Origin of the sequence: Stenotrophomonas sp. CFBP8994 (assembly GCF_034044835.1) — a bacterium.
Classification (GTDB): Bacteria; Pseudomonadota; Gammaproteobacteria; order Xanthomonadales; family Xanthomonadaceae; genus Stenotrophomonas; species Stenotrophomonas rhizophila_A.
This window is the reverse complement of the sequence record NZ_JAXCWT010000001.1, coordinates 509436-969312: the sequence shown is the minus strand read 5'-3', so window position 1 is coordinate 969312 and position 459877 is coordinate 509436. Positions and strand designations below refer to the sequence as shown.

Here is a 459877-nt window from a genome sequence, read left to right as displayed (position 1 = left end):
CGCGTCCTGAAGAATATTCTCTTGCTGCTAGTGCTTTCGCTGCTTCCAGTCGTTGCATCTGCAGCGCAACAGCCACTGGCCGAAACAAAGTTCTGCTTCGAGGGCAAGTGTTTCCCAACGCTCAGCCAAGCCGAAGCCGAGCTTCGTTCCAAGGCGGGTACATATGGCCCCCTCTGGACCAAGGCCCGCGTATCTCGTTACATGGACTCGGTGCTGATGCACCAGTATGTGGTGAAGGATCAAGAGGCGGAAACCATGTACAAGCCCGGGTACCGGGCGAGTGGAAATGGCGTTAGAGAAGTCAACTGCGCGGCACAGATGGATCCATATGATGGTGCGGGAACGGAAATTCTCTAGTCTGTTGGGCGGTGCCACCACGCTTGATTGGAACATAAGCGCAAGGTGCGTCTGCGATGGCGCAAGCTTCAGCCTTGACGAGTTTCAGGTCGATTTGACCCCGGTTGTCTATCTTCGAAGGCCGGATCAGTACAGCTCACCGGGCCATGCGATGGAGGTGAGGCTCAAAGAGCTGGATCATGTGGGTGACATCAACGCCTGGAGTGCTGGTGAGAAAGCTAGCGCAGAGTCCTATGAGCGATTTTTGAGGCTTCAGGCGTATCAGAGCCAAGCCGAGTGCGAATCGAACAATAGAGACGCTATGGAGTCTTTTGTGCGTACCGGCTTTTATCCAGCGATGATGGGTTCAATTTACCGGTGGGATTTAAGTCGAAAGCATGACGTGACGGAATGGTGACTTACTTCTCACTTTTTGCGCGGGCTGAGGCGATGGGTGTTGATTGAACTGGAGAGATCTTTGATGATCCGATACCTGCTGGTGATCTGTGTGTCCCTCGTTTGTGCATTCTCGATTCCGATTGGGAGGGTGGGCGCTTCTCCGTCTTGCCAATGCCCGCCGATGGAGCTCGAATTTAAGCATTCGGAAGGCTCGCCCGAGCTGCGTACAAGCGTTTTAACACTTCGGAACCTCGGCGATGTGACTGTGTACTTCCCGCTATGGGAGCCGAATTCCGCCTCTCGCGTGCCCCTCCTGCATTGGGGCGCGTACCAAATCTACACCCGCAACTCGAACTACACCCGCGAATTAAATATGCGGGGATGGGTGCCTATCCTTGAAGCGGGCTCGTTACCTCCATGGGGAGGGGCTCTGGTCGTCAATCCAGGTGGGACCGTCGACTTGCATATTGGAATCGAGCGCGTCCTTCAGGAGAATGACATTCCGGAAGCCATGGTCATGGTGGAGCTGATTTCGATTGCCACAATGTGCCAGGTGAGGTCGACTGCGATAAGCGTGCAGGATCTCGCGAAGCTACTTCCACCTAGTCAATAGGCCAGCGTCTATGAAGTGACTACATACCGTCCATGCAAGCGTCCGACGTCGGGAGCTTCTTCCAAAGGGCGCGCGGCAGCGCTTGAGCAGGAGTTGAAGGGAGTGGTGTACTCCACTGAAAGGGAGTGCTCAGACGCAAATAGAGGCAGGCTTCAGTCAATAGTGGAAGCCGGAGCGTACGACGCTTTTTCTGCGTCTAAGCGCAGGTGGGATGACAGTGGTCGACATTCGAGGGGTGTGCCATGAGGCTGAGCGGGAGTGTCCTGCTGTTGGCTGTGCTGTTAGTCCAAGGTTGTGCCGCTGAACTTCGTCGTAACGCAGCGTGCCCTTTGCTGGACATCGACTTCGTCGGCGTCAAGGATCGGGGCTCGTTGCAGGCTCGAGGAGAGTTCACGATACGTAGCTCAGGTGCGCGTTCCAGCGATATCCCTCTTGGAGACCCTGGCCGCTCCTTGGTTGATGATTACTACGTACGTGTGCTTCGACGAGATTCGGCGACCTCGGAATGGCGGGAGGATGATCCCGATCTCGGGCATTCGAGGGCGCCAGCGGGTGCGCTGGAGCTTGAGCCCGCAGGCTCTACGACGCTCTATGTGAAGAAATGGTTGTTTTCAGATCAACCTTCACTGCCGGAGGGTGAGTTCGCAATTCTGTTCTATAACGAGGACTTCACTTGCCGCTCAATCTCGGCCCCCTTTACGATTCATTGATGTGGCGGAGGTGGTCGTAGGGTGGCGACCTACGGGGGCGCTTCCTGGCAAGTCACGAGGATACTAAACTGCTCCAGATCTCTGATGAAACAGATGACGTCATCTTCCTGCTCTCAACCGACTGGTTCTCAACCTGGATGTTCTCCTTGGGTCAATGGAGGGGCGGGCAGGCTTCATTAGCGCTGACGAAGGACGTCGCCAGACGTGCTGCCTCGGACATTCTTTCGGGATCCACTGATTACTACTTGGTGGATCTGTCGCCCACCAGAAAGGCGGCGACCTTTGATCAGTTCATGAAGGAGCTGAAGGCGTGCTTGGATGAAAAGGCATCGCGGGATCTCCGTAGGCTGGTGGATTCAATCACCGGTCATTCGCTGCTATCTCGTGACCAGAGATGGGCGCTCAAGGCAGCTTTGATTCGTGCGATGGCCCTCGGTCTCGGGGCTGACGCCCGCGCTGCGCTGGGCGAGGGAGTGGTGGCCGTGGTGATCAACATGTTGGAACTGCTCGGTGCCGGCGAGATTCCATTCCAGCCTGAAAGCAGATGGGACGTGGAGCTCGACAGCAAATTTGGTGGTCTTCCTGGAAGGCTCGAAGACCTCGCAAGCGCTGCCTACGCCCCCAGCGTGCTCTTGCAGGAAGTGGCAGTTGCCACTCGTCGTCTGCATTACGGCCAGCCTGACGTGGCGCGGCTGGCTGACTGGTGGGCAGGTGCTGCCCAGCATCTCTGCATGTATGTCGAGCCGCGCTCCCTTGCCATCCATCTGGACGAGCTTGGTGGCTTGGCTGGAGAATCGTAGACCACTCGCCTCCGGTCGGTGCCTTCGGATGTGGCGTGTAGTATCTGGATTGCTCATATAGGGATTTCAGGTTTGTTATTGCGGGAGGCTGGCGTGAGTGAAGTGACGTGTCAGGAGATGTTTGATGATGTCGAGTTCCATGATGGCGTCATCAATTCAGTCTCCCTATCAATCGTTGAGCGAACATGCGAGATCGATTTATGCCTTGGTGACTACAAGGTGGGTAGGGCGAGGTCAGCGTGCTTGCTCGCCTGTACGGGCACAGAGGACTTCTTCGGGCGATTTGGTTTTGAGGAGTTGGCTGACAACGCCTCTTCCGGGAACATCCAGGATGGCCGCGTTGACACCTCACGCGGAAGTCTTCGGCTCTACCTAGCAGGAGGACTCGTCGAGGCGGCTGGTTGTGATGTGCGGTTGGCTGCAATGTCTCGGCCAATGGATGCAGCAGGAACGCCGTGCGGCCGGACTGGCCGCGGCGGGTTCAAGAAGATCGAGGACGTAGAGTTCGATTTCTCACATCTGAAATCGATTCATTTCTCGCCTGCCGTCGGTACTTGCTCCATGAATATGCTCATGCGCAAGGGAGGCATGACCTCAGACCCCCAGCCCGTGACGATCGCATTCAGTGGTGTGACGTCTTGCCTGGCCAAGCTGGATGTCGCCTCGCTGGCGGGCGACCACCGGTTTGGCAATGTTCGAAGCTGCATAGTACACCGCAAGCAGAACATGATCAGGATGTACGTCAGCGATGGTTTCATTGAAGTAGTAGCGACGCGCGTCTCGATTGTTCAGTGATGACAGCCCGGGAAGTCTTGCCGTGATGCTGTTGTTTGGTACGCCCATGGTCGTAGTTTGTTGTTCGTCGCTAAATGAATCAAAGGCTTCCTGTCGTCTGTGGCACGGCCCTTCCTCGCGCTCGAAGGAATCACCATGACCAACGCGTTGTGATGGATAGCAGTAGTACCCGCCGCCCTTGTCAGTTTCGTGGCTTTATTCATGTTGCTGGCGTCGCTGCGCGGACTGTTGCTGCGCTTCTGTCCGGACGGTGATCTGGGAACGGAGTGGACCTCGGATACGAACTTCATCCCGGAAAGACGTCATGGGCGGGGCACCAGCAACAGTTCCGATCTTGGCAGGTGAATCTTCGCGGCAACCTTGAGGTGGCAGACGCGATGAACTGCAAAGGTTATCCTTCCGACGCTTGGGAGTGGGCAACGAAGCCAGTCCCGACTCAGCCTGCACCGAGGTAGTGTTGATGGAATTTTTGGACCGCCATGCTTTGGCAAGTGCTTGGGTTGCCTTGCAGAGCGCCACCGATGGCTCCGCTCTACAAAGCGATTCCCAATGGTCTGCCATTCAGCTCAATATGATGTGTATTGAGGATCCAGAACAGGCATGGGGATCGGTTGTCGAGATATTTGAATTGAGCTCCGATCCGTGGGTGCTGGAAAATCTGGGGGCTGGTCCCGTGGAAACGCTGTTGGGCTTGCATGGCCAATTTGCATTGAACGCTATTGAGTCGTACATGTCCGAGAAGAAGGCCTTTTTGGTTGTCTTGACCCATGTGTGGCGCGATGCACTGTCGCCGGAAGTCGCACAAGGGCTGACGTCTCTAACCAAGAGACGGTGAGCGCGCGAATTCAGTTCTGTTGAACTTGCGATGGAAAAGGTTGTGCGTTGAGCAAAGGTCAGCGACATTCAGCGGCAATGCGCTTCCGCGGGCAACGTGGAGGTGTAGTGTTTGGCTTGGTGCATCGCGTTGGTGTGGAAACTGCTTGGTGCTGCAGAGGTAGTCTTGCCCTCTCCGGATTTGCCTCGAATCGCGCACGATTCATCGTCTCAATCCCACAGGGTTTGGGTCTACAGTAGGAATGCGATCAGAGTGTTGGGCGATGCTTTTGCTGCGCTTCTGTCCGGACGGTGATTTAGGAACGGAGTGGACCTCGGATCTATCGCTACCCAGCCCAGTAGGGAGCATGCCAACTTGTTATGCGGCATGGTTTCCTGATGTCGAGATGGCACTGTTGGTGTTCGCGTTCACGGTTGCGGTGGGCGCGGCCGGATGCGCAGCGGCATGGGGGGCGCCTCCCAGGAAATTGGCATGTGGATTGTCTGCCGCCGGCCTGGCCATCCTGAACATGTATCTGCTTTTCCGCTTCTCGTGACAACGTTCCGTGTCCATGCTCAGGAATAGAGGGTGATTGGTACAGTGAAGATGTTCTCAGACGATTGGTTCAAGGCGGAATGGAGGAAGCTTGGATACCACTACGAGCGGGATGATGAGGCGAAGCAATGGAACATCGTTGGATCCAAAGCTGGACTTCGCTCGCTCGTCACTGAGATGCGTGACTACGCCTCTGATCAAGAGAATGACTGGGTTTCCTGCCACCGCAATCTTGGGCCGTACGACTACCTGGAGATTGGTACATGGAGCTCCGCCGTAATCGATGATCATTGGATCGCAGGCGCTTTGAGCGACCTGCTTGGTCTGGCCGCCCACATTGGGGATTGGGTTGACGCCTCGCGGGTTGAGGCGAGTCTATCTGTAAGGCCATTTTTCAGCCCGGGCTCTCCTTATGACCTTTGCCTGAGGATCGAGGCAGATGACTTTGATCCTTCATCGCTGGATATGGCTTTGTAGGGGCCGGCTGGGGCGGGGTCAGCGCATTGAGCGGTGCTTGAGTTGCAGGTCAAGCAACAATCCTTGCGAGGTTCGGCAGAACGGCCCTGGACGCTGTGCCAGATCAATATCCAGATCCACGTCCTGGTCGCCAGCGAGGAAACATTCGGTGAAGTCCTGAAATACACCGATGGCGTGAGCTGAGATCTGGCGCGGACAAGGTCACAGGCTGGAAGGTGGTAACAAGGTTGTTGGATATCGAGCTCCAGATATCATCGCGTATCTGCTTACTTCGGCACTAACCAGCATTTCCAGATGTCGATCAGGCAACGAATGCCTTCATGGTTGATCGTGCTTTCTATTTCAGCTGGCGTGCTCGTAGTTGGCTGCTCGAGGCCTGAGGTCGCGTGCGGAACAGTTGTCAAGCCGAAGAATGCAACGGATTTCGAGCTGCAGCTTATAGCTATTGCGCGGGCTGAGTCCGAAAAAGTCTGCACCCAAGTGGAGGGTGCGAGGTGCGATTTCTCGGTCTATAGGACGAAATCTGGCTGGACTGTTCAAGCGTCCCCGAGCTTCCCTTATGAAGGTAGATGCATCACCCGCATTGGCGGTGAGAGATACTATGCCTTTGATGAGGTTGGGAAGCTGGTCGATGTCATCAACGGTCTTTAGCCGCGTCCGGTCTTTGGCGCGGTCGGTAATGGGGCATGAGATCCTTGGGGCAGATGATGAAATTCAGATTTGATTTTTCCCTGTTCTACTCTCCCACTCAACCGTATGGCTGCGTTACTGGGTATCTTGAAATGCCATCCGCCCCCGCGTTGGGGGAGCTGGTCCAGATGTTTGGAGAGGGAGAGGATGGGGTTCAATTGGCGCTGAGAGTGGACGCGGTACTGGAGGCTGATCCAGATCAGCCCAGAACTTTGATGTTGGAGGACCATGTCGCCGACGGATTCGCCGAAGCCGAGTTGCTTGCACGCTGTTTGGAACAAGTACACAAGTTCTTTGTCGACGTCTACTAGGTTGCGGACGCGCGGACAACAGGGTGAGATGCTGCATGACCGCAGCTTGTGTGATCATCCCTTTTCCAAAGGTAATCATGGTATTACGGGAAGAATCACCACTTGGCTGGGTCACGCTGCTGACCTCAAAGGGCTGCTCGCTAGTATTGCTGACATGATTGTGCTTGGAGAGATGGCGGGTTGCGACATGAGCCTTGAAGAAGGAATGGCGATTGGTCTGATTGTTCCGGATCCTTGGGGGCGTTTATGAGATTCCATGTCGATATGTCGCTGTACTCCTCACCGACGGAGCCATACGGAAACGTGACGGGGTTTGTTGAGCTTGATTCGCGTCCGTCTGTCGGGCAGATGTTTCAGCTCATCGGGAGTAGTGAGACCGGCTCGGCGCTGTCTCTTCGCATTGAAGCTGTGAGGGCTGCTGGTGAAGAAGAGGCTTCTGGTTCTATAGCCCTGGAGGACTACGTCGTTGAAGGGCCTGAGCTGGCGGAGCGTCTGGGTGAAAGGTTGGATAAGGAGACTAGGTTCCACGTTTACGTGTATTAAAGGGGGAGCACAAGCACGTATGGTCGTCGACTGAAAAGGGGAAATGAACGGACCCGGGCGCTGGGCCAGATCCAGATCCACATCGTGGTCACAGGCCAGGAAGCATTCGGGCAGTGGAGTGGCGCAGCCGCGCTCCTTCGGGAAACTCCACCCGCGTGATGACCAGCTAGCCGACAGTCGCCTCGCACCTACGCTTACGCCGATCTTGAAGCCTGCGCTTTCCAGCCAGTGGCCGTGTATCGTTAAGCTGGATGCGGTGCCGCCGCCGAAAGTGTCCATCCACGCATAGGTGTGGGCGCGAACGGTGTAGTGGTGTGGCCGTTCTGCCGTGCTCTGGAAGTCGTATGCTTCCCTCGGGCGTGGGTGCCAGTTCGAAGTCTGGGACACGCGGGAATTGGTAGATGGGCTTCTGAAGGGATGCGGGGATGAAAGACATAACGGGTCATATGCAGAGATTCAAGGAGGCAAGCCGGCATATCTGGAATTCCTACCTGATGCCTGGCGAAGGTGTTCTGGACATGGCGGTGGAGGATTCTTTCCTCCAGATCGAGCGAGAGCTGCTGCGCAGCATGGTCCTCGAGGGGAGTACCGTTGCAGATTAATACGGGCACTCCGCCATTGGTGGCCTCATCGTGAAGCCAAAATCAGTGTACCGGGAAGTGCCTGTCCGGTTTGCCAGCGCGGGGTCCGATGGAAAAAATTACTGGAGCGAGGACGAGCGGGTTGCAGTGGCAGATATTCCCAAGCTTGATTTCGTGGACTTCTTCGACTGGACGCACTACGGGTATATTGACTACGCCATTGTTCGCGCAGCCGAGTCTGGCTCTGGGCGGCGGGTGCTGATCCATGCCTTGTACTGTGATTTCTGGTGGGACGGGATAGACGGCGGGTCTCAACCTTGAGAGGTTCGAGCGCGGTCTTGGATGGGAAATGAGAACGCGACCTGCCGGTTGCAGGCCAATGGAAGCTTTGTCTGAAAATGAGTAGTATTGCAACGCGCTGCGAGGTTGATTCCGAATCGGTGCGCATAGGCGACCTGGCCGGTTGGATTGGTGGCGATGATCATGGATAAGTTCGTTTTTTATCTCTTCTACATCGCCGTGGCCATCGTCATCAGTCGAACGTGCGCGGTGATTCTTGCGCGTCGAGTTGCGGAGAAGACCGCGGGCGAGGAAGTTCTCGCCAAGCTGCCCCTATTGGCGTCCAGAGACATCGGCGATATGCGCGACACCTTCTACGGGTGCGTGCTGGCGATCAAGACTGGTTCCTTGCACAGGCCGGCGACAATCGCTGCGCTTGTGCAAATGTGCCTGTGGGGCGTAGTCGTTGCCCTGCTGTTGATGATGGCCGTCTTGGGTATTATTGAAATTGTGCAACACGGACAGGGGAAGTGATCGTGTATCCGGATACGGAAAAATCAAGCCCCGGGAATGACTGGAAGGAACTGATCGCGTTCTTGCGGGCGCTGTGTTCAGTCTATGAGCGCGGGAAAGTTCAGGCTCCACACGTGCACGTCAAGTATGCCCAAGACGAGCAGATATACGTCAACTGGACCCCGGGACGTCAGTCGGACATCGAAGTGAACGGGCTTCGTGATCCCGGGTTTGGCCCTGGACCGGTGTACTACGCTGACCTGGATTTGGTCGAGGTCAGGCTGAGTGATTGGGTAGCGCAGAAGGGAGAGGCCGGACGGGCAGACTTTGCGTATCTTTTAGAGACGCTGGCCGGTAGCCCCGACCTTGAGCTCGGCCACGACACCGTTCTCTGGAAGAAGCGTTGACCTTGCCTTCCAACGTGAGGGGGCGTGATCACCAAGCTCCCGAGGAGTAGCAGTGAAGTACGAAGACGGAACTGAGGTGCTGCTCCATGATCGGGTGGATCTGGGCGGGGGGATGACCGGATGGGTTGTCGCGGTGTTTGATAACGGGAGATACACCCCTGATTACCCAAAGGAGCATTGGGGTCACCTTGTGCAAGGTGCCCTGGTGAAATCATCGGAGATGGGCTTGGTGCATTTTCCGGTTCCCAGTGTTGATTTCTCGCTAATTCGGCGTGGTTGAGGCGCCTTGCGGTCTGGACGGGAAGAGGCCTCATGGGGAGCAATGATGCAGCGGTTCGTGCGTGAGTCCGGTACGGTGCTGGGGCTCCTGTGGAGCGCGTACGGTGCCGCTGTGGTGACTGGAATGGCTGTTTGGCCGGTCGTCTGTCGCACCGAGTGTCAGTTTAGTGGATATTCCGACGTGTCGGGGAGTAGCAAGGGCGCGGGGACCATCGGCGGGGATGCGTTGCTACGCACAAGCAGCCGAAAGATACGCGACCTGCCTCTCTGGCCGACCAATTTCACCGCTTGACACCTGGGATAATTAATGTCGGAAGAATGGATTATTCAAATTCAAGGGTACATCAGGCGTGGCGATGCTCGAATAGCAGCGGAAGTATGTGTATCGACGCCCGAATCCGTTGCTGGTGAAACGGAGTATCGATGCAGAGTTCGGTTATCGCCATTTTGGGGAAGGGAAGTTGAAATTGCTGGCATGGATTCACAGCAAGCCGAGAAGCTGGCCACTGACTTCGCCAAGTCGATCATAGGAGACGAGCTGCTGGAAGACGAAGCCGGTCAGCGGATTCAATGGTAGGTGCTCGTCGCTGGGCTGGTGGCGAAGATGCCGCTTGCTGCACTTCCTTCATGCACGCCTTCCTGATCTGTTCGGGATGCCTGAACTGAATCCCAGGCGTGTAGAGACTTGTCGTGTCTTCGGCAGTCCTTCACCGTATTGATCGGTGCTTTAGCTGAAGCTCAAGCCACAAGCCTTGGGAAGTTTTGCAGCACGGCCCAAGGCGCTATGCTAGATCCAGATCCACGTCCTGGTCGCCTGCGAGGAAGCATTCGGCGAAGTCCTGTGATACGACGATGGCGTGGGCGAAGTCCAGGGTGGAAGCGCCCATCGGGGCGAGGATGAGTTCGCGCAACAGCCAGACGGGGTTCTCGATGATAATTCGGCTGTCCGGGGTGGTGCGGCCCTGCTTGGCGACGTCTTTCTGGAAGGCCGTGGAGGTGCTTCGGCGCGCTTCTTCGGGGTACTCAATCAGGGTCACGATCAGCTTGCTCTGGGTTGCTTCGACGCTTACGCTTGCGCCGACTTTGAAGTCGGCGCTTTCAAGCCAACGGCCGTGTATCGACAGGCAGGGGACTGTGCCGCCGTCGAAGGTGTTGCGGGTGCGTGCTGGCGATCAGAACTGGTTCCTTGCGCAGGCCGGCGACAATCGCTGCGCTTGTGCAAATGTGCCTGTGGGGCGTACTCGTTGCCCTGCTGTTGATGGTGGCCGTCTTGGGTATTATTGAGATTGTGCAACACGGACAGGGGCAGTGATCGTGTATCCGGATATGGAAAAATCAAGTCCCGGGAATGGATGGAAGGGACTGATCGCGTTCTTGCGGGCGTTGTGCTCAATCTATGAGCGCGGGAAAGTTCAGGCTCCACACGTGCACGTCAAGTATGCCCAGGACGAGCAGATATACGTCAACTGGTCCCCGCGACGTCAGTCGGACATCGAAGCGAGCGGGCTTCGTGATCCCGGTTTTGGCCCTGGACCGGTGTACTACGCTGATCTGGATTTGGTCGAGGTCAGGCTGAGTGATTGGGTAGCGCACAAGGGAGAGGCCGGACGGGCAGACTTTGCGTATCTTTTAGAGACGCTGGCCGGTAGCCCCGACCTTGATCTCGGCGACGAGACCGTTCTCTGGAAGAAGCGGTGATCTTGCCTTCAGCGTGAGAGGGCGTGATCATCAGGCTCCCGAGGAGTAGCGCGGTGCCGTACGAAGACGGAACTGAGGTGCTGATCCAAGATCGGGTGGATCTGGGCGGGGGGATGACCGGATCGGTTTTCACGGTGATTGATAACTGGAGACCCTGATTACCTAAGGGAGCATTGTGGTCACCTTGCACAAGGCGCCTTGGTGAAGTCGTCGGAGATGGGCTTGGTGCATTAATGGGTGTCGAAGCCGGAAGGGTTAAGTCCAGATTGAGTGTCTATTGAGCCGTTTGCTAATTGACCTTGGAGTGGCTTTATGAGGTACGTCAACGAAGCGAGGAGCATTCGGGCTGGAGACTCCGTACTTGTTGAGGGCGGTGTAAAAGGCGTTGTGGTTTGCGATTTCGACCGCGGAAACTGTTTGAGTGGTTATGAAAGCTGGCTAAGCAAAGTTGAAGTGGTCGGCGGTACATCCTTGTCGAGCGGGGTTCTAGTCGAAACCTCCGAGATCGGAATGGTCCATTACGCCGAACCAGATGATGAAATAGTGTTTCTTGCCAGCATTGACGCTGACCACCACCCGCGTTGAAGTGATGGAACCTATGGAACGGAGTAAGTGTTGGTGTTTGATGTTTGGCGCGTGTATCGCGATGGCCAGCGCTGCCTGTTCAAAGCCCCAAATAGACTGTGGAGGCGGGGTGTACCCAAAGGCGGCAACCGATTCCGAATTGCACCTTGTGAGCATTGCAAAGGTTGAAGCAGCGGAATTTTGTAGCCAGGCCGACTCTGGCTGTGACTTTTCCGTCTACAAGACGAGGGCGGGCGCCACGGTCAAGGCTAGGCGGATGGTTGCTCACGATGGGCGGTGCGTGAACTTCATCGGAGATGAAAGGTTTTACAGTTTCGATAAATCAGGGAGGCTTGAGGGTTTAATTAAAGGGCTCTAGCGGAATCTTCCAGGTCGCAGCTCCGTAGTCGCCGAGCGGTAGGGCGCGGTCATGTAGTGAGCGTTGACAGTCCTTGCCAATGATGTCGGTCAAAGCAATTGATTATCGGAAAGTGCGACGCTGGCTTGAGATGGCAATGGTGGAAGCGCCCGATTACCATCCTGCTGGCTGAGCTTATTAAGCAAGCTGGAGAATCCTTCACGCCCGTCTCGGCCTTGATGATGCGTAAGCCGAGAGGTCTGGAAATGCTTGCTCGGTCCACTCCGAGTGAGAACAGGAGAATGACGATGGAAGGTGTATCTGAGGAGGATCTTGAGGATTCAATGAAGAGTTGCCTCTTCTACTTCGCAGACTCGGCCAGAATCGCTGCGGCTGGCCCCCACCTAGCGTTGCAGCAGTCCAATGGTCATTTCGCTGCCGCGTGGGAGCTCAGGCAGGAGCTTTTGGTTGGAGAGTCACTGCTGCACTGGAGTGGATTGTCGGAGACGCTGAAACAGAGAATTGCATGTCTGGTGGAGGCTTCGGTTGCATACCGGAAGCCGCGTTTGCAGGGAATGAAGCGAGTGAGCTCTTTCACCCGTCTTGGGAGCAGGTAAGGGACGCCGCGACCCGATTTCTCGTCGCCAGAGAGATCGAGCAGGCTGGATGAAGAGGGTGCTGCGATGGTTGGGGCTCATGCCCGGGTTCCCGAGTGCCGAAATGGCCTTGCTACTATTCGTGTTTGCAGAGGGGAGCTGCAGCCGGAGATCCAGCCGAAGCGGATGGTAGATGAGTACTCAAAGCAGAAGCTCGGCGCGAGTTCAACCTGTCACATCCTATGTCGCTGCAGGTTCCCAAGGAGTGATGAGATAATCCCGCATGGCTAATCTTCCAACTGCAGTAACGACCGAGTACGACCGCCTTGTCAGCGCGGATGACTGGGATGGCGTGAGGGTCCTGCTCGCGCCTCTTGTGGAGTCAGGTCTTGCTGAGGCGCTTTACCTATCGGCCATGTCGAGTCAGCCGGGCGAGGGTGAAGAGGAATTCCACGCACGTCATGTCGATTCTGTAAGAGTGGCGGCGGAATCGGGATACGCGCCTGCACTATTCATGCAAGGCATGTATCACTTGTTTGGTGACATGGCGCCATTGGACAAGGAGTCGGCTGCAGAGAATTTTGCGGCCGCAGCTCGTCAAGGCTACCCACCCGCTCAGTATGAGTACGGACTCTCGTTGGTACATGGGGTCGGCGTTCCCGCCGATATCTTGAAAGGGATGAGCCTGGTTCACGCTGCCGCTGCTGCTGGGAATGAGGCTGCCCAGGAGTTTGTTCGAGCCGAGGGCGGAAGTGCCAGGTTATAGATAGGGGCCCGGGTGGGAGCGGCAGTGCGAAGGCGGTGCGGTTTTGTTGGGGTGTTGGCGACAGGGGGGGGGCTGGCGTCACGTGGACACGCATGGCGTATCGCTACGCGGGTTTTCGCCTGTTGCGACACGCCAATTATGTCCATCGCGATGCCAGGCGCAGGCGAAGCGTCGCGATACTTGAGGCGTTCCCAACGGCAGGCCGTGCGGCCGTCCAGCGGAGGAGGACGGCATGCCTTCGGTCCCGCAGTGACTCGCCCCACGCCCACACCGCGGCCCGATCGGCTTCCTCGCTCTGGAAGTCGTATGCTTCCCTCGGGTGTGGGTGCCAATTCGAAGTCTGGGATACGCGGGAATGGGCAGATTGGCTTCTGAAGGGATGCGGAGATGAAAGATGTAACGGGTCAGATGCAGAGATTCAAGGAAGCAAGCCGGCATATCTGGAATTCCTACCTAATGCCTGGCGAAGGTGTCCTGGACATGGCGGTGGAGGATTCTTTCCTCCAGATCGAGCGAGAGCTGCTGCGCAGCATCGTGCTCGAGGGGAGTGCCGCTGCAGATCAATACGGGCACTCCGCCATTGGTGGCCTTATCGTGAAGCCAAAGCCCCTGCTCCGGGAAGTGCCTGTCCAGTTTGCCCGTGCTGGGTCAGATGGAAATAGCTACTGGAGCGAGGACGAGCGGATTGCAGCTGCCGATATTCCCAAGCTTGAGTTCGTGGACTTCTTCGACTGGACTCACTACGGGTATATTGACTACGCCATTGTTCGCGCAGTCGAGTCTGGCTCTGGGCGGCGGGTGCTGATCCAAGCCTTGTACTGTGATTTCTGGTGGGACGGGATGGACGGCGGGTCTCAAACTTGAGAGGTTCGAGCGCGGTCTTGGATGGGAAATGAGAACGCGACCTGCCGGTTGCAGGCGAATGGAAGATTTAAGGGGTCAGCCGGCCATGCACAGATTCTTCGTCGCATTCAGGTCAATCGGACCTAAGTGCCGAGCGCGACGCTCGGAGTACGGAGGCATGACTCCAGCTTCTGAGTTGGGGATTGAGGTGAAAGGCGGAATTCAACTGCAGGGTGGCTTTGGTGTGGAGATGACCAAGTACTTCAATAGCAAGGAATGCACTTGCGGGGAGATCAATTGAGCTGCTGCAAACGGGTTGGTGTCTATGCAAATGCCCTATACCTTCTTGCTAGCGCCATTGCAGGTCCGATTCTTGCGGCCAGAATGCCGTGGCCGAATGAAGTACATCTTCTGCAGAAGGCTTTGGTGCTAGCGCTTGTTTCTGCTGCAGCCACAATGACGGTGGGCGGAATTCTGTATGCAGTTGGTGGTCGAAGTGTGTCCTGGATAAAACCTTCAATCAAACGGCCATTCTATGTTCCCGGGGGGCCGCTACAGGTCGCCTATATCGGAGCCCTAGGGTTCCTTTCCATGGCGGTAGGTTGCATCATCAGCTTGCTATGGGGCGGAGAGGAAATGGCTTGGCTCTTCTTCTTGAGTCTTGGCGCGGGGTTCTTCACTGGTCAGCGTTTTTTGGGGCTTGCTTTTGTGGATCGCCGGACCGGTCCCTGAGGGTTAGAGGTGTACGGAATGCGAGCGTTTCCTGGCCACACATCGCGCGCGACACCACTTTGGCCTTTGTTGACGGCATGAGAATGGGAGATCAGGCTTACTGCGTCTCAGCCCCGCAAGGCGTGGCTCTACGGTCGGTGTGGATGGTCAGCGTATTGATCGGTGCTTGTGCTGCAGGTCAAGCCATAGGCCCTGTGAGGTGCGGCAGAAGGGGCCGAGACGTTGGGCTAGATCGATGTCCACGTCTTGGTCGCCAGCGAGGAAGCATTCGGCGAAGTCCTGCGATACGCCGATGGCGTGGGCGAAGTCCAGGGTGGAGGCGCCCATCGGGGCGAGGATGAGTTCGCGCACCAGCCAGCCGGGGTGCTCGACGATGATTCGGCTGTCCGGGGTGGTGCGACCCAGCTTGGCGACGTGTTTCTCGAAGGCGGTGGAGATGCTTCGCCGCGCTTCTTCGGGGTACTCGATCAGGCTCACGATCAGTTGGCCTTGGGTTGCTTCGATGCTCACGCTTGCGCCGACTTTAAAGCCGGCGCTCTCAAGCCAACGGCCGTGTATCGATAGGCATGGGACTGTGCCGCCGTTGAAGGTGTCCATCCAGGCGTAGGTGTGTGCGCGCACGGTGTAGTGGCGCGGTCGGTCGGCCGTGGGCAGCAGCAGTTCTGGGAAGAGGGGGGTATTGCGTGGCGAGCGCATGGGGAGCCTCCAAGGGGAAAACCTCCCTTGCCGGTAGGGCAAGGGAGCCGGGAGGTTCAAATCCGCGTAAGTGCGAGCGGCGTGGAGTATTTCCCCGGATGAGGGGTCTTGTATTAGCCACCCTCCCGACATGGGATGTCCATAATTTTGCACTTACGTGGAGATTTGAAGCTCCAACGCCACCATGCGCCGTGGTGGGGGCGGTAGCCAATCGATTGTGTCTGTTGGTTTTGCCGGGTTTGATAGGTGATGCCAACAGGTTGTCGCTAGCGGCCCGGGTGGGGGCGGTATTGCGACGGCGGTGCGGTTTTGTTGGGGTGTTGGCGACAGGGACTCCAGCGTTACGTGGGACACGCATGGCGTGTCTCTACGCGGGTTCGTGCCTGTAGCGACACGCCGTGCGTGTCCAGCGCGGTGTGGGACGCAGGCAAGATGTGTAGCGACACGCCGTGCGTGTCCAGCGCGGCGTGGGGCGCAGGCAGGATGTGTAGCGACACGCCATGCGTGTCCAGCGGGATGTCTGGTGGAGCGGTCCCGTGAGCGGTTGGGTTGGTCGGCGCGTCTCAGCCACGCAGGGCGTGGCTCTACGGGTTCAATCCATTCCCAGCTTTTTCAGCTTGTACCGCAACGCGCGGAACGTGATCCCCAACTGCGCGGCTGTGCGCGTCTTGTTCCAGCGGTTCTCTTCCAGCGCCTTCTGGATCGCGGTGCGTTCCATCTGCTCGATATAAGAAGGCAGCGCGCCGCTCCCCGCCGGCAGATCCACCACCGCTTCTTCATGCGCCGCCACGGGAGCCCCACCATGCCGAGGCACACCCTGCTGCGGCAACCGAAGGTCGCTTGCCCCGATGGTGTCACCCTCGGCCAGCGCCAACGCACGCTCCAGGATGTTCTCCAGCTCGCGCACGTTGCCCGGGAAGTGATACGTGCCCATCGCTTCCAGCGCCGACGGCGCCAGCAGCGGAGTGGGCCGCCCATGCGTACGGGCCAACCGGGCCAGGATCGAAGCTGCCAACTGCGGCAGATCACTACGGCGCTCGCGTAGCGGCGGCACACGCAGTTCAATCACGTTGATACGGTAATACAGATCGTGGCGGAACCGCCCATCTTCCACCAGGTCGCCCAGATCCTTGTGGGTGGCAGAAAGAATGCGCACATCCACCGGCACTTCGGTGGCCGCGCCCACCGGGCGGATCGACTTTTCCTGGATCGCACGCAGCAGCTTCACCTGCATCTGCAGCGGCAGTTCGGCCACTTCATCCAGGAACAGAGTGCCGCCATGGGCGGCCTGGAACAGGCCCGGCTTGTCGGCATGGGCGCCGCTGAAGCTGCCCTTCTTGTGCCCGAAGAATTCGCTTTCCATCAGTTCCGATGGAATGGCGCCGCAGTTCACCGGTACGAACGGGCCGGCCGCACGTGCGCTCTGGCCGTGGATGGTGCGGGCCACCAGTTCCTTGCCCACGCCCGATTCGCCCAGGATGTACACCGGCGCCTGGCTGCGGGCGACCTTGGTGATGGTGGCGCGCAGGCCATCCATCGCCGCCGATTCGCCCAGCAGCCGCGCGGTGGTGTCGCTGGTCAGCGGCGGCGGGGCAGGGCGTTCGGTGTTGTTGAGTTCCAGCGCATGCTTGACCAGCCCGCGCAGCACCGAGATGTCCACCGGCTTGCTGACGAAATCAAACGCGCCGGCCTTCAACGCTTCCACCGCCAGGTCCATGCTGCCGAACGCGGTGATCATCGCCACCGGGGTGCGCGGGTAGTGCTGGGCGATTTCAGTGACCAGCTCGATGCCGTTGCCGTCGGGCAGCCGCATGTCGGTGATGCACAGGTCGTAGGGGTTGCTGGCCAGCAGCTCGCGCGCTTCGGCGAGGTTGGCCGCGGTGCTGATGCGCAGGCCCATGCGGCCCAGGGTCAGTACCAGCAGTTCGCGGATGTCGCGTTCGTCGTCGACGACGAGGGCGCTGCGGTTTTCGTTCATATGGGGGAAAGATAGCCGAGTGCGGTTGAAAACGACAAACTATTGACGCCTGCAGGGTAGCGCGTCATTGCGGCCGCATGGTGTGCGGCCCGGGCAGTACCAACCGGAAGCAGGCACCGCCGGCGGGCACCGAGACGTACTCCAGGCTTGCCTGGTTGCCCTTGCACAGCTCACGGGCGATATACAGGCCCAGCCCGGTGCCGTGTTCGGAGGTGGTGTAGAACGGGCGGAACAGCTGGCTGGCCACCGATTCGGGAATGCCCGGGCCGCGGTCCATGACGTCGATCACCGCATTGCGGTCCTGGCGGGCCACACGCAGGCGTACGCGGGCCGGGTCCTGGCCGGTGCGGCCGTACTTCAAGGCGTTGTGCACCAGCACGGTGAGGATCTGGTGCAGGTGGCGCGGGTCCACCAGCCCGTGTACGGAAGACTCGCTGATGATCGGCTCGATGCTGTCGGTTTCCAGCGTGAGGCTCTGCTTGTACTCCAGCACGAAGCGGCGCACGAAGGCGGCCAGGTCCAGGTTTTCCGGGTTGGCCCGCTCGCGCCGGGCCAGGCCCAGCACGCTTTCCACGATGCCGTTGGTGCGCTGGCACTGCTGGTGGATGATCTGCAGCAGGCGGCGGTCGGTATCGCCAATGGCGGTGGATTCCTCCAGCAGCTGGGCGGCGTAGTTGATGGCTGCCAGCGGGTTGCGGATCTCATGGGCCAGGCTGGCAGAAAACCGGCCCATGGCCGAGAGGGTGAGCGATTCGGCGCGGCGCGAGACCACGGTGGAATCGTCCAGGAACACCAGGGTGAGGTCGCTGCCGGCCAGCAGGCGGGCAAAGCGCGGCTGCACTTCAGGCTGGTCGGGCGACAGCTGCAGTGGGGTCTCTTCGTTGGTCCAGCCATTTCGCCAGCGCTGCAGGCGGCGGCTCAGGTCGGGCGCGGCGCTGCCCAGTTCCAGCAGGCCGCTGCCGCTGTTGCCGTCGTTGTCGCCGATAAGGGTGGCGGCGGCCTCATTGGCCAGGGTGATGCGGTTGGCACCATCGACCACCAGCACGCCGGTGCGCATGCGGCGGATGATCAGTTCGTTGATCTCGAACAGGTTGGCGACTTCAGCGCCGCGCTGGTTGGCCAACTGCTGGTTGCGGCGGGCGCGGTTGCCCACCTGGTAGCTGACGAAGGCCAGGGCCAGGAAGCTGGTGATGAACATGGCCAGTTCGGCCAGGGTGCGGTTGGGCTCGCCGTTCTCGAGCAGGTTCCAGACGTATTCGCCGGCGGTGGCGGCGCTGGCGGTGAGGGCCAGGCTCAGGCCCAGCGACAGCGGCAGCAGGGTGGCCGCAGCGGCGATGTTGAACAGCAGGGCCATGGAAAGGCCGGCGCTGGCACCGGGCAGCGCGTGGGCCAGCAGCACGGTGGCGACGATGTCGATGAGCACGCTGCCCACCACGATCGGGCGCAGCCAGCGGTCGTTGCGGCCGGCCACCAGGATCAGCAGCGACAGCGCCAGGTAGCTGCCGCTGACCACGGCGGCCAGCTGCGGGTGGGTGGATTCGCCCACCATCGCGCTCAATGGGCTGAACAGCAGGGCGGCGATGACCGCTGCGATCAGGACCCGGTAGAGGGCGAAAAAGTACAGCTCCCGCTTCGGCATGGACTCGATGCGGTCGATCAATGAAGCACTGGGTGACACGCCGGAACTCCCCTTCTGGCTGGGCCCAGTATAGGCATAGGTTTGGGCCCCGAGCCGCGCATTTTGACCATTCCCGACCCACCCCCGGGGGGGCGGCCCGGGCGCAACTGCCTGAATGAAGGTGGAAATCTCCCCCTCTTCACGCCCGGGGCCCGGTTTCTTTGCGCCGCGCCGCCGGGTCGTCCACAATAGTGGGCCCGCCGCGGTCCGTGCGTGCGGTCGTTCCTATTCCCACGGTGACGCATGAATTTCCACGAATACCAGTCAAAACAGCTGCTTGCCGAGTACGGCATTCCCGTCCCGGCCGGCAAGGTCGCGGCAACCCCCGATGAAGCCGTCGCAGCTGCCAACTCCCTGGGCCAGGGCCCCTGGATGGTGAAGGCGCAGATCCATGCGGGCGGTCGCGGCAAGGCTGGCGGCGTCAAGTTCTGCAAGACCACCGATGACGTCAAGGCCGCTGCGGCCAAGATGCTCGGCACCAAGATGGCCACCTACCAGACCGCAGGCGTTGAACTGCCGGTCAACCTGGTGCTGGTCACCACCGCCGGTGAGATCGTCAAGGAGCTGTACCTGTCGGTGCTGGTTGACCGTGGCACCAAGACCATCACCTACATCGCTTCTTCGGAAGGCGGCGTGGAGATCGAGCAGGTCGCTGCTGAAACCCCGGAGCTGATCCACTCGCTCAACGTTGATTTCGTTGAAGGCGTGCAGGGTTACCACGGCCGCGATTTCGGCTTCAAGCTCGGCCTGACCGCCAAGCAGGCCGGCCAGTTCGCCAGCATCATGGTGAACCTGTACAAGCTGTTCAACGAAAAGGACCTGGCACTGGTTGAAATCAACCCGCTGGCCATCCTGGACGACGGCAACCTGTACGCGCTGGACGGCAAGTTCGACAGCGACGACAACGCCGCGTTCCGTCAGAAGGCCCTGGTCGCCATGCGCGACAAGACCCAGGAAGACGAAACCGAAGTGACCGCTTCGGAGCTGGACATCAACTACGTCACCATGGACGGCAACATCGGCTGCATGGTCAACGGCGCCGGCCTGGCCATGGCCACCATGGACGTCATCAAGCTCAACGGCGGCGAGCCGGCGAACTTCCTGGACGTGGGCGGCGGTGCGAACAAGCAGCGCGTCATTGAAGCGTTCAAGCTGATCCTGTCTTCGGACAAGGTCGAAGGCATCTTCGTCAACATCTTCGGCGGCATCGTCCGCTGCGACATGATTGCCGAAGGCATCATCGCCGCTGTGAAGGAAGTGGGCGTCAAGGTTCCGGTCGTGGTGCGCCTGGAAGGCACCAACGTGGAAGAAGGCAAGCAGCTGCTGCGCGACAGCGGCATGGCCATCATCCCGGCCGACAACATCAACGACGGTGCCAAGAAGGTCGTTGAAGCTGTCAAGAACGCCGCCTGATCCGACACCGAAGGAATAACAATGTCTGTTTTGATCAATAAGAACACCAAGGTGATCGTGCAGGGCTTCACCGGCCAGCAGGGTACCTTCCACGCCACTCAGATGATCGAGTACGGCACCCAGGTTGTTGGCGGCGTGACCCCGGGCAAGGGCGGCACCACCCACATCGACCTGCCGGTCTTCAACACCGTTGCCGACGCCGTGCAGGCCACTGGCGCCAACGCGTCGGTGATCTACGTGCCGCCGCCGTACGCGGCTGATGCGATCCTGGAAGCTGCGGCTGCCGGCATCAAGGTCATCGTGTGCATCACCGAAGGCATTCCGGTGCTGGACATGCTGCGCGTGAAGAACGTGCTGACCCGTTCGCATCCGGACACCGTGCTGATCGGGCCGAACTGCCCCGGCGTGATCACCCCGGGCGAGTGCAAGATCGGCATCATGCCGGGCCACATCCACAAGCCGGGCAAGATCGGCATCGTGTCGCGTTCGGGCACCCTGACCTATGAAGCGGTCAAGCAGACCACCGAAGTGGGCCTGGGCCAATCGACCTGCATCGGTATCGGTGGCGACCCGATCAACGGCCTGAACTTCGTTGACTGCCTCAAGCTGTTCAACGAAGACCCGCAGACCGAAGGCATCATCATGGTCGGCGAAATCGGCGGCGACGCCGAGGAAGCCGGTGCGGAGTACATCAAGAACCACGTGAAGAAGCCGGTCGTCGGCTTCATCGCGGGCGCTTCGGCTCCGGCCGGCAAGCGCATGGGCCACGCCGGTGCGATCGCATCGGGCGGCAAGGGCACCGCTGAAGGCAAGTTCGCCGCCATGGAAGCTGCCGGTGTGGTCACCGTCCGCTCGCCGGGCGACCTGGGCGCTGCCATCGCCAAGCTGGTGAAATAAGCGCGCCGGCCAACCCTGCGTAGTGCCGACTGTTAGTCGGCAAAGGAAAAGCCGCCCCAAAGGGCGGCTTTTCTGCTTTTGCAGTCCGCCGAACCACCAGCGCTACAATGGGCCATCGCAACCACAGGCTTCACCCCATGACGTCGATCCGCATCGCGATGGCCCAGTTCGATTTTCCGGTGGGCGCGGTCGCGCAGAACACCGACAACATCATCGCGATGATCGCCGAGGCGCGCGATGAGTTCGGCGCCGAGCTGGTGGTGTTCCCCGAGCTGGCCATCAGCGGCTACCCGCCCGAAGACCTGCTGCTGCGCCCGCGCTTCCTGTACGACTGCCAGGTGGCAATGGGCCGGATCGCCGAATCCACCCACGGCATCACCGCGGTGGTTGGCTGGCCCGAGGCCACCGGGGCAGTGGTCTACAACGCGGCCAGCGTGCTGCGCGACGGCGAGGTGCTGCACACCTACCGCAAGCGCGAACTGCCCAACTATGCGGTGTTCGATGAGCGCCGCTACTTCGATGTGGACCCGGACGGCGGCAGCTGCGTGTTCGAGCTGAAGGGCGTACCGGTGGGCGTGCTGGTCTGCGAGGACCTGTGGTTCCCCGAACCGCTGGCCGACACCGTGCGCAGCGGCGCCGAACTGGTGGTGATTCCCAACGCTTCACCCTACGAACGCGGCAAGCATGCCCAGCGCGACGCGCTGCTGGCCGAGCGCACCCGCGAAACCGGCGCGGCGCTGCTGTACGTCAACATGGTGGGCGGGCAGGACGCGCTCACCTTCGATGGCGCCTCGGTCGTGGCCGATGGCGATGGCACCGTGCACCCGGCTGCAGCGGCCTTCACCGACCAGTGGCTGGTGGTGGACTACGACGCCGAAAGCCGCCGCTTCCTGCCGCGCGAGTGGATGGACGACGGCGACGAGAGCATGGATGCACTGGCCTGGCGCGCGGTGACCCGCGGCATCCGCGACTACTGCGGCAAGAACGGCTTCAAGAAGGTGTGGCTGGGTCTTTCCGGCGGCATCGATTCGGCGCTGGTGCTGGCGATGGCGGTGGACGCGCTGGGCGCGGACAATGTCACTGCGGTACGGCTGCCCTCGCGCTATACCGCCGACATGTCCAACGACCTGGCCGCCGAGCAGTGCCGCGCGCTGGGCGTGAAGCTGGAAGCAGTATCGATCGAGCCGGTGTTCGAAGGCCTGATGACCGCGCTCGGCCCGATGTTCGAGGGCCAGCCGGCGGATGTGACCGAGGAGAACCTGCAGTCGCGCGCGCGCGGGGTGATCCTGATGGCGCTGTCCAACAAATTCGGCGGCCTGCTGCTCACCACCGGCAACAAGAGCGAGTACGCGGTCGGCTACGCCACCATCTACGGCGACATGTGCGGTGGCTACGCGCCGCTGAAGGACCTGTACAAGACCGAGGTATTCGGCCTGTCCAAGTGGCGCAACACCGTGGGCGGCGCGCCGGTGATCCCGCCGGCGGTGATCGCGCGGCCGCCGTCGGCCGAGCTGCGCGCCAACCAGACCGATCAGGATTCGCTGCCGGCTTACGACGTGCTGGACGGCATTCTGTACCGCTACGTGGACCAGGAGCAGTCGCGCGAGGAGATCGTCGCCGCCGGCTACGCCGCCGAGGTGGTCGACCGCGTGCTGCGGCTGGTACGCACCAGCGAGTGGAAGCGCCACCAGGCCGCACCCGGCCCGAAGGTGTCGCGCCGCGCATTCGGCCGCGAACGCCGCTACCCGATCAGCAACGGCTACAAGGGCTGAGCGAAACCCGGAAGCGCGGGCAGGGCGGGCGGGTGATGCTGGGCGATTCCCCCAGGAGCTGCCCCATGATCTGTTTACCCCCCTGCACGCGTCCGGCCGATGTCCCACGTAACGTGGTGACGACGGCATTCGCCGCACGGCCGGAGCCGTGCCAAGTCCGTAACCATCCGCCGCTGCAGGCACCGGCCGTCGTGCGGCCCGTGGACGACGACATGGGTGCCTGCCTCAGGCAGGCACCGGCCGCCACTACGCACATCACCTCGCTCTTCAACCGGCGCCAGGAAAGCCTGCCCGTTGAACAGCGCGGGCGATTCCAGGTGATGCCCACGCAGCTTCCTTCGCTGCAGGCGGGCCCGCGTTCGATCCTGAAGCCCTCGCTCCCTGCGCGCGACTATCACGGCGCATCCTCCGCGCCGTCGATACCCCGGGTGACGCTCAGTGCCTGGTCCACGGAGAAGGATTGCCATGGCCGGATAACCCCGGTGCCGACCCGCGGCGTAGCTGGGCTCTAACCGCCCAACCCCGAAAACAAAAAAGGGTCCCGCAAGGGACCCTTTTTCTGTTTCAGCACCGCGCTGGTATCAGCGGCGATTCATCGTGGCGTTGCGCTGGCCGGTGCTGGCGGACTTCTCGCCGGCGAACGGGTTCAGCTTGCGGATCATCCACGGATACTTCGGCCAGTTGCCCTGCAGCCACGGGTGCTCGGGCTGGTTCAGCTCCAGCACGCGGCGGGCGTCGTCGGCCAGGGTCTTGTTGCCCAGGTGGGTGTAGGCCTCGCCCAGGGCGGCCACGGCGTCGTACTGGAACGCGCTCTGCGGGTAGGTATCCAGCAGGTAGTTGGCGCGGCCGGCGGCGGAGACGTAGGCCTCGCGGCGCAGGTAGTACAGCGCGTTGTCCAGCTCATGCTGGGCGAACACGTCGCGCAGCTCCAGCATGCGGCTGCGTGCATCGGCAGCGTAGCGGCTGTTGGGGTAACGCTCGACCACGATGTTGAAGTCGGCGTAGGCCTGGCGCGGGGTGGACAGGTCGCGGCGGCTCGGGTCCAGCGACCACACGCGGCGCAGGAACACCGTGTTGCGGTTGCTGTTGGCCAGGCCACGCAGGTAGTACATGTAGGCGATGTTGCGGTGGGTCGGGTAGGTGCGGATGAAGCGGTCGATGCTCGACACCGCGTCATCATGCTTGCCGGCCTTGTACTGGGCGTAGGCGGTTTCGATCATCGCCTGCTCGGTGTACGGGCCGTACGGGTACTGGGCGATCAGGCGGCGGAAGGTGGCTTCGGCGCCACTCCAGTTGCCCTTCTGCATCAGGCCGTGGCTCTTGTCGTAGATCGTTTCGACAGGCTGGCCTTCTTCCGGGTTGTCACCCTTGGCGCCACGGTGGCAGCCGGTGGAAACGAGGGCCAGGACCAGCATCAGGGCCGCGGTGCGGACGGGCGCGGACAGCAGGGAAGAGCGTCGGATCATGGGGTCAGGGCGGGACGCGGCTGGAATACGAAGGGTCGATGATAGCCTAGTGGCCTGTCCTGCGACTGAAACTGGTCGCCGGGACCCCCAATTTGTCTTCCTGCGGTGTGCTCCCCATGTCCGATAACGCTTCTGAAACCGAATCCACCCGTCAGGCCGTCGTGCCTGATACCGCCGCCGGGCGGCGCTTTGACGCCGTGCTGGCCGACCTGTTCCCCGAATTCTCCCGCTCCAAGCTGAGCGAGTGGATCAAGTCCGGGGACGTGCTGCTGGACGGCGAACCCGTGCGCGGGCGCGACCCGGTCCGCGGCGGAGAGGTGGCCAGCCTGCATGTCGTGCTCGACACCCAGACCCACGCCGAGCCCGAGGACATCCCGCTGGACATCCTGTACGAGGATGAACACGTTTATGTGATCAACAAGCCGGTCGGCCTGGTGGTCCACCCCGGTGCGGGCAACCCCACCGGCACCCTGGTCAACGCGCTGCTGTTCCGCGACCCGGGCCTGTCGGTGCTGCCGCGCGCGGGCATCGTGCACCGCCTGGACAAGGACACCAGCGGCGTGATGGTGGTGGCCCGCACCATCCAGGCGCAGACCGCGCTGGTGGAGCAGCTGGCCGCGCGCAACGTGCACCGCCAGTACCTGGCGGTGGTGGTGGGCGCGCTGGTCTCTGGCGGTACCGCCGATGCGCCGATCGACCGCCACCCGCGCGACCGCATCCGCATGGCGGTGCGCGAGGACGGCAAGGACGCGGTGACCCATTACCGCCTTCGCGAACGCTTCCGCGCCCACACCGCGCTGGAGTGCCGCCTGGAAACCGGGCGTACCCACCAGATCCGCGTGCACATGGCGCACCTCAAGCACGCCATCGTGGGCGATTCGCTGTACGGCGGCGCGCTGAAGCTGCCCAAGGGCGCCACCGACGCGCTGGTCGCGCAGCTGCGCAGCTTCAAGCGCCAGGCGCTGCATGCTGAAACGCTGGAGTTCGCCCACCCGATCACCGGCGAGCCGATCCGCAACAGCGCGCCGCTGCCGGCCGACATGGTGGCGCTGCTGGACGCGCTGCGTGAAGACACCAAGCGGTTCACCGAGCTGGAACGCGGTCGCCGCTGATGGCTGCGCCCTTGGCCCCTGATTCGCCGCACGCCGCGCTGCTGCCGGTGCTGGCCGCCGACTGGGCGGCCGCGCCCGGGGTGCATGCGCTGACCACCCTGCGCCACGGCGCAGGCGGCTCGAAGGCGCCATTCGACCAGTTCAACATGGGCAATCGCACCGCCGCCGACGGCGACGACCCGGACCAGGTGGCGCGCAACCGCGCGCTGCTGCAGGCCGGGCTGGGCCTGCCCTCGGCACCCCACTGGCTGCGCCAGGTGCATGGCACGGGGGTGCTGCGGTTTGATGCGCCGCCGGTGGAGAGCGGCATTGACGCCGAACCCACCGCCGATGCGGCGGTGACCTCGGTGCCCGGGGTGGTGCTGGCGATCCTGACCGCCGACTGCCTGCCGGTGGTGCTGGCCGCGCGCGATGGCCGCGAGATCGGGGCCGCCCATGCCGGTTGGCGTGGCTTGGCCGACGGCATGCTGGAAGCCACGGTGGCGGCGATGCATACGCCGCCGGGCGGGTTGCAGGCGTGGCTGGGGCCGGCGGCCGGGCCGGCCGAGTACGAGATCGGGGCGGACGTCTTCGCGGCGTTCGTGGACCTGGATGCGGGGGCGGCGGAGGCCTTCGTGGCCACCCGCCCTGGGCATTGGAAGGTGGATCTGTACGCGCTGGCGCGGCGGCGGCTGGTGGCGGCCGGGGTGGACCCGGGCGAAATCAGTGGTGGGCAGCTGAGCACGATTGCCGAGCCGGGGCGGTTCTATTCGCATCGCCGGGATCGACGGACGGGGCGGATGGCGACGTTGGCGTGGATGGCGCCGTGAGCCCCGATTCCGGGGCGGTGATCGTGTTTGATGGCGTTTGCGCGCTTTGCAGCCGCTGGGTGCGGTTCCTGCTGCGGTTTGATCAGCGGGGGCGCTACCGTTTCGCGGCGATGCAGGGGGCGCATGGACGCGCGTTGTTGCAGCAGCACGGGCTGGATCCGGATGATCCGTTGTCGTTCCTGCTGGTGGAGCACGGGCGCGCGTGGAGCGATACCGATGCCATCGTGCGGGTGCTGGCCGGGTTGGGCGGGGCGTGGAAGGCCGCGCACGTGCTGAGGATGGTGCCGCGCGGTTGGCGCGATCGTGCATATCGCGCGCTGGCGCGTAACCGGTACCGGTGGTTTGGCCGGCATGAGCAGTGTTTCCTGCCCACACCGGCGCAGGCGGCGCGCTTTCTCGATTGAAGGCGCGCGGACGCGCGTGTCACTGAAGAACGCTGTATTCAATCCGCCGATTACGATCCCGCCCACTTTCCAACCGGTTGTCGGCCACCGGATGTTCTTCGCCATAACCACGCGGCTCCAGCGCGCTTGCCGGCACCCCCAACGCCTGCAGTTCCGCCACCACCACATCCGCGCGTTGCTGGCTCAGCTGCAGGTTGGTTTCGGCAGCCCCCAGGCTGTCGGTATGCCCGCCCACTTCGAGGCGCACACCGGGCCCGGCGGCCAGGATCGCCTGCGCACTGGCCCGCAGCATGTCGCGCCCGTCGGCCCGCAGCACCGGCGACTTGTGCTCGAACCCGACCTTGCCCTGGTTCAATGCCGCCACCAGCGCGTGCGGTTCGGGCTGGGCCGGCAGCTGCGCCAGCGCGATCCGGCCCGCGTCCCACAGCCCGCTCACCTGCAGGTGGCCAAACGCGCGGCGCAGGGTATTGGACACCGCGATCCGGTCCCCTTCCGGCAGCCGGGTCATGTCCACGTGCAGCGCGTCGCCGGTAAATGACAGCGAAAGCCCGGGATGGCGAAGCACCGGGGCCAATGTCACCAGCCGGTCCAGCCAGCGCGGGGCCTGTGCCTGTGGGTCACGCAGGATGTCACCGGTGACCCCGCCCTGGCCGTACTGGGCCACCAGTGCGCTCCATACCCGGCGGCGGTCGGCCTCGCCTGGCAGGCGGCCGCGTACGTCGATCACGCCGCCGCTGTTCACCAGCGACAACCGGGGCGGGTGCTGCTGGTCGGCATAGGTCGGCGCGGCACCGGTACTCACCCGCGTCTTCTGGTGGATCCAGCCGGTCAGGCACAGCAGCACGCCGGCTACCATCACCCACAGCAGCCCGCGCGCGGCGGTGCCCCGTACCAGGCGCAGGGCGGGGCTGCGCGGCGCCGCCTGTTTCACGGGATGGGGCGCCTGCGCGCTGCGGGCTTCCTGCTCCAGGACATCCAGCAGGCCTGGCAGCAGGTCGGAGGCCACCACCGCGAACATGCCGGTGGGGAAGGCGGCCCGCCGCGCCAGCACGGCCAGCTCTTCGCGGCCGATCACGCACTCCAGCTGGCTGGCCAACAGCCGCGAAGGCCGTTCATCACCGGGAAAACGGCTGCCCAGGCCCACGGCATCGAAACGACGGCGCAGGCCATGGATGCCGCCCGGCAGGCCGCGGATGTAATCGACCAGCACGTCCACCAGGTTGCGCGCGCGGTGACCAAGGCCCATGTGCAGGGCGGTGTCTTCGATGAAGCGATCCAGCAGTGACATCAATCCGATTCCCGGTTCCAGCCCCTGCGGCATGCACGGGCGTTGCGGGAGTCAATGTCGGAACGGCCTGTCAATGAAAAATGAAAGTTGCGCGGGTTCCAGGTTGCGAATCGGTCGTAGTTTCCGACGATTTAGGAGGCCTATCGAAATGGCACGCTGCGGCTATCGGGATTGCCACGGCGGGGAGTGCAGAAAGCGACACACTCCTAAAACGAGCGCATCACAGCGGATGATGCGCATGGCGGGGGCGAGTTCAGGCCAGAAGCGACAGCTTTCTGGCCCGACAACATGTCGTAATCAGCCGTTTTCCAGTGCCTCCAGATAGCTCTGGCGCCAGTGGTTGATGTCATGGGTGCGCAGGTGATCCATCATCGCCTGCCAGCGCTCCATGCGTTTGCGCAGCGGCATGGTGGCGGCGGTGGCGATGGCATCGGCCACGCCATCCAGGTCGTGCGGATTCACCAGCAACGCCTGCTTCATTTCGTCGGCCGCGCCGGCCAGCAGCGACAGCACCAGCACACCGGGGTTTTCCGGGTCCTGCGAGGCCACGTATTCCTTGGCCACCAGGTTCATTCCATCGCGCAGCGGAGTGACCAGGCCGACGGCAGCGGCGCGGTAGAAGCCGGTGAGCGTGGCATGCGCGAAATTCTGGTTCACGTAGCGCAGCGGGGTCCAGTCCGGTTCGGCAAAGCCGCCGTTGATGTGGCCGGCGATCTGTTCCAGCTGGCTGCGCAGCTGCCGGTACTCGGTGACATCGCCGCGCGATACCGGGGCGATCTGCAGGTAGGTGAGGCTGCCACGCTGGTCGGGGTGGCGCTGCAGGTAGCGCTCGAAACCCTGGAAGCGTTCGGGCAGGCCCTTGGAGTAGTCCAGCCGGTCCACGCCGATCGCCAGCTGGCGGTCGCGCAGGCTGTTGCGCAGGTCGCGCACGGCCGGCTTGTTGGCACCGGCCTTGGCCTGGCGTTCGATGTGCGCGGTATCGATGCCGATCGGGAACGCGGCGGCGCGGAAACGGCGCCCGCCGGGGGCTTCCAGCATGCCATCGGGCAGCACCTTGCCGCCGGCGAACAGGCGCACGTAGGACTGGAAGCGGTCGGCGTCGCGCTGGGTCTGGAAGCCGACCAGGTCGTACGCGTACAGGCTGGAGAACAGCCGCAGGTGGTCGGGCATGGCCTGCAGCAGGTCGGCCGAGGGCATCGGCACGTGCAGGAAGAAGCCGATGCGGCAGCCGATGCCACGTTCGCGCAGCAGCGAGGCCAGCGGGATCAGGTGGTAATCGTGGATCCACACGATGTCGTCTTCGCGCAGCAGCGGCGCCAGCTTTTCGGCGAACAGCGCGTTGACCCGGCGGTAGGTTTCGCGGGTGGCGCGGTCATAGTCCACCAGGTCCAGCCGGAAGTGCAGCAGCGGCCACAGGGTGCGGTTGGCGAAGCCGTTGTAGTAGCCGTCGACGTCGCGCTTGTTCAGGTCCATGGTGACGTAGCGGATGTCACCCTCGGTCTGCTCGTGCAGCTCGCCGCTGTCATCGCGCACGGATTTGCCGCTCCAGCCGAACCACAGCCCACCGCGTTCCTTCAACGCGGCCAGCAGTCCCACCGCAAGCCCACCCGGGGCGGCCACGCCGGGCGCGGCCACGCGGTTGGAGACCACGACAAGGCGGCTCATGAGGCCTCCTGCCAGCTGCGCGAGAGTCGCATGGCGGCGGTGACCAGGCCCACGTGCGAATAGGTCTGCGGGAAGTTGCCCCAGGCCTCGCCATTGTCGAAGGCCAGGTCTTCGGAGAGCAGGCCCAGGTGGTTGCGGCGCTCGAGCAGCATTTCAAACATCTCGCGCGCTTCGTCGAGGCGGCCGATGGCGGCCAATGCGTCGATGTACCAGAACGTGCAGATGGTGAAGCTGGTTTCCGGCTCGCCGAAATCATCCGGCGCCACGTAGCGGTACAGCGCGTTGCCGTGCTTGAGGTCACGGCCGATGGCCTCGACGGTGGCGACGAAACGCGCATCGTCGGCGGCGATGAAGCCGATGTCGGCCAGCAGCAGCAGCGAGGCATCCAGGCGGTGGCCGCCGTAGGTGTCGGTGAAGTGGCCCAGCTCGTCACTCCAGGACTCGCGCAGGATGCGCGCGTGGATGGTGTTGGCGCGGTCGCGCCAGTACTCGGCGCGGTGGTCCAGCTTCAGGCGCACGGCGATCTTGCACAGGCGGTCGCAGGCGGCCCAGCACATCGCGCTGGTGTAGGTATGCACTTCGGTGCGGCCGCGGAACTCCCACAGGCCGGCGTCGGGCACGTCGTGCAGGGCGAAGGCCTGTTCGCCCAGCGGTTCCAGCCGCGCGAAGGTGTGGGCGTCGCCGGGGTCCTGCAGGCGGCGGTCGAAGAACAGCTGGGTGGAGGCCAGTACCACGCTGCCATACACATCGTGCTGGCGCTGCACCCAGGCCAGGTTGCCGCGCCGCACCGGCCCCATGCCACGGTAGCCATCGAGGGAGGCCACTTCGCTTTCTTCCAGCTTGGCCTCGAAGCCGATGCCGTACAGCGGCTGCAGGCTGCCATCGCCGGTGGCGAGATTGAAGATGTAGCCCAGGAACTGTTCCATCGTGCGGGTAGCACCGAGGCGGTTGAGCGCGCGCACCACGAAGGCGGCATCGCGCAGCCAGCAGTAGCGGTAATCCCAGTTGCGGATGCTGCCCGGCGCCTCGGGAATGGAGGTGGTCATGGCGGCGATGATGGCGCCACTGTCTTCGTACTGGCACAGCTTCAGGGTGATCGCACTGCGGATCACCGCGTCCTGCCATTCGAGCGGAATGGACAGGTAGCGCACCCATTCGCGCCAGTAATCGCGCGTGCGCTGGAAGGATTCCTGCACATAGCCGCTGAGCGAGCGGTTCAGCGATTCGTCCACGCCCAGCACCAGGTGCACGGGGTGGCTGAGTACGAACGGCAGCTCATCGCGCACGAAGCGCAGCGGCACGTCGGTGGTCAGGCGCAGGACGTGGTCGGGCAGCACCCAGCGGATGTGGTTGCTGCCCCAGGTGGCCTCGGGCACGCGCGCGCCCCAGTCCGCCAGCGGGCGGGCGCGCACGATGATGCGTGGGTTGCCGCCCAGCGGGCGCACCTGGCGGATCAGGCTGACCGGCCGGTAGAAACGGTCGTTCTGGCGCCAGCGCGGGGCGAAATCGATGATTTCCAGCGAGCCGCCGTGCTTGTCGTGCAGTACGGTGCGCAGGATGGCGGTGTTGGTCAGGTAGCTCTGTTCGCTGCTGACCATGTCTTCCAGTTCGATGGCGAAATCGCCACCGACCTGCTGGTTGGGCTGCAGCAGTGCGCAGAAGGTGGGGTCGCCGTCGAAGGTGGGCAGGCAGCTCCACACGACGCGGGCGTGGCGGTCGATCAACGCGCCGAAGCTGCCGTTGCCGACCACGCCAAGGTCCAGGTTGGAATCAGTCATGGGTGGGGGTCTCTGGGTACATCAGTCAGCGTTTTCCTGCAGCCAGCGGTGTACGTCGCGCACACGGGGCAGGGCGAAGACCGCGGCACTGGGCTCGCGTTCGCCCACCAGCACGCTCCAGCCATGCAGGGTGTTGGCGGCATCGAAGCCGTACTCGTCGGTCAGGTCGTCGCCCAGGAACACGGGAATGCGGCCGCGGAAAGGCAGTTGCTGCATGAGCTGGCGGATCGCGCGGCCCTTGTCGCTGCCTTCGGGAATGAATTCCACCACGTGGTCGCCGGGCTGCAGCCGGTACCCGGTGTTGCCGCCGATGTGGCGTTCGGCGAACGCACGCACTTCGTTGGCGGCATGCGGCGCGCCACGCCAATGCAGGGCCAGGCTGCGGCCCTTGTCTTCGACCAGCACGCCGGGATGGCCATGCGCGAATCGCATGGCCTGCTGGTGCACGGCGTGCAGCCATTCGCTGGTGTCGCTGTCAGTGGCGCTGCCGGTGCGACCGTCAACGGCGTGGGTGGCACCGCCGAGGCCACGCACCTGGTGGCCGTGCAGGCCAGCGGCGGGCAGGTGCAGCGGCGCGAACAGGCGGTCCAGCTGGGCCAGCGGTCGCCCGCTGATCAGGGCAACCGCACCGTCGAGCCGGTCGCTGATGCGGCCGATGGCCTCGCGCACCTCGGGCAGCAGGGTGACGGCCTCGGGGTCGTCGGCAAATTCAATGAGGGTGCCATCCACGTCCAGGAACAGCGCGCACGCATTGTCCAGCAGTGGTGGCGGCGGACGGAGGGGGTAGTCGTTGGCCATGTTGCCAACATGCCACCGGAAGCGTGATCGTCCAGTAGACGATCACGCTTCCATTCAAACGCGCCCGGCAGCGCCAGGCCCTGCCTGGCGGTAGCAATGATCAGAACGTGTAACGAACGCGCCCGTAATAATAGGCACCATTGCTGCCAATCGGCGACAGCACGTCATACGGCAGGTTGCCGAAGTAATAGATGTCCTCGTTGGACAGATCCGAATAATTGTCGGTCAGGTTCTGCCCACCCAGCGCCACGCTCCACTGCGGCGTGATCCGGTACTCCACCTCGGCATCCAGTTGCCACTCGGCGCCATAGGTCTGCCGCGGCACATACCCATCGCCGAAGTTGAACACCCGGGTCACGCTGCCGTAACGACTCAGGCGGCTGCTCAACGTCCAGCGGTCATTGGCCCAGGTCGCCGCCAGCTGCGCCCGCGTGCGCGGCGTGGCATCGGTCAGGGTGTTGGTCTCTTCCAGGCCGAACAGCACGTAGTCCGGGTCCAGCGCCAACAGGCTCGCCGGCGTGGCCAGCACGTTCTTCAACGTGGTCTTGTTGTAGGCGTAGGTGCCGGTCAGCACCAGTTCCCCATCGCCCAGCCCTTGCCGCCAGTTGGTCACCAGCTCGGCGCCGCGCGTGCGGGTATCGGCGGCGTTGACGAAGAAGTTGGCGCTCTGCAGCCCGGCCACGCCGAACTGCTGCTGCACGTAATCGGTGAGCGCATCGCCGGTGATGCTCTCCGACAGCGCGATGCGGTCATCGATATCGATCTGGTAGAAGTCCAGCGACAGGTCGAAGTGATCGCCGATGCGGCTGGTGAAGCCCAGGCTGGTGTTGACCGACTTTTCCGGCTTCAGGTCGGTAGCGCCCAGACCGCGCGCGATCGGGTTGTTCACCGACAGCGTGCGGCCCTGCACGAGCTGGCCGGCGGCGTTGTAACCGGTGGAGGTGGATTCATAGCCGATCTGCGCCAGCGACGGCGCGCGGAAGTTGTTGGAGATCGCGCCACGCAGTGCGAACGCCGGGGTGAACTCATAGCGCAGCCCCAGCTTGCCGGTGAGCTCGCCGCCGTAATCGTCGCTGTGCTCGTAGCGTGCGGCCAGGTCGCTGGAGAAGTGTTCGCCGAATTGGCTGGACAGGCTGGCATACGCACTGGTCACGTCGCGGCTGAGCGAGGTGGCGTCCTGCGGGGTCAGCCCACCACCGGCCTGCGAGCCGGTCGGGCGGTCGGTGTAGGGGCCGGCGGCGTAGCTGGCGGGGTCACCGGGGCGGGTCTGGAAGTGGTCGCGGCGCGCTTCCAGCCCCAGGCCGAGGCTGTGGGTGTTGTCGCCCTGGGTGAACACCCGGCCGAGGTCGAAGTTGCCCACGGTCAGTTCATTGCGGTAATCGCCGGTCTTGAACCGGGTCGGGCTGTCCGGGCCCAGCGAGGCGTTGAGCGAGTTGCGCAGGCGGTAAGTGAAGTCATTGAAGCCGTAATCCAGGCTGGCGTCGTAGTTCCACTCGCCCCACTGGCCCTTGGCCCCGGCCACGGCCTGCACGTCGCGGTTCTCGCCTTCGGAAATTGGGCGGTAGCCGTTGGGGTACAGCTCGGTCCAGTTGGCGTCGCTGTCGGGGTAACGGAAGTAGTTGGCGCCTTCGCTTTCGCGCTGGTTGAAGGTGCTGAAGAAATAGAACTTCGAGGTTTCACCGAACGGCAGTTCGGTGTTGATCCAGGCGTTGAGGTCCTTGGTCTTGCCATCACCGAGCACGTAGTTGCGCTGGCCCTGCAGGGCCAGGTTCGTATCGGTCTGGTCCCACGGCGGAATCTGGTCGAAGCCGGCGCGGTTGGTGCCTTCGCGGTTCTTCAGCTCCAGGCCCACGCGCAGGAAGCCGCCGTCTTCGCCCAGCGCGGTGCCGACCTTGGCGCTGGCGAAGCTGGTCTGGCCATCGGTGAGCGTGCGGTCGATCGGCTTGAGGTTGGTGTGGTTGGCACCGAAGCTGGCTTCGATGGCGCCGCCTTCCGGGGCGTCATCCAGGATCACGTTGATCACGCCGGCCACCGCATCCGAGCCGTAGAGCGCACCGGCGCCGTCGCGCAGGACTTCGATGCGCTTGATGGCGCTGACCGGGATGGAGTTGAAGTCCACCGGGGTGGTGCCCTTGCCGATCTTGCTGTCGGTGTTCACCAGCGCGCTCGTGTGGCGGCGCTTGCCGTTCACCAGCACCAGCACCTGATCGGGCGACAGCCCGCGCAGCTGGGCGGCGCGCACGTGGTCGGCACCGCCGGAGTTGGACTGGCGCGGGAAGTTGAACGAGGGCAGCAGCGCCTGCAGCGCGCTGCCCAGCTCCCCATTGACCACGCCGGCGCGGCGGATGTCCTCGGCGGTGAGCACATCCACCGGCGAGGTCGATTCGAGCACGGTGCGGTCGATGGCGCGGGTGCCGGTGACGATCACCGTGTCCAGCGTGGTGGCGGAGGCGGGCGCATCCTGCGCATGGAGGTCCTGGGCCAGCAGGGGAGAGGACAGGACCAGGGCAATGGCGAGGCCAAGGCGCGACGCGGACGGACGGGACATGCGGGCTCCAGCAGCAAAACGGGGGAGGGTGGTGCCGGGCGCTGCCCGGCTGGTCCCAGATGAAACTATTGTTCCATCCGGATGAAGCGATATATTATCTTGGCGTGAACCCCACCTGTGATGCAAGTCCCAGTACGGACGGCTATCAGCAGATAACCGGACGTGATCAGCATCGATCCCGGACTATGTCCATCACGTAGCGACACGCCATGCGTGTCCCACGGAACCCTCGCAACACCCGGAGCCCCCGCACCATGAAGCTTTCCCCCCTCCTGCTGGCCGCCTTCCTCGCCCTCGGCGGCTGCGCCACCGCTACCCCGACCCCGCGCACCCCCGAATCGGCCACCGCCACCCTCCAGGGCGACGCCGCCCGCCCGGATGCGGCGACCAACTGGGTGCGCAGCGAGCTGTACTTCGGCGTGGGCGAGGAGAGCGGTGCCTCCGACCGCAAGCAGACCGATGCGATCAGCGAGGCGCAGTGGCGCGACTTCCTGGACAAGCAGGTCACCCCGCGCTTCCCGGATGGCCTGACCGTGTTCGATGCCTACGGCCAGTGGCTGTTCCGCGGCGCCAAGGAGCCCAACCGCCTGCGTACCAAGGTGCTGGTGGTGCTGCACGAAAATACTCCGCAGCGCCGTGCGGACATCGAAGCGATCCGCCTGGCATGGAAGCAGGCGACGAAGCACCAGTCGGTGCTGTGGTCGCAGCAGGCGGTGGAAGTGTCGTTCTGACCGCGTACCGACCAACGGTCGGTACCTACCTTGGTATGAATCGGCGTGCATTCGCACGCTGATGTCACCTGCGCGGGTCTAGGCTGGCACTTCCCCCAGAGCGTGGAAGTGCCGCCATGAGCAAGCGCGTTGCCGAAATCGTCGTCGATACCCTGCAGGCCGCCGGTGTGCGGCACTGTTACGGGATCGTCGGCGACACCCTCAACCATGTCACCGATGCGATCCATCGTAGCGACATCGATTGGGTGCACGTGCGCCATGAAGAGACCGCGGCGTTCGCGGCCGGTGCCGACTCGCTGATCAGTGGCCAGCTCACCGCCTGCGCCGGCTCCTGCGGCCCGGGCGGGCTGCATTTCATCAATGGCATCTTCGAGGCCAACCGCAACCGCGCCCCGCTGGTGCTGATCGCCAGCCAGGTGGTTACCACCGAGCTGGGTATGGAGTTCCCGCAGGAAGTGGACTTCAAGGCGGTGTATGCCAGCTGCAGCGTGTTCTGCGAGCAGATCTACAACCCGCAGCAGGCGCGCCGGGTGGTGGCGCTGGCCTGCCAGGCGGCGATCAGCCGGCGCGGGGTGGCGGTGGTGATCTTGCCGGCCGATATCGCCGAAGCCGAGGTGAAGGACGACGTGCCGTTCTCGGTGCACCATGCCCAGCCGGTGCTGCGCCCCAGCGACGACGAACTGCAGCGCATTGCGGCGCTGATCGGCGAGGGCAAGCGCGTGGGCATCTACGCCGGCGCCGGCTGCGAACACGCCCATGACGCACTGGTGGCGCTGGGCGCGCGGCTGAAGGCGCCGATCGCGCACACCTCGCGCGCCAAGGATTTCGTGGAGTACGACAATCCGTACAGCATGGGGATGACCGGCATCTTCGGGATCGAGTCGGGCTATCACACGCTGATGGCATGCGACACGCTGCTGCTGCTCGGTGCGGACTTCGCCTGGGGCCAGTTCTACCCGGACAAGGCCACCCTGATCCAGGTGGACCGCGACGGCAGCCATCTCGGTCGGCGCCACCCGGTGCAGCTGGGCGTGGTGGGGGACATCGGACCGACCCTGGAAGCGCTGCTGCCGCTGCTGTCCGAGCGTGAGGACCGCAGTTTCCTGGACGAATGCATCGAGCACCGCGAGAAAGCGCTGGCGACCCGGGCGAAGGAGGAGCATCCAGGCGAGGGCAGCCTGATCCACCCGCAGCACCTCACCGCGCTGGTCGACCGGCATGCCAGCGAGGATGCGCTGTTCACCGCCGACTGCGGCTCGCCGATGGTGTGGGTGCTGCGCCACACGCGCGCCAACGGACGCCGGCGCACCCTGACCAGCCTGCTGCACGGCACGATGGCCAATGCCATGCCGCAGGCGCTTGGCCTGCAGAAGGCGTTCCCGGGACGGCAGGTGATCTCGCTGTCCGGCGACGGCGGCCTGGCCATGCTGCTGGGCGACCTGCTGACCGCGGTGCAGGAGAACCTGCCGATCAAGGTGGTGGTGTACAACAACAGCTCGTTGAACTTCGTCGAGCTTGAGCAGAAGGTGCAGGGCCTGCTGGACAACTACACCGATCTGAAAAACCCCGACTTCGGCCGCCTGGCCGAGGTGATCGGCTTCTACGGTCGCACCGTGACCCGCAGCGAAGACCTGGAGCAGGCGGTGCAGGACGTGCTGGCCCACCCCGGCCCGGCGCTGCTGGACGTACATACCAGCCCCACCGAGCTGGTGATGCCGGCGCAGGCGGAGGTCAAGCAGGTGGCCGGCACCGCGTTGTACGCGGCCAAGGCGCTGCTGCACGGGCGGGTAGGGGACGTGCGCGACCTGCTGGCCAACAATTTCCTCAACAAGCCGTAAGGGTGTCTGACGAACGTCACGACCAACGGTCGTGACCTACCGGCCAACGGCGGTCGCCCCGCCGGTAGGTACCGACCGTTGGTCGGTACGGGCACATGGCGGTCGCCCCGCCGGTAGGTACCGACCGTTGGTCGGTACGGGGCGTGCCCCGGTGTTCCACGCATGCGTCTGTCCCCGGGCGCAATGAACGCCTACCATCGGGTACCCCCCACCCCGTGCCCGCTCGCATGCCTGCATCCGCTCCTGTCTCCGGACGCCCCCGCTGGTTCGTCGCCGGCGATCTCAATGGCTTCTTCGGCCTGGTGGTCGACAACCTGTCGATCCTGGGCTTCATCGCGATGGCGCTGGTCGGCATCTTCCAGTTCCCTGCCGACGTGGTGTTCGGGCGCATGTTCCCCGGCACCGCCTTCGGCGTGTTGGTCGGCAACGTGCTCTACACCTGGATGGCGCGGCGGCTGGCCGCGCGCACCGGCCGCGATGACGTCACCGCGATGCCGCTCGGCCTGGATGCGCCGACCAGCATCGGCATGGCGCTGCTCGTGCTGGGCCCGGCGTTCCTGGCCTTCAAGGCGCAGGGGCTGGCTCCGCACGATGCGGCCATTGCCACCTGGCAGCTGGGCATGGCCTCACTGGTGATCATGGGCGTGCTCAAGACCGTGCTGTCCTTCTTCGGCGAGGCGGTAACCCGCGCGCTGCCACGCGCTTCGCTGCTGGGCTCCATCGCCGGCATCGCGATCGTGCTGATGGGTTTCCTGCCGCTGCTGGAAACGCTGCGCTCGCCGGTGGTCGGCTTCGTCACGCTGGGCCTGCTGCTGTACGTGCTGGTGGCCAAGCGCAAGCTGCCGATCCGCGCGCCGGGCGTGCTGGTGGCGTTCGTGTTCGGCACGGTGCTGTATTACGGGCTCGGCCTGGCCGGGCTGGGTGCACCGGGCTTCAAGGTGCCCGAGTGGACCCCGCTGCAGATGGTGCTGCCGTGGCCGACGCTGGGCTTCATCGATGGCCTGCCCACGGCGATCACTTACCTGCCGCTGCTGCTGCCGTTCGGCCTGCTGATGGTGGTGGGCGGCATCAACGTCTCCGAAAGCGCACGTGCGGCCGGCGATGACTACCGCACCCGCGACATCCTTCTGGTGGAGGCGGTGGCCACGCTGGTGGCCGGCCTGTGCGGTGGCGTGGCGCAGACCACGCCGTACATCGGCCAGCCGGCGTACAAGCACATGGGCGCGCGCAGCGGCTACACGCTGCTGACCGGCCTGTTCGTGGGCATCGGCGGCATGCTGGGGGTGATTTCCGGGTTGGTGCAGTGGCTGCCGCTGGCGGTGCTGGCGCCGATCATCGTGTACGTGGCCATCGACATCACCACCCAGGCGTTCCAGGCCACCCCGCGCGAGCATGCCGGTGCGATGGTGCTGGGGTTCCTGCCGTCGGTGGCCTACCTGCTGGCGATCAAGGCGCCGGGCTGGATCCCGCCGGAGCAGCTGGTGGCGATGACCACCACGCTCGACGGGCATGGGCTGCCGGAGCTGGCGGTGATCTTCACCCTGGGCAATGGCTTCATCATCACCTCGATGCTGTGGATTGCCGCGGTGGTGGCGATGATCGACGGCAGGCTGCTGCGCTCTTCCGGGATCCTGCTGGTGGCCGCAGCGTTGACCCTGTTCGGGCTGATCCACTCGGTCGATCCGCGCGGTGGGATCTACCTGCCGTGGACGCTGGAAGGCTTGCCGGAACAGATCATGTGGCAGTTCGCGGGCGCGTATGTGGCGCTGGCGGCGCTGCTGGGCCTGTTGTCGCTGCAGAAAGGCAATCACGACCAACGGTCGTGATCTACCGGTGGGTCACCACCCGTCGAGCCCCGGTAGGTCACGACCGTTGGTCGTGACCGGACCTCAATCCTCGCCATCCAACTCCGGGTAATGCCGGAAAATGCCGTTGGTGTTGAACGCCAACCGGCGTTCCGAGGCCAGGTATGCGGCGATGTTCGGTCGCCGTTCCACCCGGTCCTTCAGTGCATGCAACAGCGGCAGCGACGGCCGCAGTGCCTGCATGCGGCGCGGGAACATGTAGTCCAGCCCGCTCAGCAGCTGGAACAGCGACAGGTCCACGTACGAGTGCTCGCGCAGCGGGTGCAGGCCGCCATTGGCCTCCAGCACGCTTTCGAACCAGCCGAGGAACTTCGGCAGCCGCTCTCCCCGCATCGACGCCGCGCGGGCCTTCGCTTCCTTTTTCTGATCCTCGTAATACTGCGAGGCCGCAATCGGGTGGTGGGTGTCGTGGATCTCCGCGACCAGGTCGGCGATGGTCAGCTGCAGCTGCAACGCCTGCACCCGGCGTGAGGCGGCTTCGGGTACCAGCCCCAGCTCCGGCCCCAGATGATCGAGGATCGTGCCCACCTGCGCGATCACCTGCCGCCCACTGACCAGGAACGGCGGCGCGAACGGGCGCAACCCCTCGGCCTTGCCGTCCAGGAACGGCTGCATCACCTCGTCGCCGTGCACCCGCGCCATGTCCGTATAGGAGGCGCCAGCATCTTCCAGCGCCAGCCGGATGAACTCACCCCGGCCCTGGATGCCGGTCCAGTAGTACAGCTCGTAATGCATGCGCACGCTCCGCGACAGGAGCGCCCAGCCTCCCGCCCGCGCCGCCAAGCACGCGTGATGGGGATGTCGCTGCCACGTCGTCCGGGGCCTGAATGCGTTCTCATCCCCCCTTGAAACACGCCTGCATAACCGCATCTGTCAGATAGTGCTGGCTCGGCCAGCGGCAACATATCGAGGACACCCCCATGCGGATGGACAAGCTCACCTCGCGTTTCCAGCAGGCGCTGGCGGACGCACAGTCGCTGGCCGTGGGCCGCGACCACAACATCATCGAACCGGTGCACGTGCTCACTGCGCTGCTCGACCAGCAGGGCGGCAGCACGCGCCCGCTGCTGGCCCAGGCGGGGGTCAATGTGCCGGTGCTGCGCGAGCGGTTGACCGAGGCGCTGGACGCCCTGCCGAAGGTCTCCGGGCAGGAAGGCAACCTGTCGATCGGCAACGACCTGAACCGGCTGCTCAACAAGACCGACAAACTGGCCCAGGAGCATGGCGATGCGTTCATCGCCAGCGAGTGGTTCGTGCTGGCCGCGCTCGACGATGGCGGCACGCTGGGCATGGCGCTGCGCGCTGCCGGTGCCGACAAAAACAAGATCGACGCGGCCATCGACAAGATTCGTGGCGGCGAAAGCGTGCAGTCGGAAAATGCCGAAGAACAGCGCCAGGCGTTGGAGAAGTACACCATCGACCTGACCGCGCGTGCCGAGAGCGGCAAGCTGGACCCGGTGATCGGGCGCGACGAGGAAATCCGCCGCACCATCCAGGTCCTGCAGCGCCGCACCAAGAACAACCCGGTGCTGATCGGCGAACCGGGCGTGGGCAAGACCGCCATCGTGGAAGGGCTGGCCCAGCGCATCATCAACGACGAAGTGCCCGAGGGCCTGCGCGGCAAGCGCGTGCTGTCGCTGGACATGGGCGCGCTGATCGCCGGTGCCAAGTTCCGCGGTGAGTTCGAAGAGCGCCTGAAGGGCGTGCTGAATGACCTGGCCAAGAGCGAAGGCCAGATCATCCTGTTCATCGACGAACTGCACACCATGGTCGGCGCGGGCAAGGCCGATGGCGCGATGGACGCGGGCAACATGCTCAAGCCGGCGCTGGCGCGTGGCGAGCTGCACTGCGTGGGTGCCACCACCCTGGACGAGTACCGCAAGTACATCGAGAAGGATGCCGCACTGGAGCGCCGCTTCCAGAAGGTGTTCGTGGGCGAGCCCAGCGTGGAAGACACCATCGCGATCCTGCGCGGGCTGAAGGAAAAGTATGCTGTGCACCACGGCGTGGAGATCACCGACCCGGCGATCGTGGCTGCGGCCACGCTGTCGCACCGTTATATCGCCGACCGCCAGCTGCCGGACAAGGCCATCGACCTGATGGACGAGGCGGCCTCGCGCATCCGCATGGAGATCGACTCCAAGCCGGAAGAACTGGATCGCCTGGAACGGCGCCTGATCCAGCTGAAAATCCAGCGCGAGATGCTGAAGAAGGAAAAGGACGACGCCTCGCGCCAGCGCCTGGCCGACCTGGAAACCGAGATCGATGCGCTGGAGCGCGAGTTCTCCGACCTGGACGAGATCTGGAAGTCGGAGAAGGCGGCGCTGCAGGGCACCACCAAGATCAAGGAGCAGATCGAACAGGTGAAGCTGGAACTGGAAGCGGCGCAGCGGCGCCAGGATTTCGGTCGCATGAGCGAACTGCAGTACGGCCAGCTGCCGCAGCTGGAAAAGCAGCTGCACGCGGCGCAGGAAGCGGAAAACACCGAGTTCAAGCTGGTCCAGGACCGGGTCACCGCCGAAGAAATCGCCGAAGTCGTGTCGCGTTGGACCGGGATTCCGGTCAACCGCATGCTGGAAGGCGAGCGCGACAAGCTGCTGCGCATGGAGGACGTGCTGCATGAGCGGGTGGTGGGTCAGGAAGAGGCGATCAAGGTCGTCTCCGATGCGGTGCGCCGTTCGCGTGCCGGCCTGTCCGACCCGAACCGGCCGAGCGGCTCGTTCCTGTTCCTGGGCCCGACCGGCGTGGGCAAGACCGAGCTGTGCAAGTCGCTGGCCGAGTTCCTGTTCGACAGCAGCGACGCCATGATCCGCATCGACATGAGCGAGTTCATGGAAAAGCACAGCGTGGCGCGCCTGATCGGTGCGCCCCCGGGTTACGTGGGCTACGAAGAGGGCGGTTACCTCACCGAGGCCGTGCGTCGCCGCCCGTACTCGCTGATCCTGCTCGACGAAGTGGAAAAGGCGCACACCGATGTGTTCAACATCCTGCTGCAGGTGCTGGACGATGGCCGCCTCACCGATGGCCAGGGCCGCACCGTGGACTTCCGCAACACCGTCATCGTGATGACCTCCAATCTGGGCTCGCACCAGATCCAGGACATGTCCAGCGATGACAGCCCGGAGGCCTACACGCAGATGAAGGCGGCGGTGATGGGCGTGGTGCAGGCGCACTTCCGCCCGGAGTTCATCAACCGGCTGGACGACATCGTGGTGTTCCACCCGCTGGACAAGGTGCAGATCAAGCAGATCGCCCGCATCCAGATGCAGGGCCTGGAAAAGCGGCTGGCCGAACGCGGCCTGCGCATCGAGGTCAGCGATGCGGCGTTCGAGCTGCTGGGCAACGTCGGCTTCGATCCGATCTACGGTGCCCGTCCGCTCAAGCGCGCGATCCAGGCGCAGCTGGAAAACCCGCTGGCGCAGAAGATCCTGTCCGGCGACTTCGTCGGCGGCGATGTGATCCAGGTGGATGCGGCCGAAGGCCGGCTGGCATTCGCCAAGGGTTGAGTGGCGATGTGATCCAAACAGAAGGCCCCGGTTTCCCGGGGCCTTTTTTTCGTTACTTGGCGACGAACTTCAGCGGCCCCTTGTAATCGGGCCACGAGATGGAGCGCTCGTCGCGCACGTTGAGCGCCACCGGCTCGGCGGGCGCTGCCGTGGTGTCGGCGCTGCCTTCCACCGCCACGGTGGTGAACAGCGTAGGAGTGAAGAAGGTGGCGAACAGCGTGCGCTCTTCGTCGACGATCAGCGGCTCCATGGTCATCGTGGTGGTCTTGCCGGCCTCCACCGTGAATGACAGGACGTCCGGGTTCACGTAAGCACCCTTGGCCAGCACTTTCTCCACGCTGAAACCGGTGTGCGGTTCGAACCCGACCGTGGTCAGGCGGTAGGTGCCGGCGGGCAGCTGCAGCGTCTGGGTGCTGCCGTAACGGGTCATGTAGTTCACATCGAAATCGACGAAGCGCTTGTTGAGCAGGGTGACCACCATCTGCCCATCACGCAGCCCCCACTCGATGCCGCCGGTCTTGAGCTGCGATTCGATCTTGGGCTTGAGCGCCACTTCGGAACGGAACGGCTTGAGATCCAGTACCAGCGTACCGGTACCGGTTTCGGATTCGGCCGAGCTGGTGAAGCTGCCCAGCAGCAGCACCGAAGCCAATGCAAAACGGATGGCAAAACGCATATGTCGTCCTTGGTCAGCGTGGAATGAACTTGATGGGGCCGCGGTAATCCGGCCAGGCGGTGGAACTGTTGTCGCGCAGGGTGACTGCTTTACGCCGGGGCGCTGCGCCGCCCGGTGCGCCGCCGTCCGCGCTGGACACGCTGGCGAACAGGGTGGGGATGAATACCGCCGGGTTGAGGGCGTCCTCATCCATGATCACGGGCCCCACCCGCACGGTGACGGTCTTGCCGGCTTCGATCGTGAAAGACGCCACGTTGCGGTTTACGAAGGTCGCCCGGTCCAGCAGCCGCTGTTCGCTGTAGCTGCGGCGGGGTTCCCGGCTCACGGCGGTGATCCGGTAGGTGCCCACCGGCAGCTGCAACGCGTGGCGGTACCCATAGCGGGTGGTGAAGCCGTAGTCGAAGTCGAGGTACCGGGTATCGACGACGGTGAGCACCAGTTCGTTGCCCTTGATGCCCCAGTCCACGCCGCCGGTGCGGATCAGTTCCTGCAGTTCCTTGCTGAGCGGTACTTCCGATTGCAGCTTGTCCACTTCCATGACCAGCGTGCCGGTGGCCGTCTGGGCCAGGCAGGCGAAGCTGCCCGACAGCAGCGCAGCCGCCAGCAGTGTGCGTAAGGCAAAGCGCATGTTCCGTCCCTTGGTGACAATCGCAGGGACCCCGCCCCTGCTGCGACGTCGCCGGAAGCTTCCCGGGCGACCGTCGCGGAGTATGCACGTTCAGCTGGCAGTTTGAAATGTGACTAGGCGTTAGAGGTAAACGACCCGCTCCGAGGCGTTGCGGGTCATGGGGGCTCCGGGCGGGCACTGGAACGCGTGTGCGTAGGCGGGCATGTTGGCCGGGCCGACGTCCGCGCGTGGGGGGCCGAAGGCGTGCACGTCCGTTTCCACGTCCCTCTGCAGGCGTTCGCGGGTCCGTATCTCCCGGTACAGCATGCCCCAGCTGAGGAAGAAGCGCTGTTCGCGGCTGAGCCCGTCGATCATGGGATCTGTCTCGTTGCGGTGGGCGAATTCCAGTGCGTCCAAGGCGATCGCCAAGCCGCTCAGGTCGGCCAGGTTCTCATTGGCGGTCAGCCGCCCATTGAGCGGCAGCCCGTCCACCTGCTGCTGGTCGAACTGCGCAGCAAGCTGCGCGGAGATCGCGGCAGCGCGCTGCCGGTCGGCATCGCTCCACCAACCGTGCAGGCTGCCGTCCAGCCCGAACTGGCTGGATTCGGCGGAGAACGCGTGTGAAATCTCATGCCCGATGACCGCGCCGATCGCGCCGTAGTTGAGCGCGTCGTCTGCTTCCACGTCGAAATAGGGCGGCTGCAGCAGCGCCGCCGAGAAGGCGATGTCGTTGTTCATCACGTCGTGGTACGCGTCCACGGTCTGCGCGGTCATCCGCCAGCGCGCGCTGTCCACTGGGGCGCCCAGGCGGGCCAGTTCGTTGCGCTGTGCGAACGCGGTGGCCGCGCGCAGGTTGCGCAGGTAGCCGCAGGACTCGGTGTGCAGCCCGGACCAGTCCGGCCAGCGTTCGGGGTGGCCGATGCGCGGCCGGAACGTATCGGCCTTGAGCAGCGCGGTGGCGCGTGTTTCGGGGTCCATCCACGGCACCACCGCCAGCCGTCGCTTCAGCGCAGCCATGATCTGCTCGATCAGGGCGATCGCCCGTGCCCGGGTTTCCGCCGGCAGCGCGACCGGAACGTACAGCTCGCTCAGCGCTTCACCGGCCACGCGTTCGATGGCGGCCAGGACCTGCTTCCAGCGTGGCGGCATCGCATCCTGGCCCTGCAGGGTCCTGGCGTGGAAGGCATGGTGGGCGCGGACGAAGTCGTCGCCCAGGAACGGGCTGGCCGAATCGAGGGTATGGAAGCGCAGGTAGGCGCGCCATGTGGCCGGTTCTTCGTTGGTCAACGCGCGCCCCACCGCCTGGTGGAAGGCGGGCGTGGCCAGCGAAAGGCGGTCCGGCGGGGCCACCCCCAATGCCTGGAACAACGCACTCCAGCGGAACCCGGGGGTGAGCGCATCCGCCTCCGGCACCGTCAGCGGATGATAGAAGTTGGTGACGTTCTCGTTGAGCTCGTCCCACGGCGCTGATGCGTTGGCAAGGCGTCGTTCCAGCGAGAGAACCGCATCGGCCTGGCGCTCGGCCTCGGCCGGCGCATCACCGGCCAGCCGCAGCACGTGCGCGACATGCGAGCGATAGGCGAGAGCGGCCTGCGCGTGTTCGGCGTCCAGATAGTAGTTGCGGTCCGGCAGCCCAAGGCCGCCCTGGAAGGCGTAGGGGATCTGGCTGTCGCGCGCGTCCATGTCCAGGTCGACGCCGAACCCGAACACGGGGTTGAGACCGACCGCGGTGAGCGCGTGCAGATGCGCCTCGATGGCCTCAGGCGTCTGCAGTGCGTCGATTGCCGCAAGCTCGGCCCGCAACGGTGCGATGCCGTCGGCATTGATCTGGCGCTGGTTCATGCCGGTGCGCCAGAGATCGGCCACGATCTTCTCCACGTGGGTTGGCGTGTCCAGGTTGGCGGCCTGTTCCACCACCCGCCGCTGCAACGCCAGCGAACGTTCCTGCAACATCGTCGGCATGTTCCACAGCGACTGGTCGGGTGGCCGCTGCTCCGTCGCATGCCAGCGGGAATTGATGTGTGCGTACAGCGACTGGCAGGGCGGGTGGTCCGGGTCGATGTCAGCCGGGTTGAAGCGCAGCGGCGCGGGCAGGCCATCGGCGGTCTCCGGCGTCTGGACCTGCGAGTCGGCGGCAGGGAGACCCGCGAAGCGGGTAGTGCACTCGTCCCGGGCTGCGCGGTGGCCAGCCTGGTAGCCCAACCACCCGCCGACGAGCGCACCGCCCAGCGCGGTGACGGCGGCACCGGCGAGGAGTTGCGGACACTGGCGGGGTCGCGACAGGCAGCCTGCAGCGGTCGCTGAAGCAATTCCGTTCAATGGATCCTGCGCCGGCACGGCCAGGTACGCCTCGCCCCGCGACGCGCCCGCACCAGGCAGCAGCGCCGGCCGTACCGGCGGCGTCGAATCCGCGCGCGCCGCGGCCGACGCTGACGCCGGTACGATCAGGCTGGAGAGCGCGGCGAGGGTGAGCACGCCCGCGTTGCCCACGCGCAGCAGCGGTGGATGGGCGCTACCGAACCGCTGGTGCCGGGCGTGATCCTGCGCGGGCTGTTGGCCGCGCAGCGACCGATCGAATTCGCCCACGCTGCGGCGGTGTTGTTGTACGGCATCGGCACGCATGGCGTGACCTCCACTATCAGTCGTGCGGGAGCCTGCCGTCGCAGGCGGAGCGCGATCATGACCAAGGGCGCGCAGAACGCACATAGGAGTGGTACGAAACGCACCCTGCACATCACCACAGGGACGGTGCTTATGAGCAACCGGCATGACAGGGCGCGGTGGGGCTCGGCTATGGTGCGTTTTCGCACGCACCGTGCGCGGAGACCTCACGATGTCGGAACCGGACACCTCGCTGCCGCCGTGGAAAGCGGAAACCATCGCCGTGCATGGCGGGTATCGCCCGGACCCGACCACGCGCGCGGTGGCGGTGCCGATCTACCAGACCGTGGCCTACGCATTCGACGATACCCAGCACGCGGCGGACCTGTTCGACCTCAAGGTGCCAGGCAACATCTACACGCGCATCATGAACCCGACCACCGACGTGCTGGAGCAGCGCCTGGCGGCGCTGGAAGGCGGCATCGGCGCATTGGCGCTGGCGTCGGGGCAGGCGGCCATCACCTACGCGATCCAGACCATCGCCGAGGCGGGGGACAACATCGTGGCGTCCAGCGCGTTGTATGGCGGCACCTACAACCTGTTCGCGCACACCCTGCCGCAGTTCGGCATCCAGACCCGGTTCGCCGATTACCGCGATCCGGATGCGTTCGCGGGTCTCATCGATGACCGCACCAAGGCGGTGTTCGTCGAATCCATCGGCAACCCACGCGGCAACATCACCGACATCCAGGCGGTGGCCGACATCGCGCATGCGCACGGAGTGCCGCTGATCGTCGACAACACGGTGGCCACCCCGTACCTGCAGCGCTCGTTCGACTTCGGCGCGGACATCGTGGTGCACTCGCTGACCAAATACCTGGGCGGGCACGGCACCAGCGTCGGCGGGGCGATCGTGGATTCGGGCCGGTTCCCGTGGGCCGAACACAAGCAGCGCTTCCGCCGCCTCAACGAGCCGGATGTGAGCTACCACGGCGTGGTCTATACCGAGGCGCTGGGTCCTGCAGCCTACATCGGGCGTGCCCGGGTGGTGCCGCTGCGCAATACCGGCGCGGCACTGTCGCCGTTCAATGCCTTCCTGATCCTGCAGGGCATCGAAACGCTGGCGCTGCGGCTGGACCGGATCAATGCCAACGCGCTGGCCATTGCCGGTTTCCTGCGCGACCACGCCAAGGTGGCGTGGGTGAACTACGCAGCGCTGCCCGACCACCCCGAACATGCGCTGGTGCAGCGCTACCTGCGCGGGCATGGCTCGGGCGTGCTGACCTTCGGCCTGCCGGGCGGCCGCGCGGCGGGTGCGCGCTTCCTGGATGCCCTGCAGCTGTTTACCCGGTTGGTGAACCTGGGCGATGCCAAGTCGCTGGCCACCCATCCGGCATCGACCACGCACCGCCAGCTGGATGCGGCGGAACTGGAACGCGCCGGGGTGAGCGAAGACACCGTGCGGCTGTCGATCGGCATCGAACACGTGGACGACCTGCTGGCCGATCTGGAGCAGGCGCTGGCCAAGGCGTGAGGCGGGACCACCCCGGCCGGTGCGGGCCGGCCGGGGTGGGTTTTCATCAGGGCGCCGGCGCGTGCAGCCACGCGTCAAGGGCGTTCTCGATCACGGCGAGCGCGGCCATGGCGCGACGCGGGTCGACCTGGTCGAGCTGGTCATGGCGGTTGTGGATGTTGGCCATTGCACGTGACAGCGGCAATGCCCTATAGCTGTGCATGGCGTGTTCCATGGCGTCCATCCGCGTTTCCATCGCCTGCGTCTCATCCGGTCCCAGGGTGCCATTGAGGTAGTGCTCGAACCGGCTCCAGTCCACGTCCGCATTGGCCAGCCACAACCGTGTACGCGCCTGCTGCATGTCGCGTTCAAGGGTGATGTCGGCCGCATCGGCCAGGTTCATTCCCAGCGCCGGCACGCCGTCGCGCTGGAAGGGAATATGGTCGGACTGCATTACCCAGCCCGTGCTGTCATGCACGGTCAGCCCGACCTCGCCGGCAGCCGCTTCGAGCAGCCCACGCAGCTGCGCTTCGGCGGCGGTGACCGGAGCCGGCGGTGGCTGCAGCGCACGCGAATCGCCGTCCATGTAGAAGTGGTGGCGGTCCGAGCCGGACAAGGTCATGCCGTCGCCGCGCCCGGTCATGTCCAGATTGAGCGCCACATCGGGGCAGCTGGCCTGCGCCAGGCAGTGTTCGACGAAGGCTTTGGCGCCGAGCATGCCGTGCTCCTCCAGATCGGACACCAGCAGCTGGACGCGAACGCCGTCGGGCAGCGTTGCCGCGCCCAGTTTCCGCGCCAGCGCCAGCAGTGTGGCCAGCCCGGTGCCGTTGTCGCTGGCACCGCTGGAGCCTTCGCGCGCGCCGGTCATGTCGCCATGGGCGAGCACCATCATCGTGCGTCGGGGGGGGCCGGCGCCGGCAAACTCCAACATCAGATTGCAGCCGTTATAGGTCCGGTCGAAGCCGAAGGAGTCGCGGGTGGTGCCGGAGAACGGCAGCTGCTGCAGCGTGTGCCCGTCGCGCCGGAACAGCGCACGAAGCGTGTCGAAACGCGCGATGTTGGCGGCCACCTCGCGCTGTGCACCGGTCATGCCCGGCTGTTGTGCCTCCAGTGTGGCCTGTGCGATCTGCTCCAGATCCAGCTGGAAGCACGCCTGAGCGGGGCTCACCACGCTGCCCAGCAGATCCGCTGCCCAATCCACCCACGACAGCATGGGGGCCAGTGCGGCCGCGTCGGCACCGGCGGGCCAGCCGCCGTGCGTGTGCGTTTCAGCATGGCGGGCCACGCCCAGCGTCACCATGATCTGCCGACGGGTGGCTTCAGGGAGTTCCTGCAGCAGCGACCGGATCGCCGGGGCGGTGCAGGCCGCCGCATCGGTGCCGCAGTCGCGGACGATCTGCAGCAGCTGCATGCGCTGCTCGTCCGGCAGCAGCGCATACAGCGACTGCGGCAGGGATGGGGATGACTCGCGAGACGCTTCGGTGCCGGCTGCGGGCGCAGTGGAACGCCCCAGTGCGTAGCCCAACACACCGCTTCCTATCGTGCTGGCCGTCAGCGCGCCGTAGGCCAGCAGGCTGGCGGCCAGCGTCTGCGGACAGTGCCGGGGGGACGCGATGCAGCCGAGCGTGGCGCCATTGGCGATATGTTCGAGTGCGACCACGGGCGCCGTTGGCGCATCGCCGAGCATCGGCACGGCCTGGTGGTCGATGCCGCCCTGCGCCCTGGCGCCCGGCAACGGCGTCGGGTCTCCCACCGGCGCCCTCACGCCGCGCGGCGGCATGCGACCGATGGCCATCGCCGAGGATAGGGCCAGTGCGGCAACCAGCCATTGCTGGCCGTTTCGTACCGTCAACGGGCCCGTCCGGCCTGGCAGCGCCTGCACGCCGCGCGGCTGCGCGATCCTGTTGTTGAACTCGCCCTGGGCGCGGCGGACCAACGAAATATCGAGTGGCATAACAACCTCCTCGTTGAGGGAGCGCCGTGGCCGCTGCGGTGCAGGTGGCGGGGCGCCGGTGCGATGCACAGTGCACGCGCGTGCCGAAGTTGCCCATGGGAGTAGTTGCGTTTGCCAGACCCGGGCCCGCTTCCGCAACGCGGTGCTCATTACGGACCGGATCGCCATCACACCGGAGGACGCCGAAGCGCTACGATCCGCCCTCAGGTGCGCAAGATCCGACACGCGCTGCGGATCTGGACGACCCTGAGGACGTCCCCGAGGCGATCCTGCGCGCCGATATCTGCGTGCCGCTGGCGGCCCGTTAGACCACCGGAATGGTGTGCTTGCCGATGTTGCGGTAGGGCGGGGTGGCCATGACCATTTCGGCCAGCGAGTACGCCAGTTCGCGCTCGGCCATCACCGTGCCGTCGGCGCCGTGTTCGAGCAGGTGCTTGACCTCGGTGTCGCTGTGCGCGCGCGCCAGCAGGGTCAGGCCCGGGTTGAGCGCGCGCAGCTTGGCCAGGGTTTCGCCCGCTTCCAGCGGCTGCGGAATGGCCAGCACCGCGATCTTGGCGCGTTCGGGATGGGCTTCGGCCAGCACGCGGTCGGAGGCGGCACTGCCACGGATCGCCGGCAGGCCGGCGGCGTGTGCTTCGGCGACATGCTCCTTGTTGTCATCTATCACCAGCACCGGCACGCCGCGGTCACGCAGCACCTGCGCCAGCGCGCTGCCGACCCGGCCGTAGCCGATCACGATGGCGTGGTCGTGCAGGTCCAGCGAGGGGCCGGGCGGCAATTCGGTTTCCACGGCGGCGGCGGGGGTCTCCTGGTGCTTCACCAGCCAGCGGTCGAGCAGGCCGAACACCAGCGGGTTGAGCATGATCGAGATCAGCGCGCCGGCCAGCACCAGTGCCTGGCCGGTGGGCGGCAGGATCTTCAGGCTCACGCCCAGGCCGGCGATGATGAAGGCGAACTCGCCGATCTGCGCCAGGCTGGCCGAAATGGTCAGCGCGGTGCCGTTGGGGTGGCCGAACGCACGCACGATGAAAAACGCGGCAGCGGACTTGCCGAACATGATGATGGCGGCGGTGGCCAGCACCTGCCACGGGTGTTCGACCAGGATGGCCGGGTTGAACAGCATGCCCACCGAGACGAAGAACAGAACCGCGAAGGCATCGCGCAGCGGCAGCGAATCGTTGGCGGCCTTGTGGCTGAGCTCGGATTCGTTGAGCAGCATGCCGGCGAAGAACGCGCCCAATGCGAAGGACACGCCGAATAGCATGGCCGAGCCGAACGCCACGCCCAGTGCGATGGCCAGCACCGCCAGGGTGAACAGTTCGCGCGAGCCGGTACCGGCGATGCGCTCCAGGATCCACGGAATGACCCGCCGGCCGACCACCAGCATCACCGCCACGAACAGGCCCAGCTGCACGAAGGTCCAGCCGATGCTGGCCAGCACGCTGCCGACGGTGTGGGTTTCATTGGCGGCATCCGGGCCGAACACGCCGGCCAGCACCGGCATCATCACCAGGGCCAGCACGCAGGCCAGGTCTTCGACGATCAGCCAGCCGACCGCGATCTTGCCGCGCTGGGTTTCCAGCAGGCGGCGTTCTTCCATTGCGCGCAGCAGCACCACGGTACTGGCGGTGGCCAACGCGAAGCCGAACACCACGCCGTGGATCACCGGCCAGCCCATCAGCCAAGCAAGGCCCCAGCCCAGCAGGGTGGCGACCAGGATCTGGCCCACCGCGCCGGGAATGGCGATCGCCTTGACCGCCATCAGGTCTTTCAATGAGAAGTGCAGGCCGACACCGAACATCAGCAGCATCACGCCGATTTCGGCCAGCTGGTTGGCCAGTGCCTGGTCGGCGACGAAGCCGGGAGTGAACGGTCCTACGCAGATGCCCGCAACCAGGTAACCGACCAGCGGAGACAAACGCAGCTTGTTGGCCAGCGCACCCAGGATGAAGGCGAGCCCAAGGCCAACGGCGACGATGTTGATCAGGTCGGTGTCATGGTGCATCGGGGCTCGCAACTTGGGGGATGCCCCGATTTTCACCGATGCGGCCCGATCCGGCAAACCGCGCTGCGGCCTGCCGGATCCGGTGTCAGCCGATCATCACCACTTGTAGGTCACGCGACCGTAAACGTAAGCGCCGTTGAAGCCGTACGGCGAGTAGTTGCTGTACGGGAGCATGCCCCAGGTGGAGTTCTGCAGGTCCACGGTGCGGTCGGGGTACTCGTCCAGCAGGTTGTCCGCACCCAGGGTCAGGGTCCAGTTCTCGCTGGGCTTGTAGGCCACCGAGGCATCGAGCACCCACGAGGCATCGTAGGTCTGGTCGCGGGTCGGGGTGGCTGAATTGCGCACCGTGAATGAGCCGTAGCGCGTGGCGGCCAGGTTCAGGTCCCAGTGGTCCGAACGCCAGGTGCCGCTCAGGATGGTCTTGTCACGCGGGTAGCTGTCTTCGATGCGGCCCACCTCATCGCGGCCGATCAGCGACTGGGTCAGGCCCAGCGAGCCGAACACGGCCGGGGAGGCGATGAACTTCTTCACCTCGGTGTCGTTGTAGCTGTAGGCCGCGGTCAGTTCCAGCGAGCTGGCACTGAACGGGATGGTGTAGCTGGACACCGCGTCCACGCCGCGGGTGCGGGTATCCACGCCGTTGGTGAAGTAGGAGAACGCGGTGACCTGCGGCAGGCCCAGGTCGGCCAGCAGCGCATTGGTGGCAGCGTTGGTGGTGATGTTGGTGGACAGGATGATGCGGTCGTCGATGTCGATCTGGTACGCATCCACGGTCAGGTAGAGGCGGTCGATCGGCTGCAGCACCAGGCCCACGCTGTAGGAGGTGGAGCTTTCGGCCTTCAGCGGGCTGGCACCCAGCGCCTGCGCGGCGGTGCTGGTGGTGGGGAAGGTGCCGCGTTCGACGAACACGCCGTTGACGATGGTGCTGGTCACCGCCTGGTAGCTCTGCTGGGCCAGCGACGGGGCGCGGAAGCCGGACGAGGCGGTGGCACGCAGCGCGACCTTGTCGGTGAAGGCGTAGCGGGCCGACAGCTTGCCGGAGAACTTGTCGCCGAAGTCCGAGTAATCCTCATAGCGACCGGTGACGCCGGCCGAGAACTTATCGGTCAGGTCCGCTTCCAGGCCGGCGTAGACGGCGTAGTTGTCGCGGTCGGCATCGACGGCATTGAGCGGGGTGAAGCCGCCGAAGCCCTGCGCACCGGTGCCGAAGTAGGAATTGGGCTCGCCCGCGCTCTGTTCCCACTTCTCGCGGCGGTACTCACCGCCGAAGGACAGCGTGACCGGGTAGGCCAGGCCCCAGTCCAGCTGCTTGGTGATGTCCACGTTGCCGATGTCCTGGGTGTATTCCAGCGCGCCGGCGTAGAACGAACGCGGGCTGTCCACGCCCAACGCGTAGTTGATGCTGTTGCGGGTGTGGAAGTCGATCTTGTTGGTGCCGTGGTTGTAGCTCACGTCCCAGGTCCAGCCGCTTTCGGTGTCGCCCTTCACGCCGGCCACCAGCGAGCGGTCCTTGGAGTACTGGTTGATTTCCGGCACGAAGCCGTCCGGGTAGGTCTGCGCCAGCAGCGCGCCCTGGCCGCTGTTGGTGCGCGACCGGTAGAACGCGAACGAGGTGATGTCGCGGTTGCTGGCCAGCGCGGTGGCGTAGGCCGAGACGTGGTCGCTGAACTGGAAGCTGGCATTGGCCGAGGCGGCGGTGGCATCCACCTGCGGGTCGCCGACCACGAAGGTGGTCTGGCCCACGCTGGGGAAGTTGCCGGTGTTCGGCGTAGTGCCCTGGTAGGGCCCGGCGCGGTTGCTTTCGTCCTGCTGGGTGATCTGGCCGGCTACGTGCACGCTGCCGCGGCCGTCGGCGAAGCCGATGCCGGTATCGCCGGAGAGCTGGTACTTGTTGCCGTCGCCGGCCGAGTACTGGCCGGCATCCAGGGCCAGGCTGCCGCCCGCGCTGGAGCCCTTGAGCACGATGTTGATCACACCGGCGATGGCGTCCGAGCCGTACTGCGCCGAGGCGCCGTCGCGCAGCACTTCGACGCGCTCGATGGAGGCGATCGGAATGGCGTTGATGTCCACCGCCGACGAGCCGCGGCCAATGCTGCCATTGACGTTGATCTGGGCCGAGGTGTGGCGGCGCTTGCCGTTGACCAGCACCAGTACCTGGTCCGGGGACAGGCCGCGCAGCTGCGCCGGGCGGATGCCACTGGTGCCATCGGTCAGCGCCGGGCGCGGGAAGTTCAGCGAGGGCAGGGCACGCGCCAGCGCGGTGGCCAGTTCGGTGGTGCCGGTGGACTGCAGCGCCTCGGGGGTGATGATGTCGATCGGCGACTGCGACTCGGCCACGGTACGGTCGGCCACACGGGTGCCGGTCACGATGACCGTGTCCAGGGTGTTGGCGGTGGCGCGGGCAGGGGCGTCCTGGGCGGCGACACTGAAGGCGGAGGCCCCGAGGGCGACGGCGACGGCGGCGGCAAGCGTACGGGTCTTGCGGTTCATCAGGATGTGGCTCCGGTTGGGACGAGGCGGCACCGGGCGACATCACGACTGCGGGAAAGCGGGTCAGCGAGGACGGGTGTTGCGGTGCGCAATTAACGGATTAACGGTATTTTTATTGGCTGTCAAATTGAAAAAACGTTGCAAAAGCAACGGTTTAGCAAGATTCGGTCAATCAGGCGGGAAAGGGTCCCGGGGAAAGCGCAGGCAGGTTCGTGGGAGAGAGACGAGGCCTGCCGCGCATCCCGGGGCGCGTCAAGTATTCGTTAACGCTAGAATTGCGTCGCAGGAAAGGTGCTCACCAGCACATTCCATTCCGTTATATGGACCCCCCAGATGATTTCCCTTCGTAACTTCGCCTTGCGCCGCGGCGAGCGGCTGCTGTTGTCCAATGTCGACCTGACCCTGCATGCGGGCTACCGCGTGGGCGTGGTCGGCCGCAACGGGGCCGGCAAGTCCAGCCTGTTCGCGGCCGTGCAGGGCGAGCTGGAGGCCGACAAGGGCGATGTGGACCTGCCCGGCAAGATCCGCATCGCCAGCGTGGCCCAGGAAACCCCGGCGCTGCAGGACCCGGCGCTGCAGTTCGTGCTGGAAGGCGACACCGAAGTGGCGGCCGTGCTGCGCGAGGAAGCCGAGGCGACCGCGCGCGAGGACTGGGAAGCGGTGGCCAATGCGCACCAGAAGATGGCCGAGATCGGTGCGTACGATGCCGAATCCCGTGCGGGCAAGCTGCTGCATGGTCTGGGCTTCCCGTCCGACACCCATTCACGGCCGGTGGCGACGTTCTCCGGTGGCTGGCGCGCGCGACTGAACCTGGCGCGCGCGCTGATGATGCCCAGCGACCTGCTGCTGCTCGACGAACCGACCAACCACCTCGACCTGGACGCGGTGTTCTGGCTGGAACAGTGGCTGCTCAAGTACCCGGGCACGCTGCTGCTGATCTCGCATGACCGCGAGTTCCTCGACAACGTGGCCACCCACACCCTGCACCTGCATGGTGGCGGCGCCAAGCTGTACCCGGGCGGCTACACCGACTTCGAGCGCCAGCGCGCCGAACAGCTGCGCCAGCAGCAGATCGCGCACGAAAAGGAACAGGCCGAGCGTGCCCACCTGCAGAGCTTCATCGACCGGTTCAAGGCGCTGGCCAGCAAGGCAACGCAGGCACAGAGCCGCATGAAGCGCCTGGCCAAACTGACCGGCACCGAAGCGGTGCGTGCCGAGCGCGAGTTCCGCATCGAGTTCGCGCCGCCGGCCAAGCTGCCGTTCTCGCTGATCCGCCTCAACGATGTGGAGGCCGGTTACAGCCCGGACGCGGTGATCCTGCACAACGTGGGCTTCGGCCTGGAGGCGGGGCAGCGCATCGGCCTGCTGGGTCCCAACGGCGCGGGCAAGACCACGCTGGTGCGGACTCTGGTCGGTGAGCTGGACCCGGTGGCCGGCGATCGCTCGGCGCACCCGGACCTGCGCATCGGCTACTTCGCCCAGCACACGGTGGAGTCGCTGCATGAAGGCCAGTCGCCGATGGACCACTTCCGGGACATCTCCCCGGATGGCAGCAACCAGTCCTTCCGCGATTTCCTCGGCAAGTGGAACTTCGCCGGCGACCGTGCCTTCGAGCCGGTGGATGGTTTCTCCGGTGGCGAGCGCGCGCGCCTGGCGCTGGCGATGATCGCCTGGCAGCAGCCCAACGTGCTGCTGCTCGACGAACCGACCAACCACCTTGACCTGGAAATGCGCGAAGCGCTGGCCGAAGCGCTGGCGACCTTCGAAGGGGCGATCGTGATGGTCTCGCACGACCGCCACCTGATCGGCCTGGTCTGCGACACCTTCTGGCGCGTGGCCGACGGAGTGGTGGAGCCGTTCGACGGCGACCTGGACGAGTATGCAGCGTGGCTGCGTTCGCGCCCGGCCGCGCAGGGCACCAAGCAAAAGATGGCGGCTGCCGCGCCGGAGCCGGTGCCGCCGACCCCGCCGCTGCCGCCGAAGAAGACCGTCAACCCGGTCAAGCTGGCCAGCGCCGAAGCCAAGGTCAACGAGCTGGAAGCCCGCTTGGCCGAGCTGGATCGCCAGCTGGCCGACCCGGTCAACTACGCCGACGCCACCCGCATGGCGGTGCTCGGCCGCGACCGCGAAACCACCGCGCAGCAGCTGGAAAAAGCCGAAGCCGCGTGGATGGAATTGATGGCCTGAAGGCCCGTGCCGACCATTGGTCGGCACAAACATGCCCGCGTAGCGACACGCCATGCGTGTCCACGGAATGCCCGAACGAAATCCGGACACGCATGGCGTGTCCTACGCCTGCGCTTCCAACCAGGTCCTGAAACGCTTCCCCGCCTCGCTTTCCGCCCGCGAGCGCAACCGCGTCAGCCAATAACTCCCCAGCTCCAGCGTCTGTGCGAACGGCTGCACCAGCCGCCCCTGCGCCAGGTCCTGTTCGAACATTCGCAATGGCAGCAACGCCACGCCGGCACCGGCGGCGGCCGCGCTGGCCAGCGTCAACGACGAATCAAACACCGGCCCGCGCGCCTCCAGCTCGCCCACGCCAGCGGCCTGCAGCCACTGCGGCCATTCATCGCTGCGGTAGGAACGCAGCAGTGCCACGCTGGCCAGGTCGCGCGGTTGCCGCAGCGTCCGCGCCAGTGCCGGCGCGCACACCGGTGCAAAGGGCGCCGCCAGCACCGGGGTGCACACCTGGCCCTGCCAATCGCCATCGCCGAAGCGGATCGCCAGGTCCAACCCTTCGCCGGCCAGGTCGATGCGGTTGTTGTGGGTCTGCAGGCGCAGCTCGATATCCGGGTGCCGCGTGTTGAAATCGGCCAGCCGCGGCAGCAGCCAACCGGTGGCGAACGTGCCCACTACGCCGACCCCGAGCACTTCGCGGAAATGCCCGCCGACGAACCGGTCCAGGCTCACCGCGATACGGTCGAAGGCCTCGTTGAGCACCGGGTAGAGGCGCGCCCCCTCATCGGTCAGGGCCACTCCACGCGGCAGGCGATGGAACAACACCGCCCCCAGTCGCTCCTCCAACCCCCGGATCTGATGGCTCAAGGCAGCCTGGCTGACGCACAGCTCCAGCGCGGCGCGGGTGAAATTCTGATGGCGCGCGGCGGCCTCGAAGGCACGCAACGCGTTGAGCGGGAGCTGGGGACGAAGCATGGGCGAGTCGTGAGGAATCTTGATGGGTAATGGTAACGCCGGCAGGGCCAGCGGTCGGCGCCACCAACGGTGGCCGCCGTGCGAGGGTAGCGTCGACCGTTGGTCGACCCAGGCGGTGCTGGATGCATCTCGGGCCGTGACCCTCCGTGGTCGATGCAGCACTCCTTGGGCCGACCAACGGTCGGCGCTACCACGCGCGGACGCCATGCGAGGTAACCCTGCCCTTACCACCACGCCATCAATCCTGCTCATGTCTCCTGCTGAGAATACTCGCTGGTGGCATGTGGCCCGAAATGCTTCCATGGCCACTTCCCAGCCCCGGAGATGCCCAATGCTCGCCCGCCGCCAGTTCCTCCAGATGACCGGTGCCGCCGCAGCTTCCGCCTTGGCCGCCACCGTGTTGGCCAAGACCCCGCCGACTGCGCTGGTGGGTGGCAAGCCGCAGGCAGCCGATTTCGCCGCCCTGGAAAAAGCCAGTGGCGGGCGTCTGGGCGTGACCCTGCTCGACACGGCCAGCGGCCGCCGCATCGGCCATCGCCAGGACGAGCGCTTCCCGATGTGCAGCACCTTCAAGTTCGCGCTCTCGGCGGCGGTGCTGCATCTGGCCGACCAGGGCACGCTGTCGCTGGACCGGCGGCTGCCGGTGCGCCAGCAGGACATGCTCTCCCACGCACCGGTGACCAAACGTCACGTGGGCAAGGACCTGACCGTGCGCGACCTGTGCCGCGCGACCATGGTCACCAGCGACAACCCGGCGGCGAACCTGCTGTTGGGGGTGGTCGGCGGGCCGGCCAGGGTGACTGCGTTCCTGCGCGCCAATGGCGATGCGGTGACCCGCAACGATCGCCTGGAGCCGGACATGAACCGGTTCGCGCCCGACGATCCGCGCGATACCACCAGCCCCGCCGCGATGGCCGCCAGCCTGCAGCGGTTCGTGCTGGGGGAGGTGCTCACGCCAGCGTCGCGACTGCAGCTGGCCGACTGGCTGATCGACAACGAAACCGGTGATTCGCGGCTGCGTGCCGGACTGTCGCCGGCGTGGCGGGTGGGCGACAAGACCGGCAGCAATGGCGAGGACACCACCAACGACATCGCCATCCTGTGGCCGCTGGCCGGTGGGGCGCCCTGGGTGCTGACCAGCTACCTGCAGGGTGCCACGGTGGATGATGCCGGGCGCAACGACACGCTGCGCCAGGTGGCGGTTATCGCCGAGAAAATGATCAGCGCGCACGCGCGCTGATCACTGTGGCGTCAGGCGTTGCCGGTTTCCTTGACCGCATCAAGGAACTCGCGCCCCCAGCGATCCACATCGTGGTACTCCACGGTGCCGAACAGCTGGCGCATGCGGCCGTTGGCTTCTTCGTCGGGCATTGACAGCGCCTGCAACAGGCCGGCGCTGAGATCGGCCGGATCATGCGGGTTGGTCAGCACCGCGCCCTTCAACTCGGCCGCCGCGCCAGCGAATTCACTCAACACCAGCACGCCATTGCTGCCTTCGATGCCATGGGTGGCCACGAACTCCTTGGCCACCAGGTTCAGACCATCGCGCAGTGGGGTGATCCACATCACCTGCGCGGCCGCGTAATGCGCCACCACCTCTTCGAACGGCAATGCCTGTGCGAAGAAGCGCACGGGGGTCCAGTCCAGCCGCGAGAAGCGCCCGTTGATACGGCCCACCGCTTGTTCGATCTGGTTCTGCAGCGTGCGGTACACGGTCATCTCGCGCGCGGCCGGCACGCACACCATCAGCAGGGTGACCTTGCCCTGGCGGTCCGGATGCTGCTCCAGCAAGCGCTCGAACGCTTCCAGCTTGGCCAGCGTACCCTTGGTGTAATCCAGCCGCTCCACCGACAGCACCAGCTTGCGCGCACCAATCTCACGGCGCAGCTTGAAGATGTCGTTGCGCACGCTGGGCCGGGCCAGCACATCGTGGATGCGGCGCAGGTCCGTGCCGACCGGGTGCGCACCCAGTGCCACCTCACGGTCACCGACCCGGATGCGCGTGGTCATGGTATCCAGCCCGACCGCGCAGCCATAGGTCAGGAAGCGTGGCGCGCAGCTTTCCCAGGACAACCGCTCCGCCGGCATCGCACCGCGCACCACATCCACGAAGTTCTCCACCTGGCGCGGGATGTGGAAGCCGATGTAATCGCAGCAGAGCAGGCTGCCGATGATCTCGCGGCGCCACGGCACCACGTTGAACACATCAGCCGATGGGAAGTAGGTGTGGTGGAAGAAGGCGATCTTCAGGTCCGGGCGCAGCTCGCGCAGGGTGGCCGGCACCATCCACAGGTTGTAGTCGTGGATCCACACGGTGGCGCCATGTGCGGCTTCGGCGGCGGTGGCTTCGGCGAAGCGCCGGTTGACCTTCAGGAACACCTGCCAGTCATCCTCGCGGAAGCGTGCGCGTTCCCAGAACACATGCAGCATCGGCCAGAACGCTTCCTTGGAGAAGCGCTTGTAGAAGATGTCCACTTCCTGCCGGGTCAGTGGCACGCGCGCGGCCGTCAGCGTGGGGTAGCGCTCGGCGTCCACCGCCATATGGGTCTGGAACGGGCCGCGCTTGGGGTCGTCGATGCCCCAGGCCACCCACGAACCGGTCTGGCCGCCCTGGAAGAAGCTCAGCAGCGAGGGAATGATGCCGTTGGGTGAGCGCGGTGGGCGCTGCACCAGCACGCCGTCTTCCATCACTTCGTCGAAGGGCATGCGGTGGTAAAGCATCACCAGGTCGGCGCCTTCGGCGCGCTTGGCCGCTGGCGGCTTCAGCCACGCATCATCGGCCGGCAGCAGGGCGAAGTGCTCGATCGCCTCAAGGATGCCGCCGCAGCCCGGTGCCTGCGCATGGTAGGTGTGCGCCAGCCCGGTGGTGGCGGCGGTGAGCGCCGGTTCTGAATCGCCCACGCATACGCCGCGGAAGCCGGCGGTGTACATCGACAGGTCGTTGAGCGTATCGCCGGCCACCAGGATGCGGTCACGCGGCAGGTCCAGCAGGCGCGCCAGCGCAGCCAGGGTGCGGCCCTTGTCGGTGTCCGGCGGCAGGATGTCCAGGTAGCGGTCGGCTGAATACAGCACATCGCAGCCCAGCGCCTGCGCGGCTGCTTGGATCTGCGCGCGCAGCGGCGCCAGCGTGGCCGGGTCGCAGAAGTAGGAGCATCGCCGCTCCTGCGGCACGTCCTGGCGCTGCAGCGCGGTGAACGGCCGCATCGCGGCGGCCACCACCTGTTCGCCGGGCCAGTGCGCGTCGATCATCGATTGCAGGGGCTGCAGCGGCTGCAGGGTGTGGCCATCGACCACGGTTGCGCCGACATCGCAGACAACGTAATCGGGGCGCGGAATGGCGGGATCGGAGAGCAGCGGCATCACCGCTTCCAGGCCGCGGCCGGTGATGAAGATCAGGCGGATACCGGGGTGCTGGTCGACCAGCCGGTACAGACGGTGGCGCGCGGCGGCATCGCCGGCGAGAAAGGTGCCATCCAGGTCGGTGGCGAGAATCAGTTGCTGGGCCGGGGGAGCCGCCGGCGTGCGGGATGAGGTGGACGGGGTGGGTGTCAAAACAGTCAATGCACTTCCTTATCGGTGTCGTTGGGTGAGGGAGAAGGGGTGTCCGGCGGCGGAGCGACGTCCGTTTCCGGCATCAATTCCAATGCCGCCGGCGTGGTGCGCAGCATCAGCCGGAACACCACCGGGTGCGTGCGCAGCCGGTCGAAACTGAGCAGGCGCGCGGTGGTGAACAGGGCCAGCACGCCGAGCACCGCGGCGAAATACAGGGGCAGGGCGGCCGGGCCGAACTGCTGCATGGCCGCACCGGCCAGCGCCGGGCCGAACGCCGCGCCCACGCCGTGCACCAGCAGCAGGCTGGAGCAGCCCGACAGCAGGTCCTGGCGCGGCAGGTAATCGAGCATGTGCGCCACCGCGAAGGGATACAGCGCGAACGCCAGGCCGCCATAGAAGAAGAACAGCCCGAACAACAGCCAAGTCTGCTGTTGGATCATCGGCATCGCGGCCACCAGCGCGATGCCGGCGGCGGCCAGGCACAGCGCCACCAGCCCGACGCGCCGGTCATGGCCGTCGCTGATATGCCCCAGCGGCCACTGCAGCAGCGCGCCGCCGGCAATGGCGGTGAGCATGAAGCGGGCCACGCCGTCATTGTCGAGGCCCACCTCGCCGGCATACACCGGGAGCAGGCCCCAGAACGCGCCCATGGCCAGGCCCGACAGCCCGGCGGCGACCGTGGCCACCGGCGCCATGGCGTACAGGCGCGACAGCGTCAGGCGCGGCACCGACGGCACCTCCGGTGGGGTGAGCCGGGTGGCGGTGATCGGCAGCACTGCGGCGCAGACCAGCATGGCGATCAGCATGAACATCGACATGGCCGGCGCATTGCTGACCATCAGCAGGATCTGGCCCAGCGCCAGCGCGGAAAGATTGACCACCATGTACAGCGAGAACGCACGGCTGCGCTGGCGCGGGTCGGGTTCGGCGTTGAGCCAGCTTTCGATCACCGTGTACAGGCCCACCAGCGCGATGCCGGTGATGATGCGCAGCAGCCCCCACAGCCAGGCGTTGAGCCACAGCGGATGCAGCAGCACCGCGATGGCGGCGAGGGCGGCAAAGAAGGCGAACGCACGGATATGCCCGATACGGCCGATCAGCGACGGGGCGAAGAAGGTGCCCATGAAGAAGCCGGCAAAATAACCGGACATCACCAGGCCCAACGTACCGGCACCGAAGCCGGCTTCACCGCCGCTCACCGCCAGCAAGGTGCCCAGAAGCCCGCTGCCGGTCAACAGCAGCGCTACTCCCGTCAGCAGGGCGGTCAGCCGCAACACGCGTGCGACCTTCGTGGGGAAGGCGAACCGGTCACGACAACGACCCTAACACAGACATGATTAATCCCTTGTCGCGGATGGCGCGGATTTGCGCATTGCGCCCACGCGGGCTACGGTGTCCGCATGACTGTGTACAAGTTCCTGCCGCTCGCGGCTGCGTCGTTGCTCGCCGCGTGTGGTGGCCAGCGTGACAGCGTGGCCCACGATGTTGCGATGGCCCCGGCCGACGCGTTTCTCGCTGCTGTTGCCGCGCATTGCGGCAAGGCGTTTGAAGGCCATATCGCCGTCAACGAGCCAAAGGGCACCGGGCCTGACCCGTTCGACGGCAAGCGCCTGGTGATGCATGTGCGCGGCTGCGATGACGCCTCGCATACGCTGCGCATTCCCTTCCATGTGGGTGACGATCATTCGCGCACCTGGGTGCTGAGCCGTACCGATACCGGCCTGCGCCTCAAGCACGATCACCGCCATGCAGATGGCAGTCCGGACGCGGTCACGATGTACGGTGGCGACAGTGCACCGCCCGGCACCGCGCAGCGCCAGTCGTTCCCGGTGGATGCCGATTCGGTGGCGATGTTCCGCAAGGCCGGCATGGAGGCGTCGGTGACCAATACGTGGGCGATGGAAATCGAGCCGGACAAGACGTTCGTGTACGAGCTCACCCGCCCGGGTGGACGCCGGTTCCAGGTGGTGTTCGACCTCGCCCACCCGGTGGCGTTGCCGCCCGCGCCCTGGGGCGCGGACACCGAGCCGACCAACAAATAGCCGCGCCGGTAGGGCCCGACCGTTGGTCGGGCCGCGTTCCCGTCAACGCGCGCCGAACCTCGCCCGGCACCCGTTGCTGACCCACACCATGCTCGGCCGATAGCCCCAGCTGCGGTTCTCTACGCAACTGCTGCCCGACAGCTGCTCCAGCAGCACTGGCCTGCCTTGGCGTGAATCCCACGCGCAGGTCTGCTGGCGGTTGCCGTTGCTGCTGCAGGTCACGCTGTAGTTGCTGCCGCCTCCGCCGCCGCCCCAGTTGCCGCGCGATTCGGCGAATTCGCCGCGGCAGCCGCGGGTGACCCAGATGGCGTTGCCGCGCATGCCCCAGGTCTGGTTCTGCACGCAGGCCGAGCCGGAGATCTGCCGGACCAGTGCGGCATTGCGCCACGGGGTAGGGCAGCTGCGCTCGCGGTTGTCGTTGCTTTCGCAGCGGATGGTGGTGCCGGGGCCGCCGGTACCCGGCCCCCAGCCGCCCCCACGGCCTTCGACGAATTCGGCCCGGCAGCCGCCGCTGACCCAGACCTGGCCATTGCGGGAGCCCCAGTTGTTGCCTTCCACGCAGCGGGTGCCGGAGATCTGCCGGGACAGGCGCGCGCTGCGCCAGCCGGTGGTGCAGACCCGCTGGCGGTTGTCGTTGCTTTCGCAGCGGACCACCCCATTGTTGCCGCCGCCGCCGGGGTTCCATCCGCCGCCGGAGCCGCCCAGCGAGGTGGCGATGTCCTGCTTGATCCGGGAAAAGCCCCAGGACGAGCGGTTCACCTGGTCCAGGTAGAAGCGCATCTGGTCGTCGGGGATGCGCCGCCCCCCGGACTGTTCGGCGTATTCCTGGGCAATGACCCGCTGCTGGTCCTGGACCGACAGGGTGCGGAGGTTCTCCGGGGCGTAGGCCCGGGCATTGACCTGGGCCTGGGCCTGCAGCGACGGGGCGCCGCAGGCCAGCAGGGCGGTGAAACAAGCGACAGCGAGGCGGTTCATGGCAAATCCCCTTGCGCATGGTGGTGCGCGGACTATAGGTACGGGTCGTATTAAGCCCGTGTGACCGTCCGGATTTGCCCGATCGGGTCGCCGGCCGCAGAATAACGGGCTGACCGGTGCCGCCTGGCGCCGGCAATCTCCTGCGGAGCTTTACCCCCATGCGTACCCACTTCTGTGGCCTGGTCGACGAGACCCTGATTGGCCAGACTGTCACCCTCGCCGGCTGGACCGACGTTGCCCGCAACCTGGGCGGCGTGTGCTTCATCGATCTTCGCGATCATGAGGGCATCGTGCAGGTGACGGTGGAGCCTGAGAACGCGGACGTGTTCAAGGTCGCCGCCAGCCTCGGCTACGAGGACGTGCTGCAGGTGGAAGGCGTGGTGCGCAGGCGCCATGCGGTGAACGACAAGATCCGTACCGGCCAGGTCGAGATCGTCGCCACCCGCATCACCGTGCTCAACAAGGCCGAACCGCTGCCGTTCCACGCCCACGAGAACCCGGGCGAAGAAACCCGCCTGAAGTACCGTTACCTGGACCTGCGCCGCCCGGAAATGCAGCGCATGCAGCGCACCCGCATCAAGCTGGTGCAGGCGCTGCGCCGCCACCTCGATGGCGACGGCTTCCAGGACATCGAAACCCCGATCCTGACCAAGGCCACCCCGGAAGGCGCACGCGACTTCCTGGTGCCGGCGCGCATGCACCCGGGCGAGTTCTACGCCCTGCCGCAGTCGCCGCAGCTGTTCAAGCAGATCCTGATGGTGGCTGGCTTCGACCGCTACTACCAGATTGCGCGCTGCTTCCGCGACGAAGCGCTGCGCGCCGACCGCCAGCTGGAATTCACCCAGCTGGACATGGAATTCGCCTTCGTGCGCGAGCGCGACGTGCAGGACTACGTGGAAGGCATGATCCGCGCGATCTTCAAGGAAGTGGTCGACGTGGAGCTGGCTGCCAGCTTCCCGCGCATGACCTGGGCCGAGGCGATGCGTCGCTATGGCTCGGACAAGCCGGACCTGCGCATCGCGCTGGAGCTGGTGGACGTGGCCGAGCTGGTCAAGGCCAGCGAATTCCCGGTGTTCACCGCCGCCGCCAATGATGCCGATGGCCGCGTCGCCGCGCTGCGCATCCCGGGCGGTGCCAGCCTGTCGCGCAAGCAGATCGATGAGTACGCCGCGCACGCCGCCAAGTACGGCGCCAAGGGCCTGGCCTACATCAAGATCGCCGAGAACGGCGAAGTCAGCTCGCCCATCGCCAAGTTCTTCAGCGAAGAGGCCTTCGCCGCGCTGGTCGCCCACGTCGGCGCCGGTAACGGCGACATCGTCTTCTTCGGCGCCGGCGGCTACAACAAGGTGTCCGACTTCATGGGCGCGCTGCGCCTGAAGGCCGGCAAGGACTTCAACCTGGTCGCCGACGGCTGGGCGCCGCTGTGGGTTACCGACTTCCCGATGTTCGAGTACGACGACGAAGCCCAGCGCTACGTCGCCCTGCATCACCCCTTCACCGCTCCGGCGGTGGATGACATCGCCGACCTGCGCGCCAATGCGAAGACGGCCGTGTCGCGCGGCTACGACATGGTGCTCAACGGCAACGAGATCGGTGGCGGTTCGATCCGTATCCACCGCTCGGACATGCAGAGCACGGTGTTCGAGCTGCTGGGCATCGGCGCCGAAGAGGCCGAGGCCAAGTTCGGCTTCCTGCTTGATGCGCTGCGTTTCGGCGCGCCGCCGCACGGTGGCATCGCCTTCGGCATCGACCGCATTGCGGCGCTGATGGCCGGCACCGAATCGATCCGCGACGTGATCCCGTTCCCGAAGACCACCGGCGCGCAGTGCCTGATGACCGGCGCCCCGTCGCCGATCCCGGACGAGCAGCTGGCCGAAGTGCACATCCAGGTCCGCCCGCGGAAAAACTGATTCCGCGATCGTCCGATCGCACCCCTCCCGGTAGCGCCGGCCGTTGGCCGGCCCCCCTCACCGTCACATCGCTCAGGAGATCCAGGTAATGACCGAGTTCGCGTTCGTATTGGAATGGGAAAAGCTGGGCAATGAAGGCGCCGATGCCAACCTGGTGACCGAACGCGCCCGCGTGTTCGGTGGCTGGCTGGTGCGCGTGGGGACCAACCCGGCCGCGATGGCGCTGACCTTCGTCGCCGATGGCGAAGGCCGCTGGGACGGTGAGGACTTCGGCGTCGAGGATTACGAGGACGACGAAGAGGAAGAAGACGAAGAGTACGAAGAGGGCGAGGAAGAGGACGAGGAGGACGAGGAAGACGAGGAGGAGTACGAGGAAGAGGACGAAGAAGACGGCGAAGAGGAAGACGCCGCCAAGGGGACGCAGGCCTGAGGCCTGCCCCGTACCCGTCCATGTACACCATCCGCCGCGCCGGCCCCGATGACGCACCGACCCTGTCGGTGCTGGCTACCCGTACCTTCGTGGAAACCTTCGGCCACCTGTACCAGGCCCAGGACCTGCAGGACTTCCTGGACGAGGCCTACGCGGAAGACCGCCAGCGCGTGATCCTGTCCCACCCCGATTACGCCGTGTGGCTGCTCGAGCTGGATGGCGTGGCGGTCGGCCACGCCGCCGCCGGCCCCTGTGGCCTGCCGCACCCGGACGTGAAACCGGGTGACGGCGAGCTCAAGCGGCTGTACCTGATCAAGGAACAGCAGAGCTGCGGTTGGGGCAGCCGCCTGCTGGAAACCGCGCTGACCTGGCTGGAGCGCAACGGCCCGCGCACCCTTTGGCTGGGGGTGTGGTCGGAGAACTTCGGCGCCCAGCGTTTCTACGCCCGCTATGGGTTCAGCAAGGTGGGTACCTACGAATTCCCGGTCGGCCAGGTGCGCGACCTTGAGTTCATCCTGCGCCGCCCGCCGCAGGCGACCTGAACGGCGGCGGGTTTCACCCGCCGTTCCTTCGTCCATTTGTCTAATGGCACCGTTGGCTACCTCTGGAACGGTTTCGCACCGGCTACGCTGAGCACATGACTCCCCCCGTTTTACTGCTGCACGGCATCTGGAATGCCCGCGCCTGGGTTGGCCCGTTGGCCTGGCGCCTGCGCGCGCGCGGCTTCAGCGTGGATACCTTCGGCTACGCCAGCGTGTTCGGCGGCCCCGACGTGGCCGTGCCGCAGCTGTTGAAGCGGCTGCAGGACAGCGGCCCGGTAGCGCTGGTCGGGCACAGCCTGGGTGGTCTGGTGGCGCTGGAGGCCCTGCGCCGCCAGCCGGACCTGCCGGTGTCGCGGGTGGTCTGCCTGGGCTCGCCGCTGCGCGGCAGCGGCACCGCCCGTTCGCTGGCCGAGCATGGCTGGTCGCTGGCACTGGGCCGCAGCAGCGAACTGCTGCTCGATGGCCTGCCGGCCTGGGAGGGCAGGGCGCAGGTCGGGCTGATCGCCGGTTCCGTGCCGCATGGGCTGGGCAGCCTGCTGGGTGCCTGTGGCGACGCCTCCGACGGCACCGTGGCGCTGGATGAGACCCGCCTGCCGGGCCTGGCCGACCACTGCGTGGTGGCCGCCAGCCACAGCGGGCTGGTGTTTTCCCCGGACGCCGCCCGCCAGACCGCCGCGTTCCTGCGCGATGGCTGCTTCCGCCCGGACCCGGCCGCGCACGCCGCCTGAGTCCCGGCTAACACGGTGAGGGCGGCCGATCAGGTAGAATCCGCGCCCTGTTCCTGACGCAAGCACGGAAACACCCATGGGTAGAGGCCCTTCCATCGAAAACCGCAAAAACGCGTCTGACGCGAAGCGCGGCAAGATTTTCACCAAGATCATCCGTGAGATCGGCGTAGCCGCGCGCGGCGGTGGAGGCGACCCCAACAACAACCCGCGCCTGCGGGTGGCCATGGACAAGGGCCTGGCCTCGAACATGTCCAAGGACGTGATCGAACGGGCCATCAAGAAGGCCACCGGCGAGCTGGAAGGCGTTGAATACGAAGAGATCCGCTACGAGGGCTATGCCCCCGGTGGCGTGGCCGTGATCGTGGACTGCCTGACCGACAACCGCGTGCGCACCGTGGCCGATGTCCGCCACGCGTTCAGCAAGTGCGGCGGCAACATGGGCACCGAAGGCTCGGTGTCCTTCATGTTCAAGCGCATGGGCGTGCTGCACTTCGCCGGCGGCGCCAACGAGGACGCGGTGACCGAGGCGGCCATCGAGGCCGGCGCCGATGACATCGTGGTGTACCCGGAAGACGGCGCCATCGACGTGCTGACCGCGGCGGACATGTACCACGCGGTCAAGGATGCGCTGGAGGCCGGTGGGCTGAAGCCGGACCACGCCGAGCTGACCTTCCGCGCCGACAACGACATCAAGGTCGAGGGCGACACCGCCCTGCAGGTCAAGAAGCTGCTGGACATGCTGGAAGACCTGGACGATGTGCAGGACGTGTTCTCCAACGCCGACCTCGGCGCGGACGCCTACGCCTGACGTCCATGCCCCCGTCTCGCCAAGTGCGACGTCGGGGGCGGACAATGCGGACCATGATGACTCCCGACGTTCCACGCATGATCCGCATCCTCGGCATCGACCCCGGTTCGCAACGCACCGGGGTGGGCATCATTGATGTGGACCCCACCGGCAGAGTGCTGCACGTGCACCACCTGCCGCTGGTGCTGCTGGGCGCCGACGACTTCCCCAACCGCATGAAGCTGCTGGTGCTGGGGCTCAACGCGCTGGTGGAGGAATACCGCCCGCACGAAGTGGCCATCGAGAAGGTGTTCATGGCGCGCAACCCGGATTCGGCCCTGAAGCTGGGCCAGGCCCGCGGCGCGGCGATCTCGGCGGTGGTCATGCGCGACCTGCCGGTGCACGAATACGCGGCCAGCGAGATCAAGCTGGCGGTGGTGGGCCGGGGCGGGGCGGAGAAGCAACAGGTCCAACACATGGTCGGGCTTATGCTCAACCTGAAAACCAGGCTGCAGGCCGACGCCGCCGACGCGTTGGCCGTGGCGATCACCCACGCCCACGTAAGGGCAACGGCGCAGCGCCTGGGCGTCAATGCCCGCCAGGCCTGGAGCCGGAAATGAGGACATCTGCATGATTGGTCGTCTGCGTGGGATCGTGGCGTACAAGGCGCCGCCGTGGCTGCTGATCGACGTCAACGGCGTCGGCTACGAACTGGAGGCGCCGATGAGCACCTTCTACGACCTGCCCGAACTGGGCCGCGAGGTCACCCTGTTCACCCACTACGCGCAGAAGGAAGACAGCGTGTCGCTGTATGGCTTCCTGCGCGAGGGCGAGCGCCGGTTGTTCCGCGACGTGCAGAAGGTCAGCGGCATCGGCGCCAAGATCGCGCTGGCGGTGCTGTCCGGGGTGAGCGTGGATGAGTTCGCGAAGATGGTGCAGGCCGGTGACATCACCGCGCTGACCCGCATTCCGGGCATCGGCAAGAAGACCGCCGAGCGCATGGTGCTGGAACTGCGCGACCGCGCGGCCAATTTTGGCGGCGGCGGCGCGCCCATTGCCGGCGCAGCGCCGGCCACCGACCCGGTCTCCGAAGCCACCGTGGCCCTGCAGCAGCTGGGTTACAAGCCGACCGAGGCCGCGCGCATGGCGCGCGATGCCAACGCCGAGGGCGATGATGTCGCCACCGTGATCCGCAAGGCCCTGCAGGCCGCGCTGCGCTGAGCGCGCCGGCCTTTTTCCCTACCGACCGACGCCCTCCCGGAGTCCCATGTCCACCTCTTCCACCCAGCACGACAGCGGCCAGCACGGGCACGGCCATGCGCCGGCCGCCAGCGGCCTGGCCCTGATCGTCGGCGCCATCGGCGTGGTGTTCGGCGACATCGGTACCAGCCCGCTGTATACCCTGAAGGAAGCGTTCTCGCCGCATTACGGCCTCAACAGCGACCACGACACCGTGCTGGGCGTGCTCTCGCTCGCGTTCTGGGCGCTGAACATCGTGGTGACGCTGAAGTACGTCACCATCATCATGCGCGCCGACAACGACGGCGAGGGCGGCATCATGGCGTTGATGGCGCTGACCCAGCGCACCCTCCGCCACGGGTCGCGCTCGGCCTACGTGGTGGGCATCCTGGGCATCTTCGGCGCCTCGCTGTTCTTCGGCGACGGCGTGATCACCCCCGCCATTTCCGTACTGGGCGCGGTGGAGGGCCTGGAAGTCGCCGCACCGGGCCTGCATGCCTTCATCGTACCGATCACCGTGGTGGTGCTGTTGGCGGTGTTCGCCGTGCAGCGCTTCGGCACCGAGAAGATCGGCAAGCTGTTCGGGCCGATCACCTCGATCTGGTTCATTTCGCTGGCCGCGATCGGCATCTGGAACATCGTGGATTCGCCCGAAGTGCTCAAGGCCTTCAACCCGATGTGGGCGCTGCGCTTCTTCATGGAGCATGGCTGGCACGGCATCTTCATCCTCGGTGCGGTGGTGCTGGCGGTGACCGGTGGCGAGGCGCTGTATGCGGACATGGGCCACTTCGGGGCCAAGCCGATCCGCCACGCCTGGTATTTCTTCGTGCTGCCGTGCCTGGTGCTGAACTATCTGGGGCAGGGCGCGCTGGTGCTCAACAATCCCGAAGCGGTGAAGAACCCGTTCTTCGAGGCGGTGCCGGAGTGGGCGCTGTACCCGATGATCATCCTGGCCACCATGGCCGCGGTGATCGCCTCGCAGTCGGTCATCACCGGCGCGTTCTCGGTCTCGCGCCAGGCCATGCAGCTGGGCTACATCCCGCGCATGCGCATCACCCATACCTCGCACGACACCATCGGCCAGATCTACATCCCGGGCATCAACTGGGGTATCGCGGTGATGGTGATCGGGCTGGTGCTGGCCTTCCGCAGCTCCTCCAACCTGGCGGTGGCCTACGGCATCTCGGTGTCGGCCACGATGCTCATCGATACCCTGCTGCTGGCACTGGTGGCCCGCGCGCTGTGGCCGACCTCGCGTTACTGGATCATCCCGCTGTGCGTGGTGTTCTTCATCATCGACCTGGGCTTTGTGATCGCCAACGGCGCCAAGCTGCTGCAGGGCGCGTGGTTCCCAGTGGTGCTGGGCATCGTGCTGTTCACCATGATGCGCACCTGGCGGCGTGGCCGCGAGCTGCTGCGCGATGAGATCCGCAAGGACGGCATCCGGCTGGATACCTTCCTGCCCGGGCTGATGCTGGCCCCGCCGGTACGGGTGCCGGGCACGGCGGTGTTCCTCACCGCCGACCCCTCGGTGGCCCCGCACGCGCTGATGCACAACCTCAAGCACAACAAGGTGCTGCACGAGCGCAACGTGTTCCTGCACGTGGAAACCCTGCCCATTCCGTATGCGATGGAAGGCAAGCGCCTGAAGATCGAATCGGTGGGCGATGAGTTCTACCGCGTGTTCGTGCGCTTCGGGTTCATGGAAACCCCGGACGTGCCGCTGGCGCTGATGCGCTCGTGCGACCACGGCGGGATCTACTTCGACCCGATGGACACCACCTTCTTCGCCAGCCGCGAGACCATCGTGGCCACCGCCAACCGCGGCATGCCGATCTGGCGCGACAAGCTGTTCGCGCTGATGCACCGGAACGCGGCGCCGGCGACCGGGTTCTTCCGGATCCCAGGAAATCGCCTCGTAGAGCTGGGCGCGCAGGTCGAGATCTGACTGCGTCAGACCTCGACCTGCGGCCCAAGGTTTGCTTTGCAAACCTCGGGTCCCGGGGCATTCCGCCTTATCCCCGCGCCGTTGGCGCGCCCCCTTCAACAACAAGTGGGCTCTCCCCCAGACACGTCGTCGGTAGCGCCGGCCGTTGGCCGGCCCGCAGGAAGCCCCGAAACATGCGTCATTGCTTCATAATCGGGCAATGACCGACGACCGCATCATCGGCGCCGGTGCCACCCGCGAGGATGACACCACCGACGCCAGCATCCGCCCCAAGCGCATGGCCGATTACCTTGGCCAGGCGCCCGTGCGCGAGCAGCTGTCGATCTACATCGAAGCGGCCAAGGCCCGTGGCGATGCGCTGGACCATGTGCTGATCTTCGGGCCGCCGGGCCTGGGCAAGACCACCCTGAGCCACGTCATCGCCAACGAGCTGGGCGTGGCGCTGCGGGTGACCTCCGGGCCGGTGATCGAAAAGGCCGGCGACCTGGCCGCGCTGCTCACCAACCTGCAGCCGCACGACGTGCTGTTCATCGATGAAATCCACCGCCTGTCGCCGGTGGTGGAAGAAGTGCTGTACCCGGCGATGGAAGATTTCCAGATCGACATCATGATCGGCGAGGGGCCTGCGGCCCGCTCGATCAAAATCGACCTGCCGCCGTTCACCCTGATCGGCGCCACCACCCGGGCCGGCCTGCTGACCGCGCCGCTGCGCGACCGCTTCGGCATCGTGCACCGGCTGGAGTTCTACACCCCCGAAGAGCTGACCAGGATCGTCCGGCGTTCGGCAGCCATCCTCGGCATCGACTGCACCGCCGATGGCGCGGCGGAAATCGCGCGGCGTTCGCGCGGCACCCCGCGCATCGCCAACCGGCTGCTGCGCCGGGTGCGCGACTACGCCCAGGTCAAGGCCGCCGGCCATATCGACCAGGACGTGGCGCAGGCCGCCATGCAGATGCTGAAAGTGGACCCGGAAGGCTTCGACGACCTCGACCGGCGCATGCTGCGCACGCTGATCGATTACTTCGACGGCGGCCCGGTAGGCGTGGAATCGATGGCCGCGGCGCTGTCCGAAGAGCGCGGCACCCTGGAAGATGTGGTCGAACCCTACCTGATCCAGCAGGGCTTCCTGGTGCGCACCGCGCGCGGCCGCATGGCTACCCAGAAGGCCTACCGCCACCTGGGGCTGAAGCCGAAGAATCCCCCGGCCGACCTGTTCGCGGAGGTGCCGGATGTCGGTTGACCTGCGGTTCAGTTGGCCGACACGCATATATTGGGAAGATACCGACGCTGGCGGGGTGGTCTACCACGCCCGCTACGTGGCCTTCATGGAGCGGGCGCGCACCGAATGGATGCGGGCCCTGGGCTACGGCCAGGAACGCACCCGCACCGAGCATGGCCTGGTGTTCGCGGTCCGGTCGATGACCATGGAGTTCCTCAAGCCGGCGCGGCTGGACGACGCGCTGGCGGTGACCGCCACGCTGGTGCAGTGCAAGCGCGCCAGCATGGTGTTCGACCAGGCGGTGTGTCGCGGCGATGAAACGCTGCTGACCGCGCAGGTGAAAATCGCGGCACTGGACGCTGCCACATTCAAGCCGCGCGGCATGGACGATGCTCTCCACGCCGCGCTGAAACCCCACGTAATTCAAATAGCCGCATATTGAGGAACAACGGATGATCGGAATGCTCCTGGCCCTGCAGGCCACGGTGGTCGAAGCGCTGCCGCAGGAAGTCACCAGCGCCGCGTCGCAGACCGTCGCCCAAGCCGCGCACGGCGGTGGCATCAATTACCTGGACCTGATGATCAAGGCCAGCCTGCCGGTGAAGATCATCGTGCTGCTGCTGCTGGCCGGCTCGTTCATCAGCTGGGTGATCATCTTCCGCAAGGCGCGCGTGTTCAACGCCGCCAACCGCGAAGCCGATGAGTTCGAAAGCCGCTTCTGGTCCGGTGCCGACCTGGGCAAGCTGTACAGCGCTGCCACCGACCGCAATCGCAAGGTGGGCGGCCTGGAGGCAATCTTCGAGGCCGGTTTCCGCGAATTCACCCGCCTGCGCGACAAGCGCCGGCTGGATGGCCGCGCCCAGCTCGAAGGCGCCCAGCGCGCCATGCGCACCACCTTCACCCGTGAAGTGGACCAGATGGAACGCAGCCTGGAGCTGCTGGCCAACATCGGTTCCACCGCCCCCTACGTGGGCCTGGTGGGCACCGTGTTCGGCATCATGGTGACCATGCACGACATGATCAACAGCGGTGAGCAGGCCGGTATCGCCTCGGTTGCACCGGGTATTTCCGAAGCCCTGTTCGCCACCGCCATCGGCCTGTTCGTGGCCATCCCGGCGGTGTGGGCCTACAACCGCTTCACCACCCGCGTCGAGCGCCTGTCGGTCCGCTTCGAGACCTTCGCCGAAGAGTTCAGCTCGATCCTGCAGCGCCAGTCCGCGGGCGACGAGTAAGCGCCCAGCACAAGGATCACGCCATGACCGCTGCCATCGGCCGCCGCAAGCGCCGCAAGCTCAAATCCGAAATCAACGTCGTGCCGTACATCGACGTCATGCTGGTGTTGTTGATCATCTTCATGGTCACCGCGCCGCTGCTCACCCTGAGCTTTGAAGTGGACCTGCCCAGTTCGCAGGCCAAGGCGCTGGAGAGCAAGCAGGACCCGGTGATCGTCTCGGTGCGCCTGGACGGCCAGCTCAGCCTGAAGCTGCCGGAAGCCAAGGAGCCGGCGCCGATGGACGCCGGCCAGCTGCAGGCCCAGCTCGGCGCGCTCGCCGCACAGGACAAGAACCTGCGCGTGATCGTGGCCGCCGACAAGGCCGTGGCCTATGAAAAGGTGGTCGCGGCGATGGACGTGATCAAGCGCGCCAACGTGGAAAAGGTGGGCCTGGCGACCGATGCACGCTGAAGCCCTGCCACCGCAGCGCCAGCCGGAAGGCGAGTGGGGCCTGCCGATCGCCCTGGCGATCCTGGTCCACGTGCTGCTTGCGCTGGTGTTCATCGCCGCCTGGCTGTGGTCACCCCAGCGCAGCACCGAAGCGGCCGCCGGCGATCCGGCCATTGAAGCCAGCCTGCAGCTGTCGGCCTCGGAAGCCGCTGCGGCACGCCAGGCGCTGCGCGCCTCGGAAAAACTGCCTGACCTGCCCGAGCCGGTGGCCGAGCCGATCCCGGTGGAAGAAGACACCGTGCCGCCGCCGCAGCCGCTGCCCGAGCCGCGCCCGCAGGACGCGCCCACTCCGCAGCAGCAAAACGCCCAGGAACGCATCGCCCAGCCCGACACCGTCGACCAGGCCGCGGTCAACGCGATGTCGATCTCGGCCGAGAAGGCCAAGCAGGAGCAGGAAGCCAAGCGGCGCCAGGAGCAGATCGACCTGACCGAGCGCAAGCGCGTGGAAGAGGCCGAGCAGAAACTGCGTCTGGCCAAGCAGCAGGAAGAGGCCGCGCAGAAGAAGAAGCTGGCCGAGCAGGAGCAGAAGGCCAACGACGTCAAGGCAGAAGCCGAGCGCCAGAAGAAGATCGCCGAGATCCGCAGCCGCCGCGAGGCCGCCGAGAAGGAAGCGAAGCTCGCCGAGCAGAAGCTGCGCCAGCTGGCTGCCGCGCGTGCCGCCGCAGGGCAGTCCACCGCCGGTTCCAGCGGCGCCGCCCAGCCGGCCGCAGGCGGCGGCGGTACCAGCGACGACCTGCGGGCCAAGTACGCGGCAGCGATCCAGCAGAAGGTGCTGGCGGCGTGGACCCGCCCGGACAACGTGCCGTTCGGCCAGCGCTGCAAGATCGTGATCGTGCAGCTGCCCGGTGGCAACGTGAATTCGGCCAAGGTCAGCCCGGATTGCCCGTTCGACGAGGCCGGCCGCCGTTCGATCGAAGCGGCCGTGCTCAACGCCCAGCCGCTGCCGTACCGCGGCTTCGAAGAGGTGTTCTCGCGCCAGCTCAACTTCACCTTTACCGCCCAGGACAACTGATCCCGGGCGGGCAGGCCGTGCCCGGTTTCGTTAATGACACGTGATTTTTCGTCGCATGACCACTCGGATTTCACACCCGGTTGGTTCATGATTGCGAAACCGTTCACTGCACTGCTGTTATCCCTCGTTCTGGTTTTCCCCCTATAGAGCGCCCATGAAGAAGATGCCTCGCTGGTTTGCCGTGTTCGCGGCTTTGTTGTTCCTGCCACTTGCCGCCGCTGCGCAGCAGAGGGGCCTGGACATCGACATCATCGGCGGCAACGCCTCCGCGCTGCCCATCACCGTGGTGCCCATGCCCTACCAGGGCTCGGCCGCCGCCCCGCAGACCGACGTGGCGCAGGTGGTTCGCGCTGACCTGGAGCGTTCCGGCCAGTTCCGCACCCTGCCCGAAGCGCAGATCGTCGAAAAGCCCACCCGTGGCGGCGAGATCCAGTTCGCCACCTGGCGCGCGCTGAAGCAGAACTACATCGTGGTCGGCCGGGTCATGGACGCCGGTGCCGGCGCCTACCGCGTCGAATACGAGCTGTATGACGTGCCCAAGGGCGAGCGCCTGCTGGGCCTGGCGATGACCGCCCGTGGCAATGCCATGCGCGACGTCGCCCACCAGATGGCCGACGCCATCTACGAAAAGATCACTGGTGTGCGCGGCGCCTTCTGGACCCGCATTGCCTATGTCACCGCCAGCGGCAAGGGCGATGCCATGCGCTACGCGCTGATGGTGGCCGATTCGGACGGCTTCAACCCGCAGACCATCGTGCGTTCGGCCGAACCGCTGCTGTCGCCCTCGTGGAGCCCGGATGGCAACCGCCTGGCCTACGTCAGCTTCGAGCGTGGCAATTCGGCGATCTACATCCAGAACATCGCCACCGGCGCCCGTGAGCTGGTCACCAGCTTCCGCGGCATCAACAGCGCCCCGTCGTTCTCCCCGGACGGCCGCCGCCTGGCCCTGTCGCTGTCGCGCAGCGGCAACCCGGAAATCTACGTGATGGACCTGGGCAGCAAGCAGCTCACCCAGCTCACCAACCACTTCGCCATCGACACCGAGCCGACCTGGAGCGCAGACGGTTCCAGCGTCTACTTCACCTCCGACCGTGGCGGCCGCCCGCAGATCTACCAGGTCTCCTCCAGTGGTGGCAGCGCCTCGCGCGTGACCTTCCAGGGCAACTACAACGCCACCCCGAGCATGTCCTACGACGGCAAGAAGCTGGTCGTGGCGCAGGGCAGCGGCAATACCTACAAGATCGCGATGATGGACAGCAGCCTGGGCTCGCCGCGCTGGAGCACGCTGTCGCCGGGTTCGCTTGACGAGTCCCCCACGTTTGCGCCCAACGCAAGCATGGTGCTGTATGCCGCCCGCGAGGGTGGTCGTGGAGTGTTGTATGCCGTGTCGGCTGATGCGCGCGTGCGCCAGCGGCTGGTACTGGCCGACGGTGATGTCCGCGAACCTTCTTGGTCGCCATACCGTACAAAGCGCTAACAGAGTGTTAAGATCCGCACGTATTCATCCCTACATCCGGCTTTAGGAGCCTCAAAGGTAACTACATGAACAAGACCACCCGCGTTTTGCTTGTCTCCCTGCTGTCCGTGGCCGCTCTGGCCGGTTGCTCCAAGAAGGTCAAGGAACAGCCTGCTGCTCCGGTCGACACCGGCAGCACCTCGCAGCCGACCGGCCCGTCGACCTCCGGCCTGTACGGCCCGGGCGACCTGGACACCGACGCCTGCCTGCGCCAGCGCGTTGTGTTCTTCGACCTGGACCAGGATGCAATCAAGCCGGAATTCCAGGCTCAGATGGCCTGCCACGCCAAGTACCTGCGTGACCGTCCGTCGTCCCGCATGACCCTGCAGGGTCACACCGACGAGCGCGGTTCGCGCGCCTACAACCAGGCCCTGGGTGAGCGTCGTGCCAACGCCGTGTCCTCGGCGCTGCAGGCCAACGGTGGTTCGGCCAGCCAGATCACCGTCGTGTCCTACGGTGAAGAGCGTCCGACCTGCACCGAGTCGAACGAAGGTTGCTGGTCGCAGAACCGTCGCGTCGAAATCGTCTACACCGCGCAGTAATCCATGCGCATCGGCATCAAATCCCTGATGCTGGTCGTTGCGGCAGCCCTCGTGGCTGCCGCACCGGCGCAGGCCCAGCGGCAGAGCCTGGCCGACCGCGTTGGCGCGCTCGAGCAGCAGGCCTACAACAACAGCTCCAACCAGGACCTGTTGAACCAGGTCAACCAGCTTCGGCAGCAGATCCAGCAGCTGCAGAGCACGGTTGAGCAGCTCCAGAACGAAAACGCCCAGCTCAAGCAGACCTCGCAGGACCAGTACCTGGACCTGGACGGGCGTCTGAACCGTATTGAAGGTGGCTCGGCCCCGATCCTTCCGGCCGCTCCGGCCGCGAATGCACCGGCCGTTGCCCCCAAGCCCGCCGCACCGGCAGTGGCCGCCACCGAGCGGCCGCCCTCCGTGCACGGCGACCCGGGCAGCCTTGCCGCCAGTGGCGATGAGCGCACCGCGTACAACGTGGCCTTTGATTCGCTCAAGGCCGGCAAGTACGACGACTCGGCCCAGCTGTTCCTGAGCTTCCTCGAGCTCTATCCCAATGGCGTCTACACCCCCAACGCGCTGTACTGGCTGGGTGAAAGCTACTACGCCACCCGCAATTTCCCGCTCGCCGAGGCGCAGTTCCGCGACCTCATCGCGCGTTACCCGACCCACGACAAGGCCTCTGGTGGCCTGTTGAAGATCGGCCTTTCCCAGTACGGCGAAGGCAGGATCGATGAAGCCCAGGCCACCCTGGAGCAGGTCGTCAACACCTATCCCGGCTCCGACGCCGCGCGCACCGCGCAGGACCGTCTGCAGGCCATCCGCCTCGGCCAGCAGATCCGCTGAGGCCCCGACCGGCCAAGGCCGGTATAATCAAAGGTTGGCCCGACTGTTTCGGGCACCGTAGAGCCAGGCCCTGCCTGGCTGCTCTCGTTTCCGTAACCGCACACCAGACGCCCACGATGACCACCCCCCTGTCCGCCGCCGCCGCGCTCCCCAGCGAGATCGTGCAGTCGCCCCTGCCACGGCTGAAGATCACCGAGATCTTCACCTCCCTGCAGGGCGAAGCTGATACCGCCGGCTGGCCGACCGTGTTCGTGCGCCTGACCGGCTGCCCGCTGCGCTGCACCTACTGCGATACCGCCTACGCCTTCCACGGCGGCACCTGGTGGGATATCGACGAGATCGTGCGCGAAGTGCTGGCCCAGGGCGTCCACCACGTGTGCGTGACCGGTGGCGAGCCGCTGGCGCAGAAGCGCTGCCTGGTGCTGCTGGAAAAGCTCTGCGAGGCCGGCCTGGACGTCTCGCTGGAAACCTCCGGCGCGCTGGATGTGAGCGGCGTGGACCCGCGGGTGTCGCGCGTGGTCGACCTCAAGACCCCCGGTTCGGGCGAAATGGCACGCAACCGCCTGGAAAACCTGCCGCTGCTGACCCGCCGCGACCAGATCAAGTTCGTGCTGTGCAGCCGCGAGGACTACGACTGGGCGCGGGGCATGGTCCGCGAGCACCGCTTGAACGAGCGCTCGATGGTGCTGTTCTCGCCCAGCAAGGGCCAGGTCAGCCCGCGCGAGCTGGCCGACTGGATCGTGGAAGATCGCCTGCCAGTTCGCTTCCAGATGCAGCTGCACAAGATTCTGTGGGACGACGAACCGGGCCGCTGAGCCCGTTCGTTGCCCCTTGATGTACCGGCGCGGGACAGCGTGCTGGCTTTCCCGCAACCCACCGGAAACACCCTCATGAAGAACGCAGTTGTCCTCCTGTCCGGCGGCATGGATTCCGCCGCCGTCGTCGCCATGGCCCGCGAGCAGGGCTTTGCCGTGCATGCGCTGAGCGTGCGCTACGGCCAGCGCCACACCTCCGAACTGGACGCCGCCGCAGCCGTGGCCAAGGCGCTGGGCGTGGTCGCGCACAAGACCGTCAACGTGGACCTGCGCAGCATCGGCGGCTCGGCGCTGACCGACGACATCGACGTGCCCGAAGCGGGCGGCGAGGGCATTCCGGTCACCTACGTGCCGGCACGCAACACCATCATGCTCTCGGTCGCGCTGGGCTGGGCCGAAGTGCTGGGCGCCAACGACATCTTCTGCGGCGTCAACGCCGTGGATTACTCCGGCTACCCGGACTGCCGCCCTGAGTTCATCAGCGCCTTCCAGACTTTGGCCAACCTGGCCACCAAGGCCGGCGTGGAAGGGGCGGGCATCCGGGTACACGCGCCCCTGCAGTTCCTGAGCAAGGCAGACATCGTGCGTGAAGGCGTGCGCCTGGGCGTTGACTTCGGCCTGACCGTGTCCTGCTACAACGCCGACGACAGCGGCGCCGCCTGCGGCCACTGCGACGCCTGCCGCCTGCGCGCGCAGGGCTTCGCCGACGCCGGCGTGGCCGACCCGACCCGCTACGCCTGATCGCCGGGCTACGCCTGCGGCGCAAGATGGGTTAGAATGCGCACCCCCGGCGCGAAGTCGGGGCATGCAATGGGCCGTTAGCTCAGTCGGTAGAGCAGAAGACTTTTAATCTTTTGGTCGATGGTTCGAATCCATCACGGCCCACCAATTGCATCAACGACTTAGGCGCCCGAGGGGCGCCTTTTTTTGTGGTCGTGGAAAAATTGGCGGAAATATTGGGGTGTTTCACGCCTTCAACCTGCCGTCTGGCTCAGCGCCTGAAGCGCACGAAAGCGCGCTTGGCCAGGTACAGCAGGTTGCCCCCCAAACCGGCGTCCTGGGCCTTCCGCAGCGATGTGTTCTCGGCGTAGAGCGACATGATGTGCGCATCTCGTTGCCAGATCAGATCGCGAATCTCGGCCACGTCCGCGCCGGCAAGCGTGTGCCCTTCGACGATCCGTTCGGGCAGCTGGCGCTTCACGTACAGGGTCGTGTGGCGGTCGACGATCTCGGCCTGCGGCCTCTCCTTGGTGTAGAAGTAGAGCGCAATGGAGCGGCGCGTCTTGCCTACATGTTCAGTGGGCAGCTGGATGGCGTTGAAGCCATGCCAGGAGCGCTCGGAGGTCTCAAAGAGGACGCCACGATTGAACGTGGGCGCGATGGACAGGTCCGGGCGTGCGGAGGCATGGGGATCCCGGAACAGTTCAAAGCACCCGCCCCAGTGCGGTTCCCATGTGGGATTGAGGTAGATGAGCAGGTTAAGACGCCGATGCCAGCGCTCGCTGGGGTGGTAGTTGAAATCCACATGCGGGTCCAGGCTCATCCCGCCGTGGTTCTCGTGGGTGCCGCCGCCCAGATACCACGGGTCGTACAGAAGGCCTTCGATGCCGGTGATGCGCGATAGCAGCTTGAGGAACTGCGGGGTCTGGATCGCCGCATCCAGTGCGCGGAACGCCGGGCCCAAGCCGCGGATCTTTTCCATGGTGGATTTGCCACCAAGCTGGCCGTTGTCGCCCATCCGGTTCCCTTGTTCGAAGGAGGGGAACTCGACGTACAACCGATTCACGAAGTCGCGTTGAAAGAAGTCGTCGATCACCAGGTTTGGAAACGGCGGCGCGGATCTGAAGCGCGCGGCGATGCGACTTGCATCGGCAAGGATCTTTGGATTCAGGATGGAACCAAGGTCATGACTATCCATACTTCACGGGTGCGGTGTTGCGCACCAGCCTCCACGAGTTGCGTTGGCCGTAATGGTACGGAGCGTTACTGTGTTGGTCCCCCGAAGGGATTTTATCGCGCCCAACTTTCATCAACAGGCAGCGAAAAGAATGGCAGCGGCATGCTTCATGTTCCTATGTGCTAACTGCGCGGACCGGATTAGTGTGTCGTGCCTGGCCGCCCATGCATCGAGACCAGCTACGGGCCAGACTTTGAAAAGATTCTGCTGAGAACGTCAGCTACCAGCTGACACAGGATGCACAGTGCCCATACGATCCCTAAGAAGATCGGGGTGAGCACCAGCAGTGACACAAAGATGAGGACAAGAATGCCCATCAGGTGGCTACCTCTACTGTTCTAAGGATCTAGATCTGCACCGGACGGTGGGTACGCCATGATTCTGATGGCGAGTTGCCAGGCCCACGTTCCCGGCGGGGTGATGTCGGCGACGACCACGTGCGCGGACTTGCTGATGCTCCTGCGGGTCTAGTGCCCGCGCTAGCGAGAGAATCGGCGGCGCATTCTGACCACCTCATCCGCAAGGATGTTCAGCACCATGAAGAGAAAGCCGGTGCGCCACATCACCACGAGCAGGAAAGCAAGGACGACATACAGAGCCAGCATGCCAAGCAGTAGGGCGGAAAAGTTGTTCATGCGAAGAACTTACCACCCCTATGCGATGCAACATTTTGCACGTGCACGATCGCGCCACTTACTCGGTTCAACAAGGGACACTTGCGACAGTTAGATATGAGCGAGTAGGTGGGCCGACGTACCTTCGCTCGTGATTGGTCAGTGCGGATGGCGGCGTAAGTCCGCCAATTTGGCGTCGCCGCTTCCGAATGCATCGCTGTGCGCCGTGAAGAATCGAACTTCCCAATCCGATTTTTAAAAATGAGGTGTCGATCACTTCGAGGATTGTCGTGACCGGCTGGTCTGATGCGCTGATCTCAGTGCTTTGCTCTGGCGAGAATCGGTGAACTCCAGTCCCACACCCGATTGCCAAAGGACGTCATGGGACGCTCCACGTAACGGTGAACTACGAGGGCTGTCACACAGCAGGTTGCCATTGTGCTGAAGACGAATGCAGCGTTCGCGAAGCTGGTTCCTGTTGCATCTAGTGATCCCCAGGCGCGGCCTGACAGCGAAAGTACGAACGCGTGGGTCAGATGGAGCGAATAGGACGCATCCCCGAGCCGAATCGCAATGCGCGGCGGCTTTATTCGCCCCTCGGCTTCCAGTCGAACAAGGCCAGCGACGACGAGGGCGGAGGGGAGCCCGAACGCAACTACGCGAAATCCGTCAGTCTGTCCGTGGAATGGGTGGTCGGCCAGCCACATGCAGGTACCTGCCATCCAGATCAGTCCTGTGGTCAGTGCGCCCCATGCATGGCGAGCGGATAGTGCTCTCCAATGGAGACCAGCAACCGCGCCTGCCATGAACTCCAGTGCCGACGGACTGATAAGCAGTTTCGGCCATGGCGTATGTGTGGGGAGGAGCTGAAGTATGAGAAGTACGATTGCCCACATGGCGATCAAACGAGAAATTCGCGACCGCGAGCATACGACCATGGTGATCGCTGTCTTGGTGTAGACGAACAGCTCGTAGGTCAGCGTCTACCCGACGACAAGCATCGGCCCGCCTTCCTGGGGCAAAAGCAGTAGGGAATGAAGGATGCTCTTTTCGGCGATGCTGGCGTCAAGCGAATCAGGACGCACGATCAGCGCCAGCACGATGGCTGCAGAGCACAGCCAATAGAGCGGGAAGATGCGCAGCGCCCGGCGTCCAAGAAAGTCCAAAGCACCGGTGGTACTGCCCAATCGCCCGGCGGTGATTGTGGCGATGATGAAGCCGGATATGACGAAGAACACGTCCACCCCAGCGAACCCAAAGTGGGCGGGACCGCCAAAAAATGTTGCGCCGCCTCCATAGACGCTTTCTGCATGGACCAGGTGGTAGATCACGACCAATGCCGCCGCTATCGCGCGTAGCGCTTGAATCGATTGAAGGTGGCCCCCGCCCAATGGCGGACCGTGGGGCTTCGTCGCTGGGTGAGACATGTTTCGGGATGCTATGCGTACTGCGAGGGCGGCATCCTCTGGGGTCGGGGAGGGCAATGAAAGGCGAGATGCGACAGGGCGCGTTCTCGTTCCTGGGGTGCCTGGGTCGGTTGACCGGTGTCATCAGGTGTGGGGCTGGTTGCGGCACGAAGCCAGCCACGCAGGGCGTGGCTCTACTACACTTGTTGCATCCCGGTAGCTCCCGGGCGCTGACATGTGCTCTCCAGTGAAGATTCTCCTGACAGGAAGTTCAGGCCGGGTAGGTCGCGCCATCTTTGGCGCCCTGGCGGCCCGCCACGAGGTGGTGGGCATTGATCGCAGTCCCTTCGCGACCACGCGTCACGTGGCCGATTTCACCGATACCCGGATGCTGGCCAAGGTGCTGCAGGGCGTGGATGCGGTCATCCATGCCGCTGCGCTGCACGCGCCGCATGTGCGCCTTTTCAGCGACAGCGAATTCCAGCGCATCAACGTGGAAGGCACCCGCACGCTGGCGATGCTGGCGCGCGAGGCGGGCGTGCGGCGGCTGGTGTTCACCAGCACCACCGCGCTGTACGGGCACGCCATCGTGCCGGGGCGCTGCACCTGGGTGGATGAGCAGACCACGCCCCAGCCGCGCACCGTTTACCACCGCTCCAAGCTGGCCGCCGAACAGTGGCTGGAAGAGGCCGCTGGCCCCGACCTGGATGTGCGCGTGATCCGGATGTCGCGCTGCTTCCCGGAGCCGCCGGAACGCATGATGCTGTACCGGTTGCATCGCGGCATCGATGTGCGAGACGTGGCGGACGCCCATGTGGCTGCGCTGACCAATGACGGCCCGGCGTTCCAGCGTTACCTGGTCAGTGGCTGGACGCCGTTCCAGTGGGAGGATTGCGAGGCGCTGGTGACGCACCCGCGTGACGTTCTGGCCCAGCGGTGCCCGCAATGGTTGGCCGAGTACGACCGTCGCGGATGGTCACTGCCGATGGTGGATCGCATCCACGACGCGCGCGCCGCCAGTGTCGGCCTGCAATGGCGCAGCTGGCGCGGGCCGGAAACGATCCTGGAGCAGCTGGCGGTGGGCAGTATCGAAGTCCTGCCCGATACCGCCCGCGTCGATGACTGCACCATTGAATAGCGCACTTACACGCCGCCTGAGCGCGGCATGGCGCAGACTAGGTAGATTGAGTAGCGGGCGCTGTGGAGGTGCCATGAACCGTTTTGTCCTCATTGGCCTGGGCGCACTGGCGCTGGCGGCCTGCAAACCCACGCCGACCGATACGACGGCTGCACCCACCGCGCCCGCCACGAGCGAGGCCGCGTCCGAATCGCCGAAGCCGGCAGCCGCGCCAGCCGCGCTGCCGGCGGCAGGTTCCGAGGGCCCGTCGTTCGATTGCGCCAAGGCCGGCTCGGATGCGGAGAAGACCGTATGCGGTGACGCACGGTTGTCCGCATTGGATCGGGAGCTGGCCGGGCTGTACAAGGCGGCGCAGGCCGGTCCGGGCGAGCTTGACGTGGCCGCTGAACAGCGCGGCTGGATCAAGGGCCGCGATGCCTGCTGGCAGGCGGTGGACGCCAACCGCTGCCTGCTCGAGTCGTACCAGACCCGCATCGTCGAGCTCCGCCTGGCCGCGGCCACTGGGCCGGGACCGGCCGCGACGCAGTATCAATGCGATGACGCCAGCAAGCCGCTCTCGGTGGTGTTCTACAACGAGCTTGACCCGCAGGTTGCGGTCATTCGGTTGGGCCGTGACCAGGCCATCGCGTTTGCCGCACCGTCAGCCAGTGGCAGCCGCTACACCCGCGAGGGCGTGGAGTTCTGGGAGCACCAGGGTGAGGCCACACTGGAGTTCTACGGCACGCGCCTGAGTTGCAAGGTGGCGGGCAGGTAAAGTGAAGTGGGTGCCGGCACAGGCCGGCACCGACTCACCTCAGCGTACGCGGCGGTAGCGCACTTCGTTCTGACGATCGCCCACTTCGGTGGTGACAAAGCCATCGCGGCTCTGGTTGATGTCGAACACGCTGCTGCCCACGTTGAGCTGGCCGCCATTGACCCAGCCCGACAGGTTCTGTCCGCTGGCCTGTGCCGACATCCGGCCATCGGCTTCGATGCGCATGCGGATGTCGGTGTTGTACATCGGGTTGTAGCCCTCGAACTCGCCCACCATCCACTGCGGCACGTACGAGGTATGACGCGCGCCCTGGTAGTTGCCATCGTCGTAGCGCTCGTCCTGCTTGTTGGCGTTATGCACCAGCGCGCCCAGGATTGCCGCACCGACCAGCACGCCGGCCGCCACCTTCGCATCATGGTTGTCGTCGTCGCGGCCATGGTGGCGATCATCGCCGCGCACCCGGAACGAGGCGCGGCAGCCGTCGTCGACCCACACATTGCGGCGGTCATAATCCCAGCTGCGCCCTTGGCGGCAGTCGGCACCGGACAGCTTGCGGTCCAGCGTGACATAGCCGGCGTAGGGCAATGCACAGGACTGGTAGCGGTTGTCGCGGCTTTCGCAGGTGACAAAGTCATCCGCGCGCACGTCGGTCAGCGTGGCCAGGAGTAGCAGGGGCGTGCCAAGCAGCAATCGGGTCTGCATGATCAGGATTCCGGCAAGGGAGGTTCACTTGCCGAACGATGCGCAGGGCTTGATGAAATCCTGATGAAAGCAGGGCGCGGCCAGCGCGCCCTGTCGGCTTCCGGGCTCAGGCCGCCCGATCCACATCCTGGTCGCCGAAGCAGGCGCGGATCGCATCCAGCAGCTCGCTCATCGAATAAGGCTTGGGCAGGAAATGAATGCCCGGCGCCAGCTGCGGGGTGACCCGGTCCGGCTGCAGGCCGGAGGTGACCAGTACCGGCAGGCTGGGCTGGTGCTGGCGGATGCGGTGGGCAGCTTCAATGCCGCTCAGCCCGCCGAGGCAGACGTCGGTGAATACGAGATCGAAGCGCTCGCCGGCCTGCAGCAGGCCCAAGGCGGCTTCGGCCGAGCTGACGGCGGCCACGTCGCAGGCCTGGCTTTCCAGCGCCATGCGGCTCAGTTCACGGGTGTCTTCGGTGTCTTCGATCAACAGCACGCGCGGTGCAACATGGCGCTTGGACAACAGCATGACGCGGGTTCCCCTGCAGGGTTTGGGTGGAAAGGCGCGGCAGTATGGGCAGCAGAAGGTGAGGGGATCGTGCAAAAACCGCCAGCCGAACGTTGTTCTGTTGTGCGCGGGTCAGGTAGGCCACGGTACAGTCGGGATCTGACCCCGAATGGAGCCAAATCGATGCAATGCCCCGTATGTCCGACCCAAGCGCTGGTGATGTCCGAGCGCCAGGGCATCGAAATCGATTATTGCCCGCAATGCCGGGGCGTGTGGCTGGACCGTGGTGAGCTGGACAAGATCATCGAGCGCTCGGCCGGTGCCGCTGCGCCCGCTCCGGTACGTGCCGCCGCGCCGCCTCCGCCGCCGCAGCAGGTCCACCCGCAGGTGCAGCACCGCGACACGCGCCACCTTGGCCAGCAGCACTATGGCGATGGCCAGGGCTACCGCAAGAAGAAGAAAGAAAGCTTCCTGTCCGACCTGTTCGATTTCTGATCGCCCACGCGGTCCGCGCGCCGGTCCTGCTCAGGGCCGGCGCAGGATGAATTCCAGGTCGCGGCTGTCGCCTACCGGGAATTCATAGCTGCCAACCTGCACACAGCCGTAGCGCGCGTAGAAGCGCTGCGCGCCGAAGTTCTCCGACCACACGCCCACCCACAGCGTGCGGCGCCGGGGCTGGTCCAGCCAGTCCAGCAACGCGTCCATCAGCCGTGCGCCGTGGCCGCCGCCTTGGTGGCTGGCGTGCACGTACAGCCGCTTCAGTTCGATATCGCCTTCCGTCGCCAAGGCATGGGCCAGGCTGTTCGGCCCGGCCGCGAGGTAGCCGATGGCCTGCTCGCCATCGAACAGCAGCCATGCGGCGCTGAGCGGGTCTTCCAGCTCACGACGCTGGGGTGCGGGTGAGTAGTGCGCGTCGAGGAAGTCGCGCAGGTCCTGCGGCGGATACGAGTCGCCGAAGGTCTCTGTGTAGGTGGCCATGGCCAATGCAGAGAGCAGCTCTGCATCGGCAGGCGTTGCACGGCGGATCTGCAGTGCCATCAGAACCAGACCCGCACGCCGGCCACCCAGCGGGTGTCACGGGTGTGCTCGCCCGCTGCCTGGTGGTAATCGGCCGTGTCACCGAACAGGCGCTCGTGGCTGACACCGATGTACGGGGCGAAGCGGCGGCTGAACTCGTAGCGCAGGCGCAACCCGGCCTCGACCTTGTTCAGGCCCGCACCCATTCCGTGCTCGGGTTCGTCCCTGGCGGCGAGCGTGGCCTCCACCAGTGGCTGCAGGATCAGGCGGTTGGTGAGCAGCAGCTCGTACTCGACCTCCACCGTGGCAGCCAGTTGTCCGCCTTCGCCGACGTACGCCGTCGCCGAGGTTTCGAACTTGTACGGGGCCAGGCCCTGGATGCCGAACGCGGCCCAGGTGCGCGAGTCCGCCGGGCGGAAGTCCTGCTTCACGCCCATCAGCACGTCCCACCACGGTGACACGCTGCGCCCGTACAGCACTTCGAGATCGGAAGACTCGGTGCGACCGCCATTGCGTTCGCCTTCGCTGCGCAGCCACAGGCGGTTGATGTTGCCGCCGACCCAGCCGCTGGCTTCCCAGGCCTGGCCGGTACCGTGCTGGCCATCCCAGTGTTCCAGCCGGTTGATCAGCAGCAGGCTGTGCACATTCGGTGCGTGCTCCATCGCATCATGGTTGATGGGTGGGAAGGCGGCCGCTCGGTCGGCGTCGGTGACTTCGGGAATGGGTTCGCGCGGAGCAACCGGCGTGGTGCCATGGCCCATGGCGGCGTGATCCATCGTCGAGTGATCCATCTGCGCGTGGTCAACGCCGCCGTGATCCATGGTCGAATGGTCCATCGTTGAATGATCCATATTCGAGTGGTCCATCTTCGAGTGGTCCATCTTCGAATGGTCGACCGCGGCCTGTGCAGCCGCGGGTGCTGTATCGGTGTGTGCGTGCGCATGCGACTGCGCCCACGCCGGCCCGGCGATGGCGCTTAGAAGGGCAACGGTGAGCATCTTCATTCTTCGATCCTCACTTCGCGCATCATCCCAGCTTCCATGTGGTACAGCAGGTGGCAGTGGTAGGCCCAGCGGCCCAGCGCATCGGCGCGCACGCGGTAGCTGCGGCGGGTGCCGGGCGGCATGTCGATGGTGTGCTTGCGCACCTGGAATTCGCCGTCGGCGTTTTCCAGGTCGCTCCACACCCCGTGCAGGTGGATGGGGTGCTGCATCATGGTGTCGTTGACCAGCACGATGCGCATGCGCTCGCCGTAGTTCAGGCGCAGCGGTTCGGCGCTGGCAAACGGAATGCCATCGAACGACCAGCTGAATTTTTCCATGTGGCCGGTGAGGTGAAGTTCGACCTCGCGCGACGGCTCGCGCCCATCGGGATCCTCGAACAGACTACGCATCGCGCCATAGGTGAGCACCTGGCGGCCGTTGTCGCGCAGGCCGATGCCCGGGTCGTCGAGCTTGGGCCCGGTGGCCGCGCTCTGCATGTCGACCAGCGGGTTGCCGTTCTCGCTCGGCGCGTGGCGCGGTGCCTTGCCGGCGCTGCCATGGCCGGCGTGGCCCATATTGGCGCCGCAGCCGCCTTCCATGCCTTTCATGTCGTGGCCCATGCCACCCATGTCATGCCCCATGTCGCTCATGGTCAGCAGCGGGCGTGGGTCGCGCGCGGGGATCGGTGCCTGCAGCCCGTGGCGCACGGCCAGGGTGCCGGCGGCGTAGCCGGTACGGCCCATGTCCTGGCAGAAGATGGTGAACGCATCCTGCCCAGTGGGCTCGACGATCACATCGAAGGTTTCCGCCGGTGCGATGCGGAATTCATCGATGCTCACCGGGTGGATGTACTGCCCGTCGGCGGCGACCACGGTCATCTTCAGGCCGGGAATGCGCACGTCGAAGTAGGTCATCGAACCGCCGTTGATGAAGCGCAGCAGCACCTTTTCGCCGCTGCGGAACAGCCCGGTCCAGTTGCCGGCCGGGGCGGTGCCGTTGAGCAGGTAGGTGTAGGTGTGGGCATTGATGTCGGAGATGTCGGTGGGGGTCATCCGCATCCTTCCCCACATGCCGCGGTCGGCCGTGGCCGCGCTCCAGCCATCGCGGCGCACGTCGCGCAGGAAATCGGGCAGCGTGCGCTTGTAGTAGTTGTCGTGCTCGGCGAGCTTCTTCATGCGCCGGAACAGCGCGCCGGGGTCCAGGTCGGTCCAGTCCGACAGCAGGATCACGTGCTCGCGGTCGAACCGGTAAGGGGCCGGCTGCAGCGGGTCGATGATCAGCGCGCCGTACAGGCCGGCCTGTTCCTGGAACATGGAATGGCTGTGGTACCAGTAGGTGCCGGACTGCTTGAGGGTGAACCGGTACTGGTAGGCCTCGCCCGGGGCGATGCCGTTGAAGCTCAGGCCGGGCACGCCGTCCATGTTGGCCGGCAGCAGGATGCCGTGCCAGTGGATCGACGTGGGGTGGCCCGGCAGGGCGTTGGCCACGCGCACGTTGACGGTGTCGCCTTCGCGCCAGCGCAGGATCGGCGCGGGCAGGCTGCCGTTGACGGTGATCGCCGGGCGGGTGCGGCCGGTGAAGTTGGCCAGTGATTCCCCGATGCTCAGCTGGAACTGCTGGCCGCTGAGCACCTGCGGGGCGGTGGCCACGCGGGGGGCGGCGTTGGCCAGGGCGCGCCCAGGCACGGCGCCTGCCAGGCCGGCAACCACGCCGCCGGCGGCCAGGCCCTGCACGAACAGGCGTCGCGACGGTACGGGCGGGGCGCCCGCGCCGGGGGAAGAGGGGTATGACATTGCAACTCCGAATCGGATCCGAGGGGCACGCGCAGGTGCCGGCAGGACGCGCGTGCGTCAGCACGGCATCGCGTTACGCAGGCGTTCGTGGCGAACGCGCGCTCAGGCGATGGGAGGGCGGGTGATGCGGTCCAGCGGCGGGCTGGGCAGGGACGGGGGGGCAACCTGCAGCAGCACCGGCGACAGCGGTGGCGGTACCGGGATCCAGGCGATCTGCACGGTCAGGCTGGGCTGCTGGGCGCAGTTGCGCAGGCAGTCCTTGATCCTGCAGTGCTCGCTGTCGTCCGGTGCCTGGGCCGGCGGTTCGGCCGGGGCACCGTGCAGGGCGGCATGCTCCTGGCCATGGCAGGGCGGCGCGGGTGCGTCTTCGGCAGCGGCGGGCGACGCCATCGCCAGCATCATGGGGCCGGCCATGGCCGCGTTCAGCCCGTTGAGCAACAGGCTGAGCATCAATACCACTCGCAGGAGCAGGCCACCGGCGGACATGGGCGCCACCTTAGCGCCAAAGCGCGCACCACGCACCCGTGCCTGAACGGCAGGTTCAACGTTGGACGTGGGTCTGGCTGGGCGCGCGCGCATCAGCCTTCTTCGCGGACGATCTCGACCAGCCGCTCGCCGTAGCGGGACAGCTTGGTGCCACCGATGCCGCCCACGCGGCCCAGCGCGTCGATGCTGGTGGGGCGCTGTTCGGCGATGTTGCGCAGGGTGCTGTCGTGGAAGATCACGAAGGCCGGCACGTTCTGCTCGCGTGCCAGCTCGGCACGCAGGCCGCGCAGGGCGTTGAACAGGGCAAGGTCCTGCGGCAGCACCGACAGGCCGGTGCGCTGGCCGCCGCGCTCGCGTTCGCGGGTTTTGGGGCTTTCGCGGCGCATCATCACCTTGCGCTCGCCCTTGAGCACCTGGCGGCTGCCGTCGGTCAGGCGCAGGCCGCCGTAGGCGTCGCTGTCCACTTCCAGCAGGCCGGCGGCCACCAGCTGGCGGAACACGCTGCGCCAGGTGCGGGCATCAAGATCCTTGCCGATGCCGTAGGTGCTCAGTTCGGTATGGCCAAACTGGCGGATCTTGTCGTTCTCGCCGCCGCGCAGGATGTCGATCAGGTGGCCCACGCCGAACCGCTGGCCACTGCGGTACACGCAGCTCAGCGCCTTCTGCGCGGCCACGCTGGCATCCCAGGCATCGGGTGGCTGCAGGCAGTTGTCGCAGTTGCCGCACGGCTGCGGATAGGTTTCGCCGAACCCGGCCAGCAGCACCTGGCGGCGGCACTGCATGGATTCGCAGTAGCCCAGCAGGTGGTCGAGCTTGGAGCGTTCCAGCGCCTTGCGCTCTTCGCCCGCCTCGGACTGCTCGATCATCTGCTTGAGCAGTACCACGTCGCCCAGGCCATAGCAGAGCCAGGCTTCGGCCGGTTCGCCATCGCGGCCGGCGCGGCCGGTTTCCTGGTAGTAGCCTTCCATCGACTTGGGCAGGTCGGTATGCGCCACGAAGCGCACGTCGGGCTTGTCGATGCCCATGCCGAAGGCGATGGTGGCGCACATCACGATGCCGTCTTCGCGCAGGAAGCGGCGCTGGTTGGCCGCGCGCACCTCGGCCGGCAGGCCGGCGTGGTAGGGCAGGGCGTTCATGCCCTCCTTGCACAGGAACTCGGCGGTTTCCTCGACCTTGCGCCGCGACATGCAGTAGACGATGCCCGCTTCATCGCGGTGGCCGCGCAGGAAATCCAGCAGCTGGCGCCTGGCGTTGTCCTTCTGCACCACGGTGTAGCGGATGTTGGGGCGGTCGAAGGAGCTGACGAAGTGCTGGGCATTGGTCAGGTCCAGCCGCTCGGCGATCTCGCGCTGGGTCGGCGGGTCGGCGGTGGCAGTCAGCGCGATGCGCGGCACGTCCGGCCAGCGCTCGTGCAGAACGGTGAGCTGGCGGTACTCAGGCCGGAAATCGTGGCCCCACTGCGAGACGCAATGGGCTTCGTCGATGGCGAACAGCGCAATGCGGCTGCGCGCCAGCAGGGACAGGAAACGGCCGGTGAGCAGCCGCTCGGGCGCGACGTACAGCAGTTCCAGCTCGCCGGCGGCCAGTTCGCGCTCGACCCGGGCCGCGGTTTCGCCATCCAGGGTCGAATTCAGGTATTCGGCGCGCACGCCCAGCTGGCGCAGGGCTTCCACCTGGTCCTGCATCAGCGCGATCAGAGGTGAGATGACGATGCCGGTGCCCTCGCGCAGCAGGGAAGGCACCTGGTAGCACAGCGACTTGCCGCCGCCGGTGGGCATCAGCACAAGCGCGTCATTACCGGCCGCGACATGCTCGACGATCGCCTGCTGCGGACCGCGGAAATCGTCGTAACCAAAGATGCGGTGCAGCAGTTCGTGCGCGGGGCGGGAAGACATCGCCGTAGTTTACAGGGCTGAGCGACCCAAGGCGGGTCATCCAATTCCGGATCTGAACGTAGGCGAGAGACCATCCGGCCAAGGAGCCCCCCTTGAGTCAAGGGGGGCGCGCCGACAGGCGCGGGGGCTGTGGCCGGCGACTTGTGCAGGGTCCAAGGTTTCGCGAAGCGGAACCTTGGAAATCCCGCAGGGGCAAAGCCCCAGAGGGATTACTGCAGGAGCGAGCGGAGCATCCAGGCGTACTTCTCGTGGGTCTGCAGGCGCTGGGTCATCAGGTCTTCGGTCGGGGCGTCGTCGGCGTCGTCGGCCACGTCCAGCACCTTGCGGGCGGTCCGGCACACGGCCTCGTTGGCGGCGACCAACTGGCGTACCATTTCACGCCAGTCCGCGCTGTCGGTCAGGCCCGGTTCCTCGGCGATCGAGGTCAGGGCGGCGAATTCGCGGTAGGAGCCCGGCGCGTTGAAGCCCAGGGCGCGGATGCGTTCAGCCACGTCGTCCAGGGCCGCCCACTGTTCGGTGTACTGGGTTTCGAACATCAGGTGCAGCGAGTTGAACATCGAGCCCGTCACGTTCCAATGGAAGTTGTGGGTCTTCAGGTAGAGCGTGAACGCGTCTGCCTGGAAGGCCGACAGGCCCTCGGCAATCTTCTTGCGATCCGCTTCCTTGATCCCGATATCAATGTTCGGGGCCGAGGGCGCCGCTGCTGACAGCTTCAGTTTGGCGCCCTGGGGCTTGGTGGCCTTGGGTTTGGCCGGGGTCTTGGTCTTCGCCATGGGGGAAATCCTCGTGTTGGATGGGATGGCCTTCACAATAAGTCAGACTAACCTTCAGTTGTACTCATAAGTTCTAAACGATCCGATTGATGACCGCTATCAAACAACCCGATGCTTCGTCCCTGGCTTCGCAGCAGGCCGCCATTGACGGGGCCATGAGCCGTGATCGCGGTCGTCTGCTCGGCATGCTCTCGCGCTGGCGGGCCAAACCGGCCGATGCCGGCGCGGCGGCGGCATTCCAGCAGGCCCTGCACGCGTCGGTGCAGCGGCGCCAGGCGCGGGCGCTCAACCAGCCGTCGATCAGTCTGGACGACAGCCTGCCGATCGCGCGTGAAGCCGAGCGCATCACCGCGCTGATCCGCGAACACCAGGTCGTGGTCATCGCGGGTGAAACCGGCTCGGGCAAGACCACCCAGCTGCCCAAGCTGTGCCTGGCCGCCGGCCGCGGCCAGGCCGGGATGATCGGCTGCACCCAGCCGCGACGGATTGCCGCACGTGCGGTGGCCACCCGCGTGGCGCAGGAGCTGCACTCCGAGCTGGGCACTACGGTCGGCTACCAGGTGCGCTTCACCGACCGGGTCGGCGACGATACCCGCATCAAGTTCATGACCGATGGCATCCTGCTGGCTGAAATCAGCAGCGACCGCTGGCTGTCGCAGTACGACACGATCATCGTCGACGAAGCGCACGAACGCAGCCTCAACATCGATTTCCTGCTCGGCTACCTCAAGCAGCTGCTGCGCAAGCGCCCGGACCTCAAGCTGATCGTCACCTCGGCGACGATCGATACCTCGCGCTTCGCCCAGCACTTCGACGATGCGCCGGTGATCAGCGTGGAAGGCCGCACGTTCCCGGTGGAAGTACGCTACCGCCCGCTGGAAGGCGAGGGCGGTGGCGATGAGGACGGCGGCCGCGATGGCGAGCGCACCGTCAACGATGCGGTGGTGGCGGCGGTGGATGAGATCACCCGGCTCGACCCGCGCGGTGACATCCTGCTGTTCTTCCCCGGTGAACGCGAAATCCGCGACGCGCACCAGGCGCTGGAACGGCGTAAATACCGCGAAACCGAAGTGCTGCCGCTGTACGCGCGGCTGTCGGTGAAGGACCAGGACGCGGTGTTCAACCCGGGCAGCAAACGCCGCATCGTGCTGGCCACCAACGTGGCCGAAACCTCGCTCACGGTGCCGCGCATCCGCTACGTGATCGATCCGGGCCTGGCCCGGGTCAAGCGCTACAGCCCGCGCCAGAAGCTGGACCGGCTGCATATCGAGGCAGTTTCGCAGGCCAGCGCCAACCAGCGCAAAGGCCGTTGCGGTCGCGTCTCGGCAGGCATCTGCTACCGGCTGTACTCGGAAGCGGATTTCCAGTCGCGCGCCGAGTTCACCGATCCGGAAATCCGCCGCTCCAGCCTGTCCGGGGTGATCCTGCGCATGCTGCAGCTGGGCCTGGGCCGGATCGAGGACTTCCCGTTCCTGGAAGCCCCCGACGAGCGCGCCATTGCCGATGGCTGGCAGCAGCTCGGCGAGTTGGGCGCGATCGACAACGACCGCCGGCTCACCCCGATCGGCCGCCAGATGGCGCGCCTGCCGGTGGATGTGAAGCTGGCCCGCATGCTGGTCGCCGCGCAGGCGCAGGGCTGCCTGCGCCCGATGCTGGTCATTGCCTCGTTCCTGGGCATCCAGGATCCGCGCGAACGCCCACCCGAAGCGCGTGCCGCGGCTGACAACGCACACGCGCTGTTTGCCGATGGGCGCTCTGAATTCGTCGGCGTGCTGCGCCTGTGGGAAGGCTATCGCCAGGCCCACGAAGACCTGACCCAATCCAAGCTGCGCGGCTGGTGCGATCGCCATTTCCTCGGCTTCCTGCGCATGCGCGAATGGCGCGAGCTGCACCGCCAGCTGCGGGTGCTGTGCGAAGAGCTGGGCTGGAGCGAAGAGCCGGTGGACAGTGCGATGGCGCCGTTGCTGGCCGGTTCGTCGGCCCCTGCGCCCGTGCGCGATGATGCCGAGAGGGCCAAGGCCACCCGTGGCCAGCAGCATCGTGCCGCCCGCCTGGCCCGCGAGGGCAAGACCGAACCGCCGGCTGCCACGGTTGTGCCCGCCCCCGCAGCGGCCGTAGAGGCCCGCAATGCCTTCAGCGAGCGTGTGCGTGCCGCGGCCTACCAGACCCTGCACCGTGCACTGATCGCCGGCCTGCCGACCCAGATCGGCCACCGCAGCGACAAGGGTGATTTCCTGGCCCCGCGCCAGCGCCGCTTCCTGCCATTCCCCGGCTCGGTGATGGCCAAGCGGCCGCCGCCGTGGCTGCTGGCCGCCACCCTGCTGGATACGCAGAAGGTATGGGGCCTGACCAATGCCGCGATCGAACCGGACTGGGTGATCGCCGAACTGCCGCATCTGCTGCTGCGCAAGCACTTCGATCCGCACTGGTCGCGTGCGCAGGGCCAAGTGCTGGCCTCGGAGCAGATCAGCCTGTTCGGGCTGGTGCTGGCCCCGAAGAAGCCGGTGCACTTCGGCCGCATCGCCCCGGGCGAGGCGCACGACATTTTCGTGCGCCAGGCGCTGGTCACGGGCGAGATCAACACCCGCGCCAGTGTCATCGCCGACAACCTCAAGGTGCTGGAGCAGGCGCGCGAAGAAGAAGCCAAGCTGCGCCGCGCCGGCATCGTGGCCGATGAAGGCTGGCAGGCGCGCTGGTACCTGGACCGGATTCCGGCCGAGATCCACTCGGCCACCGGGCTGGATACCTGGTGGAAGGCGCTGGCCCCGGAGAAGAAGCGCGCGCTGGCGTGGACGTTGGCCGACCTGCTGCCGGGCGAGGGCAGCGATGCCGAGCGCTACCCGACGTACCTGCCGCTGGGCGATGCGCGGCTGGCGCTGCACTACCGCTTCGAACCCGGAAGCGACGAGGACGGCGTCAGCCTGGATGTGCCGTTGCACCTGCTCAACGCGTTGGACCCGGCACGTCTGTCGTGGCTGGCGCCGGGCTTCGTGGCCGACAAGGCTTCCGCGCTCATCCGCAGCCTGCCCAAGGCCATGCGCCGCAACTACGTGCCGGCGCCGGACTTCGGGCGTGCCTTCGCCGAGGCGTTCCCCGCGCCCAGCGCCGACGACCTGCGTGGCGAACTGGCCCGGTTCCTGTCGCGCGCGACGGGGGCGCAGGTGGCGGCCATCGATTTCGATGAAAGCGCGCTCGATCCGCATCTGCGCATGAACCTGCGCCTGCACGATGCGCAGGGCAGGTTGCTGGCCGCCTCGCGCGACCTGGAGGCGCTGCGCGCCCGCTTCGGCGCGCAGGCTGGCGATGCATTCGCCGCACGCGCTGGCCGTGCGTTGGCAGCCGAAGGACTGCGTGATTTCCCGGCGGCGCCGATTCCGCTGCAGGTACCCGGTGAAGCCGGCGTGCCGGCGTATCCGGCGCTGGTCGATGCCGGTGAATCCGCCTCACTGCGCATTTTCGCCGACCGCAACGAAGCGTTGGAGCAGCATCCGCGTGGCGTACGCCGGCTGATGGATATCGCGTTGGCTGACAAGGCCAAGCAGGCGCGCAAGCAGCTGCCGGTGCCGCCCAAGACCGGCCTGTTGTATGCCTCGATCGAATCGCAGGAACGCCTGCGCGGTGACCTGGTGGATGCGGCGATGAATGCCGTGCTGGCCGACGGCCTGGGCGAGATCCGCGACCCGGCGGCCTTTGCCAAGCGGCGCGATGCCGCCGGCCGCGACCTGTTCGGCGAGGCGATGGCGCGGCTGAAGCTGGCCGAGAACATCCTGGCGCACGTGGCCGAGCTCAAGCCGCTGCTGGAAGCACCGCTGATGGGCTGGGCGCGCGGCAACCTGGATGACCTGGAACAGCAGCTGGCGGCGCTGGTCCATCCCGGGTTCCTGCGTGAGACGCCTGCTGAAGCACTGGCGCAGTATCCGCGCTACCTGCGCGCGATGATCCTGCGCAGCGAACGGGCCAAGCGCGATCCGCCGCGTGACCAGGCGCGGATGCTGGAACTGCGTCCGTTCCTGGATGCCTTGGAAGAGGCGCAGGCGCGCGGCCTGCGCGACCGCACGCAGTGGCAGGCGCTGCGCTGGGACCTGGAAGAGCTGCGGGTATCGCTGTTCGCGCAGGAACTGGGGGCCAGGACCGGCATTTCGGCCAAGAAACTGGCCCAGCGGGTGGCCGCCCTGCGCCAGGCATGAGCCTGCAACGCCCCGCGCGGCAACCGCGCGGGGCGTGCCCCATCACTTGACCCGGCGGACCTTCGCGCGGGTGTTCACGCCCTTGATCTGCAGGTACCACGCGCCGATCATGCCCGGCGCGATGGACACTTCCGGATCGGTGCGGCGCACGCCGGCCAGCGTGGTCTCGTCGGTCTGTTCCCATTCCTGCTTGTTGGCGAGCACGTAACGGCGGCCCTTGCCGAAGCCGCGGAATTCGCCCTGCAGCGTGCTCACGATCGGCTCGTTGCTGCCGAAGTCGAAGAAGCCGCGGTTCTTCACGATCACTTCCTGGCGGCCTTCCTCGCGTGCTTCTTCGCGCACCTGTTCGCGCACCTGCTCACGCACGTCAGCGCTGACTTCGGCCACCTTGCCCTGCAGCCAGCCGTTGAGGGCGGCCAGTTCGGCGGGGCTCAACTTGTCCAGGCCCGCTGCCTTGAATTCGGCCGGGGACATCTGCTGCTGCAGGTCGCCTTCGACCACGCGCTGGGCGAGGGCGGGCCCGGCCATGGCCAGCAGGACGGCCGCAGCGGCCAACACTCTAAGACGGGAAAAACGCATGGCAGCTCTCCAGGAATGCACGATGGAACCGGTTCTGATTGTCCGGCAACGATACCAGCGCTAGTGTAGGGCTCTCTATCTTGTCTGCATGATGCTGTGAACCGCGCTTCTGTCCCCGGCCTGGATGGCTTGTTGAACCGACCCTCGGCGGCCTCGCTGTCCCCCGCAGTGCGCGAGGCGCTGCTGCAGCGCTGGCAGGCCAACGATGCCGACCACGCCCAGTCCGCCCCCTGGCCGGTGCTGGCCGATACCCTGGATGCGCTGGCCCTGCTGTCGGCCGACGACAGCGCCCTGCTGGCGGCCCTGTTGTTCGACCTGCCCTGGCTGCGTGCCGGGCTGGACGCACTTCCGCTGGGCAGCCACAAAACGGCCGTGGTCGGCCTGCTCGAGGGCTTGGACGCGGCCGACCAGGTCTGGGCGCTGCACGCCGGGCGCGATGCCGGGCGCAACAGCGAAGGCCTGCGCCGCCTGCTGCTGTCGATCATCCAGGACCTGCGGGTGGTACCGATCCTGCTGGCCCGGCAGCTGGCGCGGATGCGCGCGGCCGACCGCCTGCCCGAGGAAGAGCGCCGGGCGCTGGCCCAGCTGACCCGCGATATCCATGCGCCCCTGGCCAACCGGCTCGGCATCTGGCAGCTGAAGTGGGAGCTGGAAGATCTGGCGTTCCGGCACCTGGAGCCGGAGACCTACCGCCGCATTGCACGTGAAGTGGACGAAACACGGCTGGCGCGCGAACGCTATGTCGAGTCGGTCAAGAAGGTGCTGTCGCGCGAGCTGCTGGCGCAGGGCATCGAGGCCGAGGTCAGCGGGCGCCCGAAGCACATCTACAGCATCTGGCGGAAGATGCAGAAGAAGCGGCTCGCCTACGAGCAGCTCTACGACATCCGTGCGGTGCGGGTGATGGTCAAGGACGTGGCGGCCTGCTACGCCGCGCTGGGCGTGGTGCACTCGCTGTGGGCGCCGGTGCCGAGCGAGTTCGATGACTACATCGCCCGGCCCAAGGCCAATGACTACCGCTCCCTGCACACTGCCGTGGTGGGGCCGGAAGGGCGGACCATCGAAGTGCAGATCCGCAGCCACGACATGCACGCCCAGGCTGAGCTCGGCGTGGCCGCACACTGGCGCTACAAGGAAGGCAGCAAGGGCGCGGAAAAGGCGTTCGACCGCAAGATCACCTGGATGCGCCAGCTGCTGGAGCACTCGCAGGAAGGTCACGGCGGGGAGCTGGCAGGTGCGCTGGACGCCGAGCTGACCGAGGACCGGGTCTATGCGCTGAGTCCGAAGGACGAGGTGATGGACCTGCCGCAGGGCGCTACGCCGCTGGATTTTGCGTACCACGTGCACACGATGGTCGGCCACCGCTGCCGCGGTGCGAAGGTCAATGGGCGCATCGTGCCGCTCACCTACCGCCTGCGCAGTGGAGACCGGGTCGAGATCCTCACCGGCAAGGAAGCCGACCCGCGCCGGGACTGGCTGCTGGCCTCCAATGGTTATCTCGCAAGCAACCGCTCGCGCGAGAAGGTGCGCGGCTGGTTCCACAAGCTGGACCGGGCGCGCAACGTGCAGGCCGGGCGCGACCTGCTCGACCGCGAACTGAAGCGGCTCGGGCTGGCGCAGGCGGACCTGGCCGTGGCGGCGAAGAAATTCCATGCCGACAGCGTCGATGACCTTTACATCCAGGTGGCGCTGGGCGACACCGGCCCGCACCAGGTCAGCCGGGCATTGCTCGAAGCCGAACGTGCCGCCACGCAGCCGGCGGTGCCCGCGTTGCCACGGCCCACCGCGCGCCGCGACAGCCTGGGCAAGTCCAAGTTCACCGTACAGGGCGTGGGCAATCTCCTGGTGCAGCTGGCGCGCTGCTGCCAGCCGGTGGCCGGCGAGCCGATAGTCGGTTACCTGACCCGTACCCGCGGGGTCACCGTGCACCGCACCGACTGCGCCGCATTGGCGCGGCTGTCCGCTGCGAGCCCGCAGCGCATCCTGCCGGTCGAATGGGGCCAGGCAGGCGGAGGCTACGAGGTGGACGTGGTGGTCGACGCGGTGGATCGCCGCTGGCTGCTCAAGGACATCACCAACCTGATCGCGCAGGAGGACGCGTACGTGCTGGACATCCACAGCGACAACGTCCGCAACAGCGGCCGTGCGCACCTGCGCCTGCGCCTGAAAGTGAGCGACTACGGCCAGCTTTCGGCGCTGTTGGGGAAACTGGATGCCTTGCCCGGCGTCAGCGACGCGCGGCGTCTGGGCTGACCTCACGTGACCCACGCTACGCTCACGGAATGAGCCGCCATCCCGACCATGAGGACGCCGCGCATGCCGCCCTGCGCCGCGTGCGCCGCGCAGGCCGGTGGTGGTGGGTGCAGGCCTGGCAGTCGCGGCGCATCTGGCGCTGGGCGCTGCTGGTGGCGGTGGTGGTGTTCGTACTGCTGGTCGCGTTCGGGCGCCCCTTGGCCAACTGGTTCTGGAATGAGCCGCAGGTGGAGCAGCTGCTGGACAGGGGCGACCGCGCGCTGGCCGCGGGCCGCCTGAGCGCAGCCGATGGCAGCGGCGCGCGCGAGTGGTACCAGGCGGCGCTGGCGCTGGACAGCGATCGTCCGCAGGCCCGCGCCGGCCTGGCGCGCACCGCGCGCGCGGCGCTGCGGCAGGCAGGTGCTGCGCTGGATGCCGGTGACCTGGCGACCGCACAACGGGCGCTGGCCCTGGCCCGCGAACTGCAGGTGCCGCAGCGCGACTACGATGCGGTGGCGCGTCGCCTGCGCGAGCACCAGCAGGACGGCGCCGGGATCGGTGCGTTGCTGGGCCGTGCCGAATCCGCGCTGCAGGCGCAGCGCCTGGATGGCAGCGATGACAGTGCGTTGCCCTTGTTCCAGCAGGTGCTGGTGCGCGCGCCCAACCACCTGCGCGCGCTGGAAGGGCGCGAGGATGCGCTTTCAGACCTGCTGCAGCAGGCGCGCGACGCGGCGGCGCAGGGTGATGTGGCGGGGGCAGCCTCGCGCGTGCAGCGTGCGCGCGCCTTCGATGCCGGACATGTCGATCTCCCGGCCAGCGAGGCCGCGTTGAACGCCGCGCTGGAGGCACGCGTACGTGACGGCCAGCAGCTGCTGCGGCGGCAGCGCTGGCAGGCCGCAGGTGACGCGTTCCAGTCGGTGCTCGCGGTGCGTCCGGACGATGCGGCCGCGCAGCAGGGGCGACAGCAGGTGGTCGAGGCGCTGCTGGCATCGGCAGCACGGCAGGCCGCTGATTTCCGCTTCGACCTTGCCGGGCAGGCGCTGGATGCCGCGCAGGGGTTCGGTGCGTCCGAACGCCAGTTGGCCGCGTCACGCCAGGGGGTGGCGCAGGCCCGCCAGGCCGAGCGCGCGCTGACCGCGCCAGCCACGCCGCATCGACGCCGCGAACAGGCACTGCGCGACCTGTTGGCGCGTTTCGAGGACGCGCAGGCGCGTGGCGACATGCTTTCACCACCCGGAAGCAGCGCTTACGACGCACTGCGCGAAGCGCAGGCGTTGGCGCCGCAGGATGCGCGCGTGCGTGCGGCCGCGCAGCGGATGCTGCCCGCCACGCAGCAGTGTGTCGACGATCGCCTGCGTGAGAACCGGGTGCAGGCGGCGGGCGCCTGCCTGGAGGCATGGCAGGCATTGTCGCGCAGCGGCAGCCAGGCCGACGCCGGCCTGCGCCTGGGACAGCGCTGGTTGGCGATCGGCAGCGAGCGCCTGGGCCGCGGCGACGTCGCATTCGCACGCGAGGCCCTGCGCCAGGCCGCGCGCTGGGGTGTCCCGCCCACGGCGGCCGAATACCAGACGCTGCAACAGCGCCTGGGCGACGTCGAACCGGTGCGCTGACCGTGTCGGGTATAGTGCGCGCACGTTTTGACGTGGATGGACGATGACGGTTCTTGTTTCCGGCGGCACCAGCCAGATCGGCCGGTTCCTGCTGCCGCGGCTGGTTGCCGCCCAGCTCCCCGTGGTGGCGCTGAGCCGCCATGCGCAGGCCCCGCAGCGCGGCGTGGACTGGCAGGTGGGAGACATGCGCGCCCTGCCGTTCCCGCAGGAACCGTTGCAGGCGATCGTCAGTTTCGCGCCGCTGGATGCGTGGGGCGACTGGTTGGCCCGCCAGCACACCGCGCCGGCAGCGAAGATCATCGTCACCAGTTCGATGAGCGTGCTCACCAAGCAGGGATCGGCGCAAGCGGACGAACAGGCGCTGGTGGCGCTGCTGCAGCGGGGCGAACACAACCTGGCCATGCAGGCCGAGCGCCTGGGCATGCAGTGGACCGTGTTGCGCCCGACCCTGGTCTACGGTGCCGGCGTCGACCGCAGCCTGACCCCGATCGTTGCACGCGCACGTCGCACCCGGTTGTTCCCCATCCCGATGGCGCACGGGCTGCGCCAGCCGGTACACGCCGACGACATCGCCCAGGCGGTGATGGCCGCACTACGCAGCGATGCCGCTGCGGGCCAGACGCTGCAGATCGGGGGCGGCGAGCGCTTGGACTACCAGCAGATGTTCCAGCGCGTGCGGGCCAGCATGGGCATGTTCACGCTGCCGGTGTACCTGCCGGGGGCGGCGTTGCGGCTGCTTGCGGCGACGGTGCCGCGTGCGCGTGGCCCGGTGTCGCGGTTGGGGCACGACCTGGTGGCCGACAACAGCGCATTGACCCGAAGCCTGGGCGTGACGCCGCGCGCGTTCCAGCCCACGCCCGCCACCTGGCGGGAAGCAGGCCGGTAAACTGCGGCGTCAGCCGACGAATACCCGCCGCACCGTGTCGCGTGCGGCGTCCAGTGAGAAGTGGTCGGCCACGTTGTGCAGGCCCGCAGCGGACAACCGCTGCCACAGCGCCTCGTCGCGATACAGCCGCACCACGGCGGCAGCGAAGGCCTCGGCATCATCGGCCACCAGCACATCCTCGCCATCGCGCAGGTGCATGCCTTCCACGCCGACGGTGGTGGCCACCACCGGTTGCCCGTGCGCCATGCTCAGGTTGACCTTGCCTTTCACCCCGGCGCCGAAGCGCAGCGGCGCCACCGCGATGCGCACCTTCTCCATGTAGGGCGTCACCACCGGCACGAAGCCATGGATTTCCACCCCGGGCTGGCTGGCAGCCAGGGCCTGCAGCGACGGCGGAACGTCGGCGCCGATGCAATGGAAGCGCACCTGCGGCAGCTGCGCGCGGATGCGGGCGAACACCTCACCGATGAACCAGTGCATCGCATCTACGTTCGGCGGATGGCGGAACCCGCCGACAAACACCAGGTCGCGCCGTTCCGCCCAGCTGGCGCCACCTCCAGCCACTTCATGCAGGTTGGAAATCAGCTCTACGTGAACCGCCGGGGCGTCGGCCTGGAGCTGCACGCGCTCGGCCTCGCTGACCAGCACGGTCACGTCGCTGGCGGCCATCACCGCCAGTTCGCGCGTGCGCGTGCGTTCGGCATTGCGCAGCAGCCCGGCATCGCCAGCCAGTTCGGCGCCGCGGCGCTCGCGCAGGTAATGCAGGTCCACGGTATCGAACACCCGCCGCGCATCCGGTGCGTAGCGCTTCAGCAGCGGCAGGCATTCGCTGGCCACGTGGTGGCGCACCATCATCACCACCGCAAAGCGCGATCCGTGCTCGCGCAGCCACGCGCCGACGCCCTCCAGGAACGGCGCGTACCAGACTTCCACGCCCAGCGCCTGCAGTGCTTCGGTGGGCGCGCCGGCATGTTCGCGCAGTGTTGGCACGAACACCACGTGCAGGCCTTCGGCCAGCAGCATGCGGATCAGGTTGTACTGGCGCAGCGAACCGGAATCGCGATCCGGTTGCGGTACGCGTTCGTCCAGGATCAGCACCTGGCGTTGGTGGCGGTGCAGCAACGCCGGCGACGGCACGCTGCCGGGGGCCGGATGCCGGGCCAGCACCTGCGCCCACCGGGCCGCGAACACGCCCTGGTTGCGGACCTGGTAGGCCTTGATCCCGCTGCCGGTGTCGGTGCCATTGCTGGTGCCTTCGTCATGCACCACCCGGCTGGCAGGTTGCACCAGCACCCGGTGGCCGGCGGCGCGCACGGCAAAGGCCAGATCGGTGTCTTCGTAATAGGCCGGGCGGTAGCGCGTATCCAGCCCGCCCAGCTGGTCCCACAGCGCACGCGGCAGCATCAACGCGGCGCCGGAACAGTAGTCCGCATCGCGCAGCGCGCGGTAGCGCGGGTCGTCAGGCGATTCGAAGCGGCCGTAGCTCCATGCACTGCCGTCGTTGAACACCACGCCGCCGGCCTCCTGCAGGCGGCCGTCGGGATACAGCAGCTGTGAGCCGACCAAACCGGCCTGCGGCACCTTGTCGAGCGTCTCCAGCAGCGCATCCAGCCAGCCGGGCTGCGGCACGGTGTCGTTGTTGAGCAGCACCACGAAGGCGCCGCGCGACCGCGCCACGCCGTCGTTGCAGGCCTCGATGAAGCCGCCGTTGGCCGCCCGGACTTCGTAGCGCAGCCCCTGCACCTGCGGCATCCACTGCAGGGTCTCGTCGCTGCTGCCGTCGTCGATGATCAGGATCTCGCAGGCCACGTGCGGCGGGTGGGCCGCCAGAGCGCGCAGGCAGGCCAGGGTGTGGGCGGCATGGTTGTACACCGGGATCACAATGCTGACCCGTGGCTCAACGCTGTACGGCACCGCGAACGGCGCGAACGGGACGGCCGCCGGCAGGTACAACGGGGCGCGCTGCAGCTCGGGCAGGGGCTGCGCATGGACCCGGATACGCTGCCAGGTGGCCCGCCAGCCCCGGGTGCGCAGGCTGGCCACGCTGCGCCGGAACAGGCCGATCATGCGGTTCAGGAAGTAGCGTGCATCGGCCAAGGATGTCGACATCCCGTTACAACTCCAGCTAAGCGGGGAAAACCGGGGGACACGCGCGCTACCGTGGCTGCGCTAGACTCGCCGGACTTTTACATTCTTGCATGCCCGTGCCCCCACGCTACGATTCCGACGACAACGACGCGTTCGAGGACGACACCGACAGCCGCTGGCCGCTGTGGCGCCGTCGCCTGATCACCTGGGGCATGGCCGCCGTGGCGCTGGCGCTGGGTTTCCTCATTCCCTATACGGTGTACCTGAACACCCAGGTCACCCAGCGCTTCGGCGAACTGCGCTGGCAGATCCCCACCCGTGTCTACGCACGGCCGCTGGCGCTGGCGCCGGGCGTGGCCATGGATACCCAGACGCTGAAGACCGAACTGGCGGCATCGGCCTACCGCGATGACGGCACCGGCAAGGCGCCGGCCACCTTCAGCCAGGACGGCGGCCGCTTCGTCGTGTCCAGCCGCGGCTACAACGACGTCGACGGCAAGGTCGCGCCGCGCCGGATCGAGCTGAGTCTGTCCGGTGGCCAGATCGCCTCGCTGCGCGACGCAGACAGCCGCAAGGCGCTCAAGGCCGCGCGGCTGGACCCGGCGCGTATCGCCACCCTGTACGGCCAGAAGCAGGAAGAGCGCCGCCTGGTCCGGCTCGAAGACACCCCCGAGCTGCTGGTCACCGGCCTGCAGGCGGTGGAGGACAAGGATTTCAACCGGCACCATGGCATCGACCTGAGCGGCATCGCGCGCGCGGTCTGGGTGACCGTGCGCTCCGGCGGCCAGAGCCGCCAGGGCGCCTCCACGCTGACCCAGCAGCTGGCCCGCAGCGGCCTGCTCGGGATCGGCAAGGAACAGACCGTCACCCGCAAGTTCAACGAGGTGCTGTACGCGCTGATCATGGAGGCGCGCTACGACAAGCGCACCATCCTGGAGGCCTACCTCAACCAGGTGTACCTGGGCCAGCGCGGCAGCCAGGCGATCCACGGCATGTCCTCCGGCGCCGAATTCTGGTTCGGTCGTGACCTGTCCTCGCTCAACACCGAACACATCGCGCTGCTGATCGGGCTGGTCAAGGGGCCGTCCTACTACGACCCGCGCCGCAACCCCGAGCGCGCGCTGGACCGGCGCAACTTCGTGCTCGGCAAGCTGCACGAAAACGGCCTGATCGACGACACCGAGCTGCAGCGTGCGCTGAAGGCGCCGCTGGGCGTGCCGAAGAACCCCGGCCTGATCGCCGCCAACCGGTTCCCGGCCTATGTCGACCTGGTGCGCCGCCAGCTGGGCCATGACTACCCCGAAGCCGTGCTGCAGGGCGCTGGCCTGAGCGTGATGACCGGCATGGCGCCCTCGGCCCAGGCCTATGCCGAAGGTGCGGTGACCAAAACGCTGAAGTCGCTGGAAAACAAGCGCCGCCCCGAACTGCAGGCCGGCCTGGTGCTCACCGACGTGCACAATGGCGACGTGCTGGCCGTGGTCGGCAGCCGCGATGTGTCGGAGCCGGGCTTCAACCGCGCCATCGAAGCGCAGCGGCAGGTCGGCTCACTGCTCAAGCCGTTCGTGTACCTGCTGGCGCTGGCCCAGCCGGACAAGTATTCGCTGGCCACCTTCGTCGATGATTCGCCGGTGACCGTGCAGCTCAGCCGCGGCAAGCGCTGGACCCCGGGCAATGCGGACAACCGCAGCCACGGCACCGTGCGCCTGGTCGATGCGCTGGCCAATTCCTACAACCAGGCCACCGTGCGGGTGGGCATGCAGGTGGGGCCGGAGCGGGTCACCCAGCTGATCCACGTGCTGGCCGGGTTGAAGGCCGAGAGCAATCCGTCGGTGATCCTGGGCGCGACCGACCAGAGCCCCTATGCGATGGCGCAGCTGTACCAGTTCCTGGCGTCCGGTGGCGAGATCCAGCCGCTGCACGCCGTGCGCGGCGTGCTCGATCCGCAGGGCAAGCTGCTCAAGCGCTATGACAAGACCCCGGCGCCGGCCCAGGAAGGCGACTCCATCGCCGCCAACCTGATCAGCATCGGCCTGCAGCAGGTGGTGTCCAGCGGCACCGCCGCGCGCCTCAACGCCGATGGCCTGTCGCGCCTGCAGGCGGCCGGCAAGACCGGTACCTCCAACGATGGTCGTGACAGCTGGTATGCCGGCTATACCGGCGACCACCTGGCGGTGGTCTGGATGGGCAACGACCAGAACGAGCAGACCGGCCTGTTCGGCGCCACCGGCGCCATGCGGGTCTGGTCGGGCATCTTCAGCCGCCTGCCGAGCGCGCCGTTGAAGGTCAGCAACAAGGGCCTGGACTGGCAGCCGGTGGAAGCCGGCGGCACCGCCGCCACCGACGAGTCCTGCCCGGGCGCGCGCCGCTTCCCGTTCGTGGTCGGCTACGCGCCGGCCTACACTGCCTGCGTGGCCCCCACCGCATTGCCGGAAGGCGAAGGCGGCGAGGGTGGCGAAGGCGGTGGCTGGCGCAGCTGGTTCGGCCTGGACAAGAAGCCCGAACCGGCCGCCGAGCCGGCGCAGGCCGCCCCCGCGGCCACTCCCCCCGCTCGATGAAGCGCAACGCAAGGCAGCTCCGCATGACGACTTCCCGCACCGTGATCCGTACCGCTTCCGTGCTCGCGCTCGGCCTGGCGTTGGCCGCCTGCGTGTCCACCGCGCCGCCGGTGAAGCCGCCGGTCGACACCACCACGCCGGCCCAGCGCATGGCGGCCGTGGATGCCAGCGCCGGCAAGGACGACAAGGAGCTGGATGTGCAGCCGCTGCGCGATGCCGGCATCGAGGACCTGCGCGTGGTGGCCAAGGCCAAGCGCCAGGCCAACGACCTGGCCGGTGCGGCCGAAGCGCTGGACCAGGCGCTGCTGATCAACGAAGGTGATCCGTCGATCGTGCAGGAACGCGCGGAGATCGCGCTGCTGCAGGGCGACTGGGCCCGCGCCGAAACGCTGGCCCGCAAGGCGGTGGAGCTGGGCTCGAAGACCGGCCCGTTGTGCCGCCGCCACTGGGCGACCATCGAACAGGCGCGCCTGGCGCGCGGCGAGAAGGAAAACGCGGCATCGGCGCACGCCCAGCTGGAAGGCTGCACGGTGCCGGGCATCAAGCGCTATTGAAACGGTGCCGGCCAGCGGCCGGCACTACAATGGCAGCATGTCCCGCCTTGCCCACGCCAGCAGTGAAGCCCTCAGTGAGGGCGGCACGCTCGCCAGCCAACTTGATGCCTTCGTCGCCCGTCCGGCGCAGCTGCGCCTGACCACGGCCATCGCCGAAGCCTTCGACCAGCGCGAGGTGCTGCTGGCCGAGGCCGGCACCGGCACCGGCAAGACCTTTGCCTACCTGGTGCCGGCGCTGCTGTCGGGCCTGAAGACCATCATTTCCACCGGTACCCGCGCGCTGCAGGACCAGCTGTACCACCGCGACCTGCCGCGCGTGCGTGCCGCGCTCGGGGTGGGGCACAGCAGCGCGCTGCTCAAAGGGCGGTCCAATTACCTGTGCCGGTACCGGCTGCAGCAGGCGCGCGGCGAGCCGCGCTTCACTTCGCCGCAGGAAGTGGCGCAGTTCCAGCGCATCCTGGCCTGGTCGGGGCGTACGAAATTCGGCGATATGGCCGAACTGGAAGCGCTGCCCGATGATTCGCCGCTGTACCCGATGGTCACCTCGACGGTGGACAACTGCCTGGGTACGGAGTGCCCGTTCTGGGATGACTGCTTCGTAGTACAGGCGCGCCAGCGTGCACAGGCGGCCGACGTGGTGGTGGTCAACCACCACCTGCTGCTGGCCGACCTGGCGCTCAAACAGGAGGGCTTCGGCGAAATCCTGCCGGGCGCGCAGGCGTTCGTGATCGACGAAGCGCATCAGTTGCCGGAGCTGGCCGCCAATTTCTTCGGCGAAGGATTCGGCATGCGGCCGTGGCAGGAGCTGGCGCGCGACTGCCTGGCCGAGAGCCGCAGCGTGGCCGGCGCGCAGGCCGCGCTGCACGCGCATGCCGGCGCGCTGGAGCAGACCCTGCGCGAGCTGCGCACGGCGATGGACGGCCTGCCCGCGCGCGGTACCCAGTGGCGCGCCCTGGCGGTGCCGCAGGTGCGCGATGGCTTCGATGCCGCGATGAGTGCGCTGGTGGCGCTGCGCGACGTACTGGATGGCGTGCGCGCGGCTTCCCCCGGCCTGGATGCCTGCCACGCGCGGGCGATGGAGGCGGTGTCGCGGTTGTCGCGCTGGTTGGGCGATGATGCGCCGCTGCTGGACTTCGATACCGACCCGGAGCAGGTTCCAGCACCGGCCGAGGTGCTCTGGTATGAGCTCACCCCGCGTGGCTTCCGCTGCCAGCGCACGCCGATGGATGTGTCCGGACCGCTGCGCGAGCACCGCCAGCGTTCGATGGCGGCGTGGATATTCACCTCGGCCACGCTGACGGTGGACGGCAGGTTCGAGCACATCGCCCAGCGGCTGGGCCTGGACGACCCGATCACGTTGCTGCAGCCCAGCCCGTTCGACTGGGCCCGGCAGGCGCTGTGCTATCTGCCGACCGACCTGCCGGATCCGGCCGCGCGCGGCTTTGGTACCGCGCTGATCCGCGCGCTGACCCCGGTGCTGGAAGCATCGGGCGGGCGCGCATTCCTGTTGTTCGCCTCGCATCGCGCATTGCGCGAAGCCGCCGAAGCGCTGCGCGACGCGCCGTGGCCGTTGTTCGTGCAGGGTGAGGCGCCGCGCGCCACGCTGCTGCAGCGCTTCCGCGAATCGGGCAACGGCGTGCTGCTGGGCTCGGCCAGCTTCCGCGAGGGCGTGGACGTGGTGGGCGATGCGTTGAGCGTGGTGGTGATCGACAAGCTGCCGTTCGCCGCGCCCGATGACCCGGTGTTCGAGGCACGGCTGGATGCCATTCGCCGCGATGGCGGCAACCCGTTCCGCGACGAGCAGCTGCCGCAGGCGGTTATCGCGCTCAAGCAGGGCGTGGGGCGGCTGATCCGCAGCGAGACCGACCGGGGCGTGCTGGTGCTGTGCGACCCGCGCCTGGTCAGCCGCAGCTACGGCCGCACCTTCCTGGATTCGCTGCCGCCGTTCCGGCGCACGCGCTCGCTGGGCGATGTGCAGACCTTCTTTGCGCCACAATGGCCTGCCACTGCTGCCGACACCGGGACTACCAGTCCCGCCCCGGTTGCCGATGCCTTTCCTACTTCCCTGTTCTGATCCCCATGAAACTGCTCGCCTTTGAAACCGCCACCGAAGCCTGCTCCGTTGCCCTGTACGTGGATGGGCAGGTGCGTGAGCGCTTCGAAATCGCCCCGCGCCGCCATGCCGAACTGAGCCTGCCCTGGGCCGAGGAACTGCTGGCCGAGGCCGGGCTGGCGCGCTCGCAGCTGGATGCGATTGCTTTGGGGCGGGGGCCGGGCGCGTTCACCGGCGTGCGGCTGGCGATTGCCATCGCACAAGGCATCGCGCTGGCGCTGGATCGCCCGTTGATCCCGGTCTCCACCCTGCAGGTGCTGGCGCTGCGCGCGCCGGCTGAAGCCACCCACGTGCTGAGCAGCATCGATGCGCGCATGGGCGAGGTCTATGCGGCGCGCCACGTGCGCGTGGACGGCCAGTGGCAGCTGCAGGGCGAGGAAGTGGTGTGCGCGCCGGAAGCCGTGGAACTGCCCGATGGCAGCCGCTGGTTCGGTGTCGGTACGGGCTTCGGTGCGGCCGAGGGCGTGCTGGCCACGCGGCTTGCCGATCAGCTGGACGGTGTTGACGCGCAGGCATTGCCGCGTGCCTCCGACCTGCTGGCGCTGGCGGTGCCGATGTTCGAGCGCGGCGAGGCGATGGCCCCGGAGCTGGTTGAACCGGCCTACCTGCGCAACAACGTCGCCCTGACCCTGGTCGAACAGCGGGCTGCGCGGGCGGCAAAGCAGCGCTGATCAATCAGAGCGCCCGGAGCCGAGCCGGCCTTACCGGTCGTCGCGCAACTCGCCGCCGGGCAGGAACACCCAGGTCCGGGTGACCTGCAGGATATCCACGCCGTCATCGGTCTTGGGCAGCGGCGGGAACGGCTGGGCCAGGCGGATCACCCGCAGCGCGGTTTCATCCAGCAGCGGCGTGCCGCTGCTGCGCAGGATCCGGCTGCTTTCCACGCTGCCATCGCGGCGCACGCCCACGGTGATCACCACCTGGCCGCCCAGCCGGCGCTGGCGCGCCTCATCGGGGTAGTTGAGGTTGCCCACGCGTTCGGCGCGGTCCACCCACGCGCGCAGGTAATTGGCGTAGGCGTATTCGCGGGTGCTGGCCGACACGAACTTGCGGTTCGGGCGCTTGGCGTACTGCGCCGAACGCAGGTGCACCTCGGCGGCCAGCCGGGCCATTTCGGCATCGCGCTGTTCGCGCGCGGTCATCGCCGCGTCCGGCTGCGGATGCTCCGGCAGTGGCTGTGGCTGCGCTTCGGCGATCGGGTCGGGGCTGTTGCGGCTGGCCACCACCCGCGCCTGCGGCGGTGGCGGGCGCGCGGCATCCTGGCGCTGCTGCGGCACCGGCGACAGCCCGGCCTGGGGCTGCGGCACGATCCCGGTCTGGTTGTCACGCGGGCGCTGCGCCTTGTCGTGGTCGCCGCCGCCCTGCTGGTTGGCCTGGGCCAGGAAGTCGGCCTGCCTGGGGGTCAGCGGGGTCTGGGTCTGGCTGAAGATCACGTCCAGGGTCGGCACCAGCGCGGCATTGTCGCTGACCGCGAAGCCCACCCCCAGGATCAGCAGCGCATGCACCAGCGCCGACAGCGCCAGGGTCGCGCCCAGGCGCTGCGATTCGCGGGCCTGCAGGGGCACCATCGGAGCGACCGCCGTACTCATTGCGCCAAGCTGGCCTCGATCGCGTCGAACAGGGTGCCGGCGATGTTCAGCCCGAACTGCGCATCCAGTTCGCGCACGCAGGTGGGGCTGGTGACGTTGACCTCGGTGAGGTAATCACCGATCACGTCCAACCCCACGAAGCGCATGCCACGGCGCTTCATCTCCGGCCCGACCTGGGCGGCGATCCAGCGGTCGCGCTCGCTCAGCGGGCGGCCTTCGCCGCGACCACCGGCGGCCAGGTTGCCGCGGAACTCGTCGCCCTGCGGAATCCGCGCCAGGCAGTAGTCCACCGGCTCGCCGTCGACCAGGAGGATGCGCTTGTCGCCGGCGGTGATGTCGGGGATGAATTTCTGCGCCAGGGTCAGCCTGCGCTCGCCATCGGTCAGCGTTTCCAGGATCACGTTGAGGTTGGGATCACCGGTGCCGCTGCGGAAGATCGAGCGCCCGCCCATGCCGTCCAGCGGCTTGAGCACGGCCTGGCCATGTTCCAGCACGAACGCCTTCAGGTCGGCGTGGCGGCGGCTGACCAGGGTCGGCGGGCAGCACTGCGGGAAGAGCAGGGCGGCCAGCTTCTCGTTGTAGTCGCGCAGGCCCTGCGGGTCGTTCACCACCAGCGCCCCCGCCTGCTGGGCCACGCCCAGTACCTGGGTGTCGTAGATGAATTCGGCATCCACCGGCGGATCCTTGCGCATCAGCACCACCTGGCCGGGGCCGAAGGTGGTCTGGCCGAATTCGCCCAGCGTGAACCAGTCATGCTTGTCGTCGCGCACCTGCAGCGGGGCGGTACGGGCCACCGCCACCCCGTCGCGCAGCGCCAGCCCGCCGGGGCTGACGTAGTGCAGGGCATGGCCACGGCGCTGGGCTTCCAGCAGCATGGCGAAGGTGGTGTCCTTGGCGATCTTGATATGGGCGATGGCATCCATCACCACGATGACGTTCAACGGCATGGTCGCAACCTGGCGGGCAGGCGCTGATGGTAGCGGCAATGCGCCCGTATTGCCTGCCCGGAGCGGCGGAACGCAGCGTCCGGCGGTCTTCACGCTTTGCGCAGTTCCGGGCCGGGCCGGTTCGCGGGGGGCGCTCCCGGCTTGGCTTGGGAAGCACACCCTTGATGACGGCCGCGTGGTGGGATATAGATACGCTTTCGCAGCGGCGCCGGACCAAAGCAGAAGCGTCGCGCGCTCGGGGAAAGGTAATGACTGAAAACATGGCTGCGGGTGGGGAACTCGCAGGGCTCAGGGTGATGGTCATCGATGATTCGAAGACCATCCGCAGAACGGCCGAAACGCTGCTCAAGCGTGAAGGCTGCGAAGTAGTGACCGCGACCGATGGTTTCGAGGCGTTGGCGAAGATCGCCGACACACAGCCGCAGATCATCTTCGTGGACATCATGATGCCCCGTCTCGACGGGTATCAGACCTGCGCGCTGATCAAGAACAACCAGCTGTTCAAGGCCACGCCAGTGATCATGCTGTCGTCCAAGGACGGCCTGTTCGACAAGGCGCGCGGTCGCATCGTGGGCTCGGAGCAGTACCTGACCAAGCCTTTCACGCGTGAAGAACTGCTGGGTGCCATCCGCACATACGTAAACGCCTGACCAGGGGGGAAAGGCACAATGGCTCGAATCGTTCTGATCGAGGACTCACCGACCGACCGGGCGGTGTTCATCCAATGGTTGACCAAGGCCGGGCACGAAGTGCTCGAGGCCGGCAACGCCGAGGACGGGATCAAGCTCGTCCAGGAACACCAGCCGCAGCTCGTGCTGATGGACGTGGTGCTGCCGGGCATGAGCGGCTTCCAGGCGACCCGCGCGCTGAACCGCGATGAGAAGACCAAGGCCATCCCGGTGATCATCGTGAGTACCAAGGCGATGGAAACCGACAAGGCCTGGGGGCTGCGCCAGGGCGCGGCCGCCTATGTGGTCAAGCCACCGCGCGAAGAAGACCTGATCGCGCAGATCAATGAACTGCTGGTGTCCTGATGCGTTCTCCCTTCGACATCCTTGAAGCCTACGAACGGCGCAGCCTGGCCCATGCGGTGCAGCTGCCCGAGCGGCAGTTCGCCCAGGACCTGTGGCGCGGCGTCGGCTACCGGGTCGGCAAGCGCCACCTGGTCTCGGACTTCCGCGAGGTGGTCGAAATCGTGCCGATGCCGCCGATCACCCCGGTGCCTGGCGCGCAGCCGTGGCTGCTGGGCGTGGGCAACCTGCGCGGCAACCTGTTCCCGGTGGTCGACCTGAAGTACTTCATGGAAGGCGAGCGCACCGTGCAGCAGGAAGGCCAGCGGGTGCTGATCATGCGCCAGGCCGGCGGCGACGTTGCCCTGACCATCGATGAACTGTTCGGCCAGCGCAGCTTCCAGCTGGACCAGGACGTCGAGAGCGGCGACCTGGCCAGCGGCCGTTACGCCCATTTCATCGACCGCGCGTTCCATGGCGACGGCCACGACTGGGGCGTGTTCTCGCTCTCGCTGTTGTCCCGTACCCCCGAATTCAGGCAGGCCGCGGCGTGAACGCTGCAGCCTGCCTCACTGCATTGAAGATCGAGGTTGAACGATGAGTACTTCTTCGGAAACCGCCAAGGCCGGCAAGCTGGGCACGGTAGGAACCAATTTCTGGCTGGGTCTGCTGGCCCTGTCGATGATCGTGTTCGGCGTCAACACCGGTGTGGCCACCTGGCAGGGCAGCCGCCTGGCCGGTGCCAGTACCGGCGCGGCCGATCTCCAGGTGCTGTCCCAGCAGTTGGCCAACCAGGGCCGTGAAGCGGTCTCGGGCAACGCCCAGGCCTTCACCGCTTTCAAGGACACCAAGGCGCGCATCGAAAGCACGGTGAGCAGCCTGCAGGGCCGCTACGGCAGCGAAGCCAACGTGTCCGGTCCGCTCAACCAGCTGACCCAGACCTGGGAGCCGCTCGGCAAGAGCGCGGCGCAGCTGGTGGCGAGTGAACCGGCGGTGCTGGCCCTGGCCGGCAACGCCAACAACTTCGTCAACGGCGTGCCTGCCCTGCAGGCCCAGCTCAACGAAGTTGTGCGTGCCATGTCGGCCAGCGGCGCCCCGGCCTCGCAGGTCTACAACGCCCTGCAGCAGGTCGTGGTGGTGGGCTCGATGGCCCGCCGGGTGACCGAAATGCGCGCCGGTGGCGGCAACGCGGCCGCCGCAGGCGACGCGTTGGCCCGCGACTCGGTGGTGTTCACCCAGGTGCTGGATGCGCTGCGCAACGGCAATGACGAACTGGGCATCGCCCCGGTCCGCAACGCCGCCGCGCTGGGCGCGCTGGAGCAGTCGCAGAAGCAGTGGGACACGATGAAGCAGGACGCCGATGCGATCCTGGCCAGCTCGCGCCAGCTGTTCTCGGCGCAGTCCTCGGCCGCTGCGCTGACCGCCGGCTCCAACAAGATGCTGGATGACAGCAAGAAGCTGTTCGAGGCGTTCTCCTCGTTCGGCTCGGTGCGCGACACGCGCTTGTTCCCGAACTTCTGGCTGGGCGTGATCTCCGGTGCACTGTCGCTGATCGCCATCATCGGCTTCGTCAGCAGCACCGTGCGCAGCCGTTCGCGCGAGCAGGAACTGCGTTACCAGACCCAGGTGGAATTCAACAGCCGCAACCAGCAGGCGATCATGCGGCTGCTGGACGAAATCAGCTCGCTGGGTGAAGGCGACCTCACCGTAAAGGCCTCGGTGACCGAGGACATGACCGGCGCCATTGCCGACGCAATCAACTACGCCGTGGACGAACTGCGCCACCTGGTGACCACCATCAACGACACCTCGGCCAAGGTCGCCGTGTCCACCCAGGAAACCCAGGCCACGGCCATGCAGCTGGCCGAAGCGGCGGGCCACCAGGCCAACCAGATCACCTCGGCATCGGACCGCATTGGCGAAATCGCGTCGAGTATTGAACAGGTGTCGCGCAACTCCGCCGAGTCGGCCGACGTGGCACAGCGCTCGGTGGTCATCGCCGCCGAAGGTGCCGGCGTGGTGCGTGAAACGATCCAGGGCATGGACCAGATCCGCGACCAGATCCAGGAAACCTCCAAGCGCATCAAGCGCCTGGGCGAGTCCTCGCAGGAAATCGGTTCGATCGTGGAACTGATCAACGACATTTCCGAGCAGACCAACATCCTGGCGTTGAACGCCGCGGTGCAGGCGGCCTCGGCCGGTGAAGCCGGCCGTGGTTTCGCGGTCGTGGCCGACGAAGTGCAGCGCCTGGCAGAGCGCACCTCCGGTGCGACCCGCCGAATCGAGAACCTGGTCCAGGCCATTCAGGCCGATACCAACGAAGCGGTCAGCTCGATGGAGCAGACCACCGCCGAAGTGGTGTCCGGTGCACGCCTGGCCGAGGATGCCGGCACGGCGCTGACCGAAATCGAACGCGTGTCCAACGCGCTCAACAACCTCATCAAGAACATCTCGATCGCCGCCCAGCAGCAGTCGTCGGCCGCGTCGGACATCACCCGCACCATGGGCGTGATCCGTCAGATTACCGGCCAGACCTCGCAGGGCGCGGGACAGACCGCCGAGTCGATCGGTCATTTGGCACAGCTGGCGGCCGACCTGCGCCGCTCGGTTGCCGACTTCAAGCTGCCGGCGTGAGCCGCGGGCAGGGCGGAGAGGGAAGGAATCAGCAGATGATGCATCGCGATAAAGCACAGCACGACATGCGCGCCCACCTGCCGGGAGACCTGGCATGAGCACGCTGCGCGATGCCATGAGCCACGCCGCCCTGGGCTGGGTGAAGCCGGAGCTGGACGAGACCCTGCGCCAGGTGCGCAACGAGCTCGAGTACTACGCCGAAGACCCTGCCGATGGCAGCCGCATGCGCTTCTGCGCCGGCTACCTGCACCAGGTGCAGGGCACCCTGCGCATGGTCGAGCTGTATGCCCCGGCGATGGTGGCCGAGGAGATGGAACAGCTGGCCAATGCCATCGGCGCCGGGGAAGTCCCCGACCGCGACGAAGCCTGCGCCACCCTGATGCGCGGCAGCGTGCTGCTGCCCGATTACCTGGAGCGCCTGCAGAACGGTCACCGCGACATCCCGATCGTGCTGCTGCCGCTGCTGAATGACATCCGCCTGGCGCGCGCCGCGCCGGTGATCAATGAAAGCGTGCTGTTCGCGTTCGCGCCGGACAGTGCCAGCGCCACCGAGGCCGAACTGGACCACGCACGTGGCAGCCTGAGCGGACGCAACCGCGAGCTGCTCGACACCGTGGGCAATGCGGTCAAGGAAGAGCTGCTGCGCATCAAGGACGCACTGGACCTGCACCTGCGTACCGGCGGCGAGCCGGCCCAGCTGCAGACCCAGGTCAACGAACTGGGCGCGGTCGCCGACACCCTGGGCATGATGGGCCTGGGCGTGGCCCGCGGCGTGGTCGTGCAGCAGCGCGATGCGCTGCGGGGCGTGGTCGACGGCCAGCAGCAGATCGATGAAACCCTGCTGCTGGATATCGCCGGTGCGCTGCTGTACGTGGATGCCTCGCTGGACGACCAGGTCGCCCACCTCGGCGCCGGCGGCAGTGGCGAAGACGATCCGAGTGCGGCCGAAGGCCGGCGTACCGTTGAAGTGCTTGCCCACGAGGCGATCGCCAACTTCTCGGCCGCGCGCGAGCATTTCGTCGCGTTCATCGAAACCAACTGGAACCACGAGCAGCTGCACGAAGTGCCACGCCTGCTGGGCGAGGTCGCCGGCGCGCTGCGCATGCTCGACCTGTCCACGCCGGCCGATTACCTGCAGGGCGTGCGCCAGTACATCGCGGTCGAGCTGATCGGCCGCCAGCGCGTACCCAGCGGCCGCCAGCTGGACACCCTGGCCGACGCCATGGCCAGCCTGGAGTATTACCTCGAAGCCCTGCGCGAACGCCGCCAGGGTCGCGACGACATTCTCGACATCACCCGCACCAGCCTGGAAACGCTGCGCTACTGGCCGCTGCCGGACGAAAATGCCGCCCCGGTCGATGCCAGCGCCGAGGCGCTGCCGGTTGCCCCGGAACACGTGGAGCTGACCGGATGGGATGCCCCCGTGGTGGCCCCGGTGGAAACGGCGGTCACGCCGGCCGCCCCGGCACCGGGCGACGTGCCTTCACCGCCGCTGCCGGACTTCACCTTCGAGCCGCTGCCTGAGGTCGCTGCCGCCGCGCCCGTCGCGCCCGTCGCGCCGGCCAGCAAGCCCGCGCCGACGCTGGTGTTCGAAGCGTCGACCGCCCCGGTCGCTGCGGACGCGCCGCAGTGGACGCTGCACAGCGAACCGGCGCGTACCGATGACGCTCCCACCTTCGCCCACTTCGATCCGGTGCTGGCGGAAGATGCCAGTGTCGGCACGTCGTGGCAGGCCGCACCGGCAACCGACATCGCACCGATCGCCCTCGATGGCCTGGACGCAACACCGTCCGACACCGGAGCACCGATCGCCACCGGGTTCGACCCGGTCGCCGCCGAACACGATGCACTGGAACTGAGCGACGAGCCGATCGAATTCACCTTCGACGAGCCGCTGCACAATGCGGGCGACGTGCTCTCGCTGCAGATCGACGACGCGCCGGCCGCCGACAGCAGCGAGCTGGATGTGCAGGCACTGCCGGCGTTCCTGCAGGAGCAGGCCGAGCCGGTTGAAGACGAACCGGTTGAAGCGGTCGCCGTACCGGCCGACGACCTGATCGAGGCCCGCCAGGACGAGGCTCGCGAAGACGAAGCTGCCATCGAAGCAACGGGCGTGGGCTCCGTCGCTGGCGTGCAGGAAGCCGTGATCAGCAAGATCGAGCTGGACGACGAATCCGCGCGCTTCCTTGCCGAGCTGGATGCCGCCGCCGCGCAGTTCTCCACCGCGCCGGCTGTCGAGGCGCCTGCCGTGGTCGACGCGCCGGTTGCCGCTGACGAGCCGGGCACCATCGACGCCGGCTTCGAGGACGATGGCGAGAACATCGACCAGGACATCCGCGACGTCTTCATCGAAGAGTTCGACGAGGAACTGGTCAACCTGGGCAACCTGCTGCCGGTGTGGCGCATGGCCCCGGACAACATGGACCGCCTGCGTCCGATCCGCCGCGTGTTCCACACCCTGAAGGGCAGTGGCCGCCTGGTTGGCGCGCGCACCCTGGGCGAGTTCAGCTGGAAGATCGAAGGCATGCTCAACCGCGTGCTGGACGGCAGCCGCCCGGCATCGCCGGCGGTGGTGGCAATGGTCACCCAGGCCTATGAAGTACTGCCGCAGCTCAACGCTGCGCTGCGCGATGGCAGCCGCGTGAGCGCGGACCTGCAGGCCATGCAGGGCATCGCCGACCGCGTTGCCGCGGGCGAGGAAACCTTCCATGTGCCGCTGCAGCGGCCGACTCCGGCCGCCGCGCCGGTGGAGCCGACCGACGTGGCCGTGGCCGGCGTCGCGCAGGAAGCCGCCGACGTCGAGGCCGTCGAGGCGGTCGAGGAAACCGGCGGAACCCCGGCCAACATCGACGAGGTGCTGCGCGAAATCCTGGAGGCCGAAGTCGAGGCCCACCACGCCACGCTGCAGGCCTGGCTCGAAGAAGCACAGGCGGCGCCGCAACCGGTCACCGATACCCTGCTGCGCGCGGTGCACACCATGAATGGTGCGTTCGCGATGACCGACGTGCCGGAAATCACCGCAGTCACCGGTAACGCCGAGAGCTTCATCAAGCGCTCGCTGGCGGCCGATGCGGTGCCGGGCAACGAAGGCGTCGAGGCACTGGCCGCTGCCGCCGTTGCGATCCGTACCACGATGGTGGCGCTGCAGGCCGACGCCCCGCGCATTCCGTCGCAGGCTGCGCTGGCCGAACGCCTGCAGGCGCTGGCCGAAACGCTGCCCGAAGCACGTTGGCCGGCACTGGTTGCCGACGATGGCATGGACCTGGACGGTGATGACGCCGACGAACGGGATGCCGTTGCCGATGCCGACAACGACGCGGAGGCCGATGCATCCCAGGCCGCGCACGATGTCACCGCGCATGAGCTGGCCGCGTTCTCCGCACAGTTCGATGAGCGCAATGGCTACGCCGTTGCCGACGACAGCACCGACACCGGGCTGCAGCAGGCCATCGTCGAGGCCGACGCGCTGTCGCTGGTCGACGCCGGCGAAACGGCCGACGATGCCCTGGTGGTCGATGAGCTGACGGGCAGCGACGATCTTTCGGCCTACTTCAACGCCGAGCTGGTGACCCCGTTCGATGCGCCGTCCAGCGCGCCGGTCGATACCACGCCGGAAACCGTGGACGCCCCCATCGTCGAGCACGGCCTGGAAACCGTGGAGCTGACGGGTGCGGACGATCTGTCGCGCTTCTACGAGCACACCCTGCCGGACACGGTGGAGGTTGCGGACGCAGCTGCCGCGGAACCGTCGCAGCCGCTCGACATCGTCGCCGAAGAGATCGTGGCCGAAGAGATCCAGCCCGAAGAGATCCAGACGGAAGAGATCCAGGCCATCGAACTGGAGGCCGTGGAAGTCGAGGCGCTGCACGACGCGATCGAATTGGAGACCGACGCACCGGTCACCGCTGATGACAGCGCCGGGTACAGCCTGGATGCCATCGAAGAAAACGAAGACGCTGCGGTGCTGGAAGACGTCATCCCGTCGACCCCCGCGTTCGGCGAATCGGTTGAGCTGCAGCAGGCGCTGGACGATGGCCTGACCATCGTCGACGGTCCCGATGCGGAGGCAACTGCCGACGACGCTCCGGTGCTGGGCCTGGATGCACGCCACGAAGCTCTGGACGAGCGCGATGCATTCGCCGAGGCCGAAGCAGGCCTGTCCGATGCCGAAGCATCGTCGCCGTCGGCACCCCTGTTCGAACTGGAAGACGCCCCGCTGTCCGCCGCCATTGCGGCGGACGAAGCGGCCGCCGAAGAAGAGGAAATCGACGACGCCGGTTCGCTGGACTTCAGCGTGCTGGACCGCGAGCTGGTCGACATCTTCGTCGAGGAAGGCAAGGACCTGCTCGACCATTGCGATGGCCTGATCAGCGAACTGCGCGCCGCGCCCCAGGATCGCGAAGCGATCGCCGGGCTGCAGCGTGATCTGCACACCCTCAAGGGTGGCGCACGCATGGCCGGCATCAACGCCATCGGCGACCTGGGCCACGGCATCGAATCGCTGCTGGAGGCGGTCGCCGCCAACCGTACCGATATCGACCGCAGCGACGTCCACCTGCTGGAACGCGGCTTCGACCGCCTGCACCAGATGCTGACCCGCACCGGTCGCCACCGCGACGTGGCCATGCCGGACGACCTGATCGCCGCGTTCGAGGCGCGCACGCTCGGCCGCGTCGAGGCAGAAGACGCGCCCGCCGCGCCTGCTGCTGCGGTCGAGGTCCCGGCGGTGGTCGATACGGCGGTTGCGTCGGCACCGTTGTCCGCACCGGTGCCGCTGGAAGCGTCCACTGACGAAGACACCCTGGCGCGTCCGCAGCAGGAGCAGGTGCGCGTGCGCGCCGACCTGCTGGACCGCCTGGTCAACCACGCCGGTGAAGTGGCGATCTACCGGTCGCGCCTGGAACAGCAGCTGGGTGCCTTCCGCGGTGCCATGGGCGAACTGGACCGCACCAATGCGCGCCTGCGCGACCAGCTGCGTCGCCTGGACCTGGAAACCGAAGCCCAGATCGTGGCCCGTTACCAGCGCGAGCAGGAACAGGTCGACCACAAGTTCGACCCGCTGGAACTGGACCGCTTCTCCACGCTGCAGCAGCTCAGCCGTGCGCTGAACGAATCCGCAGCCGACCTTGGCGGCCTTCAGGGCGTGCTGGACGATCTGTCGCGCCAGTACGACGTCCTGCTGCAGCAGCAGTCGCGGGTCAGCTCGGAACTGCAGGATGGCCTGATGCGCGCGCGCATGGTGCCGTTCGACGGCCTGGTGCCGCGACTGCGCCGCGTGGTCCGCCAGGCCGGCCAGGACACCGGCAAGCAGGTCCACGTCACCCTGGACGGTACCCACGGCGAACTGGACCGCAACGTGCTCGACCGCATGGTCGCGCCGCTGGAACACATGCTGCGCAACTCCGTGGCCCATGGCCTGGAGATCCCGGAGCAGCGTCGTGCCGCCGGCAAGCCGGAGGAAGGCGAGATCGCCATCCGCCTGCGCCGCGAAGGCTCGGAAATCGTGCTGGAAGTAGCCGATGACGGCGCTGGGCTGAACCGCGAGGCGATCCGTCGCCGCGCCGAACAGCGCGGCCTGGTCGAGGCCGACGCCGTGCTCAGCGATGCCGAACTGGACGCGATGATCTTCTCGCCCGGGTTCAGCACCGCCGACCAGGTCAGCCAGCTGGCAGGCCGAGGCGTGGGCATGGACGTGGTGCACAACGAAGTGCGCCAGCTGGGCGGCTCGGTGGACATCCACTCGGTGCCGGGCAAGGGCGTCACCTTCACCCTGCGCCTGCCGCAGACCCTGGCGGTCACCCAGGCGGTGTTCGTGCAGATCGGCGAGACCACCTTCGCGGTGCCGGTCGCCTCGGTCAGCGGTATCGGCCGGATCTCGCGCGAGCGCTTCGAATCGGCGAACGGCGGTTACCACTACGGCGGCGAAGAATTCGCGCTGCACGACCTGGGTACGCTGGTCGGCCAGGGCCAGGCCCGTGCCGAAGGGCAGGACCAGGTGCCGCTGCTGCTGGTGCGCGCCGGTGAACTGCGTGCGGCCGTGGCGATCGACCAGGTGCTGGGCAACCGCGAAATCGTGGTCAAGCCGGTCGGCCTGCAGATCGCCTCGGTACCGGGCATCTACGGTGCCACCATCACCGGCGATGGCCGCGTGGTGGTGATCCTGGACGTCGCCCCGCTGGTGCGCCGTTACCAGGCCAACCCGCTCAAGCCGATCGCACCGGCCGCGCAGGCAACCGACCGCCAGGCCCCGTTGGTGATGGTGGTCGACGACTCGCTGACCATGCGCAAGGTCACCGGCCGCATCCTGGAACGCCACAACTTCGAAGTGGCCGTCGCCCGCGACGGTATCGAAGCGTTGGAGCGCCTGGAAGAGCGGGTACCCGACCTGATGCTGCTGGACATTGAAATGCCGCGCATGGATGGCTATGAACTGGCCACCGCCATGCGCGCCGATCCACGCTACAAGGGCGTGCCGATCGTGATGATCACCTCGCGCAGCGGCGACAAGCACCGTCAACGCGCCTTTGAAATCGGTGTCCAGCGTTACCTGGGCAAGCCGTACCAGGAGCTGGACCTGATGCGAAACGTGTATGACCTGCTGGGGATCGCCCGTGCCCGTGAATGACCTGAACCCGCTGCCGTCGGTGGCATTGCTGGCACGGGTCGGCCCGGCGCGTGAGCGCCTGCGCGAAGCGCTGGCCCAGGCCGGTGCGACCGTGGTGCTGGAAGAGGATCCCAACAGCGTGGATCTGGAAACCCTGGGCGGCGCGGACGCCGGCGCGGTGCTGATCGCGCTGGAACCGGCCATCGAGGATGCGCTTGAACGCCTCGACCCGGTGCTGGCCTCGCCGTCGCTGACGGTCATCTTCGACGAAGCCGAACTGGCTGCGCGCCGCGAAGGCTGGGAAGCCCAGCGCTGGGCGCGCCACCTGGTGGCCAAGCTTCACGGCCATCAGGACGTGCTGCCGCCGGGCGCCGAGCAGGAAGGCCTGCTGCAGCCCGAGCCCGGCCTGCCGCAGACACCTGCCGAACTGCATGCCGACGCGCCGCTGGAATTCCATGTGCGCGAAGCCTTCGACGCCGCCGGCGACGTGCCGCCTGACGGCCTGTACCAGGCGCCGGAAGGCTACAGCGAGCCGATCTCGCTGGAGGAAGCACTGGCCGCCATGCAGGCGCCGGTCGCCGCACCGTCGGCCAGCGTGCCGCCGCCGGTCCCGGCCTCGGCCCCGCCTGTCCCGCGCGCGCCGCTGGGCGACCACAGCAGCTGGTCGCTGGTGGATGAAGACAGCGCGGTACCGGTTGCCGCGCCGGCTGCGCCGGCCAGCGCGCCAATCGAACCCAATGCGTTCGACATCGAGCGCCTGTCGCTGGTCGAGCTGGAAGCTGACGCCGACCCCAGCGGCGCCGCACCCGGCGCCGTGCTGGTGCTGGCCGGCATCGGTGGCCCCGACGCGCTGCGCCGGCTGCTGGCCGCGCTGCCGGCCGGGCTGGCGGTGCCGATCCTGGTCTACATGCGCCTGGACGGGGGCCGTTACGGCAACCTGGTCAAGCAGATGGCCCGTGTGTCGGCGTTGCCGGTGGTGCTGGCCGAATCCGACCAGCCGGTGCTGGCCGGCAATGCCTACATCCTGCCCGATGACGTGGGCGTGGCCGTGCACAACCGCGGCCTGCATTTCACCGCGGATGCCAAGGGCATCCAGGTGGCCGCGTTGCCGCCGGCGCACAGCGCCGTGGTGATGCTCAGCGGCAGTGACGTGGCGTTGCTGGACGACGTGCTGTCGCTGGCCGTGGCCGGCGGCTGGGTCGCGGGCCAGACCGGTGAAGGCTGTTACGACCCGATCGCCGCCAACGCGGTGGTTGCCGCCGGCATGGCCGCCGGTGATCCGCCGCAGCTGGCCGCCGCCATCGCCGAACGCTGGGGCGTGAGCGAGTAATCGCCACGCCGTATCACTTTCAGGAAGCAGACGCATGAGCTACGCCAGCAACGACGAAATCCGTGGGGTACTGATCCAGGCCGGGAGCGAGCGCGTGCTGCTGCCCAATGCGACGGTGGCCGAAATGATGTCCAAGGTGCCGGTCACCCCGGTGGACAACGCGCCCGCGTGGCTGATCGGCGAAATCCGCTGGCAGGGCTGGGACGTGCCGCTGATGTCGTTCGCGCGCCTGTCCGGCCAGGGCGAGGACGCGGTGGTGAGCAACAACAAGGTAGTGGTGCTCAAAGCGCTGGGTGGCAACCCCAATCGCCCGTACCTTGCGCTGCTGACCCATACCTTCCCGCAGCTGATCGCGGTGCCGCGCGACGGCCTGCTGGCAGACGCCTCCGAAGAAACCCTGCCGCAGGGCGTGCACATGCGCGTGCTGCTGGGCGAACAGAGCGCGTTGCTGCCCGATCTTGACGCCCTGGAAGCGGCTCTGGATGAGGCGCTTCCGGTGCATTGACCGGGGATTCGACACCCCGGAAATGCGGTAGCTCACGACCGTTGGTCGTGACGACGCGTCAGCCCAGATCCCCCAACCGCGCCTGCAGGGCCGCGATCGCGGCCAGCCCGGCGGTTTCGGTGCGCAGGATCCGCGGCCCCAGCTGCAATCCCTGGAACCCGGCTGCCGCCAGCGCCTGCCGATCGCGCGGCGACCAGCCGCCCTCCGGCCCGATCGCAATCACCACCCCACCGGGCGCGGCCTCCAGCGTCGACAAGCGGTGCTCGCCCAGCGGGTCCAGCGTCAGCTTGAGCGCTTCGGCAGGCATTCCCTTGGCCGCCTCCTGCACGCCCAGCGGCGCGGCTACCTCCGGCACCCGGGCGCGCCCGGACTGCCCACAGGCCGACACCACCACGCTGCGCCAGTGCGCCAGGCGCTTTTCCGCCCGCGCTGCGTCCAGCTTGACTTCGGTGCGCTCGGCATTGACCGGCACGATCGCCTGCACCCCCAGTTCGGTGGCCTTCTGCAGGATCAGGTCCATCTTCTCGCCGCGCGCGATGCCCTGCAGCAGGGTGATCGAGAGCGGGGATTCGTTGTCCAGCGCCTGCGCGGCCTCGATCCGCACGCGGGCGTCGCGCTTGCCCGATTCCACCAGCGTGGCGCTGTAGTCGTGGCCATCGCCATTGAACAGCACGCAGCCTTCGCCCTCGCGCAGACGCATCACGCGGACAAGATGATTGGCCACCTCTTCGGGCAGCGACAGGGTCTGGCCCACGGCCAGCGGAGCATCCACATAAGAACGGGTCACACGCATGCAACAGCTTCCTCGATCGCGGCCAGGGTGGTCTGGGCCAGCAGGTCCAGGTGTTCGTCCTCCACGCAGTAGGGAGGCATCCAGTACAGCACGTTGCCCAGCGGGCGCAGCACCACGCCGCGTCGCAACGCGGCGTTGTAGGCATGCAGCCCCACCCGCGCCCCAGCGGGGAAGGGGGTGCGCTTGTCGCCGTTGCGGGTCAGCTCGAACGCGACCACCATGCCGGCCTGGCGCACATCGGCCACATGGGCGTGGTCGGTGAAGGGCGCGGCCAGGGTGCGCATGACCTCGGCGGTGCTGCGGTTGCGCGCGATCACATCCTCGCTGGCGAAGATGCCCAGCGTGGCCAGCGCGGCCGCGCAGGCCAGCGGGTTGCCCGTGTAGCTGTGCGAATGCAGGAAGGCACGCTCGCGGCTGTCGTCCAGGAACGCGTCGTACAGTGCCTGCGTTGCCAGCACCGCCGCCAGCGGCAGGAAGCCGCCGGTCAGGCCCTTGGACAGGCACAGCAGGTCGGGCATCACCCCGGCCTGTTCGCAGGCGAACAGGGTACCGGTACGGCCAAAGCCGGTGGCGATCTCATCGGCGATCAGGAACGCGCCATTGGCATCGCACAGTTCGCGCGCCCGCTTCAGATAGACCGGGTCGTGCATGCGCATGCCGCCAGCACACTGCAGGCGCGGCTCCAGGATCACCGCGCAGATCTCGCCCGGTTGCTGGTCGAACAGGTCGGCGAGGCGATCAGCCGCCTCATGGGCGCGCTCAGCGGCGCTCTGTCCGGGTTCGGCCAGGTAGGCGTCCGGCGAGGGCGCGAACAGTGCCTCGGTCAGCAGCGGCGCGTACACGCGGCGGTACAACGGAATATCCCCGACCGACAGCGCGCCCAGGGTTTCACCGTGGTAGCCGTTCTCCAGCGCCACGAAGCGGGTGCGGTGCTCCTCGCCGCGGTTGCGGAAGTAATGGAACGCCATCTTCAATGCGACCTCGACCCCGGCCGAGCCGTTGTCGGCGTAGAACACCTTGGACAACGGCGCGCGCCCGGCCTGGCGCGGTGCGATCGCCAGCAACCGTTCGGCCAGTTCCACCGCCGGTTCGTGGCTGAAGCCGGCCAGCATCACCTGTTCCAGCTGGGTGGCCTGGCGGGCGATGGCCGCGCCGATGCGCGGCTCGGCATGGCCGAACAGGTTGGTCCACCAGCTGCTCACCGCATCCAGGTAGCGGTGGCCGTCGTGATCGACCAGCCACGGGCCTTCACCGCGCGCAATCGGCACCAGCGGCAAGGTGTCCGGGTGCTCACGCATCTGCGTGCACGGGTGCCACAGCACGGCCAGGTCGCGTTGCCGCCACCGGTCGGCCAACGTAAGGGGGGCTGGGTCTGCTAGCATTTCGAGCTCATGGCCACGTTTTCACCTGCCTGCATTCTATCGATCTCAAAGAGCCAGTTCGCATGACCCGTCCGCTGCCCACCATCCACCAGATCACGGACGAGGAAAGCGGCCCGTTCCAGCGGCAGCACCTGGACCTGGAGTTCTCCAACGGCGAACGCCGCCGCTTCGAGCGCTTGGTCAGCCGTGGCCACGGTGCGGTGGTGGTGGTGCCGATGCTGGATGACCAGACCGTGCTGCTGGTGCGTGAATACGCGGCCGGCGTGCACCGCTACGAACTGGGGCTGGTGAAAGGCCGCATCGATGCCGGCGAAACCCCCGAACAGGCCGCCGACCGCGAGCTGAAGGAAGAAGCCGGTTACGGCGCGCGCCGCCTGGACGTGCTGCGCGCCATGACCCTGGCCCCGACCTACATGAGCCACCTGTCGCACCTGGTGGTGGCCCGTGACCTCTACCCCGAACGGCTGGTTGGCGATGAGCCCGAAGAGCTGGAAGTGGTGCCGTGGAAAATCGCCGAGCTCGACCGGCTGATGCTGCGCGAGGACTTTTCAGAAGGGCGTTCGCTGGCGGCGTTGTTCATTGCCCGCCAGTGGCTGGAACGCGGGGAATGATCAAACTCACCACCGATCTGCGCGAAACGGTCATTGCCATTGCCCAGGACGCCGCCGCCGCCATCATGGCGGTGTATGCCACGCCGTTCGACGTGGAGATCAAGTCCGACCACAGCCCGGTCACCGCCGCCGACCTGGCCGCCAACCAGGTGATCCTGCGCGGGCTGGGCCAGCTGACCCCGGACCTGCCGATCCTGTCCGAGGAATCGGCGCAGGTGCCGTGGGAGGTGCGCCGGCACTGGGGCGCTTACTGGCTGGTGGACCCGCTCGATGGCACCCGTGAGTTCGTCAAGCGCAACGACGAATTCAGCGTCAACATCGCCCTGATCTACCAGGGCGCGCCGGCGTTCGGCGTGGTGCTGGCGCCGGTCAGCGGGGTGGCCTGGCACGCCATGCGCGGCGAGCTCGCCTATCGCCGTGACGGCATGCATGACTCGGTGCTGCGCACCCGCACCCCGGCGGCGCCGCCGCTGCAGGTGGCCGCCAGTCGCTCGCACCGCAGCCCGGAAACCCAGGCACTGCTGGATCGCATGGGCGAGATCGAGGTCGTCGCGCAGGGCTCGTCGCTCAAATTCTGCCGTCTGGCCGAAGGCACACTGGACGTGTACCCGCGGCTGGGGCCAACCGCCGAATGGGATACCGCCGCCGGCCAGTGCGTGCTGCACGCCGCAGGCGGTGCGGTGCTGTCGGCCGCTACCGGCAAGCCGTTCCGCTATAACCGCCGCGAAACCCTGTTGAACGGCGATTTCATCGCGCTGGGCGACACCCGCCTGCCGTGGCGTACCTGGATTCCCGCCTGACCGGAGCACCGATGTCCGCACCCGCCGAACTGGACCGCCTGCTGGGCATCATGGCGCGCCTGCGCGATCCGCTGCAGGGTTGCCCGTGGGACCTGCAGCAGGATTTCGCCAGCATTGCCCCGTACACCATCGAAGAAGCCTACGAGGTCGCCGACGCGATCGACCGTGGCGACCTGGACGACCTCTGCGACGAACTGGGCGACCTGCTGCTGCAGGTGGTGTTCCATGCGCAGATGGCCAGCGAGCAGGGCGCGTTCGGCTTTGCCGATGTCGCCCGCGCGATCAGCGACAAGATGCAGCGCCGCCACCCGCACGTGTTCGCGCAGGTGCAGGTCGATGGGGCTGAAGACGTCAACAGCAACTGGGAAGCGATCAAGCGCGCCGAGCGCGCCGCCAAGGGCGACGCCGACACGTCCGCGTTGGCCGGTATTTCGCGCGGGCTGCCCGAATGGCAGCGGGCGGTGAAGCTGCAGGCGCGCGCGGCCCGCGTGGGCTTCGACTGGCCCGGCCCGGCGCCGGTGCTGGACAAGGTGCGTGAGGAACTGGACGAGGTAGCGGCGGAATTCGCGCGCGGTCCGGTACAGGACAACCAGGCGCGGCTGGAGGAGGAGCTGGGCGACCTGCTGTTCGTCTGCGCCAACCTGGCGCGGCACGCCAAGGTCGACGTCGGTGCCGCGCTGCGCCACGCCAACCACAAGTTCGAACGGCGCTTCCGCGCCATGGAAGCGCAGGCGGCGGCCGCGGGCGCATCGATGGCCGGGTTGGACCTGGAGGCGCAGGAGCGCCTGTGGGAACAGGCCAAGGTCGCCGAAGCCAAGCCGTGAAAACGTTGCTGCTGTTCGTGCTGACCGCCGTTGCCGAGATTGTCGGCTGCTACCTGCCGTGGTTGTGGCTGCGCCGCGATGGCGCCGCCTGGCTGCTGTTGCCGGCCGCCGCCAGCCTGGCCTTGTTCGCGTGGCTGCTGACCCTGCACCCGGCTGCCAGCGGGCGTGTCTACGCTGCGTACGGCGGGGTATACATCGGCACCGCGCTGGCGTGGCTGTGGGTGGTGGATGGCATCCGCCCCGGACGCTGGGACCTGCTGGGCGTGGCCCTGTGCCTGGCCGGCATGGCGGTGATCATGTTCGCACCGCGCGCGGGCTAGGCGGGGCCGACCGTGGCGCACCGCCGCAGGCGTTGACGGAGCGGTTCTGGGATAATGACGATCTGCATTTTCATCCCCCGGATTGTGGTCATGACCCAGAAGACGCTACTCAACGATACCCACCGCGCGCTCGGCGCCAAGATGGTCGATTTCGGCGGTTGGGACATGCCCATCCACTATGGTTCGCAGCTGGACGAGCACCACCTGGTCCGCGCCGATGCGGGCATGTTCGATGTGAGCCACATGACCGTGGTCGACCTGCGCGGCGCGCAGGTGCGCCCGTTCCTGCGCCGCCTGCTGGCCAACTCGGTGGACAAGCTGAAGGTGCCGGGCAAGGCGCTGTACTCGTGCATGCTCAATGCGCAGGGCGGGGTGATCGACGACCTGATCGTCTATTACCTGGCCGACGACTTCTTCCGCATGGTGGTCAACGCCTCCACCCGTGAGAAGGACCTGGCCTGGATCCGCGAGCAGGCCGCCGCCTTCGATGTGCAGGTGACCGAGCGCGAAGACCTGGCGATCATCGCCGTGCAGGGTCCGACCGCACGCGAGCGCGTCACCGGCCTGGTGGCCGAGGCCGACCGCGCCGCGCTGCAGAAGCTGGGTCGCTTCGCCGCCGTGGACGTCACCGCTGCCAGCGGCGCACCGCTGTTCGTTGCCCGCACCGGTTACACCGGTGAGGATGGCTTCGAAATCCTGGTGGCCCAGGACCAGGTCATCGCCTTCTGGAATGCACTGGCGGCCGCCGGCGTGCGCCCGGCCGGCCTCGGCGCGCGTGACACGCTGCGCCTGGAAGCGGGCATGAACCTGTACGGCCAGGACATGGACGAAGCGATCAGCCCGCTGGAAGCGGCGCTGGCCTGGACGGTGGCGCTGGACGAAGGCCGCGACTTCATCGGCCGCGACGTGCTGGAGGCGCAGAAGGCTGCCGGCGACGCGCGCCAGATGATCGGCCTGGTGATGGACGAGAAGGGCGTGCTGCGCCATGGCCAGGCGGTGACCACCGCCGGCGGCACCGGCGAGATCCTGTCGGGCACGTTCTCGCCGACGCTGGGCAAGGGCATCGCCTTCGCCCGCGTGCCGGGTGGCGAGCTCGGCCAGGTGCACGTGGACATCCGCGGCCGGCAGGTGCCGGTGCGCGTGGTGAAGTTCCCGTTCGTGCGCGAAGGCCAGGCGCAGCCCGGCGTGCTGGGCGAAAGCTGAGCACCGGTTGTTTTACACTACCCCCGTTTTTTGACCCCCCTGAAATTCTTCGGAGCAGTCCCATGAGCGAGATCCCCGGCGACCTCAAATTCCTCAAGTCCCACGAATGGGCGCGCGTTGAAGGCAACGGCCGCGTCACCATCGGCATTTCCGACCACGCCCAAGGCCTGCTTGGCGACCTGGTCTACGTCGAGCTGCCCGAAGTTGGCGCCGAAGCAAAATCGGGCGAGGCGATCGCGGTGGTCGAGTCGGTCAAGGCGGCTTCCGACGTGTACAGCCCGGTCTCCGGCACGGTGGTCGAGGTCAATTCGGCGCTGGCCGACAAGCCGGAAACCATCAACGAAGACGCCTACGGCGACGGCTGGCTCTGCGTGATCGAGCTGTCCAACAAGGAGGAGGTCAACGACCTGCTGGACCCGGACGACTACGCCGAACTGCTCGAGGAAGAGGACAACTGATCCTCGCCTGCCTGGAAAGACGGCCGCCCTGTGCGGCCGTTTTTTTTTGCCTGCGCGCGGCATCGTCCGGTTGCCGACGTCCAACGCGTTATCCGTGCGTGATGGATGGCGACGCCGTCGATGGTCGCATCGACGTGCATCGACCCCCATCGCGCGGGTCATGGATGCACGCAACCGGCACGAACCTGGCGTCCACCACCGCCCAAAAGTTTGCGCAGTTCTGCAAATCCGGACGCAAAAAGCGTTCGCGGATGTGAAAAGTTTTTGCCCCTGTTTTGTTCCCGTGCGGGAAGCCGTTGCGATGCCGTCAGCGCAATCGCCGGTTGCGGGCTGCAGCGCGGGTGCATCTGCAGTGCAGTTTGCGAAAGTGCTTCTTTTAAGTGTTTTTCTTTCTACGCATCGCCGTTCGGATGGATGCGTGCACGCAAACAACGACCGTCGAAGGGGTGTCGCCGAGCGCTTGCGGAGGGTCCAGGCGAGGTGCGCCGGAGGGCATCCATGTGAAATTTTTTCGCGGGGGTTGTTGACAGTGAAAAAAAGCGTGATTAGGTTTCGCCCAGCAGACCTTGCCTGCCAAACGAGTGAGCCGAATCGACATCCAGTCGCGAAGCACAACCAGAACATCCGCCGCGCGTCCCAAGACGGTGGAGTCGGCTTCGCTACCTCCGGTGAAATGCAAGGGCACCCCGCATTCGATACCTGCCTGGCATCCTGTGGCAGGTATCTCCGTATCCGTCACGACGCGCTGGACGCGACGGCGGTCCCCGCACGGCAGTAACGGCGGGTTTGCTTTACCTGGGCGTTTCAACTCCATAGATCACTGACGAGGAGCCAATCCCATGGCAACCAAGAAAGCTGCGAAGAAAAAGCCGGCCGCCAAGAAGGCCGTGAAGAAGGTCGCCAAGAAGGCGGCTGCCAAGAAGGCCGTGAAGAAGGTAGCCAAGAAGGCGGCTGCCAAGAAGACGGTAAAGAAGGCAGCCAAGAAGGCGACTGCCCGCAAGGCAGTGAAGAAGACGGCAAAGAAGGCGGTCCGCAAGGTCGCCAAGAAGGCCGCCGCCAAGAAGACCGCAAAGAAGGCAGTGAAGAAGACTGCCAAGAAGGCCGTCCGCAAGGTAGCCAAGAAAGCGGCCGCCAAGAAGACCGCCAAGAAGGCCGTCCGCAAGGTAGCCAAGAAGGCGGCTGCCAAGAAGACTGCCAAGAAGGCCGTCCGCAAGGTCGCCAAGAAGGCCACCGCCAAGAAGGCCACCGCGCGCAAGCCGGCCGCCAAGAAGGCATCGGCCAAGAAGGCAGTGAAGAAGGTCGCCAAGCGCAAGCCGGCGGTCCGCAAGAAGAAGGCTGCACCGGTCGCCCTGCCGGCAACCCCGGCACCGCTGATCTGATCCATTCCCGATAGCCGTACCTGAAACCCCTTCCCGGCGCCCAGCGGGAGGGGGTTTTTTTTGCTGCGCAAAAAAAATCCCCCTCCCGCGAGGGATCAACGAACGTTGATCCCGACGGTAGCGCCGACTGTCAGTCGGCCCAGGCGGTATCGGGAGCCGGCCAGCGGCCGGCACTACAAAAAAGGGCGACCCGTAGGCCGCCCTGCACCGGATGCGATACAGCTCGCTGACGCTTACTGCGGCGACGCCACCGCACGATCCGACGACACGCCCTTGCGCTTGGCCGGCGTGCTGTCTTCGGTCATCAGGTTGTCGCTGCCGAAGTCGGTGTCCACGTCCAGCCAGCGTTGCGCGGGCAGGCCCATGGCCGCGTCGAGCACGGTCGGCAGCAGGCCGCTGGGCAGGCTGCTTTCGCCGTTCCACATGATGGCGATGCCCAGGTCGCGTTCGGGTACCAGCGCCACCAGGCCGCGATACCCCTGCACGGCACCGGCATGGAAGATCACTTCATGCCCGGCGTAATCGAAGTTGCGCCAGCCCAGCGCGTAGCCGGCCGAGTGCAGGCGCTCGCGACGCCAGCCCGAGCGCATCTCGCCCGGGGTGTTGATCAGGGTCGAGTGCAGCGTGGCCAGCAGCGGCGCCGGCAGCACGTCGGGGCGGTGCCCCGTGTGGGCCAGCAGCCACTGCGCCATGTCGCTGGCACTGGCGTTGACGCCTGCAGCGGGAGCGAGGCGGTAGTAGGTCGGCTTCGGGCTCAGCGACACCCAGCCGTTGCGGCTGCGCACGTGCGGGCGCGCCCAGCGCGAACTGGCCTGGATGCCGGCCAGGCCCAGGCTGGCATCGTCCATGCCCAGCGGCTTGAACAGGCGGCGTTCCACCGATTGCTCGTAGAAGCTGCCCGAGGCGGCGTACACCACGTCGCCGATCAGGCTGAAGGCCACGTTCTGGTACGCGTAGCAGTCGCCCGGCTGGCACTTGAGCGAGGTCGAGGCCAGCTTGTGGGTGAGCGTGTAGTACTCGGCGTTGGCTTCCACGTCGCGGTCGTAGGCGTTGTACGGCAGGCCGACACGGTGGCTGAGCAGATCGGCCACGGTCAGGCGCTCGGTCGCCTCGGGCGTGCTGAGCTGGAAGCCGGGCACGTAGTCGGTGACCTTGCTGTCCCAGCGCAGCGTGCCGTCGTTGACCAGCAGGCCGGCCATGGTGCCGGCGAACGCCTTGGACAGCGATGCAAGCCGGAACACGGTGTGCGCATCGACCATCTGCGGGTTGTTGACGTCGGTGACGCCATAGCCGCGCGCGCTGAGCACGCGGCCGCCCTGCACGATGGCCACGGCCATGCCCGGTACGCGCTCGCCATAGGTGAGCTGCTGGGCCATCGATTCAATGTTGGCCACGTTGAACCCGGCGGCCGGCGGCAGCACCTTCGGATTGGTCGTGGTGGCCCGATACGCCGCAGGCTGGGTGTGCGGAATGGCGGAGGCGGCGCTGTTCTCGATGTTGACGGGGAACGCGGCCGGTGTCGCACTGGGTGTCTGTGCGGTGGACGACATGGCGATGGGCATGAGCATGCCCAGCAACCCGGTTGCCGCCGAACGGATCGGTCGGCGCCTGCTGTTCTCTTTCATCGTTTGGGGCCCGTGCGCAACTGCTGGCACCGATTCTAGCGCTGCTTTTCGTGATTGCACAAACGAAGCGAAGATGAATGCGTATCGCATTGAAAAGGCCCGGTTTTTGCATCGAATGGGAGGGTCGTCGTCGACGCCCTGTTCAGGTGGCCGGGACCGGGGCCCCCAGCCAGCGCGCGGCGCGTTCGGCGATCATCATCGTGGGGGCGTTGGTGTTGCCGCTGACCAGACTGGGCATGACCGAGGCATCCACCACGCGCAGGCCCTGCACGCCCCGCACGCGCAGCTGCGGGTCGACCACGGCGTCGGCATGCTGGCCCATCGCGCAGGTACCCACCGGGTGATAGATGGTCTCGGCCTTGGCGCGGATGAAGGCGTCCAGGGCGGCATCGTCCAGGTCGTCGCGGGCCGGGAAGATCGGCGCACCGCGCCAGCGGTCAAACGCCGGCTGGGCCAGGATCTGCTGCGACATGCGCACGCAGGCCTTCATCATGGCCAGGTCGTGCCCCTCCGGATCGCCCAGGTAGTTGGCCTCGATCCGCGGCGCGGAGGCGGGGTCGGCATCGCGCAGCAGGATCCGCCCCCGGCTGCGCGGGTGCAGCGCGCAGGCATGCAGGGTGTAACCGTCGCCCGGCAGGCGGTGGCGCCCATGGTCGTCCAGCATGGCCGGCACGAAGTGGAACTGCACGTCCGCACCGTCGCCCTGCGCCAGCGGCGAGCGGGCGAAGCCGCCGGCCTCGGCGATGTTGCTGGTGCCGGCGCCACGGCGTCCGCGCAGGAAGTAGTCGAAGGCGATGCGCGCCTGGTTGCTGCGGTCGTAGCTGACGCCTGGGTGGGTGTGCACCAGCGTGCAGATATCCAGGTGGCCCTGCAGGTTGCCGCCCACCCCGGGCAGGTCGACCCGGGTACTGATGCCGTGCGCGCGCAGCTGCCGGTGCGGGCCGATGCCGGAGAGCATCAGCAGGTGCGGGGAGTGGATCGCGCCGGCGCTGAGGATCACCTCGGCGGCCGCATGCGCATGACGGTGCGCCCCCTGGTGGCGGAAGTACACGCCGTTGGCGGTGTCGCCCTGGAAGCTCAGGGCGCGGGCACGGGCACCGGTGAGCACGGTGAGGTTGCGGCGGCCACGCGCGGGGCGCAGGTAGGCCGTGGCGCTGGAGCAGCGCACGCCGTCGTGCTGGGTAACCTGGTACAGGCCCACGCCGAGCTGGTGCGCGCCGTTGAAGTCGTCGTTGCGTGCGTGCCCGGCCTGCACGGCGGCGTCCAGGAAGGCATCGGAGAGCGGGTTGTGGTGGCGCAGGTCGGACACCGACAGCAGCCCGGCATCGCCGTGCCAGGGCCCGGCGCCGCGGCTGTTGGCCTCGCCGTGCAGGAACCAGGGCAGCACGTGCGACCAGTCCCAACCGGTGGCGCCGGCGGCGGCCCAGCCGTCGTAGTCGGCCGCCACGCCACGCACGTAGCACATGGCGTTGATGGCGCTGGAGCCACCCAGCACCTTGCCGCGCGGCCACCACAGCCGCCGGCCATCAAGTGCCGGCTCCGGTTCGGTGTAGAGGTTCCAGTTGATGCGGCGGTTGTTGACCAGCCGCGCCAATCCGGCGGGCATGTGGATGAACGGGTTGCGGTCGCGCGGCCCGGCTTCGAGCAGCAGCACGCGGCAGTGCGGGTCGGCGCTGAGCCGGTTGGCCAGCACGCAACCGGCCGAGCCGGCGCCGACGATGATGTAGTCGTACATGTCCGTTCCCCAACGGTGATGGCACGAGCATAAGCCAGTCGCCCCCTAGCGATGTTGCGGTGCATCGTTTACCGTGCGCGCTTTGCTGCCCGGAATCGCCACGATGCTGCCGCTGCCACGCCGCCTGTGCGGGACCTGCGCGCCATGAATGCCCCGGACCCGAGCGCGCCCGCGCAGCCCGGCCTGCGCGCAGCGCTGCGCCAGTCGCCCCCGCTGTTCTGGGCCTGCGTGTATTTCTTTTGCCTGCTCAGCGGGTATTACGTGCTGCGCCCGGTGCGCGAGGCGATGGCGGCATCGGCCGACCTGCAGACGGTGTTCCCGCCGGCGCTGATCGCGTGGTTCGACGGCCATGGCATCGCGCTGCAGGACTTCGTGCTGCAGGTACTGTTCACCTGCGTGTTCGTGATCATGGTGGTGCTGCAGCCGCTGTACGGGGCGCTGGTGAGCCGCTACCCGCGCCGGGTGTTCCTGCCGGCGGTGTACGGCTTCTTCATCGTGACGCTGCTGGGCTTCTACCTGCTGTTCGACAGCGGGGTGCCGGGGCGGGGCATGTTGTTCTTCTTCTGGACGACGGTGTTCAACCTGTTCGCGGTGGCGGTGTTCTGGAGCTTCATGGCCGATGTGTTCTCGAACGTGCAGGCGCGGGCGTTCTACGGCTACATCGGGGCGGCCGGCACGATCGGCGCGTTCCTGGGCCCGACGCTGACCTCGACGCTGGTGCAGCGGGTGGGCATCGCGAACCTGATGCTGGTCTCGGCCGGCTTCCTCAGCGTGTGCCTGTTCTGCATCTGGCGGCTGCGGTTGTGGGCGGTGGCACGCGAGCAGGAGCTGCAGCTGGCCTCGGGCGAGGCGCCGATGGGCGGCGGGGTGCTGGACGGCTTGAAACTGATCGCGCGCGAGCCGCTGCTGCGCTGGCTGGCAGTGATGGTGGTCTTCGGGGTGGGCATCGGCACGCTGCTGTACAACGAGCAGGCCTCGATCGTGCGCCGGCTGTACACGGACCCGGCGGCGAGCACGGCGTTCTATTCGCGGGTGGACCTGGCGATCAACGCGCTGACGCTGATCCTGCAGCTGGGGCTGACGCGCTGGCTGCTGTCGCGCTTCGGCATCGCGCCGGCGCTGCTGATCCCAGGGTTTGCGATCATCATCGGCTTCTCGGTTCTGGCCGCCTCGCCGCTGCCGATGCTGGTGGCGGTGGTGCAGGTGATGACGCGGGCCAGCGAGTTCTCGCTGGCCAAGCCGGCCCGCGAGACGATCTTCACCCGGGTGGACCGGCAGTGGCGCTACAAGGCGGGCGCGGCCATCGACACGGTGGTGTACCGCGGTGGCGACCTGACCTTCGCATGGGTGCACAAGGGGCTGTCGCTGTTCGGCTCGCATGCGGTGTTCGCCGGCGGGCTGCTGGTGGCGGGCATCATGACGGCGGCGGCGTTCGGGCTGCTGCGCGAAGAAAAGAAGCTGCCGGTCGAGCGGCCGGAGTAAGCTTCCTCCATCTTGTTTGAGGGTTGCCCATGTACTGGACCGCACTGATCCTGACCTTGGTGGTCGCGCTGCTGCACGTGTACTTCCTGGTCCTGGAAATGTTCCTGTGGACGCGCCCGCTGGGCCTGAAGACGTTCCGCAACACGCCGGAGAAGGCGGAGCTCACCCGCGTCTTGGCGGCCAACCAGGGCCTCTACAACGGCTTCCTGGCCGCAGGCCTGTTCTGGGGCCTGTTCGACCACCTGCCGATGCTGGTGAACTTCATGCTGGGCTGCGTGATCGTGGCGGGCGTGTACGGCGCCTACAGCGTCAACAAGCGCATCTTCGTCATCCAGGCCCTCCCGGCCATCCTCGCGGTCATCGCCTGGCAGTTCGTGCCGGCCTGACTCGCCCTGCGGTAGGTACTGACCGTTGGTCGGTGCGATGTTCGCGGAGAGCCAACAGCCGAGGCCTGCGAACGTGCTCGCGCTGGGCCGGCGGGTGTGGGTTTGCGGGACACGCCGCAAGTACGTCCATGTAGGCTCGTTCGCGCCATCCATGGCGCTCTACGGTCCCGCAAACCCACCCCCGCCGACCCTGGACAGTGTGTTGGTGGCCAAGGAATATCAACGGCAACGGCGTTCTCCGCTCATTTTTCATGCGTTACCGGGGGGGCATCGTGGGCGGTCGTTTGGGAACCGACCTGCGCAGGAGGGCACCGCCTCGTAGGGACACGCCGTGCGTGTCTGGTTTTTCCATCCGCACACGACCAACCATCGGGGGCGGCCGGCGGGTTGCCCCCGGAGGGACGCTAGAAAACATGGATGTTTTCCAGCAGCCTACAAGGACGTACTTGCGGCGTGTCCCGGAGCGGGGCTGCCCGACGGCCGCCCCTGCTCGTAAGAACTGAAACGCTGCTCTTCGCGAGATTCAGAATCAACCGCGCTTGACCGGCGACACCCACATATCGATCCGCGCTTCGAACACCACCGTTCCGGCGGTATCACGCACCTGCACCTTCACCGGCAGCGCATAGCCCGCTTCGGCACTGACAATCGCCTGCGCAGGCGTGGCGACTGCATGCTGCGTACCGGTCGCCTTGGCCAGGTACTTCACCTCCATGCCCTTGGGGATCCAGCGCATGCCCTTGGGCAGCGAGGCATCCACCATCAGCCCGGCGGTGAGCTCGGCCAGATTACACAGCGCGATGGCGTGGACGGTGCCGATGTGGTTGGTCACCCGGCGCCGGTGCGCGATGCGGCCTTCGCAGCGGCCCGGTTCGAGCATGGTGATGCGCGGGGCGATGCTGGCGAAGTAGGGGGCCTTGAAGCAGACCGCGCGCGAGAACAGCCATTGGCCGGCGGGCCAGCGCTGCATGCGGCGGTAGAGGGTCAAGAGGGGGGCGGACATCAGCAGGTCTCCCGGAAAGCGGCTGCGAGGAAGGCAATGAAAAACGGCGGACCGAAGTCCGCCGTTCTGGGGTGTATCGAGGCTGGCGTTATGCCGCTTCCTGCGACTGCGCGTCCTTGCGTTCGCGGTCGTAGTAGCTGGCCGAACGCAGTTCGTGCGGCTCGAAGTCGTCCACCGTGATGGTGTCCATGGTCAGCGTGCGCAGCTCTTCCAGCAGCGTGCGCTCGTCCTGGGTGATCACCCCTTCGGACACCGCTTCGTCGAGCTGTGCGTTGAAGTCCAGTGCTTCGATGCCCTTGGTCTTGAGCGCCTTGATGAACTTGCGCTCCACCGGCTCGGCCATGATCGCCTTGGACAGGTAGCTGTTGATGCGGCCACCCGGGTTGTTCTCGCACGGGGTCAGGAACACGCCACTGGCCAAGCGGTCGCGGGCTTCGTTGGGCGCCATCAGCAGCGCGGCCACGCGGTGGCCCAGGCGGTCGCCCGGGGCTTCGGCACGGCGGCCGAACGGGAAGATCAGCAGCCACATCAGCCAGCCGATCGGACGGATCGGGAAGTTGCGCAGCGCCGCCGAGAGCGATTCCTCGATCTTGTGCACGCTGTCATGGAACGCCCAGGCCAGCAGCGGCTGGTCAGCCACGGGCGCGCCTTCGTCCTGGTAACGCTTGAGCATGGCGCTGGTCATGTACACGTGGCTCAGCACGTCGCCCAGGCGGCCCGACAGCGATTCCTTGAACTTCAGCTTGCCGCCGAGGGTCATCATCGAGATGTCGGCCATCAGCGCCAGGTTGGCCGAATAGCGGTCCAGCTTGCGGAAGTAGCGGCGGGTGTAGGCATCGCCCGGGGCGGCGCCGAAACGCGCGCCGGTCAGGCCCAGCCAGAACGAACGCACCGCGTTGGAAATGCCGAAGCGGATATGACCGAACAGGCTGCGGTCGAAGGACTGCAGGCCGGCCTTGGTGTCCGGATCCTGCGCCGCCTTCATTTCCTGCAGTACCCACGGGTGGCAGAGGATCGCACCCTGGCCGAAGATCAGCAGGCTGCGGGTCATGATGTTGGCGCCTTCCACCGTGATCGCGATCGGCGCGGCCTGCCAGCTGCGGCCGGCGAAGTTGCGCGGCCCCAGGATGATGCCCTTGCCGCCGATCACGTCCATCACGTCGGAGATCACTTCCCGGCTCATGGTGGTGCAGTGGTACTTGGCAATGGCCGACGGCACCGACGGCACGTCGCCGCGGTCCACCGCAGCCGCAGTGGCCTGGCACAGCGCGCTGATCGCATAGGCCTTGCCGCCGATGCGGGCCAGCGCCTCTTCCACGCCTTCGAAGCGGCCGACCGACAGGCCGAACTGCTTGCGGATGCGCGCATAGGCACCGGTGACCACCGCACCGGCCTTGGCACCGCCACTGGCGGTGGAGGGCAGGGTGATCGAGCGGCCCACGGCCAGGCACTCGTTGAGCATGTTCCAGCCCTTGCCGGCTTTCTCGGCACCGCCGATCAGCTGGGTGAGCGGAATGAAGACATCCTTGCCGCGGATCGGACCGTTCTGGAAGGTCGAGTTCAACGGGAAGTGGCGACGGCCGATCTCGACGCCGGCGGTGTCGCGCGGCAGCAGGCCCAGGGTAATGCCGATGTCACGGGTCGGGCCGATCAGGCCGTCCGGGTCGTACATGCGGAATGCCATGCCGATCAGCGTCGCGACCGGGGCCAGGGTGATGTAGCGCTTGTCGAAGGTGAGCTTGACGCCGAGCACCTGCTCGCCGTTCCACTCGCCCTTGCAGACGATGCCGTAATCGGGAATCGAGGTCGCGTCCGAACCGGCGAACGGACCGGTCAGGCCGAAGCACGGCACTTCACGGCCGTCGGCCAGGCGCGGCAGGTACTGGTCCTTCTGTTCCTGGGTGCCGTAATGCACGAGCAGTTCGCCCGGGCCCAGCGAGTTGGGCACGCCGACGGTGGAGCTGACCACGCTCGACACCGACGCCAGCTTCTGGATCACCTTGTGGTGGGCCAGCGCGCTGAAGCCCAGGCCGCCGTATTCCTTCGGGATGATCATGCCGAAGAACTTGTTCTTCTTGATGAAAGCCCACAGCTCCGGCGGCAGGTCGGCGTAGACGTGGGTGATTTCCCAGTCGTTGACCATCGCGCACAGTTCTTCCACCGGGCCGTCCAGGAAGGCCTGTTCTTCAGCGGTGAGCTGTGGCTTGGGATAGTTGAGCAGCTTGTTCCAGTCCGGGTCGCCGGTGAACAGCTCACCTTCGAAACCGACCGAACCGGTTTCCAGCGCGATGCGCTCGGTCTGCGACAGCGGCGGCAGCACCTTGCGGAACACCTTCATCATCGGGGCGGTCAGCAGCGGCTTGCGGATGAACGGCAGCAGCAGCGGCACGGCAATGACGGCGACGATCGCCGCAGCCACGATGGTGGCGGTCTGGTTGACATAGGGGACGAACCAGCAGGCCGCCAGCAGCACCAGGCTGACGAGCGTCCAAGTGATCAGCCGCATCCGGTGGTAGGCGACGATGGCGCCTGCCAGCAGGATGGCGAGGAAGGGAACGACAATGCTCATGAGCGTGCTCCGGTGACGTGCTCGGTTGTGGCGGACTGTGCCACGGCGGAGGCCGAGGGCAACACGTCCAGATAGTCCAACACAGTAGCGGTAAAGGCGTTGTTGTCGTCGCCGGCGACCATATGCGTGGCCTCCGGCAGCTGCACGTGGCGCGCGTGTGGCACCAACGCCAGGAATTCGGCCACCGTTTGCGGGGTGACCAACGTGCTGCGCCCGCCGCTGACCAGCAGCACCGGGCATTTCACCTGGCGCGCTGCGTCTGCAAGCGCGTCCTGGTGCTGTTCGCTGTCGCGCGCCAGTTCGGCGACCAGCCGCGGGTCCCAATGCCAGCGCCAGCGCCCGTGGCCATCCTCGCGCAGCAGGGCGCGCAGCGACTCCTCCGACTTGCGCGGGCGGTGCGGCAGATAGGCCGAGATCACATCGGCCGCCTGTTCCAGTGAAGCGAATCCTTCCGGATGCGCGGTCATGAACATCAGGATCTTTTCGACCCCGGCGGTGTCCCAGCGCGGGGTGATGTCCACCAGCACCATCGCCGAGAACAGGCCCGGCCAGCGCGCTTCGGCGAGCAGGCCGAACAGGCCGCCCATCGAGGCGGCCACCAGGATCGGCGGCTGCGGCTGTTCGCCGGCCAGCACGATCAGGTCATCGGCAAACTGTTCGCCGTGATAGGCGAGGGTGGCCGGGTTCCAGTCCGAGTCGCCATGGCCGCGTGCATCGTAGGCGAGCGTCTGGTAGCCGGCGGCGGCCAGCGACTGCGCGGTGGCAGTCCAGGCGTGCCGGGTCTGGCCGAAACCATGGGCGAACAGCACGGTGCCCCGGCGCCCTGGGGCCGAGCGGGTTGCCGCCAGCACGGCGTCGTGTGCGGCGGTGAGGCGCTCGTCGGTGGGGACGGATGGGCGGGAGGCGGGAGTTACCATACTTGCTAGTATGGACCTGGCGCTGGGCATGTCAATACTCTCTAGTATGGTTGGCCTCCGGAGGCAGCCACGCAGGGCGTAGCTCTACCGGTGCGGCCCGGCAGCGCAGGGTTTTCCGGCCGCGGTTTCGGCCAATTCCACACAAACCGACCCCGGCGTATGGTTAAATCAGCGCATGAATGAACCTGAAGCTTCCGCCGGCGAGCCCCGAGCCGGCCGCAACAGCCGCCTGAGCGCGGAAGACTGGGCGCAGGCCGCCTTGGATCTCATCGCTGAACAGGGTGTCGGCGCGGTCGCGGTGGAGCCGCTGGCCAGGCGCCTGGGAGTGACCAAGGGCAGCTTCTACTGGCATTTCCCTTCGCGCGATGCGCTGCTGCAGGCCGCCTTGGAGCGCTGGGAGCTGTTCGAACAGGAGCAGGTGTTCGGCAGCCTGGAAGACGTGCCGGATCCGCGTGCGCGCCTGCGCCAGCTGTTCCAGGTGGTGGCGCACGAAGTGCAGCCGCACATCATCTACAGCGAACTGCTCAAGGCACTGGACCATCCGATGGTGCGGCCGGTGATCGACCGCGTGTCGCACCGTCGCCTGGAGTATCTGGTGGCTTCGTTCCGCCAGGCCGGATTGAGCCGTACCGATGCGCAGCATCGTGCGCGTCTGGCGTACGCGGCGTACGTGGGCTTCCTGCAGTTGTCGCTGCAGCTGCAGCAGCCCAAGCCCGCGCGCGAGGATTTCGAAGCGTATGTGGAGCATGTGATCGAGACGCTGATCCCGATCGGTTGAGCGCACTGCGCAGGTAAGGAAAAGGCCGCGGTATGCGGCCTTTTTCATGCCTGGAAAATGACGCCGGAGGCAACGCCGGCACAAAAAACAACGGCCCCTTTCGGGGCCGTTGCTGCATCAGGTACCGATCAGTGGATCGATCAGAACTTCTGCTTGTACTGCATGTAGTAGTAGCGGCCCGGCAGGTCGTACTGCGGGTCGAACATGTTGTACGACACCGAGTAGGACACCGGCGGCTGCTTGTCCCACACGTTGTTCAGACCCAGCATGACGGTGCCGTTCCACGGGGTGTTGTAGCGGAACTGGACGTCGTGGTAGGTGGTCGCACCGATGTGGTTCTTCTGGCCGTCCGGATCCGAGCAGTAACCGCGGGTAGCGGCGCCCAGCAGGCAGTCTTCGGTCATGCCGGACTTGTAGCGCAGGCCGTAGTTGACGCCGAAGTCGCTGAAGGACCAGTCGACGTACAGGTTGGAACGGATGCGCCAGTACGGATCCTGGTTCAGGTAGTCACCCTGGCGGCCGTCGACTGCGGAGTCGGCGGTGGCCTTGGTTTCCCACTTGCTCAGGTAGGTGCTGTCCCAGCTGACCGTGAACTGGCCGAACGAGGTTTCCGGCAGACGGTACGCCACGCCCAGGTCCCAGCCTTCCACGTTGTACGAGGACAGGTTGAGCAGCGGCATGTCGACGTTGACGATCGCGTAGTTCTCGTCGGCTGCGCCGTAGTTCGGGTCACGCGTGATCAGCGGGCAGTACTGGGCCTGCTCCTGCGGCGTACCGCCGTAGCAGCGGCTCATGATGTCGTCGATCGACGGACGGGTGATCGAGTCTTCGATTTCGATCTGCCACCAGTCCAGCGTGACGTTCAGGCCGGTCACGAAGCTCGGGCTCCACACCAGGCCCAGCGTCTTGCTGGTCGAGGTTTCCGGCTTCAGGTTCGGGTTGGACTGCCAGGTGAACGGTTCGACAGTCTGCAGCGGACCCGGCTCGCCGTCGGTGTTCGGCTGGACCAGGCCAGCCGGCACGCCCTGGGCCTGGCACTGGGCCAGCACGCCACCGGTCGGGTTGTTGGCCGCGGCGCAGGGATCAGCGTAGGTTTCGAACGAATCGGTGTCGCCGCGGTACAGATCGTTGATGCTCGGCGCGCGGAAGCCTTCCGAGTAGTTACCGCGGATCATCAGGTCGTCGATCGGCTTCCAGCGGAACCCGAACTTGTTGTTGGTGGTGTTGCCGAAGTTGCTGTACTTCGAGTAGCGGGTCGCCACGCTGAAGTCGAGCAGCTGGGCACCCGGCAGGTCAGCCAGCACCGGGATCGACAGTTCGAGGTAGAACTCGTCCAGGTCGTAGCCACCCTTGGTCGGGCTGGCGCCGTTACCGGTGCTCAGGCCGGCCGCAATGAAGGCATCCGGATCGAACTGGCCGGTTTCCTTGCGGTACTCGTAACCGGCTGCGAAGGCCAGGTCACCGGCCGGCAGCGGAACGATCGTGCCGGAGATGTTGGCGTAGTAGCCCTTGGAAACCTGCGACGCCGAGTCATGCGCGGTGAACGAGGTGTAGTCCAGCGCAGCCTGCGAGATCGAGCCTTCCGGACCCAGCGGGTTGATCGGCGAGCAGCCCGGGATGATCGCGCCACCAGCGCCGAAGCAGACGGCCTGGCCGGTCACCGGGTCGATACCCGACGGGCCGTAGGCCGCGTCCAGGTTCTGCACGTTGAACAGGCCGTAGGTCAGGTCGTTCTGGTCGGTCTTGTCGTAACGGTAGCCGACATCCCAGTCGAAGGTGCGGTCAGCCACTTCGAAGAAGCCTTCGAAGCCACCGTAGAAGTGCCAGTTCTTGACGTTCTGGTTGAACGAACGGCCGCCGGTTTCATTGAAACGACGGTTCACGCCGGTCAGGTCAACGCCGTACGGGTTGTACATGCTGGCGGCGTCGAGGGTCAGGCCAGTCACCGGCATTGCGGCCAGCAGCTGCTCGGACTTACGCTCGTTGTACATCGCTTCCGTACGGAAGGTGACGTTGTCGGTGACGTTGTACGAGCCCGAGGCGAACAGCGAGGTGCGCTCGTTCGGGGTCAGCAGGTAGTTGTCCGGGGCGGTGTTGTAGCCGTGCACGTTGGACACGAACGGGGTCTGCACGCCGTTGATGTCGACGTAGCGACGGCCGTTGAACAGGTACGAACCCGGGATGCCGGTGCCGCTCTGGCCGCTGAAGAACGGGGGGCCACCGGCGGAGATCTTGCGATCACCGGCCATGACTTCGCGTTCGTTGACGTAGGCGGCGCCGATCATCACCGACGCGCGGTCGGTGGTGGTGCCCAGCACGAAGTCGGCGGCTTCACGCTCGCCGTCGCCCGCGCTGTACTGGCCCTTGTAGAAGTTCGCTTCTGCGCCGTCGAAGTCCTTCTTGGTGACGATGTTCACCACGCCGGCGATGGCGTCGGAACCGTAGATCGTTGAGGCGCCGTCCTTCAGCACGTCGATGCGCTCGACCATGGCCACCGGAATGGTGTTCAGGTCGACGCTGCCGTCCAGGCCGGTGGTCCAGCGGCGGCCGTTGACCAGCACCAGGGTACGCTGGCTGCCCAGGTTGCGCAGGCTGATGCCCGACGAACCATCGCCACCGTTGTTGAAGGTGCGGTTCAGTGCGGCGCCGTTGGCGGCGACGCGCTGCAGGATGTCGGCGACCGAGGTCACGCCCTGCTTGTCGATGTCCGCGCGGGTCAGGCTCAGCACCGGCTGCGAGGTCTCGATGTCGGTGCTCTTGATGCGCGAACCGGTGACCGAGATGCGGTCCAGGTTGGTCGTATTGGCAGCTTCCTGCGCCTGCGCGGTGGCGGTGCCGGCCGCGACGACCAGTGCAACGACCACTGCATCACGCAGCTTGTTGGACTTAAAGTTCATTGCTCTCTCTCTCCAAGGGAATCTTGGGTATTCACTGGGGTGTTTGCCTCAGGCGGTGCCAATAGAGAGCACCAAAGACCACAAGGCTGACTCGATAGTAACTGCCGCTTCGAAAGAATTAAAGTAGCGTTAATGAAGTCTGTGATCTGTGTGAAATTCGGCAAAGTCCTTGTGGATCAAGGCCCTTGAGAGGGTTGTAAGCGTCAAATGACTCATTTGTTAACAAATTGTTAGCAAAATAGTTGCAGTTGTTTTGTCACGCTCTGTATCAGGTTGGCGTGTTCAGTGACCTCAACCGGGGCGCTGGAACGACAAAGGCGCGCCAATGGCGCGCCTTTTCTGGTCTTCCCGGGTCATCGAAACCTGGACTCAGAGGTCCTGCTCGTACCGCACGTAGGGCACGGTGCCCTCATCGGTGCTCTCGTTGCGCGGGGCGAACGGGTTCTTGCCGCGGGTGATCACGTTTTCGGCACCCACGGTGAGCTGGCCGCTCCACGGGGTACGCCAGGTCAGGCCCACGCCCAGGCCTTCCCACTTGCCGGGCTGGCCGGGCACGTCGACCACGCGGCCGATGATGTTGCCGCTGAAGTTGCCGTAGCCGGCACCCAGGGTAAGGCTCTTGCTGTCCCAGCGGTCCACCAAAGCCGGGGACACGTCGGACAACGGCACCAGGCGTGCCTTGGCGTAGGTGCCGCCAATGGAGACGAAGCCTTCGCGGCCGATGTTCTTCTGGCCGAACACGGTCAGGTCGTTCTGCTCGGCGCGCAGCGCCGGCGATTTGTTCGGGCCGGCCAGCCAGGCGGGCAGGGTGTCCTTGCCAGTGCCGGCGGTGATGCCGACGCGACCGCCCGGGCGGTTGAACGCGGCGGTGCCGGTGACGCGGCGGCTCAGCGCGTTGTCGTCCTCGTCACCCAGGCTGGCCAGCATGCAGTGGCTGGCCAGCCCGCTGATGCTGGTGCCGCGGCTGCTGTTGCAGAGCAGGCCAAGCGAATCGCCCGAGGACAGCCCGAAAGCGGCATCCAGCGAACTGCGCCCGAAGTGCCAGCGGGCGCCGGCAGCCTGTTCCCCGGTGGGTTCCAGGTAAAGCAGGGCTTCGACCTTGCCGCTGCCCTTGTTCCAGACCGGAATCACCGTGCTGTCCTGGCGGGCCTTGGACTGCGCATAGGCGCCCGGGATCGCGGCGAGGGCGATCATCAGGGCCAGCGGTAGACGCAGAAGGGCGCGCATGGGAATTCTCAGACAGCGGTGATGAGCACAAGTTCCCGCCGAAGCGGGACACTGATCCTAGGGCGTTTATGAATTCTTAACAAGTCTTGGTTCTCCCCAGAACAAAACTCGCGCGGCGATTACTGAAGCCGTTCAGGTGCCGGTGAGGAAACAACGGCGTCGCGGAACAGTATGTCGAATTCCGTCAACGGAAAGTGATACTCCCGTCCGCAGAATTCGCAACGGATGTCCACGGACCCCGTGGGCTCGGCGGCCGCCCGGGCTTCCACTTCGCCCAGCGACTGCAGCATGCCCTCCACCCGTTCGCGCGAGCAGGAGCAGGCAAAGCGGAGCGGGCGCTCGCCCAGCAGCTCGGGGGCCTGTTCATGGAACAACCGGTGCAGCAGCTCATTGCCGGCCACGTCCAGCAGTTCCTGCTTGCCCAACGTCTCGAACAGCGCACTGGCCCGGGACCAGCCATCGGTATCGCCCTCGTCGCCGGGCAGCTTCTGCAGCAGCAGGCCGGCGGCCCGGTCGCCATCGGCGGCCAGCAGCAGGCGCGTGGGAAGCTGTTCGGACTGGCGGAAGTAGTCTTCGAAGGCCTCGTCCAGTCCGGATGCGCCCAGGCCGACCAGGCTCTGGTAGCGCTGTGGCTCGCGCGGGTCCAGCCCAGGGTTTTCAATGGTGATGGCCAGCAGCGCGTCCTCGCCCAGTGCGGTCAGGTCGCGCGGGGCATCGCCTTCGCCGGACAGTTGGACGATGCCGCGCAGGGTGCCGGCGGCGGTGCATTCGGCAAACAGCGTGCGCATGGCGGTGTTGCTGCGCAGCTGGATCGACAGCCGGCCGTCCACCTTGGTGTGGCCGGTGAACAGCGCCGAGGCCACGGTGGCTTCACCCAGCAGCTCGGCCGCGGCCGGCGGGTAGGTGCCGTGGGAGAGGATCTGCTGCCAGCTGGCGTCAAGGTGCACGTGCACGCCGCGCACGCCGGCATCGGGAAGCAGGAAACGGATGAGGGAATCGGTCTGGGCGGTCATCGGGTCGGTGGCTGCGCTTAAGTAATGAGGGCGTGTTGCCGGATAATGCGCCGACAACCGTGCAAGCAGAGGATGCACCACTAATGGGGGCAGAGCGCAGCAACCACAAGGCCGAACCGGGCCTGGAACCGACCCGCCGGCGCCGCTGGCGCTGGAAACACCTGCTGTGGCTTCCGGTGCTGTTCGTGGCCGGCAGCGTGCTGCAGGTGGCCGTGCTGCGCTTCATCGACCCGCCGCTGTCGACGGTGATGCTGTGGCGCTATGGCGAGGCGCTGGGCCAGGGCGACTGGAGCTACCGGCTGCATTACCAGTGGCGCGACCTCGACCAGATGGCCCCGAGCCTGCCCATCTCGCTGGTCGCGGCCGAAGACCAGCGCTTTCCCGAACACAATGGCTTCGACCTGCAGGCCATTGAAAAGGCGCGCGACCACAATGCCCGCGGCGGGCGCCTGCGCGGCGCCAGCACCATCAGCCAGCAGGTCGCCAAGAACCTGTTCCTGTGGCAGGGCCGCAGCTGGATCCGCAAGGGGCTGGAGGCCTGGTACACGCTGCTGATCGAAACGCTGTGGCCGAAGTCGCGGATCCTGGAGATGTACGCCAACATCGCCGAGTTCGGTGATGGCATCTACGGTGCGCAGGCGGCATCCAGGCAGTTCTGGAACAAGGATGCGGCGCGGCTGTCGCCGGCCGAAAGCGCAAAACTGGCGGCCGTGTTGCCGGCTCCGCGCCGGTACAATGCCGCACGCCCCGGCCCCTATGTGCAGCGACGCGCCGCCTGGATCCAGCGACAGGCGCGGCAGCTCGGCGGCGGCGCCTACCTGAAAGATGAGTGAGCCATGACAATTGAACGCCTCACCCTGGTCATCGCGGCCCACAACGAAGCGCTGGCGCTGCCCCTGCTGCAGCCGCGCCTGCGCGCGGTCCTGGATGGACTGGAGGGCGTCGAGGGGCGGATCGTGTACGTCGACGATGGCAGCACCGATGCCACCTGGCAGGTGATGCAGGAACTGGCGTCAGCCGACAGCTGCGTGGGCGTGCTGCGCCTGTCGCGCAACTTCGGCAAGGAGGCGGCATTGACGGCCGGACTGGACTTCGTGGACGGCGGCGCGGTGATGATCCTCGATGCCGATGGCCAGGACCCGCCCGAGCTCATTCCGGAATTCGTGGCGCTGTGGCGGCAGGGCTATGACAACGTGTACGGCACCCGCCAGGCGCGCGACGGCGAAAGCTGGCTCAAGCGCAGTACGGCGGCGGCGTTCTACCGGGTGATCGGGCGGCTGTCGAGGATCCCGATTCCAGCCGATACCGGCGATTTCCGCCTGCTGTCACCGCGCGCGCTGCAGGCGCTGGGTCAGCTGCGTGAACGCCACCGGTTCATGAAAGGGTTGTTCGGCTGGGTCGGCTTCCGCCGCGTTGCGTTGCCGTATCACCGGCATGCGCGGATGGTGGGCGACAGCAAGTTCGGGTTGTGGAAGCTGTGGAACTTCGCACTGGAAGGCATCACCAGCTTTTCCACGGTGCCGCTGCGGGCGGCCACCTACCTGGGAATGGCCACGGCAGGCGTGGCATTCCTGTTTGGCGGGTGGGTGGTGCTGAAGGCGGCGTTTTACGGCGACCGGGTAGCCGGCTACCCCACGATGATGGCGGTGATCCTGTTCCTGGGCGGGGTGCAGCTGATCGCGCTGGGCCTGATCGGGGAGTACCTGGGCCGGCTGTACGAGGAATCCAAGCAGCGGCCGTTGTACGTGGTTGACACCTGGCATGCGCCGTTCGTGGCAGACTCGGGCGTGCATCCCATCGGTGGAGAGCAGCGAGATGACCACGGTACGACAGCTGTTGGAAGGCAAGTCCCCTGAGGTGTTCGCGGTAGGCCCGGAATCGGCGGTGATCGACGCGATCCGGTTGATGGCCGACAAGGGCATCGGCGCGGTTTTGGTGATGGACGGCCGCAGCCTGGTCGGCATCCTGTCCGAACGCGATTACGCGCGCAAGATCGTGCTGCATGACCGCTCGTCGAGGTCGACGAAGGTCAGCGACATCATGACCGCCAAGGTAGTAACGGTGGCGCCATCCGAGCAGGTTGAACACTGCCTGCAACTGGTCACCGACTACCGCATCCGCCACTTGCCGGTGGTGGACAGCGGCGGCGTGATCGGCGTGATCTCCATCGGTGACCTGGTGAAATCGGTGATCGACGAACAGGCCCAGAAGCTGGACCAGCTGCAGCAGTACATCGTCGCGGGCTGACCTGGCTGCGGGTATTTTCAATCGAAGAGCAGCGCTTTTATTTTCCCGGGCAGGGCGGCCGACGGGCAGCCCTCTACGGGACACGCCGTGAACCCCTCCATGGGGGCTTGGCAAAAACATCCATGTTTTTGACAGTCCCTACGAGGGCTGCCCGCCGGCCGCCCCCGATGGTTGGTCGTGCGCGGAAACGAGGAGCAGCCACGCAGGGCGTGGCTCGTTACTTCGCATACCGGCCGCCGCAATTCGAATCCTCACCTGGCCCGGTTTCAATCGTGGCCAGCAGCGCGGCAGGCGGGGCAATGCTGCCCAGCGTGAGGGCGATGGCACCACGCAGACCCAGCGCCTTGAAGTCCGGCCGGAACGACGGATCCTTGAACGTGCCGCCGATGCGCAGCGGCGAACGCAGTGCCAGGATGCTGATGTCCTTCGGACGCGGGCGCAGCAGCAGGTCGAGCTTTTCCTGCTTCAGGTCTACCGTACCTTCTCCAAGGATCAGCGTATCGGTGGTATCAAACGCCAGCTGCTGCGAGGTCATCAGGCCCTGCTTAACGCCGAAATCGCCCCACGCGCAGCGCAGCGGAATCTGCTTGTCGCCGGTGAACAGGAACTTCAGCGATTCGGCCACGTCCAGGCCGGCCAGTTCCATGATCAGGTTGCCGACATGGCCGCGACCGATGCCCACCGCAACAGCGCCATCGGAGCTTCCCAGCATGGATGCGATCGAGTTGCCGTTGCCGCTGAGGTTGATCTCACCACTGATGCCACCGGAGGCCTGCTCGGCCAGTTTCGCGTCGGGGAACAGCCCGCCCAGCTGCACCTTGCGGATGCTGGCCTTGAGCTGGGTGGCAATGGTCGGCTTGCGTGCATCCATGCGGATGGTGCTGCGGATGTCGCCGCCGGCGACGCCGAAGTTGAGCGGCTCCAGTCGCAGCAGGCCGTCGTCCAGCTTCAGGTGCGCATCCATGTCGTCCAGCGGCAGCGCGGGGGAGTTGATGCGCTGCGCCTTCCAGTGCACATCGGCATCCATCGCGCGGAGCTTGCTGAGGTCGTAGGGCGTATCCGGAAGCACGCGTGCCTTCACTGCGAGTGCGGCGGCCTTGGCCTTCTGTTCGGCATTGGCCGATTCGCCGGCGCCGGTCTTGGGCGGGGCGCCGACGAAGCCGGCAAGGTCATCGAAGTCCAGGCGCTTGGAAACAAGCTCGGCTTTGAGGAAGGGGCGGTCGCCACTGACGTCGATCTGCGCGCTACCGCCCAGGTCGCTGTCGCCGGCGACACCGGTGAAGTTCTCGTACCGCCAGACATCGTTGTTGCGCTTGAGGCGGCCTTTCAGGCGATACGGCGGGGTGGAGGGGATGGCCAGGCCAATCAGTGGATACAGGTCTTCCATGTCCTGGCCGCTGAGCGCGAAATCAAGATCGAAGGTGCGCAGGGCGAACGGGTTGGTCAGGGTGCCGCTGGCAATGGCGTGGGTACTGCCGGCACGCCCATCCAGATGGATGCGGAACGGATGCTCGCTGTTGGTCAGTTCCAACGGCGATTCGGTGTTGCCTGCCAGGGTGAACGGATTGCCCTGCCAGCGGCCTTTGCCGCTGACCAGCAGCGGCGGTGCGCTGTCGGCATTGCGTGGTTTGCCGCTGGAGATGGCGACCAGGATGTCCGTTTTACCGGCGGCATCGAGGAATTTCAGGCGCCCATCGTCAACCAGCAGTCGCTGCAGCACCGGCGGTTCGCCATCGCTGGGGCCAAGAAAATCCCAGTTGCCGGGCTGGTCCTTGCCGGGCGCGGTTTCCAGCAGCAGGTCGGGGCGGGTGAGGCGGATTTCCGGAATGCGGATATCGCCACGCAGCAGGGGCCAGGCGCGCAGGTCGATCTCGGCGCGGTCGGCGCTGGCCATCCGTGGGGTCTTGGACCATTCGGCATTGGCGAAGGTCAGACCATCGGCGCGCACGGTAAGGGTGCGCCCGAGATCGACATCCAGATTGCCGCCAATATGGAATTCGCGGCCGGTCTTGGCCTGCACGGCGCGCTCGACGGGGCCTTTGAACCAGTTCCAGTCCCACAGCGCGATCACCAGCAGGATCAGCGCGAAAAGGAAAACCAGCACCGCCAGCCAGCGCTGCCCGCGCTTGCCCGGTCGGCGAAAACGCCAGCGTGAGCGGGAGGAGGCCGCAACGGGCGTAGGAGCGGGAACAGTATTCACCCGCCCATCCTTGCCCGTTCATCGTGCAGGCAACGCGAAGCATTGGTAAGGATCGCGTCAGTGTGGCGCCAAAGCCGAAGCCAAGGCTGGAGCGCTTGCTATTCATTGATACGTGCTGGGCGGGCGGGGGTAGCCCATGCCGGGACACGCCGTAAACCCATCCATGGGGGCTCGTTCGCGCCATCCATGGCGCTCTACGGTCCCGGCATGGGCTACCCCCGCCCGCCCCCAAGCAGTTTCTCAGCGGTGGGAAGAGCAAGGGCCTGTTCTTGATCTCCGTTGCCTGCCGACCAGATGTCGAAGGGGCGGTGTGGGTGGGTTGACGGGACCGTAGAGCGCCATGGATGGCGCGAACGAGCCTACAAGGACGTACTTGCGGCGTGTCCCGGCGGCCCACCCACACCGCCCCTAAACAGTAAGCAAACGGCAACCTGCTGTTGCTGTTGCTGTTGCTGTTGCGGTTGCGGTTGCGGTTGCGGTTGCGGTTGCTTCAAAGAATCTGCGCAGTAACCGCAACGAAGTGACAGACACTTCCGCCGATCACGAACAGGTGCCAGATCGCGTGGGAGTAGGGGATGGATTCGCGGTGGTAGAAGTAGGTGCCCAGCGTGTAGGACAGGCCACCGGCAAACAGCCAGCCCAGGGTCCAGCCATCGATGTGGGACCACATCGGCTTGATCGCCACCAGCACCATCCAGCCCATCGCGATGTAGATGATCGTGGAGAGCAGCTTGAAGCGGCCGGTGAAGAACAGCTTGAAGATCACGCCGGCGAGCGCCAGTGCCCAGATGGCCGTGAACATGCCCCAGCCCCAGGGACCGCGAAGGCCGATCAGGGTGAATGGGGTATAGGTGCCGGCGATCAGCAGGTAGATCGCGCAGTGGTCGAATACTTTCAGCCGGCCCTTGGCGATCGGGTGCTGGATGGCGTGGTAGAGCGTGGAGGCTGTGTAGAGCAGCAGCAGTGCCACGCCGAACACGATGGCACTGGCCAGCTGCCAGGCGTCGCCGTAGATCGCGGCCAGGGTGATCAAAACCGCGCTGCCGGCAAGCGCGGCGACCGCGCCCAGCCCGTGGGTCAGGGCGCTGGCGATTTCTTCACGTACGGAAGCAACAGAGGTCATGGCGATGATCGTCGCGCGGGGAGGGGGAGCCCGCTCCCCCCTATCATCGCCGGTTTCGCCAGGTCAGGCGACCGACATGCTGTGCGCCGCTTCGCGGGTTGCCGCGAAGCGCACGTCCGGCGCGCGTTCCTGCGCCAGCTGCAGGTTGACCCGGGTCGGCGCCAGGTAGACCAGCTGGCCCGCCGCGTCGATGCTGAGGTTGCCCGCATTCTTCTCGCGGAACTCTTCCAGCTTCTTCGCATCGTTGCAGGTCACCCAGCGCGCCGTGGTCACGCTCACCGGCTCGAAGGTCGCTTCCACGCCGTACTCGTCCTTCAGCCGGTAGGCGGCCACGTCGAACTGCAGCACGCCCACCGCGCCCAGGATCAGGTCGTTGCTCATCAGCGGGCGGAAGAACTGGGTGGCGCCTTCTTCGGACAGCTGCGCAAGGCCCTTCTGCAGCTGCTTGAGCTTGAGCGGATCGCGCAGGCGCGCGCGACGGAACAGTTCCGGCGCGAAGTTCGGGATGCCGGTGAAGCTCACCGCTTCGCCTTCGGTGAACGTGTCGCCGATGGAGATGGTGCCGTGGTTGTGGATGCCGATGACATCGCCCGGCCACGCTTCAGCGGCGATTTCGCGGTCGCTGGCCATGAAGGTCAGTGCGTTGGCCAGCTTCATTTCCTTGCCGGTGCGCACGTGGAAGGTCTTCATTCCCGCTACGAAGCGCCCCGAACAGACCCGCATGAACGCCACGCGGTCACGGTGCTGCGGGTCCATGTTGGCCTGGATCTTGAACACGAAGCCGGTCAGCTTGTTTTCCTGTGGGGCGATCACCCGACCAGTGGTGGCGCGTGCCTGGGGCGACGGCGCGTGCTCGACAAAGAAGTCCAGCAGGGGCTGCACGCCGAAGTTGTTCACGCCCGAACCGAAGAACACCGGCGTCTGCCTGCCGGCCAGGTAGGCATCAAGATCGAACGCGTGGCTGGCGCCCTGCACCAGTTCCAGCTCGTCGCGCAGCTCGGCCAGCATGCCCGCGCCGATCTTTTCGGCCAGGCCCGGTGAATCGATCGACGGGAAAATGGTCGAATCCTGCCGGGTGAAGTTGCGGCCCTGTTCGTACAGGTGCACTTCGCCGCTGATCAGGTGGACCACGCCCTTCAGGCGCTGGCCCATGCCGATCGGCCAGGTCACCGGCGCGCACTGGATGCCCAGCACGCTTTCCACCTCGTCCAGCAGGTCGATCGGCTCCTTGCCCTCGCGGTCGAGCTTGTTGATGAAGGTCATGATCGGGGTGTCGCGCAGGCGGCACACCTCCATCAGCTTGATCGTGCGCTCTTCCACGCCCTTGGCCACGTCGATCACCATCAGCGCCGAGTCCACCGCGGTAAGCACGCGATAGGTATCCTCGCCGAAGTCGGCGTGGCCCGGGGTGTCGAGCAGGTTGACGATCTTGCCTTCGTACGGGAACTGCATCACCGATGAGGTGACCGAGATGCCGCGCTCCTTCTCCAGCGCCATCCAGTCCGAGGTGGCATGGCGCGCGGCCTTGCGGCCCTTGACCGAGCCGGCCATCTGGATCGCACCACCGAACAGCAGCAGCTTCTCGGTCAGCGTGGTCTTGCCGGCGTCAGGGTGGGAAATGATGGCGAAGGTGCGGCGGCGCGCAGCTTCGGTAGCGACTTCGGACATGGCGTGACGCGCCCGCCCGGGGCGCTTCTCATGGAGATAAGCCCGCCAGTATACCGGGCCGCCCCGCCCGGCGGGTCAGTGGCTGGCCGCGTCGCCGCCGTCGGCCTCTTCACGCGCGAAATGCAGCTCGCCCTGGGGGGCCACGATGCGTACCGGAATCGAGCGCAGCTGCATGCCGGCATTGGCCTGGACCACGAAATGCAGGTGTGGGGCGGTGCTGTAGCCGGTGTTGCCGGAAACACCGATGCGCTGGCCGGCCTCGACACGCTGGCCGCTGCGCACCAGTACCCCGTTTTCGCGCAGGTGGGCGTACACGGCCATGCTGCCGTCTTCATGCAGGACCCGGATGAAGTTGGCGCGGTCGCGGTCGCGCGCGGGATCCTGCCCGTTGCCGCTGAAGTTGCCCTGCACCTGCATCACCTTGCCCGCACGGGCAGCAAGCACCGGGGTGCCTTCGGGCAGCGCGAAGTCCACCGCGTCGCGGTTTTCAGCATCGTTGTGGCTGAAACGCCCCTGCGGCGCCTGGCTGACCTGGAACCGGCGCGCATCAAAGGGCAGCTGGTAGGCCACGTCCTGCGGCCGCGCCGCCGGGTCGCCGGGAACCGCGTCCAGCAGCAGGTTCAGGCGTTCGGTATCCGGTGGCAGCTGCAGCCGCGCTACCACCACGCTCGCCGAGCCGGGCAGCACGGTTTGCAGGGGCAGCCCGGGCAGCAGCGCGGCACCCGCGTCCTGACGCAGGGCGATCTGCACCGGACCGGTGAGGTGGTTGTCGACCCGCGCCTGCCAGTACGCGGCGCCCCCTTCGAGCTTCACCGAGGCCAGCGTGCCGCTCCGCGCCCCCTGCGGCGCCTGGTCGGCCGGGCGCACCAATCCCCAGCCGCCGCGCCAGTCCGCTCCACCGTTGGATTCAGCGGCCGGTGCCATCAACGGGCACGCCAGCAGGGTGAGCAGCAGGATCCGGCGCATCAGCGAACTTCGAGTAAGGGTGCGCGGACTCTACGCAACCGCGTTCGTTCAGGAAAGAGGGGCGGCTGCGGGCTGATGAGAAAAAAATATATCGCTTCATCCAGATGGAAGGATTGACATGCCCGGAATGTGCTGGCATCGTGGCTCCACCATCGAGACCGGCAGAGGGACAGGCCCTTTGAAGCCGGGGCAGCCCGCAGGCGCGAAAGCCACCTGCGTAGGTGCCAAATCCTGCGGGGACCGTGGTGTCTTCCGAAAGATGGTTCGAACCGTGCACCGTACGTGCGCTTCGAACGCGAGCTCCGCGAAAGCTCGATGGCCGTTTTCCTCTTCGGGATATCGCCATGAGTTTCGCCACCGCCGCCATTGCTTCGGACTCCTTCGCCCCCTTGAGCGTTCCGGTTGATGCCGGGCGCAGCGCCGTTCGCGGCGAGATCGCCGCGATCCTGTCGATGCGCCACGGGGGAGCACGCCCGGTGCGGCTGCGCTACGAACTGGTGGGCCGTGAACAGGCGCCCGTGGTGGTGCTGGCCGGTGGCATTTCCGCACACCGGCATGTGGCCGCCAATGCCGAGTTCCCCGAGAAGGGCTGGGCAGAGGGCCTGGTGGCACCCGGTCGCGCGCTGGATCCGGCCTCGCGCCGCATCCTGGCCTTCGATTTCATCGGTGCCGACGGCGCACTGGACCTGCCGATCGACACCGCCGACCAGGCCGATGCGCTCGCCCTGCTGCTCGATCACCTCGGCATTACCCAGCTGCAGTGCTTCGTGGGCTACTCCTACGGTGCGCTGGTGGGCCAGCAGTTCGCAGTGCGCCACCCGCAGCGGTTGGCCAAGCTGGTCGCGGTCAGCGGCGCGCATCGCCCGCATCCCTACGCCGCCGCCTGGCGCGCGCTGCAGCGCCGCGCGGTTGCGCTGGGCCAGCTGCAGTGCGGCGAAAGCCACGGCCTGGCGCTGGCCCGGCAGTTCGCCATGCTCAGCTACCGCACCCCGGAAGAATTCGGCGAGCGCTTCGATGCCCCGCCGGAAGTGGTCAACGGGCGTGTCCGCGTGGCGGCCGAAGATTACCTGGATGCCGCCGGCGCGCAGTACGTCGCGCGCACCCCGGTGGAGGCGTACCTGCGCCTGTCCGAATCGATCGACCTGCACCGCATCGATCCCGCCGCGATCAGCGTACCCACCGTCGTGGTGGCCGTAGAAGGCGACCGCCTGGTGCCGCTGGCCGACCTGGTCGGCCTGGTTGAAGGGCTGGGCCCGCGCGGCAGCCTGCGCGTGCTGCGCTCGCCCTATGGCCATGACGCCTTCCTCAAAGAAACCGATCGCATCGACGCGATCCTCGCCACCGCATTCCGTACCCCGGGAGAAAACGCATGAGCCAGTCCGCCGGTTCCGAGCCGACCTGTAGCCGTGTCACCGCCGCCGTGCGCGCCGGAATCGATCGCGATACCGCGCACGGGGCGGTGACCCCACCGATCGTGCTGTCGTCGAACTTCAGCTTCGATGGGTTCGGCAACAAGCGCCAGTACGACTACACCCGCAGCGGCAACCCCACCCGTGACCTGCTCGGTGAGGCGCTGGCCGAACTCGAAGGCGGTGCTGGCGGGGTGATCACTTCCACCGGCATGGGCGCGATCAACCTGGTGCTCAATGCGCTGCTGGAACCGGGCGATACCCTGGTGGTGCCGCACGACGCCTACGGTGGCAGCTGGCGGCTGTTCAACGCGCTGGCGAAAAAGGGTCACTTCCAGCTGGTCACCGCCGACCTGACCGACCCGCGTTCGCTGGCCGACGCGCTGGCGCAATCGCCCACGCTGGTGTTGATCGAGACCCCGTCCAACCCGCTGCTGCGCATCACCGACCTGCGCTTCGTCATCGATGCCGCGCACCGCGCCGGTGCGAAGGTGGTGGTCGACAACACCTTCCTGTCGCCGGCGCTGCAGCGGCCGATCGCCTTCGGTGCCGATGTGGTGCTGCATTCGACCACCAAGTACATCAACGGCCACAGCGATGTGGTCGGTGGCGCCGTGGTCGCGCGCGATCCGGCGCTGCACGAGCAGCTGGTGTGGTGGGCCAACGCACTCGGCCTGACGGGTTCCCCGTTCGATGCCTTCCTGACCCTGCGCGGCCTGCGGACGCTCGGCGCGCGGCTGCGCGTGCACCAGGAAAACACCGCCGAGATCGTGCAGCTGCTGGCCACCAGCGACGCGGTGGCCAACGTCTACTACCCCGGCCTGGAATCGCACCCGGGCCATGCCATCGCCGCCCGCCAGCAGAGTGGCTTCGGCGCGATGCTGTCGTTTGAGCTGGCCTCGTGCCCCGGGGATGACCCGCACGCGGCGGTGCGTGCGTTCGTGGATGGCCTGCGCTGCTTCACCCTGGCCGAATCGCTGGGTGGGGTGGAGAGCCTGGTCGCGCACCCGGCCACCATGACCCACGCGGCGATGACCGCCGAGGCCCGCGCCCATGCGGGCATCAGTGAGGGCCTGCTGCGCCTGTCGGTGGGTATCGAAGCGGCTGAAGACCTGGTCGCGGACCTGCAGACCGGCCTGGAGCGGGCCCAGGCGGTGATCGACCGCCAGGCGCAGCTGGCCCAGCGCAGGCTGGTGGACGCATGAGCGCGGTACTGCCTTTCGCGCGACCGGCGCCACGTCGCTTGGCGTTGCTGGGTACGGGCACCGTTGGAACCGCGTTCGTGCAGCGCTACCAGGCGCTCGAGGCACGAGGCGTCGAGTTGCCCCAGTTCTCGTGGCTGGCCAACTCGCGCACGGCACGCGCCTGCGAACAGCAGCCGGCGCAGGCCTTGGAGCGCGCCAACGATGCCGCGCGCACGGCGCCCGCGCTGCAACCCTGGGCCGAAGCCGAAGGCCTGCAACGCGGCGACGTGGTGGTGGACGCCACCGCCAGCGACGATGTGGCCAACTGGCACGAGCAGTGGCTGGCGCGCGGCGTGCACGTGGTGACGGCCAACAAGCTGGGGCAGGGCGCGCAGCTGGCGCGTGCACAGGCCATCGCGGGCAGCGGACTGGACGGCGGCGCACGCTACGGCGACAGCGCCACGGTTGGCGCAGGGCTGCCGCTGTTGAGCAGCCTGCGCGGGCTGGTGGCCGGCGGCGATCGCATCCACCGGGTGGAAGGCGTGCTGTCGGGGTCGTTGGCGTGGCTGTTCCATCACTACGACGGTCAGCGCCCCTTCTCGGCGTGGGTGCGCGAGGCGGCCGGCGCGGGGTACACCGAGCCGGACCCGCGCGTGGACCTGTCCGGTGAGGACGTGCGCCGCAAACTCCTGATCCTTGCCCGCGCCAGCGGCATCGCGCTGCGCGCCGAGCAGGTGGCCGTGAACTCGCTGGTGCCCGATGCACTGGCGGCGCTGCCGACCACCGCGGCGATCGAACAGCTGGCCCTGCTGGACGCGCCGCTGCAGCGGCACTGGGAGCAGGCACGCGCGCAGGGCGGCTGCCTGCGCTTCATCGGCGGCTTCGACCACGACGGCGCCTCGGTCGGGCTGCGGATCGTGCCGCTGGACCATCCGCTGGCCGGCGGTGCGCAGACCGACAACCGCGTGGCGATCCACAGCGACCGCTACAACGTGCAGCCGTTGTTGATCCAGGGGCCGGGTGCGGGGGCCGGGGTCACCGCTGCCGCCTTGTTGGACGACGTGTTGTCGATCACTCGCCCTTCAACGCCTTCAACGCCTTCAACAACGCCGCGTTGAACCGCGACGGGTCCTGCACCTGCGGCGAATGCCCCAGGTCGTCGAAGCTCACCAGCATCGCGCCGGGGATCGCGGCGGCGGCAGCCTTGCCCAGGGCAGGGTAGTCGCCCAGCGCAGCTTTCAATGCCGGCGGGGCCAGGTCACGCCCGATCGCGGTGCGGTCCTTCTGGCCGATGAACAGCGTGGTCGGCACGCGGATGTTGGCCAGCTCATGCACGACCGGCTGGTTGAACACCATGTCCGAGGTCAGCGCCTGGCTCCAGGCCACGGCCTGCTTGCCGGGGCCGGCATACATCCCGGCCTGCATGCGTGCCCAGTGTTCGAACTCCGGCGTCCACTGGCCGCTGTAGTAGACCTCAAGCTGGTACTTCTTGATGCTGTCGAAACTGGTGTTCAGTTCGTTGGCATACCACGCATCCACGCTGCGCCAGGGCACGCCCTTGGCCTTCCAGTCTTCCAGCCCGATTGGATTGACCAGCGCCAGCTGGCGCAGCTGCTGCGGATACATCAGCGCGAACCGCGCGGCCAGCATGCCGCCCATCGAATGGCCGACCAGGTCGACTTTGGTGGTGTCCAGTTTCAGATGCGCCAACAGCGCCTGCGTGTTGGCGGCCAGCTGGCCGAAGGAATACTGGTAGCGCAGTGGCTTGCTCGATTTGCAGAAGCCGATCTGGTCCGGCGCAATCACCCGGTAGCCGGCGCTGCTCAACGCGGTGATGGCATCACGCCAGGTGCCCGCGCAGAAATTCTTGCCGTGCAACAGCACCACCGTGCCGACCTGGCGGCCGGCAGGCGCCACGTCCAGGTAGGCCATTTCCAGCGGCTGGCGCTGCGAATCGAAGCTGAAGGTCTTGACCGGCCAACCGTAGTCGAAGGCCTGCAGGCGCGCGTCGTAGGTGTCGGCGGCGAACGAGGTCAGGGGCAGGCAGGCAAGCAGGGCGGCGGCCAGGATGCGCATGGCGGTCTCCAGTGGGGGAACCCCGAGGATAACCGCCCGCGCGTCTCCGATCAGCACTCGATGACGTTGACCGCGAGCCCGCCGCGGCTGGTTTCCTTGTATTTGTCCTGCATGTCGCGGCCGGTATCGCGCATGGTCTTGATCACCTTGTCCAGCGACACCTTGTGCTTGCCGTCGCCGCGCATGGCCATGCGCGAGGCGTTGATCGCCTTCACCGCGCCCATCGCATTGCGCTCGATGCAGGGAATCTGCACCAGCCCGCCGATCGGGTCGCAGGTCAGGCCCAGGTTGTGCTCCATGCCGATTTCGGCGGCGTTCTCGATCTGGCTGGGATTGCCGCCCAGCGCGGCGACCAGGCCGCCGGCGGCCATCGAGCAGGCCACGCCGACTTCGCCCTGGCAGCCGACTTCGGCGCCGGAAATCGAGGCATTTTCCTTGTACAGGATGCCGATCGCGGCCGAGGTGAGCAGGAAATCGAACACGCGCTGTTCATTGGCGCCGGGGCAGAAGCGGTCGAAATAATGCAGCACCGCCGGCAGCACGCCGGCCGCACCATTGGTCGGCGCGGTGACAACGCGGCCACCTGCTGCGTTCTCTTCGTTGACCGCCAGCGCGTACAGGTTGACCCAGTCCAGCGTGGTGAGCGGGTCGCGCATGGCCGCTTCCGGCTTGGATGAAAGCTCGCGGTACAGCGCCGGGGCGCGGCGCGACACATGCAGGCCTCCGGGCAGGGTGCCTTCCTGGCGGATGCCCCGGGCGCAGCATTGCTGCATCGCGTCCCAGATCTCGCGCAGCTGGTCGCGGATTTCGTCTTCGCTGCGCCAGCACTTCTCGTTCTCGAACATCAGCTGGGCAATGCTCAGCCCACTACGTGCGGTCTGCGCCAGCAGCTCGTCGCCGCTCTTGAACGGGTAGGGCAGCGGGGTTTCATCGGGCACGATGCGGTCATCGGCCGCGTCGTCCTGGTTGACCACGAAGCCACCGCCCACCGAGTAGTAGTCGCGCGTGGCGATCACCTGGTCCTGCGCGTCGTACGCGGTGAAGCGCATGCCATTGGTGTGGTAGGGCAGCTTCTGGCGCTTGTTCAGACCCAGGTCGCGCTTCTCGTCGAAGGCGATCTCATGGGTGCCCATCAACCGGATGCGCTTGCTGCTGCGGATCCGCTCGAGCGTGCCGGGAATGATGTCCGGATCGATCAGGTTCGGTCGCTGGCCTTCCAGGCCCAGCAGCACGGCCTTGTCAGTGCCATGGCCGCGGCCGGTCAACGCCAGCGAGCCATACACGTCGGCGCGGATGCGCACCACGTCCTGCAGGCAGCCCGGGTCCAGCAGCCAGCGGTGCACGAAGCGTTCGGCGGCCTTCATCGGTCCTACGGTGTGCGAGGAGCTCGGGCCAATGCCGATCTTGAAAACGTCGAACGTGCTGACAGCCATGATTGCCAAACTGCGGGTATCGGATGGAGCACTATTCTATGCTGTCCGCGCCCGCCACCCTGGCTGCAACGCAACATATCGACCTTATGTTCATCCTGTACCAGCGCGACGACTGCCACCTCTGCGACCTGGCCCTTGCGGTCCTGGCCCAGGCCCGGGTCCCCGGGCTCGACAGTGTGTTCATCGATGATGACGCGGCCCTGGAGGCCCGCTATGGCAGCCGCGTGCCGGTGCTGCGCGATGGGCAGGGGCGTGAGCTGGACTGGCCCTTCGATGCGTCCACCCTGTCGGCGTGGATGAGCGGGCACCGGTAGCGCCGGCCGTTGGCCGGCGCCACGGGAGGGGTTACTTCGCCTGCAGCTTGACGACGGTGCTGATCGCGGTGTCGTCCGGGATGTTCCTGGTGTCTTTCCAGTCGTCACCGCCGCCCACGCCGAAGTCCAGGCGCTTGACCGTGGCCTTGCCGGTCAGCACCGGGTTGGGACCGGGCTTCCATTCGAAAGTGAAGGTAACCGGCTTGCTCACCCCGCGCAGTTCCAGCGTGCCATTGGCCACGTACTTGTCACCGCTCCTGGTGAAGCCTTTGGCGGTGTATCGGGCTGTGGCGAACTTGGCCACATTGAAGAATTCCGCACCCTGCAGCGTCGAATCGCGGTCGCTGTTGCCCGACGTTGCGCCGGCCAGTGGAATGGTCACGTCCAGCGTGCCGGCGGCGGGGTCGACCGGATCGAAGCTGACCTTGGTCGAGAAGCCGGGGAAGCTTCCAGTGAACACTTCACCGTCATATTTGGTGGCAAAAACCAACGTGGAGCCGTTGTTGGCGGCCTGCACGTAGTCGGCGGCCAGCACCGGGGCGGTGGCCATCAGGCCAGCCAGCGCGGCAGCCACGGCGGCGGGGGAGGTGAGCTTGATGTTCATCGTCAGTCCTTCTGGGGGGAGGCGAGCCAGCCCTGCGGCAGCATGCGCGCAAGCGTGGCATCGCGTTGGAAAAGGTGGTGGTACAAGGCAGCGCCGGCATGGGCGACCACCACGGCGATCAGCACCCAGAAGCCCCACTCATGGATGGCATGGAAAATATCGCGCGCGCCCGGGTTGGGCGCGACCAGCTTGGGCACGTCGACCAGCCCGAACCAGCGGAACGGCCGCAGGCCACTGGCCGAATCGTAGACCCAGCCCGACAACGGCAGCGCGAACATCAGCACGTACAGCAACCAGTGGGTGGCCGAGGCGATGCGTTCCTGCCAGGTCGGGGTGCCGGGTACCGGTTCGGGCGCGCCGGCATACAGGCGCCAGCCCAGGCGCAGCGCCACCAGGGCCAGCACGGTGATGCCCAGCGATTTGTGCGCGGTGTAGACCCAGAAATACTTCGGGGTGCGTGGCAGTTCGCCCATGGTCAGGCCGACGATGCCGAGCAGGAGGATGAGCAGGGCGATCAGCCAGTGCAGTCCCTGGCTGACACTGCCCCAGCGGTCACGGGTGTTTCGGGTCGTCATGGCGAGCGCTTCCGGGCTGGCGAAGTAGAGGGAGTGTCGGAGTCGTCGATCGGTTCCGGAGTTCCCGGCGGGTCGACGGACGGTGTGTCCTGCGGATCGGTGGCACTGCGGTCGCGAAGGGCTTCGGCTTCGATGCGCAGCTGGACCTGGTCGCCGATCATCGACGGCCACGCATCCACCCCGAACGCGCTTCGGCTCAGGGTGGCGGTGGCTGAGAACCCGGCAGTACGGCGGAATGGCGGCATCGGGTGGCGCTTGACCGCGTTGAGCGTGACATCAAGCGCGACCTCGTGGCTGACCCCGCGCAGGGTCAGCTCACCGATCACCCGCGCATGGGTGGCATCGACCGGTTCGATGCGGGTGGATACGAACCGGGCCTCGGGATGGCGCTCGGCATCGAGCAGGCTGCGCGCCAGCGCGGCCTTGTTCCATTTGTCATCGCCAAGATCCAGGCGTTGCAGCGGCACGCTGACCGTGAGCGTGGCGCTGCTCCAGTCGTCGGGATCGAAGGCAAGCACGCCTTCGCTGCCCGAGACGGTGCCCAGTGCCTGCGAGAAACCGGCGTGCTCCACCGCGAACAGCACCCGTGTATGCACCGGGTCGAGGCGGTAGGTATCGGGCGCGGCGCTCGCCGCCCAGGGGGCGGTACACAACAGCAGGGCAAGGGTCAGGCGCTTGGTCACGGCCGGCTCCGTTCAGGGCTGGGCCGATCATACGCGCTGCTCCGTGATGCCTGGCAGCACCATGGCTGCAACAGATCGTGGTGTGCCCCGCAGCGCGCGACCGGGGCGTTGTGCAGCGCACTGTGTGACAATCCCGGGCAACAGGGAGAACTCGATGGCGTTGAGCGCGCGCGGTTGGCGGGCAGGCATCGTGCTGCTGGCACTGGCGTTGTATGCGGTGCCGTCGGCGTTGTGGGCCGCAGGGACATCGGCAGAGACACCGCGCATGCGCCGCCTCGGCGCCGCCGAAGGCATGCCCTCGCGCATGGTGCTTGCCCTGGCGCAGGACCGTCAGGGCTACATCTGGGCCGCCACCGATGATGGCCTGGCCCGCATCGACGGCGTTGGCCTGCGGGTCTGGCGCAATGAACCCGACGATCCCGGCTCGCTGCCGGGCAACGAGATCGAGACGCTGCTGGTCGACCCGCTGGATCGGGTCTGGGTGGGCAGCAACGGCGTTGGCCTGAGCATGCTCGGGCCTGGCCGCGAACGCTTCGAGCGGTTCCCAGACCTCGACCAGCATTGCGAGGGGCAGTTCTGGTCGCTGGCGTATGCGGGCAAGGCCTTGTGGATCGGCACCAACCGCCATGGCATCTGCCGGCGGGAAGAGGACGGGACGCTGGTCCGCTACCAGGCCAACGCGGCCGATCCGGCAGCGCTTCCCGACGACACCATCTACAGCCTGCTGTCCGATCCTGCAGGCCATGTCTGGGTGGGTACCGGCAGCGGCGTGGCGCGCTGGGACGGCCGCGGCTTCACCCGGATCGCCCCGGCGGTGCTGGGCGGCAAAAGCGTGTTCCGGTTGACCCGCGACCCCGATGGCACGGTGTGGGCCGGTACCGAGGGAGGGCTGTTCCGGATCAGTCCCGACGGCGACGCGCGCCCGGCACCGTGGAAGGTGGGCGCCGATGTGCGTGCCGCCTCGGTGCTGCATGATCGCAATGGCGGCTACTGGCTGGGCACGGCCGACGGCCTGTATCGCGGCGATGACGCGCAGCTGCGCCTGCTGGCCGGCGATGGCGGCAGCGGATTCCTCACCGAACGCAGCGGCGTGCTGGACCTGCTGCAGGACCACGAGGGGGGACTGTGGGTGGCCATGCTGACCCAGGGCCTGGCCTACCTCCCTCCGGACTGGAAGCGTTTCTCCACCTGGTACCAGCTCGATGGAAAACCCCTGGACAGTGCGTACCTGCTCGGGGCAGCTGCGGCAGGCAACGACTATTACGTCGCCGGGGCGCATGGGGTGTACCGGTTGGATGCGGGCGGAAGCCTGCACCAGATAGCCACCGAGAAGCAGATCGGCGTGGGAGCGGTCAGGTCGGTGTTGCCGCGCGCCGATGGTGCGCTCTGGCTCGGTCGGGCCGGAAGGCTGGGGCTGTTCCAGCCAAAGACCGGACAGCTGCGCGAGTGGAAGATCGGAGGCGGCGCGGATGTGCGCCAACGCATTGAGCTGATCCGCGAAGCGCCCAACGGTGATCTGTGGATGTCGATCACGAACTACGGCGTGCAGCGCCGCGACGCGCAGGGCAAGCTGCTCGACGACATCCGCATCGGTGACGGCCGCGGCCTGGTCGATGTGCCGGTGGAGCAGATGCTGTTCGATCCGCGCGGCGGGCTGTGGATCATGGGCGACATGGGCGAAACGGGCGAGATGGGGCTGCTGCGGTGGCAGAAGGACCGCTTTGAACGCGTGCCCGGCATTGCGCCTGGCAACCTCTTCGACATGGCCTGGGTCAGTGCCGATGAGGTCTGGATGGCGCGCAGTGGCGCACTGGAGCGCTACCGGTGGGACGGGCTCAGCATGACGCTGCGGGAACGGGTCGGGGCCGCGCAGGGAATGCCGCCGGTGTCGATGGGGGGTATCGCGCTTGGCCGTAACGGGCAGGTGTGGGCCACCACCACGCGTGGGCTGGTGTGCTGGCATTCCCGCGAACGTCGGCTGCGGCTGTACGGCGAGAAGGACGGGCTGCCGGATCGGGAATTCAGCGGACGCCCACCCGTGGCCGGTGCCGACGGCCGGGTGCTGGCCGTCACCGCGACCGGGTTGGTGGGTTTCGACCCGGATGCAGCAGACACGCCGCTGCCGCCTTCGCAACTGGTCATCGACAACATCCAGGTACGCCGCGACGATGCCGAAGGCCAGCAGTCGCTGCCGGTCAACGCGCCGCTGGTGCTGGGCCCGGGCGATCGCGATCTGATCATCTCGGCGCGCCTGCTGTCCTATGCCAGCCCGATGGGCAACCGCTACCGCTACCGAGTGTCCGGCTATGACCAGAACTGGGTGATGCAGAACGCAGATGGCGAACGCCTGCTGTCGCGGTTGCCGCCAGGCCAGTACGCCATCGACGTGCAGGCCGCTCCCCCGCATGGGGAATGGACCCCGTCACGCACGATCACCGTGCAGGTACAGCCACCGTGGTGGCGCAGCAGCTGGGCCGTGCTGGGCTACGTGGTGCTGTGGCTGCTGCTGGTGGCCGCCGTGGCGGCGTTTGCCCGCGCCCGTCTGCGCCGCCGCCAGCAATGGCATCTGACCGTGCACAAGCAGCAGATCGCCGAACAGGCGTCGCAGGCCAAGAGCCGGTTCCTTGCCACGCTCGGCCATGAGGTGCGTACCCCCATGACCGGTGTGCTGGGCATGAGCGAACTGCTGCTGGCCACGCCACTGGACGAGCTGCAGCGCGGCTACGCCGCGTCCATCCAGCACGCCGGTACCCATCTGCTGCGGCTGGTCAATGACGCGCTGGATCTGGCCCGGATCGAAGCGGGGCGGCTGGAATTGGACATCCGGCCGTTTGACCTGATGTCGATGCTGGCCCAGGTCGAAACGCTCATGGAACCGATGGCACATCATCGCGGGCTGGCCTTCGAGCGCAGCTTCAACCTGCCCGGCCCGGTGCAGGTCAGTGGCGACGAGATGCGCGTGCGCCAGATCCTGATGAACCTGCTGGGCAATGCGATCAAGTTCACCGAACACGGCCATGTCGGTCTGGGCATCGAGCTGGTGCCGGGCGGGAGCGGTATCGAGCTGGAGGTCACCGACACCGGGCCAGGCATCAACCAGGACCAGCAGCAGCGCCTGTTCCACCGTTTCGAACAGGCGGACGGCCCGCGGACGGCGTCCCGCTATGGCGGCAGTGGCCTGGGCCTGGCGATCTGCCAGGAACTGGCCGTGGCGATGGGCGGACGCATCGCCATCGACTCCGCGCCCGGACAGGGGGCCCGCTTCACCGTGCACCTGCCGTTGCCGTGGACCGTGCGCCAGCGGCCCGCTGCGGATGCGCCGCTGCATGGCGCGCCGATTGCCCTGCCACCGTTGCGGATCCTGCTGGTGGAAGACGATGCCACCGTAGCCGACGTCATTGCCGGGCTGCTGCAGGCCCGCGGACACACGGTGGTGCATGCCCTGCACGGGTTGGCGGCGTTGTCGGAAGTGGCTGCCGGACGTTTCGACATCGGCCTGCTTGACCTGGACCTGCCCGCGCTGGATGGCATCGCCATCGCCGGGCAGCTGCGCGCCATGGGCTACGCGCTGCCGCTGATCGCGGTGACGGCGCGCTCGGATGCCTATGCCGAACAGCAGGTCCTCGCGGCCGGGTTCGATGGCTTCCTGCGCAAGCCGGTGACCGGCGACCTGCTGGTGGCCGCGATCGCGCAGGCGTGTGCCACCCGCCGCAGCCCGCCCGGGATGGTGGCCTCTCCATAGGCTGCGTATCAGAAATCGGCAAATTCAATTCAAAAATTGATTCACTGCTTTGTGACGTTTTTACGGGAACGCGGGTGCGCGCTGGCCGCGATCGCCCTACCGTGGCCGCAATGAGAACGATGATGGTGCGGTAGACGGTGACGCCTCCGCGAGAGGCCCTGCGCGGGCAGCCCGTAGCCTTGCTCCTGGCCCTGCTGCTGATGTGGCCGGCAGCAGGCCATGCGGGTGTCGTACATGTGCCATCGCCGCGCCTGCTCGGCATGGCCGAAGGCCTGCACGACCCCAACGTTCGCGAAATCGCTGAAGACGCTTCCGGCTACCTGTGGCTGGCGGGCAGCGACGGCCTGATGCGCTTCGACGGCCAGCGGTACCGGCTGTGGCGCCTCGAGGATGGTTTGCCGGATGTCGACCTGCGCACGCTTCACGTGGATGCCCTCGACCGGCTCTGGGTGGGAACGGCCAGTGCGGGGCTGGTCATGATGGGCGCTGATCGTGGTGGGTTCCAGCGGCTGCCCGCATCTGCCCCGTCAGCGCTGCGCCAGGGGCTGCTGCGCCAGGTGCACAGCAGCGGCGACGGCCGGATCTGGGCCATTGGAAGCGACCATCGGCTCTATCGGCGGGCACCACGCGACCCGCAGTGGGCGTTGCAGCCGCTGCCACAGGAGGGTGGCCCGGTCATGGCACTCGCGCGCGACAGCGCAGGTGCGTTGTGGGTGGCCCAGGCCGCATCGCTTTGGCGATGGGATGGCACACGGCTGGCCCGGATGGCGTTGCCGGCCGGATCCGCAGCGCCGATCCGTTCGCTCTGGGCCGATCCACGCGGGGGAATTGAAGTCACCTCGGCGCATGGCACCTGGGCAACGAGTAGCGCAGCAGGTGCCTACATTCGGCCGCTCCGCGCACGCAGCGTGCTGCGCAGTGCGGACGGCGTGCTCTGGCAGCAACAGGGCGCGGCGCTGCTGCGGCAGGAAGCCGGCGCCAGCCTGCCGTGGACGCTGCAACCCGCGCCAGGCACTGCGCCGGGGCCGGTGGTGATCCGCCAGGCGCTGGAAGACCGCAACGGTGACCTGTGGTGGGTAAGTGAGCAGCACGGCGTATGGTGGTTGTCGGCCCGCTGGCGGCAGTTCACGGCCTTGCCCGCCACCGCCGACAGCGGGTCGGGAAACGGCAGTCACTACGCACTGGGCCTGGCCGCATCGGGAACGCACCACGCGTGGGTTGCGGGCAGTCGCGGGCACCTGCAGCGCCTTGACCTGCGTACCGGACGCGGCCGTGACGTGCTCCGGTTCCCACATGCCGGCGTCAGCGCGCTCCCGGTGGGTGTGGCCGAAGATGCCCAGGGACGGGTCTGGGTCGCCAGTGCCGACCGGTTGCTGCGCCATGACCCGCAGCGGCGCAGCCAACGCGACTGGGGGCTCGGATTGGGCACGGACCAAGGGCCCATCCACCTGCAGATATGCGCGAACGGCGATGTCTGGCTCGCGCACCCTGGAGCGATCCAACGGTGGTCGACGGACGGCAAGCGGCTGCACAGTGCGGCACCGCAGCAGGTGGGGCTTAGGCAGGACGTTCTGCTACGGCAGCTGTTGTGCACGCATGATGGCGAGGTATGGGCCACCGATCCGCAAGGCGTGATGCGCTGGTCTGTTGCACGCGAGCGCTTCGAGCCGGTCCCGGGCGATGGCGACGGGACCGTGTCGGCCATCGCCGAAGCCGACGATGGCACGCTGTGGGTCAGCCGCCTGGGCTCCCTGGAGCAGTACCGTCTGGCGCAGGGACGGTTGCATCGAGTACGCCGCATTGGCGCCGCCGAAGGCTACCCGCAAGTGCGTGCCAACGCACTGGTGGTGGGCGCCGATGGCGTGGCATGGGCGGGGGCCGCGCGCGGCGTGCTGCGGGTGGATCCGCACGCGGGTGAGGTGGGGGTGCTGGACACCGCACAGGGCCTGCCCGTGCAGGAGGTGCTTCCCCAGCGGCTGCTTCGGTTGGGCTCGGGCGCGTTGGTGGCAGGCGTGCGCGAAGGCGGACTGCTGGCGTTCGACCCGCGCGCGCTTCGCGCCCCGGCAACGGTGCCGGTTCTGGTGCTCGATGCAATGAGCCGTCGTCGGCATGGACGGGTGATCCAGGTGCCGATCGCCGCACCGCCGGTGATCCTGGGCACCGGGGACCGCCATGTGCGGGTCGCGGTGAACCTGCTCGGTCGTGGCGATCCTGATCGCATCCAGTACCACTTCCGCCTGCTGGGACACGACCCGGCATGGGTCGACACCGGCCCCGTGGCGCAGCGCCTTTTCACCCGCCTGCCGGCCGGTGAGCACTCCCTGCTGGTGAAGGCGCGGCACGCCGGGGGGCCGTGGTCGGCGGTGCGTCAGCTGCCGTTGCGCGTGGTGCCCCGGTGGTGGGAAACAACAACCGGTCGTGTCGCCTTGGCTGCCGCGATCTGCGCAGCGCTGATGGGGGGAGCGCGGCTGCACTACCGCCGGCAGCGGCGACGCGCGCAGCGGCGCCAGGCGCGTGCGCACCGCCTGCGGGCGGAGCAGGATTCGATGCAGCGCACCCGCTTCCTGGCCGAACTGGGCCGCCGGGTGCGTGCGCCGTTGACGCCGGTACTCGGCTGGAGCGAGCTGCTGCTGCAGTCGCCGTTGTCGGGCGTGCAGCGCGAGCAGGTCGGCAGCCTGCAGCAGGCGGGGCACCACCTCCTGCAGTTGATGGACGATGCGCTGGACCTGGCCGGTATCGAATCAGGCCGCCTGCGGCTGCACCCAGCGCCCTTCGTGCTGGTGGACGTCATGCGTGAGCTGCATGCGCTGCTGCTGCCGGTGGCGCGGCGCAAGGCATTGCTGCTGCATTGGACCAGCACGTTGCCAGCGGGCGCCTGCTTCCACGGCGACGTGCAGCGCCTGCGCCAGATTCTGCTGAACCTGCTGGGCAACGCCCTCAAGTTCACCGCGCATGGGCAGGTGAACTTGAGCGCACGCACCGGGCCGGAGGATCGCGGGCTGGTGCTGTGTGTGTCCGACACCGGCCCGGGGATGAGCCCGGCGCAGGTGCGGCGGCTGTTCCAGCGCTTCAGCCAGGTCGAAACGGCAGACACCGCCGCCCACCCTGGCGGCAGCGGGCTGGGACTGGCCATCAGCCGGGACCTGGCACATGCCATGGGCGGACGCCTGGACGTCGACAGCCAGCGCGGGCGTGGCACCCAGTTCGAGTTGACACTGCCGTGGCCGGCGCTTGCACCCGCCGCGGCGCCCGCCGCGCCGCGCCGCACCGCGTGCGCTGCCGTGCCATCGCGCGCCTTGCGTGTGATGGTGCTGCTGCCGGCGACCGAACCGGACGCTGTCGAGGTGGTGTGTGCGCTGCTGCGTTCCCAGGGCCACCGGGTGGTGGCGGTCGAGAATGCAGACGCGTGGGTACGCGACGTCGATCCGGGGCCCTGGGATCTCATCGCGGCTGATCCGGACATGGTGGTGGCGGGCGGGCGGCTGAGTGCACGCCTGCCCTGGTTGTGGCCGGGGGTGCGGCGCGTGGCGCTTACGCCACGCGCCGATGCCTGCGCCGAGCGCGATGCACGCGCGGGCGGGTTCGATGGTTTCCTGCGCCTGCCGGTGACCGGGGCGCGGTTGGCTGCCGCGGTGACGGGCGCATGATCGGCCCCCTGCAGGGCCTGCTGCTGGCGCTGCTGCTGCTTGCGTCATCGGTACGCGCGGCGCCCCCCATGGCGCTGCGCTTCACCACCGCCGACGGGTTGCCGTCCAACGCGGTGCACCAGATGGTGGAAGACCGCGACGGCTACCTGTGGTTCGCCACCGATGATGGCCTGGCCCGCTTCGATGGCCAGCGCTTCCGGATCTGGCGGATGGAGCAGGGGTTGGCCGACAACCAGTTGCTGTCGATGGCGGCGGATGCGCAGGACCGGTTGTGGATCGGGACGGGGCAGGGCCACCTCATGCGCCTGTCGGCCGACCGCAGCCACATCGAGCGCTTCGACAGCGCGCGTTTTCCGGCCCTGGCGGGCGTGGCGATCGGTGTCGTGCTGCCAACGCCGGAGGGCGTGGTGTGGTTCGGTACGCGCGACGCGGGTCTGTTCCGGCTGGAGCCGGGCCACCGGCTGCGTCAATACCTGCCCACCGTGAACGCGGACGGCCTGCCGGACCGTCGCGTCGACCACCTGGCGTTGGCGGCCGACGGCACGCTCTGGGTGGGAACGCCGCGCGGCCTGGCCCGCTGGAGGAACGGTCGCTTCCTGCCGCCGCCCACGATGCTGGCCACTGCGCCGGTCAGCGCGCTGCTGGTGGATGCCGGGCAGCGGCTGTGGGTAGCCGGCGCGGCAGGCCCGTGGCGCGCCTCGGACGAGGGGCGGCTGGAACCGGTGGATGCACCGGCGGGAACGCGCGCGCTGGGCGCGTCGCGCAGCGGCGGACCGTGGCTGGGCGAGGACGCCCGGGTGTGGAAGAGCGGAGGCGGTCAGCTGCCCGGGGTGGGCATCGCACCGTTGGGCAGCGCCGATGTGCCCCGGTTCCGCACGGCCCTGGAAGATCGCCACGGCAGCCTCTGGTTGCTGGGGCGGCATATGGGGGTGTGGCGGCTGCCCCCGCACTGGCAGCACTTCATGTCGCTTGATGCGGCGCCGCAGGAAATGCCGGCGATCAGCGGGTTGCATCTGGCTCCTGACGCGCCGCCGCTGGCGCTCGCCTGCGCCGATGGCAGCCGCTGGCGTCTGGATGGCACGGGGATCGAGCGGCAGCTGCCTGGCGGCACCGGCGCCCGACAGTGGCGCTGGGGTGCGGCCGACCAGGCGCCGCCGCCCGGTCCGTTGGCCCTGCATTGCGATACAGGCAACGGCATCTGGTGGGGAGGTCGTCATGGCCTGACGCGGTGGGCGGACGGCCGCTTCCATCCCGTTGTCGGTGTCGACGGCGAGGTCAGCGCGCTGCACCTGGCAGAGGACGGCGCCTTGTGGGTGGCCAGTGCGGGTACGGTGCGGCGCTATCTCATCCAGGACGGCGTGGCCCGGCCCGGCGTGCAGATTGATGCACGCCAGGGACTGCCGTCGCTGCGGTTGGCGTCGCTGGCCAGCGACGCACAGGGCGCGTTGTGGGCCAGCAGCGCGCGTGGCCTGCTGCGTCTTCGCCCCCGCGAGGGCCAGGTGCGGCTGTACACGCGAAGCGAAGGGGTACCCGATGCCGTGTTCAATGCACAGCTGCAGGCCGATGGATCGACCATGCTGGCCGTGGATGCACACGGCCGCAGGGTGCGGTTCGACCCGGTGGGCCTGGCCGCGTGCAGGGGGGAGCCGGCGCTGGTGGTGGAGCGTGTGCAACTGCATCGTGGCGGACTGCTGCAGGTACTGCCTTCCAAGGCGGTGCTCCACCTGCAGCCGGACGATCGGGATATCCAGGTCAGCGTCCGCTTGCTCGGCGCTGGGATGCACGCGCGCCAGCAGTACCGGTTCCGGCTGTGCGGCCTGGACCGGGAATGGATCCGGGTGGGCCGCAGCGGGACCCGCGGTTTCCCGCGACTGCCACCCGGCGAGCACCGCCTGGAGTTCCAGGCACGATTGCCCGACGGCAGCTGGTCATCAACCCGGTCATTGCTGCTGCAGGTGGAGCGCAGCGGCTGGCACCACCCGGCGCTGGTGGGCGCCCGGATATCGGCGGGCGCGCTGCTGCTCGGCGGCGGGGCATGGGCGGCGGTACGCCGTGTCGCGCGCGGGCGGCGGGCGCAGGTCTCCGCACAGGGCCTGTCGCTGGCGCTGCGCTCGGCGCAGGCCAAATCGCACTACCTGGCCAACCTCGGACATGAGGTGCGCACACCGCTCACGGGGATCCTGGGCATGGCCGAACTGCTGCTGTCATCGCCCCTGCATGCGGCCCAGCGGCAGCCGTTGGAACGGATCCTGCGGAGCGGACACGCGCTGCTGGAGCGGGTCAACCACGCATTGGACGAGGCTCGCCTGGAGGCCGGAAGTACCCCCCTGCAGGCGGCCGACTTCGAGGTGGGCGCCGTCCACCGGCAGTGGTTGGCGCGCCAGCTGCTGCCATCCTGCCGGCGTGGCACCGCGCTGGCCTTGTGCCTGCAGGTGGCGGGCGACGCACGCGCGCACGGCGATGCGCTGCGACTGGGGCAACTGCTCGATGCGGTCACGCGCGTGCTGGGGCGGCACACCGGCGCGGGGCACGTGGTGCTGGAGGTCGCCTGGCGACCCGGGCGCGAGGGGCTGCTGTGGCGGTTCACCGCCGCCGGGCGCGCTGCGTACCCGCCGGGCCGCGGCGCCGGGAGCGCCGCGCCGACGCCGTCGCTGGCGTCCCTGCGCCTGGCGTTGGCTACTGCCGAACGCCTGGCCGGCGCTCTCGGCGGCACCCTGCGCGTGCATGCGACGGCGGGGAGGCAGTGGCACGTCCAAGTGGGGATAGCCATGCCGGCGGTGGCGCCGCTGCACCGTGGCCGGGTGCTGCTGGTGGACGAGGACGACCACGCCGCCCTTGCAGTCAGTGCACTGCTGACCGCGCAGGGCTGGGAGCCGGTGCATGCGGCGCACGCGCTGGCAGGGTTGACCGAACTGGCGGCGGGCCGGTTCGACCTGGTGCTGGTGGACCTGGACCTGTCCGGCATCGATGGGTTGACCCTGATCGGCCTGCTGCCCGGGCGGAACGTGTCCGCTCCGGTGCTGGCGATGAGCCGGCAACCCTCCGCCGGCCTGACCGGGCGGGTGGGGGCTGCCGGTGGCGCGGGGCTCCTGCCCAAGCCGGTCACGGCCGCGTCGCTGCGCCGGGCACTGCAGCAGGCGGGCGTGCCCTGATGGTTCGTTCCCATCCGGCGAACCGTTTACCATCCACCCCGTGACTTGGGCTTTCTGCGACAAGTCCGGCCCCATCTGCACGTCATCGGTTGACCCCGACCCGCTCCAGGAGATTGCTTGGTGTTGCCTACGCGTTGGCTGCTCCTGTTCGGGATGCTGTGCATGTGGCCGTGGCTGGTGGCAGCGCAGCCGGTTCCGCCAACGCCGCGCCAGCTGACCGTGTTCGATGGTCTGCCGTCCAATACCGTCAACCGCATGGCCGAAGACGGGTACGGCTACCTGTGGTTGGCCACCAACGATGGCCTGGCCCGGTTCGACGGCCGCAATTACCGGGTCTGGCGCGCCGAAGATGGTCTTCGCGACAACATGGTGTGGAGCGTGCACGTGGATGCGCGCAACCAGTTGTGGATCGGTACCGAGAATGCCGGGCTGGCGATGATGTCGGCCGACCGCCGCGAACTTCGCTTCTTCGACCGTGCCAGCAACCCGGTGATCGGCAGCAATACGATCTGGAGCCTGGCCTCCACCGGTGACGGGGCGCTGTGGTTCGGCACCTACGAGGGCGGCCTGCACCGGCTCGACCGCAATGGCGTGATCACCCGCTTCATGCCGGAGCCAGGCAACCGGCGCAGCCTGCCGGCCGCGTCGGTCACGCATATGGCCACCACCCGTGACGGCAGCCTGTGGGTCGGTACCAAGGCGGGGCTGGCGCGTTGGACCGGGCGCGACTTCGAGCGGGTGCCCGCGTCGAAGCTGCCCACGCCCCTGGTCAACGGGCTGACCGCCGAGCTGGATGGCAGCCTGTGGATCAGCACCAATGCCGGTACGGTGGTTCGCCGGGCAGACGGCAGCTTCGCCCCGGCGCCCTGGAAGGTGGATGCCGGCGACCAGGTACTGGGCATGATGCTGCGCGACGAGCAGGGCGGCTATTGGCTCGACACCCGGTCGGGTCTCGGGCGTGCCTACCAGGGCCGCTTCCAGCAGGTGCCCTTGTACAGCGCGGTGGCCCGTGGCCAGGTGCGGCCCAACTGGACCGGCGCGTACGAAGACCGCGAAGGCGGAATCTGGCTGGCCAGCACCAACAGTGGCCTGTGGCATCTGCTGCCGCGCTGGTGGCAGTTCTCGGTGCTGTCGCGGCTGGAGGATGACCCGGCCTCGCTTCGCAACGGCTACGTGCTGGGCATGGCCGCATCGGCCAATGGCGGTGTGTGGGCCGTGGGCACCCATGGCGCACTGGACCGCTTCGATCCCGTCACTGGCAAGGTTGACCAGCACCGGACGTGGGTGGATGGTCCCCAGTGGCTGTTGTCGGTGCTGGAAGACCCGCGTGGCCATGTCTGGATCGGATCGCACGAAGCGCTCCTGCGCTACGACCCGGGTACCGGCTCCCTGCAACGGTGGGGCAGCGATGCCGGTGCCGATGCCGCCATGGAAGGCGACGTGGACGCGCTGGCGCTCTGCGACGGTGGCGGGGTCTGGAGCGCTGCGTCCGGCGGGCTGCAGCAGCGCGGCCTGGACGGCGGCGTGCGGCAGCGGATCGCGGCCGGCACGGGCGGGTTTGCGCCCGGACAGCTGGTCCTGGATCTCATGTGCGGTCCGCAGGACCATCTCTGGGTGGCCACCAACCAAGGCTTGCTGCAGTGGGTGCCGGCGCGTGCGCGGTTCGAGGCGGTGCCCGGCGCGGCAGCTGTCGCCAGTCATGCCCTGGCGTCGGCCGACGACGGCTCCATGTGGGTATCGGAAGAAGGCCGCCTGATCCGCTACCGCTGGAACGGGAAGCGCCTCGAGCGCGAGGCCCAGGTCGGGCCGGAAGAAGGCTTCCCGCAGCTGTCGGCGACGGGATTGGTGGTGGACGCCCAGGACATCGTGTGGGCCGCCAGCTCGCGTGGCCTGATCCGCGTCGATCCCAACCAGGGCAGCGTGCGCCAGTACGGCGTGCGCGATGGGCTGCCCAGCCAGGAGTTCCGCCGCGGCACGCTGGTGCGCACGGCCAGCAACCACATCGTCGGCGGCACGCCGGCCGGGGTGGTGCTGTTCGATCCGGACCAGGTGCGCCCGGCGACCCGGCGCGCACCGCTGGTGATTGAACGTGTCGAGGTGCGCCGTGGCGAGCGGGTACTGGACCTGACCCACCTGGCGCCGCTGGAAATCGCCGACGCCGACCGCGACCTTCGCATCGTGGCGCGGCTGTTGTCCTTCGCCGACTCATCGTCCAACAGCTATCGCTATCGCCTGGCCGGCTACGATCCGGATTGGGTGGAAGTGGGGCCGGGCGGCGAACGTGTGTTCTCGCGACTGCCGCCCGGGCGCTATCGACTGGAGGTGCAGGCGCGCTCGGCCGACCTGGTCTGGTCGCGGGTGCAGGTACTGGAGTTCCGCGTGATGCCGCCTTGGTGGCGCAGCGTATCGGGGCTGCTGGTGATGGCCTCGATCGCCTTGCTGCTCATGAGCCTGTTCGCCTGGTTGTACCGGCGCCGCGTGCAACGCCGCCACGCTTACCAGCTGGCCCTGCACAAGCAGGAACTGGCCGAACAGGCATCGGCCGCCAAGACGCGCTTCCTGGCCAACCTGGGACATGAAGTGCGCACGCCGATGACCGGTGTGCTGGGCATGAGCGAGCTGCTGCTGGGCTCGCCGTTGAACCCGCAGCAGCGCAGCTACACCGAATCGATCCGACATGCCGGCGAGCACCTGCTGCACCTGGTGAACGACGCGCTGGACCTGGCGCGGATCGAATCGGGGCGGCTGCAGTTGCAGGCGCAGCCGTTCGCGCTGCAGGGTGTCATTGATGATGCATGCACCCTGATGGCCGCGCTGGCCGAGCAGAAGGGGCTGCGCTTCGTGGTGGACAACGAACTGGCCACTGGCCTGTGCAGCGTGGGTGATGCGGTGCGCGTCCGGCAGATCCTGCTCAACCTGCTGGGCAACGCGGTGAAGTTCACCAGCAACGGCGAAGTGCGGTTGAAGGTGCGCGCGCTGGCGCCGTCGCGCGGGCTTTACTTCGAAGTCTCCGACACCGGACCCGGCATCAGCAGCGACCAGCAGCAGCGTCTGTTCCGGCGCTTCGAGCAGGCCGACGGTGCGCGCACCGCTGCGCAGTACGGTGGCAGCGGCCTGGGCCTGGCGATCTGCCGCGAGCTGGCGCTGGCCATGCAGGGCCAGATCGGGGTGGAAAGCCAGCTGGGCGTGGGCACGCGCTTCAGCGTGACCCTGCCGCTGCCGCTGCAGATGGCCGACGCCACGGTCGGGAGTGCCGGCGTTGCCGAGGGGCACCCCCTGCCGCCACTGCGCCTGCTGCTGGTCGAGGACGACGACACCGTGGCCAGCGTGATCATCGGCCTGCTGGGCGCGCGCGGGCACGAGGTGGTGCACGCCGCGCACGCGTTGGCAGCGCTGCGCGAAGTGAGCGACGCGTCCTTCGACGTGGTGCTGCTGGATCTTGACCTGCCCGGCCTGGGCGGCATGGAACTGGCCGGGCACCTGCGCAACCAGGGTTATGCGATGCCGTTGCTGGCGGTGACGGCGCGGACCGACCCGGGCATCGAACAGCGGGTGCGCGAGGCGGGCTTCCAGGGCTTCCTGCGCAAGCCGGTGACCGGTGATCTGCTGGAGCAGGCGATCGCGCGGGTGGTGGTGGAGGGGCGTGGGTAACAGCAATGGCCGGTGTTGCCGGCCACAAAATGTCATCGGACCAACGGTCCGATGCTACCGGGGTCGCCTATTCGGCGACCTCTTCCACATCCCGGGGAGAGGGGCGGGCGTCGGGCAGCTGCCAGAAGATGACGGTGGAGGTGAGCGTGATCGCGCCCACGCACACGAACGTGGCGTGCAGTGCAGCGGTGGCGCCGTGCAGGGTGTCCAGGTGCTCGAACGCGGCCAGCAGGCTGCCCGCGGCCGCAGCGCCGAAGCCGGTGGCCAGCATCATCACCATCGACAGCAGGCTGTTGCCCGAGCTGGCGAAATCACGGTCCAGGTCACGCAGGGTCACGGTGTTCATCACGGTGAACTGCAACGAATTGACCGCGCCGAACACCGCCAGCTGCACCACGCGCAGCCACATCGGCTGGCCGGGCACCATGAAGATGAAACTGGCCATGGCCAACCCGACCAGCACGGTGTTGACCATCAACACCCGGCGATAGCCGAAACGTTCCACCAGTTTGACCGCGTAGCGCTTGGACAACATGCCGGCGGCCGCTACGGGAATCATCAACAGCCCGGCGTTCATCGGGCTCATGCCCATGCCCACCTGCAGCAGCAGGGGGATAAGCAACGGCATGGCGCTGCTGCCGATCCGCGAGAACAGGTTGCCGAGGATGCCGATGCGGTAGCTGGGCACGTGGAACAGCGCCAGCGAAAACAACGGCGCGGTGGAGTTGGCCGCGTGCAGCCAGTAGCCGACCAGCGCAGCCAGCCCGGCCACGGTCATCAACATCACCAGCGCGTGCGGGGTGGCCATGCCGGAGATCCCATCCAGCGCCAGCGACAGCACCACCATGCCGAACGCCAGCATCAGGTAGCCGGCGATGTCGAAGCGGGTGCGGTGTTCGGCGTAGTGGTCGGGCATGATCTTCAGCGCGGCCACGTAGCCAATCACGCCGATGGGCAGGTTGATCAGGAACACCCAGTGCCAGGACGCCACTTCCACCAGCCAGCCGCCCAGGGTGGGGCCGATCAGGGGGCCCACCAGCGCAGGGATGGCGATGAAACTCATGGCGCGCAGGAACTGTTCGCGGGATACCGAGCGCATCACCGCCAGGCGCCCGACCGGCAGCAGCATCGCGCCGCCCACGCCCTGCAGCACGCGGGCGGCAACCAGCTGGTGCAGGGTCTGTGCCAGCGCGCAGGCGAGCGAACCGAGGGTGAACAGGATGATCGCCGCCAGGAACGTGCGGCGGGTACCGAAGCGGTCGGCGATCCAGCCGGAGGCGGGAATGAAGGTCGCCACCGCCAGCGCGTAACTGAACACCACCGACTGCATCTGCAGCGGGCTTTCACCCAGGCTGCGGGCCATGGCAGGCAGGGCGGTGTTGACGATGGTCGAATCCAGCATCTGCATGAAGATCGCCAGCGACACCAGCCACAACAGGGGCCGGAACGAGGCGTAGCTGGGGGTCGTCATCGTGTGCACCTTCATCAACGAGGTGCACATGATCGCAGATGCGGAGCAATGCCCGGTGACGGGCACCGCGCCGACACGCATGGCTCGGGTACGTGCGCAGGATCATGGCTTTGACACGCATGGCGTGTCACTACGATCCTTGGTCACCTGATCTCGGGGGGCGTGCGGTCTTACATCAACGGCGGCTGATGGAATGTACGGCTTCTACCAGTACCTGCACGTGTTCGGGATTCATGTCCGGCGACATGCCGTGGCCGAGGTTGAACACGTGGCCCTCGCGGGAACCGCCATTGCCGCGCGCGTAGCTGTCCAGCACCTGCCCGGCGGCACGTTCGATCGCCTCCGGGTTGCCGTACAACGTGGCCGGATCCAGATTGCCCTGCAGCGCCACGCGGCCGCCGGTGCGCGCTGCCGCGTCGGCCAGGTCCAGGGTCCAGTCCACGCCCAGCGCATCGGCGCCGGTGTCGGCCAGGTCGGCCAGGTGCAGGCCTGTACCCTTGCCGAACAGGATCAGCGGGGTGCGCTGGTCACCGTCGCCGCGCTCCAGTTCACGCGCGATGCGGGTCAGGTAGCGCAGCGAGAACTCGCGGTACATGGACGGGCTGAGCACGCCGCCCCAGGTATCGAACACCTGCAGCACCTGCGCGCCGGCCGCGCGCTGGGCAGCCAGGTACGCAACCACCGCATCGGTCACCACCGACAGCAGCTGGTGCAGTGCGGCCGGCTCGTTCAGGGCCATGGCCTTGATGCGTGCGAAATCCTTGCTGCCGCCGCCTTCGACCATGTAGCAGGCCAGCGTCCACGGGCTGCCGGAGAAACCGATCAGCGGCACGCGGCCGTCCAGCTCACGGCGGATCACGCGCACCGCATCCATCACGTAGCGCAGCTCGGTTTCCATGTCCGGCACCGCCAGCCTGGCGATGGCGGCAGTATCGCGGACCGGATGGCGGAACTTCGGGCCCTCGCCTTCGACGAAGTACAGCTCCAGGCCCATCGCATCGGGAATGGTCAGGATGTCCGAGAACAGGATCGCCGCGTCCAGGTCGAACCGGCGCAGCGGCTGCAGGGTGACTTCGCACGCGATTTCCGGGTTCTTGGCCATGGCCAGGAAGCTGCCGGCCTTGGCGCGGGTGGCGCGGTATTCGGGCAGGTAGCGGCCAGCCTGGCGCATCAGCCAGACGGGGGTGCAGTCCACCGGTTCGCGGCGCAGGGCGCGCAGCAGGCGATCGTGGCGGGAGGGGCTGGTCACGGGTTGCTTCCTTGGAATCGGGTGGCGCAGGGCCAGGGGGAGGCGGGCCGCTCAGCGCGGCGGCACACCGCTGGTATAGGTGATCTGGTAACCGCGCTTGAGCTCGGTGTCGCGCGCCTTTTCAAACGCGGCTTCTGCCTGGGCCTGTTCCGCGAAGAACTGGCGGTGCAGCTTGGCGTGCCTGCCGACCTGGCCCGACTCGCGCAGCAGCTCCCAGCCGCCGAACAGGTCCGGTTGCAGGGTGAGCTGGAGGTAGCCGGTCGGATCGGTGCCGTTGACAGGTTGCTGCAGGAAGATGCGCATGGCCGCGATTGTAGCCGCGAACCGGCAACACGGCCGTCACCGGCCCGCGGGGCGGGCGCGACAGACGGTCGCGGCTCAGCCGGTGGCCAGCACGCGCAGCACGTCGGCCTCGTCCACGTCGGCCACTACCTCCGCGCGGCCGATGCCCCGCCACAGCACCAGGCGCAGGCGCCCGGCCACGTTCTTCTTGTCCAGCCGCATGCGCGCCAGCAGTGCCTCGGGCGCCAGGCCGGCCGGAATGGCAACCGGCAGCTCGTAGCGCAGCAGCAGCTCGCGCAGGTGGGTGGTGTCGTCGTCGTGGCTCATTCCCAGCTGGGCCGACAGCCGCGCAGCCAGCACCATGCCCACCGCCACCGCTTCGCCATGGTTGAGGTTGTCGTTGCCTGGCGCGCCGTAGCCCTGTTCGGTCTCGATCGCATGGCCAAAGGTGTGGCCCAGGTTCAGCAGCGCGCGCTCGCCGCGCTCGAGCGGATCGCGCGCGACGATCTCTGCCTTGTGTTCGCAGCTGCGCGCGATGGCCTGGGCCAGCGCCGCATCGTCGCCGGCCAGCAGCGCGGCGTGTTCGGCCTGCAGCCACTGGAAGAACAGCGGGTCGCGGATCGCGCCGTACTTGATCACTTCGGCCAGGCCGGCGCGTAGTTCACGCGACGGCAGGGTACGCAGCGCGGCGGTATCAGCGATCACCGCGCGCGGCGGGTGGAAGGCGCCCACCAGGTTCTTGCCTTCGGGAATGTCCACCGCGGTCTTGCCGCCGACCGACGAGTCGACCATCGCCAGCAGCGAGGTCGGCAGCTGCACGCAGTCCACCCCGCGCATCCAGCAGGCTGCGGCAAACCCGGCCAGGTCGCCGGCCACGCCGCCGCCCAGGGCCATCACGCACGCATCGCGGGTGGCGCCCAGCGATGCCAGCGCGGTGATCGCCGCGCCGAAGTTGGCCAGCGTCTTGGAGGCTTCGCCAGCCGGCAGCACCAGTTCGCCGATCAGCAGTCCGGGGCGTGCATCCAGCAGCGCCTGCTTGACCCCGGCCAGATACAGCGGGGCGACGGACGAATCGCTGAGCAGCAGCACGTGGCGGCCGCGCACGTGGTGCGCCAGCAGCTCGCCCTGGCCAAGCAGGCCCGGGCCGATATGGATGGTGTAGGGGGTGTCGCCGCCAACGGCGACGGTGCGGGGGGACGCGGTCATGCGGAAGGTTCCAGTCGCTGCCATTGCGAGGCCAGGCGCAGCACCAGCTGCGCGGTTGCCTCGCTGGGCGTGTACAGATCGGTATCGAGGGTAAGGTCGGCCAGGCCCTGGTACAGCGGATCGCGCAGGCTCGCCATCTCGTGCAGCACCTGCTCGCGGTCGGGCCGCTGCAGCAGGGGCCGGGCGCGGTCGCGCGCCAGCCGCTCCAGCTGCGCCGGCACGCTCACCCGCAGGTAGACCACGAAGCCACGCCGTGCGATCGCCTCGCGGTTGCCGGCATCGAGCACGGCGCCACCGCCGGTGGAGATCAGCTGCCCCTTCCCGGCCAGCAGCTGCTGCAGCACCTGGCGTTCGTGCTGGCGGAAGCCGGCCTCGCCCGAGTGCTCGAAGATGGTCGGAATACTGGCCCCGGCCGCGTCGACGATGGCCTGGTCGGCATCGATGAAGTCCAGCGTGAAGCGCTCGGCCAAGCGGCGGCCGATGCAGGTCTTGCCGGCGCCCATCGGGCCAATCAGGATCAGGTTCGGAGCGGGATTCATTACCCGGAATGCTAACACCTCCGTGTCGCCGCCTTTACGTCCGGGACCCCATGGTGGGCGGTGCGGAATGTCCCGCGCGCAGCCGGAGTACGCCCATGTCAGTGGCCAAAATCATCGAGATCAATGCCTCCTCGCCCACCAGCGTCGAAGACGCGGTCCGCAGCGGCCTGAAGAAGGTGTCCGAAACGGTCAAGGGCATCCAGGGGGCGTGGATCAACGAGACCAAGGTGGTCACCGACGGCCAGGGCAACATCACCGAGTGGCGGGTCAACCTGCGCGTGACCTTCCTGGTCAGCTGACGATCCGGCGCTGGTCATCCAGCACCACCACGCGGTCGGCCAGCGCCGGCAGCGTGCGCAGTGCCTGCCGGCTGACCCGCTCGTAGTACTGCACGAACCGTTCCAGCTGGGCGCGGCTCATGCTGCTGCGCTCGGGCTGGGCGGCCTGCAGGTTCTGCTCCTGCTGCCAGCGCCAGCGCGGCACCACCGCGAAATCCGGCGGCTGCAGGAACCACAGCCGGTCACAGCGCTGCCACAGCGCCGGATACTGTCCGGCAAGGGCCTGGTTGCACCAGCGGCGCCAGCGGCCATCGGCGTCGGCCTCACGTTCGAGCGCATTGAGCGGGGTGTCCAGTTCGCTGTCGGCCTGCGCCGGCGTGCCCAGGAACCAGCCTTCGAACACCAGCAGGTCCAGTGGTTCGTGACACTGCGCCCATTGCGCTTCCGGCACGCGTTCGTCGGCAAGCTTGTCAAAGCGCGGCAGCGCCACCGGCTGTCGCGCGGTGATCGCCTGCAGCGTGGCATGGGCAAGCGGCAGGTCATGCGTGCCGGGCGGCCCACGGGTCAGCAGCAGCGGGTGCACCTGCCGCGCCAGGCGTTGGCGTTGGGCACGGGTGAGGTAGAAGTCATCGATGGACACTGCCGCCGCGCGCAGCCCGCGTTCCTGGGCCAGGCCCACCACCTGGGCGGCCAGCGTCGATTTGCCGCTGCCCTGCAGGCCGCTGATCGCCAATACTGGCACCGTGGCCGTCACGGCCAACGCATCATCCAGCGCCTGCGCGACCAGTGCATCGGGGAAACCCTTGTTCCGGGGAATGTACGCAGCAACGGACATGCGGTGACAATAAACCCAAACCGAGCCGCAAAGAAGCCGACCATGACCGATCTCTACGCTGAAGCCCTGTCCACCTTCGCCGCGTTGTACGACGAAGCCAAAGGCAGCGCTGAAATCGAACCCAACGCAATGACCGTGGCCACCGCTACCGCCACGGGCGTCCCCTCGGCGCGAACGGTACTGCTGAAAGCCTTCGATGACCGCGGTTTCGTGTTCTACACGCATCTGGACAGCCACAAGGGCCGCGAGCTGCAGGCCAACCCGCACGCCGCGCTGCTGTTCCTGTGGCGCAGCCTGCGCGAGGCCGGCATCCAGGTGCGCATCGAAGGCACCGTGGAACAGGTCAGCAACGAAGAAGCCGACGCGTACTTTGCCTCGCGTCCGCGCCTGAGCCAGATCGGCGCGTGGGCGTCGCTGCAGTCACGCACGCTGGCCTCGCGCGAGGAATTCGATACGCGCGTGGCCACTGCCGAAGCCAGCTTCGCCGGCCGCGATGTTCCGCGGCCGGACGGCTGGAGCGGGCTGCGGGTGGTGCCGCGCCGGATCGAGTTCTGGTACGGCGCGCAGTTCCGCCTGCATGAGCGCTGGTGCTACGAGATCGATGCCGACGGGCAATGGTCCAAGCGCCTGCTGTACCCGTAAGCGTCGCTCAACCGACCACCGGCAGGGTCAATGCGCCGATCAGCGACGACATCGCCTTCTGCCGGGTGGTGATGGCCCCGACCGCTTCGAACAGCGCATACAGCTGGGCGCGCCGGGTTTCGGCATCGGCTGCCTGCGTGAACGCGTCCAGCGTGCTGGTATCGGGATTTTCGCGGCGTGTGGTGGCACCACCGATAGTGGTGGTGGGCTCGCGCTGCAGCCAGTAGCGCGCTTCCAGGGAAGGTACGGAACCGGGGTCGGTGAGCGCTTCGGCCAGCCGGTCCAGGTCGGCACCATGCGAATCCAGCAGCGCGGCCCACGTCTCAGCACGGGGCTGCGTGGCCGAACACAGGGACAGGTAGCGCATCAGCGGGCTGGTCAGCGTGCCTTCGCCCAGCCGGTCGTACCGGGTGAATTGGGTTGCGCGGTTGTGCTCCACACGAATCGTCGGTGCCAGCCCCGGCAGCACCGGCACGGGTACCGTCACGCCCAGCGACTGTGCGGTGCCGGTGGCCAGACGCACCGCATGCAGGTGGTTGCCACGCGCGGACGGGGGGAAGTCTGGATCGGTCTGGAAGGAAGGGCGGAAGAAGCGCACCAACAGCTGGCTGGTGCCGCTGAACCCAAGGTCGGCCGACAGCGGGGCGACCAATGCTTCGGCTTCGTGCAGGGGCAGCGCCCCCCACTCCGGCAACTGCCGCTCCACCTCGGACAGGATGGTGCCCAACGCGGGCGCGAGATGGGCAGCAACGGTCAGCTCCAGATAGTCGCCATTGCGCAGCGGATCCGGATCCTGGCGCACATGGCGTGCCACGCCGATCTCTCCGGTAGCGGTCAGCAACGGCAGCGATGCAGAGAGCGACAGGCTGCCGCGGGTGGTGGCGATGCGCTGGATCTGCTCGCGGAACGCATGCGTCGCCCGGTACACCCACGCGCGGTCGTGCGGCAGCGTGGTGTCATGGATGCGCCGCGCTTCGGACTGCACGCTGCGCTGCAGGCGGGCCCAACCTGCATGTTCTGCCGCTGCGCGGGTGTCCGGTGCCGGCACTGCCTGCAGCCAGGCGAGCGTGTCGAGCAGGGCGATCATCACCGGTTCGAGCGCTGCGGTGCTGCTGCCCCAGTCGCGTGCCAGCGAGGCCAGCGGCGCGCGGGCCTGGGCCGGCGCACGCAACGACAGGTCGGTCAGCGCCTTCAGGTGATCGAACGCGGCGCCGACATGTGCCACGGCCTTCTGTCGTTTCTCAATGGTGTCCGGGTCCCGCGGCGACGCCATGACCTGCTGGACGATCTGGAGCGCGTGCGAACGGGGCTGGTTGCCCACCAGATGCGCCACGCGCGCTTCCAGAACGGAGCGGATGCCGGGATCTTTGCTGGCAGGCAGGCCGTCTTCGCCGAGCTCGGTGAGCCGGGTCGGCAGCGCCGCCCGCAGTACCGTGCGGTTGGCCGCAGCGGTGGCGCCGAGCTGGCCCAGCCCATAGCCGGCACTGGCGGCCAGCGCGCCGCCATGGGTGGTCATGCCGGCGGTGATCAACAGGCCGCGCTTGCCGAATGCCAGAGGCTGCGCCACGGCCTGTTTGCCGAGCAGGACCGGCAGCGTCGACTGCAAGGCCATCGCGCGGCTGGTGCGCTCGTCGTAGCGGTCGCGACGTGGCTCGGTCACGCGCTTGAACGCGCGCTGCAGGACGTTGCCGCCCAACCGGCGGGCGACCGATGCATGCGCCAGGCGCAGCACGCGGGTGCGCATCGACATGGAGATGTCCGCATCGCCTTCGGTCGAGTAGCCGCTCAGTCTGCCTTCCACGCCTACCCCGGGACCGACGGTGGCCTGGACACTGGCTTCAGCACTTACCGTCGCGCTGCGGATGGTGGCGACCGTCAGGTCGTCGAAGGTGGCCACGCTGGATTCCTGGCGTGCACCGGCCGCCGCGCCGGCATGCACGCCGCTGGGCAACCCGAAGCGCACGCCCAGCATGCCGCCGGTGCCGGCGCTGCGCTGCGAACCCGGCAGCGCGTTGATGCGTTCTCGCTCGGTGTGGCGTGCGATCTGCTCGTGCAGCATCGCCTCGGCGCGTGCTGCGCGGGTCAGGTCGTACAGCGCCGCCCGCAGTGCCTTCTGCCGTTCGGGGACATGGCGGCCGTTGGGCAGGCGCTTGATCGCACGCAGCAGCGCGCTGCTCTGCTTGCGGGCCAACGGCTCGCGTGGGTCCAGGTCCAGCGCGTCCAGTGCGTTGGCAACATCCGCAGGCGCTTCGGCGCGGCACTGCGCCAGCAGGGCATGGATCTGGCCGCTGAGCACCACCAGTGCATCCTCGGTGGGGCCGGGGGCGCTGGGTGCATCGTCCCGCTCGGGGTCGGTGTTGGACGCTGACGCGGGCATCCGCGATACGCGGGCGGGTGCGGGCTGCGGCCGGTTCGCGTGGTTGCTGATACCGGTCAGCGGGATGGCCCGGGTCGGGCCCGCCGCGGCATCGCGCGGCCTGCGCAGGGCCAGCGCGGTGGTGCGGGCGACGAGGCTGGAAAGGGGCCTGGCGTGAGTGGCTGGGAACATGCAGTGTCCTCGGTGGTGGGCGGATCCTCGCTCTGGAACCTAGCCGTGCGGCGGGCCGTTGGACATTGCCGTGTTCGCAGACAGTTCACCCGGGGTTTCCGTTGATGAACCTCCTGTGCGGGCCATCGAAACGTTCTTCCTCTTGACCTCATCGATGGCGTGTATCGGTCCTCGTGCATCGGAATCGGGCGGCAAGGCCTGGTATGGCGGGAAATCCGGGCATCAAACCGCCCGATGCGACCGGCGCGCTGATGTCGCGGCAGGACGCATGCGATCCACCGCCATGTCCCGCGCTGTCAGTTCCTGCCCATGCAGCAGACGAAATGATGAACATGTCGCACAACCGGATATCCGCATTTGGCTTTAGGAGTTTCCCTAATGCGTTGTCGGTTGAAGCCTGCTCTGCGTATCAGGGATGTCGTTGCAGGCGCGGGATGCGCGAAACGCGGTCAGCGGCGTTGGTCAAACGGGGTGCCGCAGCCAACGCCACAGCGTCGTGCGCGATACGCCCAGCTGTGCGGCCAGCTGCTCCCGGTTGCCCTGATGTTCGATCAGCCACTGGTGCAGGGTTGCCGGCGAGGGGCGTGCGGGCGCAGGCCCGGCATGCAACGTGGCGCTGTCGGCCATGACAGCGCCGCCCGTGGCCGGCAGCAGTTCGGGCAGCCATGAGTGCAGCTGTGCCAGGCCCAATGCCCCCTGGTCGATCCGCCAGTGGATGCGCAGGCGGTCAACCAGGTTGCGAAGTTCGCGCACGTTGCCCGGCCAGGCATACCCGCACAGGCGCTCGGTGGCGGCCGCATCCAGCGGCGAAGGGCGCTGGCCCAACTGCTGGAAGAAGTGCTCCAGCAGCATCGGCACGTCCTGCGGGCGCTCGCGCAGGGTAGGGAGTGCGATCCGCAGTGCGGCGAGGCGGTAATAGAGGTCGCGCCGGAAGCGCTGCGCCTCCACCAGCGATTCCAGCGTCTGCAGGGTGGCCGCCACCACGCGCACATCCACCGGGGTAGGTTCGGTCGCACCCACCCGTAGCACTTCGCGCTCTTCCAGGACCCGCAACAGACGCGTCTGCAGCGGCAACGGCAGCTCGCCGATTTCGTCCAGGAACAACGTGCCGCCATCGGCAGCTTCAACCAGGCCGACCCGCCCACCACGCCGTGCGCCGGTGAAGGCGCCCTCGGTGTAGCCGAACAGTTCCGCTTCCAGCAGCGATTCACTGATTGCCCCGCAGTTGAGCGCCACGAAGCGGCCGCCGCGGCCACTGGCGGCGTGCAGCTGCCGGGCGACCAGCTCCTTGCCGGTGCCGGTGGCGCCGGTGACCAGCACGGTGCTGTCGTGCGGGGCATACAAGGCAATGCGCTCGCGCACCTGCTGCATCGAAGGGCTTTCGCCGAGCAGGCGGTGCTCGGTGGGGCGCGAGCGGGCAGGGGCACGCCGGCGCGGTGCGGCCACGCCGGAGCGGGCCAGGGTCTGGGTCAGTTCCAGTGCGTGTTCGAAGGCCTGGCGCACCGAATCGGCCGAGTACAGCAGCACGCCGGGCAGGCCGACGCGTTCGGCGTGGTCGATGGCCATGCCGGTGCCGACGATCACCTCGATGCCGTTGGCACGCATGTCGGCGATGCAGTCGCGCGCATCTTCGCGGGTGACGAAGCGGCGGTGTTCGATATCCAGCCCGAAGCTGTGCTGGAAGCTGCCGAAACTCGGCACATCGGTGGCGTGGGTGACCAGCCCGATCCTGGATGCGATCCGCCGCGCCCGGGCCAGTGCTTCCATCAGGTCGAAGCCGTTGGCCTGGATCGGTACCAGTGGTACCTCCAGGCGGCTGCGCAGGTAGGCGGCGTTGGAGCCGCCCGCAATGACCACATCGCAATGCTCGCGACGCAGGCGCTGGCCGATCACGTCCACCGCCTCTTCAAAACCGAGGTTGATGGGGACGATGCGCGCGCGGCGGTCGAACTCCGGGATGACGTCGCCGAGCAGGCCGGTCAGGCGCGACACGCTCACCGTCCAGATCACCGGCAGGGCGCCGGGATCCAGGTCGGGCAGGCGAGGGCGGGGCAGGCGGATGGACATCGTCGGGTACCGTGTTTCAGTTCCATCCATGTTACATCCGTTTCAATGTTTCAAAGTGAAACAAGTCGTTACAGCAGCCAAGCCTGTGGAATCAATCACTTGCGAGTTGGCACGCGCCTTGCGCCTGTTACCCGACAACCACGATGGAATGTTGCCCATGAACACCCCTGTTTCCTCCGCCGGCGCCCGTTTCCGCGCCGCGCTGGCCGCCGAATCGCCCCTGCAGGTGATCGGGGCGATCAACGCCAACCACGCCCTGCTGGCGCAGCGCGCCGGCTACCGTGCCATCTACCTGTCCGGCGGCGGCGTCGCGGCCGGCTCGCTGGGCCTGCCCGACCTGGGCATCAACACCCTGGAAGATGTGCTGATCGACGTGCGCCGCATCACCGATGTGTGCGACCTGCCGCTGATGGTCGACATCGACACCGGCTTTGGCCCCAGCGCGTTCAACATCGCGCGCACGGTCAAATCGCTGATCAAGGCCGGCGCAGCCGCCTGCCATATCGAGGACCAGGTCGGCGCCAAGCGCTGCGGGCATCGGCCGGGCAAGGAAATCGTCACTCAGGGCGAGATGGTGGACCGGGTCAAGGCTGCGGCCGATGCGAAGACCGATCCGGATTTCTTCCTGATCGCGCGCACCGACGCCATTCAGGTGGACGGCGTGGATGCGGCAATCGAGCGCGCCATCGCCTGCGTGGAGGCCGGTGCCGACGGCATCTTCGCCGAGGCCGCCTACGACCTGGCCACCTACCGCCGCTTCGTGGACGCAGTGAAGGTGCCGGTACTGGCCAACATCACCGAATTCGGCAAGACCCCGCTGTTCAGCCGCGATGAACTGGCCTCGGCCGGCGTGGCCATCCAGCTGTTCCCGCTGTCGGCGTTCCGTGCGGCCAACAAGGCTGCCGAGAACGTGTATGAGACCATTCGCCGCGACGGCCACCAGAAGAACGTGGTGGACAGCATGCAGACGCGCGAGGAACTGTACGACCGTATCGGCTACCACGCCTTCGAGCAGCAGCTCGATGCGCTGTTCGCCGCCAAGAAGTAACGTCGCACCATTGTTTTCTGGAGGGATCATGAGCGAAGCAACCACCGCCCCCGGCTTCAAGCCGAAGAAGTCCGTCGCCCTGTCGGGCACCGCCGCCGGCAACACCGCCCTGTGCACCGTCGGCCGCAGCGGCAACGACCTGCATTACCGCGGCTATGACATCCTGGACCTGGCCAACACCAGCGAGTTCGAGGAAATCGCCCACCTGCTGGTGCACGGCAAGCTGCCCACCCGCGCCGAGCTGGTCGCCTACAAGGCCAAGTTGAAGTCGCTGCGCGGCATCCCGGCCGCGGTCAAGGCCGCGCTGGAAGAACTGCCGCCGTCGGCGCACCCGATGGATGTGATGCGCACCGGCGTTTCCGTGCTGGGCTGCGTGTCGCCGGAAAAAGACGACCACAACCACCCCGGTGCCCGCGACATCGCCGACAAGCTGATGGCCTGCCTGGGCTCGATGCTGCTGTACTGGTACCACTGGAGCCACAACGGCCGCGCGATCGACGTGGAGACCGACGACGATTCCATCGGTGGCCACTTCCTGCACCTGCTGCACGGCGAGAAGCCGCAGGATTCGTGGGTGAAGGCGATGCACACGTCGCTGATCCTGTACGCCGAGCACGAGTTCAACGCCTCGACCTTCACCTGCCGCGTCATCGCCGGCACCGGCAGTGACATGTACAGCTGCATCACCGGCGGCATCGGCGCGCTGCGCGGGCCGAAGCACGGCGGCGCCAATGAAGTGGCGTTCGAAGTGCAGAAGCGCTACGACTCCCCGGACGAAGCCGAGGCCGACATCAAGGCCCGCGTCGAGCGCAAGGAAGTGGTGATCGGCTTCGGCCATCCGGTCTACACCGTCAGTGATCCGCGCAACAACGTGATCAAGGACGTGGCCCGCGAGCTGTCCAGCGAGCAGCAGAACCTGAAGATGTACGACATCGCCGAGCGCCTGGAATCGGTGATGTGGGACATCAAGAAGATGTTCCCGAACCTGGACTGGTTCAGCGCCGTCAGCTATCACATGATGGGCGTGCCGACCGCGATGTTCACCCCGTTGTTCGTGATCGCCCGCACCTCGGGCTGGAGCGCACACGTGATCGAGCAGCGCATCGACGGCAAGATCATCCGCCCCAGCGCCAACTACACCGGCCCGGAAGACCAGGCCTTCGTGCCGATCGACCAGCGCCGCTGAACGAAGGGCCGGCCCACGGGCCGGCCTTTCCGCATTTCCCGCACGGCCCGCCAAACAGAAGCAGCTACCGCCAGCCATGAACACTGATTACCGCAAGACCCTGCCCGGCACCGCGCTGGACTATTTCGATACCCGCGCCGCAGTCGATGCGATTGCCCCGGGTGCCTATGCCACGCTGCCGTACACCTCGCGCGTGCTGGCCGAAAACCTGGTGCGTCGCTGTGACCCGACCACCCTGGAGGCCTCGCTGCGGCAGCTGATCGAGCGCCGCCAGGACCTGGATTTCCCGTGGTACCCGGCCCGCGTGGTGTGCCACGACATCCTTGGCCAGACCGCGCTGGTCGACCTGGCCGGCCTGCGCGACGCCATTGCCGATGCCGGTGGCGACCCGGCCCAGATCAACCCGGTGGTACCCACCCAGCTGATCGTGGATCACTCGCTGGCGGTGGAATACCCGGGCTTCGACAGGGCCGCGTTCGAGAAGAACCGCGCCGTCGAGGACCGCCGCAACGAAGACCGCTTCCACTTCATCAACTGGACCAAGAAGGCGTTCAAGAACGTAGATGTGATTCCGCCAGGCAACGGGATCATGCACCAGATCAACCTGGAGAAGATGTCGCCGGTGATCCAGGTGCGCGATGGCGTGGCCTTCCCCGATACCTGCGTGGGTACCGACAGCCACACCCCGCACGTGGACGCGCTGGGCGTGATCGCCATCGGCGTCGGCGGCCTGGAAGCGGAGAACGTCATGCTCGGCCGCGCCTCGTGGATGCGCCTGCCGGACATCATTGGTGTCGAGCTGACCGGTCGCCCGCAGCCGGGCATCACCTGTACCGACCTGGTGCTGGCGCTCACCGAGTTCCTGCGCAGGGAGCGCGTGGTGGGGGCGTGGATCGAGTTCTACGGTGAAGGCGCCACCGCGCTGACCATCGGCGACCGCGCCACCATCTCCAACATGACCCCGGAGTTCGGCGCCACGGCGGCGATGTTCTCCATCGACCAGCAGACCCTGGACTACCTGCGCCTGACCGGCCGCGAAGAGGCCCAGGTGCAGCTGGTGGAAACCTACGCCAAGGTGACCGGCCTGTGGTCGGACGACCTGGGCCAGGTGCGCTACGAGCGCGTGCTGCAGTTCGACCTGTCCAGCGTGGTGCGCAACATGGCCGGCCCATCCAACCCGCACAAGCGCGTGGCCACCAGCGAACTGGCCGCGCGCGGCATTGCCGACGAAGCCAAGCTGGCCTCCGGCAAGCTCGAGCAGGAGCAGGGGCTGATGCCTGACGGCGCGGTGATCATCGCGGCCATTACCAGCTGCACCAACACCAGCAACCCGCGCAACGTGATTGCGGCGGCGTTGCTGGCGCGCAACGCCAACCGTGCCGGGCTGAGCCGCAAGCCGTGGGTGAAGAGCTCGCTGGCGCCCGGTTCCAAGGCCGTCCAGTTGTACCTGGAAGAGGCCGGCCTGATCGGCGACCTCGAACAGATGGGCTTCGGCATCGTCGGCTTTGCCTGCACCACCTGCAACGGCATGAGCGGTGCGCTGGATCCGAAGATCCAGCAGGAGGTGATCGACCGCGACCTGTACGCCACCGCCGTGCTGTCGGGCAACCGCAACTTCGACGGACGCATCCATCCGTATGCCAAGCAGGCGTTCCTGGCCTCGCCGCCGCTGGTGGTGGCCTACGCCATTGCCGGCACGGTGCGCTTCGATATCGAAAAGGATGCGCTGGGCTTCCGCGACGACGGCAGCGCGATCACCCTGAAGGACCTGTGGCCGAGCGATGCCGAGATCGACGCGGTGGTGGCTGCCAGCGTCAAGCCGGAACAGTTCCGCCAGGTCTATGAGCCGATGTTCACCTTCAAGGTCGAACACGGCGCGCCGATCAGCCCGCTGTACGACTGGCGCCCGCAGAGCACCTACATCCGCCGCCCGCCGTACTGGGAGGGCGCGTTGGCCGGCGAGCGCGGGCTGACCGGGATGCGTGCACTGGCGGTGCTGGGCGACAACATCACCACCGACCACCTGTCGCCGTCCAACGCGATCCTGGCCAGCAGCGCCGCCGGTGAGTACCTGGCGAAGATGGGCCTGCCCGAGGAGGACTTCAATTCCTACGCGACCCATCGCGGCGACCACCTCACCGCGCAGCGTGCCACCTTCGCCAACCCCAAGCTGATCAATGAAATGGCCGTGGTCGATGGCCAGGTCAAGCAGGGTTCGCTGGCGCGCATCGAACCGGAAGGCAAGGTCACCCGCATGTGGGAGGCGATCGAAACCTACATGGAGCGAAAGCAGCCGCTGATCATCATCGCCGGCGCCGATTACGGCCAGGGCAGCTCGCGCGACTGGGCGGCCAAGGGCGTGCGCCTGGCCGGCGTGGAAGCCATCGCCGCCGAGGGCTTCGAACGCATCCACCGCACCAACCTGATCGGCATGGGCGTACTCCCGCTGGAGTTCAAGCCGGGCGTGAACCGGCTGTCGCTGGGCATCGACGGTACCGAAACCTTCGACGTGGTCGGTGAGCGCGTGCCGCGCGCCGAGCTGACCCTGGTGATCAACCGCCGCGACGGCGAACAGCTGCGGGTGCCGGTCACCTGCCGCCTGGACACCGCAGAAGAAGTCTCGATCTACGAAGCGGGCGGGGTATTGCAGCGTTTTGCGCAGGACTTCCTGGAATCCTCGCAGGTGGCGTGAAATCCTGTCGGTCCGACCGAAGCTGAAGGATGAATGGGGGTGCGCTTGCAGCCGTGTGGCTGTAGGCGCACCATCCATGGCAAGAATTGCCATAGGAGGCCCCCATGGCCACGATGAACATCTCGCTCAGTGACCCGCTCAAGCAGTTTGTCGACGAAGAAGTCAGCGAAGGCGGCTACTCCAGTACCTCCGACTACGTGCGTGACCTGATCCGCCAGCGTCAGCGGAGCAAATCGGAAGACCTGCTCCGCAAGTTGGTTGCAGAGGGCCTTGCCTCAGGAACCGCAGAGCTGCTGGAAGCCGATCATTTCAATCGCATGCGAGAGCGGGCCAAGGAGCGCAGCGGGAAATGAAGCCCTCCCGTTGGTATCCACGCGCGCTCCAGGACGCCGACGAGGCGGCCCAGTGGTTCGCCGGCGCAGGCGGAACGGCGCTGGAACTGGCTTTCATCGATGCACTTCAGGCAGCCGTTGAACTGTTGGAGCGGCACCCGGAAGCAGGCTCGACCCGACACGATGGTGTCCTGGATCTTCCTGAAGGATCGCTACGCTTCCTTCCCATTCGTCGTTTTGATGACTACCTCATCTACTACATAGCATTGGCCGACCACATCCGTGTCGTCAGGATCTGGAATGCACGTCGCGGCCTTGATGCCTTATTGGATACGCAATGACCTATCTTCCCCAACTCCGCATTCCCGCCACCTACATGCGCGGTGGCACCAGCAAGGGTGTGTTCTTCCGCCAGCAGGACCTGCCTTTTGCCGCGCAGGTCCCAGGTCCGGCGCGTGATGCGCTGCTGATGCGCGTGATCGGTTCGCCCGATCCCTATGGCAAGCACACCGACGGCATGGGCGGGGCGACGTCCAGCACCAGCAAATGCGTGATCATTTCGGCGCCATCGGTGCCCGACCATGATGTGGATTACCTCTACGGGCAGGTCTCCATCGACACCGCGTTCGTGGATTGGAGCGGCAACTGCGGCAACCTCAGCACCGCCGTAGGCCCCTTCGCGATCAGCAACGGTTTCATCGATCCGACCCGCGTTCCACGCAATGGCATCTGCACGGTGCGGATCTGGCAGGCCAACATCGGCAAGACCATCCTCGCCCACGTGCCGGTGGTGGACGGGCAGGTGCAGGAAATCGGCGACTTCGAACTGGACGGGGTGACCTTCCCGGCCGCTGAGATCGCGCTGGAGTTCCTCGATCCGTCCGACGACGAAGGCGAGGGCGGTTCGATGTTTCCCACCGGCAACCTGGTCGACACGCTGGACGTGCCCGGCGTGGGCAGCTTCCAGGTGACGATGATCACCGCTGGCATTCCCACCATCTTCCTCAACGCGGCGGACCTGGGCTACACCGGTACCGAGCTGCAGCCGGCGATCAACGAGGACAAGGCCGCGCTGGCCCGGTTCGAGGCGATCCGCGCACACGGCGCGGTGCGCATGGGCCTGATCGACAGCATCGACCGGGCTGCCACCCGCCAGCACACGCCCAAAGTTGCGTTCGTCGCCCCGGCGCAGGACTACGTGTCCTCCAGTGGCAGGCAGATCGCGGCGGGCGACATCGACCTGCATGCCCGCGCGCTGTCGATGGGCAAGCTGCACCACGCCATGATGGGTACCGCGGCGGTGGCCATCGGCACGGCTGCCGCCATTCCGGGCACGCTGGTGAACCTGGCGGCTGGCGGGGGCGAGCGCGGCGCGGTGACGTTCGGGCATCCATCGGGAACCCTGCGTGTGGGCGCGGAGGCGGCGCAGGTCGATGGCCAGTGGATCGTGACCAAGGCGATCATGAGTCGCAGCGCACGGGTGCTGATGGAAGGCGCGGTAAGGGTCCCGGCCGGGACCGTCTGACCGCCCGGTACGCGCCACCTGGGACACGCATGGCGTGTCGCTACGCCGATTCGCGCACTGCGTGCATGCCCTGGGTCGCGTAGGGACACGCCATGCGTGTCCAGGCAGCCCGTAACGCCCGGGTGCATAATGAAGCCCTTGTTCAAGGAGCGACATATGGCAACGGTCGGGCGGTGGGGCTGGAAAGGAATCCTGGGGATGGCGCTGGTCGCCGGCCTGGCACTGGGGATCGGCGGCTGCAAGCGCAACGACAGCGGCCAGCTGCCGACGCCGTCGGGCGCGCCGATTGCCGCCAAGGCCGAAGCCGTCAGCGAGTTCACCCTGGTACGCGCCTTCCCCGACCAGAAGAGTGATGGTCTGTCGCTGGCCCTCGAGTTCTCGCGGCCGCTGGTCGGCACCCAGGACTTCGACAAACTGGTCCGCTTCGGCGAAAAGGTCGGCACCGAGGACAGCAGCTGGACCCTGTCCGACGACGGCAAGACCCTGCGCTACCCGTTCGTCGAGGCGGCCAAGGAGTACACCCTGATCGTCTCGCCGGACCTGCTGGCCGCCGACGGCAGCCGCATCGGCAAGGAGCTGCGCCAGAAGGTCTTCAGCGGTGAGCTCAAGCCGGTGGCTGGCTTCGCCTCGCAGGGCAGCGTGCTGCCGGCACGCGAAAGCCGCGGCCTGCCGGTGGTGTCGGTCAACGTGAAGGAAGTGGACGTGGAGTTCCTGCGCGTGCGCGGCAAGGAACTGTCCAGCTTCTTCAGCCAGTACCAGCGCGGCGGCCGCCGTGGCAGCTGGGAGCTGGACAGCGAATACGGCGACAAGACCCCGATGTCGCAGCTGGCCGAGCCGGTCTACGTCAACCGCTTCGTGCTGGGCGGCAAGCAGAACGAGCGCGTGCTGACCTACCTCCCCACCCAGGACATCAAGGAACTGCAGGAGCCGGGCCTGTACTTCGCGGTGATGAAGCGCAGCGGCTCGTTCGACAGTGAGTTCGACACCGCCTTCTTCACCGTCAGCGACATCGGCCTGCACACCCGCGCCTACAAGGACACCCTGTTCGTGCACACCGCCTCGCTGCAGAGCGGCGCGGCGCTGAAGAAGATCGACCTGCGCATCATCGACGCCAAGGGCGAGGTGGTGCTCAAGGGCAGCACCGACGGCAACGGCAACGCGCTGCTCAACTACACCCTGGATGCGGGCCATGTGCTGATTGCCAGCAGTGGTGCGGATACCTCGATGCTGCCGTTCAACCAGCCGGCGCTGGACCTGAGCGAGTTTGCCGTGTCCGGCCGGGACAACGCGTGGTTCGACGTGTTCGCCTGGTCCGGCCGCGATTTGTACCGCCCCGGCGAAACCGTGCGCATTTCCGCACTGCTGCGCGACAACGACGGTAAGCCGGTCAGCGGCCCTGGCAAGGGCGGGCAGCCGGTGTTCCTGCGCCTGAAGCAGCCTGACGGCAAGACCTTCCGCGAAACCCGCCTGCAACCGGGCGAGCAGGGCTACCTGAGCTTCGAACAGACCATCCCGGTGGAAGCGCCGACCGGGCGCTGGCAGGTGGAGTTCCGCACCAACCCGGCCAGCAAGGAGGCGATCCAGGGCATGACCCTGCGGATCGAGGAGTTCCTGCCCGAGCGCATGAAGCTGGACCTGGACAGCCCGCAGAAGACCCTCAAGCCGGGCGAGCCGCTCAAGCTGCAGGCCGATGCGGCCTACCTGTACGGTGCGCCGGCCGATGGCAACCGCTTCACCGCGCGACTGGCGGTGGCGGCCGAGCAGTCGCCGGTGGAATCGCTGCCGGGCTACTTCTTCGGCGACCCGACCCTGGAACTGCCGCGCGAAGCGCGCGATGTGATCGATACCGAGTTCCCCGCCGACGGCACGCTGCGCCAGGACGTGGAGCTGCCGGCCGAGGTCAAGGCCAGCGCGCCGGTGGCGGTGGTGCTGTCGGGCAGCGTGTATGAAACCGGCGGCCGCACGGTCAGTCGCACCCTGAAGCGGGTGCTGTGGCCGGCCCCGGTGCTGGTCGGCGTGCGCCCGCTGTTCAACCCCGAAGACGGCGCCGATGCGAACAGCAACGCGCGCTTTGAAGTCCTGCGCGTGGATGCGGCCGGCAAGCCGCAGCCCGGCAAGGGCCTGAAGGTCACCCTGGTGCGCGAGCTGCGTGACTACCACTGGACCTTCAACGACAACCGTTGGGATTACGACTTCAGCCGCCGCTTCGAGAACAAGGAAAGCCGCACCCTGGACGCCGGCAGCGCGGCGGTGGGCGTGGACTTCCCGGTGGAATGGGGCGAGTACCGCCTGGATGTGTTCGACCCGGCCACCGGGCTGACCAGCCGTTACCCGTTCCACGCCGGCTGGAGCTGGAACGACGAAAACCGCGGCCTGGATGCACGCCCGGACAAAATCAAGCTGGGCCTGGACAAGACCGGCTACAAGGCCGGCGACAAGGTCCGCGTCACCGTCACCCCGCCACACGCCGGCAAGGGCGTGCTGATGGTTGAAAGCGACAAGATGCTGTACGTGCAGGAGATCGACGCCAAGCCGGGCAGCACCTTCGACATTCCGGTCACCGCCGAGTGGGAGCGCCACGATGTCTACATCACCGCGCTGGTGTTCCGCGGTGGCAGTGCGCCGAGCAAGATCACCCCGGCCCGCGCGGTCGGCGTGGTGCACGTGCCGATGGACCGCAAGGCGCGCCAGATCGCGGTCGGCCTTTCCGCCCCCAAGCAGATGCGGCCGGAGCAGACCCTGCCGGTGACGGTGAGCGCGCCGCAGCTGGCGGGCAAGCTGGCGCATGTCACGGTGTCGGCGGTGGACGTGGGCATCCTCAACATCACCCGCTTCCCGGTGCCCGATGCGGCCGGCCACTTCTTCGCCCAGCGTCGCCTTGGCGTGGATGCCTACGACATCTACAGCCGGGTGATCGAAAGCTTCGATGGCAGCAGCGGCAAACTGAAGTTCGGTGGTGACATGGCCCTGGCCGCGTTGCCGCAGGCCAAGCGCCCCACCGCGCGGGTGCAGACCGTGGACCTGTTCTCGGGCCCGGTGAAACTGGATGCCAAGGGCATTGCCCGGATCGCGTTGAAGGTGCCGGATTTCAACGGCACCCTGCGCGTGTCCGCACTCGTCTACGGCGATGACCAGTACGGCAAGCGCGACGTGGAAACCGTGGTGCGTGCACCGATCCTGGCCGAAGCCAGCATGCCGCGCGTGCTGGCCCCGGGCGACCGCAGCACGGTCACCCTGGACGTGCAGAACTTCACCGGCAAACCGGGCGAGTTCAACGTGCAGGTCGATGGGATCGGCCCGCTGACCCTCGGCGAGCCCAGCCGGGCGCTCAAGCTCAACGCCGATGCCAAGAGCACGCTCAGCTTCCCGCTGGTGGCGCGCGAAGGCTACACGGTGGCCAAGGTGCGGGTGCGGGTGGAAGGCAACGGCTTCAAGGTCGACCGCCGCTATGACCTGCCGGTACGCGCGGCGTGGCCGCAGGTGCTGCGCGCGCAGACCCGTACGCTGGACCCGCTGGCCGACGTGGAGCTGGGCGCCGGCCTGGCCGATGGCCTGATGAGCGATTCGGTCACCGCGCGCATGCTGGTCAGCGCGCTGCCGCCGATTCCCTTCGCCAGTGCGCTCGACGGTGCGCTGAAGTATCCGTATGGCTGCGCCGAGCAGACCACCAGCAAGGGCTACGCCGCACTGATGCTGGACGAAGCCACCTCGGCCATGCTCGGTGCCGATGGGCTGGATGCCAGGACCCGCCGCGAACGCATGGAAGGCGCGTTCGGTCGCCTGGCCTCGATGCAGGTGGCCAACGGCAACTTCTCGATGTGGGGCGACGACGGCTACGTCAACCCGTGGCTGACCCCCTACATCGCCGAGTTCCTGCTCGATGCCAAGGACGCCGGCTTCGCCGTGCCCCACGGCGTGCTGCAGAAGGCGCTCAACCGGCTCAGCGAGGACCTGCTGTCCGGCGGCAACCAGTTCTACGGCGAGGACCGCCGCGAGAACCTGAAGTTCGCCAACCAGGCGTATTCGGGCTACGTGCTGGCGCGGGTCAACCGGGCTCCGCTGGGTACCCTGCGCGCGCTGTACGACAACGAACGCAGCAAGTCGCTCACCGGCCTGTCGCTGGTGCACCTGGGTATCGCGCTGTCGCTGCAGGGTGACCACAAGCGGGGCGATGCGGCCATTGCGGCCGGTTTCGCCAAGCCCAGCAGCGAGCGCCCGCAGTACTTCGGCGATTACGGCAGCGCGGTGCGCGATGATGCGTTGATGATCGCGCTGCTGCACGAGCGCAAGCTGTCCAAGCCCGCCTACGACGCACGCGCGGTGGAACTGGGCCGCGCGCTGGATGCCCGCCGCAACAACGGCTGGATGTGGCTGAGTACGCAGGAACAGGTGGCCATCGCCCGCCTGGGCAAGGCGCTGGCGGCCAACCAGGCCAGGCGGGTATCCGGCGAGCTGGCCGTCGGGGGCGAAGTGGAAGCGATTGCCGCGCGCCGCATGTTCGGCCGCAGTTTCGACTACGCCGCACTGGCCAAGGGCGTGCGGTTCAGCCCCAAGGGCGAGCCGCCGATGTTCGCCAGCCTGGAAGTGGCGGGCATTCCGCGCACCGCGCCGGAACCGGACAGCCGCACCCTCGGCGTGGAACGCAGCTGGTTCACCACCGACGGCAAGCCGTGGACCCCGCGTGCGCTGAAGGAAGGCGAAGCACTGATCGTGCGGGTCAGCGTGACCCCGAACGTGGACATGCCCGACGCGCTGCTGACCGACCTGCTGCCGGCCGGGCTGGAGATCGAGAACTTCAACCTGGGCGATGCCAAGCAGTGGGCCGACGTGGTGGTCGATGGACTGCGCGTGGAAGACCGTGGCGAGGCGGCCACGCTGCGCCATGAGGAGTTCCGCGACGACCGCTACGTGGCCGCGCTCAAGCTCTCGCGTGGCAGCACCGCCAAGGTGTTCTACCTGGTGCGTGCGGTCACCCCCGGCACCTACACGGTGCCCCCGCCGCTGGTCGAGGACATGTACCGGCCCGACCTGCGCGGGGTGGGGCGCAGCAACCCGACCACGCTGACGGTGGTCCAGCCGTGACCCAGGGCGGGCCCCGGCCGACGCCGGGGCCCGCGATGCCGGCCGTACTGCAATGACGACCCTTCGCTCCCGACTGCACTGGAACCGCTGGCGTCCCTGGCTGTGGCCGGTGCTGCGCTGGGGCACGGCCGCGCTGCTGGCTCTGCTGCTGGTGCTGGACCTGGCGTTCCCGCCGCCGTTGCCCCGGCAGCGCGATACCAGCACGCTGGTGGTAGCCGGCGACGGCACGCCGTTGCGTGCATTTGCCGACGCCGATGGCGTATGGCGTTACCCGGCGTCGGCCAGCAGCGTGTCGCCGCTGTACCTGCAGGCCCTGCTGAACTACGAAGACCGCTGGTTCTGGCGGCACCCCGGGGTCAACCCGTGGGCGTTGCTGCGGGCCGGCAAGCAGTGGCTGCTGGAACGACGGATCGTGTCCGGTGGCTCCACCCTCACCATGCAGGTGGCCCGCATCCTCGACCCGCACACGCGCACCCCGTGGGGCAAGGCCAAGCAGCTGCTGCGCGCGGTGCAGCTGGAACTGCACCTGGACAAGGCGCAGATCCTGGCGCTGTACCTGGAGCGCGCACCCTACGGCGGCACCATCGAAGGCGTGGAAGCGGCCAGCTGGGCGTACCTGGGCAAGCCGGCAGCGCAGCTGTCGCATGCCGAGGCCGCGCTGCTGGCGGTGTTGCCGCAGTCACCCAGCCGGCTGCGCCCGGACCGCCACCCGGAGGCGGCACAGGTTGCGCGCGACAAGGTGCTTGAGCGCATGGTGGCGCTCGGGGTATGGACACGCGAGGAAGTGGACGACGCCCGTATCGAAGCGGTGGTGACCCGCGCGCTGCAGCCGCCGCTGCATGCGGCGCTGCTGGCGCAGCGCCTGCATGCCGCGCAGCCGCGCGCCGCGCGCATCCAGAGCACGCTGGACAGCGGGCTGCAGCGCACCCTGGAAGAGCGCGTGGCGTCGTATTTCTCGCAGCTGCCCGAACGCACCTCGGCGGCCCTGCTGGTGGTGGACAACCGCACGCTGGAGGCGCGTGCCTACGTCGGGTCGGTGGCGTTCGGTGACAAGCAGCGGCTGGGTCACGTGGACATGGTCCAGGCCTGGCGTTCGCCGGGCTCCACGCTCAAGCCGTTCCTGTATGGCATGGCGATCGACGACGGCCTGATCCATTCCGAAAGCCTGATGGTGGATGCGCCGCAGAGTTTTGCCGGGTATCGCCCCGGCAACTTCGATGCAGCGTTCAATGGCCCGGTGAGCGCCGCTACCGCGTTGCGGTTGTCGCTCAACGTACCGGCGGTGGACCTGCTGGACCGGGTCGGCTCGGCACGTTTCGCCGCACGCCTGTCGCATGCCGGCATCACCCTGCGCTTCCCGCACGGCAGCGCGCCGAACCTGTCGCTGATCCTGGGCGGCACCGGTGCGCGGCTGGAGGATCTGGTTGGCACGTTCGCCGCGTTCAACCGCAACGGCATCGCCGGCCGCGTGCGCTACACGCCCGATGATGCTGTGATCGAACGGCGGCTGATGTCACCGGGCGCCGCATGGATCACCCGCGAAGTACTTGAATCCAACCCGCGCCCGGGCTATGGCGCCGGTACGTTCGACGTGACCGGGCGCCCGCGCGTTGCCTGGAAAACCGGCACCAGCTACGGCTATCGCGATGCCTGGGCGATCGGCACGACCCGCCACTACACCGTGGGCGTGTGGGTGGGGCGACCGGACGGCACGCCGTTGCCGGGCCAGTACGGCGCGGTGACCGCATTGCCGCTGATGTTCGAAGTGGTGGACAGCCTGCCGCGCCAGCGTGGCGATGCGGCGGCGGCACCGCTGCCGGCCAACGTCACCCAGGCCGAGGTGTGCTGGCCGACCGGCGAACGCGCCGAGGCCACGCCGCCGGCACTGTGTCAGCGACGCCTGCAGGCGTATGTGCTCGATGATGTGGTACCGCCCACGTTCGCCGAACGCGACGCGCGGCTGTGGCAGGCGGGGCGGCAGGCCTTCGACGTGGACGCACGCACCGGCCTGCGGCTGTCACCGGAATGCAGCGAACCGCACGAGGCCCAGCGCCGTGAAATAGCGCGGTGGCCGGCGCTGGTGTCGCCGTGGCTGCCACTGGCCCAGCGCCAGGCCGCGCAGCTGCCGGCGCTGTCGCCGGATTGCCGCGATGATGGCCGCAGCAGTGCGGGCAGCCTGCATATCGAGGGCCTCAACGACCGCGCAACGCTCGCACGCGCGCCCAATGCCGAACACGGCGTGCGCCTGCAGCTGCGTGCGCTGGGCAGTGAGCACGCGGTGGACTGGTTGCTGGATGACCGCTGGATCGCGCGCAGCGAAGGCGCGCGCAGCTTCCAGCGGGATTTCGACGAAGCGGGCGAGCACACCCTCACCGCGCTCGCCGCCGATGGTGCCTGGACCCAGGTGCGGTTCCGGATCCTCCGGTAACCGTCATTCCCGGGGGTAGACGGCCAATACCGAACAGCCGGGGCGGGCGAAGCGTGGGGTGTGGGCGCGTTGATCGCCGCCCTCGCCGTCGTTGACCAGGCCATTGTCGGCCATGACGATGCGGTCGCCCGGGTTGCCGCAGATCAACCCGTTCTGGAAACCGGACTGGAAGTCCACGGCGGTGGCGCCCTCCAGGATGCTGCAGCTGCTGCCCAGCTCCAGGTGGTAGTAGCGATGACCGCCGTTCTTGTTCGGATTGGTTTCCACCACCACGCCCTTGGGATCTTCGCTCCAGCCGCGCACGTTGCGGGTGGCGAAGCAGAACTCGGGCGAGCCTTGGAAGGCCTGGGCCCGGTTGCTGCGCGCTGATCTGGCCGTCACATTGACTGTCGGCAGGGTCGCCGCGTACTGGCGGCTGCTCTCGCGGGCGGCTTCGGCGAAGCTGCGGTTGTCCATCAGCCCGACCGCCGCCACCGCGCAGGTGCGGCCGTCGACCACCAGTCGCTCACCGGGGCTGCCACAGGCCCAGCCATCGGGTGCGTCCAGCCGGACCTGTTCGGCCTCGTTGACACCGGGGCAGGCATCGGTGAACTCCAGCCGGTACGCCTGGCCATTGGCGCCCAGCACGGCGATGGCGGCAGGGCTGGCCTGCTCGACCTGGCGTACGCCACGTGCATCCAGGCAGTGCGGCGAAGGCGGCGAGCGCTCGCCCGCCGCTGGGGCGGGCTGAGCGAAGGCCCCGGCAGAGGCCAGCAGGGCAAGCACAAGCGGGGCAGAACGGCGGGCAATGGTCACGATGCATTCCTTGCAAGGAGGACGTCGCCGACCTTACCACCGTGCCATGGCCGACGCATTGCCGATTCATTGCACGGTACCGACCAACGGTCGGCACCTACCGATCATGCATGCGCATCTGGTAGGTACCGACCGTTGGTCGGTACGGCGATCATTCGCCGATCCAACCCTCGAGCAGGTCCGCGAATTCATCGGCGTGTTCTTCTTCCTGCGCCAAGATTTCCTCGAGGATCCGCTTGGTGGTGGTGTCCTTGTCGCCCACGAAGTTGATCATCTCCCGATAGCTGTCGATGGCGATGCGTTCGGCGATCAGGTTCTCGCGGACCATGTCGCGAAGGTCCTTGCCTTCCTTGTACTCGGCATGGGAGCGTCGGGTCAGCGTGTCGGGGTTGAGATCGGGTTCACCGCCCAGCTGCACGATGCGTTCGGCCAGCTTGCCGGCATGCGCCTGTTCCTGCTGCGCGTGCTCGAGGAACTCGCCCTTGACCGCGTCGGCCAGCATGCCCTTGGCCATGAAGTAATGGCGGTAGTAGCGCAGCACGCACACGTATTCGGTGGCCAGCGCATCGTTGAGCAGCTTGATCACCGCTTCGCGGTCGGCGGTGTAGCTGTCGGTGATGGCGCCATCTTCGATGTCCTTGCGGGCCTTGGCGCGCAGGGTTGCGGTGTCGCTGATGCCCGGCGGACGGCTGGCGGGCTGGGGCGTGCTTTCATTGGAGGAGGGGTTGGGGTGCTGCTTGGCTGGCTTTGACATGGCTGGCCGGGTTCCTTTGTTGCGGGAGGGGGATCAGCTGGGCAGGTGCTCCAGCACGTACTGCGCCGAAGAGACCTCGAACTTGCCGGGCTCTTCGATGAAGGTGTTGCGGACCACACCGTCTTCCACGTACAGCGCGAAGCGGCGCGAGCGCATGCCCATGCCGGAACTGCTGGCGTCCAGTTCCAGGCCGAGCGCGCGGGTCAAGTCGCCGTTGCCATCGGACAGCAGCTGCAGTCCGTCGGGGACCTGCTGGCTTTCGCCCCAGGCCTTCATCACGAACGGGTCGTTGACCGCCATGCAGAACACGTCGATGCCGCGGTGGCGGAAATCGGCGAAATGCTCGACATAGCCGGGCAGGTGGCGGGCCGAGCAGGTCGGGGTAAACGCGCCAGGCACCGCGAACAGCACCGCCTTGCGGCCATCGAACAGGGCATGGGTGTCCAGCGTCTCCATGCCCTCGCGGATGCGCTTGAGGGTGACTTCGGGAATGCGGTCGCCAACGTGGATGGTCATGGAAAGCTCCTGGGTCAAGGGCAGGGTAGTGAGGGGCGTGGGAGCGCGGCGTCAAAACGTTGAAACAAGCCTGTTCATTCCCATATCGACCGTATCCGACGCCCGTGGCGACTGCATTGCGCAGGATCATTCGTTCGATCACGGCAGCGGGGCGGCCAGCCGCTAGAATTGCCGGCATGGCCCCCGCCGGCGCGGGCGGCCGAACTTATTCGAGGTGTATGGATGGAATTCAAGGATTACTACGCCACCCTGGGCGTGGAACCCAGCGCGGGCGATGCCGAAATCAAGACCGCCTACCGCCGGCTGGCGCGCAAGTACCACCCGGACGTGAGCAAGGAAACCGGCGCGGAAGAGAAGTTCAAGGCGGTCAACGAGGCCTATGAAGCGCTGCGCGACCCGCAGAAGCGCGCGGCCTACGACCAGCTCAAGGCCCAGGGCTACCGCCCGGGCGAAGAGTTCCATGCACCGCCGAACTATGGCGGCGCGCAGGGCTTTGATTTCGAGGAAGTGTTCGGCGGCGGCGCGGGTGGCGGTGGCTTCAGCGACTTCTTCGAAAGCCTGTTCGCCCGCCAGCGCGGCGGCGGGGCTGGCCGCGCCAGTGGCTTTGGCGGCGCCGGCGCGGGCCCGCAGCCGGTCCGCGACACCCGCGCCAAGCTGTCGGTACCGCTGGAAGCGGCCTACGGCGGTGACAGTCTGCGCATTACCGTCAACGGCAAGCAGCTGGACGTGCGCGTGCCCAAGGGCATCCGTCCGGGCCAGGTGATCCGGCTGACCGGGCAGGGCACCAACGGCGGCAACCTGCTACTGGAAGTGGAATACGCCGCGCATCCCCAGTTCGAGGTCGACGGCCGCAACATCCTCTACACGCTGGATGTCACCCCGTGGCAGGCGGCATTGGGGACCTCGATCAGCGTCCCCACCCTGGGCGGTGCGGTCGAGCTCAAGGTGCCGGCCGGCTCGGACGCCGGGCGCAAGCTGCGCCTGCGTGGCCGCGGCCTGCCGGGCAACCCGGACGGCGACCAGATCGTGGAAATCGAGATCATCGCCCCGGTGCCGACCGATGAGGCGCAGAAGAAGGCCTACAAGGCGCTGGCCAAGGCGTTCGGCGAAAAGATCTAGCCGGCATACCGACCAGCGGTCGGTATCCACAACGGGTAGGTACCGACCGTTGGTCGGTACGCACTCACATCACGCCGAAGGCGGCTGCTGCCCGCTGAAGACCCGTTCCAGCACTTCGGACAGCTCGTCTTCGGAGAACGGCTTGGTGATGTAGGCCTTGGCACCCTGGCGCATGCCCCACATGCGGTCGGTGTCCTGGTCCTTGGTGGTCACCAGGATCACGGGGATGTGCTTGGTGGTGGCATCGCGCGCAAGGGTGCGGGTGGCCTGGAACCCGTTGAGGTTGGGCATCACCACATCCATCAGGACCAGGTCGGGCAGCTCGGCCTTGGCCACTTCCACCCCGTCGGCGCCATCCACGGCGGTCAATGTCTCGTGACCCAGCTTCTCGACGATGCGTTTGATTGCGACCTGCTGCAACTGTGAATCGTCGACGATCAGAATGCGTGCCATGTTGTTCCCCAAGTGATGCCCGCAGTGTAGGGCCGCGCCCGTGTCAGAGAGAAGCGTCCGCCGCGCCGTCCGTCGCCCAGCTGCAACGCTCAGTCGATCCGCACCACGGTGCGGCCCAGCGCGCCGCCGGCCAGCATCCGCTCGAACGCGGCCGGCAATGCGTCCAAGGCGATCTCGCCAGTGCAGATCGCGTCCAGGTGGCGCGGCTTCCAGTCGCCGCCCAGTCGCTCCCAGACCTGCTCGCGCAGCGCACGCGGGGCCGAAGACGACGACACGCCCAGCAGCGACACGCCCCGGATGATGAAGGGCATCACCGTCATGTCCAGCGCCGGACTGGCGGCCAGGCCCGCGCTGACCACGCTGCCGTAGGGCACGGTCTGGGCCAGCAGGCCGGCCAGCATCGGCCCGCCAGCATTGTCCAGGCCACCCCCGAAGCGGGCGGACGCCATCGGCTTGTCCGTGGCCAGGCTGTCGCGCGGCAGCACCTCGCGCGCGCCCAGCCCCCGCAGGTAATCGGCCTGCTCCGCCTTGCCGCTGATCGCGTGCACCTCGAACCCGGCCCGGCTGAAGATATCCACCGCCAGCGAACCGACCCCGCCGGTCGCACCGGTCACCGCCAGCGGGCCGTGGGCCGGGGTGAGCCGGTTGTCGAGCATCCGCAGCAGGGCCAGCGCCGCGGTGAACCCGGCGGTGCCGATCACCATTGCTTCGCGCGCGCCCAGGCCGGCGGGGCGTGCGATGACCGCGCTGGACGCCAGCCGGACATACTGGCTGTAACCGCCATCGCGGGTCTCGCTGAGCCCGCAGCCGGTGGCCAGCACCGCATCGCCCTCGCGCCAGGCCGGGTCGGTCGAGGCCACCACCGTGCCGGCCACGTCGATCCCGCCCACCAGCGGGAAGCGGCGCAGGATGCGCCCCTTGCCGGTGCCGGCCAGGGCATCCTTGTAGTTCACCGACGACCATTCGGCGCGCACCACCACCTCGCCCGGGTTGAGCTGGGCCAGGCCGATCGGCTCCAGGCCACTGTGGTGGCCCTGCTCGTCCTGGTGGATGCGGAAGGCGGTGAACCGCTCGGGGATCGCCATGGGGGTGGCCCTGCAGAATGGGGGGCTCCACCTTACCGTGATGAATCGCGACCTGCGCCGGGTTGCCCCTTCCAATCCTGTCGGTCAGCCCCATCTAGTAGAATCGGACAGGATTGAACGGTTGACGGTGCGGGACTGGCCCGCAGGCAACCTTTACTGATGGAGCGTGCATGGCCTGGAATACACCCGGCGGCAACAAGGGCGGACAGGGTTCCGACGAGAATCGACGAGGGCCGTTCGGCCCGCGCGGTGGCGGCGGTGGTGGTGGTTGGGGCGGGTTGCCCGGACCGCTCAAGGACCTGTTCGATGGCGGCATCCTGCGTTGGGTGGCGGTGGCGGTGGTCCTGCTGCTGTTGTTCTCCAGCTTCCAGCTGATCGGCGAACAGCAACGCGGCGTGGTGCTGCGCTTCGGCCAGTTCTCGCGGATCCTGCAGCCCGGCCCGAACTTCAAGCTGCCCTGGCCGATCGAGTCGGTGACCAAGGTCAACGCGACCCAGATCAAAACCTTCAGCAGCGAAGTGCCGGTGCTGACCCGCGACGAGAACATCGTGCGCGTGTCGCTCAACGTGCAGTACCGCATCGACGATCCGCGCCTGTACCTGTTCGGCTCGGTGTCGGCCGACCAGGTGCTGGAGCAGTCGGCGCAGAGCGCGGTGCGCGAGCAGGTCGGCCGTGCCGACCTCAACGCCGTCCTCAACAACCGTGGCCCGCTGGCCGTGGTCGCGCAGGAACGCCTGCAGGCCGCGCTCAAGGCCTACCGCACCGGCCTGGTCGTGACCGGCCTGACCCTGCCCGATGCCCGTCCGCCAGAAGAGGTCAAGCCGGCCTTCGACGAGGTCAACGGTGCCCAGCAGGTCAAGGAACGCCTGATCAACGAAGCCCAGGCCTACGCGGCCAAGGTCGTGCCCGAAGCCCGTGGCCAGGCCTCGCGCGCCCGCACCACCGCCGAAGGCTTCAAGCAGGCCGTGGTGGCCCGCGCGCAGGGTGACGCCGAGCGCTTCAGCCTGCTGCAGGCCCAGTACAAGGACGCCCCGGAAGTCACCCGCAAGCGCCTGTGGCTGGAAACCGTGGAGAAGGTGTTGGCCGAGAACCGCAAGGTCATCGGCGGCGATGGCCGCCAGCTGATCTACGTGCCCATGCCCGACAACCGTGCCGGCGCTGCCGCCGGCACCAGTGGCACCCCGCTGGTGACCCCGGAAGTGATGATGCCGTCGCTGCCGGCCAGCACTCCGGTTGACGGCGTGCGCAACGCCGAGCGCCCGACCACGCGCCCGACCACCCGACCGACCGGTAGCGAAGGAGCCATCCGATGAAGAGTCCGCTTTGGATTGGCCTGGCCGTTGCTGTCCTGCTGGGCCTGCTGGGTTCGGTGTTCGTGGTCCGTGAGGACCAGACCGCCATGGTGCTGAACCTGGGCAAGGTGGTCCGTGCCGACATCAAGCCGGGCCTGCACTTCAAGCTGCCGCTGGTGGAAACGGTGCGTGTGTTCGACCGCCGCTTCCAGGTGCTGGCCACCGCCCCGGCGCGTTACTTCACCGCCGAGCAGAAGGACGTCAGCGTCGACTTCTTCGCCATTGGCTACATCTCCGACGTGCGCGCCTACTACCGCGCCACCGGCGGCGATGCCAGCGTGGCCGATGCCCGGCTGGCGCCGATCATCACCGACTCGCTGCGCAACCAGATCAACTCGCGTTCGTTGCAGCAGCTGGTCTCCGGCGATCGCAGCGAACTGATTGCCGGCCAGCTGACCGGCATCAACGAGGCGGTCAAGGGCCTGGGCATGCAGATCATCGACCTGCGCATCAAGCAGATCGACCTGCCGACCGACAGCCAGGTGATCAACGACGTGTACGAGCGCATGCGCGCCCAGCGCAAGCAGGAAGCGGCCAAGCTGCGGGCAGAGGGTGAAGAGCAGTCGCTCACCATCCGTGCCCAGGCCGACCGCGAAAGCACCGTGATCGTGGCCGAAGCCGAGCGCGACGCCCAGCGCCTGCGCGGTGCCGGTGACGCCGAAGCGGCCCGGATCTACGGCCAGGCCGGCTCGGCAGATCCGTCGTTCTTCTCGTTCTACCGCAGCCTGGAGGCCTACCGGAACTCCATGACCGACGGCAACGGGGTGATCGTGCTGGACAAGAACGACCCGTTCCTGCAGTACATGAAGAACGACCGCTGACCGTCGGTTGAATCCGCCCCCCTTCGGGGTGGCGGTCGACCCCGGAAACCCGGATAATGCACAAAAGCCGGACGGGCCTCCCCGTTCGGCTTTTTCCGTGTCTGGGCCTGCCTTCGCCGACCGCTCCCCGATTGGAGCCGTCACTTCCGCGCCGGCCGGCCCTGCTACGGTTTACCCGTCCGCGGCCCCGATGGCCGCAACAATTCGAGGAGCCCGTCATGGGTCAGTCTGTCGTAGTGCTTGGTGCCCAGTGGGGCGATGAAGGCAAGGGCAAGATCGTCGATCTGCTCACCGAGGAAATCGGTGCCGTAGTGCGTTTCCAGGGCGGCCACAATGCCGGCCACACCCTTGTCATCAATGGCAAGAAGACCGTGCTGCACCTGATCCCGTCGGGCATCCTGCGTGAAGACGCGCTGTGCCTGATCGGCAACGGCGTGGTGATCTCGCCGGCTGCGCTGCAGAAGGAAATCGCCGAGCTGGAGACCTCCGGCGTGGAAGTGCGTTCGCGCCTGAAGATCTCCCCGGCCGCGCCGCTGATCATGCCGTACCACATCGCCCTGGACCAGGCGCGCGAACGCGCCGCCGGCGGCAAGGCGATCGGCACCACCGGCCGTGGCATCGGCCCGGCCTATGAAGACAAGGTGGCGCGTCGCGGCATCCGCATCGCCGACCTGCATTACCCGGCCCAGCTCGAAGAGCTCCTGCGCACCGCGCTGGATTACCACAACTTCGTGCTGACCAATTACCTCAAGACCGACGCGGTCGACTTCCAGAAGACCTACGACGAAGCACTGGCCTTCGGCGAGTACGTCCAGCCGATGAAGTCCGACGTGGCCGGCATCCTGCACGACCTGCGCAAGCAGGGTAAGCGCGTGCTGTTCGAAGGTGCGCAGGGCGCGCTGCTGGACATCGACCACGGCACCTACCCGTACGTCACCAGCTCCAACACCACCGTGGGCGGTGCGCTGGCCGGTGCCGGCGTCGGCGCCGATGCGATCGACTACGTGCTGGGCATCGCCAAGGCGTATGCCACCCGCGTCGGCGGCGGCCCGTTCCCGACCGAGCTGGACGACGAGATCGGCCAGGGCATCCGCGACCGCGGTGCCGAATACGGCGCCTCCACCGGCCGTCCGCGTCGTTGCGGCTGGATGGACATCGTCGCGCTCAAGCGCGCCGTGGCCATCAACGGCATCAGCGGCCTGTGCATCACCAAGCTGGACGTGCTGGACGGCATGGAAAAGCTGAGGGTCTGCATTGCCTACGAATACCGTGGCAAGCGCACCGAATACGCGCCGCTGGACGCGCAGGGCTGGGAAGAGTGCACCCCGGTGTACCTGGAGTTCCCGGGCTGGAACGAGAACACCCACGGCATCACCGAGTGGGACAAGCTGCCGGCGGCCGCGCGTGCCTACCTGCGTGCCCTGGAAGAGCTGGCCGGCTGCCCGATCAGCATCGTCTCCACCGGCCCGGACCGCGACCACACCATGGTCCTGCAGGACCCGTTCGCCTGATCCAGGCGCCCGGCCACGCCAGACATCATCCGGCGTAGTGCCAGGCCCTGCCTGGCAACCAGAAGCCCCGCGAAAGCGGGGCTTCTGCGTTTTACTTGGCGCACTTGAACATACCCATATTGGGCATTAATATGCCCAATATGGGTAACAAGGCCACCTCCGTCACAGCTCCACCGCCACGCTCCGGCTTGGCCGATGCCCTTTTCACCCAAACCCAGCAACGAATCCTGGGCTTGATTTTCGGTCAACCCAATCGGGACTTTGCCGTCTCGGAACTGATTACAGCTACCGGAGGTGGCTCCGGCGCCGTCCAGCGTGAACTCGCAAAGCTCACCGCTGCAGGTCTGCTGACCGTCCGTCGCTCGGGAAATCAGAAGCGCTATCAGGCCAACCCTGACGCGCCCATCTACCACGAGCTCGTCTCGATGATCCGCAAGACCGTCGGATTGGCTGGTCCACTTATAGACGCGTTGCTTCCCATCGCAGACGACATCCTCGTTGCTTTCGTATACGGTTCCGTCGCCAAGCAGAGCGACACTGCACGAAGCGATATCGATCTGATGATCGTTTCCGACACAGTGGGCTACGCGGATGTCATGCAGCACTTGGAGACACCGCAGCAAGCGCTCGGGCGCCCGATCAATCCGACCATCTATTCACGCCATGAATGGAATGCACGCATTCACGAAGAAAATTCGTTCTTGATGCGCGTGCTGGCGCAGCCGAAAATCTGGGTGATTGGAGGCGAGCATGAACTCAGCGCTGCACAACCTGGCGGGGCCAGGTAAATCACTCAGCATCGAACCGCCAGACACGCGCGAAATTGACGGACTGCTGCGGTCTGGCAAAGCGCGTCTTCTGGATGCGCGCCGCACGGAACTCTCCTTGGAGAGTCGTTTCGATCTAGCCTACAACGCAGCGCACGCGCTATGCCTGGCAGCGTTGCGTCGGCAAGGTTTTCGCCCGGCACACCGTTATCTCGTGTTCCAGCTCCTTCCGCACACGCTTGGAATGGGAGCCGGGGTCTGGCGCGTTCTCGACAAATGCCACCAGCAGCGGAACATTGCAGAGTACGAGGGTCACCTCGATGTGACCGAACGGTTGGTACTCGACTTGATCGAGGCATGTGACGCGGTGCGATCCGCTTTGGAATGAAGAAGGGGCCGGTGCAAACGCGACCCAATTCCAAGCGCGCCCACCGATGCGGTCAGCGCATCTCGAACGAAGACTGCAGCGGAATAGTTACGTTGCGCAGCGTGTCGCGCACGTTGATCGCCACTGTCCAAGTCCCTTTGGGGTCGCCCGCTTCAGCAGTGAACTTCATTCCTACCGAAGACAGATAGACACTGTTGGGATCGGTATCGAGCTGGGTGACGAAGCAGGGCAAGTCGTGCTCGTCGCCGCTCAGGCTGCCGTCGGGACGGGTGATGCGCAGGTCGCAGCGCACCTGCGCCATGCCGGCGGCGTCCAGCTTCGGGTTGGTCAGGAAGGACAGGATGTAGAGCGAGCCGCCTTCCTTGACCTCGGTGGCCAGCTCGAAGCGCGGCACCCCGTTAACCGGGTTTTCCCACTTCTGCTGCCATTCCGGGTCTGCGGTGACCACCATCGACGCGGAGAAGCCTTCGCTGGATTTCGCCGACGACGTGTCGGGCAGCGCGTTGCCCTGGCCATCGTGCAGGGCCGTCTGCGCCAGTGCGGACAACGGCATCAGCAGGGCCAACAAGGCCAGCGTGCGTGCAGTTTTCATGTAAGTGGTTCCCCTGTTCGCATCCTGCGGTGATGCGCGAGTATCGCCCATCCACCGCGCAGTCCGTCAAGGCGGTGCCGGGCCAAACCCTGCATCGGGTCAGGGGGCCGCTTAGCCAGGCGCGGTGGTGGTGCGCTGGCGTACGCGTTGGTGATGCGGAAACCTGTTTCATTTTCAGGTCCATGCGTCAATGTGCGTGGCACCTGTACTGGCGGTTGTTTGGGAACCAACCCTACCGGGATGCCTTGGAGGCCTTCTTCGCCGGCCGTTTCTTGCCGCCGCCATCCTGCTTGTTCACAGTCGCCCAGGCGATGCGTTCGGCGGCTTCGTCGCTGCGACCCTCGGCTTTTTCGCTTTCCTCGATGTGCTCGGCCTGGCGCTTCTGCTTGTCGGTGTAACTGGATTTGTCTCCGCGCGGCATGGGAATCGTCCTCTCTTCAGGGAGCAGCGGACCAAAGGTCCGCTCTACACGTTGCCCGGCAGGAGCGGATCCACTGTCCGCTCCTGCCGGGACGGGTCAGGCGAGGGTGCGGACCTTGGGTTCGCGCGCCCACTGGCGGGTGGCGGCGGCGGCGATGAAGCCCTTGGCGTCTTCGGCTTCCACCACCCCATTGTCTTTGCCAACGCGCGCCGTCTTGAGCAGCTGCTGGGCGCCGTCATCGGCGGCAATGGCCTTCAGGTGCGCCCAGGCGTCCGCGGCGAAATCGATCGCGGCCGATTCCTTGCTCAGGCGCTTGGCGGCGTCGGTGCTCAGTACGATCGCCACTGCGTCGAACACCACCGAGGGCGTGCCGGCCAGCTGGCCATCCGCAGGCTGCAGTCTGCCGTCGCTCAGCTTGCCGCCGCCGACCTTGGGCGCGACCAGCTTCACCTTCGCGCCGGCTTTCTCGGCTGCCTTGCGCAGGTTTGCGATCAACCCCGCGTCGGAGCCTTCGTCGAACAGGATGCCGATGCAGCGGCCCTTGAGCAGGTCCTTGGTGCGGCCGATGATGCGCACTTCCGGCGCCTTGGGCAGGTCCTGGGCCGGAGTGGCAGTAGCGGCCGGGGCGGGCAGGGCGGGCATCGCCAGGCCGTCGGCAACGCGTTTGGCCAACGACTCGTCGATGTTGCGCAGGTGGCTCACCGTGCGCTCGCGCACGGGTACCGTTTCCACCTTGGACAATTCAAACACCAGCGCAGAGGCCAGGTGCGCCTGCTCCGGCGCCTCCAGGCTGCGGAAGAACATGCGCGCCTGGCTGTAGTGGTCGGCGAAGCTGGCAGCACGAACGCGCCCCTTGCGACCATCATCGGCCGGCGTGGCATGGCTGGGGAAGCCATCAGCGGTCTCGCGCGGGCTGTCGCCCTGCAGCGAGCTGGGGTCATATGCTACCCGGCCCTTGGGGATGTTCATCTGCATATGGCCGTCGCGTTGATGGTTGGCGAACGGGCACTTGGGTGCGTTGACTGGAATCTGGTGGAAGTTCGGCCCACCCAGGCGGCTGAGCTGGGTGTCCAGGTACGAGAACAGCCGTCCCTGAAGCAGCGGGTCGTTGCTGAAATCGATGCCGGGCGGCACGTTGGCCGGGCAATAGGCGACCTGCTCGGTTTCCGCGAAGAAGTTGTCCGGCCAGCGGTCCAGCACCATCCGGCCGACAACGGTCAGCGGCACCAGCGATTCGGGAATGATCTTGGTCGAATCCAGGTGGTCGAACGGGAACGCCTCGGCTTCTTCTTCGGTGAACAGCTGCACCGCCAGCTCCCATTCGGGGAAGTCACCGGCAGTGATCGCCTCGAACAGGTCGCGGCGGTGGAAATCGTTGTCCGCCCCCTGCAGCTTCACCGCCTCGTCCCACACGGTGGACTGCACCCCAAGCTTGGGCCGCCAGTGGAACTTCACGAAGGTGGATTCGCCGGCATCGTTCAACAGCCGGAAGCTGTGGATGCCGAAGCCTTCGATGGTGCGAAGCGAACGCGGAATGGTGCGGTCGCTCATCGCCCACATGATCATGTGCATCGATTCGGGCATCAGCGAAACGAAATCCCAGAACGTGTCATGGGCGCTGGCGGCCTGCGGGAATGCACGGTCCGGTTCCATCTTGACCGCGTGGATAAGGTCGGGGAACTTGATCGCGTCCTGGATGAAGAACACCGGGATGTTGTTACCCACCAGGTCCCAGTTACCCTCGGGCGTATAGAACTTCACCGCGAAGCCGCGCACATCGCGCGGGGTGTCCACGGAACCGGCACCACCGGCGACGGTGGAGAAACGGGTGAACACGGGCGTGCGGACGCCTACTTCGGTCAGCACACGCGCACGGGTGAATTCCTCCAGCGAACGGGTAAGTTCGAAATAGCCGTGCGCAGCGCTGCCGCGCGCGTGCACGATGCGCTCCGGAATGCGCTCATGGTCGAAGTGGGTGATCTTCTCGCGCAGGATGAAGTCTTCCAGCAACGTCGGTCCGCGCGGGGTGTCGCGCAGCGAGTTCTGGTTGTCCGCCACCGGGATGCCCTGGTTGGTGGTCAGTGCCGGATGGCCACCGCCGGCCTGCTGGTGAAGTTCGTCGCCTTCGCCACGGCGATCGGCGGGAGGGGCGGATTTGGTGCGGGGCTTGCTGGTGGCCATCAGGCGACTCCGGGCTGGCAGGGGGATGCAACGCCTCACAGTGGCGGGCGGGGCGTTAATCGCCGGTCGGAGAACCCGGTCGCGCATGCACCTGCGCTTCACGCCGGCAACCAGGCAGGTATCCTTGGTGGTGTGTCCATCCTCCTGCCGCCCCCGCATGCGCGTTGAACCTGCCGACATCGAAGCCCTGTTCGATGCGATTCCCGATGTGCTGTTCTTCATGAAGGACCGCGACGGGCGCTACACGCACATCAACCAGACCATGCTGCGCCGGCTGGGGCTGAAGTCGCGCAAGGAAGTGATCGGGCGCACCGCTGCCGAGATCTACCCCACGGGGCTGGGCGCGGACTACGCCACCCAGGATGCGCAGGTGCTGGCCGGCAAAGTGATCGAGAACCTGATGGAGCTGCACCTGTTCGCCAACCGCGAGCCGGGCTGGTGCCTGACCTGCAAGCGGCCGCTGCTGGTGGACGGACAGATCCGCGGGCTGATCGGGATCTCGCGCGACCTGGGGCAGAAAGACAGCCTGGGCACCCAATACGAACAGCTGCGGCTGGCGCTGGCCCACCTGAACGCGCATTACGCCGAGAACGTGCGCATGCAGACCCTGCTGGATATCACCGGGTTTTCGCTGTCCAAGCTGGAGCGCACCTTCCGCAGGGTGTTCCAGATGACCCCGCAGCAGGTACTGACCCGGCTGCGCATCCAGATGGCGGTGCATCTGCTGCATGGCAGCGACACCATCGCCAGCATCGGCCAGGCCTGCGGGTTTACCGACCAGAGCGCGTTCACCCGCAAGTTCAAGGCCGAGGTCGGGGTGTCGCCGCGGGCCTATCGCGCCCAGATCGCAGAGCGCGCAGAGCCCTGACTACAGGGGCAGGGGCGCTGCCCCTATCCCGTCCGCCGGCCGGACAAGGTATGGTGTCGCACCTGTTGCCCGCCAATCGATTCCGATGCCCGCATCCCAGACTCCGGCCTCCGCCGCCGCACCCGCCGACACCCGCCTCGGCAGCTCGCTCAAACCCCGCCAGCTGATCATGATGGGCCTGGGCAGCGCCATCGGCGCCGGCCTGTTCCTGGGCTCCGGGGTGGGCGTACAGGCGGCCGGGCCGGCCGTGCTGCTGTCCTACCTGGTGGCCGGTGCGCTGGTGATCATCGTGATGAACGCGCTGGGCGAGATGGCTGCGGCCAAGCCGACCAGTGGCGCGTTCTCGGTGTACGCCGCCGACGCCATGGGCGCCACCGCCGGTGCCACGGTGGGGTGGCTGTGGTGGGTGCAGCTGGTGATCGTGATCGCTGCCGAAGCGGTCGGTGCGGCGGGCCTGCTGGCCACGGTGTGGCCGGTGATCCCGGTACCGATGGCGGCGCTGGCATTCATGCTGTTCTTCACCGCGATCAACCTGCTGGGGGTGAAGAACTTCGGCGAATTCGAGTTCTGGTTCGCGATCCTCAAGGTGGCCGCCATCATCGCGTTCATCCTGATTGGCGTGGCGCTGCTGATGGGCTGGCTGCCGGACGTGGCGTCGCCGGGCCTGAGCAACTTCACCCAACACGGCGGTTTCGCCCCCAACGGGCTGGCCGGGATCGGTGCCGCGCTGCTGGTGGTGGTGTTCGCCTTCGGCGGCACCGAAATCGTGGCGGTGGCCGCGGCCGAAACCGAAGACCCCGAGCGCAGCATTGCCCGTGCCATCCGCACCGTGGCCTGGCGCATCCTGGTGTTCTACATCGGCTCGCTGAGCGTGATCATCGCCGTGGTGCCGTGGACCAGCGAAGCGCTGAAGTCGCCGTTCGCCGCGGTGCTGCAGGTGGCCAACATTCCGGGGGCGGCCACGGCCATCACCTTGATCGCGGTGATCGCACTGTTGTCGGCGCTCAACGCCAACCTGTATGGCGCCTCGCGCATGATGTATTCGCTGGCGCGCCGCCGCGAAGCCCCGGCGGTGCTGGGATGGACCGACCCGCGCCACGTGCCGATCATCGCGGTGCTGGCCAGCGTGCTGTTCGGCTTCGCTGCCACGGTGATGGAGCTGGTGTTCCCGGACAAGGTGCTGCCGGTGCTGCTGAACATCGTGGGCTCCACCTGCCTGCTGGTGTGGACGATCTCGCTGCTGTCGCAACTGATCCTGCGCCACCGCGCCAACCGCGACGGCACCCGCCTGCCGTTCCGCATGGCCGGCTACCCGTACCTGACCGTGCTCGGCCTGTGCGTGCTGGCACTGATCTTCGGCCTGCTGCTCTCCGAAGCGCACACCCGCGTGCAGTTCCTGTCGATGGCCGCGCTCACCGCGGTGATCGCCATCACCAGCGAAATTTCCCGCCGCGCGCGCCGCAACCGCCAGGTCGATTGATCCCGGATGGGTGTTGCGTGAAATGAATACGGCCCGCTTTCGCGGGCCGTATTCATTTCAGCCAAGCGGGAGGATCAGACCTCAACGCCCTCGTCTTCCTTGTAGCAGCGGGTCGAGTGAATGGACCTGCGCACGGAGCGACGGCCAAGCTACCCCTCCCAACCTTGCTGCGTACGGGTGATGCTAGTCATACCATTCCATTGCGGTCTTCTCCATGATCTTCAGGGTGTAACTCCGAAACGCGTTGCTGACGTACCCCTCGATCCCAGAGGCCGTATCCGCCGTGTTCGAGATACCCGCAGTCATGAGGGTTCGAATCTGCTCGGCCACCGATGGTGATGTTTCGTCCATCCACTCGCTGATGTTGTCGGCGACGCGCTCGCGGGAGGCGCTCATCAGGTCGTCATGGTCCAGATCGTTGTCGTACCCTGCTCTGCCAATATCCTCGCAGGTGTAGTAGGCATCGCTGCTTTCATAAATGTACCCTGCGTTCTCGTATACATCGTTGCAGAACAGCCTGGCCAGTTCATCAACATGATCCAGCCCGGCCGGTACCGTTACCACCATGCGGAACAGTTCTGCGATGGGTACGTTGACGTCCAGGGTGCCATCGGGGGTCAGCCAGGGCGTGCTGGTTTCATCGGGCGACGTGCGCGGGCACATGATGTCGGCCAGCGCACTCCACTGGCTTCCCCTTGCGATTTCCAGCGGTGAGGTCTTGTTGCCCGGGATGTCTGCGAGCGCCTCGGCAGCCGCTACGGATCGGTTTGTCTTGTTGATCAGAATGGAGGCATTGGGGTCAGCGCCGTTTCCGATCAGCCAGGTGACGGCTTCCAGGCTGGACTGCGGATTCTCGCCGTAGGCCTTGACCGCATAACTCAGCGGCGTGCTCATTCCGGACCGCGTGGTCGGGTCCACCGCTGCGCCTGCGTCGAACAGCAGCTGCATCGTGGCGGCAGGGTGGGGCGACGTGGCGGCCAGGTGCATCGGGGTGCGTGCGGCACCGTTGGTGCTGTTTACGAAGCTCTTGAGCGATGCAGGATCATCCGCATGCATGCGACGATACTTGTCAAGCAACGCTTTCACCGCAGCGACATCACCAAGGGTGGCGGCATGGTGCAATGGCGAAGAGCCAGCCTTGTCGCGGGTGTGGACCCGGATGTGCTCCGCACCAAGCAGGGCGTTCAGAATCGGGGTATCGCCCATGTGGATGGCATGATGCAGCAGCGACCACTTCTCCATGCCGGTGCCCTTGCGTAGATCCTGGGCATTGATGTTGTCGATGCCGTTGGTGATGGCCAGGAGCAACATCTTGCTCTTTTCCTCGCGGCTGCGGGTTGGCTCGGACAGCTGATCGAACAGATGGACGGCCTTTTCGCGGAGCTGGGGGGATGCGGTCGAGGGCGCGGCCGCTGGCGTCGCAATGTCTCCAGCCGCTGTATATGCGTCAGTTGATGCCGCTTTCGGCGTCTGCAAGTCGCTCAGCGCATTCTGCAACATGGTCAACGTCATCGCGCCACCCTCTCCAGGGGCATGTGGGCGCGATGGACCCGGCGGCGTCGAGGTAAGGGCCATGAGCCCTGGCGGGAGCAGATCTTTGGGAATCATGCGGGACGTTCCAGAGGAGTGACCGGCAACCGTAACGGCATGTGCGCCAGGGGACTTCCCGATATTTGTCATCCTGTACTGCATGCGGATTCCCGATGCAGCCGTTGTCCACGAGTGCCAGCGGCGGCCGCTATATTTGCTGCAGTCAGACGCCTCTGATGAGGCTTCTTTGGAAGCGTCCGCGGTAGAGGCGAGGGAGAGTGTGCGCCCCACCTTCAGCGTTCCGCCCAGCACGGGCCGGCGCGGACAGTACACACGGAACCGTTTTGATATGCCAATGCAAGCTACGGGCGGCGTAGCCCCCGCTACCACCATCGCTGGAACCCAGTCCCTTGCGCCTGAGCAGGGGCAGCAGATTCAGCTGTCCACGCTGAAGAGTCTCGCAAACGCTCCCTCTCCGCTCCAGCCTATCGGCACGGGCGCGGATCACGTAGGCCAGACCAATCCGCAGGGGGCCTTCGTGTGGCTGCCCCCCGAGATGCGAGAGCAGAAATGGGGTCGGCTCGATGCCGCTGGACTCGACGCGATGGCGGGTACGTCGCGGGCCCTGCGGCAGGAGGTGGTCGATATGCTTGAGCGGATGGACGGCACAGCTCGGACCGCGCTTTGGTTCAAGGCCGCGAACGATGACCTTCCCAGGGTGATTGACGCATTGCTGGAGACGGGATTCGACGCTTCGGCGATTGATGGTGAGGAGAATACGGCGCTGCTTGTCGCCGCCACCCGCGGCAGCGTGGAGGTCGCAAAAATCCTTGTTGGCCGCCACGGTGAATGTTCCGGCGATGGGCCGTCGCCGGCCGCATTGCTCCGTTGGTTCGCTGCGCGTGGCAACGCGCGTGCCGTTGAGACGCTGGTAAACGCTGGCGCCGATGTGAACGCTGTCGCAAGCGGGCGCTCGACGCTGGCATCGGCCATTGAGAGCAATAACCTGCCGACCCTCAAGGCGGTGCTTGCTGGCGGCGCGGACGTCAATCTGGCCAGTCCTTTCGACGGAACCACGCCGCTGCTCCTCGCAGTGAAGCTGCGCTTGAATCACATTGTCCAGATCCTTCTGGAGCAACCGGGAATCAAGCCCGACCTTCCGGACAAGCGTGGGATAGCTGCACGGGAATACGCGAGGGATAATTATATGTACGACACAAGTAGGCCCTCGATGGTGTCGTTGTTTGAGGCGTATGACGAGGCACGCTCGCACCCGGATTCAAAACCGTGGAGCCGCGCCGCCATAGCGGGAGATCTGGGCAAGCTTGACGAGCTTTACAAATTGCACGGTAAGGCAATCGTTGACAGTGTGTGGCGCGGCGGGACCAGTGCGCTGACATATGCGGCTTTGCACGGGCGTACCGAGGTGGCGGAAGCACTGATCTCGTGGGGCGCCGATCCCAGCCTGCACAGCGGCGATGGCGATTCGGCACTCCATGCTGCGGCGTATCACAACCACCTAGGCGTTGCTGCGTGCCTGGTCAGGCATGGCGCCGAACTCGATGTGCTGGATTCAGGAGGAAGAACCGTGCTTGCCAACGCCGTGTACCGTGACCTGGTCGATATGGCGCGCTTGCTTCTGCAGGCCGGAGCCAATCCGAACATAGGGTCGCGGGGTGAAATGGAAACGCCGCTACGTTGGGCTGCGTGGCACGGGAAAACGGAAATGTGCGAACTTCTGCTTGAATGGGGGGCAGACCCGCTTGCGCGCGACCGTTTTGGTAACACGCCGCACAAGAGGGCCGGTGATTCTGGATCACCGGAGACCTTGGCGGTCTTTGAAAAGTACATGGTGAAGTAGTTCACGCTGGATCAGGGCGCAGGAGTGCATGCACCCGCCAACAAAAACGGCCCGCTCTCGCGGGCCGTTTTCGTTTCAACCAGGCAGGAGGATCAGACCTCCACGCCCTCGTCTTCCTTGTACGCGTCGACCGGGATGCAGGCGCACATCACGTTCTTGTCGCCGTAGACGTTGTCCACGCGTGCCACCGGCGGCCAGTACTTCTGCTGGCGCAGGCTGGCCAGCGGGAAGGCGGCCAGTTCACGCGGGTAGGCGTGCGACCACTCGCTGGCCGACACCGCGGTCGCAGTGTGCGGTGCATGCTTGAGCGGGTTGTCCTCGCGGTCCAGGCGGCCGTCTTCGATCGCGGCGATTTCCTCGCGGATCTGGATCATCGCGTTGATGAAGCGGTCCAGTTCGTGCAGCGATTCGCTTTCGGTCGGCTCCACCATCAGCGTGCCGGCCACCGGGAAGCTCAGGGTCGGGGCGTGGAAGCCGAAGTCGATCAGGCGCTTGGCCACGTCTTCAGCCCCCACGCCGGAGGTCTTCTCCAGCGGCCGCACGTCCAGGATGCACTCGTGCGCCACCAGCCCGTTGCGGCCGGTGTACAGCGTCTTGAAGTGCGGGGCCAGGCGCTTGGCGATGTAGTTGGCGTTGAGCAGCGCCACCTGGGTGGCCTTGCGCAGGCCTTCGGTACCCATCAGCGTGATGTACATCCAGCTGATCGGCAGGATCGAGGCGCTGCCGAAGCTGGCCGCGCTGACCATGCCCACCGGGCCGTTGTCGCCGAGCTTGCCCGGCAGGAACGGGGCAAGGTGGGACTTGACCGCGCACGGGCCCACGCCCGGGCCGCCGCCGCCGTGCGGAATGCAGAAGGTCTTGTGCAGGTTCAGGTGCGACACGTCCGAGCCCCACTTGCCGGGCTTGGCCACGCCGACCAGGGCGTTCATGTTGGCGCCGTCGGTGTACACCTGGCCGCCATGCTTGTGGATGATCTCGCAGATCTCGACCACTTCTTCCTCGAACACGCCGTGCGTGGAGGGGTAGGTCATCATGATCGCGGCCAGGCGGTCGCTGTACTTCTCGGCGTTGATGCGGATGTCTTCCACATCCACGTTGCCATTGCCGTCGGTCTTGGTCACCACTACCTTCATGCCGCACATCTGCGCGGAGGCCGGGTTGGTGCCGTGCGCCGAATCGGGAATCAGGCAGACGTCGCGATGGCCTTCGCCACGCGAGCGGTGGTAGGCGCGGATCGCCAGCAGGCCGGCGTACTCGCCCTGCGCGCCGGAGTTCGGCTGCAGGCTCACCGCGTCATAGCCGGTGCACTCGACCAGCATCGCTTCCAGCCCGTCGATCAGTTCCTTGTAGCCAAGGGCCTGGTCGGCCGGGGCCAGCGGGTGGATGTTGGCGAACTCCGGCCAGGTCACCGGGATCATCTCGGCGGTGGCATTGAGCTTCATGGTGCAGCTGCCCAGCGGGATCATGGTGCGATCCATCGCCAGGTCCTTGTCGGCCAGCGAGCGCAGGTAGCGCAGCAGCTCGTGTTCGCTGTGGTGGGTGTTGAACACCGGGTGGGTCAGGAACGCGCTGGTGCGCACCAGGCCGGCCGGCAGGGCATCGGCGGTGGCCGCGTCCAGTGCTTCCACATCCACGCTGGCACCGAACAGCTGGCCCAGCGCGACGATGTCGGCGCGGGTGGTGGTTTCGTCCAGGCTGATGCCGACCGCTTCGCTGTCGATCGCGCGCAGGTTGATGCGGGCGGCGGCGGCCTTGGCATGGATCGCGGTCGCGTCGATGTCCTTGACGTGCAGGGTGTCGAAGAACTGCTCGCCGACGTTGATGCCGGCCGTGCGCAGCGCGGCAGCCAGGATCGCGGCCAGGCGGTGGGTGCGGCGGGCGATGCGGGTCAGGCCCTCCGGGCCGTGGTACACCGCATACATCGAGGCCATCACCGCCAGCAGCACCTGCGCGGTGCAGATGTTGGAAGTCGCCTTCTCGCGGCGGATGTGCTGTTCGCGGGTCTGCAGGGTGAGGCGGTAGGCCGCATTGCCCTGCGCATCGACCGACACGCCGATCAGGCGGCCGGGCATCGAACGCTTGTAGGCATCACGGCAGGCCATGAAGGCCGCGTGCGGGCCGCCGAAGCCGAACGGCACGCCGAAGCGCTGCGAATTGCCCACCACGATGTCCGCGCCCCATTCGCCGGGGGCGGCGATCAGGGTCAGCGCCAGCAGGTCGGTGGCCACGGCCACCAGGCCACCACGGGCGTGCACGGCATCGGCCAGCGCCTTGTAGTCGCCGATGTGGCCGAAGGTATCCGGGTACTGCAGCAGCACGCCGTAGGCTTCGGCTTCCATGGCTTCGGCCGGGGTGCCCACGCGCAGCACGATGCCCATCGGCTCGGCGCGGGTGCGCAGCAGTTCCAGCGTCTGCGGGTGCACGGCGTCGTGCACGAAGAAGGTGTCGGACTTGGACTTGGCCGAACGCTTGGCCAGGGTCATCGCTTCGGCCGCGGCGGTGGCTTCATCCAGCAGCGAGGCGTTGGCGATCTCCATGCCGGTCAGGTCGGCGCACAGGGTCTGGAAGTTGATCAGCGCTTCCATGCGGCCCTGCGAGATCTCGGCCTGGTACGGGGTGTAGGCGGTGTACCACGCCGGGTTTTCCAGCACGTTGCGCAGGATGACGTTCGGGGTGAGGGTGCCGTAGTACCCCTGGCCGATGAAGGTGCGGAACACCTGGTTCCTGTCGGCGATGGTGCGGATCTTGGCCAGCGCTTCCACTTCGGTCAGCGAGCTGGGCAGCGCCAGCGCGGCCGGCGACTTGATGCCCGACGGCACGATGGCGTCGGTCAGTGCGTCCAGCGAGGCGTGGCCGACCACGTCGAGCATCTGCGCGATTTCGGCGTCGTTGGGGCCGATGTGGCGTTCAACGAACGCGTGGTGGTGTTCAAGCTCGCGCAGGGTAGGGGTGTTCTGGGACATGGCTGGCATCCAAAAGAGTGGGCACGCACGTTCGGAAGCGCGGACGGGGCGTGTCATGGGCGACAACGATCCACCGGACCCTGCGGTCTTCCTGGGTGCCCCTCTGTCCTTTTGCCTGAGAGTTTAAAAGCGCGCGGCTGCGTGCTTCGTGCCCCTTCGGCGCCGGCACTGGCCGGTCTCTCCAGAGTTTTGGTGCGGGTGGTATCGGGCCTGAGCGATTACGGGCGTTGCGCCTTCGGCAGCGGGTGCTTCAACACAAAGCGCCGCTTCTCCCACCATGTAGCCCGGCGATTATAGCCCAGCGGCCCGGCCGGCAACGCCCGTCCGGCACATGAACAGGGGGCGCCGACCGCGCCATAACCGGGCGCCGGGCATGGTGCCAGGCAGGCGGACGGCCTATCATGGCTGCATCCTCGTATTCATCAGGCGCCACCGCAGGCTGCGGCCGGCGCCTTCCGTGCGTTCGCACGGCCGCTGACGGAAGACCCGATGACACCCGCTCCGCCCTCCAACCGCCGCCTGGCCCTGCTGCTTGCCGGGCTGGCCATGTTCGGCCCGTTCTCGATCGACACCATTTTCCCGGCGTTCCTGCTGCTGGGCGAACGCATGCAGGTCGACCAGGTGGCGGTGCAGCAGACCGTGAGCGTGTACCTGCTGTTCTACGGCCTGATGAGCCTGGCGCACGGCCCGCTGTCGGACGCGTTCGGCCGCCGCCGCGTGATCCTGGGCGGGCTGGTGCTGTTCATCGCCGCCTCGATCGGCTGCGCGCTGTCGCGCGACCTGACCACGCTGCTGGTGTTCCGCGCGCTGCAGGGCGTCACCGCCGGCGTAGGCGTGATCGTCGGCCGGGCGGTGATCCGCGACCTCTACCATGGCGCCGACGCGCAGCGGCTGATGAGCCAGGTCTCGATGATCTTCGGCATCGCCCCGGCGATCGCGCCGATCATCGGCGGCTGGATCCTGCTCGGCGGCGGCGACTGGCCGCTGATTTTCTGGTTCCTGGTGGTGTTCGCGCTGGTCTTGCTCGCCGCCACCGGCAAGTGGCTGCCGGAGACCCACCCGGTGGAAGCCCGCACCCCGCTGTCCACCCGCGCGCTGCTGCGCAGCTACCTGCAGATGGGCACCAACCCGCGCCTGCTGCGCCTGGCGGCAGCAGGCGCGTTCAATTTCTCCGGTATTTTCCTGTACATCGCCTCGGCACCGGTGTTCGTGATGCAGCACCTGCAGTTGGGCGAGGGCGGTTTTGCCTGGCTGTTCATTCCCACCATCGGCGGCATGACCACGGGCTCGTTCCTCTCCGGGCGCATGGCCGGGCGGATGACCGCCGCCCGCCAGGTTGGGATCGGCTTCAGCCTGTGCGCGGTATCGGCGCTGGCCAACCTGGCCTATGTGCTGGCGGTGGACCAGATCGCCCTGCCCTGGGCGGTGCTGCCGATCTTCGTCGGTGGCGTGGGCATGGCGCTGATCTTCCCGATCCTGGCGCTTGCGGTGCTGGATATGTACCCGCACCAGCGCGGTCTTGCCTCGTCGATGCAGATGTTCCTGCAGCTGATGATCAACACCGTGGTGGCCGGGGTGGTGTCGCCGATGCTCAGCCACACTCCGCTGCACCTGGCGCTGGGCTATGCCGGCTTCTTCGCCATCGGCGCCAGCTTCTGGTTCTGGGAGCGTCGCTGCGAACGCCGCCGCGAGGCCCTGGCCGGCCTGGCCTGAGCCGGTGCGTTATCCTTTCCCCATCTGTTGAAGTCCGGAAGTCCCGCTGATGTCGACCACCTCCAAGCTGCGCCGTGACCTGCGCAAGCGCCGCGAAACCGAAGCGGCCAACCGTGAAAAGGCCAATGCGTCGCCGGTGGAGCCACATGCCGAACTGCGCGACCAGCAACGCACGCTGCTGGCCGGCGTGGTGCGCCGCGATGGCGAATGGGTGCTGGGCATGGACGGCCGCATTGCCGGGCAGACCCCCAGTGCCGCCCGCGTGCTGGCGCTGATCATGCAGGCCGCCGAACTGCACGAGCGCCAGGGAACGCCGGTGCGCCTGGTGTATTCGGATGCATTGAAAGACGCCGCGCACGCCGAAGCCAAGGCCGACGGCAAGGATTTCGAGCAGTTCAAGACCGAGTTGGCCGCGTCGCTGAAACCCAAATCCTGACAACCGACCGCGCAGAAAAAAACCGGCCATTGGCCGGTTTTTTTCGTTTACGGGGCCTTCGGCGCTGCCGCCGCGCCAGGCGGCTGCCAGCCACACATCTGGCCCTGGTTCTGCTGCTTGAGCCACTCGTTGACCGGGGTGAAATACTCGATCATCGGGCCGGCATCGAGCTTGTCGCCGCCGGTGATTTCCTTCAGCGTGGCCTGCCACGGCTGGCTGGCACCCTTGCTCAGCATCGCCCAGAACTTCTGGCCGGCTTCCTTGTTGCCGTAGAAGCTGCACTGGTGCAGCGGGCCCTTGTAGCCGGCCGCGTCGCACAGGCCCTTGTAGAACTGGAACTGCAGGATGCGCGCCAGGAAGTAGCGGGTGTACGGGGTATTGCCCGGCACGTGGTACTTGGCGCCCGGATCGAAGAACTCCTCGCCGCGCGCCGAGGCCGGGGCCACGCCCTGGTACTTGGCCTTCAGGTCCCACCACGCCTTGTTGTACTGGTCCGGGGTGATCGAGCCATCGAACACGCCCCAGCGCCAGCGGTCGATCATCAGGCCGAACGGCAGGAACGACACGCCGCTCAGGGCCATGCGCATCTGCGCGTTGATGGTGGCCTCGCGGCTTTCCTGCGGCTTGTCGACCAGCCCGATCGAGTTGAGGTACTGCGGGGTCATCGCCAGCACGATGGTGTCGCCGATCGCTTCGTGGAAGCCATCGTTGGCACCGCCCTGGAACAGCGGCGGCAGCGGGTTGTAGGCCAGGTCGTAATAGATGTGGCCCAGCTCGTGGTAGATCGTGGTGAAGTTTTCCTCGGTCGGCTTGATGCACATCTTGGTGCGCACGTCGCCTTCCATGTTCATGTCCCACGCACTGGCGTGGCAGACCACGTCGCGGTCCAGCGGCTTGATGAACTGGGTCTTGTCCCAGTACGACTTCGGCAGCGCCGGCATGCCCAGCGACACGTAGAAGTCCTGCGCGCGTTCGGTCATCTGCTTGGCAGTACGCAGTTCGGCCTCACGCTGCGCCTTGTACAGCGCTTCCACGTTCGCGTTGCTGCCGCCGGCCTTGGCCAGTGCACCGCTCAGGTTGGCCTGGTACTGCTTTTCCAGCGCAGCGGTGATGTCCAGGCTGCCTGCGCCCGGGTACGGCTCAAGCTGGTCCCACAGGTTGGACCAGTCCTGCTGCCACATGTTGCCCAGCAGGTGCGCGGCGATCAGGCCGCCTTCGGTTTCGGCCTTGTCCTTGCCGTAGGTGCCGTCCAGCTTGGTGCGGGCGTAGCAGTGCAGCTGCTCGTACATCGGCTTGACCTGTTCCCACAGGCGGTCGGTTTCCGGGCCGATCTGCTCGGGCGGCATGTCGTAGCCGCTGCGCCACATCTGCCCGGCATCGGCGAAGCCCATTTCCTTGGCGCCTTCGTTGACCAGGCCGACGAAGCGCTGGTAGTCGGCGCGCATCGGCTTGGTGGTGGCGTGCCAACCCTGCCAGGCGTCCAGCTGCTTGTCGTAGTCGCGGCTGCTGGCCAGCACTTCTTCCAGGTCGCCCAGCTGGCGGCAGGTGGCCGGGTTGGCCTCGTCGGTGCAGTACTTGCCCGAGCCGTACGCGCCTTCCATGCGGCTGGCGATGCGGGTCAGCTCGCCCAGCTTGGCCGGGTCGCGCGGGGCCGGCATGGCGGTCATCAGCTTGAGCAGGTGGATCTGGCGCTTGGTGTCCTCGCTCATCGGCTGGCCGTCGTACTTGCCGGCCTGGGCGATCCAGCCGTTGAGGATGGTCAGCCAGCGTTCGTTGGCCTTGGCCGCCACGCGCTCGGAATCGTCATTGATGTAGGTCGAGGACAGCCACTGGGCCGAGGTCATTTCCGGGTACAGGGCCTTGTACTCGGCGTTGACGCGGGCGATGAACTGGTCCGCGGTCTCGGTCGGCGCGGTGGTGCCTGCGGCCGGTGCGGTGGTGGGGGACGATTCCTTCTGGCAGGCCGCCAGCGTCAGTGCGGCAGCACCGACAGCCAGGGCCAGCAGGAGCGGGCGGTGGTTCACGGGGACATCCTTGGGTGGTGACAGACCGGCGAAGGCTAGTGGGGCTGCCGCCGCACCGCAAGGGCCACAGGTCCCGTCAGCGCCCGCAGCCGGCGAACAGGTCGCGGTCGCGCTCGTACAGCGCGGTCTTCACCTGCATCAGGCCCAGTACCGACGGGAACACGTTGTCATGGTCCGTGTACTGGCTGGCGCGCCGCCGCACGCAGGCCAGGTCCAGCCCGCGGCTGGCGGCGAAGCCGGGCGAGAACCACATCGTCATCGGCACCCGGGTCTGTTCCTGCGGGGCGATCGCGTACGGCACCCCGTGCAGGTACAGGCCCTTCTCGCCGAGCGATTCGCCATGGTCGGACAGATAGATCATCGCCGTGTCGTAATCCTGCATGCCCTGCAGCGTGCCGATGGTGTGGGCCAGCAGCTGGTCGGTGTACAGCAGCGCGTTGTCGTAGCTGTTGGTGATTTCCTCGCGGCTGCACTTGCCCAGGTCCGGGGTGTCGCAGGTCGGGGTGAAGTGGCGGAAGCGGGTGGGGTAGCGCTCGAAGTAGCTCGGGCCGTGGTTGCCCAGCTGGTGCAGCACCACCACCCGGTCGCCCGGCGTTGCACGGACCTGTTCGGCGAGGTTGTCGATCAGGATCTCGTCCATGCAACGCCCGTTGGCGCACAGGGTGGGATGCGTTGCATCGTCCAGTGCCTGCATCGGCAGCCCTTCGCACACGCCCTTGCAGCCGGACTGGTTGTCGCGCCACAGCGTGCCGATGCCGGCGTGGTCGAGCACGTGCAGCAGCGACTGGTGCGCGCGGATCTTCTTCTCATCGTAATCGTGGCGGCCATAGGGCGAGAACAGGCAGGGCAGCGACACTTCCGTGCTGGTACCGCACGAATGCATGTCCGGGAAGTTGATCGCACTGGTCTGCGCCAGCTGCGGCGTGGTCTGCCGGGCGTAGCCGTTCAAGCCCCAGTTCTGCGCACGCGCGGTTTCGCCCATCACGATCACCAGCAGCCGCGGCTTGCTGTCGGCAGCGCGCGGGGTGGCCTTGGCATCCAGCCCGATCGGCAGCTTCGGTGCGCGCTGGATCGGGTTGTCGCCGCGCAGCGCCTTGGGCAGGCCCAGCAGGTAATTGCCCGGCGTGGCCAGGTAGCGCACCTCGCGCTGGTTGCGCATCAGCGCCGACATTTCCTGGAACGACAGCAGCGAACCGCCCAGTGCGGTGGCGGCCGACAGCAGCAGGAAGCCGCCACGCCACAGCAGTGCCTTGCCCCAGCTGCGGCGCAGCAGCTGCACGCGCCACAGTACGACCATCGGCAGCGCCGCGAGCAGCACCAGCGGGGCGATCAGGCTGGGAGTGATCAGTTCGCGGCTTTCCTTGTGGTCAGTCGCCAGCACGTTGCGCAGCATGTCCGCATCCAGGTAGATGTGGTAACTGCCCATGTAATGGGCGGCCATCGCCGTGCCCAGCAGCAGCACGCCGATCATCACCTTTGCGTTCCAGCGCCACACCAGCAGGCCCATCAGCAGGCTGTGCGCGCCGACCAGCAGCAACAGCAGCGAAAGGCCGAAGCGCAGGCTGCCCGGATGGGTGGCCATCGCGCTGTGCCAGAACAGGCCGTTGCAGGCCAGCGCGAAGAACATGCTGGTGAGCGCGATGAGGGTTTCGGTGGACCAGGTCGGGCGCCAGTGGCGCAGGGCTGACAGCGAGGCAAGGCGCGGCATGTGCGATGCGAGGGTGTTCATGCGCGGACTCCGCGGGCGGTGATGCGGCGTACCAGCAGGAACAACAGCAGCGACACCGTCCAGCAGGTCGCCAGCGTCCACAGGTCATGCGACAGGAAATGCGCGCCGCGCAGCTGCTGCGCGGCGCCGAACACGCCGCCGGCGACCAGCCCCACGGCAAGGCCGCGCCATCGCCATGCCGGGCGCACCAGCAGCGCGAAGAAGTACAGGCTCACCCAGGCAAACCCGGCGCTGGAATGCCCCGCCGGGAAGCACACCCCGCGCGGCATGCCGTGCGGGCGGGTGGCGAACAGGCCTACGTACTCGCGCAGGCCGCCGTAGCGCGCCAGGTCCCACGGGCAATCCATGTTGGTGAGCGACTTCAGCAGCGACACCACGCCGGTGCCCAGCGCGACGGCCATTACCAGGTATAGCAGCGGCCAGCGCCATGCGGCCGTGCGTTCGTGGCGCCAGGCGTGGAAGCACAGCACGATGGCCAGCAGCGTTGCCGCTGCGCTCAGCCACTTGCCACCCTTGTGGATCAGCTGGCTGGTGGCCCATGCGTTCTGCAGGAGCCAGTGATGGCCTTCCATGCGGAACAGCTGGTCCGCAAGCCACTGGTCGCCCCCGCCCACCATCAGCACGGCACTGGTGGCCAGCACGGCCAGCAGCGGCCAAGCGAGATGGCGGCGCAGGAAACCGGACACCTGCGCGGGCGCATCGGAAGCAAGCGGGACAAGGGCAGGGGAGGCAGGAAGCATCAGGCAGGGCCGGCGGGGAAACCGGCGCCATGGTCGTCAGCGGCGTGTCGGAGACCGGTCGGAGCGATGTTCCCCGCGCGTTAATCGGCCGCGCTGTGCATCCGCGATTCAGTCACCATCGTCCACGCCGGCGGCTGCATCCTTGGACAGTTCCGCGTGGCAGGCTGCATTCCATGCCGTGCCGGGTACCAGCCACCAGCGGTTGCGGTTGGCACTGCCGATCATCACTGCCTGCGCGCGATCCACGCACGGACTGATCGCCTGTTCCAGCACCAGCAGCCAGCGGTTGTGCGGCGCCTGCGCCAGCCACGGGCCAGCGTCATGCCACTGTTCGTCCCAGGGGCGCTTGAACCCGAAGTCGGTCACCGGCCGGTCGGCCTGCAGCAGGTTCTGCTCGCGCCAGGCCAGCGCGCCCAGCTCGGCCGACGGGCCGATCCGCTCGCCGACCTGCTGCATCAATGCCGATGAAGAACTGTACGGACCCAATGCAGGCATCAGGCCCCAGCCGTGCAGGTTCCACAGCAACACGGCAGTCAGCACCGCGAGCGTGCCGGCGCGCCGCTGGCGCAGCCAGGCGGCCAACAGCAGCACCACAATGCCGAATCCGAGCAGCCACGCCCCGAGTACCGGCAGCAGGGTTTCCGGCATGCCGCGCTTGGCCAGCTGCGCATGCGCCCAGGCACCGTCGCCCAGCAACTGCGCGCCGATCCCCAGCGCCGCCGCGCCCAGCACCAGCACGTAGGCCAGCAGCAGCCAGCGCGGACCGGGCCGGCGCAGCAGTCCCGGCAGCAGCGGGGCGGCGGCCACGCACAGCGCCGGCAGCATCGGGAAGATGTAGACCTCGCGCTTGCCGGGGCTGGCACTGAAGAACAGCAGCACCAGCAGCGCCCAGCCCAGCAGCAGCCAGTAGCGCCCATCCAGGCGCTTGAGGCGCCTCCACCACGCCGGAACCAGCGCGGGCAGCAGCAGGCTGCCGGGCAGCCACAGCGTGGCGATCACCTGCAGGTAGTACCAGGCCGGCTGCACGTGGTGCCAGGCATTGGCATAGCGGGTGCCGGTCTGCTTGAACAGCAGTTCGCGCGCATAGCCCTGCAGCTCCGGCGAGGGGTCATTGAGCAGCGCGATCCCAAGTGGGCCCAGCCACACGGCGGTGCCGAGCAGGAATGCCGGTATCAGCCACAGCAGTGAACGCGCTCGGGGCAGGGCAGCGCCAGGCCGCGGCTGGCCTTTCCAGCGCCACAGCGCCCACGGCAGCAGCACCAGCAGCGGCAGGAAGCCCACGCCCTTGGTGACCGTGCCGAGACCCGCGGCGAACCCGGCCACCCACAGCATCAGCGTGTTCGGCCGTTCCAGCAGGTGGCGCAGCAGCGCCCACAACGACAGGGTGGTAAGCGCGACCAGCACCATGTCGATCTGCGCACGCTTGGCCATCAGCCCGAACTGCAGGCAGCTGGCCAGCGCCAGCAGCGCCCACCAGGCGATTCGCCGGTTCCACAGGCGCCGCGCCAGATCCCAGCTCAGCCACAACGTGGCCAGCGCGGCCAGCAGCGAGGGCAGCAGGAAGGCCAGGTTCCAGTTCCCGATGACCTGGTAGGTCGCCGCCTGGATCCACATGAACACCGGCGGCTTTTCGGCGTACAGTTCGCTGCCCCGGTGGGGCAGCAGCCACTGGCCGGTCTCGACCATGGCCCGGGCGGCCAGCACGAAACGGGGCTCATCCGGCGGGGTAGGGGCGCGCAGTCCGATCCCTGCGGCAAGGGCCAACAGCAGGGCGAGGCAGGTCAGCAGTCGCCACCGATGGCGGGTCAGGATCGTCTGCAAGGGCAAGGGATCGGTTGGAAAGCCCGCACTGTCGCCCAGCCGATGTAAGAAAGGCGTCGAACCGGGGCGATTGCGACCGGATTCCGACATTCCACGGGCTACCATGGCGGTATCACTCCCGAGTTCCCGACGCATGCGGCTCCTGGTCATTGAAGACAACCGCCAACTGGTCGCCAACCTGTTCGAGTATTTCGAAGCGCGTGGCCATGTCCTCGACGTCGCCCCCGATGGCGTCACCGGCCTGCACCTGGCCGCCACCCAGAGCTACGACGCGCTGATCCTGGACTGGATGCTGCCGCGCATGGAAGGCCCCGACGTGCTGCGCCGCCTGCGAATCGAGCACGGTTCGGAAGTGCCGGTGATCATGCTCACCGCGCGCGACGAACTGCCCGACAAGATCGCCGGCTTCCGCGCCGGCGCCGACGACTACCTGACCAAGCCGTTCGCCCTGCCGGAACTGGAAGTCCGGCTGGAAGCGCTGCGCGTGCGCGCGCAGGGGCGCAACCCGCGCAAGGTGCTGGAAGTAGCCGATCTCACCCTGGACCTGGCCACGCTGGAAGCGCAGCGCGACGGCCAGGCCCTGCACCTGTACCCGGCCTGCCGCAAGCTGCTGGAAGTGCTGATGCGCGCCAGCCCGGCGGCGGTCACCCGCCAGCAGCTGGAGTTCGCGCTGTGGGGCGATGAGCTGCCCGACGGCGACCTGCTGCGTTCCCACATCTACGAACTGCGCCGCAGCGTGGACGGTCCGTTCCAGCACAAGCTCATCCATACCCTGCCGCGCGTGGGGTATCGCCTGGGTGCGCCGGCCACCGAAGGCCACGATGAAACTGCGTAAGCCCGCGCCGCTGCACCGGCGGCTGGTCTGGTGGCTGCTGGGCTACCTGGCGTTGATCTCGCTGGCGGTGTTCAGCGTGGGCAACTACGTGCACGAGCATGCCGAGCATTCGGCGTGGCGCGCACTGTTGAACTCCGAACTGGACAGCATCGTCAGCCACATCGAACACGAACCGCACTACCGCTGGCAGGACTCGGACACGTTGCGCCTGTTCACCGTCGATGGCAGTCCCGGTGTTCCGCCGATCCTGCGCACCCTGCATCCGGGCCTGCACGACGGCGTGGAAATCGCCGGCCGCGCCAGCGCGGTGATGGTGCGCGACACCGCCGGGCAGGGCCGGCTTGCACTGGTGCTGGACATCAACGACTTCCACGACCTGGAAGAATTCGCCACCCGCTGGGTGATGCTGGCCAGCGTGGTGATGATCGTAGTGACGGTAGTGATGGCCTCGTTCGGCGTCAGCCGCCTGGTCAGCCCGCTGCGGTCTCTGGCCCGGCATATCGACGGCCTCAAGCCCGGCGTGGTTGGCCAGCGCGTCGAAGTCGACCCGCGCGGCAGTTCCGAGCTGTACGTCATCGCCGCCGCACTCAACGACTACCTGGCCCGCAACGAACAGTTCGTGGAACGCGAACGGGTGTTCATCAGCACCGCCAGCCACGAACTGCGCACCCCCATCGCGGTGATCACCGGCGCCGCCGAACTGGCGCTGGAGCAGCCCGCGCTGCCCGACCGTGCGCGCCAGCAGATGCAGCGCGTGCACCGCACCGCCCAGGGCGTGGAGCAGCTTATCCAGCTGCTGCTGGTACTCGCGCGCGAACCGGCGCGCCTGGCCGCGTTGAAGGAACGCATCCCGCTGGACCAGCTGGTGCCGGACATCATCGAAGACCATCGCCACCTGATGGGCGACAAGGACCTGCAGATCGCCGTGCAGGGCCTGGCCAACGTGGACATCATCGCGCCGCTCGGCGTTGTCCAGGCCGCGATCGGCAACCTGCTGCGCAACGCCATCGAAAACAGTGGCCGCGGCACCATCACCATCAACGTATCCGACCGTGCCGTGGTCACCCTGCAGGATCCCGGCGAAGGCATGAGCCCTGAAGAAATTGCCGCGGTCTACGCGCGCATGGCCCGCGGTGATCGCAACGGACAGAGCGGCATCGGCCTCGAACTGATCGCCCGCCTGTGCGAACACCTCGGCTGGGCACTCACCATCGAACAGAGCGAACCGCGCGGTACCCGCGTCATCCTCGACCTGAGCGCATCGCTGCCAGGGTAGCCGAGGCAGTGCGCGGCAGCGCAACGTGGCATGTGGTGAAGACAGTGTTAAGCTCAAAAAGGCGTCGCATCATGCGGCGCTTTTTTTTGCCCTTTCGATCGACAGAGGATCGCATGCCGACCGAACCCAGTACTGCCCTCATCACCAGCGACATCGTTGGCCTTGGCCTGATCGCCGCCACCCTGGCCCTGATTTTCTGGGCCGCCAGCGGCCCGACCCCCCTGCTGAAGAAAATCTTCGCCTGGGTGCCCGCCCTGCTGCTGTGCTACTTCATCCCGGCCATCTACAACACCGCTGGCCTTATCGACGGCCACGACACCGCCCTCTACAACCCCATCGCCCGCGACGTGCTGCTGCCCGCCGCCCTGGTGCTGCTCACCCTTTCCATCGACCTCGAGGGCATCCTCAAGCTCGGCCCCAAGCTGCTCATCGTGTTCTGCGCCGGCACCTTCGGCATCATGCTAGGCGCCGTGGTGTCGTTCCAGCTGATGTCCTGGATCCACCCGGAAACCGTCGCCGGCGACACCTGGGCCGGCATGGCCGCACTGGCCGGCAGCTGGATCGGTGGCGGCGCCAACATGGTCGCCATGCGCGAAGTATTCGGCACCGACGCCACCACCTTCGGCCAGTTCGCCGTCGTCGACGTCGCCTGCGCGAGCCTGTGGATGGCCGTCCTGCTGTTCCTGGCCAACCGCGCCACCCAGATCGACACCCGCAACGGCGCCGACACCCGCGCCATCGACGAAATGAAAGCGCGCATCAGTGCCTATGAGGCCCAGAATGCCCGCATTCCCAGCCTCACCGACCTCATGCTGATCGTCGGCGTCGCCCTCGGCGGCGTCGGCCTGGCCCACGCCATCGCCGCCCCCCTGAGCGCCTGGTTCAAAGCCCACATCAGCTGGGCCAGCCAGTTCAGCCTCGACAGCGCCTTCGTCTGGGTGGTCCTGCTCTCCACGTTGCTCGGCCTCGGCCTGAGCTTCACCCGCGCACGCAGGCTCGAATCGGCAGGCGCATCCCGCCTGGGCACCGTGTTTCTGTACTTCCTGATTGCCTGCATCGGCATGCAGATGAACCTGCTGTCCCTGCTGGACCGCCCGTGGCTGTTCCTGCTCGGCGTGATCTGGATGCTCACCCACATCCTCGTCCTGTGGACTGTCGCCAAGCTGGTCAAAGCGCCGTTGTTCTTCTTCGGCATCGGCTCGATGGGCAACATCGGCGCAGCGGCATCGGCACCCGTGGTGGCAGCGGCGTTCCATCCCAGCCTGGCGCCGGTGGGGGTGCTCCTCGGAACAGTCGGATACGCCACGGGAACCGGTCTGGCATACGTAACCGGCTTGATCCTTAAATGGATGGCCGGAGCATAACGACACCATCAGTATCGGGAAGGCCGGCCAACGGCCGGCGCTACCTGCTCTCGGTTCCGTCATCAGCCATCTGTGGATGGCGGGGCGGCGGTGGGGGTGCGGGACTGTAGAAAACATGGATGTTTTCTACAAGCCCCCAGGGATGGGTTCACGGCGTGTCCCGCACCCCCACCGGCGCCCCGCCATAGCCATTGGAAATGCAGAGCCAAAAAGAAAAGGCGGCGCAGATGCGCCGCCTTTTCGCTTCTAGAAGCCGTCTCGACCAACGGTCGAGACCTACCGTTCAACAGCGCGATAGCGCCAATGTCAGCAGCAGCGACCCCCATTGCGGCCGCCGTAACGCGCTTCCTGACGCTCGCGGAAGAACGTCTTGTAGTCCATCGGCGTGCGGTCCGGATGCTTTTCCAGCACGTGCCGCACGTAGTTGTCGTAATCGGGAATCCCGCAGCACAGACGTGCCGTCTGCACCAGGCGCCGCCAGATGCGTCGGTGCGCCTGGTACTGCCCGACCGGAACCAGACCCGTGCTCATCACAGGTCCGCCATCTGGTGCGGCTGCAGCGCCACGTATTCCGTCTCACGGTCCGTGCGCTGCGGCGTACGGCGTGCCACCACGATCGTCTTGATCGCATAGGCCAGGATCGCGAACACCACGAACAGGAACAGCACCGTCAGCCCCGTGTTGACGTACGCGTTCACCACGATCTGCTGCATCTGCCCCACCGTCTTGGCCGGTGCCGTGATCGTCCCGCTCGCAATCGCATCCTGGAACTTGTGCGCCTGCGCCAGGAAGCCCTGCGCCGGATTGCTGTCGAAGATCTTGATCAGCCCCGCATACGTCGTGCAGATCAGCAGCCATACCGCCGGCACCGCCGTCACCCACGCATAGCGGTCACGCTTCATCTTGAACAGCACCACCGTACCCAGCATCAGCGCGATACCCGCCAGCATCTGGTTCGAGATGCCGAACAGCGGCCACAACGTCTGGATGCCACCGAACGGATCCACCACGCCCGTGTACAGCAGATAGCCCCACAGCGCCACGCAGCCCGCCGTCGCGATGATGTTCGCCGTCCACGACTCGGTCTTCTTCAGCGCCGGGATGAAGTTGCCCAACAGGTCCTGCAGCATGAAGCGGCCCGCACGCGTACCCGCATCCACCGCCGTCAGGATGAACAGTGCCTCGAACAGGATCGCGAAGTGGTACCAGAACGCCATCATCGCGTTGCTGCCACTTGGGATCGCCTGGTGCAGGATCTGCGCGATACCCACCGCCAGCGTCGGCGCGCCACCCGCACGGTGCAGGATCGTCGGCTCGCCAATCGCCGCCGCCGTCGCCTCCAGCTGCTCCGGCGTGATCGTGAAGCCCCACGTCGTGGTGATGTAGTGTGCCGCCGAGACCGCATCGGCACCGATCACCGCCGCCGGGCTGTTCATCGCAAAGTAGATGCCCGGATCGATGATCGAAGCGGCCACCAGCGCCATCACCGCCACGAACGATTCCATCAGCATGCCGCCGTAACCGATGTAGCGCATGTGGCGCTCATTGGCCAGCAGCTTCGGCGTCGTACCCGACGCGATCAGCGCATGGAAGCCCGACACCGCACCGCACGCAATGGTGATGAACAGGAACGGGAACATGCCGCCCTTCCACACCGGACCATCGCCGCTTGCCGCGAACTGCGTCAGCGCCGGCATCTTCAGCTCCGGCATCACGATCAGGATGCCGATGGCCAGCGCCACGATCGTGCCGATCTTCAGGAACGTCGACAGGTAATCGCGCGGGGCCAGCAGCAGCCACACCGGCAGCACCGAGGCCACGAAGCCGTAACCGATCAGCATCCAGGTGATCTGGATCCCGGTGAAGGTGAAGGCCGGGCCCCAGACCGGGTCCGCCGCCACCTTGCCGCCGTACCAGATCGCCAGCAGCAGCAGGATCAACCCCACCACCGAAATTTCGCCGATCTTGCCCGGGCGGATGTAGCGCATGTAGATGCCCATCAGGATCGCGATGGGCATCGTCGCAATCACCGTGAACATGCCCCACGGGCTTTCCGCCAGTGCCTTCACCACCACCATCGCCAGCACCGCCAGGATGATGATCATGATCAGGAATGCGCCGAACAACGCGATGGTGCCAGGCACCTGGCCCATTTCCTCGCGCACCAGGTCACCCAGTGAACGCCCGTTGCGGCGGCTGGAAATGAACAGGATCATGAAGTCCTGCACCGCGCCGGCCAGGACCACGCCCACCACCAGCCACAGCAGGCCGGGCAGGTAGCCCATCTGCGCTGCCAGCACCGGGCCCACCAGCGGCCCCGCACCGGCGATGGCCGCGAAGTGGTGGCCGAACAGCACGTGCTTGTTGGTCGGCACGTAATCCAGGCCATCGTTGTTGATCACCGCGGGCGTGGCCCGGGTGGGATCCAGCTGCATCACCTTGTCGGCGATGAACAGGCTGTAGAAGCGATAGGCAATGAGATAGATGGAGACTGCGGCGACCACGATCCACAGCGCGTTGATGTGTTCGCCCCGCCGCAATGCGACGGTGCCAAGACAGAATGCGCCGAGCAGCGCGAGCGCCGCCCAACCCAGCTTGGAAAAACCTTTCATGAGATTGCGTCTCCCTGAAGAACTCCGTAAGGGTCCGCCCTGGCAGTGACCGGGTCAATGCGCCTGCGGAGGCTTGCCGCTAGTACTTTGGTCGTACACGGGTACAGAACACCACGCTTGGAACAATCGGTTGCGGGCATGACGGTTGGCGCCTCCGGGGGCTGCGCCCATCTTGTATCCATCTTCCTTTCGCCGGAGTCAACATGAGCAGCCCAACCCCGGTGCGCGTGCAGCGCACCATCCGTGGCATGGCCACCTCCGACGGGGCCGGCGTGCGCCTGACCCGGGTCATCGGTGGTCCCTCGCTGCCGGACCTTGACCCGTTCCTGCTGCTGGATGAATTCGGCACCGATCGCGCCGAGGACTACATCGCAGGCTTCCCCAGCCACCCGCATCGCGGCTTCGAAACCGTGACCTACATGCTCGACGGGCGCATGCGGCACAAGGACAACCACGGCAACGAGGGCCTGCTCACCCCGGGCAGCGTGCAGTGGATGACCGCCGGCCGCGGCCTGGTGCATTCGGAAATGCCCGAGCAGGAATCGGGGCAGATGCGCGGCTTCCAGTTGTGGGTGAACCTGCCGGCGCGCGACAAGATGACCGATCCCAAGTACCAGGAGTTCGCGCCGGACCGCATCCCGCTGGCGCAGCCGGCGCCGGGCGTGCAGGTCAAGGTGATCGCCGGGCAGGTGGGCGACACGGTCGGCCCGATCGTGCAGCCGGCCACCGATCCGTTGTACCTGGATGTGCAGCTGGATGCAGGCACGGCCTGGGATTACGTGCTGCCGGAAGGGCATAACGCGTTCGCCTATGTGTTCGAAGGCGGGCTGACGATTGGCGACGGCGATGACGCGCGTCCGGTCGACCGGCAGGAAATGGCGGTGCTCGGTGGCGGCGAACTGCTGCAGCTGCGCGCGGGCGCCGGTGGAGCGCGATTGATCCTGGTCGCCGGGCGGCCGTTGCGGGAGCCGGTGATGCGCCATGGCCCGTTCGTGATGAACACCCGGCAGGAACTGATGCAGGCCTTCGTGGATTTCCAGGAAGGCCGCTTCTGAAACAAGCCAGCGCCGGCCATTGGCCGGCCCAGGCGATCCGGGTGCCGGCCAACGGCCGGCGCTACCGGGTGTCACCGCTCCGCGGCGACCGCCGACGGATTGAGGTTCATGCCCTGCGACAACGTCTGCAGCGCGCGCAGCTCGCTGGCGTCGCTGGGATACAGCGAAATCTGCGCGTAGCGGTTCTTGTCGAACTTGACCACGGTCATGCGGCGGGTGGCATACCCCGGCGGCTGCTGTCCGCCCAGGTCAGGCTGGTACCAGTACAGCGACTCACCGGCAAAGTTGCCCTTTTCCTGGCGCAGCGGGCGAGGCAGCGGAATATCCGGGTCGCGCCCGGTGAGCATCATGGTCATGACTTCGCGCCCGTCTGCCGCAGTGGCCTTGCAGAGCACGTAGGTGGCCGCAGACTGTTCCTGCCATTGCAGGCCGCTGGATTCGGGCAGTGCCGGGCATTTGGCGGCCGATTGCGCCGTGGCGATGCCGGCCGTCAGTGAAAGGCCAAGGAATATCAAGGCGTGCAGGATCTTCATGCGTTCCCCCAAGTGTGCAAGTAGCCGTGCCGTCCCCTGCGGGCGCTTCCGGTGGCCAAGCGTTCCCTGGCCGATGTGCTGCGCATGCCCCATGCGCGTACCGGAAGGACCCGTCAGGTGACGGTCTGGTGATTTCGACCTTAACGGAATGTGACCGGTTCTTCAAATAACCGTTTCAAATGATTCTGAACCCGGTTAGCGGGGTGGGCCATCGGCACCGATCCATTTGTAGGCGATGCCGCCGATCAGGCCGCCCAGCAGCGGGGCCAGCCAGAACAGCCACAGCTGGCCAAGCGCGCCGCTGCCGGCGAACACCGCCACGGCGGTGGAGCGGGCCGGGTTCACGGAGGTGTTGGTGACCGGGATGCTGATCAGGTGGATCAGGGTCAGGGCCAGGCCGATGGCGATCGGGGCGAAGCCCGCCGGGGCACGGCCGTGGGTGGCACCCATGATGACCACCAGGAACAGGGCGGTGAGCACCACTTCGCACAGGAAGGCGGCGGCGACGCTGTAGCCACCGGGCGAGAGTGCGCCGTAACCGTTGCTGGCGAAGGCACCGGCCTGGCTGCTGTCGATCTGGAAGCCGGGTGCGCCGGAGGCAATCTGCAGCAGGATGAAGCCGGCCAGCAGGCCGCCCAGCACCTGGGCGACGATGTAGGGCAGCAGGTCGCGTGCCGGGAAGCGCCCGCCGACCCACAGGCCGACGCTGACAGCGGGGTTGAAGTGGGCGCCGGAGATGTGGCCGAACGCGTAGGCGCCGGTCAGTACGGTGAGGCCGAAAGCCAGTGCGACGCCGAGGAAGCCGATGCCCAGCGGGTTGCCGTCACCGCCGAATTTCGCTGCGAGGACGGCGCTGCCACAGCCGCCGAGAACCAGCCAGAAGGTGCCGAGGAATTCGGCGGCCAGACGCTTGCCCATGCTCATTGAAGATCTCCACGGATGCCCAGGGGGAATCACGTCGGAAATCGGATGATGCAACGGGCGCGCATCACGCCGGCAGTGGAATGAATTCCTTGTCGTCGCCGGGAATGTTGCCGAAAGCACCCGATTCCCAATCGTGCTTGGCCTGCTCGATGCGTTCCTTGGAACTGGACACGAAGTTCCACCAGAGGTGGCGCGGTCCGTCCAGCGGTTCACCACCGAGCAGCATGGCCTTCAACGGCGTCTTGGCACGCAACCGGCCACGGGCGCCGGCTTCGGGAATGATGAGATGCTGGGCGGGCAGATCGACGCCGTCGAGCTGGGCCTCGCCTTCCAGGATGTAGAGCGCGCGTTCGACGTGGCCGGTATCAAGGTCGAGTTCGGCACCGGGGTCCAGGTCGATGGCGACGTTGAGGGTGTCGGCAAAGACTTTAACGGGGGATTCTTCGCCGTAGGCGCGACCGGCGATGACGCGCAGCCACGCGCCATTGCGGCGCTGCTCGGGCAGGGTGGCGGCGGCGTGGTGGTAGAAGGCGGGCGCGGTTTCTTCATACGCCTTCGGCAGTGCGACCCAGGTCTGCATGCCGTGGATGGGGTGGTCGTGTTCGCGTTCGACCGGCGGGGTGCGTTCGGAGTGGGCGATGCCGCGGCCGGCGGTCATCCAGTTGACGTCGCCGGGGCGGATCACCTGGTCGGAGCCGAGGGTGTCGCGGTGGCCGATGGCGCCAGACCAGAGGAAGGTGACGGTGGCCAGGCCGATGTGCGGGTGCGGGCGGACGTCGATGCCAGCACCGGCGCCCATCACGGCGGGGCCCATCTGGTCGACGAACACGAACGGGCCGACGCTGCGCGCCTGGATGCTGGGCACGGCGCGGCGGACTTCGAGGCCGCCGATGTCATGGACGCGCGGGGCGATGATGGTCGTCATGCGGGCTTTCTCGCTGGCGGGGGACAGGTTGGAAGCATTGCACGGTGTTTCATCTGCTGCATGGCCCGTTCGGGTAACAGGTTGTTTCGTTTATCAGCCCCCGATGCAAAACAAAAACGCCACCTTTCGGTGGCGTTTCTGCTTCGATCAATCGATTCTTTAAATCACCGGTTCGCGCAGCACTGCCGCATCCCAACCCGGTCGCGGGGCAAAACGGTCGCCGTGGCGCTGCTGCAGTACCTTCAGGCGCTCCACCAGCGCATCGGCGCCGGTGGCGCGGATGTACTGGATCGGGCCGCCGCGGAACGGGGCGAAGCCGGTGCCGAAGATGACGCCGGCGTCGAGCAGGTCGGCGTCAGCCACCACGCCGTCGTGCAGGCAGGCGACCGCTTCGTTGAGCAGCGGCAGGATCAGGCGGTCCTCCAGGTCCTCCGGCGCCTGGTAATTGGCCGGTACGTCCGGCTTCTGGGCGCGGCCGTTGTCCCACTTGTAGATACCCTGGCCATCCTTCTTGCCGCGCTTGCCCGGTTCGACGGTCTGCAGGGCAGCGGGGATCTGCAGGCCCAGGAACGGGGCCAGTTCCTTGCCGACGCCGGCGGCGACGTCCAGACCGACGGTGTCGAGCAGTTCGATCGGTCCCATGGGCATGCCGAACTTGACGGCGGCCTTGTCGATGACCGGGCCGGGCACGCCTTCGGCATAAGCGGTGGCCGCTTCGAGCATGTAGGGGAACAGGACGCGGTTGACCAGGAAGCCGGGGGTGCCGGCGACGGGCACGGGGAACTTGCCGAGGGCCTTGCAGAACGAGGCCAGGCGGCGTTCGGTTTCCGCGGCCATGCCGTCGTGGTGGATGATTTCCACCAGCGGCATCTGGGCGACGGGATTGAAGTAGTGCAGGCCGGCGAACTGGGCCGGGCGCTGGATGTGGTCGCGCAGTTCCACCAGCGGGATGGAGGAGGTGTTGGTGGTCAGCAGGGCGTCGGCCTTCATCTTCGGCTCGAGCGTCTGGTACAGGCCACGCTTGGCTTCGGCATCTTCGATGATGGCTTCGATCACCAGGTCGGCCACGGCAACGCCGTCGCCGGCGAGGTCGGCCTTGAGGCGGGCGGCGACGGCGGGGCGCTTGCTCTCGTCACGCACTTTCTTGGCGAACAGGGCCTGGGCGCGTTCGATGGCCGGGTCGATGAAGCGCTGTTCGCGGTCCTGCAGGGTGACCTCGAAGCCCTTGTACGCAGACCACGCGGCGATGTCGCCGCCCATCACGCCGGCGCCGACCACGTGCACGTGGCGGATGCCGTGGTCCTTTCCGCCCAGTGCCTTGAGGCGCTCGGTCAGGAAGAAGATGCGGATCAGGTTGCGCGCGGTCGGGGTGCCGGCCAGCTTGACCACGGCGCGGCGTTCGGCGTCCAAGCGGGCCTGGATGCCGCTGCCGCCGGTGCGTGCCCAGGTGTTGATCAGGGCATACGGGGCGGGGTAGTGGTCTCTCCTGGCCTTGCGCGCGACCTGCTTGGCCATCTGCGGGGCGAGCAGCCTGCGCGCCAGCCAGGTGTTGGTGGCCCAGGCGGTCAGGCGTTGTTTGAACGGGCGGGTGGTGCCGGACAGGCCCAGTGCGACGGCGGTGTCGAGCAGCACCGCCGGGGCGACGACCTTGTCGACCAGGCCGATGTTGCGGGCGGCCGATGCCGACAGGTTGCGGCCGGTCAGCATCATGTCCATGGCGGCGGGGGCGCCGACCAGCTGCGGCAGCCGCGCGCTGCCACCCCAACCCGGGAAGATGCCGAGCTGGGTTTCGGGCAGGCCGATCCGGGTGGAGGGATCGTTGGAGGCCACGCGGTAGCGGCAGGCCAGCGCCAGCTCGGTGCCGCCGCCCAGGCAGTGGCCATGGATGGCGGCCACGGTCGGGCAGGGCAGCTCGGACAGCTTCTGGTAGGTGGTCTGGCCACGGCGGATGGCGTCGTTGACGGTGCCGCGGCGATCGAACTCCTGGAATTCCTTCAGGTCCGCACCGGCGATGAAGCCGGCCGGCTTGATCGACTGCACCACCACTGCCTTGGGCGGGTCCAGCGCCAGGCGTTCGACCAGGTCGCCCAGTTCCAGCAACACGTCCTGCGACATCGCATTGACGCTGCTGTCGTGGCGGTCGAGGCTGAGCACCACGACACCATCGTCACGGATCTCGGGGTGCCAATGTGAGAAGCGGAGCCCATCGAAGCCTGAGAGCATGGAGGCGTTCCATCCGGTTGTGTATGGAGAAGGGGGCTATGATCCAGAGGTTGTTTCCTCCCCGTCAAATCCCTATAGCTGGGGGGGGGGAGGAGCACCCGGTTCATGGCGGTGATCTGGAACCTTAACGGAACGGTGGTTAAAAGCTGGTACGGCGCGCGGTGATCGGCGCTGAACTTTTCCCGGGATTGGCAGTCTCATTGCCCGACGTCGGTTGGGCTGACAGGAGTGCGGCCCCCCATGGCCGAGGTTGAAACACCACAGGAGCTGGACCTGGAGCTGGTCCGGCGCGTGCAGCGCGGCGAAAGCGCGGCGTTCGATGTGCTGGTGCGCAAGTACCAGCATCGGATCGTCGCCTTGATCGGGCGCTACATCGCCGACTGGAGTGAATGTCAGGACGTTGCCCAGGATACGTTCGTCCGCGCTTACCGCGCGATCGGCAGTTTCCGCGGCGATGCCCAGTTCTATACCTGGTTGCACCGGATCGCCGTGAATACTGCCAAAAACCATCTAGCCGCCCACAACCGCCGCCCGCCCACCGATGACATCGAAATCGGGGACGCCGAACAGTTCGACAGCGGCACCCGCCTGCGCGATACCGACACGCCCGAACGCGAGTTGATGCGCCAGGAGCTGGAGCAGACGGTGATGAAGGCGGTGTCGGCGTTGCCGGAAGAGTTGAGATCGGCCATCACCCTGCGCGAGGTTGAGGGCCTGAGTTACGAAGAAATCGCGCAGAAGATGGGGTGCCCGATCGGCACCGTGCGGTCGCGGATTTTCCGTGCCCGCGAGGCGATCGACACTGAACTTCGGCCGCTGCTGGATGTCGGCAGCGCCACCCGCGAGAAGAGCCGCGTATGAGCCACCAGATGCCTGACAAATTCGATGCCCACCACCGCCAGCAGCTTTCTGCACTGGTCGATGGAGAGCTGCCGCTGGAAGAGGCGCGGTTCCTGCTGCGCCGCCTGGAACACGATGAAGACCTGTCGCGCTGCCAGGAACGCTGGCAGCTGCTGGGCGATGTGCTGCGCGGGCAGGCCTGTGCGCCGGCGCCGCAGGGCTTTGCCGACCGGATCCAGGCCGCTGTCGCGGCCGAGCCGGTCACGGTGGTCGCCGCAACGCCGGCCCCGCGCCAGCGCCGCGGCGGTCTGCTGCGCTGGGGTGGCGGTGCCGCGCTGGCCGCCTCGGTGGCCGCCATCGCGCTGTTCATGAGCCGCGAGCAGTTGCCCGGGCAGGCGCCGCTGGAGCAACCGACCACGATCATCGCCAGCCAGGCGCAGCTGCCGCCGGCACCGCCGCGCGCGCCGCTGGATGCCGCCGTGGTGGCCGATGCCGCCCTGGCCGTGGCCGCCGTGCCGGCCGCAGCCGTCACTGCCCGCCGTAGCAGTGCCACCCGCACCCAGCAGGCTGCCGCGCGCAGCGTGGCCGGCCGCAGCGCCGAACCGGTGCGTGCGGTGGCCAGCCAGCCGGCGCCGGCCCCGTCGGTGCCAGCCACCGATGCCCGGACCCTGCCGTTCGGTGAAGTCGGCAACCTGCAGGCCCGGCCGTGGCCGCGCTCGACGGTGGGCAGCAGCGGGGCGCTCAATGCCAGCTTCTCCACGCAGGAGCCCCAGGCGGCGTTCTATCCGTTCGAGCCGCGCCTGCAGGATGACGCGTCCGGCGCGCCGCCGGTGCGTCGCCAGCGCGACTGACCTTTGCCTCCATTCCCGACATCCAGGCGCTGCACGCGACGTGCAGCGCCACCCCTTCCCCTGAACATCCCTGACCCGGAGGCTCGAGTCTGATGACCGCCCGTATCCGCACGCACGCCATGGCCTTGCTGGCCATCACCCTTCCGCTGGTGGCCTGTGCCCAGTCGCCCAGCCCGACCGCGCCTGCAGCGCAGGTGGCCGCCGCCCCGCGTGCGCCGGCCGCGCCGCTGGTCAGTGGCCTGCCGGACTTCACCAACCTGGTGGAGCAGGTCGGTCCGGGCGTGGTCAACATTGAAACCACCATCGTGCGCAGCAACCGCCAGGCGCGCGGCGCCGGCCCCGGTCCGGGCGATGACGAGATGCCGGAGTTCTTCCGCCGCTTCTTCGGCCCGGACTTCCAGATGCCGGGCCAGCCCGGTGGCGGTGATGAAGGTCCCAGCATCCGCGGCCGCGGCATGGGCTCGGGCTTCATCATCTCGCCCGACGGCTACGTGCTGACCAACCACCATGTGGTGGCCGACGCCGGCGAAGTGAAGGTCAAGCTGGGCGACCGCCGCGAGTTCACCGCCAAGGTGATCGGCAGCGACCAGCAGTACGACGTGGCCCTGCTCAAGATCGATGCGAAGAACCTGCCGACCGTGCGCGTGGGCGATTCCAACACGCTCAAGCCCGGCCAGTGGGTGGTCGCGATCGGCTCGCCGTTCGGCCTGGACCACTCGGTCACCGCCGGCGTGGTCAGTGCGGTCGGGCGCAGCACCGGCGGCCAGGACCAGCGCTACGTGCCGTTCATCCAGACCGACGTGGCGATCAACCAGGGCAACTCGGGCGGCCCGCTGCTCAATACCCGCGGTGAAGTGGTCGGCATCAACTCGCAGATCTTCTCCGCTTCGGGCGGCTACATGGGCATCAGCTTCGCGATCCCGATCGACCTGGCCATGGGTGCGGTCGAGCAGATCAAGAAGAACGGGCGCGTGAGCCGTGGCCAGCTGGGCGCGATCGTGGGCGCCATCACCGGCGACGTGGCGCAGGGCTTCAACCTGCCCGACAGCCGTGGCGCGCTGGTCAACGAACTGGTACCGGGCAGTGCCGCGGCCAGGTCCGGGCTGGAAGTCGGCGATGTGATCCGCTCGGTCAACGGCACCCCGATCAACACCTTCAGCGATCTGCCGCCGCTGATCGGCGCCCAGGCGCCGGGCAGCAAGGTCCGCCTGGGCGTGCTGCGCGAAGGGAAGGAGCGTGAGATCACCGCGACCCTGACCGAGCTGGCCGAGGATGCCGCCCGCGGCACCGCCGGTCCGGCTGCCGCCGACGCGTCGCCGCAGGTGGGTGCCAACGCCCTGCTGGGCCTGGACGTGGCCGACCTGACCGCCCCGCAGCGCCAGCAGCTGGGGCTGGACGCGGGCGAAGGCGTGCGCATCACCAACGTCAAGGGCCAGGCTGCCCGCGATGCCCGGTTGTCGCCGGGCATGGTGATCCTGCAGGTCGGGCGCACCCCGGTCGGCAGCGTGGCGGCGCTGAACAAGGCGCTGGGCGGCTACAAGAAGGGCGACGTGGTGATGCTGCTGGTGCGCGCGGGCAGCAACAGCGCCTTCGTGGCGGTCAAAACCGGGCAGTAAACCCCGTCCCTGCTGCGTTTCCGGGCCCGCTTCGGCGGGCCCGGTCGTATTTGGCGCCCCGGCACGCGGGGAGGGGTCGGCCATGCGATAATGTGCCGTTATCCTGACGACGCGCCGCGCCGCCGCCACCTATGTCCTCTGATTCGATGCGGAACATCCGCAACTTCTCCATCATCGCCCACGTCGACCACGGCAAGTCCACGCTGGCCGACCGCATCATCCAGCTTTGCGGCGGCCTCCAGGCCCGCGAGATGGAGGCGCAGGTGCTCGACTCCAATCCGATCGAGCGCGAGCGTGGCATCACCATCAAGGCCCAGTCGGTGTCGCTGCCGTACGTGGCCAAAGATGGCCAGACCTACCACCTGAATTTCATCGACACCCCCGGGCACGTCGACTTCTCCTATGAAGTCAGCCGCTCGCTGGCCGCCTGCGAAGGCGCGCTGCTGGTGGTGGATGCGGCCCAGGGCGTGGAAGCGCAGTCGGTCGCCAACTGCTACACCGCCGTGGAGCAGGGCCTGGAAGTGGTGCCGGTGATCAACAAGATCGACCTGCCCACCGCCGACATCGAGCGCGCCAAGGCCGAAATCGAAGCCGTGATCGGCATCGATGCCAGCGACGCGGTGCCGGTGAGTGCCAAGACCGGCCTGAACGTGGTGGACGTGCTCGAAGCCATCGTGCATCGCATCCCGGCCCCGCAGCCGCGCGATACCGACAAGCTGCAGGCGCTGATCATCGATTCCTGGTTCGACAACTACCTGGGCGTGGTCTCGCTGGTGCGCGTGATGCAGGGCCAGATCAAGGCCGGTGACAAGCTGCAGGTGATGTCCACCGGCCGCAACCACCAGGTCGACAACGTCGGCGTGTTCACCCCCAAGCGCAAGGTGCTGCCGGCCCTGCGCGCGGGCGAGGTGGGCTGGGTCACGGCCAGCATCAAGGACGTGCATGGTGCCCCGGTGGGCGACACCCTGACCCTGGCCGCCGACCCGGCGCCGTCGGCATTGCCCGGCTTCCAGGAAATGCAGCCGCGCGTGTTCGCCGGCCTGTTCCCGGTCGATGCCGAAGACTACCCGGACCTGCGCGAAGCGCTGGACAAGCTGCGCCTGAACGATGCGGCGCTGCGCTTCGAGCCGGAAAGCTCCGAAGCGATGGGCTTCGGCTTCCGCTGCGGCTTCCTGGGCATGCTGCACATGGAAATCGTGCAGGAGCGGCTGGAGCGCGAGTACAACCTCGACCTGATCAGCACCGCGCCGACCGTCATCTATGAAGTCCTGAAGACCGACGGCACGATCATCAACATGGACAACCCGGCCAAGCTGCCGCCGGTGAACATGGTGAGCGAGATCCGCGAGCCGATCATCCGTGCCAACGTGCTTACCCCCGAGGAGTACATCGGCAACATCATCAAGCTGTGCGAGGAAAAGCGCGGCAGCCAGATCGGCATCAACTACCTGGGCAGCCAGGTGCAGATCAGCTACGAGCTGCCGATGGCCGAGGTGGTGCTGGACTTCTTCGACAAGCTCAAGTCGGTCAGCCGCGGCTACGCCTCGCTGGATTACCAGTTCGTGCGGTTCGACGCCGGTCCGTTCGTCCGCGTGGACGTGCTGATCAACGGCGACAAGGTCGATGCGCTGTCGCTGATCGTGCACCGCAGCCATGCCGACCGGCGCGGCCGCGAGCTGTGCGAGAAGATGAAGGAGCTGATCCCGCGGCAGATGTTCGACGTGGCGATCCAGGCCGCCGTCGGCTCGCAGATCATCTCCCGCACCACGGTCAAGGCCATGCGCAAGAACGTGCTGGCCAAGTGCTATGGTGGCGACGTTTCGCGCAAGAAGAAGCTGCTGGAGAAGCAGAAGGAAGGCAAGAAGCGCATGAAGCAGGTCGGCCGCGTGGAGATTCCGCAGGAAGCCTTCCTCGCCGTGCTGCAGATGGACAAGTAAGGCTCCCGTTCCCAAGGACACTGCATGAAACTGTTTGAAATCCTGCTGGTCGTACTGACGCTGGCCTCGGGCCTGATCCTGCTGGCCGACAAGCTGTACTTCGCCAAGCGCCGCGCGGCGCGGGCCGGTCTGCTGGACAGCGAGCCGGTACTGGTGGATTACTCCCGGGCGTTCTTCCCGGTGCTGGCCATCGTGCTGGTGGTGCGCAGCTTCATTGCAGAGCCTTACAAAATCCCGTCCAGTTCAATGATGCCGAACCTGCTGATCGGCGATTTCATCCTGGTCAACAAGTTCGCCTATGGCCTGCGCCTGCCGCTGAACAACGCCAAGGTCGTCCCGATCGGCGAGCCGGCGCGCGGTGACGTGGTGGTGTTCCACTTCCCGGGCCATTCGGACAACGACCCGAACAAGGGCGAGAACTTCATCAAGCGCGTGATCGGCGTCCCGGGCGACGAAATCGCCTTCCAGGGCGATGGGGTCATCCTCAACGGCACCCCGCTCAAGTACGACAGCAAGGGGTTGTATGCTGGGCACCGTGGCCAGGGGGAGGGCGCCTCGTTGCTGGTGGAGCACCTGCCGGGCCGCACCCATACCGTGCTGGAGACCGATTATCCGCGTGGCGAAGGCCAGTGGACCGTGCCGCCGGGCAAGTACCTGGTCATGGGCGACAACCGCGACAACAGCGATGACGGCCGTTTCTGGGGCCTGCTGCCGGAAGAGAACCTCCGCGGCAAGGCGTTCCTGATCTGGCTGAACTGCTCGGGCTGGTTCTGCAAGGATGGTTTTGAACCGTCCCGCATCGGCACCGGCATCAACTGATTCCAACCGCGTATCTGGGGAGAACGCAATGAAGACGATGAAGACGCAGCGTGGCATGACCCTGACCTCGTTCCTGGTCGTGCTGTGCATCGTGGGGTTCGGCCTGTACATCGGCATGAAGCTGTTCCCGATGTACTCCGAGTTCTACGCAGTGAAGACCGCGCTCAAGGGCGTGGCCAAGGAACCGGGCGTGGCCAACATGGAACCGGGCAAGGTGCAGGAAATGTTCTTCCGCCGGCTGGACATCAGCTATTCGGAGAGCGTCAAGCCGGCCAACGTCAAGTTCGAACGCGTCAGTGGCGGTTGGAACATGAAGGTCAACTACGAAGTGCGTCGCCCGCTGGTGGGCAACCTCGACGTGGTTGGAAAATTTGATGCACACCAGGAATTGACCCTCAGCGGTGCCGACTAAAACCTATCAACGTGGTGACCAGATCGGTCACGCCTTCCAGGATCCGGGCCTGCTCCAGCAGGCCCTGACGCATCGCAGTGCCGGCACGCCGAACAACGAGCGGCTGGAATTCCTCGGCGACAGCATCGTCAACATGATGGTGGCCCAGGCGCTCTACCAGCGCTGGCCGAAGGCCGACGAGGGCGCCTTGACCCGGGCGCGGGCCGAGCTGGTGCGCGAAGGCGCGCTGGCGGTCATTGCCCGCACCCTGCATCTGGGCGAGCGGCTCACGCTCGGGCCGGGCGAGATGAAATCCGGTGGCCACCGGCGGGACTCGATCCTGGCCGACGCGCTGGAGGCCGTGGTGGCCGCCATCTACCTGGACGCCGGCTTCGCCGCGTGCCAGGCAGTGGTCCTGCCCTGGTTTGGCCCCTCCATGGAGGCGCTGCCGGCTACCGGCAAGCCTGAAAAAGACCCCAAGACCCGGCTCCAGGAATGGCTGCAGGGCCGACAGAAGGCATTGCCGCTGTACGAATTGGTGTCAGAATCAGGCGACGATCACGCCAAGACCTTCCGGGTACGCTGCGGCGTAGCCGATCCTGCTGTCAGCACCGAAGGCGAAGGTGCCTCGCGACGGCTGGCCGAACAACAGGCGGCAGCTGCCGCCCTCGAGCAACTGGATTCCAAGTGAGCGAAGCAACTCCCCATCATTGCGGCAGCGTGGCCGTCATCGGCCGCCCCAACGTCGGCAAGTCGACCCTGACCAACGCCCTGGTGGGCGCCAAGGTCAGCATCGTCTCCAACCGGCCGCAAACCACCCGCCACCGGCTGCTGGGCATTGCCAGCTATCCGGAAGGCCAGCTGGTCCTGGTCGACACCCCCGGCCTGCACCGCGTGCAGAAGCGGGCCATGAACCGGGTGATGAACCGCGCCGCGCGCGGCTCGCTCGAGGGCGTGGATGCCGGCATGCTGGTGATCGAGGCTGGCCGCTGGGACGAAGAAGACACCCTGGCGTTCAACGTGCTCAGCGACGCCGGCATTCCGGTGGTGCTGGTGGTGAACAAGGTCGATCGACTGAAGGACAAGGCGGCCCTGCTGCCGTTCCTGCAGCAGGTCACCGAAGGCCGTACGTTCGCGTCCGTGCACCCCATCTCCGCGCAGAAGCGCAACGGCCTGGAAGCGCTGGTGCGCGACCTCCTGAAGCTGCTGCCTGAAGCCCCGCCGATGTTCGGCGAAGATGAAATCACCGACCGCAGCCAGCGCTTCCTTGCGGGCGAACTGGTTCGTGAGCAGCTGATGCGCCAGCTCGGTGAAGAGCTGCCGTACGCCACCACGGTGGAAATCGAGCGCTTCGTCGAAGATGGCAACCTGCTGCGTATCGGAGCGGTGATCTGGGTCGAACGCGAAGGCCAGAAGGCCATCGTGATCGGCAAGGGTGGCAGCCGCGTGAAGGACATCGGCGCGAAGTCGCGCATGCAGATGGAGCGCCTGTTCGACGCCAAGGTCTTCCTGGAAACCTGGGTGCGCGTGCGCGAAGGCTGGTCGGACGACGAAGCTGCACTGAAGGCCTTCGGCTACGAGTAAACCCGGCAGGGTTGCCGCTCACCGCCCCCGGCCATGCGCATCGACGACGAACCGGCCTTCGTGCTGCATGCCCGCCCTTGGCGGGAGACCAGCCTGCTGGTCGAGGTCCTGACCGAGCAGCATGGCCGGATCGGACTGCTGGCGCGCGGCGTGAGCAGCCCGCGCAGCCAGGCGCTGCGCGCCGCCCTCCAGCCCCTGCAATGGATCCGCCTGGCCGCCGTGCAGCGCGGCGAGCTGGCCCAGTTGCGTGGGGCCGATGCCCTGGACGCCGCGCCGCGGCTGAGCGGCGATGCCATGCTGGCCGGCTTCTATGTCAATGAACTGGTGATGCGGCTGGCGCCCCGCCAGGACCCGCTGCCCGAGCTCTACGACCACTACGGGCAGGTGCGCCAGCGGCTGGCAGCCGCCGAGCCGTTGGCCTGGACGCTGCGGCGGTTCGAGCGCGACCTGCTGGAGGCACTGGGGTTTGGCTTCGACCTGACCCATGGCAGCGATGGCGAGCCGGTCGACCCGGCCGCGCGTTATGAGCTGGACCCGCTGGAAGGGCCGCGACGGTTGCTCAGCGAGCGCGGGGTGGATCCGCGGCGGGGGACGGCGACCGGGAGTGCGTTGCTGGCGTTGGCTGGCGACGTCCTGCCCGGCGCGGAGGATCTGGCCAGCCTGCGGCGAGGCATGCGTGCGGTGCTGCTGCACCACCTGGGTGGGCGCGGGCTGAAATCGTGGGAAATGCTGGAGGATCTGGCGCGCAGGCGGTGAGGTGCGTGCTCGGGGGAGGCTTGGCTGGTGCGGAGGGCGGTTTACGTGCGCAGGGGCATGGCTTTGACACGCATGGCGGTTTACGTGCGCAGGGGCATGGCTTTGACACGCATGGCGGTTTACGTGCGCAGGGGCATGGCTTTGACACGCATGGCGTGTCACTACGACCCTTGGTCGCTTGGGTTTGGGGTCGAACGTTGGGGGCATCCGTAGGGACACGCCATGCGTGTCTGCGGGGTGCCTAATGCAACAGGGACTCTACGGCCGCCTTGAACTGGGTGTGGGCGCCGTTGGATTCCGGGGCCTGGTGCAGCTGGCGTACCGCGCGCGCGAGGCGCGCGGCGCCGACGAAGCCGCAGCTGGCCTGCAGCCGGTGCAGCTGGCCCTTCAAGGTGCCTACATCGTGTTGCTGTACCGCCTGGGCCACCGCGTCGCGGACCCCGGGCAGCTCGGCCAGGAACAGTTCGCGCAGGGCGATCAGGTGATGGCGCTGCCCATTCAGGGCCGCCAGCGCGGTGATTTCGTCCCAGTCCTCGCGTTCGACCTCGCTGCCGCCAGCGGCGACGGCCCGGGCGGCGCTGCCGGGGCTGTTGACCAGCGCACGGCGCACGGCCTGCAGCAGCTGCTCACGGCTCAACGGTTTGACCAGGGTTTCGCTGAATCCGTCATCCCGCAGACGGGCATGGATGCTGGTGTCGCCATCGGCCGTGTGGGCCAGGGCGGGCGTGTCCGGACGCGTCAGCCGCAAGGCGCTCAGCAGCTGGCTGCCATTGCCATCGGGCAGGTTCACATCGATCAGCCACAGATCGTGCTCGCTGTTGCGGCCCCGTTCCAGGGCAGTGACCAGCGAATCGGCGGTTTCCACCTGCGCGGGCAGGGTTTCCAGCGCGGCCCGGAAAAAGCCGCGACTGATGGTGTCGTCCTCGACGAGCAGGAGTCGGGGCATGGGAGCCCTCGGGGTCATCTGCATTGGGGCTGCCTCCATGTCAGCTATGCCCATATTAAACACGATATGGCGTCCTGCAAGCCTCCCGATGGGGTCACCCGGCAGCTCGCGGTGCGTATCTGCGACAATACGCACCCTTTTTGCCCGCAGCCTGTTGCCACGTGGCCCGATCCCGTTCCCGCCTCGACAAGACGCCGTTCCAGACCGACATCCTCGACCTCAGCCATGATGGCCGGGGCGTCGCCCGCCGTGACGGCGAGGGCGGCAAGGTCACCTTCATCTCCGGCGCCCTGCCGGGCGAAGTGGTGCGCGCCGAGCCCACCGCCCGCAACCGCCATTTCGACGAGGCGCGGACCGTGGAGGTCCTGCAGCCCTCGCCGCAGCGGGTCACCCCGCGCTGCCCGCACTTCGGCGTCTGTGCCGGCTGCGTGCTGCAGCACCTGGAAGAAGGTCAGCAGATCGTGGCCAAGCAGCGCGTGCTGCTCGACAACCTGACCCGGATCGGCCATGTCAGCCCGGGCACCGTGCTGCCGCCGCTGGTCGGCGAAAGCTGGGGCTACCGCCGCAAGGGGCGCTTCTCCGTGCGCCGGGTGGAAAAGAAGGACAAGACCCTGGTCGGCTTCCGTGAACTGGACCCGCGCTTCGTGGCGGACCTGAGCCAGTGCCTGACCGTGATCCCGGAAATCGGCCTGAAGGTGGCGGCACTGTCGGCGTTCATCGAATCCCTGGATGGAAAGCGCGACATCCCCCAGGTGGAGTTCATTGCCGGCGACGATGCGATCGTGCTGACCATCCGCCACATGCTGCCGCTCAGCGATGCGGACAAGGCGGCCTGGGCCGCGTTCGGGGCTGAGCACGGGTTTGCGATCTTCCTGCAGCCCGGCGGTGTTGAATCCGTGCACCCGCTGCTGCCTGGCGAGGTGCCGCTGTCGTTCCGGCTGGCGCCGTGGAACGTGGAGCTGGCGTTCCGCCCGCTGGATTTCATCCAGGTCAACGCCAAGCTCAATGAAAAGATGATCGCGCTGGCGCTCGAGCTGCTCGACGCCGGCCCGGACGAGCGCGTGCTCGATCTGTTCTGTGGCCTGGGCAACTTCACCCTGCCGCTGGCGCGCACCGTGCGCGAAGTGGTGGGCGTGGAAGGCGAAGCCGGGCTGGTGGCGCGGGCCAGGGAAAACGCCGCGCGCAACGGCCTCGACAACGCGCAGTTCTTTGCCGCCGACCTGACCCAGGACCAGCGCCAGACCCCGTGGATGCGCCAGGGATTCGACAAGCTGCTGCTGGACCCGCCACGCTCGGGCGCGATCGAAGTCCTGCAGCAGTTGCCGCTCAAGCAGTTCAAGCGCATCGTCTACGTCAGCTGCCACCCCGGCTCGCTGGCGCGCGACGCCGGCTACCTGGTCAACGAGCAGGGCTTCACCCTGGTGTCGGCCGGTGCGATGGACATGTTCCCGCACACCGCGCACGTGGAAAGCATCGCCGTCTTCGAGAAGCGTTGAGATGGGCATCGAGATCGAGCGCAAGTTCCTGGTCACCGGCGATGACTGGCGCGCCGCCGCGCACGCGGTCATTCCGATGGCACAGGGCTACCTCAACGACACCGCCTCGATCGACAGCGGCGCCCAGAAGGCCTCGGTGCGGGTGCGCATCCAGGGCGATGAGGCATTTCTCAACATGAAGTCGCGCGAGATCGGGCACACCCGCCAGGAATTCGATTACCCGATCCCGGTGGAGGACGCCCGCGCGCTGCTGGCGCTGTGCGTGGGCGGCCTGATCGACAGGCGCCGGCACCTGGTCCACCACGGCGGGCTGCTGTGGGAAGTGGACGAGTTCCTGGGCGACAACGCCGGGCTGGTGGTGGCCGAGGTCGAACTGGAGCAGGCCGACCAGGCCATCGACCTGCCGTCCTGGGTCGGGGAGGAAGTGACCGACCAGGTCCGGTATTACAACCTCGCCCTGGCCTCGAACCCTTACAGCCGCTGGCCCTGAATACGCCCGCCGCGCCCGTGGCCTCGGGGACACGCCTTCTGCGACAATGCGGCAGTGCGCCATCATGGCGCCCCGCTTTGGAGATCGACCCATGCTCGTGATCGGCGTTGCCGGGACCGAACTTACCGCCCAGGAACGCGATTGGCTGCAGCACGACGCCGTGTCCGGCGTCATCCTGTTCAAGCGCAATTTCGCCTCGCGCCAGCAGATCGCCGAGCTGTCGGCCGCGATCCGCGCCGCCGCGCCGCGGCCGCTGCTGATCTGCGTGGACCAGGAAGGCGGCCGTGTGCAGCGCTTCCGCGAAGGGTTCAGCGCGCTGCCGCCGCTGCAGGGCTTCGACTCGCTGTACGCACAGGATCCCGAGGCAGCCCTGGCCCTTGCCGAACAGCACGCCTGGCTGATGGCCAGCGAAGTGCGCGCCAGCGGCGTGGACCTCAGCTTCGCCCCCGTGGTCGACCTGGGCCGCGGCAACCGCGCCATCGGCGACCGTGCCTTCAGTGCCGACCCGGAGGTCGTTGCCGCCTTCACCCGCGCCTACGTGCGCGGCATGCACAGCGTCGGCATGGCCGCCACCCTCAAGCATTTCCCCGGCCACGGCAGCGTGCTGGAAGACACCCACGTGGCGGCCGCCAGCGATCCGCGTGATCTCGACGCGCTGCGGGCGCTGGACCTGGTGCCGTTCGTCGCCGGCATCGATGCCGGTGCCGACGCGGTGATGATGGCCCACGTGGTCTACCCGCAGGTCGCACCGGAACCGGCCGGTTATTCGTCGCGCTGGATCCAGCAGATCCTGCGCGGGGAAATGGGCTTCCGTGGCGTGGTGTTCTCCGACGACATCGGCATGGCTGCCTCGTTCTCCGCCGGGGGCGTGCAGGCGCGCGTGCATGCGCACCTGGATGCCGGCTGCGACGTGGTGCTGGTCTGCCACCCGGAACTGGTCGACGAGGCGCTGCGTGCGGTCGACGGCCGCCCCCTCAATACTGCTGCGCTGCTCGGCCTGATCGGCCGGGGCGCGCTTGGCTGGGACGGCCTGCTGGCCGATGCCCGCCATGGCACCTCCCAATCCCGTTTGCTCGACACCCTTGGAAGAATCGTCTGATGCCCAACCTCACCATTTCCCAGGCCCTGGCCCAGGCCGACCTGCTGGTCGACCGCCCCACCATCGATGCGGCCATCGCGGCCATCGCCGATGCCATCGCGGCGGATTACAAGGGCGAGGTCCCGCTGTTCCTGTCGATCATGCACGGCGCGCTGCCGTTCGCCGGCCAGCTGGCGCTGGAGCTGGGCGCGCGCGGCCAGGACCTGCAGTTCGATTACCTGCACGCCACCCGCTACCGCGGTGAAACCACCGGCGGCGAGCTGGTCTGGAAGCACAAGCCGGCCACCTCGCTGTTCGGCCGCCGCGTGCTGCTGGTTGACGATATCCTGGACGAAGGCTTCACCCTGCAGGGCGTGCGCACCTGGTGCCTGGAGCAGGGCGCCACCGATGTGCGCATCGCCGCGATGACGGTGAAGAAGCACGACCGCGCGCTGCCCGACGTCAAGGCGGACTACGCCGGTGTCGAACTGCCGGACCGTTACGTGTTCGGCTTCGGCATGGACGTAAACGAAGCGCTGCGCGGCGTGCCGGCCATCTACGCGATGAAGGAATAATCAGCGCCCATGGACCCTATTGCCCTGGCCGTCATCGGCGGCACCGGTGTGTACAAGCTGGCCCAGCTCGATGACGTGAACAGCCACGTGGTCGAAACCCGTTACGGCACGCCGTCCGGCCCGATCCGGGTCGGCACGCTGCTCGGCCAGCGCGTGGCGTTCCTGGCCCGGCATGGCGAAGGCCATTCACTGCCGCCGCACAAGATCAATTACCGCGCAAATCTTGCTGCATTGCAGCAGATCGGTGCCACCCGCGTGCTCGCGCTGAACACCGTCGGCGGCATCACCGAGCAGTTCGGTCCGCGCGTGCTGGCCTGTCCGGACCAGCTGATCGATTACACCTGGGGTCGCATCTCCACGCTCAGCGAAGAGCCGGGCACCGAGGTGCTGCATGTGGACTTTGGCCACCCGTACACGCCGATGCTGCGCAGCAAGGTGCTGGCGGCGGCCAAGGTCACCGGGGTGCGCCTGCAGGACGGCGGCTGCTATGGCGCCACGCAGGGGCCGCGGCTGGAGACCAATGCGGAAATCGCGCGCATGCGCCGTGATGGCTGCGACCTGGTCGGCATGACCGGCATGCCCGAAGCCGGCCTCGCCCGCGAGCTGTGCCTGGACTACGCCTGCCTGGCGATCGTGGCCAACTGGGCGGCCGGCTGTGGCGATGGCGACGAGATCACGATGGCCGAAGTACTGGCCAATGTTGACGCGGCTTCGGCCGGATTGCCGGAACTGATTGGCGAATTGGCACGCGGATGATTGTCATTGCATGACAAGCTTTGCATACTCCGCCAGTGCGCTGGTTGAGCGTACACCACCCATTCATTGAAGAAGGTCTCGCATTACCATGCCGAACGGTACCGTCAAGTGGTTCAACGACGCCAAGGGATTTGGCTTTATCTCGCCGGATGACGGCAGCGCTGATGTCTTCGCGCACTTCTCCGCGATCAACTCCAAGGGCTTCCGCAGCCTGCAGGAAGGCCAGAAGGTCACTTATGAAGTGAGCCAGGGTCCGAAGGGCGCCCAGGCTTCGAACATCGCGCCGGCGGAGTAACTCCACCGCAGCGCAAGGAAAACCCCGCTTCGGCGGGGTTTTTTTTGATGCCGGACAGGACGTCAGATGAAAAAACGTACGATTGCCATCGTTGGCTACGGAACGGCGGGCCAGGCGCTCTCGATTCTTCTTTCACGCGACCATCACGATGTGCACGTGTTCGAGCGCGCGCCCAAGCCCGGTCCGGTAGGCGCGGGGTTCCTGCTGCAGCCGAGCGGTCTGGACGTGCTGTGGCAGATGGACCTGCTGCCAGAGGTGCTGCGGCACGGCGCGCCGGTGCGCCGGCTGTACGGTGAAACGCCGTGCGGGCGCGCGGTGATGGACATGCGCTATGCGGCGCTGCATGCGCACCTGCACGGCATCGGCATGCAGCGCGGCGCGCTGTTCTCGCTGCTGGCCCAGGCCTGGGAGCACCCGGGCAACCTGCAGGCCGACACCGCCATCGTCGATGTGGATACCGAAAATGGCCGCGTGCGCGACGCGCGCGGGCACTGGCACGGCCCGTATGACCTGGTGATCGCCGCCGATGGGTCGGCCTCGTCGCTGCGCACGCTGGTGCAGGGCACGCGGCTGGACCGCGAATACCCGTGGGGTGCGCTGTGGTGCCTGTTGCCGCGCGGCGACTGGCCGCACCATGACGAGCTGCGGCAGCGCTACGTGGCGGCGCGCAAGATGATCGGGCTGTTGCCGGTCGGCACCCGCCCCGATGATGCGCAGCCGCGCCTGAGCTTCTTCTGGAGCCTGCCGCGCGCGCAGTTCGAGCAGTGGGAACGGGATGGCATGCAGCGCTGGCTGGAGGAGATCGCCGCGCTGTGGCCGCAGGCCCACCTGCGGCTGCAGGACGTGCGTGACGGCGTGCAGCTGGCGCGTGCCGGCTACCGCGATGCCGTCATGACGCGCTGGCACCGCGGCCGGCTGGTGCTGGCCGGGGATTCGGCGCATGCCATGAGCCCGCAGCTGGGGCAGGGCGTGAACATGGCGCTGATGGACGCGCTGGCGCTGCGCGATGCGCTGCGCGCGCACGACGCTGCCGATGCCGCGCTGCAGGCCTACCAGGCACAGCGCAGTGCACACGTGGGCATCTACCAGTTCTGGAGCCGGTGGCTGACCCCGGTGTTCCAGTCCGAGCGCGACCTGCTCGCGCACGCACGCGATGTGCTGTTCCAGCCGATGGGTCGGCTGCCGGGTGGTCGCGGCCACATGCTGCGCGTGCTCAGCGGCACCCAGCGCGGCTGGTGGGGCACGCTGGGATTGTCGCCGGGTTTCGTCGAGGCGATGAGCACATGAATGGCAGCCGTTGACGGCAGGGTCACTTGCCTTGTGGCACAAGAACAATGCTGTGTTGTTGCCCCCAAGGAGAAAGACATGCTGTTTCCGGCCGACGTTCTCGATTCTGAAATCCGCAAACTGCGCGGGTTGCTGCAGATGCTCCACGAGGATCAGCCGGATGTGATGGAAGATGTGTTCGACTTCCATGTCACCAGTCTGATCACCCATGCCGCCCCCGAACACCACGCCCGCATCCGCGCCGCAGCGCGTTCCATGCTGGTCGAGGTGCAGCGCTGTCCCGTGCGGCGCAACCCCGATGCCCCGCAGATCCTGTTGATGGAAGCGCTGCCTTCGGCAGCGTAGGCCGCTGTACCCGCGCGTGCCGGCATCAACGTGCCGGCAGCGCGATCGCGTCGTCGTCGACGCACGCGACCAGCCGCTCGCCGGCGCCGACGACCGGTGCGATGCCGGCGGTGAAGCGCGAGTAAGCCGGCAGCACGGTCAAGCGTTCGCGCAGCCAGAAGGCCGGCCAGCGTCGTTGCATGCCCGGCAGGCGGGCCAGCGGATGCAGGTGGCCACACATTACATGCAGGCTGGGATGCGGTTGTGGATCATGGCGCAGCAGGAACGGCCCCTCCTGGACGCGTTCGCCGAGCAGGGTGATGCCCAGGTCGGCCTTGGGCAGCACGCGGTCATGGTTGCCGGCCACTGCGCCGATCTCCAGTCGCGGATGCTGCTCCCGCCATGCCTGCCATTGCCGATACCACGCCGCCCGATGCGCGGGGCCATGCAGCACGTCGCCCAGGATCCATACCGTGCGGACGGGGTGGTCGGCCACCAGTGCCGACAGCCGCGCCAGATCGTCACCGGTGCCGCCGCTGGGCAACCCGATGCCCGCGCGCCGGAACAGATCGGCCTTGCCAAGGTGGAGGTCGGCAATCAGCAGCGCTTCGCGCGCCGGCCAGTACAGCGCGCGCGCGCCAAGCAGGCGGACCTGCTCGCCCGCGATCTCGGTCACGACGTCAGTCGGCATGGCGTTTCTCCAGTTGGCCCACGGCGCGCAGCACACGCGTCTTCCAGTCTTCATTGCTGAGCTGCCCGCGCAGGCGCTCGGCCCACAGCGGGAAAGACAAGGGCCCCAGCGTTGCCGGGTGCTGCACGCACAACGTGCGGCCCTGGCAGCGGCGCAGCGTTTCGGCCAGGCAGGTCAGGTCGAGCTGCTCATGCAGTACCTCACGTTCGGCCAGGCCGAGCAGGATGTGCCCGGGATCATGCTGGCGCAGCACGTCATACAGCAGTCCGGCCGACGCCTGCAGCTGGCGCAGGCTGCGTGGCGTGCGGCCCGGCAATGCGGGAATCAACAGCCCGGACACGCGCGCGATATCGCGGAACTGGCGGCGTGCCAGCTCGCCCAGGTTGAGGCTGTCGCGCAGGTCCTCGAACAGACCGTCCGGCTGCAGCAATGCCGACACCTGCGCCGCATCCACCTCCACCGCGCGCGCCGGTGCCAGCACGAAGCCGTAATCGTTGGCGGCGTAGCCGAAGGTATTGGCCTGCAGGCGCGTCCAGCGCATCGCCATCAGCGCCGCCAGCCCCTCGTTGACCTGGCGCCCGGCGAACGGATACACGAACACGAACTGTCCTTCGCGGCGGCGCACGCTTTCCACCAGCAGCAGTGACGGGCCGGGCAGCGCGGATACGCGTGCCTGCAGGCGCAGCAGCGGTGCAAGCCAGTGCATTTCAGGGCTGTCCGGCGCGGACGCGAGCACGCTTTCCATTTCGTGGCCCAGCGCCTCGGACAGCGGCAGGCGGCCCCCCTGCCAGCGCGGCACCACGCCATCGCCGCCACGCGCCATCTTGACGTAAGCAGTGAGGTTCTCCAGCCGTACCAGCTCCAGCAGCCGGCCGGCGAACTGGAAGCGGTCGCCGGGGCGCAGGCGACCGACGAACTGTTCTTCCACGCTGCCGAGCCGGCCGCCGCGCAGGAACTGCACCATGACGCTGCCATCGCTGGTGATGGTGCCGATCGACAGCCGGTGGCGCAGTGCCACGCGGCGGTCGGTCACGCGGTAGATGCCGTCGTCGTCGCGCACCACCTTGTGGAAGTCCGGGTACTGCGCAAGCGCCTGGCCGCCCTGCACGATGAAGTCCAGGACGCCCTGCCACTGCGCCAGCTCCAGCGATGCGAAGGCGTGCGTGCGCCGGACCTGGGCCAGCAGCTCGTCGGCGCGGAAGCCGCCGCCCAGCGCGCAGCTCACGCAGTGCTGGGCCAGCACATCCAGCGACAACCGCAGCGGGCGTCGCGCTTCGATCACGCCAGCGGCCAGTGCACGCCGCGCGGCGGCGTATTCCACCAGCTCCAGCGCGTGCGACGGCACGCAGACGATGTGGCCCGATTCCCCCGGGCGATGCCGCGCGCGCCCGGCGCGCTGCACCAGCCGCGCGATGCCTTTCGGGCTGCCGATCTGCAGGACCTGGTCGACGGCCGGGAAATCCACCCCCAGGTCGAGGCTGGAGGTGGCCACCACGCAGCGCAGTGCCCCGTCGCGCAGGCCCTGCTCGACGATGCGGCGCTGCACCGGGTCCAGCGAGCCGTGGTGCAGGCCCAGCGTGGCCGGGTCTTCGGGCCACACCGCCGACAGCGCCTGGTGCCACAGTTCGGCCTGCGCGCGGGTATTGGTGAACAGCAGGCTGGTGCCGACCGCGAACAGCTTCTGCTGCACCCGCTGCAGCTGCGACAGGCCGAGGTGGCCCGCCCATGGAAAGCGCTCGCCGTGCGCGGGCAACAGCGTTTCCACCTTTACCGGGCGTGGCCGCGCCCCCGACACCAGCGGCGCGTCGGGAACATCCGGCAGCAACACCTCGCGCGCTTCGTCCAGGTTGCCGAGCGTGGCCGACAGGCCCCACACCTGCAGCGCCGGCAGCGCATCGCGCAGGCGGCGCAGATTCAACTGCAGCAGCACGCCGCGCTTGTTACCCAGCAGCTCATGCCACTCATCCACCACCACGCAGCGCAGCCGGCGCATGCGCTCCAGCGTATCGGGGTAGCTCAGCAGCAGCGCCAGCGATTCGGGCGTGGTCACCAGTACATCCACCCGGCCTTCGCGGGCCAGGCGTTTGTCGCGCGCGCTGGCATCGCCGGTGCGCAGCCCCACCTGCCAGTCAAGCCCAAGCGCCGCCAGCGGTTCACGCAGTGCGCGTGCGGTATCGCTGGCCAGCGCGCGCAACGGGGTGATCCACAGCACCTGCAGCGCCGGCACGGTCTTGCCGGCGCGCACACCGGGTGCGCGCGGAAGCGGATCGACCAGCGCCTGCAGCAGCGGCCCGCCGAACATCGCCAGCGTCTTGCCGCTGCCGGTAGGGGTGTGCAGCAGCCCGGATTCGCCGGCCAGGTAGTGCCGCCACATCGTCTTCTGGAACGCCAGCGGCGACCAGCCACGGCTGGCGAACCACGCGGCCAGCCGCGCCATCGCGTCGCGTCGGGTCACCGCGCCAGCGCCTGCAGCTGGGCCAGCGTGTCGGCTTCGCCGGCCGGCTTGTCATGGCGCCAGCGCAGGATGCGCGGGAAGCGCACTGCGATGCCCGACTTGTGCCGGCTGCTGCGGTTGACCGCTTCAAAACCGAGTTCGAACACCTGCTCGCCGCGGACGCTGCGCACCGGCCCGAAGCGTTCGATCGTGTTGGCCCGGATCCAGCGGTCCAGGGCCAGGATTTCCTTGTCGTCCAGCCCCGAATACGCCTTGGCCACCGGCACCAGCCGCTCGCCGTCCCACACCCCGAAGGTGTAGTCGGTGTACAGCGTGCTGCGCCGGCCATGCCCGGCCTGCGCGTAGATCATCACCGCATCGATGGTCAGCGGTTCTATCTTCCACTTCCACCAGTCGCCACGGCGGCGCCCGCCCTGGTAGACCGACGTGCTGCGCTTGAGCATCAGCCCTTCCACGCCGCGTTCGCGCGCCAATGCCCGCTGAGCGGCGGCGTCCTGCCAGTCCGTGGCATCGAGCGTCGGCGACAGCACCATGCGCGCATCGCCGAGCGTGGCAAGCAATCCGGCGAGCAGGGTGCGCCGTTCGCCCAGCGGCTGCTGGCGCAGATCGTTACCGTCCAGTTCTAGCAGGTCGTAGGCAAGCACGCGCACCGGCGTATCGCGCAATGTCTTCGGGCCGGGTCTGCGCCGTTGGATCCGGGTCTGCAGTGCGGTGAAAGGCAGCGGCTGTGCCTCGTCATCGCGCCAGGCGAGAAGCTCGCCATCGATCACGGTGCCATCCGGCAACGCCATCGCGGCTGCTTCGATTTCCGGAAAGCGCCCATCCAGCCGCTCTTCGCCGCGCGACCACAGGGCGACTTCGCCTTTGCGACGCAGCACCTGCAGGCGGATGCCATCCCACTTCCATTCCAGCGTCCACTCGTCGATCGGGCCCAGGCTGTCGGCCTCGGCTTCCAATGGCGAGGCCAGGAAGAACGGATACGGCTGCTGGCGGTCTTCAGGCCGTTCTTCGGCGCTGAGCAGGTTGGCGAGCAGCCCCGGCGAGGGCACCCACTCGCCCAGCATGCGCTGCGCGATGCGGGCGATGTCGATCCCCGACAGTTCCGCCAGCGCCTGCTGGACCAGCCGCTGGGAGACGCCTACGCGCAACGCCCCGGTCAGCAGCTTGTTGAATACCAGCCGTTCGGCGGCAGGCAGCTGCCTCCAGCCTGCCTCCACCGCAGCACGACGTACCGGTTCCGGCTGGTTCGCCACGGCCAGCAGGTGGCCTTCGATCCAGTCGGCAAGGGGGCGGTCCTGCGCGCCTTCCGCAGGATCATCCAACAGCAGGGTCAGGGTTTCGGCCAGGTCGCCGACCTGGTCGTAGCTGTCGGCCACCAGCCACGCGGGCAGGCCCGATGCCTCGGCGATCCACGCGCGCAGCTCGCCGCTGGCCGCGATCTTGCGGCGTGCGCCGCCGACCTTGCCGCCGCTGAGCAGGTACAGCGCCCACGCTGCGTCATGCGGGCGCGCGTCGCGGAAGTACGCCACCAGCGCGGCGCGTTTGTCCAACGTGGCGGTGCTGCGGTCCAGGCGCTGGTACAGCGCGGCAAACGCCCTCATTCCTCGCTCCCGAAATCGGTGCGGAAGGCTTCGGCGGCAACACCACGTTCGCGCAGGAACGGAATCAGCGCATCGGTATTGCCGTGGGTGGCGATCACCCGGCGCGCGCCGGTCTGTTCAATGGTCTGCAGCAACGCCGGCCAATCGGCATGGTCGGACACCACGAAGCCACGGTCGTAATTGCGTCGGCGCCGGTTGCCACGCAGCCGCATCCAACCGGAGGCGAAGCCCAGTTGGTGCTTGCCGAAGCGGCGCAGCCATGTAGTGCCCGCGGCAGAAGGCGGCGCCAGGATCAACTTGCCGGCCGCGTCGGGTTCGCGGCCCTGTTCGGCCACCGTGTGGGTTTCCAACATGGCGATGCCGGCCTCGCGATACACCGCCACCCCATTGGCGATGGCGCCGTGCAGCCAGGCCGGTTGATCATCCAGCGGCAGCAGTTCGGCCAGCACCCGCTGCGCCTTGCCCAGCGCGTAACACAGCAGGATCGCCGCTTCGCCGCGCTGTTCGCACTCGCGCCGCCAGGCCACGATCTCGGCGGCGACCTCGCGCGTGTCCTGCCAGCGGTAGATCGGCAATGCGAACGTCGCCTCGGTGATGAACACATCGCAGGGCACCACCTCGAACGGTGCGCAGGTCGGGTCCGGTTGGCGCTTGTAGTCGCCCGACGCCACCCACACCTGCTGGCCGTCATCGATGCGCACCTGCGCCGACCCCAGCACATGCCCGGCCGAATGCAGCGACACCTGCACGCCGCCCAACGTGAAGCGTTCACCGTAGTCATGTGCTTCCAGGGCCACATCACCCAGCCGCCAGCGCAGGATCGGCACGCTGCCGGTACTGCAGTAGTAGCGGCCCATGCCGCTGCGCGCATGGTCGCCGTGGCCGTGGGTGATGACCGCGCGCGGCACCGGTCGCCACGGGTCGATATGGAAATCGCCTGCTGGGCAGTACAGGCCCTCGGGGCGCAGTACTACCAGGTCGCTGTTTGCCGCGTGCGTCGTCATGCCTGCACTGTGCCGACGGGTTCGTGCACGAGGTGAGAATCCGCCTGAACAGCAGCCGGCATGTGGATGCGGCAGAATCATCGGGTCCGCCAGGAGGCCCGCACGATGACGTCCGTATTGCCTGTATTCGAGACCCATGAAGTGGCCAACCAGCCGCCCCCGTTCGGCGGCCGCAACCTGTGGGCCGACGACGTGGCATTGAGCGAGGCAGTGCGTCGCGAGGGTGGTGCCGCGTTCATCGATACGCTGCAGGCCTACGGCGCCATTGCGGGCGACACCCTCTACCGGCTCGGTTTCGACGCCAACCGCGACCGCCCGCGGCTACGCACGCACGACCCGCAGGGGCACCGCATCGACACCGTGGAGTTCCATCCGGCCTACCACCAGCTGATGGAGCTGGCCAAGCGCCACGGGGTGGCGGGACTGTCGTGGCACGAGGGCGGCCCCGGCGCGCACGTGGCCCGCGCCGCACTGAGTTTCCTGCACCACCAGGCCGATGCCGGTACCAGTTGCCCGCTGACCATGACCCACGCCGCGGTGGCGGTGCTGCGCCAGGACCCGTTGCTGGCCGAGTGGGCCGAAAAAGCCGCCGCACCGGTCTACGATCCGCGCGACGTGCCGATGGCCGACAAGGCCGGCATCACCCTGGGCATGGGCATGACCGAGAAGCAGGGCGGCTCGGACGTGCGCAGCAACACCACCCGCGCCGAACTTCGCGACGATGGCAGCTACGCGCTGGTGGGGCACAAGTGGTTCTTCTCCGCACCGATGTCCGATGCATTCCTGGTGCTGGCGCAGGCGGCGGGAGGACTGACCTGCTTCCTGATGCCACGCCGGCTGGCTGATGGCAACCGCAACGCGTTCCGCCTGATGCGGCTGAAGGACAAGCTGGGCGACTGGTCCAATGCCTCCAGCGAGATCGAGCTGTGCGGCGCCTGGGCCCGCCGGGTCGGTGCCGAAGGGCGGGGCGTGGCAACCATCATCGGCATGGTGATGATGACCCGGCTGGACTGCATGCTGGGCGCGGCGGCGGAAATGCGCATGGCCCTGGCGCAGGCGCTGCACCACACCCGTCACCGCAGCAGCTTCGGACGCCGCCTGTGCGACCACCCGCTGATGGCCAACGTGCTGGCCGACCTGGCCATCGAATCCGAAGCGGCCACCACCTTCGCCATGCGCGTGGCACGCGCGGTGGACCAGGCGCCGCAGGATGCGCAGGAGGCCGCGTTCGCACGCATTGCAACGGCGGTGGGCAAGTACTGGGTGTGCAAGCGCGCGGCGGTGTCCGTCAACGAAGCGCAGGAATGCCTGGGCGGCGCGGGCTACGTGGAGGAGTCGATCCTGCCGCGGCTGTACCGGCAGGCACCGCTGAATTCCATCTGGGAAGGCAGCGGCAACATCCAGTGCCTGGACGTGCTGCGTGCGTTGGCGCGCGAGCCGCAGGTGCTGCCGGTGCTGGATGCGGAGCTGGACGCGGTGGCCGGGCGCGATGCGGACTATGACCACGCGTTGGCGTCGTTGCGGGAGCTGTTGGCCGCTACGCCATCGGAAGCGCAGGCACGGGTGGTGACCGAACGGCTGGCGCTGCTGCTGCAGGCCGCCGTACTGCTGCGTGCGGGCAGCCCGATGGCCCCTGCGTTCGTGCGCTCGCGGTTGGGCGGGGCGCATGGAGCGGCATTCGGGACGCTGCCTGATGAGGTGGACGTCGGCGCGGTGATGGCGCGGGCGTTGCCTTGATCGATTGCCAGGCCGGACCTGGCACTACCGCTGGAGGTCACGCCGGCCGGTGGCCGGCGTGACATGTCGCATCAGCGTTTGGCGGCGTCTGCGTTCTGCTTGGCGTCTTCGGCCACGTCACGGGCCTTGTCGGCCACCTTCTCGGCGGCATCGGCGGTCGCCTCGCTGGCATGCGCCGCTGCATCGCGCGCGGCAACCTTGGCATCGGCAGCAGCCGCTGCACTGGCGTCGGCGGCACGGTCCAAGGCCGGCTGTACATCGGCCGCGGCGCGTTCGGAGGCGGCAGCCGCTTCATCGGCGGCATTGCGGGTGGATGCCGCAGCCTTGTCCACGGCGACACGTGCCGCTTCGCCGGTGCTGTCGGCCGCCTGCGCGGCATCGGCACGCGCCTGTTCGGCTTCCGGCCCCTTGCAGGCCACCAGGGCCAGCAGCAGGGAGGCGGCCATCAGCGGGGTGGTGATCGAACGAATCTTCATGGCGTTCTCCGTCAGGTTTCAGGGACGCTGATCCTATTCACCCTGCCGTGAAGCCAAAGAAAAAGCCGCTGGCGAACCAGCGGCTTCTTCAGACTTGCTTGAAGAAAGAAGTTATTACTTCTTGGCTTCTTCAGCAGCGTCCTTGGCCTGCTCGGCGGTGGCTTCACCGGCCTTGGCAGCGTCGGCAGCAGCGTCGGCAGCAGCGTCGGTGGCAGCAGCGCCAGCCTGGGCAGCGGCATCAGCCGAAGCGTCAGCAGCGGTGGTGGCGGTGTCGGCGGCAGCCTGGGCAGCGTCGGCGGTCTGGGCGCCAGCAGCAGCGGCCTGGTCGGCAGCGACCTGGGCGTCGGCAGCAGCTTCGTTGGCCGAAGCGGCGGCGTCAGCAGCCTGCTCCTGCTTCGAGCAGGCGGTCAGAGCCAGGCCCAGGGCCATTGCGATCAGCAGCTTGTTGATGCTCATTTGTGTGAATCCTCGTCGTTAGATTAGGCAACGCGCTATTGCGCGCCCGGCAACATGATGACAAGCCACGTTGGGCTGTCAAGCGATCCCGCATTCAGTTTTGCGAAACGGGTGTTAAAACCAATCAAATCAATTCGATGGCGATGGCGGTTGCTTCCCCGCCACCAATGCACAGTGTAGCAATTCCGCGCTTTGCATCACGCTTGCGCAAGGCATTGACCAACGTCACCACCAGCCGGGCGCCCGAGGCACCAATCGGGTGGCCCAGTGCGCAGGCGCCGCCGTTGACGTTGACCTTCGCCGGGTCGATGCCCAGTTCGCGGATGGGCGCCATGGCCACCACGGCGAACGCCTCGTTGATCTCGAACAGGTCCACCTGGTCCAGGCTCCAGCCGGCCTTTTCAAGCACTTTGTGGATGGCGCCGATCGGCGCGGTGGTGAACCACTCCGGTTCCTGCGAGTGGGTGGCGTGGGCCACGATCCGGGCCAGCGGCCGCACGCCGCGGGCGGCCGCATCGTCTTCGGACAGCAGTACGACGGCAGCAGCGCCGTCGGAAATGCTCGACGAGCTTGCGGCGGTCACCGTGCCGTCTTTCTTGAACGCCGGGCGCAGGGTCGGGATCTTGGCGATATCCGAACGGCCGGGCTGTTCGTCCTGGCTGTACTCCACCTCGCCCTTGCGACCCGCGACCTTCACGGCCACGATTTCATCATCGAACGCGCCGGCAGCCTGCGCGGCCTGCGCGCGGCGCACCGATTCGATCGCATAGGCGTCCTGTTCCTCGCGGCTGAACTGGAACTTGTCCACCGCGCATTCGGCGAATTCGCCCATGGCCTTGCCGTCGTACGCATTGACCAGGCCGTCGTGGGCCATGTGGTCGACCGCCTGGAAGTTGCCGAAGCGGTTGCCGGTGCGCGAATTGGGCAGCAGGTGCGGCGCGTTGGACATCGATTCCATGCCGCCGGCGACCACGATGCTGGCCGAGCCGGCCTTGATCAGGTCGTGGCCCAGCATGATGGCCTTCATGCCCGACCCGCAGACCTTGTTCAGGGTGGTTGCGCCGGTGGCGTAGGGGATGCCTGCGGCCACGGCGGCCTGGCGGGCCGGGGCCTGGCCCAGGTTGGCCGGCAGCACGCAGCCCATGATCACTTCGGAGACATCCGCCGCCGGCACGCCGGACTGTTCCAGGGCGGCGGCGATGGCAGTGGCGCCCAGGGTGGGGGTGGGCACGCCGTTGAACTGGCCGAGGAAGGAACCGATGGCGGTCCGCTTGGCAGCGGCGATGACAATGTTGGGCATGGCAATCTCGTTATTGCGTGAGCGATTTACGAAAAGGGAACGCAGGGCATGGTATGGCGGCGCGTTTCCCGGCAGACTGCGTGGGGGTGGCCCAGTATAGAGGGTCAGCATTTACCACCGGTGTCGGCCGGACAGGCGGGACGCCACGCGTGGTTTCAATTACGTTTTGGGGAGCAGGGATGAATCAGGTAGTTTTCAGCAGGAACGTGCTGGCCGCCGCGCTGGCCGTGGCCTTGAGCGCGTGCGGTGGCGGCAGCGGCAACAGCAAGGGGGACCTGCCGGTAGCGCCGGTCGTGCCGCCGGTCACGCCACCAGTCGTGGTGGTGCCGCCGGTGACGCCGCCGCCGGTCAAGCCGACCCAGCCGGCCATCGACGCGCACCTTGCCATCATCAACGGCAAGGACCGGCAGGACCTGACCGGTGCCGGGATCCGGATCGGCGTGGTCGATTCCGGCGTGAACCGTGCCCATCCCACGCTGGCCGGCCGGGTCGTTGCCAGCCACAACTACGTGGATCCGCGCGCCAACAACCTGGCGGTGGACGATGTGGTCGGTCATGGCACGACCGTGGCGTCGCTGGCCGCTGGCGCCGCATACGGCGACTGGCCGGGCGGGGTCGCCCCGGGGGCGCAGATCGTGTCGGCGCGCATCATCGCCGACAAGGCGCCGGTCGATGACGGCACCGGCAACGGCAACCAGGTGGATGGCGCGCTGGGGCTGGCCACCGTGCACCAGGATCTGATCGCCGACGGCGTGAAGATCATGAACAACTCCTGGGGCGGGCTGTACTGGACCAACCCGGCTGCGACCGCTGCCATCGCGGCCGAGTACCGGCCCTTCATCACCACCAACAACGGCCTGGTGGTGTTTGCCACCGGCAACGAAAGCAAGGCGGACCCGTCCAACATGGCCGCACTGCCGAGCCAGGCCGGCCCGAACAATACCCGCCCCGCCGCGGACCTGGAGCGCGGCTGGCTGGCAGTCACCGCGGTCAATTCCAACCAGCCCGACACCCTGGCGTCCTACGCCAACGCCTGTGGCGTGGCGGCCAATTACTGCCTGGCCGCGCCGGGCGAAGCGGTGTTTGTCGACCCCGCAAGCACCACGGGCAGTACCCCCAGCTACCTCTGGGGCGGCGGTACCTCCTACGCGGCCCCGCTGGTCTCGGGTACGGCGGCGTTGGTCTGGCAGAAGTACCCGTACTTCAGCAACGACCAGGTGCGGCAGACCCTGCTCGGCACCGCCACCGACCTGGGCGCGGCCGGCGTGGACAGCGTGTTCGGCTACGGCCTGCTCAACGTGGGCAAGGCGATCAACGGCCCCGGCCGGTTCGACTGGGGCACCATGGTGGTCGACCTGCCGGGTTCGTCCAACTTCAGCACCTGGAGCAACAACATCGGCGGTGCCGGCGGACTGGACAAGTCCGGCGCGGGAACGCTGATCCTCGGCGGCAAGAACACCTACACCGGCGGCACCATCGTCCGCTCGGGCGCGCTCTCGCTGGCCGACGGCGCGTCGCTGGGTTCCGACGTCCAGGTCCTGCAGGCCGGCGGCCTGCAGTTCCGCGCCGGTACCACCGGGGTTACCGGCAACGTGGTCAACCGCGGCACGCTGTACCTGTTCGAGGCCGGCGTTACCGCCGTGATCCAGGGCAACTACACCCACGAGGCCACCGGCGTGTTCTCGACCGCGCTGGGTGCGCAGGCGTTGAAGGTGACCGGCACCGCCCAGCTCAACGGCGGTACGGTACTGATCGACCGCGCGGTGGAAGGCTATGTGCCGCGGACGGGTGTCCGGCAGGAGCTGATTACCGCCGCCCAGGGCCTGACCGGCACGTTCGATCGCTACACCGCGCTCGGCAACGTCGTGCTGCTGGATGCGACGTTCACCTATGACCACTACTCGGCCGGGTTGAACATCAACCGCGTTAGCGTTTCCGGCGCTGCGGCGTCGGCCGGATTGGGTGCCATTTCGGCCGCCTCGGCCCTGCGCGTGGAACAGGCGTTCGACCTGCTCGATACCGGCACCGGTCCTGGCACGCCGGGCTTTGCCGATGCGGCCGGCGAGCTGCAGCGGGTGCAGGGCGCGGCCGGCCTGGAGGCCAGCCTGGAAAGCCTGTCGGGCAAGGCGCACAGCCTGGCCAACGGCATGACCTTCGACAACCTCGACATGAATCGCCGCGCCTTGTCGACGCGCTTCGATGCGGTGTCCGCCGCACCGCGCCTGCGCGGCGCCTGGCAGAGTGCGTTGGGCGAGGCCGGGCAGGGCAGCTTCGCCGGCAGCGGCTTCCAGACCCAGGGCTGGATGATGGGCCAGGACATGGCGCTGGGCAGCAACGGCGTGATGGGCTTTGCCTTTGGCGAAACGCGCAGCAACAGCAGCCGCGAGTGGGGCGGCGACAGCGGTCGTGACCGCCAGTCGCAGGCCCAGCTGTACGCGGGTTGGAACAGTGGTGCGGCCTACACCCTGGCGCAGCTGGGCGCCGGCCAGTTCACCCGCGAGATCGACCGCCAGCTGTTGCTGGGCGCGGGGCAGTACGGGGTCAATGCCCGTTACGGCGGCAACTTCAGCACCGCCAGCGTGGAATCGGGCTACCGCTTCGGCGGTGCCGGGGCATCGTTGACGCCGTACCTCGGTGCGGACTACGCGCGCCTGGACAGCGACAGCTTCAGCGAAGACGGCGGCTTCGGCTTCGGCCTGCGTGCGGACAGCCGCGCGTCGAGCCGCAGCCAGGCGCTGGCCGGCCTGCGAGCGGAAACGCGCCTGCGTGGCTGGTCGCTGCGCGGCTATGCCGAGTGGCAGCAGACGCTGTCCAGCGATGGCCTGGCCTTCGATGCCAGCTTCGTGGGCGTGGATGCCTGGGCGCCGGTGGCCGGGCTGCAGCCGGCCCGCTCCGGCGGCCTGTTCGGCCTGTCGGTGCAGTCCTGGCTGACGCGCAACTCGCAGCTCTCGTTCGGCTACGACCAGCGCTTCGGCCCGCGAGGCGACCTCAGCCAGGTCGCGCTGCGGTACTCCGCCGCGTTCTGATCCAGGCGCGACAGGCAACAAAAAAGGGCGCGAGTTGATCGCGCCCTTTTTTTTCATCTGCCCGCTGGAATCAGCCGCCGCGCAGCGTGCCCAGTCGCGGGCGCGCACGACCCAGCGGCATCTTCAGCTTGCCGATCGACTGGATGCGGGTTTCGGCGATGCGGTCGGCGGCGCGCTGCGGCGCAATGCCTTCCTGCTGGGACAGCGCGAAGATGCGGCCCAGGTTGTGGTAGATGCTGCGGATCAGGCGCATCGCGCGTTCGCGGTTGTAGCCGTCGATTTCCAGCGACACATTCATCACCCCGCCCGCATTCACCGCATAGTCCGGGGCATACAGGATGCCGCGGGCATGCAGCTCATCGCCGATCTCGGGCGTGGAGAGCTGGTTGTTGGCGGTGCCGCAGACGATTCTGCACTTCAGGCGCGGCAGGGTCTGCGCATTGATCGCCCCTTCCAGCGCGCAGGGCGCGAACACATCGGCGTTGACGTCGTAGATGTCATCGGGCTTGACCGCCTCGGCGCCGTACTCGGTCACCGCGCGCTCCACCAGCACAGGGTCCAGATCGGTGACGAACAGCTTGGCGCCGCGATCCCGCAACAGCTTCACCAGTTCCATGCCGATATGGCCCAGGCCCTGCACCGCGATGCTGACCTTGCCCACTTCCTCGTGGCCGAGCTTGTGCTGCATGGCCGCCATCAGCGCCTGCAGCGCGCCGTAGGCGGTGAACGGGGCCGGGTCGCCCGAGCCGCCGTGGACCTGGTGCACGCCGGTGACGTACTCGCTTTCCAGGTAGATGTTTTCCATGTCATTGACGTCGGTACCGACGTCCTCGGCGGTGATGTAGCGCCCGCCGAGCGAATCCACGTAGCGGCCGAACGCGCGGAACAGCACCTCGGTCTTGTCCTTGCGCGGGTCGCCAATGATCACCGCTTTGCCACCCCCGACATTCAAGCCCGCCAGCGCGTTCTTGTAGGTCATCGTGCGGCTGAGCCGCAGCGCGTCGGCCAGCGCGTCGTCCGTGCTGGCGTAGGGGCGCATGCGCACACCGCCCAGCGCCGGACCCAGCGTGGTGTTGTGGATGGCGATGATGGCCCTCAGACCGGCATCGCGGCTGTGGCAGAACACCACCTGTTCATGGCCGGACGTTTCGAGGGTTTCAAATAACATGGCGACTCCGATGCTGCGAACGACGGCAAACGCCGGCGAACGCACCAGCAAAAGGTGGGTGTAAAACAAAAAAAGCGACGTCGTCGGTTGGTCAGGACGGGTCGCGCGGCGCCATTCTAGTGCATTCCGCCGGACGGTGTTGTCAGGGCGGGGTGACCATCGCCCGCTAAAGTTGCCCCGTTCCGGGCCGATGCCGTGGCAACGGTGCGCAGTACCGGCAAGCCAGGACGGATCACGTGGGTGCAGTGGCGACAATTCGGGTGCGGTGCCGCACCGGCAGGGGCGCGGCCCGATGATGGTGATCCTGGCGGGGGCCGGCGTGCTGGTCGTGGCATTTCTGGGGTGGGGCTGGTATCGCCGCCCGGCGGAGGCGGGACCGGCGCCGGGTAGTACCGGCGGCCGGAACCGTGCGCAGCAACAGCCGCAGAGGCCGACTCAGCCCTGCAGTGGCGATGCGGACCAGGTGCTGCAGGCCGGCCTGCACGCACTGGCGTTGCGGCCGGGCAGCGGCAGCGCGCCGGCCACCGTCGCGCAGGACGCGGCCCTGCTGGCGGCGGTGGCGGCAGCGCTGGAGGCGCAGGACTGGTCGGCCCGGCACCTGCCGCGCCGGCCGCAGCTGCTGCCACAGCTGATCCAGACCGTGAACGACAGCGATGCCTCGGCGCGCAGCATGGCCTCGATCATCAGCCAGGATGCAGTGCTGACCGGCAACCTGCTGCGCATCGCCAACAGCCCGGTCTACCGGCTGCAGGCCAAGCCGGTGGACAGCCTGCAGCGTGCGGTCACGCTGGTCGGTACCGAGGGCATCCGCCAGATCATCAGCGCGGTGCTGGTGCAACCGGTGATGCAACTGCACAGCGACGCCTTTCCGCAGTTCGGAACCGTGGTCTGGGAGCACGCGCTGCTGGCCTCGCGGGCCGCAGCCGATCACGCCCGCCTGGTGACCCATGAAGACGGCTTCGCCGCGCAGTGGATGGGGCTGACCCAAGGCCTTGGCGCGGCTCTGGTGATGCGACACCTGCTGGACGTTGCCCGTGAACAGGCTGTGCTGCCGTCACCGCAGCTTGCCGGCACCCTGCTGGATGCCTGGACCCTGCCGGTAGCCAGCCGCATCGCGGCGGCCTGGGAACTGCCGCCCTCGGTGCACCAGGCGCTGCTGCGCGACGCCGATGCGACAGGCGGTGGGCTGGCGGCCAGCCTGCACTTCGCGCGTGCCGGGGCATCGGCCAGCCTGCTGTGCCGGCATGGCCGGATCAGCCAGGCCCAGGCGCTGGCGCTGCTGGAGCAGCTGCATGACACCCCGGCGCATGCATTGCAGTGGATCTGGCGCCGCCTGCATGGTCGCGCGGTGGAAACGCTGGAGGCGGACGAGTCGGCCGACGCGTAGCGCCACGCCCCGCGTGGCTGCTCCTAAAGTTGGGATTCCAAGGGCAACCAGCTGATGACGCGGGCGCTGGCGCGCTGCCAGAACGAGGTGTCTGGCTCTCGATCCAGCAATTGCGGGGGCTGTTCAGCCCGATCCAGCCAACGCACCTGGTCATCGGCACCCAGCGTCACCCAATAGCTCTGCTTCGGATCGGCCAGGCGCAGGTATTCCGCGCGCAACTGCGCGGCCAGTTCCCGATCATCAAACAGCACCCCCATCTCCGTGTTGAGGTAGGCAGAACGCGGGTCCAGGTTGAACGAGCCGACGAAGCCACGCTGGTCATCGATCATGAAGGCCTTGGTATGCAGGCTGGCGCCGCTGCTGCCGAACAGGCCGCCGCTGCCGCCACCCGCGCCGCGCGATCGCAGTTCGTACAGGTGCACGCCATCGCGCAGCAGCGGTGCGCGGTAATGCATGTAGCCGCTGTGCACGGCCGCCACGTCATTGGCGGCCAGTGAGTTGGTGACCACGCCCACGTAGGCGCCGCGCTGCACCATCGCGGCCATCCCGCGCGTGCCTTCCTCGCCCGGCACGAAGTAGGGCGAGATCAACAGCGCCTTGTGGCGGGTGGCCTCAAGTTCGCGCACCAGCCGGGTGACCAGCCAGTTGGCGGGGTCGTCGCGGCGGTGCTTCATCGCCGGATCGGACACGATCTCCACGCCCGGCGACCAGTGCAGGTCTACCGCATCGGTGTAGAACGAACGCGCTGCCGGCGAACGCTCGACGCGCTCAAGATAGGGTCGGGCGGCCGCCAGCTTGGCCTCGTGTGCCGATTCAAGCATCAGCAGGCGCAGCTGGGCCGGGGTGTGGAAGGCGAGGGCGGCCACGGGGACCGCCGCGTCGCTGTTCCAGTACGCATCGAAGATCGTATTGGCCTGCTGCACCGCCCTGCCGGCCACGATCAGGTCCAGGTCGCGGAAGTTCACATCGCTGCGCGCGCTGAAGTATTCCTCGCCGATGTTGCGCCCGCCGACGATGGCGACCCGGCCATCGGCGATCCACTGTTTGTTGTGCATGCGGTGGTTGACGCTGAAGAAGCGCTGCACCATCTCCACCAGCCGCCACAGTCCATCGCGGTTGCGGAAGGGGTTGTAGAGGCGGATCTCGATGTTGGGGTGCTCATCGAGCGCCATCATCAATGCATCCTTGTCCTGCGCGTTCATGTCATCCAGCAGCAGGCGCACGCGCACGCCACGTTCGGCGGCCTGGTACAGCTCCTGCGCCATCAGGTGGCCGATCAGGTCGTCCTTCCAGATGTAGTACTGCAGGTCCAGGCTGCGGGCGGCATGGCGGGTGATCACCGCGCGCGCGGCGTACGCATCCAGCCCTTCGGACAGGAACGCCACGCCGGACTGGTCCGGGTGCTCGGCCTGCAGGCGCACCACCTCGCGATCGATCGCGCTCTGTGCCGGCTGCAGCGGCAGCACGGTGCTGCGCGGTCCCATCGCCTTGGGCGTGAGGTGGTCGCCCAGCAGCAGCCCGCTGAGCACCAGCAGGGTCACGATCGCCAGCAGGATGCCCGCGCCGCGCAGCACGCGGCGCCACAGTGGCTTCTGCGGGTTGCGTGCGCGGCTCAGAAGCGTTCGTCCGGCGCTAGGTAGCGCCACTGGCCCGGGGCCAGCTTGCCCATCGCCACCCGGCCGATGCGCAGGCGACGCACGCTGATGACCTCCAGCCCGACCTGCCGGCACATGTCGCGCAGCTGGCCGGGGGCCACCGGCTTGATCGCAAAGCGCAGACGGGTTTCGTTCTGCCAGCTGACCTTGCACGGCGGCAACGGCCAGTTGCGGAAGCTCAGGCCGTGCGCAAGCCGCTTCATGCCGTAGGGCACCAGCTCGCCGCTGACCTCGACCAGGTATTCCTGCTCCAGCGTCGCGCCGCGGTCCTTCAGATGCGACACCACGCGGCCGTCCTGGCTGACCACCACCAGGCCGCTGTCCTCATCGGCCAGCGGCATCACCAGTTGCAGCGCGTGGAAGTGCCGCTGCAGCAGGGCCACGCCGGTGGCGTCCAGTTCGCTGCGGGTCTCCGGCGTGACCAGTGCGCACAGTTCATCAGCGCGCATCCCGGCTGGTTTGTGCAGCAGCATGCTGACCGTCTCGGCGCGGGTCGCCTCGGCGTTCTCGCGCAGCACCACCACTTCATCGGTGACCATCGCCTGCGGTTGTTCGACCACCACACCGTTGACGGTCACCCAGCCTCCCTCGATGAAGCGCTGGGCGTCGCCCCGCGAGCAGCCGATCAGGCGGGTCAGGTGTTTGTCGAGTCGGATCGGATCGGTCATCAGGCAGGCAGCACAAAGCGGGACGCGGGCGGGGAGTGTACTGGCTCGGGGCCGGGGCTGCGCGTGACAGGGCTGCGGCCCCGCCCCGCTGCTGGCATGATCCGATGATGAACTGGCGTGCGTCCCCTGCCGTGAAAGTCGGCCTTTCCATTGCCGTGGCTACCGGCCTGTATGGCATTTCCTTTGGTGCGCTGGCGGTGGCGGCCGGGCTGAGCCCGTGGCAGGCGCAGGCGCTGAGCCTGTTGATGTTCACCGGCGGCTCGCAGTTTGCGTTCATCGGCGTGATCGCGGGCGGCGGTGCCGGCTCCGCCGCGTTCACCGCCGCCACGCTGCTCGGCGTGCGCAACGCGGTATACGGCATGCAGATGAACCGGATGCTCGGGCTGCGCGGCTGGCGGCGCGGGGTGGGTGCGCAGATCACCATCGACGAATCGGCCGCCACCGCGTCCAGCCAGACCGTGGCGCTGGAGCAGCGGCGCGGGTTCTGGACCGCCGGCGTCGGCGTGTTCCTGCTCTGGAACCTGTTCACCGCCGTCGGCGCCATCGCCGGCGACGCGCTGGGTGATCCGCGCCGGTGGGGCCTGGACGGTGCCGCAGTGGCGGCGTTCCTGGCGTTGCTGTGGCCCCGGCTGCGCCAGCGTGATGCGGTGGCCATCGCCATCGTGGCCGCGCTGGTTACGGTGCTGGCGTTGCCGTGGGTGCCACCGGGCATTCCGATCCTGCTGGCGGCAACAGTGGCGGCAGCGTGGGGCGCGTTCGTACCCGGTCCACGCGATGAAGGGCTGGAGCCGGACGTTGAGCCGCGTTCGTCCGGGGAGCACGTATGAGCCTGTGGGCATGGTTGCTGCTGGGCTGCGTGGCGGCCTATGCGATCAAGCTGGCCGGGTGGCTGGTGCCGGCGCGCTGGCTGGAGTCACCGCGCATGACCCGGGTGGCCGGCACGCTCACGATCGGCCTGCTGGCGTCGCTGACCGCCATGAATGCGGTGGCTGCCGGTGCGTCGGTGGCGCTGGATGCCCGCCTGGCCGCGCTGGCCGTGGCGGCCGTGGCGTTGCTGCTGCGCCTGCCGTTCCTGGCGGTGGTGGTGTTGGGTGCGGCGGCCGCCGCCGCGCTGCGCTGGGCCGGTATCGGCTGAGCGTCAGCCGCTGGCGCGCTCCAGGTGGGTCAGGTACAGGCGCAGGTCGAACTCCAGCTGGTGGTAGTCCGCTTCCATGTGGGTGCACAGCTGGTAGAACGCCTTGTTGTGGTCCGATTCCTTCAGGTGCGCCAGTTCGTGCACCACGATCATCTTCAGGAACGGGGCAGGTGCCTCGCGGAACACGCTGGCGATGCGGATCTCGCGGCTGGCCTTGAGCCGGCTGCCCTGCACCCGCGAGACGGTGGTATGGGTGCCCAGTGCATGCTTGAGCACCTGCAGGCGGCTGTCGTAGATCACCTTGGACAACGGCACCGACTGGCGCAGGTAGCGCTCCTTCAGGGCCTGGGTGTAGTCATACAGCTGACGGTCGTTGCGCACCGTGTGCAGCTCGGCATAGCGGCGCTCCAGCCAGGGGCCCAGCCGATCGGCCGCGATCAGCTCGCGCACCTGCTGCTGCAGGGCGTCGGGGTAGCCGGCAAGGTACTTCAGGGCGGTCATGCCGCTATGATGACGGCTGGAATCCCGCACCAACAGATGCAAAGGCAATGGCGAAGGCAAATCCCCTGCAGGAACAGCTGCTCAAGGCCGGGCTGGTCAAGAAATCCCAGGTGTCCCAGGCCGCACGCGAGCAGGTGAAGGCCCGCCACGGCAAGGCCCCGGTGGCGCCCACCGACAGCCAGCGCGAGGCCGAGCGCCTGCGGGCGGAAAAAGCCGAGCGCGACCGCGCGCTGGAAGCCGAGCGCAAGGAAAAGAACCGCCTGCAGGAGCTGCAGGCCCAGGTGCGCCAGATCATCGAAAGCAACCGGGTCAAGCGCGAAGGCGAAAGCGAGTACCGCTTCAACGACGGCACCCTGATCCGCACGCTGCTGGTCAACGAGGTGCTGCGCCGCCAGCTGGCCGCGGGCAGCCTGGTGATCGTGCGGCTGGGTGAGGGCTTCGAGCTGGTGCCGCGTGCGGCCGCCGACAAGATCCGTGAACGCGATCCGGCCGTGATCGTGCTCGACAACGGCAAGGATCGCGCCGCGTCCGCCGAGCCCAGCACCGGCAATGCCGAGGACGATGCCTACTACGCGCAGTTCCAGGTGCCCGACGACCTGATCTGGTGATGCCGGGCTGAACGGTTCACTGGAAGCGGGGCATGTTCAGCCGGCCGTAAACCGACGTCGCCCGGCCGGATCTATGCTGGCGCTCCGGCAACGGTATGGGAGATGCGGCATGGCCACAGGGTGGGCAGGCGACGGCGCCGTCCAGGACCAGATCGACGCGACCGTGGATGACGCGATCCAGCGCGCCCGCGCGCAGCTGCGTCACGGTCCCGGGCTGACCCATTGCGAGGAATGCGAAGCGCCCATCCCGGAAGCGCGGCGCCGAGCCGTGCCCGGCGTGCGCCTGTGCGTGCGCTGCCAGGAGGCCGAGGATGCCGCGCAGCAGGATGCAGGCATGTACAACCGGCGGGGCAGCAAGGACAGCCAGCTGCGCTGACGCCGGATCAACCGTCGCCCTGGATGCCGCCCGGCGCCTGCGACGGATCACGCCAGCGGCGCACCGTGCGCTGGAAGAACATGTTGTTGGGAATCTGCAGCACCGTGCCTTCGTGGCCGCCGCTGTTTTCCTGCAGGGTGGTGTAGATCAGGTTGACGTCGATGACGCGGCCCTTCAGTCCGGGCTTCTCGCCGTTCTCCAGCACCTCGATGTAGTCGTGCAGCCGGAACGGGCGGGTGGTGAAGATCAGCAGGGTGCAGAAGATGTTGGAGAGCACGCTCCACGCGGCAAAGAAGGCCACCGCGCCCACTGCGGCAAAGCCGGTGAACGCGGTCCACAGCACGCTGGCCTGCACGCCGATGATCTGCAGCACCACCAGCAGCACGGTGAAATACACCACGAACGTGAACACCCGGCGCGCGCCCATCACCATCTCCGGTGGCAGCGTGTAGTGCTCGCCCACGCGGCGCAGCAGCCGGCGCGCGATCAGCCGCAGCAGCCACGCCACCAGCAGGGTCAGCAGGATCTTCAGGGCAGGCGCCCCGTACTGCAGCCACTCATGGGTCCAGGTGGGCAGGTGTTCTTTCATGGAAACCGGGGGTCGACGTGGGTGCGTCAGTTTACCCCGCGCGGTAGCGCCGGGCCCTGCGCGGCTGCGAGAGCACACCGACCAGCCTTGAAACGCAGAGCGGTGCATGGTCCTGGTACTGCACGCACAGGTCCGGTTGCGGCGGCAGTGCCACCCGCAGCGTCACCGGGCTTCCCGGCAGGGTGCACGCGCTGGCCAGCGACAGCAGAAGGGCAAGGCAACTGGGGGACATGGGCAACTCCTGGGACCACGCCCGGCGTGGTGACAGGAGATTGGATGCCGCGGGTGCCGGAAAGGTTTAAACCTTTTCGATCGACCCCGCATCCAAGGGATATGCTCGATACGACCATGCCCGCCCTCCGCGCTGCCAACGACGCCGATTCCACCGACGAGTGCGCGTGGGTGCGGGCGGCGGTGGCCGGCGACACCGCCGCCTACGAGCGCATCTACCATCGGCACGCGCCGCGCCTGTATGCGGTGTTGTGGCGGCTGTGCGGCGGTCATGCCGCGCGTGCCGAGGATGCGCTCCAGGAAGCGTTCCTGCAGGCTTGGCGCGCACTGCCGGGGTTCCGCTTCGACAGCAGCCTGGGTACCTGGCTGCACCGGCTGGGGGTAAATGCGGCGCTGATGGAGCTTCGCGCCAATGCCGCCCGCGACGCGGGCGACAGCGGCGAAGAAGGCTGGGACCTGCTGGCGGCAGTGCCGGCAGTGGATCGCTGCGCGGGGACCAGCCTGGACCTGGAGCGCGCGCTGGAGACCCTGCCGCCGCGCGCCCGGGCGGTGCTGGTACTGCACGACATCGAAGGATGGAAACACCAGGAGATTGCCGACCAGCTGCAGATGGCGGTGGGCAGTTCCAAGGCACAGTTGCACCGCGCGCGCGGCCTGTTGCGCGCGCGTCTGGGAGAACCGGCATGAACGACAACCACGACCTCGATTCCGATCTGCAGTCGCGCCTGCGCGCGCTGCCCGCCGAACGACTGCCGCCGGCGGATGCCTGGCAGCGCATCGCTGCGCAGCTTCCGCCGCGCGTGGCTGCGCTGCCAGCCGCTGCGCCGGCACCGCGTGCGCGCCGTTGGTCGCTGCGCGTCGGCCTGGGCCTGGCCGCCGCGCTGGCGGTGCTGATGGTGGCACCCACCTCCACGCCGCCCACGCCGCGCCCGTCGCCCCTGCAACGGCAGGCCGACGTGATCGCCGCCGAGTACCAGCAGGCGATGGCCACGCTGCCAGCGGCCCCGATCGGCGCGGACTGGCAGCCGGCGCTGCACGAACTGGATACCAGTGCCGTGTACATCCGCGCGGCCATCGCCGAAAACCCGCGCTCGGGTTACCTGCTTACCCAGCTGCAGCGCACTTACGCGCTGCGCCTTGAACTTACCCAGCAGGCCGTCAACGCCGCTGGCCTGCCATCCTGAAGGAGAGTCCCATGCGAAACACCCTGCGTTTCACCGCAGCCTTGGCCGTGCTGCTGCCCCTGGCCGCGCAGGCCGCCACCCGCGTCGACGAGCGCCATCCGCTGGCCGCGGGCGGGCGCGTGGAAGTGAGCAACATCGCCGGCAAGGTCACCGTGCGGGGCTGGGATCGCAATGAAGTGGCGTTGACCGGCAGCATGGCCGATGGCCTGCGCCTGCAGCAGGACAAGAGCACCAACCGGGTGCGCTGGGAAGTGATCTACCCGCGCAACGGCAACAATGGCGGCGCCACGCTGGAGCTGCGGGTGCCGCGCTCGGTGGAAGTGCAGCTGGGCACGGTAAGTGCCGACATCGACGTGGCCGAGGTCGACCTGCGCCGCCTGCAGGCCAATGCGGTAAGTGGCGATGTCTCGGCCGCCGGGCGCACGGCCGAAGCCAGCCTGAGTACCGTCAGCGGCGATATCCGCGCGCAGGTACAGAGCCAGCGCATGGCCCTGCGTGCGGTCAGCGGTTCGATCCAGGCCGGCGGCGGCATGGGCGGTGAGGTCTCGGCGGAAACGGTATCGGGCAGCATCCGCCTGGACACGGCGCAGGTGCAGCGCCTGGCCGCCGAAGCGGTCTCCGGCAACCTCACCGTGGCAGCGTCCGGCCTGGCGCCGGGTGGCAAGGTGACGTTGCAGACGGTGAGCGGGTCGATCGCCCTGCGCCTGCCGGCCAAGGTCTCGGCGCAGCTGGCCGTGAAGACCTTCAGTGGCGACATCCAGTCCGATGCCGGCCAGGTGGAACGGCCGCGTTATGGCCCGGGTCGCAGCCTGGACACGCGCCTGGGCGGCGGTGACGGCGATATTTCGATCAATGCCCATTCGGGCAACGTGCGGGTCTCGCTGGGCGGCCGCTGAGTGCGGCCCCCGCACCGGCCGGGGGCCGGTGCGGACGGCAGCGGCGTCAGCCGGCCTTTTTCAGCGCCAGGGTGTTGCCCAGTACTTCGATCTTGCCGCCGCTCTTGCGGAACGCAGCCAGATCGGCAGCGATGCTGGCGCTGCTCAGTGCGGTGTTGGAACCCTGCTTGCGGTCAACGCGAACGGTGTTGCCTGCCTTGGGGGAGGTCTTTGGCGAACGGGCCATGGATGCTCCTGTCATGGGTGTAGCGTGGAAAAAATCGTCGACGCATCGTGCTGTTGTCGACGGTAGTCCTGCCGCACGAGGCGGCAGTCATCGCCGCCCATCGCAAACTGGCGGCAGATCGCGGGACGCTGCGAATAAATGGTGCAGCGCAGGTGATAGGGGTCGATCGCGGCACACCAACCTTCGTCGTTGCGCGCCATCACGGTGCGGCCCGCTTCGTCGGTATCCAGCAGGTAGCCGGGTACCGCGTCGTCAGGCATGACGGTGACCGACAGCCGGCAACAGACTGCGTCGCAGCGGCGGCAGTCGATGGGGTCGGCCTTGGCGATTTCGCCCAATCGAATCTCTCTTGGCGGCTCAGGGGGTGCTGCATGCTGGGAACGAGCCGGATCACAGCGATAGACGATCCCAGCGCCGCGGACGGATCCGGACGGCGGCGGTATCGGCGAGGATGGTGGCCTCTTCGAGGCTGGGTACGACATGCGCATTGCGCATCGAAGCCGAAAGATGATAGCGCTTTCGGCGTAACGTTTTGTTAATGCGAGGGTTTCACGGCCGGAAACCCTTGTCCCACGGGGCTTCGCGCCCGCAGGCTCAGCCTGCCGCGGCCCACGCCAGGCCGTGCACCACGCCGAACGAGGGGTTGCCGCGCACCAGCGTCGAGCCGGGGAAGGCAGCGGCCACCGCCGCCTGCAGATAGCCCGCGCGTGACATGCCGCCGGTCAGGAAGATCGCCGCCGGGTCGTGCCCGATATCGGCGCGGACCTGTTCCAGCAACCCGGTCAGTTCGCCCAGGTAGCTGCCGGCCGCCGCTTCCAGCCGGGACGGGTCGACATCCACCCCCAGGCCGCGTTCGATGAAGTCCAGCGCACTGGTGTGCTCTGGCGCGCTGCTCAGGGCGATCTTGCAGCCCTCCACCTCGCGGTACAGGCGTGCGGTGTTGCCGGTGTCCTGCAGCGCCTGCAGGCGCGCGCCCCACGGCGCCTCGGCCTCGCGGTAGTTGTGCTGGCGGAAATCGCGCTGGCGGGTCATGTCCTGCACCATCGCGGCCTCCACGTAGTGGTGCGCCGGCACGCGGCTGTGGCCGCGGCCGAACAGCGGCATGTAGGCGCCGAGGCTCAAGGCCAGGTCGATATCGGTACCACCGCGCGCGATACCCCATGCGCGATGGATCTTCGGGGCCTGTACGCCGCCCACCCGCGCATGCGCCACATCGGTGGTGCCGCCGCCGATGTCGACCACCACCGCGTCATGTTCCTGCGCGCTTTCGGCGTGGTAATGCATGGCTGCGGCAGCCGGTTCCTCCAGGAAATCGACGCTGTCGAAACCCGCGGCGATCGCGGCGGTGTGCAGGATGTCCAGCGCCTGGTCGTTGCCGGCCGCGCCGATCGAGCTGCGGAACTGCACAGGGCGGCCCAGCGTGGCGGTGCGTACCGGCGCGTCGAGCTGGCGCGACGCGGTCAGCCGGATGTGCTCCAGGATGTGCGTGGCGATGCCGGTGATGGTCTGGCGCGCGCGCGGGTGCAGGTTGTAGCCCAGCATCGATTTCGGGCTCTGCACCAGGTTGCCTTCGTTCTCCTCGAAGTAGGCTTCCAGCGCCTCGTCCCCGTACACCGCGTTCTGCAGCAGCTTGGTCGAGCTCAGCGGCGCGCGCATCTGCTCTTCCATCCACTGCCGGCGCACCACGCGCAGGGCCTCGCGGCGCAGCGCATCCGGCGCGCGTTCCTGGCCGGCGGCGCGGGCGTCGCGCGCGGCCGCGTCGATCAACCGGGCCAGTTCGTGCTCCAGCGCCGGGGTCAGTTCGAAGTCGTTCGGATCGCGCATCACCTCGGGGAAGTACACCGTGGTGCGGAACTGTTCGGCCTCGCCAAACCGGATCGGCACGACCCTGCCGTCCACCACGGCGGCGGCGGCGGAGTTGCTGGTGCCAAAGTCGATGCCGATTTTCATGCGGGGCCGGGCCGGAGGTCAGGGGGCGCGCACTGTGCGGCAAGCGGGCCGCCGGTGCAAGGCCTGCCCGGGCCGGGCGGTTACAATGGGGGTTGTTCCGAACCTGAAGGCTTCATCATGTCCGCCGCACCCGCCTGCCCGCAATGCACCCTGGAAAACACCTATGCCGATGGCGCGCTGTGGATCTGCGCCGACTGCGGCCATGAGTGGGCGGCCGGCGATGAAGGCGGCCAGGGCCTGGTCGTGCGTGACAGCAACGGCAACACGCTGGCCAGCGGCGACACCGTCACCGTGATCAAGGACCTGAAGGTCAAGGGCTCGTCGATCCCGCTAAAGCAGGGCACCGTGATCCGCAACATCCGCCTGGTCGAAGACGATGCCGAGCACATCGAAGGCAACTCGGACAAGATCAAGGGCCTGGTCCTGAAGACCTGTTTTTTGAAAAAGGCGTAGGTAACGACCGTTGGTCGTTACGGATCAGCGGCGGCACGCCGCCATTCAATTGCTGGCCGTGCGTTCCCGCCATTTCTGCAGGCTGTCCAGCTTGGCCTGGTAGGTCGCCCGCAGCACGTCGGCATCTTCGCCGGCCAGGTCGCGGGCACGCAGCATTGCAAGCGAGGCGCGGCGGGTGTTGCCGGCCAGGAAGTAGGCGCGTGCCAGCCCGAAATGGAACTGGTGCGCACTGCTGTACAGGCGCACCGCCTGCTGGTAGTACGCGATGGCCTGCGCATAGTCGTGGCGCTGTTCGGCTTCGTTGCCGAACCGGAACTGCGCGAAGGGATCGCTTTTCTGCACCTGTTCCAGCCGCTTGGCCAGCACGTCAGCGCGGCGCGCATCGCCCAGCCTGCGATACAAGGCGCTGGCATTGGTCAGCGCCGCCGCATGCCGCGGTTGCAGCTGCAGGGCCTGCTCGTAATCCTTCCGGGCCTGGTCCAGGCGGCCTTCGCGGGTATCAAGCACGCCCAGGTTGTTCCAGCCGGCAGGGAAGGCCGGTGCCATCGCCAGCGCGGCGTCCAGGTACACGCGCGCCTGCGCGGTGTCTCCCTCGGCCATGTGTTCGGCGCCGCGGTTGTTGTAGAAGTGCGCCAGGGCCCGTTGCTCGGTGATCGGGCGCGGCCCGTAGCGGTCATAAAGCACGTTGCGGTCCAGGTCGACCACGGCGGTGCGACCGTTGAGGTTGAGCCCCACGTTGACGTGGCCCACGTTGTAGATCACGCCCTGGTCCTGGTGCCAGGTGACCACCTGCGCCACCTCCTGTACCCGGGCATCGATGCCCGCCGCGCGCGCCAGGGTGACGAACATCAGGGTGAAGGACAGGCAGTTGGCGCGGTGCGTCTTCCACGTTTCGGCCAGGGTGTGGGTCGCGTACGGGTCGTACTCCAGGTGCATCGCGTCTTCGTCGAAGATCAGGTGCACCAAGCGCACCAGCCGTTGTTCGCGCGAACTGACCGGGGCGATCACCCGTTCCTGCAGCAACGCGCGAAGATCCGGCGGAATGGCCAGGATCTGCTGGGGAGAGGGAATGGGTTCGACCGCCGGGGCCTGCGTGGCAGCGGTATCCGCAGGCGCGGCCAGCAGCGGCGTCGGTGCGGCGGCCAACAGGGCCAACAGGGCAAGGGATTTCCAGCCGTTCATCGCGGTCACCTCGCGGGCATGACGAAGCCTTCGTTTCTGCAGTCTAGGCCGACGACCGGCAGCTGGCGCACCGCTTGTCGGCCTGTTGCACCAGCCACCGCCCTTGCCATCCGCCGCGGGACCGGCCAATGATGCCGCCATGACCTTCTCCCCGCTTTCATTGCCGGCGGCCATGCAGGCCGACCTGGAAGCCGCCTACGCCACGCCCCCGCGGGCCTATCACGGCTACCCCCACGTGCGCGCGGTGCTGCTGCACTGCCAGGCGGTGGCGGAGGGCCCGGGCTGGGCGCACCCGCGCGAAGTGCAGCTGGCCGCGCTGTACCACGATGCGATCTACGAGGCCGGGCGCAACGACAACGAAGCCCGCTCAGCCGCGCTGGCACGTGCGCAGGTGGAGCGCTGGCTGCCGGGCGCCGGCGTGGATGTGGCCCGGATCGAACAGCTGATCCTGCTGACCGCGCGCCATGGCACCCTGGGCGCCGCCGACGTTGACCCCGAAGCGGCCTTGTTCCTGGACTGCGACATGGCCATCCTGGGCGCGCCGCCCGACGTGTTCGATGCCTACGACCGTGGCATCGCGGAGGAGTACGCCGGGCATGTGCCCGGCTTCCTGTTCCGGCTCAACCGGCGGCGGTTCCTCAAGCACCTGCTGCGCAGCCCGCGCATCTTCCTGAGCGACTTCTTCCACCAGCGCCTGGATGCGCCGGCGCGGGCCAACCTGCGCCGGCGACTCGGGCACTGACAGCGGTCGATTACACTGCACCGGTTGAAAGCCGTCGCTCACGCCATGCCCGTTCCCCTCCCATCCGCCACGCCCGATCCAGATCCGCGCCCGCAACCGCCGGAAGAACCCGGCCCCAACGAGTGCTGCGGCAGCGGCTGCCCGCTGTGCGTGCTGGACCTGTACAGCGATGAGCTGCAGCGCTATCGCGCCGCCCTCGCGGCCTGGCGGCTGCGCCATCCCGATGCCGCGCCCTGAGCACTGCCTGCGATGAAGCTTCCTGCCCACGCCCATGTGGCCGGCCTGGCGCTGCTGGCGCTGGCCGGGTTCGTGCTGACCGCCTTGTGGACCCAATGGGCACGCCACGACCTTGACTGGGTGCAGGCCACGCTGAGCCTGTACCTGCATGGCCCGTGGGGCCTTGCGCTGCGGACCGCCTACTGCGTACTGGCCGTAGCGATCATGCTGCTGGCCTGGTCGCTGCACGCCGCCAGCCGCTCGCCGCGGCGCAGCGCGGCGGCGCCGCTGCTGTTCTGCGTGGCCGGACTGGGGCTGATGGGCGTGGCCATCGGCGACAGCTGGCTGCCCGGGCAGGCGCCGCTGCTGGCCCCTCTGGTCCATGGCCTGGCGGCCAACACCGCGTTCCTGTGCGTAAGCGTGGCGATGCTGCTGCAGAGCTGGTACCTGCGTGCCGACCCGCAGTGGGCGCGCTGGGCCAGCGCCGCGTGGTGGTGGGCCTGGCTGTGTTTCGCGCTGCTGTGGCTGCACGTGCTGTGGCGGGCCCCGCCGCGCGGGGCCGGGCAGAAGCTGGTGATCGCCGCGGTGGTGCTGTGGTTGTTCGTGGCCGCGCTGCAGCTGTGGCGGCAGGCGCAACGTGAAGAGGCTGCACGAAAATAAAAAGGCGTATCGTGGGGCGACTTTTCCGGGATGCGTGACGATGCGGCGAGCCAGTGTGGGCAGGGGACTGGGAGTGGTGCTGGGCCTGGTGTCGATGATGGGGGCCGCAGCGGCCCCGGCGGCGCCGCAGCAGGTCAGCCACGGGCGCTTCAACGACGTCCCGATCCACGCGCCGGAAGGCCACCCGCAACGCGTGGTGGTCTGGTTCGATGGTGGCAGCGAACCCCAGCGCACGCGCGAGCGCATCGAGGCCCTGCGCGCGCAGGGCGCGCTGGTGGCCCAGGTCGATGTGGCCCGGCTGCGCACCGGTCTGGCCCAGGAAGGGGGCGGCAACTGCAGCTTTGGCGCAGGCGACGTGGAGAATTTCTCGCGCTGGTTCCAGGCGTACCTGCACGTGCCCGGTTACCACCTGCCGCTGATCGGCGGCGATGGCAGCGGCGCCGAGCTGGCCTATGCAGTGGCGGCGCAGGCCGATACGCAGGTCTTCGCCGGCTTGATCACCACCGGGTTCTGTCCCGACCAGGCGCGCGAGCGCGCGGTGTGCGGCGCCGGTGTCAGCCATGGCCGCCTGCAGCCGGCGGAGCTGGCGTTTCCGTGGCTGAACGCCGCCGGTGACCGCAAGTGCGCGGCAGGTGACGCCACAGCGTTCGTGCACAAGGTGGAGATGGGGCGGCAGTTCCAACGCACCGCGCGTGGCGATGACCTGCCGGGCCTGTTGGCGGCCGCCCAGGTCATCGGTGCGCAGAAGGGTGTCAGCCTGGCGCCGCCGCCGGATGGCCTCAACGGCTTGCCGGTGGTGGAAGTGCCCGCGCAGAAAGGCGGCGACACCCTGGCCATCTTCGTTTCCGGCGACGGCGGCTGGGCGGGGCTCGACAAGGATGTGGCCGCCGCGCTCAGCGAAAACGGCATTTCGGTGGTCGGCCTGGATTCGCTGCGCTATTTCTGGACGGCGCGCACGCCGGAAGGGTTCGCCCGCGACCTGGAACGCATCGCACGCCATTACGGCAGCCAGTGGCAGCGCAAGCGGCTGCTGCTGGTGGGCTTCTCGCAGGGCGCTGATGTCCTGCCAGCGGCCATCAACCAGCTCGACCCGTCCACGCGCGGGTCGATCGCATTGATCGGCCTGATGTCGGTAGGGCGCAAGGCGGACTACGAATTCCACGTCAGCAACTGGCTGGGCGGCGGCGCGGATGGCCTGCCCATTGCCCCGGAGATCGCCCGGTTGCCGGCAGACCGGACGGTGTGCCTGTACGGCGAGGACGATGGCGATGCACTGTGCCCGGAGCTGCCAAAGGGGGGCGCCACGGTGATTGCGCTGCCGGGCGACCACCATTTCAAGGGCGACTACGACCGCTTGGCGAAGACGCTGCTTGAGCACCTGCCGGCGCGTTGATGGTGCGGTCGAACCCCTGCAGGCGCCGGCGATGATCCCCAATGCGCCCATCGAACGGCGCTTGTACGCGCTGATGGCCGATGACCGCTCCGCGCCCCGGGCGGGGGATGGGTCTCCCGCGCAGAAGATGGCCGACGCCCTGTCGCTCTGGCGCGCGGGCGACCGTAATGCCTCCACCCGCGAGCAGTTCTGCGCAGGCTTGAAGGAAACGCTGGAGCGGTTGGTCAGGGACAATGACGTCGACCTGCGCAAGGCGATCCTGCAGCATCGCTTTCCCAAGGTGAAGGACTATCGCCTGCTGGTCGCTTCCCCGAAATGCGAGGCCGCGCTGCAGGCCGCGAAGAAGTTGAGGGACCTCGCGCATCCTGCGCGCATCGAGCGCGAACCGGATCCAGCCAGGAAGTCGCACCTGCAAGCGCTCGCCGCCGCCGTGGACGATGCCCGGGCAGGCAGGGGCGAGTGGGCCAGCGTGACGGCAGGCGCCTGCGCGCTGGGCGAAAAAATCGCGGCCGACTTCGCGCCGCATGCGGACGTGCTGGCCGAAAAGCAGCAACTGGAACGGGACGCCAGCGTGATCGAATATCTGGCGCAGCGGGCACCGCATCAGTCCCGAAGCGGTGGCGGCGCGCGCGGGCGGGACGTGGAAGATCGGGTCGGCACCGAACTGACACAGCTCTGCAACGCAATGAACGAGGCGACCGCTTCCAGTGATGATCCGGGCTATCGCATCGTCCGTGGTGCCAACGTCCCGCCTGCGCTGCGCCCGGCGGAGAGCAGGCACGTCAAGGGAGAGCTCGATTTCCTGCTCATGCACGGCAACGACGTGGTGCTGGTGGGTGAAACCAAGGCCGGTGGCGCGACCGCGATCGGCGCGGATTGCCTGAAGCTCCGCAACGCGGTGGTGGAAATGGCCGCCCGCGCGCAGCAGGACAGGGCGTACGCGTTCACCCTCGGCAGCGACAAGCGTTCGGCGGCGGCCGGCGAAAAGGGCAAGCCGCAGGTGCTGCAGGTCAGCGGTGAGTCGCTCAAGCGGCTGGCGGCACCGCCAGGGGATGCGCCGGACGCGCAGCCCACCTGGCCTGCCAGCGCGCGTTATTTCCTGCCCGACGCGGTTACCGGCATCCCGCTGTCACAGCGTGCAGTGGCCTACCTCACCTGGCGCCCGGCGAGCCTGGATTACGCGCAGGCCTTGTTCGACGGCGCGCAACCCGCCGTCGAGGGACTCGAGTCGGTGTGGCGCGAGCTGGGGGAAGACCCCAAGCTCGCGTGGATATGGGAGGAGCGTGCCTTGGCCGAGCAGGCGTTGAACGCCGTGCACGGCAGCGAGAGCATTGCCGGCTTCACTGCGGCGTTTGCGCAGATGAAGCGCGGGTCCTGACCGCCGCGTTACGTCTTTCGCGGTGCCAGTGAAATCAACCGTGTCGCATCCAGCAGCGCCGCCGGCAGGTGCATGCCGCCCGGCGCCGCCAGATAACGTGCGCGCCACTGCGGCGCGAACTTGGATTTGAAGCGGCGCAGCCCGCTGAAGCCGTAGAAGCGCTCGCCGTGCCGTGCGACCACGTTGGCGAAGCGGTTCCAGCGGCCGGCCAGGCGGTGCTGGGCAAGCCCCGACAAGGGCGCCATGCCCAGCGAAAAACGGTGGAAGCCCTGCGCGCGCCCCCACAGGAACAGCTCGATGAACAGGAAATCCATCGTGCCTTTCGGTGCATCGTCGACGTGCCGCATCAGGTCCACCGACAGCTCGTGCCCGGCCGGTGCCTGCCACAGGTTGGCGAAGGCGACGATGCGGCCCTCGGCCTCGACCACGGCCACCGGGAAGCGCACCAGGTAATCCGGATCGAAACTGCCCAGTGAGAAGCCTTTCTCGTCGCCGGCCTTGTCGTCCAGCCACTGCTGCGATACCGCGGCCAGCGCGGGAATCAACGCGGCAACCTCGCCGGGCGGTGCAACGCGGAAGCTGAGGCCGCCGCGCTTGCCCCGGTTCCAGGCCTGGCGCAGGTCGGCGCGTTCGCGTCCCTCCAGCCCGAAGTCCTGCAGCGGCACCATCGCTTCCTCGCCCAGTTTCACCAGGGTCAGCCCAAGGTCCAGATAGGTCTGCCAGTACGCTTCGCCGACCTGATAGAACACCGGGCGCAGGCCGAGGCGATCGGCCTCCTCGCGGAAGCGCCAGATCAAGGCGCGTGCGACATCCGGGGGCCCGACCGGATCGCCCATCGCGATCAGCGAACCGCCGTAGCGCTGCATCATCACGAAGCCGCGCCCGGCATCGTCGCGCAGTACGGCCTTGTCGGCGGTGAGCACCAGGCAGGCCTGGGTGTCCTGCGCCGCCTGCAGGATCGGCGCCAGCGCGTCGAGCGTGGCCGGGTCGGCTGCCGGCAGGGGCGTGCGGGTGCTGTGCAGCAGCCGCGCCAGGCCGAAGATGGCCAACGCGATCGCCACCACCAGCAGTGCGCGCAGCGCACGCGGTGCGTTGCCCTGCGCGGCGAACTGCCACCACAGCTCGTTCTGGTATTCGACATGGCTGTAGACGAAGAACAGCAGCCAGATCACCGCCACCAGCACCAGCCCCAGGTTGCGGATCCACGGCCATGACCACGCTTCGTCGAGCAGCGCGCCCTGCCGGTAGAACTCGCGACGCGACGCCCACAGCGCCATCGCCACCAGCACCGAGGCCAGCGCGATCAGCACCTGACCGCCGCGCAGCCAGATCGGCAGCGGCGCGATCACGCAGATCGCCAATGCCAGCATCCAGGCCGCATGGCTGCGCCGCTGCAGACCCTGGCCGATCAGCAGCAGCACCACGCCGGCCAGGCTGCCGAGCAGGTGCGAGGTTTCCAGGATCGGCAGCGAAGCGTGCAGCAGGTGCCGGCGCGGGGTGGGCAGGGTGCCGTCGATCACCAGCGCGGCGCCCACGCTGAACACCGCCAGCGCGATGATCTGCGGCAGCCACGGGCGCAACGCGGTCCAGCCGGCGCGGGTGGCCCCTGCACCCACCCGCAGCGGGCGGCGCATGGCCGGCGCTACAGCGAGCACGGTGGCCAGCAGCAACGGCAGCACGTAGTAGGTGACCCGATAGATCAGGGCCGCTGCAAGCACCGCAGCAGGCGCCACCTGCGGCAGCAGCTTGAGCAGGCTCCACTCGAACACGCCCAACCCGGCCGGCACGCTGGAAATCAGTCCGGCCAGCACGGCCACCAGATACAGGCCGACAAACCCGGGCAGCCCGGTCGGGGTATCCATCGGCAGCAGCACGTAGAACGCCGCGCTGGCCAGCACCAGCTCCACCACGCTGAGCGCGGTCACGCCCAGCATCGTGCGGCGATCGGGCAGCCACAGCGCGTGCCCGCGGATCTGGAAGCTGCGGCCCTCGCGCCCGACCAGCAGCACCGTGCCCCCGTAGGCGAGCAGGCCTGCCGCGCCGAGCACGCGTACGGCCTGCGCCGACACGGGCAATGCGAGTGCGGCGGCGCCCGGTTCCAGCAGGAACGCCAGCGCCAACAGCAGCCAGGCGCCGAACACGAAGCCCAGCGTGCTCATCAGTACCACCTGGCCGATCTCGGCCAGGCTCAGCCCGGCGCCGCCATAGCCGCGCAGGCGCACCGCACCGCCGGTCAGTGCCGCAAAGCCCAGCGTCTGCCCCAGGGTGTGGGCAAGGAAGGCGGTGATGCCCACCCGTGCCGGGTGCAGGCGCTTGCCGCTGCGACGCAGGCCGATTGCGTCAAATCCGATCAGGCAGGCGTAGCTGGCCAGGCCCAGGATGACGGTCAGTGCGATCTGGCCGGCGCCCAGCTGGTGGAAGGCCTCACGGATGGCGCGATAGCCGTGGTCGTCGAATTCGTTGGCCAGGCCACGCAGGGCCAGCGCCAGGATGCCCAGGCTGAAGACGACGGTCGCCGCGCGGCGCCAGCCGACGCGGGACGAGGGGGCAGGTGCAGGATCGGTCATCGGTACAGCGTGCTCCGGGGCAGGCGATGAAGAGGTCAAAGCACGCCAGTGTGCCTCGCCGGCGCATCGTGCGCTTCCGCCGGGGACTTGCCAAGCCGGGTGGCTGTGCGCGCTGTGGCCGCTTGGATCGGCCGCAACGACAGCGTGACCCCGCTTCGGCGACAATGCCTGGACCATCACAGAGGAGCCATCGCCATGTTGGAACGTTTCGACGTCGGTCCGCGCATGTCCGAAATGACCGTGCACAACAAGGTTGCCTATCTGTCCGGGCAGATCCCCGAAGACACCAGCCAGGACATCACCGGGCAGACCCGCCAGGTGCTGGCCGAGATCGACAAGCTGCTGGCGCTGGTGGCCAGCGACAAGCAGCACGTGCTGCGCGCGGAGGTCTACCTGGCCGACATCGGCGATTTCGCCGGCATGAACGCGGCGTGGGACGAATGGGTGGTCAGCGGCATGACCCCGGCGCGTGCGACGGTGGAAGCCAAGCTGGCCGACCCGAGCTGGAAAGTGGAGATCGTGATTACGGCCGCGTTGCCCTAAGCACCAGTTCAATGCAGTCCACCGGACACGGTGGAATGCACAATTCGCAACCGGTACACAGATCGGCGATGACGGCGTGCATGTACTTGGCGCCGCCCACGATCGCATCCACCGGACACGCCTGGATGCACTTGGTGCAGCCGATGCAGTCGGCCTCGATCACCCGCGCGACCTGCGCGGGCTTATGCTCGCCGCGGCTGCGGTCGAACGGTAGCGCCGGCACCTCCAGCACGCGTGCCAACGCGCGCGCGCCCTCATCACCCCCGGGCGGGCAGTGGTCCACGCCCGCCTCGCCACGCGCCATCGCCTCGGCGTACGGGCGGCAGCCGTCGTAGCCGCACTGCCCGCATTGGGTCTGCGGCAGCAGGCAGTCAAGGCGTTCGACCAGGGGCAGGGAAGGCGATGTCATGCGTGGCGTCGGCTGCGCGGGAGCTTCATTTCAAGGGTTTTCCGCGGTACCAGCGTTCCTGCGCCAATGCGAGCATCGGCCGGTCTTCGCGGCTGTCGCCGTACGCATGGATGCGCACGTAACGTGACAGGTCATAACGCGCCCGGATGCGGTCGGCCTTGTGCGGCGCGCAGTCGCCCTCGGCATAGCGCCCGGTCAGGCGGCCGTCCTGGCTTTCCAGCCGGTTGCAGATCAGGTCCAGCCCCAGCGCCTCGCACCACGGTCGCAGGTACAGGTCCAGCGAACCGGACACGATCACCACCGTATGCCGCTGCTGCAGGTGCCAGCGGATCTGCTCCAGCATCTGCGGGCGCACCACCTCGGGCAGCACCTCGCGGGAGAACCCGGCCGCCAGGGTGGCGATATCGTCGGCGTGGCGGTCGCGCAGGGTCAACCGGGTCACGCGCGCACGGATGCGCTCGGCGGAAATCAACTTCAACCGATAGGCCAACAGCCACGGACCCACCTTCCACCACGCCTGGGCCAACTGCTCGGGCGTGGCCACCCGGCGCAGGAAACGCGCATACGTATCGCAGTCGGTGACGGTGTGATCGAAGTCGACAAGGGCCAATTCCATCTACGCCCTCCCGGCAGGCATCAGCGAACCGGCATGCCCGGCAGCGCGGTGCTGTCGGCATCGAGCAGCGCCAGCGCGCCACCGTCGAAGCCCGCCGACAGGATCATGCCTTCGCTCACGCCGAAGCGCATCTTGCGCGGGGCCAGGTTGGCGATGAACACCACGCTGCGGCCGACCAGCGCTTCGGGTTCGCCATAGCTGGCACGGATCCCGGAGAAGATCTGGCGCTTGCCCAGCTCGCCGGCGTCCAGCTCGAAGCGCAGCAGCTTGTCCGAGCCTTCGACGAACTCGCAGGCCAGTACCTTGCCGATGCGCAGGTCCAGCTTGGCGAAATCGTCGATACCGATATACGCCGGGCCTTCCGCCGTCGCAGCGGGAGCGGCGGCAGGCGCGGCAGCAGGCGCCGCCGGCTTGGCGGGCTTGGCCGGGGCCGCAGGTGCGGGGGCGGCGAGAGTGTCTTTGGAAGCGTCGGTCATGGCGTCAATCATTTTCGGGTCGATACGGGTGAACAGCGGGCTGTACACGGCGATGGTGTGGGCCAGCAGCGGCGAGGCGATGTCGGTCCAGCGCTGCACCGGGGCGGCCAGGAATGTTTCGGCCTGCGCGGCAGTAGCCGGCAGCACCGGCTTGAGCGCGGTGACCAGCACGCGGAACAGGTTCAGGCCCTGGGTGCACACCGACTGCAGCTGCGCGTCGGCGCCCTCCTGCTTGGCGATCACCCACGGTTTCTGTTCGTCGATGTAGCGGTTGGCTTCGTCGGCCAGCGCCATGGTCAGGCGCAGCGCGGCAGCCGGATCATTGCGCTCGTACGCCTCGCGCACCGGCGCCAGCGCGGCCACGAAGCGGTCGTACTGCGCGGCATCGGGCAGCGCGTCGGCCAGGCGGCCGTCGAAGCGCTTGCTGATGAAACCGGCGCAGCGGCTGGCCAGGTTGACGAACTTGCCGACCAGGTCGGCGTTCACGCGCGCGATGAAGTCGCCCAGGTTCAGGTCGAGATCGTCGACACCGCCGGAGGACTTGGCCGCGAAGTAATAACGCAGTGCTTCCGGCTCCAGCCCGGCATCCAGGAAGGTGCGGGCCATGACGAACGTACCGCGCGACTTGGACATCTTCGCGCCATCCACGGTGAGGTAGCCGTTCACGTGCAGGCGGGTCGGCGCGCGGTGGCCGGTGCCGTGCAGCACCGCCGGCCAGAACAGGCCGTGGAAGTTGACGATGTCCTTGCCGATGAAGTGGTGCAGTTCGGTGCTGGTGCCGGCGCGCAGGTGCGCGTCGAAATCCTCGCCGTTCTTCGCGCACAGCGCCTGGAAGCTGGACAGGTAGCCGATCGGCGCATCCAGCCACACATAGAAGTACTTGCCCGGGTGGCCCGGGATCTGGAAGCCGAAGTAGGGCGCATCGCGGGAAATGTCCCACGCGCGCAGGCCGCCTTCGGCATTGAGCCACTCGCCCAGCTTGGCCTTCACCCCGGGCAGGGCGACATCGCCGGCCAGCCATTCGCGCAGGAAGCTTTCGAAACGGCCCACCTCGAAGAAGAAGTGCTCCGAATCGCGGATTTCCGGCGTGGCGCCGGAAATGACCGAGCGCGGGTCCCTCAGGTCGGTGGGGGCGTAGGTGGCGCCGCACACTTCGCAGTTGTCGCCGTACTGGTCAGGCGTGCCGCAGTTGGGGCAGATGCCCTTGATGTAGCGGTCGGGCAGGAACATGCCCTTGGCCGGGTCGTAGAACTGGGCCACGGAACGGCGCGTGATGTGGCCTTCCGCCTCGAGCTTGAGGTAGAACGCCTCGGTCAGGGCCTTGTTGCCGGCCGAGTTGGTCGAGTCGTAATGATCGAACGCAACGCCGAAGGCGGCGAAGTCGCGCTCGTGGCTGGCCTGGATGTTGGCGATGAACGCTTCCGGGGTCACGCCGGCCTTCTCGGCCGCCAGCATGATCGGGGTGCCGTGGGTGTCGTCGGCGCATACGAACCAGGTCTTGCCGCCGCTCATTCGCCGCGCGCGCACCCAGATATCAGCCTGGATGTAGCCGACCAGATGGCCCAGGTGCAGCGGGCCGTTGGCGTAGGGCAGTGCGGTGGTGACAAGAGCGGTGCGGGTCATGATCTGCGCGGGTGCGGGGGGAACGCGGGATTATCGCATGCTCCCCGGAAAGACGAAGGGCCGGCGCGGTCATCCCGCGCCAGCCCCATGTCGTTGATCTGCCAGCGCTTTACGCGGCGGGATTTACTCGCGTACCCAGGTCTGGGCGCGGCAGATGAACGCCACGCAGCCGGACATGTCCAGCTTCTTGCCACCCGGCTGCAGCTCCAGCTTGGACTTGTAGGTCTTGCCATTGGCCGGGTCCAGCACGGTGCCGCCGGACCAGTTGGTGGTGCTGCCCTTGTCCTGCTTCAGGTTCCACAGGATGGTCATGCCCTTTACCGGCTTGCCCTTGTTGGCGCCGCTGCAGTCGTCACAGACCGGGTTCGGGCCCTTGTCCGAGTGCAGCACTTCCACCACCTTCCCGCTCAACGTGCCATTGGTGGCCTGGGTGATCTCCACGATGGACTTCACCTTGCCGGTCTTGTCATCGATGGTCTTCCAGCGGCCAACCGCGCCGTCGGCCGCCGAGGCCGACATCGCGGCCATCACCAGCGGCAGTGCCAGCAGCAGGGTCTTGAAGGTCTTGCGCATGTTCCCCTCCCAGGGATGTACGTGAATGCCGGCGCGGGGCCGGGACAGCTGGACTGTATACCCATTCGCTCTGGTACGGAACGCATTCCGCCGGTCAGCCACAACGCATTCAGGTGGTTTCGTACAGCTCCAGCGGCAGCCCGTCGGGGTCGGCGAAGAAGGTGAAGCGCTGGCCGGTGTACTCGTCAACGCGGATCGGCTCGCAGGGCACGCCTTCGGCCGCGAGGCGTTCAATCATTGGCTCCAGTGCCGCCACCCGGAAGGCCAGGTGGCGCAGGCCCTGCGCTTCCGGGCGACTGGGCCGCGGCGGCGGCGACGGGAAGGAGAACAGCTCGAGCTGGCCACCGTCAGGCAGGGCCAGGTCCAGCTTCCACGAATCGCGCGCGGCGCGGTGGTGTTCGGCCTTCACGGCAAGGCCGAGCACGCGGACGTAGAAGTCGCGCGAACGGTCGTAATCGGCACAGATCAGAGCGACATGGTGGATGCCGAGCAGCGGTGTCATGGGATCGATTCCTGGTGGCGCATCGGCACAACCGTCTGAGTGGGGTCGCTACAAATACCGCAACTCGCGCCGCCTTTCTAACTTCTTGTAGAGCCTTGCCCCCCGGCCGTCTCCAACATGCAGCCCTCATCGAGAAGGGCCGCAGACCGCGTCCCGCCTCGGCAAATGCCTGAACGGGAGTGGTCGGATGCACGTCATCGTCAATGCAGGGCAGGACCCCATCGACCTCACCGTCGCTGGGCAGGTCATTCAGCTTGCGCCCGGTGACCGCCTGCTGTTGGCCGGCGTGCCGCTGCCGCGCAACAGCGCGCTGAACGCCGTCGCGCTGGCCGGCAGTGGCATGGCACGGGCGCTGGCCCACTTCGACCATGCCAGCAACGTGCTGCGCCCGGCCGGTGAGCCGCAGCCGGTGTGCTGGGTGGCGCAGGCCGCGCTGGAAGACCCCGATGTGGCGGCCGCCTGGCTGATTGACCAGCTCGCCCGCGGGGCCGGCCAGCCCGACGACGGCCAGGCCGCCCAGCTGCTGCGCCACCTGGCGCGCAGCGAAAGCTACGGCCTGATGCGTTTCCTGCTGGACGAAGGCGGCGAAAACTCCGTGGCCGCCCTGGCCCAGCGCTATGGCCTGTCTTCGGCGCAGTTCCACCGGCGCTGCCGGCAGGTACTGGGCCGCCCGCTCAAGCGCGAGCTGCGCATCCAGCGCGCCGCGCGCGCGCTGCTGGCCTATCCCGGCCGCGCGCGCTCGTTCACCTACCTCGCCGCCGATCACGGCTATGCGTCGCTGTCGCACTTCTGCACCGACGTGAAATCGCTGATCGGTTGTTCGCCCCTTTCCGTCTACCGGGCCGTCTCGACGCCCAACGAGTGATCCATGCGTTCCCTGACGTTGTACTTGTTGTTGCTGACCGTTCCTTCCTTCGCCTTCGCACAGACCCCGCTGGAAGGCACCGCGATCCAGGATCGCGCCGACCTGCCGCATGCCTCCGGCTTCGTTTCCCGCGCCGACAGCGCCAGCCACCTGCTCAATGCCATCGGCGCGCGTGCACGCCAGGCCGTGGTGATCAGCCCCAAGGCACTGAAGAAAAAGGTGAGCGGCAGCTTCGATCTGGCCCGCCCGCTTGACGTGCTGGCCAAGGTCTCCGCCGAACTGGGCCTGGTCTGGTACAGCGACGGCCAGTCCATCTACGTGTACGACGCCGACGAGCAGAAAAACGCCGTGGGTCGCCTGCGGCACACCTCCATCGCCACGTTGTCGGACTTTCTGCGCAAGGCGCGGTTGTCCGATACCCGCTACCCGGTGCGCGGCGGCGGCGCCGATGGCACCTTCTACGTGGCCGGCCCGCCGGTGTATGTGGACATCGTGATGAACGCGGCGCGCTATCTGGACGACCTGTATGAAGGCGCCGACGCCAGCCCGCACCACGTGGAAGTGATCAAGCTGGAGCACAGCTTCGTCAATGGTCGCCGCTACGGGATCCGCAGCACGGAAGTCGGCCTGCCGGGCATCGCTGAAGTGCTGGCCGGGGTGCTGCAGCTGGGCGACTTCGGCGCGGTGGTCAAGCAGCCGTCGCTGCCGGTCGACCCCTCCACCATCACCGAGGAACTACTCCCCGCCACCCCCGCGGCGCAGCCCGTGGCCCAGGTCGCCAGCACCGTGCCCAGTGGCCCGACCCCGGCAGTGGTGATGGCGTATTCGGAAACCAACAGCCTGATCGTGCGCGGCACGCTGGCGCAGATCGAACAGGTCAAGCGCCTGGTGGGCGAACTGGACGTGCCCCGCAAGCAGATCGAGATGTCGCTGTGGATCATCGACATCAAGAAGACCGAGCTGGACCGCCTTGGCGTGAACTGGAGCGGCGGCATCAACATCGGCAACCGCCTGGCGATCGGCATCAACCAGTCGCCCTCGGTGAGCACCCTCGATGGCAGCCGCTTCCTGGCCTCGGTCCAGGCCATGGCGAGCAAGGGTGACGCGCACATCATCTCGCGCCCGGTGCTGCTGACCCAGGAGAACATTCCGGCGTACTTCGACAGCAACCAGACCTTCTACACCCAGCTGGTGGGCGAGCGTGCGACCTCCCTGGAACAGGTGACCTACGGCACCCTGATCAGCGTGCGTCCCCGCATCTCCAGCGGCAACGACGTGGAAATGCAGCTGAAGATCGAGGACGGTGCCGCCGATGGCACCCGCTCGGTGGACGCACTGCCCCTGGTCAACCGTACCGTGATCGACACCGTGGCGCGGGTGCCGCAGGAGCTCAGCCTGCTGGTGGGTGGCTACACCCGCACGCAGGCCGACGACGGCTACAGCGGCATTCCCGGCCTGCGCCGCATTCCCGGCGTGGGAAAGCTGTTCGGTCACAACAGCCGTACGGCTGAAAGTCTGGTGCGCGTATTCCTGATCCAGCCGCGCCTGCTGACCGGCAGCGACCCGGTGGATGGCTACCGCATGCCCGAGGTGTATGGACCGGGGGTCGGCGACGACGTGCGTGACCAGATCCGCGCGCTGCACCCGCATCTGAAGTCGGTGGAGGGCGCGCATGGCACTGCCGGCCATTAATCGACCCGTCTCCGCGCCGCTGCCGGTGACGCCGCGGCAGGCAAGCACGCAGGGCGACCGGGATGACACCGCCAAGGACCTGCTGTCCGGTTTGGGCAAGCCATCCAGGCCCGGTTCGCTGGCCACGGCCATGTCCATGCAGGACGACCTGGCCGCGCTGGTAGCCTCGCTGCGCAATCGCCGGGACGGCCAACAGACCGGTGCCGGCGTGGAATCGCAGGCGTGGATCGACCATGTACTGGACGATGAGGTGCACGCCAAGGTCACGGACCTGCGCGCGCTGCTCGACGGCATGCGCAGCCCCGTGCAGTTGCTGGCGCTGCTCCGGCAGCTGTTCCCCGATCCCAGCGACATGCTGGCGGTGCTGCGTTCGCTGATCGCCGATGACGAACTGGAGGAACTGCGCGAGCTGTTGCAGCAGTCGATGGAGCAGCTGCTCGCCGACGACGCAGCGCAGGGCAATGGCGCGGCTACGCGCGGTGGCCTGAACGTGGCGATCAAGGCGCGGCTGGCCGCGCGCGGCAGCCAGTTCTCGGCCCGCGCGCTGCGCCAGAGCTACCGCGACTTCATCGGCAACCACCAGGACTGCGTGGGCGAATACGCCGGCTGGATCGCGCTGTACGGATTCGAGCGGCGCGCGCAGGTGGTCGACTTCATGGAGCAGGCGCTCGGCGCGGACATGTACTCACTCGACCCCAGTGCCTCGCATCTGGAGTTCGGCCGGCTGCTGCGCCAGGTGCGCAACCTGGCCGTGCTGCGCTCGACCGACCACCTGCTGGTCCAGGAAGCCACCCGCGACCGGCTGCTGGCGAGGCTGTCCACCACGGCCGAGGCCGTGGTGGGCGGGCTGCTGGATGTGGTGCGCGGCCTGCAGGACTGGGCCGGGCTGTTTGCCGGCCCCCTGGCCGATGCGCGGGTGGCGCTGTCGGCGCCCGAACGTGCGCGCCTGGTGCAGGCGCTGCGGCGCGCGCTGGGCGGTCTGCCTGATGCGGTATGGAGCGATGACCTCGCGCGTGAACGCGCGGCGCAGTCCCTGGAGAGGGTGGTGGTGGAAAGCATGAAACGCGAACGCTGGAGCGCCGGCCACGCCGGTGGGGTGGCCGTATGAACACGGTGACCCACACCCCCGCAGGCGGTTGGGGCCAGCGTGCCCGCGGCATCCTGCGCCCGGAGCTGGCCCTGGTGGTGCTGATGGCCGTGATCGTGGCCATGCTGATCATCCCGCTGCCGACGATCCTGGTCGACCTGCTGATCGGCCTGAACATGGCCGTGGCCATCGTGATTTTCCTGAGCTCGTTCTACGTCGAGCGCATCCTCAACTTCTCCACGTTCCCCTCGGTACTGCTGTTCACCACGCTGATGCGGCTGGCGCTGTCGGTCAGCACCAGACGGCTGATCCTGCTCGACGCCGATGCCGGCCACATCATCAGTGCCTTCGGCGATTTCGTGGTGGGCGACAACCTGGTGGTGGGTGCGGTGATCTTCGCCATCATCACCCTGGTCCAGTTCATCGTGATCACCAAGGGTTCCGAGCGTATCGGTGAAGTGGTGGCGCGCTTCTCGCTCGACGGCATGCCCGGCAAGCAGATGAGCATCGACGCGGACCTGCGCGCCGAGGCGATCACCTCGGAAGAAGCACAGCGCCGCCGTCGCGACGTGGAACGCGAAAGCCAGCTCTATGGCTCGTACGACGGTGCCATGAAGTTCGTGAAGGGCGATGCCATCGCCGGCATCGTGATCGTGTTCGTCAACCTGTTCGGCGGTATCGCCGTGGGCATGCTGCAGCATGGCATGGCGTTCTCGCAGGCGCTCAACACCTTCACCCTGCTGACCATCGGCGATGGCCTGGTCGCACAGATTCCCGCACTGCTGATCTGCATCAGCGCCGGTTTCATCGTCACCCGGGTCAGCGGCGAGAGCAACAACCTGGGCGCCAACATCCTGGGCGAACTGTTCAACAGCAACGTGGTACTCGGCACCGGCGCGGTGCTGGTGCTGCTGCTGGGCCTGCTGCCCGGCTTCCCGCTGCCGGTGTTCGCCGGCCTGGCCGTGGGCCTGGCGGCCATGCTGGTGTGGCGCCTGCGCCGCGCCAAGACCGCCGATGCCGGCGGCACCCCGGGGACGGGGCAGGGCGGCGCTGCGCCGCCGGCCGCCAAGGGCGACACCGCCAACGCCCGCCTCACCAGCGAAACCCTGCCGCTGATCCTGCTGATGCCGCCGGCACTGCATGAGGCGGGCGTTGCCGGCCAATGGGAAGAGCAGCTGCGTCACGACGCCTTCGTCAACACCGGCATGCAGCTCGCACCGCTGGTCCTGCGCAGCCACACCCCGGCCAAGGACCACGAGGTCAAGGTGCTGATCAACGAGATTCCGGCAGCGTCCTCGCACGTGGTCAGCGGGCACGTGCGGGTCTGGGGCCGGCAGGACGAACTGGAAGCACTCGACATGGGCCTGGTGGTACCGCACGACGGCGGCACCGCGCGCTGGGTGCTGGCCGACGCGCACGAAGACGTCCGCGCACTGGGGTGCGATGTCTCCAGCGACTACGAGGAACTGCGCCGGCTGGTGCACGGCGCGGTACAGCGCAACATCGGTGAGCTGTTCGGCATCCAGGAAGCCAAGCATGTCCTGGACGCGTTGGAGAAGCGCTTCCCCGAACTGGTCAAGGAAACCTACCGGCACATGCCGATCCAGCGCGTGGCCGAAGTGCTGCAGCGCCTGCTCCGCGAGGACGTTTCCATCCGCAACATGAAGGTGGTGCTGGAAACCCTGGCCCAGTGGGGCCAGCGCGAAAAGGACGTGATCCTGCTGGTGGAGCACGTGCGTGGCGCACTGGCCCGCTACATCTCCGCGCGCTTCGCCCGCGATGGGCGCATTCCCGCGATCCTGGTGTCCAGCCCGGTTGAAGACCAGATCCGCGCCGGCATCCGCCAGAGCCAGGGTGCGGCCTACCTCAACCTGGAGCCGGCCGAAGCCGGTGAGCTGATGGATCGCTTCGCCCTGCATGTCGGCGAAGTCGCCGCGCACCGCCCCGACGTGGTGCTGATGGTCGCGCCGGACATCCGCCGCTTCGTCAAGCGCTTCATTGAAACCCGCCTCCCCTCGACCGCGGTGCTCTCGTTCGCCGAGATCTCCGACACGGTCACCCTTGATGTGATGAGAAGCTTATGACCTCCCTTCTGGATACCCTCAACTCCGCCCTCAAGGAACTGGGCTGCGACCCATCGCGGTTCCAGTTCGACACCCACTCCTCGGTGGTGATGGGCTTTGCCGACGTGGGCGAGCTTCTGCTCGATCCGGTGGACGACATGGTGTACCTGTGGGGCCGCCTGGATACCTCGCCGGCCGAGCGCTTCAGCAACCGTGCCGATGAGCTGCTCACCGCGCTGTCGGCACCGGCCGCACACTTCGCCAATGGTTGCCTGGCGCTTCGCCAGCTTGAAGACGGCTGCCTGGTCGGCGGCGCGCTGCAGCCGGATTGTCGCCACGAGTCGAGCCTGCTGGCCGCTGCCATAGAAGGGTTCCACGCGCGCGTGATCGAACTCCAGGCCCTGCTGCGGTGACAGCGGCCACGCCCTGCTGGCGCCCTTGTGCCACGCCGGTCGCGATGCGTGCCGGCGAGCTGCGGGTACCCCTGCCGGATGTCGCGGTGGGCGAGCACTGCCACGTGCGCCATTCGGCGGGCGACGACCGTGTGCTCACCCATGGCGTGGTGACCCGGGTCGACCATGGCGTGGCCACGCTGGCGCTGATTGGTGCCCCGGTGCGGCTGGCAGCCGACGTGGTGGTGGCTGCCACCGGTCGCCCGCTGCAGGTGGCACTGGGCACGCATCTGCTCGGGTGCGTGCTGGACGGGTTCGGTGAAGTGGTGGAGCGGCTGCGCGATGGCGAAGACGCGACCGTAGCCGGTGTATCGGCACCGGTGCAGGCTGCGCCGCTGGACTATCGCCAGCGCCGTGCCATCCAGGCCCCGTTCGCCACCGGCATCCGTGCCCTGGACGCGTTGCTCACCGTAGGCGAAGGACAGCGCATGGGGGTTTTTGCCGCAGCTGGGTGCGGCAAAACCACCCTGGTGGAGATGCTGCTGGCCAACGCCGACTGCGATGTGCGCGTGGTGGCGCTGGTGGGCGAGCGGGGCCGTGAAGTGGCCTCCTTCGTCGATGCCATCCGCCACGGTCCGGCGGCCACGCGCACCATCATCGTGCAGGCCACCTCCGATACCTCGCCGGCCACCCGCGTCAACGCGGCGATGGTGGCCACCCGCATTGCCGAATACTTCCGCGACCAAGGCAGCCGGGTGCTGCTGGTCATGGACTCGGCCACCCGCTACGCGCGCGCGCTGCGTGACGTCGCATTGTCGGCCGGCGAACCGCCGGCACGGCGTGGTTTCCCCGCGTCGGTGTTCGAAGCACTGCCACGCCTGGTGGAGCGCCCGGGCAACGCACGGTCCGGAAGCATCACCGCGTTCTACACCGTGCTGCTGGAAGACGACGCCGACCCCGACCCGGTCGGCGAGGAAGTCAAATCGTTGCTGGACGGCCACGTGTACCTCAGCCCGCGCCTGGCCCAGCGCGGCCACTTCCCGGCCATCGACGTGCTGCGCAGCGCCAGCCGGCTGTACCCGCAGCTGGCCAGCGAGCGCCAGGCCGCCGCGGCCACCCGCGTGCGCGCGGTGATGGGCCGGTTGGATGACCTGCAGCTGCTGCGCGACATCGGCGAGTACCGCCCCGGTGCGCAGCCCGAGCAGGACGATGCCGTGGCCCGCGAACCGCGCCTGCTGGCATTCCTGCGCCAGCCGCTGCACGAACCGGTCACCTTTGATGCGGCGGTGGAGGCACTTGATGCGCTCGCCCGCTGACCCCGCGCGGCTGGCCACGCTGCTGGAGCATCGCGCCCACCGCCTGCGTCGCGACGCCAGCGCGCAGGCAGAGCAGGCTGCGCAACGGGACCGCGAAGCGCAGACCCTGCGCAGCGCGGCAGACGAGCGCCTGCAGGCCGCGCAGCTTGGCGAGGAACACGGGCTGGACCGCCAGCGCCTGTTCGAGCGCCTGCGCGGCGTCGCCATTGCCCGGGCGCACGTCCTGGAATGCGAACTGCGTGCTGGCCACCTGCAGGAGCAGGCCGGCGACGCCCGCGAGCAGGAACAGGAACTGCGCCATGCCGCCGCCGGTAACCACTCACGCGCGCGCCGGCTGCAGGCCGTCGGCGTGCATATCGACCAGAAGCACCGGCAGGCGCGCCTGCGCCGCCAGGAGCGCCAGATCCAAGAGGAATACACATGTCGTTGAAGATCCAAGAACCGCAGGTTGCCGTCATGGCGGCCAGCCCCGTCGACGCGGTCTCCCTGAGCGAGCGCGTGCAGGCCAGGCAGCCCCAGCCGAGCGCGCAGCACGCGGCCGAGCGGGCGCCTGAACCCACTGCCGAACCCACCGCTGAACAAGCGCCGGAGCAGTCGCCTTTCCTCGGCGACCTCGCGATGTGGGCGCCGGACGAGTCGGACAGAGACGTTGAGCAGGAGTGGGCGCGTGATTCCGCACCCTTGCCGCAGCGTGAGGTCCACATCCTGGCGACGGTGCAACGCGAGGGCGGCAGGGACGGGCAGGACATCGCCCACCGCGATCGGCGCGGAATGGCCGCACACGTGCAGGCGGCGGCTGCAGCGCCCGTGCTGCCGGCCATCACCTCACGGCCGCTGCCGACGGTGGCCAGTCCTGCGGCACCGATCGTGTCCGGCAATGAACCCGCGGCGCTGCTGCCAGCAGCGGTGGAGGGCAGCGTCCTGCCCGGCGCCAAGGCGCCGGCCGCCACGGCGGCCAGCAACGCCAGCGCCAACCTGCACGCCACCTCCCTGAACGGTGGCGCGGTGACCGATACCGCAGAAAAGCCCGGCCCGGCTGCCGCTTCGGCACAGGCCGCCACGGCCACCACGGCATCAGCACTGCCTTCGCGGGTGCAGCCGGGGCAGGGTGAGCGGACCGCGCGTGATGCATCGCCTGGCGCGCCGGTGAGTGCCGGCATGATGCGTACAGCGCCTGCAAGGGATGTCCCGGTCGCTGCGGCAGCTCCCGAACCGTCAGCGCCGGAACTGCTGCCAGCCGCCGGCCGCCCCGCCCCGACCGACCTCGCACAGGCCGCAGGTGCCACTGTGATGCCGCAACCGCACACCGGCGAAGCCGCGCCCGACGAGCAGGCAATGGCCGGCGCGCGTCGTGCCGAAGCCAACCTCGGCACCCGCCAGCATGTCCGCGCGGTGCGCCAGGCCGAAGCGTTGCAGACGGCCATGGCCCAGCGCGCCGACACCGCCAGCCACTTCAACGTGTCCTTCAAGAGCTGGGGCGCAGGCGCGGGTCACTCGGTCAGTGGACGCGTGGACGGCAACCGCCTGGTCCTGCAGCCGTCCTCGGCACGGGTCGGCCAGGCACTGTCTTCCGCGCTGGCGCCGCCGGGCGCTGACCTGCAGATCGCCGTCGAAAGCAGCGACAGCGCCACCGACGAACGGCGCCGCCGCGGCGGCCAGGGCCACGCATGAACGTGCGGCGCTGGCCCTTCCCAACGCTGACACCGGCCCAGGCCACCCAGGCGGCCAACCTCGCGGCGTGTGCACGCATGGGCATCACGCCCGACCAGCAACCGTTGCCGACGCGCGGCGCCATGCTGCGTTTCGACGTGAGCGGGCGCGGCGGCGTGCTGCGTCTGGCGGTTGCCGCGGACCAGTGGTGCCCGGCGATGCTGCCCGCGATGGGCGGACTGGCCTGGTCGGAGCTGGTGGACCGCAACGCACTGGCGTGCTGGCTGCCCGAGCGACCGCTGCTGGACATCGCCGCTGAGCCCTTCCATGGCGCGCAGGTAACCCTGCAGGACGTGGTGCCCATCAACGCGCTTGCGATGGGGCAGGGCGTGCAGCCCTGCCTGGCCACCGCGCAGGGACCTGCCTGGATCGAACACGCCGGGTGCGCCATTGCGGCGCCCTTGGCCGTACCGCTCCGTGCGCTGCGCGTTTGCACGGATCTGGGTATCGCCCGTCTTTCCCTGCCGCTGCACCGTCTGCGCGGCCTGGCCCCGGGTGCGGTGCTGCTCCTCGACCAGCTGCTGCCGGTCGCCCGCACGGGTGGCCGCCGCCTGTACTCCTTCGACTTCACCCTAGAGACCATCTCCGTGAACACACCCTTCGATTTCCTCGACGACGACGACGGCAGCGCCGAGATCGCCCCATCCGCCCCGGCACCCACGGCCGCCACCGCGCCCGGTATCGACATCAAGCGCCTGCCGGTGAACGTCGACGTGGTGCTGTGCCAGCTGCAGCACGCCGTCGGCGAACTGGACGGGCTGCAGCCCGGTACCGTCTTCCACCTGCCCGCCGATGCCTGGAAGCAGCTGCAGCTGCGGGTCAACGGCCAGCTGATCGCCCGCGGTGAGCTGGTGCAGGTGGGTGACCAGCTCGGCGTACAGCTGGCGCAGGCGCCCGTGCTGCCATGAATTTCGTCAACAACGACATCTCGCTGATCGCGGTCATGTCGATGGCTGCGCTGCTGCCGTTCCTGATCGCAGCCGGCACCTGCTACCTGAAGTTCTCCGTGGTGTTCGTGCTGCTGCGCAACGGCCTGGGCCTGCAGCAGGTGCCTTCCAACATGGTGCTCAATGCACTGGCGCTGATGCTGGCGTTCTACGTGATGCAGCCGATCGTGCAGAACATGTACGACGCCTACCTGGCGCTGGACGCCCCGCTCAATTCGGTGGCGGCGGTGGTCACCTTCCTCGACAGCAGCCTGGACGGCTACAAGGTCTACCTGGCCACCTACTCGGACCCCGAGCTGGTGAAGTTCTTCGAGCGCGCCCGCCATGCCGAAACCGGCATGCCGGTACCGGACCTGGAACCGCATGAGCGCTCGCTGTTCGCGCTGATGCCCAGCTATGCCCTGAGCGAGCTGAAGGATGCGTTCCGCATCGGCTTCTACCTGTACCTGCCGTTCGTGGTGATCGACCTGGTGGTGTCCAGCGTGCTGCTGTCGCTGGGCATGATGATGATGAGCCCGGTGACCATCTCCGCGCCGATCAAGCTGATCCTGTTCGTGGCGATGGATGGCTGGAGCCTGCTCTCGCAGGGTCTGGTGCGCCAGTACCTCGACGTGCCGATGTAGCCATGGACGCGATCATGTTCATGGGCAACAAAAGCCTGCTGCTCATCCTCCTGCTGTCGGCCGCGCCGGTGGCCGTGGCCACCATCGTCGGCCTGGCCATCGGCCTGTTCCAGACCGTGACCCAGCTGCAGGAGCAGACCCTTCCCTACGGCGCCAAGCTGCTGGCGGTGATCGCCTGCCTGCTGGTGCTGATGACCTGGATGTCGGCGCGCATGCTGGATTTCGCCCGGCTGGCGCTGCACACCGCGCTGAACGGGTAGGGCAGTGCAGCTTTCCGCGCTCGACACCGAACTGGTCGCGCTGGCCCGCGACCACGGCCTGCCGGCGCTGCTGGGCATGGCCCGCATCGGCGCCTGCCTGGTCTGGATTCCGTATCTGTCTCCGGGCGTCATGCCGGCGAAGATGACCCGGACCGTGGTGGCGATGATGATCCTGATCGGCCTGTGGCCGTCCACCGCCGGCGCCACGGTGCCGCCCGACATCCTCTCCATGGCCGGCGTAGTACTTCGCGAAGTATTGATCGGCACCGCCATCGGGCTGGTGGTGGCGCTGCCGTTCCACATCTTCCACGGCATGGGCGCCATCATCGACAACCAGCGCGGCGCCGGCATCGGCGCCATGCTCGACCCGGTCAGCGGCATGGAGGCGACCGAAACCTCCAACCTGCTGCAGCTGATGAGCGTGGTGGTGTTCCTGGCCACCGACGGCATGATCGTACTGCTGGAAGTCATCCAGGACAGCTACGTGCTGATTCCCATGGGCGGCGTGCTCGCGCTGGACCTGGCGCGCGTGCAGGACTTCGCCGGCACGCTGCTGGCCGGGGCGGTGCGCATGGCGCTGCCGGTGCTGCTGCTGCTGTTCCTGGTGGAGGTGCTGCTTGGCGTGCTGTCGCGCTTTGCGCAGCAGATGAATCCGTTCTCCATCTCGCTGGCGGTGAAGTCGTACATCGCCTTCATCGCGCTGCTGTTCTATCTCATGCCCACCGTGGCCCAGCAGGTGCCGTTGATCCGCGACAGTACCGACGCCCTCCAACTGCTGCTGGCGGTGCCGAGGTGAAGACCGAAAAGCCCACCCCGCATCGCCTGCTCAAGGAATCGAAGAAGGGCAAGAGCTTCGTCAGCCGTGACCTGGCCGGGTTGACGGTGCTGGTGGCCGGGCTGGTGGCCATGACCACGATGATCTCCAGCCGGGCACTGCACGGCTTCTACCGTGGCATGGCCGAGCGTGGCTTCAGCCTGACCCCGGCCGAGGCCGCGTGGCAGGCCACGGTGGCCTTCCTGTGGATTGCGGTGCCGGTGGGTGCTGCCGCCATCGTCGCCGCCGTGCTGATCTCGCTGGTGCAGAGCCGTGGCGTGATCGCCGCCGAAGCGGTCCGGATCGACCTGGCCCGGGTGAATCCGATTTCCGGGTTCAAGAACCTGTTCTCGCTCAAGACCATCAAAGGGCTGGTAACGGCGGTGCTGTACCTGCTGGCAGGCATCATCTTCGCGGTGCTGGCCTGGAAGCTGTTCGCACCGTCCCTGTTCGCCCAGGTGCAGATGCCGGACAAAGCCGCCGGCGCGCTCTGGTACAGCGTGGGCTGGCGCAGTACGGCGCTGCTGCTGGCAGTGCTGTCGCCGATCGCGCTTGCCGCGGCGTTCGTCGAATACCGGCTGTACATCCGCGAGATGCGCATGGAAAAGCACGAGGTCAAGCAGGAGCACAAGGATCACAACGGCAACCCCGAAATCAAGCAGCGCCGCCGCCAGATCGGCGAAGAGCTCTCGGCCCAGGTGCAGTCCGATATCGCCGGCTCGTCGATGATCCTGGCCAATCCGACCCACATTGCGGTGGGCATCTTCGTGCATCCCGACTACCCGGGCCTGCAGTTCGTGTCGCTGCGTGAACGCGGCAACCGCGCACGCAAGGTCATCGCCTTTGCCGAGCGCCTGGGCATCCCGGTCGTGCGCGACATTCCGGTCGCGCGCGCGGTCTACTTCAAGGCGCGCCGCTACCAGTTCGTGCCGGCCGAGCTGGTCACGCCCATCGCCCGGATCCTGATGTGGCTGAAGGACATCGAGCGCAACCATGCCGAAGCGCCATCAGATTCCGATCCTTCCGCTGATTCTGCGCCGGATGCGACACCCGACCTTGACGACACGTCCCCGCGTCCGCCCGCCGGATGAGTGAAACCCGAAAGCCTCCCCTTCGCACCCCCGCCACACTGTGCTTGTCCTGCAGCGCCGTTGGCACCAACCCGGTAACCCACCATGACTTTTGCCCCCGACGCCCCCGCTGGATCCGACACCGACCAGGCCCAGCTCGATGAACTTGCCCAGCTGTTGTTCGAAGGTGCCCAGACCGGCGCCGCCATCAAGGATCTGAAAGGGGTCAGCGATGACCTGCTGGAAAGCGTGTACGCGTATGCGCACCGCTTCTACACCGACGGCCGTCTGGACGAGGCCGAAACATTCTTCCGCTTCCTGTACCTGTACGACTTCTACAACGGCGATTACGCACTGGGCCTGGCCGCAGTGCTGCAGATGAAGAAGGAATACGCCAAGGCCATCGACATGTACGCGCTGGCCTACGCGCTGCTCAAGGGCGACGAACGGCCGATGCTGCATGTCGGCCAGTGCCACCTGGCCATGGGCAAGCTCGCCATGGCCAAGGGCTGCTTCGAAACCGTGCAGCTGCGCTCCACCGATCCGGCCCTGCTTGCGCGGGCCAAGGTCTACCTGCAGGCGCTGGCCAGCAATGGCGACGCCCCTCCCGATACCACCGAGGAAACCGATTCCGCATGACTACCATTGCTTCCGCCGGCGCCACGCCGCTGGCTTTCACTCTCCCGCCCGCGGCACGCGCCGAGGGCGCCGCCAAAGCTGCTGCGGGCTTTGGCTCGGTGCCACTGCAACGCATCCAGGAGATCGACAGCCAGGTCCAGAAACTGCTGGCCGATGCCGCAGGCGAGCGCCACGGCACCTCGACCGAAGCGGAAGCACCCCATGCCAACGCACCGGCATTGCGCAAGGCCGACATGCCGCGCATCGTCCGTGCAGCAATGCAGCAGGCCAGCGCCAGCAGCGCCCCGCAGACGCCCATGACCCCGGAAGCGGCCATGACCCTGCTGGCGATGCAGCTGAGTGAGCTGATCACCGAAGAGAACGGGCGCAGCCTTGCCTCGCAGCTGGAGCTGGTGAAGCAGCGCCTGGCCCAGCGCGCCGCTTCGGCGGCGGAGCTGTCCGAAGCCATCCGTCTGGCGCAGGCGCTGGTCGATTCGGCAATGGGCGAGGTCGGCACTGCCGAAGGCGAACTGGCCGCAGCCCTGGAAGCCCTGAAGCAGGCCGAGGCCGAAGTGGCCCGTCTGGAACAGGCGCTGGCCGATGCCCCGCCGGAAGAGCAGGACGCCATCCGCGCCCAGCTGGAAGCCGCCAAGAGCAAGGCCGCCGAACAGCAGGCCCGGGTGGGCGACGCGACCAAGGCGCTGGCAGAGGCGGTAGCCGTGCTCGACAAGGCCTTGGGCGATCTGGAAGCCTTCAAGAGCGCAGCCGACAGCCTCGACCCGAACGGCAGCGTCAGTGCGCGTGGCGACGAGAAGGCCCGCACCAACGCGGCGATGCTCAGCGAGCTGCTGGCCGTGCTTCAGGAAATCATCGGCAAGGCCAATGACAAGAAGCTGGAAGAGGACACCCGCCTGCTGCAGGAGGTCTTGAAGCTCCGTGAAGCCGAGAACCTGCGCCGCTCGCAGGAGTACCAGGACGAGCTGGCCAAGGCCGAAGCCGCCCAGAAGAAGATGGGCTGCATCGGCAAGATCGTCGGCTGGGTGGTCACCGTGGTTGCCGTGGTGGCTGCCCCGTTCACCGGTGGCGCCAGCATGGTGCTGGCCGGCGTCGGCCTGGCCTTGGCCATCGGTGAAGAGCTGGGCCTGGACGTGATGGGCAAGATCATGGAACCCATCATGAAGCTGGTGATGGAGCTGGTGAAGCAGGTGGGCAATATCATCGGCGACGTACTCACCTCGCTCGGCGTGTCGTCCGCGTTCGTGGACAAGATCAAGGACGTGCTGGGCGTCATTGCGGTGGCCGCGATGATCATCGCCGCCGTGGTCCTGACCAAGCGCCTGGCCGGCACCGTTGCCGTGCAGCAGCTGGCCAAGGCCGTGACCCGCGCTGTTTCGGAGGCGATCAGCAAGGCCCTGCCACAGATGATCAAGGCCGCCGCGCGCTCGGTCAGCCACACCGTGGATGACGTGGCCAAATCCCTCAGCAAGACGATGGCCAAGGTCACAGGCAGCAATGCCGACACCCTGGCGGTGCGCTCCGGCCAGGCCATCAAGGCCTCCCATACCCTGCAGTTCGCCAACCAGGCCAGCCAGGGCGTGGGCTCGATCATCATCGCGGAAATGTACGTCGATGCCGCCAAGCTGCTGAAGGATCTCGAGATCGGCCTGGCGGACAGCAAGATCTTCCGCGATCTCATCCAGAAGATCCTGGAGTACTTCATGCAGACCAACAACCTGGTCGCGGATCTGTTCCAGCAGATGACCAACGTACAGGAATCGCAGCACGACACCGCGCGATTCGTCACCGCCCGCATCGGCAGCGCCCACGCCTGAGCGCGTTGACCCTCCATCACTACATCCAAGGACTTCCATGCCTCTTGACATTGCCCACAAGTCGGGTCACCCCACCACCTTCATGCCGCTCAACACCGCGCTCAAGCAGCCGACGAGCGGCGCAGTCCCACCGGAGGAGATGAGTCTTGCCACGCTGGCTGCACTGGTCGCGGCCGTCACCTCTGCAACAACCGACGAGCAGCGCACCCGCGGAAAGAGCGGCGGCGCCTCGACGGTGCAGCTGCGAGAGCCGGCGATGGACGACCAGGCTGCCAAGCTGGTGCTGGCGGGAGTCATCGTCACACTCCCCAACCTGCTGGCCGCACTGGCTACTGCCAGCGATCCGATCCAGTACGAGGCCGGTGCCGAGACCCGCGTCACCGAGGGTGTCGCCGTCCAGTCGCAGCCGCGTGCTGACGTCAATGGGCCGGCGGCAGTGATGTCACAGGTTACGGCGACCGGGATGGATACCGATGTCGCAGACCGCTCGGCGCAAGCAGGCGCCTTCATCAAGAGCAGCCCATTCAGTAACCTTCTGGCCCTGTTGCGGCAGTTGCTCCTCAGGTTCGAAAAACTGGACCGCGACAACAGCGCGCAGATGGTGGAGATACAACGACAGATCACCATCATTGCCGGAGAAAAGGGAGTCGAAAAGGCTAAAGAAAGCCTGGTAGGCGCCATCGGCGCGGCGGTGATGACCGGTGCAATCGGCGCCGCGGCGCTGAAGCAGACGTTCAAGTCCACGTCGATGCAGGTTCGCTCTGCCGATAAGAACGTGATGGACGGCAACAAGCTCGACGCCACCGTAAAGTCGTCAAGTGGCGTCGCCAAGGGCAACACGACGCCAACCGCCGACATGCGCCCCTCCCGCGGTGTGGACGGCACGCCAGCGAAGGCTGGTCCTGGCGGCGATCGACCGAGTGCTGCCGTGCAGGCGGACGCCGATGCGCCGCCGGGAATGAAGCACATCGGTCGCGAGCAACCTGCGGCGGGTGGCGTAGACGAGCTCCATGCGGATCACCCGGAGGTGGGCGCGAGGTCCCAGATCCCCGCAGGCAACGCCATGTTGCTCAACATGATGGGACCCGGTATCGGCAACGCGGTGGGCTCCGGCGTACAGATTGAAGCCGAGATGACCGAGGCCGAGCGCCAGCTGTTGCTGCAGGTGGCCGATGTCTTCCGGCGCATTGCGGATGAACAGCAGGACCAGTCGGCCCGTTCGCGCGAGATGCGTGACGCTGCAGCACAGCTCTACGAGAGCCTGCTCAACCTCATCTCGTCCACTTCCGCCCACATCATTTCAAAGTCCTGAGAAATCTATGGAAATCATCAAGAGCACCGCCGCACGGGCGGCCATGTATCCCTTGCAGAACCCGCAGGGCGACATCAAGCAGGGCACCATCGAAGCGCCTGCGCTGGATCCGGAAACCCGTTCACGTCTTCTCCAGCTGGGACAGGCCGCGCGTACCGCGAGGAGCACCGTCGCCCAACAGATTGCGCTGAGCAGCGCCTTGGAATCCGATGGCCTTGGCACACTGGGGCCGGCAACGGCGGAGGCCCTGGCTGACTCGGTGGCCATGGAAGACCTGAAGCGCAGGAAGCAGAAGGAGTCCGAGCTCGCCAGTGCCCTGCAGCACACCCTGCAGACGTCAACGCGACAGCAGACCGATCTGTTGCGCATCTTCTCCTTCCTCATGCCGCAGATCGTGGTGGAGGATGAAGACAATGTGAGCCTGCCGGGCCTCAAGGCGCCGATGCAGAATCCGGCCGACATGGATATGAGCGGCCTGATCTGGAACTCGCATGCCGACTTCTTCGCGCAGATCAGTGCGCTGCTGGAGGTGTTGAAGACCGAGTGGCTGAGCAAGTACCAGGACGTGCTCTCGAACTTCCTCGAGTTCTATAAAAAGTTCTCGGACATCATGGAGCAGATCAAGTTCGAGGCCAGTGGCGACAAGGGTGATGTGACCTCCGATTTCACCGATGTCAAGGCGGCGCTTGACAAGCTTTACACCGACTACGCCGCTCTCTCCGGTGCACTTGCATCCTTTTCCAGTTACGAAGCCGCTGACGCATTCAGAAAGTCTCTGGGACTGCCGGGCATGGGTATCGTCGAAGGCAGCGACGGAACCTACAAGCTGATGATGGATCTCGACCCCCTCAGCGGGCTGCTTAGCGACATGCCGGACGGCAAGGTGAAATGGGATAGCGCCAAATACAACTCCTGGATATCGGCGAAAGACAGCAACATGGAGCAGATCAAGCACGTCAGCAAAGTTCTGGGCGAGAAGCTCAATGAGATGACCCAGAAGTACGACAACATTGTGAAAATCCTGAGCTCGTCGATCGAGAAGATGTCCGAAGCCAACAACGCTTACGTCCACAACACCTGATAGTAGTCGGTCTTTCTGCGGGCGTTGTTTCGTTGCGTTCCCCTAACTATTGCCGGCGCTGGTATCCAGCGCCGGCAATCTGGTTGGCGGCGGCTGAACGCGGCCGTGAAGTTCGCCAATGTTGTAAAGACCTTCGGCCCGCGCATCGGCAACATGTCCGAAGCACATGAGTTGCGTGCGCAATGCCTGATTGCGCACTCCCAGGAGAACAAGCATGCCATTAGAAGTTGCGCAGTCGACGCAGATTGCTCCCGCGCGGTCGGACCGCTTCGACCTTTCGCGCGCTGTAAAGAAGATTCCTCTTGACCGGGTCGCCAATGCTGACCTGCCTGCCCCCTGCCAGATGTCCAGAGTGACGGGCGTCCATCGTCAAAATGCCCACAGCCGTGCCGTCAGTGTCTGCTACAGCATCATGGATCGTGCGCGCGCTGGCCTTTCCGGTCGCGACCTGGTTGCGATGGACAGGACGCTCGAGTTGCTGGGCCGGAAAACCACCGAACATTTCGGGAACCTTCTGCAGATGCATCTGACTGCAGCCGGCGCCCTGCACGCCGGTGTGTCGATGCGCCTTGCCGAAACGCCGGACGACGCGGCATTGATTCGATGCAGGCGGAACCTTGAAGACTCGATCATCGCGATGGGTATCAAGGCCGGCCGGTGCAAGACCGTTCCGGATGGCGGTTACCACGGCGACAGCCGCAGTGCGAAACTTACCGACGCAATGGCCGTGGCAAAGCAGCGCATGCTGGAATGTGCCGGGACCATACCGATGGCGGGGTTGCTGGAGGATGTTGCGGCCGCGATCCTTCCGGGTCCGTTGATGGACAGCATCAGGGAACGCCAGGAGAACCCGCACCTCTTCGCCAAGGGCGAAGGCGGGGCCGACGTGATGCAGGTTCTGCAGAAAAAAATGTGCGACGACCTTGAGAAGATACTGCAGGCGCACGTTGACTCCGGTGGTGTCGAGCATCTCATGGTTTCAATTCTGGACCTGCTGAAGCTACCCGAATATGTGGTTGAGGGAGATCCGGGTCGCGCCGGTACTCCCGAGCCGCCGCGCGACCGCTCTGACCTGCCGCGCGACCTTCAGAGGGTGATCCACGACAGAAACGGCCACGGCGGCTGCACGAACATCAACCATTCGCCGACCAATATCGACTTCAGCGAGTTCGGCAAGGCACTTGAGCGGGCGCAGCTTCCCCTCCAGGAGCTGTTCAACCTGTTCGATCGCTCACGGGCGGATGCGTACGAGTTGGGCCGGCTGACCGAGATCGTCCGCCATCAGGACCAGCGCATTGATAAGCAGGATCAGTACATCGACAAGCTGGAACGGATGCTCAACGAGTCACAGCAGCGCTACGAGACCTTCGCCAATGGAGCGGGTGGGGCGCGGGTGCCTCGAGGTACCCAGGCGCGGCCCGATGTCCTCGATCAAGGGACGTCTACATCCGATCTTCTCCCCAAGAACGAGCCGGCACCTCCGGTGCCGCCGCGTGGCGTGAACGCCGGCAACGGCAATGGTGTGGTGCGCGCGGATCAGGAAACCGAGACCAAGCAGCGCAACCAGTTGGACAAGCGCAACCAGTTCGATCAAAGCACCGGGAGCGTTCGAAACTCGCAGAACGGCGAGGGCGCCCAGCATCTCCGCAGGAATGTGGACAGCCAGGGTAACCAGAAGGACACCCGCACGCTGGGTAACCAGAGTAATCAGAACGAACAGGCCGATCGCCAGATCCGCAACGCATCGGGCAACCAGTTGTCGCCAGACGGCCGGTTGGACGATATCGCCCATCCCGACGCTCAGCAGCAGCGTGGCCACCAGCTTCAGGGCCGGGATGAGACCGATCATACCAACAGCCGACTGCAGCGGCAGCAGCGTCTGGGAAGTACCCAGCAGCGCCTGGAGGGCCAGAGGGACGAGCAGAATCGCCGGCTGCAGGATCGCAATGATGGCAACCGCTTGGGCAACGCCCACGCGCCGTTCGTAGCCGACGGCCCGTATCAGGAATACAGGCACTATCTGAGCTCGTTGAAGATCGATGTGGGGCCGCTGGAACCTGACCCGTTCGCGCCGACCAGTGAACGCACGTACCAGGCGGACCGACCGTGGGACCCGGTGAATGGTTTCAGTTCAATGCGGCAGATCATGCCCAGCGATGTGAAGGAGTACGTCAAGGAGCGCGGCGAAAACGCCGGCACGCCGTTCGTCCCGTTCATGAAAGGAAAGGTGCGCCCAGTTCCTGTGCAGGAGGATACCGAGCTGCAGAAGGCGTTTGATGCCTTCTTCAAAAAGAGCCGTCTGATCTCGCCTGATCCGCGAAATGCGGCAGCTCCTTCGGTGCAGCAGAGCCAGCAGGGGGGCGCAGCACTTCACGCTCGCTCGCCGCAGGTAGAAGCGGTCAAGCCGCCCGCACCGCGGATGTTCATGTCGCGACGCGAAGAAGAGCTGCTCGCACCCGCCTTGGTTCGCAGCTCAGTCGCGGAAGGTCGTCGGGCCGCTGAACTTCGGTCGCTGCAGGATTCGGCAGGTGCCGGTCGGGCACCCCAAGTTCCACTGATTCCGAATGGCCAGCTGGCCGAAACCTCGCGCCCGGCACGGGTGTCCGCCATTCCTGCGCTGGCCCGGTCGGTCACCCTGCCGTCCGACAACTTCCGCAACAGTTTGCTTCGCGGCCGTTCGGATTCGGTGTTCAGCAACGCCAGCAGTACAGTCTACCCGCTGACGCTTGAGGCCATCAGGGGCTCCAGGATTCCCGGGGCCACCCTCTCGCGCCAGGACTCTTTCGACGGTGCGTTGGAAGCGGAACGTGATGATGAATCCATCATCGTCGCGGCCGACACAAAGTGGCACGTTTCCGATGGCGTTGATTCCGGCAATGGGTCGCCGACCGGCTTCGGCTCGCTTGACAGCGCATACTGGGATCCGCAGACCCTTGATCGGGTTGCGGATCGCATTTCAATAGACGACAAGTCCAGGTTCATCGAGAACCGGGAGGCAGTCAGGCGTGACCTCGACCAGATGAACCTGCAGAAGCTGCAGAAGATCGCATCATGAGCGCCGGGTTGAGCCTGCAGGACCTCCGCAAACTGACGGCCGCCCATCTCGGGCGGCCGCTGGAAGAGATCGGCTCGCAGCAGCGGCTGGTGGAGGACCTGGACATTGATTCGCTGGAGATGCATGCGCTGCTGATCCAGATCGAGGAGGCCGGAGCCCCGTTGCCGGATGCCGAGGCCATGCGTGAGGTTGTCACGCTGGCTGACCTGTATCAGGCGATCGCCGGCCCGGACGCACTGGCGTGATCCGCTGGACGGTCGGGGTGGTGGTGGCACTGGCCGCCACCGCCCCGCCGGCCACTGCCAGCCAGGTATTCGCCACCCTGGATCGCAATGGCCAGCTACAGGTATCCGATGCCCCCCTTGCGGGGGCAAAGGCGTTTGATCCGCACCAGACCTACGTACCAGCGCCCGTTCCACGTGCGCCAAGCCAGGCGTCGCCTCCAAAGGCCGCATCGCGCTGGAGCCCGCTCATTGACCAGGTGGCCGCCGAGCACGGCATGGACGCACGGCTGCTGCATGCCATCGTGACGGTGGAGTCCGCATACGACCCCCAAGCACGATCCCACGCAGGAGCGCTCGGCCTGATGCAGGTCATTCCTGCCACGGGCAAACGCTTCGGCGCCAATGACCTGTTCGATCCTCTGCAGAACCTGCGCGCAGGCACCGCTTACCTTGCCTGGCTGAAGCGCCGCTTCGGCGGTGACCTCACCCTCATGCTTGCTGCGTACAACGCAGGCGAGGGCGCGGTGCAACGCCATGGAAACCGCGTGCCCCCCTTCAACGAAACCCGGCAGTACGTGCGCAAGGTGACCGCGCTGTACCACGGCAGGTTGAACTGAGCGCACGGGATACCGCTGCGCGATGATGGGTACCACGCATTGCGATTGCAGTGTGCGATAGGCGGTACTGCAAGAAAGTGCAGTGCGCGGACATTGAAATTTGTTTCATGGAGGGGGTTAGGGCGAGCTGTCAGTCTGCGCGTCGTCGCCGCAATGCCTTGTGCACCGGCACTTCCGATCCCGCATTCCCCGGACTCCAATGCTCCCCGCGCACAAGTTGAAACTGCTTTCCGGCCAGCTCGATGGCGTGGAATTCACCCTCTCTCCCGGTGACACCGTCTTCCACGTTGGCCCGGCCCGCACCCTGCAGCAGGGCCAGCTGGGCGCCACCCTCGCCAATGCGGACAACGTGTTCTACATCCCCGGCGATCTGGCGCCGGCCTCGTTCCGCTTCCACCTGGGCGAAGACAGCATCACGCTGGAAGTGCGCGCAGAAGGGGTCGACGTCTGGAGCCCGCAGGACCTGCCCCTGAATTCGGTGGTGCACGTGGCCGGCCTTGCGCTCGCCGTGCGTGCCGACACCGATACGTGGTCGGCGGCCGTGTTGGACCACCGCCTGCCGGTGCTGGTCGACGAAGGCACCCCCTACACCCCGGTAATGCGCCCCACGCGCGGTGCCGGCGCCCGCCGCTGGATTGCCGTCGCCGCCCTGGTGATGGTGGTGGGCGCCGGCGGCTGGTGGCTGTACGACCGCCAGCGGCCGGCCACGCAGGTCCGCACGCTGGAAGCGGTACTGGCGAAATCCCCCTACAACTACACCGTGGTCCATGACGCCGACGGGCGCCTGTATGCATTTGGCGACAGTGCCGAGGCCGTGGCCTGGGGCCAGCGTGCCAGCCAACGTGCCGGTCGCCTGCAGGACCAGTACCGCGAGCGCCACGTGGAGGCCGCGCGCATCGGTGCCGTGCTGGACAGCGCCAGCGTGCCGTACGCGGTGATCCGCCTGCGCACCCCGCAGCGCCCGGAAGTGGTGATCACCGCACTGGGCTTGAACGACGCCGAGCGCCAGCGCCAGGTGCAGGCCCTGCTCGTACCGCAGATGCCGTACGCGGCCAGCATCGATGTGCGCCTGGTAGGCGATGGCCAGCTGGTGGCCATCGCACGTGACGAGCTGCGCGCGCGTGGGATTACCACCCGCACCGGCAACCATGCCGGCCGGGCCAGCATTTCCAACGACGTGTTCCTCGATGACGCATCGCTGCACGCCATGGCGCAGTACCGCGACGACTTCGTGCAGCAGTGGGGCGAGCGCCGCGTGCGCATCAGCATCCGTTTGTGGGACGACCTGCTCAAGGGGCGTTCCTACCAGTATTCCCAGGACCAGCTGCTCTCGGTGGGCGAAGGTCGCTGGGATTTTTCTACGGCAGGTAGCCGTTGACCTTTCTTCCGGAGTAACTGTAATGACTACAACACCCGTTGGTACCACGCCCGTTCCGGGCGACGATTTCGATGGCGATGTCCAGGGCCCGCAGTGGGGCTGGTTGGGCGACCACAGCGACCGATTTGACGCGGGGGTAACGACCCTGAAGAAGGCGCTGGACGATGCGTTCAAGAAGATTGCCGGCGACGGCATTCCTGGCGGCGACGAGGGTGACCCGACCAATCCGGCGCACCTTGCCGACTATCAGACCGCCCTGTCGGCCTACACCACCTACCGCACCCTGCAGTCGAACTCGGCCAAGAGCCTGTCGGACATGCAGAAGCAGAACGCCCGCAACCTGGGTTGATGACCTCCTGTGCCGGCAGCGGTGCTGCCGGTACCAGGACCCTATGCGGATGTTCCGCAGGAGAAGCACCCGTGCAAGTGACACAGATCGCTACCGAGATCGACGTGGTGGGCGGCGCTGAAGGCGCCGCCGTACCGCTCTCGGATCGCATGAGCCAGGCGTTGGCCAACGGCTACGTCAGCGCCGGCAATGATCTGGCCTCGATCCAGGCCGCCAGCAACAATCCCGCCACCGCATCGAGCCCGGCTGCGCTGCACGAGCTGCAGCTCAACCTGGTCGATTACACCAAGCGCATGATCGTCGCCGCCGGCTTGGCCAACCACGCCAACAAGACGGTGGAGACGCTGCTCAAGTCATGAACATGCCGCCTTTTGCGGTGGCCGTGCGCCGCCTGAGCCGGTGGCGTGTGGTGCTGCCCCTGCTTGCGCTGGTGGTGCTGGTTGGCTGCGCGCGCAAGCCACTGCTGGAAAACCTGGACGAGCGCCAGGCCAATGAAGTGATTGCCGTACTGCTCCGCCATAACATCGACGCCGAAAAGCTCAACCTGGGCAAGGGCGGCTATCAGGTCCAGGTGGGTCCGCGCGATCTGCCCGAAGCCATTGAGCTGATGCAACGCAACGACCTGCCATCGGCGCCGCGCAGCCAGGTGTCGGCGGCTTTCCCGGCCGATTCTCTTGTCAGTACGCCGCTCGGTGAGCGTGCGCGGCTGATTTCGGCGGTGGAACAGCGGCTGGAAGAGTCATTGCAGCTGATCGATGGCGTGCAGTCCAGTCGCGTGCACCTGAACTACGATGCCAACCTGGGTACCGAAGGTCGACGAGCTGAGCGCCGGCGCATGCACGTGGCGGCCGTAGTGGCGCATGAGCCAGGTGTCGATGCGGAAGTGCTGTTGCAGACCGTGAAGCGGTTCCTGCGCAACACCTTTGATGGCGTGGAGTACGACAACGTCTCGGTCATCCTCACCGAGGTCGAGGGGCCGCGGACGCTCGCCGTGACGGCCGGCAACGAACGCAGCCTGCCGCTGGCCTGGGTGCTGCTCTGCGGTGGCCTGGCCCTGATGTTGCTGCTGGGCGGGTGGGTGCTGGTGCGTCTGGTGCCGGCGGTAGGCAACCGCCTGCGCACGGCATGGCAGCGGGTCAGCGCGCGCGGCACCGGCACTGGCCCTGGCGCAACCGGCTGGAGGCGCTGGCGTGGCGCATGATGCCATGCACATCGCTTATGCCCCGGCTGCGTACTACCGGCCGTGGCGGGCGGTGTACGCCGACGCCTCCCTGGATCAGCAGCGCTGGCTCAACACCACGTTGATCCGCCAGCGTCGCCTGCCCATGCCGGCAACGCTGGCGGCTCCCGCGGATGTGCTGACGCGGCGGTTGATGGGCCTGTGGCCCAGGCTGCCGGAGGTGGCCACGCTCATGGCGGCCGCGCGGCTGCGTGACTGGCTGGCGTCGCAGCGTGGCTATACGGCATTGCCGGCCACGGTGCAGGCGTTCATGCGGGCCGATCATGCGAGGCAACCGGGGGGCTGCGTGCAGGCGCCCGTACCGGCGGATCTCTCCAGGGTGCTGCTGGTCTGGGGCGGCGTCGAGCTGCAGCCGTTGGCACCGCTGCTGCCCGCCTGGCTCTCCGCGCGGCTCTCCCTTCCATTTGCGCCGATGTCGGGCGACACCCTACGCCCGCTGCCACGCGAACGTATCGACCTGGACCTTTTCTGGACGGCGGTGACCTATGTTGAAAAGCTTTCCTGAGCACGTGCTGGCGCATGCGCAGGGCGGGGTGATCGCGCCCAGCGCGCTGGGCCAGGCGGCACGGGCCGACCAGCTCGAATCCGCCGCGCGGCGCCGCGCCTCGGCTGTGTTGGGGGCGTTGCCCGAGCAGGTGGACGCCGCCATCGCACAGGCGCGCGTTGATGGATTCGGCCAGGGTTACGCCGACGCCATTTCCGAGGCGGTGCCATTGCTGGCGGCCGCGTTGGGCGATGTACAAGCCACGCGTCAAGCGGTACTCGGCCAGGTGCGTGAAGTGATCTCCGCAAGTCTTGCCGCTGAAGGCGTGGACGCGGCCTTGGTGGTACGTCGCTGCGAGCAGCTGCTGGGTACGGCCGAGGCGGGTCTGGTGCTGTACGTGCCTGGGCAGATGCCTGCACTGGGCGAAACCGTGCTGGCGCAGCTGGCGACGAAGGCCGACGCTCCGCGTGTGCAGGTAGTAGCGTCCCGGTCGGCGTTGCCGATGCTCAAAGCTGGTCCGTTGTTGTTTGAACTGGACCCGGTAGGCGCCATGGCCGCCGCCGTGGAAGCCAGCGTGGATGCCAGTGCACTGGAAGCGGCCGCGCGCCAGCGTGCCGGTGCCTATGTGAGCGGGATCGACGCCCGCCTCAAGCGGTTGCCCTTACCCCTGACCCCGATTGGAGTAGATTGATGATGCTTGAAAAACTGGGGGCGATGGCGCCCCCCAACACCGCTACGGTGGAGGGCCAGAAGCAGACGCTGATGCAGCGCATGCAGGCCGCGGTGGACGATCCGTCCATCAACCCACCCGAGCCTGGCATCAACCCGCCGGAGCCCGGTCACGACATCAAGCCGATCGCGCCGGACATGGCGGAGGTGACCCGGGAAATGGCCGCGAAGTTCTTCCGCGACGAGTTCATGCGGCTGATGATCTTCGGCGATGAGGACATGCTCGGCGCCAAGCCCGACGACGTGTGATCTGCAGTGCGGGCCGCAAGTGCGGCCCGCACTCCGTTTCAACGCGAGGGCGGTGCCTCGCTGGTGGCCGGCGCGGCCAGCCAGCGCTCTATCTTCGCCTCCAGGATATCCAGCGGCATCGAGCCATCGCGCAGCACCTCGGCATGGAACCGGCGCGGATTGAACGCCGCACCCTGCGATGCCTTGGCCTTGTCGCGCAGCTCCATCATATTCAGCTCGCCCAGACCATTGGCCAGAGTCTGGCCGGGCAGGGCCATGAAGCGCTCCACCTCGGCGGTGGCATCTTCCACCGGCATGTCGGCGGTCTTGACCAGATAGTCCACCGCCTGCTTCTTGCTCCATCCCTGCGCGTGCACGCCGGTATCGGCCACCATGCGCGCACTGCGGGTCAACGCACCCTGCAGGTAGGCGATCTTTGCGTAGGGATCCTGATAGACCCCCAGTTCGTCACCCAGCGATTCGGCATACAGGCCCCAGCCTTCCACGAAGGCCACGTCGCCGCCGAGGCGGCGGAAGCGCGGCAGCTTGTCCAGTTCCTGCTGCAGCCCCAGCTGCACGTGGTGGCCGGGAATGCCTTCGTGCAGGTACTGCGCCGGCGCCGACCAGGTGCGGCGGCTGGGCAGGGCATTGGTGTTCACGTACAGCACGGCCGGGCGCATGCCGTCGGGCAGCGACGGCTGGTAACTCACGGCGGCAGCGCTGGCGGCGCGGTCGGCTTCCACCGGGCGGATTTCCAAGGGTGCCTTGGGCAGCGTATCCAGCAGCGAAGGCAGGCGCGCGCCCACCTGCTGCTGCAGTTGCTTGTAGCGCATCAACAGTGCATCGGGGGTGGCGTACTGGAAGTTCTTGTCAGTACGCATGCTGCGCAGCAGCTTCTGCTGCGAGCCGCGGATGCGGTTTTCCTTCATCACCGCCGCAATCTGCTCCTGCAGGCTGGCCACGCGCTGTTCGCCCAGCGCGTGGATCTGCTGCGGGGTGAGCGTGCTGGCGGTGCTCTGCACGATGTTCTGGGTGTACCACGCCATGCCATTGGGCAGCGCGGACAGCCCATCGGTTTTCCGGGTGGCCGGCAGGTATTCGGTGGCGATGAAGCCGCGCAGCGCGCGGTAGGCCGGCATCAGCCGGTACTCGATCATGCGCTTGTAGTCGGCGGTGATGCGCGCCTTGTCCGCTTCGGGAAAATCGTCAGGCATGTTGCGCACCGGCGCCCAGAAGATGCTTTCTTCGGCGGTGGGCTTGATCACCGCATCCAGCTGCGGCAGCACCTTCTCCATCAGGTCGCGCGGCTGCACCACGCCGGCACGCATGCCCTCGCGCATGTTGGCGATGGCCTGGTCGAACAGTGGCGGAATGCCCAGCGAACGCTTGGACCAGGTGTCGTAGTCCTGCACGGTGTTGAACGGCTGCGCGCCTGAGCCGGAACCCAGGATGGCCATGATGCTGCCGAGGTTGTAGTACTGGCTCACCGGCAGCATCCAGCCCGGGTACTTCTCGGCCGCCAGCGACATGCGCGCATCGCGCACGAAGATCTGGTAGCTCAGCAGGTCCTGGCCGGTGAGGCCGTCCGGGCCGATCTTCTCGACCTTGCCCAGCCATTGTTCGGTGAAGTCATGCGACTGCTGGCGGTAGGCGGCCGAGAGGATGTTCGGCAGTTGGTCATTGTGGCGGGCATCGCCCTGGAACGTGGCCTGCAGCGGGTTGAGCCGCATCGAGGCGTCCCAGTACTCGTCGTAGATGCGCTCGAGCTGGGCGGCCTTGGTCTGCTGGCGCACCAGCGGTTGCCGCGCGGGCGCGGCGGCGGGGCGGGCGCGGGGTTTGGCCTTGGGCTTGGCCTGGCGCGTCTGTGCGGCGGCGGGCCGGTTGGCCTTCTTCTTGGCGGCTTCGGCCGGGGCAGCGGCAGTGAAGACCAGCAGTGAGGCAATCACGAGCGCCAAGGCACGGGCGGGGTGGGGCATCGAATGCTTCCGTAAATCCTATACAGACCCGGGAGCTTGCCTGATTCAGCCGGACACAACCACCTCAGCGCCCCGCTCAGGATGCCGGCGTACAGCGTAGAGACACGCCACGCGCGTCCCACGCAGCGCGGGCCGAAGCCCGAAAACCCCTATTCAGCGCTCCCCAGCCCGCGTAAACGGCACGGTTTCAGGCGCCACAGCCCCACCGGAGATGATGAAGCTCATCGCCTGGTCCACTGTCCAGTCGGTCGGGGTCAGCAGCTCCACCGGCACGATTTCCAGATACCCGGAGGTCGGGTTGGGGGTGGTCGGCACATACACCGCCGCCAGCTCGCGGCCGGTGCCCTGTTCACGGATCACCCGGGTGACCAGGCCCACCGCCTTCATGTCCCGGTGCGGGAAGTCGATCAGCACCACGCGCTGGGTAGTGCCCGGCTCGGTCTGCAGCATGTCCAGCAGTTTCTTGGCGCTTTCATAGATGATGCTGGCCAGCGGAATGCGCTTGATCACCGCACCGAACCAGCGCAGCAGGCGCTGGCCGATCACGCGCCGGCTGAGCACGCCCACGCTCAGGATGACCAGCAGCGTGGCCAGCAGCCCGAACACGTTCTGCATCCACTCGACCTTGACCCAGCCCAGGTAATGCGGGAACGAGGCGGCGATCTGCGCCGACAGCGGCACCACCACCGGGCTGCTGATGCCCGAGAGCAGCACGAACACGAACTTGATGACCACCCAGGTCAACCAGATCGGCAGCAGGGTGAGCAGGCCGGTCAGGAACAGGCGCTGCAGGGAGGGGCGCGGTACGAGGTGGGGGGCTTCAGGCGACATCGGCGCATTGTAGCGGGGCGCGGGCCCGGTTTACGCGGCCAGCCACCGCAGAATGCGTCCTGTCGGGGAATTCTGTGTTGACTGCGGTGAAATGGACTGGATCACGATTGCCGCTCTACCGGCCGCACGTCAAACGCGCGCCTGTGGCTTCAACCGGATGTACACCTGCTTGCGCACCCGCGCAACGACTTCACCCTGCGCATCGACAATGTCATTGCTGAACCAGTGCAGATACTTCTCACCACCGGCGGTAGCTGCCCGCAACTGATCCAGCAGCGCCTCATCCAGCCGGAACTCGGCGGTTACCGTCCCACGGCCAGGCTTGAGGAACTCGATCTCACCCGCCCGATCCCACACGTAATAATCGCGCCCCAGGTTCTGCATGACGGTCAGCATCCAGAACGGATCGGTCATGGCGAACAGGCTGCCGCCAAAGTGCGTGCCCACATAGTTCTTGTTCCACGGCCGCATCCGCAGCTCCACCCGGACAAACCGGTAGTCGGGCGTGACCTGCGAAACATGGATGCCGGCAAACAGGAACGGCGGCCACAGGTTGAGTCCATGGCGGAACAGGCTGGCTTTCATACAGTGGTGATTGGCAGGGGAAGTGCAGAGAGATTACCATCCGTTACCGTATGGTTTGCAATACGCGTCCACCGGTAGGGCAACGGCCGACCTACTTCCGGGTCGACCGTTGATCGAGGAGACTGCACCGCTAAGTCATGATCGGCCTTTGCGAGGCAGTGCCTAAGGCTGCTGCAACAAGTTTTTTAGTCGACATAGCACTGGATGTCGTCACCGGCGCGCCTGCAGACGAAGCGTAAATCCCCAGTGTCCGGTAGCGTTCCGTGGACCGGAATATGGGCCCACAAAGCGCGTTCAATAAATGCTTCAGCCAGTTCCCGCTGACTGCGGGAGAAATGAAACCACTTCTCGCCCTCTATCGGCGCGAAGTCTTCTCTTTTTTCTTGAATGTTCCCCTGAAAAGAATACGATTCGGCGCTTTGATAAACCCACCGCCGTGCGTGGTGATCAAAATAAAAGTTGGCCCGCCCATCATCCCGGCTGTAGAAGGACAACTCTGCAAGGATCGGCCGCGCGTCACCCAGCATGTACTCGAACCTCAATAGCTTCCCTGAGGATGTGGACGTGTTCAGAAACTGTAGGCGAGGAAGGGTCGCCAGAAAGCGATGCACGTATTCACGGGCCGTCGCATGATCTGGATTCAATGAAGAGAGGTGGTGTCCCCACAGGTAGCTGTGACGTCTGCCATGCTCGGTGCCCGGCGCAAGCAATGTGACGTCTTGGATCGATGCCTTCATGTCACCGCTGTATCCGCTGTACAGAGCCATCATTCCCAAGAACTGACTCTCTACCCAATCTTCGGCTGCAAACGATTCGGCGACCAGTAGCTGCCCAGCTCTAACCACGTTGTACCCGGATATGGACAAGTTTTGCGCGTCATACACATAGTGCCTACCAACCCCCTGCGCCAACGCCACATCCTCCATCTCATCCGGCGTGCAGTAGTAGCACTTGTACGCGATCGGATCTTCCTCGTTGGCGACCGCCTGCATCGGCATCGCCGCCAGCAACAACCACAGCATCTTCTTCATGGTCCAGCTCCTTGCCAACCCGCACGCGCGGGGTAGGCGAAGTGGAGCAGCTGGGGTGATGGCGGGGTATAGGAATTCAACGAACGCGCGTGTCGTGAAAACACTTCGGCAACGCAGTGCCGGAATGAGTGTGACGAAGTGCATGTTTGAATGGCTGATCGCGTCTGGAACGGTGGAGCCACGCCGTGCGTGGCTGTGCGGTGCCGGAACGTAGAGCAGGCACGCAGGGCGTGGCTCTACGCGCTGTTGTCCGTTTCCATGTTGCCGGTGGCGTAGCCATCGCGACCTGCGGCCTTGGCGCGGTACAGCGCTGCGTCGGCGCCTTCGAAGTAATGGCGCGGCTCGCTGCCGGCATCGGGGGTGTGGGTGTAGAGGCCCACGCTGAGGGTGATCTGCGCGTGCGGCTGCGTGGCGGGCGACAGGTGCATGCCGCGCACGGCGGCGATCAGGTCTTCGACGACCTGGACCGCGCCTTCCGACGTCGTATCGGGCAACACCAGCGCGAACTCGTCACCGCCAAAGCGCGCGGCCATGTCGCGCGGTCTCCTCGCATGCGCGCGTATCTCGCTGGCGATCCGGCGCAGCACCGCATCGCCGGCATGATGCCCATGCAGGTCGTTATGCTGCTTGAAGTGGTCCACATCGATCAGCACCAGGGTCAGCGGGCGACCACTGCGGCGGCCGGCATCATGTTCCTGCTGCAGGGTCTGTTCGAAACGCACGCGGTTGCCCAGCCCGGTCAGGCCATCGCTGTTGGCCTGCCGGCGCCACGCGGCGATCCGCCACAGCACCCACGCGCAGATCACGGCCAGCATGCAGGTCAGCGCTGCAGCGGGCGCGAACCACAGGTGGCCGGCACGCAGCAGCACGAAGCTGGACAGCAGCGCCAGTGGCAGGGCCAGCAGGGCGCTGGCCACCGCGCGCGGCAGGGTCAGGCCCAGCGCACACAACGCCACCAGCAGCCCGCTCAAGGCTGCCTGCCATGAGGGCGCCAATACGCTGATCACATTCCCGGAAAGCAGCATCGACGCCACGTTGGCCTGGTATTCGGTGCCGCTCATCCAGCGCTCGCGGGTGGTCGGGGTAAGCAGGCGCGGGGTGATGCCGCTGGCGGTCATGCCCACCAGCACCAGACGGTCGTGCAGTAGTTCCGGCGCGACATCGCCGTTCAGCACATCCGCGTACGACACCTGCGGGAAGCGATCCGGCGGGCCGGCGAAGCGCACGCGCACGTAGTGGTTGCGGTGCCATTGGTAGGGCGCGTCATGGGGTGGGCGGGTATCGATCAGCCCGGGCAGCGGTCCGCGCGTGTTGGCCAGCGCCAACCCCAGCGCAGGCCAGTGCGGTGAGCCGATGCCTGCGGTGAGGTACAGCCCGCGGGTAACGCCATCGGCCTCCACTTCCACATCGCTGTGGCCCAGCATCGAGGCGTTGGCGGCGATCAACGGAATCGGCAGCAGTTCCTCGGCCATGCGCGGCCCGCTCGATGGCGCGGCCAACACCGGCAGTACCACATGCCCATTGCGGCGGATCGCCGCCGCCAGTTCGGCATCCTGCGCGCTGTCCTGGCGGTCCGGTTCGGACAGCAGCAGGTCCAGCACCACGCGCTGGCTGCCGGCTGCGGTCAGGCGGTCCAGCAGCCGCGCATGGGTCGAACGCGGCCACGGCCACTGGCCGAGCTGCTGCAGGCTGCTGTCGTCGATGGCCACCACCAGCAGGCGCGGATCGGGTGTGTATTCCCAGGAACCGACGTAGGTGTCGTAGATCGCTTCATCCTGCTTCCAGAACCACTGCCCGTGGCTGGCGGCCGCCGCCAGCACGCCCACCAGCACCGCGAGCACGATGCGCCGGGGCCAGGAGAGCGTGAGCGGCCTCACAGCAGCAGGAGCAGCAGCAGCGCGCCGGCACCGGCGCCATAGCAGGTACGACAGGGCAGCGCGACCTGCTGCGCAGGCGAGAACGGGCCGCCGTAGCCGTCGTCATCAATCGTCTGCACGCGCACGTGCAGGGTGCCGTGCCATGGCCGCTTGAGCGTGACCTCGGGTTGGTCCACCTGCTGGTCGAGCAGCGGCTGGGCGAAGTCGCCACGCTTGTCCAACTGCACGCGGTAGCGCTGGCCGGGTTCGCCTGCCTGCCAGCGCAGGGTGAGCTGGCCCCTGGCTGCCTGCGGCGGCTGCAGGCCGGGGTCCACCGGCGCGTCACTGATGCCCAGCGCCACCGGCTGGCCGAAGCGGCCGCGGTGTCCGCTGCCGTCGCGCGAGGCCACGCGCCAGAAATAGTCGCCGGGGGGCAGGTCTTCGGCAGCACGCACGCGGGTGCCGCGTCCTTCCTGCTCCAATACCGGCTGCAGGAACTGCGGCTCGGTGGCAACCTGCAGCACGGTGCTGGCGGCGCCTTCCACCTGGCTCCACTCGAAGCGCGGGCGCGGGCTGGTGATCGTTTCGCCATTGACCGGGCGCACCGTGAGCGGCGGCGCCGGCTGGTCGCGCACTTCGAAATCGGCCTGCGCATCCAGGCCTTCCACGCCATCGGCACTGACCGCACGCACCAGCAGCCGCAGCAGTCCGGGCGGCAGGTCGGGCACGGTCATGGTGGTGTCGGCGGTGTCCCTGGCGAACACGAGGATCTCCGGCTGATCGGCGCGCACTACTTCTACCCGGTACTGGGTGGCCTGCGCTACTGTTTCCCACGCAATGTGGGCCGGTAGTGGGTCCAGGCGCAGTCCAGTGCGGGCCAGGACAGGGGCGGGCAGCAGCGCCTCGGGCATGTCGGGACGGGCGTCCAGCGCCCGGCTGCGGGTGGCCTGGCCGTGGGCAACCAGTCGCTCGCCGCGCCGGTTGCCGACCTGCACGCGGCCTTCCAGTACCTCGGTGGCGGCCATGCGGCCCTGACCGCCGGCACTGACCCGGAACTGCGTGCCACGCACGCTGCTGGTCGCGGTCGGGGCATCGATGATGTAGCGCGAGGCCGGGCCCTTGGCGGGGGTGACCCGGTTGCTGCTGCGGCCCTGTTCCAGGCGCAGGCGGGTGTCCACCATGCCGGTGTGGCCGTAACGGCTGAGCTGGTCCAGGCGCAGGTGCGAGTGCTCGCGCAGCTGCAGGCGCGAGTCGTCGGCGAAGGCGAGGGTCACGCTGGCATCTGCCCCGGTGATCAGGTGCGTGCCGATGCCCAGCCGTTCGCCGTCCACCACAGGGCGCAATGCGCCGCTGTCGCCCAGCCGGGCCTGCACGGCGCCGCGCACGGCCAGCACCCGGGCGGGCGCAGGCTGCACGCGCAGCCAGGCGATGGGAAACCGGAGCGGAGTGCCCGGGGGCAGCCGGTAAGGGTCAGCGACGCGGTTGTGCGCCTGCAGGTGTGCCCAGGGCACATCCGGCTTGAGGTAACGCCCGCCCAGGTCCCAGAGGGTGTCGCCGGGGCGGACCCGGTAGGTCCAGTCCTGGGCCAGCACGGGGAAGGCGGACAGCAGCAGCGCCAGCAGCGTCAGCAGGCGGATCGAACGGGCGCGCAGGCGCGGGAAGCGGGTCGAACTCACGGTCATCTGTGCCCCTGGAGGCGGGGCCGAGCCGTAGGGCCCCCATGGCCAGACCGCATCCCCCCGAATGGATCGCGGTCGAAAGTTAGACCGCGATCACATTATTGACCGCTGCCGGTGCAGGGATTCTGAACGGCGGGCGCGCTCAGAACACCAGCGCGGCCATCGAACGGCGGTAGCGACCGACCAGCGCGGCGTCGTCGATCACCTTGAAGGCATCGATCAGCAGTTTGCGCGGCAGGTTGTCACTGTAGCTGCCGTCTTTCCGCAACATGGCCAGGAACTGCTCCAGCGCGGCTTCGTCTTCACCGCCCAGCAGCTGCTGCACGCCGCGCAGGTGGCGGGCCTGCAGGTCGCCGCCATCGGCCGCGATGCGCGCGTCCAGCTGCTCCGGTGCCGGGGCGTCCTGCAGGGCCTTGGCGAAATCCAGGCGGGCGCGGGCGCGCACGGCACGGTCGTCGGTGGACAGGTTGGCCGGCAGCGCATCGATCAACGCGCTGGCTTCGGTGGTGGCGCCGGTCTGCAGCAGGGCCAGGGCCAGGTCGAGCTTGAGCTCCTCCTTGTCCGGCTCGGCGGCAATGCCGGCGCGCAGCACGTCCACGCGGGCCTGCGGATCCAGTGGTGCGGGCTCGTCAGCCGCAGCTTCCGGGGCTTCGGCGGGGCTGATGCCGTGCTGGGCAAGAAACTCGCGCAGCTGGCCTTCGGGGATCGCACCGGGGAACCCATCCACCAGCTGGCCGCCCTTGACCAGGAACACGGTGGGCACCGAGCGGATCTGGAAGGCCGCCGCGATCTGCTGCTCCTTGTCCACGTCGACCTTGGCCAGCTCGAAAGCGCCGTTGTACTCGCCGGCCAGCTTTTCCAGCATCGGGCCCAGGGTCTTGCAGGGCTCGCACCAGGTGGCCCAGAAATCGACCAGCACCGGGGTCTGCAGCGACTTCTGCAGCACCTGTGCTTCGAAGGTTTCGGTGGTGGCATCAAAGACGTGGGGCAGTTCGCTCATGGTCGGATGATCAACGATAAAGATGTACGCAGTGTATGGTGCCGGCGATATCGAGAAGCAACCCCAATCGGTCGGCGTTGCCCTATAGGCGATGGCGCCACGCTGGCGGAGAATGGCCGCATGAAGACACTGCAACGTTTCGATCCGCTGCTGGGCGCCTTGGCTGCGGTGCTGTTCCTGGCCTCGGTGCTGGGCTTTGGCGCGCTACTGCCGGGCTACCTGCCACTGGGGCACCCGGTGGCGCTGCTGGGTGCGACCGGGGTGCCGCACGCGGTGGCCTTCGACCTGCTTGGCTTCGTGCTGCCTGGGCTGCTGGCCGCGGTGGTGGCCATGCGCCTGCTGGCGCGGGTGCCGGTCACCGCGCCGTGGACGATGCGGGTGGGCGGGCAGATGCTGGTGCTGTCCGGGCTGGCCTTCGCCGCGATGGGCGTGCTGCCGTTGGATCCCACCGACATCCAGAGCCCGGCCAGCCAGTTCCACGCCAGCGCGTGGATGGTCTGGGTGCTGGCGTTCGTGCCGGGCGCACTGATGGCCGGCTTCGGGGCGCGGCGCCTGCCGGGCTGGGGGCGGCTGGCGGCACTGCACGTGTCTGCGGGGCTGGCCGTACTGGTGGGTGCCTTCGTGCTGCAGGCGGTCATTCCGGCGCCGGTGGCGCAGCGCGTCGCCTTCGTTGCGTGGGCGGTGTGGCTGGCGGCGGCGCTGCCAGTGGCCAGCAAGGTCCGCCACGACTGAACTGGCGGATTCGGCCGCAATCCACGCGGGTGCGCGCGCGGGATGACCGTTGTAGATAATCCGGAAATGGGTAATTCCTTGATTTATCAACGGGATGCCATTCCAGTCCTGTATTCGTAGCGTCGATGATTGGAGCCCTTTGCCGCACTGCGGTACGCTGTGCCGCTTTGCCGCCGCAACTGTGTTTTCCATGACCAGCGTCGAACCCAACGTATACGATCCGCAGCAGGTTGAATCCGCCGCCCAGAAATTCTGGGACGCCACGCGCGCCTTCGAGGTGAACGAGGCCTCGGACAAGCCGAAGTACTACTGCCTTTCGATGCTGCCGTACCCGTCGGGCGCGCTGCACATGGGCCACGTGCGCAACTACACCATTGGCGATGTGATCAGCCGCTACAAGCGGATGACCGGCCACAACGTGCTGCAGCCGATGGGGTGGGATGCGTTCGGCCTGCCGGCCGAGAACGCGGCGATCAAGAACAAGACCGCGCCGGCCAAGTGGACCTACGCCAACATCGAACACATGCGTGGGCAGTTCAAGTCGATGGGCTACGCGATCGACTGGTCGCGCGAGTTCGCCACCTGCACGCCCGAATACTACGTGCACGAACAGCGCATGTTCACCCGGCTGATGCGCAAGGGCCTGGCCTACCGCCGCAACGCGGTGGTGAACTGGGATCCGGTCGACCAGACCGTGCTGGCCAATGAGCAGGTCATCGACGGCCGTGGCTGGCGCTCCGGCGCGCTGGTGGAGAAGCGCGAGATTCCGCAGTGGTTCCTGCGCATCACCGATTACGCCCAGGAACTGCTGGACGGCCTGGATGAACTGCCGGGCTGGCCGGAATCGGTCAAGACCATGCAGCGCAACTGGATCGGCCGCTCCGAAGGGCTGGAGATCCAGTTCGACGTGCGCGATGCCGACGGCAGCGCGCTGGATTCGGTGCGCGTGTTCACCACCCGCCCGGACACGGTGATGGGCGTGACCTTCGTGTCGATTGCAGGCGAGCATCCGCTGGCCCTGCATGCGGCGAAGTCGAACCCGGCGCTGGCCGCGCTGCTGGCCGAGATGAAGCAGGGCGGCGTGTCCGAGGCTGAACTGGAAACCCAGGAAAAGCGCGGCATGGACACCGGCCTGCGCGCGGTGCACCCGGTCACCGGCGCCCAGGTGCCGGTGTGGGTGGCCAACTTCGTGCTGATGGGCTACGGCACCGGTGCGGTGATGGCCGTTCCCGGGCACGACCAGCGCGACTTCGAATTCGCCAACAAGTACGACCTGCCGATCCGCCAGGTCATCGCGCTGAAGTCGCCGCGCAAGGACGAAACCGCCTACGACCCGCGCAACTGGCAGGACTGGTACGGCGACAAGACCCGCGAGACCGAGCTGGTCAATTCCGACGAATTCGATGGCCTGGATTTCCAGGGCGCCTTCGAGGCGCTGGCTGAACGCTTCGAGCGCAAGGCCCAGGGCCAGCGCCGGGTGAACTACCGCCTGCGCGACTGGGGCGTGAGCCGCCAGCGTTACTGGGGTTGCCCGATTCCGGTGATCTACTGCCCCAAGTGCGGCGCGTTGCCGGTGCCGGAAGAGCAGCTGCCGGTGGTACTGCCGGAAGACGTCAACTTCGTCGGAACCGGTTCGCCGATCAAGGCTGATCCGGAATGGCGCAAGACCACCTGCCCCGATTGCGGTGGCGCGGCCGAGCGCGAGACCGATACCTTCGATACCTTCATGGAATCGAGCTGGTACTACGCCCGCTACACCTCCCCGGGTGCGCGTGACGCGGTGGACAAGCGCGGCAACTACTGGCTGCCGGTGGACCAGTACATCGGCGGCATCGAACACGCGATCCTGCACCTGATGTACTTCCGTTTCTTCCACAAGCTGCTGCGCGATGCGCGCATGGTGGACAGCAACGAACCGGCACAGAACCTGCTGTGCCAGGGCATGGTCATCGCCGATACCTACTTCCGCCAGAACCCGGACGGGTCCAAGGACTGGATCAACCCGGCCGACGTGGACGTGCGGCGCGACGAGCGCGGCCGCGTCACCGGCGCGGTGCTGATCGCCGATGGCCAGCCGGTGGAGATCGGCGGCACCGAGAAGATGTCCAAGTCCAAGAACAATGGCGTGGACCCGCAGGCCATGGTGAGCCGCTACGGCGCCGACACCGTGCGCCTGTTCTCGATGTTCGCCGCACCGCCGGAACAGTCGCTGGAGTGGAACGAAGCGGGCGTGGACGGCATGGCGCGCTTCCTGCGCCGGCTGTGGACGCAGGTGCAGAAGCACGCGGACGAGGGGGTTGCCCCGGCGCTGGACCTGGCGGCGCTGACCGCCGAACAGAAGGCGCTGCGCCGCAAGACCCACGAAACCATCGGCAAGGTCGGCGACGACTACGGCCGCCGCCACAGCTTCAACACCGCCATCGCCGCGGTGATGGAGCTGATGAACGCGCTGGCCAGGTTCGATGACAGCTCCGACCAGGGCCGTGCGGTCCGCCAGGAAGCGCTGCAGGCCACCGTGCTGCTGCTCAACCCGATCACCCCGCATGCCAGCCATGCGTTGTGGCAGCTGCTGGGCCATGGCGAAACGCTGCTGGAAGACCAGCCGTTCCCGCAGGCCGATGCCGGCGCGCTGGTGCGTGATGCGGTGACCCTGGCCGTGCAGGTCAATGGCAAGCTGCGTGGCACCATCGAGGTGGCCGCCGATGCCGCGCGCGACCAGATCGAGGCACTGGGCCTGGCCGAGCCGAATGCGGCGAAGTTCCTGGACGGGCTGACCGTGCGCAAGATCATCATCGTGCCGGGCAAGATCGTGAACATCGTGGCGGGGTAAGCCCCGCTCTACGTGCTTCGTTCACGCAGGGTCGGGCATCGTATCGGCATCCAATTTTCTGTTGCCGGCTTCGCCCGGCTCCTCCAGACTGTGAACATGACCCGATTCCTGCTTGCCCTTGTTCTTACCGCTACCCTCGCCGGCTGTGGCTTCCACCTGCGCAACAAGCTGATGCTGCCGGCCGATACGGCGGCGGTGAAGGTGGTCTCCACGGCGCCCTACAGCGAACTGGCCAAGCTGCTGCGTCGCGGCCTGATGGCATCGGGCGCGACCATTGCCGAAGCCGACAGCAAGGAACCGGCCGCACAGCTGCAGGTGTTGTCCGAGCGCTGGGGCGACCTGCCCATCGCCATCGACGCACAGGGCCGTGCCCAGGAATTCAGCCTGCGCTACGCGGTGATCTTCGTGTTCCGTCGCGAAGACGGCAGCGACCTGGTCCCGCAGCAGGTGATCGAGCTGTCGCGCGACTATGTGTCGCCGCCCAGCGATGCGACCGGCACCACCACCGAACGCGAGATCCTGGCCGACGAACTGCGCCGTGAGATGTCGGCGTCGATCATGCGCCGCATCGACAGCGTGGTACGTGCCGAGCTGGAGCGCGGGCGGCTCAACCCGCCGGCCAAGCCGACCGCCGATCCGGCAGCGGCGCCTGCCGGCGTGCCGTCGACCGCGCCGTCGACCACGCCTCCGGCCGCAGTGCCGGCCGTCAAGCCGCCGCAGGGCGGCTGACCGGCCCGCCCGGCGGACCGGCCGCACGATGGAACTGCGCCCCGAACAGCTTGCCAGCCAGCCGGCCAGCCAGGCCCTGGCGCCGGTATACCTGATAGCCGGGCCGGAAACGCTGCGCGTGCTGGAAGCGGCCGATGCGGTGCGTGCGCGGGCCCGCGCCGACGGCATCAGCGAACGCGAAGTGTTCGATGCCGACGGCCGCGATTTCGACTGGAACCAGCTTGACGCCACCTTCAATGCCCCCAGCCTGTTCAGTGCGCGCCGGCTGGTGGAGCTGCGCCTGCCGACCGGCAAGCCGGGCAAGGAGGGTGGGGAAGTCATCAGCCAGTTCTGCGCCAACCCGGCGCCGGACGTGATCCTGCTGATCACCTGCAACGAATGGAGCAAGGCGCACCAGGGCAAGTGGGCCGAGGCGGTGAACCGCGTCGGCGTGCTGTCGGTGGCCTGGGCGATCAAGCCGCACGAGCTGCCGGACTGGATCGAACGTCGCCTGCGCCAGCAGGGCCTGCGCGCGGACCCGGCCGCCGTGCAGCGGCTGGCCGAGCGGGTGGAGGGCAACCTGTTGGCGGCCGCGCAGGAAATCGACAAGCTGGCGCTGCTGGCCAGTGGCCAGACCCTGGATGTGGACACCATGGAATCGCTGGTGGCCGACGCCGCCCGCTACGACGTGTTCCGCCTGCTGGAAGCCACGTTCTCCGGGCAACCGGCGGGGGTGCTGCGGATGCTGGCTGGGCTGCGCGGCGAAGGCGAGGCGGTGGCCGCGCTGATGCCGATGGTGATCCGCGAGATGCTGTCCACCGCCGCGCTGGCCAGGGTGCAGGCGCGCGGTGGCAACCTGGCGGCCGAAATGAAGAGCCGCGGCATCTGGGAATCGCGCCAGGCGCCGTTCAAACGCGCGCTGCAGCGGCACCCGGAAGCCAAACGCTGGGAGCGCTTCGTCGCTGAGGCCGGGCTGGTGGACCGCATGGCCAAGGGGCGCGCCGACGGCGATGCCTGGCTGGGCCTGGAGCGGCTGCTGGTGGCCGTGGCCGAAGCGCGCGCGGTACGCCTGCTCGCGCGCGCCTGAGCCCCGTGGGCCTGCGCATCCATTACGGTGGGACCTTCGACCCGGTGCACCTGGGGCATCTGGCCATCGCGCGGGCGGCGCGCGACCAGTTGCAGGTCGCCGTGCGCCTGCTGCCGGCGGCCGATCCGCCGCACCGGCAGGCCCCCGGTGCCAATGCCGCCCAGCGGGCGGAGATGCTGGCGCTGGCGATCGGCGGTGAGCCGGGACTGCTGCTGGACCGGCGCGAGCTGGTACGCGCCCAGCGCCAGCCGGCGACCCCTTCCTACACCGTCGACACGCTGCGCGAGCTGCGTGCCGAGCTGGGCCCGCGCCAGCCCATCGCCTGGCTGGTAGGCGCCGACAGCCTGCTGGGCCTGCCCAGCTGGCACCAGTGGGAGGACCTGTTCGAGCTGGCGCACTTCATCGTGGCCGACCGCCCGGGAAGCTCGCTGGAGCAGGCCCTGCCGGCCCCGCTGCAGCAGGCGCTGGAGGGGCGTTGGGCAGACACCGACAAGGCGCTGTTCAGCGCCCCCGCAGGGCGCGTGTTGCGCCTGCACGCCCCGCTGCGCAACGAATCCGCCACGGCCGTGCGGGAGCGGATCGCCGCTGACGGGGACTGGCGCGGGCTGCTGCCACCTCCGGTGGCCGATTACATCGCCCGCCATGGCCTGTACGGGGTCCGTACGCCGTGAACACGTTCAGCTCCTCCGCCCCGTATAATCGGCCCCACATTTATCGAGTCTCCCTGCTTTGAGCGACCAAGCCCAGCCCCAGACCATCAAGGTCACCATGCCGAACCCGGCACCGTCCACCCAGCAGCTGCTGGAGTGCGTGCGCCAGGCCACCGAAGAACTGAAGGCCAGGGACGTGGTCGAGATCGACGTGATCGGCAAGTCCAGCGTCACCGATTTCATGGTGATCGCCTCGGGCACCTCCAGCCGCCACGTCAAGTCGATTGCCGACGAAGTGGTCAAGTTCGCCAAGAACCTCGGCATCATGCCGCTGGGCGTGGAAGGCGAGCGCGAAGCCGAGTGGGTGCTGGTTGACCTGGGCGACGTGCTGGTGCATGTGATGCTGCCGCGCGTGCGCGAGTTCTACGCGCTGGAGCGCCTGTGGACGGTGGGCGACCAGCCGCCGAGCCTGCTCGACGAGGGCGACGAAGAAGACGACTACGCTGCGCGCTGAGCGTTGCGCACGTGGTGACGACAACGGCGCCGGGTGGCGCCGTTGTCATTTGAAGGAGCATGACGATGAAAGCCAGGCTGATCGCCACCGGTGAACGCGCGCCCAGCTGGGTGGCGCAGGGTTTTGCCGAGTACCAGAAGCGGCTCTCGCACTGGTTGCCGTTCGAGCTGGTGGAAATCGAGCCGGGCCTGCGTGGCAAGGGACGCGATGCGCGTCGCGCCACCGAGGACGAAGGCAAGCGGGTGATCGCCGCGCTGCCCAAGAACGCGTATGTGGTGGCGCTGGATGTACCGGGGAAGCAACTCAGCTCCGAGCAGCTGGCGCAGCGCCTGGAGCACTGGCGCGGGCAGGGCAGGGACCTGGCGTTCCTGATTGGCGGCCCGGAAGGGCATTCGCCCGAAGTATCCGCGCTGGCCGATGAAAAATGGTCCATCGGCCCGCTCACCCTGCCACACATGCTGGTGCGGCTGGTGGTGGCCGAACAGCTGTATCGCGCAGCGGCGATGCTGGCCAACCACCCGTATCACCGCGCGTGAAGAAATTCTGCGCAGACGGGTTACAAGCTGCGAAAAACTGGTTACAATTTGCACCCCGCCCGAATAGCTCAGCCGGTTAGAGCACTTGACTGTTAATCAGGGGGTCGTTGGTTCGAGTCCAACTTCGGGCGCCAAGTTTTAATAGCCTCGCAGCGATGCGAGGCTTTTTTTTGCCTGTGACCCATGAACGAAGAAGCCCGGGCAATGCCCGGGCTTTTCGTTTCACACCAGCAGGGGTCAGTTGAAGGTGTACTTCGCACCCACCGTGAAGTAACGGCCGATCGCGCCACTGAAGTGCAGCGGGTTGTAGTTCACCCCGCCGTAGGTGGTCGGGTCGAGCGGGGCGGTGCGGTCGAACACGTTCTGCACCGAGGCGTTCAGTTCGAACGCGTCGGTGATGTTGTAGCGACCGGACAGGTCGAACGTGGTGAACGAGGAGATCTTCTCCACCGGCGTGCCATCGGCATAGAACGCGAGGTAATCGCCACCGCGGCGGTCCTTGTTCTCCAGGCTGCTGATGTAGTTGACCACGCCGCTCACGCTCCACGCATCCTGCTTCCAGGTGGTGCCGAAGTTGATGCGGTCTTCGGGCGTGCCGATGCAGTTGGTCACGTCGCAGTTGCCGTGCGTGCCCACGTAATCGACCGTGTTGTCGCCTTCAGTGCGTTCGAACTTCAGCACGTGGCTCCACTGCAGGTCCATCTCCAGCTGGCCCGGGCCGACGTCGAAGGTCTGGCGGATATCGGTATCGATACCGCGCACCCGCGACGAGTTGGCGTTCACGTAGGCGGTATTCACCGCCAGGATGGTGCCGGTGCCGGGGATGCCGTTGATCAGGTCGGTGTCGCGCAGCACGCTGCCCGCTGCGATCGCGTCGGCAGTGCTGCCCTGCGCGATCTCATTGGTGCGCTTGATTTCCCATGCATCCACCGTCAATGACGTGGTCGAGGTCGGCTGCAGCACGATGCCGAACGAATAGCTCTTGGACTCTTCCGGTTTCAGGTCCGGGTTCGGGCTGGTGATGATGGCCACCGGGCGTGCACCGCAGTTGGTGGTCACATCCGCCGGCGGGCTGGCCGCGCAACGCACGGGATCACGTGCGGTGGAGAACGCCGCCAGGCCGCCGTCGCCGTTCTCGGCAGGATTCGGCGCGCGGAAGCCTTCCGCGTAGGTGGCACGCAGTGCCACCCAGTCCACCGGGGTCCACTTCACGCCGAACTTCGGGGTGGCCTTGCCTTCGCCGCTTTCATATTTGTCGTAACGCACGGCGCCCGACAACTCCAGCTGCTCCAGCACCGGCGCGGAAAGTTCCACGTAGCCGGCGTACACGTTCTGGGTGCCGTCATAGGCCGAGTAGCCCAGGCCGATGATGTCGCCCACGTCGGTATAGGTCTGCGGGGTCAGGCTGTTGCTGGTCTTGCGCCATTCGGTACCGATCGCCAGGCCGAGCGGGCCGCCCTTGAGGTCCATCAGGCTGCGCGAAACGGTGAAGTCGAACATGTCCAGGCTGGATTTGGCGTTGGCCTGGATCTGCGGCGAAATGTAGTCGTACAGCGCCTGCGAGTTCTGCCCGGCGTTGTCGCCGATGCGCCAGACCCCACCCGCGCAGGCCGGGTCGCCGAGCGCGCATTGCACGGCGCTGTAGCGCAGGAAGCCGTCACGCTTGTTGACCAGGTTGGTGCTCGAATGCAGGTAGGCCGTGTCGTAGCCCCACTCGCCCCAGTTGCCCTTGGTGCCGACCAGGAAGCGGGTGAACTCATTGGTGTTGGTGGTCACGCGCGGGCCGACGTCCCAGGCCGAATAGCGCAGGCGCGAGTCCTGGCCCGGGATCGGGTTGTCGGGATGGGTCGGCCCCAGCACGACCGCACCCGGGCCGCTGCTGGCGTTGACCGGGCCGCCGGGATAGCCCCAGCTGCCGGACACGCCGGACGGGGTGTTGCTGAAGACCGTTTCCTTCTTGGAGTACCCGATCTCGGTGTAGATCTCGCCGCCTTCGCCGTATGCAAAGCTGGCGCGGCCGAATACGTTGACGTATTCCTCCTTCGGGCTCAGGTCGCGGAACTGCTGGGCCGCATCGTACAGACAGCCGTCTTCGGCGATCGAGGCATCGGTCTGGCCCGGGATGTTGGTCACGGACTGGCAGCCCGGCAGCGGTACCAGGAAGGCCGGGTTGTCGGCATCCACGTTGCGGTCGTCGAACACTGAACCGTTCGGGCCGGCGCCGCCGCTGGTGGCGCCGTTAAGGAATGCGCCGCTGAGGAACTGCGCGTCGGAGGCGGCGATGCCCCAGCGGCGCAGGTCACCGGTACCGATCCACTTGCGATCCTTGCGGTCGCTGATCTTGATTGCATCGGTCTTGCCGACGTCCAGGCTGAAGAAGGCGTTCCAGCCGTCTTCGGCGAGGTCACCGGTACCGGCGGTCAGGGTGGCCTTCTTTGCGTCGCCATCGCTGTCGCCGGACAGACCGTACGAACCGCGCAGGATCACGCCATCGAAATCGCTGCGCAGGATGATGTTGACCACGCCGGCGATGGCGTCGGAGCCGTAGATCGCCGATGCGCCATCCTTGAGCACTTCCACACGCTCGACCGCGTCCAGCGGGATGGTGCTCAGGTCGGTGAAGACCTTCTGGCCGTCATCGGCCAGGCCGTAGGTGGCCATGCGGCGGCCGTTCAACAGCACCAGTGTGGAGCCGGCACCCAGGCCGCGCAGCGAGATGCCCGCGCCGCCGCCGGCAAAGCCGTTGCCGAAGGTCTTGGGAATGGAGCCGGCGCCGTCGGAGGTGAGCGTCTGCAGGTACTCGGCCACGGTGGTCTTGCCGCTGCGGTCGATGTCCTGGCGCGTCACTACCTGCACGGGCGAGGGGGTTTCAGTGTTGGTGCGGGGAATATTCGACCCGGTGACCGTGATGCGGTCCAGGTTGGTGGCCTGTTCCTGGGCCAGGGCCGAGGAGGAGGCGAAGGCGCCGGCCAGCAGCAGCACGCCGCCAGCAAGGGCCGAAGAAATGGAGTGGGCAAGCGGATTGCGACGGTTGCCGCTGTAGCGTTGTTGGATCGGGTGTTTCACAGCTTCTCTCCTGACTGGACAACCTGGGGTCTGGGCTGGGCGCCGTCAACGGATTGACGCGTCGGCGCCAATCTAGGTTTCCAACAGGTGACGTAAACGTGAAAAATTGCTTAATTCGCGCAATTGGTGATGGCCGTCAAAGAAGCGCGGGGTCCCGGGTTGGGGACCCCGCATTCCTGACGTTACTGCGGCAGCGAGAAGCTCACCGGGACCAGGCCCACGGCCGGCACGGCCTGCCCGTTGACCTGGGCCGGCACGAAGCGCCAGTTGCGCAGCACCTGCTGCCGCGCAGCATGGTCCAGCGCACGCGAACCACTGCTTCGTTCGATGGAGACGGAGGTCGGCTTGCCGTCGGCGTCGACCTGCACCCGGAGGGTGACCGTCCCCTGCTCCCCGGCCCGGATGGCGGCGATCGGGTAGCTCGGCGGCGGTGCGGTGCGGTACTGCAGCTGCGCGCCGTCACCGGAGGCGGCCGGCGCCGGCTCGACCGGCGCCAGGGTCGGCGTCTGTACGTCGCTGGCCGGCAGAGGCGGCACGGCCAGTACGTCGTCTGCGCTGGCGGTGGGCAGCGGCAGCGGGGCCACGCGCGGGGTGGCGGTCGGCGCACGGACCGGCACCGGTTCCTGTGGGGGGATCGGCAGCGGCGGCTCCGGTTGCGGCACCGGTGGGGTGATCAGGTTCACCACCGTCCGCTCGCGGGGCAGCGGGGCAGCCACGTAGGCGGCGGGAATCAGCAGCAGCATCAGGGCGAGCAGGTGCAGGGCCAGCGCGGTGCTCCAGCCAAGCACGCGCGGGACGTCGATTTGCAGCGGTACCACCGGGGGATGCGTACGGACCATGCGCCACTCTCCTTGCCAGATGTGCGTGCGGGAACATCAACGTGCAGGGGCCCGGGCCCCGCAATGACAGCAATACCGCAGCCCGGCGCGGGCCGGAAGGCAGGGGTGGCGTGGGTGTTTGGCTGCCGGTCAGGAACACAGCGGACCAACGGTCCGCTGCTACCGGGCGGGCTCACCGGCCCAGGTCGAATACCGGGCGGGCTTACCGGCCCAGGTCGAACACCGGGCGGGCTTACCGGCCCAGGTCGAACACCACGTCCAGGTTGACCGACACCGTTGATTCGCCCGGCGACACCGGAGTGGAAACATCGGCGGCCATCGGCGCGGCTGCGGCGCGCATCATCACCGGCCGGAAGTTGCCGCCGCCGCTTTCGGAGATGCTGACGATACGGCGCACGCGCAGGCCCAGCGACTTGGCGTACGTCTCGGCGCGGGCCTGGGCCTTCTTCAGTGCGGCCAGGCGGGCTTCGTCATAGACCGGTTCGGGCTGGTCGATCTCGAACTGCGGGCCGTTGATCTGGTTGGCGCCCTGTGCGGCCAGTGCGTCGAGTACCTTGCCCAGCTTGGCGATGTCGCGCACCTTCAGGCTGACGGTATTGCTGGCCTGGTAGCCGGTGATCTTCGGCGCTTCATTTTCCGCGTAGCGGTACTGCGGGCTGAGGTTGACCCCGCTGGTCTGCACGTCGCGCTCGGCGATGCCGGCGGCCTTGATCGCGGCCAGCACCTTGACCATCTGGTCGGCGTTCTGGCGCATGGCCGTGTTGCCGTCGGTGGCCTGGGTGACCACGCCGGCCGACAGCGTGGCCACGTCGGGCACGCGGCGGGCTTCGGCGTTGGCCGAGATGTTGAGCAGGGTGCTGTCGGCCGGGACGGCGATGGCAGGCGGGGTCTGGGCGTGGGCGGTCATCGAGGTTCCCAGGGCAAGGGACAGGGCAAGCAGCAGCGGGGACAGGGTCGGGCGGCGCATATGCATCTCCATGTGAAGGCGTTGAGGTTGGTGTCGGAGCGATGAACGTCTGGTGAGGTTTATCGGGGTTGATGACGATTCGGAGGCGTTGCTCGCGATTCAGACAGGGCCCGCAGGTTATGCTTCCGCGATGCTTTATCTCGCCTCTCGTTCGCCCCGACGAACCCAACTGCTGGCGCGCCTGGACCGACCGTTCCGCGCGCTGGACCTGGATGTGCCCGAAGTACGGGCCGCCGGGGAAACCGCCCAGGACTACGTGCAGCGCGTGGCCATCGACAAGGCCCGTGCCGGCTTGGCGCAGGTGGTCCACGACCCCGACGCGCTGGTGCTGGGCGCGGACACCGAAGTTGTGCTGGACGGTGAGGTGTTCGGCAAGCCGGTCGATGCCGCCGATGCCGCCGCCATGCTGCGTCGCTTGTCCGGCCGCACCCACCAGGTGATGACCGCCGCGGCGCTGGTCGCCGCCGGCGCCGAGCAGGCGGTGATGGTCGTGTCGGAGGTGAGTTTCATCGCGCTGGACGAGGCGGCCATTGCCGCCTACGTGGCCAGCGGCGAACCGATGGGCAAGGCCGGGGCCTACGCCATCCAGGGCGGGGCCGAGCGTTACATCCGCCACCTGGCGGGAAGCTATTCGGGTGTCATGGGCTTGCCCCTGCAACAGACCGAGCAGTTGCTGCAGGCATTTGAATCGAAGGGAGTCGCCGGTGTCTGAAGAAATCCTGGTCAACGTCACCCCACGCGAGACCCGCGTGGCCGTCATCGAAAACGGCATGCTGCAGGAACTGCACATCGAACGTGGCTGGCGCCGCGGGGTGGTGGGCAACATCTACAAGGGCAAGGTGCAGCGGGTGATGCCCGGCATGCAGGCGGCCTTCGTCGAGGTCGGGCTGGAGCGCGCCGCGTTCCTGCACGCCAACGACGTGGTACGGCCGGCCCCGGTGGCCAGCCCCGATACCGAGGGCACCACGCTGCCGCCACCGTCGTCGGTGCCGATCGTGGAGCTGCTGCGCGACGGCCAGGACATCGTGGTGCAGGTGGTCAAGGACCCGATCGGCACCAAGGGCGCGCGCCTGACCACCCAGATCAGCATTCCCTCGCGTTACATGGTGCTGCTGCCGCAATCCAAGGTGGTCGGAGTATCGGCGCGGATCGAGGACGAGGCCGAGCGTGCCCGGCTCAAGACGCTGGTCACCGAACTGTCGGCCCAGCACGGTGGTTACGGCTACATCGTGCGTACCAACGCCGAAGGCCAGCCGGCCGAGGCGATTGCCGAAGATATCGCCTACCTGTCACGGGTCTGGAACGTGGTCGAGCGCCGTGGCCGCGAGGCGGCCCCGTGCAGCGTGATCTATGAAGACCTGAGCCTGCCGCTGCGTTCGGTGCGCGACCTGATCCGCAAGGACGTGGACAAGGTGAAGGTGGACTCCAAGGAGACCTTCACCCAGCTGCAGGCCTTCGTGGCCAAGTACATGCCGGTGCTGGCCGAGAAGCTGGAGCTGTACAGCGGCGACCGCCCGATCTTCGACATGTTCGGGGTGGAGGATGAGATCGGCCGCGCGCTGGACAAGCAGGTGCCGCTCAAATCCGGCGGCTACCTGGTGATCGACCAGACCGAGGCGATGACCACCATCGACGTCAACACCGGCTCGTTCCTGGGCCAGCGCAACCTGGAGGAAACGGTGTTCCGCACCAACCTCGAGGCCGCGCAGTCGGTGGCGCGCCAGCTGCGCCTGCGCAACCTCGGCGGGATCATCATCATCGACTTCATCGACATGGATGACGCCGAGCACCGCCGCCAGGTGCTGCGCACGCTGGAGAAGGCGCTGGCGCGCGACCATGCCAAGACCACGGTGTATGAGTTCTCGCCGCTGGGGCTGGTGGAAATGACCCGCAAGCGCACCGTGGAAAGCCTGGAGCGCCAGCTGTCCGAGCCGTGCCCGGAATGCAGCGGGCGCGGGTCGATCAAGACCGCGGAAACGGTCACCTACGAAATCTTCCGTGAGATCACCCGGGCCGTGCGCCAGTTCGATGCCGCGCGCCTGCTGGTGATCGCCTCGTCCAAGGTCGTGGCGCGGATCACCGATGAGGAATCCTCGGCGGTGGCCGAACTGGAGGAATTCCTCGGCAAGTCGATCCGCTTCCAGGCCGACGAGCAGTACCTGCAGGAGCAGTTCGATGTCGTGCTGCTGTGACCTGAGCCGGCCCGCGCAGTGGTGCGCCGGCGCCTGCGGGACCCGATGAGCGCGCCGCTGCGCCTGCGCCTGCGAAGGATTCGCCGCCATGCTGTCTATGCCATGGCGATCGTACTGGTCTGTGTGGCGGTGCTGGTGGGCAGCCTCAGCCAGGTGCTGCCGCTGGCCGAACGGCACCCGGACAAGGTGGCCGGGTGGTTGAGTGCGCGTGCCGGCCAGCCGGTGCGTTTCGACCAGCTGCAGACACGCTGGACCCGGCGCGGCCCGGTGCTGGCGTTGAAGGGCCTGCGCATCGGTGGAGGCGAGGGACTGCGCATCGGCGAGGCTGAAGTGCAGGTCTCGATGTATTCGGGGCTGCTGCCCGGCCGTTCGCTGACCGAGCTGCGCCTGCGCGGCCTTGCGCTGGTGCTGCAGCGTGCGCCCGATGGCCGCTGGTCGGTGCAGGGGCTGCCGCAACCCAAGGCCGGCGGCGATCCGCTGGATACCCTGCGCCGGCTGGGCGAACTGCAGGTCATCGGCGGCCGGCTGCGGGTGGATGCGCCGTCGTTGAACGTACAGACCGAACTGCCGCGCATCGACCTGCGGCTGCGGGTGAACGGGCAGCGGCTGGCGGTGGGCGCGCGGGCGTGGGCCGATCTCAAGGGCGCCCCGCTGACGGCCGTGGTGGATTTCGACCGTGCCCACGGCAACGGGCAGGCCTGGCTGGCCGCCGACCCGGCCGACTTCCGTGCGTGGTCGTCGCTGCTGCAGTTCGGCGGCGTGGCCCTGCAGCAGGGTACCGGCACGTTGAATGCCTGGGTGGACCTGCGCGACCGCCGCCCGGTGATGATCACCACCGATGCCGACCTGGCCGGCGTCCAACTGCGGGGTGCGCGGCTGGCCGATGGCGGGCGTCCGCAACTGAAGCTCGATACCTTGCAGCTGCGCGCGCGCTGGCGTTGGGTGCAGGGCGGCTGGCGTGCCGATGCACCGCGCCTGCGGATCGGCCTGGAAGGACGCACCGAAACGCTGGATGGGCTGTTGGTGGCCGGCGGCCAGCACATGGCACTGGCCGGCGACAACATCGATGCCACCGCGCTGCTGCGCGGGCTGGCGTTGACCGATCGGATCGATGCCGGGCTGCGCCGTTGGCTGCACGACGCGGCGCCGAAGGTGCGCATGAGCCGCGTGCGGTTCGCCGGCGAGCGCGACGGGCCGCTGGGTTTTGAAGGCGAGCTGGAAGAGATCCAGTTCGCCGCCGCCGGCCACGCACCCGGCCTGGGTGGGGTGGGCGGCCACTTCGAGGGCGATGCCAACGGCTTCCGGCTCGACCTTCAGCCGACCCGGGTGATGCATTTCGACTGGCCCACCGGGTTCGGCGTGCGCCATGACGTGCGCCTGGCCGGCAGCATGGTGGGTTGGCGCGATGAAGGCGGCGGCTGGCGCATCGGCACCCCGGCGCTGCGCGTGCAGGGCACCGATTACGCCGCCGACGTGCGCGGCACGATGTGGTTCCAGGGCAATGGCACGCGCCCGTGGATGCAGCTGGCGGCCAAGCTCGATGACGTGCCGATGACCGCGGCCAAGCGCTTCTGGATCCATTCCAAGATGAGCAAAGCGGCCACCGACTGGCTGGATGCGGCGCTGGTGGGGGGCCATATCCGCGGGGGTATCGGCCTGGTGACCGGCGACCTGGAAGACTGGCCGTTCAAGGACCACAACGGTCGCTTCGAGGCGACCGGCCGCATCGACAACGGCAACATCCGCTTCCAGCGTGACTGGCCGACGATGGACAAGGTCGAAGGCGATATCGCCTTCATCGGCCCGGGGTTCGAGCTGCACGGCCGTGGCGACCTGGCCGGCGTGGCGGTGGATCACTTCGATGCGGGCATCGCCGATTTCGGCGCCTCCCAGCTGTACGTCAAGGCGGCCAGCCGCAGCGACGCCGGCGCGCTGCTGGCGATGCTCAAGCAGAGCCCGCTGCACAAGACCTATGCCGATTCGCTGGACAACCTGGCGGCCAAGGGCCCGGCGGCGGTGACCTTCGACCTGCTGCAGCCGCTGCACCACGCCGAGGGCGGCGGGCACCTGCAGGGCACGGTGGATCTGGACGGCGCCACGCTGTCGGACAAACGCTTCGACCTGACCTTCGAGGCGATGCGCGGCCAGGCCAGGTACAGCCAGGACGGGTTCGGAGCCGAGGCGCTGGCCGTGCGCCACCTGGGCCAGGACGGCCAGCTCAGCCTGCGCGCCGGCGGTTATGCGCGTGACCCGCAGCATGCGTTCGAAGCCGAGCTGGCCGCGCGGATGGATGCCGGCCAGCTGCTGGACCGTGCGCCCGAGCTGGGCTGGCTCAAGCCTTACATCGAGGGGACGTCGCGCTGGACGATCGGGGTGACGCTGCCCAAGCTGGCGCCGGGCGGCAAGACCGCGCCGCCGACCCTGCTCACCCTGCACTCGGACCTGGTCGGCACCCGGCTGGACCTGCCGGCACCGCTGGACAAGCCAGCCGAGGTGCCCCTGGCCACCGCCGTGAAGGCGCAGCTGCCGATGGGCGCCGGGCGCGTGGACGTCGCCTTCGGCGAACGCCTGGCCCTGGCCGCGCGCACCCACGACAACAAGACCGGCGTGCAGGTCACGCTGGGCAGCGCCACCGTTGACCGCGACCCGCCCGCCAGCGGGCTGGTGGTCAACGGCCGCAGCGGCTCGCTGGATGCCCTGGACTGGATCGCGCTGGCGCGTTCGCCAGGCGGGACGCCCGGTGCGGACCCGATGCCGCTGCGCCAGGTGGACGTGCAGGTCGGGCAGCTGCTGCTGGCTGGCGGCGTGTTCGCGCAGACGCGCCTGCAGCTGCGTCCGACTCCCACCGGCGTGGACGTGCGCCTGGACGGACCGTCGCTGTCGGGCGACCTGAGCGTGCCCAATGCCGATGGCGCGGCCATCGTCGGCAAGCTGGACCGGGTCCACTGGCAGTCGCTGCCCACCCCCGTGAAAGCCCCGCCCGATGGCGCGCCGATCATCCTGCCGGCCGACGCCAGCTTGCCGGCGCGGGTCCAAGCCAGCGCCAACGACACCAACCCGGCAAAGATTCCGCCGCTGTCGCTGGACATCAACGACCTGCAGTTCGGCAAGGCGCGGCTGGGCCAGGCGGTGCTGCGCACGCGTCCGTTCGGCAACGGGCTGAGCGTGGACCAGCTGCAGTTCCGCGCGCCCAAGCAGGCGATCGACATCCAGGGCCGCTGGCTGGGCATGGGTGAGGCGGCGCGTACCCAGTTCCAGGTCAAGGTCGACAGTGAGGACCTGGGCGGGCTGATGCAGAACCTGGACTACGGCGGCCAGCTGCGCGGCGGGCAGGGCCAGATCAGCCTGGATGCCGGCTGGCAGGGCGGTCCATCGGACTTCCAGCTGGGCGCATTGCAGGGCCAGATGCAGGTGCACGCACGCAACGGCCAGCTGCTGGAGCTCGAGCCGGGCGCCGGCCGCGTGCTGGGCCTGCTCAGCGTGACCCAGCTGCCGCGCCGGTTGATGTTCGATTTCCGCGATTTCTTCTCCAAGGGTTTCGCCTTCAACCAGGTGGAGGGCACGCTGGCGTTCGCCGACGGCATGGCCACCACCGACAAGGTGCTGATCGAAGGCCCGGCCGCCAACATCAGCATCCGCGGCCGCACCGACCTGCGCCGCCAGCAGTTCGACCAGACCATCGACGTCAATCCGCGCGCCGGCAACCTGCTTACCGTGGTCGGCGCCGTCGCCGGCGGTCCCGTCGGCGCGGCGGTGGGCGCGGCCGCCAATGCGGTGCTGTCCAAGCCGCTGGGCGAGATCGGTGCCAAGACCTACCGCGTGACCGGCCCCTGGGCCGAACCCAAGGTCGAAGTGATCGACCGCGACGACGCGCCGCCACGTTGATCCCGGCCGTTACCCCCACAATGTCCCGCGCACGGCTTGCGATATCGGCCCGCGCCCACAGATCAAGACCATGACCGACAACGCACTCACCCTTGCCCAAGACCGCCTGCTGCTGCCCGCCGGGCTGGATGCCGGTGGCCTGGAACGCACCTTTGGCACCCTGTTGGGGCCGGGTATCGATTTTGGCGATCTGTACTTCCAGCACGCCCGCCGCGAAAGCTGGAGCGTGGAAGACGGCATCGTGAAAGACGGCGCCCATTCCATCGAACAGGGCGTGGGCGTGCGCGCCATTGCCGGCGAGAAGACCGGGTTTGCCTATTCCGACGACATCCATGGCGATGCGCTGCTGGGCGCGGCGCGCTCGGCGCGCGCGATTTCCCGCGAGGGCGGGGCGCAGCCGGCGCGGTCGCTGGTGCGCGGCAATGCACGCGCGCTGTACCCCGCACTGGACCCGATCGATGGCATGGGCAACGAAGCCAAGGTGGAGGTGCTCAAGCGCCTGGACCGTTTCCTGCGTGCGGCCGACCCGCGCGTGCAGCAGGTGATGGTGAGCCTGTCCGGTGGCGTGGATACCATCCTGATCGCGCGCAGCGACGGCGTGCTGGCCGGCGACATCCGCCCGCTGGTGCGGCTGAACGTGCAGGTGATCGTGGAGCAGCACGGCCGCCGTGAATCGGGCTATTCCGGCGGTGGCGGGCGCTACAGCTACGAGGAACTGTTCGCTGACGGGCGCCCGGAGGCCTTCGCCCGCGAAGCGCTGCGCCAGGCGCTGGTCAACCTGGACGCCATTCCGGCCCCGGCCGGGGTGATGACCGTGGTGCTCGGCCCGGGCTGGCCCGGCGTGCTGCTGCACGAGGCGGTCGGCCATGGCCTGGAAGGTGATTTCAACCGCAAGGGCACCAGCGTGTACGCCGGCCGTATTGGCGAGCGCGTGGCCGCGCCGGGCGTGACCATCGTTGACGACGGCACCCTGGACGGTCGCCGCGGCTCGCTCAACATCGACGACGAGGGCCATCCGACCCAGTGCACCACGCTGATCGAGGACGGCATCCTGGTCGGCTACATGCAGGATTCGCTCAATGCACGCCTGATGGGCGTGGCCCCGACCGGCAACGGCCGCCGCGAATCGTTCGCGCACATGACCATGCCGCGCATGACCAACACCTACATGCGTGCCGGCCAGCATGACCCGGAAGAAATGATCCGTTCGGTCAAGCGTGGCCTGTACGCGGTGAACTTCGGTGGCGGCCAGGTCGACATCACCAGCGGCAAGTACGTGTTCTCGGCCACCGAGGCCTACCTGATCGAAGATGGCAAGGTCACCGCGCCGGTGAAGGGCGCGACCCTGATCGGCAACGGCCCGGAAACCATGCAGAAGGTGCGCATGATCGGCAACGACCTGGCCCTGGACGAGGGCGTGGGCGTGTGCGGCAAGGATGGCCAGAGCGTGCCGGTGGGCGTGGGCCAGCCGTCGCTGTTGATCGACGGCATCACCGTGGGCGGCACCCAGGCCTGATCGCCGGATGCGCCCGTCCTGCCAGCCCGGCTCAGTCTTGGGCGCTGTCGGCGTCGCCGATGTCGTCGTCGTCGGTGTCGGCCGCCGTCGCTTCCAGGCCCAGCGCGGCCGGCAGCAGCAGGTTGCGCAGCACCTGGTAGATTTCACGGAAGGCACGCGGCGGCTTGTTCTTGGCGCGCTCGGCCTGGGCATTGCGCACCAGCGTGCGCAGCTGCTGGCGGTCTGCCTGCGGGTACTCGGCCAGCAGCGCGCTCAGCGCGGTGTCGCCGTCCTTGAGCAGGCGCTCGCGCCAATCCTCGGCGCGGTGCAGCGCGGCCACTTCGCGGCGCGAGGTATCGCTGTTGGCGTCCAGCGCATCGCGGATCGCGTCCAGGGTGGCATCGTCCTCGCGGCGCATGTGCTTGGCCAGGAACGCCAGCTGGCGCTTGTGGGCGATATGGGCGGTGATCCGCTTGGCCTCGGCGATGTGCGGCAGCAGGTCTTCCGGCACCGGCACGCGGGCCAGCTGGGCCGGGGTCAGCGACACCAGCTTCTCGCCCAGGGCCAGCACGTCCAGCGCGTCGCGCCGGTTCTGGCTGCGGCTGATATCAAGGAATTCACCGGTTTCTTCGTCGCGTCCGCGCATCGTCTTCTTTCCACATCCAGAACTGTGCCCGGCGTTGCGCCAGGCACTCACCCGTACAGGATAAAGCATTGAACGTGATCTCCCCTGAAGCCCATGCCGCCGACGACAGCCTGCCGAGGCTGGAACAGCTGGCCGACATCTCCCAGCAGCTGCTGGCCCGGGCCCGGGCGCTGGGCGCCACCCAGGCCGAAGTCAGCTGCAGCGAGGAGCGCGGGCTGGATGTGAACGTGCGCCTGGGCGAGGTCGAAACGGTGGAATCCACCCGTGATCGTGGAATCGCGGTCACGGTCTACTTCGGCCAGCGCAAGGGCAGCGCCAGCACCGCCGACCTGCAGCCGGCCAGCCTGGAATCGACGGTGGCCCAGGCCTGCGCGATCGCCCGGCATACCGAGGACGACGAGGCCGCCGGCCTGGCCGACCCGGAACTGATGGCGCGCGAGTTCCCCGACCTGGACAGCTGGCACCCGTGGGCGCTGCAGGCCGACCAGGCGGTGGATCTGGCGCTGGCCTGCGAAGCGGCCGGGCGCGAGGCCGACCCGCGGATCAGCAACTCCGACGGCGCATCGGCGTCCACCGCCACCAGCCTGTCGGTCTATGCGAACTCGCACGGGTTCATCGGCCGTGACCGCAGCAGCCATCATTCGGTGGGCTGTGCGCTGATCGCAGGGCAGGGTGACGGCATGCAGCGCGACGGCTGGTACAGCAGCGCACTGGCCCGCGAAGACCTGGAAGATGCGGCGTCGATCGGTCGCCGCGCCGCCGAGCGCACCCTGGCCCGCCTCAACCCGCGTTCGATGGCCACCGCGCAGATGCCGGTGCTGTATTCGCCGGAAGTCGCGCGCTCGCTGATCGGCCACCTGCTGGGTGCGGTGTCCGGCGGGGCGCTGTACCGCCGTGCCAGCTTCCTGCTCGACAGCGTGGGCACGCAGCTGTTCCCGGACTGGTTCGCGATCGAGGAGCGGCCGCTGCTGCGCCGTGGCCTGCGTTCGACCGCGTTCGATGGCGATGGCGTGGCCACCCGCGACTCGTCGCTGATCGAAGGCGGGGTGCTGCAGCGCTATGTGCTGGGCAGCTATTCGGCACGCAAACTGGGCCTGGTGACCACGGGCAACGCCGGCGGCGTGCACAACCTGCGGGTGCAATCCAACGCGGGCGATCTGGCCTCGCTGGCACGTCAGATGGGCAACGGCCTGCTGGTGACCGAGCTGATGGGGCAGGGCGTCAACGGCGTCACCGGCGACTACTCGCGCGGTGCCGGTGGCTTCCGGGTGGAGAATGGCGAAATCCAGTACCCGGTCGACGGGATCACCATCGCGGGCAACCTCAAGGAGATGTTCGCGGCGATCGAGGCGGTGGGCAGCGACATCGACCGCCGCTCGCACGTACACGTCGGCTCGATCCTGGTCGGGCGGATGACCGTTGCCGGTAACGATTGACGGCATCGATTGACGTATCCTGTGCCCGCTGCCTCGGCAGGCGGGGAGCCTGCCACGCACCACCCATAACACTGGACAAGGAGTTTCACGTGAGCGAATTCGACAACATCACCGCCCCGCCGCCGCCGCCGACCAGCGCCGGCCCGGTTCCCAGCGACCAGCGCACCATGGCGCTTGCCGCGCACCTGCTGGGCATCTTCACCTGGTTCATCGGCCCGTTGATCATCTGGCTGATCAGCAAGGACGACGCCAGCAAGGGTTTCGTCACCGACCAGGCCAAGGAAGCGCTGAACTTCCAGATCACCATCACCCTGGCAATGATCATCTGCTTCATCCTGATGATCGTGATCATCGGCGGCCTGCTGGCGCCGCTGGTGGGCATCCTCAACCTCGTGTTCTGCATCATTGCGGCGGTGAAGGCGAACAACGGCGAGGCTTACCGTTATCCGTTCACCCTGCGCCTGATCAAATAATTCCTGTTTTCCGGGAATGCAGAAACGCCCGGCATTGCCGGGCGTTTTTTGTTTAGAGCAAGAGCGAAAGCAAAAGCCATCGCCTGCGAACATATCAGGGCTGGGCAGGCGGGTGTGGGTTTGCGGGACACGCTGCAAGTACATCCATGTAAGCTCGTTCGCGCCATCCATGGCGCTCTACGGTCCCGCAAACCCACCCCCGCCTGCCCCCGACAGTGGATCGGTTGTTCAGGCAAAAGCGGTTCAATTGCATTTGATCGCCTGTGCGCACCAACCAACCGTCAGAGGGCCGGCGGGGGTGGGTTTGCGGGGGCTTTGCGAAACATGGATGTTTCGCAAGAGCCTCCACGGATGGATTCACGGCGCCCCCCGCAAACCCACACCCGCCGGCCCTGCGCAGAGACGTCCGCAGACCAAGGCTTTGGACGTTAGTGGTTGCGCTCGACCGCCAACCGCCCCAGCGCACGCAACGCATCAGCGCGTTCGTCATACCCGGCAAGGCTGTCGTGCATGCGCTCGCTCAGCGCCGCAAGTTCGGCTTTGGCACCGTCCATTCCCAACAACGCCGGGAACGTGGATTTGGCCTGCGCCTGGTCCTTGCCCGCCGTCTTGCCGAGCTGTTCGGAACTGGCTTCCACGTCCAGGATGTCATCGCGGACCTGGAAGGCCAGGCCGAGGGCGTTGGCGAAATCATCCAGCTGCAGCAGGTCCGCGTGCGGCGCATCGCCGCACAGCGCGCCCATGCGGACCGCCGCGCGGATCAGCGCGCCGGTCTTCAATGCATGCATGTGCTGCAGATCGGCCAGCGGCTGCGCGTGGCCCGTTGCATCGATATCCAGCGCCTGGCCGCCGCACATGCCGGCTGCACCCGAGGCGTGGGTCAACGCCTGCAGGCAGTGCACCCGCAGCAGTGCCGGCAACGCCGCATCGGCCAGCAGCCCGAACGCGCGCGTCTGCAGCGCATCGCCGGCCAGGATCGCCGTGGCCTCGTCGAAGGCGATGTGCGTGGTCGGGCGACCGCGACGCAGGGCGTCGTCGTCCATTGCCGGCAGATCGTCGTGCACCAGCGAATAGGCGTGGATCAGCTCCACCGCCATCGCCGGTGCGTCCAGCGCATGTTCGTCGGCACCGAAGATCTGCCCGCTGGCGTACACCAGCAGTGGGCGCATGCGTTTGCCGCCACCGAGCACTGCATAGCGCATCGCCTGGTGCAGGCGCTTGGGCGCCTGTTCCGGTGGGGGCAGGCTGGCGTCGAGCTGGCTTTCAATGCGGTCGCGCCAACGCGCGAACGTGGACTCAACCGTCATGGCTGGGCGGGTCGAACGGCTCGGCGGTTTCCGGGCGGGCCGGGTCGCTGAGCAGCCGCACGCGCAGTTCTGCCTGCTCCAGCGCTTGCTGGCACTGGCGGTACAGGCCCACGCCACGCTCGTAGGCGCTCAGCGACTGCTCCAGGCTCATGTCGCCGGTTTCCATCTTCTCCACCAGCTGCTCCAGTTCTTCCAGCGAATGCTCGAAGTGGGCGACCGGGGAGGCGTCAGTGGGGGATTTCTTGGCCATGCGACAAGTGTGAGGCGCCAGCCCCAAGGGGTCAATTCACGCCGCGCCCGGCGTCCAGCGCAGTCGGGCGTGCTGTTCATCCAGCCACTGCTGCAACGGTGCCGCGATCACCTGGTCGCCGGCCGCAACCAGCACCTGGTCTGCATACAGCAGCGGCACCTGGCGGCGCTGCCACGGAGGCAATCCGCTCTGTTGCAGCAGATCTTTCAGCGCGTGCGAATGACTGCGCCCGCGCAGCTGGATGCGCTCGCCGCCCCGGCGTGCGCTGACCTGCACCGGTTCACCCAACCGCTGGGCGCCGATCAGTGCCAGTTCGCCACCATCGGGGAGTGCCAGTGGGCTGGCGCCATCCCAGTGCACGCTCCAGTCCAGCGGCAGTGCCAAGGCCATCGGCAGCAGGTACAGGTGGCCGCGCCAGCGGCGGATGCGCACGCCCTGCCAGGCGAACTGCGCATCGGCATCCTGGGCAGCGGGCAGCAGTTCGCGTTCGATGGCCTGGACGCCCGCGGCCGGCAACGGCGGTTGTCCCGCGCTGCGCACCCACTGCCGCAGCAGCCGCGCGCGGCGTTCGCGCGGCTGCCGTTGCAGCTTGGCGCAATCGAGCACGCCGGGCGACACCGTGCAGCGCCGCAACGCGTCGTGGTCGGAGGCATCGAGCAGGCGCTGCGCCTGCGCGCTCAATTCGGCGCTGCGTGCGAACGCCGCATCGGCCTGCGGCCAGCGCTGCTGCAGCAGCGGCAGCACGTGCAGGCGGAGGAAGTTGCGGTCGGCCACGTCGCTGGCATTGCTGGGGTCTTCGATCCACTCCAGCCCGTGCGTCGCGGCATGCGCCCGCAGGTCGCTGCGCGGGATCTGCAGCAGCGGGCGCCAGATCGATCCGGCGCCGAACGGCGCATGCGCCCGGATCGCCGCCAGGCCATCCACCCCGGAGCCGCGCAGGGCCCGCAGCAGGAACGTTTCGGCCTGGTCATCGCGGTGGTGCGCCAGTGCGAGGTGTTCGCCTTCGCGCAGGACGCGGGCGAACGCTTCGCGGCGCACGTGCCGTGCCGCGGCTTCCAGGCCCGCACCGCTGTCGCGCGGCACCGCCACGCGGATCACCTGCAGGGGAATCGACCAGGCCGTGCAGATCGCCTCGCAGTGCGCCGCCCAACGATCTGCATCGGCCTGCAGGCCGTGGTGCACGTGCACCGCATGCAGGCCGGCGGCCCGCTGCGCGGGTGACTGGGCCAGCCAGTGCAGCAGCACCGTCGAATCCAGTCCGCCACTGAAACCCACCAATACGGGTGCGGGCAGGTCGGGGGCAGGGGGCAGCGCAGTAGGCATCGAATGGGACATGTCAGGCAGAGGGCCAGTATCGGCCTTGGCAGCACGCGCCGCCATCACGCAGGCTCATCGGCCGGTGGGATCGGCCACGCGGCGACCCTGGCGGTCGATGTGGAACCACTCGCCGCCTTCCATCGGGGTGTGGCCATCGCCATCGGGCGTGCCGCGCCGGCAGCCGTTGCATACCTGGGCAATGCCATCGGAAAACGGCCAGCCGAAATCGTAGGTGCCCGGTACCGCCTGCGCCAGCGCGGCATCGAAGTAGGCGATGCGCTCGCCCACCCGGCCGCGCAGCAGGCCTTCCTCGACGTAATCCGGGCCGTTGTCCCAGGTGATCACCGCTTGGGTGCGCCCTTGGCGGCTGACGTAGTGGAAGCTGTCCCCGGCGTACACCGCAGCCAGTCCCAGGTTGTCGTAATCGAGCCTGGCACGTGCCGCCGCGTCGAGCGACAGCCGGCCCTGCTCCAGGTGGCAGCCGGCCAGCGGCTGCAACCCGTCTTCCTCGGTCAGCCGCTGGCAGGCCGGCGGCGCGGCGAGGTTCACCGCCGGGGCCAGCAATGCCAGCAGCACGCCGGCCCGGCGCATCAGTTGCCCGCGTCCTTGCGCTCGAACGCGGTCGGCGTCGGCAGTTCCACCGGCACGCCCTTGGCGTCGCAGGTGCCGGCATCGCACAGGCGCTGGCGCAGGCGCGGGGTGGCCTGGACGATCATGTGGTAGATCGCGTTCTGTTCCATGGTGCCGCGCACCGCCTTGCTGCCGGGACCACGGGCCCAGATGCCGACATCTTCGCCGCCGTGGCTTTCGCTTTTCATCGGCACCAGCGCTTCCTGCATGTAATCAGGGTGCTCGGTATCCACGTGGGTCAGGTCCGGGCGGCCCTTGGCCGGGTCGAAGCTGCTCGGGTTGTGCGGGTAGGCCTTGGGGCCTGCCGGCTGCTGGTTGGTGGCGCCGGTGAAGCCGGGGCCATTGGCGTAGCTGAGGGTGGTGTAGGGCAGGCCGAGGCCGTCGCGGGCCAGGTCGAGCGCGCCGGCGCCGTCTTCGCCGCCCTTGTCCTTGACCTTGCCGAGGATCGGGTTGCCACGCGCCGGGTAGCCCACGAAGTTGAGCGTGTGCGAGTGGTCGGCGGTGACGATGATCAGCGTGTCCTGGTCAGAGGTGGCCTCCACCGCCGCACGCACCGCGTCGGACAGCGCCACCGTATCGCTGAGCGCACGGTAAGCGTTGCCGCTGTGGTTGGCGTGGTCGATGCGCGCGCCTTCCACCATCAGCACGTAGCCTTCCTGGTGGCGCGACAGGTTGGCGATGGCCGCCTGGGTCAGTTCGGCCAGGCTGGGCTCGCCGGACGGATCGTCCTTGCGCTCGATCTCATAGCGCATGTGGTCCGGCTCGAACAGGCCCAGGATCGCCGGGGCGTTGGCGGCGGCCTGCAGCTGCTGCGCGTTCCAGACATAGGCGCCCTGCGGGTGCGCCTGCTTCCATTCGCCGACGAGGCTGCGCCCGTCCAGGCGCAGGCCCACCTTGTCGTCGTACTCCGGGTCGGTTTCTTCCACGTTGGTGAACTGGGCGCGACCGCCGCCCAGTGCCACCAGCGGACCTCGCCCGTAACGCGAGGTGTCCAGCAGCTGCTGGGCGATGTCCTTGCAGCCGGCCGCCTTGGCCGCCTCCGGCAGGTCCGCGTCGCTTTCCCAGTTGCGCTCGGGCGAATGGGCGTAGGTCGCGGCCGGGGTGGCGTGGGTGAGGCGCGCGGTGGTCACCACGCCGGTGGCCATGCCGGCGCTGTCGGCCAGCTGCAGCCAGGTCAGCAGGCCCTTGCCCAGGCTGTCGGCGCAGTCGCTGCGGCTGCCGGCGCTGACCCCGATGGCGCCCATGTGGGTCTTCACGCCGGTGGTGATGGCGGTCATGGTGCCGGCCGAATCCGGGGTCTGCGAATCGGTGTTGTAGGTCTTGCTGAACGCGGTGGCCGGGAAGCGCTCCCAGGAGAGCAGGTTCTCTTCGCCCGGGTTGCCGTTGCGCTGGCCCTCGAAGATGCGTGCGGCAGCCACGGTGGTCAGGCTCATGCCATCGCCCAGGAACAGGATCACGTTCTTCGCGCGGCCGTCCATGGCGCCACTGCCGGCGGCACGGGCGGCACCGCTGCGGTACCACCACTGCGGGGTTTCACCGGCCGGGTGGGCCACTGCCGGTACATCGACCTGAACGGCGCCGGCGTTGGCGCGGGAAGCGGGGGCGGAGGCGGCGCAGGCGCCAAGCAGCAGGGTGGTGGCGAGGGCCGCCACAAGAGGCGTGAAACGGGACATGGACGCGCGTATCTCAATGGTGAAACGGGCGTTCATTATGCAGAACGCCGCAAGGCACGCCGATGACACGCTGATTTGTTTCTGTGCGCCTCGTCCGCAGGGGCGCGTTGGGCTAAGGTGAGGGGCTGTCACCCACTCCCTGGAATGCTCATGACGCTGGTGTCTGCCTGGCTGCGGATCCCGTTCTGGCAGCGCGTACTTGGCGGCTTCGTGCTCGGCGCGCTGGCCGGCTGGCTGCTTGGCCCCGCCGCCGAAACCTGGTTCGGCCCGCTGGGCGACCTGTACGTCACGCTGATCAAGATGATCGCGGTGCCGCTGGTGTTCTTCGCGGTGATCAACGCCATTTCCTCCCTGCACGGGCAGAAATCGGTGGCGGCGCTGGGCGGGCGCACCTTCCTGTGGTTCATCATCACCGCCGCGCTGGCAGTGGGCATCGGCCTTGCCGTGGGCACCCTGATGCAGCCGGGTACCGGCAACCTCAGCCTGAGCATGGACCACGGCTACACGCCGCGCGAAGTGCCCAGCGTGGTCAAGGTGGTCATGGACGTGGTGCCATCCAACGTGTTCTACGCGCTCACCGGCATCGGCACCAAGGTCAACGCGGCCGGCGAGACGGTGCTGGCGGCGGGGCGCGGTTCGATCCTGCCGGTGATCTTCTTCGCCGGCCTGCTCGGTTTTGCCATGGTCAAGCTGGGCGACAAGGTCGCCGAGGCGCGCAAGCTGACCGGGCAGATGAGCGACATCATGATCCAGGTCACCCGCTTCGTGCTGGAGATGACCCCGCTGGGCACCTTCGGCCTGATCGCCGGGCTGGTGGGCAGCTACGGCTTCGAAAAACTGTTGCCGCTGGGCAGCTTCGTGCTGGCGCTGTACGTGGCCTGCGCGCTGCATATCGTGCTGGTGTACGGCAGCCTGCTGCTGGTGCACGGCCTGAACCCGCTCAAGTTCTTCCGCGGCGCCGCGCCGGGCATGCAGGTGGCGTTCGTCAGCTCGTCCAGCTTCGCGGCGATGCCGGCGGCAATGCGTTCGATCACCCACAACCTTGGCGTGAACAAGGACTACGCGTCCTTCGCCGTGCCACTGGGCGCCAGCATCAAGATGGACGGTTGCGGCGCGATCTACCCGACGCTGTGCGCGGTGTTCATCGCGCAGTACACCGGCGTGCCGCTCACCCCCGAGCAGTATGTGGTGGTGCTGATCGCTTCGGTGCTGGGCAGCTTCGGTACTGCCGGCGTACCCGGTACGGCGGTGGTGATGGCCACGGTGGTGCTGAGCGCAGCCAACCTGCCGCTGGAGACCATCGGCTACCTGTACGCGATCGACCGGATCCTCGACATGATGCGCACCATGACCAATGTCACCGGCCAGATGCTGGTGCCGGTGCTGGTGGCCAAGGAAACCGGGCTGCTCGACCGCGAGGTCTACGACAACCCGTCCACCAACCTGGGCGTGGACGAGGGCGAAGAGCGCACCTCTTAGCACGATCGGTCAGGTCGTCATGCAGCGGGCCGGCGATTGCCGGCCCGTCTGCGTTTGATGACTGCGCACTGTGACATCTGTATCCGACGGTGTAACAACGCTGATACACCTACATGTGAAGTGAGCGTTATCCGCCTTCCTGACGCGCGCACGTTCGTGTTCAGGACGCGTGAACGCCACGCGGGTGTAACACCTGCGTTGCAGTGACAGCGGTCGCTGCCGGCAACATGCCCGCAAACAGGGCCTTTCGGACTTGGCACGATTGCTGCTCCATCCCTCCGCATGTATCGGGAGGTCGCAATGGACAGCGTTCGCGTACGGAGCAAGGCAACGGCGGTGACGTGGCTGCTGCTGGTGATGGTGCTGGCACCGGCAGCGGTGCAGGCCTCAGGCGCACGGCAGGGCGTGAAGCAGCAACCGGGTGAAATCGTGCTGCTGCGGGATGTATCCGCGCGGCCGGCGTATCGGCCCGCTCCCCCTGGCGTGGCCTTGATAGCCGATCCCTCGCCCAAGCGCGAAGTCGCTGGCGCACTGGGCACCTCGACCGGCATGGACGAACTGAGCGACGACGATTACGCCTCGCTGGGCTCCAACACCGGCCTCTCTGCGGGGCACCCGCAGACCACCGTGGAGCGCGTCACCACCAGCACCATCAACAGCACCCTGGGCAAGGCCACCAGCAGCGGTGTGCTGTCGGGCAGCTCGCTCGGCCGCAGCATCGGCGGGCCGATGGGCGCGGTGGGCAACGCCACCCGCGGTATCGGTGACCAGGTGCGCGGTGCGCTGGCGCAATTCCCGCTCGGCCAGCCGGCCGGTGCGCCTGCAGGTGGGCCCGGCAAATGAAGCGCGCAACCGTGCTGCTCTCGCTGGGGCTCTCGCTGGTGCTGCCACTGCCGCTGTACGCGCAGCAGGCAGACGACTACGCCGGCATGCTGGGCTACCTCAACAACACCCGCCTGGAGGGCCGCGCGCTGAGCGGCGCCGACGGCGCCATGGTGGTCAACATGGCCGCCGGCGACCTCAACCTGCAGGCCAACCTGCTGGGTATCGCCAGCGGCGAAAACGCACAGGTCAACATCGATGCACGCCAACGCCTCGCCGGCAACCGCGTGCGCGCCGATGGCGCGCTGGATGCCAGCGCCAGCATCGGCGGCCAGGCACTGAACGGCGCCAGCGGCGTCGCCATGATCAACCAGGCCAGCGGTATCGGCAACGCGACGCTCAACGTCGTCACGGCCGCGCTGGCGCAACAGGGCATACGCGAGACGAACGACGAGGCCTTGGCCGCGTCGGGGGCACTCGCGTCAGCAGGGGGGCAGGGCACCGCACGTCGCGGTGGTTCCGCCGGAACCCGCAGTGTCGCCGTGGAGGACACCGCACTGCAGGGATTCGACGGCGTTCTGCAACTCAATCAAATCGCGGGTACCGGCAACACCACCGCCAACCAGTTGGGCATTTCGGTGCAGTCCACCCCGTGAGCAGTTCCATCCACCCGATTGACCGTGAAGAGAGAGGGCACCATGAACACCATGAACAAGACGGTACTTGCGCTGGCCATCGCAGTTGCGGCTACCGCATCTGCCTCCGCACAGGACAACCAGAACGCAAGCGCGTTCATCAACCACATCCACAACGTGTGGGAAACCCGCACCAACACCAACACGAACACCAACACCAACCTCAATACCGACGTTGATACCAACATCAACACCGATATCGATACCGATGTCGACACCGACATCACCACCAGCATCGATACCGATATCGATACCAACATCGATACCAACATCCGCAATGACTGGGATTCGCGCACCCGCGTACGCAACAACAGCACCACCAACACCAGCTCCGACACCAGCACCAGGACCACGACCAAGAGCTACAGCGACACCAGCGACGTGAACCACACGCGCAATGTCTCGGTCAACGAAAACGTGCAGAAGAACAGCAACATCCAGGCCGACGAGCGCAAGGAAAAGAACAACCACGGCGTGGACGTGAACCTGGAATCGGACCTGCAGGTGGGTGCGGACGTGCAGTTCCGCGGCCGTCCGACCGTCTCGGGTGACCTGGAAGTGGACTCGGCCGCGATTGCCATCATCGACAACCGCCAGTCGATCACCGACAACGAAGGCGACAACCAGCTGCTCGAGAACAATTCCTCGATCAGCGAAAACGTGGCGCAGGACGCGTCGGGCAACCTCGGCTTCAACACTGCCGCCGGTGACAACAATGCCCAGGACAACGCCGCCTCGCTGTCCGCCGCCGATGCTTCGTTCACCTTCGGCATGTCCGATGCGCAGGTGTACGTGAACCAGTACGGCGCCGGCAACACCACCACCAACGAAGGCGTGGTCAACAACTCCAGCCTCAGCGGCAACGCCTTCCGCGGCGCCACCGGCAACATCGGCGTGAACAGCGCCGCCGGCAACAACAACGAGCAGAAGAACGCCCTGGCTGCGTCGGTGTCCACCGCCCGCATGGCCACCGCGAGCATCAGCTCGAACCAGGTGTCCACCGGCAACAGCGTGTCCAACGAGGGCTACGTGAAGGCCATGCGTGACACCACCCAGGTCACCCTGCGTGGCAACGTCCGGGGCGGTACTGCAGCCATCGGCGTGGGTGGTTACGCCGGTCGCGGCAATGCCTACCAGAAGGAAAACTTCTACCCGGATACCTGGAGCGGCTCGTCGCATACCGGTGGCAACCAGACCGGGCACATCGACCTGGATGCTGACGCCCAGGGCGCCACCGACAACCCGTACAACGAAGGTGCGGGCGGTCTCGCCTTCGACACCGACGAGCGCGGCGTTCTGGCGTACGGTGAAGTGGGCTATGCCGATCTGCAGGCCAGCCTGAGCGGTACCGTGGCCACCACCCGTTGGGTCGTGGAACGTGCCGAAAACAACGCTTCGCTGTCGGGTGACTCGTTCCGCGGCGCCAGCGGCAACATCGGCGTGAACGTCGCAGCCGGCACCGGCAACCTGCAGGCCAACAGCCTGGCCCTGGCCGTGGCCCAGCCGTCCACTGGCGGCAACCCGGGCGGCGGTGGCGGCGAGTAACGCTGTCCGTTTTCGCAGGCAACACGCGTTGAGCGCAACAAACCCGGCCATCCGCCAATGGCCGGGTTCCCCGGGAGCCCCTGTTCCATCCTCCCCCTTTGGGGCAGGGGCTCCTTCCTTCTTCCGGAGCCATGCCGATGTGGTCGACCCGAGCCCTGTGCTGCGCGTTGTCACTGCTGATCCTGCCGGTGTGCGCCTCGCGCGCCGGTGATGTGTCCTTCAGCGGCGTGCTGCCCAATGGCGCGGTGTACTCCCAGCGCGTGGAGAGCATGCAGGAACGGCGCTTCCGCAACGTGGTGCGCCAACACACCGATTACAGCTGCGGCGCGGCCGCTTTGGCCACGATCCTGCGTTATGCCTACCACCTGGACGCGGACGAAGGCACGGTGATCGAAGGAATGATGGGGGTCTCGGACCCTGAACTGGTCCACCAGCGTGGCTTCTCGCTGCTGGACATCAAGCGTTACGTGGAATCGATGGGCATGCGTGGGCGCGGCTACCGCGTCAACGAAGAGCGCCTGCGCTCGCTGCGCGTACCCGGGCTGGTGTTGATGGATGTGCGTGGATTCCGCCACTTCGTGGTCCTCAAGCAGGTCCGCGGTGACGTGGTGGACGTAGCGGACCCGATCCTGGGCAACCGCAGCATCCCCGTCAACGAATTTCTCGAATCATGGCCGTCGCGCGCCGTGTTCGTCGTGATCGGTACCGATTTCGACCGCAACACCGTGTTGCTGCAGCCAGGCGAACAGCCAAGCGCGCGTTCGCTGTATGCACGGCAGGGCCCGATCACCGACGCGGAACTGGTGGATTTCGGTTTCACCCACGCCGATCTGTTCTAGGAGGCACCATGAACATCGCAAACTGGACGCACAGTGCATTGCTCGTCGCGCTGCTCGGGGTCGCCCCGGTACACGCCGCCGATGCACCCAAGGCGCAGGAGCAGGGACGCCCCGGCAAGGGATTGAGCGAGATCCCCGACCCGGAACTGAAACTGATGCGCGGCCGCTACACCGTCAACGGCAATGCCGTGGCCTGGTTCGGCGTGACCATGGTTTCGCAATGGCAGGCCGGCAACCAGTCCGCACAGAGCGCGCTGACCCTGGGCATGGATTTCAGCCATGGCGGCAACACGCCCAAAGTGAGCTTCACGCCCAGCGTCACCGTCACCGCGGCCGACGCGCCGCTGCCGGAGACCCCGGGGCGCAGCGTGGATTCCAGCGGCCTGCAGAACGTGGCCGGGCTCACCCAGAGCATCCAGGTGGCCGGTGACAACAACGTGGCCAGCAACGCCACCCAGTTGAACGTGCGCGAAGGCACCGCACCCACCACCACCGAACAGAGCGCCCCGCAGGCCAGCGCGCAACAGGGCGGCGTGAGCGCCGTGGCCCAGCAGGACGGCAACAGCGCCAGCGTGCAGCTGCAGATCCAGGGCGTGGGCCAGGTGCAGCAATGGATCCGCAACGGCAGCGTCGGCCAGAGCATCGCCGTGGCCAGCGATGGCCAATCGGCCAGCAACCGCATGCAGATCGACCTGGTGCGGCAGACCCTGGCCAACAGCGCGTCGCTGAACCAGAACGTGGCCCAGGCGATGAACCTGGTACGCGGCGTAGGCATGGGGCCCGGCCAGTAACACCGGCCGGGTGGGGGGAACGACACCAGAACACAGGGCAAGGAAATGCACACCTCGATATGCACGACACCGCTGGCGCTGGCGGCGCTGGCACTGACCGCGTCAGCTGCGGCAAACGCCCAGGACGCACCGGCCACCCCGGCAGACGAAGCAGACGTAAAAGCACTCATCCAGCAGCTGGAAACGCTCAAAGCCAATTACGCCCAGGAAGTGCGCCGGCTGCGCGAACTGGACATGCAGGTGCAGGCCATGCAGGCCCGCTTGAGCGGCAAGACCGCACCGCTGGCCGGCGCCGCGCCGCCCGAACCGCTGCCCTCGAGCACCCCCGCCGCACCGCCGACCGGCGATGGCTACGCCAGCACCGCCGCCGAAGCGCAGCAGGCCAAAGAAGCCTCGCGCCGCAGCGTCGACGACGTCAAACAACAGACCTCGACCCTGTTCACCCGCCGCTTCACACTGGAAAACAGCCTCAGCTACGCACGCTACGACCGCAAGCAGCTGACCCTCAACGGCTTCCTCGCCCTCGACGCGATCTTCCTCGGCAACATCGCCATCGAAAACGTCGAGTCCGACACCCTCACCTACAACCTCGCCGCACGCTGGGGCCTCACCCCGCGCCTGGCCCTGAACCTGGACGTGCCGTACCTGGCCCGCAAGACCGTCTTCCAGAAGGGCGGCGCCGGCGGCTCGGCGGCGGCCATCGCCCAGGAAGAAACCACCGGCAACGGCATCGGCGACATCAGCCTCAGTGCCAACTACAAACTGTTCTCCGAAAAAGGCCGCTGGCCCGAAACCGTGTTGACCGTCGGCGCCACCGCCCCCACCGGCCGCGAACCCTACGGCCTGAGCTGGAAAGTGCTCGAGCGCGACGACGACGACTTCATCCGCTTCGCCGTGCCCGAACAGCAACCCACCGGCAACGGCGTCTGGCAGGCCAACGTCGGCCTGTCGGCGGTCAAGACCGCCGACCCGGCCATCCTGTTCGCCAACATCGGCTACATCCACTCCTTCGAAAACAGCTTCGACGACCTCGACGCCAACCCCGATACCGTCAACCCCGGTGACGTCAAACTCGGCGGCTCGTATTACTTCGGCGCCGGCGTGGCGTTCGCCTTCAACGAACGCACCAGCCTGAGCATCTCCTTCAGTGACAAGCTCAGCGCCCGCGCCTCCACCCGCTTCAAGGGCGGCCAGTGGGTCAAGATCGTCGGCAGCGACGCCAACGCGGCCACGCTCAACCTGGGCATCACCTACGCACTCAACCAGAACACCACGATCGTGAGCCTGCTGGGCATCGGCCTGACGCCGGATTCGCCGGACTTCACCCTGGCCTTCAAGGTGCCGTACATCCTGTAGCGCGCGTATCGACCAACGGTCGATACCTACCGCGGCCGGCAACGCGGAGGGCCGGCCAATGGCCGGCGTCAGCGAAGCCCCAGCTTTTCCCATGGCCACCGACCCGATGTCGAAGGGTCGGCGGGGGTGGGTTTGCGGGGGTGTGAGCCGCATGGATGCGGCGACCAAGCCCCCATGGATGGGTTTACGACGTCCCCCGCAAGCCCGCCCCCGCCGACCCAAAGCCCGTACGTTCGCAAACCAGGGCTTTCAGCGCTCAGCGCAACTCAGGCAGAGCGAGTTGATGCTTGCGGCAGAGGCGATACACGGTAACGCGGGACACCTGCATGGTGCGGGCACACGCAGTGATGTTGAACGCGTTATCGCGCAGGGCCTGCAACAAGGCGTCGCGCTCGGCCGCCTGGCGCGCATCGTGCAGCAGCCGCTGCGGCATCTCCACCTGCGGTGGCAGCAGCTCCAGATCGGCCACATTGATCAGCTCGGCCTCGCTCACGATCGCCGCCCGCTGCACCCGGTTCAACAGCTCGCGCACATTGCCCGGCCAGTTGAACCGCAGCAGCGCCTGCGCCGCTTCCGTCGTGAACCCGCGCGCGCGCGTCACGTGCCGGCGGCGGAAACTGGCCAGGAAATGCTCCGCCAGCAGAAGGATGTCGCTGCCACGGTCACGCAGCGCCGGCATCGGCAAGCGCAGCACATTGAGCCGGTAGAACAGATCGCGGCGGAACTGCCCACGCTCCACCGCCTGCTCCAGATCGACGTGCGTTGCCGCCACCACCCGTACATCCACCGCCAGCGGATGATTGCTGCCCACCCGCTCGATCGTGCCTTCCTGCAGCACCCGCAACAGGTTCGTCTGCGCATCCAGCGGCAGGTCGCCGATCTCGTCAAGGAACACCGTGCCCCCGCTGGCCGTCTCGAACAGGCCCAGCCGACGCGTCGCCGCACCGGTGAACGCCCCGCGCTCATGCCCGAACAGTTCCGACTGCACCAGCGCCGCCGGAATCGCCCCGCAGTTAACCGCCAGGAATGGCCGCGCATGCCGCGGTGACAGCGCATGCAGTGCCTGCGCCGCCAGCTCCTTGCCCGTGCCCGTTTCGCCCGTGACCAGCACCGGCAGTTCCACCGGCGCGAACTTGCGCAACGCCGCCCGTGCCACCTGCAGCACCGCACTGTTCCCGACGAGTGCCTGTGCACCGGCCGGCGAACGCGTCTCGTCGCCGTCCGCCAGGTGCTGCAGCCGCTGTACCAGGCTGGAGAGATCCAGCGGCGCCGTGAACGTCTCCACACACCCCGCCAGCAACGACTGCAGCGGCGGCGGCGTGGGGTAGGGCCCGGGCGGCAGGATCGCCAGCACGCGCATGTGCCGGTGCTGCTCCAATAGCGCCTGCAGGTGCTCCACGTTGCCGGGGGCCGCCCCGCGCAGGTCCAGCAGCCCGACCACCAGGTCGCTGCCGCGCATGCCGATGGCCACGCATGCATCGCTGGCCACCCCGCGCACCTGCCACCCTTCCGCTGCCAATGCGGCGCGCTCGGCCGCGTGAGGTTGCCCAAACCAGATCACACACCGGGCCGGAAATTCAGGGACTGCCGCCATGCGTCACCTTTACTGGAAAGATCCCGGGCGGTGTCTACTGGTCGGCGTGACCCCGGCGAGCCGCCCCACGCCGGAGTCAACAACCCCTGCCGACGCCGGCCTGGGCTGGTCGCACGCACTTGGAATTGCTCGAACGACAGTAGGGACAACGCCGGTTGCCCCCGTTACCGGCCACCGGCGCCCATAACGAAAAAGGCCGCTGCACGGGGCAGCGGCCTTCAAATGGCGGGGCGGGCCGGCCGGCTCAGAGCTCGACGCGGCGGGCCTGCATGAACTTGCCGCTCCAGTAACCCGAGACCAGGCTGTCCACGCGGACGTCCTTGCCGGTGCTGGGGGCGTGCAGGAAGCGGCCTTCGCCCACGTAGATGCCCACGTGGTCGACCCGGCCCCTGCGGCCGAAGAACACCAGGTCACCGGCCGCCAGCGCGTTGCGGTCGTTGATCAGCTCGGCTTCGCCGTCATGGGCCATTTCACGCGAGACGCGCGGCAGGTCGATGCCCAGCGCGGTCTTGAACACGTAGCCGACCAGCCCGCTGCAGTCGAAACCGCTGTCCGGCGAGGTGCCGCCCCAACGGTACGGGGTGCCCAGCAGCGTCATCGCACGGCGCAGCAGCGACTGCACCTTGCCATTGTCGGCGGCCCCACCGACCACGACGCCATTGGCGCCGGAGCTGGCATCGTAGTTGGCCAGCAGGCGGCTCAGGTCGCCGGCGAACATCGCCGAGCGGTCCATGAGCGGAATGGTGTCGTTGGCTGCCAGGTGCGGAAGCAGGGCGGCGAGGGTGGCACTGGCAGCGGCATCGGCCTTGCTGCGGGCCGGCGCGTCAGCCTTGGGCTTGGCGGCGGCGGGGATCTCGGTGGCGGCTACGGTGGCAACCGGAGCAGCATCGACGGCGGTCGTCGGTGCCGTCTGCGCCCAGGCCGGAAGGCTGGCCAGGCAGAGGGCGAAAGCGAGAAGAGCGGGGCGGGCAGTGCGCCGGAAAGTGGCGGTCTGGCCTTGGCACGTCAGGTCGGCTGTCGTCACGCGGCGGTCACTGAATAAAAACGATGGGTGATGATGCCGTGTAAGACGTGTGATTTGGTACAAATTTCGTTAAATTTTCGTTTATATGAACGTGATGGAGGTCACATTTTTAGACCTTTGCCCTGTTCATTTCAGTGAAGGACGCGTTTCGCCCCTGTGTAGTGCTGCTTCCAATAGGTGCCGCCGAGCGAATCCAGCCGGACCGTTCCGCCGGTGCTCGGGGCATGCACGAAGCGCCCTTCGCCCACGTAGATGCCGACGTGGAAGACGTTGCCGCGGTCGCCGAAGAACACCAGATCGCCCGGTGCCAACCGCTGCGGATCGATCTTCGGTCCCTGCACCGCCGCCAGGTCGCGCGAAGTCCGGGGCAGCTTCAGGTCCAGCATTTCCCGGTACACGTAGGCCACCAGCCCGCTGCAGTCAAAGCCCGACTCGGGGGTGTTGCCGCCGTAGCGGTAGGGCGTGCCGACCAGCCCGATGGCGCGCATCAGCACCGCATTGGCCGCCTGCGGGTCATTGGGCACCACCGTCGGCCAGACCTGGGTGGAGGCGGCCGGCGCACTCGGGCGGGTGGCCTTGCCGCCGCCGCAGGCGGCCAGCAGGGCCAGGGCAAGCACGGCGGCAACCCGGGCAACAGAGCGGTTCAAGCGCGGAACTGGCGTCATGTGCGTGATGTCCGGATAATGCGCGGCCTCAGAAGGCCGTCATGATGGCGGCGTACTTGGCGGGCGACAACCCGTCCCACCCGTCTGCCCTGGCAGCCTCAGCACAAGAGTTCCGCATGAAGATCGAAAAAGACCGCGTCGTCCGCTTCCATTACACCGTCGCCGAGCAGGGCCAGGAGCCGATCGAGAGCTCCAGGGACCGTGACCCGCTGGCGATCCTGATCGGCCACGGCAACATCATCCCGGGCCTGGAAGCCGCCATGCTCGACAAGGAAGCCGGCGCCTCCTTCGAGGTCGATGTGAAGGCCGCTGATGCCTATGGCGAGCGCAAGGAAGGCCTGTCCCAGCGCGTGCCGAAGAAGCACTTCGGTGAAACCCGCCTGGTGAAGGGTCAGCAGGTCGTGCTGCAGACCAACTTCGGCCCGCGCGCCGTGACCGTTGAAAAGGTCGGCATGAGCGTGGTCGACGTGGACCTCAACCACCCGATGGCCGGCAAGGACCTGCACTTCTCGGTCGAGATCGTCGACGTGCGTGAAGCTGCTGCCGAAGAACTCGAGCACGGCCACGTGCACGGCGACGGCGGCCACCAGCACTGAGTGCAGGCCACCGCCTGAGGCAACGGCCCGCTTCGGCGGGCCGTTGCGTATCTGCAGCCCCGAAATGCCGGGCGGCCTGCGGGCTGCGGCGGCATACTGTCCGCCCTGCCAAGCGAGTCGCCCGTGAAGCCTGTTTCCCCCACGCTGCAGCCGGTGGCTGCCGACGACCGCATCGAAGTCATCGACATCCTGCGCGGGGTCGCGCTGCTGGGCATCCTGTTGATGAACATGGAAGCGCTGAGCGGCCCGCTGGACCTGGCCTTCACCGGCATCGACCCGCACTGGCAGGGGTTGGACTACTGGGTTGATGCCGCCGTCTACGTGCTGGTGCAGGGCAAGTTCTTCACCCTGTTCTCGCTGTTGTTCGGCGCCGGCTTTGCGATCATGGCGCAACGTGCCGAAGCGGCGCGCCGCGACTTCACGAGCTTCTACCTGCGCCGCAGCGGCGGGCTGCTGCTGATCGGCCTGTGCCATGCGCTACTGGTGTGGTCCGGCGACATCCTGGTGATCTACGCGCTGGTGTCGTTGCCGCTGCTGGCCACGCGCGAAGCGCCGCAACGCTGGTTGCCGGCGATGGGCGTGGCCACCTACCTGTGTGCGGCGGCGATGATGCTGCTGCTGGGCGCGATGCTGGGCCTGGTCGGACAGGTGGAAGGCGATGGCGGCACCCTCGGCTCGGCCATGGCGCAGGGCCAGCAGACCGTGGAACTGCAGCGCCAGGCGTATGGCCATGGCAGCTTCGGCCAGGCGGTGGCGCAGCGGGCCAGCGATCTGGGCACGGCCCTGTCCGGGGCGCTGATCATCGGCCCGGAAGTGCTGGGCATGTTCCTGCTCGGCAGCTGGTTCGCACGCAGTGGCGCGCTGGCCGACCCGGCGCGGTTCGAGCGTCTCTACCGTTGGTTGCGGCGCGGCGCGCTGCCGGTTGGACTGCTGTTGATGCTCATCAGCGCGAGCTGGGTGCCGTACCTGGCGCCCGGCACGTTCACCCCCACCACCGGCGCGGCGTATGCGCTGTCGTCGGTGGCCAGCCTGTTGATGTGCCTGGGCTATTTGGCCTGGATCGTGCGCTGGCGGGACCGCCTGCGCGTGCTGGCGCCCATGGGGCGGATGGCGCTGACCCAATACATCCTGCAGTCACTGGTCTGCACCTGGCTGTTCTACGGCTACGGGCTGGGTGCGTTTGAAACGATGCCGCGTGCCTGGCAGGTTCCGTTCGCGGTGGCGCTGTTCGCATTGCAGGTGCTGCTCAGCCATGCGTGGCTGCGCCATTTCCGGTTCGGGCCGCTGGAGTGGATCTGGCGCGCGATGACCTACGGGCGTTGGCCAGCGTTGCGCCGATGAAACGATTCAGGCCGCGTCGTCACGTTTGAATCGCGACGTGGCGTGGCATGCTGGCGCCCATGACAACGCATTACGACTACGATCTGATCGTGCTGGGCGGTGGCTCCGGTGGCCTGGCCGCCGCCTTCCGCGCAGCGCAGCACGGCAAGCGGGTGGCGATGCTGGAACCGGGCGAACTGGGCGGTACCTGCGTCAACGTCGGCTGCGTGCCGAAGAAGGCGATGTGGCTGGCGGCCGACCTTTCCGGGCGGATCGGCCTGGCTGCGGCGATGGGCTTCGATGTACCGGCGCGACCGGCGCTGGACTGGAAGGAACTGGTGGTGCATCGCCAGGCCTACATCGCCAACATCCATGCCAGTTACCTCAAGCGCCTGAACGACAGCAACGTGGTGCGTGTGCCGCGCAAGGGCAGGCTGCTGGATGCGCATACGGTGGAATGCAGCGATGGCATCCGCATCAGCGGGGAACACGTGTTGCTCGCCACCGGTGCCCACCCGCAGCGCCCGGACATTCCCGGCGCCGAACTGGGGTCGGTGTCGGACGACTTTTTCAACCTGTGCGGCGCCCCCGGGCGCGTGGCGATCGTCGGTGGCGGTTACATCGCCGTGGAACTGGCCGGCCTGCTGCAGGCACTGGGCAGCCGCGTCACGTTGCTGGTGCGCGGCGAACGCCTGCTGGAGCGCTTCGACGCCGAGCTGACCGCACAGTTGGCCGAGAACCTGCGCCACCAGGGCGTGCAGCTGCACTTCAATTACCGGCTGCGCGAACTGCGGCGCGAGGGCGATGATCTCATTGCCTACGGCCACGATGGCCCGGCCGAACCGCACTTCGACCAGGTGTTCTTCGCGACCGGTCGGCGTGGCAACAGTGCCGGGTTGGGACTGGAGGCACTGGGCATCGTGGTCGGTGACAAGGGCGAGGTCGAGGTTGACGACTGGCAGACCACGGCGGTGCCCAGCGTGCACGCCGTGGGCGATATCTCGGGCAAGGTAGGCCTGACCCCGGTGGCCATCGCCGCCGCCCGCAGGCTGATGGACCGCCTGTTCGGCGGACAGCCGCAGGCGAAGATGGATTACCAGAACATCGCCAGCGTGGTGTTCTCGCACCCGGCACTGGGCGCGGTGGGCTTGAGCGAAGAAGAGGCGCGCGCCCGTCACGGTGACGTGCGCATCTACCGCACCAATTTCCGACCGATGCTGCAGGCGCTGGCCGATGGCACCCAACGCAGCCTGTTCAAACTGGTCTGCGTGGGCGAAGAGGAGCGGGTGGTAGGCGTACACCTGCTCGGCGAATCGGCCGACGAGATCCTGCAGGGTTTCGCGGTCGCGGTGAAAATGGGCGTCACCAAGGCCCAGCTCGACGACACCGTCGCCATCCATCCGACATCGTCGGAAGAGGTGGTGTTGATGCGCTGAGGCGTATCAACCCCCCCGGTAGCTGCCGACCGTTGTTCGGTAGACATCCGCTGATGCGACAATGCGTGGGATGTCGCACGCGCTTCCCACCTCCTCCCCACGCCTAGCCACCTCCGGCATCCTGCTCGCCGCCGTCGGCGCGGTAGCCGCCTCCGGCAAGGCCGTGATCGTCAAACTGGCCTATCGCCACGGCGTGGACGCTACCACGCTGCTGGCATTGCGCATGCTGATGGCGTTCCCGTTGTTCGCATTGCTCGCAGTGTGGTCGGCCCGCCGCGCCACCGCCTTGTCCTGGGCCGACCGGGGCCGGGTGGTGTGGCTGGGCTTCACCGGCTACTACCTTTCCAGCCTGCTCGACTTCCAGGGACTGCAGTACATCAGCGTGACCCTTGAACGGCTGATCCTGTACCTCAATCCCACCCTGGTGCTGCTGATCAGCCTGGTGCTGCTGAAAAAGAAGCCCGGGCGCTGGCAGGTGGCCGCACTGGTACTCAGCTATCTCGGCGTGCTGCTGGCCTTCGGCCACGACCTGCAGCTGGAAGGCGGGCGCATCGTGCTGGGCAGTGCGCTGGTGTTCGCCAGCGCGCTCAGCTACGCGCTGTACCTGTTCGGCAGCGGCCAGGTGGTGGCGCGGATCGGCGCGATCCGGCTCACCGCCTATGCCAGCTGCGTGGCCTGCGTGTTGTGCGCGCTGCACTTCGCGGTCCTGCACCCGCTGCCGGTGCTGTTCCAGCAGCCGGTGCCGGTGTACTGGCTGTCGCTGGTCAACGCGACGGTCTGCACGGTGCTGCCGGTGCTGGCGATCATGCTGGCGGTGAAGCGGATCGGCTCGTCGCTGGCCGCGCAGGTGGGTATGCTCGGGCCGGTATCCACCATCGTGATGAGTCTATGGCTGCTCGACGAACCCATGGGCCCCTGGCAGATCCTGGGGACGGCGCTGGTGCTGGTCGGCGTGCTGCTGGTCAGCCGCGTGCGCGCCTGAAGAAATCCGCGTCGCCGGCCGACGACGCGGTGGACGCTGCCGCGCAGGCGCGCGAGCGCATCCTGGCGGTGATCCGGGCCATTCCGCGCGGGCAGGTGATGGGCTACGGCCAGGTGGCTGCCAAGGCGGGACTGCCGGGCCGGGCACGGTTGACCGCACGGGTGCTGGGCATGAACGACGATCCGGACCTGCCCTGGCACCGGGTGCTGCGCTCGGACGGGCGGATCGCGATGCCGGAAGGCTCGCGTGGCTGGCGCGAGCAGAACCAGCGGCTGCGCGCCGAAGGGGTGGTGATGGAGCGCGGGCGGGTCAAGCACATGCCGCGCGGCAGCGGCGATGACCTGGACGCGGCGGTGTGGGGACCGGGCTAGCCCGTTATGATGGGCGCGGTTCCAAAGGATGCCCCCATGTTCCCGCGACTGCCCACCGTCACCAAGGCACTGTTGATCGCCAACATCGTGCTGTTCCTGCTGCAGCAGCCGTTCCTGCTCGGCAACGGCACGTTCGAGCCGTTCATGCTGCAACCGCTGCGCGGTGGCTTCGACCCGTTCTCGCCGGGTGGCAATTTCCAGCCGTGGCAGCTGCTGACCTATGGGTTCCTGCACGGCAGCTTCGGGCACCTGTTCTTCAACATGCTGGCGCTCTTCATGTTCGGTGCGCCGCTGGAGCAGACCTGGGGCGAGAAGCGCTTCCTGACCTACTACCTGGTGTGCGTGGCCGGTGCCGGCCTGTGCCAGCTGGCCGTGGGCGCCATGATCGCCGACCCGGCCACCGTGCTGGGCGCATCCGGCGGCGTTTTCGGCCTGTTGCTGGCCTACGGCATGCTGTTCCCCAACCAGCGCGTGATGCTGCTGTTCCCGCCCATTCCGATGAAGGCGCGCACCTTCGTCATCGTGTTCGGCGTGATGGAACTGGTGCTCGGCGCCACCGGTTGGCAACCGGGCGTGGCCCACTTTGCCCACCTGGGCGGCATGTTGTTTGGCTGGCTGCTGATCCGCTACTGGCGGGGGCAGCCGCCATTCAACCGGCGCCCGCCGGGTGGCCCGAAGCGGCCCAACCACCTGCGCAGCGTGAAGTAACTGCGCGACTGTCGCGCCGCCGCCAGCCTGTACCGGCAGGTGCTGGGCAGTGCATACGATGCGCTGCCTGCGCAGGTGCAGGCGCTGCACGACATGTCCGGGCAACGCCGCTGGAGCGGAACGGCGCAGGTCCGTCGCGGCACCGGGCTGGTGTCACGCCTGGTTGCGGGGGTGATCGGTTTTCCCAAGGCGGGCACTGATGTGCCGGTCACCGTGACCTTCACGCCGGACCAGGGCATCGAGCGCTGGACGCGTGATTTTGGCGGGCGCCGGTTCACCTCGTGGCAGCGGCGCGGGGCAGGGCGCAACGATGCGCTGCTGGTCGAGCGCTTCGGGGTGATCGAGGTCGCGTTGGCGCTGGTGGTGGAAGGCGAGCGGTTGCTGCTGGTGCCGCGGCGGTGGTCCTGCCTGGGCGTGCCGCTGCCGAAGGCGCTGCTGCCCAGGGGCAACACGTTCGAAACCGAAGTGGACGGCCGGTTCGTGTTCAACGTGGAGATCGCCGCACCCGGGGTGGGGTTGATCGTGAATTACCGGGGCTGGCTGCAGCCCAGCGCGTAGAGCCACGCTCTGCGTGGCTTTGCGGCGCGCGCGAGACGTGCAGCCACGCACGGCGTGGCTCTACGTGCATGAAAAAGGGCGCCCCTGGGGGCGCCCTCATTCAATCCATCAACGTTTCGCTCAGCGCCAGATCTTGATCTGGTCGCTGTCCACGCGCTGCATCGGCTGTCCCGGCTTGCAGCTGAAGGTGGCACCGAAGGCGGGCAGGTTGGACAGCGGCACGTTGGTGCGCCACTTGCCCGGGGCCAGCGTGTCCGCGGTCAACCGCTGCGCGGCTTCGCCCGGCGAGAGCTGCTGCGGCCACAGGCTGGCCCAGGCGCGGAAGAAGCCCTGCTGCGCGGCCGGCTTGGCGGCGGGTTCGGCCGACTGGTAGGCCGCCCATGCCAGTTCCACGCCGGCCAGATCGGCCAGGTTCTCTTCGCGGGTCAGTTCGCCATTGACCTTGGCCCCCTTCACGCCGGGGAAGTCCAGGCTGCTGTACTGCGCAGCCACGCGGTTGCCCAGCAGGTTCCAGGCGGTCTTGTCGGCCGGGGTCCACCAGCTGCGCAGTTCGCCCTTGGAATCGACCAGGGCACCCTTGGCATCGATCGCACGGTTCAGTTCGTGGGCAACCAGCGCGCCGAAGCTGCCGTACTTGTCGGCGTTGTCGGCCTTGGCATTGAACACCGGGCCCTGCAGCACGGCGGCAGTGACGATCAGGCGGTTCTGCGCGATGTCATAGGCCAGTGCCGGCTGCTGCGGCAACACATCCCAGCGGCGGTCGGCGTTGCCTTTGCCGATGCGCTTCATTTCTTCGCGATGGCGCCAGGTGGAGGCGATCAGCATGTTGCCGCCGAAGCTGCCACGGCCCATCGGCTGCACGCTGTAATCGAGGTCGCGCAGCGGCGTGCCGATCTCGATCTTCAGCGCGGCCAGCTTGGCCTGTGCTTCGGTTTTGGCTTCCGGGCTCAGCCAGCCGCTGGCCTTGACCGCCTCGATCTGGGTTTCGCGGATCTTGTCGACGATCACGGCGGCCTGGCGGCGATCGTCGGCCGACAGGTAACGTGCGGCATATTCACGGCCGACCATCGGGCCGGCGGCCACGTTCATCGCATCCAGCACCTGCTCCCAGCGGGCCGGGGCGATGGTTTCGCCACGGATCACGCGGCCGCGGAATTCAAACTCCGCATCGCGGTAGGCCTTGGACAGGTAGGGGGCCATGGCATCGCCCACGCGCCAGCGCAGATAGGCCTTCCACTGGTCCGGCTTGATCCGGGTGACCATGCCGTCGAGCGCCTTGAACAGCTCCGGGTCGGACAACGAGACCAGGTCGTCGTTGACGCCCTGCGCCTTCAGGAACGCATCCAGCTGCAGGTTGCGGAAGCGGCTGTTGAGTTCCTTGGTGGAAATCGGCGCGTAGTTGTTGAACGGGTTGTTGATGCCGGCCAGCGACTGCGCATTGCGCGCCAGCTCGGTTTCCAGCGCGATCACCGCCTGCGATTCGGCCTCCAGCTTGTCGGCCGGGGTGCCGGTCAGGGCCAGGATCTGCTTCACGTACGCACGGTAACGGCCCATCAGCGCCACGGTATCGGCGTCGGTGCGGGTGTAGAAGGCCGGGTCGGGCAGGCCCATGCCGCCCTGCATGAAGTAGCCGATGTGGCGATCCAGCGCCTTCAGGTCCACGTCCGGGGCGAAGTTGAAGGCCACCGGGATGCCGACCTGATGCAGCGCGGCAATCGAAGCCGGCACATCCTTGGCCTTCTTGATGGCGTTGATGCGGGTCAGCAGCGGCGCGATCGGGGCCGAGCCGTCGGCTTCCACGGCCGCTTCATCCAGGCCGCTGGCCCAGAAGTCGCCCAGCAGCTTCTGCACGTTGCCCTGCGGTGCCTTCATCGCGCCATCCAGCAGCTCGCGCTGCTGCACGCGGGTACGCTCGGCGAGCTGGCCAATAGCGGTGGTGGCACCGGTCTGCGGCACCGGGTTGGCCTTCAGCCAGCCGGCATTGGTGGCGTCATGGAAGTCGCTGCACTGCGCGCTCACGGCGGGCGCACGGCTGGCGGCCTTCTTCTTCGGGGCGGCGGAGGCGTCGGTGACGACCAGGGTGGCCAGGCCCAGGCCGAGGGCGATGGCAAGCGGACGAAGGTTGGGCATGCGAAACAAATCCAAGAGGATTGAAGACCGCGGAACTATAGCAAGCCCGCATGAAAACGCGGCATTCACCGACGCCGACGGTAGCCCCGGCCGTTGGCCGGCAACCGGGCAAACAAAAAGGCCCGGGAAAATCCCGGGCCTTTCTGCTTCACGCCACCGCGTGAACGATTACCAGATCACCACCTGCTTGTCGCCGGCGCGCACCATCGGCGTACCCGGCTTGCACTCGAACGCGGCCGCGAAGGTCGGCAGGTTCGACGGCGCGCCCATGGCACGGAACGCAGCCGGAGCGTGCGGATCGGTGGCCAGGCGGACCTTGGCGTTCTCCGGGGTGTACTTGGTGCGCCACACGGTGGCCCAGTTGAAGAAGAAGCGCTGGTCGCGGCTGAAGCCGTCCACCTTCGGGTCTTCCTTGCCGGCGCTGGCCTTCTGCAGGGCGTCGTAGGCAGTGGCCAGGCCGCCCAGGTCGGCGATGTTCTCGCCCAGGGTCAGCTTGCCGTTGACCGCCTGGTCGCCGACCTTGTAGCCGTCGAACTGGTTCACCAGCTTGCCGGTCAGCCCGCTGAAGTTCTTGGTGTCCGCATCGGTCCACCAGTTCTCGAAGTTGCCGGTCGGCCCGAAGCGGCTGCCCTGGTCGTCGTAGCCGTGGGTCATTTCGTGGCCGATCACCGCACCGATGCCGCCGTAGTTCAGCGCGTCGTCGGCCTTCGGGTCGAAGAACGGCGGCTGCAGGATGGCGGCCGGGAACACGATCTCGTTCTGCAGCGGGTTGTAGTAGGCGTTGACCGTCTGCGGGGTCATGCCCCACTCGGTCTTGTCCACCGGCTTGCCGATCTTGCCCAGCGCGAACTTGTAGTTGAATTCGTTGGCCGCGCGCACGTTGCCGAAGTAGCTGTCACGGCCGGTGCTCAGGCCGCTCCAGTCGCGCCACTTGTCCGGGTAGCCGATCTTCGGGGTGAAGGTTTCCCACTTGGCGATCGCCTTGGCCTTGGTCTCATCGCTCATCCAGGTCAGGCCCTGGATGCGCTCCTTGAGCGCGGCGGCCAGGTTCTTGACCAGCTCTTCCATCTTGGCCTTCGACTCGGGCGAGAAGGCGACCTTGACGTACAGCTGGCCGAAGGCTTCACCGGCATCGTTTTCGATGGTGCCCAGCACGCGCTTCCAGCGCGGCTTCATTTCCTTCTGGCCGTTGAGGGTCTTGCCGTAGAACTCGTAGTTTTCCTGGGCGAAGGCGTCAGCCAGGAACGGCGACGCCGAATCCACGGTGTGGAAGCGCAGGTACGAACGCCACACCGACGGGTCGGTGTCGCCCAGCGCCTTGCTTACTTCCTGGTGGAAGCTGGGGATGGCCAGCGAGAACTTCTCCGGCGCGGCAATGCCCTGCGCTTCGAAGAACCGGCTCCAGCTGAAGTTCGGGGTCAGCTTGTCGGCGTCGGCCACGGTGACCGGGTTGTAGTACAGCGAGACATCGCGCGAGAGCTGCTCGCTGGACTTGGAGGCCTTGGCCAGGCGGGTTTCGAACTTGACCACGTCCGCCGCCTGCTTGGCGGCGTCGGCAGCGGCCACGCCGGACAGTTCCAGCACCTTGGCCACGTGCGCCTGGTAGGCCTTGAGCTTGTCGGCGTTCTTGGCGTCGGTGTAGTACGTGGTGTCCGGCAGGCCCAGGCCGCCCTGGCTGGCGTAAGCCATGTTCATGCTGGAGTTCTTGAAGTCCGCTTCCGGACCGAACCCGAACAGCACGTTTTCGCCCTTGGCGGCGGTGGTGCGCAGGTAGTTGGCGATGGCGTCCTTGTCCTGCAGGCCGTCGATGGCGGCCAGGTCGGCCTTGATCGGCTCGATGCCCTGCGCGTTGATCTTGGCTTCGTCCATGCCGGTGGCCCAGAAGTCGCCGACGATCTTTTCGATGCCGGTCGGGTTCTTCACCGCGGCGACCTGTTCGGCCAGCTGGTGCTGCACGGCGACCGAGCGCTCGTCCAGGATGGTGAAGGCGCCCCAGCTGGTGCGGTCGCCCGGGATTTCATTGGCGGCCAGCCACTTGCTGTTCACGTAATCGCCGAACGCGGTGCAGGCGTCCAGGCTCTTGTCCAGGTCGGACGGGTGGAAGGCGTTGTAAGCCGGCAGCTTGGCTTCGTCGAGCTTGAACTCGGTGGCGGCCGGGGCGGCGGCGGTCGGGGTGGCGGTGGAGGCCGCGCTGTCCGTAGCCGGGGTTTCGTTCTTGCCGCAGCCGACCAGCGCGGCCGAAACGGCCAGGGTCAGCAGGACAATCTTGGGAGTACGAGAGATCACTAGTAAGGCCTCCGGGCCGAAGAATCTTTCAGGAAGGCCCCCTGATGGGGGCCGTGGGCCAGACGATACGCCGGTGGCCCGGCCTGCAAGGGTGTCGAAGGTCATGTATACAGCCAGCATGGACACTTCAACGACGCGTGCCTGGGATGCAGTCATCATCGGCGGCGGGCACAACGGCCTGGTCTGCGCGGCCTACCTGGCCCGGGCCGGGCAGCGGGTGCTGGTGCTGGAACGGCGGCCGGTAGTGGGCGGGGCGGCGGTCACCGAGGAGTTTCATCCCGGTTTCCGCAATTCGGTGGCTTCCTATACGGTGTCGCTGCTGCAGCCGCGCATCATCCAGGCCTTGGCGCTGGCCGAGCACGGGCTGCGGGTGGTGCCGCGGCGGATCAACAACTTCCTGCCGCTGGACGGCGATTACCTGTTGGCCGGTGCCGGGCTGACCCGCTCGGAGGTGGCGCGCTTTTCCGCACGTGATGCCGAGCGCCTGCCGGCCTTCGAGCAGCGCCTGGAGGCATTCGCCGATGTGCTGCGCGATCTTGCGCTGCAGGCGCCGCCCAACGTGGGGGAAGGCCATTGGCTGACCCAGCTGCCGGCGCTGTGGCAGGCCGGCCAGCTCGGCAGGCGGCTGCATGGGCTGGCGCCGGCGTTGCGCCAGGAACTGCTGGACCTGTTCACCATCTCGGCCTCGGAATACCTGGACCGCTGGTTCGAGAGCGAGCCGATCAAGGCCCTGTTCGGGTTCGACGGCATCGTGGGCAACTACGCGAGCCCGGAGGCGCCCGGCTCGGCCTACGTGCTGCTGCACCACGCCTTCGGCGAGAGCAACGGAGTGAAGGGCGCCTGGGGCCACGCCATCGGCGGCATGGGCGCCATCACCCAGGCGATGGCGCGCTCGGCCATCGCCGCCGGGGCGAGCATCCGTACCGACAGCGGCGTGCGTAGGGTCGTCGTCGAGCAGGGGCGCGCGGTAGGGGTGGAAACGCTGCAGGGCGATGTCATCCGCGCCCGCAGGGTGGTGGCCAACGTCAATCCCAAGCTGTTGTACGAACAGCTGCTCGCGCCTGGGGAGGTGCCACTGGCCACGCGCGAGCGCATGGCGAACTGGCGCTGTGGTTCAGGCACGTTCCGCATGAACGTCGCGCTGTCCGGCCTGCCCTCGTTCTCCGTGCTGCCCGGGGCAGGGGACCACCTCACGGCCGGCATCATCATGGCGCCCACGCTGGCTTACATGGACCGCGCCTACCGCGATGCGCGCCAGCACGGCTGGTCACGCGAACCGATCGTGGAAATGCTGATCCCGAGTACGCTGGACGATTCGCTGGCGCCGCCCGGCCAGCACGTGGCCAGCCTGTTCTGCCAGCACGTGGCCCCGGTGCTTTCCGGTGGGCGCAGCTGGGATGACCACCGCGACGAAGTGGCCGACCTGATGATCGCAACGGTCGAGAAGCACGCGCCGGGATTCAGCGCACTGGTGCTGGGCCGGCAGGCGCTCAGTCCGCTGGATCTGGAGCGCACCTTCGGGCTGATCGGCGGCGACATCTTCCATGGCGCGCTCAGCCTCAACCAGCTGTTCAGCGCCCGGCCGATGCTGGGCCAGGCCGACTACCGCGGTGCCCTGCCGGGCCTGTACCTGTGCGGTTCCGGGACGCATCCGGGCGGCGGCGTCACCGGCGCGCCGGGACACAACGCGGCGCAGGCCATTCTTCGCGAATAAAAAAAGGCCACCCGAAGGTGGCCGATAAGCATCGGGAGCCCCCGACCGTGGGTCGGGTGTCCCTCAGCGGCGGTTACAACCCGCCACCACCACACCCCTTGCCCAGGTAATCATCGATCAGCCGCAGCTGGTCGCCCATGATCGCGCGCGTCCACGCCGGGCCGTGCGCGTAATCGGCGATTTCGTGGTACTCCACTGGCTGGCCGGAATTCTTCGCCTTGGCCACGAACCATTCGGACTGTTCGATCGGCACGGTGCGGTCGCGGTCGCCGTGGTAGACCATCAGCGGGATCTTCATCTCGCCGGCCTTGTCCAGCGGGTTCAGGCCGTCCACCGTCTTGGCCTGGGCCTGGCGGAAGAACGGGTTGGTATAGAACCGCGACCAGATCTTCTTGATGTCCGACACGCCGGCACCGGCAATGGCGCACTTGTACAGCCCGTTGGGCCGCACCGATGCGGCGAATGCCGAATAGCCACCGTAGGAGAAGCCGAACATGGCGATGTGGCCGGGCTGGGCGATCTTCTGGTCGATCATCCACTTGGCGCCATCATCCTTGTCGTCCTGCATCTTCTGGCCCCACTCGGCATCGCCGGCCATCCACAGCTTGCGGCTCCAGTCGGCCGAGCCGCGGAACTGCGGGCGCAGCACCGCCATGCAGCGCGACGCCATCAGCGGCACCCACATGGAACCGTCGAAGTCCATGCCATCACGTGCCCACGGACCACCGTGCGGGTGCACAACGGCCTTCCACGGACCGGCACCGCACAGTTCGGTGTTCGGGGTGGTCAGGAAGGCGGGAATGTCCAGCCCGTCGCGTGCCTTGTAATAGACCAGCTTGGTCGTGCCCAGCGCGGCCGGGTCGATCTGCGGGTAGGACTTGGCCAGCTCGGTCAGCTGCCCGTTGTTGAACAGGTAGTAGGTGGGCGGGTCGGACGGGCCGGACACCACCACCAGGAACGTCTTGAGGTTGGCGCTGTAGTCCAGCAGGCGGATCGACCTGCCGCCATCGAGCTGGGTGGTGGCGCGCTGGCCCGTGCCCGGATCGACCAGGGTGACCTCGCTTGCCTGGATGCCCAGGGCCTGGCGCAGGCCCTGTTCCAGCGCCTTGAAGGTCGGATCGGTCCACTGGATCTCGTTCTCGCGCGGGCCGCTGTAGCCGACGCCGAGCAGTGCACCGAACGGCACGCCGTCCACGTTCTTGTAGCGGTTCAGCACCACGGTGCCGGCATTGAAGAACTTGTGCTCGAACAGCACTTCCTTCTGCTTGCGCGCGGCGATGTCGTATTCGTAGATGACCGTTTTGTCGCGGCCCACGTTGCTCTGGATGAAGGCGATGTTCGGGTCATCGGCAAAGCCGACCACCTGGTTGATGTCGCGATCCTTCACGTGCGAACGGAAGTGTTCTTCCCACGAACCGGTAGCGGGGTTGCGGAATTCAGTGGCGATGTACGCACCGGTGCCATCCACGTCCTGGCGCAGGCGCGCGCGCAGTTCGCTGTTGAGATCGGTGACATAGCCGGCCACGCGCTCTTCGGTTTTCTGGATGCGCTGGGAGGTGAAGCTGCGCAGGTTGACCTTGTACACGTCACCGGAATTGCTGCCCGAGCCGTTCACCACCAGGATGTGGTCCGGGTCATTGGGCAGGGTATCGAGCACGGTGGAGTTGGACAGGGCCTGCTCCAGTTCTTCGTTGCGGCTGGTGGCACGGGCCGGGCTGATCGGCTCCTTCCACTGCTTGCCTTCGATGTCGGTGATGAAGAACTTGCTGATGAAGGTCTTGTTGACCCGGTCGGTACGCAGGTCGTAAGGCTGCCACAGGGTGACGGCCAGCAGGCCGTTCTTGATGAAGCTCACGCTCTGGAACTTCATGCGGCCGGCACCGATGACGGTGGGCGCCTTGTCCAGGGCGTTGGTTTCCCAGACCACGATGACGCGTTCTTCGCCGTTGGCGCGCAGGCCGGCGATGTGCTTGCCGTCAGGTGAGAGGGACAGGCTGGAAATGGCCGGGAAGGCGGCCATCTGCTCGATGGTCGGTGCCACCGGCTTGGCGTGCAGGAGCGAGGAAGCACTGGCCAGGGCGGCCAGCAGAAGAATCCGTTTCATTGATGACCTCTGTTCGTGGAGCGGGCCGGCCACCGGTTTACCAGGGCCGGAAACGAGACCGCCGCCCCGAAGGGCGGCGGCTCGCGAAGCGGGATCAGAACGAGTAGGTGACGTTTGCGAAGTACTGGCGGCCCCAGTAGTCGAAGCCGCTGTACAGCAACGCATTGCCGACGGTGCTGTACACACCCTGGGAAATGGTCGGCGGTTCCTTGTCCGCCAGGTTGCGCACGCCGACGGTGGCCGACCACTTGTCCGCTTCGTACTGCACCGAGAACGACTGCAGGAAGTAGTTCGGGGTGTAGATCTTGTACGGCGAGGTGTCCGGCTCGAACAGGCCCGGGTTGCGCTCCTCGTAGTACGCGTAGCTGTCCATCTTGTCGATCCAGTCCAGGCCGTAGCGGACCTGCCATTCCTTCCACTTGTAGGCCATGTCGAAGGTGGCGGTGTTCGCCGGGGTGCCCAGCATGCCGGCGTAGTTCACCAGCGGATCGTCCTGGAAGATCTTGCTGGACTGTTCGATGTAGTGGGTGAACTGGGTGGTGGTGCGGAACTCGCCCGGCCCGATATCACGGACATAACGCAGGGTCAGGTCCACGCCGCGCACCTTGTCGGTGGAGACGTTGATGAAGCCGTTGGTGACCGTCAGTGCGTTGTTCAGCGGGTTGCGGTCAACCAGGCGGCACAGGCCGTTGCCGGCAAGGAAGTCGGCGGTGGCGCTGCCGTAGCAAGCGTTCAGGATGCCGGCGCCGCCTGCGGCCTGCACGCCGTTCTCGACCTTGATGTCGAAGTAATCGGCGGCGAAGGACAGGTCACCGAAACCGCTGCCGAACTCCGGCTGGATCACCACGCCGAGGGTCTTGGCGGTGGAGGTTTCCGCCTTCAGGCCGGTTTCCGCGCCACCCTGGGTGATCACGGTCACGCCCTGGGTTGCGATGTAGTCGGCCGGCAGGCCTTCTGCGGCGCAGTTCTGGTAACGGATCGACGACGGATCGCGGTCGCTGTACTCGTTGCAGGGATCGGAGGTGCTGCCCAGGAAGCCGGTGGTGCCGCCCAGGAACTGTTCGTACAGCGCCGGGGCGCGGTAGGACGTGCCGTAGGACGCGCGGAACGACAGCCACTTCACCGGGGTCCACAGGCCGCCGATCTTGTAGGTCTCATCCGAACCGTACGACTCGTAGTCGGTGTAGCGGCCGGACAGGTTGAGGGTCAGCTCTTCGGCAGCGGTGACGCCCGACAGCAGCGGGAATTCCAGTTCGCCGTAGACTTCCGTGACCGAGTCGCTGCCGCGGGTCGGCGCCGCCGAGGTCAGGTTGAACAGGTCGCCGTCGATGGAGTACTGCGACGGGCTGTCGTCGATCTTGGCTTTGCGGTATTCGGCACCGAACGCACCGCGGACCGTGCCGTGCGGCATGTCGAACAGCGGGCCGTTGACGTTGAAGTTGACCGTGTCTTCCTTGTACATGGTGTTGCCGGTGACCGGCACGAACACCCAGTTCTTCCAGTCCGCCGGCAGGTTGCCGCCGATGGTGTTGGAGTTCAGCGCCGGTGCGGCGATGCAGCCGTTCGACGGGTCGACGCAGGAATAGCCGCCGGCACCGTTGGAGACCACGTTCAGGCTCTGCGCCAGGCGGCTGGTCAGGAAGCTCTGGAAGGTGTAATCGGCGTCATTGTCCGAGTGCATGACATTGAAGTCGTACTTCCAGTCCGCCGTCAGGTTGCCCCGCAGGCCGGCGTTGAAGCGGTAGTAGTCGACGTTCTGCTTGCTCTGGTCGTTGCCGAAGCCGATGAACGCACGCACGCCCATGTTGGCGCCGTTGGTCAGGTTGGTCGCCGGGCCGGCGACGCTGTCACGCAGGTTGGCCGGGATCAGCGGGCTGCCCACTGCATAGTCCAGCGACAGCTGGCGGTAACCGGTCTGGGTCGACTTGCGCTTGTTGCCCAGGAACTCGTAGTACAGCTCGGCGTCGCCCAGCACGCCGGTGTCGAAGCCGCCCTGCAGGAACAGGGTGTGGGTCTTGGCCGGCGAGATCAGCGACTGGTTCAGCATCGCGTCGTCGAAGGTATCGCGGGTATAGGTGTCCACGCCTTCATAACCGACCAGGCCGGTGGTGACGGCCGCGTTCGGACGCCAACGGTTGAAGCGCGTACCGGCACCACCCGGGGCAGCAACGCCGGTGCGGGTGTTGGTGCCGATCGTGTTGATGGTCACGCCGCCCGCATCGAGGGTGTAGCACTTGGACTTGCCGGTCAGCGGGTCGATGAAGTCGCCGCTGCCCCAGTAGTCACCCACGTCGATGTCGCGGTACTTGTCGGTGGCGCAACGGGTCCAGTCGCGGTCACGCAGGCTCAGGTCGTTACGGGTGTAGTACTCGTACGAACCGGAGAAGTGCGAGCGCTCGCCGGTGGTGCCGAACATGATCGAGTAACGGCGCTGGTCACCGCCGCCACCGTCGGTGGCGTTGTGCTGCCCTTCAAAGGAGACGCCGTCGACCTTGGTCTTGGTGACGATGTTGATCACGCCGGCCACGGCGTCGGAGCCGTAGATCGACGAGGCACCGTCCTTCAGGATTTCGATGCGGTCCACGATCGAGTTCGGGAGCACGTTCAGGTCGGCCGAGCCGACCGCGCCACGCGAACCGGCCGGCGCCACGCGGCGGCCATTGAGCAGGATCAGGGTGCGGGTCGGGCCAAGGCCGCGCAGGCCGAGGGTGTTGGCACCGGGGCCGCCGTCGGTGACGTAGCCGCCGTACGCATTGTTGATCTGCGAGCTGCCGGTGGTCACCGCAGTGCTCTGCAGCACGTCGGTGGTGGAGTTGAAGCCGGCGAGCACCGACTCCTGGCGGGTCACGACCTGCACCGGCGACACCGAGTTGAAGGTATCGCGGCCAATGCGCGAACCAGTCACGGTCACGGTGTCGAAGTTCGTGGTGGCCTTGGCCTTCTCGGCGGCGACCTCTTCGGCCGTCTTGGTCGAAGTGGTGTCCTGCGCGAATGCCGGCGCGGCCGCGAACACCATCGCGGTGGCCAGGGCGAAGCTCAGCGGATTCCGGCTGAGCGACTTGCGATTCATCATGTGTGGATCCCCTTGGAACGATCGATTGCGTCAAACACCGGTGACATGGACCAGCAGGCGTCTCCGTGTGCCCTCGGATCAGGTCTTGGCAATGGCTGCCCCCCTGTTCACCAGCTTCACGAGCTGATGATTCGAGGTTAACACGGGCTTAACGCGACCTGTCAACTGTTCATCAAGAGGTCATAAAGACAAGATACGCAAAGCCATGCTTTCGTTCTCATCTGTGTTGCAACATGTTGAAAAGTAATGACTTAATAATGGTTTGTGATGAAACCATTCCCTCCGTACCGTGATGGATGCACGGTTCACTTTTTGGCCGCACCGCACCACGGAATCCGTTCCTGACGCGCCAATGACGTGAAAACCGTTTCCGGGACAGCCCCGGGACAGGGCAGGACAACGGCCTGGCAGCGCAGGGACGCCCTGTATAGTGGCGGGCTGTCCCGTTCGGCTTTTCCGGAGTTCCCGCAGTGAGTGCCAGCCCGTCTCGACGTCCCCATGCCAGCCAGGTGCAGAAGGGCCTGACCCTTCATCCGCGCGTCCGCAACGTGATCGCGGTCGGGTCAGGCAAGGGCGGGGTGGGCAAATCCACCACGGCGGTGAACCTGGCCGTGGCGCTGGCCCGCCTGGGCGCGCGGGTCGGGCTGTTGGATGCCGACATCTACGGCCCCAGCGTGCCGATGATGCTGGGCCTGAGCGGCCGCCCGGAAAGCCCGGACAACAAGTCGATCGAGCCGCTGCGCGCGTTCGGCGTGGAGACCATGTCGATCGGCTACCTGATCGAGGACGAGACGCCGATGATCTGGCGCGGTCCGATGGCGACCTCGGCCATGACCCAGTTCTTCAACGACACCCTCTGGGATGACCTGGACTACCTGTTGATCGACCTGCCGCCGGGCACCGGCGACATCCAGCTGACCCTGACCCAGAAGATTCCGCTGGCCGGCGCGGTCATCGTCACCACCCCGCAGGACATCGCCACGCTGGATGCGAAGAAAGCGCTGAAGATGTTCGAAAAGGTCGAGGTGCCGGTGCTGGGCATCGTCGAGAACATGGCCGTGCACACCTGCAGCAACTGCGGCCACATCGAACACCTGTTCGGCGATGGCGGCGGCGAACGCATGGCCGCGCAGTACGGCGTGCCCCTGCTGGGCTCGCTGCCGCTGGATATCGGCATCCGCGAGCAGGGCGATGCAGGCACCCCGATCACCGCCGCCGCGCCGGAGTCGCCGGCCGCGCAGGCTTACCTGCGCGCCGCCGAGCGGCTGGTGGAGGAAGTGGCCAAGCGCCCGCGCGCCAGCATTCCGATCCTGTCGTCGCTGCTCTGATCGCCTAGAATCGCCCATTCCCGCACCCAGGACTCCCCATGAGCATCAAGAGTGACCGTTGGATCCGCCGCATGTCCGAACAGCACGGCATGATCGAGCCGTTCGAAGCCGGCCAGGTCAAGCAGGCCAACGGCCAGCGCATCGTCAGCTACGGCACCTCCAGCTATGGCTACGACGTGCGCTGCTCGCGCGAGTTCAAGGTGTTCACCAACATCAACTCCACCATCGTCGACCCCAAGCACTTCGACCCGGGCAGCTTCGTGGACATCGTGGGCGACGAGTGCATCATCCCGCCCAACAGCTTCGCGCTGGCGCGCACCGTGGAGTACTTCCGCATTCCGCGCGACACCCTGGTGGTATGCCTGGGCAAGAGCACCTACGCGCGCTGCGGGATCATCGTCAACGTGACCCCGCTGGAGCCGGAGTGGGAAGGCCACGTGACCCTGGAATTCAGCAATACCACGCCGCTGCCGGCGCGCATCTACGCCAACGAAGGCGTGGCCCAGATGCTGTTCTTCCAGGCCGACAGCGACGACATCTGCGAGACCTCGTACAAGGATCGCGGCGGCAAGTACCAGGGCCAGACCGGCGTCACCCTGCCGCGCACCTGAGCGGCGGGGCAACTAAAAAAGCGCGGATCGCTCCGCGCTTTTTTTCTGGTTATTTCCCGCGTCCGAACAACAACCCGATCCCTACTGCCACCAGGATCACCGGCCACCAGGTAAGGATCAGGCGACCCAGGTTCATGTTGGTCCAGCCCAGGTTGCTGGCCAGCAGGAACAGGCCGACGAGGATCAGGACGATGGCGGCGACAAGGTTGGAGCGCATCAGGGGCAGGGTCCGCTTAGGGCTGGGGCGAATATCCTAGCCGTTCCTTCCACATCGCGACACGCTCCTGCAGCACGGCCGCATCGAACGGATGGGCCTGGCCATGCCCCCACACCGGTGCCGGCCACGCCGGATCGCCCACATGTCGGCCGACCACGTGGAAGTGCAGCTGCGGCACGATGTTGCCCAGCGTGGCGAAGTTGATCTTCTCCACCCCGTCGGTGCCCTTCAGCGCCCGGCAGCATCGGTTCAATTCCGTACGTAGCTGGTCCTGCTGGTTGCCGTCGAGCTCCAGCCATTCGGTGATGCCGGTCACGCGCGGCACCAGCACCAGCCACGGGAACCGTTCGTCGTTCATCAACCGCACTTGCGACAGCGGGCCTTGGTCCACCAGCACACTGTTGGCGGCCAGGCGTGAATCCAGTTCAAAATCGCTCATCCAAGATGCTCCGAAAAGAAGTCCAGGGTGCGTGTCAGCGCCAGTGCGGCGCTGTCCGGATCATACGCATGTCCGACGCTGCGGTTAAAGGCATGGTCGGCCGGATAGACGAAGGTGGCCATCTTGGGCAGCTTCTCGCGGTGGGCCGCAATGGCTTCCGGCGGGATGCTCTTGTCCTGCGCGCCGAAGTGGAACATGACCGGCGCCTTGGGCGTCTCATCCAGGAACTGCACGTTGCGCGCGCCGTAGTAGCTCACCGAGGGCAGGCCCAGGCGCAATGCCGAGAGCAGCGCGATGCTGCCACCCCAGCAGTAGCCCACGGTGCCGACCTTGCCGGCCGGCGCCAGCCGCGAGGCGGCCGCGCGGACCACTTCCAGCGCCTTCTCCACGCCCAGCGCATTCACATGTTCCAGTCCCTGTTTCACCCCGTCCGGGTCGTAGGGCAGGCTGTCGGGATCGGCTTCGGTGCCGTCGATCAGGTCGAAGAAGGAGGGCGCCAGTACCGCGTAGCCCTCGGCCGCGAAGCCATCCGCCACCTCACGGACATGGGCGTTGACGCCGAAGATCTCCTGGATGACCACCAGGCCCCCGCGCGGCTTGCCCTCCGGCGTGGCCTGCCAGGCCCGGACCGGACCGTGATGCGTATCAAGCGTGACCCACTCACCCATTGCCAGACTCCTGTTGGTTCAGGCGTTCATTATCGGCGCGCTGCAGGTTAGCGGGGTGTCGCGGGCATGCCGGGATTGGCGGTTGGCGTTGCCGGAGCCGCCGATGCATTCAGGGCCGGGGCCACAACGCCGGTATACTTGCCGCCGTTTCCGGCCCCAGGTCCCCGCGCCATTCCGGCGTGGGCCCAGGCCCCCAGAGTCCCGCGATCCATGTCCCAGCTGAACCCCAAAGTCGGCTTCGTCAGCCTTGGCTGCCCGAAGGCCCTCGTCGATTCCGAGCGCATCCTCACCCAGCTGCGGGCCGAGGGTTACGACATCGTTCCTTCCTACGATTCGGCCGACGTGGTGGTGGTCAACACCTGCGGCTTCATCGATTCGGCGGTGACCGAGTCGCTGGATGCGATCGGCGAGGCGATGAACGCCAACGGCAAGGTGATCGTCACCGGCTGCCTGGGCAAGCGCCCGGAAGAGATCCGCAAGGCGTATCCGGACGTGCTGGCGGTGTCTGGCCCGCAGGACTACACCAGCGTGATGGAGGCGGTGCACGCCGCGCTGCCGCCCAAGCATGACCCGTTCGTGGACCTGGTCCCGGACTACGGCATCAAGCTGACCCCGCGCCACTACGCCTACCTGAAGATTTCCGAAGGCTGCAACCACCATTGCAGCTTCTGCATCATTCCCTCGATGCGCGGCAAGCTGGTCTCGCGCCCGGTCGATGAGGTGCTGCGTGAAGCCGAGCGGCTGGTGCGTGGCGGCGTGAAGGAACTGCTGGTGGTGTCGCAGGACACCTCGGCCTATGGCGTGGACGTCAAGTACGCCGAGCGCATGTGGCGCGACAAGGCCTACCAGACCCGCATGAAATCGCTGTGCGAAGGCTTGTCCGAGCTCGATGCCTGGACCCGCATGCACTACGTGTACCCGTACCCGCACGTGGATGACGTGGTCCCGCTGATGGCCGAGAACCGGATCCTGCCGTACCTGGACATTCCGTTCCAGCACGCCAGCCCGCGCATCCTCAAGCTGATGAAGCGCCCGGGTGCGGTCGACAAGACCCTGGAACGCGTGCAGCGCTGGCGCCAGCTGTGCCCGGACATCACCGTGCGCTCGACCTTCATCGTCGGCTTCCCGGGCGAGACCGAGGCTGAGTTCGAGGAACTGCTGTCGTTCCTGGATGAGGCGCAGCTGGACCGCGTGGGCGCGTTCGCGTATTCGCCGGTCACCGGCGCCACCGCCAACGACCTGCCCGGCGCGGTGCCCGAAGAAGTGAAGCAGGAGCGCCTGGCCCGCTTCATGGCCCGCCAGGCCGACATTTCCGCTGCGCGCCTGGAAGCCAAGATCGGCACGGTGCAGCAGTGCCTGGTCGATGCGATTGAAGACGGCATCGCGGTGGCCCGTTCCAAGGCCGATGCGCCGGAGATCGACGGCCTGGTGCACATCCAGAACGCCGATGAAGCCAAGCTGCGCGTGGGCCAGTTCGTGGACGTGGAAATCACCGAGAGCGATGACCACGACCTCTACGGCGACGCGCTGATCGACGAGAGTGCGGCCAGGAAACTGCTCGACCTCAAGGTGCTGTGACCGACGCGGCCGCCCCCGGGGCGGTCGGCCGCCGGCGTTTCATCGCGCCGGCGCACGCCGACGTGGATCGGGCGTGCTTCACCCATCCGCTGTTTGCGGCGTTTGCTGATCACCGGAACCTGATGGCGGCGGCCGACTGGCCGGCCCTTTCCGCGCTGAACCAGCAGCTCGCTCTGTCGGGAAAGCAGCTGGTGGAGCAGGACGACGAACTGCTGGCCGACGGCCTGCACTACGAGCAGCGCATTGAACGCGGGCAGATCGCCACGCGCCCGTGCAACTGGCATGACCTGTTCAATGCACTGGTGTGGGCGCGCTACCCGGCAGTGAAGGCCGCGCTCAATGCGCGCCAGTGCCAGGACATCGAGCGGAACCCGCCCGGCCAGCGCACCCGCGCGCAGGCCGCGCTGACCCAGTTCGACGAAACCGGCGTGATCGTGCGGGTGCGCGATGCGTCGTTGCTGCACGCATGGGGCCGCCACGACTGGCACGCGTTGTTCGTCGACGGCGCGGCGCGGTGGCGCAGCGGCGACATCGCCATATCCGCCGTGTTCGGGCATGCGTTGATGGAACAGGCGCTGCTGCCTTCGCGATTGCTGGTGGGCAAGTGTGTAGTGGTGCAAGGCGATGATGATGCGCAGGTGGTGGAGCAGGTAGCGCAGGCCATCGCGCGTGCCGACGTGCTCAATGATCCGCTGGAACTGCGGCCGCTGCCGTTGATGGGGATCCCCGGTTGGCATGCCGATCAGGACCACGCGTTCTATCAGCGGATCGAGTACTTCCGGCCAGCCCGAGCGGGCAGGGTGTACCCCTTAACCGTCCGGTAGCGCACTGGAATCAACGTCAAACGCGCTCTCCGCCGACGTTCATGCCACCATCGAACGCGGCATGTTCCACGGCAGTCGATCGGGATGCGACCCTACCAGCCGTGCATGCACTGGTAGGGTTGGTTCCCAAACAACCGCCCATGACGGTTCAACGCCCGGTAACGCATTGCAACCAACGTCGTAACCGCCTTCGTATCACCCACCCGGGTACTCCACCGCCAGGATCGCAAACCCGGTGCGTCCGCTCGGCAGTTCCACCTCGAACTCGTCATCCACGCGCTTCTTCAACAACGCACGCGCCAACGGCGAATCGATGCTGATCCACCCGGCACCCGCATCGGTCTCGTCCGGGCCCACGATGCGATACCGGCTGACATCGCCGCTGTCCATGTTCTCCAGCTCCACCCACGCGCCAAAAAACACCGCCTGCGGGTCGGTTGGCACGGTATCCACCACGCGCAGCGACTCCAGCCGTTTGGTCAGGTAGCGCACGCGCCGGTCAATCTCGCCCAGCTGCTTCTTCCGGTAGGTGTACTCGGCATTCTCCGAGCGGTCGCCCTCCGCCGCAGCCGCGGCCAACGCCTTGACTACCTCCGGCCGGCGCACGCGCCACAGCTCGTCCAGCTCGCTCTTCAACCGCTGGTGGCCCTGTGCGGTGATCAGGGCCGTGCTCTTTTCCGCAGGGGGACGCCAACGCGACATCGGTCAGCGCTTGCCCCCGAAAATGCCGCCCAGGATGCCGCGCACGATCTGGTTGCCCAGCTTGGTGCCCATGGTGCGGGTAGTCTGCTTGGCCATCGTTTCGATCATGCCCTGGCGGCGCTTGGTGCCGAAGATCGCATCCTTGATCGACTGCCCGAAGCCGCCTTCCTGCTGCTCATCCTGCTCACGGGTACGCGCCTTGGGCGCGTCGGGCTGTTCCACCACTTTGGCCGCGCGCTGGGCCAGCAGCTCCGCTGCCGATTCGCGGTTCACTGCGGTGTCGTAGCGGCTGCCGACCGGGCTGCCGGCGCGTACCTGCGCACGCTCGGCCTCGGTGATCGCGCCCATCCGGCAGCGCGGCGGGGCGATCCGGGTCTGCTGCACGGGGGAGGGGATGCCTTTGTCCTGCAGCGTGGACACCAGCGCCTCGCCGGTACCCAGCTGGGAAAGGGCCGCCACCACGTCCAGCTTCGGGTTCGGCACGAAGGTTTCGGCGGCGATCTTCACCGCCTTCTGGTCGCGCGGGGTGAACGCCCGCAGCGCGTGCTGCACGCGGTTGCCCAGCTGGCCCAGGATGTTGGCCGGCACGTCGTCGGGGAACTGCGAGCAGAAATACACGCCCACGCCCTTGGAGCGGATCAGCCGCACCACCTGCTCGATGCGCTGCACCAGCGCGGCCGGCGCGTCGTCGAACAGCAGGTGCGCCTCGTCGAAGATGAAGACCAGCTTGGGCTTGTCCAGGTCGCCCACCTCCGGCAGCGTCTCGAACAGCTCCGACAGCAGCCACAGCAGGAAGGTCGAGTACAGGCGCGGCTTGAGCACCAGCTGGTCGGCGGCCAGGATGCCGATCACGCCGCGGCCGTCGTGATTGACCCGCATCAGGTCCGCCAGCTCCAGCGCCGGCTCGCCAAAGAAGGATTCACCGCCGTCCTGCGACAGCCGCAGCAGCGAACGCTGGATCGCCGCCACCGTCTGCGCGCTGACCAGGCCATATTCGGTGGAGATGTCCTTGCGCTCGTCGGCCACCAGGCCGAGCAGGGCACGCAGGTCGTCCAGGTCGAGCAGCAACAGGCCACGGTCGTCGGCCAGCTTGAACACGATGTCCAGCACCCCCGACTGGGTGTCGTTGAGCTCCAGGATGCGCGCCAGCAGGGTCGGGCCCATTTCGCTCACCGTAGTGCGCACCGGGTGGCCCAGCTTGCCGTACAGGTCCCAGAAGATCGTGGGGCTGCCGGCCGGCGCGTAGTCGGCCACGCCGATGTCCTTCGCGCGCTGCAGCAGCGCCTCGGTGCCGGCGCCGGGCACGGCCAGGCCGGAGACATCGCCCTTCACGTCGGCCAGGAACACCGGCACACCGATGCGCGAAAAGCCTTCGGCCAGGGTCATCAGGGTGACGGTCTTGCCCGTACCCGTTGCCCCGGCCACCAGGCCATGGCGGTTGCCCAGTTTCGGTTGCAGGGTGACGGGGACATCGTCGGTAATGCCTTTGCCGAGCAGGATCGGATCCATGGTCAACTCGCTCTGTGGACGGGCTATGTGAATGGGCAGGATTCTAAACGTCGGCGGGTATCGGCCACCTGACCGGGTTGCCCCGATGCGAGTGGCACGGCTACTCTGCCCTGTCTTTCGCCCACAGTGCCAAAAATGCCCGTTCCTGTCCTGCTTGCCCGCGGTTGGCCGTTGTTGGCGCTCGCTTCCCTGCTGTCGTTCGTGCCCGAGGCCCATGCCCAGCGGGTCTCCGCCCGTGACAAGGTCAAGGTCGAAGCCCTGGAGCAGCGCATGGCCGCGGCCGAAAAGCGCTATGCCGATGCGCTGGTGCTGGTGAACAACGCCGACCCCAAGGGCAAGAACGAGGGCGATGCCGCGCTGGAGGACATGGAAGATGTCATCAGCGCCTGCATTGCGCAGAAGGGCTGCCAGGTCAGCAACCTGCTGGTGACCTACAAGCGCCTGCTGAAGAACAATGCCGACGCGCGCGATGGTGACGACAGCGATGCGATCCCGGTCGATGGCGGCCTGCTGGAGGCCGACCCGGACCATGTGGGCCCGCTGACCGCCGATGTGCCCGAAGCGGCGCGTGCGGCCGCGCTGCTCAACGACAAGCGCCATGCCTTCGACAGCATGGTCGAATACAACCCGGCCGTGCAGGCCGGCATCCGCCGCTGGCTGACCGACATGCGCCCGGCGTTGATGAACTCCTACGAGAATTACCAGAGCCTGCGCGCGGTGATGTGGCCGGAGTGGGAAAAGCGCGGCCTGCCCGAGGCGCTGCTGTTCGGGATCATGGCCAAGGAGTCCAACGGTCGCGTGCACGCCTCCTCCCGCGCCGGCGCCGCCGGGCTGATGCAGTTCATGCCGGCCACCGGCCGCCGCTTCGGGCTGGGTCCGGACGGCACCGGCTTCGACACCCGCTTCGACGCGCGCAGCGCCGCCGAAGCCAGTGCCAATTACCTCAACGAGCGCATGCGCGAGCTCAACAACAACGTGGAGCTGTCGCTGGCCGGCTACAACGGTGGCGAAGGCCGTGCCGGGCGGGTGTATCGCCAGAACGTGGGGCAGAGCTTCTGGGTGGACAGCGTCTACAACCAGTTCCCGGCCGAAACCAAGGACTACGTGCCGATGGTGATCGCCGCCGCGTGGATCTACCTGCACCCGCAGCAGTACGGCGTGGACTTCCCCAAGGTCAGTGCGCAGCCGGCCACCATCCGCCTGGCCAAGTCCACCACCATCTATGAGCTGACCATCTGCCTGGGCAGCACCGGCACCCGCGACGGCTACATGCGCGCGCTGCGCAACCTCAACCCGCGCTATGAAGCCGACGGCTGGATCCCGGCCGGCACGCTGATCAACGCCACCACCCGCATTGCCGGGCTGTACAACCGCTACTGCGTCAGCGGTCCGCGCGCGGACCTGGCGCGCACGCTGATCACCGCCGATCTCAATGCGGCCATCGTCCGTCCGACCGTGGCCAGCTACACCGGCAACGTGGCGGTGGGCAGCGTGGTGCCGGTGGCCGGCCTGCAGGCCAGCACCCCGGTGGCCACCGCCCCGGCTGCGCCGGTGGCAGTACCGGCGCCCAAGCCGAAGGCCAAGCCGGTGCGCAGCCACAAGGTGGGCAAGGGTGAGACCCTGGGCCGGATCGCCGACAAGTTCGATTGCGATGTGCGTGAGCTGGCCAAGGCCAATGGGCTCAAGGCGCCCGCGTATGCGTTGCGCCAAGGCCAGTCGATCAAGCTGCAGGGCTGCGGTAAATAACTTCCGGGGAACACTGATGGATATCACCGCAATCAACGAGATGTTCGCCAACATCCGTGAAAACACCGACTGGGACCTCAACGGAAACCTGGTGTGGGGTTACTTCTTCGTCAACACCACGCCGGAGCCGCTGCACGGGCTGGCCAGGGTGCTGGAAGGGGAGGGCTACACCGTGGTCGAGGTGTTCGAGCCGGAGCTGGAAGAAGGCGAGGCGGAGTACCACGTGCTGCACGTGGAGCGAGTGGAAACCCACAGCGAAGCGTCGCTGGACAAGCGCAACCACGAGCTGCAGGCGCTGGCCGAAGCCAACGGGGTCGAGGATTACGACGGGATGGATGTAGGGCCCGTCGAGTTCGCGCACGATCCGGGTAATGCTTGAAAAAAAACGCCCCGTGGAAACGGGGCGTTTTTTTCGTGTACGTGCGCAGGGTCATGGCGTTGACACGCATGGCGTGTCACTACGATCCTTGGTCGCTTGGGGTTGGGGTCGCATGTTGATGGTGGGTGGCACACGTTGCGTAGGGACACGCCATGCGTGTCCGCTTCTCAACGAAGGGTGGCCAACGCCTGGCCCAGCTGCACGGCATGTTCTGCATCCAGGTGCGGGGCGAAATCGGCCACGCCCGGCGGCAGCAGCACGATCACCGTGGAGCCGTAATTGAAGCGCGCCATCTCGGCAAACCGTTCCAGGGTGATGCCCTTGCCACGGTAATCCTTGCGGGTGATGGTGTCGCCATAGGCCGGAATCTCTTCGCCACCCCAGACCGTCTCCACGCCCGACACCAGCAGCGCGCCCACCATTACCTGCACCATCGGGCCGAAGTCGGTGTCGAAATGGCAGACCAGCCGCTCGTTGCGGGCGAACAGCCCCGGGACGTTGTTGACTGCCGCCGGGCCCACGCTGAACAGGCGGCCGGGCACGTGCACGGTTTCGCGCAGGGTGCCGGTCCACGGCATGTGCACGCGGTGGTAGTCCTTCGGCGACAGGTAGACGGTGGCGAACAGGCCGTGGTGGAACACCTCGGCGTCGGCTGCATCGCCCAGCAGCTCGGCGGCGGTGAACGACTGTCCCTTGGCCTGGAAGATGCGGCCGTCCTCAATGGCGCCCAGCTGGCTGATCCGGCCGTCGGCCGGCATCACCAGGGTGCGGGCGCCGGCGTCGGGCACGCGGGCGCCGGGCTTCAGGGCGCGGGTGAAGAACTGGTTGAAGGTCCGATAGCTGCGCGGGTCGGGATTGGCCGCCTCGGCCAGGTTCACCCCGAACTTTTCGGTCACCGTGTCGATCAGCCAGCGCGAGATCCGCGGGTTGCTGGAATACGCCAGGCGCCGCGCCATCGACGACAGCAGGCGGTGGGGCAGGACGTAGCTCAGCGTGGTGGTCAGGCTCATGGGGCGGATTTCTCGGTCAACAGGTTCAGGTCGCGGGCAATGGCCTGCGGGTTGAAAGGGGGGCGGATCAGGCCGGCCAGCCTGCCGTCCGGGTCCAGCACGGCCAGGCTGGCCGAATGTTCCAGGGTGTAGTCCTGCGGGTTTTCTTCAAAGCCCTTGCCCGGCACCTTCTGGAACACGAAGCCCAGCGCAGTGGCAAAGCGCTCCAGCGAAGGCACGTCGGCGGTGGCCGCCAGGGTGTCCTTGTGGAAGGCATGCACGTATTCGCCCAGGCGTGCCGGGGTGTCGCGCTCGGGGTCCACCGAGACGAACACCAGGCGCGGGCGCAGGCTCTCGGGCAGGGTTTCCCACTGCTTCTGGGCCTGGGCCAGGTCGGCCAGGGTGGTCGGGCAGATGTCGGGGCAGGACAGGAAGCCCAGGAACACGAGGGTCCAGTGGCCCTTGAGCTCGCCGGGAATCAGCCGGGTACCGTCGGACTGGCCCAGGTTGAAGTCCGGCAGCGGCCGCGGCTGCGGGTAGAAGGTGATCGACTCGGTGGCCGGGCGGTTGCCGGCCGGTTTGGGCGCGAACACCTTCTGGGCGACGACCAGGCCGAGCCCGGCGGCCAGCGCGATGAGCAGGATGATGCCGACATTGCGATTGAACATGAAAGGCCCGTACCCGAAGGGGCCTCCATGATAGGGGATGGGGGGCGGCGGTTTCCGTTTCCGCTGCAACGGATGCCGTGCTGCGCCGCAGCGCCTATAATCTGGGGCCACTTTGTCTGTTGCCCTGCCATGACCGCCGAAACGGCCGCCGAACTCCATACGATCATCGACCTGATCCGCTACGGCACCAGCCGTTTCAACGCCGCCGGGCTGACCTTCGGGCACAGCTACGACAACGCCCTGGACGAAGCCACCCAGCTGGTCCTGCACGCGCTGCACCTGCCGCACGACCTCGGCCCGGCCTATGGCGCCGCCCGCGTGCTTGCATCGGAGAAGGCCGAGGTGCTGGCCCTGTTCGAGCGCCGCATCAGCGAGCGCCTGCCGGCCGCCTACCTGACCGGTGAAGCCTGGTTCGCGGGCCTTAGCTTCAAGAGCGACCGCCGTGCCCTGGTGCCGCGCTCGCCGATCGCCGAGCTGATCGAAACCGGCTTCGAGCCGTGGCTGGCCGGCCGCGACGTACACCGCGCGCTGGACCTGTGCACCGGTTCGGGCTGCATCGCCATTGCCATGGGCCACTACTACCCGAACTGGGAAGTGGACGGCGTGGACCTCAGCGATGAGGCCCTGTCGCTGGCTGAAGAGAACAAGGAACGCCTGCAGGCGCACAACGTCACCCTGCTCAGGTCGGACCTGTTCAACGGCCTCGCCGGCCGCCACTACGACCTGATCGTGACCAACCCGCCGTACGTCACCAACGACGAAACCGACGCGCTGCCGAAGGAGTATTCGTACGAGCCCGAAATGGGCCTGCGTGCCGGCGACGACGGCCTTGACCTGGTGCTGAAGATCCTGCGCGACGCGCCGCTGCACCTGAGCGAAGACGGCCTGCTGATCTGCGAAGTGGGTGAATCCGAACAGCACCTGGTCAAGCTGCTGCCGGAAGTCGATTTTGCGTGGATTGAATTCAAGGTCGGCCAGATGGGCATCTTCGCGGTCGAGTGCCGCGAGCTGATCGCCCACAGCGCCCGCATCACCGAACTGGCAGCGCAGCGGCCGTGAGTTCCAATACCTTCGGCAAGCTGCTTTCGGTCACCACCTTCGGCGAATCGCACGGTCCGGCGATCGGCTGCGTGATCGACGGCTGCCCGCCGGGGCTGGAGATCAGTGCCGACGAATTCGCCCACGACCTGCAGCGCCGCGCCACCGGCAAGAGCCGGCACACCTCGGCGCGGCGCGAGGCCGATGAGGTCGAGATCCTCTCGGGCGTGTACGAGGGCCGCACCACCGGTACGCCCATTGCGCTGCTGATCCGCAACACCGACCAGCGCAGCAAGGATTACAGCAACATCGCCCAGCAGTTCCGCCCGGGCCATGCCGACTACAGCTACTGGCAGAAGTACGGCATCCGCGACCCGCGCGGTGGCGGCCGCTCGTCCGCGCGCGAAACCACCATGCGCGTGGCCGCCGGCGTGATTGCGAAGAAGTGGCTGCTGCAGCGCTTCGGGGTGACCGTGCGCGGTTACCTGTCGCAGCTGGGCGAGATCACCCCGACCGGCCATGACTGGTCGGCGGTGGAAGACAACCCGTTCTTCTGGCCGGTGGCCGAACAGGTCCCCGCGCTGGAAAGCTACATGGACGCGCTGCGCAAGTCCGGCGATTCGGTCGGCGCGCGGGTCAACGTGGTGGCCGATGGCGTGCCGCCGGGCTGGGGCGAGCCGATCTACGGCAAGCTCGATGGCGAACTCGCCGCGGCGCTGATGAGCATCAACGCGGTCAAGGGCGTGGAGATCGGCGATGGCTTTGCCAGCGCCGCCCAGAAGGGCACCGAACACCGTGACCTGATCACCCCCGAAGGCTTCGCCAGCAACCATGCCGGCGGCATCCTCGGCGGTATTTCCACCGGCCAGCAGGTCACCGCCTCGATCGTGCTCAAGCCCACCTCCAGCCTGCGCCTGCCCGGCGCCACGGTGGATGCCAGCGGTGCGGCCGTCGATGTGATCACCACCGGCCGCCATGATCCGTGCGTCGGCATCCGCGCCACGCCCATCGCCGAGGCGATGATGGCGCTGGTGCTGATGGACCAGGCGCTGCGCCACCGCGCCCAGTGCGGTGACGTGGGCGAGATCACGCCACGCATTCCCGGCGCCATCGATGGCTGAGACGCGCCCCCGGGTCTGGGTCAGCCAACCGCTGTTCGATGACGTCATCGAACAGCTCGGGCAGCATGTCGAGCTCGCGATGACCCACGAGGTCACCCGCTACACGCCGGCGATGCTGGCCGAACAGCTGGCCCGGGTCGATGGCGCGCTGATCACCCTCAACGAACGCATCGGCCCGGCCGAGATCGCCAACGCGCCGCAGCTGCGCGCGATCGCCAACGTCGGCGTGGGGTACAACAACCTGGATGTAGGCGCGCTCAGCGCGGCCGGCATCCTGGCCAGCAACACCCCGGATGTGCTGACCGAAACCACCGCCGACCTCGGGTTCGCGCTGCTGATGGCCACCGCGCGGCGCATCACCGAATCCGAACGCTGGCTGCGCGACGGCCAGTGGGGCCAGTGGTCGTTCCAGACCATGCTGGGTGCCGACATCCATGGCAGCACGCTGGGCATCCTGGGCATGGGCCGGATCGGGCAGGGCATTGCCCGCCGCGGCGCGCTCGGTTTTGGCATGCGCGTGCTGTACCACAACCGCTCGCGCCTGCCCGAAGCCACCGAAGCCGAGGTAGGCGCGCAGTATGTCGAGCTGGACACGCTGCTGGCGCAGGCCGACCACCTGGTGCTGGTGCTGCCGTACAGCCCGTCCTCGCACCACATCATCGACGCCGCCGCACTGGCGAAGATGAAGCCCAGCGCCACCCTGGTGAACATCGCCCGCGGCGGCATCGTCGACGAGCTGGCCCTGGCCGATGCGCTGGCCCACGGCCGGCTGGCCGCCGCCGGGCTGGACGTGTTCGAAGGCGAACCGACGGTGCGCCCCGAATTGCTCGCCCTGCACAACATCGTGCTTACCCCGCACATCGGCAGCGCCAGCCAGGCCACGCGCCGGGCCATGGTGCAGCTGGCCGTGGACAACCTGCTGGCCGCGCTCGGCCTGGGCGCGAACGCCGGCAACCCGCCCAGCGCGATCAACGCCGACGCCGTGGCCGCCGTGAAAACCGGCGCCGCCACCGTGGGCGGCAAAAAAACCGACGACGCCAAACGATAGGGAACCGCGCGGCCATCACGTGAGGTTCCCCGAGCCCAATCCGCAACGCGTGTCCCCTTCTTCACCACGGTAGGTACCGACCGTTGGTCGGTACATCATCAAAGAGAATTCCATGAGCAATCAAGACCGTCGCTTCCACGTCGCAGTCGTCGGTGCCACCGGCGCCGTCGGCGAAACCATGCTGGCCATCCTGGCCGAACGCAACTTCCCGATCGCCACCCTGAGCCTGCTCGCTTCCTCGCGTTCGGCCGGTGGCGACATCGAATTCGACGGGAAGAAGATCAAGGTCCAGGACCTGGCCACGTTCGACCCGAACGGCGTGGATATCGCGCTGTTCTCCGCAGGTGGCAGCGTCTCCAAGGAGTTCGGCCCGAAGTTCGCCGCCGCCGGTGCGGTGGTGATCGACAACTCCTCGGCCTTCCGTTACGACGATGACGTGCCGCTGGTGGTGTCCGAAGTGAACCCCGAGGCGCTGAAGAACCGCCCGCGCGGCATCATCGCCAACCCGAACTGCTCGACCATGCAGATGCTGGTCGCGCTGGCCCCGCTGCACCGCCAGTACGGTATCCAGCGCATCAACGTGGCCACCTACCAGTCTGTCTCCGGCGGTGGTCGCTCGGCGCTGGAAGAACTGGGCAAGCAGACCGGCCAGCTGCTCAGCTTCCAGGAGATCGACCCGCAGCGCTTCCCGGTGCAGATCGCCTTCAACCTGATCCCGCACATCGACGACTTCCAGGACAACGGCTTCACCAAGGAAGAAATGAAGCTGGTCTGGGAAACCCGCAAGATCCTCGGCGATGACAGCATCCTGGTGAACCCCACCGCCGTGCGCGTGCCGGTGTTCTACGGCCACTCCGAAGCAGTCACCATCGAAACCCGCGACAAGGTGACGCCGGATGCGGCGCGCGAGCTGCTGTCGCGTTCGCCCGGCGTGGAAGTGGTGGACAAGCACGAAGCCGGCGGTTACCCGACCCCGGTCACCCACGCATCGGGCACCGATGCGGTGTATGTCGGCCGCATCCGTGAAGACCTGTCGCACCCGCGCGGCCTGAACCTGTGGATCGTGTCGGACAACATCCGCAAGGGCGCCGCGCTCAATGCGGTGCAGCTGGCCGAGCTGGTGGCAGCCGAAGGCTGAGATGGAGGTGCCACGCAGGGCGTGGTACCTGCCACGTCCTTCGTGGCTGTATTGGTCGGGAATCGCTATATTGCCCGCATGAAGAACCGGGTTCCGGGCGCATCGCGCCCGCTCAAGTATGTCTCGACCCTGCTGCTGGCCCTGGCCAGCAGCTCCGCCATGGCCCTCGGGCTCGGCGACATCCGGGTGCTGTCCAAGCCCGGGCAACCCCTGCTGGCGGAGATCCCGGTCATTTCGGCCGATCCGGCCGAGCTCGAGAACCTGCGCGTTGCGCTGGCCTCGCCGGTGACCTTCGCGCGTGTCGGGCTGGACCGCCCGACCGGGCTGGTGAGCGAGCTGCAGTTCGAACTGACCCGCGACGCCAACGGCCGTGCCGTGGTGCGGGTGAGCTCGCAGGCGCCGGTGACCACGCCGTCGCTCAACTTCCTGATTGAAGCCGACTGGGGGCAGGGCCGCCTGGTCCGCGAGTACTCGGCGCTGGTCGATTCGCCGGAAAGTGCGTTGGCCGTGGCCGAACCGGAGATCGTCGCGCCGGCCGGCGCGATGTCCAACGCGATCGTGCGCGAGCCCGAACCTGCACCAGTGCAGGCGCCGGTAGCGCAGGCCGAGCCCACGCCGTCGCGCACCGCACCTGTTCCCGCACGGGCCGCCGCCCCATCGCGCTCCGCTCCGTCCGCGGCGCCAGCGGCCACCGCCGCCGACGGCAGCATCACCGTGCAGCGCGGCCAGACCCTGTCGCAGATTGCCGGCAGCGTGGCCCGCGAGCAGGGCATCAGCCGCGACCAGGCAATGATCGCCCTGTTGCGTGCCAATCCCGATGCCTTCATCCGTGGCAACGTGAACCTGCTCAAGCAGGGCGCGGTGCTGCGCAGCGCCGGTACCGACGCTCCGGTCGATGCCGCCCAGGCCGCCGCCATGGTGCGCGAGCACGCGGCGCAATGGCGCCAGTCGCGCTCGGCCATTCCGCAGCCGGTCGCCAGTGGCGTTGCCGCCGCGCCGGCCGCCACGGCGGCGCCTGCACCTGCGGCCACCGCAGCCGCCGCAGGTGGACGCCTGGAGATCGCCCCCGCGGTCGCCGCTACCGACAACAACGCAGGTACAACCACCGGCACCGCTGCCGGCAGCGAGGGTGACATGCTGGGCAACGAACAACTGCGGCAGGCCAAGGAAGACGTGGCTACCCGCGATGCCGAGATCCAGGAGCTGCGCAACCGCGTGGCCGAACTGGAGAAGCTCAAGCAGCAGCAGGCCTCGCTGATTGCCATGAAAGACACGGACCTGGCCGCCGCGCAGCAGCGCCTGGGCGAAGCCCCGGCCACGCGCGAAGCGGGCAGTGGCGGCTGGGCCTGGCTGGGGTTGGCGGTGCTGCTGCTGATCGTGGCCGGTTGGGCCGTGGCGCGTCGGCGCAAGCCGTCGCCGCTGCCGCCGCTGCGCCGCGAGGGACTGGATGCAGCCAGCCTGGCCGCTGCCGTTCCCGCCGCCGATTACGTGGACGAACTGGCGGCCCAGCAGGACGTGGCCGCTGACGAACCCGACCTGGGCGATGCGCCGGATTACGTGCTGGCCGAGCCGGATGTGCTCGACGCGGGGCGACGCGAGCCGGTGTTCACCCTGGAGCCGCAGCCGGGCCGCCCGGTGCACGACGTCGAGGAGACGGTTGCCCCCCCGGTGGTGCCGGCCGCACCGGTTGCCGCCGAAGACGTCGTCCCGCCGCATGCACTCGAAGCCGCGGCGCAGCCGTCCTATCGTGGCGTGTTCGAATTCCCGGAAGACGCTGCTGTGGCGGCCGAAGCACCCGCGCCGGTCCACCACGACCCGGCCCCGCTTGGTGCACCCGGTCGCGACCGCCTTGAGCTGGCCATCGCCTACCTCGACCTGGGCGATGCGGAAACCGCCCGCATCCTGCTGATGGAGGTTGCCCAGGCGGGCGACCCGCACAGCCAGCAGCAGGCGCACGAGCTGCTGTCGCGGCTCGGATGATCCGCGTCGGCCGCCCTCCCGCATTTGAAGTGAAGTCCTGAACATGCGCTACGCATTGGGCGTGGAATACGACGGCAGCGAGTTCAAGGGCTGGCAGCAGCTCGGTGAGAGCGGCTGCCCCAGCGTGCAGGCCAGCCTGCAGGACGCCCTTTCATCGGTGGCCGCTGCGCCGATCCAGGTGGTCTGTGCCGGGCGCACCGATGCAGGCGTGCACGGCGAATGCCAGGTGGTGCACTTCGAGACCGATGTGGCGCGTGACCCGCGCGGCTGGACCCTGGGCACCACCACCCGGCTGCCACGCTCGATCGCGGTGCGCTGGTGCGTACCGGTGGCCGACGACTTCCACGCCCGCTTCTCTGCCCGCGCCCGGCGGTACCGCTACCGGCTGCTCAACCGGCAGATCCGCCCGGCACTGCACCGGCAGACCCTGAGCTGGGAGCGCCGGCCGCTCGATGCCGCGCTGATGCACCAGGCCGGGCAGGCCCTGCTCGGCGAGAACGACTTCAGTGCCTTCCGCAGCGCCCAGTGCGAGGCGCTGCACGCCCGCCGCGAGCTGCAGGCGATCAGCGTGACCCGGCAGGGCGAGATCGTGGAGGTCTGCGTTCAGGCCAATGCATTCCTTCATCACATGGTGCGCAATATCGTCGGTTCATTGATCCTGATTGGCTGTGGGGAAAAGCCGGTGTCGTGGATGGCCGAGCTGCTGGCCGGCCAGGACCGCACCGTGGCCGGCCCGACCGCACCGCCGCAGGGCCTTGTATTCGTTGGCCCGTTGTACCCCGACAACTGGCACCTGCCCGCCGAGGTCACCCTATGAGCCGCTCTTTCTACCGCACCCGCATCAAGTTCTGCGGCATGACCCGCGCCGGCGACGTGCGCCTGGCCGGCGAACTGGGCGTGGATGCGGTCGGCTTCATCTTCGCCCGGGAAAGCAAGCGCCGCGTCGCCCCGGCCGAAGCCCGCGCCATGCGCCAGGCGATCGCGCCGATGGTCGACGTGGTCGCGCTGTTCCGCGACAACACCAAGGAAGAAGTGCGTGAAGTGCTGCGCACCGTGCGGCCGACCCTGCTGCAGTTCCACGGCGACGAAGACGAATCGTTCTGCCGCAGCTTCAACATGCCGTACCTGAAGGCGGTGGCGATGGGTGGGCGTGAAGAGGTCAACGCCCGCCAGCTGCAGCTGCGCTACCCCAGCGCGGCCGGCTTCCTGTTCGACAGCCACGCCCCGGGGGGCGGTGGCGGCACCGGCGTGGCCTTCGACTGGACCCGCCTGCCGACCGGCCTGCACCGCCCGTTCCTGCTGGCCGGCGGCATCACCCCGGACAACGTGTTCGACGCCATCGTGGCCACCCTGCCGTGGGGCGTGGACGTCTCCAGCGGTATTGAAAGCGAGCCGGGCATCAAGGACGGCTACAAGATGCGCAAGTTCGTCGAAGAAGTCCGCCGCGCGGACTGTCACGAAGCGGATTAGCGCTCAGGCGCCAATCCGCGGTAGCTCCCGACCGTTGGTCGGGAGACCTTCTGCGTCGGAAACGCCTATGTGCGTATCCGCCGATTTCACGTAGCATCGACAGGACAGGACGCGGCCAGCCCGGCGCGTAGTCGCGGGAGGCCGGAGTGTCTCCTGCAGGACGCCGCGGGGGCGGCACCGATGCAGGGAAGTAGTGGAATGGCGGAATTTCTCACTGTCGCGCTTACGTTTCCCACGTTGCCTTACAGCATCGTGCTGGCGTTCGCCATGGTCTATTGGCTGTTGGCCGCCTGTGGGGTGGTGGACGACGGCATCGGCGGCGACGGCGTGGACCTTGAGCTGGGCGATGACGGCCTGCACGGCCTTTCCGGCATGTTCGCCCGGCTTGGCCTCGGCGGCGCCCCGGTCATGCTGGTGATCGCGCTGCTGGCCTTCTTCGGCTGGACCGCCACCTATTTCGTCCACCTCTTCCTGCTGCAGCCGCTGCCGGCGCCGATGCGCTGGCTGGCCGGCAGCGCCACTGCGGTGTTGGCGCTGGTGCCGGCGGTACCGGTCACTGCCTGGCTGCTGCGCCCGATCCGTCGCCTGCTCCTGCGGCTGCGCCCGGTGCCGCAGCGGTCGCTGCTCGGCCGGGTCGGGGTGGTCGCCTCGCCGCAGGTCACCGGCGAGGCCGGCCATGCCACCGTCGACGACGGCGGTGCCGGACTGATCCTGCAGGTGCGCGTGCGCGACGGCGTGCCGCTGCCGCGCGGCGAGCGCATCGTCCTGCTCGACTACCTGCCCGAGACCAACCACTACCTGGTGGCCCGTGAACACGGGCACCCCGCGCTTTCGTTCCAAGACAGCCTGATTCCGGGCGATAAGGAGATCCACCGATGAGTTTTGCGACCATGGCCCCCTTCCTGATCGGGGTGGGCGCCCTGCTGGTGCTGATGCTTGGCCTGGCCGGCCTGTTCAAGGCGTTCTACCGCAAGGTGGACCAGGGCGTGGCCCTGATCGTCAACGACATGAGCGCCCAGCCCAAGGTGCATTTCACCGGCGCCCTGATCATTCCCGTGCTGTACCGCGCCGAGCTGATGCGGATCAGCCTGATCACCCTGCAGATCGACCGCCGTGGCAAGGAAGGCCTGATCTGCCGCGACAACATGCGCGCCGACATCGCGGTGGCGTTCTACCTGCGGGTCAATGAAACCCAGGCCGATGTGCTGCGCGTGGCCAAGGCCATCGGCGCCGACCGCGCCTCGGACAAGCATGCGGTCGATGAACTGTTCAATGCCAAGTTCTCCGAAGCGCTGAAGACGGTGGGCAAGAAGTTCGAGTTCACCGAACTGTTCGAGAAGCGCCAGGAGTTCCGCGACGAGATCATCGCGGTGATCGGCAACGACCTCAACGGCTATGCGCTGGAAGACGTCGCCATCGATTACCTGGAGCAGACCCCCAAGCTGCTGCTGGACCAGAACAACATCCTGGACGCGCAGGGCATCCGCAAGATCACCGAGCTCACCGCCGCGCAGAACGTGGTGACCAACGAGCTGGAACAGAACGAAAAGCTCGCCATCACCAAGAAAAACGTGGAAGCGCGTGAAGCGCTGCTGGCGCTGGAGCGCCAGCAGGCCGAAGCCGAAGCCCGCCAGAAGCGCGAGATTGAAACCATCCAGGCCCGCGAGCAGGCGGAAACCGCGAAGGTGCAGGAAGAGCAGCGCCAGTTGTCCGAGCAGGCCCGCATCGAAGCGCAGGAAGTCATCGAAATCCGCGAGCAGAACCGCATGCGCGAGGTCGAGGTGGCCGAACAGAACCGCCAGCGCGCCGTCGCCATCGAAGCCGAACGGGTCGAACGTGCGCGCCAGCTGGAACAGGTCACCACCCAGCGCGAAGTGCAGCTGCAGGGCGTGGAGCGGGACAAGGTGGTCGAGTCCGGCAAGATGGACGTGGCCAACATCACCCGTGAGCGCATCGCCATCGACAAGACCGTGGCGCAGGAAGAAGAGCGCATCAAGGAAGTGCGTGAAGTCTCCGAGGCCGATCGCCAGAAGCAGGTGCTGATCCTGGAGGCCGAAGCCAAGGCGCAGGAACTGATGGTGCGCCAGGTCAAGGAAGCCCAGGCGGCCGAGACCTCGGCCAAGCACCGCGCGGTGGAGATCACCACGCTGGCCCAGGCCGAACACGAAGCCGCAGGCAAGCAGGCCGAAGCCAAGCGCCTGCTGGCCGACGGTACCCGCGCCGAACAGGCCGCACCGGGCCTGGCCGAAGCGCAGGTGCGTGAAGCGTCCGCGCTGGCCATCGAAAAGGTGGGTATCGCCGAGGCCCGCGTGATCGAGGCCAAGGCCGAAGCGAGCCTCAAGCAGGGCACCAACGACGCCCGCGTGCTGGCCGAGACCCTGCAGGCGCAGGCCCAGGGCGAAGAGCAGATGGGTCGTGCCCGCGCCAGCGCCACCGAATCGGTGGGCGGCGCCGAAGCGGGCGTGGTGCAGAAGAAGCTGCTGGCCGAGGCCGAAGGCCTGGTGCGCAAGTTCGAGGCCATCGCGTCGCTGAGCGACACCGCGCGCGGCCACGAAGAGTTCCGCATGATGCTCGACAACAGCCTCAAGCAGGCCCTGGCCTCGATCGAAGCGGGCAAGGAAGTCTCGCGCGAGAACGCCGGCGTCATCGCCAGCGCGCTGCGCAATGCCGACATCGACCTGGTAGGGGGCGACGGTGGCATGTTCGAGAACCTGATCAAGGCGGTGTCGCTGGGCAAGTCGATCGAAGGGCTGGCCGGCAAGAGCCCGATCGTGCAGGACCTCATGCAGCGCTACCTGGGGGTCGCGCCGCGCGAGGACAGCCCGCGCAAGATCGAAGACCAGCACCTGGCCGAGGTCGAAACCGTGTCGGCCACCGTGGTCGACGCCCGCTGAGCCCCCGATGGCGCGCCGCGCGCGCGCCGTCGACGCCCTCTCACTGGCCGGCCTGTCCGGCCGGTTGTCCGTGAGCCGGAAGGAAGCCGATGTCTGATACCGCCCAACGTCCCGAGCCGTCGCCGCCGGAAGCCACCACCACCGTCGACCAGGCCGTTGCCCAAGGGGGTGCCTATGAAGTGCTGCGCCGCCGGTTGGGTGACCAGGGCGGCCGCCTGCGCGGCCTGGCCGATGCGCTCAACCAGCAGCGCCTGGCCGAATTCGGCGACAGCCGCCTGGAGGTCACCGGCCGCTTTCGCATCCGCAGCGAGAACAACTGCGTGGGCCGCGACATCGTGCAGGTCGGCCCCGACCTGCTGCTGTTCGGTTACAACGTTTTCCTGGGGCTGAAGACCCAGACCCGCGTGGAAGACGTGTTCGGGCTGTACCGGCTGGTACAGGCGGGCGAGGGCTACGACGTGGTGCCGGTGGAAGCCAAGGGCAGCTTCCTGGCGCAGGCCGCCTTCGTGCACGACTTCGGCGAACTGTATGCGTACTACAAGCACGCGCGCCTGCTGCAGCTGATCAAGGTTGGCGACAAGCTGCTGGCGTCGTTCCAGATCGGCGAGCGCAGCACCGATGTGCGCGTGTTCCGCTGGGCGGTCGCCCGCGATGGCGCGCTGACCTATCTGGACGCCCGCGGCGAACGCGATATCGCGTTGCCGCCACCGTTCGATTTCGAATGGACCCGGGCCACCCGCGACATGGCGGTCAGTGGCCGCCATTCGCACCTGAACATCCTCGATACCCTGTTCGTCGAGACCACCGGTGGCGACCTCACCATCAAGGTGGAGAACAACACCGAAAGCGGGCAGGGCATCTACAGCGAACCGGTCGACGACAGCACCCAGTCACTGGATGACGCGCAGTTCGATTTCGTCCGGGTCGGTTCGCTGGTGCTGCTGAAAGTGTTGCCGTACCGCGAAACCACCTGGCGCGGGCTGATCTACAACACACTCACCGGCACGATCACGCGCAACGATGCGATCGTGCAGGCCTGCGTGCAGCTGCCCGAAGACCACGGCATCATCTTCCCTGGCGGATACTACCTGCAGAGCGGCGAGCACAAGGCGTTCGACGCGGCCATGCAGGGCATGCAGTTCAAGCGCGCCATCCGCTCGCCGAACGGCGAAGATGTGCTGTACATCTTCTATGAGCGTGAAGGCGGGCGCTCGGCGCTGTTCGTGTACAACACCATCCAGCGCGTGCTGCAGACGCCGGTGTTCGGCCACGGCTACGCCTTCCTGCACGATGGGCGGATGGTGCTGTTCCATGCCGAAGGCACCGAGCCCACCCGCATCCACCCGATGCAGGTGTGGCAGACCCCCTTCAGCAGCGACGAGTTCGCCGCGAGTCGGCCACCCGGCAACACCTTCATGGGCCGGATCGGCAATGCCGAACTGGTGCGCGGCATTTCCAACCTGTTCGACCTGGCCCGCACCATCGAAGGCCAGGATGTGTCGGTGCAGCGCTACCAGCGCCTGGTGCAGGACACCCGGCGGCTGTTCGACGCCCACCACTGGCTGGACGACGCGCAGTGCGACGGGGCCGCCGGCCTGCTGCGCGAGATCAGTGCCACCGGTGAGTCGGTGCTGGACGAGTACGAAAAGGTACAGTCGATCCGGCAGCAGTCGGCGCAGGCCATGGCCCAGGCGCAGGCCGGCCAGAAGGCCCTGCTGGCCCGCCTGCAGCCGGAGAACTGGACCGAAGTGCAGGCCTTCGTGGAGGCGCTGAACGCGATCTCCACCCAGCGTGGCCACCTGTTGACCATCCGCGATTACCGTTACATCGACACCGATGTGATCGATGCGATGACCGCCGCCCTGCAGGAGGCCCACGATCGTATCGGTACGGCCACCGGCCAGTTCCTGGGCGGCGAGCAGGCACTGGCGCCGCTGGGCGCGCGCCTGCAGGTGCTGGACGAAGCGGCCCAGCAGGCCGAGAGCGCCCGCGTGCTGGACGAGCAGCTGGCTGGCATGCGTGCGATGGCGGCCGACCTGGACATGCTCTCGACGCTGATGGCCGGGTTGAAGGTGGATGACGCCAGCGCACGCACCCGCGTGGTGGAATCCATCTCCGCGGTGTACGCGCGGCTCAACCAGAGCCGGGTGCGCGCCGAACAGCGTCGGCGCACGCTGGGGTCGGCCGAGGCGGTGGCGCAGTTCGCCGCGCAGTTCGCGCTGTTCTCCCAGGCCATCACCAGCGCGCTGGCCATGGCCACCGACCCGGAGCGGGCCGACGAGCAGATGTCGCGCCTGCTGGTGCAGCTGGAAGAACTGGAAAGCCAGTTCGGCGAGCACGAGCAGTTCCTGGGCGACATCCTGGCCAAGCGCGAAGAACTGATCGAAGCCTTCGAAACGCACAAGCAGGCGCTGCAGGACGAGCGCCAGCGCAAGGCACGTTCGGTGCTGGACGCCGCCACCCGCATCCTCGATGGCCTGGCCAAGCGCACCGAGCGCTTTGCCAGTGCCGACGAGCTCAACGCCTTCTTCGCCGGCGACGCGCTGGTGCTCAAGCTGCGCGAGTTGGCCGGGCGCCTGCGCGAGCTGCGCGACAGCGTCAAGGCCGACGATGTCGAAGCGCGCCTGAAGGGCGTGCGCGACCAGGCCGTGCGCGCGCTGCGCGACCGTACCGAATTGTTCGAGGAGGGGGGCAACGTGGTCCGGCTGGGCCCGCGCCACCGCTTCAGCGTCAACACCCAGGCGCTGGACCTGACCCTGCTGCCGCGCGGGGATGAGTTGGCCATCCACCTGACCGGCACCGACTTCCTGGAGACACTGCACGACCCGGAGCTGGCCGGCCTGAAGGCATACTGGCAGGTCGGGCTGGAGTCCGAATCGGCGCAGCTGTATCGGGGCGAGTACCTGGCCGGCAGCCTGCTGCAGGCGGCGATGGAAGGCCGCGACGGCCTTGAGTTGGCCACCCTGCAGCGCAGTGCCGCCGAGCCCGACGCGCTGGAACGGATCGTGCGCGACTTCGCCGCCCCGCGTTACCGCGAAGGGTACGAGCGCGGCATCCATGACCACGACGCCAGCCTGATCCTGCACGCACTGCTGCCGCTGCAGCAGGCTGCAGGAACCCTGCGGTACGCGCCACGCGCCCGCGCGTTGGCAATGCTGTTCTGGTCCGCGCAGCAACGCCGCGACGATGTCATGCAGTGGGCTGCACGACAGGCCGGTGCCGATGCGATCGCGCGCCTGTTCGGGTCACGCGAAGGCCAGCTGGCGCTGCTGGCCGACATCGACGCTGCGCTGTCCGGCTTCGTCGAAGAGCGCAAGCTGCCGTTCGACCCGGTCCAGGTGCAGGCCGCGGCTGCGTATCTCGCCGCGGAACTGGGCGCCGGCGAGCCGGTGTTCAGTACCAGCCGTCATGCGCAGGCGCTGCTGGATGCACTGGGCCAGCAGCTGCAGGCCGCCGGCCAGCGCGAGGCCTTCGACCGTGCCCTGCAGCGCGAACAGGATGGCCTGGCGGCGCGCTGGGCACTGGCCGGGCAGTGGCTGCGCGCGTTGTGCCAGCTGCCTGCGTTCACCGACCACCTCGCCTATGCCGATGAAGCGGCGGCGCTGCTGCTGGTTGCGCGCACGTTGCGTACCCGGCCCAGCGACGTGGCGCTGCTGGTACAGGTTGACGGCCTGCTGGGCGAGCACGCGCGCGTGCAGAAGGGGCGCCTGCTGCTGTCGCTGGATGACTTCCTGGCCCGCCTGCGCGACCACCTGCAGGTGTTCGTGCCGGCGTTCCATGCCTACCAGGGCGTGCGCCAGCGCATCATCGGCCGCGAGCGCGATGCCCTGCGCCTGTCTGAATTCAAGGCACGGCCGCTGTCGTCGTTCGTGCGCAACAAGCTGATCAACGATGTGTACCTGGGCGTGATCGGCGACAACCTCGCCAAGCAGATGGGCACCGTCGGCGAGAACAAGCGCAGCGACCTGATGGGCCTGCTGATGATGATCTCGCCGCCCGGCTACGGTAAAACCACCTTGATGGAGTACGTGGCGCACCGGCTGGGCCTGGTCTTCATGAAGATCAATGGCCCCGCGCTGGGGCATGAAGTGCGTTCGCTGGATCCGGCCCAGGCGCCGGACGCCACGTCGCGGCAGGAACTGGAAAAGCTCAACCTGGCGCTGGAGATGGGCAACAACACCATGTTGTATGTCGACGACATCCAGCACACCCATCCGGAGTTCCTGCAGAAGTTCATTTCCCTGTGCGACGGCACCCGCCGCATCGAAGGCGTGTGGCGCGGGCGCACCCGCACCTACGACATGCGCGGCAAGAAGTTCTGCGTGGTGATGGCCGGCAACCCGTACACCGAGTCCGGCGAAGTGTTCAAGATCCCGGACATGCTGGCCAACCGCGCCGATATCTACAACCTGGGCGATGTGCTGGGCGGCATGGAAGATGCTTTCACCCTGAGCTACATCGAGAACAGCCTGACCTCCAACCCGGTGCTGGCCCCGCTGGCTACCCGCGACATGGCCGACCTGTACCTGCTTGCCGAGCGGGCTGCAGGCAAGGAGGTCTCGACCAACGCGCTCAGCCACGCCTACAGCGGTGCGGAGATCAACGAGATCGTCGCCACCCTGCAGCGCATGCTGCGCGTGCGCGACGTGGTGTACCGGGTCAACCAGCAGTACATCGCCAGTGCCGCGCAGGACGATCGCTACCGTACCGAACCGCCGTTCCGCCTGCAGGGCAGTTACCGCAACATGAACAAGCTGGCCGAGAAGATCTCGCCGGTGATGAACGACGCCGAGCTGCAGCAGCTGGTCTCCGATCACTACCTGGGCGAGGCCCAGCTGCTTACCACCGGTGCGGAAGAGAACCTGCTCAAGCTGGCTGAGCTGCGCGGGATGCAGGGCGACGAAGAACAGCAGCGCTGGGCCCAGATCAAGCGCGATTTTCTGCGCAACAAGGCCATGGGCGCCGGCGACGCCGATGTGGGCGGCCGGGTGGTGGCGCAGCTGGCCGATATCGCCAGTGCGCTGCAGCCCAGCGCTGCCCCGGCGGCGGCGGTGGAGGAAGAACCCGCACCGTGGCCCGCGCTGCTGGCCGCGCTGGACCGGCTGGCCCAGGCCCACGCCGCCAGCGTGGCCCCTGCGGCCGTGCCCGCCGAGGCGCCCCTTGCCGAACCCCTGTCGAAAGGGCTGCAGCAGGGCCTTGCGCCATTGCTGCAGTTGCTTGGCCAGTCCAATGCGCAGCAGGCCCGCACCGGCGAGACGCTGGCGTTGTTGGCCAGCTGGGTGCGCCAGCAGGCCGAGCGCGAGCCGGCACCGGCCGCACGTCCGCGCGTACGCCGCGCCAGCACGCCTGAAGAGCGCGCGCTGGATGAGGCGCTGATGCGCCATTTCTACGGCGAATCGGCATGGCCACCGCGTGACGCGGCCGCTGCGGACGACGCGCACGCATGAGTGCGGGCTGGCCCCTGCCGACAGCACCGGCTCCCGATGCCGCCGATCTGGCGCATTGGGGAGAAGCGGTGGTGGCCGCAGTGGGACAGCGGGATTCAGCGCCCCCGGCAGCCGCACGGGCAGCACACCCATTGCTGGACCTGTTGGCGCAACTGGCACTGGTGCTGCAATCGACCGCGCCCGGTGGCGTGCGCCGGCAGACTGGCTGGTGGGGGCGTCTGCTTGGCCGCGACGTTGAAGGCGAGCTGGACGCGCAGGAATGGCAGTCGCGCCTTGGCGTCTTGGTGGCCCAGACCGACGTGGCAGCGCAGGCGCTGCGGGAACAGAGCAGCAGCTATCCCACCGCGCAGGCCACCGCGCTCGATGCGGCACGGGCCATCCAGCGGTGGGCGGATGCCGGCGCGGCACAGCTGTCCACGCTGCCCGCACAGCTGCAACCGGTACTGGTCCAGCGCGTGGACCACCTGCGCCGGCTGGCCGCCGTGCGGCAGCTCGAAGCGGGGCAGTGGCAGCTGTTGTTCGAACAGGACAGTGCCCTGCTGGCGCGCAGCCAGCGCATCACCGAAACGTTGTTGCCGGCCTGGCGGCAGGCGGTACTGGCGCGCCGCGCCGGTGACCAGCAGCAGCGCAACCAGCAGGCCGCGCAGCTGCAGGCACAGATCACCGCCGAGTTGGCGTCGGCGCAGGCTAGACTCGACTGACCCTCATACCCGATTGACCCCCTTCAAGGAGATCACGCCATGACCCAGGACCCGCAGGACAGCACCGCGCTTGCCGTGGCACCGGCCGCCGTCGACGACGCCACCCTGCAGGCCCTCGGGCTGGTAGCTGACGACCTGCCGCGCATCGCGGAAATCGGCCGCAGCCTGGAGGACATCCGTCCGGGCAACCTGCAGGTGTTCGGGCGCGAAGCGGCGGCCAAGACCGCCGCGTTCTCCAGCCAGCTGCTTGACCAGGTGCGCAACCGCGACCTGGACGCCAGTGGCGACAAGCTGGGCGAAGTGGTGCGCATTGCGCGCACGCTCAACCTGGATGGCCTCACCCAGCGTTCGAAGGTGCCGGTGATCGGGGGACTGATCGACAAGCTGCGCGCCTCCAAGGGCGAGCTGGTGCAGAAGTTCAGCGACACCAACCGCCAGATCGAGCAGCTGCTCGGCGATGTCGGCAGCCAGCAGGCACTGATGGGCCAGCGTGTGGGCGAGTTCGACCGCATGCACGAGATCGTGCGCGACGAACGTCACGCACTGGGCCTGCACATCGCCGCCGGCAAGCAGCGGCTGGCCAGCCTGCGCAGTGAACAGCTGGCCGGTGCCGGCAGTGAAGATCCGCAGGTGCGCATCCGCCAGGGCGAGCTGGACAACGCGATCCGGCTGCTCGACAAGCGGGTGGGCGACCTGGTGGTGATGCAGCATGCGGCCGATCAGTCGCTGCCGATGATCCGCCTGATCCAGGCCAATGCGATCCAGCTGATCGAGAAATTCAACACCGTCCGCGACATCACCATTCCGTCGTGGAAGCGCCAGTTCGCGATCCAGCTCTCGTTGAGCGAGCAGAAGCGTGCGGCGGAACTGTCCAACACGATCGATGACGCCACCAACGAACTGATGCGGCGTAACGCAGACCTGATGCGGCAGACCTCGGTGGACACCGCCAAGGCGAACCAGCGTGCAGTGATCGACGTGGCGACCCTGCGCCACACCCACGAGCAGCTCATCGCCACCGTGGAAGAAGTCCGCACCATCCACCGCGAAGGCATGCAGCAACGCCAGCAGGCCGAGGTGGAACTGGCCAAGCTGCGCGACGACGTTCAGCAGCGCCTGGCGGCCCCCACTGCTGTGTAAATGGGGGAACGACCCTACCGCAGCTGTTTGGCCAACCACCCGGCCAAGGATTCCACCCGCGGATCCTGGCCACCCTCCGGGGTGGCCAGCACCCAGAAGCCACCGGTTGCGGCAAAACCCCACGGCGCCAGCAGGCGCCCGGCCGCCAGCTCATCGGCCACCAGGGGCTCCGGCGCGATCGCCACGCCGAGTCCTGCCACCGCCGCCTCCAGCAGGTAGTACAGGTGCTCGAACCCGGTGCCCAGCTGCAGCTGCGCCGGATCCAGCTGATGCGACAACGCCCAGTCCGGCCACGCCTGCGGGCGCGAGGTGGTGTGCAGCAGCGGTTCGCGCAGCAGTGCGTGCGGTGGCTGCTGGCGCAGGCGCACCGCAGCCGGATGCTGCGGGCTGACCACCACGCCGACCCGTTCCGGGGCCAGTTCGCGCACCTGCCAGCCACGAGGCCACGGCGGCTGCGCCAGCAGCAGCACCGCATCCAGCGCCTGCTGCTGTTCGGTGAAGCTGCCGTCCTGCGCCGACCAGTGCAGCGGCACCTGCGGCAGGTCGGCCTGCAGCGCGGGCAGGCGTGGAATCATCCAGCGCGCCAGGATGCTGCCGCTGCAGCCCAGGACCAGCGCCTCCGGCCGCTGCCGACGCTGCAGGGTGTCCACCGCCTCGCGGATCTGGGTGAACGCCCCGGCGCAGGCAACCTGCAGCGCCTGGCCGGCGGCGGTCAGGCGCAGGCCGCGGCCGGCGCGTTCGAACAGCGCCAGCCCGAGGTGCTCCTCGAGCAGCCGCAGCTGGCGGCTGATCGCCCCGTGGGTCACATGCAGCGCTTCTGCGGCGCGTGCCACGCCGCCCAGCCGGGCGGTGGCCTCGAAGCTGCGCAGCGCGTTGAGGGGCGGCAACGGCGTCTGGCTCATGTGAGTTTTCCTGACGTGATTGTGCAGATAATATCGATATTCCGGTCACCACATGTGCGCTAAATTGTCAGCCTGTCTCCAACGGCTGTCGCGTCATGTCCGTATCGCCCGTCCCCCCCATCACCGATTTCCACGCCTATCCCGACGCCAACGGCCATTTCGGCCGCTATGGCGGCAGTTTCGTTGCCGAAACGCTGATCGGGCCACTGCAGGAGCTGGCGGCGGCCTATGACGAAGCGCGCCGTGACCCCGCCTTCATTGCCGCCTATGACAAGGACCTCACCCATTACGTGGGCCGGCCCAGCCCGATCTACCACGCCGAGCGGCTGAGCCGGCAGGTCGGCGGCGCGCAGATCCTGCTCAAGCGCGAAGACCTGAACCACACCGGCGCGCACAAGATCAACAACACCATCGGCCAGGCCCTGCTGGCCGCGCGGATGGGCAAGAAGCGCATCATCGCCGAGACCGGTGCCGGCCAGCACGGCGTGGCCAGCGCCACCGTGGCCGCACGGCTGGGCCTGGAATGCGTGGTGTACATGGGCGCCACCGACATCGAGCGGCAGAAGATCAACGTCTACCGCATGAAGCTGCTGGGCGCGACGGTGGTGCCGGTCACGTCGGGCTCGGCCACGCTCAAGGATGCGCTCAACGAAGCCATGCGCGACTGGGTCACCAACGTACGCGATACCTTCTACATCATCGGCACCGTCGCCGGCCCGGATCCGTACCCGCGCATGGTGCGTGACTTCAACGCCATCGTCGGCCGCGAAGCACGCGCACAGATGCTCACCGATTACGGTCGCCTGCCCGATGCGATCACTGCCTGCGTCGGCGGCGGCAGCAATGCCATCGGCCTGTTCCATGCCTTCCTCAACGATCGCGACGTGCGCATCGTCGGCGCCGAAGCGGCCGGTGACGGCATCGAGACCGGGCGCCACGCGGCCTCCATCGCGGCAGGCCGCCCGGGCGTGCTGCATGGCAACCGCACCTATGTGATCTGCGACGACGACGGCCAGATCATTGAAACCCACTCGGTCTCGGCCGGGCTGGATTACCCCGGCGTGGGCCCGGAACACGCGTTCCTGGCCGACGCCGGTCGCGCCGAATACGTGGGCATCACCGACGATGAAGCGCTGGCTGCGTTCCACCAGCTGGCGCACAGCGAAGGCATCCTGGCCGCGCTGGAATCCAGCCACGCGGTGGCCCAGGCGATCAAGATCGCGCGCACGCTGCCCAGCGACAAGCTGGTGCTGTGCAACCTGTCCGGCCGTGGTGACAAGGACGTGCACACCATTGCCGCGCGCGAGGGCCTGGTTCTGTGAATCCAGTGCTGCGCCAGGGACGTGCGCTGCTGATCGTGGTCGGTCTGGCCGGTTGCAGGCCGCCCGAGCCGCCCGTGCTGGCCCCTGCGGCGACGCCGGCGGCCATTGCGCCGGCCCGGCTGCCGGCGAGCAATGATGATGTGGCAGATCGCCCGTTCGAGGATGCAGCGCAGGACGCACCGCCCGCGGACCAGACCGATGCGCCGGCCGTGGTCTCGGTCGCGCTGGATCATGCCGGCGACGTGCTGATCGGCCAGCGTTTCAGCGAAGTCGAAGCGGACGGCGCATGGCATTCGGCCGGCCTGAGCGAAGGCGATGGTGCGCGCGCCTGTGAGTACTACGAGCGTGGCAGCCTGCCCGAAGGGGTGTCGATGATGGTCGATGACGGCCACGTGCAGCGCTTCGACCTCGACACCATCGACGGTTCCTACGAGGCGATTGTCCAGCCGGGGCCGTTCGGCCTGCGCCTGGGCATGTCGCTGGACGACGCGCTCAAACGCCTGCCCCCTGGCAGCACCCGCACACCGCATGCCTACGACCCGGACGTGGGTGAGTACCTGACCTGGCAGGACCCCGGTTCGGATCTGGCGATCCGGCTGGAGATCTTCGGCGGGGTGATATCGAAGCTGTACTGGGGCGCCAGTGGCGCCGTTGAATTGAAAGAAGGATGTGCCTGAAATGCCTGTTGCCCGTATCGACGCCTGTTTCGCCCGCCTGCGTGCCAGTCGCCGCAAGGCGCTGATTCCGTTCATCACCGCCGGCGATCCGGGCCTGGATGCGACCGTGCCGGTGATGCATGCGCTGGCCGCTGCCGGTGCGGACGTGATCGAACTCGGGGTGCCGTTCTCTGACCCGATGGCCGATGGCCCGACCATCCAGCGCAGCTCCGAACGCGCGCTGGCGCGCGGCGCTGGCCTGCGTTACGTGCTGGACACGGTGCAGGCGTTCCGGCGTGACGACACCACCACCCCGGTGGTGCTGATGGGGTATCTGAACCCGGTGGAGATCCACGGCACGGCGCGCTTTGCCGAGGCGGCGATCGCGGCGGGCGTGGACGGTGTGCTGCTGGTGGACCTGCCGCCGGAAGAGGCGGCCGAAACCCTGGAGATCTTCACCGCTGCTGGCCTGGCGCTGATCCTGCTGGCATCGCCGACCACGGCGGACGCCCGGCTGGATCTGCTTTCGTCGATGGCCAGGGGTTATCTCTATTACGTAAGTTTTGCCGGTGTCACCGGTGCGTCGGAACGGCTCGACAGCAGCGCTGCCGGTACCCGCCTGCGTGACCTGCGCAGCCGCTCGACCGTGCCGGTGGTGGCCGGGTTCGGCATCAAGGACGCAGAGAGCGCCGCCGCCATGGCCGTAGAGGCCGATGGCGTGGTGGTCGGCAGCGCGCTGGTGGCGGCCTTGGCCGAGACGGTCGATGCCGCCGGCGCTGCCCAGGTGGCGCGTAGCTTCCTGCAGCCGCTGCGCGCCGCGCTGGACGCCTGAGAAGGCCGCAACGTACGGCCCAGCATGGTTTTCACGCCGGGATAACCCCGCCGGCAGGGGGTCCCGGCCGTGGAACGGGTGAGCTAGACTGTCCGCCTTTGCGGCCCTCGGGCCGCCCTGAACGGAAGTGTCATCCCGCATGAGTTGGCTCAGCAAGTTGATGCCGTCGGGCATCCGCACCGACAACGTCCCCAGCAAGAAGCGCAGCGTCCCCGAGGGCCTGTGGGAGAAGTGCAGCAGCTGCGGCAGCGCGCTTTACGGTCCTGAGCTGGAAGAGAACCTGGAAGTCTGCCCCAAGTGTGGCCACCACATGGCCATCCGCGCGCGGGCGCGCCTGGCGTCGTTGTTCGACGCTGACAGCACCACTGAAATCGCCGCGCGCCTGGGGCCGACCGACCTGCTCAAGTTCAAGGACCAGAAAAAGTACAGCGAGCGCATCAAGGCCTCGCAGAAGAACACCGGCGAATACGATGCACTGATCGCCATGCAGGGTCTGCTCAAGGGGCGGCCGCTGGTGGCCTCGGCCTTCGATTTCGCCTTCATGGGCGGCTCGATGGGCTCGGTGGTCGGCGAGCGCTTCTCGCTGGCCGCGGAAAAGGCGCTGGAAATCGGCGCGCCGTACGTGTGCTTCTCCGCCAGTGGCGGTGCGCGCATGCAGGAAGGCCTGTTCTCGCTGATGCAGATGGCCAAGACCTCGGCAGCGCTCGGTCGCCTGCGCGCGGCGGGGCTGCCGTACATTTCGGTGCTGACCCATCCCACCACCGGTGGCGTGTCCGCATCGTTCGCGATGCTGGGCGACATCAACATCGCCGAGCCGCAGGCGCTGATCGGCTTCGCCGGCCCGCGCGTGATCGAGCAGACGGTGCGCGAGAAGCTGCCGGAAGGTTTCCAGCGCTCGGAGTTCCTGCTCGAGCACGGCGCCATCGACCAGATCTGCGACCGCCGCGAGATGCGTGACCGCCTGTCCGACCTGCTGGCCATGCTGGGCCGCCAGCCCGCCCCGGACGCTGCTGCCTGATGGGCGCGCGCAGGTATTTCGGCACCGACGGCATCCGCGGTCGGGTCGGGCAGGGCGTCATCTCGGCGGACTTCGTGCTGCGCTTGGGCAATGCGCTGGGCCGCGTGCTGACCGAGCGTAACGGTCATCGGCCGGTGGTGGTGATCGGCAAGGACACGCGCATTTCGGGCTACATGTTCGAAGCGGCGCTGGAAGCCGGGCTGGTCGCGGCCGGGGCCGACGTGCAGCTGCTCGGGCCGATGCCGACCCCGGCGGTCGCGTTCCTGACCCGTACGCTGGGCGCAGACGCCGGCATCGTGATCAGTGCCTCGCACAACCCGCATTACGACAACGGCATCAAGTTCTTCTCCGCCGATGGCGAGAAGCTCGACGATGCAACGGAGCTGGCGCTGGAAGCGGCGCTGGATACCGATTTCACCACGGCCGATTCGGATCGGCTGGGCAAGGCCGCGCGCGGTCGTGATGCAGTGGGCCGCTACATCGAGTTCTGCAAGGCCAGCGTGCCGCGCGGTTTTGACCTGCGCGGGTTGAAGATCGTGCTGGACTGCGCGCACGGCGCCACGTACCACATCGCGCCGCTGCTGTTCCGGGAGCTGGGTGCGGAAGTGGTGGCCATCGGTGCCGAGCCGAACGGGGTCAACATCAACGATGGCGTCGGTTCGATGCACATCGACAACCTGGCGGCCAAGGTGCGTGAGGTGGGTGCAGACCTGGGCATCGCGTTCGATGGTGACGGTGACCGCGTGTTGATGGCCGATGACCAGGGCAACCCGGTCGACGGGGACGACCTGCTGTATGTGCTGGCCCCGTCGTGGCAGCGCAGCGGGCGCCTGCGCGGTCCGGTGGTGGGCACGCTGATGACGAACTTCGGGCTGGAGCAGGCGCTTGAACGCCTGGGCCTGCCGTTCCAGCGCAGCAACGTGGGCGACCGCTACGTGCACCAGGCGCTGGTGGAAGGTGGCGGGGTGCTCGGTGGTGAAGCGTCGGGGCACCTGCTATGCCTGGATCGCGCTACCACGGGCGATGCGATCGTCAGTGCGCTGCAGGTCCTGGAAGTGCTGCGTCGCGAAGGCAAGAGCCTGCGCGAATCGCTGGTCGGGCTGACCCGGGTACCGCAGAAGACGGTCAACGTGCGCCTGGCGGATGTTTCTGCAAAGTTGATCGTGCAGTCCGAAGGCGTGCAATCGGCACTGGCCGCTGCGCAGCAGGCGGTCAAGGGCCGCGGCCGCGCGTTCCTGCGCCCCTCCGGCACCGAGCCGGTGGTGCGCGTCACGGTTGAAGCAGATACCGCCGAGCTGATGCAGGCCACACTGGACAGCCTGTCCGGCGCGGTGAAAGCAGCAGCCGCAGCGTAATGAAAAACCCGGCTTCGGCCGGGTTTTTTTGCGTTACGGCCCCGGCACCATTCTTTTCTGCCTGGCCTTGAAGCGGTTGAACACCGGCGCGATCAAGGGGTGGTAACTCCACGCGATGCGCTTGCGCAGCCAGCTGGCGGGGCGATTGCGGATGGCGAAACGGTAGATGTGTTCCGGATCGCCGCCGACCACGTTGCGGCCGAACGGGTGGGTGGTGTGCAGGTAGCGGAAGCCCTGCGCGCGTGCGATGGGCAGGTAGTCCTCGTCGAAATCGCCGTAGGGCCAGCACAGCGTGTCGGACACTTCGCCCAGCTGCTCCTGCAGCACGCCGCGCGCCATTTCCAGGTCGCGGGTGATGCCTTCGCGCTTCTGTTCGCGGCTGATGTCCTGCTTCATCCAGCGCGTGTGGGTGTGGGTGTGGCAGTGCACTTCGAAGGTGCCGGCGTCGATCATGGCGCGCGCTTCGCTCCAGCGCATCATCACGTCGTCGTGGCGGTTCTCGCGCAGGATCGCCGCCTCACAGCCGCGATGGTCGGGCGTGGGGGGCAGTGCCGCGCCGGGCTGGCCGGCGTGCGGCCGTACCGGGCCTTCGCCCATCCAGCCGGTGACCACGAACACCACGGCGTGCATGCCGTACTTCTGCAGGATCGGGTGCGCGTACACCCAGTTGTCCAGGTAACCGTCATCGAAGGTGATCACGATGGACTTCCGTGGGACGGGCTTGCCGGCCAGGAAGCCGGCGTACTGCTCGAGCGTGAGCGAGGTCCAGCCGTTGCCGGCCAGCCAGGCGATCTGGCTTTCAAAGTTTTCCGGCGACACCGTGATCATGCCCGGCGAGGGCGACACGTGGTGGTGCATCAGCACCGGCACGGTTCTAGCGTTGGCCATGGCCCAGTTCCTTCAACCACTGGTGGTAGTAGTGTTCAGTGGCTTCAGTGTGCCCGGTCGGGGTGAAGCGGTGCGCGCTGCGCATCCAGTCCCACCCGGCCTGGCCCATCTGCCGGCGTCGCTCTGGCTGCTCGACCAGGGTCTGCAGCGCGCGGGTGAGCGCGGCCTGGTCGCCGAGCGGGGCGAGCAGGGCATTGCTGCCTTCCAAAAGCATCTCCGGCACGCCGCCGACGCGGGTGGCGACGATCGGCACGCCGACGTAGGCGGCTTCGAGGAATACCGTGCCGGCGGCCTCCTTGTGGGTGGCCAGGGCAAAGATGTCGAAGCCGGTCATCAACCGGCAGGCGCCGTGGCGGTAGCCGAGCAGGTGGACCTGCGCGGCGATGCCGAGCGCTTCGCGCAGCGCCTTGAGTTGATCCAGCACGGGTTGGCCGTCGCCCACGATCACCAGCTGCAGGTTCGGCTGCTGGCGGCACAGCGGGGCCATGGCGCGCAGCAGGTCGGCGTGGCCCTTGGCTTCGCGCAGCACCGCGACGCAGCCGACCACGATCTGGTCGTCGCTGAAGCCGAGTTCGCGGCGAACCTCGGCACGGGTTTCCTGCAGGCATTGCCAGGCATCATCGCTGTGCACCTGCGACCACTGCGGCGGCACGGCGATGGGCGGAACGATGCCGATGTGGCCGTCGGCCACCCCGCGGTGGACCAGCAGCTGCTTCACGAAGCTGCTCACGGTCAGCACCCGGTGCGGCAGGCCGGTGTAGGTGAGCAGGGAGTTGACCGGGCTCATCAGGTGCCGTGAGCGCACCACCAGCGGCGCGCCGGCCAGGCGCGCACCGGCGGCGGCAATGAGTGCGTCGCGGCGGCTGGTGGTGTTGACCACGTCATAGGTGTGCCGGCGCACCAGCCGTTTCACCGACCAGATGCCGCGCAGCAACCGCAGCGGCCCACCCATCTTCAGCGCATGCACGGTGAAGCCCGCTTCGCGCGCCACTTCGCCCAGGCGTGCACCTGGCTGGCACAGCAGCGACACGTCGTGGCCGCGCTCGCGCATGGCCAGCATGTGCCGGTAGATGTAGATCTCCTGGCCGCCAAATCCCTTGGCGGCTTCCGTGTGCAGGATTTTAAGGGGCTTGTTCATCATGAACGTTCCAGGGGTCTGGATAATCAACGTCATTGCTTGCGGAAGTGGGTCAACGCGTTCCAGGCAGTCCGCACTGCCGCCGGGTCCGGCGGCTGGTCGTGCAGGGGCAGGTAGTGGGCGTCCAGGGTGGTGGCGTTGCCGAACTTGTCGAACACGTAGGTGCGGTCGCCTTCACGGATGCCGCGCTGCGACCAGCTTTCCACCAGCAGGGGACGCGCCGGGCGGGTGGAGTCGAACAGGTCCTGGCCGGTGCTGAAATCGGCCAGCGCGTTCTCGCAGCCCAGCCCGTGACGCATCAGGGTCGGCACCCAGTCTTCATGGCTGCTGGCGGCGTCGTGCCGTGCCGGGTCGCGCCCGGGCCAGTGCAGCACGAACGGCACCTGCATCTGGTAGTCGGAGAAGTTGCCGTTGTGGCCCCAGTAGTTCAGGCCCAGGTCGTTGAATTCTTCGGCGTGGTCGCCGGTGACCAGCACGATGGTGTTGTCGGCCTGGCCACTCTCGCGAAGGGTCGCCAGCAGCTGGCCGATCAAGGCATCGGCGTAATGCACGGCGGTGCGATAGCGGTTGCGCTCGGGCGTGGCGTCGTGCTCGTCGTCGAAGGCAAGGAAGTTCACTTCCGTGGCCATCGGCGTGGCCAGCGCCGGGTAGGCCTCCGGCAGGTGGTACGGCGCGTGGGTGCTGTCCAGGAACACCATGCCGAACCAATGGCCGCCGCCGGGCTGGCGGATGTCCGCACCGAGCGCATCGACGATGTGCTGGTCACGCGCGGCGACCGGCAACGACGACGGCGCGGTATGCAGCTGGTCGCGTACCTGGGCGAACACGGTGCGGTCGAATTCGGGGCTGTACAGCGGTGCACTGCCGTACAGGTGCAGGTCGTAACCCTGTTGCTGCAGCACCTCGAACAGGATCGAGCCGCGCTGTTCGCTGAGCATGCTGGACCAGTAGCCGCCGGGCAGGCCGTAGAGCAGGCCGAACAGGCCATAACGGGTGGCATTGCCGCTGCTGTAGTGGCGGTCGAACACCTCCGATTGCTGCGCCAGCGCCCACGTGTTGGGCATGGTGGTGGCATCCAGCGCGTCGTGCCGCAGCGATTCGAGCACCACCACCAGCACATTGGGTTGGGTGTGGCTCTGGCAGCGCAGCGGCTGCAGCGGGTACTGCAGCTGGCTGTGGCGCGGGTCGGGCAGGTTGGCCTGCGGCAGGCTGCGTACGCCAAGGCGGTGCATGTGGCGCTTGGCGGTGATCGGCTGCGCCCACGGCAGGTAGGCCCACTGGCCGGTCACGGCGCGCTCGCCCAGGGCGTCGTAATAGGCCGTGGCGATCTGGCCGGTAGCCATCAGCGCCAGCCCGGCGGCCCAGGCCAACAGCACCGGGCGGCGCCGGGCGCGGTCGGGCACCAGTTTCCAGCAGGCCCAGGCCAGCAGGACTTCGGCGGTGGCCACGGCCGCCAGCACGCCCAGCGACTGCAGCCAGCTCTGCCAGGACAGGGCCACCTGGTCCTGCAGCGCGCCCCCGAACACCATGTTCATCACCATGGCATTGAGGTGGAAGCGGTACAGCGCGAAGACCTTTGCATCCACCAGCAGCAGGCACAGCCACAGGCCCTGCAGCAGCACGGCGCTGACCACCAGCGGCCGCGGCGAGCGCGGCCACAGCCCCACGCCCAGTGGCAGCAGCGACACCAGGCTGCCGAAGGCAAGGAAATGACCCGGAAGGGCAAGGGCCAGGTAGCCCAGCCCCAATGCGCCACCGGGGTTGTCGTGCAGGGGCGTGTTGCCCAAGGCGATGGCAATGGCCACGCAGGCGTTGATGGCGGTGAACAGGCTCAGCCAACCCAGTCGCGTCCAGCGCGTGGGTGCGGGCAAAGGGGAGGCGGGGCGCGATACGTCCATGCAGGGTCGGTCAGATAGGGTGAATCGGAAGACGTGGCGGCGGCGTCCTGTGCCGCCCGGCCGCGTCGACGCGGTGGGCGGGCGCATTGTATCGGTTTGTATCAACCTATCGGCGGCGTCGATTGTCCGATCTGGCACAATGTTCAGCCGGGCCACAGGCGTGGCCCCGCATACCCACCACGAACAAGCCAGGAATCGCTGTGAGCCAGATCCCCACCCTCGACATCACCCGTTTCGACAGTGACCGCGATGCCTTCGTCGCCGAGCTGGGGGCGGCCTACCGTGAATGGGGTTTCGCGGGCATCCGCAACCACGGCATCCCGCAGGCGGACATCGACGCGGCCTACGACGTATTCAAAGCCTTCTTCGCGCTGCCGGAAGCCACCAAGCTGCAGTACCACCTGCCGGGCACCGGCGGTGCGCGTGGCTACACGCCGTTCGGGGTGGAAACGGCGAAGGGCTCCAAGCACTTCGACCTGAAGGAGTTCTGGCATATCGGCCGTGAGATTCCGGACGACTCGAAGTATCGTGACGTGATGGCCCCCAACCTGTGGCCGACCGAGGTCCCGGGCTTCAAGGAGAAGGGCTACGGCCTGTACCAGGAACTGGACAAGCTGGGCTCGCGCGTGCTGTCGGCCCTGGCGCTGCACATCGGCCTGCCGATCGACTTCTTCGCGGACAAGACCAACAACGGCAATTCGATCCTGCGCCCGATCCACTACCCGCCGATCACCGCCGACGACATCCCGAACGTGCGCGCGGGCGCGCATGGCGACATCAACTTCATCACGCTGCTGGTGGGCGCCAGCGCGGCCGGCCTGGAAGTGCAGTCGCACGAGGGCAAGTGGGTGCCGTTCACCTCGGACGCGGACACCATCGTGGTCAACATCGGCGACATGCTGCAGCGCCTGACCAACCACGTGTACCCGTCCACGATCCACCGCGTGGTCAACCCCCCGGGCGAGCAGGCCCGCCAGCCGCGTTACTCGGTGCCGTTCTTCCTGCACCCCAACCCGGACTTCCTGATCGACGTGCTGCCGACCTGCATCACCCCGGAAAACCCGAGCCGCTACCCGGAGCCGATCACCGCGCATGGCTTCCTCGAAGAGCGACTGCGTGAGATCAAGCTGAAGTGATTGGGAAAGGCCACCATCAGGTGGCCTTTTCTATTAGTGGCTTGTTTCATACGCGAACAGCCTGGCTATTGGTTTCTACCGGCCCTCGCCCCCGAAGGTGGGTCGATGCCGGACGGAAACAGCGCCACGACCAACGGTCGTGGCCTACCAATGGGTGATCGATCGTTCCGGTAGGTGCCGACCGTTGGTCGGTACGCCTTACCGCTCTACTGCGTGCGCGCCGACCATGCGTGGGCGGGGTCGGGGCGGGTGGGGTGTAGGGACTGTCAAAAACATGGATGTTTTTGCCAAGCCCCCATGGATGGGTTCACGGCGTGTCCCGTGACCCCACCCGGCCCGGCCCCGCAACCCATACGAGCCGGTAACCTAGATCTGCTCTGGCTCTGCCTCTGGCTCTGGCTCTGGCTCCTGCAATATCCATTTGAAATGTAAGCGTTTTCGGGAAACGCGCATTCGTTACATCCGGTATCATTGCCGGCTGATACCCCAAAGGAGCCCCGCCATGCGCCGCAAGATCGTCGCCGGTAACTGGAAGCTGCACGGCAGCCGTCAATTCGCGACCGACCTGGTCAGCGATATCGTCGCCAGCCTGCCGAAGGGTGGGGTAGAGGTCGTCATCCTGCCGCCGCTGCCGTACCTGGGCGAGCTGGTCGAGGCCTTCGAGGGCCGTGCCGTCGCTTTTGGCTCACAGGACGTCAGCTCCAACGAAAAGGGCGCCTACACCGGCGAAGTCTGCGCCGCCATGCTGGCCGACGTCGGTGCCCGCTACGGGCTCGTCGGCCATTCCGAGCGCCGCCAGTACCACAATGAGAGCAGCGAGCTGGTGGCCCGCAAGTTCGCCGCCGCCGTGCATGCCGGCCTGGTGCCGGTGCTGTGCGTGGGCGAAACCCTGGAGCAGCGTGAGGCTGGCCAGACCGAAGACGTCATCGCCAGCCAGCTGGCGCCCGTGCTGGAGCTGGTTGGCCCGGCCGGGTTCCAGCATGCCGTGGTGGCCTATGAGCCGGTCTGGGCCATTGGCACCGGCCGCACCGCCACCAAGGAGCAGGCCCAGCAGGTCCACGCGTTCATCCGTGGCGAAGTGGCCAAGCTCGATGCTAGAATTGCCGATTCGTTGCCCATCCTGTACGGCGGCAGCGTGAAGCCCGACAACGCAGCGGAACTGTTCGCGCAGCCCGATGTCGATGGTGGGCTGGTGGGCGGCGCCTCGCTGGTGGCCGCGGATTTCCTGGCCATCGCCCATGCGGCGGCCGCTATTTGACATGCCCGAGGGCGGATTCGAAATGCTGATGTTGATCCTCAATGTGGTCTACGTGCTGGTCGCGGTGTCCATGATCGCGCTCATCCTGATGCAGCGTGGTTCCGGCGCGGCCGCAGGCTCGGGTTTCGGTGCCGGCGCTTCGGGCACGGTGTTCGGCGCGCGCGGCGCGTCCAACTTCCTGTCCAAGTCGACCAAGTGGCTGGCCGTGGTGTTCTTCGGCATCAGCCTGTTCATGGCCTGGTACGCCAGCCATGGCGCGCGCCCGGCGGTCCAGCAGGACCTCGGCGTGATGTCTGCCCCGGTTGCGCCCAGCGCCCCGGCGGTCCCCGCAGGTGAGCTGCCGGCCGTGCCGAAGGCCCCGGAAGCCGCTGTCCAGCAGCCGGTTCCGCAGGCTACTGTGCCGGCTCAGGCGGAAACGCCGAAATCGGGTGAAGAAAAGCCTTCGGAAGGCTCCCAGACTCCCTGAAGACGGTTACAATATGCGGCGCGTTGGGGGATTCGATTGGAACTCCCGGCGCGATACGTAAGCCCAGGTGGCGGAATTGGTAGACGCACTACCTTGAGGTGGTAGCGACTTAGGTCGTAGGGGTTCGAGTCCCCTCTTGGGCACCATTTTGTTTGTAAGCGGATACGTCTGGCGCGCAAAGCGCCAGTAGCGTTTTCCGTCCACTCCCCCATGCCAAGACGCCTGCAGGCGTGGCGGCAGAGGCAAGAGAGAATCGCTGTGCTGGCCGAATATTTGCCGTCTCTGCTGTTTCTGATTGTTGCCACCGGTATCGGCGTTGCGCTGATGCTGGTCGGCCGGTTCCTCGGTCCCCGGCGTCCCGATCTGAAAAAGCTCTCGCCGTACGAATGCGGCTTCGAGGCTTTCGAGGACGCGCGCATGAAGTTCGATGTGCGCTACTACCTGATCGCCATCCAGTTCATCGTATTTGACTTGGAAATCATCTTCATCGTGCCGTGGACCCAGGTCTTCATGGAGCTGGGCGCACGTTCGCTGGTCACGATGGGCCTGTTCGTGGGCATGCTTTTCCTCGGTTTCATTTACGTCTGGAAGAAGGGAGCGCTGGAATGGGAGTAATTCAGACTCTCGATGGCCTGATGAACAACCCGGTCCCGGAAGGGCGGGTCGATGACATCCTGCGCCCCGAAGGCGACAACCCGCTGCTCGAGAAAGGCTATGTGACCACCAGCGTCGACGCGCTGTTGAACTGGGCACGTACCGGCTCGATGTGGCCCATGACCTTCGGTCTGGCCTGCTGCGCGGTTGAAATGATGCATGCCGGTGCCGCGCGCCTGGACCTTGACCGCTACGGCGTGGTGTTCCGCCCGTCGCCGCGCCAGTCCGACGTGATGATCGTGGCCGGCACCCTGGTCAACAAGATGGCCCCGGCCCTGCGCAAGGTCTATGACCAGATGCCGGACCCGAAGTGGGTCATCTCCATGGGCAGCTGCGCCAACGGTGGCGGCTACTACCACTACTCGTATGCAGTGGTGCGTGGTTGCGACCGCGTGGTGCCGGTGGACGTGTACGTCCCCGGTTGTCCGCCTACCGCCGAAGCGCTGGTGTACGGGATCCTGCAGCTGCAGAAGAAGATCTGGCGTACGCAGACCATCGCCCGCTGACATTCCTCCTGACAAGAGCACGCCAAGCCCCCATGGCAGAGCAAGCATCCTTCATCGACCGACTTTCCGCACGTTTCGCTGGTGCGCAGGTCTTCGTGGTCGAACCCCGCGGCGAAGTGACGCTGGAAGTGCCCGCCGCTGACTGGCATGCCACCGCTCTGGCGCTGCGCGACGAATTCGGTTTCGAGCAGGCCGTTGACCTGTGCGGCCTGGATTACCTCGGCTACGGCAGCGACGAGTGGGACACCTCCGATGTCTCCTCGCAGGGCTTCAGCCGCGGCGTCGAGGGCAAGTCCGTCGGCCGTTTCGCCTGGGGCGAGTTCCCCACCCGCGAAACCAGCGATGGCGCCCAGCCGCAGCCGGTGCCGCTGCAGCGCTACGCCGTGGTCGCCCAGCTGCGTTCCTACCAGCACAACCTCACCATGCGCATCCGCTGCTTTGCGCCGAACGAGGAACTGCCGGTGGTCGCCTCGCTGACCAGCGTGTGGCCGGGCCTGAACTGGTTCGAGCGCGAAGCGTTCGACCTGTTCGGCGTGATCTTCGAAGGCCACCCCGACCTGCGCCGCATCCTGACCGACTACGGCTTCGTGGGGCATCCGTTCCGCAAGGACTTCCCGCTGATCGGCAACGTCGAAGTCCGCTACGACGAAGAAAAGAAGCGCGTTGTCTATGAGCCGGTCACCTCGGTCGAGCCGCGTGTCGGCGTGCCGCGCGTGATCCGTGACGACGCCCGTTTCCAGACCGCTGCCGGCGAAAGCGCGCAGACGGAGGCAAGCAAGTGAGCCAGATCCACCAAGCCCACCAGGCGTTTGCGAGCAACCCGGCCGAACTGCGCCAGGAAATCCGCAACTACACCATGAACTTCGGTCCCCAGCATCCGGCCGCGCACGGTGTGCTGCGCCTGATCCTGGAAATGGACGGCGAAACCATCATGCGCGCCGACCCGCACGTCGGCCTGCTGCACCGTGGTACCGAAAAGCTGGCCGAATCCAAGCCGTTCAACCAGTCCATCGGTTACATGGACCGCCTGGATTACGTGTCCATGATGTGCAACGAGCACGCCTACGTGCGCGCCATCGAAACCCTGATGGGGATCGAAGCGCCCGAGCGTGCCCAGTACATCCGCACCATGTTCGATGAAATCACCCGCATCCTGAACCACCTGATGTGGCTGGGTTCCAACGCGCTCGACCTGGGCGCGATGGCGGTGATGCTGTACGCCTTCCGCGAACGCGAAGAGCTGATGGACTGCTACGAAGCGGTCAGCGGCGCGCGCATGCACGCGGCGTACTACCGTCCGGGCGGCGTCTACCGCGACCTGCCGGACCAGATGCCCAAGTACAAGGAATCGCGCTGGCACAAGGGCAAGGCCCTGAAGAACCTCAACGCCTCGCGCGAAGGTTCGCTGCTGGACTTCCTGGAAAACTTCACGGTCGAGTTCCCCGGCCGCGTCGACGAATACGAAACCCTGCTCACCGACAACCGTATCTGGAAGCAGCGTACGGTCGGCATCGGCGTGGTCAGCCCGGAACTGGCGCATGCCTGGGGCATGACCGGCGTGATGCTGCGTGGCTCGGGCGTGGCCTGGGACCTGCGCAAGAAGCAGCCGTACGCCAAGTACGATGCCGTGGATTTCGACATCCCGCTGGGCAAGGAAGGCGACTGCTACGACCGTTACCTGGTCCGCGTGGCCGAGATGCGCGAATCCAACCGCATCATCAAGCAGTGCGTGCAGTGGCTGCGTGCCAACCCCGGCCCGGTCATGGTCAAGAACTTCAAGGTCGCCCCGCCCAGCCGCGAGGACATGAAGGACGACATGGAAGCGCTGATCCATCACTTCAAGCTGTTCAGTGAAGGCTACTGCGTCCCGGCCGGCGAAACCTACGCCGCGGTTGAAGCGCCCAAGGGCGAATTCGGCTGCTACCTGATGTCCGATGGCGCCAACAAGCCGTTCCGCGTGCACCTGCGCGCGCCGGGCTTCGCCCATCTGTCCTCGATCGACTCGGTCGTGCGCGGGCACATGCTCGCCGACGTGGTGGCCATGATCGGCACCTACGACCTGGTGTTCGGCGAGGTGGACCGGTAATGGCCACCGCATGCACGATGCCTGACACCCGCCGGCTGCTGCCGGCGCTGCAGGTTCTGGTTTTTAACGATTTGGTATTCGCTGAGGTCGGCCGATGAAGGCGACGGGTAATTTCGAGGCGGCGCGCGACGTCGACCCGATGGTGGTGTTGAGCGACAAGACGCGCGCGCACATCGATCACTGGCTGTCCAAGTTCCCGCCGGACCGCAAGCGTTCGGCGGTGCTGCAGGGCCTGCACGCCGCCCAGGAACAGAACGCCGGTTGGTTGACCGACGAGCTGATCGCCGGCGTGGCCAAGTACCTGGACCTGCCGCCGGTGTGGGCCTACGAAGTGGCCAGTTTCTACTCGATGTTCGAGCTGGAAAAGGTCGGCCGCCACAACGTTGCCTTCTGCACCAACATCAGCTGCTGGTTGAACGGCGCCGAAGACCTGGTCGCGCATGCCGAGAAGAAGCTCGGCTGCAAGACCGGCCAGTCCACCGCCGATGGCCGCATCTACCTCAAGCGTGAAGAAGAATGCCTGGCCGGTTGCGCCGGTGCGCCGATGATGGTCATCAACGGCCATTACCACGAGCGCCTGACCGTCGAGAAAGTCGACGAGCTGCTGGACGGGTTGGAGTAAGACATGGCACATCATCACGCACCCCAGGGCCCGGTCGGTCCCGCACCGCTGCCGCACCAGGTGGTCTACACCACCTTGCACTACGACACCCCGTGGTCGTACGAGAACTACCTCAAGACCGGTGGTTATGCCGCCCTGCGCAAGATCCTCGAAGAGAAGATCTCGCCGGAGCAGGTCATCGAGATGGTCAAGCAGTCGAACCTGCGCGGCCGCGGTGGCGCCGGCTTCCCGACCGGCCTGAAGTGGTCCTTCATGCCCAAGGGCACCATGCAGAAGTACATCCTGTGCAACTCGGACGAATCCGAGCCGGGTACCTGCAAGGACCGCGACATCCTGCGTTACAACCCGCATTCGGTGGTGGAAGGCATGGCAATCGCCTGCTACGCCACCGGCAGCACCGTGGGCTACAACTACCTGCGTGGTGAATTCCACCACGAGCCGTTCGAGAACTTCGAGCAGGCCCTTGCCGACGCGTATGCGAACGGCTGGCTGGGCAAGGACATCCTCGGCAGCGGCGTGGACATCGACATCTATGGCGCGCTCGGCGCAGGTGCCTACATCTGCGGCGAAGAAACCGCGCTGATGGAGTCGCTGGAAGGCAAGAAGGGCCAGCCGCGCTACAAGCCGCCGTTCCCGGCCAACTTCGGCCTGTACGGCAAGCCGTCGACGATCAACAACACCGAGACCTATGCCTCGGTGCCGGCGATCATCCGCAACGGCCCGGAGTGGTTCCAGGGCCTGAGCCTGACCAAGAACGGCGGCCCGAAGATCTTCTCGGTCTCCGGCTGCGTGCAGAAGGGCGGCAACTTCGAAGTGCCGCTGGGCACCACCTTCGACGAACTGCTGGAAATGGCCGGCGGGCTCAAGCCGGGCCGCACCCTGAAGGGCGCGGTGCCGGGCGGCGTCTCGATGCCGGTGCTGAAGGCCGAAGAGCTCAAGGGCCTGCAGATGGACTACGACACCCTGCGTGCCCTGGGCACCGGCCTGGGGTCGGGTGCCATCGTGGTGCTCGACGACAGCGTGTGCTGCGTCAAGTTCGCCTGCCGCATCAGCCAGTTCTTCCACAAGGAATCCTGTGGCCAGTGCACCCCGTGCCGTGAAGGCACCGGCTGGATGCACCGCGTGCTCGAGCGCATCGTCGCCGGCAAGGCCACCATGGAAGACCTGCACCAGTTGAAGGCAGTGGCCGGCCAGATCGAAGGCCACACCATCTGCGCGTTCGGTGAAGCGGCGGCATGGCCCATCCAGGGCTTCCTGCGCCAGTTCTGGGACGAATTCGAGTACTACATCGTCAACGGTCATTCGATGGTTGACGGCAAGAAGGTGGAGGCAGCCGCCGCATGAGCGCGCAACCCAACAATCCTGGTGGCACCCCGGCGATCGTGCCGGAAGGGCATGTGACCGTCGAAATCGACGGCCAGTCCCTGGTCGTGCCCAAGGGCTCGATGATCATCCAGGCCGCCGACAAGGCGGGCATTTCGATCCCGCGCTTCTGCTACCACGAGAAGCTGCCGATCGCGGCCAACTGCCGCATGTGCCTGGTCGACGTTGAAAAGTCGCCCAAGCCTGCGCCGGCCTGCGCCACCCCGGTGATGGATGGCATGAAGGTTGCCACCCGCAGCGAAAAGGCCCTGAAGTTCCAGCGTTCGGTGATGGAGTTCCTGCTCATCAACCACCCGCTGGACTGCCCGATCTGCGACCAGGGCGGCGAGTGCGAGCTGCAGGACGTCTCGCTCGGCTACGGCCGTTCGGTGAGCCGCTTCAACGAGCGCAAGCGCGTGGTGCCCGACGAGGACATCGGTCCGCTGGTCGCCACCGAAATGACCCGCTGCATCCAGTGCACCCGCTGCGTCCGCTTCACCGCCGACGTCGCCGGTACCTATGAACTGGGTGGCATGTATCGTGGTGAAAACCTGCAGATCGGCACCTACGACGGCAAGCCGCTGACCACCGAGCTGTCCGGCAACGTCGTCGACGTGTGCCCGGTCGGCGCGCTGACCAACAAGGTGTTCCAGTTCCGCGCCCGTCCGTGGGAACTGACCGCGCGCGAATCGCTGGGTTACCACGACGCGATGGGCTCGAACCTGTTCCTGCACGTGCGCCGCGGCGAAGTGCTGCGTTCGGTGCCGCGCGACAACGAACTGGTTAACGAATGCTGGCTGTCCGACCGCGACCGTTATTCGCACCAGGGCCTGTACAGCGCCGACCGCGCCGTCAAGCCGCTGCGCAAGGTCAACGGCGAATGGCAGGAAGTGAGCTGGGCTGAAGGCCTGGCCGCTGCCCGCGAGATCCTGTCGGCCAACAAGGGCGACGACCTCGGCGTGCTGGTGCACCCGTCGGCCTCGAACGAGGAGGGCACCCTGCTGGCCCGTCTCGCCAGCGGCCTGGGTACCGGCAACATCGACCACCGCATCAACAATCGCGACTTCTCCGACGCCGCCACTGCCGAGATCTTCGGCCTGTCGCTGGCCGAGATCGAAGGCGCCGACAGCATCGTCGTGCTCGGCAGCAACATCCGCCACGAGCTGCCGCTGCTGCACGCCCGCCTGCGCAAGGCGCAGACCACGCGCAACGCGAAGATCCACGCGATCAACCCGGTCGATTTCGATTTCGCCTTCAAGCTGGCCGGCAAGCAGATCGTGGCCCCGTCGAAGTTCGTCGAGGCCCTGGGCAACGCCGACCTGCGCCAGGCCGTGACCGGCACCGCCGTGCTGATCGTCGGTGGCATCGCCGAAAACCACCCGCAGGCTGCCGCGATCCGCGCTGCCGCGCGTGACTTCGCCGCCGCCACCGGGGCCAAGCTGTGCCGCATTCCGCAGGGCGCCAATGCCGTGGGCCTGTCCCGCGCCGGCGTGCTGCCGGCCGGCAAGGACGTCAGCGCCATGCTGGCCCAGCCGCGCAAGGCCTATGCCCTGTACGGCATCGAGCCGGGTTTGGATTTCGCCGATACCGCCGCCGCCCGCAAGGCGCTGGCCGGTGCCCAGGTCGTGGCTTTCAGCCAGTTCGCCTGCGCCTCGACCCGCGATGTGGCCGATGTGATCCTGCCGATTGGGGCGCTGCCGGAAATCGACGCCACCCTGACCAACCTCGATGGTCGCGAGCAGTCGGCCCGTGCCGGCGGCAAGCTGCCGGGCGAGGCCCGTGAAGGCTGGCGGGTGCTGCGCGCACTGGGCGGCGAACTGGCCCTGGCCGGATTCGAGTTCACCGACCTGGCCGGCCTGCGTGCCAGCCTGGCTCCGGTCAGCGTCACCGTGTCCACCTCGGCGGCAACGCCGGTGACCGGCGACGGCCTGGAAGTGGCGTCCACCGCTGCGATCTACCGCACCGATGCAGTGGTCCGCCGCGCCCAGGCGCTGCAGTCGCACCCGCTCAACGCCGCGCCGCGCATCGTGCTCAATGCCGATGACGCCGCGCGCCTGCAGCTGGTCGAAGGGCAGATGGCCAAGGTCGGCACCGATGCCGGTCGCGCCACGCTGCCGGTGGTGGTCGACGCCCGTGTCGCCGCGGGCTCGGTCTGGATTGAATCGGGCCACGGTGCAACCGCACCGCTGGGTGCCGCACGCGTAACGGTGGTGGCTGCATGAACGAATTGCTGTTGAACGCGGTCGACCCGCTCCACCAATGGCTCCTGGGCCTGGGTGAGATTGGCGCGCTGCTCTGGATCGTGCTGAAGATCCTGGTGATCGCCATGCCGGTGATCATCGCGGTGGCATTCTTCGTGGTCTGGGAACGCAAGCTGATCGGCTGGATGCACGTCCGCCACGGCCCGATGTACGTGGGCATGGGCATCTTCCAGGCCTTCGCCGACGTCTTCAAGCTGCTGTTCAAGGAGATCATCCAGCCGGCGAGCTCGCACAAGGCGATGTTCGTGCTGGCGCCGCTGATCACCCTGGCACCGGCCTTCGCGGCCTGGTCGGTGGTGCCGTTCGATGCGCAGGTGGTGCTGTCCAACGCCAACGCCGGCCTGCTGTACCTGCTGGCGATGACCTCGCTGGGCGTGTACGGCATCATCCTGGCCGGTTGGGCGTCCAACTCCAAGTACGCCTTCCTGGGTGCCATGCGCGCCTCGGCGCAGATGATCAGTTACGAAATCGCCATGGGCTTTGCGCTGGTCGGCGTGATGATCGCGGCCGGCAGCCTGAACCTGAGCGGCATCGTGATGGCGCAGGCCGGCAACTCCGGCTTCTTCGACTGGTTCCTGATTCCGCTGTTCCCGCTGTTCATCGTGTACTGGGTGTCCGGCGTTGCCGAAACCAACCGCGCGCCGTTCGACGTGGTGGAAGGTGAATCGGAAATCGTCGCCGGCCACATGGTCGAGTACTCCGGTGGTGCGTTCGCGCTGTTCTTCCTGGCCGAATACGCCAACATGATCCTGATCAGCTTCCTAATCTCGATCTTCTTCCTCGGCGGTTGGCTGAGCCCGTTCCAGGGCTGGATCACGGCGGACATTTCGCCGTGGATCGACTGGATCTGGAAGGGCGGTGCCCCGTGGCTGCTGCTGAAGGTGTTCTTCTTCGCCAGCGCCTACATCTGGTTCCGTGCCAGCTTCCCGCGTTTCCGTTATGACCAGATCATGCGTCTGGGCTGGAAGGTCTTCATCCCGCTCACCATCGCGTGGATTGCGGTAACGGCTGTGATGGTGTTCTACGGCGTGATCCAGAAGGGCGTCTAAGTGATGAATCGAATTACCCATTACTTCAAAAGCCTGCTCCTGCTCGAGCTGCTCGGCGGTCTGTGGCTGACCCTGAAGTACACGTTCAAGCCCAAGTACACGCTGATGTACCCGATGGAGAAGTTCCCGCAGTCGCCGCGTTTCCGTGGCCTGCATGCGCTGCGCCGCTACCCCAACGGGGAAGAGCGCTGCATCGCCTGCAAGCTGTGCGAAGCGGTGTGCCCGGCGCTGGCCATCACCATCGATTCGGCCAAGCGCGAAGACGGCACCCGCCGTACCACCCGCTACGACATCGATCTGTTCAAGTGCATCTTCTGCGGCTTCTGTGAAGAAAGCTGCCCGGTGGACTCGATCGTCGAGACCCATATTCTCGAGTACCACTTGGAGAACCGTGGCGAAAACATCGTTACCAAGCCGCAGCTGCTGGCCATCGGTGATCGGCTTGAAGCCGAAATCGCCGAGCGTCGTGCCGCCGATGCCGCTTTCCGCTGAGGTTGAATGATGGATTGGGTAAATATCTTCTTCTGGGTCTTCTCCATCGTGGCGGGCATTTCCGCTGCGGCGGTGATCAGCGTGCGCAATCCGGTCTACGCCGTGCTGTGCCTGATCCTGACCTTCTTCTCCGTGGCCTGCATCTGGATCCTGGTCGGGGCTGAATTCCTCGGCGTGGCACTGGTCCTTGTCTACGTCGGCGCAGTGATGGTGCTGTTCCTGTTCGTGGTGATGATGCTCGACATCGACGCCTCCAACCTGCGCGAAGGCTGGGTCCGTTACCTGCCGCTCGGGCTGGTGGTCGCGGTCACCATGCTGGTGCAGATGCTGATCCTGATCGGCGTGAAGGGCAGGGCGGTCAACCCGCTGCCGGCCGACAACGCCGCCGCGCTGGCCGCCGACAGCTCCAACATCACCTGGCTGGCGCGCAGCCTGTTCACCGAGTACCTGCTGCCGTTCGAGTTCGCCGCCGTCATCCTGACCGTGGCCGTGGTCGCCGCCGTGATGCTGACCCTGCGTCGCCGCACCGGCCTGAAGACCCAGAACCCGACCGAGCAGACCATGGTCAAGGGCCGTGATCGCCTGCGCGTGGTCAAGATGGCGTCGGAAACCCCGGTGGTCCACACCAACACCAAGCCGTCCAGCAACGAGGAGGCTGCCCCGTGATCACCCTCGGTCATATCCTGGCACTCGGCGCGCTGCTGTTCTGCATCAGCCTCGCCGGCATCTTCCTCAACCGCAAGAACATCATCGTGCTGTTGATGTCCATCGAACTGATGCTGCTGTCGGTGAACATCAACTTCGTCGGGTTCTCGCGCGAAATGGGTGACACGGCCGGGCAGCTGTTCGTGTTCTTCATCCTCACCGTGGCCGCGGCCGAGGCCGCGATCGGCCTCGCGATCCTGGTAACCCTGTTCCGTACCCGCCGCACCATCAATGTCGGCGAAGTCGATTCGCTGAAGGGCTGATCCGTAGATGGAAATTACTCTCTCCAAGAGTCTGTTGATCGCCGTGGTGCTTGCACCACTGGTCGGCAGCATCATCGCTGGCCTGTTCGGTCGTCAGGTAGGGCGCATCGGCGCGCAGACCGTCACCATCCTGGGTGTCGCGGTCAGCTGCGTGCTGTCCAGCTACGTGTTCTACCAGCTGCTGTGGGGCGGCGCGCAGCCGTTCAACCAGAACGTCTACACCTTCTTCGAGGTCGGCCAGTATTCGGCGCATGTCGGTTTCATGATCGACAAGCTGACCGCGATGATGATGGTCGTGGTCACCTTCGTGTCCTTCCTGGTCCACGTGTACACCATCGGGTACATGCAGGATGACCCGGGCTACCAGCGCTTCTTCAGCTACATCTCGCTGTTCACCTTCTCGATGCTCACCCTGGTGATGAGCAACAACTTCCTGCAGCTGTTCTTCGGCTGGGAAGCGGTGGGCCTGGTGTCGTACCTGCTGATCGGCTTCTGGTTCAAGCGCCCGACCGCGATCTTCGCCAACATGAAGGCGTTCCTGGTCAACCGCGTGGGTGACTTCGGCTTCATCCTGGGTATTGCCGGCGTGCTGTGGGTGTTCGGTTCGCTGGACTACGCCACCGTGTTCGCCAATGCCTCGGACATGCTGGTCAACAGCCAGTACTCGCACGTCCAGGTGTGGTCCGGTGCGATCACCCTGTTTGGCAGCTCCCTCCAGATCACCGAGGCACCGGTCATCTGGGCGACCGCCACCATCATCTGCATCTGCCTGTTCATCGGCGCCATGGGCAAGTCGGCCCAGGTTCCGCTGCACGTGTGGCTGCCGGACTCGATGGAAGGCCCGACCCCGATCTCGGCGCTGATCCACGCCGCGACGATGGTCACCGCGGGCATCTTCATGGTCACCCGCATGTCGCCGCTGTTCGAGCTGTCGCAGACCGCGCTGAACTTCGTGCTGTTCATCGGTGCCACCACCGCGTTCTTCACCGGCCTCATCGGCATCGTGCAGAACGACATCAAGCGCGTGGTCGCGTATTCCACGCTGTCCCAGCTGGGTTACATGACCGTTGCACTGGGCGTGTCGGCCTACTCGGCGGCCGTGTTCCACCTGATGACCCACGCCTTCTTCAAGGCGCTGCTGTTCCTCGGCGCGGGCTCGGTGATCATCGCCATGCATCACGAGCAGGACATGCGCAAGATGGGCGGCCTGCGCAAATACATGCCGATCACCTTCATCACCATGTGGATCGGCACCCTGGCCCTGGTCGGTACGCCGTTCTTCTCCGGCTTCTACTCCAAGGACACCATCATCGAGGCCGCGCAGCACCACGCGCACGTGTCGTCGAGCTGGGTGGCGACCTATGGCTACTGGGCCGTGCTGGGTGGCGTGATCGTCACCAGCTTCTACAGCTTCCGCCTGCTGTTCCTGACCTTCCATGGCAAGGAACGCTTCCGCGACTCGCATGATGATCATGGCCATGGCCATGACGATCACCATGCCGCTGATGCGCATGCCGATGCCCATCATGGCGACGCCCACCACGGTGACGCGCACCATGACGACCACGGCCATGGCCACGGTCCGCATGAGCCGCACGAAACTCCGTGGGTGGTGACGCTGCCGCTGATCCTGCTGGCGATTCCGTCCATCTTCATCGGTTTCTTCAGCATCGGTCCGATGCTGTACGGCACCGACTGGGCCGGTCACCATGCCGAGCACGGCATCCCGGGCCAGGTGCATTCGTTCTTCACCGGCGTGGTCGATTTCTACGACCCGGCACGCAACACCATTGGTGCCCTGGCTGAAGAGTTCCATGGTCCGGTGGCGTTCGCCCTGCACGGCATGATGGCTCCGGCCTTCTTCCTGACCGTGGCAGGCTTCCTGCTGGCGGCCCTGTTCTACCTGTGGAAGCCGGAACTGGCCACGAAGTCGCGCAAGACCTTTGCGCCGCTGGTGTCGGTGCTGGAGAACAAGTACGGGTTCGACAAGCTCTGGATCGGCGGTTTCGCCGGTGGCGGCATCAAGCTGGGCAAGGTTTCGCGCGCGATCGACACGAACATCGTCGATGGTGTGGTGGTCAACGGTTCGGCACGCCTGATCGATCTGGCGGCCAACCTGCTGCGTCGCACCCAATCCGGTTTCCTCTATCACTACGCCTTCGCGATGATCATCGGCCTGATTGCCCTCCTGGGCGTCCTGATGCATTACCTGCGTTGATGACCTGTACGGAATAAGAAGACGTGTCGAACTGGCCTCTACTCAGTGTTCTCATCTGGCTGCCGATCCTCGGCGGTGCCTTGATCCTTGCCATCCGTGATGCGCAGACCGCCCGTTGGGCGTCGCTGGGCGTGGCGGTACTGACCTTCGTGATCAGCCTGTCGCTGCTCAGCGGCTACGACGTGGCCAACGACGCACTGCAGTTCGTCGAGACCCGCGCCTGGATCCCGGCCTACGACATCGGCTACAACCTGGGCGTGGATGGCATCGCCATCGCGCTGATCCTGCTGACCACCCTGGTCTCGGTGCTGGCGCTGATCGGTGCCTGGAGCGCCATCGACAAGCGGGTCAACCAGTACGTGGCCGCCTTCCTCATCCTGGAAGGCGTCACCGTGGGCATCTTTGCTGCGACCGACGCGATGCTGTTCTACGTGTTCTTCGAAGCGATGCTGATCCCGATGTTCCTGATCATCGGTGTCTGGGGCGGCCCGCGCCGCATCTACGCCGCGCTGAAGTTCTTCCTGTACACCTTCCTCGGCTCGGTGCTGATGCTGGTGGCGCTGATCTACCTGTACCTGAAGGGCGGCAGCTTCCAGCTGGCCGACCTGTACCAGCTGCAGCTGTCGGCCCAGGAGCAGACCTGGATCTTCTTCGCCTTCCTGATCGCCTTCGCGGTCAAGGTGCCGATGTTCCCGGTCCACACCTGGCTGCCGGACGCCCACGTGGAGGCGCCGACCGCCGGTTCGGTGATCCTGGCCGCCATCGCCCTGAAGATCGGTGGCTACGGCTTCCTGCGCTTCAACCTGCCGATCGTGCCGGACGCCTCGCAGGAATGGGCATGGCTGGTCATCGCGCTGTCGCTGATCGCGGTGATCTACGTCGGCCTGGTCGCCCTGGTCCAGGACGACATGAAGAAGCTGATCGCCTATTCTTCGATCGCGCACATGGGCTTTGTCACCCTGGGCACCTTCATCGCCCTGTGGCTGGTGCGTGATGCCGGCAACGCCGATGCAGCCCGCCTGGGCCTGCAGGGTGCGATGGTGCAGATGGTCTCGCACGGTTTCGTGTCCGGTGCGATGTTCTCCTGCGTGGGCGTGCTGTACGACCGCATGCACAGCCGCCGCATCGCCGATTACGGCGGCGTGGTCAACGTGATGCCGTGGTTCGCCACCTTCGCCATGCTGTTCTTCATGGCCAATGCCGGCCTGCCGGGCACCAGCGGTTTCGTGGGCGAGTTCATGATCATCATGGCCAGCTTCCAGCGTAATCCGTGGCTGGCCCTGGCCGCCGCAACCACGCTGGTGATCACCGCTGCCTACACGCTGTGGCTGTACAAGCGCGTGTTCTTCGGTGAAGTGGCCAATGCGCATGTGGCCGAACTGAAGGACATCAACGGCCGTGAATGGCTGGTGTTGGGTGTGTTCGCCGTGGGTACGCTGGCGCTGGGTCTGTATCCCAAGCCGCTGACCGACCTGATGGAACCCTCGATCGCGAAGCTGGCGATGCAGATCGCATCCAGCAAGTTGCTGTAATTCCAGGATTTGATGATGACCACCTCGCCGCTGTTGCCACTGACCGCCGCTGACCTGCCGCCGCTCGCTCCGGAGCTGGTGCTGATCGGCAGTGCGTTCACCCTGTTGATCCTCGATCTGTTCATCAGCAAGCAGAACAAGATCTGGACCCACCTGTTCTCGGTCGCTGCACTGGCGGTCGTGCTGTTCATGCTCGCCACCGGCGTGGGCGGGCAGGGCGAGGTCTTCCACGGCATGTTCGTCCGCGATACCGCGGCCGACGTCATGAAGGCCGTGATCGTGCTCTGCAGCGGCCTGACCCTGGTCTATGGCTGGAGCTACCTGCGCGAACGTGATCTGTTCCAGGGCGAAATCCCGGTACTGATCCTGTTCGCCACCTCCGGCATGATGATCCTGGTGTCGGCCGGCAGCCTGCTGATGGTGTACCTGGGCCTGGAACTGCTGGCGCTGTGCTCCTATGCGCTGGTCGCCAGCAACCGTGACAACGGCCTGGCCACCGAAGCGGCGATGAAGTACATCGTGCTGGGTTCGCTGGCCTCGGGCCTGCTGCTGTACGGCATGTCGCTGGTCTACGGTGCCACCGGTTCGCTGCACCTGGATGCCATCAACGCGGCCATCCCGAACTCCGACGAGAAGATGCTGCTGCTGACCGGCGCGGTGTTCATGATCGCCGGCGTGGCCTTCAAGCTCGGTGCCGCCCCGTTCCACATGTGGCTGCCCGACGTGTACCAGGGTGCCCCGGCACCGGTTGCGCTGTTCATCAGCTCGGCCCCGAAGCTGGCCGCGTTCGGCATGGCCTACCGCCTGCTGGAAGTGGGCGTGGGCCCGCTGTCGGACGAATGGAAGTACCTGATTGGTGGCCTGGCCGCGCTGTCGCTGGTGGTCGGCAACCTGATGGCGATCGCGCAGAGCAACCTCAAGCGCATGCTGGCGTACTCCACCGTGTCGCACATCGGCTTCCTGCTGCTCGGCATCGCCGGTGGCGGCGAGCGTGGCTATGCGGCGGCGCTGTTCTACGCCCTGAGCTACGCGATCATGTCCACCGCCGGTTTCGGCGCGATCATCGCGCTGTCGCGCAACGGCTTCGAAGCCGAGAAGATCGACGACCTTAAGGGCCTCAACGCCCGCAACCCGTGGATGGCAGGCCTGGTCCTGTGCATCATGGCGTCCATGGCTGGCATCCCGCCGTTCCTGGGCTTCTGGACCAAGCTGGCGGTGCTGGGCGCGGCCATCAACGGCGGCATGCTGTGGCTGGCCATCCTGGGCGTGATCTGTGCGGTGATCGGTTGCTTCTACTACCTGCGCGTCATCAAGGTCATGTACTTCGATGAGCCGGTGGGCGAGCCGCTGCCGGCCAACAACGACCGCGTGCTGGGTGTGGTGCTGGGCGTGAATGCCCTGGCGCTGCTGGCGCTCGGCCTTGCCTGGAACCCGATCATGGTGTGGTGCCAGCAGGCTTTTGCGCATCTCGCCTGAAAAACGATACAAAGCTGCGCAATTAGTGTAATATTCGTTTCCTGAGTTGTTGATGCAGCGGTTTCGCCAGAACATCGTTGCGGTACGGATCAACTCAACCACTTCTGCTGCGGGGTGGAGCAGTCTGGCAGCTCGTCGGGCTCATAACCCGAAGGTCGCAGGTTCAAATCCTGCCCCCGCTACCAAATAGCCCCGGTGCATGCCGGCGGCAGTGGACGAAAAAGCGATCCCGGCAACGGGGTCGCTTTTTTGTTGGGTGGTGCAGGGCAGGGGCGGCGGGTCAGAGCCCCGCTCTACACGCCCTTTTAATTGCGGTGGGCGTATTTCGTGGGCTTGTCGGGGGACACACGCATAAGTCGGCTCACAGGCCAGGGGTGACCGTGTCCTCATCGTCTTCCATGCTTGGCTATAACGGGGTTTTGCATGAGGCCCCCGGGTCCTGGCAGATCCTCGGCAATGGGTACCGCGTGTACAACCCGGTGCTGATGCGGTTTCACAGCCCCGACGACCTGAGCCCGTTTGGCAAGGGCGGTCTCAACGCTTACACCTATTGCCGGCTTGATCCGATCAATCAGGTGGATCCCAGTGGCCACTGGTCGCTCAATGTGTTCGCAAACCTGGTCGGCTTCAAGTTCCGGACCCCGCTGCTGACGCCGGTATTCGTCACCACGGCGGGTTCGTTGGCAGCGGTGGGTCTGGCGGTGGCATCCACCAACGATACGCAGCGGAAACTTGCGATAGCCGGGGCGGTGATACTGGCTGCTGGTGCGCTCACGACGGGCCGTCACGTCTGGATGAAGCGCAAGATACTCCCGACGCCAACCACGCCGACGCCAGCAGCTACCCCCTTTACAGCGTCGGCGCCGCCCATGGCACCACTCACGCCGACAACACCGGCCGCGCCCGTTCCGCTCTCACCCCCCGCGCGATTTGGCACGCCAACGGTGTCCAACCGCGTGGCGCCGTCGAGCCCGCCGCCGACAGTCGCGATCCGGCGCGCGCAGCCTCGACGTCGTGCCGTGGTTTCGTCCGACCTGCCCCCACCACCGCCGCCGCCATCTGTCCTGCGCACTGCACGCGAGCCGCCCCGGGTGTCGCTGCGTGTGCGCCAGGCGACCATCCGCGAAGGGTCGGCACGGTGGGACCAGGCGACGCCGATTTACCCTGTATGACGGTGCCGTGTGCCATTCGCCTTGCAGGCCTCAGCCGCCGGCAGGCCAGTCATGCCCTGCCGGCAGTGCGCGTGCGACTCGGCTACAACGGCGTGTTGCACGAGCCGGGCAGGTGCTGGCAGTTTCTGGGCAATGGCTACCGGATCTACAACCCGCGGCTGGGGCGCTTCCACAGCCCCGACGACAGCAGCCCCTTCGACCGTGGTGGGATCAACGCCTATAGCTATTGCGCTGGCGATCCGATCAACCATGCCGATCCCACCGGCCACTTCCTGATGCCGATCGCGACGTTATTCGGAGGTGGCGCGGTGGCGTTGTTCGGCGCGTCCGGTGCAGTTGCCATCACCGGCGACAGCAAAAGTGCAAAGTTCCTGGCCATGCTGGGAGGCGCCTTTGCTGTCGCGGCGCTGGCGGCGCTCGGCGCTCGCGCCTTGGTCCGCAGGCAATCGAGCTCGCGCCTGGGAGAGGTGCGCATCCACCGCGGAAAGAACAAGGACTGGCTCGACGTCCATGGAAGTTCCAACGGGTCCCTGGTCGGCAACACGCCCATGGACGGTACCGAGATGACCGCGTTTCTCAGGTCGAAGGGGCTGGGCGACAAGCCGCTGATCTATCTGTCGTGCAACTCGGGGACCGGGCCGGCGCCGCAGGCGCAGGTGGTGGCCGATGGCCTGGGGCAGCCGGTCATCGGCTTCGTGGGCCCGGTCGCAGGCAATGCGTTCACCCACAGGCCCATGGGCGTGTACCACGCCAGGGTGTTCCATCCCCAGACCGGACTTGCACGGGTCAACACGGCCATACGCAATACCGCGCTGAACCGGAGAACCCGGGCGAGCGTGATGCAGCGCCTGTCGGGCTTGCGGTGAGGGTACCGACGACCCCATATCCGCATGCGCGTTATCGCCCTAGCGGCGCAGGCAGTGCGGGCACGCTGATGTTGCAACAGGGGCGGGGAACACGTCATCACCACGGTTTAATTCCGCCGGGCCAATGATCGGCGCGTCGGGGGACACACGCCTGGCGCGGACCGCGCGCCGAAGGGGGTTCCATGCCGTCACTTCCCACAACCTGGCCGCGCGCCGGCCACCAAGGGGAGACCCGTGGCTGGCTGGGCTACAACGGCCAGCTGCATGAGCCGGGCGCAGCCTGGCAGTTCCTGGGCAATGGGTATCGCATCTACAACCCGGTGCTGATGCGCTTTCACAGCCCGGATGAGAGCAGTCCATTCGGCGGAGGTGGCGTGAACGTTTACGCCTACTGTGGCGGCGATCCCGTTAACTTCTCTGATCCCAGCGGACATTTCATGGCTCCGATCGCCGCTTTGATGGGGCTTGGTGCAGTGGCAATGGGCGTGGCGGCGGTTTCAAAAGTCGTGTCGGGTGATCGAAAGGGCGCCGCCCTGTTCGGTGCCATTGCGGGCGGTCTGTTGCTGGGGGCTGGAATACTTGCAGGTGGTCATGCGCTGTATTCGACACGTTCCGCGATCCCCGCAGTAAAAATTGCGCAAGGGCGAGGATTGCAGGGTGAGATCATCATTCGTAGACGTTACGCCCACGGCGGCGTGGGCATGTCGATTCTGGGGCACGGCAGCCCTTACAGGGTAAAGTGGGGTTCAACACCGTTGGACGGGCGCCAGTTGGCTCAGCACGTGAAGGCAACGGGTGGCGGTCGCGCTCCGGTGGATTACATTGAACTCAACGCCTGCTTCGGAGCGGCTGGGGGCAAGGCAGCAATGGGGCAGGTAATTGCCGATGATTTCGGTGTCCCGACATTTGCTTACCCTGAAAGAACATTTGGCGGTTGGGGCGCAACTGGGAAGTTGACGGCGCCGCATCCTCCGGTGGCGTTCCAGCCCCAAACCGGAATCAAGCGGGCGGCTTCAGCCGTCCGGAATTCCGAACTGCACAACCGTGCCAGGGGGCGGAGTACGCAGCGGCAACTTCGGCTCATTTGACCAGTCACTGCATCAGGGGTTGCCAACGTTGCCAACTCCCATTACAATTCCGCTTCTGCTGCGGGGTGGAGCAGTCTGGCAGCTCGTCGGGCTCATAACCCGAAGGTCGCAGGTTCAAATCCTGCCCCCGCTACCACAGAAAATCTGCAGTGCAGATGCAGTAGACGAAAAGGCGATCCTGGCAACGGGGTCGCTTTTTTCGTTGGGACGGGCAGCGGCCTCAACGAAGCTGAATGCAGGGGCGGATCCGGCCATCTGGCGCCCGCGCCCGTTGCACCAGCGCGGTGCAACCGCTATCATCCACGGCTTAGCGGACTACCTGACTGGACCCATTCCCTGGAATGCGGACCGTCCCGCGACCGGCTTCCGGGCCGTGCGACTTCCCCTCAGGTAGTCGTGACCCCCCGGAAGGCTGGGCTCGCAGCTTCACGCACCGCGCGTGATCTGCAACCGGAATCCAGCATGACCGGAGTCGTACCGGACAAGGGGCCCAGCGGGCCCTTTGTTGTTTCCGGGCCCCAGGCCGTGCGCCGGGGCAGCACCTCTTTCAACGAACCAAGGCAGACTGTGAGCGACAAGGCAACCGAAATCGCGAATCTGCTCGCCCCCACCGTTCAGTCGCTGGGTCTCGAGCTGCTGGGTGTGGAGTACCTGACCGCCCCGGGCGGCGCAACGCTGCGCCTCTATATCGACGTGCCGCTGGCAGAACAGCCCGAGCGTGTCGTCAACATCGACGACTGCGAACGCGTGAGCCGCGAAGTGTCGGCCCAGCTGGACGTGGAAGACCCGATCACCGCCAACTACACGCTGGAAGTGTCCTCGCCCGGCGTGGATCGTCCGCTGTTCACCTTCGACCATTTCGAACGTGCGGTGGGCGAGTCGGCCAAGGTCACCCTGAAGCTGCCGCAGGACGGCCGTCGTCGCCTGCAGGGCGAAATCCTCGGCGTCGATGCCGAGCAGAAGACCGTCACCTTCAAGGTCGACAATTCCCCGTTTACCGCCGACGTCGAGAATATCGAGAAGGCACGCATCATGCCGGACTGGGCCGCCCTCGGCCTGGCTCCGACCAAACCGACTGGCCCGGCACCCAAGCAGGGTGGCAAGGCGAACAAGAAACCATCCAACGAGCCGGCGGCCAAGAAGCCGCGCGCGGAGTGAGCCAACAATGAGCAAGGAACTTTTGCTGGTAGTGGACGCGGTCGCCAATGAAAAAGGCGTTCCGCGTGAAGTGATCTTCGATGCGATCGAAGCAGCACTGGCGTCGGCCGCGAAGAAGCGCTATCCCGATGAGGAAGTGCTGGCGCGCGTGTCGATCGACCACAAGGACGGCACCTACGAAACCTTCCGCCGCTGGGAAGTGGTGGCCGATGACGTGGTGATGGAATCGCCCGACCGTCAGGTTCGTCTGATGGATGCCATCGACGAAGCCGAAGGCGTCGAAGTGGGCGATTACATCGAAGAGCAGATCGAAAACCCGGACTTCGGCCGCATTGCGGCGCAGGCCGCCAAGCAGGTGATCGTCCAGCGCGTGCGCGAAGCCGAACGCCAGCAGGTGGTCGATGCGTGGAAGGACCGCGTGGGCGAGCTGGTCACCGGCGTGGTCAAGCGCGCCGAGCGCGGCAACATCTACGTGGACCTGGGCGGCAACGCCGAGGCGTTCATCCCGAAGGACAAGGGCATTCCGCGCGACGTGCTGCGCGCTGGCGACCGCGTGCGCGGTTACCTGGCCGAAGTCCGTTCGGAACCGCGTGGCCCGCAGCTGTTCATCAGCCGCGCCGCCCCGGAATTCATGATCGAGCTGTTCAAGCTCGAAGTGCCGGAAGTGGGCCAGGGCCTGGTCGAGATCAAGGCCTGTGCCCGCGATCCGGGCGACCGCGCCAAGATCGCCGTGCTCGCCCACGATGCGCGCACCGATCCGATCGGCGCCTGCATCGGCATGCGCGGTTCGCGCGTGCAGGCGGTGTCCAACGAGCTCAATGGCGAGCGCGTGGATATCGTGCTGTGGAACGACAACCCCGCCAACTTCGTCATCAATGCGATGGCGCCGGCGGAAGTGCAGTCCATCATCGTTGATGAAGACAAGCACTCCATGGACCTGGCCGTCGCTGAAGAGCGCCTGGCCCAGGCGATCGGCAAGGGCGGCCAGAACGTGCGCCTGGCCAGCCGCCTGACCGGTTGGCAGCTCAATGTGATGACCCAGGACCAGGTGACCGCCAAGTCCGAGGCAGAGCAGGGCGTTGCCCGCCAGCTGTTCATGGACAAGCTGGAAGTGGATGAAGAAATCGCCGCCATCCTGGTGACCGAAGGCTTCAACACCGTGGAAGAAATCGCCTACGTCCCGGTCGGCGAACTGCTGGCCGTGGAAGGCTTCGACGAAGACATCGTCGAAGAGCTGCGTGCCCGTGCCCGCGATGCGCTGCTCAACGAAGCGCTTGCGGTGGAAGAGGGTCTGGAAGATGGTTCGCCGTCCGAAGACCTGCTCGCCCTGGAAGGCATGGACGAGGCAACCGCCTACGCCCTGGCCGGCCACGGTGTGCGTACGAGTGAGGACCTGTCGGACCTGGCCGCCGATGAGATCCTCGAGTTCGGTATCGAGGACATGGACCAGGAGCGCGCCGCCGCCCTGATCCTTGCCGCCCGAGCCGAGGAGATCGCCCGCCTGGAGCGCGGCGAATGAGCCAGCGATGAACAGTGCCCTGACCCGATCAGGGCTTAGACTCCGCGCTGCCTTCGCCCGTTTCGGAGGAGCGCCAACCAGATCATAGGATCCGAATGTCGCAGCAAACCACCATCCGCAAGCTTGCCGAACTGGTCAATACGCCGGTCGAAAAACTGCTTGAACAGCTTGCCGAGGCCGGCATGAAGTTCAGCGGTCCCGACCAGGTCGTGACCAGCACCGAGAAGGTGAAGCTCCTGGGCTTCCTTCGTCGTTCGCATGGCAAGACCGAGCAGCCCGTCGAAAGTGCCGACGAAGCTGCAAAGAAGATCACCCTCAACCGTCGCAAGTTGCAGGAAGTGACCGTCAGCGCCGGCCGCAGCAAGACCACCGTCAATGTTGAAGTGCGTCAGAAGCGCACCTACACCAAGGACGCCAGTGGCAAGGCGATGACGCCGGATGAGGAGCGCGCCGACATCCTGCGCAAGCTGGAGGAATCCCGCCAGCGCAATCTGGACGAGCAGCGTGCACTGGCCGAGAAGGACCGTGCGCGCGATGAGGAAATCGCACGCAAGCGCCAGGAAGAGATCGACGCCAAGGAACGCGCCGAAGCCGAGCGCAAGGCTGCCGAAGCCGCTGCGGAAGCGGCGAAGAACGCCCCGCCGGCACCGGTAGCCGCGCCGCGCCCGGCCGCCAGCGAAGCGCCGGCCCGTGCCACGCGTCCGTCTGCGCCGGCACCGGCACGTCCGGCTGCACGTGCGGACGACCGCAACTCGAACAACAACAACAACCGCCCGGGCGCCAAGCGCGACGACGATGGTGGCAACCGCTTTGCCGGTCAGCTGCACCTGTCGGCCGCCGATCGCGCGCGCCGTGGCAACAACAGCAACTCGCGCGGTCGCCCGACCGGTCGCACCCAGCACGGCGGCCGTCGTGACAGCAACCAGTCGCGCAGTGGCGGTGGTGCCCATGGTTTCGAACGTCCGGTCGCACCGATCGTGCGTGACGTCACCATCGGCGACACCATCACCGTGGCCGACCTGGCCCAGAAGCTGGCCGTCAAGGGCGGCGATGTGGTCAAGGCGCTGTTCAAGATGGGCGTGATGGCCACCATCACCCAGACCATCGACCACGACACTGCTGCGCTGGTGACCGAAGAACTCGGCCACAACGTGATCCGTGCCAACACCAACGACGCCGAAGACGCGCTGCTGGCGTTGAACGAAGGCGAGCAGGGCGAAGCCGTTGCGCGTCCGCCGGTGGTCACCATCATGGGCCACGTCGACCACGGCAAGACCTCGCTGCTGGATTACATCCGCCGCACCAAGGTAGCCACCGGCGAAGCCGGCGGCATCACCCAGCACATCGGTGCGTACCACGTTGAAACGCCCAAGGGCGTCATCAGCTTCCTGGATACCCCGGGCCACGCCGCGTTTACCTCGATGCGTGCCCGCGGTGCCAAGCTGACCGACATCGTGGTGCTGGTGGTGGCTGCTGACGACGGCGTCATGCCGCAGACCAAGGAAGCGATCCAGCACGCCCGCTCGGCGGGTGTGCCGCTGATCGTGGCGATCAACAAGATGGACAAGTCCGGCGCGGACCCGATGCGGGTCAAGAACGAGCTGCTCACCGAGCAGGTCGTGGCCGAAGACTTCGGTGGCGACATCCAGATGGTCGAGATCTCGGCCAAGGCTGGCATGGGCATCGACGAACTGCTGGACGCCATCTCGATCCAGGCCGAACTGCTGGAACTGAAGGCCGTGGCCGAAGGCCGCGCCAGCGGCGTGGTCATCGAGTCCTCGCTGGACAAGGGCCGTGGCCCGATCGCCACCGTGCTGGTGCAGCAGGGTTCGCTGAAGAAGGGCGACTACCTGGTCTGCGGTATCCAGTACGGCCGCGTGCGCGCACTGTTCGACGAGACCGGCAAGCAGCCCGACCAGGCCGGCCCGTCCATCCCGGTGCAGGTGCTGGGTCTGTCCGGCGTGCCGGATGCGGGCGATGACTTCGTGGTGGTCGAGGACGAGCGCCTGGCCAAGGACGTCGCGCAGCAGCGCGAAACCAAGCGCCGTGAATCGCGCCTGGTGCAGTCGGCCGGCAGCCGCATGGAAGACATCATGGCAACCCTGGGCAAGGGCGATGGCCAGCAGGTGCTGAACCTGGTGATCAAGGCCGACGTGCAGGGTTCGGTGCAGGCGCTGAGCCAGGCACTGGTCGCGCTGTCCAACGACGACATCCGCATCAACGTGATCCACTCCGGCGTGGGCGGCATCACCGAATCCGACGCCAACTCGGCCGTGGCCTCCAAGGCCACTGTCATCGGCTTCAACGTGCGTGCAGATGCTTCGGCCCGTCGCATCATTGAATCCAACGGCGTGGACCTGCGTTACTTCTCGATCATCTATGACGTGATCGATCAGGTGAAGCAGGTGGCATCCGGCCTGCTCGGCGTGGAAATCCGCGAAGAGATCATCGGTATCGCCCAGGTCCGCGACGTGTTCCGCAGCTCCAAGTTCGGTGCCGTGGCCGGCTGTATGGTCATCGAAGGTACGGTCAAGCGCAGCAAGCCGATCCGCGTCCTGCGCGACAGCGTGGTGGTGTTCGAAGGCGAGCTGGAATCGCTGCGTCGCTTCAAGGAAAACGTCGAGGAAGTCCGCAACGGTACCGAATGCGGTATCGGCGTGAAGGCTTACAACGATGTGAAGCCGGGCGACCAGATCGAATGCTTCGAGCGTATCGAAGTGCCGCGCACCCTGTAATGTGGAAGCGGCCCGACCAACGGTCGGGCCCTACCAGGTCTCGGGACCCGTCCGCCTGGTCCCGGTCCCACCGGTAGGTCACGACCGTTGGTCGTGACCCGCCCATCCGAATATTGAAGAGTTCCCCGTGCCGAAAACCTTCCATCGAACCGACCGTGTTTCCGCCCAGATCCGCCGTGAGCTGGGTACGCTCGTGCATAACCTCGTGCGTGTACACGGCTTGCCCTCGGTGAGCGTTTCCGACGTCGAAGTCACCCGTGACATGGCCCATGCCAAGATCTTCGTCACCGCCCTGATGCCGGAACGTTCGGCCGAAGCGATGAAGGGGCTCAAGGAGCTGGCCTGGGAGCTGCGCATGGACCTGGCCAAGGCCATGAAGCTGCGCCACGTGCCGGAGCTGCACTTCCACTACGACGATTCGGTCGACCGTGGCGAGCACATCGACAACCTCCTGCGCGACCTGCCCGACACGCTCGCGGCCGAAAAGAGCCGCAACGCCAAAGACGGCGACGACGGCGAAGACAAACCCGAATAAACCAACAGCCCGCAAGGGCTGTTGTCCTGTATGGCCCGCCCTGCGTGCCTGCACGACCAATCCCGGCGAAACACCATGACCCGAATCACCTTCCGTCGCCTGGACGGCATCCTCCTGCTCGACAAGCCCACCGGCATGAGCTCCAACGCCGCGCTGCAGGTGGCCCGCCGCCTGTTCCGCGCCGAGAAGGGCGGCCACACCGGCAGCCTGGACCCGCTGGCCACCGGCCTGTTGCCGCTGTGCTTCGGTGAAGCCACCAAGATCGCCGGCCTGCTGCTGGGCGCGGCCAAGGCCTACGACGCCGACATCGTGCTGGGCCAGACCACCGATACCGACGATGCCGACGGCAGCGTGCTGCTGGAGCGGGCGGTACCGTCGATCAGCCGCGACCAGCTTGAAGTGGCCCTGGCCCCCCTGAAGGGCCGGATACGTCAGCGCGCCCCGATTTTCTCGGCGCTCAAGCAGGGGGGGGAACCGCTGTACCTGAAGGCCCGCCGGGGCGAGACCATCGACGCGCCCGAACGCGATGTGGAGGTCCATGCCATCGAGATCCTGGACCAGCAGCCGACCCGGCTGTCGCTGCGCGTGACCTGCGGTTCAGGCACCTACATCCGCAGCCTGGCCCGCGACCTGGGCGAAGCGCTGGGCTGTGGTGCGCACATTGCCGGCCTGCGCCGGCTCTGGGTGGACCCGTTCCGCGACGCCCCCATGGTCACCCTGGACACCCTGCGCGCCTTGGCGGAGCAGGGCGACGAGCCTGCCATGGAGGCGCTGCTTCTGCCGCTGGCAGCGGGCTTGGCCGACTATCCACGGGTCGATCTGGATGCTGAACAGGCGCCGCGCTTCTGCGTGGGCCAGCGCCTGCGCGATCCGGCCTGGCCGCCCGGTACCGTGGCCGTGTATGGCCCGGAGGACCGGATCCAGGGGCTTGGCGAGGTCGACTCGACCGGCCGGCTGTCCCCCCAGCGCCGCTTCAACCTCTGACCCGGACCTACCCGGCGCTTGTCCCGGGAGGCCGCGACCGTTACAATTTCGCGGCCTTTTCAGGCTTTCCCGCGTCTGCGGGTTCATCCTTTCGTTAACGGCGAGTCGCGCGGTACGCCAATGGGGCGTTTCTGCGGGCCACGCATCCAAGAGAAAACAGATATGTCGATCGACACCCAGAAGGTCATTGAAGACAACAAGCGCAGCTCGGCCGATACCGGCTCCCCGGAAGTCCAGGTGGCCCTGCTCACCGCCCGCATCGAACTGCTGACCGGCCACTTCAAGACCCACAAGAAGGATCACCACAGCCGTCGCGGTCTGCTGCAGATGGTCAACCGCCGCCGCAGCCTGCTGGACTACCTGAAGAAGAAAGACGCCGTTCGTTACAAGGCCCTGATCGAAAAGCTCGGCCTGCGTCGCTAAGCAAGAATCCCGACCGCGGCGCAGGAATGCGCCGCGGTTTTGTTTTGGTAGTACCGCATCAAACGCCAGGACCGGACTTCCGGTCACCCGTCGGCGGCAAGGGTCGCCCGCGGTCCATTCGAAGACAGCATTTCCCCAAGGACATCCCCCGTGGCAAAAATCACCAAAACCTTCCAGTACGGCAAGCACACCGTCACGCTTGAAACCGGCGAAATCGCCCGTCAGGCCGGTGGCGCCGTCATCGTCAAGTTCGACGACACCGTGCTGCTGGTCTCCGCCGTGGCTGCCAAGAGCGCGCGTGAGGGCCAGGACTTCTTCCCGCTGACCTGTGATTACCAGGAGAAGTTCTACGCCGGTGGCCGTATCCCGGGTGGCTTCTTCAAGCGCGAAGGCCGTGCGACCGAAAAGGAAACGCTGATCTCGCGCCT

The 459877-nt window shown here is 67.0% G+C and carries 395 protein-coding genes, 5 tRNA genes, 1 pseudogene and 2 riboswitches (1 of these 403 running past the window's edge); of the genes and pseudogenes, 259 read left to right on the top strand and 142 right to left on the bottom strand.

Going from position 1 to position 459877, the window contains the following annotated elements; translation table 11 throughout:
- The first annotated feature begins 286 nt into the window (after positions 1 to 286).
- From SOM39_RS04475 to SOM39_RS04410, 14 genes are all read left to right on the top strand, one after another.
- On the top strand, positions 287 to 754 hold the full coding sequence (locus SOM39_RS04475; RefSeq protein ID WP_320457598.1) for a hypothetical protein: 468 nt from the start codon (positions 287 to 289) through the stop codon (positions 752 to 754).
- 923 nt (positions 755 to 1677) lie between these two features.
- On the top strand, positions 1678 to 2058 hold the full coding sequence (locus SOM39_RS04470; protein ID WP_249833005.1) for a hypothetical protein: 381 nt from the start codon (positions 1678 to 1680) through the stop codon (positions 2056 to 2058).
- A 137-nt stretch (positions 2059 to 2195) separates the two neighbouring features.
- Positions 2196 to 2858: a hypothetical protein gene (locus SOM39_RS04465; protein ID WP_320457597.1), complete on the top strand. Its 663-nt coding sequence runs from the start codon at positions 2196 to 2198 to the stop codon at positions 2856 to 2858.
- A gap of 93 nt (positions 2859 to 2951) precedes the next feature.
- A complete protein-coding gene (locus SOM39_RS04460; RefSeq protein ID WP_320457596.1) occupies positions 2952 to 3653 on the top strand; it encodes a hypothetical protein in 702 nt (233 codons plus the stop codon).
- Positions 3654 to 4113: 460 nt separating this feature from the next.
- Entirely contained in the window at positions 4114 to 4488 is a 375-nt protein-coding gene (locus SOM39_RS04455; RefSeq protein ID WP_320457595.1) for a DUF6869 domain-containing protein, read from the top strand.
- Between the two features lie 567 nt (positions 4489 to 5055).
- A complete protein-coding gene (locus SOM39_RS04450) occupies positions 5056 to 5499 on the top strand; it encodes a hypothetical protein (RefSeq protein ID WP_320457594.1) in 444 nt (147 codons plus the stop codon).
- Positions 5500 to 5532: 33 nt separating this feature from the next.
- Positions 5533 to 5682 carry a hypothetical protein gene (locus tag SOM39_RS04445; protein WP_320457593.1) on the top strand — a complete coding sequence of 50 codons (150 nt, stop codon included), beginning with the start codon at positions 5533 to 5535 and terminating at the stop codon, positions 5680 to 5682.
- An 846-nt stretch (positions 5683 to 6528) separates the two neighbouring features.
- Positions 6529 to 6750, top strand: coding sequence for a hypothetical protein (locus SOM39_RS04440; RefSeq protein ID WP_320457592.1), 222 nt, complete (start codon positions 6529 to 6531; stop codon positions 6748 to 6750).
- Positions 6751 to 6764: 14 nt separating this feature from the next.
- Positions 6765 to 7043: a hypothetical protein gene (locus SOM39_RS04435; protein ID WP_320457591.1), complete on the top strand. Its 279-nt coding sequence runs from the start codon at positions 6765 to 6767 to the stop codon at positions 7041 to 7043.
- A 425-nt stretch (positions 7044 to 7468) separates the two neighbouring features.
- The gene (locus SOM39_RS04430) at positions 7469 to 7645 is read left to right on the top strand and encodes a hypothetical protein (RefSeq protein WP_320457590.1); all 177 of its coding nucleotides are present in this window, start codon (positions 7469 to 7471) and stop codon (positions 7643 to 7645) included.
- A gap of 462 nt (positions 7646 to 8107) precedes the next feature.
- A complete protein-coding gene (locus tag SOM39_RS04425; RefSeq protein ID WP_320457589.1) occupies positions 8108 to 8437 on the top strand; it encodes a hypothetical protein in 330 nt (109 codons plus the stop codon).
- Complete coding sequence (locus SOM39_RS04420; protein WP_320457588.1) at positions 8434 to 8823, top strand: hypothetical protein; 390 nt, start codon at positions 8434 to 8436, stop codon at positions 8821 to 8823. The genes SOM39_RS04425 and SOM39_RS04420 overlap by 4 nt, the downstream gene beginning before the upstream one ends.
- Before the next feature lie 52 nt (positions 8824 to 8875).
- Complete coding sequence (locus SOM39_RS04415; RefSeq protein ID WP_320457587.1) at positions 8876 to 9103, top strand: hypothetical protein; 228 nt, start codon at positions 8876 to 8878, stop codon at positions 9101 to 9103.
- A 306-nt stretch (positions 9104 to 9409) separates the two neighbouring features.
- Positions 9410 to 9679, top strand: a complete 270-nt coding sequence (locus tag SOM39_RS04410) for a hypothetical protein (RefSeq protein ID WP_320457586.1) — start codon at positions 9410 to 9412, stop codon at positions 9677 to 9679.
- A 205-nt stretch (positions 9680 to 9884) separates the two neighbouring features.
- Here the strand turns inward: SOM39_RS04410 and SOM39_RS04405 are convergent, their stop codons facing one another.
- Positions 9885 to 10139: a hypothetical protein gene (locus SOM39_RS04405; protein ID WP_307106444.1), complete on the bottom strand. Its 255-nt coding sequence runs from the start codon at positions 10137 to 10139 to the stop codon at positions 9885 to 9887.
- 271 nt (positions 10140 to 10410) lie between these two features.
- On the opposite strand from SOM39_RS04405, the gene SOM39_RS04400 reads away from it, so the two are divergent.
- The 4 genes from SOM39_RS04400 (at position 10411) to SOM39_RS04385 (ending at position 13948) form a co-directional block, all read left to right on the top strand.
- Positions 10411 to 10800 (top strand): hypothetical protein, encoded by a 390-nt coding sequence (locus SOM39_RS04400; protein WP_307106446.1) that lies wholly within the window; start codon positions 10411 to 10413, stop codon positions 10798 to 10800.
- 312 nt (positions 10801 to 11112) lie between these two features.
- Complete coding sequence (locus SOM39_RS04395) at positions 11113 to 11385, top strand: hypothetical protein (protein WP_320457585.1); 273 nt, start codon at positions 11113 to 11115, stop codon at positions 11383 to 11385.
- A gap of 1216 nt (positions 11386 to 12601) precedes the next feature.
- Positions 12602 to 13084 carry a hypothetical protein gene (locus tag SOM39_RS04390; RefSeq protein ID WP_068853802.1) on the top strand — a complete coding sequence of 161 codons (483 nt, stop codon included), beginning with the start codon at positions 12602 to 12604 and terminating at the stop codon, positions 13082 to 13084.
- Positions 13085 to 13471: 387 nt separating this feature from the next.
- Positions 13472 to 13948 (top strand): hypothetical protein, encoded by a 477-nt coding sequence (locus tag SOM39_RS04385; protein WP_320457584.1) that lies wholly within the window; start codon positions 13472 to 13474, stop codon positions 13946 to 13948.
- 858 nt (positions 13949 to 14806) lie between these two features.
- Here SOM39_RS04385 and SOM39_RS04380 read toward each other — a convergent pair.
- The 3 genes from SOM39_RS04380 to SOM39_RS04370 all read right to left on the bottom strand — a co-directional run bounded on the left by SOM39_RS04380 (position 14807) and on the right by SOM39_RS04370 (position 19011).
- On the bottom strand, positions 14807 to 15355 hold the full coding sequence (locus tag SOM39_RS04380; RefSeq protein ID WP_320457583.1) for a SymE family type I addiction module toxin: 549 nt from the start codon (positions 15353 to 15355) through the stop codon (positions 14807 to 14809).
- A gap of 592 nt (positions 15356 to 15947) precedes the next feature.
- Positions 15948 to 17333 carry a sigma-54-dependent transcriptional regulator gene (locus SOM39_RS04375; protein WP_068853796.1) on the bottom strand — a complete coding sequence of 462 codons (1386 nt, stop codon included), beginning with the start codon at positions 17331 to 17333 and terminating at the stop codon, positions 15948 to 15950.
- Positions 17334 to 17397: 64 nt separating this feature from the next.
- Complete coding sequence (locus SOM39_RS04370) at positions 17398 to 19011, bottom strand: sensor histidine kinase (protein ID WP_184126716.1); 1614 nt, start codon at positions 19009 to 19011, stop codon at positions 17398 to 17400.
- A gap of 243 nt (positions 19012 to 19254) precedes the next feature.
- Between SOM39_RS04370 and sucC the strand changes: the two genes are divergently transcribed.
- The 4 genes from sucC to SOM39_RS04350 all read left to right on the top strand — a co-directional run bounded on the left by sucC (position 19255) and on the right by SOM39_RS04350 (position 23605).
- Positions 19255 to 20424: an ADP-forming succinate--CoA ligase subunit beta gene (sucC, locus tag SOM39_RS04365; RefSeq protein WP_068853794.1), complete on the top strand. Its 1170-nt coding sequence runs from the start codon at positions 19255 to 19257 to the stop codon at positions 20422 to 20424.
- Positions 20425 to 20445: 21 nt separating this feature from the next.
- A complete protein-coding gene (gene sucD, locus SOM39_RS04360; protein WP_093533719.1) occupies positions 20446 to 21321 on the top strand; it encodes a succinate--CoA ligase subunit alpha in 876 nt (291 codons plus the stop codon).
- A gap of 137 nt (positions 21322 to 21458) precedes the next feature.
- Positions 21459 to 23093: an NAD+ synthase gene (locus SOM39_RS04355; RefSeq protein ID WP_320457582.1), complete on the top strand. Its 1635-nt coding sequence runs from the start codon at positions 21459 to 21461 to the stop codon at positions 23091 to 23093.
- Positions 23094 to 23158: 65 nt separating this feature from the next.
- Positions 23159 to 23605, top strand: coding sequence for a hypothetical protein (locus tag SOM39_RS04350; RefSeq protein ID WP_320457581.1), 447 nt, complete (start codon positions 23159 to 23161; stop codon positions 23603 to 23605).
- Between the two features lie 69 nt (positions 23606 to 23674).
- Here SOM39_RS04350 and SOM39_RS04345 read toward each other — a convergent pair whose 3' ends face one another.
- A complete protein-coding gene (locus SOM39_RS04345) occupies positions 23675 to 24559 on the bottom strand; it encodes an outer membrane protein assembly factor BamD (protein WP_068853791.1) in 885 nt (294 codons plus the stop codon).
- 116 nt (positions 24560 to 24675) lie between these two features.
- Between SOM39_RS04345 and rluD the strand changes: the two genes are divergently transcribed.
- The 3 genes from rluD to SOM39_RS04330 are packed head-to-tail and all read left to right on the top strand — an operon-like array spanning position 24676 to position 26884.
- Entirely contained in the window at positions 24676 to 25671 is a 996-nt protein-coding gene (rluD, locus tag SOM39_RS04340) for a 23S rRNA pseudouridine(1911/1915/1917) synthase RluD (RefSeq protein WP_320457580.1), read from the top strand.
- Positions 25672 to 25682: 11 nt separating this feature from the next.
- Positions 25683 to 26480 (top strand): peptidoglycan editing factor PgeF, encoded by a 798-nt coding sequence (gene pgeF, locus SOM39_RS04335; RefSeq protein ID WP_320457579.1) that lies wholly within the window; start codon positions 25683 to 25685, stop codon positions 26478 to 26480.
- On the top strand, positions 26465 to 26884 hold the full coding sequence (locus tag SOM39_RS04330; RefSeq protein WP_320457578.1) for a thiol-disulfide oxidoreductase DCC family protein: 420 nt from the start codon (positions 26465 to 26467) through the stop codon (positions 26882 to 26884). Before pgeF ends, SOM39_RS04330 begins: the two co-directional genes overlap by 16 nt.
- Before the next feature lie 19 nt (positions 26885 to 26903).
- Here the strand turns inward: SOM39_RS04330 and SOM39_RS04325 are convergent, their stop codons facing one another.
- The 5 genes from SOM39_RS04325 to SOM39_RS04305 form a co-directional block, all read right to left on the bottom strand.
- Positions 26904 to 28172, bottom strand: coding sequence for an OmpA family protein (locus tag SOM39_RS04325; protein WP_320457577.1), 1269 nt, complete (start codon positions 28170 to 28172; stop codon positions 26904 to 26906).
- Between the two features lie 297 nt (positions 28173 to 28469).
- Positions 28470 to 29837 (bottom strand): alpha,alpha-trehalose-phosphate synthase (UDP-forming), encoded by a 1368-nt coding sequence (gene otsA / locus SOM39_RS04320; RefSeq protein ID WP_320457576.1) that lies wholly within the window; start codon positions 29835 to 29837, stop codon positions 28470 to 28472.
- The gene (locus SOM39_RS04315) at positions 29834 to 31615 is read right to left on the bottom strand and encodes a glycoside hydrolase family 15 protein (RefSeq protein ID WP_068853786.1); all 1782 of its coding nucleotides are present in this window, start codon (positions 31613 to 31615) and stop codon (positions 29834 to 29836) included. Before SOM39_RS04315 ends, otsA begins: the two co-directional genes overlap by 4 nt.
- 21 nt (positions 31616 to 31636) lie before the next feature.
- A complete protein-coding gene (gene otsB, locus SOM39_RS04310) occupies positions 31637 to 32413 on the bottom strand; it encodes a trehalose-phosphatase (RefSeq protein ID WP_320457575.1) in 777 nt (258 codons plus the stop codon).
- 100 nt (positions 32414 to 32513) lie between these two features.
- Positions 32514 to 34961, bottom strand: a complete 2448-nt coding sequence (locus SOM39_RS04305; RefSeq protein ID WP_320457574.1) for a TonB-dependent receptor — start codon at positions 34959 to 34961, stop codon at positions 32514 to 32516.
- A gap of 254 nt (positions 34962 to 35215) precedes the next feature.
- Here SOM39_RS04305 and SOM39_RS04300 point away from each other — a divergent pair, with 254 nt between their 5' ends.
- The 3 genes from SOM39_RS04300 (at position 35216) to SOM39_RS04290 (ending at position 39356) form a co-directional block, all read left to right on the top strand.
- On the top strand, positions 35216 to 35692 hold the full coding sequence (locus SOM39_RS04300; protein WP_320457573.1) for a DUF3574 domain-containing protein: 477 nt from the start codon (positions 35216 to 35218) through the stop codon (positions 35690 to 35692).
- Positions 35693 to 35808: 116 nt separating this feature from the next.
- On the top strand, positions 35809 to 37530 hold the full coding sequence (locus SOM39_RS04295) for a thiamine pyrophosphate-dependent enzyme (RefSeq protein WP_320457572.1): 1722 nt from the start codon (positions 35809 to 35811) through the stop codon (positions 37528 to 37530).
- 227 nt (positions 37531 to 37757) lie between these two features.
- Complete coding sequence (locus SOM39_RS04290; protein WP_320457571.1) at positions 37758 to 39356, top strand: hypothetical protein; 1599 nt, start codon at positions 37758 to 37760, stop codon at positions 39354 to 39356.
- Between the two features lie 63 nt (positions 39357 to 39419).
- Here SOM39_RS04290 and SOM39_RS04285 read toward each other — a convergent pair whose 3' ends face one another.
- Positions 39420 to 40130, bottom strand: a complete 711-nt coding sequence (locus SOM39_RS04285) for a glutathione S-transferase (RefSeq protein WP_320457570.1) — start codon at positions 40128 to 40130, stop codon at positions 39420 to 39422.
- Between the two features lie 185 nt (positions 40131 to 40315).
- Here SOM39_RS04285 and clpB point away from each other — a divergent pair, with 185 nt between their 5' ends.
- The gene (gene clpB / locus SOM39_RS04280; RefSeq protein WP_320457569.1) at positions 40316 to 42901 is read left to right on the top strand and encodes an ATP-dependent chaperone ClpB; all 2586 of its coding nucleotides are present in this window, start codon (positions 40316 to 40318) and stop codon (positions 42899 to 42901) included.
- A 52-nt stretch (positions 42902 to 42953) separates the two neighbouring features.
- On the opposite strand, the gene SOM39_RS04275 is transcribed toward clpB, so the two are convergent.
- From SOM39_RS04275 to SOM39_RS04265, 3 genes are all read right to left on the bottom strand, one after another.
- On the bottom strand, positions 42954 to 43577 hold the full coding sequence (locus SOM39_RS04275) for a hypothetical protein (protein WP_068853777.1): 624 nt from the start codon (positions 43575 to 43577) through the stop codon (positions 42954 to 42956).
- Between the two features lie 13 nt (positions 43578 to 43590).
- On the bottom strand, positions 43591 to 44205 hold the full coding sequence (locus SOM39_RS04270) for a hypothetical protein (RefSeq protein WP_320457568.1): 615 nt from the start codon (positions 44203 to 44205) through the stop codon (positions 43591 to 43593).
- A 120-nt stretch (positions 44206 to 44325) separates the two neighbouring features.
- Positions 44326 to 46806, bottom strand: a complete 2481-nt coding sequence (locus tag SOM39_RS04265; protein ID WP_320457567.1) for a M13 family metallopeptidase — start codon at positions 46804 to 46806, stop codon at positions 44326 to 44328.
- A gap of 211 nt (positions 46807 to 47017) precedes the next feature.
- Here SOM39_RS04265 and SOM39_RS04260 point away from each other — a divergent pair, with 211 nt between their 5' ends.
- Positions 47018 to 48319, top strand: coding sequence for an O-acetylhomoserine aminocarboxypropyltransferase/cysteine synthase family protein (locus SOM39_RS04260; protein ID WP_095363656.1), 1302 nt, complete (start codon positions 47018 to 47020; stop codon positions 48317 to 48319).
- A 46-nt stretch (positions 48320 to 48365) separates the two neighbouring features.
- Here SOM39_RS04260 and SOM39_RS04255 read toward each other — a convergent pair whose 3' ends face one another.
- The 3 genes from SOM39_RS04255 to SOM39_RS04245 form a co-directional block, all read right to left on the bottom strand.
- Positions 48366 to 50252, bottom strand: a complete 1887-nt coding sequence (locus SOM39_RS04255) for a M28 family metallopeptidase (protein ID WP_320457566.1) — start codon at positions 50250 to 50252, stop codon at positions 48366 to 48368.
- A gap of 304 nt (positions 50253 to 50556) precedes the next feature.
- Positions 50557 to 52257, bottom strand: coding sequence for a YbaL family putative K(+) efflux transporter (gene ybaL, locus SOM39_RS04250; RefSeq protein ID WP_320457565.1), 1701 nt, complete (start codon positions 52255 to 52257; stop codon positions 50557 to 50559).
- A gap of 96 nt (positions 52258 to 52353) precedes the next feature.
- On the bottom strand, positions 52354 to 54747 hold the full coding sequence (locus SOM39_RS04245; RefSeq protein ID WP_068853770.1) for a TonB-dependent receptor plug domain-containing protein: 2394 nt from the start codon (positions 54745 to 54747) through the stop codon (positions 52354 to 52356).
- Positions 54748 to 55080: 333 nt separating this feature from the next.
- Here SOM39_RS04245 and SOM39_RS04240 point away from each other — a divergent pair, with 333 nt between their 5' ends.
- A complete protein-coding gene (locus SOM39_RS04240) occupies positions 55081 to 56934 on the top strand; it encodes an ABC-F family ATP-binding cassette domain-containing protein (RefSeq protein WP_093533739.1) in 1854 nt (617 codons plus the stop codon).
- Between the two features lie 102 nt (positions 56935 to 57036).
- Here the strand turns inward: SOM39_RS04240 and SOM39_RS04235 are convergent, their stop codons facing one another.
- On the bottom strand, positions 57037 to 57900 hold the full coding sequence (locus SOM39_RS04235; RefSeq protein WP_320457564.1) for a LysR family transcriptional regulator: 864 nt from the start codon (positions 57898 to 57900) through the stop codon (positions 57037 to 57039).
- Positions 57901 to 58231: 331 nt separating this feature from the next.
- Between SOM39_RS04235 and blaL2 the strand changes: the two genes are divergently transcribed.
- The gene (blaL2, locus tag SOM39_RS04230) at positions 58232 to 59140 is read left to right on the top strand and encodes a L2 family extended-spectrum class A beta-lactamase (RefSeq protein WP_320457563.1); all 909 of its coding nucleotides are present in this window, start codon (positions 58232 to 58234) and stop codon (positions 59138 to 59140) included.
- Positions 59141 to 59151: 11 nt separating this feature from the next.
- On the opposite strand, the gene ggpS is transcribed toward blaL2, so the two are convergent.
- The gene (gene ggpS / locus SOM39_RS04225) at positions 59152 to 61395 is read right to left on the bottom strand and encodes a glucosylglycerol-phosphate synthase (RefSeq protein WP_320457665.1); all 2244 of its coding nucleotides are present in this window, start codon (positions 61393 to 61395) and stop codon (positions 59152 to 59154) included.
- Between the two features lie 62 nt (positions 61396 to 61457).
- Positions 61458 to 62729 carry an MFS transporter gene (locus tag SOM39_RS04220; protein ID WP_320457562.1) on the bottom strand — a complete coding sequence of 424 codons (1272 nt, stop codon included), beginning with the start codon at positions 62727 to 62729 and terminating at the stop codon, positions 61458 to 61460.
- Between the two features lie 123 nt (positions 62730 to 62852).
- On the opposite strand from SOM39_RS04220, the gene SOM39_RS04215 reads away from it, so the two are divergent.
- Positions 62853 to 63494 carry a hypothetical protein gene (locus SOM39_RS04215; protein WP_320457561.1) on the top strand — a complete coding sequence of 214 codons (642 nt, stop codon included), beginning with the start codon at positions 62853 to 62855 and terminating at the stop codon, positions 63492 to 63494.
- Between the two features lie 42 nt (positions 63495 to 63536).
- Here SOM39_RS04215 and SOM39_RS04210 read toward each other — a convergent pair whose 3' ends face one another.
- Positions 63537 to 64469 (bottom strand): DUF3011 domain-containing protein, encoded by a 933-nt coding sequence (locus SOM39_RS04210; RefSeq protein WP_320457560.1) that lies wholly within the window; start codon positions 64467 to 64469, stop codon positions 63537 to 63539.
- Between the two features lie 158 nt (positions 64470 to 64627).
- Between SOM39_RS04210 and aspS the strand changes: the two genes are divergently transcribed.
- From aspS to SOM39_RS04115, 19 genes are all read left to right on the top strand, one after another.
- A complete protein-coding gene (gene aspS / locus SOM39_RS04205) occupies positions 64628 to 66379 on the top strand; it encodes an aspartate--tRNA ligase (RefSeq protein ID WP_093533745.1) in 1752 nt (583 codons plus the stop codon).
- A gap of 88 nt (positions 66380 to 66467) precedes the next feature.
- Positions 66468 to 66809 (top strand): DNA primase, encoded by a 342-nt coding sequence (locus SOM39_RS04200; RefSeq protein WP_320457559.1) that lies wholly within the window; start codon positions 66468 to 66470, stop codon positions 66807 to 66809.
- A 20-nt stretch (positions 66810 to 66829) separates the two neighbouring features.
- The gene (locus SOM39_RS04195) at positions 66830 to 67351 is read left to right on the top strand and encodes a GNAT family N-acetyltransferase (protein ID WP_320457558.1); all 522 of its coding nucleotides are present in this window, start codon (positions 66830 to 66832) and stop codon (positions 67349 to 67351) included.
- Positions 67352 to 67446: 95 nt separating this feature from the next.
- On the top strand, positions 67447 to 68079 hold the full coding sequence (locus tag SOM39_RS04190; protein WP_320457557.1) for an esterase/lipase family protein: 633 nt from the start codon (positions 67447 to 67449) through the stop codon (positions 68077 to 68079).
- Between the two features lie 76 nt (positions 68080 to 68155).
- On the top strand, positions 68156 to 68887 hold the full coding sequence (locus SOM39_RS04185; protein ID WP_068853759.1) for a YebC/PmpR family DNA-binding transcriptional regulator: 732 nt from the start codon (positions 68156 to 68158) through the stop codon (positions 68885 to 68887).
- Between the two features lie 77 nt (positions 68888 to 68964).
- Positions 68965 to 69486: a crossover junction endodeoxyribonuclease RuvC gene (gene ruvC / locus SOM39_RS04180; protein WP_184126845.1), complete on the top strand. Its 522-nt coding sequence runs from the start codon at positions 68965 to 68967 to the stop codon at positions 69484 to 69486.
- A gap of 10 nt (positions 69487 to 69496) precedes the next feature.
- Positions 69497 to 70087 (top strand): Holliday junction branch migration protein RuvA, encoded by a 591-nt coding sequence (gene ruvA / locus SOM39_RS04175; protein ID WP_068853757.1) that lies wholly within the window; start codon positions 69497 to 69499, stop codon positions 70085 to 70087.
- A gap of 46 nt (positions 70088 to 70133) precedes the next feature.
- Entirely contained in the window at positions 70134 to 72053 is a 1920-nt protein-coding gene (locus SOM39_RS04170; RefSeq protein WP_068853756.1) for a potassium transporter Kup, read from the top strand.
- A 199-nt stretch (positions 72054 to 72252) separates the two neighbouring features.
- Positions 72253 to 73293, top strand: coding sequence for a Holliday junction branch migration DNA helicase RuvB (gene ruvB, locus SOM39_RS04165; RefSeq protein ID WP_184126745.1), 1041 nt, complete (start codon positions 72253 to 72255; stop codon positions 73291 to 73293).
- Positions 73283 to 73714: a tol-pal system-associated acyl-CoA thioesterase gene (gene ybgC, locus SOM39_RS04160; protein WP_095364364.1), complete on the top strand. Its 432-nt coding sequence runs from the start codon at positions 73283 to 73285 to the stop codon at positions 73712 to 73714. Before ruvB ends, ybgC begins: the two co-directional genes overlap by 11 nt.
- Positions 73715 to 73724: 10 nt before the next feature.
- Entirely contained in the window at positions 73725 to 74504 is a 780-nt protein-coding gene (gene tolQ / locus SOM39_RS04155; RefSeq protein ID WP_068853753.1) for a protein TolQ, read from the top strand.
- Between the two features lie 23 nt (positions 74505 to 74527).
- On the top strand, positions 74528 to 74956 hold the full coding sequence (gene tolR / locus SOM39_RS04150) for a protein TolR (protein ID WP_068853752.1): 429 nt from the start codon (positions 74528 to 74530) through the stop codon (positions 74954 to 74956).
- Positions 74946 to 76007 carry a cell envelope integrity protein TolA gene (gene tolA / locus SOM39_RS04145; protein WP_095364363.1) on the top strand — a complete coding sequence of 354 codons (1062 nt, stop codon included), beginning with the start codon at positions 74946 to 74948 and terminating at the stop codon, positions 76005 to 76007. The genes tolR and tolA overlap by 11 nt, the downstream gene beginning before the upstream one ends.
- 154 nt (positions 76008 to 76161) lie before the next feature.
- Complete coding sequence (gene tolB, locus SOM39_RS04140; protein WP_068853750.1) at positions 76162 to 77484, top strand: Tol-Pal system beta propeller repeat protein TolB; 1323 nt, start codon at positions 76162 to 76164, stop codon at positions 77482 to 77484.
- Positions 77485 to 77549: 65 nt separating this feature from the next.
- A complete protein-coding gene (gene pal, locus SOM39_RS04135) occupies positions 77550 to 78065 on the top strand; it encodes a peptidoglycan-associated lipoprotein Pal (RefSeq protein ID WP_093533752.1) in 516 nt (171 codons plus the stop codon).
- A gap of 3 nt (positions 78066 to 78068) precedes the next feature.
- Positions 78069 to 78887: a tol-pal system protein YbgF gene (gene ybgF / locus SOM39_RS04130; protein WP_217538415.1), complete on the top strand. Its 819-nt coding sequence runs from the start codon at positions 78069 to 78071 to the stop codon at positions 78885 to 78887.
- 116 nt (positions 78888 to 79003) lie between these two features.
- Positions 79004 to 79702: a 7-carboxy-7-deazaguanine synthase QueE gene (queE, locus tag SOM39_RS04125; RefSeq protein WP_210130895.1), complete on the top strand. Its 699-nt coding sequence runs from the start codon at positions 79004 to 79006 to the stop codon at positions 79700 to 79702.
- A 75-nt stretch (positions 79703 to 79777) separates the two neighbouring features.
- The gene (gene queC, locus SOM39_RS04120; RefSeq protein ID WP_320457556.1) at positions 79778 to 80443 is read left to right on the top strand and encodes a 7-cyano-7-deazaguanine synthase QueC; all 666 of its coding nucleotides are present in this window, start codon (positions 79778 to 79780) and stop codon (positions 80441 to 80443) included.
- Positions 80444 to 80514: 71 nt separating this feature from the next.
- Positions 80515 to 80590, top strand: a tRNA-Lys gene (locus SOM39_RS04115).
- Between the two features lie 103 nt (positions 80591 to 80693).
- Here SOM39_RS04115 and SOM39_RS04110 read toward each other — a convergent pair.
- The 4 genes from SOM39_RS04110 to SOM39_RS04100 form a co-directional block, all read right to left on the bottom strand.
- Complete coding sequence (locus SOM39_RS04110; RefSeq protein WP_320457555.1) at positions 80694 to 81620, bottom strand: 2OG-Fe(II) oxygenase; 927 nt, start codon at positions 81618 to 81620, stop codon at positions 80694 to 80696.
- 518 nt (positions 81621 to 82138) lie between these two features.
- Positions 82139 to 82294 (bottom strand): hypothetical protein, encoded by a 156-nt coding sequence (locus SOM39_RS04105; protein WP_320457554.1) that lies wholly within the window; start codon positions 82292 to 82294, stop codon positions 82139 to 82141.
- Positions 82295 to 82590: 296 nt separating this feature from the next.
- Positions 82591 to 83169 carry an acyltransferase family protein gene (locus SOM39_RS19270; protein WP_414715845.1) on the bottom strand — a complete coding sequence of 193 codons (579 nt, stop codon included), beginning with the start codon at positions 83167 to 83169 and terminating at the stop codon, positions 82591 to 82593.
- Between the two features lie 87 nt (positions 83170 to 83256).
- The gene (locus SOM39_RS04100; protein ID WP_320457553.1) at positions 83257 to 83700 is read right to left on the bottom strand and encodes an acyltransferase; all 444 of its coding nucleotides are present in this window, start codon (positions 83698 to 83700) and stop codon (positions 83257 to 83259) included.
- A 226-nt stretch (positions 83701 to 83926) separates the two neighbouring features.
- On the opposite strand from SOM39_RS04100, the gene SOM39_RS04095 reads away from it, so the two are divergent.
- Complete coding sequence (locus tag SOM39_RS04095; protein ID WP_320457552.1) at positions 83927 to 84817, top strand: NAD(P)-dependent oxidoreductase; 891 nt, start codon at positions 83927 to 83929, stop codon at positions 84815 to 84817.
- Between the two features lie 73 nt (positions 84818 to 84890).
- A complete protein-coding gene (locus SOM39_RS04090) occupies positions 84891 to 85571 on the top strand; it encodes an MliC family protein (RefSeq protein ID WP_320457551.1) in 681 nt (226 codons plus the stop codon).
- A 39-nt stretch (positions 85572 to 85610) separates the two neighbouring features.
- On the opposite strand, the gene SOM39_RS04085 is transcribed toward SOM39_RS04090, so the two are convergent.
- Together SOM39_RS04085 and SOM39_RS04080 are read right to left on the bottom strand one after the other, a co-directional pair.
- Positions 85611 to 86273, bottom strand: a complete 663-nt coding sequence (locus tag SOM39_RS04085; RefSeq protein ID WP_320457550.1) for a DUF3011 domain-containing protein — start codon at positions 86271 to 86273, stop codon at positions 85611 to 85613.
- Between the two features lie 106 nt (positions 86274 to 86379).
- Positions 86380 to 86781, bottom strand: coding sequence for a response regulator (locus SOM39_RS04080; RefSeq protein ID WP_068853740.1), 402 nt, complete (start codon positions 86779 to 86781; stop codon positions 86380 to 86382).
- Positions 86782 to 86943: 162 nt separating this feature from the next.
- On the opposite strand from SOM39_RS04080, the gene SOM39_RS04075 reads away from it, so the two are divergent.
- The gene (locus tag SOM39_RS04075) at positions 86944 to 87255 is read left to right on the top strand and encodes a zf-TFIIB domain-containing protein (protein ID WP_320457549.1); all 312 of its coding nucleotides are present in this window, start codon (positions 86944 to 86946) and stop codon (positions 87253 to 87255) included.
- A gap of 30 nt (positions 87256 to 87285) precedes the next feature.
- Here the strand turns inward: SOM39_RS04075 and SOM39_RS04070 are convergent, their stop codons facing one another.
- From SOM39_RS04070 to SOM39_RS04045, 6 genes are all read right to left on the bottom strand, one after another.
- Positions 87286 to 87798 (bottom strand): GNAT family N-acetyltransferase, encoded by a 513-nt coding sequence (locus SOM39_RS04070; protein ID WP_095364354.1) that lies wholly within the window; start codon positions 87796 to 87798, stop codon positions 87286 to 87288.
- Positions 87798 to 88781, bottom strand: coding sequence for a copper resistance protein B (locus SOM39_RS04065; protein WP_320457548.1), 984 nt, complete (start codon positions 88779 to 88781; stop codon positions 87798 to 87800). Before SOM39_RS04065 ends, SOM39_RS04070 begins: the two co-directional genes overlap by 1 nt.
- Positions 88778 to 90553, bottom strand: a complete 1776-nt coding sequence (locus tag SOM39_RS04060; RefSeq protein ID WP_320457547.1) for a copper resistance system multicopper oxidase — start codon at positions 90551 to 90553, stop codon at positions 88778 to 88780. The genes SOM39_RS04065 and SOM39_RS04060 overlap by 4 nt, the downstream gene beginning before the upstream one ends.
- 102 nt (positions 90554 to 90655) lie before the next feature.
- A complete protein-coding gene (locus SOM39_RS04055; protein ID WP_320457546.1) occupies positions 90656 to 91039 on the bottom strand; it encodes a CopL family metal-binding regulatory protein in 384 nt (127 codons plus the stop codon).
- Positions 91040 to 91131: 92 nt separating this feature from the next.
- On the bottom strand, positions 91132 to 92934 hold the full coding sequence (recQ, locus tag SOM39_RS04050; RefSeq protein ID WP_320457545.1) for a DNA helicase RecQ: 1803 nt from the start codon (positions 92932 to 92934) through the stop codon (positions 91132 to 91134).
- 209 nt (positions 92935 to 93143) lie between these two features.
- The gene (locus SOM39_RS04045; RefSeq protein WP_254622169.1) at positions 93144 to 93707 is read right to left on the bottom strand and encodes a Dps family protein; all 564 of its coding nucleotides are present in this window, start codon (positions 93705 to 93707) and stop codon (positions 93144 to 93146) included.
- 89 nt (positions 93708 to 93796) lie between these two features.
- On the opposite strand from SOM39_RS04045, the gene hrpA reads away from it, so the two are divergent.
- Positions 93797 to 97894 (top strand): ATP-dependent RNA helicase HrpA, encoded by a 4098-nt coding sequence (hrpA, locus tag SOM39_RS04040; RefSeq protein WP_320457544.1) that lies wholly within the window; start codon positions 93797 to 93799, stop codon positions 97892 to 97894.
- 42 nt (positions 97895 to 97936) lie between these two features.
- On the opposite strand, the gene SOM39_RS04035 is transcribed toward hrpA, so the two are convergent.
- Positions 97937 to 98473, bottom strand: a complete 537-nt coding sequence (locus SOM39_RS04035) for a hypothetical protein (protein ID WP_320457543.1) — start codon at positions 98471 to 98473, stop codon at positions 97937 to 97939.
- A gap of 96 nt (positions 98474 to 98569) precedes the next feature.
- Here SOM39_RS04035 and SOM39_RS04030 point away from each other — a divergent pair, with 96 nt between their 5' ends.
- Genes SOM39_RS04030 through SOM39_RS04020 form a run of 3 tightly spaced genes read left to right on the top strand, consistent with a single transcriptional unit; the run spans position 98570 to position 103198 of the window.
- The gene (locus SOM39_RS04030; RefSeq protein WP_320457542.1) at positions 98570 to 100723 is read left to right on the top strand and encodes a bifunctional (p)ppGpp synthetase/guanosine-3',5'-bis(diphosphate) 3'-pyrophosphohydrolase; all 2154 of its coding nucleotides are present in this window, start codon (positions 98570 to 98572) and stop codon (positions 100721 to 100723) included.
- 29 nt (positions 100724 to 100752) lie between these two features.
- The gene (locus SOM39_RS04025) at positions 100753 to 102312 is read left to right on the top strand and encodes a hypothetical protein (RefSeq protein ID WP_320457541.1); all 1560 of its coding nucleotides are present in this window, start codon (positions 100753 to 100755) and stop codon (positions 102310 to 102312) included.
- Positions 102313 to 102355: 43 nt separating this feature from the next.
- On the top strand, positions 102356 to 103198 hold the full coding sequence (locus tag SOM39_RS04020) for an NAD-dependent epimerase/dehydratase family protein (protein ID WP_320457540.1): 843 nt from the start codon (positions 102356 to 102358) through the stop codon (positions 103196 to 103198).
- A gap of 9 nt (positions 103199 to 103207) precedes the next feature.
- Here the strand turns inward: SOM39_RS04020 and SOM39_RS04015 are convergent, their stop codons facing one another.
- Complete coding sequence (locus SOM39_RS04015) at positions 103208 to 105307, bottom strand: glycosyltransferase (RefSeq protein ID WP_320457539.1); 2100 nt, start codon at positions 105305 to 105307, stop codon at positions 103208 to 103210.
- A 95-nt stretch (positions 105308 to 105402) separates the two neighbouring features.
- Here SOM39_RS04015 and mrcB point away from each other — a divergent pair, with 95 nt between their 5' ends.
- From mrcB to tsaB, 4 genes are read left to right on the top strand one after another with little or no spacing between them, the layout of a single operon-like run.
- The gene (gene mrcB / locus SOM39_RS04010; protein WP_320457664.1) at positions 105403 to 107841 is read left to right on the top strand and encodes a penicillin-binding protein 1B; all 2439 of its coding nucleotides are present in this window, start codon (positions 105403 to 105405) and stop codon (positions 107839 to 107841) included.
- A 23-nt stretch (positions 107842 to 107864) separates the two neighbouring features.
- Positions 107865 to 108395 (top strand): tetratricopeptide repeat protein, encoded by a 531-nt coding sequence (locus SOM39_RS04005; protein ID WP_184126766.1) that lies wholly within the window; start codon positions 107865 to 107867, stop codon positions 108393 to 108395.
- Positions 108396 to 108432: 37 nt separating this feature from the next.
- Complete coding sequence (locus SOM39_RS04000; protein ID WP_320457538.1) at positions 108433 to 110469, top strand: ATP-dependent DNA helicase; 2037 nt, start codon at positions 108433 to 108435, stop codon at positions 110467 to 110469.
- Between the two features lie 5 nt (positions 110470 to 110474).
- Entirely contained in the window at positions 110475 to 111179 is a 705-nt protein-coding gene (gene tsaB, locus SOM39_RS03995) for a tRNA (adenosine(37)-N6)-threonylcarbamoyltransferase complex dimerization subunit type 1 TsaB (RefSeq protein WP_320457537.1), read from the top strand.
- A 30-nt stretch (positions 111180 to 111209) separates the two neighbouring features.
- Here the strand turns inward: tsaB and SOM39_RS03990 are convergent, their stop codons facing one another.
- Both SOM39_RS03990 and gshB read right to left on the bottom strand, forming a co-directional pair.
- On the bottom strand, positions 111210 to 112097 hold the full coding sequence (locus SOM39_RS03990) for an energy transducer TonB family protein (protein WP_068853723.1): 888 nt from the start codon (positions 112095 to 112097) through the stop codon (positions 111210 to 111212).
- Entirely contained in the window at positions 112094 to 113044 is a 951-nt protein-coding gene (gene gshB / locus SOM39_RS03985) for a glutathione synthase (protein WP_093533781.1), read from the bottom strand. The genes SOM39_RS03990 and gshB overlap by 4 nt, the downstream gene beginning before the upstream one ends.
- 248 nt (positions 113045 to 113292) lie before the next feature.
- Between gshB and pilG the strand changes: the two genes are divergently transcribed.
- From pilG to SOM39_RS03950, 7 genes are all read left to right on the top strand, one after another.
- On the top strand, positions 113293 to 113694 hold the full coding sequence (gene pilG, locus SOM39_RS03980) for a twitching motility response regulator PilG (RefSeq protein ID WP_068853721.1): 402 nt from the start codon (positions 113293 to 113295) through the stop codon (positions 113692 to 113694).
- Positions 113695 to 113712: 18 nt separating this feature from the next.
- A complete protein-coding gene (locus SOM39_RS03975; RefSeq protein ID WP_068853720.1) occupies positions 113713 to 114078 on the top strand; it encodes a response regulator in 366 nt (121 codons plus the stop codon).
- Positions 114078 to 114608, top strand: coding sequence for a chemotaxis protein CheW (locus tag SOM39_RS03970; RefSeq protein WP_320457536.1), 531 nt, complete (start codon positions 114078 to 114080; stop codon positions 114606 to 114608). Before SOM39_RS03975 ends, SOM39_RS03970 begins: the two co-directional genes overlap by 1 nt.
- Positions 114609 to 114651: 43 nt before the next feature.
- Positions 114652 to 116688, top strand: a complete 2037-nt coding sequence (locus tag SOM39_RS03965; RefSeq protein ID WP_184126770.1) for a methyl-accepting chemotaxis protein — start codon at positions 114652 to 114654, stop codon at positions 116686 to 116688.
- Positions 116689 to 116782: 94 nt separating this feature from the next.
- Entirely contained in the window at positions 116783 to 123313 is a 6531-nt protein-coding gene (locus SOM39_RS03960; RefSeq protein ID WP_320457535.1) for an Hpt domain-containing protein, read from the top strand.
- A complete protein-coding gene (locus SOM39_RS03955) occupies positions 123300 to 124622 on the top strand; it encodes a chemotaxis protein CheB (RefSeq protein ID WP_414715844.1) in 1323 nt (440 codons plus the stop codon). Before SOM39_RS03960 ends, SOM39_RS03955 begins: the two co-directional genes overlap by 14 nt.
- A 34-nt stretch (positions 124623 to 124656) precedes the next feature.
- Positions 124657 to 125127, top strand: coding sequence for a chemotaxis protein CheW (locus SOM39_RS03950; protein WP_320457533.1), 471 nt, complete (start codon positions 124657 to 124659; stop codon positions 125125 to 125127).
- A 58-nt stretch (positions 125128 to 125185) separates the two neighbouring features.
- On the opposite strand, the gene SOM39_RS03945 is transcribed toward SOM39_RS03950, so the two are convergent.
- The gene (locus SOM39_RS03945; protein WP_320457532.1) at positions 125186 to 125920 is read right to left on the bottom strand and encodes a 16S rRNA (uracil(1498)-N(3))-methyltransferase; all 735 of its coding nucleotides are present in this window, start codon (positions 125918 to 125920) and stop codon (positions 125186 to 125188) included.
- Positions 125911 to 127302, bottom strand: a complete 1392-nt coding sequence (gene bioA, locus SOM39_RS03940) for an adenosylmethionine--8-amino-7-oxononanoate transaminase (RefSeq protein WP_320457531.1) — start codon at positions 127300 to 127302, stop codon at positions 125911 to 125913. Before bioA ends, SOM39_RS03945 begins: the two co-directional genes overlap by 10 nt.
- Positions 127303 to 127364: 62 nt before the next feature.
- Here bioA and nudE point away from each other — a divergent pair, with 62 nt between their 5' ends.
- The 7 genes from nudE (at position 127365) to SOM39_RS03905 (ending at position 132897) form a co-directional block, all read left to right on the top strand.
- Positions 127365 to 127913, top strand: a complete 549-nt coding sequence (gene nudE / locus SOM39_RS03935; RefSeq protein ID WP_068853712.1) for an ADP compounds hydrolase NudE — start codon at positions 127365 to 127367, stop codon at positions 127911 to 127913.
- The gene (gene cysQ, locus SOM39_RS03930; protein ID WP_068853711.1) at positions 127910 to 128713 is read left to right on the top strand and encodes a 3'(2'),5'-bisphosphate nucleotidase CysQ; all 804 of its coding nucleotides are present in this window, start codon (positions 127910 to 127912) and stop codon (positions 128711 to 128713) included. The genes nudE and cysQ overlap by 4 nt, the downstream gene beginning before the upstream one ends.
- A gap of 11 nt (positions 128714 to 128724) precedes the next feature.
- Entirely contained in the window at positions 128725 to 129537 is an 813-nt protein-coding gene (gene mazG, locus SOM39_RS03925; protein WP_320457530.1) for a nucleoside triphosphate pyrophosphohydrolase, read from the top strand.
- The gene (locus tag SOM39_RS03920) at positions 129534 to 129857 is read left to right on the top strand and encodes a YnfA family protein (protein WP_320457529.1); all 324 of its coding nucleotides are present in this window, start codon (positions 129534 to 129536) and stop codon (positions 129855 to 129857) included. Before mazG ends, SOM39_RS03920 begins: the two co-directional genes overlap by 4 nt.
- A gap of 90 nt (positions 129858 to 129947) precedes the next feature.
- On the top strand, positions 129948 to 131060 hold the full coding sequence (gcvT, locus tag SOM39_RS03915; RefSeq protein ID WP_068853709.1) for a glycine cleavage system aminomethyltransferase GcvT: 1113 nt from the start codon (positions 129948 to 129950) through the stop codon (positions 131058 to 131060).
- 62 nt (positions 131061 to 131122) lie between these two features.
- The gene (gcvH, locus tag SOM39_RS03910; protein WP_068853708.1) at positions 131123 to 131518 is read left to right on the top strand and encodes a glycine cleavage system protein GcvH; all 396 of its coding nucleotides are present in this window, start codon (positions 131123 to 131125) and stop codon (positions 131516 to 131518) included.
- 839 nt (positions 131519 to 132357) lie between these two features.
- A complete protein-coding gene (locus SOM39_RS03905) occupies positions 132358 to 132897 on the top strand; it encodes a histone (RefSeq protein WP_068853707.1) in 540 nt (179 codons plus the stop codon).
- A 233-nt stretch (positions 132898 to 133130) separates the two neighbouring features.
- Here SOM39_RS03905 and SOM39_RS03900 read toward each other — a convergent pair whose 3' ends face one another.
- Positions 133131 to 134522, bottom strand: a complete 1392-nt coding sequence (locus SOM39_RS03900; RefSeq protein WP_320457528.1) for a serine hydrolase domain-containing protein — start codon at positions 134520 to 134522, stop codon at positions 133131 to 133133.
- A gap of 142 nt (positions 134523 to 134664) precedes the next feature.
- Entirely contained in the window at positions 134665 to 136257 is a 1593-nt protein-coding gene (locus SOM39_RS03895) for a choline dehydrogenase (protein WP_320457527.1), read from the bottom strand.
- 144 nt (positions 136258 to 136401) lie between these two features.
- Here SOM39_RS03895 and SOM39_RS03890 point away from each other — a divergent pair, with 144 nt between their 5' ends.
- Together SOM39_RS03890 and SOM39_RS03885 are read left to right on the top strand one after the other, a co-directional pair.
- The gene (locus tag SOM39_RS03890) at positions 136402 to 137739 is read left to right on the top strand and encodes an NTP/NDP exchange transporter (RefSeq protein ID WP_320457526.1); all 1338 of its coding nucleotides are present in this window, start codon (positions 136402 to 136404) and stop codon (positions 137737 to 137739) included.
- Positions 137740 to 137768: 29 nt separating this feature from the next.
- On the top strand, positions 137769 to 138125 hold the full coding sequence (locus tag SOM39_RS03885; protein WP_320457525.1) for a DUF1304 domain-containing protein: 357 nt from the start codon (positions 137769 to 137771) through the stop codon (positions 138123 to 138125).
- A gap of 529 nt (positions 138126 to 138654) precedes the next feature.
- Here the strand turns inward: SOM39_RS03885 and SOM39_RS03880 are convergent.
- From SOM39_RS03880 to SOM39_RS03870, 3 genes are all read right to left on the bottom strand, one after another.
- Positions 138655 to 139128 (bottom strand): hotdog fold domain-containing protein, encoded by a 474-nt coding sequence (locus tag SOM39_RS03880; protein ID WP_320457524.1) that lies wholly within the window; start codon positions 139126 to 139128, stop codon positions 138655 to 138657.
- 88 nt (positions 139129 to 139216) lie between these two features.
- Entirely contained in the window at positions 139217 to 141697 is a 2481-nt protein-coding gene (locus SOM39_RS03875; RefSeq protein ID WP_320457523.1) for an acyl-CoA dehydrogenase, read from the bottom strand.
- Positions 141694 to 142614, bottom strand: a complete 921-nt coding sequence (locus SOM39_RS03870) for an alpha/beta fold hydrolase (protein ID WP_184126783.1) — start codon at positions 142612 to 142614, stop codon at positions 141694 to 141696. Before SOM39_RS03870 ends, SOM39_RS03875 begins: the two co-directional genes overlap by 4 nt.
- 175 nt (positions 142615 to 142789) lie before the next feature.
- Here SOM39_RS03870 and SOM39_RS03865 point away from each other — a divergent pair, with 175 nt between their 5' ends.
- A complete protein-coding gene (locus SOM39_RS03865; RefSeq protein ID WP_068853700.1) occupies positions 142790 to 143392 on the top strand; it encodes a TetR/AcrR family transcriptional regulator in 603 nt (200 codons plus the stop codon).
- Between the two features lie 140 nt (positions 143393 to 143532).
- Here SOM39_RS03865 and SOM39_RS03860 read toward each other — a convergent pair whose 3' ends face one another.
- From SOM39_RS03860 to SOM39_RS03850, 3 genes are all read right to left on the bottom strand, one after another.
- Positions 143533 to 146289, bottom strand: a complete 2757-nt coding sequence (locus SOM39_RS03860) for a TonB-dependent receptor (protein WP_320457522.1) — start codon at positions 146287 to 146289, stop codon at positions 143533 to 143535.
- Positions 146290 to 146658: 369 nt separating this feature from the next.
- A complete protein-coding gene (locus tag SOM39_RS03855; protein ID WP_179197306.1) occupies positions 146659 to 147483 on the bottom strand; it encodes a hypothetical protein in 825 nt (274 codons plus the stop codon).
- A gap of 152 nt (positions 147484 to 147635) precedes the next feature.
- On the bottom strand, positions 147636 to 148529 hold the full coding sequence (locus SOM39_RS03850; protein WP_093532826.1) for an Hsp33 family molecular chaperone HslO: 894 nt from the start codon (positions 148527 to 148529) through the stop codon (positions 147636 to 147638).
- An 83-nt stretch (positions 148530 to 148612) separates the two neighbouring features.
- On the opposite strand from SOM39_RS03850, the gene mtgA reads away from it, so the two are divergent.
- From mtgA to SOM39_RS03835, 3 genes are read left to right on the top strand one after another with little or no spacing between them, the layout of a single operon-like run.
- Complete coding sequence (gene mtgA / locus SOM39_RS03845; protein ID WP_093532827.1) at positions 148613 to 149362, top strand: monofunctional biosynthetic peptidoglycan transglycosylase; 750 nt, start codon at positions 148613 to 148615, stop codon at positions 149360 to 149362.
- A gap of 3 nt (positions 149363 to 149365) precedes the next feature.
- Entirely contained in the window at positions 149366 to 150385 is a 1020-nt protein-coding gene (locus SOM39_RS03840) for a glycosyltransferase family 2 protein (RefSeq protein ID WP_320457521.1), read from the top strand.
- Positions 150345 to 150776: a CBS domain-containing protein gene (locus SOM39_RS03835; RefSeq protein ID WP_095364327.1), complete on the top strand. Its 432-nt coding sequence runs from the start codon at positions 150345 to 150347 to the stop codon at positions 150774 to 150776. Before SOM39_RS03840 ends, SOM39_RS03835 begins: the two co-directional genes overlap by 41 nt.
- Before the next feature lie 217 nt (positions 150777 to 150993).
- On the opposite strand, the gene SOM39_RS03830 is transcribed toward SOM39_RS03835, so the two are convergent.
- The 4 genes from SOM39_RS03830 to SOM39_RS03815 all read right to left on the bottom strand — a co-directional run bounded on the left by SOM39_RS03830 (position 150994) and on the right by SOM39_RS03815 (position 156733).
- Positions 150994 to 152976: an AsmA family protein gene (locus SOM39_RS03830; RefSeq protein ID WP_414715843.1), complete on the bottom strand. Its 1983-nt coding sequence runs from the start codon at positions 152974 to 152976 to the stop codon at positions 150994 to 150996.
- A 490-nt stretch (positions 152977 to 153466) separates the two neighbouring features.
- Positions 153467 to 154099, bottom strand: a complete 633-nt coding sequence (gene trhA, locus SOM39_RS03825) for a PAQR family membrane homeostasis protein TrhA (protein ID WP_245356625.1) — start codon at positions 154097 to 154099, stop codon at positions 153467 to 153469.
- Positions 154100 to 154162: 63 nt separating this feature from the next.
- Positions 154163 to 155767: a peptide chain release factor 3 gene (locus SOM39_RS03820; RefSeq protein WP_093532832.1), complete on the bottom strand. Its 1605-nt coding sequence runs from the start codon at positions 155765 to 155767 to the stop codon at positions 154163 to 154165.
- Positions 155768 to 155842: 75 nt separating this feature from the next.
- Positions 155843 to 156733 (bottom strand): peptidoglycan DD-metalloendopeptidase family protein, encoded by an 891-nt coding sequence (locus SOM39_RS03815; protein WP_184126790.1) that lies wholly within the window; start codon positions 156731 to 156733, stop codon positions 155843 to 155845.
- A gap of 146 nt (positions 156734 to 156879) precedes the next feature.
- Positions 156880 to 156999: riboswitch (SAM riboswitch) on the top strand.
- Between the two features lie 78 nt (positions 157000 to 157077).
- Between SOM39_RS03815 and metX the strand changes: the two genes are divergently transcribed.
- The 3 genes from metX to SOM39_RS03800 are packed head-to-tail and all read left to right on the top strand — an operon-like array spanning position 157078 to position 160444.
- Entirely contained in the window at positions 157078 to 158106 is a 1029-nt protein-coding gene (metX, locus tag SOM39_RS03810) for a homoserine O-succinyltransferase MetX (RefSeq protein WP_095364376.1), read from the top strand.
- The gene (locus SOM39_RS03805) at positions 158103 to 159347 is read left to right on the top strand and encodes an O-succinylhomoserine (thiol)-lyase (protein ID WP_320457520.1); all 1245 of its coding nucleotides are present in this window, start codon (positions 158103 to 158105) and stop codon (positions 159345 to 159347) included. The genes metX and SOM39_RS03805 overlap by 4 nt, the downstream gene beginning before the upstream one ends.
- On the top strand, positions 159344 to 160444 hold the full coding sequence (locus SOM39_RS03800) for a homoserine dehydrogenase (RefSeq protein ID WP_320457519.1): 1101 nt from the start codon (positions 159344 to 159346) through the stop codon (positions 160442 to 160444). The genes SOM39_RS03805 and SOM39_RS03800 overlap by 4 nt, the downstream gene beginning before the upstream one ends.
- On the opposite strand, the gene SOM39_RS03795 is transcribed toward SOM39_RS03800, so the two are convergent.
- Entirely contained in the window at positions 160398 to 161402 is a 1005-nt protein-coding gene (locus SOM39_RS03795; protein ID WP_320457518.1) for an alpha/beta hydrolase, read from the bottom strand. The genes SOM39_RS03800 and SOM39_RS03795 overlap by 47 nt on opposite strands.
- 50 nt (positions 161403 to 161452) lie before the next feature.
- A complete protein-coding gene (locus SOM39_RS03790) occupies positions 161453 to 162835 on the bottom strand; it encodes an L-serine ammonia-lyase (protein WP_068853685.1) in 1383 nt (460 codons plus the stop codon).
- A gap of 86 nt (positions 162836 to 162921) precedes the next feature.
- Here SOM39_RS03790 and SOM39_RS03785 point away from each other — a divergent pair, with 86 nt between their 5' ends.
- On the top strand, positions 162922 to 163149 hold the full coding sequence (locus SOM39_RS03785) for a glutaredoxin family protein (RefSeq protein ID WP_320457662.1): 228 nt from the start codon (positions 162922 to 162924) through the stop codon (positions 163147 to 163149).
- Positions 163150 to 163180: 31 nt separating this feature from the next.
- Here the strand turns inward: SOM39_RS03785 and SOM39_RS03780 are convergent, their stop codons facing one another.
- Genes SOM39_RS03780 through SOM39_RS03770 form a run of 3 tightly spaced genes read right to left on the bottom strand, consistent with a single transcriptional unit; the run spans position 163181 to position 165011 of the window.
- The gene (locus tag SOM39_RS03780) at positions 163181 to 163753 is read right to left on the bottom strand and encodes a YceI family protein (protein ID WP_320457517.1); all 573 of its coding nucleotides are present in this window, start codon (positions 163751 to 163753) and stop codon (positions 163181 to 163183) included.
- A gap of 2 nt (positions 163754 to 163755) precedes the next feature.
- Positions 163756 to 164328: a cytochrome b gene (locus tag SOM39_RS03775; RefSeq protein WP_320457516.1), complete on the bottom strand. Its 573-nt coding sequence runs from the start codon at positions 164326 to 164328 to the stop codon at positions 163756 to 163758.
- Positions 164325 to 165011 (bottom strand): YceI family protein, encoded by a 687-nt coding sequence (locus SOM39_RS03770; protein WP_414715842.1) that lies wholly within the window; start codon positions 165009 to 165011, stop codon positions 164325 to 164327. The genes SOM39_RS03775 and SOM39_RS03770 overlap by 4 nt, the downstream gene beginning before the upstream one ends.
- A gap of 154 nt (positions 165012 to 165165) precedes the next feature.
- Here SOM39_RS03770 and SOM39_RS03765 point away from each other — a divergent pair, with 154 nt between their 5' ends.
- From SOM39_RS03765 to SOM39_RS03750, 4 genes are all read left to right on the top strand, one after another.
- The gene (locus tag SOM39_RS03765; RefSeq protein ID WP_320457515.1) at positions 165166 to 168753 is read left to right on the top strand and encodes a hybrid sensor histidine kinase/response regulator; all 3588 of its coding nucleotides are present in this window, start codon (positions 165166 to 165168) and stop codon (positions 168751 to 168753) included.
- A gap of 137 nt (positions 168754 to 168890) precedes the next feature.
- Positions 168891 to 172400, top strand: coding sequence for a hybrid sensor histidine kinase/response regulator (locus SOM39_RS03760; RefSeq protein ID WP_320457514.1), 3510 nt, complete (start codon positions 168891 to 168893; stop codon positions 172398 to 172400).
- Entirely contained in the window at positions 172397 to 175552 is a 3156-nt protein-coding gene (locus SOM39_RS03755; protein ID WP_320457513.1) for a two-component regulator propeller domain-containing protein, read from the top strand. Before SOM39_RS03760 ends, SOM39_RS03755 begins: the two co-directional genes overlap by 4 nt.
- A 153-nt stretch (positions 175553 to 175705) precedes the next feature.
- Positions 175706 to 179203, top strand: coding sequence for a hybrid sensor histidine kinase/response regulator (locus tag SOM39_RS03750; protein WP_320457660.1), 3498 nt, complete (start codon positions 175706 to 175708; stop codon positions 179201 to 179203).
- A gap of 67 nt (positions 179204 to 179270) precedes the next feature.
- Here SOM39_RS03750 and mdtD read toward each other — a convergent pair whose 3' ends face one another.
- The 5 genes from mdtD to SOM39_RS03725 form a co-directional block, all read right to left on the bottom strand.
- Positions 179271 to 180674, bottom strand: a complete 1404-nt coding sequence (gene mdtD / locus SOM39_RS03745; RefSeq protein ID WP_093532867.1) for a multidrug transporter subunit MdtD — start codon at positions 180672 to 180674, stop codon at positions 179271 to 179273.
- Between the two features lie 175 nt (positions 180675 to 180849).
- Positions 180850 to 181923, bottom strand: coding sequence for a uroporphyrinogen decarboxylase (hemE, locus tag SOM39_RS03740; RefSeq protein WP_320457512.1), 1074 nt, complete (start codon positions 181921 to 181923; stop codon positions 180850 to 180852).
- A gap of 51 nt (positions 181924 to 181974) precedes the next feature.
- Complete coding sequence (locus SOM39_RS03735) at positions 181975 to 182226, bottom strand: WGR domain-containing protein (RefSeq protein ID WP_217537395.1); 252 nt, start codon at positions 182224 to 182226, stop codon at positions 181975 to 181977.
- 75 nt (positions 182227 to 182301) lie between these two features.
- On the bottom strand, positions 182302 to 183411 hold the full coding sequence (gene aroB, locus SOM39_RS03730; protein WP_320457511.1) for a 3-dehydroquinate synthase: 1110 nt from the start codon (positions 183409 to 183411) through the stop codon (positions 182302 to 182304).
- Entirely contained in the window at positions 183408 to 183950 is a 543-nt protein-coding gene (locus SOM39_RS03725) for a shikimate kinase (protein ID WP_320457510.1), read from the bottom strand. Before SOM39_RS03725 ends, aroB begins: the two co-directional genes overlap by 4 nt.
- A 95-nt stretch (positions 183951 to 184045) precedes the next feature.
- Here SOM39_RS03725 and SOM39_RS03720 point away from each other — a divergent pair, with 95 nt between their 5' ends.
- Complete coding sequence (locus SOM39_RS03720) at positions 184046 to 184249, top strand: dodecin family protein (protein WP_068853673.1); 204 nt, start codon at positions 184046 to 184048, stop codon at positions 184247 to 184249.
- Here the strand turns inward: SOM39_RS03720 and SOM39_RS03715 are convergent.
- Positions 184242 to 185063, bottom strand: a complete 822-nt coding sequence (locus tag SOM39_RS03715; protein WP_320457509.1) for a kinase — start codon at positions 185061 to 185063, stop codon at positions 184242 to 184244. The genes SOM39_RS03720 and SOM39_RS03715 overlap by 8 nt on opposite strands.
- 3 nt (positions 185064 to 185066) lie before the next feature.
- Here SOM39_RS03715 and pdxH point away from each other — a divergent pair, with 3 nt between their 5' ends.
- Entirely contained in the window at positions 185067 to 185705 is a 639-nt protein-coding gene (gene pdxH, locus SOM39_RS03710; protein WP_414715841.1) for a pyridoxamine 5'-phosphate oxidase, read from the top strand.
- 7 nt (positions 185706 to 185712) lie between these two features.
- Here pdxH and SOM39_RS03705 read toward each other — a convergent pair whose 3' ends face one another.
- Complete coding sequence (locus SOM39_RS03705; protein WP_320457508.1) at positions 185713 to 188253, bottom strand: hypothetical protein; 2541 nt, start codon at positions 188251 to 188253, stop codon at positions 185713 to 185715.
- A 462-nt stretch (positions 188254 to 188715) separates the two neighbouring features.
- Positions 188716 to 190314, bottom strand: a complete 1599-nt coding sequence (prpR, locus tag SOM39_RS03700) for a propionate catabolism operon regulatory protein PrpR (protein ID WP_414715856.1) — start codon at positions 190312 to 190314, stop codon at positions 188716 to 188718.
- A 154-nt stretch (positions 190315 to 190468) separates the two neighbouring features.
- Between prpR and prpB the strand changes: the two genes are divergently transcribed.
- The 8 genes from prpB to pbpC all read left to right on the top strand — a co-directional run bounded on the left by prpB (position 190469) and on the right by pbpC (position 204613).
- Positions 190469 to 191368, top strand: a complete 900-nt coding sequence (prpB, locus tag SOM39_RS03695) for a methylisocitrate lyase (RefSeq protein WP_320457506.1) — start codon at positions 190469 to 190471, stop codon at positions 191366 to 191368.
- Positions 191369 to 191396: 28 nt separating this feature from the next.
- On the top strand, positions 191397 to 192554 hold the full coding sequence (prpC, locus tag SOM39_RS03690) for a bifunctional 2-methylcitrate synthase/citrate synthase (RefSeq protein WP_068853668.1): 1158 nt from the start codon (positions 191397 to 191399) through the stop codon (positions 192552 to 192554).
- Positions 192555 to 192630: 76 nt separating this feature from the next.
- Complete coding sequence (gene acnD, locus SOM39_RS03685; RefSeq protein ID WP_320457505.1) at positions 192631 to 195246, top strand: Fe/S-dependent 2-methylisocitrate dehydratase AcnD; 2616 nt, start codon at positions 192631 to 192633, stop codon at positions 195244 to 195246.
- A 104-nt stretch (positions 195247 to 195350) separates the two neighbouring features.
- Entirely contained in the window at positions 195351 to 195599 is a 249-nt protein-coding gene (locus SOM39_RS03680; RefSeq protein WP_217537386.1) for a type II toxin-antitoxin system ParD family antitoxin, read from the top strand.
- Positions 195596 to 195919, top strand: coding sequence for a type II toxin-antitoxin system RelE/ParE family toxin (locus SOM39_RS03675; RefSeq protein WP_095364394.1), 324 nt, complete (start codon positions 195596 to 195598; stop codon positions 195917 to 195919). The genes SOM39_RS03680 and SOM39_RS03675 overlap by 4 nt, the downstream gene beginning before the upstream one ends.
- A complete protein-coding gene (gene prpF, locus SOM39_RS03670; RefSeq protein WP_320457504.1) occupies positions 195916 to 197103 on the top strand; it encodes a 2-methylaconitate cis-trans isomerase PrpF in 1188 nt (395 codons plus the stop codon). Before SOM39_RS03675 ends, prpF begins: the two co-directional genes overlap by 4 nt.
- Positions 197104 to 197301: 198 nt before the next feature.
- The gene (locus SOM39_RS03665) at positions 197302 to 202185 is read left to right on the top strand and encodes an alpha-2-macroglobulin family protein (protein ID WP_414715840.1); all 4884 of its coding nucleotides are present in this window, start codon (positions 197302 to 197304) and stop codon (positions 202183 to 202185) included.
- A gap of 52 nt (positions 202186 to 202237) precedes the next feature.
- Entirely contained in the window at positions 202238 to 204613 is a 2376-nt protein-coding gene (gene pbpC / locus SOM39_RS03660) for a penicillin-binding protein 1C (RefSeq protein ID WP_320457502.1), read from the top strand.
- Positions 204614 to 204616: 3 nt separating this feature from the next.
- Here pbpC and SOM39_RS03655 read toward each other — a convergent pair whose 3' ends face one another.
- From SOM39_RS03655 to SOM39_RS03645, 3 genes are all read right to left on the bottom strand, one after another.
- On the bottom strand, positions 204617 to 205408 hold the full coding sequence (locus SOM39_RS03655; RefSeq protein WP_320457501.1) for a hypothetical protein: 792 nt from the start codon (positions 205406 to 205408) through the stop codon (positions 204617 to 204619).
- A gap of 151 nt (positions 205409 to 205559) precedes the next feature.
- The gene (locus SOM39_RS03650; RefSeq protein WP_095364399.1) at positions 205560 to 206162 is read right to left on the bottom strand and encodes a ferritin-like domain-containing protein; all 603 of its coding nucleotides are present in this window, start codon (positions 206160 to 206162) and stop codon (positions 205560 to 205562) included.
- Between the two features lie 33 nt (positions 206163 to 206195).
- Positions 206196 to 206678: a peroxiredoxin gene (locus SOM39_RS03645; RefSeq protein WP_320457500.1), complete on the bottom strand. Its 483-nt coding sequence runs from the start codon at positions 206676 to 206678 to the stop codon at positions 206196 to 206198.
- A 222-nt stretch (positions 206679 to 206900) separates the two neighbouring features.
- Between SOM39_RS03645 and SOM39_RS03640 the strand changes: the two genes are divergently transcribed.
- The gene (locus tag SOM39_RS03640) at positions 206901 to 207797 is read left to right on the top strand and encodes a DnaJ C-terminal domain-containing protein (protein WP_320457499.1); all 897 of its coding nucleotides are present in this window, start codon (positions 206901 to 206903) and stop codon (positions 207795 to 207797) included.
- 69 nt (positions 207798 to 207866) lie between these two features.
- On the opposite strand, the gene pilH is transcribed toward SOM39_RS03640, so the two are convergent.
- Together pilH and SOM39_RS03630 are read right to left on the bottom strand one after the other, a co-directional pair.
- A complete protein-coding gene (pilH, locus tag SOM39_RS03635) occupies positions 207867 to 208250 on the bottom strand; it encodes a twitching motility response regulator PilH (protein WP_068853659.1) in 384 nt (127 codons plus the stop codon).
- A gap of 89 nt (positions 208251 to 208339) precedes the next feature.
- Positions 208340 to 209335: a YhdH/YhfP family quinone oxidoreductase gene (locus SOM39_RS03630; protein ID WP_320457498.1), complete on the bottom strand. Its 996-nt coding sequence runs from the start codon at positions 209333 to 209335 to the stop codon at positions 208340 to 208342.
- A 170-nt stretch (positions 209336 to 209505) separates the two neighbouring features.
- On the opposite strand from SOM39_RS03630, the gene hflK reads away from it, so the two are divergent.
- From hflK to SOM39_RS03605, 5 genes are all read left to right on the top strand, one after another.
- Entirely contained in the window at positions 209506 to 210648 is a 1143-nt protein-coding gene (gene hflK, locus SOM39_RS03625; RefSeq protein WP_093532861.1) for an FtsH protease activity modulator HflK, read from the top strand.
- Positions 210645 to 211508 carry a protease modulator HflC gene (hflC, locus tag SOM39_RS03620; RefSeq protein ID WP_093532862.1) on the top strand — a complete coding sequence of 288 codons (864 nt, stop codon included), beginning with the start codon at positions 210645 to 210647 and terminating at the stop codon, positions 211506 to 211508. The genes hflK and hflC overlap by 4 nt, the downstream gene beginning before the upstream one ends.
- Positions 211509 to 211726: 218 nt before the next feature.
- Positions 211727 to 213019, top strand: coding sequence for an adenylosuccinate synthase (locus tag SOM39_RS03615; protein WP_320457497.1), 1293 nt, complete (start codon positions 211727 to 211729; stop codon positions 213017 to 213019).
- Between the two features lie 188 nt (positions 213020 to 213207).
- The gene (locus tag SOM39_RS03610; protein ID WP_255220528.1) at positions 213208 to 213807 is read left to right on the top strand and encodes a transcriptional regulator; all 600 of its coding nucleotides are present in this window, start codon (positions 213208 to 213210) and stop codon (positions 213805 to 213807) included.
- Positions 213770 to 214174 carry a hypothetical protein gene (locus SOM39_RS03605; protein ID WP_095364404.1) on the top strand — a complete coding sequence of 135 codons (405 nt, stop codon included), beginning with the start codon at positions 213770 to 213772 and terminating at the stop codon, positions 214172 to 214174. The genes SOM39_RS03610 and SOM39_RS03605 overlap by 38 nt, the downstream gene beginning before the upstream one ends.
- Positions 214175 to 214226: 52 nt before the next feature.
- Here the strand turns inward: SOM39_RS03605 and SOM39_RS03600 are convergent, their stop codons facing one another.
- The 3 genes and pseudogenes from SOM39_RS03600 to SOM39_RS03590 all read right to left on the bottom strand — a co-directional run bounded on the left by SOM39_RS03600 (position 214227) and on the right by SOM39_RS03590 (position 217368).
- Positions 214227 to 214766: a hypothetical protein gene (locus tag SOM39_RS03600; RefSeq protein WP_320457496.1), complete on the bottom strand. Its 540-nt coding sequence runs from the start codon at positions 214764 to 214766 to the stop codon at positions 214227 to 214229.
- A 244-nt stretch (positions 214767 to 215010) separates the two neighbouring features.
- Positions 215011 to 215187 (bottom strand): annotated as a pseudogene (locus SOM39_RS03595) (HupB); the annotation flags it as partial.
- A 96-nt stretch (positions 215188 to 215283) separates the two neighbouring features.
- Entirely contained in the window at positions 215284 to 217368 is a 2085-nt protein-coding gene (locus tag SOM39_RS03590) for a catalase (RefSeq protein WP_320457495.1), read from the bottom strand.
- Between the two features lie 157 nt (positions 217369 to 217525).
- On the opposite strand from SOM39_RS03590, the gene SOM39_RS03585 reads away from it, so the two are divergent.
- Together SOM39_RS03585 and SOM39_RS03580 are read left to right on the top strand one after the other, a co-directional pair.
- On the top strand, positions 217526 to 218236 hold the full coding sequence (locus tag SOM39_RS03585; RefSeq protein WP_068853648.1) for an AraC family transcriptional regulator: 711 nt from the start codon (positions 217526 to 217528) through the stop codon (positions 218234 to 218236).
- An 85-nt stretch (positions 218237 to 218321) separates the two neighbouring features.
- Entirely contained in the window at positions 218322 to 219716 is a 1395-nt protein-coding gene (locus SOM39_RS03580; RefSeq protein WP_414715839.1) for an amino acid permease, read from the top strand.
- Positions 219717 to 219899: 183 nt separating this feature from the next.
- Here SOM39_RS03580 and SOM39_RS03575 read toward each other — a convergent pair whose 3' ends face one another.
- On the bottom strand, positions 219900 to 221228 hold the full coding sequence (locus tag SOM39_RS03575) for an ankyrin repeat domain-containing protein (protein WP_320457494.1): 1329 nt from the start codon (positions 221226 to 221228) through the stop codon (positions 219900 to 219902).
- 556 nt (positions 221229 to 221784) lie between these two features.
- Between SOM39_RS03575 and SOM39_RS03570 the strand changes: the two genes are divergently transcribed.
- Entirely contained in the window at positions 221785 to 223107 is a 1323-nt protein-coding gene (locus tag SOM39_RS03570; protein WP_320457493.1) for an ankyrin repeat domain-containing protein, read from the top strand.
- A gap of 92 nt (positions 223108 to 223199) precedes the next feature.
- On the opposite strand, the gene gcvP is transcribed toward SOM39_RS03570, so the two are convergent.
- Positions 223200 to 226079, bottom strand: coding sequence for an aminomethyl-transferring glycine dehydrogenase (gene gcvP / locus SOM39_RS03565; protein WP_320457492.1), 2880 nt, complete (start codon positions 226077 to 226079; stop codon positions 223200 to 223202).
- 84 nt (positions 226080 to 226163) lie between these two features.
- Positions 226164 to 226265, bottom strand: a riboswitch (glycine riboswitch).
- Positions 226266 to 226559: 294 nt separating this feature from the next.
- Between gcvP and SOM39_RS03560 the strand changes: the two genes are divergently transcribed.
- Together SOM39_RS03560 and SOM39_RS03555 are read left to right on the top strand one after the other, a co-directional pair.
- Positions 226560 to 227783, top strand: coding sequence for a multidrug effflux MFS transporter (locus SOM39_RS03560; RefSeq protein ID WP_320457491.1), 1224 nt, complete (start codon positions 226560 to 226562; stop codon positions 227781 to 227783).
- Positions 227784 to 227832: 49 nt separating this feature from the next.
- Positions 227833 to 228219, top strand: a complete 387-nt coding sequence (locus SOM39_RS03555) for a hypothetical protein (protein ID WP_320457490.1) — start codon at positions 227833 to 227835, stop codon at positions 228217 to 228219.
- A 47-nt stretch (positions 228220 to 228266) separates the two neighbouring features.
- Here SOM39_RS03555 and SOM39_RS03550 read toward each other — a convergent pair whose 3' ends face one another.
- From SOM39_RS03550 to SOM39_RS03535, 4 genes are all read right to left on the bottom strand, one after another.
- Positions 228267 to 230243: a M2 family metallopeptidase gene (locus SOM39_RS03550; protein ID WP_320457489.1), complete on the bottom strand. Its 1977-nt coding sequence runs from the start codon at positions 230241 to 230243 to the stop codon at positions 228267 to 228269.
- A 76-nt stretch (positions 230244 to 230319) separates the two neighbouring features.
- Positions 230320 to 231972: a phosphoethanolamine--lipid A transferase gene (locus tag SOM39_RS03545; protein ID WP_320457488.1), complete on the bottom strand. Its 1653-nt coding sequence runs from the start codon at positions 231970 to 231972 to the stop codon at positions 230320 to 230322.
- Positions 231969 to 232712: a phosphatase PAP2 family protein gene (locus SOM39_RS03540; RefSeq protein WP_320457487.1), complete on the bottom strand. Its 744-nt coding sequence runs from the start codon at positions 232710 to 232712 to the stop codon at positions 231969 to 231971. Before SOM39_RS03540 ends, SOM39_RS03545 begins: the two co-directional genes overlap by 4 nt.
- A 108-nt stretch (positions 232713 to 232820) precedes the next feature.
- A complete protein-coding gene (locus SOM39_RS03535) occupies positions 232821 to 234533 on the bottom strand; it encodes a glycosyltransferase family 39 protein (RefSeq protein WP_320457486.1) in 1713 nt (570 codons plus the stop codon).
- Between the two features lie 133 nt (positions 234534 to 234666).
- On the opposite strand from SOM39_RS03535, the gene SOM39_RS03530 reads away from it, so the two are divergent.
- From SOM39_RS03530 to SOM39_RS03520, 3 genes are all read left to right on the top strand, one after another.
- Complete coding sequence (locus tag SOM39_RS03530) at positions 234667 to 235368, top strand: response regulator transcription factor (protein ID WP_217537764.1); 702 nt, start codon at positions 234667 to 234669, stop codon at positions 235366 to 235368.
- Positions 235355 to 236644, top strand: coding sequence for a HAMP domain-containing sensor histidine kinase (locus tag SOM39_RS03525; protein WP_320457485.1), 1290 nt, complete (start codon positions 235355 to 235357; stop codon positions 236642 to 236644). The genes SOM39_RS03530 and SOM39_RS03525 overlap by 14 nt, the downstream gene beginning before the upstream one ends.
- A gap of 113 nt (positions 236645 to 236757) precedes the next feature.
- Positions 236758 to 238008, top strand: a complete 1251-nt coding sequence (locus SOM39_RS03520) for a DUF819 domain-containing protein (RefSeq protein ID WP_320457658.1) — start codon at positions 236758 to 236760, stop codon at positions 238006 to 238008.
- Positions 238009 to 238314: 306 nt separating this feature from the next.
- Here SOM39_RS03520 and SOM39_RS03515 read toward each other — a convergent pair whose 3' ends face one another.
- Together SOM39_RS03515 and SOM39_RS03510 are read right to left on the bottom strand one after the other, a co-directional pair.
- Positions 238315 to 238539 carry a YbdD/YjiX family protein gene (locus SOM39_RS03515; RefSeq protein ID WP_068853636.1) on the bottom strand — a complete coding sequence of 75 codons (225 nt, stop codon included), beginning with the start codon at positions 238537 to 238539 and terminating at the stop codon, positions 238315 to 238317.
- Entirely contained in the window at positions 238539 to 240620 is a 2082-nt protein-coding gene (locus SOM39_RS03510; RefSeq protein ID WP_068853635.1) for a carbon starvation CstA family protein, read from the bottom strand. The genes SOM39_RS03515 and SOM39_RS03510 overlap by 1 nt, the downstream gene beginning before the upstream one ends.
- 203 nt (positions 240621 to 240823) lie before the next feature.
- On the opposite strand from SOM39_RS03510, the gene SOM39_RS03505 reads away from it, so the two are divergent.
- Entirely contained in the window at positions 240824 to 241675 is an 852-nt protein-coding gene (locus SOM39_RS03505; protein ID WP_068853634.1) for a pirin family protein, read from the top strand.
- Between the two features lie 71 nt (positions 241676 to 241746).
- Here SOM39_RS03505 and SOM39_RS03500 read toward each other — a convergent pair whose 3' ends face one another.
- The 4 genes from SOM39_RS03500 to SOM39_RS03485 all read right to left on the bottom strand — a co-directional run bounded on the left by SOM39_RS03500 (position 241747) and on the right by SOM39_RS03485 (position 246280).
- Positions 241747 to 242208: a hypothetical protein gene (locus SOM39_RS03500; protein WP_210130831.1), complete on the bottom strand. Its 462-nt coding sequence runs from the start codon at positions 242206 to 242208 to the stop codon at positions 241747 to 241749.
- Positions 242209 to 242403: 195 nt separating this feature from the next.
- On the bottom strand, positions 242404 to 243132 hold the full coding sequence (aqpZ, locus tag SOM39_RS03495) for an aquaporin Z (protein WP_320457484.1): 729 nt from the start codon (positions 243130 to 243132) through the stop codon (positions 242404 to 242406).
- Positions 243133 to 243196: 64 nt separating this feature from the next.
- Positions 243197 to 244057: a pirin family protein gene (locus tag SOM39_RS03490; protein WP_068853632.1), complete on the bottom strand. Its 861-nt coding sequence runs from the start codon at positions 244055 to 244057 to the stop codon at positions 243197 to 243199.
- Positions 244058 to 244216: 159 nt separating this feature from the next.
- The gene (locus tag SOM39_RS03485) at positions 244217 to 246280 is read right to left on the bottom strand and encodes a 3-hydroxyacyl-CoA dehydrogenase NAD-binding domain-containing protein (RefSeq protein ID WP_320457483.1); all 2064 of its coding nucleotides are present in this window, start codon (positions 246278 to 246280) and stop codon (positions 244217 to 244219) included.
- 240 nt (positions 246281 to 246520) lie between these two features.
- Between SOM39_RS03485 and rpoE the strand changes: the two genes are divergently transcribed.
- The 9 genes from rpoE to recO all read left to right on the top strand — a co-directional run bounded on the left by rpoE (position 246521) and on the right by recO (position 255074).
- A complete protein-coding gene (gene rpoE / locus SOM39_RS03480) occupies positions 246521 to 247141 on the top strand; it encodes an RNA polymerase sigma factor RpoE (RefSeq protein ID WP_068853630.1) in 621 nt (206 codons plus the stop codon).
- Positions 247138 to 247971: a sigma-E factor negative regulatory protein gene (locus tag SOM39_RS03475; protein ID WP_414715838.1), complete on the top strand. Its 834-nt coding sequence runs from the start codon at positions 247138 to 247140 to the stop codon at positions 247969 to 247971. The genes rpoE and SOM39_RS03475 overlap by 4 nt, the downstream gene beginning before the upstream one ends.
- 92 nt (positions 247972 to 248063) lie before the next feature.
- Positions 248064 to 249587: a DegQ family serine endoprotease gene (locus tag SOM39_RS03470; protein ID WP_320457481.1), complete on the top strand. Its 1524-nt coding sequence runs from the start codon at positions 248064 to 248066 to the stop codon at positions 249585 to 249587.
- 146 nt (positions 249588 to 249733) lie between these two features.
- Positions 249734 to 251524 (top strand): translation elongation factor 4, encoded by a 1791-nt coding sequence (lepA, locus tag SOM39_RS03465; RefSeq protein ID WP_068853627.1) that lies wholly within the window; start codon positions 249734 to 249736, stop codon positions 251522 to 251524.
- Between the two features lie 24 nt (positions 251525 to 251548).
- On the top strand, positions 251549 to 252343 hold the full coding sequence (lepB, locus tag SOM39_RS03460) for a signal peptidase I (protein WP_095363548.1): 795 nt from the start codon (positions 251549 to 251551) through the stop codon (positions 252341 to 252343).
- A 28-nt stretch (positions 252344 to 252371) separates the two neighbouring features.
- Positions 252372 to 252755 (top strand): DUF4845 domain-containing protein, encoded by a 384-nt coding sequence (locus SOM39_RS03455; RefSeq protein WP_068853625.1) that lies wholly within the window; start codon positions 252372 to 252374, stop codon positions 252753 to 252755.
- Positions 252745 to 253425, top strand: coding sequence for a ribonuclease III (rnc, locus tag SOM39_RS03450; protein WP_068853624.1), 681 nt, complete (start codon positions 252745 to 252747; stop codon positions 253423 to 253425). Before SOM39_RS03455 ends, rnc begins: the two co-directional genes overlap by 11 nt.
- A complete protein-coding gene (era, locus tag SOM39_RS03445) occupies positions 253422 to 254318 on the top strand; it encodes a GTPase Era (protein ID WP_320457480.1) in 897 nt (298 codons plus the stop codon). The genes rnc and era overlap by 4 nt, the downstream gene beginning before the upstream one ends.
- Before the next feature lie 33 nt (positions 254319 to 254351).
- Entirely contained in the window at positions 254352 to 255074 is a 723-nt protein-coding gene (recO, locus tag SOM39_RS03440) for a DNA repair protein RecO (protein WP_320457479.1), read from the top strand.
- A gap of 241 nt (positions 255075 to 255315) precedes the next feature.
- On the opposite strand, the gene SOM39_RS03435 is transcribed toward recO, so the two are convergent.
- A complete protein-coding gene (locus tag SOM39_RS03435; RefSeq protein WP_320457478.1) occupies positions 255316 to 256044 on the bottom strand; it encodes an Hpt domain-containing response regulator in 729 nt (242 codons plus the stop codon).
- Positions 256045 to 256181: 137 nt separating this feature from the next.
- Here SOM39_RS03435 and rlmD point away from each other — a divergent pair, with 137 nt between their 5' ends.
- The 8 genes from rlmD to SOM39_RS03395 all read left to right on the top strand — a co-directional run bounded on the left by rlmD (position 256182) and on the right by SOM39_RS03395 (position 262342).
- Positions 256182 to 257516: a 23S rRNA (uracil(1939)-C(5))-methyltransferase RlmD gene (gene rlmD, locus SOM39_RS03430; RefSeq protein WP_320457477.1), complete on the top strand. Its 1335-nt coding sequence runs from the start codon at positions 256182 to 256184 to the stop codon at positions 257514 to 257516.
- 1 nt (position 257517) lies between these two features.
- A complete protein-coding gene (locus SOM39_RS03425; RefSeq protein WP_320457476.1) occupies positions 257518 to 258006 on the top strand; it encodes a CYTH domain-containing protein in 489 nt (162 codons plus the stop codon).
- Between the two features lie 91 nt (positions 258007 to 258097).
- The gene (gene nagZ / locus SOM39_RS03420) at positions 258098 to 259105 is read left to right on the top strand and encodes a beta-N-acetylhexosaminidase (RefSeq protein ID WP_184126427.1); all 1008 of its coding nucleotides are present in this window, start codon (positions 258098 to 258100) and stop codon (positions 259103 to 259105) included.
- Positions 259105 to 259659, top strand: coding sequence for a hypoxanthine-guanine phosphoribosyltransferase (locus SOM39_RS03415; RefSeq protein WP_068853617.1), 555 nt, complete (start codon positions 259105 to 259107; stop codon positions 259657 to 259659). Before nagZ ends, SOM39_RS03415 begins: the two co-directional genes overlap by 1 nt.
- Before the next feature lie 9 nt (positions 259660 to 259668).
- Positions 259669 to 260415 (top strand): S-methyl-5'-thioinosine phosphorylase, encoded by a 747-nt coding sequence (locus tag SOM39_RS03410; RefSeq protein WP_320457475.1) that lies wholly within the window; start codon positions 259669 to 259671, stop codon positions 260413 to 260415.
- A gap of 88 nt (positions 260416 to 260503) precedes the next feature.
- Positions 260504 to 260710 carry a cold-shock protein gene (locus SOM39_RS03405; RefSeq protein ID WP_068853615.1) on the top strand — a complete coding sequence of 69 codons (207 nt, stop codon included), beginning with the start codon at positions 260504 to 260506 and terminating at the stop codon, positions 260708 to 260710.
- A 66-nt stretch (positions 260711 to 260776) separates the two neighbouring features.
- Entirely contained in the window at positions 260777 to 261997 is a 1221-nt protein-coding gene (locus SOM39_RS03400) for an NAD(P)/FAD-dependent oxidoreductase (protein ID WP_320457474.1), read from the top strand.
- 78 nt (positions 261998 to 262075) lie between these two features.
- Positions 262076 to 262342, top strand: a complete 267-nt coding sequence (locus SOM39_RS03395; protein ID WP_414715855.1) for a hypothetical protein — start codon at positions 262076 to 262078, stop codon at positions 262340 to 262342.
- 25 nt (positions 262343 to 262367) lie between these two features.
- Here the strand turns inward: SOM39_RS03395 and pdeM are convergent, their stop codons facing one another.
- The 4 genes from pdeM to SOM39_RS03375 are packed head-to-tail and all read right to left on the bottom strand — an operon-like array spanning position 262368 to position 268072.
- On the bottom strand, positions 262368 to 263012 hold the full coding sequence (gene pdeM, locus SOM39_RS03390) for a ligase-associated DNA damage response endonuclease PdeM (RefSeq protein WP_320457472.1): 645 nt from the start codon (positions 263010 to 263012) through the stop codon (positions 262368 to 262370).
- A complete protein-coding gene (locus SOM39_RS03385) occupies positions 263002 to 265449 on the bottom strand; it encodes a ligase-associated DNA damage response DEXH box helicase (protein WP_320457657.1) in 2448 nt (815 codons plus the stop codon). The genes pdeM and SOM39_RS03385 overlap by 11 nt, the downstream gene beginning before the upstream one ends.
- Before the next feature lie 14 nt (positions 265450 to 265463).
- Positions 265464 to 267068: an ATP-dependent DNA ligase gene (locus SOM39_RS03380; protein WP_320457471.1), complete on the bottom strand. Its 1605-nt coding sequence runs from the start codon at positions 267066 to 267068 to the stop codon at positions 265464 to 265466.
- The gene (locus SOM39_RS03375) at positions 267065 to 268072 is read right to left on the bottom strand and encodes a ligase-associated DNA damage response exonuclease (protein ID WP_306987801.1); all 1008 of its coding nucleotides are present in this window, start codon (positions 268070 to 268072) and stop codon (positions 267065 to 267067) included. Before SOM39_RS03375 ends, SOM39_RS03380 begins: the two co-directional genes overlap by 4 nt.
- Before the next feature lie 105 nt (positions 268073 to 268177).
- Between SOM39_RS03375 and SOM39_RS03370 the strand changes: the two genes are divergently transcribed.
- Positions 268178 to 269809 (top strand): acyl-CoA dehydrogenase family protein, encoded by a 1632-nt coding sequence (locus SOM39_RS03370; protein ID WP_320457470.1) that lies wholly within the window; start codon positions 268178 to 268180, stop codon positions 269807 to 269809.
- A gap of 71 nt (positions 269810 to 269880) precedes the next feature.
- Here the strand turns inward: SOM39_RS03370 and SOM39_RS03365 are convergent, their stop codons facing one another.
- From SOM39_RS03365 to SOM39_RS03355, 3 genes are all read right to left on the bottom strand, one after another.
- Positions 269881 to 270285: a hypothetical protein gene (locus tag SOM39_RS03365; RefSeq protein WP_068853607.1), complete on the bottom strand. Its 405-nt coding sequence runs from the start codon at positions 270283 to 270285 to the stop codon at positions 269881 to 269883.
- Between the two features lie 114 nt (positions 270286 to 270399).
- Positions 270400 to 270741 carry a hypothetical protein gene (locus tag SOM39_RS03360; protein WP_068853606.1) on the bottom strand — a complete coding sequence of 114 codons (342 nt, stop codon included), beginning with the start codon at positions 270739 to 270741 and terminating at the stop codon, positions 270400 to 270402.
- Between the two features lie 124 nt (positions 270742 to 270865).
- Positions 270866 to 272041 (bottom strand): acetyl-CoA C-acyltransferase, encoded by a 1176-nt coding sequence (locus SOM39_RS03355; protein ID WP_320457469.1) that lies wholly within the window; start codon positions 272039 to 272041, stop codon positions 270866 to 270868.
- 179 nt (positions 272042 to 272220) lie between these two features.
- Between SOM39_RS03355 and SOM39_RS03350 the strand changes: the two genes are divergently transcribed.
- On the top strand, positions 272221 to 275067 hold the full coding sequence (locus tag SOM39_RS03350) for a S8 family serine peptidase (RefSeq protein WP_320457468.1): 2847 nt from the start codon (positions 272221 to 272223) through the stop codon (positions 275065 to 275067).
- 70 nt (positions 275068 to 275137) lie between these two features.
- On the opposite strand, the gene SOM39_RS03345 is transcribed toward SOM39_RS03350, so the two are convergent.
- Complete coding sequence (locus tag SOM39_RS03345) at positions 275138 to 276235, bottom strand: Glu/Leu/Phe/Val dehydrogenase dimerization domain-containing protein (RefSeq protein ID WP_210130816.1); 1098 nt, start codon at positions 276233 to 276235, stop codon at positions 275138 to 275140.
- Between the two features lie 292 nt (positions 276236 to 276527).
- Here SOM39_RS03345 and SOM39_RS03340 point away from each other — a divergent pair, with 292 nt between their 5' ends.
- Entirely contained in the window at positions 276528 to 277622 is a 1095-nt protein-coding gene (locus tag SOM39_RS03340) for an HDOD domain-containing protein (protein WP_320457467.1), read from the top strand.
- Between the two features lie 23 nt (positions 277623 to 277645).
- Here the strand turns inward: SOM39_RS03340 and SOM39_RS03335 are convergent, their stop codons facing one another.
- Both SOM39_RS03335 and SOM39_RS03330 read right to left on the bottom strand, forming a co-directional pair.
- Positions 277646 to 279196, bottom strand: coding sequence for a phospholipase D family protein (locus SOM39_RS03335; protein ID WP_320457466.1), 1551 nt, complete (start codon positions 279194 to 279196; stop codon positions 277646 to 277648).
- A 38-nt stretch (positions 279197 to 279234) separates the two neighbouring features.
- The gene (locus SOM39_RS03330) at positions 279235 to 279945 is read right to left on the bottom strand and encodes an rRNA pseudouridine synthase (RefSeq protein WP_095363533.1); all 711 of its coding nucleotides are present in this window, start codon (positions 279943 to 279945) and stop codon (positions 279235 to 279237) included.
- 107 nt (positions 279946 to 280052) lie between these two features.
- Between SOM39_RS03330 and SOM39_RS03325 the strand changes: the two genes are divergently transcribed.
- Both SOM39_RS03325 and SOM39_RS03320 read left to right on the top strand, forming a co-directional pair.
- Positions 280053 to 280772 carry an AzlC family ABC transporter permease gene (locus tag SOM39_RS03325; protein ID WP_320457465.1) on the top strand — a complete coding sequence of 240 codons (720 nt, stop codon included), beginning with the start codon at positions 280053 to 280055 and terminating at the stop codon, positions 280770 to 280772.
- Positions 280769 to 281080 (top strand): AzlD domain-containing protein, encoded by a 312-nt coding sequence (locus SOM39_RS03320; protein ID WP_068853601.1) that lies wholly within the window; start codon positions 280769 to 280771, stop codon positions 281078 to 281080. The genes SOM39_RS03325 and SOM39_RS03320 overlap by 4 nt, the downstream gene beginning before the upstream one ends.
- 3 nt (positions 281081 to 281083) lie before the next feature.
- Here SOM39_RS03320 and SOM39_RS03315 read toward each other — a convergent pair whose 3' ends face one another.
- A complete protein-coding gene (locus SOM39_RS03315; RefSeq protein ID WP_093533469.1) occupies positions 281084 to 281581 on the bottom strand; it encodes a M48 family metallopeptidase in 498 nt (165 codons plus the stop codon).
- A gap of 47 nt (positions 281582 to 281628) precedes the next feature.
- Here SOM39_RS03315 and SOM39_RS03310 point away from each other — a divergent pair, with 47 nt between their 5' ends.
- On the top strand, positions 281629 to 282189 hold the full coding sequence (locus SOM39_RS03310; protein ID WP_320457464.1) for a DUF2058 domain-containing protein: 561 nt from the start codon (positions 281629 to 281631) through the stop codon (positions 282187 to 282189).
- Positions 282190 to 282298: 109 nt separating this feature from the next.
- Positions 282299 to 282565 (top strand): DksA/TraR family C4-type zinc finger protein, encoded by a 267-nt coding sequence (locus SOM39_RS03305; protein WP_068853598.1) that lies wholly within the window; start codon positions 282299 to 282301, stop codon positions 282563 to 282565.
- 7 nt (positions 282566 to 282572) lie between these two features.
- Here the strand turns inward: SOM39_RS03305 and SOM39_RS03300 are convergent, their stop codons facing one another.
- Together SOM39_RS03300 and SOM39_RS03295 are read right to left on the bottom strand one after the other, a co-directional pair.
- On the bottom strand, positions 282573 to 283154 hold the full coding sequence (locus SOM39_RS03300; protein WP_093533467.1) for a mechanosensitive ion channel family protein: 582 nt from the start codon (positions 283152 to 283154) through the stop codon (positions 282573 to 282575).
- 31 nt (positions 283155 to 283185) lie between these two features.
- Entirely contained in the window at positions 283186 to 283386 is a 201-nt protein-coding gene (locus SOM39_RS03295; RefSeq protein WP_217537739.1) for a hypothetical protein, read from the bottom strand.
- 101 nt (positions 283387 to 283487) lie between these two features.
- Between SOM39_RS03295 and SOM39_RS03290 the strand changes: the two genes are divergently transcribed.
- Genes SOM39_RS03290 through SOM39_RS03280 form a run of 3 tightly spaced genes read left to right on the top strand, consistent with a single transcriptional unit; the run spans position 283488 to position 285465 of the window.
- The gene (locus SOM39_RS03290; RefSeq protein WP_093533465.1) at positions 283488 to 284072 is read left to right on the top strand and encodes an RNA polymerase sigma factor; all 585 of its coding nucleotides are present in this window, start codon (positions 283488 to 283490) and stop codon (positions 284070 to 284072) included.
- The gene (locus SOM39_RS03285) at positions 284069 to 284569 is read left to right on the top strand and encodes a hypothetical protein (protein WP_210130811.1); all 501 of its coding nucleotides are present in this window, start codon (positions 284069 to 284071) and stop codon (positions 284567 to 284569) included. Before SOM39_RS03290 ends, SOM39_RS03285 begins: the two co-directional genes overlap by 4 nt.
- A gap of 11 nt (positions 284570 to 284580) precedes the next feature.
- Positions 284581 to 285465, top strand: a complete 885-nt coding sequence (locus SOM39_RS03280; RefSeq protein ID WP_210130810.1) for a DUF4097 family beta strand repeat-containing protein — start codon at positions 284581 to 284583, stop codon at positions 285463 to 285465.
- A gap of 46 nt (positions 285466 to 285511) precedes the next feature.
- Here the strand turns inward: SOM39_RS03280 and SOM39_RS03275 are convergent, their stop codons facing one another.
- The 3 genes from SOM39_RS03275 to SOM39_RS03265 all read right to left on the bottom strand — a co-directional run bounded on the left by SOM39_RS03275 (position 285512) and on the right by SOM39_RS03265 (position 287641).
- Complete coding sequence (locus tag SOM39_RS03275; RefSeq protein WP_068853593.1) at positions 285512 to 285691, bottom strand: hypothetical protein; 180 nt, start codon at positions 285689 to 285691, stop codon at positions 285512 to 285514.
- A gap of 11 nt (positions 285692 to 285702) precedes the next feature.
- Complete coding sequence (locus SOM39_RS03270; RefSeq protein WP_083214278.1) at positions 285703 to 286002, bottom strand: YkgJ family cysteine cluster protein; 300 nt, start codon at positions 286000 to 286002, stop codon at positions 285703 to 285705.
- 283 nt (positions 286003 to 286285) lie between these two features.
- Positions 286286 to 287641 (bottom strand): Hsp70 family protein, encoded by a 1356-nt coding sequence (locus SOM39_RS03265; RefSeq protein ID WP_320457463.1) that lies wholly within the window; start codon positions 287639 to 287641, stop codon positions 286286 to 286288.
- Positions 287642 to 287758: 117 nt separating this feature from the next.
- Here SOM39_RS03265 and SOM39_RS03260 point away from each other — a divergent pair, with 117 nt between their 5' ends.
- A complete protein-coding gene (locus tag SOM39_RS03260) occupies positions 287759 to 288094 on the top strand; it encodes a zinc ribbon domain-containing protein YjdM (RefSeq protein ID WP_068853590.1) in 336 nt (111 codons plus the stop codon).
- A gap of 45 nt (positions 288095 to 288139) precedes the next feature.
- Here SOM39_RS03260 and SOM39_RS03255 read toward each other — a convergent pair whose 3' ends face one another.
- A complete protein-coding gene (locus tag SOM39_RS03255; RefSeq protein ID WP_320457462.1) occupies positions 288140 to 289276 on the bottom strand; it encodes a tetratricopeptide repeat protein in 1137 nt (378 codons plus the stop codon).
- Between the two features lie 139 nt (positions 289277 to 289415).
- On the opposite strand from SOM39_RS03255, the gene SOM39_RS03250 reads away from it, so the two are divergent.
- From SOM39_RS03250 to SOM39_RS03230, 5 genes are read left to right on the top strand one after another with little or no spacing between them, the layout of a single operon-like run.
- On the top strand, positions 289416 to 290018 hold the full coding sequence (locus tag SOM39_RS03250) for a hypothetical protein (RefSeq protein ID WP_184126443.1): 603 nt from the start codon (positions 289416 to 289418) through the stop codon (positions 290016 to 290018).
- 45 nt (positions 290019 to 290063) lie between these two features.
- On the top strand, positions 290064 to 290255 hold the full coding sequence (locus SOM39_RS03245) for an oxidoreductase-like domain-containing protein (RefSeq protein ID WP_068853587.1): 192 nt from the start codon (positions 290064 to 290066) through the stop codon (positions 290253 to 290255).
- Between the two features lie 12 nt (positions 290256 to 290267).
- Positions 290268 to 290894 carry a DUF998 domain-containing protein gene (locus SOM39_RS03240; RefSeq protein WP_320457461.1) on the top strand — a complete coding sequence of 209 codons (627 nt, stop codon included), beginning with the start codon at positions 290268 to 290270 and terminating at the stop codon, positions 290892 to 290894.
- A gap of 40 nt (positions 290895 to 290934) precedes the next feature.
- Positions 290935 to 292287, top strand: coding sequence for a virulence factor family protein (locus SOM39_RS03235; RefSeq protein WP_320457460.1), 1353 nt, complete (start codon positions 290935 to 290937; stop codon positions 292285 to 292287).
- Between the two features lie 31 nt (positions 292288 to 292318).
- On the top strand, positions 292319 to 293665 hold the full coding sequence (locus SOM39_RS03230; RefSeq protein WP_320457459.1) for a hypothetical protein: 1347 nt from the start codon (positions 292319 to 292321) through the stop codon (positions 293663 to 293665).
- 8 nt (positions 293666 to 293673) lie between these two features.
- Here the strand turns inward: SOM39_RS03230 and mprF are convergent, their stop codons facing one another.
- The gene (mprF, locus tag SOM39_RS03225; protein ID WP_320457458.1) at positions 293674 to 296232 is read right to left on the bottom strand and encodes a bifunctional lysylphosphatidylglycerol flippase/synthetase MprF; all 2559 of its coding nucleotides are present in this window, start codon (positions 296230 to 296232) and stop codon (positions 293674 to 293676) included.
- 195 nt (positions 296233 to 296427) lie between these two features.
- Here mprF and SOM39_RS03220 point away from each other — a divergent pair, with 195 nt between their 5' ends.
- Positions 296428 to 296775 carry a RidA family protein gene (locus tag SOM39_RS03220; RefSeq protein ID WP_217537731.1) on the top strand — a complete coding sequence of 116 codons (348 nt, stop codon included), beginning with the start codon at positions 296428 to 296430 and terminating at the stop codon, positions 296773 to 296775.
- Here the strand turns inward: SOM39_RS03220 and rnfB are convergent.
- From rnfB to SOM39_RS03195, 5 genes are all read right to left on the bottom strand, one after another.
- Positions 296756 to 297184: an Rnf electron transport complex subunit RnfB gene (rnfB, locus tag SOM39_RS03215; RefSeq protein ID WP_320457457.1), complete on the bottom strand. Its 429-nt coding sequence runs from the start codon at positions 297182 to 297184 to the stop codon at positions 296756 to 296758. The two genes, SOM39_RS03220 and rnfB, sit on opposite strands and share 20 nt — an antisense overlap.
- Positions 297185 to 297209: 25 nt before the next feature.
- Positions 297210 to 297800 (bottom strand): HAD family hydrolase, encoded by a 591-nt coding sequence (locus tag SOM39_RS03210; protein ID WP_210130802.1) that lies wholly within the window; start codon positions 297798 to 297800, stop codon positions 297210 to 297212.
- Between the two features lie 20 nt (positions 297801 to 297820).
- Positions 297821 to 299899 carry a methionine--tRNA ligase gene (gene metG, locus SOM39_RS03205; protein WP_320457456.1) on the bottom strand — a complete coding sequence of 693 codons (2079 nt, stop codon included), beginning with the start codon at positions 299897 to 299899 and terminating at the stop codon, positions 297821 to 297823.
- A 123-nt stretch (positions 299900 to 300022) separates the two neighbouring features.
- Positions 300023 to 300472, bottom strand: coding sequence for a DUF2147 domain-containing protein (locus tag SOM39_RS03200; protein WP_184126449.1), 450 nt, complete (start codon positions 300470 to 300472; stop codon positions 300023 to 300025).
- A gap of 109 nt (positions 300473 to 300581) precedes the next feature.
- Positions 300582 to 300974 (bottom strand): VOC family protein, encoded by a 393-nt coding sequence (locus tag SOM39_RS03195; RefSeq protein WP_068853577.1) that lies wholly within the window; start codon positions 300972 to 300974, stop codon positions 300582 to 300584.
- Positions 300975 to 301161: 187 nt separating this feature from the next.
- Between SOM39_RS03195 and SOM39_RS03190 the strand changes: the two genes are divergently transcribed.
- From SOM39_RS03190 to SOM39_RS03060, 27 genes are all read left to right on the top strand, one after another.
- Positions 301162 to 301839, top strand: a complete 678-nt coding sequence (locus SOM39_RS03190) for a helix-turn-helix domain-containing protein (RefSeq protein WP_068853576.1) — start codon at positions 301162 to 301164, stop codon at positions 301837 to 301839.
- Between the two features lie 3 nt (positions 301840 to 301842).
- Entirely contained in the window at positions 301843 to 303531 is a 1689-nt protein-coding gene (gene sctC / locus SOM39_RS03185; protein ID WP_320457455.1) for a type III secretion system outer membrane ring subunit SctC, read from the top strand.
- On the top strand, positions 303512 to 304639 hold the full coding sequence (gene sctW, locus SOM39_RS03180) for a type III secretion system gatekeeper subunit SctW (RefSeq protein ID WP_320457454.1): 1128 nt from the start codon (positions 303512 to 303514) through the stop codon (positions 304637 to 304639). The genes sctC and sctW overlap by 20 nt, the downstream gene beginning before the upstream one ends.
- Positions 304636 to 306702 carry an EscV/YscV/HrcV family type III secretion system export apparatus protein gene (locus SOM39_RS03175; RefSeq protein WP_320457453.1) on the top strand — a complete coding sequence of 689 codons (2067 nt, stop codon included), beginning with the start codon at positions 304636 to 304638 and terminating at the stop codon, positions 306700 to 306702. Before sctW ends, SOM39_RS03175 begins: the two co-directional genes overlap by 4 nt.
- Positions 306699 to 307094, top strand: a complete 396-nt coding sequence (locus tag SOM39_RS03170; RefSeq protein ID WP_068853572.1) for a hypothetical protein — start codon at positions 306699 to 306701, stop codon at positions 307092 to 307094. The genes SOM39_RS03175 and SOM39_RS03170 overlap by 4 nt, the downstream gene beginning before the upstream one ends.
- Before the next feature lie 44 nt (positions 307095 to 307138).
- Positions 307139 to 308389: a FliI/YscN family ATPase gene (locus tag SOM39_RS03165; RefSeq protein WP_320457452.1), complete on the top strand. Its 1251-nt coding sequence runs from the start codon at positions 307139 to 307141 to the stop codon at positions 308387 to 308389.
- Positions 308373 to 308819, top strand: coding sequence for a hypothetical protein (locus SOM39_RS03160; RefSeq protein ID WP_320457451.1), 447 nt, complete (start codon positions 308373 to 308375; stop codon positions 308817 to 308819). The genes SOM39_RS03165 and SOM39_RS03160 overlap by 17 nt, the downstream gene beginning before the upstream one ends.
- 26 nt (positions 308820 to 308845) lie before the next feature.
- A complete protein-coding gene (locus tag SOM39_RS03155; protein WP_320457450.1) occupies positions 308846 to 310060 on the top strand; it encodes a hypothetical protein in 1215 nt (404 codons plus the stop codon).
- Positions 310057 to 311007 (top strand): FliM/FliN family flagellar motor switch protein, encoded by a 951-nt coding sequence (locus SOM39_RS03150; RefSeq protein WP_320457449.1) that lies wholly within the window; start codon positions 310057 to 310059, stop codon positions 311005 to 311007. Before SOM39_RS03155 ends, SOM39_RS03150 begins: the two co-directional genes overlap by 4 nt.
- Positions 311004 to 311669 (top strand): EscR/YscR/HrcR family type III secretion system export apparatus protein, encoded by a 666-nt coding sequence (locus SOM39_RS03145; protein WP_095363516.1) that lies wholly within the window; start codon positions 311004 to 311006, stop codon positions 311667 to 311669. The genes SOM39_RS03150 and SOM39_RS03145 overlap by 4 nt, the downstream gene beginning before the upstream one ends.
- 2 nt (positions 311670 to 311671) lie before the next feature.
- On the top strand, positions 311672 to 311929 hold the full coding sequence (gene sctS / locus SOM39_RS03140; protein WP_068853566.1) for a type III secretion system export apparatus subunit SctS: 258 nt from the start codon (positions 311672 to 311674) through the stop codon (positions 311927 to 311929).
- A 4-nt stretch (positions 311930 to 311933) separates the two neighbouring features.
- Positions 311934 to 312725 (top strand): type III secretion system export apparatus subunit SctT, encoded by a 792-nt coding sequence (gene sctT, locus SOM39_RS03135; RefSeq protein WP_095363514.1) that lies wholly within the window; start codon positions 311934 to 311936, stop codon positions 312723 to 312725.
- The gene (locus SOM39_RS03130; protein WP_320457448.1) at positions 312722 to 313834 is read left to right on the top strand and encodes an EscU/YscU/HrcU family type III secretion system export apparatus switch protein; all 1113 of its coding nucleotides are present in this window, start codon (positions 312722 to 312724) and stop codon (positions 313832 to 313834) included. The genes sctT and SOM39_RS03130 overlap by 4 nt, the downstream gene beginning before the upstream one ends.
- Positions 313835 to 313918: 84 nt before the next feature.
- Entirely contained in the window at positions 313919 to 314452 is a 534-nt protein-coding gene (locus SOM39_RS03125; protein WP_093533441.1) for a SycD/LcrH family type III secretion system chaperone, read from the top strand.
- Positions 314449 to 316263 (top strand): type III secretion system translocon subunit SctE, encoded by a 1815-nt coding sequence (gene sctE / locus SOM39_RS03120; protein WP_320457447.1) that lies wholly within the window; start codon positions 314449 to 314451, stop codon positions 316261 to 316263. The genes SOM39_RS03125 and sctE overlap by 4 nt, the downstream gene beginning before the upstream one ends.
- A 37-nt stretch (positions 316264 to 316300) precedes the next feature.
- Positions 316301 to 317575 (top strand): hypothetical protein, encoded by a 1275-nt coding sequence (locus SOM39_RS03115; protein WP_320457446.1) that lies wholly within the window; start codon positions 316301 to 316303, stop codon positions 317573 to 317575.
- 7 nt (positions 317576 to 317582) lie between these two features.
- Positions 317583 to 318656 carry an IpaD/SipD/SspD family type III secretion system needle tip protein gene (locus tag SOM39_RS03110; protein WP_320457445.1) on the top strand — a complete coding sequence of 358 codons (1074 nt, stop codon included), beginning with the start codon at positions 317583 to 317585 and terminating at the stop codon, positions 318654 to 318656.
- Positions 318657 to 318870: 214 nt separating this feature from the next.
- Positions 318871 to 321711: a hypothetical protein gene (locus SOM39_RS03105; protein ID WP_320457444.1), complete on the top strand. Its 2841-nt coding sequence runs from the start codon at positions 318871 to 318873 to the stop codon at positions 321709 to 321711.
- On the top strand, positions 321708 to 321956 hold the full coding sequence (locus SOM39_RS03100) for an acyl carrier protein (RefSeq protein WP_093533437.1): 249 nt from the start codon (positions 321708 to 321710) through the stop codon (positions 321954 to 321956). Before SOM39_RS03105 ends, SOM39_RS03100 begins: the two co-directional genes overlap by 4 nt.
- Before the next feature lie 17 nt (positions 321957 to 321973).
- Positions 321974 to 322552, top strand: a complete 579-nt coding sequence (locus SOM39_RS03095) for a lytic transglycosylase domain-containing protein (RefSeq protein WP_320457443.1) — start codon at positions 321974 to 321976, stop codon at positions 322550 to 322552.
- Between the two features lie 217 nt (positions 322553 to 322769).
- Complete coding sequence (locus SOM39_RS03090; RefSeq protein WP_320457442.1) at positions 322770 to 323930, top strand: PrgH/EprH family type III secretion apparatus protein; 1161 nt, start codon at positions 322770 to 322772, stop codon at positions 323928 to 323930.
- A gap of 22 nt (positions 323931 to 323952) precedes the next feature.
- On the top strand, positions 323953 to 324279 hold the full coding sequence (locus tag SOM39_RS03085; protein ID WP_320457441.1) for an EscF/YscF/HrpA family type III secretion system needle major subunit: 327 nt from the start codon (positions 323953 to 323955) through the stop codon (positions 324277 to 324279).
- 77 nt (positions 324280 to 324356) lie between these two features.
- The gene (gene sctI, locus SOM39_RS03080) at positions 324357 to 324638 is read left to right on the top strand and encodes a type III secretion system inner rod subunit SctI (protein ID WP_320457440.1); all 282 of its coding nucleotides are present in this window, start codon (positions 324357 to 324359) and stop codon (positions 324636 to 324638) included.
- Positions 324635 to 325480, top strand: a complete 846-nt coding sequence (gene sctJ, locus SOM39_RS03075; RefSeq protein ID WP_320457439.1) for a type III secretion system inner membrane ring lipoprotein SctJ — start codon at positions 324635 to 324637, stop codon at positions 325478 to 325480. The genes sctI and sctJ overlap by 4 nt, the downstream gene beginning before the upstream one ends.
- Entirely contained in the window at positions 325470 to 326024 is a 555-nt protein-coding gene (locus SOM39_RS03070) for a hypothetical protein (RefSeq protein ID WP_320457438.1), read from the top strand. Before sctJ ends, SOM39_RS03070 begins: the two co-directional genes overlap by 11 nt.
- Complete coding sequence (locus SOM39_RS03065; protein WP_320457437.1) at positions 326008 to 326694, top strand: hypothetical protein; 687 nt, start codon at positions 326008 to 326010, stop codon at positions 326692 to 326694. The genes SOM39_RS03070 and SOM39_RS03065 overlap by 17 nt, the downstream gene beginning before the upstream one ends.
- On the top strand, positions 326694 to 326981 hold the full coding sequence (locus SOM39_RS03060) for a hypothetical protein (protein WP_320457436.1): 288 nt from the start codon (positions 326694 to 326696) through the stop codon (positions 326979 to 326981). The genes SOM39_RS03065 and SOM39_RS03060 overlap by 1 nt, the downstream gene beginning before the upstream one ends.
- Positions 326982 to 327019: 38 nt before the next feature.
- On the opposite strand, the gene SOM39_RS03055 is transcribed toward SOM39_RS03060, so the two are convergent.
- From SOM39_RS03055 to trxA, 7 genes are all read right to left on the bottom strand, one after another.
- Positions 327020 to 328936 (bottom strand): DUF885 domain-containing protein, encoded by a 1917-nt coding sequence (locus SOM39_RS03055; RefSeq protein ID WP_320457435.1) that lies wholly within the window; start codon positions 328934 to 328936, stop codon positions 327020 to 327022.
- A gap of 153 nt (positions 328937 to 329089) precedes the next feature.
- Entirely contained in the window at positions 329090 to 329767 is a 678-nt protein-coding gene (locus SOM39_RS03050; protein WP_068853557.1) for a DUF502 domain-containing protein, read from the bottom strand.
- A gap of 129 nt (positions 329768 to 329896) precedes the next feature.
- On the bottom strand, positions 329897 to 330352 hold the full coding sequence (locus tag SOM39_RS03045; protein ID WP_320457434.1) for a DUF4442 domain-containing protein: 456 nt from the start codon (positions 330350 to 330352) through the stop codon (positions 329897 to 329899).
- A gap of 185 nt (positions 330353 to 330537) precedes the next feature.
- The gene (locus tag SOM39_RS03040) at positions 330538 to 331383 is read right to left on the bottom strand and encodes a hypothetical protein (RefSeq protein WP_320457433.1); all 846 of its coding nucleotides are present in this window, start codon (positions 331381 to 331383) and stop codon (positions 330538 to 330540) included.
- Positions 331384 to 331619: 236 nt separating this feature from the next.
- Entirely contained in the window at positions 331620 to 333260 is a 1641-nt protein-coding gene (locus SOM39_RS03035; RefSeq protein ID WP_320457432.1) for a CHASE2 domain-containing protein, read from the bottom strand.
- The gene (locus tag SOM39_RS03030; RefSeq protein WP_320457431.1) at positions 333257 to 334921 is read right to left on the bottom strand and encodes a FecR family protein; all 1665 of its coding nucleotides are present in this window, start codon (positions 334919 to 334921) and stop codon (positions 333257 to 333259) included. Before SOM39_RS03030 ends, SOM39_RS03035 begins: the two co-directional genes overlap by 4 nt.
- A gap of 139 nt (positions 334922 to 335060) precedes the next feature.
- Positions 335061 to 335918, bottom strand: coding sequence for a thioredoxin (gene trxA, locus SOM39_RS03025; protein ID WP_320457430.1), 858 nt, complete (start codon positions 335916 to 335918; stop codon positions 335061 to 335063).
- A gap of 120 nt (positions 335919 to 336038) precedes the next feature.
- Here trxA and SOM39_RS03020 point away from each other — a divergent pair, with 120 nt between their 5' ends.
- From SOM39_RS03020 to SOM39_RS02985, 8 genes are all read left to right on the top strand, one after another.
- Complete coding sequence (locus tag SOM39_RS03020; protein ID WP_320457429.1) at positions 336039 to 336650, top strand: DUF998 domain-containing protein; 612 nt, start codon at positions 336039 to 336041, stop codon at positions 336648 to 336650.
- Between the two features lie 190 nt (positions 336651 to 336840).
- Positions 336841 to 339480, top strand: a complete 2640-nt coding sequence (leuS, locus tag SOM39_RS03015) for a leucine--tRNA ligase (protein WP_217537117.1) — start codon at positions 336841 to 336843, stop codon at positions 339478 to 339480.
- Positions 339481 to 339576: 96 nt separating this feature from the next.
- On the top strand, positions 339577 to 340209 hold the full coding sequence (gene lptE, locus SOM39_RS03010; protein WP_320457428.1) for an LPS assembly lipoprotein LptE: 633 nt from the start codon (positions 339577 to 339579) through the stop codon (positions 340207 to 340209).
- Between the two features lie 28 nt (positions 340210 to 340237).
- The gene (gene holA, locus SOM39_RS03005; RefSeq protein WP_320457427.1) at positions 340238 to 341275 is read left to right on the top strand and encodes a DNA polymerase III subunit delta; all 1038 of its coding nucleotides are present in this window, start codon (positions 340238 to 340240) and stop codon (positions 341273 to 341275) included.
- A 5-nt stretch (positions 341276 to 341280) separates the two neighbouring features.
- A complete protein-coding gene (gene nadD / locus SOM39_RS03000) occupies positions 341281 to 341946 on the top strand; it encodes a nicotinate-nucleotide adenylyltransferase (RefSeq protein WP_320457426.1) in 666 nt (221 codons plus the stop codon).
- A gap of 97 nt (positions 341947 to 342043) precedes the next feature.
- Entirely contained in the window at positions 342044 to 342439 is a 396-nt protein-coding gene (rsfS, locus tag SOM39_RS02995; protein ID WP_184126665.1) for a ribosome silencing factor, read from the top strand.
- A 65-nt stretch (positions 342440 to 342504) separates the two neighbouring features.
- Positions 342505 to 342975 (top strand): 23S rRNA (pseudouridine(1915)-N(3))-methyltransferase RlmH, encoded by a 471-nt coding sequence (gene rlmH / locus SOM39_RS02990; protein WP_068853546.1) that lies wholly within the window; start codon positions 342505 to 342507, stop codon positions 342973 to 342975.
- A gap of 57 nt (positions 342976 to 343032) precedes the next feature.
- Positions 343033 to 343109: transfer RNA gene (locus tag SOM39_RS02985), tRNA-Asn, on the top strand.
- A gap of 103 nt (positions 343110 to 343212) precedes the next feature.
- Here SOM39_RS02985 and SOM39_RS02980 read toward each other — a convergent pair.
- The 3 genes from SOM39_RS02980 to SOM39_RS02970 form a co-directional block, all read right to left on the bottom strand.
- On the bottom strand, positions 343213 to 346041 hold the full coding sequence (locus SOM39_RS02980) for a TonB-dependent receptor (RefSeq protein ID WP_320457425.1): 2829 nt from the start codon (positions 346039 to 346041) through the stop codon (positions 343213 to 343215).
- A 182-nt stretch (positions 346042 to 346223) separates the two neighbouring features.
- Entirely contained in the window at positions 346224 to 346880 is a 657-nt protein-coding gene (locus tag SOM39_RS02975; protein ID WP_320457424.1) for an energy transducer TonB, read from the bottom strand.
- A 232-nt stretch (positions 346881 to 347112) separates the two neighbouring features.
- On the bottom strand, positions 347113 to 347847 hold the full coding sequence (locus tag SOM39_RS02970; RefSeq protein ID WP_320457423.1) for an SIMPL domain-containing protein: 735 nt from the start codon (positions 347845 to 347847) through the stop codon (positions 347113 to 347115).
- A 130-nt stretch (positions 347848 to 347977) separates the two neighbouring features.
- On the opposite strand from SOM39_RS02970, the gene SOM39_RS02965 reads away from it, so the two are divergent.
- The 4 genes from SOM39_RS02965 (at position 347978) to tldD (ending at position 355440) form a co-directional block, all read left to right on the top strand.
- Positions 347978 to 348559: a Maf-like protein gene (locus SOM39_RS02965; RefSeq protein ID WP_320457422.1), complete on the top strand. Its 582-nt coding sequence runs from the start codon at positions 347978 to 347980 to the stop codon at positions 348557 to 348559.
- Entirely contained in the window at positions 348552 to 350039 is a 1488-nt protein-coding gene (rng, locus tag SOM39_RS02960) for a ribonuclease G (protein WP_068853541.1), read from the top strand. The genes SOM39_RS02965 and rng overlap by 8 nt, the downstream gene beginning before the upstream one ends.
- Positions 350040 to 350084: 45 nt before the next feature.
- Positions 350085 to 353924, top strand: a complete 3840-nt coding sequence (locus tag SOM39_RS02955) for a YhdP family protein (RefSeq protein WP_320457421.1) — start codon at positions 350085 to 350087, stop codon at positions 353922 to 353924.
- A 70-nt stretch (positions 353925 to 353994) separates the two neighbouring features.
- Entirely contained in the window at positions 353995 to 355440 is a 1446-nt protein-coding gene (gene tldD / locus SOM39_RS02950; RefSeq protein ID WP_184126485.1) for a metalloprotease TldD, read from the top strand.
- A gap of 31 nt (positions 355441 to 355471) precedes the next feature.
- Here the strand turns inward: tldD and yjgA are convergent, their stop codons facing one another.
- The gene (yjgA, locus tag SOM39_RS02945; protein WP_320457420.1) at positions 355472 to 356065 is read right to left on the bottom strand and encodes a ribosome biogenesis factor YjgA; all 594 of its coding nucleotides are present in this window, start codon (positions 356063 to 356065) and stop codon (positions 355472 to 355474) included.
- A gap of 68 nt (positions 356066 to 356133) precedes the next feature.
- On the opposite strand from yjgA, the gene pmbA reads away from it, so the two are divergent.
- Together pmbA and SOM39_RS02935 are read left to right on the top strand one after the other, a co-directional pair.
- Complete coding sequence (pmbA, locus tag SOM39_RS02940; protein ID WP_320457419.1) at positions 356134 to 357501, top strand: metalloprotease PmbA; 1368 nt, start codon at positions 356134 to 356136, stop codon at positions 357499 to 357501.
- A gap of 89 nt (positions 357502 to 357590) precedes the next feature.
- Positions 357591 to 357974, top strand: coding sequence for a DUF4870 domain-containing protein (locus SOM39_RS02935; protein ID WP_307106630.1), 384 nt, complete (start codon positions 357591 to 357593; stop codon positions 357972 to 357974).
- A 428-nt stretch (positions 357975 to 358402) separates the two neighbouring features.
- On the opposite strand, the gene SOM39_RS02930 is transcribed toward SOM39_RS02935, so the two are convergent.
- The 5 genes from SOM39_RS02930 to SOM39_RS02910 form a co-directional block, all read right to left on the bottom strand.
- Positions 358403 to 359281, bottom strand: a complete 879-nt coding sequence (locus tag SOM39_RS02930; RefSeq protein WP_210130782.1) for a polyprenyl synthetase family protein — start codon at positions 359279 to 359281, stop codon at positions 358403 to 358405.
- A complete protein-coding gene (locus SOM39_RS02925; protein ID WP_068853531.1) occupies positions 359271 to 359531 on the bottom strand; it encodes an exodeoxyribonuclease VII small subunit in 261 nt (86 codons plus the stop codon). The genes SOM39_RS02930 and SOM39_RS02925 overlap by 11 nt, the downstream gene beginning before the upstream one ends.
- A 36-nt stretch (positions 359532 to 359567) precedes the next feature.
- Complete coding sequence (gene tilS / locus SOM39_RS02920; protein WP_320457418.1) at positions 359568 to 360854, bottom strand: tRNA lysidine(34) synthetase TilS; 1287 nt, start codon at positions 360852 to 360854, stop codon at positions 359568 to 359570.
- A 66-nt stretch (positions 360855 to 360920) separates the two neighbouring features.
- Complete coding sequence (locus SOM39_RS02915; RefSeq protein WP_249832874.1) at positions 360921 to 361439, bottom strand: WG repeat-containing protein; 519 nt, start codon at positions 361437 to 361439, stop codon at positions 360921 to 360923.
- Positions 361439 to 363151: an alkaline phosphatase gene (locus SOM39_RS02910; protein ID WP_320457417.1), complete on the bottom strand. Its 1713-nt coding sequence runs from the start codon at positions 363149 to 363151 to the stop codon at positions 361439 to 361441. The genes SOM39_RS02915 and SOM39_RS02910 overlap by 1 nt, the downstream gene beginning before the upstream one ends.
- Before the next feature lie 150 nt (positions 363152 to 363301).
- Here SOM39_RS02910 and SOM39_RS02905 point away from each other — a divergent pair, with 150 nt between their 5' ends.
- The 7 genes from SOM39_RS02905 (at position 363302) to SOM39_RS02875 (ending at position 370678) form a co-directional block, all read left to right on the top strand.
- Positions 363302 to 364630: a dicarboxylate/amino acid:cation symporter gene (locus tag SOM39_RS02905; protein WP_320457416.1), complete on the top strand. Its 1329-nt coding sequence runs from the start codon at positions 363302 to 363304 to the stop codon at positions 364628 to 364630.
- 300 nt (positions 364631 to 364930) lie between these two features.
- Positions 364931 to 365473: a hypothetical protein gene (locus SOM39_RS02900; protein WP_217537144.1), complete on the top strand. Its 543-nt coding sequence runs from the start codon at positions 364931 to 364933 to the stop codon at positions 365471 to 365473.
- Complete coding sequence (locus SOM39_RS02895; RefSeq protein WP_320457415.1) at positions 365470 to 366108, top strand: hypothetical protein; 639 nt, start codon at positions 365470 to 365472, stop codon at positions 366106 to 366108. The genes SOM39_RS02900 and SOM39_RS02895 overlap by 4 nt, the downstream gene beginning before the upstream one ends.
- A gap of 42 nt (positions 366109 to 366150) precedes the next feature.
- The gene (locus tag SOM39_RS02890; protein ID WP_217537149.1) at positions 366151 to 367692 is read left to right on the top strand and encodes an adhesin; all 1542 of its coding nucleotides are present in this window, start codon (positions 366151 to 366153) and stop codon (positions 367690 to 367692) included.
- 137 nt (positions 367693 to 367829) lie between these two features.
- Positions 367830 to 368531 (top strand): C39 family peptidase, encoded by a 702-nt coding sequence (locus tag SOM39_RS02885; protein ID WP_320457414.1) that lies wholly within the window; start codon positions 367830 to 367832, stop codon positions 368529 to 368531.
- Between the two features lie 8 nt (positions 368532 to 368539).
- A complete protein-coding gene (locus tag SOM39_RS02880) occupies positions 368540 to 369322 on the top strand; it encodes a hypothetical protein (RefSeq protein ID WP_068853512.1) in 783 nt (260 codons plus the stop codon).
- A 45-nt stretch (positions 369323 to 369367) separates the two neighbouring features.
- A complete protein-coding gene (locus tag SOM39_RS02875; protein WP_068853510.1) occupies positions 369368 to 370678 on the top strand; it encodes a transporter in 1311 nt (436 codons plus the stop codon).
- Positions 370679 to 370934: 256 nt separating this feature from the next.
- Here SOM39_RS02875 and SOM39_RS02870 read toward each other — a convergent pair whose 3' ends face one another.
- From SOM39_RS02870 to SOM39_RS02860, 3 genes are all read right to left on the bottom strand, one after another.
- Positions 370935 to 372272, bottom strand: a complete 1338-nt coding sequence (locus tag SOM39_RS02870; protein ID WP_320457413.1) for a sigma-54 interaction domain-containing protein — start codon at positions 372270 to 372272, stop codon at positions 370935 to 370937.
- Between the two features lie 244 nt (positions 372273 to 372516).
- A complete protein-coding gene (locus tag SOM39_RS02865; RefSeq protein ID WP_184126498.1) occupies positions 372517 to 373296 on the bottom strand; it encodes an NlpC/P60 family protein in 780 nt (259 codons plus the stop codon).
- 131 nt (positions 373297 to 373427) lie between these two features.
- Positions 373428 to 373961: a C40 family peptidase gene (locus SOM39_RS02860; protein ID WP_093533403.1), complete on the bottom strand. Its 534-nt coding sequence runs from the start codon at positions 373959 to 373961 to the stop codon at positions 373428 to 373430.
- Positions 373962 to 374077: 116 nt separating this feature from the next.
- Between SOM39_RS02860 and SOM39_RS02855 the strand changes: the two genes are divergently transcribed.
- The 7 genes from SOM39_RS02855 (at position 374078) to SOM39_RS02825 (ending at position 379932) form a co-directional block, all read left to right on the top strand.
- Positions 374078 to 374557 carry an FKBP-type peptidyl-prolyl cis-trans isomerase gene (locus SOM39_RS02855; RefSeq protein ID WP_093533402.1) on the top strand — a complete coding sequence of 160 codons (480 nt, stop codon included), beginning with the start codon at positions 374078 to 374080 and terminating at the stop codon, positions 374555 to 374557.
- A gap of 96 nt (positions 374558 to 374653) precedes the next feature.
- Positions 374654 to 375898, top strand: a complete 1245-nt coding sequence (locus SOM39_RS02850) for a DUF418 domain-containing protein (RefSeq protein WP_414715854.1) — start codon at positions 374654 to 374656, stop codon at positions 375896 to 375898.
- Positions 375899 to 375957: 59 nt separating this feature from the next.
- Positions 375958 to 377313: a glutathione-disulfide reductase gene (gene gorA / locus SOM39_RS02845; protein WP_320457411.1), complete on the top strand. Its 1356-nt coding sequence runs from the start codon at positions 375958 to 375960 to the stop codon at positions 377311 to 377313.
- Positions 377314 to 377374: 61 nt separating this feature from the next.
- Positions 377375 to 378295 (top strand): DMT family transporter, encoded by a 921-nt coding sequence (locus SOM39_RS02840; RefSeq protein ID WP_307106637.1) that lies wholly within the window; start codon positions 377375 to 377377, stop codon positions 378293 to 378295.
- Positions 378296 to 378324: 29 nt separating this feature from the next.
- Positions 378325 to 378666 carry an MGMT family protein gene (locus tag SOM39_RS02835; protein ID WP_176472634.1) on the top strand — a complete coding sequence of 114 codons (342 nt, stop codon included), beginning with the start codon at positions 378325 to 378327 and terminating at the stop codon, positions 378664 to 378666.
- A gap of 36 nt (positions 378667 to 378702) precedes the next feature.
- The gene (locus SOM39_RS02830) at positions 378703 to 379374 is read left to right on the top strand and encodes a rhomboid family intramembrane serine protease (RefSeq protein ID WP_068853500.1); all 672 of its coding nucleotides are present in this window, start codon (positions 378703 to 378705) and stop codon (positions 379372 to 379374) included.
- A gap of 39 nt (positions 379375 to 379413) precedes the next feature.
- Positions 379414 to 379932 (top strand): DUF4166 domain-containing protein, encoded by a 519-nt coding sequence (locus SOM39_RS02825; protein WP_320457409.1) that lies wholly within the window; start codon positions 379414 to 379416, stop codon positions 379930 to 379932.
- A 120-nt stretch (positions 379933 to 380052) separates the two neighbouring features.
- Here the strand turns inward: SOM39_RS02825 and SOM39_RS02820 are convergent, their stop codons facing one another.
- Both SOM39_RS02820 and SOM39_RS02815 read right to left on the bottom strand, forming a co-directional pair.
- The gene (locus tag SOM39_RS02820; RefSeq protein WP_068853496.1) at positions 380053 to 382062 is read right to left on the bottom strand and encodes a M13 family metallopeptidase; all 2010 of its coding nucleotides are present in this window, start codon (positions 382060 to 382062) and stop codon (positions 380053 to 380055) included.
- 168 nt (positions 382063 to 382230) lie between these two features.
- Positions 382231 to 384345, bottom strand: coding sequence for a M13 family metallopeptidase (locus SOM39_RS02815; RefSeq protein ID WP_176472633.1), 2115 nt, complete (start codon positions 384343 to 384345; stop codon positions 382231 to 382233).
- 121 nt (positions 384346 to 384466) lie between these two features.
- Here SOM39_RS02815 and SOM39_RS02810 point away from each other — a divergent pair, with 121 nt between their 5' ends.
- Positions 384467 to 386062 (top strand): phytoene desaturase family protein, encoded by a 1596-nt coding sequence (locus SOM39_RS02810; protein ID WP_093533398.1) that lies wholly within the window; start codon positions 384467 to 384469, stop codon positions 386060 to 386062.
- Positions 386063 to 386135: 73 nt separating this feature from the next.
- Here the strand turns inward: SOM39_RS02810 and SOM39_RS02805 are convergent, their stop codons facing one another.
- Positions 386136 to 388166: an alpha/beta hydrolase family protein gene (locus SOM39_RS02805; RefSeq protein WP_320457408.1), complete on the bottom strand. Its 2031-nt coding sequence runs from the start codon at positions 388164 to 388166 to the stop codon at positions 386136 to 386138.
- 94 nt (positions 388167 to 388260) lie between these two features.
- Positions 388261 to 391239, bottom strand: coding sequence for a TonB-dependent receptor plug domain-containing protein (locus SOM39_RS02800; protein ID WP_320457407.1), 2979 nt, complete (start codon positions 391237 to 391239; stop codon positions 388261 to 388263).
- A gap of 470 nt (positions 391240 to 391709) precedes the next feature.
- Between SOM39_RS02800 and apbC the strand changes: the two genes are divergently transcribed.
- Positions 391710 to 392567: an iron-sulfur cluster carrier protein ApbC gene (apbC, locus tag SOM39_RS02795; protein ID WP_068853486.1), complete on the top strand. Its 858-nt coding sequence runs from the start codon at positions 391710 to 391712 to the stop codon at positions 392565 to 392567.
- Positions 392568 to 392605: 38 nt separating this feature from the next.
- Positions 392606 to 393178: a dCTP deaminase gene (dcd, locus tag SOM39_RS02790; protein WP_068853484.1), complete on the top strand. Its 573-nt coding sequence runs from the start codon at positions 392606 to 392608 to the stop codon at positions 393176 to 393178.
- A gap of 49 nt (positions 393179 to 393227) precedes the next feature.
- Here dcd and SOM39_RS02785 read toward each other — a convergent pair whose 3' ends face one another.
- The 3 genes from SOM39_RS02785 to SOM39_RS02775 are packed head-to-tail and all read right to left on the bottom strand — an operon-like array spanning position 393228 to position 394502.
- Positions 393228 to 393395, bottom strand: coding sequence for a LiaI-LiaF-like domain-containing protein (locus SOM39_RS02785; protein ID WP_093533394.1), 168 nt, complete (start codon positions 393393 to 393395; stop codon positions 393228 to 393230).
- Between the two features lie 16 nt (positions 393396 to 393411).
- Positions 393412 to 393834, bottom strand: a complete 423-nt coding sequence (locus tag SOM39_RS02780) for an HIT domain-containing protein (protein WP_068853482.1) — start codon at positions 393832 to 393834, stop codon at positions 393412 to 393414.
- On the bottom strand, positions 393831 to 394502 hold the full coding sequence (locus SOM39_RS02775; protein ID WP_320457406.1) for a dienelactone hydrolase family protein: 672 nt from the start codon (positions 394500 to 394502) through the stop codon (positions 393831 to 393833). Before SOM39_RS02775 ends, SOM39_RS02780 begins: the two co-directional genes overlap by 4 nt.
- Before the next feature lie 210 nt (positions 394503 to 394712).
- Between SOM39_RS02775 and rimO the strand changes: the two genes are divergently transcribed.
- Both rimO and SOM39_RS02765 read left to right on the top strand, forming a co-directional pair.
- Positions 394713 to 396080: a 30S ribosomal protein S12 methylthiotransferase RimO gene (gene rimO, locus SOM39_RS02770; RefSeq protein ID WP_307106642.1), complete on the top strand. Its 1368-nt coding sequence runs from the start codon at positions 394713 to 394715 to the stop codon at positions 396078 to 396080.
- Positions 396077 to 396904, top strand: coding sequence for a DUF3025 domain-containing protein (locus SOM39_RS02765; RefSeq protein WP_320457405.1), 828 nt, complete (start codon positions 396077 to 396079; stop codon positions 396902 to 396904). Before rimO ends, SOM39_RS02765 begins: the two co-directional genes overlap by 4 nt.
- A 195-nt stretch (positions 396905 to 397099) precedes the next feature.
- On the opposite strand, the gene greB is transcribed toward SOM39_RS02765, so the two are convergent.
- Positions 397100 to 397606: a transcription elongation factor GreB gene (greB, locus tag SOM39_RS02760; protein ID WP_320457404.1), complete on the bottom strand. Its 507-nt coding sequence runs from the start codon at positions 397604 to 397606 to the stop codon at positions 397100 to 397102.
- A gap of 3 nt (positions 397607 to 397609) precedes the next feature.
- Positions 397610 to 399115: a helicase HerA-like domain-containing protein gene (locus SOM39_RS02755; protein ID WP_320457403.1), complete on the bottom strand. Its 1506-nt coding sequence runs from the start codon at positions 399113 to 399115 to the stop codon at positions 397610 to 397612.
- Positions 399116 to 399250: 135 nt separating this feature from the next.
- Between SOM39_RS02755 and SOM39_RS02750 the strand changes: the two genes are divergently transcribed.
- Both SOM39_RS02750 and SOM39_RS02745 read left to right on the top strand, forming a co-directional pair.
- Entirely contained in the window at positions 399251 to 400861 is a 1611-nt protein-coding gene (locus tag SOM39_RS02750; RefSeq protein WP_093533390.1) for a transglycosylase SLT domain-containing protein, read from the top strand.
- 16 nt (positions 400862 to 400877) lie between these two features.
- Positions 400878 to 401240 carry a ribonuclease E inhibitor RraB gene (locus SOM39_RS02745; protein ID WP_068853467.1) on the top strand — a complete coding sequence of 121 codons (363 nt, stop codon included), beginning with the start codon at positions 400878 to 400880 and terminating at the stop codon, positions 401238 to 401240.
- 167 nt (positions 401241 to 401407) lie between these two features.
- Here SOM39_RS02745 and asd read toward each other — a convergent pair whose 3' ends face one another.
- Both asd and SOM39_RS02735 read right to left on the bottom strand, forming a co-directional pair.
- The gene (gene asd / locus SOM39_RS02740; protein WP_320457402.1) at positions 401408 to 402250 is read right to left on the bottom strand and encodes an archaetidylserine decarboxylase; all 843 of its coding nucleotides are present in this window, start codon (positions 402248 to 402250) and stop codon (positions 401408 to 401410) included.
- The gene (locus SOM39_RS02735) at positions 402247 to 402897 is read right to left on the bottom strand and encodes an SCO family protein (protein ID WP_068853463.1); all 651 of its coding nucleotides are present in this window, start codon (positions 402895 to 402897) and stop codon (positions 402247 to 402249) included. The genes asd and SOM39_RS02735 overlap by 4 nt, the downstream gene beginning before the upstream one ends.
- Positions 402898 to 403026: 129 nt before the next feature.
- Between SOM39_RS02735 and prmB the strand changes: the two genes are divergently transcribed.
- The 12 genes from prmB to SOM39_RS02675 all read left to right on the top strand — a co-directional run bounded on the left by prmB (position 403027) and on the right by SOM39_RS02675 (position 420874).
- On the top strand, positions 403027 to 403956 hold the full coding sequence (gene prmB / locus SOM39_RS02730; RefSeq protein ID WP_320457401.1) for a 50S ribosomal protein L3 N(5)-glutamine methyltransferase: 930 nt from the start codon (positions 403027 to 403029) through the stop codon (positions 403954 to 403956).
- Positions 403953 to 405056: a chorismate synthase gene (gene aroC, locus SOM39_RS02725; protein ID WP_320457400.1), complete on the top strand. Its 1104-nt coding sequence runs from the start codon at positions 403953 to 403955 to the stop codon at positions 405054 to 405056. The genes prmB and aroC overlap by 4 nt, the downstream gene beginning before the upstream one ends.
- A complete protein-coding gene (locus SOM39_RS02720) occupies positions 405049 to 406104 on the top strand; it encodes a D-glycerate dehydrogenase (RefSeq protein WP_320457399.1) in 1056 nt (351 codons plus the stop codon). Before aroC ends, SOM39_RS02720 begins: the two co-directional genes overlap by 8 nt.
- Positions 406105 to 406216: 112 nt before the next feature.
- On the top strand, positions 406217 to 407242 hold the full coding sequence (locus tag SOM39_RS02715; protein WP_068853455.1) for an aspartate-semialdehyde dehydrogenase: 1026 nt from the start codon (positions 406217 to 406219) through the stop codon (positions 407240 to 407242).
- Positions 407243 to 407320: 78 nt separating this feature from the next.
- Positions 407321 to 409222 (top strand): FimV/HubP family polar landmark protein, encoded by a 1902-nt coding sequence (locus SOM39_RS02710; protein WP_320457398.1) that lies wholly within the window; start codon positions 407321 to 407323, stop codon positions 409220 to 409222.
- A 43-nt stretch (positions 409223 to 409265) separates the two neighbouring features.
- Positions 409266 to 410039 (top strand): tRNA pseudouridine(38-40) synthase TruA, encoded by a 774-nt coding sequence (gene truA, locus SOM39_RS02705; protein ID WP_068853450.1) that lies wholly within the window; start codon positions 409266 to 409268, stop codon positions 410037 to 410039.
- Positions 410036 to 410692 (top strand): phosphoribosylanthranilate isomerase, encoded by a 657-nt coding sequence (locus tag SOM39_RS02700; protein ID WP_068853448.1) that lies wholly within the window; start codon positions 410036 to 410038, stop codon positions 410690 to 410692. The genes truA and SOM39_RS02700 overlap by 4 nt, the downstream gene beginning before the upstream one ends.
- Positions 410693 to 410890: 198 nt before the next feature.
- Complete coding sequence (locus tag SOM39_RS02695; RefSeq protein ID WP_095363466.1) at positions 410891 to 411571, top strand: hypothetical protein; 681 nt, start codon at positions 410891 to 410893, stop codon at positions 411569 to 411571.
- Complete coding sequence (locus SOM39_RS02690; protein ID WP_068853444.1) at positions 411568 to 413586, top strand: hypothetical protein; 2019 nt, start codon at positions 411568 to 411570, stop codon at positions 413584 to 413586. Before SOM39_RS02695 ends, SOM39_RS02690 begins: the two co-directional genes overlap by 4 nt.
- Before the next feature lie 89 nt (positions 413587 to 413675).
- Positions 413676 to 419033, top strand: a complete 5358-nt coding sequence (locus tag SOM39_RS02685) for a DNA repair ATPase (RefSeq protein ID WP_095363465.1) — start codon at positions 413676 to 413678, stop codon at positions 419031 to 419033.
- Positions 419030 to 419734 (top strand): hypothetical protein, encoded by a 705-nt coding sequence (locus SOM39_RS02680; protein ID WP_320457397.1) that lies wholly within the window; start codon positions 419030 to 419032, stop codon positions 419732 to 419734. Before SOM39_RS02685 ends, SOM39_RS02680 begins: the two co-directional genes overlap by 4 nt.
- Positions 419735 to 419773: 39 nt before the next feature.
- On the top strand, positions 419774 to 420874 hold the full coding sequence (locus tag SOM39_RS02675) for a toxic anion resistance protein (RefSeq protein WP_095363463.1): 1101 nt from the start codon (positions 419774 to 419776) through the stop codon (positions 420872 to 420874).
- A gap of 14 nt (positions 420875 to 420888) precedes the next feature.
- On the opposite strand, the gene SOM39_RS02670 is transcribed toward SOM39_RS02675, so the two are convergent.
- Entirely contained in the window at positions 420889 to 421776 is an 888-nt protein-coding gene (locus SOM39_RS02670) for a LysR family transcriptional regulator (protein ID WP_095363462.1), read from the bottom strand.
- A gap of 95 nt (positions 421777 to 421871) precedes the next feature.
- Between SOM39_RS02670 and trpB the strand changes: the two genes are divergently transcribed.
- From trpB to glmM, 5 genes are all read left to right on the top strand, one after another.
- A complete protein-coding gene (trpB, locus tag SOM39_RS02665; protein ID WP_320457396.1) occupies positions 421872 to 423098 on the top strand; it encodes a tryptophan synthase subunit beta in 1227 nt (408 codons plus the stop codon).
- Positions 423095 to 423775: a hypothetical protein gene (locus SOM39_RS02660; RefSeq protein WP_320457395.1), complete on the top strand. Its 681-nt coding sequence runs from the start codon at positions 423095 to 423097 to the stop codon at positions 423773 to 423775. The genes trpB and SOM39_RS02660 overlap by 4 nt, the downstream gene beginning before the upstream one ends.
- 1 nt (position 423776) lies before the next feature.
- A complete protein-coding gene (gene trpA / locus SOM39_RS02655; protein ID WP_320457394.1) occupies positions 423777 to 424586 on the top strand; it encodes a tryptophan synthase subunit alpha in 810 nt (269 codons plus the stop codon).
- A gap of 139 nt (positions 424587 to 424725) precedes the next feature.
- Positions 424726 to 425604: an acetyl-CoA carboxylase, carboxyltransferase subunit beta gene (accD, locus tag SOM39_RS02650; protein ID WP_068853426.1), complete on the top strand. Its 879-nt coding sequence runs from the start codon at positions 424726 to 424728 to the stop codon at positions 425602 to 425604.
- Complete coding sequence (gene glmM, locus SOM39_RS02645) at positions 425604 to 426959, top strand: phosphoglucosamine mutase (RefSeq protein ID WP_320457393.1); 1356 nt, start codon at positions 425604 to 425606, stop codon at positions 426957 to 426959. The genes accD and glmM overlap by 1 nt, the downstream gene beginning before the upstream one ends.
- A 33-nt stretch (positions 426960 to 426992) precedes the next feature.
- Here glmM and SOM39_RS02640 read toward each other — a convergent pair whose 3' ends face one another.
- From SOM39_RS02640 to SOM39_RS02630, 3 genes are read right to left on the bottom strand one after another with little or no spacing between them, the layout of a single operon-like run.
- Complete coding sequence (locus tag SOM39_RS02640) at positions 426993 to 427847, bottom strand: polysaccharide deacetylase family protein (RefSeq protein WP_320457392.1); 855 nt, start codon at positions 427845 to 427847, stop codon at positions 426993 to 426995.
- Positions 427834 to 428985 carry a glycosyltransferase family 4 protein gene (locus SOM39_RS02635; RefSeq protein WP_320457391.1) on the bottom strand — a complete coding sequence of 384 codons (1152 nt, stop codon included), beginning with the start codon at positions 428983 to 428985 and terminating at the stop codon, positions 427834 to 427836. Before SOM39_RS02635 ends, SOM39_RS02640 begins: the two co-directional genes overlap by 14 nt.
- A gap of 32 nt (positions 428986 to 429017) precedes the next feature.
- On the bottom strand, positions 429018 to 430883 hold the full coding sequence (locus SOM39_RS02630) for a DUF3413 domain-containing protein (protein WP_320457390.1): 1866 nt from the start codon (positions 430881 to 430883) through the stop codon (positions 429018 to 429020).
- Between the two features lie 200 nt (positions 430884 to 431083).
- On the opposite strand from SOM39_RS02630, the gene SOM39_RS02625 reads away from it, so the two are divergent.
- The 30 genes from SOM39_RS02625 to pnp form a co-directional block, all read left to right on the top strand.
- Positions 431084 to 432019, top strand: coding sequence for an isopenicillin N synthase family dioxygenase (locus SOM39_RS02625; protein WP_068853418.1), 936 nt, complete (start codon positions 431084 to 431086; stop codon positions 432017 to 432019).
- Positions 432020 to 432521: 502 nt separating this feature from the next.
- Entirely contained in the window at positions 432522 to 433277 is a 756-nt protein-coding gene (gene tpiA / locus SOM39_RS02620) for a triose-phosphate isomerase (RefSeq protein ID WP_217537233.1), read from the top strand.
- Positions 433278 to 433299: 22 nt separating this feature from the next.
- Positions 433300 to 433743, top strand: coding sequence for a preprotein translocase subunit SecG (secG, locus tag SOM39_RS02615; RefSeq protein WP_095363552.1), 444 nt, complete (start codon positions 433300 to 433302; stop codon positions 433741 to 433743).
- 61 nt (positions 433744 to 433804) lie between these two features.
- Positions 433805 to 433889 (top strand) — tRNA-Leu (locus SOM39_RS02610).
- A 112-nt stretch (positions 433890 to 434001) separates the two neighbouring features.
- The gene (locus SOM39_RS02605) at positions 434002 to 434358 is read left to right on the top strand and encodes an NADH-quinone oxidoreductase subunit A (RefSeq protein WP_026069699.1); all 357 of its coding nucleotides are present in this window, start codon (positions 434002 to 434004) and stop codon (positions 434356 to 434358) included.
- Positions 434349 to 434903 (top strand): NuoB/complex I 20 kDa subunit family protein, encoded by a 555-nt coding sequence (locus tag SOM39_RS02600; protein WP_017354657.1) that lies wholly within the window; start codon positions 434349 to 434351, stop codon positions 434901 to 434903. The genes SOM39_RS02605 and SOM39_RS02600 overlap by 10 nt, the downstream gene beginning before the upstream one ends.
- Before the next feature lie 32 nt (positions 434904 to 434935).
- Positions 434936 to 435685 (top strand): NADH-quinone oxidoreductase subunit C, encoded by a 750-nt coding sequence (locus SOM39_RS02595; protein ID WP_068853414.1) that lies wholly within the window; start codon positions 434936 to 434938, stop codon positions 435683 to 435685.
- Positions 435682 to 436989 carry an NADH-quinone oxidoreductase subunit D gene (locus SOM39_RS02590; protein ID WP_068853412.1) on the top strand — a complete coding sequence of 436 codons (1308 nt, stop codon included), beginning with the start codon at positions 435682 to 435684 and terminating at the stop codon, positions 436987 to 436989. Before SOM39_RS02595 ends, SOM39_RS02590 begins: the two co-directional genes overlap by 4 nt.
- Positions 436990 to 437083: 94 nt before the next feature.
- Entirely contained in the window at positions 437084 to 437611 is a 528-nt protein-coding gene (gene nuoE / locus SOM39_RS02585) for an NADH-quinone oxidoreductase subunit NuoE (RefSeq protein ID WP_070207226.1), read from the top strand.
- Between the two features lie 3 nt (positions 437612 to 437614).
- Positions 437615 to 438955 (top strand): NADH-quinone oxidoreductase subunit NuoF, encoded by a 1341-nt coding sequence (gene nuoF, locus SOM39_RS02580; protein WP_093532774.1) that lies wholly within the window; start codon positions 437615 to 437617, stop codon positions 438953 to 438955.
- Positions 438952 to 441195 (top strand): NADH-quinone oxidoreductase subunit NuoG, encoded by a 2244-nt coding sequence (nuoG, locus tag SOM39_RS02575; protein ID WP_320457389.1) that lies wholly within the window; start codon positions 438952 to 438954, stop codon positions 441193 to 441195. Before nuoF ends, nuoG begins: the two co-directional genes overlap by 4 nt.
- Complete coding sequence (nuoH, locus tag SOM39_RS02570) at positions 441192 to 442283, top strand: NADH-quinone oxidoreductase subunit NuoH (RefSeq protein WP_068853406.1); 1092 nt, start codon at positions 441192 to 441194, stop codon at positions 442281 to 442283. The genes nuoG and nuoH overlap by 4 nt, the downstream gene beginning before the upstream one ends.
- A gap of 3 nt (positions 442284 to 442286) precedes the next feature.
- Complete coding sequence (gene nuoI / locus SOM39_RS02565) at positions 442287 to 442775, top strand: NADH-quinone oxidoreductase subunit NuoI (protein WP_320457388.1); 489 nt, start codon at positions 442287 to 442289, stop codon at positions 442773 to 442775.
- Between the two features lie 6 nt (positions 442776 to 442781).
- Positions 442782 to 443441, top strand: coding sequence for an NADH-quinone oxidoreductase subunit J (locus tag SOM39_RS02560; RefSeq protein WP_176472628.1), 660 nt, complete (start codon positions 442782 to 442784; stop codon positions 443439 to 443441).
- Positions 443438 to 443743: an NADH-quinone oxidoreductase subunit NuoK gene (nuoK, locus tag SOM39_RS02555; RefSeq protein WP_068853402.1), complete on the top strand. Its 306-nt coding sequence runs from the start codon at positions 443438 to 443440 to the stop codon at positions 443741 to 443743. Before SOM39_RS02560 ends, nuoK begins: the two co-directional genes overlap by 4 nt.
- Before the next feature lie 7 nt (positions 443744 to 443750).
- Positions 443751 to 445961: an NADH-quinone oxidoreductase subunit L gene (nuoL, locus tag SOM39_RS02550; RefSeq protein ID WP_320457387.1), complete on the top strand. Its 2211-nt coding sequence runs from the start codon at positions 443751 to 443753 to the stop codon at positions 445959 to 445961.
- 23 nt (positions 445962 to 445984) lie between these two features.
- Positions 445985 to 447493 (top strand): NADH-quinone oxidoreductase subunit M, encoded by a 1509-nt coding sequence (locus SOM39_RS02545; protein WP_068853397.1) that lies wholly within the window; start codon positions 445985 to 445987, stop codon positions 447491 to 447493.
- A 15-nt stretch (positions 447494 to 447508) separates the two neighbouring features.
- Positions 447509 to 448969: an NADH-quinone oxidoreductase subunit NuoN gene (nuoN, locus tag SOM39_RS02540; protein WP_068854715.1), complete on the top strand. Its 1461-nt coding sequence runs from the start codon at positions 447509 to 447511 to the stop codon at positions 448967 to 448969.
- A gap of 108 nt (positions 448970 to 449077) precedes the next feature.
- Positions 449078 to 449154: transfer RNA gene (locus tag SOM39_RS02535), tRNA-Met, on the top strand.
- 213 nt (positions 449155 to 449367) lie between these two features.
- Positions 449368 to 450141, top strand: coding sequence for an RHS repeat-associated core domain-containing protein (locus tag SOM39_RS02530; RefSeq protein ID WP_320457386.1), 774 nt, complete (start codon positions 449368 to 449370; stop codon positions 450139 to 450141).
- A gap of 71 nt (positions 450142 to 450212) precedes the next feature.
- Complete coding sequence (locus SOM39_RS02525) at positions 450213 to 451007, top strand: RHS repeat-associated core domain-containing protein (protein WP_320457385.1); 795 nt, start codon at positions 450213 to 450215, stop codon at positions 451005 to 451007.
- 182 nt (positions 451008 to 451189) lie between these two features.
- Positions 451190 to 452095, top strand: coding sequence for an RHS repeat-associated core domain-containing protein (locus tag SOM39_RS02520; RefSeq protein ID WP_320457384.1), 906 nt, complete (start codon positions 451190 to 451192; stop codon positions 452093 to 452095).
- Positions 452096 to 452154: 59 nt separating this feature from the next.
- Positions 452155 to 452231, top strand: a tRNA-Met gene (locus tag SOM39_RS02515).
- Between the two features lie 431 nt (positions 452232 to 452662).
- Positions 452663 to 453253 carry a ribosome maturation factor RimP gene (gene rimP / locus SOM39_RS02510; protein ID WP_176472586.1) on the top strand — a complete coding sequence of 197 codons (591 nt, stop codon included), beginning with the start codon at positions 452663 to 452665 and terminating at the stop codon, positions 453251 to 453253.
- A gap of 7 nt (positions 453254 to 453260) precedes the next feature.
- Positions 453261 to 454772: a transcription termination factor NusA gene (nusA, locus tag SOM39_RS02505; protein WP_068853387.1), complete on the top strand. Its 1512-nt coding sequence runs from the start codon at positions 453261 to 453263 to the stop codon at positions 454770 to 454772.
- A gap of 95 nt (positions 454773 to 454867) precedes the next feature.
- On the top strand, positions 454868 to 457507 hold the full coding sequence (gene infB, locus SOM39_RS02500) for a translation initiation factor IF-2 (RefSeq protein WP_320457383.1): 2640 nt from the start codon (positions 454868 to 454870) through the stop codon (positions 457505 to 457507).
- A gap of 127 nt (positions 457508 to 457634) precedes the next feature.
- Positions 457635 to 458042, top strand: coding sequence for a 30S ribosome-binding factor RbfA (gene rbfA, locus SOM39_RS02495; protein WP_068853383.1), 408 nt, complete (start codon positions 457635 to 457637; stop codon positions 458040 to 458042).
- Positions 458043 to 458117: 75 nt separating this feature from the next.
- Positions 458118 to 459026 (top strand): tRNA pseudouridine(55) synthase TruB, encoded by a 909-nt coding sequence (gene truB, locus SOM39_RS02490; RefSeq protein WP_320457382.1) that lies wholly within the window; start codon positions 458118 to 458120, stop codon positions 459024 to 459026.
- A 162-nt stretch (positions 459027 to 459188) separates the two neighbouring features.
- The gene (rpsO, locus tag SOM39_RS02485; protein WP_068853379.1) at positions 459189 to 459449 is read left to right on the top strand and encodes a 30S ribosomal protein S15; all 261 of its coding nucleotides are present in this window, start codon (positions 459189 to 459191) and stop codon (positions 459447 to 459449) included.
- A 150-nt stretch (positions 459450 to 459599) separates the two neighbouring features.
- Positions 459600 to 459877, top strand: the 5' portion of a protein-coding gene (gene pnp / locus SOM39_RS02480) for a polyribonucleotide nucleotidyltransferase (protein WP_068853377.1). 1831 nt of this gene lie beyond the right edge of the window; the window shows 278 of its 2109 coding nt (coding positions 1-278); its start codon is at positions 459600 to 459602; the stop codon falls past the right edge of the window.

Bases quoted from the DNA above. Each gene is read 5' to 3' on its own strand.
- SOM39_RS04475 (WP_320457598.1), top strand. From the start codon at position 287: ATGGCGTTAGAGAAGTCAACTGCGCGGCACAGATGGATCCATATGATG.
- SOM39_RS04465 (WP_320457597.1), top strand. From the start codon at position 2,196: ATGTTCTCCTTGGGTCAATGGAGGGGCGGGCAGGCTTCATTAGCGCTG.
- SOM39_RS04455 (WP_320457595.1), top strand. From the start codon at position 4,114: ATGGAATTTTTGGACCGCCATGCTTTGGCAAGTGCTTGGGTTGCCTTG.
- SOM39_RS04440 (WP_320457592.1), top strand. From the start codon at position 6,529: ATGCTGCATGACCGCAGCTTGTGTGATCATCCCTTTTCCAAAGGTAAT.
- SOM39_RS04435 (WP_320457591.1), top strand. From the start codon at position 6,765: ATGTCGCTGTACTCCTCACCGACGGAGCCATACGGAAACGTGACGGGG.
- SOM39_RS04430 (WP_320457590.1), top strand. From the start codon at position 7,469: ATGAAAGACATAACGGGTCATATGCAGAGATTCAAGGAGGCAAGCCGG.
- SOM39_RS04425 (WP_320457589.1), top strand. From the start codon at position 8,108: ATGGATAAGTTCGTTTTTTATCTCTTCTACATCGCCGTGGCCATCGTC.
- SOM39_RS04410 (WP_320457586.1), top strand. From the start codon at position 9,410: ATGTCGGAAGAATGGATTATTCAAATTCAAGGGTACATCAGGCGTGGC.
- SOM39_RS04395 (WP_320457585.1), top strand. From the start codon at position 11,113: ATGAGGTACGTCAACGAAGCGAGGAGCATTCGGGCTGGAGACTCCGTA.
- SOM39_RS04390 (WP_068853802.1), top strand. From the start codon at position 12,602: ATGGCTAATCTTCCAACTGCAGTAACGACCGAGTACGACCGCCTTGTC.
- SOM39_RS04385 (WP_320457584.1), top strand. From the start codon at position 13,472: ATGAAAGATGTAACGGGTCAGATGCAGAGATTCAAGGAAGCAAGCCGG.
- SOM39_RS04380 (WP_320457583.1), bottom strand. From the start codon at position 15,355: ATGCGCTCGCCACGCAATACCCCCCTCTTCCCAGAACTGCTGCTGCCC.
- SOM39_RS04375 (WP_068853796.1), bottom strand. From the start codon at position 17,333: ATGAACGAAAACCGCAGCGCCCTCGTCGTCGACGACGAACGCGACATC.
- sucC (WP_068853794.1), top strand. From the start codon at position 19,255: ATGAATTTCCACGAATACCAGTCAAAACAGCTGCTTGCCGAGTACGGC.
- sucD (WP_093533719.1), top strand. From the start codon at position 20,446: ATGTCTGTTTTGATCAATAAGAACACCAAGGTGATCGTGCAGGGCTTC.
- SOM39_RS04355 (WP_320457582.1), top strand. From the start codon at position 21,459: ATGACGTCGATCCGCATCGCGATGGCCCAGTTCGATTTTCCGGTGGGC.
- SOM39_RS04350 (WP_320457581.1), top strand. From the start codon at position 23,159: ATGATCTGTTTACCCCCCTGCACGCGTCCGGCCGATGTCCCACGTAAC.
- SOM39_RS04345 (WP_068853791.1), bottom strand. From the start codon at position 24,559: ATGATCCGACGCTCTTCCCTGCTGTCCGCGCCCGTCCGCACCGCGGCC.
- rluD (WP_320457580.1), top strand. From the start codon at position 24,676: ATGTCCGATAACGCTTCTGAAACCGAATCCACCCGTCAGGCCGTCGTG.
- SOM39_RS04325 (WP_320457577.1), bottom strand. From the start codon at position 28,172: ATGTCACTGCTGGATCGCTTCATCGAAGACACCGCCCTGCACATGGGC.
- otsA (WP_320457576.1), bottom strand. From the start codon at position 29,837: ATGAGCCGCCTTGTCGTGGTCTCCAACCGCGTGGCCGCGCCCGGCGTG.
- SOM39_RS04315 (WP_068853786.1), bottom strand. From the start codon at position 31,615: ATGACTGATTCCAACCTGGACCTTGGCGTGGTCGGCAACGGCAGCTTC.
- otsB (WP_320457575.1), bottom strand. From the start codon at position 32,413: ATGGCCAACGACTACCCCCTCCGTCCGCCGCCACCACTGCTGGACAAT.
- SOM39_RS04305 (WP_320457574.1), bottom strand. From the start codon at position 34,961: ATGTCCCGTCCGTCCGCGTCGCGCCTTGGCCTCGCCATTGCCCTGGTC.
- SOM39_RS04300 (WP_320457573.1), top strand. From the start codon at position 35,216: ATGAAGCTTTCCCCCCTCCTGCTGGCCGCCTTCCTCGCCCTCGGCGGC.
- SOM39_RS04295 (WP_320457572.1), top strand. From the start codon at position 35,809: ATGAGCAAGCGCGTTGCCGAAATCGTCGTCGATACCCTGCAGGCCGCC.
- SOM39_RS04290 (WP_320457571.1), top strand. From the start codon at position 37,758: ATGCCTGCATCCGCTCCTGTCTCCGGACGCCCCCGCTGGTTCGTCGCC.
- SOM39_RS04285 (WP_320457570.1), bottom strand. From the start codon at position 40,130: ATGCATTACGAGCTGTACTACTGGACCGGCATCCAGGGCCGGGGTGAG.
- clpB (WP_320457569.1), top strand. From the start codon at position 40,316: ATGCGGATGGACAAGCTCACCTCGCGTTTCCAGCAGGCGCTGGCGGAC.
- SOM39_RS04275 (WP_068853777.1), bottom strand. From the start codon at position 43,577: ATGCGTTTTGCCATCCGTTTTGCATTGGCTTCGGTGCTGCTGCTGGGC.
- SOM39_RS04270 (WP_320457568.1), bottom strand. From the start codon at position 44,205: ATGCGCTTTGCCTTACGCACACTGCTGGCGGCTGCGCTGCTGTCGGGC.
- SOM39_RS04265 (WP_320457567.1), bottom strand. From the start codon at position 46,806: ATGCGTGCCGATGCCGTACAACAACACCGCCGCAGCGTGGGCGAATTC.
- SOM39_RS04260 (WP_095363656.1), top strand. From the start codon at position 47,018: ATGTCGGAACCGGACACCTCGCTGCCGCCGTGGAAAGCGGAAACCATC.
- SOM39_RS04255 (WP_320457566.1), bottom strand. From the start codon at position 50,252: ATGCCACTCGATATTTCGTTGGTCCGCCGCGCCCAGGGCGAGTTCAAC.
- ybaL (WP_320457565.1), bottom strand. From the start codon at position 52,257: ATGCACCATGACACCGACCTGATCAACATCGTCGCCGTTGGCCTTGGG.
- SOM39_RS04245 (WP_068853770.1), bottom strand. From the start codon at position 54,747: ATGAACCGCAAGACCCGTACGCTTGCCGCCGCCGTCGCCGTCGCCCTC.
- SOM39_RS04240 (WP_093533739.1), top strand. From the start codon at position 55,081: ATGATTTCCCTTCGTAACTTCGCCTTGCGCCGCGGCGAGCGGCTGCTG.
- SOM39_RS04235 (WP_320457564.1), bottom strand. From the start codon at position 57,900: ATGCTTCGTCCCCAGCTCCCGCTCAACGCGTTGCGTGCCTTCGAGGCC.
- blaL2 (WP_320457563.1), top strand. From the start codon at position 58,232: ATGCTCGCCCGCCGCCAGTTCCTCCAGATGACCGGTGCCGCCGCAGCT.
- SOM39_RS04215 (WP_320457561.1), top strand. From the start codon at position 62,853: ATGACTGTGTACAAGTTCCTGCCGCTCGCGGCTGCGTCGTTGCTCGCC.
- SOM39_RS04210 (WP_320457560.1), bottom strand. From the start codon at position 64,469: ATGAACCGCCTCGCTGTCGCTTGTTTCACCGCCCTGCTGGCCTGCGGC.
- aspS (WP_093533745.1), top strand. From the start codon at position 64,628: ATGCGTACCCACTTCTGTGGCCTGGTCGACGAGACCCTGATTGGCCAG.
- SOM39_RS04200 (WP_320457559.1), top strand. From the start codon at position 66,468: ATGACCGAGTTCGCGTTCGTATTGGAATGGGAAAAGCTGGGCAATGAA.
- SOM39_RS04195 (WP_320457558.1), top strand. From the start codon at position 66,830: ATGTACACCATCCGCCGCGCCGGCCCCGATGACGCACCGACCCTGTCG.
- SOM39_RS04190 (WP_320457557.1), top strand. From the start codon at position 67,447: ATGACTCCCCCCGTTTTACTGCTGCACGGCATCTGGAATGCCCGCGCC.
- SOM39_RS04185 (WP_068853759.1), top strand. From the start codon at position 68,156: ATGGGTAGAGGCCCTTCCATCGAAAACCGCAAAAACGCGTCTGACGCG.
- ruvC (WP_184126845.1), top strand. From the start codon at position 68,965: ATGATCCGCATCCTCGGCATCGACCCCGGTTCGCAACGCACCGGGGTG.
- ruvA (WP_068853757.1), top strand. From the start codon at position 69,497: ATGATTGGTCGTCTGCGTGGGATCGTGGCGTACAAGGCGCCGCCGTGG.
- SOM39_RS04170 (WP_068853756.1), top strand. From the start codon at position 70,134: ATGTCCACCTCTTCCACCCAGCACGACAGCGGCCAGCACGGGCACGGC.
- ruvB (WP_184126745.1), top strand. From the start codon at position 72,253: ATGACCGACGACCGCATCATCGGCGCCGGTGCCACCCGCGAGGATGAC.
- ybgC (WP_095364364.1), top strand. From the start codon at position 73,283: ATGTCGGTTGACCTGCGGTTCAGTTGGCCGACACGCATATATTGGGAA.
- tolQ (WP_068853753.1), top strand. From the start codon at position 73,725: ATGATCGGAATGCTCCTGGCCCTGCAGGCCACGGTGGTCGAAGCGCTG.
- tolR (WP_068853752.1), top strand. From the start codon at position 74,528: ATGACCGCTGCCATCGGCCGCCGCAAGCGCCGCAAGCTCAAATCCGAA.
- tolA (WP_095364363.1), top strand. From the start codon at position 74,946: ATGCACGCTGAAGCCCTGCCACCGCAGCGCCAGCCGGAAGGCGAGTGG.
- tolB (WP_068853750.1), top strand. From the start codon at position 76,162: ATGAAGAAGATGCCTCGCTGGTTTGCCGTGTTCGCGGCTTTGTTGTTC.
- pal (WP_093533752.1), top strand. From the start codon at position 77,550: ATGAACAAGACCACCCGCGTTTTGCTTGTCTCCCTGCTGTCCGTGGCC.
- ybgF (WP_217538415.1), top strand. From the start codon at position 78,069: ATGCGCATCGGCATCAAATCCCTGATGCTGGTCGTTGCGGCAGCCCTC.
- queE (WP_210130895.1), top strand. From the start codon at position 79,004: ATGACCACCCCCCTGTCCGCCGCCGCCGCGCTCCCCAGCGAGATCGTG.
- queC (WP_320457556.1), top strand. From the start codon at position 79,778: ATGAAGAACGCAGTTGTCCTCCTGTCCGGCGGCATGGATTCCGCCGCC.
- SOM39_RS04110 (WP_320457555.1), bottom strand. From the start codon at position 81,620: ATGGATAGTCATGACCTTGGTTCCATCCTGAATCCAAAGATCCTTGCC.
- SOM39_RS04105 (WP_320457554.1), bottom strand. From the start codon at position 82,294: ATGAACAACTTTTCCGCCCTACTGCTTGGCATGCTGGCTCTGTATGTC.
- SOM39_RS19270 (WP_414715845.1), bottom strand. From the start codon at position 83,169: ATGTGGGCAATCGTACTTCTCATACTTCAGCTCCTCCCCACACATACG.
- SOM39_RS04100 (WP_320457553.1), bottom strand. From the start codon at position 83,700: ATGTCTCACCCAGCGACGAAGCCCCACGGTCCGCCATTGGGCGGGGGC.
- SOM39_RS04090 (WP_320457551.1), top strand. From the start codon at position 84,891: ATGAACCGTTTTGTCCTCATTGGCCTGGGCGCACTGGCGCTGGCGGCC.
- SOM39_RS04085 (WP_320457550.1), bottom strand. From the start codon at position 86,273: ATGCAGACCCGATTGCTGCTTGGCACGCCCCTGCTACTCCTGGCCACG.
- SOM39_RS04080 (WP_068853740.1), bottom strand. From the start codon at position 86,781: ATGCTGTTGTCCAAGCGCCATGTTGCACCGCGCGTGCTGTTGATCGAA.
- SOM39_RS04075 (WP_320457549.1), top strand. From the start codon at position 86,944: ATGCAATGCCCCGTATGTCCGACCCAAGCGCTGGTGATGTCCGAGCGC.
- SOM39_RS04070 (WP_095364354.1), bottom strand. From the start codon at position 87,798: ATGGCACTGCAGATCCGCCGTGCAACGCCTGCCGATGCAGAGCTGCTC.
- SOM39_RS04065 (WP_320457548.1), bottom strand. From the start codon at position 88,781: ATGAAGATGCTCACCGTTGCCCTTCTAAGCGCCATCGCCGGGCCGGCG.
- SOM39_RS04060 (WP_320457547.1), bottom strand. From the start codon at position 90,553: ATGTCATACCCCTCTTCCCCCGGCGCGGGCGCCCCGCCCGTACCGTCG.
- SOM39_RS04055 (WP_320457546.1), bottom strand. From the start codon at position 91,039: ATGTCCGCCGGTGGCCTGCTCCTGCGAGTGGTATTGATGCTCAGCCTG.
- recQ (WP_320457545.1), bottom strand. From the start codon at position 92,934: ATGTCTTCCCGCCCCGCGCACGAACTGCTGCACCGCATCTTTGGTTAC.
- SOM39_RS04045 (WP_254622169.1), bottom strand. From the start codon at position 93,707: ATGGCGAAGACCAAGACCCCGGCCAAACCCAAGGCCACCAAGCCCCAG.
- hrpA (WP_320457544.1), top strand. From the start codon at position 93,797: ATGACCGCTATCAAACAACCCGATGCTTCGTCCCTGGCTTCGCAGCAG.
- SOM39_RS04035 (WP_320457543.1), bottom strand. From the start codon at position 98,473: ATGCGTTTTTCCCGTCTTAGAGTGTTGGCCGCTGCGGCCGTCCTGCTG.
- SOM39_RS04025 (WP_320457541.1), top strand. From the start codon at position 100,753: ATGAGCCGCCATCCCGACCATGAGGACGCCGCGCATGCCGCCCTGCGC.
- SOM39_RS04020 (WP_320457540.1), top strand. From the start codon at position 102,356: ATGACGGTTCTTGTTTCCGGCGGCACCAGCCAGATCGGCCGGTTCCTG.
- SOM39_RS04015 (WP_320457539.1), bottom strand. From the start codon at position 105,307: ATGTCGACATCCTTGGCCGATGCACGCTACTTCCTGAACCGCATGATC.
- SOM39_RS04005 (WP_184126766.1), top strand. From the start codon at position 107,865: ATGACGACTTCCCGCACCGTGATCCGTACCGCTTCCGTGCTCGCGCTC.
- SOM39_RS04000 (WP_320457538.1), top strand. From the start codon at position 108,433: ATGTCCCGCCTTGCCCACGCCAGCAGTGAAGCCCTCAGTGAGGGCGGC.
- tsaB (WP_320457537.1), top strand. From the start codon at position 110,475: ATGAAACTGCTCGCCTTTGAAACCGCCACCGAAGCCTGCTCCGTTGCC.
- SOM39_RS03990 (WP_068853723.1), bottom strand. From the start codon at position 112,097: ATGAGTACGGCGGTCGCTCCGATGGTGCCCCTGCAGGCCCGCGAATCG.
- gshB (WP_093533781.1), bottom strand. From the start codon at position 113,044: ATGCCGTTGAACGTCATCGTGGTGATGGATGCCATCGCCCATATCAAG.
- pilG (WP_068853721.1), top strand. From the start codon at position 113,293: ATGACTGAAAACATGGCTGCGGGTGGGGAACTCGCAGGGCTCAGGGTG.
- SOM39_RS03975 (WP_068853720.1), top strand. From the start codon at position 113,713: ATGGCTCGAATCGTTCTGATCGAGGACTCACCGACCGACCGGGCGGTG.
- SOM39_RS03970 (WP_320457536.1), top strand. From the start codon at position 114,078: ATGCGTTCTCCCTTCGACATCCTTGAAGCCTACGAACGGCGCAGCCTG.
- SOM39_RS03965 (WP_184126770.1), top strand. From the start codon at position 114,652: ATGAGTACTTCTTCGGAAACCGCCAAGGCCGGCAAGCTGGGCACGGTA.
- SOM39_RS03960 (WP_320457535.1), top strand. From the start codon at position 116,783: ATGAGCACGCTGCGCGATGCCATGAGCCACGCCGCCCTGGGCTGGGTG.
- SOM39_RS03950 (WP_320457533.1), top strand. From the start codon at position 124,657: ATGAGCTACGCCAGCAACGACGAAATCCGTGGGGTACTGATCCAGGCC.
- SOM39_RS03945 (WP_320457532.1), bottom strand. From the start codon at position 125,920: ATGCGTGTGACCCGTTCTTATGTGGATGCTCCGCTGGCCGTGGGCCAG.
- bioA (WP_320457531.1), bottom strand. From the start codon at position 127,302: ATGCTAGCAGACCCAGCCCCCCTTACGTTGGCCGACCGGTGGCGGCAA.
- nudE (WP_068853712.1), top strand. From the start codon at position 127,365: ATGACCCGTCCGCTGCCCACCATCCACCAGATCACGGACGAGGAAAGC.
- cysQ (WP_068853711.1), top strand. From the start codon at position 127,910: ATGATCAAACTCACCACCGATCTGCGCGAAACGGTCATTGCCATTGCC.
- mazG (WP_320457530.1), top strand. From the start codon at position 128,725: ATGTCCGCACCCGCCGAACTGGACCGCCTGCTGGGCATCATGGCGCGC.
- gcvT (WP_068853709.1), top strand. From the start codon at position 129,948: ATGACCCAGAAGACGCTACTCAACGATACCCACCGCGCGCTCGGCGCC.
- gcvH (WP_068853708.1), top strand. From the start codon at position 131,123: ATGAGCGAGATCCCCGGCGACCTCAAATTCCTCAAGTCCCACGAATGG.
- SOM39_RS03905 (WP_068853707.1), top strand. From the start codon at position 132,358: ATGGCAACCAAGAAAGCTGCGAAGAAAAAGCCGGCCGCCAAGAAGGCC.
- SOM39_RS03900 (WP_320457528.1), bottom strand. From the start codon at position 134,522: ATGAAAGAGAACAGCAGGCGCCGACCGATCCGTTCGGCGGCAACCGGG.
- SOM39_RS03895 (WP_320457527.1), bottom strand. From the start codon at position 136,257: ATGTACGACTACATCATCGTCGGCGCCGGCTCGGCCGGTTGCGTGCTG.
- SOM39_RS03890 (WP_320457526.1), top strand. From the start codon at position 136,402: ATGAATGCCCCGGACCCGAGCGCGCCCGCGCAGCCCGGCCTGCGCGCA.
- SOM39_RS03885 (WP_320457525.1), top strand. From the start codon at position 137,769: ATGTACTGGACCGCACTGATCCTGACCTTGGTGGTCGCGCTGCTGCAC.
- SOM39_RS03880 (WP_320457524.1), bottom strand. From the start codon at position 139,128: ATGTCCGCCCCCCTCTTGACCCTCTACCGCCGCATGCAGCGCTGGCCC.
- SOM39_RS03875 (WP_320457523.1), bottom strand. From the start codon at position 141,697: ATGAGCATTGTCGTTCCCTTCCTCGCCATCCTGCTGGCAGGCGCCATC.
- SOM39_RS03870 (WP_184126783.1), bottom strand. From the start codon at position 142,614: ATGGTAACTCCCGCCTCCCGCCCATCCGTCCCCACCGACGAGCGCCTC.
- SOM39_RS03865 (WP_068853700.1), top strand. From the start codon at position 142,790: ATGAATGAACCTGAAGCTTCCGCCGGCGAGCCCCGAGCCGGCCGCAAC.
- SOM39_RS03860 (WP_320457522.1), bottom strand. From the start codon at position 146,289: ATGAACTTTAAGTCCAACAAGCTGCGTGATGCAGTGGTCGTTGCACTG.
- SOM39_RS03855 (WP_179197306.1), bottom strand. From the start codon at position 147,483: ATGATCGCCCTCGCCGCGATCCCGGGCGCCTATGCGCAGTCCAAGGCC.
- SOM39_RS03850 (WP_093532826.1), bottom strand. From the start codon at position 148,529: ATGACCGCCCAGACCGATTCCCTCATCCGTTTCCTGCTTCCCGATGCC.
- mtgA (WP_093532827.1), top strand. From the start codon at position 148,613: ATGGGGGCAGAGCGCAGCAACCACAAGGCCGAACCGGGCCTGGAACCG.
- SOM39_RS03840 (WP_320457521.1), top strand. From the start codon at position 149,366: ATGACAATTGAACGCCTCACCCTGGTCATCGCGGCCCACAACGAAGCG.
- SOM39_RS03835 (WP_095364327.1), top strand. From the start codon at position 150,345: ATGACCACGGTACGACAGCTGTTGGAAGGCAAGTCCCCTGAGGTGTTC.
- trhA (WP_245356625.1), bottom strand. From the start codon at position 154,099: ATGACCTCTGTTGCTTCCGTACGTGAAGAAATCGCCAGCGCCCTGACC.
- SOM39_RS03820 (WP_093532832.1), bottom strand. From the start codon at position 155,767: ATGTCCGAAGTCGCTACCGAAGCTGCGCGCCGCCGCACCTTCGCCATC.
- SOM39_RS03815 (WP_184126790.1), bottom strand. From the start codon at position 156,733: ATGCGCCGGATCCTGCTGCTCACCCTGCTGGCGTGCCCGTTGATGGCA.
- metX (WP_095364376.1), top strand. From the start codon at position 157,078: ATGAGTTTCGCCACCGCCGCCATTGCTTCGGACTCCTTCGCCCCCTTG.
- SOM39_RS03805 (WP_320457520.1), top strand. From the start codon at position 158,103: ATGAGCCAGTCCGCCGGTTCCGAGCCGACCTGTAGCCGTGTCACCGCC.
- SOM39_RS03800 (WP_320457519.1), top strand. From the start codon at position 159,344: ATGAGCGCGGTACTGCCTTTCGCGCGACCGGCGCCACGTCGCTTGGCG.
- SOM39_RS03795 (WP_320457518.1), bottom strand. From the start codon at position 161,402: ATGCGCATCCTGGCCGCCGCCCTGCTTGCCTGCCTGCCCCTGACCTCG.
- SOM39_RS03790 (WP_068853685.1), bottom strand. From the start codon at position 162,835: ATGGCTGTCAGCACGTTCGACGTTTTCAAGATCGGCATTGGCCCGAGC.
- SOM39_RS03785 (WP_320457662.1), top strand. From the start codon at position 162,922: ATGTTCATCCTGTACCAGCGCGACGACTGCCACCTCTGCGACCTGGCC.
- SOM39_RS03780 (WP_320457517.1), bottom strand. From the start codon at position 163,753: ATGAACATCAAGCTCACCTCCCCCGCCGCCGTGGCTGCCGCGCTGGCT.
- SOM39_RS03775 (WP_320457516.1), bottom strand. From the start codon at position 164,328: ATGACGACCCGAAACACCCGTGACCGCTGGGGCAGTGTCAGCCAGGGA.
- SOM39_RS03765 (WP_320457515.1), top strand. From the start codon at position 165,166: ATGGCGTTGAGCGCGCGCGGTTGGCGGGCAGGCATCGTGCTGCTGGCA.
- SOM39_RS03755 (WP_320457513.1), top strand. From the start codon at position 172,397: ATGATCGGCCCCCTGCAGGGCCTGCTGCTGGCGCTGCTGCTGCTTGCG.
- SOM39_RS03750 (WP_320457660.1), top strand. From the start codon at position 175,706: ATGCTGTGCATGTGGCCGTGGCTGGTGGCAGCGCAGCCGGTTCCGCCA.
- mdtD (WP_093532867.1), bottom strand. From the start codon at position 180,674: ATGACGACCCCCAGCTACGCCTCGTTCCGGCCCCTGTTGTGGCTGGTG.
- SOM39_RS03735 (WP_217537395.1), bottom strand. From the start codon at position 182,226: ATGCGCATCTTCCTGCAGCAACCTGTCAACGGCACCGATCCGACCGGC.
- aroB (WP_320457511.1), bottom strand. From the start codon at position 183,411: ATGACCGCGTCCCCCCGCACCGTCGCCGTTGGCGGCGACACCCCCTAC.
- SOM39_RS03725 (WP_320457510.1), bottom strand. From the start codon at position 183,950: ATGAATCCCGCTCCGAACCTGATCCTGATTGGCCCGATGGGCGCCGGC.
- SOM39_RS03720 (WP_068853673.1), top strand. From the start codon at position 184,046: ATGTCAGTGGCCAAAATCATCGAGATCAATGCCTCCTCGCCCACCAGC.
- SOM39_RS03715 (WP_320457509.1), bottom strand. From the start codon at position 185,063: ATGTCCGTTGCTGCGTACATTCCCCGGAACAAGGGTTTCCCCGATGCA.
- SOM39_RS03705 (WP_320457508.1), bottom strand. From the start codon at position 188,253: ATGTTCCCAGCCACTCACGCCAGGCCCCTTTCCAGCCTCGTCGCCCGC.
- prpB (WP_320457506.1), top strand. From the start codon at position 190,469: ATGTTGCCCATGAACACCCCTGTTTCCTCCGCCGGCGCCCGTTTCCGC.
- prpC (WP_068853668.1), top strand. From the start codon at position 191,397: ATGAGCGAAGCAACCACCGCCCCCGGCTTCAAGCCGAAGAAGTCCGTC.
- acnD (WP_320457505.1), top strand. From the start codon at position 192,631: ATGAACACTGATTACCGCAAGACCCTGCCCGGCACCGCGCTGGACTAT.
- SOM39_RS03680 (WP_217537386.1), top strand. From the start codon at position 195,351: ATGGCCACGATGAACATCTCGCTCAGTGACCCGCTCAAGCAGTTTGTC.
- SOM39_RS03675 (WP_095364394.1), top strand. From the start codon at position 195,596: ATGAAGCCCTCCCGTTGGTATCCACGCGCGCTCCAGGACGCCGACGAG.
- prpF (WP_320457504.1), top strand. From the start codon at position 195,916: ATGACCTATCTTCCCCAACTCCGCATTCCCGCCACCTACATGCGCGGT.
- SOM39_RS03665 (WP_414715840.1), top strand. From the start codon at position 197,302: ATGGCGCTGGTCGCCGGCCTGGCACTGGGGATCGGCGGCTGCAAGCGC.
- pbpC (WP_320457502.1), top strand. From the start codon at position 202,238: ATGACGACCCTTCGCTCCCGACTGCACTGGAACCGCTGGCGTCCCTGG.
- SOM39_RS03650 (WP_095364399.1), bottom strand. From the start codon at position 206,162: ATGTCAAAGCCAGCCAAGCAGCACCCCAACCCCTCCTCCAATGAAAGC.
- SOM39_RS03645 (WP_320457500.1), bottom strand. From the start codon at position 206,678: ATGACCATCCACGTTGGCGACCGCATTCCCGAAGTCACCCTCAAGCGC.
- SOM39_RS03640 (WP_320457499.1), top strand. From the start codon at position 206,901: ATGGAATTCAAGGATTACTACGCCACCCTGGGCGTGGAACCCAGCGCG.
- pilH (WP_068853659.1), bottom strand. From the start codon at position 208,250: ATGGCACGCATTCTGATCGTCGACGATTCACAGTTGCAGCAGGTCGCA.
- SOM39_RS03630 (WP_320457498.1), bottom strand. From the start codon at position 209,335: ATGGCGATCCCCGAGCGGTTCACCGCCTTCCGCATCCACCAGGACGAG.
- hflK (WP_093532861.1), top strand. From the start codon at position 209,506: ATGGCCTGGAATACACCCGGCGGCAACAAGGGCGGACAGGGTTCCGAC.
- hflC (WP_093532862.1), top strand. From the start codon at position 210,645: ATGAAGAGTCCGCTTTGGATTGGCCTGGCCGTTGCTGTCCTGCTGGGC.
- SOM39_RS03615 (WP_320457497.1), top strand. From the start codon at position 211,727: ATGGGTCAGTCTGTCGTAGTGCTTGGTGCCCAGTGGGGCGATGAAGGC.
- SOM39_RS03605 (WP_095364404.1), top strand. From the start codon at position 213,770: ATGAACTCAGCGCTGCACAACCTGGCGGGGCCAGGTAAATCACTCAGC.
- SOM39_RS03600 (WP_320457496.1), bottom strand. From the start codon at position 214,766: ATGAAAACTGCACGCACGCTGGCCTTGTTGGCCCTGCTGATGCCGTTG.
- SOM39_RS03590 (WP_320457495.1), bottom strand. From the start codon at position 217,368: ATGGCCACCAGCAAGCCCCGCACCAAATCCGCCCCTCCCGCCGATCGC.
- SOM39_RS03585 (WP_068853648.1), top strand. From the start codon at position 217,526: ATGCGCGTTGAACCTGCCGACATCGAAGCCCTGTTCGATGCGATTCCC.
- SOM39_RS03580 (WP_414715839.1), top strand. From the start codon at position 218,322: ATGCCCGCATCCCAGACTCCGGCCTCCGCCGCCGCACCCGCCGACACC.
- SOM39_RS03575 (WP_320457494.1), bottom strand. From the start codon at position 221,228: ATGACGTTGACCATGTTGCAGAATGCGCTGAGCGACTTGCAGACGCCG.
- gcvP (WP_320457492.1), bottom strand. From the start codon at position 226,079: ATGCCAGCCATGTCCCAGAACACCCCTACCCTGCGCGAGCTTGAACAC.
- SOM39_RS03560 (WP_320457491.1), top strand. From the start codon at position 226,560: ATGACACCCGCTCCGCCCTCCAACCGCCGCCTGGCCCTGCTGCTTGCC.
- SOM39_RS03555 (WP_320457490.1), top strand. From the start codon at position 227,833: ATGTCGACCACCTCCAAGCTGCGCCGTGACCTGCGCAAGCGCCGCGAA.
- SOM39_RS03545 (WP_320457488.1), bottom strand. From the start codon at position 231,972: ATGAACACCCTCGCATCGCACATGCCGCGCCTTGCCTCGCTGTCAGCC.
- SOM39_RS03540 (WP_320457487.1), bottom strand. From the start codon at position 232,712: ATGCTTCCTGCCTCCCCTGCCCTTGTCCCGCTTGCTTCCGATGCGCCC.
- SOM39_RS03530 (WP_217537764.1), top strand. From the start codon at position 234,667: ATGCGGCTCCTGGTCATTGAAGACAACCGCCAACTGGTCGCCAACCTG.
- SOM39_RS03525 (WP_320457485.1), top strand. From the start codon at position 235,355: ATGAAACTGCGTAAGCCCGCGCCGCTGCACCGGCGGCTGGTCTGGTGG.
- SOM39_RS03520 (WP_320457658.1), top strand. From the start codon at position 236,758: ATGCCGACCGAACCCAGTACTGCCCTCATCACCAGCGACATCGTTGGC.
- SOM39_RS03515 (WP_068853636.1), bottom strand. From the start codon at position 238,539: ATGAGCACGGGTCTGGTTCCGGTCGGGCAGTACCAGGCGCACCGACGC.
- SOM39_RS03510 (WP_068853635.1), bottom strand. From the start codon at position 240,620: ATGAAAGGTTTTTCCAAGCTGGGTTGGGCGGCGCTCGCGCTGCTCGGC.
- SOM39_RS03505 (WP_068853634.1), top strand. From the start codon at position 240,824: ATGAGCAGCCCAACCCCGGTGCGCGTGCAGCGCACCATCCGTGGCATG.
- SOM39_RS03500 (WP_210130831.1), bottom strand. From the start codon at position 242,208: ATGAAGATCCTGCACGCCTTGATATTCCTTGGCCTTTCACTGACGGCC.
- aqpZ (WP_320457484.1), bottom strand. From the start codon at position 243,132: ATGAGCATGGGCAAGCGTCTGGCCGCCGAATTCCTCGGCACCTTCTGG.
- SOM39_RS03490 (WP_068853632.1), bottom strand. From the start codon at position 244,057: ATGACGACCATCATCGCCCCGCGCGTCCATGACATCGGCGGCCTCGAA.
- SOM39_RS03485 (WP_320457483.1), bottom strand. From the start codon at position 246,280: ATGCTCTCAGGCTTCGATGGGCTCCGCTTCTCACATTGGCACCCCGAG.
- rpoE (WP_068853630.1), top strand. From the start codon at position 246,521: ATGGCCGAGGTTGAAACACCACAGGAGCTGGACCTGGAGCTGGTCCGG.
- SOM39_RS03475 (WP_414715838.1), top strand. From the start codon at position 247,138: ATGAGCCACCAGATGCCTGACAAATTCGATGCCCACCACCGCCAGCAG.
- SOM39_RS03470 (WP_320457481.1), top strand. From the start codon at position 248,064: ATGACCGCCCGTATCCGCACGCACGCCATGGCCTTGCTGGCCATCACC.
- lepA (WP_068853627.1), top strand. From the start codon at position 249,734: ATGCGGAACATCCGCAACTTCTCCATCATCGCCCACGTCGACCACGGC.
- lepB (WP_095363548.1), top strand. From the start codon at position 251,549: ATGAAACTGTTTGAAATCCTGCTGGTCGTACTGACGCTGGCCTCGGGC.
- SOM39_RS03455 (WP_068853625.1), top strand. From the start codon at position 252,372: ATGAAGACGATGAAGACGCAGCGTGGCATGACCCTGACCTCGTTCCTG.
- recO (WP_320457479.1), top strand. From the start codon at position 254,352: ATGCGCATCGACGACGAACCGGCCTTCGTGCTGCATGCCCGCCCTTGG.
- SOM39_RS03435 (WP_320457478.1), bottom strand. From the start codon at position 256,044: ATGCAGATGACCCCGAGGGCTCCCATGCCCCGACTCCTGCTCGTCGAG.
- SOM39_RS03425 (WP_320457476.1), top strand. From the start codon at position 257,518: ATGGGCATCGAGATCGAGCGCAAGTTCCTGGTCACCGGCGATGACTGG.
- nagZ (WP_184126427.1), top strand. From the start codon at position 258,098: ATGCTCGTGATCGGCGTTGCCGGGACCGAACTTACCGCCCAGGAACGC.
- SOM39_RS03415 (WP_068853617.1), top strand. From the start codon at position 259,105: ATGCCCAACCTCACCATTTCCCAGGCCCTGGCCCAGGCCGACCTGCTG.
- SOM39_RS03410 (WP_320457475.1), top strand. From the start codon at position 259,669: ATGGACCCTATTGCCCTGGCCGTCATCGGCGGCACCGGTGTGTACAAG.
- SOM39_RS03405 (WP_068853615.1), top strand. From the start codon at position 260,504: ATGCCGAACGGTACCGTCAAGTGGTTCAACGACGCCAAGGGATTTGGC.
- SOM39_RS03400 (WP_320457474.1), top strand. From the start codon at position 260,777: ATGAAAAAACGTACGATTGCCATCGTTGGCTACGGAACGGCGGGCCAG.
- SOM39_RS03395 (WP_414715855.1), top strand. From the start codon at position 262,076: ATGCTGTTTCCGGCCGACGTTCTCGATTCTGAAATCCGCAAACTGCGC.
- pdeM (WP_320457472.1), bottom strand. From the start codon at position 263,012: ATGCCGACTGACGTCGTGACCGAGATCGCGGGCGAGCAGGTCCGCCTG.
- SOM39_RS03385 (WP_320457657.1), bottom strand. From the start codon at position 265,449: ATGGCGCGGCTGGCCGCGTGGTTCGCCAGCCGTGGCTGGTCGCCGCTG.
- SOM39_RS03380 (WP_320457471.1), bottom strand. From the start codon at position 267,068: ATGAGGGCGTTTGCCGCGCTGTACCAGCGCCTGGACCGCAGCACCGCC.
- SOM39_RS03375 (WP_306987801.1), bottom strand. From the start codon at position 268,072: ATGACGACGCACGCGGCAAACAGCGACCTGGTAGTACTGCGCCCCGAG.
- SOM39_RS03370 (WP_320457470.1), top strand. From the start codon at position 268,178: ATGACGTCCGTATTGCCTGTATTCGAGACCCATGAAGTGGCCAACCAG.
- SOM39_RS03365 (WP_068853607.1), bottom strand. From the start codon at position 270,285: ATGAAGATTCGTTCGATCACCACCCCGCTGATGGCCGCCTCCCTGCTG.
- SOM39_RS03360 (WP_068853606.1), bottom strand. From the start codon at position 270,741: ATGAGCATCAACAAGCTGCTGATCGCAATGGCCCTGGGCCTGGCTCTG.
- SOM39_RS03355 (WP_320457469.1), bottom strand. From the start codon at position 272,041: ATGCCCAACATTGTCATCGCCGCTGCCAAGCGGACCGCCATCGGTTCC.
- SOM39_RS03350 (WP_320457468.1), top strand. From the start codon at position 272,221: ATGAATCAGGTAGTTTTCAGCAGGAACGTGCTGGCCGCCGCGCTGGCC.
- SOM39_RS03345 (WP_210130816.1), bottom strand. From the start codon at position 276,235: ATGTTATTTGAAACCCTCGAAACGTCCGGCCATGAACAGGTGGTGTTC.
- SOM39_RS03340 (WP_320457467.1), top strand. From the start codon at position 276,528: ATGATGGTGATCCTGGCGGGGGCCGGCGTGCTGGTCGTGGCATTTCTG.
- SOM39_RS03330 (WP_095363533.1), bottom strand. From the start codon at position 279,945: ATGACCGATCCGATCCGACTCGACAAACACCTGACCCGCCTGATCGGC.
- SOM39_RS03325 (WP_320457465.1), top strand. From the start codon at position 280,053: ATGAACTGGCGTGCGTCCCCTGCCGTGAAAGTCGGCCTTTCCATTGCC.
- SOM39_RS03320 (WP_068853601.1), top strand. From the start codon at position 280,769: ATGAGCCTGTGGGCATGGTTGCTGCTGGGCTGCGTGGCGGCCTATGCG.
- SOM39_RS03315 (WP_093533469.1), bottom strand. From the start codon at position 281,581: ATGACCGCCCTGAAGTACCTTGCCGGCTACCCCGACGCCCTGCAGCAG.
- SOM39_RS03310 (WP_320457464.1), top strand. From the start codon at position 281,629: ATGGCGAAGGCAAATCCCCTGCAGGAACAGCTGCTCAAGGCCGGGCTG.
- SOM39_RS03305 (WP_068853598.1), top strand. From the start codon at position 282,299: ATGGCCACAGGGTGGGCAGGCGACGGCGCCGTCCAGGACCAGATCGAC.
- SOM39_RS03300 (WP_093533467.1), bottom strand. From the start codon at position 283,154: ATGAAAGAACACCTGCCCACCTGGACCCATGAGTGGCTGCAGTACGGG.
- SOM39_RS03295 (WP_217537739.1), bottom strand. From the start codon at position 283,386: ATGTCCCCCAGTTGCCTTGCCCTTCTGCTGTCGCTGGCCAGCGCGTGC.
- SOM39_RS03290 (WP_093533465.1), top strand. From the start codon at position 283,488: ATGCTCGATACGACCATGCCCGCCCTCCGCGCTGCCAACGACGCCGAT.
- SOM39_RS03285 (WP_210130811.1), top strand. From the start codon at position 284,069: ATGAACGACAACCACGACCTCGATTCCGATCTGCAGTCGCGCCTGCGC.
- SOM39_RS03280 (WP_210130810.1), top strand. From the start codon at position 284,581: ATGCGAAACACCCTGCGTTTCACCGCAGCCTTGGCCGTGCTGCTGCCC.
- SOM39_RS03275 (WP_068853593.1), bottom strand. From the start codon at position 285,691: ATGGCCCGTTCGCCAAAGACCTCCCCCAAGGCAGGCAACACCGTTCGC.
- SOM39_RS03265 (WP_320457463.1), bottom strand. From the start codon at position 287,641: ATGAAAATCGGCATCGACTTTGGCACCAGCAACTCCGCCGCCGCCGCC.
- SOM39_RS03260 (WP_068853590.1), top strand. From the start codon at position 287,759: ATGTCCGCCGCACCCGCCTGCCCGCAATGCACCCTGGAAAACACCTAT.
- SOM39_RS03255 (WP_320457462.1), bottom strand. From the start codon at position 289,276: ATGAACGGCTGGAAATCCCTTGCCCTGTTGGCCCTGTTGGCCGCCGCA.
- SOM39_RS03250 (WP_184126443.1), top strand. From the start codon at position 289,416: ATGACCTTCTCCCCGCTTTCATTGCCGGCGGCCATGCAGGCCGACCTG.
- SOM39_RS03245 (WP_068853587.1), top strand. From the start codon at position 290,064: ATGCCCGTTCCCCTCCCATCCGCCACGCCCGATCCAGATCCGCGCCCG.
- SOM39_RS03240 (WP_320457461.1), top strand. From the start codon at position 290,268: ATGAAGCTTCCTGCCCACGCCCATGTGGCCGGCCTGGCGCTGCTGGCG.
- SOM39_RS03235 (WP_320457460.1), top strand. From the start codon at position 290,935: ATGCGGCGAGCCAGTGTGGGCAGGGGACTGGGAGTGGTGCTGGGCCTG.
- SOM39_RS03230 (WP_320457459.1), top strand. From the start codon at position 292,319: ATGATCCCCAATGCGCCCATCGAACGGCGCTTGTACGCGCTGATGGCC.
- mprF (WP_320457458.1), bottom strand. From the start codon at position 296,232: ATGACCGATCCTGCACCTGCCCCCTCGTCCCGCGTCGGCTGGCGCCGC.
- SOM39_RS03220 (WP_217537731.1), top strand. From the start codon at position 296,428: ATGTTGGAACGTTTCGACGTCGGTCCGCGCATGTCCGAAATGACCGTG.
- rnfB (WP_320457457.1), bottom strand. From the start codon at position 297,184: ATGACATCGCCTTCCCTGCCCCTGGTCGAACGCCTTGACTGCCTGCTG.
- SOM39_RS03210 (WP_210130802.1), bottom strand. From the start codon at position 297,800: ATGGAATTGGCCCTTGTCGACTTCGATCACACCGTCACCGACTGCGAT.
- metG (WP_320457456.1), bottom strand. From the start codon at position 299,899: ATGACCCGCACCGCTCTTGTCACCACCGCACTGCCCTACGCCAACGGC.
- SOM39_RS03200 (WP_184126449.1), bottom strand. From the start codon at position 300,472: ATGCGCAAGACCTTCAAGACCCTGCTGCTGGCACTGCCGCTGGTGATG.
- SOM39_RS03195 (WP_068853577.1), bottom strand. From the start codon at position 300,974: ATGACACCGCTGCTCGGCATCCACCATGTCGCTCTGATCTGTGCCGAT.
- SOM39_RS03190 (WP_068853576.1), top strand. From the start codon at position 301,162: ATGCACGTCATCGTCAATGCAGGGCAGGACCCCATCGACCTCACCGTC.
- sctC (WP_320457455.1), top strand. From the start codon at position 301,843: ATGCGTTCCCTGACGTTGTACTTGTTGTTGCTGACCGTTCCTTCCTTC.
- sctW (WP_320457454.1), top strand. From the start codon at position 303,512: ATGGCACTGCCGGCCATTAATCGACCCGTCTCCGCGCCGCTGCCGGTG.
- SOM39_RS03175 (WP_320457453.1), top strand. From the start codon at position 304,636: ATGAACACGGTGACCCACACCCCCGCAGGCGGTTGGGGCCAGCGTGCC.
- SOM39_RS03170 (WP_068853572.1), top strand. From the start codon at position 306,699: ATGACCTCCCTTCTGGATACCCTCAACTCCGCCCTCAAGGAACTGGGC.
- SOM39_RS03165 (WP_320457452.1), top strand. From the start codon at position 307,139: ATGCGTGCCGGCGAGCTGCGGGTACCCCTGCCGGATGTCGCGGTGGGC.
- SOM39_RS03160 (WP_320457451.1), top strand. From the start codon at position 308,373: ATGCGCTCGCCCGCTGACCCCGCGCGGCTGGCCACGCTGCTGGAGCAT.
- SOM39_RS03155 (WP_320457450.1), top strand. From the start codon at position 308,846: ATGGCGGCCAGCCCCGTCGACGCGGTCTCCCTGAGCGAGCGCGTGCAG.
- SOM39_RS03150 (WP_320457449.1), top strand. From the start codon at position 310,057: ATGAACGTGCGGCGCTGGCCCTTCCCAACGCTGACACCGGCCCAGGCC.
- SOM39_RS03145 (WP_095363516.1), top strand. From the start codon at position 311,004: ATGAATTTCGTCAACAACGACATCTCGCTGATCGCGGTCATGTCGATG.
- sctS (WP_068853566.1), top strand. From the start codon at position 311,672: ATGGACGCGATCATGTTCATGGGCAACAAAAGCCTGCTGCTCATCCTC.
- SOM39_RS03125 (WP_093533441.1), top strand. From the start codon at position 313,919: ATGACTTTTGCCCCCGACGCCCCCGCTGGATCCGACACCGACCAGGCC.
- sctE (WP_320457447.1), top strand. From the start codon at position 314,449: ATGACTACCATTGCTTCCGCCGGCGCCACGCCGCTGGCTTTCACTCTC.
- SOM39_RS03115 (WP_320457446.1), top strand. From the start codon at position 316,301: ATGCCTCTTGACATTGCCCACAAGTCGGGTCACCCCACCACCTTCATG.
- SOM39_RS03110 (WP_320457445.1), top strand. From the start codon at position 317,583: ATGGAAATCATCAAGAGCACCGCCGCACGGGCGGCCATGTATCCCTTG.
- SOM39_RS03105 (WP_320457444.1), top strand. From the start codon at position 318,871: ATGCCATTAGAAGTTGCGCAGTCGACGCAGATTGCTCCCGCGCGGTCG.
- SOM39_RS03100 (WP_093533437.1), top strand. From the start codon at position 321,708: ATGAGCGCCGGGTTGAGCCTGCAGGACCTCCGCAAACTGACGGCCGCC.
- SOM39_RS03085 (WP_320457441.1), top strand. From the start codon at position 323,953: ATGACTACAACACCCGTTGGTACCACGCCCGTTCCGGGCGACGATTTC.
- sctJ (WP_320457439.1), top strand. From the start codon at position 324,635: ATGAACATGCCGCCTTTTGCGGTGGCCGTGCGCCGCCTGAGCCGGTGG.
- SOM39_RS03060 (WP_320457436.1), top strand. From the start codon at position 326,694: ATGATGCTTGAAAAACTGGGGGCGATGGCGCCCCCCAACACCGCTACG.
- SOM39_RS03055 (WP_320457435.1), bottom strand. From the start codon at position 328,936: ATGCCCCACCCCGCCCGTGCCTTGGCGCTCGTGATTGCCTCACTGCTG.
- SOM39_RS03050 (WP_068853557.1), bottom strand. From the start codon at position 329,767: ATGTCGCCTGAAGCCCCCCACCTCGTACCGCGCCCCTCCCTGCAGCGC.
- SOM39_RS03045 (WP_320457434.1), bottom strand. From the start codon at position 330,352: ATGAAAGCCAGCCTGTTCCGCCATGGACTCAACCTGTGGCCGCCGTTC.
- SOM39_RS03040 (WP_320457433.1), bottom strand. From the start codon at position 331,383: ATGAAGAAGATGCTGTGGTTGTTGCTGGCGGCGATGCCGATGCAGGCG.
- SOM39_RS03030 (WP_320457431.1), bottom strand. From the start codon at position 334,921: ATGACCGTGAGTTCGACCCGCTTCCCGCGCCTGCGCGCCCGTTCGATC.
- trxA (WP_320457430.1), bottom strand. From the start codon at position 335,918: ATGAGCGAACTGCCCCACGTCTTTGATGCCACCACCGAAACCTTCGAA.
- SOM39_RS03020 (WP_320457429.1), top strand. From the start codon at position 336,039: ATGAAGACACTGCAACGTTTCGATCCGCTGCTGGGCGCCTTGGCTGCG.
- leuS (WP_217537117.1), top strand. From the start codon at position 336,841: ATGACCAGCGTCGAACCCAACGTATACGATCCGCAGCAGGTTGAATCC.
- lptE (WP_320457428.1), top strand. From the start codon at position 339,577: ATGACCCGATTCCTGCTTGCCCTTGTTCTTACCGCTACCCTCGCCGGC.
- holA (WP_320457427.1), top strand. From the start codon at position 340,238: ATGGAACTGCGCCCCGAACAGCTTGCCAGCCAGCCGGCCAGCCAGGCC.
- rsfS (WP_184126665.1), top strand. From the start codon at position 342,044: ATGCCGAACCCGGCACCGTCCACCCAGCAGCTGCTGGAGTGCGTGCGC.
- rlmH (WP_068853546.1), top strand. From the start codon at position 342,505: ATGAAAGCCAGGCTGATCGCCACCGGTGAACGCGCGCCCAGCTGGGTG.
- SOM39_RS02975 (WP_320457424.1), bottom strand. From the start codon at position 346,880: ATGGTCCGTACGCATCCCCCGGTGGTACCGCTGCAAATCGACGTCCCG.
- SOM39_RS02970 (WP_320457423.1), bottom strand. From the start codon at position 347,847: ATGCGCCGCCCGACCCTGTCCCCGCTGCTGCTTGCCCTGTCCCTTGCC.
- SOM39_RS02965 (WP_320457422.1), top strand. From the start codon at position 347,978: ATGCTTTATCTCGCCTCTCGTTCGCCCCGACGAACCCAACTGCTGGCG.
- SOM39_RS02955 (WP_320457421.1), top strand. From the start codon at position 350,085: ATGAGCGCGCCGCTGCGCCTGCGCCTGCGAAGGATTCGCCGCCATGCT.
- tldD (WP_184126485.1), top strand. From the start codon at position 353,995: ATGACCGACAACGCACTCACCCTTGCCCAAGACCGCCTGCTGCTGCCC.
- yjgA (WP_320457420.1), bottom strand. From the start codon at position 356,065: ATGCGCGGACGCGACGAAGAAACCGGTGAATTCCTTGATATCAGCCGC.
- SOM39_RS02930 (WP_210130782.1), bottom strand. From the start codon at position 359,281: ATGACGGTTGAGTCCACGTTCGCGCGTTGGCGCGACCGCATTGAAAGC.
- SOM39_RS02925 (WP_068853531.1), bottom strand. From the start codon at position 359,531: ATGGCCAAGAAATCCCCCACTGACGCCTCCCCGGTCGCCCACTTCGAG.
- tilS (WP_320457418.1), bottom strand. From the start codon at position 360,854: ATGCCTACTGCGCTGCCCCCTGCCCCCGACCTGCCCGCACCCGTATTG.
- SOM39_RS02915 (WP_249832874.1), bottom strand. From the start codon at position 361,439: ATGCGCCGGGCCGGCGTGCTGCTGGCATTGCTGGCCCCGGCGGTGAAC.
- SOM39_RS02910 (WP_320457417.1), bottom strand. From the start codon at position 363,151: ATGTCCCGTTTCACGCCTCTTGTGGCGGCCCTCGCCACCACCCTGCTG.
- SOM39_RS02905 (WP_320457416.1), top strand. From the start codon at position 363,302: ATGACGCTGGTGTCTGCCTGGCTGCGGATCCCGTTCTGGCAGCGCGTA.
- SOM39_RS02900 (WP_217537144.1), top strand. From the start codon at position 364,931: ATGGACAGCGTTCGCGTACGGAGCAAGGCAACGGCGGTGACGTGGCTG.
- SOM39_RS02895 (WP_320457415.1), top strand. From the start codon at position 365,470: ATGAAGCGCGCAACCGTGCTGCTCTCGCTGGGGCTCTCGCTGGTGCTG.
- SOM39_RS02890 (WP_217537149.1), top strand. From the start codon at position 366,151: ATGAACACCATGAACAAGACGGTACTTGCGCTGGCCATCGCAGTTGCG.
- SOM39_RS02885 (WP_320457414.1), top strand. From the start codon at position 367,830: ATGTGGTCGACCCGAGCCCTGTGCTGCGCGTTGTCACTGCTGATCCTG.
- SOM39_RS02880 (WP_068853512.1), top strand. From the start codon at position 368,540: ATGAACATCGCAAACTGGACGCACAGTGCATTGCTCGTCGCGCTGCTC.
- SOM39_RS02875 (WP_068853510.1), top strand. From the start codon at position 369,368: ATGCACACCTCGATATGCACGACACCGCTGGCGCTGGCGGCGCTGGCA.
- SOM39_RS02870 (WP_320457413.1), bottom strand. From the start codon at position 372,272: ATGGCGGCAGTCCCTGAATTTCCGGCCCGGTGTGTGATCTGGTTTGGG.
- SOM39_RS02860 (WP_093533403.1), bottom strand. From the start codon at position 373,961: ATGACGCCAGTTCCGCGCTTGAACCGCTCTGTTGCCCGGGTTGCCGCC.
- SOM39_RS02855 (WP_093533402.1), top strand. From the start codon at position 374,078: ATGAAGATCGAAAAAGACCGCGTCGTCCGCTTCCATTACACCGTCGCC.
- gorA (WP_320457411.1), top strand. From the start codon at position 375,958: ATGACAACGCATTACGACTACGATCTGATCGTGCTGGGCGGTGGCTCC.
- SOM39_RS02840 (WP_307106637.1), top strand. From the start codon at position 377,375: ATGCGTGGGATGTCGCACGCGCTTCCCACCTCCTCCCCACGCCTAGCC.
- SOM39_RS02830 (WP_068853500.1), top strand. From the start codon at position 378,703: ATGTTCCCGCGACTGCCCACCGTCACCAAGGCACTGTTGATCGCCAAC.
- SOM39_RS02820 (WP_068853496.1), bottom strand. From the start codon at position 382,062: ATGCCCAACCTTCGTCCGCTTGCCATCGCCCTCGGCCTGGGCCTGGCC.
- SOM39_RS02810 (WP_093533398.1), top strand. From the start codon at position 384,467: ATGGACACTTCAACGACGCGTGCCTGGGATGCAGTCATCATCGGCGGC.
- SOM39_RS02805 (WP_320457408.1), bottom strand. From the start codon at position 388,166: ATGAAACGGATTCTTCTGCTGGCCGCCCTGGCCAGTGCTTCCTCGCTC.
- SOM39_RS02800 (WP_320457407.1), bottom strand. From the start codon at position 391,239: ATGATGAATCGCAAGTCGCTCAGCCGGAATCCGCTGAGCTTCGCCCTG.
- dcd (WP_068853484.1), top strand. From the start codon at position 392,606: ATGAGCATCAAGAGTGACCGTTGGATCCGCCGCATGTCCGAACAGCAC.
- SOM39_RS02785 (WP_093533394.1), bottom strand. From the start codon at position 393,395: ATGCGCTCCAACCTTGTCGCCGCCATCGTCCTGATCCTCGTCGGCCTG.
- SOM39_RS02780 (WP_068853482.1), bottom strand. From the start codon at position 393,834: ATGAGCGATTTTGAACTGGATTCACGCCTGGCCGCCAACAGTGTGCTG.
- SOM39_RS02775 (WP_320457406.1), bottom strand. From the start codon at position 394,502: ATGGGTGAGTGGGTCACGCTTGATACGCATCACGGTCCGGTCCGGGCC.
- rimO (WP_307106642.1), top strand. From the start codon at position 394,713: ATGTCCCAGCTGAACCCCAAAGTCGGCTTCGTCAGCCTTGGCTGCCCG.
- greB (WP_320457404.1), bottom strand. From the start codon at position 397,606: ATGTCGCGTTGGCGTCCCCCTGCGGAAAAGAGCACGGCCCTGATCACC.
- SOM39_RS02755 (WP_320457403.1), bottom strand. From the start codon at position 399,115: ATGGATCCGATCCTGCTCGGCAAAGGCATTACCGACGATGTCCCCGTC.
- SOM39_RS02750 (WP_093533390.1), top strand. From the start codon at position 399,251: ATGCCCGTTCCTGTCCTGCTTGCCCGCGGTTGGCCGTTGTTGGCGCTC.
- SOM39_RS02745 (WP_068853467.1), top strand. From the start codon at position 400,878: ATGGATATCACCGCAATCAACGAGATGTTCGCCAACATCCGTGAAAAC.
- asd (WP_320457402.1), bottom strand. From the start codon at position 402,250: ATGAGCCTGACCACCACGCTGAGCTACGTCCTGCCCCACCGCCTGCTG.
- SOM39_RS02735 (WP_068853463.1), bottom strand. From the start codon at position 402,897: ATGTTCAATCGCAATGTCGGCATCATCCTGCTCATCGCGCTGGCCGCC.
- prmB (WP_320457401.1), top strand. From the start codon at position 403,027: ATGACCGCCGAAACGGCCGCCGAACTCCATACGATCATCGACCTGATC.
- SOM39_RS02720 (WP_320457399.1), top strand. From the start codon at position 405,049: ATGGCTGAGACGCGCCCCCGGGTCTGGGTCAGCCAACCGCTGTTCGAT.
- SOM39_RS02715 (WP_068853455.1), top strand. From the start codon at position 406,217: ATGAGCAATCAAGACCGTCGCTTCCACGTCGCAGTCGTCGGTGCCACC.
- SOM39_RS02710 (WP_320457398.1), top strand. From the start codon at position 407,321: ATGAAGAACCGGGTTCCGGGCGCATCGCGCCCGCTCAAGTATGTCTCG.
- truA (WP_068853450.1), top strand. From the start codon at position 409,266: ATGCGCTACGCATTGGGCGTGGAATACGACGGCAGCGAGTTCAAGGGC.
- SOM39_RS02700 (WP_068853448.1), top strand. From the start codon at position 410,036: ATGAGCCGCTCTTTCTACCGCACCCGCATCAAGTTCTGCGGCATGACC.
- SOM39_RS02695 (WP_095363466.1), top strand. From the start codon at position 410,891: ATGGCGGAATTTCTCACTGTCGCGCTTACGTTTCCCACGTTGCCTTAC.
- SOM39_RS02690 (WP_068853444.1), top strand. From the start codon at position 411,568: ATGAGTTTTGCGACCATGGCCCCCTTCCTGATCGGGGTGGGCGCCCTG.
- SOM39_RS02685 (WP_095363465.1), top strand. From the start codon at position 413,676: ATGTCTGATACCGCCCAACGTCCCGAGCCGTCGCCGCCGGAAGCCACC.
- SOM39_RS02680 (WP_320457397.1), top strand. From the start codon at position 419,030: ATGAGTGCGGGCTGGCCCCTGCCGACAGCACCGGCTCCCGATGCCGCC.
- SOM39_RS02675 (WP_095363463.1), top strand. From the start codon at position 419,774: ATGACCCAGGACCCGCAGGACAGCACCGCGCTTGCCGTGGCACCGGCC.
- SOM39_RS02670 (WP_095363462.1), bottom strand. From the start codon at position 421,776: ATGAGCCAGACGCCGTTGCCGCCCCTCAACGCGCTGCGCAGCTTCGAG.
- trpB (WP_320457396.1), top strand. From the start codon at position 421,872: ATGTCCGTATCGCCCGTCCCCCCCATCACCGATTTCCACGCCTATCCC.
- trpA (WP_320457394.1), top strand. From the start codon at position 423,777: ATGCCTGTTGCCCGTATCGACGCCTGTTTCGCCCGCCTGCGTGCCAGT.
- accD (WP_068853426.1), top strand. From the start codon at position 424,726: ATGAGTTGGCTCAGCAAGTTGATGCCGTCGGGCATCCGCACCGACAAC.
- glmM (WP_320457393.1), top strand. From the start codon at position 425,604: ATGGGCGCGCGCAGGTATTTCGGCACCGACGGCATCCGCGGTCGGGTC.
- SOM39_RS02640 (WP_320457392.1), bottom strand. From the start codon at position 427,847: ATGGCCAACGCTAGAACCGTGCCGGTGCTGATGCACCACCACGTGTCG.
- SOM39_RS02635 (WP_320457391.1), bottom strand. From the start codon at position 428,985: ATGAACAAGCCCCTTAAAATCCTGCACACGGAAGCCGCCAAGGGATTT.
- SOM39_RS02630 (WP_320457390.1), bottom strand. From the start codon at position 430,883: ATGGACGTATCGCGCCCCGCCTCCCCTTTGCCCGCACCCACGCGCTGG.
- tpiA (WP_217537233.1), top strand. From the start codon at position 432,522: ATGCGCCGCAAGATCGTCGCCGGTAACTGGAAGCTGCACGGCAGCCGT.
- secG (WP_095363552.1), top strand. From the start codon at position 433,300: ATGCTGATGTTGATCCTCAATGTGGTCTACGTGCTGGTCGCGGTGTCC.
- SOM39_RS02600 (WP_017354657.1), top strand. From the start codon at position 434,349: ATGGGAGTAATTCAGACTCTCGATGGCCTGATGAACAACCCGGTCCCG.
- SOM39_RS02595 (WP_068853414.1), top strand. From the start codon at position 434,936: ATGGCAGAGCAAGCATCCTTCATCGACCGACTTTCCGCACGTTTCGCT.
- nuoE (WP_070207226.1), top strand. From the start codon at position 437,084: ATGAAGGCGACGGGTAATTTCGAGGCGGCGCGCGACGTCGACCCGATG.
- nuoF (WP_093532774.1), top strand. From the start codon at position 437,615: ATGGCACATCATCACGCACCCCAGGGCCCGGTCGGTCCCGCACCGCTG.
- nuoG (WP_320457389.1), top strand. From the start codon at position 438,952: ATGAGCGCGCAACCCAACAATCCTGGTGGCACCCCGGCGATCGTGCCG.
- nuoH (WP_068853406.1), top strand. From the start codon at position 441,192: ATGAACGAATTGCTGTTGAACGCGGTCGACCCGCTCCACCAATGGCTC.
- nuoI (WP_320457388.1), top strand. From the start codon at position 442,287: ATGAATCGAATTACCCATTACTTCAAAAGCCTGCTCCTGCTCGAGCTG.
- SOM39_RS02560 (WP_176472628.1), top strand. From the start codon at position 442,782: ATGATGGATTGGGTAAATATCTTCTTCTGGGTCTTCTCCATCGTGGCG.
- nuoL (WP_320457387.1), top strand. From the start codon at position 443,751: ATGGAAATTACTCTCTCCAAGAGTCTGTTGATCGCCGTGGTGCTTGCA.
- nuoN (WP_068854715.1), top strand. From the start codon at position 447,509: ATGACCACCTCGCCGCTGTTGCCACTGACCGCCGCTGACCTGCCGCCG.
- SOM39_RS02530 (WP_320457386.1), top strand. From the start codon at position 449,368: ATGCTTGGCTATAACGGGGTTTTGCATGAGGCCCCCGGGTCCTGGCAG.
- SOM39_RS02520 (WP_320457384.1), top strand. From the start codon at position 451,190: ATGCCGTCACTTCCCACAACCTGGCCGCGCGCCGGCCACCAAGGGGAG.
- nusA (WP_068853387.1), top strand. From the start codon at position 453,261: ATGAGCAAGGAACTTTTGCTGGTAGTGGACGCGGTCGCCAATGAAAAA.
- infB (WP_320457383.1), top strand. From the start codon at position 454,868: ATGTCGCAGCAAACCACCATCCGCAAGCTTGCCGAACTGGTCAATACG.
- truB (WP_320457382.1), top strand. From the start codon at position 458,118: ATGACCCGAATCACCTTCCGTCGCCTGGACGGCATCCTCCTGCTCGAC.
- rpsO (WP_068853379.1), top strand. From the start codon at position 459,189: ATGTCGATCGACACCCAGAAGGTCATTGAAGACAACAAGCGCAGCTCG.